This window comes from Mycolicibacterium helvum (assembly GCF_010731895.1).
Classification (GTDB): Bacteria; Actinomycetota; Actinomycetes; order Mycobacteriales; family Mycobacteriaceae; genus Mycobacterium; species Mycobacterium helvum.
In genome coordinates, this window is record NZ_AP022596.1 from 4300979 (window position 1) to 4762351 (window position 461373).

The 461373-nt window shown below is 66.4% G+C and carries 429 protein-coding genes, 2 tRNA genes and 4 pseudogenes (1 of these 435 running past the window's edge); 287 read left to right on the forward strand and 148 right to left on the reverse strand.

Annotated elements, in window-relative coordinates; all coding sequences use genetic code 11:
* The 12 genes in view from G6N38_RS20190 to G6N38_RS20245 are tightly spaced (at most 39 nt apart) and all read left to right on the forward strand, a layout consistent with a single transcriptional unit that may run on beyond the window.
* Positions 1-525: the 3' portion of an MlaE family ABC transporter permease gene (locus tag G6N38_RS20190; protein WP_407663004.1), read on the forward strand. It extends 306 nt beyond the left edge of the window; the window shows 525 of its 831 coding nt (coding positions 307-831); its start codon lies off the left edge, out of view; its stop codon occupies positions 523-525.
* A 22-nt stretch (positions 526-547) separates the two neighbouring features.
* Positions 548-1624 carry an MlaD family protein gene (locus G6N38_RS20195; protein ID WP_163749818.1) on the forward strand — a complete coding sequence of 359 codons (1077 nt, stop codon included), beginning with the start codon at positions 548-550 and terminating at the stop codon, positions 1622-1624.
* Positions 1621-2628, forward strand: coding sequence for an MlaD family protein (locus G6N38_RS20200; RefSeq protein WP_163749819.1), 1008 nt, complete (start codon positions 1621-1623; stop codon positions 2626-2628). The genes G6N38_RS20195 and G6N38_RS20200 overlap by 4 nt, the downstream gene beginning before the upstream one ends.
* Positions 2625-3587, forward strand: a complete 963-nt coding sequence (locus G6N38_RS20205; RefSeq protein WP_407662775.1) for an MlaD family protein — start codon at positions 2625-2627, stop codon at positions 3585-3587. Before G6N38_RS20200 ends, G6N38_RS20205 begins: the two co-directional genes overlap by 4 nt.
* Positions 3557-4702 carry an MlaD family protein gene (locus G6N38_RS20210; protein ID WP_246227343.1) on the forward strand — a complete coding sequence of 382 codons (1146 nt, stop codon included), beginning with the start codon at positions 3557-3559 and terminating at the stop codon, positions 4700-4702. The genes G6N38_RS20205 and G6N38_RS20210 overlap by 31 nt, the downstream gene beginning before the upstream one ends.
* Positions 4703-4710: 8 nt before the next feature.
* Positions 4711-5691 (forward strand): MlaD family protein, encoded by a 981-nt coding sequence (locus G6N38_RS20215; RefSeq protein ID WP_179968417.1) that lies wholly within the window; start codon positions 4711-4713, stop codon positions 5689-5691.
* Entirely contained in the window at positions 5688-6644 is a 957-nt protein-coding gene (locus tag G6N38_RS20220) for an MlaD family protein (RefSeq protein WP_163749820.1), read from the forward strand. The genes G6N38_RS20215 and G6N38_RS20220 overlap by 4 nt, the downstream gene beginning before the upstream one ends.
* Positions 6645-6683: 39 nt before the next feature.
* Positions 6684-7298, forward strand: coding sequence for a hypothetical protein (locus tag G6N38_RS20225; RefSeq protein WP_163749821.1), 615 nt, complete (start codon positions 6684-6686; stop codon positions 7296-7298).
* Positions 7299-7301: 3 nt separating this feature from the next.
* Entirely contained in the window at positions 7302-7919 is a 618-nt protein-coding gene (locus tag G6N38_RS20230) for a hypothetical protein (protein ID WP_246227344.1), read from the forward strand.
* Positions 7920-7941: 22 nt separating this feature from the next.
* Positions 7942-8400 (forward strand): hypothetical protein, encoded by a 459-nt coding sequence (locus tag G6N38_RS20235; protein ID WP_163749822.1) that lies wholly within the window; start codon positions 7942-7944, stop codon positions 8398-8400.
* Positions 8397-8786 (forward strand): hypothetical protein, encoded by a 390-nt coding sequence (locus G6N38_RS20240; protein WP_163749823.1) that lies wholly within the window; start codon positions 8397-8399, stop codon positions 8784-8786. The genes G6N38_RS20235 and G6N38_RS20240 overlap by 4 nt, the downstream gene beginning before the upstream one ends.
* A gap of 18 nt (positions 8787-8804) precedes the next feature.
* Positions 8805-9356, forward strand: coding sequence for a hypothetical protein (locus tag G6N38_RS20245; RefSeq protein WP_179968418.1), 552 nt, complete (start codon positions 8805-8807; stop codon positions 9354-9356).
* Positions 9357-9367: 11 nt separating this feature from the next.
* Here G6N38_RS20245 and G6N38_RS20250 read toward each other — a convergent pair whose 3' ends face one another.
* The 4 genes from G6N38_RS20250 to G6N38_RS20265 form a co-directional block, all read right to left on the reverse strand.
* Positions 9368-10333, reverse strand: a complete 966-nt coding sequence (locus tag G6N38_RS20250; protein ID WP_163749824.1) for a DUF7064 domain-containing protein — start codon at positions 10331-10333, stop codon at positions 9368-9370.
* On the reverse strand, positions 10330-11463 hold the full coding sequence (locus G6N38_RS20255) for a phosphotransferase family protein (protein WP_163749825.1): 1134 nt from the start codon (positions 11461-11463) through the stop codon (positions 10330-10332). The genes G6N38_RS20250 and G6N38_RS20255 overlap by 4 nt, the downstream gene beginning before the upstream one ends.
* A 403-nt stretch (positions 11464-11866) precedes the next feature.
* Positions 11867-12289, reverse strand: coding sequence for a nitroreductase family deazaflavin-dependent oxidoreductase (locus G6N38_RS20260; RefSeq protein ID WP_163749826.1), 423 nt, complete (start codon positions 12287-12289; stop codon positions 11867-11869).
* 92 nt (positions 12290-12381) lie between these two features.
* The gene (locus G6N38_RS20265; RefSeq protein ID WP_246227345.1) at positions 12382-12915 is read right to left on the reverse strand and encodes a hypothetical protein; all 534 of its coding nucleotides are present in this window, start codon (positions 12913-12915) and stop codon (positions 12382-12384) included.
* Between the two features lie 261 nt (positions 12916-13176).
* Between G6N38_RS20265 and G6N38_RS20270 the strand changes: the two genes are divergently transcribed.
* Together G6N38_RS20270 and G6N38_RS20275 are read left to right on the forward strand one after the other, a co-directional pair.
* On the forward strand, positions 13177-13782 hold the full coding sequence (locus tag G6N38_RS20270) for a cysteine hydrolase family protein (protein ID WP_163749827.1): 606 nt from the start codon (positions 13177-13179) through the stop codon (positions 13780-13782).
* The gene (locus tag G6N38_RS20275; protein ID WP_163749828.1) at positions 13779-14717 is read left to right on the forward strand and encodes a D-2-hydroxyacid dehydrogenase family protein; all 939 of its coding nucleotides are present in this window, start codon (positions 13779-13781) and stop codon (positions 14715-14717) included. The genes G6N38_RS20270 and G6N38_RS20275 overlap by 4 nt, the downstream gene beginning before the upstream one ends.
* On the opposite strand, the gene G6N38_RS20280 is transcribed toward G6N38_RS20275, so the two are convergent.
* The 4 genes from G6N38_RS20280 to G6N38_RS20295 are packed head-to-tail and all read right to left on the reverse strand — an operon-like array spanning position 14718 to position 19205.
* Entirely contained in the window at positions 14718-15986 is a 1269-nt protein-coding gene (locus tag G6N38_RS20280) for an amidohydrolase family protein (RefSeq protein WP_163749829.1), read from the reverse strand.
* A gap of 16 nt (positions 15987-16002) precedes the next feature.
* Positions 16003-16809, reverse strand: a complete 807-nt coding sequence (locus G6N38_RS20285; RefSeq protein ID WP_163749830.1) for a class II aldolase/adducin family protein — start codon at positions 16807-16809, stop codon at positions 16003-16005.
* The gene (locus G6N38_RS20290) at positions 16806-18410 is read right to left on the reverse strand and encodes a class I adenylate-forming enzyme family protein (protein WP_163749831.1); all 1605 of its coding nucleotides are present in this window, start codon (positions 18408-18410) and stop codon (positions 16806-16808) included. The genes G6N38_RS20285 and G6N38_RS20290 overlap by 4 nt, the downstream gene beginning before the upstream one ends.
* Before the next feature lie 30 nt (positions 18411-18440).
* Positions 18441-19205: a FadR/GntR family transcriptional regulator gene (locus tag G6N38_RS20295; protein WP_163749832.1), complete on the reverse strand. Its 765-nt coding sequence runs from the start codon at positions 19203-19205 to the stop codon at positions 18441-18443.
* 416 nt (positions 19206-19621) lie between these two features.
* On the opposite strand from G6N38_RS20295, the gene G6N38_RS20300 reads away from it, so the two are divergent.
* Entirely contained in the window at positions 19622-19954 is a 333-nt protein-coding gene (locus G6N38_RS20300; RefSeq protein WP_246227346.1) for a hypothetical protein, read from the forward strand.
* Positions 19955-20210: 256 nt separating this feature from the next.
* Entirely contained in the window at positions 20211-21095 is an 885-nt protein-coding gene (locus G6N38_RS20305; RefSeq protein WP_246228060.1) for a cation diffusion facilitator family transporter, read from the forward strand.
* Between the two features lie 84 nt (positions 21096-21179).
* Here G6N38_RS20305 and G6N38_RS20310 read toward each other — a convergent pair whose 3' ends face one another.
* The 7 genes from G6N38_RS20310 to G6N38_RS20340 all read right to left on the reverse strand — a co-directional run bounded on the left by G6N38_RS20310 (position 21180) and on the right by G6N38_RS20340 (position 31320).
* Positions 21180-22604 carry an NAD(P)(+) transhydrogenase (Re/Si-specific) subunit beta gene (locus tag G6N38_RS20310; RefSeq protein WP_163749834.1) on the reverse strand — a complete coding sequence of 475 codons (1425 nt, stop codon included), beginning with the start codon at positions 22602-22604 and terminating at the stop codon, positions 21180-21182.
* Positions 22601-22915 (reverse strand): NAD(P) transhydrogenase subunit alpha part 2, encoded by a 315-nt coding sequence (locus G6N38_RS20315; protein ID WP_163749835.1) that lies wholly within the window; start codon positions 22913-22915, stop codon positions 22601-22603. The genes G6N38_RS20310 and G6N38_RS20315 overlap by 4 nt, the downstream gene beginning before the upstream one ends.
* Positions 22912-24081, reverse strand: a complete 1170-nt coding sequence (locus tag G6N38_RS20320; RefSeq protein ID WP_163749836.1) for an NAD(P) transhydrogenase subunit alpha — start codon at positions 24079-24081, stop codon at positions 22912-22914. The genes G6N38_RS20315 and G6N38_RS20320 overlap by 4 nt, the downstream gene beginning before the upstream one ends.
* Positions 24082-24172: 91 nt before the next feature.
* On the reverse strand, positions 24173-25183 hold the full coding sequence (locus G6N38_RS20325; protein ID WP_163749837.1) for a dihydroorotate dehydrogenase-like protein: 1011 nt from the start codon (positions 25181-25183) through the stop codon (positions 24173-24175).
* Positions 25183-28764 (reverse strand): pyruvate:ferredoxin (flavodoxin) oxidoreductase, encoded by a 3582-nt coding sequence (nifJ, locus tag G6N38_RS20330; protein WP_163749838.1) that lies wholly within the window; start codon positions 28762-28764, stop codon positions 25183-25185. The genes G6N38_RS20325 and nifJ overlap by 1 nt, the downstream gene beginning before the upstream one ends.
* Positions 28761-30440: an NAD(P)-binding protein gene (locus tag G6N38_RS20335; protein WP_163749839.1), complete on the reverse strand. Its 1680-nt coding sequence runs from the start codon at positions 30438-30440 to the stop codon at positions 28761-28763. Before G6N38_RS20335 ends, nifJ begins: the two co-directional genes overlap by 4 nt.
* 76 nt (positions 30441-30516) lie before the next feature.
* Complete coding sequence (locus tag G6N38_RS20340; protein ID WP_163749840.1) at positions 30517-31320, reverse strand: GAF and ANTAR domain-containing protein; 804 nt, start codon at positions 31318-31320, stop codon at positions 30517-30519.
* 383 nt (positions 31321-31703) lie between these two features.
* Here G6N38_RS20340 and G6N38_RS20345 point away from each other — a divergent pair, with 383 nt between their 5' ends.
* The 4 genes from G6N38_RS20345 to G6N38_RS20360 all read left to right on the forward strand — a co-directional run bounded on the left by G6N38_RS20345 (position 31704) and on the right by G6N38_RS20360 (position 36690).
* A complete protein-coding gene (locus G6N38_RS20345; RefSeq protein WP_179968419.1) occupies positions 31704-32135 on the forward strand; it encodes an STAS domain-containing protein in 432 nt (143 codons plus the stop codon).
* A gap of 16 nt (positions 32136-32151) precedes the next feature.
* Positions 32152-33687, forward strand: a complete 1536-nt coding sequence (locus tag G6N38_RS20350) for an APC family permease (protein WP_163749841.1) — start codon at positions 32152-32154, stop codon at positions 33685-33687.
* Positions 33684-34904 carry an arginine deiminase gene (locus G6N38_RS20355; protein WP_163749842.1) on the forward strand — a complete coding sequence of 407 codons (1221 nt, stop codon included), beginning with the start codon at positions 33684-33686 and terminating at the stop codon, positions 34902-34904. Before G6N38_RS20350 ends, G6N38_RS20355 begins: the two co-directional genes overlap by 4 nt.
* Positions 34905-35121: 217 nt before the next feature.
* Complete coding sequence (locus tag G6N38_RS20360; RefSeq protein ID WP_163749843.1) at positions 35122-36690, forward strand: sensor histidine kinase; 1569 nt, start codon at positions 35122-35124, stop codon at positions 36688-36690.
* 205 nt (positions 36691-36895) lie between these two features.
* Here the strand turns inward: G6N38_RS20360 and gap are convergent, their stop codons facing one another.
* The gene (gene gap / locus G6N38_RS20365) at positions 36896-37912 is read right to left on the reverse strand and encodes a type I glyceraldehyde-3-phosphate dehydrogenase (protein ID WP_163749844.1); all 1017 of its coding nucleotides are present in this window, start codon (positions 37910-37912) and stop codon (positions 36896-36898) included.
* 134 nt (positions 37913-38046) lie between these two features.
* Here gap and G6N38_RS31110 point away from each other — a divergent pair.
* A pseudogene (locus tag G6N38_RS31110) lies at positions 38047-38361 on the forward strand (glycosyl hydrolase family 65 protein); the annotation flags it as partial.
* On the opposite strand, the gene G6N38_RS20370 reads toward G6N38_RS31110, so the two are convergent.
* Complete coding sequence (locus G6N38_RS20370; protein ID WP_246227347.1) at positions 38358-39296, reverse strand: carbamate kinase; 939 nt, start codon at positions 39294-39296, stop codon at positions 38358-38360. The pseudogene G6N38_RS31110 and the gene G6N38_RS20370 sit on opposite strands and share 4 nt — an antisense overlap.
* Positions 39293-40303, reverse strand: a complete 1011-nt coding sequence (gene argF, locus G6N38_RS20375; RefSeq protein ID WP_163749845.1) for an ornithine carbamoyltransferase — start codon at positions 40301-40303, stop codon at positions 39293-39295. The genes G6N38_RS20370 and argF overlap by 4 nt, the downstream gene beginning before the upstream one ends.
* A 363-nt stretch (positions 40304-40666) precedes the next feature.
* Here argF and eno point away from each other — a divergent pair, with 363 nt between their 5' ends.
* Positions 40667-41941 (forward strand): phosphopyruvate hydratase, encoded by a 1275-nt coding sequence (gene eno / locus G6N38_RS20380; protein ID WP_163749846.1) that lies wholly within the window; start codon positions 40667-40669, stop codon positions 41939-41941.
* 395 nt (positions 41942-42336) lie between these two features.
* Here the strand turns inward: eno and G6N38_RS20385 are convergent, their stop codons facing one another.
* Positions 42337-44778 (reverse strand): plasma-membrane proton-efflux P-type ATPase, encoded by a 2442-nt coding sequence (locus G6N38_RS20385; RefSeq protein ID WP_197748147.1) that lies wholly within the window; start codon positions 44776-44778, stop codon positions 42337-42339.
* A gap of 774 nt (positions 44779-45552) precedes the next feature.
* On the opposite strand from G6N38_RS20385, the gene G6N38_RS20390 reads away from it, so the two are divergent.
* Positions 45553-46356, forward strand: coding sequence for a slipin family protein (locus G6N38_RS20390; protein ID WP_197748148.1), 804 nt, complete (start codon positions 45553-45555; stop codon positions 46354-46356).
* Positions 46353-46799, forward strand: coding sequence for a hypothetical protein (locus G6N38_RS20395; RefSeq protein WP_163749849.1), 447 nt, complete (start codon positions 46353-46355; stop codon positions 46797-46799). Before G6N38_RS20390 ends, G6N38_RS20395 begins: the two co-directional genes overlap by 4 nt.
* Before the next feature lie 900 nt (positions 46800-47699).
* On the opposite strand, the gene G6N38_RS20400 is transcribed toward G6N38_RS20395, so the two are convergent.
* Both G6N38_RS20400 and G6N38_RS20405 read right to left on the reverse strand, forming a co-directional pair.
* Entirely contained in the window at positions 47700-48170 is a 471-nt protein-coding gene (locus tag G6N38_RS20400) for a CAP domain-containing protein (RefSeq protein ID WP_407663005.1), read from the reverse strand.
* A gap of 27 nt (positions 48171-48197) precedes the next feature.
* Complete coding sequence (locus G6N38_RS20405; protein WP_407662779.1) at positions 48198-48566, reverse strand: DUF732 domain-containing protein; 369 nt, start codon at positions 48564-48566, stop codon at positions 48198-48200.
* Between the two features lie 95 nt (positions 48567-48661).
* On the opposite strand from G6N38_RS20405, the gene G6N38_RS20410 reads away from it, so the two are divergent.
* The 3 genes and pseudogenes from G6N38_RS20410 to G6N38_RS20420 form a co-directional block, all read left to right on the forward strand.
* Positions 48662-49048, forward strand: coding sequence for a hypothetical protein (locus tag G6N38_RS20410; protein ID WP_163749852.1), 387 nt, complete (start codon positions 48662-48664; stop codon positions 49046-49048).
* Between the two features lie 7 nt (positions 49049-49055).
* Positions 49056-49448 carry a DUF4267 domain-containing protein gene (locus tag G6N38_RS20415; RefSeq protein ID WP_163749853.1) on the forward strand — a complete coding sequence of 131 codons (393 nt, stop codon included), beginning with the start codon at positions 49056-49058 and terminating at the stop codon, positions 49446-49448.
* An 89-nt stretch (positions 49449-49537) separates the two neighbouring features.
* Positions 49538-49666: pseudogene (locus G6N38_RS20420) on the forward strand (M15 family metallopeptidase); the annotation flags it as partial.
* Positions 49667-49743: 77 nt separating this feature from the next.
* On the opposite strand, the gene G6N38_RS20425 reads toward G6N38_RS20420, so the two are convergent.
* Complete coding sequence (locus G6N38_RS20425; protein WP_163749854.1) at positions 49744-50367, reverse strand: TetR/AcrR family transcriptional regulator; 624 nt, start codon at positions 50365-50367, stop codon at positions 49744-49746.
* A 90-nt stretch (positions 50368-50457) separates the two neighbouring features.
* On the opposite strand from G6N38_RS20425, the gene G6N38_RS20430 reads away from it, so the two are divergent.
* Together G6N38_RS20430 and G6N38_RS20435 are read left to right on the forward strand one after the other, a co-directional pair.
* Positions 50458-51984: a flavin-containing monooxygenase gene (locus G6N38_RS20430; protein WP_163749855.1), complete on the forward strand. Its 1527-nt coding sequence runs from the start codon at positions 50458-50460 to the stop codon at positions 51982-51984.
* 10 nt (positions 51985-51994) lie between these two features.
* Positions 51995-52843: an alpha/beta fold hydrolase gene (locus G6N38_RS20435; RefSeq protein ID WP_163749856.1), complete on the forward strand. Its 849-nt coding sequence runs from the start codon at positions 51995-51997 to the stop codon at positions 52841-52843.
* A 67-nt stretch (positions 52844-52910) separates the two neighbouring features.
* Here G6N38_RS20435 and G6N38_RS20440 read toward each other — a convergent pair whose 3' ends face one another.
* From G6N38_RS20440 to G6N38_RS20455, 4 genes are read right to left on the reverse strand one after another with little or no spacing between them, the layout of a single operon-like run.
* Positions 52911-53894 (reverse strand): amidohydrolase family protein, encoded by a 984-nt coding sequence (locus G6N38_RS20440; protein WP_163749857.1) that lies wholly within the window; start codon positions 53892-53894, stop codon positions 52911-52913.
* A 29-nt stretch (positions 53895-53923) separates the two neighbouring features.
* Positions 53924-54928 (reverse strand): VOC family protein, encoded by a 1005-nt coding sequence (locus G6N38_RS20445; protein ID WP_163749858.1) that lies wholly within the window; start codon positions 54926-54928, stop codon positions 53924-53926.
* Positions 54925-55821 (reverse strand): alpha/beta fold hydrolase, encoded by an 897-nt coding sequence (locus tag G6N38_RS20450; RefSeq protein ID WP_163749859.1) that lies wholly within the window; start codon positions 55819-55821, stop codon positions 54925-54927. The genes G6N38_RS20445 and G6N38_RS20450 overlap by 4 nt, the downstream gene beginning before the upstream one ends.
* Positions 55818-57392, reverse strand: coding sequence for a bifunctional 3-(3-hydroxy-phenyl)propionate/3-hydroxycinnamic acid hydroxylase (locus G6N38_RS20455; protein WP_163749860.1), 1575 nt, complete (start codon positions 57390-57392; stop codon positions 55818-55820). Before G6N38_RS20455 ends, G6N38_RS20450 begins: the two co-directional genes overlap by 4 nt.
* A 103-nt stretch (positions 57393-57495) precedes the next feature.
* Between G6N38_RS20455 and G6N38_RS20460 the strand changes: the two genes are divergently transcribed.
* From G6N38_RS20460 to G6N38_RS20485, 6 genes are all read left to right on the forward strand, one after another.
* Entirely contained in the window at positions 57496-58140 is a 645-nt protein-coding gene (locus tag G6N38_RS20460) for a TetR/AcrR family transcriptional regulator (protein WP_163749861.1), read from the forward strand.
* Entirely contained in the window at positions 58140-58919 is a 780-nt protein-coding gene (locus G6N38_RS20465) for a 2-keto-4-pentenoate hydratase (protein ID WP_163749862.1), read from the forward strand. Before G6N38_RS20460 ends, G6N38_RS20465 begins: the two co-directional genes overlap by 1 nt.
* An 8-nt stretch (positions 58920-58927) precedes the next feature.
* Complete coding sequence (locus tag G6N38_RS20470) at positions 58928-59884, forward strand: acetaldehyde dehydrogenase (acetylating) (RefSeq protein WP_163749863.1); 957 nt, start codon at positions 58928-58930, stop codon at positions 59882-59884.
* Positions 59881-60897 (forward strand): 4-hydroxy-2-oxovalerate aldolase, encoded by a 1017-nt coding sequence (dmpG, locus tag G6N38_RS20475; protein ID WP_163749864.1) that lies wholly within the window; start codon positions 59881-59883, stop codon positions 60895-60897. The genes G6N38_RS20470 and dmpG overlap by 4 nt, the downstream gene beginning before the upstream one ends.
* Before the next feature lie 87 nt (positions 60898-60984).
* Positions 60985-62253 carry a bifunctional glycosyltransferase family 2/GtrA family protein gene (locus tag G6N38_RS20480; RefSeq protein ID WP_407663006.1) on the forward strand — a complete coding sequence of 423 codons (1269 nt, stop codon included), beginning with the start codon at positions 60985-60987 and terminating at the stop codon, positions 62251-62253.
* Positions 62254-62289: 36 nt separating this feature from the next.
* Positions 62290-64263, forward strand: a complete 1974-nt coding sequence (locus G6N38_RS20485; RefSeq protein WP_163749866.1) for a glycosyltransferase family 39 protein — start codon at positions 62290-62292, stop codon at positions 64261-64263.
* A gap of 142 nt (positions 64264-64405) precedes the next feature.
* On the opposite strand, the gene G6N38_RS31040 is transcribed toward G6N38_RS20485, so the two are convergent.
* The 3 genes from G6N38_RS31040 to G6N38_RS20500 all read right to left on the reverse strand — a co-directional run bounded on the left by G6N38_RS31040 (position 64406) and on the right by G6N38_RS20500 (position 66178).
* Positions 64406-64663 carry a hypothetical protein gene (locus G6N38_RS31040; protein WP_163749867.1) on the reverse strand — a complete coding sequence of 86 codons (258 nt, stop codon included), beginning with the start codon at positions 64661-64663 and terminating at the stop codon, positions 64406-64408.
* Positions 64664-64824: 161 nt separating this feature from the next.
* Positions 64825-65511, reverse strand: a complete 687-nt coding sequence (locus G6N38_RS20495; RefSeq protein WP_179968420.1) for a M15 family metallopeptidase — start codon at positions 65509-65511, stop codon at positions 64825-64827.
* Positions 65492-66178 (reverse strand): PAS and ANTAR domain-containing protein, encoded by a 687-nt coding sequence (locus G6N38_RS20500; RefSeq protein WP_163749868.1) that lies wholly within the window; start codon positions 66176-66178, stop codon positions 65492-65494. Before G6N38_RS20500 ends, G6N38_RS20495 begins: the two co-directional genes overlap by 20 nt.
* Positions 66179-66513: 335 nt before the next feature.
* Here G6N38_RS20500 and G6N38_RS20505 point away from each other — a divergent pair, with 335 nt between their 5' ends.
* Positions 66514-66990, forward strand: a complete 477-nt coding sequence (locus G6N38_RS20505; protein ID WP_246227350.1) for a hypothetical protein — start codon at positions 66514-66516, stop codon at positions 66988-66990.
* A gap of 45 nt (positions 66991-67035) precedes the next feature.
* Here G6N38_RS20505 and cmaA1 read toward each other — a convergent pair whose 3' ends face one another.
* Together cmaA1 and G6N38_RS20515 are read right to left on the reverse strand one after the other, a co-directional pair.
* On the reverse strand, positions 67036-67920 hold the full coding sequence (gene cmaA1, locus G6N38_RS20510; RefSeq protein WP_163749869.1) for a cyclopropane mycolic acid synthase CmaA1: 885 nt from the start codon (positions 67918-67920) through the stop codon (positions 67036-67038).
* Positions 67921-67931: 11 nt separating this feature from the next.
* Entirely contained in the window at positions 67932-68564 is a 633-nt protein-coding gene (locus tag G6N38_RS20515; protein ID WP_163749870.1) for an SOUL family heme-binding protein, read from the reverse strand.
* A 138-nt stretch (positions 68565-68702) separates the two neighbouring features.
* Here G6N38_RS20515 and G6N38_RS20520 point away from each other — a divergent pair, with 138 nt between their 5' ends.
* Positions 68703-69530, forward strand: coding sequence for an SDR family oxidoreductase (locus G6N38_RS20520; RefSeq protein WP_163749871.1), 828 nt, complete (start codon positions 68703-68705; stop codon positions 69528-69530).
* Positions 69531-69589: 59 nt separating this feature from the next.
* Here the strand turns inward: G6N38_RS20520 and G6N38_RS20525 are convergent, their stop codons facing one another.
* Together G6N38_RS20525 and G6N38_RS30395 are read right to left on the reverse strand one after the other, a co-directional pair.
* The gene (locus G6N38_RS20525; protein ID WP_197748095.1) at positions 69590-70273 is read right to left on the reverse strand and encodes a cysteine hydrolase family protein; all 684 of its coding nucleotides are present in this window, start codon (positions 70271-70273) and stop codon (positions 69590-69592) included.
* A gap of 46 nt (positions 70274-70319) precedes the next feature.
* Positions 70320-72434, reverse strand: a complete 2115-nt coding sequence (locus G6N38_RS30395) for an MFS transporter (RefSeq protein WP_163749872.1) — start codon at positions 72432-72434, stop codon at positions 70320-70322.
* A gap of 456 nt (positions 72435-72890) precedes the next feature.
* Here G6N38_RS30395 and G6N38_RS20535 point away from each other — a divergent pair, with 456 nt between their 5' ends.
* A complete protein-coding gene (locus tag G6N38_RS20535) occupies positions 72891-73328 on the forward strand; it encodes a MarR family winged helix-turn-helix transcriptional regulator (RefSeq protein WP_163749873.1) in 438 nt (145 codons plus the stop codon).
* 36 nt (positions 73329-73364) lie between these two features.
* On the opposite strand, the gene G6N38_RS20540 is transcribed toward G6N38_RS20535, so the two are convergent.
* Positions 73365-74501 (reverse strand): acyl-CoA dehydrogenase family protein, encoded by a 1137-nt coding sequence (locus tag G6N38_RS20540; RefSeq protein WP_163749874.1) that lies wholly within the window; start codon positions 74499-74501, stop codon positions 73365-73367.
* Complete coding sequence (locus tag G6N38_RS20545; protein WP_163749875.1) at positions 74501-75733, reverse strand: acyl-CoA dehydrogenase family protein; 1233 nt, start codon at positions 75731-75733, stop codon at positions 74501-74503. Before G6N38_RS20545 ends, G6N38_RS20540 begins: the two co-directional genes overlap by 1 nt.
* Before the next feature lie 309 nt (positions 75734-76042).
* On the opposite strand from G6N38_RS20545, the gene G6N38_RS20550 reads away from it, so the two are divergent.
* On the forward strand, positions 76043-76684 hold the full coding sequence (locus tag G6N38_RS20550; RefSeq protein ID WP_322790540.1) for a nucleoside/nucleotide kinase family protein: 642 nt from the start codon (positions 76043-76045) through the stop codon (positions 76682-76684).
* A 65-nt stretch (positions 76685-76749) separates the two neighbouring features.
* Here the strand turns inward: G6N38_RS20550 and G6N38_RS20555 are convergent, their stop codons facing one another.
* Together G6N38_RS20555 and G6N38_RS20560 are read right to left on the reverse strand one after the other, a co-directional pair.
* Entirely contained in the window at positions 76750-76887 is a 138-nt protein-coding gene (locus G6N38_RS20555; RefSeq protein ID WP_407662782.1) for a CstA-like transporter-associated (seleno)protein, read from the reverse strand.
* Complete coding sequence (locus G6N38_RS20560; protein WP_163749877.1) at positions 76887-79181, reverse strand: carbon starvation CstA family protein; 2295 nt, start codon at positions 79179-79181, stop codon at positions 76887-76889. Before G6N38_RS20560 ends, G6N38_RS20555 begins: the two co-directional genes overlap by 1 nt.
* A gap of 216 nt (positions 79182-79397) precedes the next feature.
* Here G6N38_RS20560 and G6N38_RS20565 point away from each other — a divergent pair, with 216 nt between their 5' ends.
* The 3 genes from G6N38_RS20565 (at position 79398) to G6N38_RS20575 (ending at position 83113) form a co-directional block, all read left to right on the forward strand.
* Positions 79398-80675, forward strand: a complete 1278-nt coding sequence (locus G6N38_RS20565; protein ID WP_163749878.1) for an ATP-binding protein — start codon at positions 79398-79400, stop codon at positions 80673-80675.
* A gap of 141 nt (positions 80676-80816) precedes the next feature.
* Positions 80817-82424, forward strand: a complete 1608-nt coding sequence (locus G6N38_RS20570; protein ID WP_163749879.1) for an FAD-dependent oxidoreductase — start codon at positions 80817-80819, stop codon at positions 82422-82424.
* A 23-nt stretch (positions 82425-82447) separates the two neighbouring features.
* Entirely contained in the window at positions 82448-83113 is a 666-nt protein-coding gene (locus G6N38_RS20575) for a maleylpyruvate isomerase family mycothiol-dependent enzyme (protein ID WP_246227352.1), read from the forward strand.
* On the opposite strand, the gene G6N38_RS20580 is transcribed toward G6N38_RS20575, so the two are convergent.
* The 3 genes from G6N38_RS20580 to G6N38_RS20590 form a co-directional block, all read right to left on the reverse strand.
* Positions 83110-84675 (reverse strand): ATP-dependent DNA ligase, encoded by a 1566-nt coding sequence (locus G6N38_RS20580; protein WP_163749881.1) that lies wholly within the window; start codon positions 84673-84675, stop codon positions 83110-83112. The genes G6N38_RS20575 and G6N38_RS20580 overlap by 4 nt on opposite strands.
* 122 nt (positions 84676-84797) lie before the next feature.
* Positions 84798-85973 (reverse strand): M20 metallopeptidase family protein, encoded by a 1176-nt coding sequence (locus tag G6N38_RS20585; RefSeq protein ID WP_163749882.1) that lies wholly within the window; start codon positions 85971-85973, stop codon positions 84798-84800.
* The gene (locus tag G6N38_RS20590; protein ID WP_163749883.1) at positions 85970-86566 is read right to left on the reverse strand and encodes a VOC family protein; all 597 of its coding nucleotides are present in this window, start codon (positions 86564-86566) and stop codon (positions 85970-85972) included. Before G6N38_RS20590 ends, G6N38_RS20585 begins: the two co-directional genes overlap by 4 nt.
* Before the next feature lie 71 nt (positions 86567-86637).
* Between G6N38_RS20590 and G6N38_RS20595 the strand changes: the two genes are divergently transcribed.
* On the forward strand, positions 86638-87480 hold the full coding sequence (locus G6N38_RS20595; RefSeq protein ID WP_163749884.1) for a MerR family transcriptional regulator: 843 nt from the start codon (positions 86638-86640) through the stop codon (positions 87478-87480).
* 24 nt (positions 87481-87504) lie between these two features.
* Here G6N38_RS20595 and G6N38_RS20600 read toward each other — a convergent pair whose 3' ends face one another.
* Genes G6N38_RS20600 through G6N38_RS20620 form a run of 5 tightly spaced genes read right to left on the reverse strand, consistent with a single transcriptional unit; the run spans position 87505 to position 92282 of the window.
* The gene (locus G6N38_RS20600; protein ID WP_163749885.1) at positions 87505-88287 is read right to left on the reverse strand and encodes a cyclase family protein; all 783 of its coding nucleotides are present in this window, start codon (positions 88285-88287) and stop codon (positions 87505-87507) included.
* Positions 88284-88856, reverse strand: a complete 573-nt coding sequence (locus G6N38_RS20605; protein ID WP_163749886.1) for a flavin reductase family protein — start codon at positions 88854-88856, stop codon at positions 88284-88286. The genes G6N38_RS20600 and G6N38_RS20605 overlap by 4 nt, the downstream gene beginning before the upstream one ends.
* Complete coding sequence (locus G6N38_RS20610; RefSeq protein ID WP_163749887.1) at positions 88856-90364, reverse strand: 4-hydroxyphenylacetate 3-hydroxylase N-terminal domain-containing protein; 1509 nt, start codon at positions 90362-90364, stop codon at positions 88856-88858. The genes G6N38_RS20605 and G6N38_RS20610 overlap by 1 nt, the downstream gene beginning before the upstream one ends.
* 28 nt (positions 90365-90392) lie before the next feature.
* Positions 90393-90845: a RidA family protein gene (locus tag G6N38_RS20615; protein ID WP_163749888.1), complete on the reverse strand. Its 453-nt coding sequence runs from the start codon at positions 90843-90845 to the stop codon at positions 90393-90395.
* Between the two features lie 54 nt (positions 90846-90899).
* On the reverse strand, positions 90900-92282 hold the full coding sequence (locus tag G6N38_RS20620; protein WP_246227354.1) for a purine-cytosine permease family protein: 1383 nt from the start codon (positions 92280-92282) through the stop codon (positions 90900-90902).
* A gap of 286 nt (positions 92283-92568) precedes the next feature.
* Here G6N38_RS20620 and G6N38_RS20625 point away from each other — a divergent pair, with 286 nt between their 5' ends.
* Positions 92569-93927, forward strand: coding sequence for an L-serine ammonia-lyase (locus G6N38_RS20625; RefSeq protein ID WP_163752165.1), 1359 nt, complete (start codon positions 92569-92571; stop codon positions 93925-93927).
* A 32-nt stretch (positions 93928-93959) separates the two neighbouring features.
* Here G6N38_RS20625 and G6N38_RS20630 read toward each other — a convergent pair whose 3' ends face one another.
* On the reverse strand, positions 93960-95522 hold the full coding sequence (locus G6N38_RS20630) for a molybdopterin-dependent oxidoreductase (RefSeq protein WP_163749890.1): 1563 nt from the start codon (positions 95520-95522) through the stop codon (positions 93960-93962).
* 161 nt (positions 95523-95683) lie between these two features.
* On the opposite strand from G6N38_RS20630, the gene G6N38_RS20635 reads away from it, so the two are divergent.
* The 3 genes from G6N38_RS20635 (at position 95684) to G6N38_RS20645 (ending at position 99551) form a co-directional block, all read left to right on the forward strand.
* A complete protein-coding gene (locus G6N38_RS20635) occupies positions 95684-96442 on the forward strand; it encodes an SDR family NAD(P)-dependent oxidoreductase (protein WP_163749891.1) in 759 nt (252 codons plus the stop codon).
* 55 nt (positions 96443-96497) lie between these two features.
* A complete protein-coding gene (locus G6N38_RS20640) occupies positions 96498-98663 on the forward strand; it encodes an acyl-CoA dehydrogenase family protein (protein WP_163749892.1) in 2166 nt (721 codons plus the stop codon).
* 141 nt (positions 98664-98804) lie between these two features.
* Positions 98805-99551, forward strand: a complete 747-nt coding sequence (locus G6N38_RS20645) for a neutral zinc metallopeptidase (protein WP_246227356.1) — start codon at positions 98805-98807, stop codon at positions 99549-99551.
* Between the two features lie 114 nt (positions 99552-99665).
* On the opposite strand, the gene G6N38_RS20650 is transcribed toward G6N38_RS20645, so the two are convergent.
* The 3 genes from G6N38_RS20650 to G6N38_RS20660 all read right to left on the reverse strand — a co-directional run bounded on the left by G6N38_RS20650 (position 99666) and on the right by G6N38_RS20660 (position 102427).
* Positions 99666-101051 (reverse strand): amidase family protein, encoded by a 1386-nt coding sequence (locus G6N38_RS20650; protein WP_322790541.1) that lies wholly within the window; start codon positions 101049-101051, stop codon positions 99666-99668.
* An 87-nt stretch (positions 101052-101138) separates the two neighbouring features.
* Positions 101139-101768, reverse strand: coding sequence for a VOC family protein (locus G6N38_RS20655; RefSeq protein ID WP_163749894.1), 630 nt, complete (start codon positions 101766-101768; stop codon positions 101139-101141).
* The gene (locus tag G6N38_RS20660) at positions 101765-102427 is read right to left on the reverse strand and encodes a DUF1989 domain-containing protein (protein ID WP_163749895.1); all 663 of its coding nucleotides are present in this window, start codon (positions 102425-102427) and stop codon (positions 101765-101767) included. Before G6N38_RS20660 ends, G6N38_RS20655 begins: the two co-directional genes overlap by 4 nt.
* 144 nt (positions 102428-102571) lie before the next feature.
* Here G6N38_RS20660 and G6N38_RS20665 point away from each other — a divergent pair, with 144 nt between their 5' ends.
* From G6N38_RS20665 to G6N38_RS20690, 6 genes are all read left to right on the forward strand, one after another.
* Positions 102572-103171, forward strand: coding sequence for a type II toxin-antitoxin system RelB family anti-toxin (locus G6N38_RS20665; protein WP_163749896.1), 600 nt, complete (start codon positions 102572-102574; stop codon positions 103169-103171).
* A 533-nt stretch (positions 103172-103704) separates the two neighbouring features.
* Positions 103705-105171: a purine-cytosine permease family protein gene (locus G6N38_RS30820; RefSeq protein WP_163749897.1), complete on the forward strand. Its 1467-nt coding sequence runs from the start codon at positions 103705-103707 to the stop codon at positions 105169-105171.
* A gap of 62 nt (positions 105172-105233) precedes the next feature.
* The gene (locus G6N38_RS20675) at positions 105234-106304 is read left to right on the forward strand and encodes an oxidoreductase (RefSeq protein WP_246228061.1); all 1071 of its coding nucleotides are present in this window, start codon (positions 105234-105236) and stop codon (positions 106302-106304) included.
* Positions 106301-107203 carry a polysaccharide deacetylase family protein gene (locus G6N38_RS20680; protein WP_163749899.1) on the forward strand — a complete coding sequence of 301 codons (903 nt, stop codon included), beginning with the start codon at positions 106301-106303 and terminating at the stop codon, positions 107201-107203. Before G6N38_RS20675 ends, G6N38_RS20680 begins: the two co-directional genes overlap by 4 nt.
* A 191-nt stretch (positions 107204-107394) precedes the next feature.
* Positions 107395-108297: an HpcH/HpaI aldolase/citrate lyase family protein gene (locus tag G6N38_RS20685; protein ID WP_163749900.1), complete on the forward strand. Its 903-nt coding sequence runs from the start codon at positions 107395-107397 to the stop codon at positions 108295-108297.
* Between the two features lie 53 nt (positions 108298-108350).
* Complete coding sequence (locus G6N38_RS20690; RefSeq protein WP_246228062.1) at positions 108351-108572, forward strand: WhiB family transcriptional regulator; 222 nt, start codon at positions 108351-108353, stop codon at positions 108570-108572.
* 189 nt (positions 108573-108761) lie between these two features.
* Here G6N38_RS20690 and G6N38_RS20695 read toward each other — a convergent pair whose 3' ends face one another.
* Together G6N38_RS20695 and G6N38_RS20700 are read right to left on the reverse strand one after the other, a co-directional pair.
* Positions 108762-109229, reverse strand: a complete 468-nt coding sequence (locus G6N38_RS20695) for an epoxide hydrolase N-terminal domain-containing protein (protein WP_163749901.1) — start codon at positions 109227-109229, stop codon at positions 108762-108764.
* A gap of 811 nt (positions 109230-110040) precedes the next feature.
* Entirely contained in the window at positions 110041-110412 is a 372-nt protein-coding gene (locus tag G6N38_RS20700) for a hypothetical protein (RefSeq protein WP_163749902.1), read from the reverse strand.
* 123 nt (positions 110413-110535) lie between these two features.
* On the opposite strand from G6N38_RS20700, the gene G6N38_RS20705 reads away from it, so the two are divergent.
* The 3 genes from G6N38_RS20705 to G6N38_RS20715 all read left to right on the forward strand — a co-directional run bounded on the left by G6N38_RS20705 (position 110536) and on the right by G6N38_RS20715 (position 114881).
* Positions 110536-111555 carry an NAD-dependent epimerase/dehydratase family protein gene (locus tag G6N38_RS20705; RefSeq protein ID WP_179968421.1) on the forward strand — a complete coding sequence of 340 codons (1020 nt, stop codon included), beginning with the start codon at positions 110536-110538 and terminating at the stop codon, positions 111553-111555.
* Between the two features lie 99 nt (positions 111556-111654).
* The gene (locus G6N38_RS20710; protein WP_163749904.1) at positions 111655-113811 is read left to right on the forward strand and encodes a SpoIIE family protein phosphatase; all 2157 of its coding nucleotides are present in this window, start codon (positions 111655-111657) and stop codon (positions 113809-113811) included.
* 17 nt (positions 113812-113828) lie between these two features.
* Positions 113829-114881 (forward strand): phosphotransferase family protein, encoded by a 1053-nt coding sequence (locus G6N38_RS20715; RefSeq protein ID WP_163752167.1) that lies wholly within the window; start codon positions 113829-113831, stop codon positions 114879-114881.
* A 5-nt stretch (positions 114882-114886) separates the two neighbouring features.
* Here G6N38_RS20715 and G6N38_RS30280 read toward each other — a convergent pair whose 3' ends face one another.
* On the reverse strand, positions 114887-115024 hold the full coding sequence (locus G6N38_RS30280) for a DUF8730 family Cys-rich protein (RefSeq protein WP_170314174.1): 138 nt from the start codon (positions 115022-115024) through the stop codon (positions 114887-114889).
* A 112-nt stretch (positions 115025-115136) separates the two neighbouring features.
* Between G6N38_RS30280 and G6N38_RS20720 the strand changes: the two genes are divergently transcribed.
* From G6N38_RS20720 to G6N38_RS20735, 4 genes are read left to right on the forward strand one after another with little or no spacing between them, the layout of a single operon-like run.
* Entirely contained in the window at positions 115137-115406 is a 270-nt protein-coding gene (locus tag G6N38_RS20720) for a metal-sensitive transcriptional regulator (RefSeq protein ID WP_163749905.1), read from the forward strand.
* A gap of 18 nt (positions 115407-115424) precedes the next feature.
* A complete protein-coding gene (locus G6N38_RS20725) occupies positions 115425-115835 on the forward strand; it encodes a DUF302 domain-containing protein (protein WP_163749906.1) in 411 nt (136 codons plus the stop codon).
* On the forward strand, positions 115828-116550 hold the full coding sequence (locus G6N38_RS20730; RefSeq protein ID WP_163749907.1) for a response regulator: 723 nt from the start codon (positions 115828-115830) through the stop codon (positions 116548-116550). Before G6N38_RS20725 ends, G6N38_RS20730 begins: the two co-directional genes overlap by 8 nt.
* Positions 116547-117653 (forward strand): sensor histidine kinase, encoded by a 1107-nt coding sequence (locus G6N38_RS20735; RefSeq protein ID WP_246227357.1) that lies wholly within the window; start codon positions 116547-116549, stop codon positions 117651-117653. Before G6N38_RS20730 ends, G6N38_RS20735 begins: the two co-directional genes overlap by 4 nt.
* Here G6N38_RS20735 and G6N38_RS20740 read toward each other — a convergent pair.
* On the reverse strand, positions 117643-118338 hold the full coding sequence (locus G6N38_RS20740; protein WP_163749908.1) for a DUF305 domain-containing protein: 696 nt from the start codon (positions 118336-118338) through the stop codon (positions 117643-117645). The two genes, G6N38_RS20735 and G6N38_RS20740, sit on opposite strands and share 11 nt — an antisense overlap.
* Before the next feature lie 286 nt (positions 118339-118624).
* Here G6N38_RS20740 and G6N38_RS20745 point away from each other — a divergent pair, with 286 nt between their 5' ends.
* The gene (locus tag G6N38_RS20745) at positions 118625-119092 is read left to right on the forward strand and encodes a homocitrate synthase (protein WP_163749909.1); all 468 of its coding nucleotides are present in this window, start codon (positions 118625-118627) and stop codon (positions 119090-119092) included.
* A 48-nt stretch (positions 119093-119140) separates the two neighbouring features.
* Here G6N38_RS20745 and G6N38_RS20750 read toward each other — a convergent pair whose 3' ends face one another.
* The gene (locus G6N38_RS20750; protein ID WP_163749910.1) at positions 119141-120622 is read right to left on the reverse strand and encodes a cytochrome P450; all 1482 of its coding nucleotides are present in this window, start codon (positions 120620-120622) and stop codon (positions 119141-119143) included.
* A 127-nt stretch (positions 120623-120749) separates the two neighbouring features.
* Here G6N38_RS20750 and G6N38_RS20755 point away from each other — a divergent pair, with 127 nt between their 5' ends.
* Together G6N38_RS20755 and G6N38_RS20760 are read left to right on the forward strand one after the other, a co-directional pair.
* On the forward strand, positions 120750-121388 hold the full coding sequence (locus tag G6N38_RS20755) for a TetR/AcrR family transcriptional regulator (protein ID WP_246227358.1): 639 nt from the start codon (positions 120750-120752) through the stop codon (positions 121386-121388).
* A 3-nt stretch (positions 121389-121391) separates the two neighbouring features.
* Positions 121392-122261: an SDR family oxidoreductase gene (locus G6N38_RS20760; protein ID WP_163749911.1), complete on the forward strand. Its 870-nt coding sequence runs from the start codon at positions 121392-121394 to the stop codon at positions 122259-122261.
* Between the two features lie 28 nt (positions 122262-122289).
* Here G6N38_RS20760 and G6N38_RS20765 read toward each other — a convergent pair whose 3' ends face one another.
* Both G6N38_RS20765 and G6N38_RS20770 read right to left on the reverse strand, forming a co-directional pair.
* Positions 122290-123336, reverse strand: coding sequence for a DNA polymerase IV (locus G6N38_RS20765; RefSeq protein ID WP_163749912.1), 1047 nt, complete (start codon positions 123334-123336; stop codon positions 122290-122292).
* Positions 123333-123938, reverse strand: coding sequence for a TetR/AcrR family transcriptional regulator (locus G6N38_RS20770; RefSeq protein WP_407662784.1), 606 nt, complete (start codon positions 123936-123938; stop codon positions 123333-123335). Before G6N38_RS20770 ends, G6N38_RS20765 begins: the two co-directional genes overlap by 4 nt.
* An 81-nt stretch (positions 123939-124019) precedes the next feature.
* Between G6N38_RS20770 and G6N38_RS20775 the strand changes: the two genes are divergently transcribed.
* The 4 genes from G6N38_RS20775 (at position 124020) to nrdE (ending at position 127990) form a co-directional block, all read left to right on the forward strand.
* Positions 124020-124562, forward strand: coding sequence for an NADPH-dependent FMN reductase (locus tag G6N38_RS20775; RefSeq protein ID WP_163749914.1), 543 nt, complete (start codon positions 124020-124022; stop codon positions 124560-124562).
* Positions 124563-125112: 550 nt separating this feature from the next.
* Positions 125113-125352 carry a redoxin NrdH gene (locus tag G6N38_RS20780; RefSeq protein ID WP_108055621.1) on the forward strand — a complete coding sequence of 80 codons (240 nt, stop codon included), beginning with the start codon at positions 125113-125115 and terminating at the stop codon, positions 125350-125352.
* A 26-nt stretch (positions 125353-125378) separates the two neighbouring features.
* The gene (gene nrdI, locus G6N38_RS20785; RefSeq protein ID WP_163749915.1) at positions 125379-125855 is read left to right on the forward strand and encodes a class Ib ribonucleoside-diphosphate reductase assembly flavoprotein NrdI; all 477 of its coding nucleotides are present in this window, start codon (positions 125379-125381) and stop codon (positions 125853-125855) included.
* Between the two features lie 17 nt (positions 125856-125872).
* On the forward strand, positions 125873-127990 hold the full coding sequence (gene nrdE, locus G6N38_RS20790; protein ID WP_179968586.1) for a class 1b ribonucleoside-diphosphate reductase subunit alpha: 2118 nt from the start codon (positions 125873-125875) through the stop codon (positions 127988-127990).
* Positions 127991-128325: 335 nt separating this feature from the next.
* On the opposite strand, the gene G6N38_RS20795 is transcribed toward nrdE, so the two are convergent.
* On the reverse strand, positions 128326-128805 hold the full coding sequence (locus G6N38_RS20795; RefSeq protein ID WP_163749917.1) for a GNAT family N-acetyltransferase: 480 nt from the start codon (positions 128803-128805) through the stop codon (positions 128326-128328).
* Between the two features lie 120 nt (positions 128806-128925).
* On the reverse strand, positions 128926-130137 hold the full coding sequence (locus G6N38_RS20800) for a benzoate/H(+) symporter BenE family transporter (protein ID WP_246227359.1): 1212 nt from the start codon (positions 130135-130137) through the stop codon (positions 128926-128928).
* Between the two features lie 87 nt (positions 130138-130224).
* On the opposite strand from G6N38_RS20800, the gene G6N38_RS20805 reads away from it, so the two are divergent.
* The gene (locus G6N38_RS20805; RefSeq protein WP_163749918.1) at positions 130225-131613 is read left to right on the forward strand and encodes an aminotransferase-like domain-containing protein; all 1389 of its coding nucleotides are present in this window, start codon (positions 130225-130227) and stop codon (positions 131611-131613) included.
* Positions 131614-131634: 21 nt separating this feature from the next.
* Positions 131635-131790 (forward strand): hypothetical protein, encoded by a 156-nt coding sequence (locus G6N38_RS20810; protein WP_163749919.1) that lies wholly within the window; start codon positions 131635-131637, stop codon positions 131788-131790.
* Positions 131791-131956: 166 nt separating this feature from the next.
* Here the strand turns inward: G6N38_RS20810 and G6N38_RS20815 are convergent, their stop codons facing one another.
* Positions 131957-132328 carry a DUF5997 family protein gene (locus G6N38_RS20815; RefSeq protein ID WP_163749920.1) on the reverse strand — a complete coding sequence of 124 codons (372 nt, stop codon included), beginning with the start codon at positions 132326-132328 and terminating at the stop codon, positions 131957-131959.
* Between the two features lie 28 nt (positions 132329-132356).
* On the opposite strand from G6N38_RS20815, the gene G6N38_RS20820 reads away from it, so the two are divergent.
* From G6N38_RS20820 to ygiD, 3 genes are read left to right on the forward strand one after another with little or no spacing between them, the layout of a single operon-like run.
* Positions 132357-133070, forward strand: coding sequence for a LysR family substrate-binding domain-containing protein (locus tag G6N38_RS20820; protein ID WP_163749921.1), 714 nt, complete (start codon positions 132357-132359; stop codon positions 133068-133070).
* Positions 133071-133127: 57 nt separating this feature from the next.
* Positions 133128-134012, forward strand: coding sequence for a phytanoyl-CoA dioxygenase family protein (locus G6N38_RS20825; RefSeq protein WP_163749922.1), 885 nt, complete (start codon positions 133128-133130; stop codon positions 134010-134012).
* 38 nt (positions 134013-134050) lie between these two features.
* Positions 134051-134851, forward strand: a complete 801-nt coding sequence (ygiD, locus tag G6N38_RS20830; protein ID WP_163752174.1) for a 4,5-DOPA-extradiol-dioxygenase — start codon at positions 134051-134053, stop codon at positions 134849-134851.
* A gap of 1 nt (position 134852) precedes the next feature.
* Here ygiD and G6N38_RS20835 read toward each other — a convergent pair whose 3' ends face one another.
* Both G6N38_RS20835 and G6N38_RS20840 read right to left on the reverse strand, forming a co-directional pair.
* Positions 134853-135374: a hypothetical protein gene (locus G6N38_RS20835; RefSeq protein WP_163749923.1), complete on the reverse strand. Its 522-nt coding sequence runs from the start codon at positions 135372-135374 to the stop codon at positions 134853-134855.
* A 9-nt stretch (positions 135375-135383) separates the two neighbouring features.
* Positions 135384-136562 (reverse strand): NAD(P)/FAD-dependent oxidoreductase, encoded by a 1179-nt coding sequence (locus tag G6N38_RS20840; RefSeq protein WP_163749924.1) that lies wholly within the window; start codon positions 136560-136562, stop codon positions 135384-135386.
* Between the two features lie 130 nt (positions 136563-136692).
* Here G6N38_RS20840 and G6N38_RS20845 point away from each other — a divergent pair, with 130 nt between their 5' ends.
* From G6N38_RS20845 to nrdF, 3 genes are all read left to right on the forward strand, one after another.
* Positions 136693-137433, forward strand: a complete 741-nt coding sequence (locus G6N38_RS20845) for a TetR/AcrR family transcriptional regulator (RefSeq protein ID WP_163749925.1) — start codon at positions 136693-136695, stop codon at positions 137431-137433.
* Positions 137434-137479: 46 nt separating this feature from the next.
* Complete coding sequence (locus G6N38_RS20850) at positions 137480-139027, forward strand: flavin-containing monooxygenase (RefSeq protein ID WP_163749926.1); 1548 nt, start codon at positions 137480-137482, stop codon at positions 139025-139027.
* 161 nt (positions 139028-139188) lie between these two features.
* Positions 139189-140163 carry a class 1b ribonucleoside-diphosphate reductase subunit beta gene (nrdF, locus tag G6N38_RS20855; protein ID WP_163749927.1) on the forward strand — a complete coding sequence of 325 codons (975 nt, stop codon included), beginning with the start codon at positions 139189-139191 and terminating at the stop codon, positions 140161-140163.
* A gap of 20 nt (positions 140164-140183) precedes the next feature.
* Here the strand turns inward: nrdF and G6N38_RS20860 are convergent, their stop codons facing one another.
* From G6N38_RS20860 to G6N38_RS20870, 3 genes are all read right to left on the reverse strand, one after another.
* Positions 140184-140960, reverse strand: a complete 777-nt coding sequence (locus tag G6N38_RS20860) for an SDR family oxidoreductase (RefSeq protein ID WP_163749928.1) — start codon at positions 140958-140960, stop codon at positions 140184-140186.
* A 68-nt stretch (positions 140961-141028) separates the two neighbouring features.
* Complete coding sequence (locus G6N38_RS20865) at positions 141029-143659, reverse strand: FAD/NAD(P)-binding protein (protein WP_246228065.1); 2631 nt, start codon at positions 143657-143659, stop codon at positions 141029-141031.
* A gap of 63 nt (positions 143660-143722) precedes the next feature.
* The gene (locus tag G6N38_RS20870; protein ID WP_163749930.1) at positions 143723-144568 is read right to left on the reverse strand and encodes an ABC transporter permease; all 846 of its coding nucleotides are present in this window, start codon (positions 144566-144568) and stop codon (positions 143723-143725) included.
* A 147-nt stretch (positions 144569-144715) separates the two neighbouring features.
* Between G6N38_RS20870 and G6N38_RS20875 the strand changes: the two genes are divergently transcribed.
* Both G6N38_RS20875 and G6N38_RS20880 read left to right on the forward strand, forming a co-directional pair.
* Positions 144716-145585 carry an alpha/beta fold hydrolase gene (locus tag G6N38_RS20875; RefSeq protein ID WP_163749931.1) on the forward strand — a complete coding sequence of 290 codons (870 nt, stop codon included), beginning with the start codon at positions 144716-144718 and terminating at the stop codon, positions 145583-145585.
* A gap of 74 nt (positions 145586-145659) precedes the next feature.
* Positions 145660-145992, forward strand: a complete 333-nt coding sequence (locus tag G6N38_RS20880) for a DUF3349 domain-containing protein (protein ID WP_163749932.1) — start codon at positions 145660-145662, stop codon at positions 145990-145992.
* Here G6N38_RS20880 and G6N38_RS20885 read toward each other — a convergent pair whose 3' ends face one another.
* From G6N38_RS20885 to G6N38_RS20895, 3 genes are all read right to left on the reverse strand, one after another.
* On the reverse strand, positions 145993-147045 hold the full coding sequence (locus G6N38_RS20885; RefSeq protein WP_163749933.1) for an NAD(P)-dependent alcohol dehydrogenase: 1053 nt from the start codon (positions 147043-147045) through the stop codon (positions 145993-145995). It lies immediately after the preceding gene.
* 129 nt (positions 147046-147174) lie between these two features.
* Positions 147175-147450: a YciI family protein gene (locus G6N38_RS20890; RefSeq protein WP_163752176.1), complete on the reverse strand. Its 276-nt coding sequence runs from the start codon at positions 147448-147450 to the stop codon at positions 147175-147177.
* A 23-nt stretch (positions 147451-147473) separates the two neighbouring features.
* Positions 147474-148568, reverse strand: a complete 1095-nt coding sequence (locus G6N38_RS20895; RefSeq protein ID WP_179968422.1) for an iron-siderophore ABC transporter substrate-binding protein — start codon at positions 148566-148568, stop codon at positions 147474-147476.
* A 212-nt stretch (positions 148569-148780) separates the two neighbouring features.
* Between G6N38_RS20895 and ctaD the strand changes: the two genes are divergently transcribed.
* Positions 148781-150478, forward strand: a complete 1698-nt coding sequence (gene ctaD / locus G6N38_RS20900; RefSeq protein ID WP_163752180.1) for an aa3-type cytochrome oxidase subunit I — start codon at positions 148781-148783, stop codon at positions 150476-150478.
* A gap of 25 nt (positions 150479-150503) precedes the next feature.
* On the forward strand, positions 150504-151736 hold the full coding sequence (gene serB, locus G6N38_RS20905; RefSeq protein WP_163749934.1) for a phosphoserine phosphatase SerB: 1233 nt from the start codon (positions 150504-150506) through the stop codon (positions 151734-151736).
* Positions 151737-151833: 97 nt separating this feature from the next.
* Here serB and yczR read toward each other — a convergent pair whose 3' ends face one another.
* A complete protein-coding gene (gene yczR, locus G6N38_RS20910) occupies positions 151834-153279 on the reverse strand; it encodes a MocR-like transcription factor YczR (RefSeq protein ID WP_163749935.1) in 1446 nt (481 codons plus the stop codon).
* A gap of 65 nt (positions 153280-153344) precedes the next feature.
* Here yczR and G6N38_RS20915 point away from each other — a divergent pair, with 65 nt between their 5' ends.
* The 8 genes from G6N38_RS20915 (at position 153345) to G6N38_RS20950 (ending at position 159467) form a co-directional block, all read left to right on the forward strand.
* A complete protein-coding gene (locus G6N38_RS20915) occupies positions 153345-153512 on the forward strand; it encodes a hypothetical protein (protein ID WP_163749936.1) in 168 nt (55 codons plus the stop codon).
* Complete coding sequence (gene yczE / locus G6N38_RS20920; RefSeq protein ID WP_163749937.1) at positions 153509-154222, forward strand: membrane protein YczE; 714 nt, start codon at positions 153509-153511, stop codon at positions 154220-154222. Before G6N38_RS20915 ends, yczE begins: the two co-directional genes overlap by 4 nt.
* On the forward strand, positions 154165-155022 hold the full coding sequence (locus tag G6N38_RS20925) for an ABC transporter ATP-binding protein (RefSeq protein WP_163749938.1): 858 nt from the start codon (positions 154165-154167) through the stop codon (positions 155020-155022). Before yczE ends, G6N38_RS20925 begins: the two co-directional genes overlap by 58 nt.
* A 47-nt stretch (positions 155023-155069) precedes the next feature.
* Positions 155070-155834, forward strand: coding sequence for an NUDIX hydrolase (locus tag G6N38_RS20930; RefSeq protein ID WP_246228066.1), 765 nt, complete (start codon positions 155070-155072; stop codon positions 155832-155834).
* 1 nt (position 155835) lies between these two features.
* The gene (locus tag G6N38_RS20935; protein ID WP_163749940.1) at positions 155836-156549 is read left to right on the forward strand and encodes an enoyl-CoA hydratase; all 714 of its coding nucleotides are present in this window, start codon (positions 155836-155838) and stop codon (positions 156547-156549) included.
* Positions 156550-156559: 10 nt separating this feature from the next.
* Positions 156560-157528 (forward strand): class I SAM-dependent methyltransferase, encoded by a 969-nt coding sequence (locus G6N38_RS20940; protein WP_163749941.1) that lies wholly within the window; start codon positions 156560-156562, stop codon positions 157526-157528.
* Positions 157486-158706, forward strand: coding sequence for a THUMP-like domain-containing protein (locus G6N38_RS20945; protein WP_407663007.1), 1221 nt, complete (start codon positions 157486-157488; stop codon positions 158704-158706). The genes G6N38_RS20940 and G6N38_RS20945 overlap by 43 nt, the downstream gene beginning before the upstream one ends.
* A gap of 62 nt (positions 158707-158768) precedes the next feature.
* Positions 158769-159467: an esterase gene (locus tag G6N38_RS20950; protein ID WP_163749942.1), complete on the forward strand. Its 699-nt coding sequence runs from the start codon at positions 158769-158771 to the stop codon at positions 159465-159467.
* On the opposite strand, the gene G6N38_RS20955 is transcribed toward G6N38_RS20950, so the two are convergent.
* The gene (locus G6N38_RS20955; RefSeq protein ID WP_163749943.1) at positions 159464-160777 is read right to left on the reverse strand and encodes a BamB-related PQQ repeat family beta-propellar protein; all 1314 of its coding nucleotides are present in this window, start codon (positions 160775-160777) and stop codon (positions 159464-159466) included. The two genes, G6N38_RS20950 and G6N38_RS20955, sit on opposite strands and share 4 nt — an antisense overlap.
* Before the next feature lie 54 nt (positions 160778-160831).
* Here G6N38_RS20955 and G6N38_RS20960 point away from each other — a divergent pair, with 54 nt between their 5' ends.
* Together G6N38_RS20960 and G6N38_RS20965 are read left to right on the forward strand one after the other, a co-directional pair.
* Positions 160832-161578 (forward strand): acyltransferase, encoded by a 747-nt coding sequence (locus tag G6N38_RS20960; protein WP_163749944.1) that lies wholly within the window; start codon positions 160832-160834, stop codon positions 161576-161578.
* A 141-nt stretch (positions 161579-161719) separates the two neighbouring features.
* Positions 161720-162154 carry an MPT63 family protein gene (locus G6N38_RS20965; protein WP_170314231.1) on the forward strand — a complete coding sequence of 145 codons (435 nt, stop codon included), beginning with the start codon at positions 161720-161722 and terminating at the stop codon, positions 162152-162154.
* 278 nt (positions 162155-162432) lie between these two features.
* Here the strand turns inward: G6N38_RS20965 and G6N38_RS20970 are convergent, their stop codons facing one another.
* Genes G6N38_RS20970 through G6N38_RS20980 form a run of 3 tightly spaced genes read right to left on the reverse strand, consistent with a single transcriptional unit; the run spans position 162433 to position 166066 of the window.
* Positions 162433-163665 carry a glycosyltransferase family 4 protein gene (locus tag G6N38_RS20970; protein WP_163749946.1) on the reverse strand — a complete coding sequence of 411 codons (1233 nt, stop codon included), beginning with the start codon at positions 163663-163665 and terminating at the stop codon, positions 162433-162435.
* Positions 163662-165224 (reverse strand): 1,4-alpha-glucan branching protein domain-containing protein, encoded by a 1563-nt coding sequence (locus tag G6N38_RS20975; RefSeq protein ID WP_163749947.1) that lies wholly within the window; start codon positions 165222-165224, stop codon positions 163662-163664. The genes G6N38_RS20970 and G6N38_RS20975 overlap by 4 nt, the downstream gene beginning before the upstream one ends.
* Positions 165221-166066 carry a class I SAM-dependent methyltransferase gene (locus G6N38_RS20980; RefSeq protein ID WP_407662787.1) on the reverse strand — a complete coding sequence of 282 codons (846 nt, stop codon included), beginning with the start codon at positions 166064-166066 and terminating at the stop codon, positions 165221-165223. The genes G6N38_RS20975 and G6N38_RS20980 overlap by 4 nt, the downstream gene beginning before the upstream one ends.
* A 136-nt stretch (positions 166067-166202) precedes the next feature.
* Here G6N38_RS20980 and G6N38_RS20985 point away from each other — a divergent pair, with 136 nt between their 5' ends.
* From G6N38_RS20985 to mnmA, 6 genes are all read left to right on the forward strand, one after another.
* Positions 166203-166997, forward strand: coding sequence for an electron transfer flavoprotein subunit beta/FixA family protein (locus tag G6N38_RS20985; RefSeq protein ID WP_163749949.1), 795 nt, complete (start codon positions 166203-166205; stop codon positions 166995-166997).
* Between the two features lie 44 nt (positions 166998-167041).
* Positions 167042-167998: an electron transfer flavoprotein subunit alpha/FixB family protein gene (locus G6N38_RS20990; RefSeq protein WP_163749950.1), complete on the forward strand. Its 957-nt coding sequence runs from the start codon at positions 167042-167044 to the stop codon at positions 167996-167998.
* A 146-nt stretch (positions 167999-168144) separates the two neighbouring features.
* On the forward strand, positions 168145-168993 hold the full coding sequence (locus tag G6N38_RS20995; protein ID WP_163749951.1) for a GNAT family N-acetyltransferase: 849 nt from the start codon (positions 168145-168147) through the stop codon (positions 168991-168993).
* On the forward strand, positions 168990-169826 hold the full coding sequence (locus tag G6N38_RS21000) for a lysophospholipid acyltransferase family protein (RefSeq protein WP_163749952.1): 837 nt from the start codon (positions 168990-168992) through the stop codon (positions 169824-169826). Before G6N38_RS20995 ends, G6N38_RS21000 begins: the two co-directional genes overlap by 4 nt.
* Before the next feature lie 30 nt (positions 169827-169856).
* Positions 169857-171062, forward strand: coding sequence for a cysteine desulfurase family protein (locus G6N38_RS21005; RefSeq protein ID WP_163749953.1), 1206 nt, complete (start codon positions 169857-169859; stop codon positions 171060-171062).
* Positions 171059-172144: a tRNA 2-thiouridine(34) synthase MnmA gene (gene mnmA / locus G6N38_RS21010; protein ID WP_163749954.1), complete on the forward strand. Its 1086-nt coding sequence runs from the start codon at positions 171059-171061 to the stop codon at positions 172142-172144. Before G6N38_RS21005 ends, mnmA begins: the two co-directional genes overlap by 4 nt.
* Here the strand turns inward: mnmA and G6N38_RS21015 are convergent.
* Positions 172122-172760 (reverse strand): sensor domain-containing protein, encoded by a 639-nt coding sequence (locus G6N38_RS21015; protein ID WP_163749955.1) that lies wholly within the window; start codon positions 172758-172760, stop codon positions 172122-172124. The genes mnmA and G6N38_RS21015 overlap by 23 nt on opposite strands.
* A 60-nt stretch (positions 172761-172820) precedes the next feature.
* Between G6N38_RS21015 and G6N38_RS21020 the strand changes: the two genes are divergently transcribed.
* The gene (locus G6N38_RS21020; protein WP_163749956.1) at positions 172821-173831 is read left to right on the forward strand and encodes a uroporphyrinogen decarboxylase/cobalamine-independent methonine synthase family protein; all 1011 of its coding nucleotides are present in this window, start codon (positions 172821-172823) and stop codon (positions 173829-173831) included.
* A gap of 46 nt (positions 173832-173877) precedes the next feature.
* On the opposite strand, the gene G6N38_RS21025 is transcribed toward G6N38_RS21020, so the two are convergent.
* Positions 173878-174567, reverse strand: a complete 690-nt coding sequence (locus tag G6N38_RS21025; RefSeq protein WP_246227363.1) for a TetR/AcrR family transcriptional regulator — start codon at positions 174565-174567, stop codon at positions 173878-173880.
* An 85-nt stretch (positions 174568-174652) separates the two neighbouring features.
* On the opposite strand from G6N38_RS21025, the gene G6N38_RS21030 reads away from it, so the two are divergent.
* Positions 174653-175777 (forward strand): FAD-dependent oxidoreductase, encoded by a 1125-nt coding sequence (locus tag G6N38_RS21030; RefSeq protein WP_163749957.1) that lies wholly within the window; start codon positions 174653-174655, stop codon positions 175775-175777.
* A gap of 21 nt (positions 175778-175798) precedes the next feature.
* Here G6N38_RS21030 and G6N38_RS21035 read toward each other — a convergent pair whose 3' ends face one another.
* Entirely contained in the window at positions 175799-176194 is a 396-nt protein-coding gene (locus tag G6N38_RS21035) for an MmcQ/YjbR family DNA-binding protein (protein ID WP_163749958.1), read from the reverse strand.
* An 88-nt stretch (positions 176195-176282) separates the two neighbouring features.
* On the opposite strand from G6N38_RS21035, the gene ligA reads away from it, so the two are divergent.
* Positions 176283-178355: an NAD-dependent DNA ligase LigA gene (ligA, locus tag G6N38_RS21040; protein ID WP_163752186.1), complete on the forward strand. Its 2073-nt coding sequence runs from the start codon at positions 176283-176285 to the stop codon at positions 178353-178355.
* On the opposite strand, the gene G6N38_RS21045 is transcribed toward ligA, so the two are convergent.
* Positions 178352-179008, reverse strand: coding sequence for an ACT domain-containing protein (locus G6N38_RS21045; protein WP_163749959.1), 657 nt, complete (start codon positions 179006-179008; stop codon positions 178352-178354). The genes ligA and G6N38_RS21045 overlap by 4 nt on opposite strands.
* Positions 179009-179103: 95 nt before the next feature.
* Between G6N38_RS21045 and gatC the strand changes: the two genes are divergently transcribed.
* From gatC to gatB, 5 genes are read left to right on the forward strand one after another with little or no spacing between them, the layout of a single operon-like run.
* Entirely contained in the window at positions 179104-179403 is a 300-nt protein-coding gene (gene gatC, locus G6N38_RS21050) for an Asp-tRNA(Asn)/Glu-tRNA(Gln) amidotransferase subunit GatC (protein ID WP_163752188.1), read from the forward strand.
* Between the two features lie 5 nt (positions 179404-179408).
* Positions 179409-180893, forward strand: coding sequence for an Asp-tRNA(Asn)/Glu-tRNA(Gln) amidotransferase subunit GatA (gene gatA / locus G6N38_RS21055; RefSeq protein WP_179968423.1), 1485 nt, complete (start codon positions 179409-179411; stop codon positions 180891-180893).
* Between the two features lie 18 nt (positions 180894-180911).
* Positions 180912-181943 (forward strand): ATP-dependent 6-phosphofructokinase, encoded by a 1032-nt coding sequence (locus tag G6N38_RS21060; protein ID WP_163749961.1) that lies wholly within the window; start codon positions 180912-180914, stop codon positions 181941-181943.
* 42 nt (positions 181944-181985) lie between these two features.
* A complete protein-coding gene (locus G6N38_RS21065) occupies positions 181986-183191 on the forward strand; it encodes a GGDEF domain-containing protein (protein ID WP_197748096.1) in 1206 nt (401 codons plus the stop codon).
* Between the two features lie 55 nt (positions 183192-183246).
* The gene (gene gatB, locus G6N38_RS21070; RefSeq protein WP_163749962.1) at positions 183247-184770 is read left to right on the forward strand and encodes an Asp-tRNA(Asn)/Glu-tRNA(Gln) amidotransferase subunit GatB; all 1524 of its coding nucleotides are present in this window, start codon (positions 183247-183249) and stop codon (positions 184768-184770) included.
* Here the strand turns inward: gatB and G6N38_RS21075 are convergent.
* Positions 184767-185336, reverse strand: coding sequence for an HAD family hydrolase (locus G6N38_RS21075; protein WP_163749963.1), 570 nt, complete (start codon positions 185334-185336; stop codon positions 184767-184769). The two genes, gatB and G6N38_RS21075, sit on opposite strands and share 4 nt — an antisense overlap.
* Positions 185337-185446: 110 nt before the next feature.
* On the opposite strand from G6N38_RS21075, the gene G6N38_RS21080 reads away from it, so the two are divergent.
* On the forward strand, positions 185447-186097 hold the full coding sequence (locus G6N38_RS21080) for a response regulator (protein WP_163749964.1): 651 nt from the start codon (positions 185447-185449) through the stop codon (positions 186095-186097).
* Positions 186094-187323: a GAF domain-containing sensor histidine kinase gene (locus G6N38_RS21085; RefSeq protein WP_163749965.1), complete on the forward strand. Its 1230-nt coding sequence runs from the start codon at positions 186094-186096 to the stop codon at positions 187321-187323. Before G6N38_RS21080 ends, G6N38_RS21085 begins: the two co-directional genes overlap by 4 nt.
* Before the next feature lie 11 nt (positions 187324-187334).
* Here G6N38_RS21085 and G6N38_RS21090 read toward each other — a convergent pair whose 3' ends face one another.
* Positions 187335-188396, reverse strand: a complete 1062-nt coding sequence (locus tag G6N38_RS21090) for an AraC family transcriptional regulator (protein ID WP_163749966.1) — start codon at positions 188394-188396, stop codon at positions 187335-187337.
* Between the two features lie 204 nt (positions 188397-188600).
* On the opposite strand from G6N38_RS21090, the gene G6N38_RS21095 reads away from it, so the two are divergent.
* From G6N38_RS21095 to G6N38_RS21135, 9 genes are all read left to right on the forward strand, one after another.
* On the forward strand, positions 188601-189140 hold the full coding sequence (locus tag G6N38_RS21095; RefSeq protein WP_163749967.1) for a DUF1641 domain-containing protein: 540 nt from the start codon (positions 188601-188603) through the stop codon (positions 189138-189140).
* 92 nt (positions 189141-189232) lie between these two features.
* On the forward strand, positions 189233-190204 hold the full coding sequence (locus tag G6N38_RS21100) for an NADH-quinone oxidoreductase subunit B family protein (protein ID WP_163749968.1): 972 nt from the start codon (positions 189233-189235) through the stop codon (positions 190202-190204).
* A 52-nt stretch (positions 190205-190256) separates the two neighbouring features.
* Positions 190257-191864 (forward strand): nickel-dependent hydrogenase large subunit, encoded by a 1608-nt coding sequence (locus G6N38_RS21105; protein WP_163749969.1) that lies wholly within the window; start codon positions 190257-190259, stop codon positions 191862-191864.
* Positions 191865-191968: 104 nt separating this feature from the next.
* The gene (locus tag G6N38_RS21110) at positions 191969-192739 is read left to right on the forward strand and encodes a hydrogenase maturation protease (protein ID WP_163752212.1); all 771 of its coding nucleotides are present in this window, start codon (positions 191969-191971) and stop codon (positions 192737-192739) included.
* A gap of 5 nt (positions 192740-192744) precedes the next feature.
* On the forward strand, positions 192745-192990 hold the full coding sequence (locus G6N38_RS21115) for a hypothetical protein (protein ID WP_322790542.1): 246 nt from the start codon (positions 192745-192747) through the stop codon (positions 192988-192990).
* Between the two features lie 13 nt (positions 192991-193003).
* A complete protein-coding gene (locus tag G6N38_RS30285; protein WP_179968424.1) occupies positions 193004-194269 on the forward strand; it encodes a tetratricopeptide repeat protein in 1266 nt (421 codons plus the stop codon).
* Positions 194253-195143 (forward strand): NifU family protein, encoded by an 891-nt coding sequence (locus G6N38_RS21125; protein WP_163749971.1) that lies wholly within the window; start codon positions 194253-194255, stop codon positions 195141-195143. The genes G6N38_RS30285 and G6N38_RS21125 overlap by 17 nt, the downstream gene beginning before the upstream one ends.
* 28 nt (positions 195144-195171) lie before the next feature.
* Positions 195172-196350, forward strand: a complete 1179-nt coding sequence (locus G6N38_RS21130; protein WP_163749972.1) for an NHL repeat-containing protein — start codon at positions 195172-195174, stop codon at positions 196348-196350.
* Positions 196347-197183: a hypothetical protein gene (locus G6N38_RS21135; RefSeq protein WP_163749973.1), complete on the forward strand. Its 837-nt coding sequence runs from the start codon at positions 196347-196349 to the stop codon at positions 197181-197183. Before G6N38_RS21130 ends, G6N38_RS21135 begins: the two co-directional genes overlap by 4 nt.
* Positions 197184-197233: 50 nt before the next feature.
* On the opposite strand, the gene hypB is transcribed toward G6N38_RS21135, so the two are convergent.
* Together hypB and G6N38_RS21145 are read right to left on the reverse strand one after the other, a co-directional pair.
* Positions 197234-198019, reverse strand: a complete 786-nt coding sequence (hypB, locus tag G6N38_RS21140) for a hydrogenase nickel incorporation protein HypB (RefSeq protein ID WP_163749974.1) — start codon at positions 198017-198019, stop codon at positions 197234-197236.
* 27 nt (positions 198020-198046) lie between these two features.
* Positions 198047-198382, reverse strand: a complete 336-nt coding sequence (locus G6N38_RS21145; protein WP_163749975.1) for a hydrogenase maturation nickel metallochaperone HypA — start codon at positions 198380-198382, stop codon at positions 198047-198049.
* A 255-nt stretch (positions 198383-198637) separates the two neighbouring features.
* Between G6N38_RS21145 and hypF the strand changes: the two genes are divergently transcribed.
* From hypF to hypE, 4 genes are read left to right on the forward strand one after another with little or no spacing between them, the layout of a single operon-like run.
* A complete protein-coding gene (gene hypF, locus G6N38_RS21150) occupies positions 198638-200971 on the forward strand; it encodes a carbamoyltransferase HypF (RefSeq protein WP_163749976.1) in 2334 nt (777 codons plus the stop codon).
* Complete coding sequence (locus G6N38_RS21155; RefSeq protein ID WP_163749977.1) at positions 200944-201219, forward strand: HypC/HybG/HupF family hydrogenase formation chaperone; 276 nt, start codon at positions 200944-200946, stop codon at positions 201217-201219. The genes hypF and G6N38_RS21155 overlap by 28 nt, the downstream gene beginning before the upstream one ends.
* Positions 201216-202319, forward strand: a complete 1104-nt coding sequence (gene hypD / locus G6N38_RS21160; protein WP_163749978.1) for a hydrogenase formation protein HypD — start codon at positions 201216-201218, stop codon at positions 202317-202319. Before G6N38_RS21155 ends, hypD begins: the two co-directional genes overlap by 4 nt.
* A complete protein-coding gene (gene hypE / locus G6N38_RS21165; RefSeq protein ID WP_163749979.1) occupies positions 202312-203382 on the forward strand; it encodes a hydrogenase expression/formation protein HypE in 1071 nt (356 codons plus the stop codon). Before hypD ends, hypE begins: the two co-directional genes overlap by 8 nt.
* A gap of 61 nt (positions 203383-203443) precedes the next feature.
* On the opposite strand, the gene G6N38_RS21170 is transcribed toward hypE, so the two are convergent.
* A complete protein-coding gene (locus G6N38_RS21170; protein WP_179968425.1) occupies positions 203444-204394 on the reverse strand; it encodes a hypothetical protein in 951 nt (316 codons plus the stop codon).
* Between G6N38_RS21170 and G6N38_RS30400 the strand changes: the two genes are divergently transcribed.
* On the forward strand, positions 204393-204575 hold the full coding sequence (locus tag G6N38_RS30400) for a hypothetical protein (protein WP_179968426.1): 183 nt from the start codon (positions 204393-204395) through the stop codon (positions 204573-204575). The two genes, G6N38_RS21170 and G6N38_RS30400, sit on opposite strands and share 2 nt — an antisense overlap.
* A gap of 191 nt (positions 204576-204766) precedes the next feature.
* On the opposite strand, the gene G6N38_RS21175 is transcribed toward G6N38_RS30400, so the two are convergent.
* Together G6N38_RS21175 and G6N38_RS21180 are read right to left on the reverse strand one after the other, a co-directional pair.
* A complete protein-coding gene (locus tag G6N38_RS21175; protein WP_163749980.1) occupies positions 204767-206035 on the reverse strand; it encodes a TetR/AcrR family transcriptional regulator in 1269 nt (422 codons plus the stop codon).
* Between the two features lie 156 nt (positions 206036-206191).
* Positions 206192-207322 (reverse strand): PQQ-dependent sugar dehydrogenase, encoded by a 1131-nt coding sequence (locus G6N38_RS21180; RefSeq protein ID WP_179968427.1) that lies wholly within the window; start codon positions 207320-207322, stop codon positions 206192-206194.
* Between the two features lie 135 nt (positions 207323-207457).
* On the opposite strand from G6N38_RS21180, the gene G6N38_RS21185 reads away from it, so the two are divergent.
* On the forward strand, positions 207458-208291 hold the full coding sequence (locus G6N38_RS21185) for a DoxX family protein (RefSeq protein ID WP_163749982.1): 834 nt from the start codon (positions 207458-207460) through the stop codon (positions 208289-208291).
* 21 nt (positions 208292-208312) lie between these two features.
* On the opposite strand, the gene G6N38_RS21190 is transcribed toward G6N38_RS21185, so the two are convergent.
* Positions 208313-208717, reverse strand: coding sequence for a PH domain-containing protein (locus G6N38_RS21190; protein WP_170314175.1), 405 nt, complete (start codon positions 208715-208717; stop codon positions 208313-208315).
* Positions 208718-208958: 241 nt separating this feature from the next.
* Between G6N38_RS21190 and G6N38_RS21195 the strand changes: the two genes are divergently transcribed.
* The 4 genes from G6N38_RS21195 (at position 208959) to G6N38_RS21210 (ending at position 212951) form a co-directional block, all read left to right on the forward strand.
* Complete coding sequence (locus G6N38_RS21195) at positions 208959-210848, forward strand: acetolactate synthase large subunit (RefSeq protein WP_163749983.1); 1890 nt, start codon at positions 208959-208961, stop codon at positions 210846-210848.
* Entirely contained in the window at positions 210848-211360 is a 513-nt protein-coding gene (ilvN, locus tag G6N38_RS21200) for an acetolactate synthase small subunit (RefSeq protein ID WP_163749984.1), read from the forward strand. The genes G6N38_RS21195 and ilvN overlap by 1 nt, the downstream gene beginning before the upstream one ends.
* Positions 211361-211417: 57 nt before the next feature.
* On the forward strand, positions 211418-212419 hold the full coding sequence (gene ilvC, locus G6N38_RS21205; protein WP_163752217.1) for a ketol-acid reductoisomerase: 1002 nt from the start codon (positions 211418-211420) through the stop codon (positions 212417-212419).
* Between the two features lie 145 nt (positions 212420-212564).
* Positions 212565-212951, forward strand: coding sequence for a heme-binding protein (locus G6N38_RS21210; RefSeq protein WP_163749985.1), 387 nt, complete (start codon positions 212565-212567; stop codon positions 212949-212951).
* Positions 212952-212968: 17 nt separating this feature from the next.
* Here the strand turns inward: G6N38_RS21210 and G6N38_RS21215 are convergent, their stop codons facing one another.
* Positions 212969-214396 (reverse strand): phytoene desaturase family protein, encoded by a 1428-nt coding sequence (locus tag G6N38_RS21215; RefSeq protein ID WP_163749986.1) that lies wholly within the window; start codon positions 214394-214396, stop codon positions 212969-212971.
* Positions 214397-214461: 65 nt separating this feature from the next.
* Here G6N38_RS21215 and serA point away from each other — a divergent pair, with 65 nt between their 5' ends.
* Entirely contained in the window at positions 214462-216048 is a 1587-nt protein-coding gene (gene serA / locus G6N38_RS21220; RefSeq protein ID WP_163749987.1) for a phosphoglycerate dehydrogenase, read from the forward strand.
* The gene (locus tag G6N38_RS21225; protein WP_163749988.1) at positions 216045-217055 is read left to right on the forward strand and encodes a 3-isopropylmalate dehydrogenase; all 1011 of its coding nucleotides are present in this window, start codon (positions 216045-216047) and stop codon (positions 217053-217055) included. Before serA ends, G6N38_RS21225 begins: the two co-directional genes overlap by 4 nt.
* On the opposite strand, the gene G6N38_RS21230 is transcribed toward G6N38_RS21225, so the two are convergent.
* A complete protein-coding gene (locus tag G6N38_RS21230; protein WP_163749989.1) occupies positions 217052-218239 on the reverse strand; it encodes an MFS transporter in 1188 nt (395 codons plus the stop codon). The genes G6N38_RS21225 and G6N38_RS21230 overlap by 4 nt on opposite strands.
* A gap of 174 nt (positions 218240-218413) precedes the next feature.
* Between G6N38_RS21230 and G6N38_RS21235 the strand changes: the two genes are divergently transcribed.
* The 6 genes from G6N38_RS21235 to G6N38_RS21260 all read left to right on the forward strand — a co-directional run bounded on the left by G6N38_RS21235 (position 218414) and on the right by G6N38_RS21260 (position 224299).
* Positions 218414-219190 carry a fumarylacetoacetate hydrolase family protein gene (locus G6N38_RS21235; protein WP_163749990.1) on the forward strand — a complete coding sequence of 259 codons (777 nt, stop codon included), beginning with the start codon at positions 218414-218416 and terminating at the stop codon, positions 219188-219190.
* Positions 219190-220680 (forward strand): glutamate--tRNA ligase, encoded by a 1491-nt coding sequence (gene gltX / locus G6N38_RS21240; protein ID WP_163749991.1) that lies wholly within the window; start codon positions 219190-219192, stop codon positions 220678-220680. Before G6N38_RS21235 ends, gltX begins: the two co-directional genes overlap by 1 nt.
* Before the next feature lie 104 nt (positions 220681-220784).
* Positions 220785-220856, forward strand: a tRNA-Gln gene (locus G6N38_RS21245).
* Positions 220857-220931: 75 nt separating this feature from the next.
* Positions 220932-221007, forward strand: a tRNA-Glu gene (locus tag G6N38_RS21250).
* Between the two features lie 110 nt (positions 221008-221117).
* Positions 221118-222734 (forward strand): S53 family peptidase, encoded by a 1617-nt coding sequence (locus tag G6N38_RS21255; protein WP_163749992.1) that lies wholly within the window; start codon positions 221118-221120, stop codon positions 222732-222734.
* A gap of 2 nt (positions 222735-222736) precedes the next feature.
* Positions 222737-224299, forward strand: coding sequence for a zinc ribbon domain-containing protein (locus G6N38_RS21260; protein ID WP_163749993.1), 1563 nt, complete (start codon positions 222737-222739; stop codon positions 224297-224299).
* A gap of 12 nt (positions 224300-224311) precedes the next feature.
* Here the strand turns inward: G6N38_RS21260 and G6N38_RS21265 are convergent, their stop codons facing one another.
* The 8 genes from G6N38_RS21265 to G6N38_RS21300 all read right to left on the reverse strand — a co-directional run bounded on the left by G6N38_RS21265 (position 224312) and on the right by G6N38_RS21300 (position 234369).
* Positions 224312-224809 (reverse strand): PPOX class F420-dependent oxidoreductase, encoded by a 498-nt coding sequence (locus G6N38_RS21265; protein ID WP_163749994.1) that lies wholly within the window; start codon positions 224807-224809, stop codon positions 224312-224314.
* 46 nt (positions 224810-224855) lie between these two features.
* Positions 224856-225203, reverse strand: coding sequence for a hypothetical protein (locus G6N38_RS21270; RefSeq protein ID WP_163749995.1), 348 nt, complete (start codon positions 225201-225203; stop codon positions 224856-224858).
* A gap of 16 nt (positions 225204-225219) precedes the next feature.
* Positions 225220-226311, reverse strand: a complete 1092-nt coding sequence (locus tag G6N38_RS21275) for a Glu/Leu/Phe/Val family dehydrogenase (RefSeq protein WP_163749996.1) — start codon at positions 226309-226311, stop codon at positions 225220-225222.
* Positions 226312-226360: 49 nt separating this feature from the next.
* The gene (locus G6N38_RS21280; protein ID WP_163749997.1) at positions 226361-229837 is read right to left on the reverse strand and encodes an indolepyruvate ferredoxin oxidoreductase family protein; all 3477 of its coding nucleotides are present in this window, start codon (positions 229835-229837) and stop codon (positions 226361-226363) included.
* Positions 229838-229910: 73 nt separating this feature from the next.
* Complete coding sequence (locus G6N38_RS21285; protein ID WP_163749998.1) at positions 229911-231392, reverse strand: aldehyde dehydrogenase family protein; 1482 nt, start codon at positions 231390-231392, stop codon at positions 229911-229913.
* Between the two features lie 85 nt (positions 231393-231477).
* On the reverse strand, positions 231478-232833 hold the full coding sequence (locus G6N38_RS21290) for a glutamine synthetase family protein (RefSeq protein ID WP_163749999.1): 1356 nt from the start codon (positions 232831-232833) through the stop codon (positions 231478-231480).
* Positions 232830-233600 (reverse strand): SDR family NAD(P)-dependent oxidoreductase, encoded by a 771-nt coding sequence (locus G6N38_RS21295; RefSeq protein WP_163750000.1) that lies wholly within the window; start codon positions 233598-233600, stop codon positions 232830-232832. Before G6N38_RS21295 ends, G6N38_RS21290 begins: the two co-directional genes overlap by 4 nt.
* On the reverse strand, positions 233584-234369 hold the full coding sequence (locus G6N38_RS21300) for a gamma-glutamyl-gamma-aminobutyrate hydrolase family protein (RefSeq protein ID WP_163750001.1): 786 nt from the start codon (positions 234367-234369) through the stop codon (positions 233584-233586). The genes G6N38_RS21295 and G6N38_RS21300 overlap by 17 nt, the downstream gene beginning before the upstream one ends.
* Before the next feature lie 65 nt (positions 234370-234434).
* Between G6N38_RS21300 and G6N38_RS21305 the strand changes: the two genes are divergently transcribed.
* Positions 234435-235154: a FadR/GntR family transcriptional regulator gene (locus G6N38_RS21305; RefSeq protein ID WP_163750002.1), complete on the forward strand. Its 720-nt coding sequence runs from the start codon at positions 234435-234437 to the stop codon at positions 235152-235154.
* A gap of 8 nt (positions 235155-235162) precedes the next feature.
* On the opposite strand, the gene G6N38_RS21310 is transcribed toward G6N38_RS21305, so the two are convergent.
* Both G6N38_RS21310 and G6N38_RS21315 read right to left on the reverse strand, forming a co-directional pair.
* Positions 235163-236650, reverse strand: coding sequence for an APC family permease (locus tag G6N38_RS21310; protein ID WP_163750003.1), 1488 nt, complete (start codon positions 236648-236650; stop codon positions 235163-235165).
* 133 nt (positions 236651-236783) lie between these two features.
* Complete coding sequence (locus tag G6N38_RS21315; protein ID WP_163750004.1) at positions 236784-237485, reverse strand: IclR family transcriptional regulator; 702 nt, start codon at positions 237483-237485, stop codon at positions 236784-236786.
* Positions 237486-237561: 76 nt separating this feature from the next.
* Between G6N38_RS21315 and leuC the strand changes: the two genes are divergently transcribed.
* From leuC to G6N38_RS21330, 3 genes are all read left to right on the forward strand, one after another.
* Positions 237562-238995, forward strand: a complete 1434-nt coding sequence (leuC, locus tag G6N38_RS21320) for a 3-isopropylmalate dehydratase large subunit (protein WP_163750005.1) — start codon at positions 237562-237564, stop codon at positions 238993-238995.
* Between the two features lie 20 nt (positions 238996-239015).
* Positions 239016-239612, forward strand: a complete 597-nt coding sequence (gene leuD / locus G6N38_RS21325) for a 3-isopropylmalate dehydratase small subunit (RefSeq protein ID WP_163750006.1) — start codon at positions 239016-239018, stop codon at positions 239610-239612.
* Between the two features lie 198 nt (positions 239613-239810).
* A complete protein-coding gene (locus G6N38_RS21330; protein WP_163750007.1) occupies positions 239811-240482 on the forward strand; it encodes an HU family DNA-binding protein in 672 nt (223 codons plus the stop codon).
* 51 nt (positions 240483-240533) lie between these two features.
* On the opposite strand, the gene mutT1 is transcribed toward G6N38_RS21330, so the two are convergent.
* From mutT1 to cofC, 3 genes are all read right to left on the reverse strand, one after another.
* Positions 240534-241415: an 8-oxo-(d)GTP phosphatase MutT1 gene (gene mutT1 / locus G6N38_RS21335; RefSeq protein WP_246227367.1), complete on the reverse strand. Its 882-nt coding sequence runs from the start codon at positions 241413-241415 to the stop codon at positions 240534-240536.
* A gap of 154 nt (positions 241416-241569) precedes the next feature.
* Positions 241570-243738, reverse strand: coding sequence for an RNA degradosome polyphosphate kinase (locus tag G6N38_RS21340; protein ID WP_163750009.1), 2169 nt, complete (start codon positions 243736-243738; stop codon positions 241570-241572).
* A 67-nt stretch (positions 243739-243805) separates the two neighbouring features.
* Complete coding sequence (cofC, locus tag G6N38_RS21345; protein ID WP_163750010.1) at positions 243806-244441, reverse strand: 2-phospho-L-lactate guanylyltransferase; 636 nt, start codon at positions 244439-244441, stop codon at positions 243806-243808.
* Between the two features lie 77 nt (positions 244442-244518).
* On the opposite strand from cofC, the gene G6N38_RS21350 reads away from it, so the two are divergent.
* The 3 genes from G6N38_RS21350 to G6N38_RS21360 all read left to right on the forward strand — a co-directional run bounded on the left by G6N38_RS21350 (position 244519) and on the right by G6N38_RS21360 (position 247850).
* Positions 244519-245535 (forward strand): NAD(P)H-dependent glycerol-3-phosphate dehydrogenase, encoded by a 1017-nt coding sequence (locus tag G6N38_RS21350; RefSeq protein ID WP_179968429.1) that lies wholly within the window; start codon positions 244519-244521, stop codon positions 245533-245535.
* Between the two features lie 23 nt (positions 245536-245558).
* Positions 245559-246665, forward strand: coding sequence for a cystathionine gamma-lyase (locus G6N38_RS21355; protein ID WP_163750011.1), 1107 nt, complete (start codon positions 245559-245561; stop codon positions 246663-246665).
* Between the two features lie 72 nt (positions 246666-246737).
* Positions 246738-247850 carry a D-alanine--D-alanine ligase family protein gene (locus G6N38_RS21360; protein WP_163752221.1) on the forward strand — a complete coding sequence of 371 codons (1113 nt, stop codon included), beginning with the start codon at positions 246738-246740 and terminating at the stop codon, positions 247848-247850.
* A gap of 1 nt (position 247851) precedes the next feature.
* Here G6N38_RS21360 and G6N38_RS21365 read toward each other — a convergent pair whose 3' ends face one another.
* Both G6N38_RS21365 and G6N38_RS21370 read right to left on the reverse strand, forming a co-directional pair.
* Positions 247852-248418 (reverse strand): DUF3515 domain-containing protein, encoded by a 567-nt coding sequence (locus G6N38_RS21365; protein ID WP_163750012.1) that lies wholly within the window; start codon positions 248416-248418, stop codon positions 247852-247854.
* On the reverse strand, positions 248408-248644 hold the full coding sequence (locus G6N38_RS21370; protein ID WP_163750013.1) for an Lrp/AsnC ligand binding domain-containing protein: 237 nt from the start codon (positions 248642-248644) through the stop codon (positions 248408-248410). Before G6N38_RS21370 ends, G6N38_RS21365 begins: the two co-directional genes overlap by 11 nt.
* A gap of 180 nt (positions 248645-248824) precedes the next feature.
* Here G6N38_RS21370 and G6N38_RS21375 point away from each other — a divergent pair, with 180 nt between their 5' ends.
* Positions 248825-249733: a thiamine-phosphate kinase gene (locus tag G6N38_RS21375; RefSeq protein WP_246228067.1), complete on the forward strand. Its 909-nt coding sequence runs from the start codon at positions 248825-248827 to the stop codon at positions 249731-249733.
* A 23-nt stretch (positions 249734-249756) separates the two neighbouring features.
* A complete protein-coding gene (locus G6N38_RS21380) occupies positions 249757-250467 on the forward strand; it encodes a uracil-DNA glycosylase (protein ID WP_163750015.1) in 711 nt (236 codons plus the stop codon).
* An 82-nt stretch (positions 250468-250549) separates the two neighbouring features.
* Here G6N38_RS21380 and rpmB read toward each other — a convergent pair whose 3' ends face one another.
* Entirely contained in the window at positions 250550-250744 is a 195-nt protein-coding gene (rpmB, locus tag G6N38_RS21385) for a 50S ribosomal protein L28 (protein WP_108056421.1), read from the reverse strand.
* A gap of 263 nt (positions 250745-251007) precedes the next feature.
* Here rpmB and G6N38_RS21390 point away from each other — a divergent pair, with 263 nt between their 5' ends.
* The 5 genes from G6N38_RS21390 (at position 251008) to G6N38_RS21410 (ending at position 257375) form a co-directional block, all read left to right on the forward strand.
* Positions 251008-252666, forward strand: a complete 1659-nt coding sequence (locus G6N38_RS21390) for a fatty acid kinase ATP-binding subunit FakA (RefSeq protein ID WP_163750016.1) — start codon at positions 251008-251010, stop codon at positions 252664-252666.
* Entirely contained in the window at positions 252666-254882 is a 2217-nt protein-coding gene (recG, locus tag G6N38_RS21395) for an ATP-dependent DNA helicase RecG (RefSeq protein ID WP_163750017.1), read from the forward strand. The genes G6N38_RS21390 and recG overlap by 1 nt, the downstream gene beginning before the upstream one ends.
* A complete protein-coding gene (locus G6N38_RS21400) occupies positions 254879-255586 on the forward strand; it encodes an HNH endonuclease family protein (protein WP_163750018.1) in 708 nt (235 codons plus the stop codon). The genes recG and G6N38_RS21400 overlap by 4 nt, the downstream gene beginning before the upstream one ends.
* Before the next feature lie 113 nt (positions 255587-255699).
* The gene (locus G6N38_RS21405; RefSeq protein WP_163750019.1) at positions 255700-256149 is read left to right on the forward strand and encodes an RrF2 family transcriptional regulator; all 450 of its coding nucleotides are present in this window, start codon (positions 255700-255702) and stop codon (positions 256147-256149) included.
* On the forward strand, positions 256146-257375 hold the full coding sequence (locus G6N38_RS21410; protein ID WP_163750020.1) for a globin domain-containing protein: 1230 nt from the start codon (positions 256146-256148) through the stop codon (positions 257373-257375). Before G6N38_RS21405 ends, G6N38_RS21410 begins: the two co-directional genes overlap by 4 nt.
* A gap of 26 nt (positions 257376-257401) precedes the next feature.
* On the opposite strand, the gene G6N38_RS21415 is transcribed toward G6N38_RS21410, so the two are convergent.
* The gene (locus tag G6N38_RS21415; protein ID WP_163750021.1) at positions 257402-258241 is read right to left on the reverse strand and encodes an aldo/keto reductase; all 840 of its coding nucleotides are present in this window, start codon (positions 258239-258241) and stop codon (positions 257402-257404) included.
* A 257-nt stretch (positions 258242-258498) separates the two neighbouring features.
* On the opposite strand from G6N38_RS21415, the gene G6N38_RS21420 reads away from it, so the two are divergent.
* The 13 genes from G6N38_RS21420 to smc all read left to right on the forward strand — a co-directional run bounded on the left by G6N38_RS21420 (position 258499) and on the right by smc (position 273364).
* Positions 258499-259569 (forward strand): alpha/beta hydrolase, encoded by a 1071-nt coding sequence (locus tag G6N38_RS21420; protein WP_163750022.1) that lies wholly within the window; start codon positions 258499-258501, stop codon positions 259567-259569.
* A 108-nt stretch (positions 259570-259677) separates the two neighbouring features.
* Positions 259678-260508 (forward strand): DsbA family protein, encoded by an 831-nt coding sequence (locus tag G6N38_RS21425; protein ID WP_163750023.1) that lies wholly within the window; start codon positions 259678-259680, stop codon positions 260506-260508.
* Positions 260505-261143 (forward strand): vitamin K epoxide reductase family protein, encoded by a 639-nt coding sequence (locus tag G6N38_RS21430; protein ID WP_163750024.1) that lies wholly within the window; start codon positions 260505-260507, stop codon positions 261141-261143. The genes G6N38_RS21425 and G6N38_RS21430 overlap by 4 nt, the downstream gene beginning before the upstream one ends.
* Before the next feature lie 36 nt (positions 261144-261179).
* The gene (locus G6N38_RS21435; protein WP_163750025.1) at positions 261180-264644 is read left to right on the forward strand and encodes a pyruvate carboxylase; all 3465 of its coding nucleotides are present in this window, start codon (positions 261180-261182) and stop codon (positions 264642-264644) included.
* Positions 264641-265192, forward strand: a complete 552-nt coding sequence (gene rsmD / locus G6N38_RS21440; RefSeq protein WP_163752223.1) for a 16S rRNA (guanine(966)-N(2))-methyltransferase RsmD — start codon at positions 264641-264643, stop codon at positions 265190-265192. Before G6N38_RS21435 ends, rsmD begins: the two co-directional genes overlap by 4 nt.
* A gap of 25 nt (positions 265193-265217) precedes the next feature.
* Entirely contained in the window at positions 265218-265694 is a 477-nt protein-coding gene (gene coaD / locus G6N38_RS21445; RefSeq protein ID WP_163750026.1) for a pantetheine-phosphate adenylyltransferase, read from the forward strand.
* A 236-nt stretch (positions 265695-265930) separates the two neighbouring features.
* Positions 265931-266668, forward strand: a complete 738-nt coding sequence (gene sepIVA, locus G6N38_RS21450; RefSeq protein ID WP_163750027.1) for a cell division protein SepIVA — start codon at positions 265931-265933, stop codon at positions 266666-266668.
* A gap of 59 nt (positions 266669-266727) precedes the next feature.
* On the forward strand, positions 266728-267333 hold the full coding sequence (locus tag G6N38_RS21455) for a YceD family protein (RefSeq protein WP_163750028.1): 606 nt from the start codon (positions 266728-266730) through the stop codon (positions 267331-267333).
* Between the two features lie 41 nt (positions 267334-267374).
* Positions 267375-268034 (forward strand): ribonuclease III, encoded by a 660-nt coding sequence (gene rnc / locus G6N38_RS21460; protein WP_407663008.1) that lies wholly within the window; start codon positions 267375-267377, stop codon positions 268032-268034.
* Entirely contained in the window at positions 268027-268887 is an 861-nt protein-coding gene (mutM, locus tag G6N38_RS21465; RefSeq protein ID WP_163750030.1) for a bifunctional DNA-formamidopyrimidine glycosylase/DNA-(apurinic or apyrimidinic site) lyase, read from the forward strand. Before rnc ends, mutM begins: the two co-directional genes overlap by 8 nt.
* 65 nt (positions 268888-268952) lie before the next feature.
* Positions 268953-269369, forward strand: coding sequence for an OsmC family protein (locus G6N38_RS21470; RefSeq protein ID WP_163750031.1), 417 nt, complete (start codon positions 268953-268955; stop codon positions 269367-269369).
* On the forward strand, positions 269356-269637 hold the full coding sequence (locus tag G6N38_RS21475) for an acylphosphatase (protein WP_163750032.1): 282 nt from the start codon (positions 269356-269358) through the stop codon (positions 269635-269637). The genes G6N38_RS21470 and G6N38_RS21475 overlap by 14 nt, the downstream gene beginning before the upstream one ends.
* Before the next feature lie 139 nt (positions 269638-269776).
* Positions 269777-273364: a chromosome segregation protein SMC gene (gene smc, locus G6N38_RS21480; protein ID WP_163750033.1), complete on the forward strand. Its 3588-nt coding sequence runs from the start codon at positions 269777-269779 to the stop codon at positions 273362-273364.
* A gap of 12 nt (positions 273365-273376) precedes the next feature.
* Here the strand turns inward: smc and fni are convergent, their stop codons facing one another.
* The gene (gene fni, locus G6N38_RS21485) at positions 273377-274405 is read right to left on the reverse strand and encodes a type 2 isopentenyl-diphosphate Delta-isomerase (RefSeq protein ID WP_163750034.1); all 1029 of its coding nucleotides are present in this window, start codon (positions 274403-274405) and stop codon (positions 273377-273379) included.
* 66 nt (positions 274406-274471) lie between these two features.
* Here fni and ftsY point away from each other — a divergent pair, with 66 nt between their 5' ends.
* The 4 genes from ftsY (at position 274472) to G6N38_RS21505 (ending at position 280275) form a co-directional block, all read left to right on the forward strand.
* Entirely contained in the window at positions 274472-275812 is a 1341-nt protein-coding gene (gene ftsY, locus G6N38_RS21490) for a signal recognition particle-docking protein FtsY (protein ID WP_163750035.1), read from the forward strand.
* A gap of 195 nt (positions 275813-276007) precedes the next feature.
* Entirely contained in the window at positions 276008-277372 is a 1365-nt protein-coding gene (locus G6N38_RS21495) for an ammonium transporter (protein ID WP_179968589.1), read from the forward strand.
* A 5-nt stretch (positions 277373-277377) separates the two neighbouring features.
* Positions 277378-277716 carry a P-II family nitrogen regulator gene (locus tag G6N38_RS21500; RefSeq protein WP_163750036.1) on the forward strand — a complete coding sequence of 113 codons (339 nt, stop codon included), beginning with the start codon at positions 277378-277380 and terminating at the stop codon, positions 277714-277716.
* A gap of 75 nt (positions 277717-277791) precedes the next feature.
* Entirely contained in the window at positions 277792-280275 is a 2484-nt protein-coding gene (locus G6N38_RS21505) for a [protein-PII] uridylyltransferase (RefSeq protein WP_163750037.1), read from the forward strand.
* Here G6N38_RS21505 and G6N38_RS21510 read toward each other — a convergent pair.
* Positions 280272-281969, reverse strand: a complete 1698-nt coding sequence (locus G6N38_RS21510; protein ID WP_163750038.1) for a hypothetical protein — start codon at positions 281967-281969, stop codon at positions 280272-280274. The two genes, G6N38_RS21505 and G6N38_RS21510, sit on opposite strands and share 4 nt — an antisense overlap.
* 231 nt (positions 281970-282200) lie before the next feature.
* On the opposite strand from G6N38_RS21510, the gene ffh reads away from it, so the two are divergent.
* From ffh to G6N38_RS21525, 3 genes are all read left to right on the forward strand, one after another.
* Positions 282201-283766 carry a signal recognition particle protein gene (gene ffh, locus G6N38_RS21515; protein WP_163750039.1) on the forward strand — a complete coding sequence of 522 codons (1566 nt, stop codon included), beginning with the start codon at positions 282201-282203 and terminating at the stop codon, positions 283764-283766.
* Between the two features lies 1 nt (position 283767).
* On the forward strand, positions 283768-284835 hold the full coding sequence (locus tag G6N38_RS21520) for a metal-dependent hydrolase family protein (protein ID WP_163750040.1): 1068 nt from the start codon (positions 283768-283770) through the stop codon (positions 284833-284835).
* Positions 284836-285067: 232 nt separating this feature from the next.
* On the forward strand, positions 285068-285703 hold the full coding sequence (locus tag G6N38_RS21525; protein WP_163750041.1) for a DUF1942 domain-containing protein: 636 nt from the start codon (positions 285068-285070) through the stop codon (positions 285701-285703).
* An 83-nt stretch (positions 285704-285786) separates the two neighbouring features.
* Here the strand turns inward: G6N38_RS21525 and G6N38_RS21530 are convergent, their stop codons facing one another.
* From G6N38_RS21530 to G6N38_RS21540, 3 genes are all read right to left on the reverse strand, one after another.
* The gene (locus tag G6N38_RS21530; RefSeq protein ID WP_163750042.1) at positions 285787-287013 is read right to left on the reverse strand and encodes a class I SAM-dependent methyltransferase; all 1227 of its coding nucleotides are present in this window, start codon (positions 287011-287013) and stop codon (positions 285787-285789) included.
* 14 nt (positions 287014-287027) lie between these two features.
* A complete protein-coding gene (locus tag G6N38_RS21535; protein ID WP_246227368.1) occupies positions 287028-287501 on the reverse strand; it encodes a hypothetical protein in 474 nt (157 codons plus the stop codon).
* Between the two features lie 117 nt (positions 287502-287618).
* A complete protein-coding gene (locus G6N38_RS21540; protein ID WP_163750043.1) occupies positions 287619-296156 on the reverse strand; it encodes a hypothetical protein in 8538 nt (2845 codons plus the stop codon).
* On the opposite strand from G6N38_RS21540, the gene G6N38_RS21545 reads away from it, so the two are divergent.
* Positions 296143-296646, forward strand: coding sequence for a hypothetical protein (locus G6N38_RS21545; RefSeq protein WP_163750044.1), 504 nt, complete (start codon positions 296143-296145; stop codon positions 296644-296646). The genes G6N38_RS21540 and G6N38_RS21545 overlap by 14 nt on opposite strands.
* A gap of 276 nt (positions 296647-296922) precedes the next feature.
* Here G6N38_RS21545 and G6N38_RS21550 read toward each other — a convergent pair whose 3' ends face one another.
* The 4 genes and pseudogenes from G6N38_RS21550 to G6N38_RS21565 all read right to left on the reverse strand — a co-directional run bounded on the left by G6N38_RS21550 (position 296923) and on the right by G6N38_RS21565 (position 300496).
* Positions 296923-297147, reverse strand: a complete 225-nt coding sequence (locus tag G6N38_RS21550; protein ID WP_163750045.1) for a hypothetical protein — start codon at positions 297145-297147, stop codon at positions 296923-296925.
* Between the two features lie 215 nt (positions 297148-297362).
* A pseudogene (locus G6N38_RS21555) lies at positions 297363-297881 on the reverse strand (D-alanyl-D-alanine carboxypeptidase family protein); the annotation flags it as partial.
* A gap of 1 nt (position 297882) precedes the next feature.
* Positions 297883-298811, reverse strand: a pseudogene (locus G6N38_RS21560) (D-alanyl-D-alanine carboxypeptidase family protein).
* Between the two features lie 50 nt (positions 298812-298861).
* A complete protein-coding gene (locus G6N38_RS21565) occupies positions 298862-300496 on the reverse strand; it encodes a diflavin oxidoreductase (protein ID WP_163750047.1) in 1635 nt (544 codons plus the stop codon).
* 108 nt (positions 300497-300604) lie between these two features.
* On the opposite strand from G6N38_RS21565, the gene G6N38_RS21570 reads away from it, so the two are divergent.
* Positions 300605-301021, forward strand: a complete 417-nt coding sequence (locus G6N38_RS21570; protein WP_163750048.1) for a nuclear transport factor 2 family protein — start codon at positions 300605-300607, stop codon at positions 301019-301021.
* Positions 301022-301073: 52 nt separating this feature from the next.
* Here G6N38_RS21570 and G6N38_RS21575 read toward each other — a convergent pair whose 3' ends face one another.
* Together G6N38_RS21575 and G6N38_RS21580 are read right to left on the reverse strand one after the other, a co-directional pair.
* Complete coding sequence (locus tag G6N38_RS21575) at positions 301074-302246, reverse strand: geranylgeranyl reductase family protein (protein WP_163750049.1); 1173 nt, start codon at positions 302244-302246, stop codon at positions 301074-301076.
* 32 nt (positions 302247-302278) lie between these two features.
* Positions 302279-302812 carry a fasciclin domain-containing protein gene (locus G6N38_RS21580; RefSeq protein WP_246228068.1) on the reverse strand — a complete coding sequence of 178 codons (534 nt, stop codon included), beginning with the start codon at positions 302810-302812 and terminating at the stop codon, positions 302279-302281.
* A gap of 419 nt (positions 302813-303231) precedes the next feature.
* Between G6N38_RS21580 and sigK the strand changes: the two genes are divergently transcribed.
* The 7 genes from sigK to G6N38_RS21615 all read left to right on the forward strand — a co-directional run bounded on the left by sigK (position 303232) and on the right by G6N38_RS21615 (position 309316).
* On the forward strand, positions 303232-303795 hold the full coding sequence (gene sigK / locus G6N38_RS21585; protein ID WP_163752231.1) for an ECF RNA polymerase sigma factor SigK: 564 nt from the start codon (positions 303232-303234) through the stop codon (positions 303793-303795).
* Positions 303792-304493 (forward strand): anti-sigma factor, encoded by a 702-nt coding sequence (locus G6N38_RS21590; protein WP_163750050.1) that lies wholly within the window; start codon positions 303792-303794, stop codon positions 304491-304493. Before sigK ends, G6N38_RS21590 begins: the two co-directional genes overlap by 4 nt.
* 549 nt (positions 304494-305042) lie before the next feature.
* On the forward strand, positions 305043-305522 hold the full coding sequence (gene rpsP / locus G6N38_RS21595) for a 30S ribosomal protein S16 (protein ID WP_163750051.1): 480 nt from the start codon (positions 305043-305045) through the stop codon (positions 305520-305522).
* Positions 305519-305761, forward strand: a complete 243-nt coding sequence (locus G6N38_RS21600; RefSeq protein WP_005148848.1) for an RNA-binding protein — start codon at positions 305519-305521, stop codon at positions 305759-305761. Before rpsP ends, G6N38_RS21600 begins: the two co-directional genes overlap by 4 nt.
* A 39-nt stretch (positions 305762-305800) precedes the next feature.
* Entirely contained in the window at positions 305801-306331 is a 531-nt protein-coding gene (gene rimM / locus G6N38_RS21605; RefSeq protein ID WP_163750052.1) for a ribosome maturation factor RimM, read from the forward strand.
* 1 nt (position 306332) lies between these two features.
* Positions 306333-307022: a tRNA (guanosine(37)-N1)-methyltransferase TrmD gene (trmD, locus tag G6N38_RS21610; RefSeq protein ID WP_163750053.1), complete on the forward strand. Its 690-nt coding sequence runs from the start codon at positions 306333-306335 to the stop codon at positions 307020-307022.
* Positions 307023-307207: 185 nt separating this feature from the next.
* Positions 307208-309316 (forward strand): MDR family MFS transporter, encoded by a 2109-nt coding sequence (locus tag G6N38_RS21615; RefSeq protein ID WP_246228069.1) that lies wholly within the window; start codon positions 307208-307210, stop codon positions 309314-309316.
* A gap of 2 nt (positions 309317-309318) precedes the next feature.
* Here the strand turns inward: G6N38_RS21615 and G6N38_RS21620 are convergent, their stop codons facing one another.
* The gene (locus G6N38_RS21620; protein ID WP_163750055.1) at positions 309319-310251 is read right to left on the reverse strand and encodes a serine hydrolase; all 933 of its coding nucleotides are present in this window, start codon (positions 310249-310251) and stop codon (positions 309319-309321) included.
* 313 nt (positions 310252-310564) lie between these two features.
* Here G6N38_RS21620 and rplS point away from each other — a divergent pair, with 313 nt between their 5' ends.
* From rplS to G6N38_RS21640, 4 genes are all read left to right on the forward strand, one after another.
* Positions 310565-310906 (forward strand): 50S ribosomal protein L19, encoded by a 342-nt coding sequence (rplS, locus tag G6N38_RS21625; protein WP_133689847.1) that lies wholly within the window; start codon positions 310565-310567, stop codon positions 310904-310906.
* 63 nt (positions 310907-310969) lie between these two features.
* Positions 310970-311851 carry a signal peptidase I gene (gene lepB / locus G6N38_RS21630; RefSeq protein WP_407662793.1) on the forward strand — a complete coding sequence of 294 codons (882 nt, stop codon included), beginning with the start codon at positions 310970-310972 and terminating at the stop codon, positions 311849-311851.
* A gap of 2 nt (positions 311852-311853) precedes the next feature.
* Complete coding sequence (locus tag G6N38_RS21635; protein WP_179968431.1) at positions 311854-312567, forward strand: ribonuclease HII; 714 nt, start codon at positions 311854-311856, stop codon at positions 312565-312567.
* Positions 312568-312617: 50 nt separating this feature from the next.
* Complete coding sequence (locus G6N38_RS21640; protein ID WP_005148868.1) at positions 312618-312923, forward strand: DUF2469 domain-containing protein; 306 nt, start codon at positions 312618-312620, stop codon at positions 312921-312923.
* 1 nt (position 312924) lies between these two features.
* Here the strand turns inward: G6N38_RS21640 and G6N38_RS21645 are convergent, their stop codons facing one another.
* A complete protein-coding gene (locus tag G6N38_RS21645) occupies positions 312925-314103 on the reverse strand; it encodes an ROK family protein (protein ID WP_163750058.1) in 1179 nt (392 codons plus the stop codon).
* 176 nt (positions 314104-314279) lie between these two features.
* Here G6N38_RS21645 and G6N38_RS21650 point away from each other — a divergent pair, with 176 nt between their 5' ends.
* The 15 genes from G6N38_RS21650 (at position 314280) to G6N38_RS21720 (ending at position 330073) form a co-directional block, all read left to right on the forward strand.
* Positions 314280-315500, forward strand: coding sequence for an MFS transporter (locus tag G6N38_RS21650; RefSeq protein WP_163750059.1), 1221 nt, complete (start codon positions 314280-314282; stop codon positions 315498-315500).
* Positions 315501-315624: 124 nt separating this feature from the next.
* Positions 315625-316233 (forward strand): hypothetical protein, encoded by a 609-nt coding sequence (locus tag G6N38_RS21655; protein ID WP_163750060.1) that lies wholly within the window; start codon positions 315625-315627, stop codon positions 316231-316233.
* 110 nt (positions 316234-316343) lie between these two features.
* Positions 316344-317084 (forward strand): HAD-IIA family hydrolase, encoded by a 741-nt coding sequence (locus tag G6N38_RS21660; RefSeq protein WP_407663009.1) that lies wholly within the window; start codon positions 316344-316346, stop codon positions 317082-317084.
* A 10-nt stretch (positions 317085-317094) separates the two neighbouring features.
* Positions 317095-317235 carry a hypothetical protein gene (locus tag G6N38_RS21665; protein ID WP_163750062.1) on the forward strand — a complete coding sequence of 47 codons (141 nt, stop codon included), beginning with the start codon at positions 317095-317097 and terminating at the stop codon, positions 317233-317235.
* Between the two features lie 112 nt (positions 317236-317347).
* Complete coding sequence (locus G6N38_RS21670; RefSeq protein ID WP_163750063.1) at positions 317348-317722, forward strand: YraN family protein; 375 nt, start codon at positions 317348-317350, stop codon at positions 317720-317722.
* Positions 317722-319233 (forward strand): YifB family Mg chelatase-like AAA ATPase, encoded by a 1512-nt coding sequence (locus tag G6N38_RS21675; protein ID WP_163750064.1) that lies wholly within the window; start codon positions 317722-317724, stop codon positions 319231-319233. The genes G6N38_RS21670 and G6N38_RS21675 overlap by 1 nt, the downstream gene beginning before the upstream one ends.
* Positions 319230-320369, forward strand: a complete 1140-nt coding sequence (gene dprA / locus G6N38_RS21680) for a DNA-processing protein DprA (protein WP_163750065.1) — start codon at positions 319230-319232, stop codon at positions 320367-320369. Before G6N38_RS21675 ends, dprA begins: the two co-directional genes overlap by 4 nt.
* Before the next feature lie 478 nt (positions 320370-320847).
* Entirely contained in the window at positions 320848-321558 is a 711-nt protein-coding gene (locus G6N38_RS21685) for an MlaE family ABC transporter permease (RefSeq protein WP_163752233.1), read from the forward strand.
* Positions 321559-321572: 14 nt separating this feature from the next.
* Positions 321573-322412, forward strand: coding sequence for an ABC transporter permease (locus G6N38_RS21690; protein ID WP_246228071.1), 840 nt, complete (start codon positions 321573-321575; stop codon positions 322410-322412).
* Positions 322413-322416: 4 nt separating this feature from the next.
* Entirely contained in the window at positions 322417-323832 is a 1416-nt protein-coding gene (locus tag G6N38_RS21695) for an MCE family protein (protein WP_163750067.1), read from the forward strand.
* A gap of 37 nt (positions 323833-323869) precedes the next feature.
* Entirely contained in the window at positions 323870-324898 is a 1029-nt protein-coding gene (locus tag G6N38_RS21700; protein WP_163750068.1) for an MCE family protein, read from the forward strand.
* Positions 324895-326199 (forward strand): MCE family protein, encoded by a 1305-nt coding sequence (locus G6N38_RS21705; protein WP_163750069.1) that lies wholly within the window; start codon positions 324895-324897, stop codon positions 326197-326199. Before G6N38_RS21700 ends, G6N38_RS21705 begins: the two co-directional genes overlap by 4 nt.
* Positions 326196-327485: an MCE family protein gene (locus G6N38_RS21710; protein WP_163750070.1), complete on the forward strand. Its 1290-nt coding sequence runs from the start codon at positions 326196-326198 to the stop codon at positions 327483-327485. The genes G6N38_RS21705 and G6N38_RS21710 overlap by 4 nt, the downstream gene beginning before the upstream one ends.
* Positions 327482-328624, forward strand: a complete 1143-nt coding sequence (locus G6N38_RS21715; RefSeq protein WP_163750071.1) for a virulence factor Mce family protein — start codon at positions 327482-327484, stop codon at positions 328622-328624. Before G6N38_RS21710 ends, G6N38_RS21715 begins: the two co-directional genes overlap by 4 nt.
* Positions 328625-330073: an MCE family protein gene (locus G6N38_RS21720; protein WP_163750072.1), complete on the forward strand. Its 1449-nt coding sequence runs from the start codon at positions 328625-328627 to the stop codon at positions 330071-330073.
* A gap of 27 nt (positions 330074-330100) precedes the next feature.
* Here G6N38_RS21720 and G6N38_RS21725 read toward each other — a convergent pair whose 3' ends face one another.
* Positions 330101-330898, reverse strand: coding sequence for an SDR family NAD(P)-dependent oxidoreductase (locus G6N38_RS21725; RefSeq protein WP_163750073.1), 798 nt, complete (start codon positions 330896-330898; stop codon positions 330101-330103).
* A gap of 110 nt (positions 330899-331008) precedes the next feature.
* Here G6N38_RS21725 and fabG point away from each other — a divergent pair, with 110 nt between their 5' ends.
* From fabG to G6N38_RS21790, 13 genes are all read left to right on the forward strand, one after another.
* Positions 331009-331755, forward strand: coding sequence for a 3-oxoacyl-ACP reductase FabG (fabG, locus tag G6N38_RS21730; protein ID WP_163750074.1), 747 nt, complete (start codon positions 331009-331011; stop codon positions 331753-331755).
* Positions 331752-332522: an enoyl-CoA hydratase/isomerase family protein gene (locus tag G6N38_RS21735; RefSeq protein WP_163750075.1), complete on the forward strand. Its 771-nt coding sequence runs from the start codon at positions 331752-331754 to the stop codon at positions 332520-332522. The genes fabG and G6N38_RS21735 overlap by 4 nt, the downstream gene beginning before the upstream one ends.
* Positions 332519-333322, forward strand: a complete 804-nt coding sequence (locus G6N38_RS21740) for an enoyl-CoA hydratase/isomerase family protein (RefSeq protein WP_163750076.1) — start codon at positions 332519-332521, stop codon at positions 333320-333322. Before G6N38_RS21735 ends, G6N38_RS21740 begins: the two co-directional genes overlap by 4 nt.
* On the forward strand, positions 333319-334104 hold the full coding sequence (locus G6N38_RS21745) for an enoyl-CoA hydratase/isomerase family protein (RefSeq protein WP_163750077.1): 786 nt from the start codon (positions 333319-333321) through the stop codon (positions 334102-334104). Before G6N38_RS21740 ends, G6N38_RS21745 begins: the two co-directional genes overlap by 4 nt.
* Entirely contained in the window at positions 334101-335369 is a 1269-nt protein-coding gene (locus G6N38_RS21750; RefSeq protein WP_163750078.1) for an aromatic ring-hydroxylating oxygenase subunit alpha, read from the forward strand. The genes G6N38_RS21745 and G6N38_RS21750 overlap by 4 nt, the downstream gene beginning before the upstream one ends.
* A gap of 71 nt (positions 335370-335440) precedes the next feature.
* A complete protein-coding gene (locus tag G6N38_RS21755; protein WP_407663010.1) occupies positions 335441-335908 on the forward strand; it encodes an aromatic-ring-hydroxylating dioxygenase subunit beta in 468 nt (155 codons plus the stop codon).
* A gap of 9 nt (positions 335909-335917) precedes the next feature.
* The gene (locus tag G6N38_RS21760; protein WP_163750080.1) at positions 335918-336172 is read left to right on the forward strand and encodes a hypothetical protein; all 255 of its coding nucleotides are present in this window, start codon (positions 335918-335920) and stop codon (positions 336170-336172) included.
* The gene (locus G6N38_RS21765; RefSeq protein ID WP_163750081.1) at positions 336169-337377 is read left to right on the forward strand and encodes an acetyl-CoA C-acetyltransferase; all 1209 of its coding nucleotides are present in this window, start codon (positions 336169-336171) and stop codon (positions 337375-337377) included. The genes G6N38_RS21760 and G6N38_RS21765 overlap by 4 nt, the downstream gene beginning before the upstream one ends.
* On the forward strand, positions 337374-338729 hold the full coding sequence (locus G6N38_RS21770; RefSeq protein ID WP_163750082.1) for an OB-fold domain-containing protein: 1356 nt from the start codon (positions 337374-337376) through the stop codon (positions 338727-338729). Before G6N38_RS21765 ends, G6N38_RS21770 begins: the two co-directional genes overlap by 4 nt.
* The gene (locus G6N38_RS21775; RefSeq protein WP_163750083.1) at positions 338719-339921 is read left to right on the forward strand and encodes an acetyl-CoA acetyltransferase; all 1203 of its coding nucleotides are present in this window, start codon (positions 338719-338721) and stop codon (positions 339919-339921) included. The genes G6N38_RS21770 and G6N38_RS21775 overlap by 11 nt, the downstream gene beginning before the upstream one ends.
* 183 nt (positions 339922-340104) lie before the next feature.
* Positions 340105-340965 (forward strand): SDR family oxidoreductase, encoded by an 861-nt coding sequence (locus G6N38_RS21780; protein ID WP_163750084.1) that lies wholly within the window; start codon positions 340105-340107, stop codon positions 340963-340965.
* Positions 340966-340976: 11 nt separating this feature from the next.
* The gene (locus G6N38_RS21785) at positions 340977-342608 is read left to right on the forward strand and encodes a class I adenylate-forming enzyme family protein (protein WP_163750085.1); all 1632 of its coding nucleotides are present in this window, start codon (positions 340977-340979) and stop codon (positions 342606-342608) included.
* A complete protein-coding gene (locus G6N38_RS21790; protein WP_163750086.1) occupies positions 342605-344365 on the forward strand; it encodes a class I adenylate-forming enzyme family protein in 1761 nt (586 codons plus the stop codon). The genes G6N38_RS21785 and G6N38_RS21790 overlap by 4 nt, the downstream gene beginning before the upstream one ends.
* On the opposite strand, the gene G6N38_RS21795 is transcribed toward G6N38_RS21790, so the two are convergent.
* Positions 344306-345331, reverse strand: a complete 1026-nt coding sequence (locus G6N38_RS21795) for an MBL fold metallo-hydrolase (RefSeq protein ID WP_163750087.1) — start codon at positions 345329-345331, stop codon at positions 344306-344308. The two genes, G6N38_RS21790 and G6N38_RS21795, sit on opposite strands and share 60 nt — an antisense overlap.
* 233 nt (positions 345332-345564) lie before the next feature.
* On the opposite strand from G6N38_RS21795, the gene G6N38_RS21800 reads away from it, so the two are divergent.
* From G6N38_RS21800 to G6N38_RS21865, 14 genes are all read left to right on the forward strand, one after another.
* On the forward strand, positions 345565-346530 hold the full coding sequence (locus G6N38_RS21800) for a DUF7064 domain-containing protein (RefSeq protein WP_163750088.1): 966 nt from the start codon (positions 345565-345567) through the stop codon (positions 346528-346530).
* A 20-nt stretch (positions 346531-346550) separates the two neighbouring features.
* On the forward strand, positions 346551-347003 hold the full coding sequence (locus G6N38_RS21805) for a MaoC family dehydratase (RefSeq protein ID WP_163750089.1): 453 nt from the start codon (positions 346551-346553) through the stop codon (positions 347001-347003).
* Positions 346993-348204 carry an enoyl-CoA hydratase-related protein gene (locus G6N38_RS21810; protein WP_163750090.1) on the forward strand — a complete coding sequence of 404 codons (1212 nt, stop codon included), beginning with the start codon at positions 346993-346995 and terminating at the stop codon, positions 348202-348204. Before G6N38_RS21805 ends, G6N38_RS21810 begins: the two co-directional genes overlap by 11 nt.
* 2 nt (positions 348205-348206) lie before the next feature.
* Positions 348207-349367 (forward strand): acyl-CoA dehydrogenase family protein, encoded by a 1161-nt coding sequence (locus tag G6N38_RS21815; protein WP_163750091.1) that lies wholly within the window; start codon positions 348207-348209, stop codon positions 349365-349367.
* 31 nt (positions 349368-349398) lie between these two features.
* Positions 349399-350721 carry a phytoene desaturase family protein gene (locus G6N38_RS21820; RefSeq protein ID WP_163750092.1) on the forward strand — a complete coding sequence of 441 codons (1323 nt, stop codon included), beginning with the start codon at positions 349399-349401 and terminating at the stop codon, positions 350719-350721.
* A complete protein-coding gene (locus tag G6N38_RS21825) occupies positions 350718-351533 on the forward strand; it encodes an HpcH/HpaI aldolase/citrate lyase family protein (RefSeq protein WP_407663011.1) in 816 nt (271 codons plus the stop codon). The genes G6N38_RS21820 and G6N38_RS21825 overlap by 4 nt, the downstream gene beginning before the upstream one ends.
* A 154-nt stretch (positions 351534-351687) precedes the next feature.
* Positions 351688-352398, forward strand: coding sequence for a hypothetical protein (locus tag G6N38_RS21830; protein WP_246227369.1), 711 nt, complete (start codon positions 351688-351690; stop codon positions 352396-352398).
* Between the two features lie 226 nt (positions 352399-352624).
* Positions 352625-353029, forward strand: a complete 405-nt coding sequence (locus G6N38_RS21835; RefSeq protein ID WP_163750093.1) for an SCP2 sterol-binding domain-containing protein — start codon at positions 352625-352627, stop codon at positions 353027-353029.
* A gap of 3 nt (positions 353030-353032) precedes the next feature.
* Complete coding sequence (locus tag G6N38_RS21840; RefSeq protein ID WP_163750094.1) at positions 353033-354571, forward strand: acyl-CoA synthetase; 1539 nt, start codon at positions 353033-353035, stop codon at positions 354569-354571.
* Positions 354568-355827: a cytochrome P450 gene (locus G6N38_RS21845; protein ID WP_163750095.1), complete on the forward strand. Its 1260-nt coding sequence runs from the start codon at positions 354568-354570 to the stop codon at positions 355825-355827. Before G6N38_RS21840 ends, G6N38_RS21845 begins: the two co-directional genes overlap by 4 nt.
* Positions 355828-355840: 13 nt before the next feature.
* A complete protein-coding gene (locus G6N38_RS21850; protein ID WP_163750096.1) occupies positions 355841-356632 on the forward strand; it encodes a coniferyl-alcohol dehydrogenase in 792 nt (263 codons plus the stop codon).
* 7 nt (positions 356633-356639) lie between these two features.
* Entirely contained in the window at positions 356640-358040 is a 1401-nt protein-coding gene (locus tag G6N38_RS21855) for an aldehyde dehydrogenase family protein (RefSeq protein WP_407662794.1), read from the forward strand.
* Entirely contained in the window at positions 358040-358225 is a 186-nt protein-coding gene (locus G6N38_RS21860; protein WP_163750097.1) for a ferredoxin, read from the forward strand. Before G6N38_RS21855 ends, G6N38_RS21860 begins: the two co-directional genes overlap by 1 nt.
* A gap of 63 nt (positions 358226-358288) precedes the next feature.
* Complete coding sequence (locus G6N38_RS21865; RefSeq protein ID WP_163750098.1) at positions 358289-359881, forward strand: FAD-dependent oxidoreductase; 1593 nt, start codon at positions 358289-358291, stop codon at positions 359879-359881.
* Positions 359882-359988: 107 nt separating this feature from the next.
* Here the strand turns inward: G6N38_RS21865 and G6N38_RS21870 are convergent, their stop codons facing one another.
* The 4 genes from G6N38_RS21870 to G6N38_RS21885 form a co-directional block, all read right to left on the reverse strand.
* Positions 359989-361140: an acyl-CoA dehydrogenase family protein gene (locus tag G6N38_RS21870; RefSeq protein ID WP_163750099.1), complete on the reverse strand. Its 1152-nt coding sequence runs from the start codon at positions 361138-361140 to the stop codon at positions 359989-359991.
* Between the two features lie 3 nt (positions 361141-361143).
* Entirely contained in the window at positions 361144-362295 is a 1152-nt protein-coding gene (locus G6N38_RS21875; RefSeq protein WP_163750100.1) for an acetyl-CoA C-acetyltransferase, read from the reverse strand.
* A gap of 75 nt (positions 362296-362370) precedes the next feature.
* Positions 362371-362940, reverse strand: a complete 570-nt coding sequence (locus tag G6N38_RS21880; RefSeq protein ID WP_246228075.1) for a TetR/AcrR family transcriptional regulator — start codon at positions 362938-362940, stop codon at positions 362371-362373.
* 212 nt (positions 362941-363152) lie between these two features.
* Complete coding sequence (locus G6N38_RS21885) at positions 363153-364316, reverse strand: acyl-CoA dehydrogenase family protein (protein ID WP_163750102.1); 1164 nt, start codon at positions 364314-364316, stop codon at positions 363153-363155.
* A gap of 154 nt (positions 364317-364470) precedes the next feature.
* Here G6N38_RS21885 and G6N38_RS21890 point away from each other — a divergent pair, with 154 nt between their 5' ends.
* The 3 genes from G6N38_RS21890 (at position 364471) to G6N38_RS21900 (ending at position 366091) form a co-directional block, all read left to right on the forward strand.
* On the forward strand, positions 364471-365082 hold the full coding sequence (locus G6N38_RS21890; protein ID WP_163750103.1) for a cytochrome c oxidase subunit 3: 612 nt from the start codon (positions 364471-364473) through the stop codon (positions 365080-365082).
* Positions 365079-365351 (forward strand): cytochrome C oxidase subunit IV family protein, encoded by a 273-nt coding sequence (locus G6N38_RS21895; protein WP_163750104.1) that lies wholly within the window; start codon positions 365079-365081, stop codon positions 365349-365351. Before G6N38_RS21890 ends, G6N38_RS21895 begins: the two co-directional genes overlap by 4 nt.
* Before the next feature lie 77 nt (positions 365352-365428).
* Positions 365429-366091 carry a TetR/AcrR family transcriptional regulator gene (locus G6N38_RS21900; protein ID WP_163750105.1) on the forward strand — a complete coding sequence of 221 codons (663 nt, stop codon included), beginning with the start codon at positions 365429-365431 and terminating at the stop codon, positions 366089-366091.
* Positions 366092-366100: 9 nt separating this feature from the next.
* Here the strand turns inward: G6N38_RS21900 and G6N38_RS21905 are convergent, their stop codons facing one another.
* The gene (locus G6N38_RS21905) at positions 366101-367171 is read right to left on the reverse strand and encodes a phosphotransferase family protein (RefSeq protein ID WP_163750106.1); all 1071 of its coding nucleotides are present in this window, start codon (positions 367169-367171) and stop codon (positions 366101-366103) included.
* Positions 367172-367322: 151 nt separating this feature from the next.
* Between G6N38_RS21905 and G6N38_RS21910 the strand changes: the two genes are divergently transcribed.
* From G6N38_RS21910 to G6N38_RS21925, 4 genes are all read left to right on the forward strand, one after another.
* Positions 367323-368378: an LLM class F420-dependent oxidoreductase gene (locus G6N38_RS21910; protein WP_246227370.1), complete on the forward strand. Its 1056-nt coding sequence runs from the start codon at positions 367323-367325 to the stop codon at positions 368376-368378.
* Positions 368379-368480: 102 nt separating this feature from the next.
* Positions 368481-369227, forward strand: a complete 747-nt coding sequence (locus tag G6N38_RS21915; protein ID WP_163750107.1) for a DUF4386 family protein — start codon at positions 368481-368483, stop codon at positions 369225-369227.
* A 112-nt stretch (positions 369228-369339) separates the two neighbouring features.
* On the forward strand, positions 369340-370188 hold the full coding sequence (locus G6N38_RS21920) for a siderophore-interacting protein (RefSeq protein WP_163750108.1): 849 nt from the start codon (positions 369340-369342) through the stop codon (positions 370186-370188).
* A gap of 45 nt (positions 370189-370233) precedes the next feature.
* Complete coding sequence (locus G6N38_RS21925; RefSeq protein WP_163750109.1) at positions 370234-371190, forward strand: tyrosine recombinase XerC; 957 nt, start codon at positions 370234-370236, stop codon at positions 371188-371190.
* Positions 371191-371194: 4 nt separating this feature from the next.
* Here the strand turns inward: G6N38_RS21925 and G6N38_RS21930 are convergent, their stop codons facing one another.
* Both G6N38_RS21930 and G6N38_RS21935 read right to left on the reverse strand, forming a co-directional pair.
* Entirely contained in the window at positions 371195-372625 is a 1431-nt protein-coding gene (locus G6N38_RS21930) for a protein adenylyltransferase SelO (protein ID WP_163750110.1), read from the reverse strand.
* Between the two features lie 30 nt (positions 372626-372655).
* Positions 372656-373153, reverse strand: a complete 498-nt coding sequence (locus tag G6N38_RS21935) for a peptidoglycan DD-metalloendopeptidase family protein (RefSeq protein WP_163750111.1) — start codon at positions 373151-373153, stop codon at positions 372656-372658.
* Between the two features lie 294 nt (positions 373154-373447).
* Here G6N38_RS21935 and rpsB point away from each other — a divergent pair, with 294 nt between their 5' ends.
* From rpsB to G6N38_RS21985, 10 genes are all read left to right on the forward strand, one after another.
* Positions 373448-374290, forward strand: coding sequence for a 30S ribosomal protein S2 (gene rpsB / locus G6N38_RS21940; protein ID WP_163750112.1), 843 nt, complete (start codon positions 373448-373450; stop codon positions 374288-374290).
* A 17-nt stretch (positions 374291-374307) separates the two neighbouring features.
* Entirely contained in the window at positions 374308-375123 is an 816-nt protein-coding gene (gene tsf / locus G6N38_RS21945) for a translation elongation factor Ts (protein ID WP_163750113.1), read from the forward strand.
* A 217-nt stretch (positions 375124-375340) separates the two neighbouring features.
* A complete protein-coding gene (locus G6N38_RS21950) occupies positions 375341-375571 on the forward strand; it encodes a hypothetical protein (protein WP_163750114.1) in 231 nt (76 codons plus the stop codon).
* Positions 375572-375609: 38 nt separating this feature from the next.
* Positions 375610-376467 (forward strand): LLM class F420-dependent oxidoreductase, encoded by an 858-nt coding sequence (locus tag G6N38_RS21955; RefSeq protein ID WP_163750115.1) that lies wholly within the window; start codon positions 375610-375612, stop codon positions 376465-376467.
* 42 nt (positions 376468-376509) lie between these two features.
* Entirely contained in the window at positions 376510-377907 is a 1398-nt protein-coding gene (locus tag G6N38_RS21960) for an amidase (protein WP_163750116.1), read from the forward strand.
* An 87-nt stretch (positions 377908-377994) separates the two neighbouring features.
* Positions 377995-379173 (forward strand): ABC transporter permease, encoded by a 1179-nt coding sequence (locus G6N38_RS21965; RefSeq protein WP_163752243.1) that lies wholly within the window; start codon positions 377995-377997, stop codon positions 379171-379173.
* Positions 379173-379739, forward strand: coding sequence for an ABC transporter permease (locus tag G6N38_RS21970; protein ID WP_163750117.1), 567 nt, complete (start codon positions 379173-379175; stop codon positions 379737-379739). Before G6N38_RS21965 ends, G6N38_RS21970 begins: the two co-directional genes overlap by 1 nt.
* Positions 379740-379741: 2 nt before the next feature.
* A complete protein-coding gene (locus tag G6N38_RS21975) occupies positions 379742-380464 on the forward strand; it encodes an ABC transporter ATP-binding protein (RefSeq protein WP_163750118.1) in 723 nt (240 codons plus the stop codon).
* Positions 380465-380509: 45 nt separating this feature from the next.
* Positions 380510-382030 (forward strand): APC family permease, encoded by a 1521-nt coding sequence (locus tag G6N38_RS21980; protein ID WP_163750119.1) that lies wholly within the window; start codon positions 380510-380512, stop codon positions 382028-382030.
* 6 nt (positions 382031-382036) lie between these two features.
* Positions 382037-384016 (forward strand): primary-amine oxidase, encoded by a 1980-nt coding sequence (locus G6N38_RS21985; protein WP_163750120.1) that lies wholly within the window; start codon positions 382037-382039, stop codon positions 384014-384016.
* A 60-nt stretch (positions 384017-384076) separates the two neighbouring features.
* On the opposite strand, the gene G6N38_RS21990 is transcribed toward G6N38_RS21985, so the two are convergent.
* Positions 384077-384493: a MarR family winged helix-turn-helix transcriptional regulator gene (locus tag G6N38_RS21990; RefSeq protein ID WP_163750121.1), complete on the reverse strand. Its 417-nt coding sequence runs from the start codon at positions 384491-384493 to the stop codon at positions 384077-384079.
* Between the two features lie 46 nt (positions 384494-384539).
* Here G6N38_RS21990 and G6N38_RS21995 point away from each other — a divergent pair, with 46 nt between their 5' ends.
* The 6 genes from G6N38_RS21995 to rlmN all read left to right on the forward strand — a co-directional run bounded on the left by G6N38_RS21995 (position 384540) and on the right by rlmN (position 389130).
* Positions 384540-385220: a class I SAM-dependent methyltransferase gene (locus tag G6N38_RS21995; RefSeq protein WP_163750122.1), complete on the forward strand. Its 681-nt coding sequence runs from the start codon at positions 384540-384542 to the stop codon at positions 385218-385220.
* 33 nt (positions 385221-385253) lie between these two features.
* On the forward strand, positions 385254-385607 hold the full coding sequence (locus tag G6N38_RS22000) for a Fe-S protein (protein WP_163750123.1): 354 nt from the start codon (positions 385254-385256) through the stop codon (positions 385605-385607).
* A gap of 124 nt (positions 385608-385731) precedes the next feature.
* The gene (gene pyrH, locus G6N38_RS22005; RefSeq protein WP_163750124.1) at positions 385732-386484 is read left to right on the forward strand and encodes a UMP kinase; all 753 of its coding nucleotides are present in this window, start codon (positions 385732-385734) and stop codon (positions 386482-386484) included.
* A 66-nt stretch (positions 386485-386550) separates the two neighbouring features.
* Positions 386551-387108 carry a ribosome recycling factor gene (frr, locus tag G6N38_RS22010; protein ID WP_163750125.1) on the forward strand — a complete coding sequence of 186 codons (558 nt, stop codon included), beginning with the start codon at positions 386551-386553 and terminating at the stop codon, positions 387106-387108.
* Complete coding sequence (locus G6N38_RS22015) at positions 387108-388007, forward strand: phosphatidate cytidylyltransferase (RefSeq protein ID WP_407662795.1); 900 nt, start codon at positions 387108-387110, stop codon at positions 388005-388007. Before frr ends, G6N38_RS22015 begins: the two co-directional genes overlap by 1 nt.
* A 31-nt stretch (positions 388008-388038) precedes the next feature.
* The gene (gene rlmN / locus G6N38_RS22020; RefSeq protein WP_163750126.1) at positions 388039-389130 is read left to right on the forward strand and encodes a dual-specificity RNA methyltransferase RlmN; all 1092 of its coding nucleotides are present in this window, start codon (positions 388039-388041) and stop codon (positions 389128-389130) included.
* Positions 389131-389235: 105 nt separating this feature from the next.
* Here the strand turns inward: rlmN and G6N38_RS22025 are convergent, their stop codons facing one another.
* The 6 genes from G6N38_RS22025 to G6N38_RS22050 form a co-directional block, all read right to left on the reverse strand.
* On the reverse strand, positions 389236-389490 hold the full coding sequence (locus G6N38_RS22025; RefSeq protein WP_163750127.1) for a DUF2631 domain-containing protein: 255 nt from the start codon (positions 389488-389490) through the stop codon (positions 389236-389238).
* A gap of 64 nt (positions 389491-389554) precedes the next feature.
* Positions 389555-390901: a cryptochrome/photolyase family protein gene (locus G6N38_RS22030; RefSeq protein ID WP_163750128.1), complete on the reverse strand. Its 1347-nt coding sequence runs from the start codon at positions 390899-390901 to the stop codon at positions 389555-389557.
* A gap of 84 nt (positions 390902-390985) precedes the next feature.
* Positions 390986-393433 (reverse strand): AMP-binding protein, encoded by a 2448-nt coding sequence (locus G6N38_RS22035; protein WP_163752247.1) that lies wholly within the window; start codon positions 393431-393433, stop codon positions 390986-390988.
* 13 nt (positions 393434-393446) lie between these two features.
* Positions 393447-394505, reverse strand: coding sequence for an ABC transporter ATP-binding protein (locus G6N38_RS22040; protein ID WP_163750129.1), 1059 nt, complete (start codon positions 394503-394505; stop codon positions 393447-393449).
* Positions 394502-396076, reverse strand: coding sequence for an ABC transporter permease (locus G6N38_RS22045; RefSeq protein ID WP_163750130.1), 1575 nt, complete (start codon positions 396074-396076; stop codon positions 394502-394504). Before G6N38_RS22045 ends, G6N38_RS22040 begins: the two co-directional genes overlap by 4 nt.
* The gene (locus tag G6N38_RS22050) at positions 396077-397099 is read right to left on the reverse strand and encodes an iron ABC transporter substrate-binding protein (protein ID WP_163750131.1); all 1023 of its coding nucleotides are present in this window, start codon (positions 397097-397099) and stop codon (positions 396077-396079) included.
* Between the two features lie 129 nt (positions 397100-397228).
* On the opposite strand from G6N38_RS22050, the gene dxr reads away from it, so the two are divergent.
* The 10 genes from dxr to G6N38_RS22100 all read left to right on the forward strand — a co-directional run bounded on the left by dxr (position 397229) and on the right by G6N38_RS22100 (position 408598).
* Entirely contained in the window at positions 397229-398407 is a 1179-nt protein-coding gene (gene dxr / locus G6N38_RS22055) for a 1-deoxy-D-xylulose-5-phosphate reductoisomerase (protein WP_163750132.1), read from the forward strand.
* Positions 398404-399642 carry a M50 family metallopeptidase gene (locus tag G6N38_RS22060; protein WP_163750133.1) on the forward strand — a complete coding sequence of 413 codons (1239 nt, stop codon included), beginning with the start codon at positions 398404-398406 and terminating at the stop codon, positions 399640-399642. Before dxr ends, G6N38_RS22060 begins: the two co-directional genes overlap by 4 nt.
* Positions 399643-399673: 31 nt before the next feature.
* Positions 399674-400825 (forward strand): flavodoxin-dependent (E)-4-hydroxy-3-methylbut-2-enyl-diphosphate synthase, encoded by a 1152-nt coding sequence (ispG, locus tag G6N38_RS22065; RefSeq protein WP_163752250.1) that lies wholly within the window; start codon positions 399674-399676, stop codon positions 400823-400825.
* A 44-nt stretch (positions 400826-400869) separates the two neighbouring features.
* Positions 400870-401724, forward strand: a complete 855-nt coding sequence (locus G6N38_RS22070) for a GNAT family N-acetyltransferase (RefSeq protein WP_163750134.1) — start codon at positions 400870-400872, stop codon at positions 401722-401724.
* Between the two features lie 786 nt (positions 401725-402510).
* Entirely contained in the window at positions 402511-403470 is a 960-nt protein-coding gene (locus G6N38_RS22075; protein WP_163750135.1) for a family 16 glycosylhydrolase, read from the forward strand.
* A gap of 132 nt (positions 403471-403602) precedes the next feature.
* On the forward strand, positions 403603-405426 hold the full coding sequence (locus G6N38_RS22080; protein WP_163750136.1) for a penicillin-binding transpeptidase domain-containing protein: 1824 nt from the start codon (positions 403603-403605) through the stop codon (positions 405424-405426).
* 419 nt (positions 405427-405845) lie between these two features.
* On the forward strand, positions 405846-406289 hold the full coding sequence (locus tag G6N38_RS22085; RefSeq protein ID WP_163750137.1) for a hypothetical protein: 444 nt from the start codon (positions 405846-405848) through the stop codon (positions 406287-406289).
* A 100-nt stretch (positions 406290-406389) separates the two neighbouring features.
* Positions 406390-406590: a hypothetical protein gene (locus tag G6N38_RS22090; RefSeq protein WP_163750138.1), complete on the forward strand. Its 201-nt coding sequence runs from the start codon at positions 406390-406392 to the stop codon at positions 406588-406590.
* Between the two features lie 166 nt (positions 406591-406756).
* Positions 406757-407629 carry a cyclopropane mycolic acid synthase family methyltransferase gene (locus G6N38_RS22095; protein WP_163750139.1) on the forward strand — a complete coding sequence of 291 codons (873 nt, stop codon included), beginning with the start codon at positions 406757-406759 and terminating at the stop codon, positions 407627-407629.
* Between the two features lie 54 nt (positions 407630-407683).
* A complete protein-coding gene (locus tag G6N38_RS22100; RefSeq protein ID WP_163750140.1) occupies positions 407684-408598 on the forward strand; it encodes an NAD(P)H-dependent flavin oxidoreductase in 915 nt (304 codons plus the stop codon).
* Between the two features lies 1 nt (position 408599).
* Here the strand turns inward: G6N38_RS22100 and G6N38_RS22105 are convergent, their stop codons facing one another.
* The gene (locus tag G6N38_RS22105; RefSeq protein ID WP_163750141.1) at positions 408600-408989 is read right to left on the reverse strand and encodes a QcrA and Rieske domain-containing protein; all 390 of its coding nucleotides are present in this window, start codon (positions 408987-408989) and stop codon (positions 408600-408602) included.
* A gap of 70 nt (positions 408990-409059) precedes the next feature.
* Here G6N38_RS22105 and G6N38_RS22110 point away from each other — a divergent pair, with 70 nt between their 5' ends.
* From G6N38_RS22110 to G6N38_RS22130, 5 genes are all read left to right on the forward strand, one after another.
* Positions 409060-409635 carry a DUF1707 SHOCT-like domain-containing protein gene (locus G6N38_RS22110; protein ID WP_163750142.1) on the forward strand — a complete coding sequence of 192 codons (576 nt, stop codon included), beginning with the start codon at positions 409060-409062 and terminating at the stop codon, positions 409633-409635.
* A 9-nt stretch (positions 409636-409644) separates the two neighbouring features.
* Positions 409645-410505: a type I methionyl aminopeptidase gene (gene map, locus G6N38_RS22115; RefSeq protein ID WP_163750143.1), complete on the forward strand. Its 861-nt coding sequence runs from the start codon at positions 409645-409647 to the stop codon at positions 410503-410505.
* A 124-nt stretch (positions 410506-410629) separates the two neighbouring features.
* On the forward strand, positions 410630-412081 hold the full coding sequence (locus G6N38_RS22120) for a cobyric acid synthase (RefSeq protein ID WP_246228079.1): 1452 nt from the start codon (positions 410630-410632) through the stop codon (positions 412079-412081).
* A gap of 9 nt (positions 412082-412090) precedes the next feature.
* Positions 412091-412762, forward strand: coding sequence for a hypothetical protein (locus tag G6N38_RS22125; protein WP_163750145.1), 672 nt, complete (start codon positions 412091-412093; stop codon positions 412760-412762).
* Positions 412763-412826: 64 nt separating this feature from the next.
* On the forward strand, positions 412827-413390 hold the full coding sequence (locus G6N38_RS22130) for an alpha/beta hydrolase (RefSeq protein WP_163750146.1): 564 nt from the start codon (positions 412827-412829) through the stop codon (positions 413388-413390).
* 2 nt (positions 413391-413392) lie between these two features.
* Here the strand turns inward: G6N38_RS22130 and ngg are convergent, their stop codons facing one another.
* The 3 genes from ngg to G6N38_RS22145 form a co-directional block, all read right to left on the reverse strand.
* Positions 413393-415192 carry an N-acetylglutaminylglutamine synthetase gene (gene ngg, locus G6N38_RS22135; RefSeq protein ID WP_179968435.1) on the reverse strand — a complete coding sequence of 600 codons (1800 nt, stop codon included), beginning with the start codon at positions 415190-415192 and terminating at the stop codon, positions 413393-413395.
* Positions 415189-416997 carry an N-acetylglutaminylglutamine amidotransferase gene (locus G6N38_RS22140; protein ID WP_163750147.1) on the reverse strand — a complete coding sequence of 603 codons (1809 nt, stop codon included), beginning with the start codon at positions 416995-416997 and terminating at the stop codon, positions 415189-415191. Before G6N38_RS22140 ends, ngg begins: the two co-directional genes overlap by 4 nt.
* 171 nt (positions 416998-417168) lie before the next feature.
* The gene (locus tag G6N38_RS22145) at positions 417169-418740 is read right to left on the reverse strand and encodes an amino acid permease (protein ID WP_163750148.1); all 1572 of its coding nucleotides are present in this window, start codon (positions 418738-418740) and stop codon (positions 417169-417171) included.
* Between the two features lie 279 nt (positions 418741-419019).
* Between G6N38_RS22145 and G6N38_RS22150 the strand changes: the two genes are divergently transcribed.
* From G6N38_RS22150 to zwf, 6 genes are read left to right on the forward strand one after another with little or no spacing between them, the layout of a single operon-like run.
* Positions 419020-420342, forward strand: a complete 1323-nt coding sequence (locus G6N38_RS22150; protein ID WP_163752256.1) for a glutamine synthetase family protein — start codon at positions 419020-419022, stop codon at positions 420340-420342.
* The gene (locus tag G6N38_RS22155) at positions 420323-421090 is read left to right on the forward strand and encodes a gamma-glutamyl-gamma-aminobutyrate hydrolase family protein (protein ID WP_407662796.1); all 768 of its coding nucleotides are present in this window, start codon (positions 420323-420325) and stop codon (positions 421088-421090) included. The genes G6N38_RS22150 and G6N38_RS22155 overlap by 20 nt, the downstream gene beginning before the upstream one ends.
* Complete coding sequence (locus G6N38_RS22160; protein WP_163750149.1) at positions 421087-422451, forward strand: aldehyde dehydrogenase family protein; 1365 nt, start codon at positions 421087-421089, stop codon at positions 422449-422451. Before G6N38_RS22155 ends, G6N38_RS22160 begins: the two co-directional genes overlap by 4 nt.
* Entirely contained in the window at positions 422452-423225 is a 774-nt protein-coding gene (locus tag G6N38_RS22165; RefSeq protein WP_163750150.1) for a 3-oxoacyl-ACP reductase, read from the forward strand.
* 14 nt (positions 423226-423239) lie between these two features.
* Positions 423240-423962: a FadR/GntR family transcriptional regulator gene (locus G6N38_RS22170; protein ID WP_163750151.1), complete on the forward strand. Its 723-nt coding sequence runs from the start codon at positions 423240-423242 to the stop codon at positions 423960-423962.
* Positions 423963-423996: 34 nt separating this feature from the next.
* On the forward strand, positions 423997-425511 hold the full coding sequence (zwf, locus tag G6N38_RS22175; RefSeq protein WP_179968437.1) for a glucose-6-phosphate dehydrogenase: 1515 nt from the start codon (positions 423997-423999) through the stop codon (positions 425509-425511).
* 5 nt (positions 425512-425516) lie between these two features.
* Here zwf and sigC read toward each other — a convergent pair whose 3' ends face one another.
* Positions 425517-426068, reverse strand: a complete 552-nt coding sequence (gene sigC, locus G6N38_RS22180; protein WP_163750152.1) for an RNA polymerase sigma factor SigC — start codon at positions 426066-426068, stop codon at positions 425517-425519.
* Between the two features lie 135 nt (positions 426069-426203).
* On the opposite strand from sigC, the gene G6N38_RS22185 reads away from it, so the two are divergent.
* Together G6N38_RS22185 and G6N38_RS22190 are read left to right on the forward strand one after the other, a co-directional pair.
* The gene (locus tag G6N38_RS22185) at positions 426204-428462 is read left to right on the forward strand and encodes a heavy metal translocating P-type ATPase (RefSeq protein ID WP_163750153.1); all 2259 of its coding nucleotides are present in this window, start codon (positions 426204-426206) and stop codon (positions 428460-428462) included.
* Between the two features lie 19 nt (positions 428463-428481).
* Positions 428482-428700: a heavy-metal-associated domain-containing protein gene (locus tag G6N38_RS22190; RefSeq protein ID WP_163750154.1), complete on the forward strand. Its 219-nt coding sequence runs from the start codon at positions 428482-428484 to the stop codon at positions 428698-428700.
* A gap of 6 nt (positions 428701-428706) precedes the next feature.
* On the opposite strand, the gene G6N38_RS22195 is transcribed toward G6N38_RS22190, so the two are convergent.
* Entirely contained in the window at positions 428707-429735 is a 1029-nt protein-coding gene (locus G6N38_RS22195) for an NAD(P)H-dependent amine dehydrogenase family protein (RefSeq protein WP_246228083.1), read from the reverse strand.
* Between the two features lie 69 nt (positions 429736-429804).
* Positions 429805-430830 (reverse strand): Rieske 2Fe-2S domain-containing protein, encoded by a 1026-nt coding sequence (locus G6N38_RS22200; protein ID WP_163750156.1) that lies wholly within the window; start codon positions 430828-430830, stop codon positions 429805-429807.
* 100 nt (positions 430831-430930) lie between these two features.
* Here G6N38_RS22200 and G6N38_RS22205 point away from each other — a divergent pair, with 100 nt between their 5' ends.
* Positions 430931-431557, forward strand: a complete 627-nt coding sequence (locus G6N38_RS22205) for a TetR/AcrR family transcriptional regulator (RefSeq protein WP_163750157.1) — start codon at positions 430931-430933, stop codon at positions 431555-431557.
* A gap of 18 nt (positions 431558-431575) precedes the next feature.
* Here G6N38_RS22205 and G6N38_RS22210 read toward each other — a convergent pair whose 3' ends face one another.
* Positions 431576-433510 (reverse strand): cytochrome c oxidase assembly protein, encoded by a 1935-nt coding sequence (locus G6N38_RS22210; protein ID WP_163750158.1) that lies wholly within the window; start codon positions 433508-433510, stop codon positions 431576-431578.
* 105 nt (positions 433511-433615) lie between these two features.
* Here G6N38_RS22210 and G6N38_RS22215 point away from each other — a divergent pair, with 105 nt between their 5' ends.
* Positions 433616-434293, forward strand: coding sequence for a DUF5134 domain-containing protein (locus G6N38_RS22215; protein WP_163750159.1), 678 nt, complete (start codon positions 433616-433618; stop codon positions 434291-434293).
* 124 nt (positions 434294-434417) lie between these two features.
* On the opposite strand, the gene G6N38_RS22220 is transcribed toward G6N38_RS22215, so the two are convergent.
* A complete protein-coding gene (locus G6N38_RS22220; protein WP_163750160.1) occupies positions 434418-435146 on the reverse strand; it encodes a zf-HC2 domain-containing protein in 729 nt (242 codons plus the stop codon).
* A gap of 79 nt (positions 435147-435225) precedes the next feature.
* Between G6N38_RS22220 and G6N38_RS22225 the strand changes: the two genes are divergently transcribed.
* The 5 genes from G6N38_RS22225 (at position 435226) to G6N38_RS22245 (ending at position 438243) form a co-directional block, all read left to right on the forward strand.
* Positions 435226-435558, forward strand: a complete 333-nt coding sequence (locus G6N38_RS22225; RefSeq protein WP_163750161.1) for an ArsR/SmtB family transcription factor — start codon at positions 435226-435228, stop codon at positions 435556-435558.
* 127 nt (positions 435559-435685) lie between these two features.
* Positions 435686-436372 carry an energy-coupling factor ABC transporter permease gene (locus G6N38_RS22230; protein ID WP_163752258.1) on the forward strand — a complete coding sequence of 229 codons (687 nt, stop codon included), beginning with the start codon at positions 435686-435688 and terminating at the stop codon, positions 436370-436372.
* Complete coding sequence (locus G6N38_RS22235) at positions 436369-436725, forward strand: PDGLE domain-containing protein (protein WP_163750162.1); 357 nt, start codon at positions 436369-436371, stop codon at positions 436723-436725. Before G6N38_RS22230 ends, G6N38_RS22235 begins: the two co-directional genes overlap by 4 nt.
* A gap of 4 nt (positions 436726-436729) precedes the next feature.
* Positions 436730-437506: a cobalt ECF transporter T component CbiQ gene (cbiQ, locus tag G6N38_RS22240; RefSeq protein ID WP_163750163.1), complete on the forward strand. Its 777-nt coding sequence runs from the start codon at positions 436730-436732 to the stop codon at positions 437504-437506.
* A complete protein-coding gene (locus G6N38_RS22245; RefSeq protein ID WP_163750164.1) occupies positions 437503-438243 on the forward strand; it encodes an energy-coupling factor ABC transporter ATP-binding protein in 741 nt (246 codons plus the stop codon). Before cbiQ ends, G6N38_RS22245 begins: the two co-directional genes overlap by 4 nt.
* 82 nt (positions 438244-438325) lie before the next feature.
* Here the strand turns inward: G6N38_RS22245 and mtr are convergent, their stop codons facing one another.
* Together mtr and G6N38_RS22255 are read right to left on the reverse strand one after the other, a co-directional pair.
* The gene (gene mtr / locus G6N38_RS22250; RefSeq protein ID WP_163750165.1) at positions 438326-439738 is read right to left on the reverse strand and encodes a mycothione reductase; all 1413 of its coding nucleotides are present in this window, start codon (positions 439736-439738) and stop codon (positions 438326-438328) included.
* 10 nt (positions 439739-439748) lie between these two features.
* A complete protein-coding gene (locus tag G6N38_RS22255; protein WP_163752260.1) occupies positions 439749-440711 on the reverse strand; it encodes an alpha/beta hydrolase in 963 nt (320 codons plus the stop codon).
* Positions 440712-440903: 192 nt separating this feature from the next.
* Between G6N38_RS22255 and mqo the strand changes: the two genes are divergently transcribed.
* From mqo to G6N38_RS22300, 9 genes are all read left to right on the forward strand, one after another.
* A complete protein-coding gene (mqo, locus tag G6N38_RS22260) occupies positions 440904-442475 on the forward strand; it encodes a malate dehydrogenase (quinone) (RefSeq protein ID WP_163750166.1) in 1572 nt (523 codons plus the stop codon).
* A complete protein-coding gene (locus G6N38_RS22265; RefSeq protein WP_163750167.1) occupies positions 442472-442975 on the forward strand; it encodes a GNAT family N-acetyltransferase in 504 nt (167 codons plus the stop codon). The genes mqo and G6N38_RS22265 overlap by 4 nt, the downstream gene beginning before the upstream one ends.
* Positions 442972-444795 (forward strand): VWA domain-containing protein, encoded by a 1824-nt coding sequence (locus G6N38_RS22270; RefSeq protein ID WP_163750168.1) that lies wholly within the window; start codon positions 442972-442974, stop codon positions 444793-444795. Before G6N38_RS22265 ends, G6N38_RS22270 begins: the two co-directional genes overlap by 4 nt.
* Positions 444796-444815: 20 nt before the next feature.
* Positions 444816-445430, forward strand: coding sequence for a cob(I)yrinic acid a,c-diamide adenosyltransferase (cobO, locus tag G6N38_RS22275; RefSeq protein WP_163750169.1), 615 nt, complete (start codon positions 444816-444818; stop codon positions 445428-445430).
* A gap of 5 nt (positions 445431-445435) precedes the next feature.
* The gene (locus G6N38_RS22280; protein ID WP_407663012.1) at positions 445436-446809 is read left to right on the forward strand and encodes a cobyrinic acid a,c-diamide synthase CobB; all 1374 of its coding nucleotides are present in this window, start codon (positions 445436-445438) and stop codon (positions 446807-446809) included.
* Positions 446806-448038 carry a uroporphyrinogen-III C-methyltransferase gene (gene cobA, locus G6N38_RS22285; protein ID WP_163750171.1) on the forward strand — a complete coding sequence of 411 codons (1233 nt, stop codon included), beginning with the start codon at positions 446806-446808 and terminating at the stop codon, positions 448036-448038. Before G6N38_RS22280 ends, cobA begins: the two co-directional genes overlap by 4 nt.
* Positions 448039-448071: 33 nt before the next feature.
* The gene (locus tag G6N38_RS22290; protein ID WP_163750172.1) at positions 448072-449637 is read left to right on the forward strand and encodes an MFS transporter; all 1566 of its coding nucleotides are present in this window, start codon (positions 448072-448074) and stop codon (positions 449635-449637) included.
* A 64-nt stretch (positions 449638-449701) separates the two neighbouring features.
* Complete coding sequence (locus G6N38_RS22295; protein WP_163750173.1) at positions 449702-451195, forward strand: MFS transporter; 1494 nt, start codon at positions 449702-449704, stop codon at positions 451193-451195.
* Positions 451196-451299: 104 nt separating this feature from the next.
* The gene (locus tag G6N38_RS22300) at positions 451300-451557 is read left to right on the forward strand and encodes a hypothetical protein (RefSeq protein WP_163750174.1); all 258 of its coding nucleotides are present in this window, start codon (positions 451300-451302) and stop codon (positions 451555-451557) included.
* 3 nt (positions 451558-451560) lie between these two features.
* Here the strand turns inward: G6N38_RS22300 and G6N38_RS22305 are convergent, their stop codons facing one another.
* The 3 genes from G6N38_RS22305 to G6N38_RS22315 all read right to left on the reverse strand — a co-directional run bounded on the left by G6N38_RS22305 (position 451561) and on the right by G6N38_RS22315 (position 455649).
* Positions 451561-452892, reverse strand: coding sequence for a purine-cytosine permease family protein (locus tag G6N38_RS22305; RefSeq protein ID WP_163752261.1), 1332 nt, complete (start codon positions 452890-452892; stop codon positions 451561-451563).
* A 94-nt stretch (positions 452893-452986) separates the two neighbouring features.
* A complete protein-coding gene (locus G6N38_RS22310) occupies positions 452987-454981 on the reverse strand; it encodes a YhgE/Pip domain-containing protein (RefSeq protein ID WP_163750175.1) in 1995 nt (664 codons plus the stop codon).
* 14 nt (positions 454982-454995) lie between these two features.
* Positions 454996-455649 (reverse strand): ATP-binding cassette domain-containing protein, encoded by a 654-nt coding sequence (locus G6N38_RS22315; protein WP_179968438.1) that lies wholly within the window; start codon positions 455647-455649, stop codon positions 454996-454998.
* A gap of 184 nt (positions 455650-455833) precedes the next feature.
* Here G6N38_RS22315 and G6N38_RS22320 point away from each other — a divergent pair, with 184 nt between their 5' ends.
* Both G6N38_RS22320 and G6N38_RS22325 read left to right on the forward strand, forming a co-directional pair.
* A complete protein-coding gene (locus tag G6N38_RS22320) occupies positions 455834-456511 on the forward strand; it encodes a 4a-hydroxytetrahydrobiopterin dehydratase family protein (RefSeq protein WP_246227372.1) in 678 nt (225 codons plus the stop codon).
* Between the two features lie 55 nt (positions 456512-456566).
* Positions 456567-458321, forward strand: a complete 1755-nt coding sequence (locus G6N38_RS22325; RefSeq protein ID WP_163750178.1) for a proline--tRNA ligase — start codon at positions 456567-456569, stop codon at positions 458319-458321.
* 55 nt (positions 458322-458376) lie between these two features.
* Here G6N38_RS22325 and G6N38_RS22330 read toward each other — a convergent pair whose 3' ends face one another.
* Together G6N38_RS22330 and G6N38_RS22335 are read right to left on the reverse strand one after the other, a co-directional pair.
* On the reverse strand, positions 458377-458862 hold the full coding sequence (locus G6N38_RS22330) for a ferritin-like domain-containing protein (RefSeq protein ID WP_163750179.1): 486 nt from the start codon (positions 458860-458862) through the stop codon (positions 458377-458379).
* The gene (locus G6N38_RS22335) at positions 458859-459383 is read right to left on the reverse strand and encodes a hypothetical protein (protein ID WP_163750180.1); all 525 of its coding nucleotides are present in this window, start codon (positions 459381-459383) and stop codon (positions 458859-458861) included. Before G6N38_RS22335 ends, G6N38_RS22330 begins: the two co-directional genes overlap by 4 nt.
* Before the next feature lie 124 nt (positions 459384-459507).
* On the opposite strand from G6N38_RS22335, the gene rimP reads away from it, so the two are divergent.
* Together rimP and nusA are read left to right on the forward strand one after the other, a co-directional pair.
* Positions 459508-460038 (forward strand): ribosome maturation factor RimP, encoded by a 531-nt coding sequence (gene rimP, locus G6N38_RS22340; protein ID WP_163750181.1) that lies wholly within the window; start codon positions 459508-459510, stop codon positions 460036-460038.
* Positions 460035-461048, forward strand: a complete 1014-nt coding sequence (gene nusA, locus G6N38_RS22345) for a transcription termination factor NusA (RefSeq protein WP_163750182.1) — start codon at positions 460035-460037, stop codon at positions 461046-461048. Before rimP ends, nusA begins: the two co-directional genes overlap by 4 nt.
* Positions 461049-461373 lie beyond the last annotated feature (325 nt).

The following is a 461373-nucleotide window of genomic DNA, read 5'->3' on the forward strand; positions in this document are numbered from 1 at the left end:
GGAAACGTTCGGGAGATGGCGCCGTTGGTGGCCGGCGTGGCGTTCGCCTCGCAGGCGGGGTGTCGGATGACCGCCGAGATCGGTTCGATGCGCATTGCCGAGGAGATCGATGCGGTCGAGGCGATGGGTCTGCGGTCGGTGCCCTACGTGGTGGGGACCCGGGTCATCGGCGGGTTGATGTGTGTCATACCGGGTTTCCTGTTGGCCCTGAGCGTCAGCTTCGTGTCCTGCGACATCATCATTCGCGTCTTCTACGGTCAGCCGGGCGGTACGTACCAGCACTACTTCGTTGAGTTTCTCACCCCGGCTGATATCGCCGCGTCGCTGTTGAAGGCCGTGGTGTACTGCACGGCCGTGACGTTGATCCATTGCTACTACGGGTTTTTCGCCTCCGGCGGTCCGGTGGGGGTGGGCCAAGCCTCCGGGCGGGCCATCCGTTCGAGTTTGGTGACGATCATGGTTCTGGATCTTGCGACCACCATCATGCTGTGGGGTTTGCGTCCGCAGTTCGTGTTCAAAGGTTAAGGGGCCCACTTTGTTGTTTCGTATGTCGGCAGACGCCGAGAGGCGAAGGTTGACGATCATCGGCCTGGTAATGCTGCTGTGCGCCGGCGTAGTTGGCGTCCTTCTGGTGTTCAACCCGTTTGACCAGCGCGACGCGGATCGGATCTCGGTGGTGTTGGAGCTGCCGTACGTCGGGCAGGGAATCGCCGCGGGCTCGCCGCTGGTGTTGCATGGTGTGACGGTTGGCAAGGTCACCGAGGTGTCGAGTCTGCCCAGCGGCACTGTGCGGCTCAACGCTTATCTGGAGTCGGCCCCGGCTGCGGATCTGACCGACACGGTTGGTGTCGACTTCCGGCCGGCGAACTATTTCGGTGTGACGGCTGTCAATCTGGTGGCGGCTCAGGGTGGCCAGCGGTTGCGTGACGGCGCGCAGATCACCACGGTTCCGGTAGGCAATTTCACCCTGCAGGCATTGCTGTCGCGAATGGGCGAGATCACCAACGGCGTCGTGACACCGCAGCTGGTGGACGTGATGAACCGGGCCACGCGCTATACCGATGGCCTGAACCCGTTGATCGAGTCGATGGTCACCGCGGCGGAGTCGGTGACCGCGGTACAGACGGTCAGCACCGAGCGGCTGCTGCGTAACGCCACCGGAATCAGCGTCGCCTTCCCGGGATTCGCCGACGCAGCCACCGCCGCCGGCTACGGCTTCAACCAGGAGTCGGGCTTCGTCACCTTCAACGTCTCCGGTCAGGACGCACTGCCTGGGCAGGATGTTGTTGCCGTTCCCGGCCAGCAGCAAACCGAGCAATACTGGCAGCAACACTCGAAAGCGACGCTGAACGTGATCGCGAACTCGTTGTTCGGTGCGATCGGAAAGTTGTTGTCTTCCCATCCCAGTGATCTGTTGCCGGTGGTCAACGCGGTGCAGTCGATCACCGATACGGTGCCGGGACTGATTGCGCCGGTGGGGCTCAACGAGATGGTGGTGGAGCTGCGGACGCGTTTCGAGAAGCTGTATGCCGGTTCACCGGAGCAGCGGGCGTTGCAGGTGCACATCGTGCTCGACCAGATTCCTGGTGTGCAGGCTGCGGTCAATGCGGTGGGGGGACCGTGATCACGCCGCGGGCCGCGTTGTGGCGGTTCATGGTTGCCGCCGCGTTGGCAGGCGTGGTGTTCGTCTTGATCGTCAATGTGCTCCGGCAACCGGTGTCGGTCGAAACGCGCTCTTACACAGCTGAGTTCACGGATGCATCGGGTTTGCATGCCGACGCCGATGTGCGGGTGCGGGGGGTGCGGGTCGGCAAGGTCACAGATATGCGGCTGGTGCGCAGGGCGGGTCAGAGCATCGCCGAGGTGGATCTGAGTGTGGACCGACGTTACGCGATCGTTCCGACGACCCGGTTGGCGATCAAGTATCAAGCGTTGACCGGTCTGCGGTATCTGAACGTGGCCGATCCTTCCGAGCAGACTTCGGGGGTGAACGTGGTGAGCCGGGTTCCGTTGAGCATGACGTCGCCGTCGTTCGACATCACGACATTGTTCAACGGTTTGCAACCGGTGCTGGCCACCGTGAGTCCCAGTGATATCGATACCTTCACCGATAACGCAGCGAATTTCCTGCAGGGCGATGGTGGCGGTCTCGGGCCGATGCTCGACAGCATCCACACTCTGACCCAGTTCGTAGCCGACCGCCAGCAGGTGATCGCGGCGATGATGAGCAATCTCAGTGCCATCGCCGATGAACTGGGCGGTCATTCCAAAGATCTCGTGCAGGTGCTGGAATGGGTGAACCGGCCGATCGATGCTGCGTTGTCGGTGCTCGACGAGTTCCGTAAGTCCGAGTTGTACGGGCCGGGTTTCACCGCTGCGGCGGTGCGTCTCCTCGAGAATGCTGGGTTCAGCCCGGGTAAGGCGGATATCGACAAGGGCTTGGATCGGGCGATCACGGTGTTCGATGACTACAGCGACGCTTTCAAGCGGGTGCCGGTGATCTGGGACAACGTGGGGCCTGCGGCCGAGCCGGATCAGCCGCTGCCGTGTTCGCGGGGCCAAGCGCAACTACCCGACTCGATGGATGTGCTGCTCAACGGACAGCGGGTGATCGTGTGCAACCGATGACGAGGTGGACCAACCCGATGCTGTGGGGTGTGACCGCACTGGTCATGGTCGCCGTGTTGGCGGTCACGGCCGCTGCCGTCTATATCAGCCCACCCAATCAGCGGACGGTGGTGTTTTACACCGACGACGCGGCCGCGGTCCGTCCTGGTGACAGTGTGCGCATCGCGGGCATCACCGTCGGGAAGGTCGAGGATATGTCGATCGAGCCGAACCAGGTCAAGGTACGTGCGACCGTGGACAAGAGCGCTTTCGTGGGTGATCAGTCCCAGATTCAGGTGCGCATGCTGACCGTCGTCGGTGGCTACTATGTGAACCTGGTGTCGCTCGGCGACAAACCGTTGGGGCAGAGGCCGATTCCGGTGCAGCGGGTGACGATGCCCTACAACCTGATGACGGCACTGGCCGACTCGTCGAAAATTACCGAGCGTGTCGATCCGAGGCCGATTCGTGAGTCGCTCGACCAGATCCAGGCCGGGCTGGCCGGGACCAATGTCGACACCCTGACCGCGGTCGTCGACGCCGGCACGGCACTGACCGACACCATCGATCGGCAGCGTGGTCAGATCTCCCAGATCCTGGACCTGTCCGACGAATACCTCGAATCGTTGGCCAACTACCGGGGCAAGCTCGCAGAGCTGATCTCCAAGATCTCCATCCTCGAACAGACACTCGTCTTGTACGGCGAGGGCTTCGCGGCCGCGCTGAAGGGCATGGGGGACATCGGCGATGCGTTCCTGACGCCGTTCGGCAAGTTCTGGGTCAACCACCGTGAGGAGTTCATCCAGAAGGTTCGCCAGTGGCAGGACCGGGTCCGTCGGTGGGTAGATGACAACAGCCGCATCGTGCCCCGGCTGCGCCGGGTGCGCGACAAGATCGAACGGGTTTTGGACGCTCAGAACGCCCGTCCCGACCACCTGGCCACTGACTGGTGTATTCCGATTCCGGGGAGTTCCTGCTGATGATGATCTGGAAGTCCCGAATCTTGCGGGCGGCGGTGACTGCCGCGGTGGTCGCGTGCGTCGTCGGGGTGAGCTCGTCCTGCGGTCCCGCCGCAGGGCGCCACGATGGCGCGTATTGCGCGTACCTGCCGGACACCATCGGCCTGTATGTCGGCAATCCGGTCACCCAGATGGGCTATCCGATCGGGAGGATCACTGCTATCAAGGCCGCTCCCACCCGGGTGCGTGTCGACTTTTCGGTGACCGAGAACCGTGAGTTGCCCGGTGATGTCAGGGCGGTCATCCGCTCGCCCTCGATCCTGGCCGACCGGTCCCTGGAGCTGGTGGGCAACTATGCCGGGGGCCCGCAACTGGTCGCCGGTGGGTGCATCCCGCTGGACCGATCCATGTCACCCAAGTCGCTGTCGGAAGTCATCGGCTCGGCGGACACGTTCGTCAACGCCATCAACTCCGCCGGCTCTAAGAATGTCGCCGACACCATCCGCGGCGTGGATCAGTTGGCGCACAACAATGGTGCGGGAGTGGGCCACCTGCTGACGGTGTCCTCGGCGCTGCTGAACAGCCCCGACCAGCAGATCAGCGATATCGGCTCGATCATTCAGAACGTCGCAGAACTCACCACGACGCTGACGGAGATCCGCGGGCCGCTCAAGGAGATCCTGACGGATGCACCGCACACCACCCCCGATCTAGCGGTGGCCATCGACGGCGGTGCGCGGCTGGCAGGTCCGGATGGCTACGGGACACTGGGTCCGCTTGTCGAGACGGTTGCCGTACTGGAGTCCCGGCTGGGCGATGAAACGCAGCTCACTCTGGATTCGGTGAGCGCGGCCTTGCGGAAGACCAGCCCCCACGCCAACGAACTGGCCAGCCTGTTCAACGGGGTGCCCTGGTGGATCAACACCGCGGCAAATCACTTCAACGCCAAGCAGTTCGGCACCTTCAACATCGCCTATCGACCGCCGTTGTTTCGGGTCCCCACCCACGACGGACTGGCGCTGTGCGGTGCGATGAACGCCTCAATGCCAGGCAGTTGCGCCGACGTCAACGGTCAACCGTACGCCGTCGACGTGGCGTTACTTCAGTACGTCCTGCAACAAGCGAGCCACCGGTGAACCGCCGAATGTTGGCTACAGCAGCGGCGGCAGCCAGCACGCTGCTGGTGTCGTCCTGTGCGTCGATCACGGTGAATTCCCTGCCGCAGCCGGGCGGCAACCAAGGTCGTGGCCACGACGTCGTCATCGAGTTCGCCAACGTGCTGAACCTGCCCGACCGCGCAAAAGTGGTGCAGGACGGCACGACCGTCGGTTTCGTGACGGGCGTCGACCTGAAGAGCGACCATGTCGACGTGGTTTCCCGGATCGAAGACGGAGTGGTGGTCCCGACCAATATCCGGGCGACGCTGCAGCAGTCGACGGTGTTGGGGGACACCTACGTCGCCCTGGAACGCCCGGAGGCCGGCCAAGCGGCGGCGGTGCCACCCGGGGGCCGTATTCCGCTGGCGCAGACCACCTCTCCGCCGCAACTGGAGGACACGCTGGCCAACTTGGCGAACTTCGTTGGCAGTGGGGCCATTCAGCGGGCGCAGAACACCATCATCGGGCTCAACCACGTCACGCCGGCGCGGCAGCAGGATCTGCGCACCATGGTCAGGCAGGTGACGATCGACCTGTCGAACCTGTCCGACAACCTCGACACCGTCGACAAATGGCTCGACGGGGCCTCGGACACAACCGAGGTGATGCACCGCAATCTTCCTGTCTACCAATACTGGTTCTCTCCGGCAGGCCTGACTGGATTCGACCGCGCAACTGTGGCCGCCAGCTACATCGGTACGGTGGTGCCTTCGGTGGGCAGCATCTACAGCGGTGGCTTCTGGCTGGTGCCAATGCTCAACTCGCTGGGTAACGCGGTCGGTGCGGTACAGCAGAGCAAGTGGGACTTCGAACGTGAAGCGCCGGCGTGGCGAAAGTTGTTCATCGAGGACTTCTTCCCAGTCGACAAGAACCCGGCGATCAACATCACCTCCATCACCGGCCCCGACGGCCAGGAAATGATCGGCAATGTCCAGGACGTACTGCGGATCCTGGGAGCCATGCCGTGAGGACCGCTAAGAACGTCGCCTCGTTCGTCGCGTTCGCGGTGATCGTCGCCGTCACGTCGCTCTACATTGGCTCGTTCGGTCTGCGGCTGGGCCCACCCGAGCATCGCATCAACCTGTCGATGGCGGTGCCCGACGTGAAAGGTCTTGTGGTGGGTTCCAGCGTGCTGCTGCGTGGCGCGCCGATCGGTCAGATCACCGCGATCTCGGCGTCGGCGAGTGATGCCACCATCGACTTCTACATCGATGGCGATCAGCGCATTCCGGTCGACAGCGATGTGCGGTTGGACAATCTGTCCGCGCTGGGCGAGGCCTACGTCGGCTTCATCCCGAGGGCCGATACCGGACCGATGCTGTCCGACGGACAGCGCATCGCCGCGGAGTCGATCACGGTGCCGCCGTCGATCTCTCAGCTGGCCACCAGCGTGGTCCGAGTGCTCAACCAGATGGATCCGGTGCAGCTCAAACGGATCCTCAACGAAGCCGACGCCGGCTTGCCGGACCCTGACGAGGTGTTGCCGAACCTGGCCAGGGCCAGTCTGCTGACCCGAAACATGTTGGTGGGCATGAACGGTAAGGGGCAGCAGGTACTAGCCAACTTCCAGACCTTGCTGCAGAACGCCGACTGGGTCGGGCCGGTACTGGCCGAGGTGGCGCCGTCGGTGCGGGCGCTGGGACCCAGTAGCTCACGCATCTTCAAAGGAATGATGAACACTGTTGCGTGGAATAACCCGGAGAACATGCGCCTCTTCCAGATCTTCCTGGCCAGGATCCAGGCATTTCTGGACACCAGGGGATCCGACCTCAAAGTCATCGGTAACGCGTTGCTGCCGCAGTTCACCGGTATCGGTGGGGCGTTGATGAATTTCGATACCGCGCAGATCCTGTCGAATGCTCTATCGGGCATACCGGAGGAAGGAGCGATCACCCTTCATGTCACGATCCCCGATCAGTAGATCGAGGTCCTTCTCCGACGATCTAGAAGAGGAATTCCAATGTCGTTGACCAACATAGAGATTGAACGGGAGTCGACCGCTGTCGTCGATAACGACGACGCCGATGCGGTCGCGACCGAGTCGGCGAATGCCCCCCGCCGGATCTCCGTCTCGGTGCGCGCCGTCGTTGTCGCCGCGGTGATCTGTCTGCTCGCCGGTACCGTGGCGGTGCTGGGCTGGTTGTACGTCGGTGCGGAGCGCACGCTTGACGCTGCTGCGCGGGATGCAAGCAACAGGGCCCACGCAGAGGAGATCGCCGCTGATTACGCGGTGAACGCGGCGCAGATGGATTACCAGGATTTCAACGCATGGAAAGTCAAGCTGGTCAATGGGACATCACCGGAGCTCAAGGACAAGCTGACCAAGGCGGCCGACTCGATGGAGCAGGTGCTGGCACCGTTGCAGTGGAAGTCGACGGCCAAACCGTTGGCGACGAAGGTCCGCTCGCAGGCCGGCGGCGTCTACACCGTGGATTCGTTCGTCAGCGTTTTGACCAAAACCCTGCAGGCACCCGACGGGCTGCAATCCACGGCCACCTACAGCATCACCATCGACAGCAACAACGGTTGGCTGATCACCGATGTCGGTGGTATCGACTCCGCGTTGGGCAAGTAGCCGATGCTGACCCGCTGGAAAAGCGTGGCGGCAGCCTTGTCTTTCGTTCTCGGTGGGGTCGTATCGGTCACCGGTTTCGCCTGGGCCGATGAGGGCAGTGACTACGATCCGGTGGCGCAATACGACCAGCCGCAACGCTTGCCGGTCATCACCGTGCACCCAAGCGAGTGGCAGCCACAGTTCCCGTTTCCGTTCGATCAGACCCAGCGCTACGTCACCCCGGTTGACATCGAGGCTGAGCGGGAGATGTGTCAGTGGTATGACGCCCAGTTCGACACGATCAAGCATCAGGTGGAGGGTCTCAACGACAATGTGATCCGCCACAATGGTGACTTCGGCGCCGATGGGGTCTGGCAGCAGGCCGGCATCGTCATCGCCAACCTGGACCAATCGCTGGACTTTCTGACACCGCGGGCTCAAGCGCTCACCCAGAGTTACGACCACGCCGGCGACCTGTATTTCCCGATCTATCAGGGTGATGCGTTCTACGGGTTATGGCAGCAGATGTCCAATGTCAGTAACGGTCTCAAGGCCAGGCAGCCGACGTGGTTCAGCGGGCCGTCGTATCTGCGGATGCTGCACTGGGGCAGCAAGATCCATCGCTCCGACGTGTGTGGCTGACCCGATGATGGGGACGATAAAGATGATCAGGTCAGCAGTGGCGCTGGTCGCGGTGTTCGGTGGCGGCAGTGCGGTAGCGCCACCGGCCGGCGCCGACCCCGCACCGGCGCTCACACAAGCCCTGTCGGCAGCCCGTGGTGGCGGGGCCTGTGGCTCGCTGAGCTACAACCCCACCGTCGAGCACGCCGCCGACATCGTCAACCGTTCCACCGTGACCTACCTGGAGCACACTGCCGACAACATTCCAGCCGATCAGGCGCACCCCACCGACATCGTGAAGGATCTCGGGATCACCACCGACAAGGTCGTCTCATTGCAGGGCGCCGGACACGACGTAGGCGATGCCATCAAGGGACTGCTGTTGCAGGGCCGTGAGGTGGTTCTCGACTGCTCCTACACCGATTTCGGTGTCAGCCAACTGTATGACCCCGGATCGGACTACACCCTGGTTGTCGCGGTCCTGGTGGGCAAGCCGACATGACGCTGAGGCGCACGATCGTTGCGGTCGCCGGCACGACGGTGCTCAGCGCTGCGGTACTTCATGCTCCGGCCACGGCGTGGGCCGAGGATGTCGTGACCTATGAAGTCGTCTCCGACAGTGTCGGGATGGCCACCATCGAATACCAGGACACCATCGGACGCATCTCCGTGGACGCCGTGGCGCTGCCCTGGCGTATCGACGCTGCGGTGAGCGCGGTCCGCGCAGCCCCGCCGCAGGGCAGCCAGGTACGGGCCGACTGGCGCCCGAGCGCCGCTCCGAATCGCTGGGTGAGCGTGCGGATCATCTATCGGGGCAAGGTCATCTGCCAGAACACCCTTGATGTGGGCGATGCCGCCTGCTACGGCATCACACCGCGAATTACCTGACACAACGCAAGGAGATGGATGAAGCGAACGTACTGTGCGGTGGCGGCGTTGATGATGGCACTCGGCAACGCAGGGCCCGCGCACGCCGATCCTGCCGGCACAGAAAATCCTCCCGACCCGTTCCCCGACATCCGCTACTACGATCAGGTCGATACCGGTGGGTTCGTCCAGCCCGGGGGAGTGTGGTTCACCGCGCCGACCGGACAGAACTGCGGAATCTGGGGCTTGGGTAGCTTCGGCTGCGCCGGCGACATCCCAGGTGCCCCAGCCGGAGTCAGCCATATCGGCTGGATCGACGGCGACCGCGCGGTGCACTACGACTGGTCAATGGCCGTCCGATTCCCCGCCAGTCAGGCACAACAGCCCCTACCGCCGCGCAGCAAGATCACCCACCAAGGCACCACCTGCGCAGCCACACCCGACGGCCGAACCTACTGCGAACGCGGCCCGATGCGCTTCATCCTCGCACCCTCCCAAACCTGGCTTTCCGCCCCATGGATGGACCTGAGCTGGATACAACTCGGCCCGGCATCCTGTGCACCGCCAGACGGCGGCCCCTGCTACAGCTGAGCAAGAGCGACTCAGGCGCGCTTCGTGATTCCCTCGTCGAGAGCAGCATTGATAGCTCGGGCGATCGGTGCCGTGCCCAGGCGGGCGTTGTTGCTGATCTCGAAGTCGCAGATCCCCCAGCGTTGTGCGTCTGAGGGATGTCGGACATCGCAGATCGAGTCGACGTAGTACACGTTGTGCAGATGAGCGACGACGGCATCCATGACATCGGCACGCAGCGCGATCACACTCCCATCTGGCATCGACCAGGTGACCTCGCCGCCGCGGTGGGTCAATCCGTCGGGCTCGAGGTAGGTGATCGCATCGACGTCCTGCGCGTACATAATCTCCCCATCGCGCACCAGGTATCCCACCTTGACCAGCGAGTCGTCGTCGGCGTGCCACAGGATCGACCCGAAGGACAGGTCCGGACCGAAGCTCCCGGAAATCCACCGGTGACTCTTGAGGGTCATCGTCTTGCGGAGCCCCCAGGAGTGATCGCGGTGATACATGCCGTCTACGTCGAAGCTGCGGCCGTCGATACGCACGCTGCCTCGGATTCGGCCCGAGGTCTCGTAGTGGTCCTTGGCGAAGTCCTGCGCCATGCTGCTGCTCGGCGGGAAGAAATCGGTCAGTCCGTAGAAGCGGTCCATCACGAGGTCGACGCTGCACCCCGGCTCATCGATCACCAGTCGCGGCGCTCCGCCGTCGACATGCCACTGTGAGCCGCCGGCACGGAACCCCCGCGGAGTGGAGGCGTTGACGAGTGGCAACTGGAAGTCGTTGCGACGGAACCGAACTCCGTCTGACGTTGCCACAAAGCACTGCAGGGCCGAACACCCGCCTCCTGGACGGTTCGGCTCGTGCCCGATCCTGTTGACCCCTCCGATGCCGGCGGCGCGGTCGTACCAATGGACGAACACGCTCTCTTGCCAGTCCGGGTCGGCGGTAGCGGGCTCGTGAGTGCCCTCGTCGGCATCGTCATACTGCTTGCTCATTGCGCGCTCACCCCGCGGTTGCCGGCGAAACTCGTCGACGTACCTTCAGGCGCGGGCAGGTCCAGAAGCCTGGCCAGCAGGTTGCTTGCTGGATTGCTCTGAGACATCGGCGCATCCGATGGGAGGAGTCCGGCCGCAATCATCATGTGCGCGGCGCGAACCATCAGGATCGACAAGCGGGTGGCCGCGAATGTCTCGTAGTAGTCGATGTCGCCCAGGGTTTGGCCGGTCGCCTGTTCGTAGTAGCGCAGCGTTTCATCGCGGTCGGGGATGCCGGCCGGCAGAGCCTGGCCGATTCCCTCCGTGTAGTACCGCATGATGAACAGCCACCAGCCGAGATCCTGTTCACGGTGGGCCAACTCCACCATTTCCCAGTCCAATACCGCGGCAGGGGACCGGTCGTCTCCATAGATGATGTTGCCCACCCGGGCATCGCCCCAGTTGAGTACGAGTGGCGCTGTCGCGCCGTCGGGTTTGTTGTGCTCCAGCCAGTCCAATGCTGCCTCGATGGTGGGATTCGGCTCCCCGTCTGCTGCCCATGCGAAGGTTCGTCTCCAGAAGCTCATGCAGGCCTCGAGACCGCTGTGATTGTCTGCAGTGTCGAGGAATTCGAGCCCCGCGGTGCGCCAGTCCACCGCGTGGATGGCGGCAAGAGTATCGATGCTCTGCTGCCATAGCCGCCGGCGTTCGTCTGGGCTCAGATCATCGAGAATCCACCCGGCGGCGGTGAAGGGTGGGTCGTCGGCGGGCACCCGTCCGTCCACCTTGTCCATGACCAGAAAGGGTGCGCCGAAGATGGATGGATCCTGCTCGAGGAACCGGACCTGGGGGACTGGTACCGACGAATGCTGGGCAAGGGCGGAGAGCACTCGGGCTTCCTTGCTCAGGTCGTACTGGGGAAACACGCCGGGGCTGGACGGCTGGACACGAGCCACCAGGTTGCGGATGGTGCGCGTACCGCCCTGGGACCACGCGGCGGTGAACATGACGGTCTCGTTGGACAGACCGCCGGCGCTCGGCACGCGGACATCGGTGACCGCCGGCTCCTGGGCGCCGTGCACCTTCTGGCTCAACCATTCGGTGAGGCGTTTGGCCGCCAGTTCGGTGTCGACGGTGTTCTTCAAGGCCACTGCTGTCGCCCTCCTCGCATCAAACTTCCGGGTGATCCAGGTCACCCGGACTGTATCTGAGCGATGAGCAGAGTTTCAACTATGAAAATACATTCACCAGGCTGTGGCATCCCAGAATTGGGCAATCGCTCCCGGCGCGGGGGTATCTGCTCTGGTTGCAGGTCTGCCTACAGATTCTAATATCGATTAGAAAATGTGTCGCTACCGCCGCGGCCTGAGGCAAGCCAACGAACCGGGTGCCGAAACCCCTTGGGTGTGGGCGCGCAGTCGCGGGTCACGATATGACCGGTCGGCCGTCGAGACGGCCGACCGGCGCCTTCCACCATGGTGGCTTCGGACCCGGCATCACCGGCCGGAAGGAATCCCGCGGGCCTGCCGCCCCGACATGGGCTGAATGCTAGTGCTACTCCAGGACGAAAACCGGGATCAACCGCGAAGTCTTGGTCTGGTACTCGGCGTACGGCGGGTAGGCCGCGACGGCCAGCTCCCACCAGTGCTCCCGCTCTTCGCCAGAGACCTCGCGAGCGGTCAATGTCACGACCTTGTCGCCGTCCTGGGCGGTCACGGTGGGGTTGGCCTTGACGTTGAAGTACCACGACGGGTGCGCCGGGTCGCCGCCCTTGGAGGCGACCATGGCGTAGCGGCCGTTCTCCTCGACCCGCATCAGCGGCACGTAGCGCTTCTTGCCGGATTTCGCTCCGGTGGTGGTGAACAGGACGACCGGACGGTCCAGGATCTCGACCCCGTCGGTGGTGCCCTGCTTCAGAATCTTTTCGGTCTGCTCGCGCACCCAATCGGTGGGGCTCAACTCGGCATGTTCAGTCACGGACTCGACAACACCTTCGACCGCGGGGCTATTCCCACTCTGCTGGGTTACGTCTGGCGTGAGGAAATTTCACGACGTATGGATCAGGCTGCTCATTTCGCGCGATCTTCGATCAGGCGGGGAGAACCGACCGCGGACGTGGACTGCTGCTCGACATTGCGCTTGAGCACTTCCAGCATGCGCGCCTGCATGATCCACACCACCGGCGGAAAGACCCAGTCGTACATCAACCGCTCAAAGTATCGGGGTCGGGCAGCTTGGTAGCCACCGATCACCAGCCGGGTGCTTCCGCCAGGCAACTCGCGCAAGCAGAAGCCCCAGAGCCCCTCCAGGTAGGCACGCGGTCGGGGCTGGCGTGGATCAAGCAGTCGCCCTCGGAGATCGGTCAGTGAATAGAGGCCGAGAAAGTGGTTCGGTTCAAGGGTTGCAATCGCATAAGACGGAAGCCCGAGGCACTTCAGACGATCACCGACGCCGACGTCCTGCCACTCCGGGTGAACCTGCCGGGCGCTGGGCCGGCCGGCGTTGTCGAGCAGGTCCCAAGAATAGAAACCTCCCCGGTCCCAGCCCATCTGAACGAGCCAGGGCCAAACCCGCTCGGGTGTCGCCGCGATGGTGATGGCCATGGTTGCTCCGCGCTCACCCCCGGGGACGAGGTCTTCACCGGGGAAGGGGCCGTCCACCTCGTCGACCGTCGTTCCCCATATCATCAGCACGGGCACTAGGAAGCGGCGGTAGGCTGCTGCAGCCGCCACCCCCGCTGCTGCGGCAGCGATGAATTTTCGTGGGCCGGCCATATGACGAACATGTAGCACTGTGCGGGGCGGCACTAGGGCCAAATGTCATGCCGTTACATGAGTGGCCCAAAACCCGATTAGCCTGCGGACATGACCATTGATCCCAAGAGCACTGCCGTGGTGTTGATCGAATACCAGAACGACTTCACCACCTACGGTGGCGTCCTGCACGATGCGGTGTCGGAAGTGATGGCAAGGACGGGCATGCTCGCGCATACCCGCAACGTGGTGGCCGCGGCTCGCAGCACGGGGGTAGTGGTCATGCATGCCCCGATCACCTTCGCTGAGGGCTACGGCGAGATCACCAACCACCCCTATGGGATTCTGAAGGGAGTGGTCGACGGCAACGCCTTCGTCAAAGGGTCATGGGGTGCGGCGATCGTCGAGGATCTGACGCCGGCCGCCGGTGACATCGTCATCGAAGGAAAGCGCGGCCTGGACACGTTCGCCAGCACCAACTTGGACTTCATCCTGCGCAGCAAGGGCATCAGCACCATCGCGCTGGCTGGGTTCCTGACCAACTGTTGCGTGGAATCGACGATGCGCAGTGGCTACGAGAACGGTTATCAGGTCATCACATTGAGCGATTGTGTCGCGGCGACCTCGGTTGAGGAGCACGAGAACGCGCTCAAGTACGACTACCCGATGTTTTCTCGGCCGATGACCGCCGACGAGTTCATCGGGCAGCTCGCGTGACGCGCGTGCAGGTCGCAGTCCTCGATGATTACCAGAACGTCGCCCTCGAGTTGGCCGACTGGGCGACGGTGGCCGATCGTGCCGACATCACGGTCTTCAACGACCACATCTTCGACCCCGACGAACTCGTCGCACGGCTGGCTCCCTTCGACGTGATCTTCGTGATGCGTGAGCGAACCCCGCTGCCGCGCAGCATCATCGAACGACTGCCGAAGCTGAAGATGATCGCCTCCACCGGCCCGTTCAACGCCTCCATCGACATGGCGGCTGCCGAGGAACACGGTATCCACGTCGGGACCACCGGCGGCACCGTGGCGTCGACGGTGGAGCTGACCTGGGCGCTGATCCTGGCCGGGGCTCGCAATCTCGTCGCCGAAAGCACTTCGGTCCGCGACGGCGGCTGGCAGGTATCGGTGGGACGCGAACTGTCCGGGCGGGTGCTGGGCGTTCTGGGCTTGGGCCGCATCGGTGCTCGCGTCGCCCGAATTGGTGAGGCATTTGGTATGCACGTGATCGCCTGGAGCCAGAACCTGACCCCGGAGACCGCCGCCGGAGCGGGGGCGACCCACGTCGGCAAGGAGGAGCTGTTCGCCCGCTCCGATGTGCTGACCGTCCACATGAAGCTCAGCGAACGGTCCACGGGTCTGATCGGCGCTGCCGAACTGGCGTTAATGAAGCCAACTGCGCTGCTGGTCAACACCTCTCGCGGGCCGCTCATCGACGAGGCTGCCCTGGTCGCGGCCCTGGAAGCCAAGACCATTCGGGCCGCTGCGCTGGACGTCTTCGACACCGAGCCGCTTCCGGCCGGGCACCGCCTGCGCACCCTCGACAACGTGATTGCCACACCGCATATCGGTTATGTCGCCGACCGTCCCTATCGCATCTTCTTTTCCGATGCCGTCGCCGCTATCGCGCAGTGGCTTGACCGGCAGTGATCAGTAGGCGTCCGGGTTCTGCTGGACGGCCTCCGGGACCGGATGCTGGTAGAGCCGTGAAGCGTTCTCCCAGGTCACTTTCCGGATGATGTCGTCAGGCAGTCCGTTGATCTGCTCGCGGATGGTGCGCTGGGTGTGCGGCCAGGTCGAATCGCAGTGCGGGTAGTCGGCTTCGAGCAGGATGTTGTCGGCGCCAATCCGCTCGTACTGGATGAACGACGACTGATCCTCGACCGCGCAGAACCAGAAGTTGCGGGTGAACACCTCGGCCGGGGTCAGGGTCTCGCCGAGCGCCTTCCACGTCCCGTACATCTCGTGGTAGCTCAACATGTGGTCCAGGCGGTCGAGAAGCCCTGCCACCCAGCCGATTCCGCCCTCGGATAGGCAGATCTTCAGGTCCGGATAGCGGCTGCACACGCCGGAGTACAACCAGTCGACCGCCGCGCTGATGGCGTAGGCAAAGAACAGCACGCCGGGCACATCAGGCGGGGCGTCGTCGGTGGTCGACGGGGAGGTTCCCGACGAGCCGATGTGCAGGTTGACCACCGTCCCGGTCTCCGCGCAGGCGGCCATCATCGGCTCCCAGTAGCCGGAGTGGATGGTCGGCAGCCCCAGCATGGCCGGGTTCTCGCTGAACGTCACCGCGTGGAAGCCGCGTTCGGCGTTCTCGTAGATCATCTTTGCGCCGACCTCGGGATCCAGCAGCCACGGCAGCTGGCAGGGAATGATCCGGCCCGGGTACGTTCCGGCCCAGGAGTCGATATGCCAGTCGTTCCAGGCCCTGACCGACGCCATCGCCAGGTCCCGGTCGGTGGTCACCTGCTGCAGCCGCTGACCGGCGAAGCCAGGCAGGAATGACGGGAAGTTCAGCGAGGCGTACACACCGTTGAGGTCCATGTCCGCCACGCGGGCATGGATATCCCAGGCGCCGCGGCGCATTTCATCGAACCGGGCCGGTTCGAACCCGTACTCCGACACCGGCCGGCCGACGACGGCGTTGAATCCGACGTTCGGTAGCGACTGGCCGTCATACATCCAGGTCTGCCCGCCGTCCTCAGTATCGACCACCCGCGGCGCCCGGTCGGCGAACTTGGCCGGCACCCGTCCCTCGAACGTGTCGGGTGGCTCGACGATGTGATCGTCGACGGAGATGACGGTGTAGTAGCGCTTCGCGCGTTCGGGTTCGGGGAGGAAGGTCACGGTCCGGTCGGCGCCGGTCTTGGCGGTGGTGAAGTTCAGATTCGACTGCAACTCGTCGATGGAAGCCATGGCTCAAGTCTCCTTGTCAGTCCAGCACGCTGGGGTCGGCCTTGATGGTCATGCGCGCAGCGCCGGCCCAGTACACGTCGGCGGCGCGTTCGATCAGCGAGGCCTGCATGCCGATCATGTCGCCGCGGTTCATCGTCTTTGGTGTGCGGCCGGTGACCATCACGTCGTAGGCCAGCCGGCACACCCGCTCGATGGACACCGCCCGATACACCGCCGCGGCCAGATCATGTCCGGTGGCGATCACCCCGTGGTTGGCCAGGATCACCAGATTGGCCGAACCGATCTGACCAGCGAGTTCCGCTGCACGCCAAGGGGTATCGATCTCACCGTCGTACTTCTCGACCAGATACATGTCATCGAGGAACAACGCGCCGGTCTGGTGGACGAGGTCGGGCAACACTCCCAACGCGGCGATCAGGCTGACGTAGTAGGGGTGATTGTGGATCACCACCCTGGCATCAGGACGCTGCCGGTGGATCTCGGTGTGCAGGTGGATCGCCGGTGTGACGTCCCAGCGGCCGCGGACCACATGCGCGTCCTCATCGACCACGCAGATGTCGGATGCGGACAGTTCCTGCCACCACAGTCCCCACGGGTTGACGAACATGTCGGAGCGAGGCTTGCCCGAGCGACTGTCCACCTCGGTCTGTCCCTCGGGCTGCCAGGTGATGTGCCCGGCCATGTTCTCGGCGAAGCCGATATCGGCGAGGTGACGGAACGCCACCGCCATCTTCTGCTCGTCGGTCAGTTCGATGCCGATCGGTGGCGTCTTCGACGGCGCCCATACGCCGAGGCCGCCCCGACGCACTTCTGGTGTGGTCATGATCGCTCCAGTATTGATCGGATCTCTTCGCGGAGTTGCCCTTTGGCGATCTTGCCGCCGGAGGAGCGCGGAAGCTCGGCTAGCACCTCGAGGCGTTCGGGCAGCAGTTCCTTCGAGACGCCGTGGGCCAGCAGGTGGTCGATGAGGGCAGGCAGCTCGAGTGTGTCGCCGGGATTGACGAGCTCGGCGAAGACACAGACCCGCTCCCCGAAGAGGGGATCGGGCATGGCCACCGCGGCGGCCACCGCGACGGCGGGGTGGGTGTCCACGACTTCCTCGACGGCGACCGCACTGATGTTCTTGCCGCCGCGCAGGATGAAGTCGGAGGTTCGCCCGGCCAGCACCAGATAGCCATCGCTGTCCAGCTCGCAGATATCGCCCATCCGCATCCAGCCGTCCTCGGTGTACAGCTTGTCGTGATCGGTGCCGCCCAGGTAGCCGAGGCTGGTCGCCGGTCCGCGGCAAACCGGCTGTCCACGACCGGATTTCGTGACGTCGTCGGCACCGTCGAACAGGCGCACCTGCATCTCGGGGACGATCTGCCCGGCGGTTCGCAGCCGGTGGTGCAGCGAATCCTTGACGGTGGTCGCACTGAGCATGCCGGTTTCGTTGGAGCCGTAGAACTGGAGGATCGTGACCCCGGTCAGCTCTTCGAACTGTGCGGCCTGTGCGTAGGGCAAGGGCTCGCCGCCGGTGAACACGATGCGCAGGCTGGAGAGGTCGTACTCCCGGGAGGCGGTGTTGGCCAGAATCATCATCAATTGGGTACTCACACAGCACAACACCGTGGCGCGGTGGCGCTCGATGGCGGCGCAGGTCGCGACCGGGTCGAACCGCTCGATGCGCACGGTTGTCGCGCCGAGATAGATCGGGGTGGTGTGTGAGGTCCAGATTCCGAAGCCGAACGGGGTCGGGATGACCGGAAGGAAGACGTCGGTGGCGTTCAGTTCGCCGTTGGCGACTGCCTTTTGGTGAAAGTAGTGCCAGCGGTTCTGGGTGTGCACTACGCATTTGGGTAGCCCCGTGGTGCCCGAGGTCGAGTTGATGAGGAAGGGGTCATCGGGCCCCACTGGCGACAGCCCGACCGCAGCGTCCGGTGCGGCTGCGGTGGTGTCGATGGTGAGCCCGCCGGGGCCGAGCACCACGGCACGCAATGACAGGTCGGCGGCCACCTCGGCTGCCTGCGGGCCCCGTGCGGTGTCGCTGACCAACAGTGACGGCTGTGCGGTCCGCATGATCTGCGCGGCCTCCCGCACCCCAGCGCGCGCCCCGAGCCCCACGCTCACCGCGCCGCAGCGCTCGATGGCCACCAACAGGACGTGGATGGTGACGGTGTCGCCGTGCCAGATGGCCACCCGATCGCCCGGCGCCACGCCGAGGCGCCGCAGCTGTACCGCGAGGTTGGTGGCGGCGTTGTCGAACTCCGACCAGGTCAGCGCCCAATCCGGCCCGCCGAAGGTGAAGCCGACGTATGCGGCTTTACCGGGTGCGGACTTGGCATTGCGGCGAACGCAGTCGGACAGGGTGGTGTCCGTCCACCACCCGGCGGCCCGGTAATGCGCCGCTTCGGCGCTGGTCGTGACGGCAGCGTCGACAGCCATCACCAAATCATATGAAAATAAGGAGCCGCGTCAATGGTCCCAGTGCCGCACCATGGTGGGGTTCACCATTCCCGCTGATCCCGGGTAATGCTGCGCCTTGACCAGGTGGGCCGCGGCGAGGTCATGGGCCAGGCGGGAATCACCGGCCTCGATGGCGTCGATCACCTGACGGTGTTCCTCCAGGACCGCCAGCCGCTCGTCGACCGGCACGATGCTGTGGTCACTCACCTGGGTTGACCAGCTTTGCTCGTGTGCCGACCAGAGGGTCTCGAGTGCGCCGGCCAGCATGATCATCGTCTGGTTGCCGCAGTGGGCGACCAGCGCCTCGTGATAGCGCCGGCTCGCGGAGATGGCGCTCTGAAAATCGTCGGCGGCATCGACCGCCTCGGCGTGCAGCTGGCGAAGCGCCGGAACGACCGTGCGCTTGCGGTCCGCTCGCTCGGCGCACAGCGCCGCGCACGCCGGCTCCATCTGTCTCAACGCGCCGCCCACATCGGACAGGCTCACGTCCTGGGAGCCGAGTACCAGGCCGATCGTGTAGGCCACGTTCGCGGCATTGGGCCGACGGACCACCGCGCCACCGAGCTTGCCGCGCCGCACTCGCAGCAGCCCTTCAGCTTCCAGGATCCGCATAGCCTCGCGAAGCGACGGTTTGCTCACCGGGAACTCGCGCAGCAGTTCGTCCTCTTTGGGGAGGATGCTGCCATCGGCGAGCTCGCCCAGCAGGATGCGCCGCCGCAGTTGGTCGGCAACCTGCTCGGCAAGGCGGCGGAATTGAACGGTTGGCTCTGACACGGACCGGTTTTCTCGTGGGCTTCCAAATAGTGTGCATCGTACAAGCGCGAACTTGACGATTGGGTTGGACGCCGAGCAGCGTAGGGTTGGTATTCGCGAAGGCCCGACGAGGGGCCGATTTTCGCCTCCGACTCCCGTACGAATGCCGGCGTGGACAAGTCGCCAAGTTTTGCGGGTGCATGGCCGCGACGCTGCCGACATCGCGCTGGACAATACGTTCGGCCCCAACACATTTACGCGCTTTTGGGACCGACGAGGTGCATCCGGGGTCCAAAGCCTCTGTTGGGCGACACCATTAGCGCCGATGCTGGAGCATGCGGATTGGAAACCACGGAGACACCGTGTCCGGGTTCCAGTCGCAGCAGGCCGGTTCCTCTGATGGCGCCCGCCTGCAGTCAACACTTAGGAGCGCGACGATGACTCAGCACACTGAGACGACCAAGAACGGCAAGAAGAGCGAGACCGCCGCAAAGACCGTGGACGTGCTGCCCCGAGCGGTAGACCTATCCGATGAGGTGCTGGAATCGGTCAAATCCGGACAGCAAGCGGCGCTCGAGGCCGTACGTAAGTTCGTCGACACCGTCGACAAGGCGCTTCCTGAGGCTGTTCATCCGCTTCGCAAGACTGTGGTCGACGGTGCCCTTGAATTGGCGGACCAGCTCGTCACGACGCAGTACGAGTTCTTGCGCAGCATCGTGCGCAGTGCAGACCGGACGCTGAACAAGCCACACGACGACGCAAAGAACTGACCGACGGGCCTGGCCCCGCCAACCACCAAGGCTGGTAGGGCGAGCGCCTGTTGCGCCGCGGCTTGATGCACTCGAAATCGCTGCGACACAACGATCAACGTCGACGGTGTGTTACCACTGAGCTATGGACAGCAAGGCCAGCGGACCGCCGCCAGAACCGGTCATCGCCGCTGGTCGTAGATCGTTTGACTTATTCCCCGTAGCCGGAAGCGAGCGTAGGTCGGCGAGCACCACCACCGTGCTGGTGGCGTTCCTGATGAACGTGCTCGTTGCGGTCGCCAAATCCGTCGCGGCTGCGCTCACCGGGTCGGCTTCGATGCTGGCGGAGGCGGCGCATTCATGGGCCGACTGCGGCAACGAGATCTTTCTCATGACCGCCAACCGGCGCTCGCGGCGCCCGCCCGACGCCAAGCATCCGATCGGCAGTGGGAAAGAGGCGTACGTCTGGTCGCTGATCGCGGCACTTGGACTACTTGCCGCCGGCGGCGCAGTTTCGATCATGCGTGGTGTTCAGGAGTTGTTGGAGCCGGCCGCCGGCGGTGACTTCCTTGTCGCGTATGTGGTGCTGGCGGTGTCGTTTGTTCTGGAGTCGGTCTCGTTCGCGCAGTCCATTCGGCAGTCCAAACCGGAGGCCGAGTCGATGCATCGGGATTTGATCGAGCATGTGCTCGTCACGTCCGACCCCACCCTGCGTGCTGTCGTGGCCGAGGATGCCGCCGCGCTGATTGGTCTGCTTCTGGCGGCCGGCGGTCTGGCGGCAAGTGAGCTGACGGGTTCGACGACGCCAGACGCCATCGCGTCGATCCTGATCGGTGTGCTGCTCGGAGCGGTCGCAGTCGTTCTGATCAACCTCAACCGACGGTTCCTGGTCGGAGAGGAGGTCGACCCCCGGGTGCGGGCCGCCGCCTTGCGGGAACTCCTCGCCATGCCGGAGGTGGCGCGCGTTACTTATCTGCGCCTGGAGGTCGTGGGGCCCCGTTCGGTGCTGATCGTCGGCGATGTCGACCTGGTTGGTGACGACGTCGAATCGCTTCTGTCGGTTCGATTACGGACGCTTGAGGCGAAGATCCGCGATTCGCCCGCTGTTGCGGGCGCAGTGCTGAGCTTGTCTGCACCGGATGAGCCGTCACTGTCGGTCTGAGCCGCCGACGAGGATGTTGCCTCGTGGCTCGGTGTTGACGATCCCGAGGAGTTCAAACATGGTGCTGTGCACGATGACTCGGCGTCAGCGGACGTACGCGTCCAGACCGGTGAGGAGCGCGGCGAGGCCCGCTTTGGCGTCGCTGAACAGCATGGCCGTCTTGGGGTTCGTATAGAGCTCATTGTCCACTCCGGCGTAGCCGTGGCCGAGGGAGCGTTTGATGACGATCACGCTCTTGGCCGCATCGACGTCAAGGATGGGCATGCCGGAGACGGGGTTGCCGGGCCTGCGAGCCGCGGGGTTGGTGACGTCATTGGCGCCGACGACCAAGACGACGTCGGTGCGGGCGAACTCGGGGTTGATCTCCTCGAGGTCTTTCATCTGCTCGTAGGGGGCGTTCGCTTCGGCGAGTAAGACATTCATCTGTCCGGGCATCCGCCCAGCGACCGGGTGGATGCCGTAGGTGACATCGACTCCGTGTTTAGTCAGTGCGGCTGCGAGTTCGACGACTTCGTGTTGGGCTTGCGCGGCGGCCAAGCCGTAGCCGGGCACGATCACAACCTTGCCGGCGTAGGCCAGTTGCAGGGCGGCATCGTCGACGGCGACCTCACGCACCGTCCCGGTCACCGATACGGGCTGGCTGCCGGCGTCGTTGTCGCCGGTGCCGAATCCGCCGGCAATGATGCTGAGCAGGGGCCGGTTCATGGCATCGGCCATCAGCTTGGTGAGAATGCCGCCGGCAGCACCGACTAGAGCGCCGGCGATGATCAACGGTGTGCTGTCGATGACGAAGCCGGCCATCGCGACGGCGGTACCGGTGCAGGCGTTCAGCAGTGAGATGACAACCGGCATATCGGCGCCGCCGATGGGCAGGGTGAGAAGTACCCCCAGACCGAGCGCGGCCGCGGCGAGCGCGCACAACACCGCCACGCCGCCGTAGCCGCAGGTATAGGCGAGTCCGCTGGCCAGCGCCGCGGCGGCCAGCAGCAGATTGAGCGCGCGACCGCCGGGAAAGGTCAGTGGCTTGCCGGGAATGAGGCCGGCGAGCTTACCTCCGGCGATCAGCGAACCGGAGAAGGTGATACCGCCGATGAGCACGCCCAGAAATGTCGTCAGGGTGGTGTTGACCGGCAATTGACTCAGCGGCAGCGATCCGGCGTGCTTGATCGCGTCACCGAATGCGACCAGCGCGGCCGCGCCGCCGCCGACTGCGTTGAACAGGCTGACGAGTTGCGGCATCGCGGTCATCTTCACCCGACGTGCGGTGAGCAGCCCGGTCAGCCCGCCGCCGAGCAGCCCGCCGGACAGCACGAGCGCGGCGGTCGCGTTGATGACGTGGTCATCGGCGAGAACCGCGATCGTGGTTACGAAAGCGACGGCCATCCCGACCGCGGAGAGCTGGTTTCCGCGACGCGCCGAGGCCGGTGAGGTCATCAGGTGCAGACCGAGGATGAAGCAGGCCGCGGCAAGTAGGTACAGGACGTGGATCAGGGTGTGGAAGGTACTCATGACGTTTGGCTCGCAGTGGGCTTCGGCGCGCGACGGGGCCGGAACATCTGGAGCATGCGGTCGGTGACGACGTAACCGCCGACCACGTTCAACGCGGCGAACGCCGCCGACACCCCCAGTAGTAGGTAGCCGAGCGGGGTGTTGACCGTCGCGGCGAGCACCATCACACCGACAACGACGACGCCGTGGATCGCATTCGACCCCGACATGAGCGGCGTATGCAGGGTGGCCGGAACCTTGCTGATCACCTCGAACCCGACAAATAGGCTCAGAACGAAGATCGTGATGTCGGCGAACAGTAGGGCTGTCATGCGCCCGCTCCTTCCGCGGTGGGTGGTTCGACCAACGCGCGTACCGCCGGGTGGATAACGTTGCCGTCGTGGGTGATGAGCACACCGGCAGTGATCGGGTCGGTGGGATCTAGCGTGAGCCCGTCGTCGCCAACGAGGTGCGTCAGCAGTGCAACGATGTTGCGGGAGTAGGCCGTTGAGGCGGCTTTGGGCACGCCGGAGGGCAGGTTGCCGGCACCGATCACGGTGACACCGTTGTCGGTGATCATTGTCGTCTCGGGCAACGCGCCTTCGACATTGCCGCCGAACTCGTTCGCGGCGAGGTCGACCACCACCGAACCGGGTCGCATTGCGCCAAGGGCGGCCGCGGAGACGAGCACCGGGGCGGCCCGGCCGGGTACCTGTGCGGTGGTGATCACGATGTCGAACCCGGCGATTGCCGCGGCGAGGGCGAGCTGCTGAGCGTCCCGCTCGTCCTCGGTCAGCGCACGGGCGTAGCCCCCGTCGCCCGCCGCCGACACCGGGGCGGCGATATCAAGGAAGTTCGCACCAGTGGAGGCGACGTCGGCGCGAGCTGCGTCGCGGACGTCGTAGCCGGTGACGACCGCGCCGAGCCGGCGGGTGGTACTGATCGCCTGCAACCCCGCGACCCCGGCGCCGATCACCAGGACCTGCGCGGGGCGAGTCGTGCCGGCGGCTGTCATGAACATCGGTAGATAGCCGCCGTATGTGTCGGCCGCGACCAGGGCCGCCTTGTAGCCGGCGACATTGGCCTGTGAACTGAGCACGTCCATCGACTGTGCAGCGCTCAGCGTGCGAGGAAGACCGTCGAGGCTGATTGCGGTCACCTTGGCCTGAGCCAGACTGCGCGCCAGATCCGGGTTGAGGACAGGCGCCAGCAGCCCGATCAAGACTTGACCCGGACGCAGCAGGCCGACGGCGTCGGCGGCCGGCGGGTGGATGCAGACGATGATATCGGCCTGTGCGTACACCTCGTCCCGGGCGAGCGCGCGGGCGCCGGCCTCGGTGTAGTCGGAATCGGTGAACCACGCCGCGTTTCCGGCACCAGTCTCGACGATCACCTGGTGCCCGGCGGCGCGCAACCGGGCTGCGCCATCGGGGCTGAGCGCGACGCGCCGTTCCCCCGGGGCCGTCTCGGCGACGGCGCCCACGGTGTGCTCGGTCATCTCATCGGCTCCCGGGACCAGTTCGGAACTGGAAGCCTTGACTAAACGCCGTCGTCGACCGCGGGGTAAGGGCCGAAGGGCCTTTAACGGGTCACCAGGGACCGTAGGCGGCGGTGTCCGCGCTCTGGATCGTGCTGACGTAATCCGCGCGTTCGCGCGCCGTTCCGTCGATGTCCGCGGGGACGGCAAGCATCCCGCGCAGTTCGTCGACAGTCGTGAATCCCTTACGCCCCATCCATTCCCGCAGTCCATCGAGCAGGACGGCGGCGTACTCCGGGCTGTGGCGCAGCAGGGCGGACGCGGTCATCACCACATCGGCTCCGGCCAGTAGGTACTTGATCACCTCAGTCGCACTCTCGACGCCGGTGGTCGCGGCGAGTGACGCGCCAACTTGGCTGCGCAGCAGTGCAATCCATGTGAGCGGCAGCCGACATTCCGCCGCGGTGGACAACGACGGCGTGCGTACCATGGTGAGGGTCTCCGGGTCGACGTCGGGCTGCAGGAACCGGTTGAACAGCACCAGCCCCTCGGCGCCGGCCGCGTCGAGGCGCCGCGCCATCTCGCCGGTCGCGCTGAAGTACGGGCTCAGCTTCACCGCCACAGGTACGGTCACCGAGTCCTTGACCCACGCCAGGATGTCGAGGTGTCGTTGTTCTACGTCGCGGCCGGTGGCGTGCGGATCGCCGGGCAGGGAGTAGATATTCAACTCGATCGCGGCCGCACCGGCATCCTGCATCGAGCGTGCGTAGCGGGCCCAGCTGCCGGGCGTAATGCCGTTGAGGCTGCCGATCACCGGAATCGTGACTGCGGCAGCTGCACGTTCGAGCAGGCTCAGATACCGGCGCGGGCCGTGGTCCTGCTCGGCGGTGCGCGGAAAGTAGGTCAGGGATTCGGCGAAGCTTTCAGTGCCAGCCTCGGCCAGTTGCGCGTTCTGCTCCGCCTCGCGCTGCAGCTGCTCTTCGAACAACGAATAGAGCACCACCGCGCCGACACCGCAATCAGCGAGCCGGCGCACGCCGTCGACAGTCTGCGACAGCGGCGAGGCCGAGGCGACCAGCGGATTGTTCAGGGTGATTCCGAGATAACGCGTCGACAGTTCCATCAACGTTCCCTACGGGCGTCGGCGTGGAAGTGTTGGGGACCGCGAGACGCCATCTCCTCGTACAGATTCCAGCGCAGCGCAATGGCCTGTTCGGCGAGGTCGAGCAGCCGGTCATACTCGGCCGGATCGGAGTTGGCCAGTGAGCGGAACCGCAGCTCCCGGTTGCGGTATTCGTCGAGCGAGATCCGTGGCCGGTGCGAATCGAGCAGGAAAGGGTTGTTCCCGCCCCTCTGTAACACCGGGTCGTAGCGGATCAGTGGCCAGTGCCCACTGGCCACGGCCCGATACTGCTGATCCATCCCTTGGCGCATATCGATGCCGTGCGCGATGCACTGGCTGTAGGCGATCACCAGGGAAGGGCCGTCGTAGGCCTCCGCCTCGCGGAACGCCTGCAGGGTCTGCTGTGGGTCAGCGCCCATCGCGACCCTGGCGACATAGACGCTTCCGTAGGCGATGGCTTGCAGAGCGAGGTCCTTCAATGGCACCGTCTTGCCGGCGGCGGCGAACTTGGCTACCGCGCCGAGTGGGGTCGCCTTGGACATCTGCCCGCCGGTGTTGGAGTAGACCTCGGTATCAAGCACGAGCACGTTGACGTTGCGCCCGCTGGCAAGGACGTGGTCCAGCCCGCCGGAGCCGATGTCGTAGGCCCAGCCGTCACCGCCGACGATCCACACACTGCGGCGGACCAGGTGGTCCACCACACTGCGCAGGTCACCGGTCGTGGCAGGATCGAGTTCTTCGAGGCGACAACGGAGTTCGGAAACCCGCTGCCGCTGGGCGTGCAACTCCGACTCACGCAGCTGTGGCGCCGCCAGGATGCTGTCCACGAGCTCGGAACCGAGCACGTCACGCAACTCGGCCACGCGCCTGCGGGCCAGCTGGGCATGCCCGTCGCTGGCCAACCGGAAGCCAAGCCCGAATTCCGCGTTGTCCTCGAACAGTGAGTTCGACCAGGCCGGCCCCCGCCCGTCGGCGTTGGTGGTCCACGGTGTGGTTGGAAGATTGCCGCCGTAGATGGACGAGCAGCCCGTCGCGTTGGCGATCATCAGCCGGTCACCGAACAGCTGCGAGAGCAACTTGAGGTAGGGCGTCTCGCCGCACCCCGCGCAGGCGCCGGAGAATTCGAACAGCGGTTGCAGGAACTGGGTGCCACGCACCGTGCCGAAGTCCACCCGGGACCGGTCATTGGTCGGCAGTGTCTCGAAGAAGCCGATGTTCTCGCGCTCGACGGCCATCCGCGGCTCGGCGGGAGCGAGATTGATCGCCTTGGTTACGCCTACGCCCGGTATCACGACCGGGCAGGCCTCGACACACAGGCCGCATCCGGTGCAGTCTTCGACGTATACCTGCAACGAGTAACGGGCGTTCGGCAGGCCGACGGCGTCCAGCGGCGCGGAGGCGAATTCTTCTGGGGCCCCGTCGAGTTGGGAGCCGTCGTAGAACTTGGACCGGATCACGCTGTGTGGGCAGACGAAGCTACAGTTGCCGCACTGGATGCAGCTGTCGGAATCCCAGACCGCGACCAGCTCGGAAATGTTGCGCTTCTCGTAGGCAGTCGTACCGCTCGGGTAGCTGCCGTCCACCGGAAGTGCGCTGACCGGCAGCAGGTTTCCGCGCCCGGCCATCATCTCCGCGGTCACGGTTCGGACGAACTCCGGTGCGGACGCCGGCACCGTCGGTACCGGTGCGCGGGTGGCGGTGGCCCCGGACACGCCGGCCGGCACCGCGATCCGCTGCAACCCGGCCACCGCGCCGTCCACTGCGGCCAATTCCTTGGCCAGCACCTCGGCACCGCGATTACCGTACATCTTCTTCACCGATTCCTTGATCCGCGCGATCGCCCGTTCGCGGGGCATCACGCGCGAGATTGCGAAGAAGCACGTCTGCAACACGATGTTGATGCGTCCCGCCAGCCCGACATCGCGCGCGATCCGGTCGGCGTCGACGGCATACAGCGTGATCCGCTTACCCAGGATCTGTTCCTGGACGAGACCGGGCAGCGCGTCCCACACCTTCTCCGCCGGAAGTCGACAGTTCACCAGCAGCGTCGAGTCGGGGGCGGCGCAACCGAGAACGTCGATCTTGTCCAGGAAGCGGAACTGATGGCAGCCAACGAAATTGGCGCCGCTCACGTGGTAAGGGGCGTGGATAGGTTCCGGCCCGAAACGCAGATGCGACTCGGTTTGCGAACCCGACTTCTTCGAGTCGTAGACGAAGTAAGCCTGCGCGAACAGGCCTTCTTCGGACCCCATGATCTTGATCGTGTGCTTGTTGGCGCTGACGGTACCGTCGGAACCGAGCCCGAAGAAGACCGCCCGGAATGTCTTGGGTGACTCGATGTCAAAGGACGGGTCGTAGTCGACGCTGGTGCTCGAGACGTCGTCGTCGATACCGATGGTGAACCGCCGCCGCGGCTGTTCGCGGCCGAGTTCGGCGAACACGCCGGCGACCATGGCGGGGGTGAACTCCTTCGACGACAAGCCGTAGCGTCCGCCGGTGATGCGCGGCATGACCGGTCGTTCCCCGTCGGAGTGCGCCTCGGCGAGCGCCGCGACGACGTCCAGATAGAGGGGTTCGCCGATCGATCCTGGCTCCTTGGTGCGGTCCAGAACGGCGATCGTGCGCACGGTTGCGGGCAGAGCATCCAACAGTGCCCTGGTGGGAAACGGCCGGTACAAACGCATCTGGACCACGCCGACCCGCTCACCCTGCCCGACGAGTGCGGCGACAGTCTGCACCACAGTCTCGGCTCCCGAGCCCATCAGCACGAGTACTCGCTCCGCCTCCGGGTGCCCGCTGTAGTCGACGATGCCCATCGTGCGGCCGGTCCGCTCGCCGAGCTGCGCCATCAGTTCCGCGACCACGCCTGGAACCCGCGCGTAGAACGGGTTCACCGTTTCCCGCGCCTGGAAGTAGACGTCCGGGTTCTGTGCGGTGCCACGGATGAACGGCCGCTCTGGAGACAGTGCGCGCCCGCGATGTGCCCACACCAGGTCTTCGGGTACCAGCGCCCGAAGGTCGTCGTCGGATAACGTCTCAATGGTGTTGATTTCGTGCGAGGTTCGGAACCCGTCGAAGAAGTGCACGAACGGTACCCGGGTCGCCAAGGTGGCTGCCTGCGCGATGAGCGCCAGGTCCTGTGCCTCTTGAACCGAGGCCGACGCGAGCATTGCGAATCCTGTTTGCCGTACCGCCATCACGTCCGAGTGGTCACCGAAGATCGACAATGCCTGCGCTGCAACCGATCGTGCTGCCACATTGATGACTGCCGACGTCAGCTCACCGGCGATCTTGTACATGTTCGGGATCATCAGCAGCAGGCCCTGCGACGAGGTGAAAGTAGTGGTCAGCGCCCCGCTCTGCAGGGCGCCGTGCAAAGCGCCCGCTGCTCCACCCTCGCTTTGCATTTCGACCACGGTCGGTACGGTGCCCCACACGTTGGTCCGCCCGGCGCTGGACCACTGGTCGGCCAATTCGGCCATTGGCGAGGACGGCGTGATCGGGTAAATGCAGCACACCTCGTTGAGCCGGTAGGCGACCGAGACTGCGGCCTCATTGCCGTCCGTCGTCACGCGAGTCATGTCGGTTCCGGGAACATGTCGATGGCGTGGACCGGGCATTGATCGAAGCAGACGGCACAGCCCGTGCACTTGTCGTAGTCGAACCGGTACCCGTGCCCGACTCCGAGTTTGATCACCGCGTCCTCGGGGCATGCGCCGAGGCAGCCATCGCATTCGAAGCAGTTGCCGCACGAGAGGCAACGCCCCGCCTCGTAGGTCGCCTCCGCGGCCGACAAGCCGCCGACCACTTCCCGGAAACCCTTAACGGCGTCCACCGGTTCCAGTTCGGGCTGTTGACGTCGCTCGGAGTCGCCGAAGAACCACAGGTGCAGCATGTCGAACGTCGCCGTCGGGTGCTTGTCCGGGCGCGCGTCAGGAGCGCCGCGCAGCCAGGCATCGATGTGGTGGGCTGCCTTCTTCCCGTGTCCGACGCCGACGGTCACCGTCCGTTCACAGGGCACCATGTCGCCGCCGGCGAATACCCCCGGGCAACCGGTCATCAGCGATTCCGAGACTCGCACGGTGCCATCGTGTTCGACCACCACGCCGGGCAGTGCCCGCATGAAGGCCGACTCGGTCTCCTGACCCAGCGCCATGATCAGGGTGTCGGCGGCCAGCGTCTCGAACCGCCCGGTCGGCCGCGGGTAACCCGAATCATCGAGTTCCATTGCCTCGACTTGCAATTCGGGGCCCTCGAAGGCGGTGATCGTCCGCAGCCAGTTGATCCGCACGCCTTCACGTTCGGCTTCCTCGGCCTCCTCCTCGTGAGCCGGCATCTGCTCCCGCGTGCGGCGGTAGACGATGACGGCGTCGTCGGCACCGAGCCGACGCGCCACGCGGGCAGCGTCCATCGCCGTGTTGCCGGCACCGTAGACCGCGACATGCCTTCCGATCGAGGGCTTTTCGCCGGATGCGACGCTGCGCAGAAATGAGACCGCGTCGATCATGGTGCCGGCGTCAGTAGCCGGGATGTCGACACGTTTGGCCAGGTGCGCGCCGACCGCGACGAACACCGCGTCGAAGTGGCCCTCGTCGCGCTCGGCGGCGAGGTCCTCGACCCGGTGCCCGCAGGTGAGCTGGACGCCCAGTGCGGCGATGCGGTCGAGCTCAACTTCGAGCACGTCGCGGGGCAGTCGGTAGTTCGGGATGCCGTAACGCATCATCCCACCGGGCACGGCGCCCGCGTCGCGGATCTCGACTTCGTGGCCGAGGCGTGCCAAATGGTAGGCCGCGGACAGCCCACTCGGTCCGGCGCCGACGATCAACACCCGCCGGCCGCTGCGCATCGGCGGCGGATCGAACATCCAGCCTTGCTCCCGCGCGAGGTCGCCGAGGAAACGCTCCACCGAATGAATCGATACTGCGCCGTCGAGATGTGCTCGGTTACAAACGGTTTCACATGGGTGATAGCAGACGCGTCCGTGGATTGCGGCAAAGGGATTGTCCGCGACGAGCAGACGCCAGGCCTGTTCGTGCCGACCGGCCCTAGCATGGGCCAGCCAAGCCTGGATGTTCTCCCCGGCGGGGCAACCGGAGTTGCAGGGCGGCATCAAATCGACGTAGACGGGGCGGCGCGTGCGCACCGGTCCCGCCCGGGGACGACCATCCGTCAAGTCCGAGAGTCGCGTGACATCCTGCGGCGGGTCGGCAGTGTCTCGACCGGCACCAGTGCTTCTGGCGGTCTCGTCACCACTCATTTCCTCACGATAGGCGCAGCAAGCGAATTCGGTGTGACTACGCTGTTTCAGGGGATACCGAAGCCCGGCTGTGAGCTCAGGTGGGGTTGTTCCGGGCGCGGGCGCGGCGCACGGCCTCGTCGACGATGCGTTGGGCCACCTCCGTCAGCTTGCGGTGTTCGGATTGGCTGATCGCCCGCAGCTGTGAGAACGCCTCATCGGCGCTGCGCCCGGACCGACCTCGGATCAGGCCGATCGCCTGATCGATCACCGCTCGCGACGACAGGGCAGTCTGCAGTTGGCCGGCCAGCGCCACCGCCTGCGCGAGAACCTGGGCGTTGTGTACCGCGACGGCGGCAGGTCTGGCGAACAGTTCGCCGAGTTCGGCGGCATGCGCGTCGAAGACGTCTTTGCCGTGGGCGTAAACGTTGATCGCCCCGACAACCTGACCGGGCAGCAGCAGGGGCAGCGATAACGCGCTGTGCACTCCAAGGCGGCCCACGCGAGGGCCGAACCGAGGCCACATCATCTCCCCACCCAACGACCCGGAGCGCACGGTGCGCCGTTCCAACGCCGCGGTGATACACGGTCCTTCTCGAACTGTCACATACTGGATTTCGTCGATCTCGGCGACAAAGGGAGCGCTCGCCGCCAACGCCTCCACCATGTTGTCGACCCGGTCGACCCGCAACAAGGTCACCCCGGCACCTTCGGCACCTGGTATCGCGTGAACAGCAAAAGCCGCAACAGCGGCCAGCAGTTCGGGCAATCCCAGGCTCCCCGCAACCAGACCCGCGAGATCGTCGATCCCGGACCGCAGGTCGGCGGCGTCCGCGCTGGCCTGCTCCGGAGTCAGCGACCCGCTCGATGAGCCGGGGCCGTCCTCGGTCAACTTGGTCATGGGCGGTACCTGTGCTCACATCCTGCCGGCGCCCGCAAGCGGACCGGGGCCGTGCGATCTACCCGCGGCGTCCCGCCACGTGACAGTCGCCATCTTAGGCCGGTCGAGTCGACCGAGATGCGCCGATCGCCTTCGGGAAGTCACGGTAATTCCCTGGTTGGCGAACCAGCCATCACAACGACCGTTCGGAACGGTCGATCGGGGTGTAGCGTCATCGGTGGCTGAGAATTGCAGCTGGTCCGGGATGAGTTCGGCTGTCCGCCGCGGAACTCGAGGAGCGTCAGCTCCGAACCCCACGCGCCGGTGATCGTGTGCACGTCTGGATCACCATGACCCCTTCTCGTGTCCACCCCGCTCAGACATCCGGGGTCACTCCCTTGTCCATGGCCTCGCTGAGTGGCCATCGAAATGGTCACCGCGCCCGGTTGGCATGCCGCTGGCCGACGTCGTCGGTTGCCGTTATCAGCGCCCACGGCGAACTCGACGCCTGGAACGTCGGCAGCCTGACCGACCACGCGGTTGCGCACGCGACACGTGGCCACGGGCTTGTCCTGGATCTGAGCGACTTGGAATTCTTTGGCACCGAGGGCTTCTCGGCGCTGCACCGGGTGTCGGTGTCGTGCGCGAGGGTTGGAGCAGCCTGGGCAATGGTGGCTGGTGTCGCCGCCACCCGAGTGCTGCGGATCTGCGACCCGCAGTGCTTGCTGCCTGCCGCCCGCACCGTCGATGCGGCGATGGCCACTTTCCCCAGACCACCATCACATCGACTCCAACTCATTGCGAAGACACCGCAACGGTCGCCGGACCCAACCTAAATCGAAGGTGAGCCAGATGAACCAGTTAGTGGGGGCTGAGCCGAGGCCGAACGTTAATGGGGCGGGTGAGTCACCTCCGACGGCGGCGAGCTCGCCGCGCGACCAAGACAAATCCCGCGCCCTGGGTTTGACGTCGGCGACCGGGCTCGTCGTGGGCAGCATTGTCGGCACCGGGGTTTTCACCATGCCGGCGGTGCTTGCCGGTGCAGGCACGATGGGCATCTTTGTGTTGGCCGTGATCGCGGTGGGCGCAATGCTGTTAGCGGTCTTGTTCGGCCAGCTCACCCGCCGAGTGCCCAACAGCGACGGTGGTTTGTATGCCTATGCCCGTCACGAGTTCGGCGACTTCGCCGGCTACCTTGTGGGCTGGTGCTACTGGATCCAGACCTGGGCCGGTAATGCGGCCATCGTGGCGTCCTGGGTGTTCTACGTTGATGCCCTCTTCGGCCTCGACAACCCCGGCGGACTGGCGAACTGGGGGATCGCACTGGTCGGCTTGTGGGTCCCCGCGATCGTGAACCTGACCGGGGCTCGCCAGATGGCCTGGTTCCAGAACATCACTGTAGTGCTGAAGTTCCTGCCACTGCTGTTCATCGGCGTCATCGGCTGGTTCTTCGTCGAGAAGGCCAACTTCGGGGCCTTCAACGCCTCCGGGGGCAGCCTGTACAGCGCCATCGGCATCGCCGCCGGGGTGGCGCTGTTCTCTTTCATCGGCGTGGAGGCGGCGGCGATTACGGCCAAGCGAGTGAAGAACCCGCGCGTGAACGTCGGTCGCGCGTCGTTGATCGGTACCGCGGCCAGTGCCCTGCTGTACGTGCTGGTGACGGCGGCGGTGATGGGACTGGTGCCGCACGACACCCTGACCGCCACCGGGGCTCCGTTCGTGGACGCGTTCCAGGCGATGTTCTCCCAGAACGGGTGGGCGGGAAAGTTCATCGCCGCGATCGCGGTGATCTCGGGGATCGGTGCGCTCAACGGCTGGACCCTGATCGTCACCGAAACCTCGCGTGCCATCGCTCAAGACGACCTGTTCCCGCGGCCCTTCACCTGGACCGACCGCAACGGGACCGCCTGGTTCGGCATCGTGGTGGGCACCGTGTTGCCCTCGCTGCTCATGCTGTGGCGTTACACGTCCAGCTCTGGCCTGACAGTCTTCACCTATTTGGTCGACCTGACCGTGGTGACGGTGGCGATTCCCTACTTCTTCTCCGCGATCGCCCAGCTCACCTACCTGCTGTCTCGTCGGCGCCGGGTCGAAGGCTGGCGGCTGGCCCGCGATCTCACCGTCGCGGGGGTGAGCATCCTGTTCTCGATGTGGGTGACCTTCGCCGCCGGCTACCAGGTCGTCTATCAGGCCTTGGTGGTCATCCTTGCCGGGCTCGTGCTGTACGCATTCTTGAATGCCCGTCGACAGCGTGCCGGCGAGGCTGCCGAGCCGGTCGATCTTCCCAGCGACCAGCGCGCGGAGCGACCCTTCCGCGTCGAGGCGACCGGCAAGAGTCGGAAGTTCGGCACCGACATCAACGCCATCAAAGAGAAGGAACGGCTGTGACGTTCGCTGTGAACTCTGAGATCGGCCAGCTTCGCCAGGCCGTCCTCCACCGCCCTGGCCTTGAGCTGGCCAGGCTCACCCCGGAGAACATCGGGGCGCTGTTGTTCGACGACATCGTCTGGGCATCCAAGGCCAAGGAGGAGCACGACGCCTTCGCTCAGGCGTTGCGCGACAAAGGTGTTCAGGTCCACTACTTCGGTGAACTGCTGGCCCAGACGCTCGAGCTCAGCGAGGGCCGCGATTTCGTGCTCGACCGGCTGTGCACCCCGCAGCTTCTTGGTCCCTCTCTTGCCGGCCCGGTGCGTCGGCTCTTCGAGGACCTCGACGGCCCTAACTTGGCCGAGTTCCTCGTGGGCGGGGTACTGAAGGCCGACCTGCACCCGCAGCGACCGCAGAGCCTGACCTGGGACATGCTCAAGGCCGACGACTTCGTCCTGACTCCGCTGCCCAATCACCTTTTCCAGCGGGACAATTCGAGCTGGATTTACGGCGGCGTGACCATCAATCCGATGGCGAAACCCGCCCGCCAACGAGAGTCGCTGCATACTCGGGCGATCTATCGCTTCCACCCGCTGTTCGCCGACGCCGACTTCGTGACGTACTACGGCGCTGAAGACTGCAACTATCAGCCGGCGACTCTGGAAGGCGGAGACATCCACGTGATCGGCCACGGGGCAGTCCTGATCGGCATGGGAGAGCGGACGACTCCGATGGCCATCGAGACGCTCGCGCACGCCATGTTCGACGCGGGGCAGGCGACAACTGTGGTAGCCATTGAACTGCCGCACAGCCACGCCTTTATGCACCTCGACACAGTCATGTCGATGGTCGACAAGGACACCTTCGTGCTCTACCCCTACTTCGATCGCCACCTGCGGAGCTGGACCATGACGGCCGCCGACGAACCCGGCCGGCTCAGCGTGACCCGCAATCACAGCCTGTGGGACACCCTCGCCGAGATCCTCGAGGTTGACGAGATCGCGGTCCTCACCACCGACGAGGACATCCGCGCCGCTGAACGCGAGCAATGGGACGACGGCACAAACTATTTGGCCGTCGCACCCGGGGTGGTGATGGGCTACGAGCGCAATGTGGCCACCAACACCATGTTGCGCAAACACGGCATCGAGGTCGTGACAATCGCCGGCAGCGAGCTCGGTCGCGGCCGTGGCGGACCGCGGTGCATGACGTGCCCGATCGTCCGTGATGCTGGCTAGCCAGCAGGTCCCGCGTTGCCGCGATCCGGTCGTGGTTCGGCGGGGTGAGAAATATTGCGGCAACGGGGGCTTCTCGGCGGTAGCCGGGCTCCCCGTCTGCTGCCTGGGCGCCGGCACGGCCGAAAATCGCGGCTTCGCCAGCACACAGCGATGCGACGCGCCGCACGTCGTGCCGTCTCACGAACAACCCGACGAATTGACGGCAGCCCGCGCCCCAATGGAGCGACGCCTCAGCGTCATCGTCGATATCGGCTCCGATCTCGATCTCGATGCCACCCTGCACCGGGTGGTGACAGCGGCGATGGAGCTCACCCGAGCCGGCCGTGGCACGCTCGGGGTCTGCGGTCCAGATGGCACCACAATCTCGTTTCGGCAACTGCCGGCCGGCAAAGGTTCTATCGGTGCGCCCGGGAACCCGCCTGAGTCGTTGAGCCGCGACCAATTGAGTGAAGACCGGGCTGCGGCGGGCATCTCCGATCATCATCCACTGATGCGCACCGTCCTCAGTGTTCCGATCATGATTCGGAAAACCAGATTCGCCACGCTGTACTTGACCGAGAATCAGTCCGGATGCGGGTTCACGGAGTTCGATGAAATCGATGCTCGGGCAGTGGCTTCCGCGGCAGCGGTGGCTATCGATAATGCCCAACTGTTCGACCGCGCGACCGTGAGAGCCGCGTGGATCGAAGCCGGCCTCGCCATCACCACCGCCATCTTGTCGAGCGTGGAACCTCACCCGCGGCCGCTGCAACTGATCGCCGACCGCGCCTGCGCGTTGACCGACGCCGAGCAGGCCATCGTGCTCGTCCCCGACGACGCCGACCGCATCGCGCAACAGGTCGACAGCTTGGTCGTGTCCACTGCGGTTGGCCGACATGCAGGCGACCTGATCGGTCAGCTAGTTCCGGTAGCACAGTCGACCACTGGTGAAGTGTTCCGCTCCGGCGCAGCGGTGATCACCGAAACGTTTCGGCACCCGATCCAGGCATTCACCGATGTCGGTCGACGCCCCGCGATCGTCATGCCATTGCGTTGTCAGGACACGGTTATCGGTGTCGTCGTCGTGGCACGCAGCCCGGATCAACCGGTCTTCGACGCTCGTGACCTCGAGCTGATGAGCGACTTCGCCGGCCATGCTGCGGCCGCGCTGACGCTGGCAGACGCCCGTGCGCTGGCGGTCCTCACCGATCGCGAGCGGATCGCGCACAACCTGCACGACCTCGTCATCCAGCGGGTGTTCGCCGTTGGGATGGACGTGCAGGGCACCGTTGCCCGCTCGCACTCGCCCGAGGTGACCGACCGGCTCAACCGGACGCTCTCAGAGCTCCAGGCCATCATCGAAGACATCCGAACCGCGATCTTCGGCCTTCTTCAGTCTCCGGTCGGGCAGACCAGCTCGTTTCGTCAACGGATACAGCAATTGGTAGCTGCCATGACCGACAACCGGGACATCACAACAACTTTGCAGATATCCGGACCACTCACTGTCATCGCTGACGTCGTGGCCGAACATGCCGAAGCGGTCATCATGGAAGCCATCAGCAATGCCATCCGTCACTCTGGTGCGTCGGGCCTGATCGTGAAGGTTGCCGTTGGCGATGAGCTCGCGATCGACATCACCGACAACGGCAACGGCATCCCGGCCGACAATCGACGCCACAGCGGTCTGGCGAACATGCGCCGACGCGCCGAACAGGTCGGCGGACACTGCACGATCGGGTCGGCACTTGCAGGTGGCACTCACCTTCACTGGACAGCACCCATGGCTGACCCGCCCGGCCGCTGAAGCGTTCACCGCTCGACGCGGTGCACGTGATCGCGCGCGGTCCACACTGAAGAAGACCTCTGGGCGGCGTCCCGATAAATCCGCCGTCCCCGTGAGAGCCGACGACCAGCAGGTCTTCTGCACTGACGCTGTCGAGCAGTACCTGGGCGGCTTTCCCTTTAACTGTCTCCTGCGTGATTCGGACCGGATCCGCGGCGTAGACGGTTCACAGAGTCGATGCGACCAGGCCGGCGAGGTCGACGAGGCGGTGGGAGTAGCCCCATTCGTTGTCGTACCAGCCGACGATCTTGACAAGGTCGCCAGTGACCTTGGTGAGCCCCGAGTCGAAGATGCACGATGAGGGGTCGGTCACGATGTCGGAGGACACGATGGGGTCTTCGGTGTAGGTGAGAAATCCCTTGAGCTCTCCCTCGGCGGCGGCCGCGAACGCGGCGTTGACTGACTCGGCGGTGGCTGGCTCACGGACGGTGGCAGTGAGGTCGGTGGCGGAACCGGTGGGCACCGGCACCCGCAGCGCGTATCCGTCGAGGCGACCCTCGAGTTGGGGCAGCACCAGACTGATCGCACGGGCGGCCCCGGTGGATGTCGGCACCACGTTGATCGCCGCTGCGCGGGCCCGACGAAGGTCCCGGTGCGGGCCGTCCTGCAAGTTCTGGTCGGGGGTGTAGGCGTGAACGGTGGTCATCAGGCCGCGCTCGATTCCGAATGCCTCGTCGAGCACCTTCGCCATCGGCGCAAGGCAATTCGTCGTACATGATGCGTTCGATACGACGGCCTGCGTGCCGTCGTAGTCGCGGTGGTTAACCCCCATCACGACGGTGAGATCGGCACCCTTCGACGTCGCTGACACCACCACTTTCTTTGCGCCACCGTGCAGGTGGCCCCGGGCCTCCTCCGCGGCGGTGAACCGGCCGGTGGACTCGATGACGACATCCACGCCCACGTCCCCCCATGGCAGCGCCGCCGGGCCGTCAGCCATGGACCACGCCGTGATCCGCTGGTCTCCCACCACAATGTCCTGGCCGTCGACCGACACGGGGTGCGGCAGGCGTCCGAGGATGGAGTCGTACTTGAGCAGGTGCGCCAGCGTTTTGTTGTCCGTGAGGTCATTCACCGCGATGATCTCGATGTCGGTGGTGCCGGCAGCGCGTTGCGCGGCTACGGCACGAAAGAAGTTACGGCCGACACGGCCAAAGCCGTTCACGCCCACTCTGATCGTCATGTCTGTCTCCTGTAAATCGCTGCTCTATCAAGCAAATCGGCACTTTCGTCGCGCGTGTCTGTCGCGCGCGCCCTCTCAATTCTCACCGCCCGGGACGCCGGGTAGTAGAGGACAACGTCCCCGGACATCCAGGGGGCGGTACCACGGCCGAGGGTATCCACCTCGCGGCGATCGCCGGCAGCGTCGACCTGATGCAGCGCTGCTTCACCGGGCTGGAAACCCGTTCCGGCCGGATCATTCTGTCCCCGCACTGGCCAGAAAAACTGGGTGTGTTGGCAGTTCCGATTCACTATCGCGGCCTACATCTGCACCTTCGGGTGCACCTTCGGGTCAGCGGCAAGGGTGTGATCATCAGCGTGGATCCGCGCGAGACCGGCGGAGCTGGGATTCGGCACGTTGCAAGTCGACACCTTGTCGCGGTGTGCCGGTCAGTAGTGGCGTGTACTTAGTTGCGATTGCGGGACGGCTCCCGTCTTAGACGAATGGTGGTGCCGGCGGTGCCCGCGAACAAGGCTGGCGCGTCATCCAGAGCCCCGATTGTTGCCGGCTTTCCGGTCGCGGAGACGAAGCGGCGGCAGGCCTCGGTCTTGGGCCCCATCGACCCGGCCGGGAACTGCATGTTGGCCAGCTCGTGCAGATCGACCTCTGTCAGTTGCGCGGATTGTGGCGTGCCGTAATTGATCATGACGCCCGCGACGTCGGTCAGGACCATCAGGCGCTGAGCGCCGACGGCGATGCCAAGCAATGCCGCGACGTAATCCTTGTCCACAACCGCTTCGACACCTCTTAGCGCACCGGCGGTGTCTTCGGCCACGGGGGCGCCGCCACCGCCGCCGGCAATCACCACAATTCCGCTGTCGAGCAGTGCGGTGATGGAGTGTTGCTCGATGATGCGGTGCGGTTCGGGTGAGGCCACGACCCGGCGCCACCGACCGCCGTCGGCGGCGATCGTCCAGCCGTGCACGTCGGCCAACTCCCGGGCCCGCTCCCGCGGATAACCGGGGCCGACAAACTTGGTCGGAGCGCTGAACGCCGGGTCGGCTGAATCGACCAGCGTTTGGGTGACCATGGCCACGATCGGCTTGCCCACCCCCGCATTGCGCAGGGCCTGCGCGAGCCAGTAGCCGATCATTCCCTGGGTCTGCGCGACGAGGTCATCCAGCGGGTAGGGGCAGTTCAGGGCAGGGTCGGTTTCGCTTTCCAACGCCAGCAAGCCGACCTGGGGGCCGTTGCCGTGGCAGATGAGTACATCGTGGCTGGCCGCCAACGGCGCAATCGCCTCGGCGGCGACGCGCACGTGTTTGAGCTGGATGCCGGCGTCCGGGCTCTCCCCGCGCGCAAGCAGAGCGTTGCCCCCCAACGCGATGACGATTCGCACCGTCACGCACCGAATGCGTGGGTCATGACCGCCTTGATGGTGGGCATCCGGTTCGCCGCCTGGTCGAACACGATCGAGGTGGGCGATTCGAAGACGTCCTGGGTGACCTCTGCACCAACGAGTTGGAATTGGTCGCGCAGTCGGCGCCCGAGATCGGTATCGGCGTTGTGAATCGACGGCAGGCAATGCATGAACTTCGTGTCGGACCGTCCTGTTGCCTGCATGAGCTGCTCGGTCACCCGATACGGCAGCAACAGCGGTACTCGTCTGGCCCACTCCTCGGTGGACTCGCCCATACTGACCCAGACGTCGGTGTAGACGAAATCGACACCGCCAACCCCAGTCTCGACGTCGTCGGTGACCAACAGGCGGGCACCGCTGCCGGCGGCCAGCCGGTGGGCGACGTCAACGACGTCGCGAGGTGGCCACAGCTCCCGCGGTGCGGCGATCCGAACATCCAGCCCGAGCAACGCGCCGGTGACCAATAACGAGCGGGCGACATTATTGCGGCCGTCGCCAAGGAAGCAGTACGCGATCTGCTCCAGCGGTCCTCGATGATGCTCGGTCATCGTCATGATGTCGGCGAGCATCTGAGTGGGGTGCCACTCGTTGGTGAGCCCGTTCCACACCGGCACCCCAGCGTCGTCGGCAAGCTCTTCGACAGAGGCCTGGGTGAAGCCGCGGAACGCGATACCGTCGAACATCCGACCCAACACCCGGCCAGTGTCGGTGATGGACTCCTCCTTGCCGATGTGGGAGCCGTCGGGTCCGAGGTACGTCACGTGCGCCCCCTGATCATGGGCGGCGACCTCGAATGCGCATCGCGTGCGGGTGGAAGCCTTTTCGAAGATCAACGCGAAATTCCTGCCCGTGAGTCTCGGGACCTCTGACCCGCTCTGTTTATCGCGTTTGAGCTCGGCCGCCAGGTCGAGCAAGTCGAGGAACGCGCGCTTGTCCAGATCCAGCTCCTTCAGTAGGGAGCCGGGGTGTCGGCTTGTCGTCAGTGCTGTCATACCGGGAATGCCTCAGGGTTGGGGTGGGCACGCGATCTCACCGGAAAGTCCAGTACGGCTTGGCTATTGGCGGTGGACGGCCAAGATGAGATTTGATACCCGAATGTGTCCTGGGCGGTGAGCGCATCGCTCCCGGGGCCGGGGCGCACCGCGCGCAATCGAACCCGTTCCAAGCCGGCTGGTTTCAGCACCTCTTAGCCAACTCCCTTGCGTGCCAATAGTCAACCGAGGCGGCGCCAGCCGGCAGACCTACGGAGGGTTCTGCGGTCACGCCAGAGAAACCGCAGCTGCGAGCGATCCCGCTGGTAGCGTCGAGTCCAGAGATGGCGGTGGGCTCACGACATCCGTGCTGAAGGAGCTCTTATGTCTCTGTGTATTTCGTCGATGGTGGCGATCGAGATCCTCGATTCCCGCGGCCGTCCAACCCTTCGTGTGCATGCGACGTTGGCTGACGGGCGCAGCGTGGCATCGGGGGTGCCCTCTGGGGCGTCAACCGGGAGCCGAGAGGCGCTCGAGCTGCGCGACCACGATGAGAACCGGTATTCGGGACTCGGTGTGCAGCAGGCGGTCGCGCACGTCAACGGGCCGATTGCGGATGCGGTGACGGGTCGTCCGTTCGCCTCGCTCGACGAGGTCGACGACACCCTTCGCGGGCTGGACGGCACTGCGGACAAGTCGCGGTTGGGCGCCAACGCGATAGTGGGCGCGTCGATGGCCGCTGCTCAGGCGTTTGCGCTCGATTCGGGACTGCCGCTGTGGCGGTGGCTGACTCCGCACGGGGTGATTCCGCGGCTTCCGGTGCCCCATTTCAACGTTGTCAACGGGGGTGTACACGCACCGAACGCCCTCGATTTTCAGGAGTTCATGATCGCGCCCATTGGTGCGCCGTCGATGCCGGAAGCTGTGCGTGCTGGCGCCGAGGTGTATGGACGGCTGCGTGGGGTACTGGCCGAGCGGGGTTTTGCGACCGGCTTGGGGGATGAGGGTGGTTTTGCGCCGGAGATCGCTTTGCCAGAGGAGGTTTTAGCGCTGATCGTGCGCGCCATCAGCGAAGCCGGTTACGCCACCGGGCGCGACGGCGTCGCGATCGCCCTCGATCCGGCCGCAAGCGAGTTTCACCGCGACGGCCGCTATACGGTGGGCGGTGAATCGTTGTCGAGCCAGGACATGATCGAACGCTACAAGCAGATGATCGACGAGTTCCCTATCTGGAGCATCGAGGATGGTCTCGGCGAGACCGACACAGCGGGCTGGCAGGAGCTCACCGGCATGCTCGGCGGCCGCGTTCAATTGGTGGGGGACGACAATTTCGTCACGAACCCGGACTTGATCGCGTCCGCCGTGTGCGCCGGCATCGGGAACGCGGCCCTGATCAAGGTCAATCAAGTCGGCACCGTGTCGGAAACCCTTGAGGCGCTTCGGGTATGCCGGGATTCCGGCTACGCCGCGATGATCTCGCACCGTTCGGGCGAGACGGATGACACGTTCATCGCTGATCTGGCTGTCGGTTCAGGATGTGGCCAGATCAAGTCCGGCGCGCCGGCGCGCGGGGAGCGGGTGGCGAAATACAACCGACTTCTCGAGATCGCAACCGTCGTCCCGAAGCACCCGTTCGGGTTGCTCGCTGTACACCGCTGAGGCCCCGGGGCGTTTCCTGACAGGTCGTGGAGATTACGGCCGCTGGTCGCAATGGCGACTTTGTGGCAGTGGGTCTTTGGGCCCGGTATTTCCTTGTTTACCTGCGCCAGTGTGGCTTCGGCGGTGATATCGATCTGCTGATGCCACAGTGCACGTCGGGGCTGGTGTAGACAAGGTCAAACCGCTGTCGGCGCCTTAGCCAGGCCGCGGCGCCGCTGTCCTTTGCCTGCTCTTCGTGCCGCCGGAATCGAAGTGTGGGTCCGGGTCCGCCGTCGACCTCGCGCGCCCCGGGTAGCCTCTGCCGATATTTTCCACCGCACCGACAACGTGGCCTTTCGCGGAGAACCGCCGAAACTTAGAATTGGTGACCGGATTCCGCCACCGGTCGACGACCTTCACGTGACCGACGAGCGCGCGCTTTCGACCCGGTCGCCCCGCGTTCTCACCGGGTCGAGGATGCGGTAGGCGAGGAGTTTGACGCGGTCGCTGATGAGGAACCACAGCAGGGCGTACCCCCAGACGAACCCCGCCCACTTCCACCCGAGTGGGGCCATGAACAGTCCGTAGACGGCGATGAACGTGGCGAGGGTCTGGGTGCCGAGAACGGCGATCATCAGGATGCGGGCGGGCCGGATGGACCAGAACGGGCCGCGGGTTCGGGTCAGGAAGACGGTGAGGTGCCCGGCGACGGAGAGCATGAGGTACATCAGGGTCTGTACGCGCGGATGGCCGAGGTCGAAGACCCGATCACCCAGATAGAACAGGCCGCATGCGGCGACGGGCCCGAGCACGCCCAGCACGCTGGCGATGCCAAGCACCATTCGCATGTTCCACGCCTCGGGCTCATTGCGGTAGTGCACGTTGTCATACGCGATGGACAGGATTGCGCCGTCGTTGAGCAGGGCGAGCATCACGATCATGATGGCGGTCAGCGGGTAGAAGTTGAACACGAGGATGGCGACGGTCATGAACAACAGCACCCGCAGCGTTTCGGCGATGCGGTAGATCGCGTAGCTGTTCATCCGCTGAAAGATTTTCCGGCTCTCTTTGATTGCGTCGATGATCACGGACAGCCCCGGGGTCAGCAATACGATGTCGGCGGCCGCGCGGGCGGCGTCGGTGGCCCCGGATACGGCGATGCCGCAGTCGGCCTTCTTCAGCGCGGGGGCGTCGTTGACCCCGTCGCCGGTCATTCCCACGATGTGGCCGCGCTGCTGCAGAACGTCGATGATGTGGTACTTGTGCTCGGGGAAGACCTGGGCGAAACCGTCTGCGGTCTCGATAGACTCGGCTACGGTCGCAGTCTCGTTCTTCTTGGTGTCGCCCAGGCTTGTGGCGTCGAGGATGCGGCTGCCCAATCCGATCTTGGCGGCGGTTTCCTTGGCGATGGCCAGCGCATCGCCGGTGACCATCTTGATGGCCACGCCCATTCCCCCTGCGGTGGTGATGGTGGCTGCCGCGTCGTCGCGCGGTGGGTCGAACAGCGGCAGCACACCGGCGAACTGCCAGCCATCGTCGCCGTCGGCGCGGGCCACACCCAGGGAACGGAAGCCGCGTGCGGCGAAATCATCGACGGCTTTGTCGGCGGCCGAGGTGATGGCTGTGGTGTTGGTGGCCAGCGCCAGGATGACTTGCGGGGCGCCTTTGGTGACCCGGAAGGTGGTTCCGTCGGCGGTGGTGACGGTGGCTTCAGTGCGTTTATGCACCGGGTCAAAGGGGGTGAAATGGGTGACGGTGTAGGCCTTCAATGCCGTGGCGTCATCGAGTCCGCCGAGGATCGCGCGGTCGATGGGGTCGTCGTTGTCGGCGCGGGAAGCCAACGCGCCGTTGAGGATCACGGTGGCCGCGGTGACGCCATCGACGGCAAACGGGGTGCCCAACGTGAGTGAGTTCTGGGTCAGGGTGCCGGTTTTGTCTGCGCACAGCACGTCCACGCCGGCGAGTTCCTCGATGGCGACCAGTCTGCTGACGATGGCTTGCTTCTTGGCGAGTACTCGTGCCCCGACGGCCATCGTCACCGACAATACGGTGGGCATGGCCACCGGGATCGCCGCGACGGTCAGCACCAGGGCGAATTGCAGGGTGGTCAGAATCGCGTCCCCGCGCACGATGGCCGTGACGACGATGAGTGTCACCAGCGCGACCGCCAGGATGATCAGGTAGTTGCCGATCTTGAGCACGGCGCGCTGGAAGTGGCTCACGGTGTGTGCGTCCTGGACCAGCTCGGCTGTCTTGCCGAAGTAGGTATCGGTGCCGGTGGCATAGACCAGGGCGCCGATCTCGCCTTGCCGGACGATGGACCCGGAGAACACCGCGTCACCGGTGGTACGGGTGGCGGGCAGTGACTCGCCGGTCAGCGCTGACTGGTCGACCTCGACCTCGTCGCCGTCCAGCAGCCGTGCGTCGGCAGGGACGATGTCCCCCAGGCGCAGTCGGACGACGTCACCGGGCACCAGCTCCCGCGCCGGTTGGTTGATCCACGCGCCGTCGCGGATGACGCGCGCGTTGATCGCGAGCTTGGCCTTGAGCGCGTCGATCGCGTTGCCTGCCTGGCGTTCCTCGGAGTAGCCGACGACACCGTTGGCCACCAGTAACAGCAGAATGATGAAGAAGTCCGGCCAGTGCCCCACTGCACCCGACAGAATCACCGCGATCTCGATCATCCACGGGATCGGACCCCAGAAATAGCCGAGGAACGTCAACAACGGATTGGTTCTGTGCTCGGCGATCTCGTTGGGTCCGTACTGTTCCAACCGCTTCGCGGCGTCGGCCGCCGTGAGTCCCTCCGGCGAGTAGCCAAGTTGTCTCGCGACCTCGGCCAGCGGCGCCGACTTCAAACCGGTATCGGGCTCGGCGCTGCCTGCGGCCGTCGACGTCGCCGCATTCGGTGTATCGGTGGTCACGGCGTTTTGCCTGGATGCCGTAATTCAGCTGCCGGTCCGCGCCGTGGACGATCTGGACGGTCAAGCCGGAGAAGGCACATGACGCTGTCGATCGGAAAATATTGCGCGGGAACAGGTTTCGCCGCCCGCGGCCTGGGTGCGGTGGTCATGGCGGTTCCCTGAGGTGCGGTGATCACTGACTTGTTCGGCCATGAGCGGGGGCTCGATGAGAGGCGGCGGCGGGCGGCCGCTCTCATGCCGGACTGGTTGTGCTTCCCAACAACGTTGACGCTACACCCGACGGGCACGGGACGCCGCGCCGCGTTTCTGCGATATCCGGTGCTCGGTGGCCGACCCATCAGGTCCGCGCGCCTGCGTCCGTCAACTATCGCCGAATGCCGCCCCGCCTGGGAAAGTGCTCTGAATTCGAACGACATTCGGTGGGGTGCCTCCCGAGGGGGTGTAGCGTCAGAGGTGCTGAGAATTTCAGCTGGTTCGGGATTGAGTTCGGCTGTCCGCCGCCGAACTTCAGGGGCATGTGGCTCCAAGGCCCGTACGCGTCGGTGATCGTCTTCACCTCAGGATCATCATGACTGTTCCACAGAGATTTCCAACTCGATCGGGCCGATCAGCCACCTGCCGCCGCGGCGCACCGAGGGATGTGCGGGGGTGAAGGCGCTCGGCGTAGTGGTCGTTGTTGTCTGCCTCCTTTTGCTGGTGGCCTTGGCGATGTCGATTCGGATCGTCAAACAGTACGAGGACGGTGTGCTGTTCCGATTGGGCAGGGTGATCGGTGAGCGGGCCCCCGGTTTGCGATTGATCATCCCGTTTGTTGATGTGCTGCATCGGATTTCGTTGCGGATCGTGACGATGCCGATCCAGTCCCAGGGCATCATCACCCGCGATAACGTCAGCGTCGATGTGTCGGCAGTCGCCTACTTCAAGGTGGTCGATGCGGTGAAGTCGGTGGTGGCGATAGAGAATGTCAAGGCCGCGATCGACCAGATCGCTCAAACGACCTTGCGCAAGGTGGTCGGCCAGCACACCCTCGACGAGACGCTCTCGGAGACCGACAAGATCAACCTCGACATCCGCGCGATCCTCGATGTCACCACGATCGAGTGGGGTGTGCAGGTCACCTTGGTGGAGCTCAAGGACATTCAGTTGCCTGAGACGATGAAGCGGGCGATGGCACGCCAGGCTGAGGCAGAGCGGGAGAAGCGCGCGAAAATCATTGCTGCCGAGGGTGAATCGCTGGCTGCTGCGGCGCTGGGGGACGCTTCGGACACCATGATGGCCCATCCGCTGGCGCTGCAGCTGCGCAATCTGCAGACCCTGGTCGAGCTCGGTGTGGACAAGAACACCACGGTGGTGTTCCCGGCCCCGCTGATGTCGACGATCGCCGAACTCGGCACGTTCCTGGCCCGTGAAGGCGCTGCTGCGATTGAGCCGCCACCACAGCCACCGATTGCCGTCCCGAAACCGGCTGCGGCAGTGGCCAACGGGACGCCTGTCTCCGGGAGTGCGACGTGATCGTCATCGGCGGTTTGATGCTCTTGCTCGTCGCCATGATCGTGGCGGTCACCGGGGTGTTGGCCAATGCCGGACCTGGGCACCCGTTGACCGGCAACTTCGCCGTGCTCGGATATCACGTCACCGGGTCGACGGGCACGCTGTTCGTGTTCGGGATGGTGATCGGGGCGCTGGCGATGCTGGGACTGAGTCTGGTGCTGGCCGGTGCCCGGCGCACGGCGGCCCGCGGCCGGGATGCCCGGCTCGAACTCAGGCACTCCCAACGCGAGTCGGCGCTGCTCAGTCGCGACCGAGATCTGCTCCTGGAACAGCAGCGCCCCGGAAGAGATGATGGCCCGGCGACGGCTTCGGCCGAACCTGCCACCCACTCCAACCGGATCCCCCTTCTCCGTCGCTGGCCGCGCAAGCGGCAATCGATCGGCACATCGAACCAAGGACGATGATCCTGAAGGCGCTTGTACGCTGATCGGGCTGGTCGCTAGCCACCGCCTGGACGCAACACCCATGGTCACGCACCGATGCGATCTCGACGAGTTCGGGACCGCCTACGACGTCTTCGTCACTACCGCCGAGACCGGGGGTTGAAGGTTCTGCTTGCCTGGGCCCGATAGCCGCCCGAGCCGGCGCTGCTGATCATTGATGCGCTCCGGGCGACTACGGCTGGCTGTCCTTTATCGGGGGAGGGCCGAAAGCAGCCGGGGAGGGCTGAAGGATGAGGTGGCTCAGAGGAATCCGTGCGTGACAACCTGGACATGCGTGCGGTCAGCCAGCGAGCCACTCAGGACATTCGCGGCCGCCGGAGTGAGCCTTCGCCGGCAGCGGCGGTGCAGGACTTACTTGTGTGCCGGGCGCTTCAGCAAGAACTGAAGCCAGCGGACGTCGATCAACATGTGTTTCAAGTTAGGGCTCAAAAATAAGGTGGCGCGGTCCTAGCGGTAATACCTCGCTAAGAATATTTGCCAGACCGCCATTATTTTCTCGCCGTCTGGCACCCGGAATGCGCGGCCCGCGGAGGGCCGTTCGTCGTGATCGGGCTGCTCGGCCGTTACTTCCTCGGAACCGCTTCGTGTTCATTCGTGCACGCGCGCTTCGACGCTCGACCAGTAGCTGAGCTCCCGGGCGGTCAGTTCGTTGTCCGTGATTGCGCCGAAGGCGGCCGCCTCGCGGGCGAACCGTGCCGGTGCGTCGGGAAGTGCGTCGGGGCCCTCGAGCCGGAAGCAACTCGGTGCCAGCGGCCCCGAACAGTAGAGCCCGCCGCAAGTCCGGCCACCTCGCCAGCCGGCTATTTCACCCTGGTGCAGCCCTTGCTGGGCAGTGGGGGTTGCGGATTCTGCCCTGACTGATCAAGCCGGCTGGCCGTAGACCGCCACCAGAACCGAGCGGTCCAGGCTGTTCACCGACCAGACGCCGATCGCGGTGTTGGCGCAGTCCGACATGATCGCGAAAGCGGCGGGGTCGTAATACCACTGGTTGATGACGTCAAGGTTGTTGATCGCCAGGGCGGGATTGATGGCCACTGTCTGGGCGACCTTCCCCTTGAAACCGGCTGCGGCAGCCCGGCTGGCAGGGGTGGAGCCGTCGGATCCGAGATCGCCGTCCAGGGTCCGGTCATTGAGGACATCGTTGGCGTGCCACTCGGCCGCCTGCGTCAGGGCGGGGTCTTTCTTGATGTTCGTCGAGCACCCCGCCTGATGCTGGACGGTGTAGACGTTGGCGACCACGCCGTTGTTGAGGCGGTTGTTGTCGGCGTGTGCGGCCGGTGCGCCGGCAACAGCAACCAGAGTTGCCGCGCTCGCTGCCGTTGCCGCGTGAATAGCTTTGTGAACCAACGTCTTTCCTTACTAGGTGGAGGGGACGTAGCCGGCTGCGGACTGGCGCAACTGCCAGATCGCGGCGGGGCAGAGCTCCTGGGCGGACTGGCTGATCAGATATGACGCCTGGAACTCGTCGTTGGTGGAGAAGTCGGACTTGATGGTGTTGACCAGCTGGCCGTAGCTGACCCCGGAGTTGATCTGATCGCAGACGCCCTGGCCGTAAGCCAGGGCGGCGTCGGCATTGGGGAAGTTGTAGCCCGGCCGGACGGTGACGTTGATCAGGTAGCCGATGTTGTCGGCGTGGGCCGGTTGTGCGGTGCTCAGCACACCTAGGCTGCCCACTGCGGCGAAGGTGCCGGCGATCAGCAGGCGGGTTACAGCGGTACGCATTGCCATTGTTTTTGTCCCATGGGTGATCGGCGCAGGTCGGGGAGTACTGGCGATCCGCGCAATATACATCGACGCATCCCGCTGTGTTCTAGTATTCGGCCATGATTCGGCCGACCCACGCGGTGTCGATGGCTTTCATGTTGGTTCTCGCTGGTGTCGCCGGCGGCGCCGTCGCACACGCCGGACCCCTTCCGCCGTGCACGTACACCCTCTCGCCGCCCGCGGTCGGCCCCGGCGGGGTCACCGCCACCGCGGAGCTGGCGGGATGCGGACCGGCTGGAGGTCCGTATTCGGCGGTCGCGTGCTTGCTGGGTGCTGACGGGGTCACTCACTGCGCGCAGGCGCATGGTGCGGATCCCGCGGTGATCTCGGTTCCGTACCAGCCCGGCACGACGTACATCGCGACCGGCCGGGGCTGTCCGGTATGGGTTGGGCAGAACGTTGCGCCTGATTGTCAGATCCTCGGCCCGCTCAACGCGACCCTGTAGGAAGACGATGTCGATCGACAAAGCCGCGGTGATCGCGGGCAGTATCCGGCTGGCCTCGGGAGTCCACTTCCTGGTGGATCCGATGGGCGCTAACAAGCTGTGGGGCGAGCCGAACGATCCCGGCCCGTCGGCGCGGTTGTTGCTGCGGTCGATGGGATACCGCGATGCGCTGATCGGCGGGTTGCTGTTGTCGGCCGGACTGCGCGGCCGTAATACCCGGGGTTGGTTCCTGGCTTCCGGTGGAGCCGATGCCGCCGATCTGCTCGGCGGGTCGAGCGTGCACAGCGACCTCACCCGCGGGCAGCAGATCATCGGACTCGGCGGTGCGGCTGTGGGTATCGGTGTCGGACTGTGGGGTGCCACCCGGCGCCGTAAGCCTGCGCCAGACGTAACCCCCTAGTCCGGGCGGCCAGGAGCGCAGCGACCCCGGCGATGGCCTGGCGAGCCGCACTGGTGGTCGCGGCCGCCGCCGCTGTCGTGGTGCAGTGCAGGGCCCGCACCGAGCCGGGCATCCTGCACGCTGCCGACCCGGCTGTACGCGCGTTCACCGACCGCGGATGGACATGGGGCGGTCACTGGCTCAACCCGATTGACTATCAACATTTCGAACGTCGGTAGGGAGCGAGCGAGGAAGCCCATGCAGATGTGGGATCTGGTGGCCCGCTACCGCGCGCCGTCCACGTCCGTGTCGTAGCTCAGGACGGCAGGCCGGAGGCCATCGCGTTGCCGAACGCGATCAGCGCGACCCGGCCGATCCCCAGGATGGCCTCGTCGAAGTCGTTGTTGTCCCGGTAGGACAGCTCGAGCATGCGGTCGGCCATCTCGACGCCCACCAGCATGGCCCGCGGGTCGGTGTCGACAGGAATCAATCCGGCCGCCACCAGGATGTCGTGCAACCGGCCGGCCAGGGCCTGCATCCGGGCGTGGACATGTTTGGTGACAGTGGGCGAGGTGCGCCCGCCCATCCACAGCCCGGCGGCGCCTGGATGCTTCCGGTAGTAGTCGACGTGCAGGTCGAGTTCGTTGTTGAGCAGCTCGGCGATCGAGGTGATCACCCAGGTCTGTTCGGCGGCCACGCAGCGAGCGTCGATCTCGGCGCAGTGCTGCTCCATCAGCTCGTCGAGGATGGCGTCGCGGTCAGCGAAGAACCGGTACAGCGAGGGATAGGACACCCCGGCGCGATCGGCGATCGCGCGGGTGGTGACGGCGTCGACACCATCCTCGTCGGCGATGGCCGCCGCGGCATCGAGAATGCGGGCCACAGTCTGCCGGCTGCGGGCCTGAACGGGGGCCCGTCGCGGAACCGACGCGGTGGTCATCGCCTACCTCCTGGGAACCCTTGACAGCCGTGGGCAAAACTATAACACTATTCACGTTACAGTTTCTACGCCCGAACCGGAGAGTGCCCGATGACCGTGAACTCGCTCAACCAGGCTCGCCCGACACAGCCGCTGGGTGGCCATGTCGACGTGCTGATCGTCGGCGCCGGAATCTCCGGTCTTGGGATGGGTCACTATCTGGTGGCCAGCCAACCCGGCAAGACTTTCGCGATCGTGGACAGCCGCGAGGCCATCGGTGGCACCTGGGATCTGTTCCGGTACCCCGGTATTCGGTCGGACTCGGACCTGCACACCTTCGGTTACGAGTTCAAGCCGTGGACCAGTGACAACGCCATCGCCGATGCCCACGAGATTCTCGATTATCTGCACGAGGTCGTCGACGAGGATGGCTTGGGCCGGCGGATTTATCTGCAACACAAAGTGTTACGGGCCAACTTCGACTCGGAAACCGCGCAGTGGACGGTCACGCTGGAGCGTGCCGGCGAGCAGTTCGAGGTGACCTGCGACTGGTTGTTCGGGGCGACTGGATACTACGACTACGCCGGTGGTCACCGTCCGCACTTCGAGGGCGAAGAGGATTTCGAAGGTGTGATCGTGCACCCGCAGTCGTGGCCGGAGGGACTGGACTACACGGGCAAGAAGGTCGTCGTCATCGGCAGTGGCGCGACCGCGGTCACGTTGATTCCCGCGATGGCCGACGATGTCGAACACATCACCATGCTTCAGCGCTCGCCGAGCTACGTGATGCCGTTGCCGCGCAAGGATCCGATCGCCAACGGGTTACGCAAGGTGCTGCCGGCCAAGGCGGCCTATGCCGCCACGCGCCGGTTCAACATCGGCAAGGGCCGGTTCATCTACAACCTCTGCCAGCGTCATCCCAAGCTGGCCCGGCGCATCATCCACGCCATCAATGTCAAGGCGCTGCCCGAGGGCTACGACGTCGACACCCACTTCAAGCCCACCTACAACCCGTGGGATCAACGGCTGTGCGCGGTACCCGATGCGGATCTGTTCCGTTCTGTTGGCCGTGGCAAGGCTGAGGTGGTCACCGACCACATCGCACGCTTCACCAAGAGCGGGATCCTGCTGGAGTCCGGCAGGACGCTCGACGCCGACATCATCGTCACCGCAACAGGTTTGAAGCTCCTCCCGTTCGGCGGTATCCAGGTCGCCGTCGACGGTGAGGTCAAAGATCCGCACCAATCGCTGGTCTACAAGAGCTTCATGCTCTCCGATATCCCCAACCTGGCCTTCGCCTTCGGCTACACCAACTCGTCGTGGACCCTCAAAGTCGGACTGGTCTGCGAACACCTCTGCCGACTGTTGGGTTACATGGACCGCCACGGCTACAGCACCGTCGTTCCCGTCGTCGACAACCCGATGATCGAGAAGCGCCCGATGCTGGACTTCTCGGCCGGCTACATCCAGCGCTCCGTGGACCTGTTCCCGCAGCAGGGCACGACTGGGCCGTGGACAGTCGAGATGGACTACTGGTCGGACCACGCTCGGTTGCGCAAGGGCGCGGTCGATGATCCCGCGCTACGGTTCAGCACCGCCGTTCCGGCGAAGGCGACTTCGGGGCTGGCTTCCGCGTGAGGACGCTCGCATGAGCCGGCCTACCTTCATCGACGTCGACGGGCGCCGTACCCGGGTGCGGGTCGACGGCGATCCGGGTGCCCCGCCAGTGCTGCTGGTGCACGGGATCGGGCGCAGCATGGAGGACTGGGCTCCCCAGTACGAACGGCTGGCGCAGTCGCACCGGACCATATCTCTCGACGTGCCCGGCTTCGGATTTTCCGAGCGCACCAGGGAGGCGATCACATTGGCGGTGCTGGCACGTGGCGTCGCCGACACCCTCGACGCGCTCGAGGAGACCAGGCCGGTTCACGTGGTGGGCAACTCGCTCGGCGGGGCCATCGCCCAGCAGTTGCTGGCCGACCAACCCGAGCGGGTCGCCAGCCTGGCGCTGATCAATAGCGCCGGGTTCGGCAGTGAGGTCACCCTGCTGCTGCGGATGCTCACCATGCCGGTGCTCGGGGCCATGAGCACGCGACGGCCCACCCGCATGAGTGCCGTGCTGTTCGAACGCTCGATCCACGCCAACAAGGCGGTCGCCACCAAGGAGCGCGTCGACCATGCGTTCGCTGTCGGGTCGCAGCCCGGAAACGGTGCGGCCCTGCGGGAAACCGCCCTCGAACTTGGCACCCCGCGTGGGGTGAAGCCGCAGTGGCGGCGTGACCTCGCCGCGGCCGTCACGCGAACGCCCCGACCGACGCTGATCATGTGGGGCAGCCAGGACCGCATCCTGCCCGCGCACCACATCGACGAAGCGATGCGGGTGTACCCGCACGCCGAGGTGCATCTGCTGAACGGTGTCGGCCACATGCCGCAGATCGAATGCCCGGAGCGGTTCGCCGACCTGCTGCTGCCATTCCTGGCGCGCGCCACCGGTTGACATGCCGTGACCGGCGCGGACGGTGATCGACACCAGATACCGCGTATTCCTCTGGGTCAGGTCGCCGTCACCGTTTCGCGAGCCTTGGGAACAGGGCTGCGGCGTTGTTGCGGTTGATCGCGGAGTGATCGGCGTCGACGTAGGTGTCGCCCGTGGCGGTGAAATACTGGACCACCACCGGGGGCGCGAACGGAAAGTCGCTGCCGAACAACACATGTCCCGGGTCGGCGAACGCGAGCAGACTCGGCAGCGCGGCCGGACTGCCGGACAGGGCGATGTCGAAGTAGAAGCCGGAGAAATCCGCGAGTACGTCGTCCAAGCTGCGGCCGGCGACGCCGCCCGGCATCTGCATCAGATCCTGGCTCTGCTGCACGCTCTCACCGAAGATCGTAAGAGCCATCCGGTGCGACGCGTAAGGAACGAAGCCGCCGGCGTGACTGAGGATGAACTTGATGTTGGGATAGCGGTGGCGGATGCCGTTGCGGACCAAGAGGAAGGCCGCGCGCGTGGTGTCGAGCAGGAAGTCCGCGGCGAACGGCGGGATGCCGTCGACTGCGGGGCCGGGCAGTTCGGCCGGGTGGATGAACACCACCGCGGATCGGCGGTCGAGTTCGGCGAACAACTCCTCGTGCTCGGGCTGGCCGAGGTAGTCGCCGTTGGTATTGGCCAGCAGGGTCACCCCGTCGGCCCCGAGATCATCAAGAGCCCTTGCTGTTTCGGCCAGTGCTTCGTCGAGGTGCGGAAGGGTCAGGGTGGCGAAGAATCCGAACCGGTCGGGTTCGTCCTTGACCAACTCAGCGGAGAAGTCATTGACCTCGCGGGCAACCCGCGCCGCTTCGCTCGCGTCGGTGGCCGGTCCGGTCCCGGGAGTGGACACCGACAGGATCGCCGTCGAGGTGCCGATCTGGTCCATCAAAGCCAGGGCTGCCTTCGCACTCCAGTCGGGCAGCGCGCGACCGCCGGCGTCGTCGATGTGATGCTTACGCAGCCAGTCGACGTACACGGGCGGCAGCACGTGCTGGTGTACATCGATGCGGTTGGGTGCGGCCATGATCGAGACTCCCTTGTCCTGCGGTTGGTCTAACTGTCTTGAATGCCGGCGCTGGCTAACGCGGGGACGGTGTCTTCGCTGTGGCCCACCGAGGCTGCCGCCACCTTGAACCGCTCGAACAGGTCGACGATGGTCTGCCCCTCCGGGGTGTGGCCCCAGATGCTGATGCCTTGGTGAGTGGTTGGCTCCCAGGTTGTTTCGTCGACGACGATCGGGTTCCAACCGACCTCCCACTCGAATCCGGAGGGTGTCATCGCGTAGTACGACAGTTCTTTGTCATTGGTGTGCTGGCCCACCGACAACGCCATGTGGAAGCCCAGGTCTTTGACCCGCTGGTAGGAGGCCGTCATATCGCCGAGCTCAGCGACCTGGACGTTGAGGTGCTGGATCTTGGTGCGAATCGGGTTGATGGGCAGTCGGTTCACCGACGCGATCGCCACACTGTGATGGCGCTCGTTGACCCGCAGAAAGCGGATCTTGAACTTCAGCCCGTTGATCGTCTCATCGATGTAGTCGCTCAACCGGGCATCGAACACAGTGCTGTAGTAGCCCCGCATCTGATGCGGCTTCTTGGTGGCGATGGCGACGTGACCCATCCCGTCCACCCCGGTGACGAACCCTCCGGTGACGCCCAGCTGCAGCGGGCGCGATCCGGTGCGGGTGGCGACATAGATTTCCTGGTCCAGCCCGTTTGGTCCCGGGAACCGGACGAACCGCTCAACGCCGCGCAGGGCGGCGTCCTCCGCGGAGCCCTCGGTCACCGGCACGCCGTGGCCTCGCACGCGCGCCTCGATGGCCTCGAAGGTGGCGTGGTCGTCGAGTTCCCACCCCAATGCGGTGGTGTCCTCGGCCGGTCCACGCTGGAGCAGGAAGCGGCACTCGTTGTCATCGAGACGAAACCGCATAACCCCGGGCAGTGTGTCGTCCAGGTGCATACCGATCGCGTCGCGGCCGAAACGCCGCCAGTCGGAGAACTTTTCGGTCTCGATGACGATGTAACCGAGGTGAACCCGGCCAAAGACGTCGGTCGTCATGACAGCGCCCACCGTGAGTCGCCCGCCAAGAAGTCGGCGACGAGCTGGTTGAACAGCTCTGCGCGCTCCCATTGCATCCAGTGGCCGGTGCGTGAGGTCATGATGAGTTCGGCGTTGGGCATCAGGTTGAGCAGGAGTGGGCCGCCGGAGGGGCGGTTGACTTTGTCGTCGCGGCCCCATAACACCAGCGTCGGATTGTGCAACTGCTTCAGGCGCCGGTCGCGGGTGAGGTCCATCCGCCACAGCGTGCGCAGTCCGCCGGGCCGCCTCAGCGGGGGATCGGCGACCACTTCAGGATCGAGCGACGCCTGGTAGCGCAGGTCGATGAGCTCGTCGGGCACCGTGGCGCCCTCGTAGACGAGGTAGGTGCGGATGAACTCCGCGAGCTTCGCACGGCTCGGTCCGTCACCGCCGTAGTACGACAGCAGGCTTTTGAGGCCTGCGGTGGGTAGACCGCGGGTGGTGCCGATGCCACCGGGACCCATCAGAACCAACTTGCCGACGCGCTGTGGTGTGTCCAGAGCGAGTCGGAGCGCAGCCGCGCCGCCGTAGGAGTTGCCAATGAGATGTGCTGTCGGGATGTCCATCTCGTCGAGCAGGCCGCGAATCGTGTCGGCCAGGTACCCGAACGGATCGCTATGGTCCACGTACTTGGCGGAGCGGCCGTAGCCGGGCATGTCGGGGACGATGACCCGGTAGGACCGGGCCAGTGCATCGATGTTGCGCGAATAGTTCGAGACTCCCGAGGCGCCGGGGCCGCCGCCGTGCAGCATGACGACGGCCGGCTCATCGCCTCCGGTGTCGGTGACGAAGATGTCGGCGCCGTTGACGCGGATGGTGGACTTCGGGTGGACCGTTGTTCGGCCTTGGTCTGGCCCGGTTTCGGTGGTCATGCGTGGTCCTTCACTGAATAGAGTTGGGGGGCTGTGAATCCCGCCGGTGGCGGGGGGAGTGGCTGCTCACCGGCGGCGGCGTAGACGAAGCCGTCGGGACGAACGGCAACCACGGTTGCCTTTTTCTTCTGCAGCCAGTTGATCAGCGTTGTGTCGCGGTCGACGACACAATCCAGTGCCGGCTGGCTGCCTGGAGGGGCGATCCTGATGACGGCCGCGCCGAAGCACCGCCATGCGGGCCAGCCGGCGTTCGGACCGGTGTGCAGGATCGTCCACCTGCCGTCGGTGACATCGTCGAGTCGCACCCGGTCACCCTTCTCGTCGATGACCCAGGGCTGGGGGATGAGCCAGCCGGTTGCGGGGTGGCCGTTGGTGGCCAGGAGTCCATTGCGGTAATGCGCGTCGGGAATCCACCGATGGTCACGCAGCCAGGTCATGAAATAGGGCACCCTGCTGACCGTGCGGAAGAGGTGATTGCGCACCGCGGCGCGCAACGGATTGCGCTCGACGATGACCTTGCCGGTCTTGACGGCGCGCTTGGTGACTTCTTGGACGTGCGGCAGCCGCTCAGCCTGATAGGTGTCGAGCACGGACTGCGGCAGTGCGCCGGTCAGTACCGCGTCCAGTTTCCAGCACAGGTTCGCGACGTCACGGACGCCGGCGCACATGCCCTGGCCGATCCACGGCGGCATCGCGTGGGCCGCATCGCCGGCGAGAAATATTCGCCCGACCCGCCACCGATCGGCGAACCGGACGTGGTGGCTGTAGCAGGCGAACCCGATGATCTCGACGTTGCCTTGGGTGATTCCCTGAGCGTGCAGGACGTCCCAGATGGCGTCGTCGGTGAGCAGATCCTTTTCGTCTTCTTCGTCGCGGACCGGGAATTCCCAGCGGTGGTGGCCCAGTGGGGTGGGGCAGTCGACCGTGGGGCGCGCGGGGTTGCAGTGGAACCGTAGCCGGTCGTGGCCGGGCCATTCCTCGATCACCTTGGTATCGATCACGATCCAGCGCTCGGAGAAGGTGCGTCCGCTGAACCCGATGCCCAACTGTCCGCGAATCGAACTGGACCCGCCGTCGGCGGCGATCACATACGCGGCGCGGATCCGTTTGAACTCGTCTTTGGTCAGATCGGCAAGCATCAGCTCGACATCGTCGGCGTGCTGGATGACGCGCAGACACTCGTGTTCGAGCAGCATCGAGACCGTGGGGAAGCGGTCCGCCCCCTCGCGTAAGACACTGTCCACGGCGGGCTGATAGATGAACTGCTGGGGTGGGTGCCCGTTGCCCCGGTCGGCAGGTAGGAGCTTGGCGAAGGGCACGCCGTTGGCGTCGACGAAGGTGGCACCCGCACCGGGTTGCATGTCGGCATTGAGCCGGTCCGCCAGCCCGACCTGCTGCCAGATGCGTAGCACTTCCTCGTCGGTGGAGATGGCCCTGGCACGGAAGTAGATGTCCGGATCACGTTCGATGACAACGACATTGAGCCCCCGTTGGCCCAGGAGGTTGGCGGCGGTGGCACCCACCGGGCCATATCCGACGATCGCCACGTCATACGTCGGGACGTCACTCATAGCTGTCTCTCAATCGTTGCGGTCCTCGTCGACCGGGAACTTGTTCCGTAGTGATCGATACGGTAGTGTAGTGATCACTACAGAGTCAAGAGGTGGGAGCCTGATGGCCGAGAAAGACGCACAGGACCAGCCCAAGCGGCGTCAGCGGCGGGCTGACGGAGAGCTTTCAAAGCGGCGGATCCTCGACGCCGCTACCGAGATCGCCGCCGAACGCGGCTATGAAGGAACCAGTATTGGCGCGGTCAGCGCCAAGTGCGGACTTCCGGCCAGTTCGATCTACTGGCATTTCAAGGACAAGGATGACCTGATCGCCGCCGTTATCGAGCGCAGTTTCGCGCATTGGTTGACGGTCTGGGAGGTGCCTGGCGATGTGGTGGCGCGCGAGCGCCTGATGGCCGTTGCGGGTGGTACCGCCAAGGCGGTGATGGACTCGCCGGACTTCCTGCGGCTTGGCCTGATGCTCGCCCTGGAGCGCAGGCCGGTCGAACCGCGGGCCCGGGCGATGTTCGTCGAGGTCAGGGATCAGGCGCTTGACGCCCTGACGCGCAACCTCGAGGAGCTCGCGCCCGGCCTGACCGAGGAACAGGTCCGTCAGTTGGCGACCTACGCGATCGCCGGCGCCGACGGATTGTTCATCGCCAAGGAGATCGGTGGCGACAGTGTCGACCTGCTCGCCTTGTTCGCCTTGCACGGCCAGGCGATCTACGACACCGCGCAACGGTTGCTGGCCGAGAACAAGGCCCGTTGATGTCGGCAATGATCCAGGACGCGGCAGATCTGTTGTTCGATGCCGCCACTGACAGTGAGCCGATCGGCCAACTCACACAACGGTATCCGGCGATGAGCTTGGCGGACGCCTATCGGATTCAACAGGTCAACCTCGCTCGTCGGCTGCGGGACGGTCGAGTTCTCGTCGGGCACAAGATCGGGCTGACGTCCGAACCGATGCAAACCCTGCTCGGCGTCGACGAGCCCGACTTCGGCTACCTCCTCGACGACATGGTGGTGCCAGACGGCGCATCGGTGCCCGGCAGCGCATTCTGCGCACCCCGAGTGGAGCCGGAAGTGGCGTTTCTGCTGAACAGACCGCTGCGCGGACCCGGTGTCACCATCGACGATGTCCGCGCCGCGACCGAGGCCGTCGCTGTCGCGTTGGAGATCGTGGACAGTCGTATCGCCGAGTGGAAGCTGACACTGCGCGACACCGTCGCCGACAACGCCAGCTCCGGGGCCGTGGTGCTCGGCGAGTGGGTGCCCTACAGCGCTGCGCTCGACCTAACCGGCGCGCGGGCATCGCTGTGGCTCAACGGATCCGAGGTCGACTCCGGGCTGGGCTCGGCAGTGCTCGGCGATCCGGCAGCAGCGGTGGCCTGGCTGGCCAACGCCGTCGCTCCGTTCGGCACCGAGATCATGGCGGGCCAGTTCATCATGTCCGGCTCGTTCACCACGGCGGCCTCCGTTCGCCCCGGCGACGCCGCCTCGGCCACTATCAGCGGCCTTGGCACGGTATCGCTGAGCTTCAGCTGAGGAAAAGCATGTCACCACAAGATAAGTGGCCCGTCGCCATTCTTGGATCGGGCAATATCGGTACCGACCTGATGATCAAGATTCTGCGCAGCGACGGTCCGCTGACAATGGCGGCGATGGTGGGCATCGACCCACACTCCGAGGGACTGGCCCACGCGCAATGCCGTGGCGTGCCGGTCACCGCCGACGGCATCGACGGATTGCTGGCGATGCCGAACTTCGCCGACATCAAGCTCGTCTTCGACGCGACTTCGGCAAGCGCGCACCGGACGAACTGGGACCGGCTCGCCGGTACCGGAGTCCGGGTGCTCGACCTGACCCCCGCGGCAATCGGACCGTACTGCGTGCCCGTGGTGAACATCGACGAGCACCTCGCGGCGTCGAACCTCAACATGGTCACCTGCGGTGGGCAGGCAACCGTGCCGATCGTGGCCGCGGTGGGCGCGGTCGGGTTCGTGTCCTATGCCGAGATCGTGTCCTCGATATCGTCGAGATCGGCCGGCCCGGGAACCCGCGCGAGCATCGACGAATTCACCGAAACCACAGCAGCGGCTCTGCAATCCGTCGGGGGAGCCCAACGCGCGCGAGCTTTGATCGTCCTCAATCCAGCCGAGCCGCCGGTGATGATGCGCAACACCGTCTACTGCCTCATCGAGGGCGATGTGGACCATGGGGCTATCGAGCGTTCGGTCCAGGCCATGGTGGACAAGGTCAGGGCCTACGTGCCGGGGTACCGGCTCAAGCAACGTGTGCAGTTCGAAACATTCACCGCCGCAACCCCGCTCGTCATACCCGAGGCCGGGAAGTTCATCGGAACCAAGGTCTCGGTGTTCCTGGAGGTCACCGGCGCCGCGCATTACCTGCCCGCTTACGCGGGCAACCTCGACATCATGACCTCGGCGGCCATGGCGACTGCCGAGCGGATTGCCGCCCATACGCCCCACACCGTGGGAGCGCGACCATGACCCACCGCCTCTACATCAGCGACGTCACCCTGCGCGATGGGATGCACGCGGTCCGCCACCAGTACACCGTCGAGCAGGTGCGGAGCATTGCGGCCGCTCTCGACGCCGCCGGGGTGGACTCCATCGAGGTAGCCCATGGTGACGGACTGGCCGGCTCAACGTGTAACTACGGCTTCGGCGCCCACACCGATCTGGAGTGGATCGAAGCGGTGGCGGCCGTGGTGGTGCGCGCCAAGGTCGCCACACTGTTGCTGCCCGGGATCGGCACCGTTCGCAACCTGAAGGACGCCCACCGCGCAGGTGCGACCGTCGTGCGGGTAGCCACCCACTGCACCGAAGCCGATATCTCCGCCGAGCACATTGGGGCGGCAAGGGAACTCGGTATGGACGCGGTCGGATTCCTGATGATGAGCCACCTGACGACTCCCGACGGACTGGCCGGGCAGGCCAAACTGATGGAAGGCTACGGCGCAGGCTGCGTCTACGTCGTCGACTCCGGCGGAGCGATGCTCATGAGCGATATCGCCGACCGTGTTGATGCGCTGCGCCAAACTCTGCTTCCCACCACAGAGATCGGCATACACGCCCACCACAACCTGTCGCTGGGGGTGGCGAACTCCGTCGTCGCGGTGGAGCGGGGCGCACATCGCGTCGACGCCTCGCTGACCGGGATGGGCGCCGGCGCGGGGAACGCTCCCCTCGAGGTGTTCATCGCCGTCGCCGACCGGATGGGCATGGATCACGGCTGCGACTTACACGGCCTGCAGGACGCCGCCGACGACCTGGTCCGGCCCTTACAAGACAGACCCGTGCGTGTCGACAGAGAAACCCTGACTCTCGGCTACGCCGGGGTGTACTCCAGCTTCCTGCGGCACGCCGAAATGGTGGCCGCCCGCTACCAAACCGACGCTCGTGCGCTGCTGGAGGAGGCAGGCCGACGCGGCATGATCGGTGGCCAGGAGGACATGCTCGTCGACATCGCGTTGGACCTGTCGGGCGCCGGCCTTCCCTGATCCGGACAACGTCCCCGCCGGCCTCCGGTGAGGTACATAGATTTCACAAATGTTGGACCCACATCCCGCTCAGGTCCGGGTCGCAGGATCGTTGTCATGACGAAGATGCTGATTGACTCCGTGACTGCCGAGACTGTCCGGTCCACCAGTGCGCGGTCGAGCGTGGTGGCCGATGCTGCCCGCCGCGGCGTCCCGGTCCTTGACGTCGTGGTTCCCGTCTACAACGAACAGGCGGCGCTGTCGGGTTCGGTGCACAGGCTGCACCGCTACCTGGCCGAGACGTTGCCCTATCGGGTTCGAATCACCATTGCCGACAACGCCAGCATCGACGACACACCGCGCATCGCCGCGCAGCTCGCCGAGGAGCTCGACGGCGTGCGGGTGGTCCGGTTAGAGCAGAAGGGCCGCGGCCGCGCATTGAACGCCGTCTGGTCGAACTCGGACGCTCCGGTGTTGGCGTACATGGACGTCGACCTGTCCACCGACCTGGCAGCGCTGGCACCCTTGGTGGCTCCGCTGATTTCCGGTCACTCCGACTTGGCGATCGGTACCCGGCTGGCCCGCACGTCCCGGGTGGTGCGAGGAGCTAAACGCGAGGTGATCTCCCGCTGCTACAACTTGATCCTCAAGACGACGATGTCGGCGAAGTTCTCCGATGCCCAATGCGGCTTCAAGGCAATCCGCGCTGATGTGGCACGACGGTTACTGCCCCTGGTCGCCGACACGGGGTGGTTCTTCGACACCGAATTGCTGGTGCTGGCCGAGCGATCGGGTCTGCGCATCCACGAAGTGCCGGTCGACTGGGTCGACGACCCCGACAGCCGGGTCGACATCGTCGCGACGGCGACCGCCGACCTCAAGGGCATCGCAAGGATGCGGAAGGGATTCGCCCTGGGTCGCATTCCCGTCGACGAGGTGGTCGCGGACCTGCATACCGGCAGGGCGTCGATCGCTTCGCCGCGGAGCAGGGTGCGCCAGCTAGCGGTTTTCGGTGCGATCGGTGTCGTCAGCACCCTGGCGTATCTGGCGATCTTCAGCGCGCTGCACGTCGTACTGGGTTCGCAGGCGGCCAACTTCCTGGCGCTGCTGGTCACAGCTATCGGCAACACCGCCGCCAATCGGAGGTTCACCTTCGGCATCCGCGGCCAAGCGAGCCGGGTCCGCCATCACGGTGAAGGTCTGCTGGTCTTCGGCATGGCGTTGCTCATCACCAGCGGGTCGCTGGCTAGTGTTCACACGCTGGTCCACCCAACCCCGCATTGGCTGGAGCTGGGTGTGCTTGTCACGGCCAACCTGGTCGCCACGGTGCTGCGCTTCATCGCGCTGCGCTCCTGGGTGTTTCACCCGAACCGCTGACCCACCCCCGGCGCCACCAACACCGAAGAGAGACTGATGACCACCGCAGCAGACACCACTGAGCTGGGCGCGGACGCTGTGCCCCCCGACGCACCGGACCCGCGCTGGGCCCGGCCTGGTCTGATCGCACTGCTGCTGGCAACCGCCATCTGCTGGACCATCGGGCTGGATCGCAATGGCTGGGGCAATTCCTTCTACGCGGCCGCCGTGCAGGCGGGTACCCAAAGCTGGAAGGCGTTCCTGTTCGGCTCGTCGGACGCCGGTAACTCGATCACGGTCGACAAACCACCCGCGTCGCTGTGGGTGATGGAAATCAGCACCCGGCTGTTCGGCATGAACTCCTGGGCGCTGCAAATTCCGCAGGTACTGCTGGGCGTGGCCTCGGTCGCACTGGTATATGCGACGGTGCGACGAACTTTCGGCCCGGGCGCGGGCCTGCTCTCCGGTGCGCTGTTGGCGCTGACGCCGGTGGCCACGTTGATGTTCCGCTATGACAACCCCGACGCGCTGCTGGTGTTCCTGATGGTTGCCGCTGTGTGGGCTCTGTTCCGCGGCATCGGAAGTGGGCGCACTCGCTGGATCGTGTTGTGCGGCATATTGATCGGCTTCGGATTTCTGACCAAGCAGCTGCAGGTCATGCTGATCACACCCGGTCTGGCCATTGCCTACCTCGTCGCTGCGCCGCCGCGGTTGCGGACGAGATTCCTCCAACTGCTCGCCGGACTGGCCGCGGCTATCGTGGCGGCCGGCTGGTGGGTCGCGCTGGTCGAGTTCTGGCCGAAGTCCGATCGTCCGTACATCGGCGGCTCCACGAACAACAGTTTCCTGCAACTCACGCTGGGCTACAACGGCCTCGGCCGCATCCTCGGCGGCGGTGCCGGTGGCGGTGGCGGGCTTCCTTCCGGTGGCGGGCACGGGGGGCCGAGTGGGCCCGGTGGTCCGATGTTCGGACAGGCCGGCATCGCCCGGTTGTTCACCACGGAGTCCAGTACGCAGATCTCCTGGCTGCTGCCCGCCGCGTTGGTGCTGATCGTCGCGGGGCTCGTACTGTGCGGACGTGCGGCCAGGACCGACCTGAAACGCGCCTCCTACATCGCCTGGGGCGGCTGGCTGCTCGTCACCGCCCTGGTATTCAGCTACATGTCGGGGATCTTCCACGACTACTACACCGTGGCGCTGGCGCCCGCGGTCGCGGCGGTGGTTGGCACCGGTGCGACACACCTGTGGCAGAACCGCGAAAAGCGCTGGATTACTGCGGTGTTGGCCTTCGTCGTCGCACTGACCGCGGCCTGGGCCTGGGTTCTGCTGAGTAAGGCGCCCGAGTTCCTGCCATGGTTGCGCTGGGTTGTCGTGGCGGCGGGGACCCTGGCCGTCGTCATGTTGCTCACGTCGTTGATTCGACCCGGCCTGACCGTCGCGACTCGCGACCTCAAGGTGTGGGCGGCGGGACTGGCCGTGGTTGCTGCCCTGGCCGGGCCGCTGGCCTACTGCATCCAAACCGTGAGCTCGGCGCACAGCGGCCCGATTGTTACCGCTGGGCCGCAGTCGAAGCACGGTGGCATGCCCGGCATGCCGGGGACCGGTTCAGGGGACCCGGGTGCGCCGGGCGACACCTCGGGTGGCGCCCCGTGGGGTCCCGCCGGCGGCGGCGCGTCCAACCAAATGACGGCGCTCCTATTGGCCAATGCCAACGACTACACGTGGGTCGGCGCAACCAGCGGATCGATGGGGGCCTCGGATTACCAACTTGCAACTGGTCATTCGGTGATGCCGATCGGTGGATTCGGTGGCGCAGATCCGGCTCCGACGCTGAAGGAGTTTCAGGGCTATGTCAACGATGGGCGGGTGCACTACTACTACGAGGCCTCCCGCCCCGGGATGCCTTCTCCCGGTGGTGACTCCGGGTCGCAGTCGGAGTCTGACAAGATCCGGGATTGGGTCAAGCAGCACTACACCCCAACGACGGTGGACGGCGTCACGGTGTACGACCTGACCGTACCCGCGCACTGAGCTGCAACGCGCTGTGGCCCAGCCGAGTTCGGGTGGGCCACCGGCGCGTTTCGAGAGGCCGGTGCTCGGAAGGCAATTGCGTGCAGACGAATGCGGCGCGCGGATCCAGAGATCCGCGCGCCGCATTTGGCTCGTCAGTCGGTTACAGCGGCGGTGGCAGGGGGACGCCGAGGACGTTGGGTCCGCCGAGTCCGATGCCCGGACCGCGCGGTGGTGGTGGCACAGCCGGTCCACCACACGGAAGCAATGGCAGGCACAGTCCGGGCGCGCCGGGGCCCGGCGGTGGTGGCGGCATGGCCGCGGCGGTCCCTGATCCGAATCCGATTGCCGCGATGGTCAATCCGGTACACACGGCTGCCGATCCGACGAGCGAACGGGTGGTGATGTGTGGCTTCTTCATCGAGTCACTCTCCTGTAGTAGGGATTGTCTAGGTGACGTAGTCGAGGTTATGACCCAAAGATGGGTGGCGGCTTTCGTCCAGTGAGGAGTTCGATAGCATTCCTGGACAACGCCTTTCATCTCACGCGCCCGCGCCGCCGCCGATGCCGGGGCGATCGGTGTTAGTCGACAGGCACGTCGAGGATCGGGCGCTGGACGCCGGCGCCGGGTCCGTCGAAATGCCACCACTCACCGGAGTAGACCGCCAAGCCGCCGTCGGCCATCGCATTGCGCAGCCGGGCACGGTTGGCCTGGGCGGCGGCGCTGACCCCGTCGGTGGCATAAGCCTGGGCGCGGGCCGAGAAGTCGTCGAAGTCGGTGCCCATGTCGACCAGCTGGCCGCGTTCGGCGATGGTCACGTCGACCGAACGTCCCGCCTCGTGGCTGCGCGCGTACTGTCCGGGTTTGGCCACCCACGCCGGATTGGGTACCGCGTCGAACATCCGCACCTGGACATCGTGCGGGCGGTAGCAATCCCAGAACACCAACACGTCACCCTGGGCCCGTAGGTCGGCCGCCGCTGTCGCCAGGCCCGGAGCCATCGACTCGTGCACCAGGCAGCGCGCATCAGCGGGATAGAGCGGGACTCCGACGAAGTTGTGGGGTGTTGCGTAGCGCAAGTCGATGACCGCGTCGGGAACCACCGTCCGCACATCGACGAAACCGGCCGCGGCGGCCTGTGGGCTGACCGGCGGAACGTCACCGGGGGCCGCTCCGGCCGGCGCGGCCACTGCGACCGCAGCCCAGATCACCGCCGCGAGGGCTGGCACGCCGCGACCAACATTCACCTCAGGACGCGTCGGTCTCATGCGGGCTAACGATGCGCTGATGCGCGGTCAGCAGCAAGTTGTCATAGGCCGCACGTGCTGGCGATGTCTCGGACTGGGACAGGCCGATGAAGTCGGCGACCACCTGGTCGGCGAGCAGCCGAAGCTTGATATTGCCCTCCTGGGAACGCCACCGCAGCAGGTCGAACGCCGCCTGCGAGTCGATGCCGTAGACGACCATCAACATTCCTTTGGCCTGTTCGATGGTCGCCCTGTTCTCGGCGATCTCGGCGATCGCCGCTTGGAGCTGTCTCTGCTGGTTGTGTTCGGTGGGGCTGACGTCGACATAGAAGCCGTGGGTGCCGATCACCGCACCGGACTCGTCCTGCAACTTGTCGGCCACCACGATCACGTGGTGGATCCGGCCGGCGGTATCGATGATGCGATGCCGAGTGCTGAATGCCTGATGGTGACCGCGGACGTCATCCAGCGTGGTCGCGACCTGTTGATAGTCGTCGGGATGTTTGTGTGACAGCACCAACTCGGTGGTCGGGGACACGGTGCCGGGTTCGTAGCCGTGCATGGCCTGGACCTCGGCCGACCATTCCCAGCGTTCGTCGTCGAAGAAGAATCGAAACCAGCCGACCTGCTCCGGGCGCACGTTCGCCTCGTCGCCGTTGGTCCCCGCCGGATCATCTTCCGAAACCATCGACACCCCTAGCCCCGACAACTCTTCACTTGTCCTGCAGTTATACAAAACGCCGCGTGGATTGGGAGGCCGAAGAGCGCCATCAAGGCAGAACCGATGGCCATCCCAGGTTCTGCGGGGCAGACATGTTCTACCCCGTCCGCCACCGCGTTCTCACGCTAATCCGCCGGAATTGGTGAGCGCGACGAATGCCCTGAAACTGCGGTGACAAAAGTGACGGATGTAACAAACTGAGTTCAGCGTCGAAAACACCTGTACAGGGTGTTCACGGGTCAGTCAGGGCCCCCGGGGACACCGTCCGGCAGAACCTGCGGAGGGACACGACGGTGAAGATCATGATGAGCGCACCCGTCCACACCGGGACGTGGGCGCGTCGCGTCGCCCTGGGGCTCGGCGCACTGGGCATCTCGACGGCAATTCTGGCGGCACCCGCGGCGTGGGCCGACCCGGCTGATCCGGCCGACCCGGCGGTGCCGATCCCAGCCGATACCAACAACCAGGTGAGCGCTGCCGGGTCCGCGGTCGCACCGACCCCCGTTCAACACCTGTCCAGCCCGGACAATCCGCCCCCGGGCACCACCGCCGTCAGCACCGACCCCTCGCCGCAGGGCCGGTTGAGCTATCTGCGCGACCTATTGCACGCCATGCGCACCCAGGAAGTGTCCGGCAGCGACGCGCTGTTGTTGCTCACCCAGCGTCCGCTCGATGCCAATGCGGCCCCGCCACCCGGGATGCCGGCGGGCCCGTCCGGACCGGTCGGCTCGTCGGCGGTGCCGCCCGCGGCCGATGCGAGCGTGCCTGCGCCAGGCTAGGCCGGATCCACCGCGTCGACAGCGGCATCGAGGCCAGGTTGGGTGTTAATGAGTTTTCGAGAGGGTGAACTGGTTGACGTCGATGTAGCCGATACGGAACATCTTGGCGCAGCCAGTCAGGTACTTCATGTATCGGTCGTAGACCTCTTCGGACTGGATCGCGACAGCCTGGTCCCGCGCAGCCGCCAACGAGGCCGCCCACATATCCAGTGTGCGCGCGTAATGCGCTTGCAGGGATTGGACCCGACCGACGGTGAAACCGGCTGCGCCCGAACGTTCTTCGACCATGGGAATCGACGGCAGTCGGCCGCCCGGGAAGATCTCGGTCACCATGAACTTGACGAATCGGGCGAACTCGAACGACAAGGGTATGCCGCGTTCGATCATCTCCTTGGGATGCAACCCGGTGATGGTGTGCAGCAGCATGACGCCGTCGTCGGGCAGTATCTCGAAGGACCTGGCGAAGAACTCGTCGTAGCGTTCGTGTCCGAAGTGCTCGAAGGCGCCGATCGACACAATGCGGTCGACGGGTTCGTCGAACTGCTCCCAGCCCTCCAGCAGGACGCGTTTGGTGCGGGCGCTGTGGGTGGCGTCGAACAAGTGTTGGACGTGTGCGGCCTGGTTCTTGCTCAGGGTCAGTCCGACGACGTTGACGTCGTAGGACTGCAGCGCCCGCATCATCGTCGCGCCCCAGCCGCAGCCGACATCGAGCAGCGTCATGCCGGGGCGCAGGCCCAATTTGCCCAGCGCCAGGTCGATCTTGGCGATCTGCGCCTGTTCCAGCGTCATGTCGTCGCGTTCGAAGTAGGCGCAGCTGTAGGTCTGAGTGGGATCGAGGAACAGCCGGAAGAAGTCGTCGGACAGGTCGTAGTGGGCCTGCACGTCCGCGAAATGAGGGGTGAGGTTGCCGTCCGGCGGCTCGTTGCTCATGAATCAGCTAATCACGTATCGGCGGGGACGCCTACCACAACTTCGTTGCGCCGCAGGAACGGAACCGTCCAGGGCGGATCGTAGAACCAGGACAGTGGATCGCCGACCGGCTCGATACCGTTGCGGTACAACGTCTCCAGGAGTTGGCGAGTGCGTTCGGCGACCGCGTCAGGGTTGATCGAGCCGGTGAACCGCAGCACCGCCATGGTCTCGCCAGGCACTTGCACCAAGCGGACCCGGTCATCGTTCGGGGTGGGTAAATCGTCCAGCGTGTACTTCGACGGCATGAAGAACCGAATGACCCACTCCCCGGACGGGCCTCGCTGGGTTGCCACCGGCGCTGTCATCGCGATCTTCTCGCTGGGCTGCGCGGCCACCGGTGCGGTCATCGCGATCTTGGTCTTGGCAGAGTTCGCGCCGAAAATATAGCGAGCCAGTCGGCGGAAACCCTCGTTGCGAGCTGACTCCTCGTCGGTCGAGACCGCGGTTTCGGCAGCGATACGCGGTCCATATCGCCGGATCTCGACGCCATCGAAGTCCCGCTCGACGCTGAAATGGGGCTCTTCGGTGCCGAGGCGAATTCCGATGATCGTGCCGCCGGCCGCCGCGATCTGTGCCATGGCACTGGCAATCTTGTTCAACATCACGCGCTCCTTCGCTCTCCAGTCAACCCGTGCACTCTCGTATTGTCCGGCGATCGCGGTGATGAGTTTCTGACGCTGAGGGGGCGACGGATTCGCCCTGCCGGCCGCTGATCCACCCGCTCCGTATATCGTCCGGTCATGAGCCGGGTTTCGATCATCACAGGTGGCGCTGGTGGCATGGGTCAGGCCACTGCGGCGATCGTCGGTCAGGACCACACGCTGGTGCTTTGTGACGTCAGACAGGATCGTCTGGATGCGGCGTCGGCTGCGCTGAGCGATCTCGGGATCACGGCCACAGCGGTCAACTGCGATGTCACCGACCGCGACGCCGTCGGCCGGCTGTTCGAGACGGCGTCGGCCATCGGGCCGATCTCCTCGGTAATCCACACCGCCGGGGTCAGCCCGAGCATGGGCACTGCCGACTACGTGATGATCACCAACGCGATCGGCACACTCAACGTCAACGAGGTGTTCTTCGCGTCGGCGGGGGACGGCGCCGCGATCGTCAACGTCGCGTCGATGGCCTCGTACATGCTGCCTGACGAACTCGTTCCGACACAGCATTTCGATCTCGCCTTCACCGACGAGGAGCGGTTCCTCGCCGAGATGCTGGCGGCGTGCGACATCGCGGGGGAGGAGATGCGCGCCGGGCTGGCCTACAGCATCAGCAAGACGTTCGTGCGGTGGTACAGCTCGTCGCAGGCCGAACGGTTCAACGGCCGCGGTCTGCGCATCGTCTCGGTCTCCCCGGGGTCCGTCGACACCGAGATGGGCCTGTTGGAAGCAGACGCCGGTGCCGGTGCAATGGTGGCCAACGCGGCGGTACCGCGCTGGGGTACGGCGCAGGAGATGGCAGAGCTGTTCGCCTTCTGCGCCAGTGACCGTGCGGGATATCTCACCGGAACCGACATCCTCAACGACGGCGGCGTGATCGCCTCGATGCGGGAACGGGCTCGGCATACGTAGCCAGCGATCGCCGATCGCGGTTCTCGGTAGACCTGTCGTCGCCTGGCACGCACATCACATCATCGACTCAAGACCTTCGCGTATTGGGTGGAGTCGATGACGTCGGCCTCGATGGGCAGCACCTTGTTCAGCAGAATTCGGTTGACCTCCGGGTCGGCGTCGGTGACGCAGTCCGCCAGGACGATTAGCCGATAGTCGAGGTCCGCGGCCGCTTCAGCTGTCGAGGTCACGACGCCGCTGGTGGCTATGCCTGCTAACACCAAGGTATCGATGTTCTTGGTACGCAACAGATTCTGAAGGGCTGGGGCGCTGAATGCGCCCACTTCGTGCTTGACGATGACGGGTTCGTCCCCGGCGGGAGCGATGTGGGCGTCCAGGCGGGATTCGGGACTTCCCTCGAGCATTCTTCCGGTACCGGGGATGCCGGCGAAGGTCTTGTTGTGTGGCGACACTTCGGGATAACCCGGGGCGAAGGCGGTCGCGACGAAGATGACGCTGACGCCGGCGCGTCGGCTGGCGCCTTCGGCGGCGGCGGTGTGCATCAACGTTGCTTGGGCGGTTTGGCCAGCCATACCGATGACGGCTTGTTGCATGTCCATCACCAGCAGCGCGGTGCGCCTCGGGTCCAGGGGTGACGCTGGGCGGTGCGGGGCGTCGAGAGCGCTGTGCACCGCGGTGGTGTTGGGCGGTGCCGACGGCGTGGGAGCGTGACCGCAGCACGTCACGATCGCCGCCACCGTCACGCACGCGATCCCCTGAGTTAGAGCTCTTTTCGGCATTCTCATGGTGTCAGTTCTGTCCGGGGCCAGGGGCGACTGGCCGTGGCTCTGCTGGAAACAGGCCGCTCAGGTCGGCGACGTCGATGACGGCGGCGTGCCGGGGAAAGACGACGTCGGTGAGGAAGTCGTGGACGGTCGGGTTGTGGTCTGCGGCGGCATCGTTGAGAACGATGATCTCGTAGTCGAGGTCCATCGCCTCGCGCACCGTACTCAGCACGACGCCGCTGGTGCTGATGCCAGCCAAGATGAGCGTGGTGATCGAGCGGGCTCTGAGTCGATGGTCGAGGTCGGTGGTGCTGAAGGCTCCAACGCGGGTTTTCCGGACGGTGATGTCTTCTGGCTGTGGGCTGAGCTGCCGGTGAATCTGCGTGGCCGCGGCGTCGGCGTGCAGCTCGGCGCGGCGATCCGGCGTTGCGGCGCGCGCCATGATGCTCAGGGGTGGAATCGCATCGAACTCGTCGTCGTCGAATCCCATTCGGACCCAGGCGATGTGCCCGCCACGCGTGCGGACGCCGAGGACGGCGGCCTCGACGTTGTCGAGCAAGGCGGGGGCGGTGGGGAGGCGGTCGAGGAAGCCGCTCTGGTAGTCCATGACGAGCAGCGCGGTGCGAAGCGGATCGAGGTGGTCGGTCACGCGGTAACCCTTCTCTGGTTGTGGTGGGATGTCGGCAGCCGGCTTGGTGGTGCGCGTCAGCGAGCGGTCGAGCACGTTGATCAGGAGGAACGCGATGCTGACAACGATGAGAAACGTTGCAAGGCGGTGCATTCCGACGGTGTCGGCGCGTTGGTCGTAGTAGCCGGCTTGGGCGGCGGAGGCGATGATGGCTCCGAGATAGCCAAAGGTTCGTAGCAGGCCGGCGCAGGCCCCGATGTCGTCGGGAGTGGCCTGTCGGTAGACGGCATTCTGCAGCGCGATGCTGTTCAAACCCTGCGGGATGCCGAAGATCAGCATGACCACGACGAGTATCCACACTGGGCTGGCGGGGTGCAGCAGCAGAAGCAGCACACACGCGACGACCTGCCCGAGGGCAGCGAAGACGAGTTTGGCGCGGATCTGCTCGCGGCGTCCGGTGAGGGCGGAGATGACGATGCCGGTGGCGAACACGGGCAGCGTCACCAGGCCCGCCTGGCTGGCGGTCAGGCCGCGTCCCTCCTGCAGCCATTGGGTGATGCCATAGAGAAAGCTGTAGGACACGACATAGGCCAGCAGTGTTCGGCCGTAGGTGAGCATGAGCGGCACGTTGCCGCCCAGTACCCGTATGTCGATGAAAGGGTCGTGGTGGCGGAGTTCGCGGGCCACGAAACCGGCTGCGGCGATGCTGCAGATGACAAGCAGATACCAGGAGCTGACGTGTGGGCTCATCAAGAAGAGCAGCAGTGCGATCAGCGTGCCGGCGAACAAGACCATGCCAGCGACGTCGAGTTTGAGATCGTCAGTGACGCCGCCACGCTGGCCACGAGGTTCGTCTTTGGGCAAGCGTCGCCACCCGAGGATGAAGGCCACCGCAGCGAAGGGGACGTTGACGGCCAAGGTTGTGCGCCAGCCGCCCAGTCCGATCAGCAGCCCGCCCAGTGCGGGACCGATCACGGCGATGGTCTGAGTGGAGATTGCCAGGATGGTCAGCACTACGGCGGGGCTGTCTTTGCCCGTACGGCCCGCTTCGTCGTGGATCAATCGCATGGCGGCGGGGTAACCCGCGCAGGTGCCGAACCCAAGGATGACTCGGGCCACGATCAGCACCGTCAAGTTTGGTGCCACGGTGCCGATGACACCGGCAAGGCCGACTAGGGCTGTCGCTGGAAGGAACAGACGTCGCGGTCCGAAGGTATCGATCAGACGACCGACGACCGGCTGACCCACCGCGGTGGCCAGATACAGGGCTGAGATCAACCACGCCGTCGCCGCCGGCGGCTCACCAAGGGCCACCCCGATCGGCACCAGCGCAACGGACACGATGGTGGAGTTGATCGGGTTCAACACCGCGCCAGACACCAAGGGCGCGATCAACGTGCGGTTGAATCCATCATCGGGGCCCACCCACCGGCGAACCCGAACGGCCATCGACCGTCGTTCGTCGGTGTCGGGGACGGAGTCGCCGTCCTCACGGTTGGGTTCTGCTGTCATGGCTCTGGGGACCCCGTCTGGGTCGATCGGTCGGCCGTTGGTGTCGCATGGGTACGCACCGACTGGCAGAAGCCACCAGAGCCAGCTGTCGAGAGGCCGTCCACAGCCACGACCATCACCGGCGGCGGCAACAACAGGCTTGCGACCCGCAACATCCCTAGCGCACCTCCTTGTCCCCGGTCCCAATTCGCGTGATCCACATGGGAACACCTCGGGGTCGAAAGTTCTTCTCAGAAATCACCGTTACCGGATGCGTGCGTGGCGCGTGGCGCGTGGCGGCTTCGGAGGCGTGCGTCCCTTCGCCGGTGACGCGACAATGAACAACCTAGAATGCGCAATTTAGATTGTCAATTGACATGACAAGGATGGGCTCGACGCGCAGGTGCGCGCGATGTGCTGGGGGATCTCGAATCACCCAGGTTTGACAGTGATAATTGCGCAATTTAAGTTGTTGGTATGACGCGGCGTCCCGACCCGAATGAGATAGGTGCGCTGTTGTATCGGAACATTGCCCTGATCGCGAGCCGGGTAAAGCGGCTCCAGGCTCCTGGTCAGCTCAGCTTGCCCGAACGCGCTGCGCTCTCACGTCTGGATCGGGGCGGCCCAACCTCGGCGGCCGAGCTGGCACGTGTCGAGCAGATCAGTCCGCAGGCGATGAGGGTCACACTCGGCGCTCTGGAATCGCAGGGCCTGGTGCAGCGTCAACCTGATCCGCAAGACGGTCGGCGCATCGTCATGTCACTGACGCCCTCCGGTGTGAAGCTGGTGCGGCACAAGCGGGACGCGCGAACGCGGCTGTTTGCGCAGGTTCTCACCGAGGAGTTCACCGACGCCGAGTTACGCATCCTCGCGCGGGCAGCACCGCTCATCGCTCGTCTGGGAGACCGACTCTGATGGCCGAGGCGACCAACCGCGATGTGAGGACACGCCCTAGGGGCGAGTCAGTTTCGCGTACCGCGCGCGGTGCTCATCGGTGGAACCGAACTCGTACTGCAGCGCGGTGAGCCGCTTGAAGTAGTGGCCGATCGCCAGTTCCTCGGTCATGCCCATGCCGCCGTGTAACTGGACGGCGTTCTGGCCAAGGAATCGGGCAGCTCGCCCGATGGTCGCCTTGGCCGCTGAGACCGCGCGGGCCCGGGCGTGCGGCTCGGCGTCGAGGTTCAGCACCGCGAGATAGACTGCGGCGACGGCCTGCTCGACCTCCATGTACATGTCGACCATGCGATGCTGCAGAACCTGGAAGTGCCCAATCGGCTGACCGAATTGCTGTCGCTGTTTGCAGTATTCGACGGTGTCAGACAGCACCTTTCGCATCGCGCCGACCGCCTCCGCGCACACCGCGGCCGCGCCTTCGTCACGGGCCTGCGCCAGCGACGGCGCCACCTCCTCGGCGAGCAGTGCGTCGGCGGGAAGGCGCAGTTGGCTGATCGTCAGGTCGGCGGCACGCCGATCATCGATGGTGCGGTAGCTGTGAGCCTCCACGCCTGCCGGTGGTGCGGCCGGGTCGAACTCGGTGAGGAACAGCGAAACCCCCTGGCGGTCCTTGGGTTCACCCGATGTGCGTGCGGTGATCAGCAGATGGGTGGCTAGCGGTGCGCTGGTGACGACGATCTTCTCGCCGGTGAGCACCCACTCCGAGCCGTCGTGGACCGCCTTCGTCGACACCGAGTGGTCGGCGGCGTCGGGCTCGGTGCTTGCCACGGCGACGATGGCGCTGCCTTCTGCGATCCGTTCCAGCAGCGTCGCGGCGGCTGGGTGGCCGGATCGCTGCAGCAGGCCGCCGGCGACCACGACCGTGTCGATGAAGGGCTCGATCGCCAGCGCACGCCCGAGCTCTTCGGCGATCACCATGATTTCGACGGGGCCCCCACCGATTCCGCCGACAGACTCCGGGAAGGCCGCCCCGAGGATGCCCAGCTCGTCGGCAAGGCCGCGCCAGATATCGGGCTGCCAGCCCAACCCGAGCTTGGCCGCGGTGCGACTCTTCTCGAGGTCGTAGCGGGTGGCCAGAAACTTGCTCAGGCCGTCGCGCAGCAGCTCTTGTTCTTTGTTCAGGTTGAAGTCCATTACAGCCCCAATGTCGCCTTGGCCAGGATGTTGCGCTGAATCTCGTTGCTGCCGGCGTAGATCGAGCCGGCCCGGTCGTTGAAGTAGCGCAGCGCCGCCACCGCCTGCCATGGCTGACCGCTGACGTAGCCGTCCGCCGGGGGTTCGAAGTCCGAGACTGGGCCGCCGGGCCGGGTGGCGTGCGGCTGATACGCCCGCCCGCGCGGGCCGGCGGCCTCCATGGCGAGTTCGGTGATGGCCTGCGAGAGTTCGGTGGACAGGATCTTCAGCATCGACGACGCGGCACCGGGATTGCGGCCCTCGGCAACTGTTGTCAGGACGCGGTATTCGAGGATCTCGAGCACTTCTGCTCGGATGCGGATGTCGGCGAGTTTTGCTGCGAACGCCGGATCGTCGATCAGCGCGCCGCCGGCCGGGCCCGGTTGTTCGGTCGCCTCGGTGGCGATCGCGCCGGCCATGGCCTGCAGCGCGGGTGCGGCTGCGCCGCCGCCTCGTTCGAACTCCAGCAAGTATTTGGCCACCGTCCAGCCGTCGTCGATCTTGCCGATCACATTCGACTTGGGTACCCGCACGGCGTCGAAGAAGATCTGATTCTGCACTTTCTCGCCGGAGGTCATTACCAGGGGCCGGATCTCGATACCCGGTGTGCTCATGTCGATGAGCACGAACGTGATGCCCTGCTGTTTCTTGGCCGAGCGTGACGTACGCACCAGCGCGAAGATCCAGTTGGCCTCTCCTGCGTGGGTGGTCCAGATCTTGCTGCCGGTGCAGATCAGGTCGTCACCGTCGTCGCTCGCCGCCATCGTCAGCGCGGCCAGGTCCGAGCCCGCCTCCGGTTCGGAGTAACCCTGGCAGAAGAACACTTCACCGGTCAGGATGCGCGGCAGGAAGTAATCCTTCTGTTCAGTGGTGCCGTAGGCGATGATCGCGTGGGCGACCATCCGGATGCCCATCGGCGACAACGACGGCGCCCCGGCCAGCGTCGATTCGCGGCTGAAGATGTAGTGCTGGGTCAGTGTCCAGTCACAGCCACCGTGCTCGACTGGCCAGGCGGGGGCGGCCCAGCCGCGGTCGTGCAGGATTGCCTGCCACGCCATGCTGGCCTCGTGGTCGGCGTACACGCTGGTCATCAGCCGGCCCGCTTGCCGCAGATCGGGGGTGAGTTTCTCGTCCAGGAACGCCCGCACCTCGTCACGGAACTCGAGATCTTTCGCCGACCACGACAGGTCCATCTGCTGTCCCCTTATCTGCGCACGGCCGTTTTCAGAAGTAACCGTATCCGGCCGGCCCTGGCGGGCCTGCCGAGGGTGCCGTCTGGACCAATTCTGCGCGGTCGGGTTTGAGGATCCAAGCACCGGGGAATAGTGCTGGGGGCCGCCGCGGGCGGCCCCCCAAACGTGACACTGAGAGGCCCGGTCCCTGGACAAGGGGCCGGGCCTTTCGTCTGCCCGGGTCAGGTGGCCGTATCTTCCGAATTGGACTCATGAAAGGTCCTGATCTGCAGTCGTCGAACGCCGACCTGCCCGACGCATCGGAGGCCGTTGACCATCAATGACTCGCGCGACAGTTGTCTTGACCTTGTGGTCGACGACGTCACCACATTGCTCGACCGCGCCCCCGGCCGGGTGGTCGTCGGCATCACCGGGCCGCCCGGGGCGGGCAAGTCGACGATGGCGCTGGCGATGGTGGCGTCCTTCGGCGGCGCGGCGTATCTACCGATGGACGGCTTCCACTTGTCCAACGCCGCACTGGACCGGCTGGGTTGCCGCGATCGCAAAGGTGCGATCGACACTTTCGACGCCGCGGGCTACCTGGCCACCCTCGTGCGGGTGGCGGGGGAGTTCGGCCGCCGCGATGTGTACGTGCCAGCTTTCGACCGGCGCCTGGATGAACCGATCGCCGCCGGCCATATCGTGCCTGCCGCCAGTCGGCTGGTGATCACCGAGGGCAATTACTTGGGTGTGCCCGACGGCGACTGGGCCGCGGTGCGTCCGCTGCTGAACCGACTGTACTACGTCGACTGCTCCCCGCAGGTACGGCGGGAACGGTTGGTAGTGCGGCACATTGACGGGGGACGGACGTCGGAGGAGGCGCAAGCCTGGGTCAACGAGGTCGACGAGCTGAACGCGCGGCTGATCGCCACGACCAGACAGTTCTGCGATCGGGTGGTCGACCGCTGCTGACGCGCCGAACGTAACGGCAGGGCGCGATTCGGCGCCGAGTTCCGCCCTGGCGTTGCGTTCGACGACTAACAGCAGCGCGCGGTCGGGTTGGTGTCGGCGTCGTGGTGGCGCAGGCGCCAGTACTGCGCCTCGGTGAGCACCGGCTCACCGGGGTGAGTGCGTGCCCGGTGTTCGACGTAGCGGCGGTAGTGGGAATCACCCATCAATGCGCCGATGTACCAACGGATTTGGCGTGCGGCGCGGGTAGCGCGTCCCATTGTTTCTGCACCTCCTTCTCTGCGGAGGTGGTGATCAGGCTGGACGGGCCGAAGATCTTCGACGGCACCGGCGTGTCCTCGCTGAGCTCACGGCCGCCGCCGCGGATCGCCCGCAGCGCCATGATCACACCGGCGAGGACGACGATGATCACCAAGACGGCGAACACGATCGACAACGTGCCCTGAATGAAGGTGTTGCGGATGACGGCGTGCAGCTGGTCGGCATTCTTGGCCGAGCCGAAGGTGGTCTTTCCGGCTTCCGTGGCGGCGCGGTACTGGAAGTGCTGCGTCCAGTAGCCGAGCTTGGGATCGCCGGAGAAGATCTTCTGCCACGACGCGGTGAGGGTGACCACCAGGTCCCACAGCAGCGGGATCCCAGGAATCCACGCCCATTTCAGCAGTCCCTTCTTGATCACCACGACGGTCACCACGGTCAGCGCGATCGCGGCCAGCAGCTGGTTGGCGATGCCGAACAGCGGGAAGAGCGTGTTGATGCCGCCGAGCGGATCGGTGACCCCCATCAGCAGGATCGAACCCCAGCCGGCGACCACGACCAGGCTGCAGATCCAGGCCCCAACCCGCCAGCTCGGATTGCGCAGCCGCTTGAGCGGACCACCGAGGTTGGCCAGGGCGTCAGAGAGCATGAATCGGGCGACCCGGGTGCCGGCGTCGACGGTGGTCAGGATGAACAGTGCCTCGAACATGATCGCGAAGTGGTACCAGAACGCCTTCAGTGAGGCACCGCCGAACACCTGATGCAGGACTTCGGACATGCCGAACGCCAACGTCGGCGCCCCGCCGGTGCGGGAGACGATCGTCTCCTCACCCACACTCGTGGCGGCCTCGGTGATCTCGGCCCCGGTGATCGGAGCGCCGGACAGGCCGAGGCTGTTGACATATTTGGCAGCCGTCTCGGCGGTGGCGCCGGTCTGGGCTGACGGCGCGTTGATCGCGAAGTACAAATGCTGGTTGAGGATCGCCGCGGTGATCAGTGCCATGATCGCGACGAACGACTCGGTGAGCATGCCGCCGTAGCCGATCAGCCGCATCTGGCTTTCCTTCTCCAGCAGCTTGGGTGTGGTGCCCGACGAGATCAGGGAGTGGAAGCCCGACAGTGCGCCGCAGGCGATGGTGATGAACAGGAACGGAAACAGCGAGCCGGCGAACACCGGGCCCGCACCGCTCTCGGCGAACTTCGAGATTGCCGGGGCCGCCATGATCGGCCGGGCGAGCAGGATGCCCACCGCCAGCAGCGCGATGGTGCCGACCTTCATGAACGTCGACAGATAGTCGCGTGGCGCCAACAACAACCACACCGGCAGCACCGAGGCGGCCAGCCCGTAGGCGATGATGCACCACGACAGGGTGACCTTGGACAGCGTGAACCAGTCTGTGCCCCAATCGGTTCCGGCGACCCAGCCGCCGCTGGCCACAGCAAGAAGTAGCAGGACGACACCGATCAGCGAGACCTCGGAGACCCGGCCAGGCCGCAGGAACCGCAGATACAGGCCCATGAAGATCGCGATCGGGATCGTCATCGCGATGGAGAACACACCCCACGGGCTTTCGGCCAGCGCACCCACCACGACCAGGGCCAGCACCGCCAGCAGGATGACCATGATGACCAGCACGGCCACGATGGCCGCGACACCGCCGATCGCGCCGAGTTCGTCGCGGGCCATCTGCCCCAGCGAGCGACCGCGTCTGCGGGTGGAGATCGACAGCACCAGGAAGTCCTGGACGCAGCCGGCGAAGACCGCGCCGATGATGATCCAGATCGTGCCGGGCAGGTAGCCCATCTGCATCGCCAGCACCGGCCCGACCAGCGGGCCGGCCCCGGCGATGGCGGCGAAGTGGTGACCGAACAACACTCGCCGGTCGGTGGGCATGTAGTCGGTGCCGTTCTCGAAAATCTCCGCCGGCGTGGCGTGCTCGTCGTGGGGACGGACCAGCTTCATCTCGATAAGCCGGGCGTAGAACCGGTAGCCGATGACGTATGTGCAGATCGCGGCGATGACGAACCAGACGGCGTTGACGGTCTCGCCACGGAAGAAGGCGATCACCGCCCATGCGACCGCCCCGAGGACGGCGACCGCGCCGAAGATCAGTTTGTGCCGGGTCGTGATCGGCGAGTGGTCGACGACGGCGACCGGCGGCAGATCCTTCTCGGTACGGATGTAGGTGACGTCGCCCCTGGTCTCCTCGATGTACTCCGACGGCGCGGCGGTCGGTGAAGCCACGTGTTCCTCCCTTGACGAGACGTATCTGGGCGAGCGCAGCGACGGGAACGTCCCGGTGCTTGGCTGTGGCTCTGATCCTGTCATCCGACCAGTGGCCCATGTCGCAAAGGGCCGCGAAACTCCGCGGGCTTCTCACCCGGGATGCCCACCCGGTTGGGGGATGTGACAGCGGGCCAGCTGCGTCACCGTGGTGGAACGACCCCGAGGAGGTTTGCGATGCCGCCCTGGCGACTGCGTGAATACCACGACGAGGACCTGGACCAGGCCATCCAAGTGTGGGACCAGAGCCGGGTGCCGGGGACGGGCGAGCCCGTCTTCACCGTCGCCGAAGTGATGGCGGCCGCGCGCTCCGGCCAGCCGGCGGTGGTGGCCGAGGTCGGCGATGAGGTCGTCGGCATGGCGGTGGCCCGGACTCAGGGCGAACGCGCCTGGATCCTGTTGGTGGCCCTGGGTTCGCGCTGGCGGCATCGCGGTATCGGTAGTGCCCTGCTCGGCGACCTGGAACGGCGGCTGCGTTCGCAGGGGGTTCGCCGGATCTGCGCGGTGTTGCCCGAAGGGGCTGCCGGCACGGCGGCAATGGAGAACTCGGGCTACACCCGCCGGGAAGGACTCGTCTACTTCGAGATGCTGGAGCATCTCGGACTCGACCAGGCCAACCTGCTCGATGAACTCGGCGGCCAACTGCTGCCGCCCGGCCTGCTCGGCGAGATGGCCGGCATGGAACTGGAGAAGCAGATCATCGAACGCCGCATCGTGGACCCGCTGGCGCATCCCGAGGTGGCCGAACGCTACGGCGTGCAGCCGCCCAAGGCGGTCATCCTGTTCGGGCCGCCGGGCACCGGCAAGACCAGCTTCGCCAAGGCGATCTCGTCACGGCTCGGCTGGCCGTTCGTGGAGTTGTTCCCGTCGCGGCTGGCGGCCACCGGCAACGGCGGCCTGGCGGCGTCGCTGCGCGAAGCTTTCGCCGAGCTCGCCGAGCTCGACGAGCTGGTGCTGTTCATCGACGAGGTGGAGGAGATCGCCACGGCCCGGTCCGGGGCCTCTACTGCCGAGCTCGGCGTCACCAACGAGCTGCTGAAACTCATTCCGGCGTTCCGGCAGAAGGACAGTCGGCTCCTGGTGTGTGCCACCAACGCCGTGCACTCACTGGACTCGGCGTTCCTGCGGCCCGGTCGGTTCGACTATGTGATCCCGGTCGGCCCGCCGGATCAGCCGGCCCGCCGGGCGGTGTGGCAGCGCTACCTCGGCAAGGCCTGCGTGTACGTCGACATCGACCGGCTGGTTGAGGCCTCGGCGTTGTTCACGCCGGCTGATATCGAGTTCGCGGCCCGCAAAGGATCCCAGGCCGCGTTCGAGCGGGAGGTGCGTCATGGCCGCGGCGAGCCGGCCACCACCGAGGATTACCTCAACGCGATCGGCGAGATCAGGCCGACGCTGACCGCCGACATGCTCGCCGAATTCGAGCGTGGCAAAGGCGAATTCGCGCGGGTCTGAGCACAGGCCGCCGCGGGGGACCACAGCGCCACACTTCTTAGTGTTACCACAAGTTTCTCTTATTTTTCTTAAAGTTGGGGTACGGTCACTTGTCGTAAGGACGCTGACAGCGCACGCGCAGTCGGAACGGAGGCGACAACGATGGCCGAGCTGGGTTCACACGCGGTGGTTTTGGGTGCCGGCATAGCGGGGCTGCTTGCCGCCAGGGTGCTCGCGGAGTTCTATGAGTCGGTCACCGTGATCGACCGCGACGGACTGCCCGATCGTGCGGAACAGCGCACGGGCGTGCCGCAGGGGCGACACCTGCACAGTCTCCTCGCCCGTGGCACCCAGGCGATCGGCGAGCTGTTTCCGGGGCTTCTTGGCGAACTTGGAGCGGCGGGGGCCGTCGTCGATGACGGCCACGACCTGTCGCGGCTCTATGTGCGCGTCGGAGAGTACGAGCTGAATCCCGCGGGCCGCCTGGCTGATCCGGGAGCACTGGCCACCTACCAGGCCAGCCGGCCGTTTCTGGAGTTCCATCTTCGCCGTCGCGTGAACGCGCTGGGCAACGTGAGCATCCTCGACCGGAACAACATCGTGGCTCCGGTTCTCGCGGGCAATGCTGTCACCGGCGTGCGAATCATCAACCGCGACAGCGGTACCGCCTCGACCGTGTCGGCCGCCCTGATTGTTGACGCAACCGGTCGTGCGGGGCGCACCGTGCGCTTTCTGGCGACACAGGGCCTCGGTGTTGTGCCGGAGGAAAGAGTTCCGCCAACCGGCGGATACTCCAGTCAGCTGCTGCGTATTCCGCCGGGGCGCATCGCGCAGCGGATGGCGTTCGTCAACCAAGGCAGTCGGGCCCCAGGAGCACTGCTGGTCGCCTATGAACACGACACCTGGATGTTGGCGGTCTCCTGTCCCGCTGAATGCGGCAATCCGCCAAACACATTCGCGGAAATGCTGCAATTGGCCGAGCCGATGTTTCCGGCGGCGATCGTGGCCGGCTTGCGCGACGCCACGTGTGTGGGGGAGATCTCGATCTCCCGCACTACCGCCGCGGTGTGGCGACGCTACGACCGAACATCGGATCTGCCGTCCGGCCTGGTGGTTTTCGGCGACGCGTTGTGCAGCCTCAATCCGCTCCACGGACAGGGTATGACGATGGCTGCACTGCAGGCACTTGCCCTGCGCGACTGCCTGCGTGCCGGCGACGCCGATCTCCCGCAACGCTTCTTTTCCGCCGCCGCCGAATACATCGGACCGGTGTGGGCGGCGAATCGCGCGAACGACCGCCCAGTAGCCGCCGCGCAAGGAGCCCCAGCGCGACGATTGAACACTTGGATCCAACGGGCGGCACTGCGGGCTGCAAGCGCGGATATCGGCGTAGCCGAACGGATTATGCGGGTCCGAGGTCTCATCGATCCGCCCGAACGGCTGCGGGAGCCGTCGTTCTTGGCGCGTATTCTGTTCGCCAACCTCCGGCACCCGCGCCCCGCGCTTTACGCCCCGGCCCCTACTGTGCATTCGTCAGTGAGCCAGACCGACGAACGGGAGATCCGTGCGCTTGTCGACGGTCAGGCCAAGCGTCGCCGAGGGCGAACCGAGATCACCCGGTTGCGGTATCTGACACCCGATGTGGCCCTGATTCAGGCCCGCGCCGCGATAACGGGCCGGTTTCGCTGCGGGACGCGGCGTAACACCAGCGTCGCGGTACGGACCGAACACGGTTGGCTGCTGGCCTTTTCGCAGAACATCGCCTATTGAGACGGAGCCCTCTCATGCTCGAGATGACCTATCGTACGGCCCGCGCCAGGGTCAATGAACTCGCTGCCACGCTCAGCAACGACCAGCTTCAATTGCAGGTTCCTGCTACGCCTCGGTGGACGGTGCACGAGCTGTTGGCACATCTTGTCGGTTGTGCGTCCGACGCTGTCAGCGGACGGCTGGACGGGGTGACGAGCGATCAGTGGACGGCACGGCACGTCCGCGAACGCAGGCGAAACTCGGTCGGCGAACTGATGGACGAATGGGATCGCATCGGCGTGGCCGCCGACGCCAGCCTGACAGACGAGCAGCTCTACGGGCCCAACCTCGCTATTGACACCATCTGCCACGAGGCGGATCTGCGTGAGGCACTGGGACTTCCACGGGTGGACCGCGAACACTGGCAGCCATTCCTGGACGTGACGATGATGTACCTGGGCAGACAGCTGCGGCGCAGCACGTCCCTGGTCATTGAGGATGAGCAGGGACAGCAGTGGAGTTGCGGCTCTGGGCAACCGGCGACGCTGCTGCGGGCCGACGGCTATGAACTGTTGCGCGCCAACCTGAGCCGCCGCTCCCTGCACCAGATCGCCGCATGGGAATGGACACCAGCACCCACCGAGGAGATGCTGCACGGATTCGGAGTGTTCGGGACGCGGGTCGACGACCAGCCCATCCCGGCGCCCTAGTCCCGTTCGTAGAACGTCCGTACGGTGTCGATGGTGTCGGCTTCGGCGGCGCTCTTGTCGTCGCGGTAGCGCAGCACCCGGGCGAACCGCAGCGCCATCCCCGCGGGATAGCGACTGGAGCCCTGCACGCCGTCGAACGCGATCTCGACGACCTGCTCGGGCCGTAGCGGGACGACGTATTGATCCAGCGGCGCTCTGCCCGATGTCGCCGGCCCGGCGGCTCCGACCGCCAGCTCGGCGAATCGCGCCGTCTGCCAGTCCAGCATCGCGTCGGTCATGCCCTTGAAGGTCTTGCCCAGCATCACGAAGCCGCCGGTCTGCGGATCCAGGGCACCCAGATGGATATTGGACAGCTTGCCTGTGCGCCGTCCCGAGCCCCACTCCACGGCGAGCACCACCAGGTCCAGGGTGTGCACCGGCTTGACTTTCAGCCAGCCCGCGCCGCGTCGGCCCGCCTCGTAAGGCGAGGCCGGTGATTTGGCCATCACGCCCTCGTGGCCGGCGGCCAGTGTGGCGCCCAGAAAGTCCTGCGCCGCAGCCGTATCGGTGGTGGCTAGCCGGTCCACCCGGTGTTCAGCGGGCACGATCGAGTCCAGCGCCGCGAGCCGGGCATGGGTGGGCTCATCGAGCAGGTCAACACCGTCGAGATGCAGGATGTCGAAGAAGAACACCGAAAGTGGTTGTGCCGCGCGAGCTGCGGCCACATCGGTGCTCTTGCCGAATCGCGACGCCGTGACCTGAAACCGGTGTGGGCGGTTGTCGGAGCGCAGGGCGATAGCCTCACCGTCGGCGATCAGGTTGGTGACTGGCAGCGCGAGCGCGGCGTCCACCACCTCGGGCAACCGGGCGGTCACATCGTCGAGGCTACGGGTGTACACGGTGACATCGGCTCCGCTGCGGTGAATCTGCACGCGGGCGCCGTCGAGCTTTGCCTCGAAAATAGCGTCGCCGCCGAGGCGTTCGAGTGCATCGGCCACCCCGGTCGCGGTCTGGGCGAGCATCGGGCCGACCGGCCGGCCCACCGTCAAGGTGAATCCGCTCAGCGCCTCGGTGCCGCCGGTCAGCGCCGAGGCCGCCACGGCAGGCAGGGCACCGCCGAGCATGGCGGCCCGGCGCACGGCCGCGGCGGGTACGCCGGCCGCCTTGGCGACGGCGTCGGCCATCACCCCGGCCAGCGCCCCCTGGCGCAGTTCGCCGCCGAGCAGTCGGCGCAGGAACACCTGCTCGGTGTCGGTGGCCGCGGTGAACAAGCCGGCGAGTAGTTCGGCACGCCGGGCCTGCGAGCCCTTGCCCGCCACGGCGCCGATCTCGGTGAAGGCCGCGTCGACGGCGTCCACGGTGAGCGTCGGCTCCGCCGCCGGATCGGGCAGTGAGCGCAACGCCGCCCAGCCCACCCCGATCTGGCGTTGGGGTAACTCCCCGGACAGCCACGACACCACGACGGCCACTAGTCGGGGGTCACCTACACCGGTCAACAGCGCGGCGATCCGGGCCACTTTGGCCAGCCGCGACGACATTGCCGACACATCGGCCGAGGCCGCCGCGATATCGCCGAGCAACATGTCTCCAGGTTGGCACGACACCCTGACAACCTTTGGACCTGCGCGCGGCGTACTGAAAGTCCACCGTTGTGCGGCACCTTTGGTCCGCGCTTCATCGCGCATTCGCGTAGGAAGGTTCCGTCCTAACCGCAGGGCTCGGCGTTCGCCTCCATGCGCAATCGCCCGAGCACCCAGGCGACGACGAGATCGGCCGAAGGCGCCAGCACGCTGTCGTCGAATGTGGCCTTGGCTGAGTGGTTGGACGGGCTGGTGGCGGGATCACCGGTGGTTGCACCGATGAGTAGAAAAACCCCTGGTATCGCCCGCAAAACCCAGGAGAAATCCTCCGAGATCGCCAGAGGTTCGGCCAGGGCGCCGACCGTGCCGCCGACGATGTCACGCAGCTTGGCCAACTCCCCGCCGGAGGTCACCGTCGGGATGGTGTCCTTGCGCGCGGTGACTGTGGCGGTGACACCGTGGGTGATGGCGACGCCCTCGGCGTTGGACCGGACGAGCTCCTCGACGCCGTCGATACTGCGTTCGGAGAATCCGCGGATGACCCCGCACACCTGCGCGCTGTCGGGGATGACATTGCGCGCGACACCTGCATGCATCGATCCGTAGGTGAGCACTGCGTGTTCACGTGGGTCGACGCGCATAGCCAGCATGCCGGTGGAGGCCGTGACGAAGGCGGCCGTCGCCGTGATCGGGTCGCGCACCAGATGCGGCGCCGAGCCATGCCCGCCGTGACCGTGGAAGGCGACATCGATCAGGGTTGAACCCGCCAGAACGGCGCCCTCCCGTGTGACCACCTGACCGAGCTCAAGGTGGTGGGCCAGGACGTGCAGCCCAAGCGCGGCGACTGGGCGGGCAGCCAGTACGTCGAGTAGCCCTTCCTCCAGGGCCAGCTGGGCGCCGCCATGGCCCTCCTCGCCCGGCTGGAAGAAGAACAAGACGTCGCCGGCCAGCTCCTGGCGACGATGATGAACCTCCAGCGCCGCATGAAGAACAATCGCCATATGGCAGTCGTGTCCGCAGGCATGCATCGCCCCGTTGGTCGCGGCCCACGCCAGACCTGTCTCCTCCTGCACAGGTAGCGCGTCCATGTCCGAACGGACCAGCACCGACGGGCGCGCCCGATCCTGCTTGACCGCCTCACCGCGCACGATGGCCACGATCGAGGTGAGTCCGGTGCCCACTGCGCATTCGATACCAGCACCTTCGAGGCGATCCAGCAGATAGCGCTGGGTCCACGGAAGGTCGAGCCCGACCTCTGGGTGGGCATGCAGTTCGCGGCGGGTGGTGACGATATCGGTCATGGTGCGACCAGCTCGCGAATGCTGTCGTCGATGGTGAGCCGTGTCCCGTCGGATCGCTGCACAGCGATCGACGCGAGGCGGCCGAGCTGGGTGCGTTCAGCCGCCCCGAGGACGGTATCGGCGCTGGTGATCGACTCGGGCGCGGTTCCCCCGGGGCGCAGGACGTGGAGGTCGACCAGGCGCGCGGCAGATTCGGATCCCGCCCCGGGGAAAGCCTGATCGGCCGGTCTGATCAGGCCGAAGGGGCGGTCCCCGCCGCCGACGGCGCCGTCGACTCCGTACAGGTCGACGGCCACTCCGTCACGGCTGAGGTGCTGGCCCACCATGCCCCGCACCGATGCGGCCGTAACTGATACGGCCCAACCAGCACAGACGATCTGTCGCTCAAGTGCGACCGAGACCAGCCGACCGAACGGATTGGCCGACGCCTGCGCCGGGTCGACGACGGTGACCAGTTCCAGATAGCTCCCGTCGAGCGCAACGATGAGGTTCTCGGTTCCCGCACCCTCGTGGCGTCCACCTCCGACGGCACCGAGGCCCCAAAGTGTGCGAAAACTCTCCTCTGCCGCTGCAAGATTTGGTACTGCGATCACTATATGGTCGATGCCGACAGGTAACACGATGTGCTTGCTCCTGGTGAACGTGAGAAGTGGAGAATCGTTAGATGGCACGCGACGCGGGGAAGAACGACTTCGAGTCCGCGTCATCGGCACCGCTGCTCAAAATTGGACATATCGCGCAAATGCTCGGGGTGTCCGCCGCACGCATCAGGTTGTGGGAAGACGAAGGGTTGATCACGCCGACCCGCACGGAGTCCGGTCAGCGACGGTACTCGATGCGCGACCTCAAGCACCTGGAACGCGTTCGCCGCCTTGTCAATAGCGGCGAGATGACCTTCGCGGGAGTGCGCGCCACCCTGGGTACCGCCGACGACCCCGCGACCGAGACTTCCGACGAGGGGCTCGCCCGCCCCGAAATCGGTGCCCGCACGAAATTGCTTCGTCAACGTGCCGGGCTCAGCTTGCGTGAGCTCGCCGGTCTGATCGGCATGAGTCCGTCGGCATTGAGCGCTTTCGAGCGGGGCAACAGCAGCCCGAACATCGGCCGGCTTTCCCAGATCGCTCACGCCATTGGCATCACCACCAACGAGCTGTTGGGTGTCGATCAGCAACGTGACGAGATCGTGGTCCGACGCGATCAGCGGGAGCGGATCGTTGATGCGGCCGGCGTGGTCATCGAAAACCTCTACCTGTCCCCGACGGTCCTGCAATCCCAGATGGTGACCGTCAAACCAGGTTGCGGCAGTGGGCATCCGATGACGCACGAGGGTGACGAGTTCCTTATCGTGATCGAGGGTGCCATCGAGGTTGTCTTGGACGCGACCGACGTCTACCGCCTGGAAACCGGCGATGCGATGAACTTTGCCAGTACGCGTCCGCATATCTATCGCAATCATGGATCTGTTGATGCCAGGGTCGTCTGGGTGAACACGCCGCCGACGTTCTAGGGGAACGCCGGCAGCGCGTCGCGTTCAGTCGAGAACCGCGACCGCCCTGATCGGCGAGCCTGTTCCCCCGAGGATGTGCAACGGCAGCCCGAAGAACTCGAACCGCTTGTTCACCACCTGGCCGAGGTTTGCCAGATGTTCGGTGTTCACGATGCCGTACTTCTTGCACACCATGTGGCCCGGGAAGGTGTTGTCCATGCTGTTGTCGATGGCGTTGCAGTCGGTGCCGATGTTCACCACTCCCTTGGCTGCGAGATATTCGGCTCCCTCCCAGTCGAACCCGGGGTTCTCGTCGATGTACTTGGGTTGCGGGAACCAGCGGTCGCCATAGTCGAACCACGCCAGGACGATGTCGCCCGGCCGGATCTGCTCGCCGTGTTCGGCGAGCTTGGCCTCGGCCAACTGCACGTCCTTGGCACCGGCGTACCCCGTGCGATCCGGGTCCGGCGACCGAAACATGATGTGAGACAGGTCGATACATACCGCCGACCCGTAATAGTAGGTCAGCGGGATCGCATCCAGTGTCTTGCCGTCTGGGTCGTACTCGAACGTGGCGTCGGTGTGAGTCCCGGCGTGCTCGCTGATCAGTAGGTCACGTGCCTGGAAACCGTCCCTGGTGCCGTACTTCTCCTTGAACTCTTCGTGGGTTTGGTGCACGACGATTTTCGTCTCCTGGTGCCCGAACCACGTTGGCATGCCTTCGTAGATCGGCCGTGTCAGATCGACGAGGGTCCTGCGACCGTCCAAGAGGTGAGCGCCCAGGGTCGGTTCCTGCAGAGTCGCATCGGTCGCGGGAATCGTTGTCATGCCTTGTCTCCTTGGTGCTGGAAGAACGAGCCGAATAGCTGGTTGAAGAACACCAGTCCGGACTCTTCGCTGGTGTTGGTGGTGGCCGACACGACGTCGGCGACGATCAGAAGATGATCGAGCACCTCCACTTCGACCACCGACTTGCATTCGAGGTTGTGCAACGCTCCCGCGATCGCGGGGACCCCGAGCAGGGGCCCACCACCGGAGACCGCCTCGGCGGCCAGGAATTTCGGTTGGCCCGGTGCTGCCTGTCGCGCTGCCAGGTCGGCTCCGCCCGCCGACAGGATTGCCACGCCGAACTCTCCCGACTCGGCGATGGATTGTGCGGTGGCCGTGTACTTTGCGATCGAGAAGGCGATGCGCGCGGGGTTGGCCGAGAACGAGGACAACGAGCTCAGAGTCACTCCCCACGGTTGGCCTTCGACCATGGATGTCACGATCACCACGCCGCTGGCCAGCATCCGCATCGACCGAGCGAAGTCGGCTGCGGGGATGGGAACGAATTCGCAGGACGCTGGTGTCCGCAGCCTCGGGAGGTTCTCAACCATCGTGTCGGTGGCGGGCATCAGGCGATCCCCACGTAGTCACGAACCCGGCGTGCGGCGGCGCTGCGGTCGGTCTTCGAGTAGACGAGGTGACGCACGAACGCCGGCGGTGTGGCATTCACGTTCTCGAAGAGTGCGACGCGACCGGCGTGTGCTCCGGCGACCAGATCCCACACGAAGTTGAAGAAGGTGTTCTTTTCGCGGGCGGTGACACCGGTGCCCGGGAAGTACGCTTCCATGCGGGGACCGAATTCCGGATGATCCCAGACCTTTTCCGGCCACCGAGCGATGAGCGCCTGACCGCACAGATCGCGGATCAGGTAGGTGATCCTCGGGTAGTTCTCGATGGAGTAGAGCCGGCCGGCGGTGGTGAGTTCCGGATTGGGCACGTGCACCCCGTTCCATTCCACCGACTCGGAGATGGTGGCCAGCGAGTAGGCCTTGAGCGTCTGGGCGTAGAGCGTGATGTCGGCGACTGCGGCCTGCACGCCGGGGATCTTGTTGGTGCCCAGGATCTCGGTGATGACCTGTGCCACACCGGTGAACATCTCGGCGCGGAATGCCAGCCTGGTCATGATCGACCACAGCGAGTACACGCAACTCTCGTAATAGAGGTCGAGCAGACCCAGGTTGTACTTGCTGAACACGTATTCGCGTGGCACCAGAACGTTGTCGAACAGAATCGTCTGGTCAAGTTCCTCGCCGGCGTGGTCGAGTGGGTGGTCGTTGCGTGGAGCGTTCATCCGCGCAGTGGGTTCGCGCAGCACGAGTGACAATCCGGGTGAGTTCATCGGGATTGCCGCCCAGATCGCGGCCTCCGGACCCACACCCTCACCGAGAGTGGTTGACAGCGTGAAGAAGTGCGCGAGGGAACCGATGCTGCCGGCAACCTTCGCGCCGGTGATGACGATACCGTCTGGGCGGTCTTCGACGATCCGAAGCTGCGACGGGCGTTCGTTGCGCGGCACGTTGCGGTCGGACTGAGGATCGGCGATCAGGTCCGTACTGAGCAGGTTGTAGTCGCCGGAGAGCTTGACGAAACTACGGATGTTCTCGGCGAATTCATGGTTCTCGGCTTCGATGCGGTCGATGGTGGACAAAAAGCCCAAGGCCATCATCGGTCCGTAGTCGTTGGGGCGACCGTACATACCCATGGTGCGTTGGGTGATGAAGCGAGTGGACTCGCGCTTGGCGAATAGGTGCTCGCGCGTCGTGGGGACCTGCCAACCGATGGCACGCCGTCCTCCGTCCTCGGCGACGTAGGTCAGTGTGTCCTGGTGTTCGGGATCGAATTGAGCGTCCTGGATACTGGCCAGCGTCTCGACTGCGCGAAGGTCCTGGTGCGTGGTGACGTCGGTGATCTCCTCGCCCTGCGAAGAGATGATGCGTCGACCATCTCGCAGCGACGCCTTGTACTGCTCGCCGGTCATCAGGTGGCTTCCCGATTTGTCGAGCTGCTCGGTCACCTTGTCGATGCGCAGCCGCTTCGGGTCGAAGGATGCCGCTTCGGGGTAGGACAGCGTTGTCATGTGATGCCTTCCTTGAGGGGTTCTGTTTCTAGCCGCGGATGACTGCGATTGCTTCGGCCTCGATGAGGAAGCCGTCGTACATGAGTCCAGCGACTCGCACGCCTGTGCCGGCCGGTCCTTCGTCGGGCAGAAACTCCATCCGAACACGAGTCATGGCCTCCCAGTTGGCCTGCACCTCGTCACCGGTTCCGTCGAAGCAGTAGTAGGTGTTGACCTTGACCACGTCTTCCCACGTCGCTCCCGCTTCGGCGAGGACATTGGTCAGCGACTGAAACACATTGCGCGTCTGGGTCTCGATATCGCCTATACCCACGACGTTGCCGTGTTCGTCCGATGACAGTTGGCCACCGGTAAAGACCAGGTTGCCTACTCGCCAGCCTTGCGAGAACGGGGTCTTGATGTGGTGGGTCCAGGTGCTGTTCATCAGTCGTTGACGATCGGTGCCGTCTCCGACCGCGGCGCTGAGATCGGTTGTGGACATAGTGGAATTCCCTTCTTTAGGAAGTGATTACGGTGTTCGACTGGATGCCGGCGGTCAGGCCGGTGCGGGTGCGGTTGCGATGTGCCGCGCCGCGCGCCGGGCCGAAACACGGGTCAACCCGAGGTAGAGGACCAGGCTGACGACCGAGCCCACGGCCCACGTGAGGTCGACGCCGCCGAGCTTGTTCGCTACCGATCCGACGAAGAATGGGCTGCTGGCAAAGGGCAGTTCGACAATGAAAGTGACGATATAGGTGACCACAGCGGGCACGTTCACGTAGCCGTATCCGCGAGTGCTGTCGATGAACGCCGCTGGATCGTAAACCCCTCGTTTGATGACGTAGTAGTCGACGAGATTGATGATGCTCCAAGGGATCAGCAGCGTCATCAAGAACGTGATGAACCCGAGGTAGGCGTTCAGGAAGTCCGACGCGAAACCCGCGGCCACGACCGTGGTCACGATCGCCAACACCACGGCCACGGCATTACGCGCGAAGGCGCGAGGAACCCAGGCTGGCTTGAAAGTCTGGATCATGGTCAGCACCGTCAGTGATGGGCCGTAGAGGTTTATCACCGCAGCGTCGATGGCGCCCAGGAACAGCATGACCACCACGAAGATCCTGAAGGGCGCCGGCAAGAAGCTGACCAGGTCGGCCACGGCGCCGTCTCCACCGGCGGCAACAACCAGCAGCGCGCCCAGGATCATCATCGGCACCGCGCCCAGCACGCAACCGAAGTAGGTGTACCAGAATGCCGGCCGGGCGGATGTCTTGGACGGCAAGTAGCGGGAGTAATCGGAGACATAAGGTGCGTAGGCGATCTGCCAGATCGCTGCCGCCGAGATCATGCCCATGAATCCGATTGTGTTGAAATGTAATTCGCCACTCCCGGCCGAGACCGCGGAGGCGTGTGTCATCAGGGATACAGCGAGCACGATGACTGCGAGCCCGAACAGCCCTAGCAGGGCGCGGTTTGCCCGGTGGATGAGCTCGTAGCCCACAACGACGACAAGCAGGGTCACCAGCGCGCACATCGTCAGGCCGAAGACTCCGCCGAACGACGGGATGAGTATCGCCAGCGTGTCACGCGCGAGGATCAGGATCGAGGCGAGGAATCCCAAATAGACCAGGATGACGACGGCAAGAACCAGCAGCGCGCCGTACATGCCGAATTGGGCGCGCGCTTGAATCATCTGCGGCACACCTAATTTCGATCCCTGTACCGAGTGAAGTGCCATCAGAACGGCGCCAAGCAGGTTGCCGATCAGGATCGCGACCACACACCACGAGGCCGGCAGCCCGTAGACGGTCGTTCCCAGCACGCCGGTGACCAAGGTCAACGGCATGATGTTCACCCCGAACCACACCGGGAACAGATGTCGCGCCGTTCCCTTGCGTCGATCCTCGGGAACCGGCTGGATCGTTAAGTCCTCGATCAAGGATGCGTTCGAAGATGTCAACCCGGTGCTCCAATCGCGATGAGCTACCCCTGCTGTCGGGGGTGTGTTCTGAAAACATACAGCCGTGCGGTAGATAATCAAGGCTTGGAAACGGAAATGTTCGTTGCGCGTTACATCGCGGAAACGGCAGCTCAAGTGCAGCGTGTCTCCACCTGGGCTTTTCTCTACGCGGGTTGCACGGCTTCCCGAGGAACAAAACGTGCTGTTTACTTAATTTTGTGCAGTACACATCGAGTCGACTGATCGGGGAGTGCCGGTGACACCGATGTCCTCGGATGTGCGACTGACCGACTTGTTCACGATCGGTATTGGTCCGTCCAGTTCTCATACCGTCGGACCGATGCGGGCTGCGGCGGCGTTCGTCGCCGACCTCATCGAGCACAATGCTCTGCAATCCACCGACCGCATCCGTGTTGTGCTGCGCGGGTCGCTGGCCGCGACCGGCGAGGGGCACGGCACACCAGGCGCCGTTGTGGCCGGCCTGCAGGGACATGAGCCGGCAACATGTCATCCGGCTGTGGTCCGAAATGCTTGGGGCAAAGCGAAAGCCACCGGTGCCATCACCGTGGCAGGTCGTATCGTCGGCCTCGACGGCATCCAGTTTCGGCCTCGTGAACCACATCCGCGGCACCCGAACGCCGTCGACTTCACCGCATACGCCGAAGCGGGGCAGGCGCTGCTGCAGCGCACCTACCTCTCGGTGGGCGGCGGGTTCATCGAACTCGCTGCTGCACAGCAGAATTCAAGCGATGCCGCACCGCAGAACCTGCCATACCCATTCCGCTCATTCGTCGACCTCCAAGTCGTCTGCCAGCAGGCTCGCGCGTCCATCGCCGAGGTCGTGGCGGCCAATGAAATGGCGGTGGGACGAGATCCGAGGTCCGATGCCTTGATGATCTGGGCGGCGATGGAGGACTGTATGAGACTCGGGCGGCAACCCGGGCCCGACATCCTGCCCGGAGGCCTGCAGGTACGCCGCCGCGCTCCTGGGCTTGCTGATCGGCTATCGGACGCTGCGGACTTTTCCGCGGCGGTGGCCCGAATCCAGCTTGACGCCATGGCCGTCAACGAAGAAAACGCGCTCGGCAATCGCGTCGTCACGGCCCCGACCAACGGTGCTGCCGGCATCCTGCCCGCCGTCATCGCCCACTACGTGCGCAGTGCACCGGTGGCACATGCCGCCGACGGGGTCACCACGATGCTACTCACCGCCACGGCACTGGGCGCCATCATCAAAACGAACGCATCCATCTCCGGTGCGCAGGTCGGATGTCAAGGGGAAGTCGGATCCGCCTGCGCCATGGCGGCCGGCGCGCTCTGCGCCGCGTTTGGCGGCTCGGTAGCCCAGGTCGGCAAAGCGGCCGAAATGGGCCTCGAGCATCATCTCGGCCTCACCTGCGATCCGGTCGGCGGTCTTGTCCAGGTGCCCTGTATCGAGCGCAATGCGATCGCCGCGGTCACCGCTGTCCAAGCCGCGACGCTCACCCTAAGCGAAGGTCATCACACCCACCTCGTGTCGTTTGACACGGCGGTGGAGACCATGAGGCGTGTCGGGGCCGATATGCACGACAAGTACAAGGAGACTTCCTTGGGGGGACTAGCGGTAAGTGTCGTGGAGTGCTAACCCCGCGGTGACCGCGGCGCGCGCGAACCGCGTCAGCTCACCTCGAACGACACTGTGGGCCAGCCCGTCGCGCCGTCGGGGGCCGGCGGTGCCTGGTCTTCGGTCTGCACCGCGCCCGTGTTGTCGGTCGCGCGAGCGGTGACGGTGTGGAAACCGCCCTGGGTGGCCGTCCACGGGAAGCTCCACAATCGCCAAGTGTCATTGGAGTAGGCAGCCCCGAGCTGGGCGGGCTGCCACGGCCCGTCGTCGATGCGCACCTCGACGCCCTTCACGCCACGGTTCTGCGCCCACGCCACCCCGCCGAATGTCACCGCACCTTTGGCGATCTTCTGGCCGTCGCGCGGCACGTCGATCCGTGACTCGGTCTTGATCGGCCCGCGCTCCGACCAGCCGAGCTTGGTCCAGTAGGCCTGCGCGCGATCGAAGCGGGTCAGCTCCAGGTCCACCACCCATTTGGTGGCCGACACATAGCCGTAGAGCCCGGGCACCACCAGCCGGGCGGGATAGCCGTGTTCGACCGGCAGCGGCACGCCGTTCATCCCGATCGCGAGCATCGACTCGCGCGCGTCGGTGAGTGCTTCCACCGGGGTACCTGCGGTGAACCCATCGATCGATGTCGAGAGCACCATATCGGCATCCGCGTGGATTCCGCTGTTGCGCAACAGGTCTGACACCCGATAGCCGGTCCAGGTGGCGTTTGAGATCAGATTGCCGCCGACCGGGTTGGACACACAGGTCAGTGTCACGGTCTTGGTGATCGGCTCGAACTTCGCCAAGTCGTCGAAGGTGTAGGTGATTTCGCGGTCGACCAGGCCGTGGATGCGCAGCCGGAAGTCGGCGCGCGCGAGCTGCGGGACGCTCAGCGCGGTGTCAATGCGGTAGAAGTCGCCGTTGGGAGTGATGAAGCTGGGCAGCTGCACGCCCTGCGGCGTGACGTCGGCGGGAATCGGAGACGGCGGCGGGGCCGACGGCAGGGCGAAGCTCTCCCGATCACCGGACACCGAGTGCAGCCGGCGGTTGATCAGCACTCCGGCGACACCGCTGAGGAGCCCGAGTCCGCCGATGCCGAACGTCATCAGGGAGAGCCGGCGTCCGGCATCGAACCCGGTGTCTTGGCTGCCCTCGGCGATGGCGGCGGCGGGGGGCGACTCAGTGGATTCACTGGCGTCGATCCGGCCGGTGAGCAGCCGCAATACTGCGATACCGCACACTGCGCCGAGCAGGGTGGGGATGATGTCGACCGGCCGGGCACCGGGACGGGCCAGCACCGCGACGCTGCCGGCTACCGCGGCGGCCAGGATCGCCACCGTGCCGACCGGGATGCGCGAGCGTTCCCAGATCGCGGCGACGGCTGCCAACACCCCGATGACCGCGAGCACGGCGACCGACAGGAACAACTTGTCCGCGGTGCCGAACGTCTGGATCGCCCATTCCTTGACCGGACCGGGCGTCATGTTGATGACCGCGGTGCCCACCGCCGTGCGGGCGTCGGCGGCAGGGGAGAAGAACGCGGCCGTCAGCTGGACCACGCCGAGGGCGACGGCGGCGGCCGCCACCCCGGCGCCCATTCGCAGACCGGTCGTGGATTGGGCCATGCCGCCCAACCTACCGCTGGGTAGACACCCTTGTTCATGACCAATTCGTGACGAGCGGTAACGTGCGTACCGACCCGGGCGCCACCGGGGTGTCCCGCAAATGGAACAGCGAACTGTAAGCAGCACGGTTAGCGTGCCGGCGTCAACGACAGGAGTGTTGGATGGAGATCTCGGGCAAAAAGGTAGTCGTCGTGGGCGGCGCGTCGGGCTTCGGGCGGGCGAGCGCTGAATTGCTGGCCTCCCGTGGGGCCCAGGTGGCGATTCTCGACCGCGAGGGCACCGACGGCCCCGAGGTCGCCGCCGGTGTCGGCGGCCCGTTCATCCCGGTCGACGTCACCAACTTCGAGGGCACCGAGAAGGCGCTGGCCGATGCGGTCGAGGCCCTCGGCGGGCTGCACGTGGTGCTGACCACCGCCGGCGGCGGCGTCGCGGAGAAGACGTTCGGCAAGAACGGCCCGCACGCCCTGGAGACCTTCCGCAGCACGATCGACCTCAACCTGATCGCCAGCTTCAACATCAGCCGGCTCGCCGCCGCGCACATGGCCAACAACGAGCCCGAGGACGAGGAGCGCGGCGTCATCATCAACACCGCCTCGATCGCCGCGTTCGAGGGCCAGATCGGCCAGGTCGCCTATACCGCCGCCAAGGCCGGCATCGCCGGCATGTGCCTGACGATGGCCCGCGACCTGGGTCCGGTGGGCATCCGCGCGCTGGCCATCGCGCCCAGCCTGTTCGCCACCGGCCTGACCAAGGGCATCCCGGACGAGTTCGCCAAGGCGCTGACCAAGGATGCGGCCTTCCCCAAGCGCCTGGGCAGGCCCGAGGAGTTCGCCAAGCTGGTCGCCGCGATCGTCGACAACCCGATGCTCAACGGCCAGTGCATCCGGTTGGACGCCGGACAGCGCTTCGCCCCCAAGTAAACCCATTGTGGTAAGGCATTAGGGGAACAGGCACTGCCGCCTCGAGGAGGACCCGATGGGTATCGCACTGACCGACGACCACCGTGAACTCAGCGAGGTGGCGCGCTCGTTCCTCACCGCGCAGAAGACCAGGGCGGTGACGCGGGACCTGCTGGCCGACGATGCCGAGGAGACCCGCCCGCCATTCTGGTCGGAACTGGCCGAGCTGGGTTGGCTCGGGCTGCACGTCGACGAACACTACGGCGGTTCGGGTTTCGGCCTGCCGGAGCTGGTCGTTGTCATTGACGAGCTCGGCCGCGCGATCGCGCCGGGCCTGTTCGTGCCGACGGTCGTCGCCTCCGCCCTGGTGTCGGCGGTCGGCAGCGATGAACAGAAGGCTCGTCTGCTGCCCGGCCTGGTCGACGGATCAGTCACGGCTGCAATCGGATTCGGCGGCGACATCACCGTCACCGGCGAGACCGCCAGCGGCGAGGCCGGTGTGGTGCTCGGCGCCGGACTGGCCGAGCTGCTGGTGCTGACCTCCGGCGCGGATGTCCTGCTGGTGGAGCGCGGCGCCGACGGGGTGTCGGTCGAGGTGCCAGGAAGCCTGGACCGGTCGCGGCGCTCCGGCCGGGTGTCGCTACGCGATGTCTCGGTGACCGGCAACGTGCTGACCGGGGCGCGCTCGGTGGCAGTTGCGTTGGCCCGCACTCTGTTTGGCGCCGAGGCGGCCGGCGGGGCGTCCGACTGTGTGGACGCGGCAGTCGAGTACGCCAAGGTGCGTGAGCAATTCGGCCGCACCATCGCGACTTTCCAAGCGGTCAAGCATCACTGCGCCAACATGATCGTGGCCTCGGAGTCCGCGGTCGCCGTCGTGTGGGACGCTGCCCGCGCGTTCGGGGACGACCAGAAACAGTTCGAGCTGGTCGCAGCCGCGGCGGCTGCGTTGGCATTTGGCGCCTATGTTGGCAACGCGGAGTTGAACATCCAGGTGCATGGCGGCATCGGGTTCACTTGGGAGCATGATGCGCACTTGCATCTGCGGCGCGCACTGACGGTGCAGGCACTGCTCGGCGGGGACGGCCCGGTCACCGACGTCTTCACCCTGACCGAGGCGGGGCATAGCAGGGCCAACAGCCTGGACCTGCCGGCCGAGGCCGACGAGCTGCGCGCCCAGATCCGCGCCGACGCGCATCAGCTCGCCAAGCTCGACGAAAAGACGCAACTCGACGAACTGATCGCAACCGGATACGTCATGCCGCACTGGCCCAAGCCGTGGGGCCGCGCGGCGGGCGCCGTCGAACAGCTGCTGATCGAGGAGGAGTTCGCCGCCGCCGGTGTCAAGCGGCCCGACTACGGCATCACCGGGTGGGTGATCCTGACCCTGATCCAGCACGGAACCCCTTCTCGCATAGAGAGATTCGTCGAGAAGGCGTTGCGTAAGGACGAGATCTGGTGCCAGCTGTTCTCCGAGCCGTCGGCGGGTTCGGATGCCGCGGCGGTCAAGACCCGCGCCACCCGGGTGGACGGCGGCTGGAAGATCACCGGCCAGAAGGTGTGGACCAGCGGGGCGCACTACTGCAAGCGCGGCCTGGCCACCGTCCGCACCGACTTCGACGTGCCCAAGCATGCCGGCATCACGACCGTGATCCTGGACATGGAGGCGCCCGGCGTCGAGGTGCGGCCACTGCGCCAGATCACCGGCGGCGCCGACTTCAACGAAGTGTTCTTCAACGATGTGTTCGTTCCCGACGAGGACGTCGTCGGGGAGCCGAACTCGGGCTGGACCGTCGCGCGCGCCACGCTGGGCAATGAGCGGGTCAGCATCGGTGGCGGCGCTGGCACCATCGCACCGGCGGCGGCGTGGCTCGTCGCGCTGGCCAAGGAGCACGGTGAGCGGCATGTCGGAGCGGTGCAGTGGGTGGGCAAGTTCCTCGCCAGAGATCAGGCACTGCGCCTGCTGAACCTGCGCCGGGTGGTCCGCGCCCTCGAGGGTGCCGGCCCCGGCCCGGAAGGCAACATCACCAAACTCATCCTGGCCGAGCAGTTTCAGGAACAGGGCACGATCGCCGCGGCGCTGGTCGGTCCGGACGTGGCGCTCGACGGCGGCGAGGGGGAAATGGCGGGCCGGACGGCGTTAGGGTCCCGCGCCTTGTCCATCGCCGGCGGCACATCGGAGATCACCCGCAACCAGATCGCCGAGCGCATCCTGGGTATGCCGCGCGACCCGCTGATCAAGTAACTCACGCAGGTTTGTGTCGTAGTCCCGTCATCGGGGACGCTGCCGCCGTGCGCCGAGAGCGCCAGCGACATCTCCGGAAACGCGTTCTACCGCGCCAGCAAGGACGTGGTGGCCTGGGACTCCGCGGAACTTTTGCCCGGATTGCAATCCAAATTCGGCGATTCCGTCATCCCGATCGTACTGGCCCACGAGTGGGGCCACGCCATTCAGGCTCGGTCCAACTTCACCGTCCGCACGGTGACCAAGGAACTGCAGGCGGACTGCTTCGCCGGCGGCTGGGCCAAACATGCCAAGGACGCGGGGTTGTACAAGGTCAACGCCGCCGAGATGGACAGCGCACTGGCCGGCATCCTGGTACTGCGGGACTCTCCGGGTACCAGCAAGATCGACACGTCGGCGCACGGCAGTGGCTTCGACCGGGTGAGCGCGTTCCAGGACGGCTACGACAACGGGACTAGTGCGTGCAAGGAGTACCGCGACGACAGCCGTGTTCGTCGAGCTTCCGTTCCAGAACGCCGACGACGAGGCCGCCGATGGCGACATGCCCTACGACGCGATGGTCCTCGACGTGCCCTACGACATCGAGGACGATGGACCCACGTGTATCCGGAATTGACCAATGGCGAGGCCTGGGTGCCGGTAAGGGCCTGGAACCGTTCGACCGTCGAACCCGCCGATGTGCGGCTCGACGCCGGCCAAGGGCTATGCGTTGTTCTATTGCTTCCCAGACGATTACATCGGGTGGGACAACGTCGACGCGATGCCGACGGTATATCGCAAGGGTGGCGAATTCGCGGTCGCGACCTTGCTGGCAGCCTGCGCACCGGCGTCGCCGCCGATGATGTCGTGGCGCACCTACTGATCGACGGTCTGGTGGCGGCGCGGTAGCGATGATGACAGTCACATGAACGTCATTGTGCACAACCGGAACCCGACTCCAACCGACTCGTGCGGAGGCGCTGATCACCGCTCTGATGCCGCATCGCCGCCGCCGACGCCAAGTCAGCCGCAGGTCGGGTCCAGCGGTGCGTAACGACGGGCGGGCACATCTCTTGCGTCGGCTAACTCGATGAAGCTCGCCGCGGCGAGGAGGCGATCATCGTCGCCGCAGGGGCGCGACATCATTAGACCGCTGGCGCTTGCGAATGGTGCTGCTGGGTAGGAGATGCCGCAGGCGCCGAGGTAGCTCGTGAGCATGGTGCTGCGTAGCGCACGCTGGTTGATGTAGTCGAAGGACTTGGCGTTTTCGCGAATCGTCGAGATCGCTGGCGGGGGTATGCGCACGGTCGGGCACAAAAGTACTTCGTCACCGAGTTCGGATTGAAAGCGGTGTCGCAGATCGGGCAATCGTGCGTACAGCTGCGCTGGATCGTTGTTTGTTCGCGCACTGTGGGTTAGTCGCCGGACCGTTGCGGGCTGAAGAAGTCGAGTGTCGTTGACCTCGCCGCGGATGTTAGACCGCGCTTCGGCGCCGACGATGGTGCCGCAGGAGTCCATCAGCGACTGAGCGTCATTCAGGGATGTAAAGACACGGTGCTCGATGGTCGCACCTGCAGCAGACAGAGCGCTGACGATTTCAGTAAAGGCTGCGGCGATGTCGGGGTGGCATTCGTCGATAAGTTCCCCGTCTGGAACGACGAAGCGTGGAGTCGACGAGTCGAGTGGGTATCGGGCTGCTCGATGACGCTTGAGCATGATGTCATCGAGTAGTCGAATGTCCTGAACCGTGCGGGCGATCAATCCAACGCTATCCAACGTCTGGGATAATGGCTGAAAGTCGTTAGGTCCATACCGATTCTTGCTGGCGCGGTAGCCAACGACGCCGCACCATGCCGCGGGCAGGCGCGTCGACCCCGATGTATCGGTGCCGATGGCATACGGGGCGACACCTACGGCCACCGATACGGCGGCTCCCGAGGAAGAACCACCGGGGACCCTTGGAGTGTCGGTGTGGGCGGGGTTCACGGGAGTTCCGAAGACGGTGTTGACTCCGAGACCCGAAAAGGCAAACTCGCTCATATTGGTCTTGCCGACGCTGATCATGCCGACGTCGGCACATGCTGCAACGAATGCACTGTCTCGACTGGAGGAATCAAGGTGTAACCGGCTCTCTGAGCCGCACGTCGTCACCGTTCCTCGGACGTCGAAGAGGTCCTTCCACGTCACGGGCACCCCGTCGAGGGGGCTCAGCTGGCGCCCACCTGCGCGGCGCTGATCGCTGAGATCCGCTTCGTGACGACCCCGCTCGAAGGTGTTGTTCGTCAAACAGTGCACGGCAGGGGTGCTCAGTGCCGCGCCTATCGCCTCCTCGATCAGCTCCCGGGCTGACGTCGCACCCGCTGCAAGGGCTGCGGCCATGGCGGTCGCGGATGTGTTGTGCGGCTGCATTGGTATCACAGCCGTGAACTTGTCAGGCGCTGTGAACGGCCACCGGAGCACTTCGAGGTGTCGATGAGGACTCGATCGATCGCGCGTTCATTCACCGGAGTGCTTGTGTGCCTCGCCTGCTCGGCCGCCGGTAGGCGGTGGGGACTCGTAGAGCGAGCCCTTGACGACGGGCGGCGGGCCCGGGTACCACCGGTCGGGTTCGGGATAGGTGAAGTCGTCGGGGAAGTGATAGGTCTCGAAGCACGTGGTGGTCGCAGCCTCGGTATCGAAGAAGGAAAAGGAATTCTGATCGAGCCAACGGCCACTTTGCGTCGCAGTAAAGCCGCGGTCGGCGAACATTTTCAACCGTTGCTCCCAGGGCGCGTTGTTGCAATCGAAGGCAATGTGATGGATCCCCTCGCCATGCTGGTCGAGGAATTCTCTTATGACGGTGCGCCCAGACAACGGCTGCATGATCTCGAAAGTCAGGTTGTCGTTGATCGCAAAGCACACCGTGAGAGCGAACGGGCTCGACTCGCCGCGGTACGTCTGCTGCGCGACGGTCTCAGAGGTGAAGGTATAGACCCGGAAGGGGCCGACGCCCAGTCGCACGAGACCCTCCATGGTGCGCTGAGCGTCCTCGGTGACGAAACATACTTCGACGATCTTGCCCAAAAAGCTGTTGTCCATGGCGAACTCGCTGAGCACGGTTGGCAGGGCCGCTTGCTCCTTATTCATTTCGCTACTCCGTTGTCGTTCGGTAAGTGTTCGATGTACAGGTCCACTGATCGCGGTGGACCGTCAGTGCCGTTGATGGGGACCATGTCTTGGGGGCAGGCACTGACGATGAGGACGAGGTCCTGACGAGCCTCCAGGACCACGCGGCTACCCGGCGCGGCCACAGAGGAGTTGAGCGACAACTCCCCGGCGGGAGACGTCTCCACGGCCATGAAGAGATTCAGCGGATCGGGCGCAGCGTGGCGCCCAGGGGACACGCCGGCGCTGTGACCTGACAGGCCCGCGACCGCGTGATGGAAGTTCTCAGCGCAACTCGCGTGCCAGCCGGCGAAACCGAGGTTGCGGTAGCGCTGCGCGTCGCACGCCGGTATCAGCATGTCGTGCGCGCCCCCGCTGTCGTCGGCGGCCAGCGTCAGCATCGGGACGCGGTGGTCATCGACGAGGGTGTCGCCGATCTGCGGGTGTAATCGGCCGATGGCGAGCCGGCTGTGCGACATGGACAGTGCCGTCGCACTTTCCTGACTGAGCGCCCACGTGTCGACGACCTGATAACCCAAGGTGTTCACGATGTGCACGCGTTGGCCAGCGCGCAGCGCCAGGCTGCCTCCACGGCCGCCCTCAACTGTGAACGCGTGGCGTGGCGCCGCATTCACCGTCATCAGGGCAAGTCCGTGTGATCGAACGGGTTCCGACCGCCCTCGGCGACCCGCGGCCGGAGTCGGGTGAGTGTTGCCATGGGTATGGCGCACCTCCTGTGCGATGGTGGAATTAATCGGGGAGACCCCCACGTGCGATATACGATAGTGCAACAACTTGTGCGGAAAGGCAATGGGGTAATGGTGATGGATGAGCCTGACGTGGCGAGCCCGAACGTGGGGCAGCGCCTGCGAGCCGCGCGGTTAGCCAAGGGTCTGAGCGCCCGTCAGCTCGCCGCGCAGGCCGACGTCACTCCGGCCTACCTCAGTCGTCTCGAGAATGGCCAGCTCAGCCCCACCGTGAGCACTCTGTCCAAGGTGATGCAAGCTCTCGGCCAGCCGGTCGCCGATCTCTTTCACGGTCGGGATGACGCCGGGCCGCTGGTCCGCAAGAGTCAACGACGCACGATCCGCAGCCACGGCGTCGCTGATGAGCTGCTTTCTCCCACGCGATCCGGCCGGCTTGAAGTTCTCGAAACGGTCATTAATCCCGGTGCAGGCAGCGGCGACGAGCCCTACAGTCATCCCGGCGATGAGGAGTGCATTGTAGTGCTGGCTGGGGTTCTGGACGTCTGGGTGCACGACGTGCACTACGTGATGCAGCCCGGCGACGCGTTGACCTTCAATTGCCGAACGCCCCACGCGTGGCGCAACACCGGCGACGATGAGACTCGTGCCCTGTGGATCATCACCCCCGCTGGGTATTAACCAATAATTGCTTTTTCGTATAACGCATGTCACGCTGAGTCTGGAGATGAGGAGCGTCACATGTGTGCAATGCACGACATCGCCGCCACGCCGGCACGACGGCACCGTCGGAGCTTCAGGTCCACTCGCTCGCCCTAGCGTCTAGTGGCGGGGGCATTGATTGGTGAGACCACCCGGCAAGCGTCGAAGAGTGCTCGATTTTACGGAGTTGGCGGCAGCGACGTGCCCTTCTCCGGGGCGCCCTCGGCGGCAGACCCGCTCTTTGCCCGGCTCCTTCGTGCACGCGGACTGACTGATCTATCGCCACATCCGACCCGACTTGCGCTCGACCCCGCGGTCAGTCCGCCGCAACAGGCCGGCCGCTTCTGCTATCCGATCAACGGCCGGAGTCCGCTGGACTTATTCCGGCGCAACGGTCCACCTCGAACGGCGTCGCGAGGCCCCTTTCGTCGCTGCCAATACAAGTTTCTTGCACGTCCGAAAAGCCCACTGATCGTGGGCGATTGACAGTCACCCTATGGAAGGAAGCACACATGCAGCCCGAAGCGACGGCCACGAGTACCTGGCGCAGCGGAATCGAAGGACGATCCATCGAATGGATCCCCCCTGACGAGCGACACGGCAAAGTCCGCCAGCAGGGGCCCTTCTGGTTCCTCTGCAACTTCCACCCCCTCACCGTCGCGCTCGGCTTGGTCGGCCCCACCCTCGGCCTCAGCCTTCTTTGGACCATCGTCGCCGTGATCGCGGGCGTGCTCTTCGGCACCGTGTTCCTGGCCCTGCACGGATCGCAGGGGCCCAATCTTGGTCTGCCGCAGATGATCCAGTCGCGCGCGCAGTTGGGATATCGCGGCGTGGTCGTCATCCTGTTCGCTGCAGTGTTCACGTTCCTGGGTTACAACGTCGTCGATACCGTGATGATCGACGCCGGCTTCCACAACCTGTTCGGGTGGAACTCCACGATCACCGGTCTGGGTGTCGGGGTCGGGGCTATCGTGCTGGCCGTGTGGGGGCATGACTGGCTGCATCGCGCCTTCACGGTGATGTTCTGGGTGTCGCTGCCGCTGTGGCTAATCTTGACCTTCGGGGCGCTGTTCGGCGGCTCCGGCGGTGCACCGGTCGCCGACCTAGGATTCCGCACAAGCGCATTCGTGGTGATGTTCACCATCGGCGCCACCTACAACATCACCTATGCGCCGATCGTCTCCGACTACACCAGATACTTGCCCGTCAACGTGTCATCGCGGGCCCTGATCATGACGGTCTACTGGGGTGCGGCCATCGCAGCGATCTGGATGATGGCGCTCGGAGCGTGGCTCGGTGCGCGCTTCGGCGTTGCCGACACATTCGTCGGCATCCACGATGCCACCAACGCCGTCATGCCGTGGGCCGGCACAGTTCTCGTCGTGATCAGTGGGTTGGCGCTGGTATCCACCATGGGCCTCAACACTTACAGCGCCACCCTGACGGTGCTGACTGCCATCGACTGCTTTGTTCCGAGATTCAGCACGCCCCTCCGGCGGGCGATCACCGCGGTGGTCCTCGGTGCCGTGTCGACTGCAATCGGGGTCTGGGTGGTGCATGACATCTCCGCTGCGATCAGCAACGCTCTACTTATCATGTTGTATCTCCTCGCCCCCTGGACGGCGATCAACCTCGTCGACTACTTCATCGTGCGCCGAGGCCACTACGACGTGGCCGAAATCCTCAACCCCGGTGGGGTTTACGGCAATTGGGCATGGCGCGGCTTGACCGCCTACGGCCTGGGTGTGGCAGCCGAAATCCCGTTCATCACGCTCACCTTCTACCATGGACCAATTGCACGCGCGCTCGGCGGAATCGACATCGCCTTCGCCGTTTCACTGGTAGTGGCCGGAATCGCGTTCTACATTCTCAGCCGGCGGTTCACGGCGGCTTGCACCGAGACCACGCCGATATCTTTGCGCGCCCGTCCCCGCCCTCACACAGCGCCGGGCGCGACCGCGAAGGAGAACACACCTTGAGCCACAACGTCTCTGACCATACGCACCTGGGCCTCGCGTTTACGCCGTGCCAGTTGGCCACGTTGGCACTGCCCAACCGACTCGTTGTGGCACCCATGTCACGGGTGAGTACACGCGGCGACGGCCTACCCACCCGGCAGATGGCTGAGTACTACCGGCGATTTATCGAAGGTCGCTTCGGATTAGTCATCACCGAAGGCATCTATCCCCTCGGGCCCGCAGCCCAGGGGTACACCAACCAACCCGGCTTGACATCGATCGAACACGTCAACGGCTGGCGACAAGTGACCGACGCCATCCATGAGTCCGGCGGCCACATCATCGCTCAACTGATGCACGCCGGCGCGCTGTCCCAACACTTTGTCGAATCCACCCTGGCACCCAGCGTCATCGTCCCTAGAGGAAGGAAGATGCCAGAGTACGGCGGCGAGGGTCGCTATCCCGTTCCCGGCGCCGCCACCGCCGACGAGATCGCCGACATCATCGACGGATTCGCCGCCTCGGCATCTCTGGCAGAGCAGGCCGGGTTCGACGGCCTCGAGATTCACGCCGCGAACGGCTACCTACTCGACCAATTCATCACCGACTACACCAACACCCGCACCGACCATTACGGCGGATCCGCCCGCGCTCGCGCCCGCTTAACCGCCGAGGTCACCGCGGCGGTGGTTGCAAGCGTCGGGGGCCGGCTTCCGGTAGGCGTGCGTCTGTCCCAGGCCAAAGTCAACGACGCCGGGCATCGCTGGCTGGACGGAAGCGAAGCGCAGGAAATCTTCACCACGATCGCAACGTCATCACCGGCCTACCTACATCTAGCGGGAGAGGGACGCCCCTGGACGCAAAGCGGCAAGACCGCCGACGGAACCGCCCTAGGAGCACTGGCTCGCCACACAACAGGACTGCCCGTCATCGCCAACGGCGGACTTCACACCGCAGCGCTCATCAACCAGGTGTTGGACGAAGGCGAGGCCGACCTGATCAGTCTCGGCCGCCCCGCACTCGCCGACCCAAGCTGGCCGAACACCATTGCAGACGGCCGAACACCGGAACCATTCGACGCCGCGCTGATCACCCCGTCTGCCTCGCTGGACAACAGCGAGGACGCCCGCAGTCGGCGCGCGGTGCAACGATGACCAACGACGCGCCCAACCCAGACAACGACATGACGAACGGGCTCCGCCGATGGCGGCGCCCTGCTGACGCGTCTTGGCGGCATGGCGCAGCAGCGCTGCTCACCTTGACCTTCGACCTCGACGCCGAGAGCGCCGTCCTCGCGCGATCGGACACCGCAGCCAAGGACCTGTCGACGATGTCGCACCAGGCATACGGACCGCAGACCGCGCTGCCCCGCATCCTGCGGCTACTCAAAGACGTTGCCGTCGAAGCGACGTTCTTCGTGCCGGGGGAAAGCGCCCGCCGCTGGCCGCGAGCCGTCGAGTCAATCATGGACGGCGGCCACGAGATCGCGCTTCACAGCGACCAACACCGGCCACTTACCGGAATGTCCCCCACCGAACAGGCAGACGACCTGCACGCCAACATCGAGGCACTTACCGGCCTGGGTGCCCGCCCGGTCGGCTACCGCGCACCGAACTGGCAGCTCACCGAGGACACCTTGGCACTGCTCATCGAGGCTGGCCTGCTCTACGACTCGAGCCTCATGGACGACGACCACCCCTACCTCATCGAGCATCCTACGGGCCGCATCGCAGAGCTGCCCGTGCACTGGAGCCTCGACGACTGGGAGCAATATGCCTTCCTGCCGGAGCCGGATATCGGGAGTGTCATCAACCCGCCAGCGACGGTACGCGAGTTATGGACCGGCGAACTCGACGCAATGCGCGCTACCAACAGCCTGTGCAACATCTGTGCCCACCCCTTCCTAAGTGGCCGCCCTTCACGATTGAAGGTCATCGCCGACCTCATCGCCTTCGCGCGCGACTGCGGCGACGTTGAAATCATCCGATGCGACCACCTTGCATCTCGGGTGCACCCAACGGCAGGGAACGCCACACGAACACCGGCGACATGAAGTAGCGACGAAACCCCCACCGGCCGGGCGTATCCTGACCAGCGCTGTCCCTTCGGCCGCACCGCGAGCAGGCGGTCTTGCTCACGTGGCGCCGAAAGTCGTCGAGCAAGGCGCCGACGCCACACAGCTTGAGTACGACGATGCCACCTGACCCCGACACGCCAACAAAGCAACACGAACGGACGACGTAAATGTCGCTGCTGCACTCAGCACTGCCACGCGTATTGCCCTATCAGTACTGCCGATCGTGGCTCCTGGTCGCAGCGTCACAACCGCACAAATTTGGCGACGCTTTCCAGTCACCAGCCGACGCGGTGGTCCTCGACCTCGAAGACGGCGTCACCGATGCTGCGAGAGCCGACGCTCGCACCGCGGTAGCAGCGTTATTGCGTGCGGGCCATAAGGTATGGGTGCGCATCAACCCGGCCACCACCGAGGACTGGGACGCGGATTTAGCGGTGCTCCGCGACGTACCTGCACTGCGCGGAATCATGCTAGCGAAGGCAGAATTCGCCGACCACGTTGACAGAACCGCCGAAGCGGTCCCCGGAGTACCCATCATCGCGCTTGTCGAGACCGCACTCGGAATCGAGAACGCCTTCGAGGTCGCCTGCGCGAAGGCGACCGCCCGAATTGCTTTTGGCTCGGGGGACTTCCGACGAGATACTGCGGCAGCAGACACGCCCGCCGCACTGAGCTATGCGCGGGCGCGCCTCGTCGTGGCGAGCCGAGCGGCTTGCATCGCCGGGCCGATCGACGGCCCTTCCCTGGCGAGGGAATCGGAGTTGTCTGCGGCATTATCGGTCACGAAAACGATGGGCATGACCGGAAAACTCACCCTGGCCGCCTGGCAGCTCGATAAGATCAACTCTGCCCTCAGTCCCAAAGTTGAGGAGGTGGCTTGGGCCGCCGATACGGTGCAGCGTCTGGGACCACGCGGTGAGAACATCGTCGATGGGTATGAAACGCCGAACTTGGCCCGCGCGAAACACATTCTCTGTTTGTCGGAGGTTTACTCCCCACTGTGGGAAACGTCTGGCCAAGCGCGACGACCTGCGTCAGCGCAGCCCAAGAGCACCGGCAGCGGTCTTTAGATGCCAGACCAGGGTCGCTCAGCTGGTTTCCCTGTTGGCGTTGACGCATGGGAATGGCGGTTGGACGCGGGCTGCCGAGACGAGGATCCATCCCTATTTTATTTTTTCACCCCGACGGAGAACGAAGGAAAGCGCGCCAGCAGCGTCAGCAGGCAGCCCAAAAGATCTGCGCTAGATGCCGCGTCATCGTCGAATGCCAGACCCATGCCGTGGCGTTCAACGAGGTGTTCGGCATTTGGGGTGGCATGTCTAAGCATTTGGGGTGGCATGTCTAAGGGAGACCGTATGCCGCTTCTACCCGGCCGGCTCGTCGCAATTCGAACCTATCGCACGCCGCAGACACACGGCGGCGTCCCCTACCCGTCCCCGGCCGTGGGGATGGCTGCGCGGTAATCATCTGTCATCGCCCGGCTCAACCCGTGCTCTGGGGTGTCTGTGCCAGCGGCGCGCGACATAGCGGTAGTTCACTCCCTCGCCGGCTGGCTGGGGAGTAGGCGTAGCCGGGCAGCGAGGGGGATCACCACGTCGAACCCCAGTCCAGGAACACCGTAAAGGTGCGGGTCGGTCAAAAGCGGTGCGAAACCTAGATATTTGGCGAAGGTACTGGGCCAGCCGTGGGTCAGGACCAGGGGGATGCCGTGGCCGCTGCTGGCCTTCTGGTGCACGAAGTGGATGGTGTCTCCATCGATGTCGGCGAGGAAGTGGTCAAATCCGTTCAGCCAACTCGCCTGGGTGGAGCAGTCGTACTCGTCGCGCCAATACCGCAGCAGGCCGGCCAGATAATCACGGTCGGTGCCCTGCTGCCACGGCAGGCCGGGGCTCGGCTCGAGTAAGCGGGTGCACGCCAAACGTGCGTGCAGATCTGTTAGGACCGCGTCGTCGACGCGCGGAGTGAAGGACGCGACGTCGATCGTCCTGCGAAGTGGTGTCACCGGGTCCTCGTCGTGTAAGTGGAGTGCGGGACGTGCTCACTGGCCGTGCCACGGCAGAACAAGGAAATCATCGATATAGCCGACGAGGACGTCAGGCGCGTTCCCCCTGCGAGCGGCGACAGGTGAAACTCCGCATTCTCGGAACGCCAATTCGACGGACCCTGTGTCCCCGACGCCGATTATTCATTGGTAGTGCAGGACTGCGCACCCCCGGCCCTAAGGCAGAGCCCACTTCCGGGTCACCGCTTCAGGTATTGATAGGCCGGAAACCGCTGCCTCGATAAGGGTGTGCGCGGGCATTTCTGCCGGGATCTGACGTGTCCCGCGACTGATCGGACCGGTGGCGGAGCCCGTTATCAGGCAGTCTAAATGGGTGTGCGCCAACGATACTCGCGCGTCGTGCAGCCAACTAGCGCGTCCACGCTGGTCTACGAGGAACGTCATGGCAGCCTCGTAATCCGGGTCCGGCGTCTGGTCGGCCGGCGGCGGCATACGCTGAACCTGGGCGAGCTGCTCGACGAGCCTACGGACGTTCTCCCCATTGGATCCGAGCTCAAAGCCAGGCGGCGTGCACTGCACCACCTCAAGGCGCCGGGCACGGATTTGGCGGGCTTCGTGCAACAGCGAGGGCTCGTACCCCAGCACCCGCCTGGGCTTAACCTCTCAGACCTCCCACGGCATGTAGAGGTGGGCGTAGCCGAAGTTGACCATGTTGGCGGGCTCTTCAAAACGCGGAACCCGCTCCACGTGCGCGAGGTCAAGCGTCGCTTGGGTCGCAGCTTTGCGAACATCTGAGGATTGATGGACTTCGTCAGTGACCCGGGATCAGGTGCGGAAACATGTCGTGAAGTCGTTGCCGCACACTGGGTTCGCGCTTCGGTGCAGCGGGCGGAGCGGTGGGTGGCGGCGCGAGCGTGGAGGCGACGGCCGTCACGCTCCATGAAGTGGGCGGCTGCGCCGATGGCGACGCGGTGGGTGGGGTGTGGTTCACCGGCGCGATCGACACGTTCGACGTCGTGGCGGCCGCCGGTAGGCGAGCCTGCCCGACGGGGCGGGACGACTCGTGGGACACGCTGACGACGGCCGCGACCAGAATGCCGAGGGCCACGATGCCGAGCCCGCCCAGGAGTGTCGAGACCCAGCTCCGATCTGCGACGGCATCGAGCCCTCTTGTCGCGTCCATAGAAATGCCTTGACCTCCGGATTTTCCACTTCGGGGTTGATCGTAATGACGCTCCCCGAAAAACAGCTGTGAACACTTCGGCGATCTTGTCTTCTCGGCTCGCCATCCGGCATGCTGCGGAGCGTGGCAGGCACCGACAAGCTGGTTCTGGGCGCGAGCGGATTCCTCGGCTCGCATGTGACACGGCAGCTGGTCGAGCGCGGTGACACCGTACGGGTCATGCTGCGCCCGAGCAGCTCCACCCGAGGGATCGACGACCTGTCGGTGCGGCGGCTCTACGGCGACATCTTCGATGACGAGGCCCTGAAGGCGGCGATGGACGGCTGCGACGTCGTCTTCTACTGCGTCGTCGACACCCGCGCCCATCTGCGCGACCCGGCACCGCTCTACCGCACCAACGTCGACGGGCTGCGCCACGTCCTCGACGCCGCGGTGAACGCCGATCTGCGCCGGTTCGTCTTCACCAGCACCATCGGAACCATCGGACTCGGTACCGGCGGAGTCGTCGACGAGGACACCCCGTTCAACTGGGGGAGCAAGGCCGGTGGCTACATCAGCTCGCGGGTCGCTGCCGAGAAGCTGGTGCTGGACTACAGCCGGGAAAAGGGGCTGCCGACGGTCGCGCTGTGCGTAGCCAACACCTACGGGGCGCGCGACTGGCAACCGACCCCGCACGGCTCCCTGGTCGCCGCCGCCGCGGCCGGCAAGCTGCCGTTCTATATGGGCGGGATGGCCACCGAGGTGGTGGGTATCGAGGACGCTGCCCAGGCGCTGGTGCTGGCCGCCGACCACGGCCGGGTCGGGGAGCGCTACATCATTTCCGAGCGTTACCTGCCCTACCGTGAGCTCTACGAGACCGCGGCACGCGCCGCCGGCCGGCCGGCGCCCCGTTGGGGCATCCCCAAGCCAGTGATGAAAGGTATCGGGGTGCTGGGCGGTATCGCCGCCGCAGTGACCCGCCGCGACCTGCCGCTGAACCCGACCACGGTGCGACTGATGGACATCATGGCGCCAATGGATCACGGCAAGGCGATCCGCGAACTGGGCTGGCAGCCGCGAGACGTCCACGAGTCGATCGCCGACGCAGTCGACTTCTTCGACCGACGCCGACGCGACCGCGGCGAGTTTGCCCGCGATCACTGAGCTCCGATCACTGAGAAGGCCGTCCGGTTGACCGGCGGATGACTACGCTCGTCACGTGCGCGCGGTCCGGTTCATCCACCGATCACGTGGACGGCCCTCATGAACGAGTCGAGCCCGCGCGATCGAATTGGATACGCGGCGGGCTTGTTCGGCTGGGTGGCCTTGCCCTACCTCGCCGGTTCCGTGTTGTCGTGGCAGACGTTCGGCGCCGGGATCGGGCCGGCGTTCTTCCCGCCGGCCGGGGTGACCGTGGCGGCCATGCTGCTGAACCGGCGGGCGCTGTGGCCGGTGATCGTCGCTGCGATCGTGGTGGCCGAACTGGCCGTCGACCTCCGCTACGGGGCGGCGCTGGGGACGTCAGCCGGATTTGCGCTGGCCAACTCGGTGGAACCGCTGGTCGGGGCGTTGCTGGTGCGCACCTGGTGCAAGGGGCCGCCAGACCTACGTGAGCGAGCCGACCTGGCCCGGTTCGTGGCCGGCGCGGTGGTTCTCGGCCCACTGGCCGGCGGCGTCATCGGTGGGGTGGCCACCGCGATCAGCAATTATGTCTTGTCGCCGATCGTGGTGCTGCACTGGTGGGCCGGCGACGGAGTCGGTGTCCTGCTGATCGGTGCCCCGATTCTGCTGTGGCGCTTCCAATCCCACCTGCTGCGTGCCCGAATGCTGGAGACGTTCCTGGTCCTGGGGGCCATGGCGGGCCTGACGGTGGTGTCGTTTCGCCTCGAGATCCCGCCGGCGCTGTTCCTGCTGCCCGTGATGGCGTGGGCGGCTCTGCGGCTCGACATGATCGGAGCGGCGCTCTGCGGCGGCGTGCTGGCCTTCACCGCCAATGCCATGGCCAATGCCGGATATACGACCTTCGAGAGTCTGGATCTGCGTGCGCCGGGCCAGTTGGCTATCGCCCAGGCGTTCATCGCCGTCGTCGTGCTGGTCGCGATGCTGACCGCACAGGAAGCTGCCGGGCGGGTCACCGCCGTCCAGCAACGTCAGGCCGAACGGCGCGAGCGGGCCCGCCTGGAGACGCTTGCCAACCTCGGCCAGTTGCTGTCGGGAGCGTTCACGCAGAATCAGATCGGTGACGCTGTCCTTGGGCAGGTGATCAACGACGCAGGTGCGCAAGGACTCGCGGTGGGACTGGTCAATGACGAGGGCACCGCGCTCGAGTGGGTGGCAATGGGCGGGTATCCCGAATCCGTCGCCAATCAGTTCGCCGACGGTGTGGCGTTAGAGGCCTCCACTGCGGCCACCGAGACGGTCCGGACCGGCAAGCCCGTGGTGATCCGCACAATCGCCGAGTATCGCCGACGCTACCCCGACAATGCCAAGTGGATGGTTGCCAGCGGCGGCTCGGCGGTGGCGAGCTGGCCGTTGACGGTGGGCGGCAAGGCGATTGGGGCGCTGGTGTTGGCCTGGGCTGACCCGCAGCCGCTGGACACCGCGCAGCTCGCCTACACCTCGGCAGTCGCCACCATGATCGGCCAGGCACTGGTACGCGCGCGGGTGTACGCCGACGAACACGCCCGCGCGGCGGTGCTGCAGGCGGCGGTGCTGCCGACCAGTCCGGCCGTGATTGCCGGCGTGGACGTCGGGGTGAGCTACGAACCCGCGGATGTGGTGCAGGGGCTCGGTGGTGACTGGTACGACGCACTCGAATTGCCGCACGGGCGGACGTATCTGGCCGTCGGCGATGTGGTGGGTCACGGACTTCCCGCAGTGGAGGACATGGCGCAGCTGCGCAGCGCCGGGCGGGCGCTGGCATTCCAGGGTCTGGCGCCGGCGCAGCTGCTCGCCGCCCTCAATACGTTCACTCGGCAGGCCAGTAACGGGAAGTTCGCGACGATGGGGGTGGCAGTGCTGGATCCGGCGACGGCGACCCTGTCCTACGCCTCGGCCGGTCACCCGCCGCCGGTGCTGCGGCGGGCGGGGACCGGGACGGTCATCCGCCTGGCCGGTGCGCACGGCCCGGTGCTGGGCCCGGTCGAACGCGCCTCCTACAGCGCGGGCCGCGTCGAGATCGGTGAAGGCGACATTCTCGTCATGTACACCGACGGGCTCATCGAGCGGCGCGGCCAGGACATCGAATCGGGGATGGCGCGCGTGCAGCAGCTCGTGGCCCAGTGGAGTGGTGACGAGTCCCTTCCGGCGGCCTGCCGGCAACTGACGCAGACCCTGGCGCCACCGCCTCGCGACGACGACGTCTGCATGGTCGCGGTGCGATTCGGGGCGATCGACGTCATCGGATCGGCTGACCGTTGACCAACGTCGACGATCGGATGGCCGAGGTCCCCGGGACGCTCGACGACGCCGCGGTGGCGGCGCTGGGCGCGTGGATCCGCGAACGCGGAATCGGTTCGGCGGTAAGCGATATCGAGCCGCTGTCTGGCGGTACCCAGAATGTGGTCGTGCGACTGCGGGTCGATGGCCGCCCGGTGGTACTGCGCCGGCCGCCGCCGCATCCTCGGCCCAACAGCAACCGCACGATGCAGCGTGAGATCGCGGTACTGCAGACGTTGGCCGGCAGCGCGGTGCCCCACCCTGAATTCGTCGCCGGCTGTGACGATCTCGACGTACTCGGCGTCGTCTTCTATCTCATGGAGGACGTCGACGGCTTCAATCCAGTGACCGAGGTGCCGCCGGCCTATGTGGCCGATCCGCAGATGCGCCATCAGGTGGGCCTGAACTACGCGGCCGACTTGGCACGTCTGAGCGCAGCGCAGTGGCAGGGCCGCCCACTGCAGCAGCTGCACCGCCCGGGATCCTTTCTGTCGCGCCAGGTTCCGAACTTCCTTGCGTTGCTCGAAAGTTATCGACACACCAGCTACCGGCCGGAGATACTCGATGTCGGCCGGCTCGCGGACTGGCTCGACGGCCATCGGCCACCCGACGGCGAGCCCGGCATCATGCACGGCGACGCGCACCTCAACAACGTCCTGCTGCGCCGCGATGTGCCTGAGGTCGCGGCCTTCGTCGACTGGGAGATGTGCACCATCGGGGATCCGCTGCTGGATCTGGGCTGGATCCTGGTGTGCTGGCCCGACGATCCCGACCCGATCAACGCCGGCCGGGAACTGGCCGCACTCGGTGGTCTGCCGAGCCGCTCCGAGCTGATCGCCGCATACGCCGATGCCGGCGGCAGGCCCACCGGCAACCTGGATTGGTATGTCGCGATGGCGTGTTTCAAGCTCGCAATCGTCATCGAGGGCACGTACTCGAGGTACCTGGCCGGACAGGCGCATCGCGAAGCCGGTGAACGCCTGCATGATTCGGCGAGCAGGCTGATCGGCCTGGGTGTGCGCGTGACGACGGGGGACAACCCCTTCGGGTGACCGCGTCAGCGATGCGGCTGATCGGCCCGCTCGCAGGTGCACTGCTGGGCTGGTGGCACCTCGCGCATCACCTGGTCGACGTGCTCGCCACATCCTTCCCAGGTGGTCTTGTGGCAGCGCGGGCACTCAACCGGATAGCACATGTCAACTCCTCTGCGTTGAAATCTCTGGGAGGACGATAGGGCATGAAACGTCGGCCCCTGCAGTTATACCCCCTAGGGTAAGCTGTACAAATCCACCTGAGGAGGGTTCACCATGGTTGGTGATGAAGACGCCATCGCCGCGGTGCTCAACCGACTGCGCCGCGCGCAGGGCCAGCTGGCCGGCGTGATTTCGATGATCGAACAGGGCCGCGAGTGCAAGGACGTGGTGACCCAGCTCGCCGCGGTGTCGAGAGCGCTGGACCGAGCCGGCTTCAAGATCGTGGCGACCGGGCTGCGTGAATGCGTCGTCGGTGCCTCGGCCAACGGTGAGGCTCCGATGACCGAAGCCGAGCTGGAGAAACTCTTCCTGGCGCTCGCTTAGCGAAGGACAGTGATGGGCATGGATATCGCGCTATCGACGACAGTGCGTGGCGGTTTCGGCGATGTTGTCTCGCGGACCCGCGAGGCGCTGGCTGATCAAGGTTTCGGGGTACTGACCGAGATTGACATGAAGGCGACGATGGCCGCCAAGCTGGGTGCCGCCGCCGGCGAAGCCCTTGGTGACTACCTGATCCTGGGTGCTTGTAACCCGCCGCTGGCTCAGCGTGCCGTGATGATCGACCGCCAGATCGGATTGCTGCTGCCGTGCAATGTGGTCGTGCGCAGCGACCCCGACCAGGCTGACACCGTCCACGTCGAGGCGATGAACCCGCAACTGCTGGTGGGCGTCACCGGTCAGGCTGAGCTGCAACCGGTGGCCGACGAGGTGACGGCCAGGCTGCAGTCGGCGATCGACTCGCTCAGTGCCTGATCCGGCCGCCGCGCCGGGGTACCGCGCGCTGGTCGTCGATGACGAGGTCTCACTGGCCGATGTGGTCGCTGGTTACCTGGAGCGTGAACACTTCGAGGTGGCCTCGGCCACCGACGGGACCGAAGCGTTGCGGATCGCCCGCGAAAGCGATCCCGACGTCGTCGTCCTCGATCTGAGCCTGCCGGGGATCGACGGGCTGGAGGTCTGCCGGCAACTGCGCACGTTCTCCGACGCCTACGTGGTGATGCTCACCGCGCGCGACACCGAGGTCGACACCATCGTCGGGTTGTCCGTCGGCGCCGACGACTACATGACCAAACCCTTCAGTCCGCGCGAGCTGGTCGCCCGCATCCATGCGATGCTGCGCCGCCCCCGCGTCGCCACCCGACTGACCGCGGCCACCGAACCTCCGCCCCGGGTCTTCGGTGATCTGGGCATCGACACCTCCGCCAGGGAAGTGTCGGTCGGTGGGGGACAGATCAATCTCACTCGCACCGAATTCGATCTCCTTGCTGCCCTCTCGGCGCGCCCTGGCTTCGTGTTCACCAGACGCCAGCTGCTCGAGGCGGTGTGGGGTGACGCCTGGTTCGGCAACGAGCACCTCATCGACGTCCACATCGGTCACCTTCGGCGCAAGCTCGGCGACGACCCCGGTGATCCGCGCTACGTGTTGACGGTGCGGGGGGTCGGCTACCGGATGGGCAGCGGGCGGTGAGCCGTTCACCCGGACTGGGTACCCGGCTCCTGCTGGCGCAGGCGCTGGTGCTGGTCGCCGGGGCGCTCACCACCGCGGTGGTGGCAATGGTGGTCGGGCCGCCGCTGTTTCGCGAGCACCTGCGCCGCGCCGGTATCGCGGCGAACTCCCACGAACAGTTCCACGCCGAGCAGGCGTACACCTACGCGACCGCTATCTCGGTTGGTGTTGCCGTCGCTGCAGCCGCGCTCACCGCGCTGGTCGTGACGTGGTACGTCAGCCGCCGCTTGCAGCACTCGCTCGCGGAGGTGTCGGCCGCCGCCGCCCGCATAGCCGACGGCAGGTTCGACGCCCGGGTGACGCCGCCGCGGCTGGGCGCTGACTTCGATGCCCTGGCCAGTGCTTTCAATGCGATGGCGACGCGACTGGAAGACGTCGAGACGACCCGCAGACGATTGCTCGGCGATCTCGCGCACGAAATACGCACACCGGTCGCGGTGATCGAAGCCTATCTGGAGGCGATCGAAGACGGTGTGAAAAGTCTTGACAGCGAATCTGTTTCGGTGATGCGTGACCAGGGTAGGCGGCTGGTGCGGCTTTCGGAGGACGTGGGCGCACTCGCCCAGGCCGAAGAGGGACAGGTCATTTCGCGGGAATGGGTCGACGCCGACGCGCTGGTGGCCGCGGCGGTCGCCGCCGTTGCCGACCGTGCTGGTGCGGCCGACATCGGACTGCGATCGGACGTCGATCCGGCTGCGCGCTCCCTGTGGGTTGACCCGCAACGCCTCGGCCAGGTGCTGGGGAACCTGCTCGATAACGCCCTGCACCACACTCCGGCCGGCGGGCGCGTCGAGGTATCGGTGACGACGAGCGGCGGCGGGCCGGTTCTCACTGTCACCGATACCGGGGAAGGTGTTGGGGAAGAACATCTTCCGCGCCTGTTCGAGCGGTTCTACCGGGTTGACCCCGCCCGCAGCCGATCCGGCGGGGGCAGCGGTATCGGCCTGGCGATCGCCAAGGCGATCGTCGAGGCGCACGGCGGCCGGATCTCTGCGCGCAGCGACGGCCCCGGCGCCGGAACCGTGTTCACGATCGAATTGCCCACGGCGGATCTCACAACGTAGGAAGAAGCGCGTTCATCTCGTCAATCTCCTTCTGCTGACTGCTCGTGATCGACGTCGCCAGCGCGATGACCGCCGCGGACTGGCCCGCGCCGATCTCCCGCTGCGACATCGTGATCGCGCCCTGATGGTGCGCGATCATCTGGGTGAGGAACAACTTGCTGGCCGCAGCCCCCTGGGCGTTGCGCAGGGCATCCATATCGCCGTCCGACATCATGCCCATGCCCGATCCCATTCCGGGCATCCCTGGCATCCCGGGCATTCCGGACGTACCAGGCATGCCGGGCATTCCGGACGTACCGCCGTGCCCGGGCATGTCACCCATGTCGCCAGGCATCATCGGCATCGCCGGCACGCCCCATTGCGCGAGCCAGCCCTGCATCTGCTGGATCTCTGGAGTCTGTGCTGCTTTGATCCGGTTGGCCAGGTCGATCACCCGTGGGTCGATGCCCGTCTTGCCCAGGATGACGTCGCTCATCTCGATGGCCTGCTGATGGTGGGGGATCATGTGCTGGGTGAACATGACGTCGACGTTGTTGTGCGCCTGATTGGCCGGTGCCGGTGCGGTGGTGCTCGTCGCCGCGGTGGCGCTGCCACCGGCCGCGGGTTTCGTCCCGCCCTCACAAGCGCCCAGTGTGATCACCGCCGCTAGTGCCGTCGCAACAACGGCTATGTGCCGGGTGTGCATCGTCGATGCGTCCTTCCTCGAGCTTGGCGCGGACCGCCTCCTCGCGCTCCGTCACTCTCGAGGGTTCTCGCCGCTCATAGGGCTTCTCTAGTGCTTCGATGAAGATTCGATGAAGGGCCCCGGGAAACTCGGTTGCACCCGCCGCGCGGCGAGGTCTACCATCGCCAACGTGCATCGTGCGCTTGTCGTAGTAGCTACCCGCAGCGGGGTCTGATCCAGACCGACCCCCCGCTGTGGGTCGAAACTACGACGTCGGTCAGCCTCCGCTCGACGAGAAGACCGATTCATGACTCCGCACAGCACCCCCATTTCTGAACTTTCTCCGCACTTCTGCGCGCCATTGCCGATCGGGCTGCGCGAACATGCTCAAACCATGCCGTGGAGTGCGTTCACTGCCACCTACAGCCCGAGCGGCGGCCCGGTTCGTCTGGGCGCCTGGGAATGCGATGACGTGTCCCGGCTGGGCCCGCAACCCCGCCGGTTCCGTGCGACTCTGGCCGTCGGTGACCGCATCGAGACGGCGACCGCCCACGCCAGCGGTCCGGTCGCGGCGCTCACCGCGATGCTCTACGAGCGGGGGATCGGTGTGGAGATGACGCACTTTCACCAGCTGCCCTCCGGTGTGCACACCGCGACGTTCGTGCAGGGCAGCGACGGTCAACGCAGGGAGTGGGCGATGGGCTGGTCGGAAGACCCCACCCAGTCGGCGCTGCGCGCCGTCATCGCCTGCGCCAACCGCCTACTCGCCGACTGAGATTCCCGCCCAAACTCACGTTTCGCGCGCCTCTCGTCGACCTCGGCGTCAGTACAGGGGCCGCAACACGATCGGCATGCCGTCCATCGGCACCGGCATGCCCGCATAGTCATAGTGCGGTTGGTAACCCGGATGCGGCAGCTCCAGCCGGTACCTGCGCAGCAATCGGTGCATGACCGTCTTGATTTCCAGCTGTCCGAAAACCATCCCGATGCACTTGTGCGCTCCGCCGCCGAACGGGGCGAACGCGTAACGATGCCGCTTGTGTTCCGAGCGCGGTTCGGCGAAGCGACTCGGGTCGAACTTCTCCGGATCGGTCCACAGCTCGGGCAGCCGGTGGTTGAGGCCGGGCCAGACGTTGACGTTGGTGCCGGCCGGGATGAAGTAGCCCAGCAACTCGGTGTCGCGCACCGCCTGGCGCACGTTGAACGGCAGCGGGGTGACCATGCGCAGCGACTCGTTGATCACCAGGTCGAGCGTTTCCAGCTTCTCCAGGGCTTCGATGTCGAGCGGTCCGTCGCCGAGCCGGTCCGACTCGTCGCGGCAACGCTCCTGCCACTCGGGGTTTGCGGCGAGCTGATTGGCCATCGTGGTCAGTGTCGACGTCGAGGTGTCGTGGGCCGCCATCATCAGGAAGATCATGTGGTTGACGATGTCGTCGTCGGTGAACGTATTGCCCTCGTCGTCGGAGGTGTGGCACAACACCGTCAGCATGTCGGTGCCCTCGGCTCTGCGGCGCTCCTTGAGTCGCTCAGTGAAGTAGTCCTCCAGCACCTTGCGGGCCTGCAGGCCCCGCCACCACTTGAACGGCGGAACGCCGGTACGGATGATCGCCCCACCGGCGCGGGTGGTCGTGGTGAACGCCTGATTCACCTTGGTCACCAGGTCGTGGTCCGATCCGGGTTCGTGGCCCATGAACACCACCGAGGCGATGTCGAGGGTGAGCTCCTTGACCGCCGGATGGAACAGGAAACGCGGATCGTTGGTCACCCAGTCGTCGGCGATGACCTGTGAGGCGACCCGGTCAATGTGCTCGACGTAGCCGGACAGCCGGGTGCGGGTGAACGCCTCCTGCATGATGCGGCGGTGGTACATGTGCTCGTCGAAATCGAGCAACATCAGTCCCCGGTTGAAGAACGGTCCGATGACCGGGTGCCAGCCCTTCTGCGAGAAGTCCTTGTTCTTGTTGGAGAACACCGCCTGGGTGGCGTCCGGGCCCAACGCCGTCACCGCGGGCAGGGCCGGGGAGTACGCGTAGTGGATCGGGCCGTGCTTGCGGTAGACCTCCAGCAGGAAGTCGGGACCGCCGCGGAACGTCTCGACCATGTGGCCGAGCAGAGGCAGGCCCGAATCGCCCATGACTGTCTTGAGGCCACTGCCCGCGGGCGGCTCGGCCAGCGCGAACTGCGGCCAGTCGCGCTCGCGCAGCCGTTTCTCGACCGCGCCCATCCCGGGGATGGTGTTCAGCGTCGGCGTGAACCGACGACGGGCCTGATCTAGCAGGTAGTGCGGGGTACTGATGGTGGCCATCGACGCTCCTCGGGAACTGGGCATGGGCATATTCATGGCGCGGTACGACAGGGTTGCTCCATCCTGGCCACCGTTCTTGACGCCTGTCAAGTTTCATTTGCGCGCCGGCGTGGTGCAAGGTGAACGGGTGACCGCGCAGCATGAGCCCGTCGAGGTGCCCCGTCGCCGCGGCGACAAGCAGCGGCATGCCATCGTCGCGGCCGTGCGCGAATTGCTCGAAGAGAAGCCGTTCGCCGAGTTATCGGTCAGCACTATCAGTGACCGGGCCGGTGTCGCCCGGTCCGGCTTCTATTTCTACTTCGACTCCAAGTACGCCGTGTTGGCCCATATCGTCGGCGAGGCCGCGCACGAACTCGAGGAACTCACTCACCAGTTCGCGCCGCGCGGCGCCGATGAGACGCCGACGGCCTTCGCCAAGCGGATGGTCCGCAGCGCCGCCGCGGTCTACGCGCACAACGACCCGGTGATGTCGGCGTGTAACGCCGCCCGCCAAACCGACGCCGAGATCCGGGAGATCCTGGACGGCTACAACGATGCGGTGATTGATCAGATCGTGCCGATCGTCGAGGCCGAGATCTACAACCACACTGCCGACCCGATCACCGACGATATCCGCGGCCTGGTCCGCACCCTGGTGGCGACGACGGCGTTCACGCTGTCCGGCGAGTCCGCCTTCGTCGGGCCCGAGAAGAACGTGGACCGCTCGGTCCAGGTTCTCGAGAGCCTCTGGCTGCATGCGCTCTGGGGCGGACAGGTCGGCGACTAGCCCATGGCTGACGGCTTCGCGGGTAAAAGGGTGCTCATCACCGGCGCGGCCAGCGGTATCGGCCGGTCCACCGCGCTTCGGCTGGCTCGAGAGGGCGCCGAACTGTATCTGACCGACCTCAACGCCGACGGACTCGAACAGACCGTGGACGATGCCCGTGCGCTGGGTGCCTTGGTGCCCGCGCATCGTGCCCTCGATATCGCCGATTACGACGCGGTCGCCGGATTCGCCGCCGACATCCACACTCACCACCCGGCGATGGACATCGTGATGAACATCGCCGGTATCTCGGCCTGGGGCACCGTCGAACAACTCACCCACCGGCACTGGCGGTCGATGATCGACGTCAACCTGATGGGCCCGATCCACGTCATCGAGACCTTCCTGCCGCCGATGGTCGCCGCGGGGCGGGGTGGTCAGCTGGTCAACGTGTCCTCGGCCGCTGGTCTGGTCGCCTTGCCGTGGCATGCCGCCTACAGTGCGAGTAAGTATGGGCTACGCGGACTTTCGGAAGTTCTGCGCTTCGATCTCGCCCGTCACGACATTGGTGTCTCCCTCGTGGTGCCCGGCGCGGTCGACACACCCCTGGTACGCACCGTGCAGATCGTCGGTGTGGACCGGGACCACCCGAAGGTGCAGCGGTGGGTCCGGCTTTTCAGCGGTCACGCCGTGACGCCGGAGAAGGTCGCCGACAACATCTTGGCCGGGATCACCAAGAACCGCTTCCTGATCTACACCTCGCCAGATATCCGCGCGCTCTACGCATTCAAGCGGCTGGCGTGGTGGCCCTATAGCGTGGCGATGCGGCGGGTCAACGTGTTCTTCACCCGGGCGCTGCGGCCGCGGAGCGCAACCTTCACGCCGCCGGGCTGAACCCGCGCGGCTTTCGCGCCGAAATCGCTCAAAGAGGCGGGGCCAATTCCAGGCGGACGCCGAGCAGACGGATCGGCCGGTCGAGCTCGAAGAGATCGAGCACCCGCAGAGCCGCGGCCGTGATCACCTCGGCGTCGACGCTCGACTGGTCGAGTTTGCGGATCTTGGTTCGCGTGTAGAAAGTGTTGGTGCGCACCGTGACGGCCACGCGGGTGACGATGCGTGACTGGGCTACCACGTCTGCCAGGGCCTGGCGGGCGAGATCGACGACGGCGGCGTCCAGCTCGGGGCGTTCAGTCAGATCGCGCGGGAAGGTCACCACATGGCTGCGCGAGCGGGGAATCCACGGCTCGGCGCTGACCGTCGCGTCCCCGCCGCCCTTGGCCAGCAGCAACAGCCACAATCCAGTGCGTGGACCGAAGGTGGCGGTCAGTAGCTCGGCGTCGGAGTTGGCGAGCTGTCGCACTGATGTAATGCCCAGGCTGTCAAGCTTTTTCGTGGTCTTGGGACCCACGCCCCAGAGTGCGTCCACCGGGCGAGCGCCCATCACGTCCATCCAGTTGGCGTCGGTGAGGGTGTAGACGCCGTCAGGCTTGCCGAAGCCGGTCGCCACCTTGGCGCGCTGCTTGTTGTCGCTGATGCCCACCGAACACGCCAGCCCGGTCTCGGCCGCGATCGTCGTGCGGACCCGCTCGGCCAGTTCCACCGGGTCGGCGACGTGCGCTCCGATATAGGCCTCGTCCCAGCCCCACACCTCGACGGGATGGCCAAGATCGCGCAGCAGACCCATCACCTGATCGGATGCCTCGTCATAGGCGGCCGGGTCGGACGGCAGGAACGTCGCATCCGGACAGCGGCGGGCGGCAGCGCGCAACGGCATCCCGGCGTGCACCCCGAACCCGCGGGCCTCGTAGGACGCGCACGTCACGACCTTGCGGGGTTCGGTGGGATCGCCACTGCCGCCGACGATCACGGGCAGGCCTACCAGTTCGGGGTGGCGGCGCAGCTCGACAGAGGCCAGGAACTGATCGAGGTCCACGTGCAGGACCCACGGTCGGGATTCTGGGCTGGTCAATGTCCGCACAACTTGCGCGCGACGCTGTCCCAGGCGTCGCCGAGGGCGTCGAGCGTGCGGCCGCGCTCGAGTTGATGGTTGACGTAGTCGGCATCCAGAAGCGCCAGCAGCGCGTCAGCCTGGGCGTCGAGATCGCCGGTGGTGCTTGCGGATTCGAGTAGTACTCGCAGATGGGTGTGCATCACGGCCAGTGGGGCGTTATGGCGGGTATCGGGATCTCGGTTGGCTTCCGACAGCAGCTCGCGATGGGTTTGTGCGAAACGCAGCCGCTCGCGGCCGAAGGCCAGCAGTCGCTGCAGGGGAGGGCCGTCGGGGCCTAACGGCGGTGGCCCGAACAGGAAGGCTTGCTGGATGGCGCGCTCGTCCTCGTCGAGCAGGACCATCATCAGGCCGGCGCGGCTGCCGAAGCGGCGGAACACCGTGCCTTTGCCCACACCCGCTGCTGCAGCGATATCGTCCATGGAGACGTTGTCGGCGCCGCGTTCGGCGATCAGGGTGCGGGCCGCGTCGAGTAGAAGTAGCCGGTTGCGGGCTGCGTCGCCGCGTTCTTGTGGCGCGGAAACCGGCAGCTCTCTGGCCTGTTCGATCGCACTCACCCCCATACTTTAGCTCAGCGGGAAATAAACCGGACCGCAGTCCGGTTATGCTGTGCGAGTATCTCGGACGACTGAGAGGATTGCGACATGGCGGATATCAAGGTTCTGACACTGGTAGGCAGCCTCCGGGCGGCATCGGTCAATCGCCAGCTCGCCGAGCTGGCAGCGGAGGCGGCGCCCGACGGCGTCACGCTGACCATCTATGAGGGTCTGGGCGACCTGCCGTTCTACAACGAAGACATCGATACTGACGATGCACCCGCCGCCGTGGTCTCGCTGCGGGCGGCCGCCGCGGACGCCGACGCCGCGCTGGTGGTGACACCCGAATACAACGCGAGCATTCCGGGCGTGCTGAAGAACGCCATCGACTGGCTGTCGCGGCCGTTCGGCAACGGCGCGCTCAAGGACAAGCCGCTGGCCGTCATCGGTGCCTCGTTCGGCCAGTACGGCGGGGTGTGGGCCCACGACGAGACGCGCAAGTCGTTCGGGGTCGCCGGGCCTCGGGTGGTGGAGTCGGTCAAGTTGTCCGTGCCGGCCAAGACGCTCGACGGCAAGCATCCGCGGGAGAACGCCGAGGTCGCCGCCGCCGTGCGCGATGTGGTCGGCAAGCTCGCCGCCGAGGTGGCCTGACCCGCCGTCGTCTAGACGGTCCGCAAACTGCCGCCGTCGATGACGTATTCCGCTCCGGTGCGGCGAGCGGGCGGCGCTGAGTGCGGGGGAGCGTGTTCTGCTCGGCGAGTGGTTGGCGCGGCTGGCTGAATCGGCGTGACGGGTGTTGCTGTACGGGCTCGTCGGCGGGCCGCGCATCTCGGCGTTGTCGGTCCCTGCTGGTAGACCTAGGCGCAGCCAGTGTCGCTCGGCGTGTTGTGACATGCGACACGCCGAACCGGGTGGCGCCGGGGTGCTTACGACCAGGGAATTTCAGAATTGTTATTCAGAACATGTGGTAGTTCTTCTCGCTGTCGGACACTAGGTGTAGTGTTCGACAGGCCGACAGACCCGAGACTCACAGGGCCGCCGGAACGCCGGAACCGAAGCTGAGATGTCGGTCCGAGCCGCTCCGCCAGCCAGGAATTTCACGGTCCGAAAGCTCGCTGACAGTTCGTGAGTGCCTGCGCACAGACCATCCCGTGACCGTCTTGAGTCCATCTCCATGTTTCGCTGAGGAGCTATACCGCAGATGACCATCACCGTGTACACCAAGCCCGCCTGCGTGCAGTGCAACATGACCTACAAAGCCCTGGACAAGCAGGGCCTGGCCTACGACGTCGTCGACATTTCCGAGGACGCTGAAGCCCGCGATTACGTGATGGCGATGGGCTACCTGCAGGCGCCAGTCGTGGTTGCCGGCGGTGACCACTGGTCAGGCTTCCGGCCCGACCGGATCAACGCCCTCGCCGGCGCCGCGCTGACCGCTTAGCGTCCGGGCGCCACGAGGAGCGAGTGATGAATCCGGATGGCAGCCTGGCAGGCCCGGAACGGTTGGTGTACTTCTCCAGTGTTTCGGAGAACACCCACCGCTTCGTGCAGAAGCTGGGCGTGCCGGCCATCCGGATTCCTCTGCACGAGCGCATCGAGGTGGACAGGCCCTATGTCCTGCTGCTGCCGACCTACGGCAGGGGCCGGGGAGACAGCCCGACGCTGGACGCCAAGGGATATGTGCCCAAGCAGGTCATCGCATTTTTGAATAATTCGAACAATCGGTCCCTGATCCGCGCGGTGGTCGGGGCCGGCAACACCCAATTCGGTGCCGAGTACTGCTTTGCGGCCAGGCTGGTTTCGCACAAGTGCAACGTTCCGTTTCTGTACCGCTTCGAAATGATGGGAACCGCAGAGGACGTGGAAGCCGTTCGTGCGGAGCTGGCCAAATTCTGGGAGGACGAGGACACGTGGCACCTACAGTCGCAGCTGCAGAGCCTGTAACGGCTTCTGGGCACGCGTTGCCCGGCGAGACCGATTACCACGCGCTCAACGCGATGCTGAATCTGTACGACGCGGACGGCAAGATCCAGTTCGACATGGATGTCTTGGCCGCCCGCCAGTACTTTCTGGAGCATGTGAACCAGAACACCGTCTTCTTCCACAATCAAGACGAGAAGCTCGACTATCTGATTCGCGAGAACTATTACGAGCGTGAGGTTCTCGATCAGTACTCGCGTAACTACGTCAAGACGCTGCTGGACCGGGCCTACGCCAAGAAGTTCCGGTTCCCGACCTTCCTGGGCGCGTTCAAGTACTACACCTCGTACACGTTGAAGACCTTCGACGGGAAGCGCTACCTGGAGCGCTTCGAGGACCGTGTGGTGATGGTGGCCCTGACGCTGGCCGCCGGTGACACCACCCTGGCCGAGAAGCTGGTCGACGAGATCATCGACGGCCGTTTTCAGCCGGCCACCCCGACGTTCCTCAACTCGGGCAAGGCGCAGCGCGGCGAGCCGGTGAGCTGCTTCCTGCTGCGCATCGAAGACAACATGGAGTCGATCGGCCGCTCGATCAACTCCGCGCTGCAGCTGTCCAAGCGCGGCGGTGGAGTTGCGTTGCTGCTGACCAACATTCGTGAACACGGCGCACCGATCAAGAACATCGAGAACCAGAGCTCGGGCGTGATCCCGATCATGAAGCTGCTGGAGGATTCGTTCTCCTACGCCAACCAGCTCGGTGCTCGCCAGGGTGCCGGTGCGGTCTACCTGCATGCCCATCACCCGGACATCTACCGCTTCCTGGACACCAAGCGGGAGAACGCCGACGAGAAGATCCGCATCAAGACCCTCTCGCTGGGTGTGGTGATTCCTGACATCACCTTTGAGCTGGCCAAGAAGAACGAGGACATGTACCTGTTCTCGCCTTACGACGTCGAGCGCGTGTATGGGGTTCCGTTCGCCGATATCTCGGTCACCGAGAAGTACCACGAGATGGTCAACGACGGCCGGATCCGCAAGACCAAGATCAAGGCCCGCGAGTTCTTCCAGACGCTGGCCGAGCTGCAGTTCGAGTCGGGCTACCCCTACATCATGTTCGAGGACACGGTGAACCGGGCCAACCCGATCGACGGCAAGATCACGCATTCCAACCTGTGCTCGGAGATCCTGCAGGTCTCGACGCCGTCGCTGTTCAACGAGGACCTGTCGTATGCCAAGGTAGGCAAGGACATTTCCTGCAACCTCGGCTCGCTGAACATCGCCAAGGCGATGGACTCGCCGGACTTCGCGCAGACCATCGAGGTGGCCATCCGCGGGTTGACCGCGGTGAGCGATCAGACGCACATCTGGTCGGTGCCGTCGATCGAGCAGGGCAACAACGACTCGCACGCCATCGGGCTCGGGCAGATGAACCTGCACGGATACCTTGCGCGCGAACGGATTTTCTACGGATCCGAAGAAGGCATCGACTTCACCAATATGTACTTCTACACGGTGCTCTACCACGCGCTGCGGGCGTCGAACAAGATCGCGACCGAGCGTGGGTCATCGTTCAAGGGCTTCGAGAAGTCGAAGTACGCCAGCGGCGAGTTCTTCGACAAGTACACCGATCAGGTGTGGGAGCCGGCGACCGCGCGGGTCCGCGAACTGTTCGCCAACGCGGGCATTCGCATTCCTACCCAAGAGGATTGGGTGCGTCTCAAGGAGTCGGTGCAGGCCAACGGCATCTACAACCAGAACCTGCAGGCCGTGCCGCCGACCGGGTCGATCTCCTACATCAACCACTCCACCAGCTCGATTCACCCGGTGGCGAGCAAGGTTGAGATCCGTAAGGAAGGCAAGATCGGCCGCGTCTATTACCCGGCGCCGTATATGACCAACGACAACCTAGAGTACTACCAGGATGCGTACGAAATCGGCTACGAGAAGATCATCGACACCTACGCCGCGGCCACTCAGCATGTGGATCAGGGGCTGAGTCTGACGCTGTTCTTCAAGGACACCGCCGACACCCGCGAGGTCAACAAGGCGCAGATCTACGCCTGGCGCAAGGGAATCAAGACGCTGTACTACATCCGGCTTCGTCAGATGGCTTTGGAGGGCACTGAGGTGGAGGGTTGCGTCAGCTGCATGTTGTAGGCGCTTAGCTAAGTCGTAGGCCAGGGGAGCCATCCCCTGGCCTGCTTCTTTGTTCGGGGGCTGTCTGCTGGACGACCGGGTATTTCGCCGGTTGGGGGATTGGCATGGCGCTGATCGTTGTCGGTTTTCGTCGCGCCTCGACCGCACTCGCTGGGATCCGTACCTGCTGGCTCCGCCCGGGGTCTGCGCCGACCTGATCGCGTGGTTGCCCTCCAGGGCCTCGCGGCCCTGGAGGGTTCCGACGCGCTCTCGGCCTCAATCAGGAGCTGAAGGCCGGGGTGCCGGTATTCCGGGCGCAGTCTCTCGACGTCACGCGACGGCAGTGATGGGATCGGTCAGGACAGGTTCAACTCCTTCGCGGCCGGTTCGGCCTCGTAGGTGACCCAGTTCGTGCGTGTGGCGAGGGTGTTGTACAAGGCTTGGGCCGTGTGGTTGTCGTCCGCGGTCACCCACTGGACTACGGCCCGTCCCTCAGCGTGGGCCATCTCGGTGAGACGCTCGATCAGCGCGCGACCGATGCCCCGGCCGCGAACCTGGGGATCGGTGAAGAGGTCGTCCAGGAAGATGCCGGTGGTGCCGGTGTATGGCGAGGAGAAACGTCGGTGATGCGCGAACCCCACGATCGCCCCGGCCGCTTCGGCGACAAGGGCTTTGCATTCGTGCCGGGGGTCCATGAACCACCCCCAGGCGCGGGAGACGACCTCTTCTGACTCGGCCAGCTTGTAGAACTCGCGGTACGCCCGAAAGAGGACGCGCCAGCGGGCCTCGTCTGCGGCGGCGAGCGGACGGATCGTCGGGGTGGTGTTCGTCGTCATAGGTTGCTCCGATTGGTTGGGATCTCGGTGGTGGATGGGAACTGCCAGGTCGCTGGGTGAGCGCTTCGCGCGCGGTACGGTCGTGCACTTGCGCAGCACGCGATGCGGTATTCGAGGGGGCTACGTGATCATGGGGGCCTCCTTCGACTCCCTCTCCCGGCGAGGGGCGAGGATCATGTGCACGGCACCGCCGGCGACGAGGCCCCAGAACGCGGCGCCGACGCTCAAGACCGCGACCCCCGACATGGTGACCGCGAGAGTCGTCAGGGCGGCCAGCCCCGCGCGACCGTCACCGCCCATCGCGCCCTTGAGGGCGGCGAGTGCTGATCCGAGCAGCGCGACGGCGGCGAGCACGGAGACCGTCTCGGTAGGGACCGTGCGGAACCCGGCCACGAGCACGCCTCCGAAGGACCCGACGAGCAGGTAGGTGCAACCGCCCGCGAGACCTGCGATGTAACGCCTGCCCAGGTCCGGGTGGGACTCCGGGCCGAGCGCGATCGCAGCGGTGATCGCGCCCAGGTTGATCCCATGGCAGCCGAACGGCGCGAGGATCGCGGAGACCGTTGAGACGGAGCCGACAAGCAGGCGGTCGTTCGGTTCGTACCCCTGCGAGTGGAGCAGGGTGAGCCCGGGCGCGTTCTGGGAGGCCATCGTGACGATGAACAGTGGCAGCGCGATGCTCACGAGTGCGGCCGGAGTGAACGCCGGCATCGTAACGACCGGACCGCCGAGCGTGAGCGACGGCGCGAACGCGTGGAACGACCCGGTCGCCCATGTCACCGCGAGCCCCACGATAAGGGCTGCGAGTACGGCGTAGCGGTCGACGAAACGCTTGCCAAGGAAGAACGCGATGACGATGCTCCCCGCGATGAGCGGTGCGCTTGCGAACGCGCCTGCGGCGGACACGACGAACGGCAGCAGGATCCCTGCGAGTAGAGCCTGTAGCACTGGGCTGGGCACTCTGGCGAGCAGCCACCCGAACCATCCCGTGTACCCGACCACCGCGGCGGCGACCGAGGCGACGAGGAATGCTCCCACGGCCTCAGCAAAGGAGAACCCGCCGAGCGAGGCGATCAGCAGCGCCGCTCCGGGCGTCGACCAGGCGACGATCACCGGGATGCGGGTAAACAGACTCAACGCGATGCTGCACACGCCGTTTCCGATCGACAACGCCCAGACCCAGGACGCAGTCTGCGCCTCGTCCAGACCCGCTGCGCGGGTGGCTTCGAGCACGATCAGGAACGGGCCGGCGAAGTTGATGAGCGCTGACAGGAAGCCTGCGACGATGGCGGAGACCGACGCATCCCGCCACACCGAACGGCGGCCGGTCACGGCGTTGTGGGCGGGGGAGTAGGTTCCGCGTTCTCCGCGAAGAGTAACGCACTTGCTGAATCGGTAGTAACGTTATCTACTATCGTCATGTCCAACGATAACAGGTCGGCCGCCATTGCGATGCAGCTCCAACAATGGATCACGACGATGCGCCCCGGCGACAAGCTGCCAGGCGTGCGGGAACTCTCTGCGCAGTTCCACGCAAGCGCGGCGACCATCTCGGCGGCTCTCTCGGAACTGAGCGCAGCCGGGCTGGTCCGGGCAGAGCCCGGCCGGGGAACGTTTGTGGCGGCCCGCGAACGACTACTCGAGCCGGACTTCTCCTGGCAATCCCAGGCCCTCGGCCACGCCAGAGTGGACGCCGACCGGGCCGCACGCCTGGGCGCCTACGGCACACCGGAGCACATCCCGCTCTCCTGGGGGTACCTCGCCCCCGAACTACTACCGAACGAGGAACTGCACCGCCTCGGCTCGCGTGTGGCGAAGAGCGGTCGTGCATGGACGATGACACCGCCAGCGGGATCGCCGGAACTGCGGCGGATCCTCGCTTCCGAATACCGCGCCGACCCGAACGACGTGCTCGTCGTATCGGGCGGGCAGCAGGGCCTCCTGTTCGCGATGCGCACCCTTGCCGAGCCGGGGTCGGCGGTCATTACCGAGAGCCCGAGCTATCCCGGTGCGATCCTCGCCGCGCAGAGCGCGGGCCTCAACCTCTCGTCGGTACCCGCCGACGCCAACGGAATCCTGGTCGACCGTCTTGCCGAAGAGCTCGAACGCACGCGGGCGCGAGTGGTCTACCTTCAGCCCAGCTATGCGAACCCCACCGGCGCGGTCCTCAATGCAGAACGGCGGACGCAGGTTCTCGAACTCGCTGCTCGGCACGGGGCGTTCATCATCGAGGATGACTGGGCGCGGCACCTCGGTATCGACGGGCGGGCGCCTGCTCCGCTCTTCACCGAGGATCCGCACGGACATGTCGTATCCATCCTCACACTGTCGAAACCGGCTTCGCCCGGACTCAGGCTCGGTGCGATCATCGCTCGCGGTCCGGCTGGTGCCAGGCTCCGGGCGTCCCGCACCGCTGACGACCTCTGCGTCGCCCCGATCGTGCAGGAAATCGCACTGAGCTTGGTGACCTCGACCGTGTGGCCGCGGCACTTGAAACGACTCCGCGGCGAACTCGGCGAGCGACGTGACGCACTTGTCGCCGCGATCCAGGCCACCCTGCCCGGGGTGCGGATAGTCGGTACCCCACGTGGTGGGCTCCACCTCTGGGCGCGATTGGCACTGGGCACCGACACGCGAAGGGTGTGTGCCGACGCCTACCGGGCCGGGGTTCTCGTCGGCGACGGACGACACTTCTACGTGGATGAGCCGCCCGCGCCATTCCTGCGCTTCTCCTATGGGGCCGCAAACGTTGCCCAGATTGCCGAAGGCGTCAGGCGACTCGCTGATCACATTCCGCTGGACGACTGACCGGGCGCCGACACCGAGCCGGTGCCGGCCGCTGAGTTCCCTGTCGGATTCAACCACGAAGTCCACGACCGCGGCGTCCATCGTGACGTCGCCACGCGCGAGGGGATCCCGGTTGAGCAGCTCGCCGTGTTCGACATCAGCGAGTTGACCGTCCGCTCCGATCACTTGGAATCGTAAGGCGTGCAACGGAAAGTGCAAATGCTGACCGACTGGAGAGCGAGAGGTTGGGTGACAGCCCGGCGGTCTCGGGACAGCTGGAGAGGACACTGGCACAGATCATCAAGCCACTCGCGAGAGAGAGCTTTTGCATCGCGATGACGTTGGCTTGCTGAGCAGTTCGCAACTAGGTGCGGCGCAGCGCCTTCACCCGACGTTCCTCGGCCAGCACCGCTTGGTAGCTCTCGCGCTCGGCGATCAGCCAGTCCGGCTTCTCCTCGAGCAGGGCTTCGATCTGCTCGGTGGTAAGTGCATCCACCACACCGCCGCGCGTGAGGCCGGAGATCGACACACCCAACTTGGCCGCCACGAGGTTCTTCGGGTGCGGCCCGCTCTTGCGGAGGTCCTTGAGCCACTGCGGCGGGTCGGCCTGCAGGGCGGCGAGCTCGTCGCGGGTGATCGCGTTCTCCTGGAACTCCGCAGGCGTCGCGGGCAGATACACGTCCAACTTCTTTGCCGCCGTGGCGGGTTTCATGGACTGCGCGTTAGGCCTGCTCATGGCACCACCCTATCGGTAGCCTGATGCCGTGACCCAGCCCTCGCTCACCCTCGGGTACGTCCCCGGGGCGACGCCCGCGAAGTGGGCGCGGACCTGGGCGCAGCGCCACCCCGATGTTCCGCTGAGGTTGTGCGCCGTCGCCGCAGCCGACGCGGCCGCCGACCTGCGGGCCGGCGCCGTCGATGTGGCGTTGCTCCGGCTACCGACCGACACCTCGGGGTTGGCGGTCATCCCGCTCTACCAGGAGGTGACGGTCGCAGTGGTGCCCGCCGACCACCTCCTCAGCGCGGCCGTCGAGATCACCTCCGCCGATCTCGACGGTGAGCCGATCCTGCTGCCGCTCGACGACGTCGTCGCCTGGGCGGGCGCGCCCGGCACCACCATCGATCACCGACCCGAAACCACCCAGGACGCAATAGAACTCGTCGCCGCAGGGTTGGGTGCGCTGATCGTTCCGCAGTCGCTGGCCCGGCTGTATCACCGCAAGGACCTCACATATCGCCCGATCGCCGACGCGCCGACGTGCTCGGTGGCCCTCGCCTTCCCCGAAGGGCCCCCCTCGGCACTGGTCGAGCAGTTCACCGGGATCGTGCGGGGCCGCAAACCCAGCTCGTCGCGGGGCCCGGCCCAGCCGGCGCCGAAGCGCACCGCGCGCGAGAAGACTCTGGCCAAGCAGGCCGCCCGAGCCGCGGCGGGGAAGGTCGCCCGCACGCCCGGGCCGGTCAAGCGGCGGCAGCCGTAACGGCTATGTGACGCTGTTTTACCTGGTCAACACACACGCTCCGAGATACTCGACGTCATGACGTTGACGCACGTTCCGGCCACCACATCCCCGGCCGACCTTGCCGACCACCTGCGCCGCGACGGCTACGTCATCGTCGACGACCTGGTTCCGAACTCGTTGATGGACACCATCACCGACGAACTGGCGCCGTACCTCGACGCGACGCCTATGGGCTACAACGCGATGATCGGTCGCAAGACCCGGCGCACCGGCGCGCTCGTCGCCCGTTCGCCGGCCTGCCGCACGCTGATTCAGGATCCGACCATCCTCGGGGTGTGCAACGACTTTCTGGGCCACGCCAGTGCGTTCCAGCTGATGCTGACCCAGGTCATCTCGATCGAACCGGGCGAATCCGACCAGGCACTGCATCGCGACCAGAACGCCTTCGACTTCTACCCTTTTCCCGACGACTACCACGTGCAGTGCAACACGCTGTGGGCGATGACCGACTACACCGCGCAGATGGGCGCCACCCGGGTCGTGCCGGGAAGCCAGGTCGGCGACAAGAAGCCGACCGACTACGCCGAGGACGAATGCCTGCAGGCCGAAATGTCGCGCGGTTCGGTGCTGCTCTACTCCGGCAAGATCGTGCACAGCGGTGCGGCCAACCGCAGCGACAAGATCCGGCGTGCGATCAACGTCAACTACTGCGTCGGCTGGGTCCGCCAGGAGGAGAACCAATTCCTCTCAGTACCACCCGAAGTCGCGCGCACACTCGATGACGATCTACTGAAGCTGATCGGTTATCAAGAAGGCGCGTGGGCCATGGGGTACTTCCGCGACTTCGAGGATCCGCTGCGGGCGATCCGCGGTGACGCGGTCGGCTACGGCTTCGACGAGACCAAACTCAACGGCAACGCGGGCAATGCGTTCGCCGACCAACTCACCCATAGCGAATAACCAGCCACTCGCGGTTAACTAGATCCATGACCGCACTGATGCCGGCAGCCTTCATCGGGCACGGCAGCCCAATGAACGCCCTGGAGCACAACCACTACACCGCGGCGTGGCGTGCGTTCGGCCGGTCAGTGCTTGAATCGTTCGGAAGGCCACGGGCGATCCTCGTGGTCAGCGCGCACTGGTACATCAACGCCACCGTCGTCACCGCGATGGCCGTGCCGCGAACCATCCACGACTTCTACGGATTTCCCACCGAACTCTTCGAGGTGCAGTACCCCGCGCCGGGGCTGCCCGAGCTGGCCGACGAGATCGCCGACGTGGTCGAGCCGACCTGGGTGGGTGCGGACCTCGACAGCTGGGGCATCGATCACGGCACCTGGTCGGTGTTGGTGCACGCGTTTCCGGACGCATCGGAGCCGGTGGTGCAGTTGGCCATCAACGCCGAGAAGCCGTTGGACTACCACCTGGAACTGGGCGCCAAGCTGGCCACCTTGCGCGAGCGCGGCGTGCTGATCCTAGGCAGCGGCAACATCGTTCACAATCTGGGCGGTATGGATCCGGCGTTGGGGGACAGGGGATTCGACTGGGCCCGCCGCTTCGATGATGAGGCCCGAGCGCGGCTTCTCACGGACCCCGCCGATGCCGTCGGGCTGCGTGAGCACGCTGACTACTCGGCCGCGGTACCCACCCCGGATCACTTCCTGCCGATGCTGTACTTCGCGGGACTGGCCGCCGCCGACGGCAGCGGGGTCGATGTGCTCACCGACGGCTATGCCTACGGCTCACTGTCGATGACGTCCTACACGCTGGGCCTCGGCCGGACCAACGCCCGGCATTGATCTAACCGATCAAGTCGGACCAGAACCGCACCGTCGGCGTCGATGGCTGCGACGGGCCGGGTTCGCTGTTTCCGAGCGCGCCCTGGATATAGGCGAAAAGGTCGGCGGCGGAGCAGACTACGTCGGTCTGGTACACCGACAGCACGGGGTGGCCGGAGCTGCCGCGGCCTGCGGGCAGGTAGTGATTCGACTGCACCGGCACCAGCGTCGGAACCCGCGCCAGGTGGTACTTCGCGCTACGCAACGCGTCCTTCATCCGGGCCGGGCGGACACCCCACCCGGCGCCCCAGAACTCCCGCCACTCGACGGCGAACAGGATTCCCTCGACGGGGAGCTGAAGCCGCTGTTGCAGGCTGCGGCGGGGCGCCGCCCGCCAATCGGGCCACGAATCCCCAATCGGCACAGCCGACGACAGAAACGAGCGATGGTCGTCGGCGAACTCGAAGCCGAACTCGGTCTCGATGCGCGCCAGCTCGTCCTCGGTGAGGCCGGGCGCCATTGTCACCGTGTCGTCGTCGCGCATGCGAGCAGCCTAGGTGTGCTGCGGGCTCTGCTGCTTCTTGTACAGCGACTTGAGCAGGAAGTCGCGGAAGGTGTGGTTGTCGAGCAACTTCAGGCCCGTCTCGGAGACCTTCGGGTAGCCGGCGAGCTTGTTGAAGAAGCGGCCGCGCTTGTACTCGCGGCCCCACGCCGCTTCCATGCGCTGCTGGTAATTGGTGAAGTCGTCGGGCCCGCCGTTCTCCAGCGCCGCGATCGCGCATTCGCCTGCGGCCAACCCGGATTCCAGCGCCTTGGAGATGCCCGCCCCCGACACCGGCTTACCCGCGCCCAGCGAGTCGCCCGCGAACAGCACGCCGGGACGCCACGGCGGCCAGGCCGTGAAGCCCATCGGCAGCCGCCAGGCCCGAACGGTCTTGTTCTTCTTCAGTTCCTCGACCGACGGCAGCTCCCACTCGGCGGGCAGCGTGCGCAGGAAGTCGCCGAAGAAGTGCGTGGCGTTGATCGACTGCCAGTTCTTGTAGCTGTTGACGTAGCCAAGGCCGATGTTGAATCGGCCGCCGCCCATCGGGAAGATCCAGCCGTAGCCGGGCAGCTGATCGCCCTGGAACAACAGCTTGAGGTAGATCTCGAAGCGGTCGGAGTCGGGCCGGTTGGCGTGCATCTCCGAGCGGATCGCGATCGCTGAGTAGCCGTTGTAGTCCGAGTCGATCTTGAGCCCCCGCTTGATGGGGGAGTAGGCACCGTCGGCGGCGATGACCGCATCGCCGAGGACCTTCTCGCCGCTCTTGAGGACGACGCCGACGACCCGGCCGCGCTCGTCGAACTCGGGACCGGCGACCTCGGTGCCCTGGCGCACCACGGCACCGGCGGACTCGGCGTGCTTGAGCAGCATCGTGTCGAGTTCGGTGCGGCTGGCGGTGCGGCCGTAGGCGGGCATGCCGGGACGCTTGGGGAACGACAGTTCCCACTCCGACGGGCTGTAGACCGTCACCCCGCTGATCTTGTGGAACTGCGAGACCTCGTGGGCCAGGCCCATCTTCTGCAGGTAGCTGACGGCCCGCGCGGTCAGGCCGTCACCACAGGGTTTGTCCCGCGGAAACTCTGCCTTATCGAGAACCACTACTTTCGCGCCAGTTTGCACGGCCTGCCATGCCGCGGCGGCCCCCGACGGGCCACCACCGGCTATCACCAGGTCGAATCGCTCGGTCACTGCGTCTCGTCTCACTTCGCTGATCGGGTTGCCTCGATGCTATCTGAGAACGCTGTTTTGCTCCGCTCGGTGAATGACGGTGTGATCGTCATCGCCGGTGGTCGGCCATGGCCCAGGTACAGTGCTTGACGTGCGCAGAGTGTCCCGGTCGCGATCCGGCGCAGAGCCGGGCAAGGTCGACGCCCGCAGTGAACGCTGGCGCGAGCACCGCAAGAAGGTGCGTGCCGAGATCGTCGATGCCGCCTTCCGCTCCATCGACAAACACGGTCCCGACGTCTCCCTGCGGGAGATCGCTGAAGAGGCCGGCACCGCGAAGCCGAAGATCTACCGGCACTTCACCGACAAGTCCGACCTGTTCCAGGCCATCGGCAAACGGTTGCGGGACATGCTGTGGGCGGCCATCTTCTCCAACATCGACGCGGCCACCGATCCCGCCCGCGAGGTCGTTCGTCGCGGTGTCGCCGAGTACGTGAACCTGGTCGAACAGCACCCCAACGTGCTGCGGTTCATCCTGCAGGGCCGCTTCCCCGAGCAGTCGGAGTCCACCCAGCGCGCGCTCAACGAAGGCCGCGAGATCACCATGGCGGTGGCCGAGATATTCAACAACGAGCTGCGCGGTATGCAGCTCGACCCCGCGGCGCTGCAGCTGGCCGCGGCGGCCACCTTCGGGGCCGCTTCGGCGGCCACCGACTGGTGGCTGGGCCCGGACCCGGACAGCCCGCGGCGGATGCCGGCGGACGAGTTCATCAATCATCTGACCACGATCATGCTCGGTACGGTCAATGGCACGGCCGACCTGTTGGGCGTTCGCCTCGATCCCGATCTGCCCATTCACGACGCGACGCCGCGGCGCGCGGCGGCCGCTGGCTAACCGAACCCCTTAGCCGATACCGGCGGTATTGGGTACTTTAGGGGGCATGACTGTTGCCGAACCGTCCGTCGTCGATGCCGCCACCGAACCAGTCCACACCCGGGCGCTGGTCATCGGCACCGGGTTCTCCGGGCTGGGCATGGGGATCGAACTGCAGCGCCGCGGCGTCGACTTCCTGATCCTGGAGAAGGCCGACGACGTCGGCGGAACGTGGCGTGACAACAGCTACCCGGGGTGCGCCTGCGATATCCCGGCGCATCTCTACTCATTCTCCTTCGAGCCCAAACCTGACTGGACCTACATGTGGTCCCTGCAGCCGGAGATCCTGGACTACCTCAAGGGTGTCACCGACAAGCACGGCCTGCGCCGCTACATCCGCTTCGGCGCCCACGTCGACCGCGCTCACTGGGATGACGCCGAGTTCCGCTGGCACGTCTTCACCAAAGATGGCCGCGAGTACGTTGCTCAGTTCCTGATCTCGGGCGCCGGCGCGCTGCACATCCCGGCGGTACCCGATATCGAGGGGCTGGCTGATTTCGAGGGCGCGGCCTTCCACTCCGCCCAGTGGGACCACAACGTCAATATCGCAGGCAAGCGCGTCGCCGTCATCGGCACCGGCGCCAGCGCCATCCAGATCGTCCCCGAGATCGTCGACAAAGTCGCCGAATTGCAGCTCTATCAGCGCACGCCGGCCTGGGTGTTGCCGCGGTCGAACAACCCGATCCCAGCCTGGATGCGCGACGCGTTCGGGACGGTCCCCGGTGCTCGGGCGCTGCTGCGCACCGGCATCTACTGGTTCCAGGAGGCCCTCGGCTTCGCGATGACCCAGCGCCCCGAGCTGCTCACGCTGGGGGAGAAGGCGGGCAAGTGGAATATCCGCCACCAGGTCCGCGATCGTGATCTGCGTCGCCGGCTGACCCCGAAGTATCGACTGGGTTGCAAGCGAGTCCTGTTCTCCGACAAATACTTTCGCGCCATCGCCAAACCGCATTCGGAGCTGGTCACCGACTCGATCGCCCGGATCACCCCGCGCGGGATCGTCACCGCGGACGGTAAGGAACGCGAGGTTGACGTCATCGTGTTCGCGACCGGCTTCCACGTCACCGATTCCTATACGTACGTCGGTATCAAGGGGCCCGGCGGCGAGGACCTGGTGGACCGGTGGAATCGCGAGGGCGTGCAGGCCCACCGCGGGATCGCCGTTGCGGACATGCCGAACCTGTTCTTCCTGCTCGGGCCGAACACCGGATTGGGCCACAACTCGGTGGTCTTCATGATCGAGTCGCAGATCGGTTACGTCGGCCAGGCGATCGACGCCGTCGACAAAGCCGGCGCGCAAGCGCTGGCGCCCAGCCGCTGGGCACAGGACACCTTCAATGCCGAACTGCAGCAGCGGCTTCAAGGTGCGGTGTGGAGCACCGGCGGCTGCAGCAGCTGGTATCTGGACGAGCACGGCAAGAACCGCACGCTGTGGAGCGGCATGACGTGGCAGTACTGGTTGGCCACGCGTTCGCTGAAACGCACGGAGTACCGGTTCAGTGGGGTGGCGTCCGGGGCGCAGGCCGGGGCGTCGACGCGCGCCGCGGGCGGGTGATCGCCCGACACGCCGGGGTCGTCTGACGGCGCGCTCCGGACCTGTGGATTCGGTACCGCAAAAACACAAGTGGTTGTGTTGCGGCGCGTTGTCGCACCCCAGGGGTAGTGTTTGGTGGTCAGCCGGAAACGGGGCAAACAGCGTGGTGAAGTGGGGTTTCGGTGAGCGATGGAGCGAAGCTGATCGACCGGGCAACGGCGATCAACTGGAACCGTGTCATTGACGAGAAGGATGCGGAAGTCTGGGATCGCTTGACCGGAAACTTCTGGTTGCCCGAAAAGGTGCCGCTGTCCAACGACGTGCCGTCGTGGAACACGCTGACCGCCGACGAGAAGCAGCTGACCATGCGGGTGTTCACCGGGCTCACGCTGCTGGACACCATCCAGAGCACGGTCGGCTCGGTCAGCATGATCCCCGACGCGCTGACCCCGCACGAAGAAGCGGTGCTGACCAACATCACGTTCATGGAGTCGGTGCACGCCAAGAGCTACAGTTCGGTCTTCTCGACGCTGTGCTCGACGACCGAGATCGACGAAGCCTTCCGCTGGTCGGAGGAAAACGTCAACCTGCAGCGCAAGGCGCAGATCATCCTCGACTACTACCGCGGTGACGACGCGCTCAAGCGCAAGATCGCCTCGGTCTTCCTCGAAGCGTTCCTGTTCTACTCCGGCTTCTACCTGCCGATGTACTGGTCGAGCCGGGCCAAGCTGACCAACACTGCCGACCTGATCCGGCTGATCATCCGCGACGAGGCCGTGCACGCCTATTACATCGGCTACAAGTTCCAGAAGGGTTATGCGCTCGAAACCGAGGAGCGTAAGCAGGACCTCAAGGACTATGCCTACGAACTGCTGTATGCGTTGTACGAGAACGAGATTGAGTACACCCAGGATCTCTACGATTCGGTCAGCCTGACCGAGGACGTGAAGAAGTACCTGCGCTACAACGCCAACAAAGCGTTGATGAACATGGGCTTCGAGGCGTTGTTCCCGCGCGACGAGACCGACGTCAACCCCGCGATCCTGTCCGCGCTGTCACCGAACGCCGACGAGAACCACGACTTCTTCTCCGGGTCGGGCTCCTCCTACGTCATCGGCAAGGCGGTCGTCACCGAAGACGAGGACTGGAACTTCTAGTCTTCGCTGCTCAGATGTAGCTAGACGATCGGCAGTTCGCCGCCGTCGACGATCAGGCTGGCCCCGGTAATCCACTGCGCCCGGTCCGAGGCGAGGAAGGCGACGGCCTCGGCGATATCTCGCGGATCCCCGGGGCGCCCCAGCGGGATGCCCGCCGTGGTATCGGTGAGCGAAACGCCCATCGCGTCGGCGAAGTCCTGGCGGATCGCGTCGGCGCCCGGGGTGAGCACGTTGCCGGGCACGATCGTGGTCACGCGGATTCCGGCCGGTGCGAGCTCCGCAGCGAGCGCCTTGCCGTAGGCGTTGAGCGCGGCTTTGGCAGCGCCGTAGTGAGCCAACGGCGGCGCGGGCGTCAGCGCCGCTCCCGATGAGATGTTGACGATCACGCTGCCCGCCCCGGCCTCGCGCAGCGCCGGTAGCAGCGCGTTGTTGACCCGGACGGCGGAGAGGTAGTTGAGGTCGAGCGCATCGAGCCATTCCTCATCGGGGATGGACGAGATGCCACCGAGGTGGGCGCGTGCCGCCGCCGCATTGTTGACCACGATGTCGACGCCGCCGAGTTCGTCGAGCGCTGCTGCGGCGAACGCCTGCGCACCCGCGAGGGTGCTGATGTCGCCTTGGATGAAGGTGGCGGCTTTCGGCGTCTCCTCGGTGGCGTTACGCGCGGTGGTGACAACGCTCGCGCCGCCGTCGAGCAGCCGCTGCACGATGGCCGCGCCGATACCACGCGAACCTCCCGTGACGATCGCGCGCTTGCCGGAGAACTCAGAAGGGTCGATCGCTGAGGTTTTGAACATGCGTCCTGGTTATCACGGCTCCACAGCAAAATCCCGGACACCGCGTGATGCGGACGAACTCACTTGCGTCAGTTCACAGCGCCCCGGGTCACCTGCGGCCCGGGGGCGGAGCGGTGCCGCGACAACAGCCGTCCCGCTTGGCCCGGCGCACCGAGTTGGAGCATGGCGGCCAACGCCGTTTCGAGGATCACTTCCTGCTGCACTCGGCTGCCGCCGATCGACGGCAGGCCGGGCAGTGCTTCGAGGAGGTAATCGAGCGCGGCACGCGGCTCGCCTTCGGTCAATGCGATCAGGCCTTCGCCGATGAAGTGCAGCGTGCTCGCCTGCTCGTCAGATGCGCCGGGAACATTGATCGCTCGAATGGCGGCCGGGTCATTGGCCGCTGCCAGCACGAGCAGCGCGTGGAACGCGATGAATGGCGTCTGCGGGGCATACGCAAGCGAACCGGCCTCGGTGAGGAGCGGCATCGGATCGGGTGGGGTGACCCAGTCCGGATGCAGGCGGGCCCGCCACGCGAGCGAACCGGCGTCAACCAGACAGCGCACGTCCCTGGAGTGCGGCGGCGCAAGGGACGCGGCGTACCGACGCGCTGCGGCGGCCGCATCGCCCATCGCCAGCTCGTGCAGCGCGGCGTGCCACTGAAAGTGGGGGAGGTAGCGCTGCGTGCTGCCGTCGCTGGGGATCCAGTCGGTCAGCCACTTCAAACCCGCGCCATGCGCGTCGGTTTCGTAGTGCACGTGCGAAAGCGCGTGCGCCGCATTGCCATTGCCCGGATCTAATTCGAGGGCGGCATCGGCCAGATCGGCAGCGTCATACCAGAGGCCCTGCTCGGTGCGACCGTAGGCGCGCAGTCCCAGATACCACGGTGCTTCACCGTGCACACTGGTGAATCGCTCGACGTACTGCCAGGCGTCCGGCAATGCGTCGCCGGCTCCCGCGAAGGCAATAGACGGCGCGAGCACCAGCAATGCGACGGCGTCGTCCGGCGCGCGGTCGAGGTGGTCGATGAGTGCCTCGGTGCCTGCCGCATTTCCTTTCTCGCACCACGTTGCGATGGCCTCGACATGACTGCGGTCTTCGTCGCTGCCATGGGCAAGTGCGGCCCGGGCTCGCGCGAGATGGCCATCGACGGCGTCGGGACCGCCCGCGCGGTCGGGCCGTTCCATGGCGATCATCGCCAACGCGACATGGGCACGCGCATGGCCGGGATCCTCGGCGACCGCGGCGGCGAACGCGATGGATGCACCGTCCTGGACGGAGAGCAGGCGACGCACCCCCTCGGCGTACGACGCACCTGCGCCCGTCGATTCCCGCACCGCAGGAGGGGGATTGGGCCGTCGTACCGGATGATCACGCGTGTCGTCGGCGACCAGCTTCGCGACAGCAGCGGCCTGCGAACGAATTTCGGGAATGGCAGTGGTCTCCCACTCCTCGCCCTGACGGATCGCCCCGAGGCACACGATGCCGGGGACTGTTGCGCCGGCTTCGTCGATGAGGCGGCCGTCGTCGTCGAGGCGCACGCCGATGCCACACGGGTGGACCGAAGCTACCCCAGAGGCCAGCAGATTCGCCCACAGCGGCGAGCGTTGCAGAGAGCGTCGATCCCATGCGGTGCCCGTGGCGACGACTACCGCATCGCCGCGCCGGCGAATTGACTGGTCGCTGGTAGTGACTACCAATTCGACGCCACCGCCGCGCAACGACACATCGGCAACTTCGCCTGCCGCGACGGACAAGTGGCCGCCCTTGATCGCCGCATCGATCGCGTCGGCGATCGTGGGCGGCATGCGATGGCGCAGAATCTCCCACTGCCGCAAGTCTTCGCGCAGGAATCGGCGTTGGTCTTCCCAGCCCAACGATCGCCACAGCCGCGATGTGTGCGGCCGTATCGCGTCGATCACCCGTCGCCAGTCCACACCGGTTTCGCGTGCCTGGTCGAGGTCCGCGCGCAGCGCGGCGCGCAGTTCCTCCAGTGCGATCTCGGTGCCGAGCGCATCGAGGTGCGGCAGGGGCACCGGTGCGCCGGTGTTGCGGAATCGTTGGGGGAGTGCGCCATTGCGCGACAGCAGCGTCACCGTGGCACCGCGGGCGATGAGATGCAGCGCCACGTCAACACCGGTCAATCCCGAGCCGATCACCAATACGGTCGCGGGCCGCCGTGCGCCGAGAGCGGTGAGAGCCCCTGGCGCCCAGGGATCCACCACCACCCTGCCGTCGGTGTCGGCGGCCAACACCGGAGCGAACGCCCGCTCCAACGAGTCAGGCATGCCGCCGTCGGGGCGCCCCGAGGCGAGGATGACGACGTCAGCCGACAACGTCCTGCCGTCGTTCAGCTTCGCCTGCGTCGGCACCCCCGGCACCAGCCCGACCACCTCGGCGGTCTCGATCCGCACGTCGGCGGCCGCGAGTTGTTCCCGCAAGTACCGGCCGTACGCAAGCCGTGGTGCGAAGCCCTCGAACGTGGTGACAGCTCGTTCGTCCAGCCACCGGGAGAAATGATCGGGATCGTCGGGCCACGCGGACATCCGCTGGGCGAGAACGTTCAGCAGGTGGGCCGGATCGCTGGTGCCGTACGCGGCCCCGGTGCCAGGACGGCCGGACGCGTCGATCAGCGTGATCTGTGCATCCGGCTTGGTCCGACGGAGATGGATGGCTGCGAGCACACCCGCAGCTCCACCGCCCACGATGGCGACGCGCATCACGGTGGGATGCTATCGCTCGCGCGGCAGTTGACGGGGGCGAAGTCCCCATGCCACCGGGTCCTAGCCCGCAAGATTGAATCGCCCCTCACTGCCGTAGATCGCCAGCGCGATGAGCAGCGTCACCGACACCACGACGACGAGTGACGTTCGCGCCGCGTCGCCGGTCGCCACGCCCACACCGGATGGGCCACCGGACGCGAAGAATCCGAAGTAGGTGTGGATCAGCAGGATTGCCAACGCCATGAGAATGGCCTGCGCGAACGACCACAGCAGATCCATCGGGTTCAGAAAGGTCGAGAAATAGTGGTCGTAAAGGCCGGCCGACTGGCCGAGGAGGGCCACGGTGGTGAACCGGCTGGCGAGGAACGACAGGATGACCGCGACGGCGTACAGCGGGGCGATCGAGAGCATCCCGGCGACGATTCTGGTGCTCACCAGGAACACCACCGGCGGAATCGCCATCGCCTCGAGTGCGTCGATTTCCTGGTTGACCCGCATCGCCCCCAGCTGAGCTGTCACACCGGCCCCGAATGTGGCTGCCAAACCGATCCCGGCGACGACCGGTGCCGAGATGCGCACATTGATGAACGCGGCTAGAAAGCCGGTGAGCGCTTCGATGCCGATATTGCCCAGCGAGCTGTAGCCCTGCACCGCCAACGTGCCGCCGGTGGCGACGGTGAGGAATCCGACAACCACCAAAGTGCCGCCGATCATCGCCAGGACCCCTGCGCCCATGCTGATCTCGGCGACCAGCCGAACAATCTCACTGCGGTAGGAACGAACCGCGGTCGGAATACCCGCCATCGCCCGGGCATAGAAGAGCGCCTGATCGCCGATCCGGCCCAGTACATACCACGGCCGCCCCGCCGCCCGGGTCAACCGGGGAAATACAGTTCGGTACGTCACGAAGGTTGTCGTCCCACAGGTGTCAAGCTCCGCTCCTGCGGCACTGCGCTGTAGGGCCGTTCGTCCCGCCTATGGACGCCCAAGGGCTTCATTCGGGTGGGACAGATACTTTGAACCGGCGGTTGCATCGCGGATGCTGATCGCCTGATGACGCCCGAACCGTTCAGTGCGCTCGGCGCCGATGGCATCCGCATCGCCGCCGATCGGCTCGGTGACCCGAACGCGCCGGCCGCGGTGTTCCTGCATGGCGGCGGACAAACCCGCCGTTCGTGGGGACGGGCCGCCGCCGCGGTGGCAGCCAGGGGCTGGCAGGCGATCACCGTCGACTTGCGTGGGCACGGCGAGTCTGACTGGTCAGAACTCGGCGACTACCGGGTCGTCAGCTTCGCCGGTGACGTGCTGGAACTGCTGCGTGAGCTGCCACCGCGGCCAGTCGTCGTCGGTGCATCCCTGGGCGGGTTCACCGCCATGCTGCTCGCTGGTGAACTCGCTCCGGACGCACTGCGCGCCCTGGTATTGGTCGACATCGTCCCTGATATGGACCCGTCTGGGGCCTCACGAATTCACCGCTTCATGTACGACCGGATGGAATCGGGTTTCGAGTCGCTCGACGAGGTGGCCGACCTGATCCAGGAGTACAACCCGAACCGGAGCCGGCCCGCCGACCTCGACGGCCTCCGCGCGAACCTGCGGCCCCGCGACGGCCGGTGGTTTTGGCATTGGGATCCCAAGTTCATCGACGGCACTGCGGCGAGCCCGCCCATCGAGGTCACCGACGTCGAGCGGATGAACGGGGCAGTCGAAGCGATCCTGGCCGCCGGCGTTCCGATGCTGCTGGTGCGCGGCCAGATGAGCGACCTCGTCACCCAGGAGCGCGCCGACGCGTTCCTGGCGCGCTTCCCGCAGATCCAGTTCGTCGACGTCGCCGGCGCCGGGCACATGGTCGCTGGTGATCGCAACGACCTGTTCGCCGAGGCTGTCGTCGGATTCCTGGCCCGCTGTGCCGACGATCGGTGAACGTGGCGTGAATCGGCGGCGAACTGTGCCACCGGTGGTGGCGCTGCCCGGGCGCAACCGTGAGACTGAGCCTCGTGACCGCTACGTCGCTTTTCCAGTCGATTCTCACCTGGCTGCGGGCCGGCTACCCGAACGGAGTCCCCGGTCCCGACCGGGTTCCGCTCTTGGCGCTGCTCCGCAGCACTCCGCTGACCGAAGAGCAGGTCAAAGAGGTGGTCGCGCACCTCACCGCCAAGGATTCACCAGCACTGGCCGACGGTGCGATCAACGAAGACGAGATCGCCGAGTTCATCAAGGATGTCAGTCACCACGACGCGGGGCCGGAGAACGTCAAGCGCGTCGCGGCCACGCTGGCCGCGGCGGGGTGGCCGCTGACCGGCGTGACCGAGGACACGGTCAGCGACTGACTACTCGCCGCGCAGCGACTCGGTGTCGATGACGAAGCGGTACCGCACGTCGCTGGCCAGCACCCGCTCGTAAGCCTCGTTGATGTAGTCGGGCGCGATCAGCTCGATCTCGGGCGCGATGCCGTTGTCGGCACAGAAGTCCAGCATCTCCTGCGTTTCGGGGATCCCGCCGATCATCGACCCCGACAGATGCCGGCGCATGCTGACCAGCGGCGGTGCCGGCACCACCATCGGTTGCTCAGGCATGCCCAACTCGACGAGCGTGCCGTCGACCGTCAGCGTGCTCAGGTAGGCGCTCAGGTCCAGGTTGGCCGACACCGTGTTGAGGATCACGTCAAACGAGTTGCGCAGCGTCTTGAAGGTCGCGGGATCGCTCGTCGCGTAGTACTCGCTGGCGCCGAGCCGCAGACCGTCCTCCATCTTCTTCAACGACTGCGACAGGACCGTCACCTCGGCGCCCATCGCCACGCCGAGCTTGACCCCCATGTGGCCGAGGCCACCCAGGCCAACCACGGCAATTCGCTTGCCCTGTCCGGCATTCCAGTGCCGCAGGGGTGAGTACGTGGTGATGCCAGCACACATCAGCGGCGCGGCCGCCTCAAGCGAGAGCGCGTCGGGGACACGCAGGACGTAGTTCTCATCGACGACGATGCTGCCGCTGTAACCACCCTGGGTGGGTTGTCCGTCCTTGCCTACCGAGCCGTAGGTTCCGACCATGCCGGAGCCAATGCAGTATTGCTGCAGACCGGCCTTACAGCTGGAGCATTCGCGGCAGGAGTCGACGAAGCAGCCGACCCCAACCCGGTCGCCCACTTTGTATTTGGTGACGGCGGGTCCGATTTCGGTTACCACACCGGCGATTTCGTGGCCGGGTACCAACGGGTAACGGACGCCACCCCATTCGCCGCGCACGGTGTGAATGTCGGAGTGGCAGATGCCCGCGAAGTGGATGTCGAACTGAACGTCATGGGGGCCCACCTCGCGGCGGGTGATGGTGGTCTTGGCCAGTGGATCCGTGGCGGAAGTGGCGGCATAAGCGGTAACTGTGCTCATTGTGGTCCTTGAGTTCGCGTTTGAGGCAGCACTGATTGGTTCAGCGTTTTTGGTCATAGTTTGGTGTCGCGACGCTGCGACCAAATGGAATAACCCAGTGCCGCGGGTGCCTAATCCCGCTTGAGAGATTTATAACCCGGCTGCGCGAATTCCGCCGTTGAAGGACGAGCGCTGGTAGCTGACGACTCCGGCCAGCGTGTAGGGATCGTTGTCGATCATGTGCTGGGCGTCCTCGACGCTGATGTCCGCGGTGATCAGGACGCCGCCGGCACCGGAATCCAGACGGCCGGCCAGCAGCAGGCGACCCGCGGCGACCTCGTCGTTCAGCCAGGCCAGATGGGCGGCCCGGGTCTGCTCGATGACATCGAGTGGCTTGTTGTAGGTGATTGTCAGCACATGGAACACAGGGGCGAACATTACCTGCCGCGTCAGTTGATGGGGGCGTTGAGCCAGCGCAGGTCGTCGAGAATGCCGCGTGCGGCGACGATGCCCTGGCCGGTCTGCCATACCTCGTTGTTGACGACGAACACCCGGTTGTCGCGGTTGGCCGACAACTTTCGCCACGCCGGGCTGTCCAACACTGCCGGTGCGCGATCCTTGGCTGCCTGCGAGGCGAATGACAGATACAGGATGTCGCCGTCGGCGGCCGACAGGTCCGCGGAGCGGTCCAGGTCGGCGTCGGAGATGCCGATCTCGATGTATGGCTTGTCGGTAAACCGTTGTGCGGCAGGGCGATCCACACCCACGTCGGCGAGCACCGAGGCGGGGAAGTTCTCGGCGCCGTAGACCCGCATCGTGGTGTCGGTGAACTGGACGATGGAGGCCTGGAAGTGTGGGGCGTCGTTGGCGATGCCCTTCTGCTTGGCCTGCTCGATGAAATCTCCGACCAGATCGCCGGCGGCGTCGGCGCGGCCGGTCGCGGCACCCGTCGTGCGCAGGTTGTCCTGCCATTTGGCGCCAGGCGCGTCGGTGAAGACGGTCGGGGCGATGGCCGTGAGCGCCTGATAGGACTGCGGCGTCAGCGCCTGCGAGCCGAGGATGAGGTCCGGCTTGGCGGCCGCGATCGCGGCAAGGTCCGGTGCGCTGCGGGTGCCGGCGCCTGGCACGTTGTGGATGACGGTGCCCAGATATGAAGGCTGGCCGGCCGATCCGTCAGGTTGGGCGGCGGCCACGATCCGCGACTGCAGACCCAGCGCACACAACGCGTCGAGCTCGTCGCCGGCGAGCACCACGATCCGCTGCGGGTCAGCCACCACCGTGGTTTCCCCGGCGGCGTGCCGGATCGGGCCTGGCGGCGCCGGGTCTAGCCGGGCTGGATCGGGCGCACACGATTCGTCGGGCCGGCGCTGATTGCCCAGGACGCCGGCACCGGCGATCTTGGTGGTGCTCGTGACGAGGCTGCCCGCTGAGGGCGGCGGATTCTTGGCCGAATCTGAGCATCCGCTGGCGACTGTCATCGCGACTGCTGTGAGCACCGCTCCGGTCGCCATCACGACACCCGAACGCTTACCGCCGATCAGCACGACGCCGACGTTAACATCTGACCGCGAGAGGGCCGCTGAGCTGCGGGGCAGGGTGTTGCCGTCGCGAATACGACAGAATGTAGGACCCACACCCCATCGGCGGCGATGGGCGGCTAGGATCGACTAGACGTTCTCGGGTGCGCTGATGAGATTTTGGAGGACCGTTGACTGCCGTAGTGCCTTCGCGGGAAGAACTCGAGGCCACTCGGCCCATGCCTGCGCGGATGGGTCCCAAGGGCAACCTGATCTACAAGATGGTGACCACGACCGATCACAAGTTGATCGGCATCATGTACTGCGTCGCCTGCTTCATCTTCTTCTTCCTCGGCGGCTTGATGGCGTTGTTCATTCGCGCCGAGCTGGCGGTGCCGGGCCTGCAGTTCCTGTCCAATGAGCAGTACAACCAGCTGTTCACCATGCACGGCACGGCGATGCTGCTGTTCTATGCGACCCCGATCGTGTTCGGGTTCGCCAACCTGGTCCTGCCGTTGCAGATCGGTGCCCCCGACGTCGCCTTCCCGCGGCTGAACGCGCTGTCGTTCTGGCTGTTCGTGTTCGGCGCCTTGATCGCGCTGGCCGGGTTCATCACCCCTGGCGGTGCCGCCGACTTCGGCTGGACGGCCTACACCCCGCTCTCGGATGCGATGCACAGTCCCGGCGCTGGTGGTGACCTGTGGATCCTCGGTCTGGCCGTGGGCGGTCTCGGCACCATCCTCGGTGCGGTCAACATGATCACCACCGTGGTCTGCATGCGCGCTCCCGGTATGACGATGTTCCGGATGCCGATCTTCACCTGGAACATCTTCGTGACGTCGATCCTGGTGCTGGTGGCCTTCCCGCTGCTGACCGCCGCGCTGTTCGGCCTGGCCGCTGACCGTCATCTCGGTGCGCACATCTACGACCCGGCCAACGGCGGGACGATGCTGTTCCAGCACTTGTTCTGGTTCTTCGGGCACCCCGAGGTGTACATCATCGCGTTGCCGTTCTTCGGGATCGTCTCCGAGATCTTCCCGGTGTTCGCCCGTAAGCCGATCTTCGGCTACACCACCCTGATCTACGCCACGATCAGCATCGCGGCGCTGTCGGTGGCCGTGTGGGCCCACCACATGTACGTCACGGGTGCTGTGCTGCTGCCGTTCTTCAGCTTCATGACGTTCCTGATCGCGGTGCCCACCGGCATCAAGTTCTTCAACTGGATCGGCACCATGTGGAAGGGCCGGCTGACCTTCGAGACGCCGATGCTGTTCTCCATCGGCTTCCTGGTGACGTTCCTGCTCGGTGGCCTGTCCGGCGTGCTGCTGGCCAGCCCGCCCATCGACTTCCACGTCAGTGACAGCTACTTCGTGATCGCGCACTTCCATTACGTGCTGTTCGGCACCATCGTGTTCGCCACCTACGCCGGCATCTACTTCTGGTTCCCGAAGATGACCGGGCGGCTGCTCGACGAACGACTGGGCAAGCTGCACTTCTGGCTGACCTTCATCGGCTTCCACACCACGTTCCTGGTGCAGCACTGGCTCGGTAACGAGGGCATGCCCCGCCGCTATGCCGACTACCTGCCCTCGGACGGCTTCGAGACACTGAACATCGTGTCGACGATCGGCGCGTTCATTCTTGGTGTGTCGGTGCTGCCGTTCGTCTGGAACGTCTTCAAGAGCTGGCGCTACGGCGAGGTCGTCACCGTCGACGATCCCTGGGGCTACGGCAACTCGCTGGAGTGGGCCACCTCCTGCCCGCCGCCGCGGCACAACTTCACCGAGCTGCCCCGGATCCGTTCAGAGCGGCCCGCGTTCGAACTGCACTACCCGCACATGATCGAGCGGATGCGCGCCGAGGCTCACGTTGGTCGTGCGCACGGTCCCGATGACGGTGACGTGACGCGACTCGATGACGAGCACGTCCGGACCTAGCGCCGGGATACGCAACCTTTCGGGTATGACCATGTCCAAGGTGTCGGTGCTGATCACCGTCACCGGTGTCGACCAGCCTGGGGTTACCTCGGCGCTCTTCGAAGTGCTGGCCCGCCATGAGGTGGACCTGCTCAACGTCGAGCAGGTGGTGATCCGGGGTCGTCTGACGCTGGGGGTGCTGGTTTCCGGCCGTGCCGATGTGGCCGACGGCGCACAATTGCGCGACGATGTCACCGACGCCATTCACCGGCTGGGGCTCGATGTCACGATCGAACCCAGCGACGACCTGCCGATCATCCGTGAGCCGTCCACCCACACGATCGTGGTGCTCGGGCGGCCCATCACCGCGGCGGCGTTCGGGGTGGTGGCCCGGGGGGCCGCCGCGCTCGGGGTCAACATCGACTTCATCCGCGGGGTCTCCGACTACCCGGTGACGGGGTTGGAGCTGCGGGTTTCGGTGCCTGCCGGGGTCGGTGGTGAACTGCAGACCGTGCTGGCCCGGGTGGCCGCCGAACAGGGTCTGGACATCGCCGTCGAGAACTACAGCCTGGAACGCCGGGCCAAGCGACTCATCGTGTTCGACGTCGACTCGACCCTGATTCAGGGTGAGGTCATCGAGATGCTCGCCGCCCACGCCGGCGCCGGGGAGGCCGTCGCCGCCATCACCGAAGCGGCGATGCGTGGTGAGCTGGACTTCGCCGAGTCACTGCACCAGCGGGTCGCCACCCTGGCCGGCCTGCCCGCAGAAGTGCTCGACGAGGTCGCCGACCAGATCGAGCTCACCCCTGGGGCGCGCACGACCATTAGGACGTTGCGGCGGTTGGGTTTTCATTGCGGCGTGGTCTCCGGCGGCTTCCGCCAGGTCATCGATCCGTTGGCGCACGAGCTGATGCTGGATTTCGTGGCTGCCAACGAACTGGAGATCGTGGACGGCAAGCTGACCGGCCGGGTGATCGGCGAGGTGGTCGACCGGGCCGGAAAAGCCAAGGCACTGCGCGATTTTGCGCGCCAGGCCGGGGTGCCGATGGAGCAGACGGTGGCAGTAGGGGACGGCGCCAACGACATCGACATGCTGGCCGCAGCCGGCCTTGGCGTGGCCTTCAACGCCAAGCCCGCACTGCGGGAGGTCGCCGACGCCTCGCTGAGCTATCCATACCTGGACACCGTGTTGTTCATCCTTGGCATCACCCGCGGCGAGATCGAGGCCGCCGACGCCGTCGACGGCACGCTGCGCCGGGTGGAGATTCCACCGGAGTAGTTGCCTCGTTGGTGAATTCGATCGCCGAACGTGCGGGCTTTCGTTGAAACTCTCAGCGGATTCACCGATAACCCGCACGCTCGGCGCGCGTATGGCGCTAGATCACCACGGCCCTGGCCTCAGGCGCGGCCGATCCGGTGATGCTGCCCCACGCCCGGCCGAGCAGCTCAACGGCCTCGGTCAGCTCGTTCTCGGGCAGTGCGAACGGAATTCGGACGAAACGTTCCAGGGTGCCGTCGACCCCGAAACGCGGTCCGGGTGGCAATTCGACACCCAGCCGCGATGCCGAGGCGCACATCGCCGAACTGACCGGGGCGGGCAGTTGCACCCACATCGACATCCCGCCGGTGCCAGGTAGCGGACGCCAGTCAGGCAGATGCTCGGTCATCAGGTCGAGCAGCAGCGCGCGCCGGCCGCGCAGGATATCCCGGCGTTCGGGCAGCACGTCGTCGGCCCGCTCGGTGAGAAGCCATGCCGCAGCGAGCTGTTCGATCACCGATGTGCCCAGGTCGATGGACGGGCGAACCGCCCGGATGGTTGCCAGCACGTTCGGCTCGGCCCTGATCCAGCCGATCCGCATCCCGCCCCAGAACGACTTCGACATCGAGCCGATGGTGATCACGAGGTCGGTGCGCGAGGTCATCGACGCGGCCACCGGCGGGGGCACCGGCTCGTCGAGCCAGACATCGGTCAACGTCTCGTCGATCACTGTGCGGGTGCGGGTCTCGGAGATGATGTCGGATAATCGCTTGCGATCGGCGGCTGGCATCGAGAACCCTGTTGGATTGTGATTGTCGGGCACCAGATAGGCCAGGGTCGGGGCGAGTTGGCGCACTGCGGCGTGCACGGCGTCGAGTTCCCAGCCGTCGGCGGTCATCGCGACGGGCACCGGCCGCGCCCCGGCGGTCGCTATCGCGGTGAGCACACCGTGATACGTGGGTTGCTCAACGAGTACTCGATCGCCGGGCTGAACGTAGGTCGTCAGGATCAGCGCAATCGCATGCTGTGCGCCGCTGGTCACCATGATTTGGTCGGCGGTAGTGGGAAGGCCTCTGGCGCAATAGCGTTCGGCGATTGCGGTACGAAGAGCCAACACCCCGTGCATGTCATGACCGGTGTGCTGCAGGTAGGACGCGGACTGACGGGCCGCCTCGGTGAATGCCTCCTGCACCGCGCTGGCCGGTGCAGCCAGGGCCGCGGCGGCCAGATTGATGACGGCAGGCGCATCGGCAGGTGCGGTCACGGGTGTGCGGGGCAGCGCGATCGTGCTGCGCGCGCCGCGGCGGGCATGCAGATAGCCGCTGTCACCCAATTCGGCGTAGGCCGCGGTGATCGTGGTGCGCGAGACCCGCAGCGTATCGGCCAGCGCGCGTTCACTGGGCAGGCGCGATCCGACTGGCAGCCGGCCGTCGACGATCAGCATGCGCAGTCCGTCGGCCAACGCCTGATATGTGGGTCCACTGCGGCTGGAAGTACGCCAGTTGCCCAATTCGCGCGCCAAAAGGTCCGGGTCGAGCGCCCTGGCCGCCATGGTTGTCGCCATTTGCATGCCAGTATGCGTCAACTGGCTATTGATCTGCAAGCCAGTCAGCGGAAAGCATGGTTGCCATGAGTACCTGGTTCTCCCGAGTGGCCCACCGGTTGTCGGCGTTGCTTGACGCCAATCACGGGCCGTGGAATCCGACAACGTCCGAATGGGACGACGTAGACGCCGACGTGCGCCGTCTGCGCGGTGACCTCGACGCCCTGCGGGTCCGCTTCTCCGACCACCGGTGAGACCGGCGCTGCGCGGCGTCGCCCTGCTGGTCGGGCTGGCCTGCTATGGCTTCTCGATGGCCATGATGGTGCGCGCCGGACTCGGCCTGGACCCGTGGGATGTGTTCCACCAGGGCCTGACCCGGCACACCCCGATGACCATCGGGGTGGCCTCGGCGGTTGTCGGTGTCGTTGTGCTGTTGGCGTGGATCCCGTTGCGGAACAAGCCCGGCATCGGCACCGTCGCCAACGTGATCGTCATCGCGATCACTGTCGACGCCGGACTGGCCGTGCTGGGCGCCCCGGAGTCGATGCCGGCCCGCGTCGCGCTGATGCTGGCTGCGGTCGTCCTCAATGCCGTGGCCACCGCGTTGTACGTGGGCGCCGGGCTTGGGCCCGGTCCCCGCGACGGGCTGATGACGGGATTGGTTGCGCGGACCGGTATTTCGGTGCGGCTGGTGCGCACCGCCATCGAGGCGACCGTGCTGACCGCGGGCTGGCTGCTCGGCGGAAGCGTCGGCGTCGGGACCGTCATCTACGCGTTGGGGATCGGACCCATGGTGCAACTAGTGCTGCGCCTCACGCCCAAGTCGACCCTGGCCGTCAGCGGTTGGGCACACATCGTCGGACACCCGGGAAATCGCGACGACCCCACACCGGCGGATCGAGACGAATGCGGCACGATGGTGCAGTGCCCGACGCCGCAGACGAGGTCGACCCCGACCTGCTGATCGACTTCCGGAGAGTATCGCTGCGCCGCGGGGGACAGGTCCTCGTCGGGCCCGTCACCTGGCAGGTCGAACTCGACGAACGCTGGGTGGTGATCGGCCCGAACGGCGCGGGCAAAACCTCGCTGCTGCGCATCGCGGCCGCGATGGAGCATCCGTCGTCCGGTACCGCTCACGTGCTCGGCGAGCGACTGGGCCGCACCGATATGGCCGAGTTGCGCCAGCGGGTCGGGCTCAGCAGCTCGGCGCTTTCGCAGCGGGTGCCCGACGACGAGGTGGTCCGCGATCTCGTCGTCTCGGCCGGCTATGCCGTGCTGGGCCGCTGGCGGGAGACCTACGAGGACGTCGACTACGGCCGAGCCGTCGACACGCTGGAGAGCGTCGGCGCCGAACACTTGGCCGAACGTACCTACGGCACCCTCTCGGAAGGCGAACGCAAGCGGGTGCTCATCGCGCGTGCGCTGATGACCGACCCCGAGCTACTCCTACTCGATGAACCCGCCGCCGGCCTGGACCTCGGCGGCCGTGAGGAATTGGTGGCCCGCCTTGGCGACCTGGCCGCCGATCCCGATGCGCCGGCGCTGGTGCTGGTCACCCACCACGTGGAGGAGATCCCGCCCGGCTTCAGCCATGCCCTGATCCTGTCCGAGGGCCAGGTGGTCGCCGGCGGGCTGCTGCATGACACCCTGACTGCGGAGAACCTGTCCACGGCGTTCGGGCAATCGATCGCGCTGGACATCATCGACGGCCGCTACTTCGCCCGGCGCGTACGCAGTCGCGCGGCCCACAGGAGGCGCTTGTGAGCGACGACACACCCGAGCCGCTGCCGGTCCGTCCGGCGGCGACGGTCATGTTGGTCCGGGACACCCCGGCTGGGATCTCGGTCTTCTTGATGCGCCGGCACCGCGCGATGGAGTTCGCCGGCGGCGTGATGGTGTTCCCCGGCGGCGGGGTCGATGACCGCGACCGCAACTCCGACATCGCCTGGTACGGCCCCGGACCGGACTGGTGGGCCGGGCGGTTCGGCATCGACGAGGACCTCGCCGAAGCGCTGGTGTGCGCCGCCGCGCGGGAGACGTTCGAGGAATCCGGCGTGCTGTTCGCCGGCCCGGCCGATGATCCCGACGGCATCGTCGCCGACGCGTCGATCTACCGCGACGCCCGTGGGGCTCTGGTCGACCGCAGCCTGTCGTTCTCCGAATTCCTGCGACGGGAAAACCTGGTGCTGCGCGCTGATCTGCTGCGGCCGTGGGCCAACTGGGTGACCCCCGAAGAGGAGCGCACCCGCCGCTACGACACCTACTTCTTCGTCGGCGCCCTTCCCGACGGCCAGCGCGCCGACGGGCACAACACCGAAGCCGAGCAGGCGGCGTGGGCCAGCCCCGAAGAGGCGCTTGAGGACTTCGCCGAAGCCCGGAGTTTCCTCCTTCCCCCGACCTGGACCCAGCTGGACTCGCTGGCCGGGCGCACCGTCGGCGAGGTACTCGCCCTGGAACGCCAGATCGTTGCCGTTCAGCCCAGCCTTGCTGTCCGCGAGGGTAATTGGGAGATCGAGTTCTTCAACAGTGACCGCTACAACGAGGCCCGCAACCGCCGGGCGCCGCAGGGCTACTGACGTGCGCGAGTTCGTCAGCATCCACGTCGGCGAGCAGCACCCTGGCATCGGGGTGCTGCTGGTGTCACGCCCGCCCACCAACGCGCTGACCCGGCAGACCTACCGGGAGCTGATCTCGGCGGCGGCTGAGCTGGCCGAGCGCGCCGACATCATCACGGTCGTCCTGTTCGGCGGACACGAGATCTTCTCCGTCGGCGACGACGTCCCCGAACTGCGCACGCTGAATCGGGCCGAAGCCGAAGCCGCCGACCTGCTGCGCCGCGAGGCGATCGACGCCGTCGCGGCGATCCCCAAGCCGACGGTCGCCGCCATCACCGGCTACGCGCTGGGCGCCGGACTGAGCCTGGCGCTGGCCGCCGACTGGCGGGTCAGCGGCGACAACGTCAAGCTGGGCGCCACCGAGATCCTGGCTGGTCTGGTCCCCGGCGGTGGTGGGGCGCAGCGGCTGGCCCGCGCGGTCGGACCGGCGCGGGCCAAAGACCTGGCGTTCAGCGGCCGGTTCGTCGATGCCAAGGAAGCACTGGGGCTCGGACTGATCGACGAGATGGTGGCGCCCGACCATGTCTTCGACGCCGCCGCGGTCTGGGCCGGCCGCCTCGTGGACGCTGCACCGAGCGCACTGGCCGGTGCCAAGGCACTGATCGACGGCCAGCTCGACGCCGGTGAGCAGGCGCAACGCTACGGTGAGGTCTTCGCCGCTGGCGATAGCAGTTAGGCTGCCCTGCATGAATTCGATCGACCCGGCCCCTAACCCGCATGCCACCGCGGAACAAGTCGAGGCCGCGCTCAAAGACAGCAAGCTGGCCCAGATTCTGTATCACGACTGGGAAGCCGAGAGCTACGACGACAAGTGGTCGATCTCCTACGACAAACGCTGCGTGGATTACGCCCGCAATCTGTTCGACGCCACCGTGCCGGCCGACGAACTGCGTGAGCTGCCCTACGACCGGGCACTGGAGCTGGGGTGCGGCAGCGGCTTCTTCCTGCTCAATCTGATCCAGGCCGGGGTGGCTCGGCGCGGCTCGGTGACCGACCTGTCGCCCGGCATGGTCAAGGTCGCCACCCGCAACGGCGAGAACCTGGGCCTGGACATCGACGGCCGGGTTGCCGACGCCGAAGGCGTTCCCTACGAGGACGACACGTTCGACCTCGTCGTCGGTCATGCCGTCTTGCACCACATTCCGGACGTGGAGAAGTCGCTGCGCGAGGTGGTCCGGGTGCTCAAGCCCGGCGGCCGGTTCGTGTTCGCCGGCGAACCCACCAGCGTGGGCAACACCTACGCGCGGTCGCTGTCGACGCTGACGTGGCGGGTCGCCACCAACGCCACCAAGCTGCCGGGCCTGGAGGGCTGGCGGCGGCCGCAGGCCGAACTCGACGAATCGTCTCGCGCCGCAGCGCTGGAAGCGGTCGTCGACCTGCACACCTTCGACCCCGACGACCTCGAGCGGATGGCCCGCAGCGCCGGCGCCATCGACGTGTCGACGGCGACGACGGAGTTCACCGCCGCGATGCTGGGCTGGCCGCTGCGCACCCTCGAGGCCGCGGTGCCGCCGGGCAAGCTGGGCTGGGGCTGGGCGAAGTTCGCGTTCAACAGCTGGATCGGCCTGAGCTGGGTCGACGACAACGTCTGGCGCCGGGTGGTGCCCAAGGGCTGGTACTACAACGTCATGATCACCGGGGTCAAACCGTCCTGACCTTCGGGCGCGACGATGTCAGCTACCTCACCAGCGACTCCGGTGCGGCGGCGCTGGCCGAGGTGGCCCGCTATCCGCTGACCGACGCCAGCCTGTTGGCCGACGTCACCGCCATCCGCAACCGGTACACCGACCGCGCCACCGCCCTGATCGAGACCACCCTGCTGCGCCGCAAGGCCGTCATCAAACTCGGCGAGCTGGGTGACGTGTCGGGGTGGCTGTTCACCGACGACGCCTTGCAGCAGGCCACCGCGGCGCCGGTGGCCCGGCACCGGGCCGCCCGGCTGGCCGGCGCGGTGGTGCACGACGCGACCTGCTCAATCGGCACCGAGCTGGCCGCCCTGCGGTCGACCGCGGCCATGCTCGTCGGCAGCGATATCGACGAGGTGCGCCTGGCGATGGCCCACCACAACGTTCCGGATGTGGCGCTGTGCCGTGCCGATGCGCTGCGCCCGGTGAGCCGCGACGCCGTGGTGCTACTCGATCCGGCCCGCCGATCCGGTGGGCGGCGCCGCTTCGACCCGCGCGACTACGTACCACCGCTGGACGGGCTGCTCGACGCTTATCGCGGCCGGGCGACCGTGGTGAAATGCGCGCCCGGAATCGATTTCGACGCCGTCCGCCAACTGGGCTTCGACGGCGAGATCGAGGTGACCTCGGCCGGCGGTTCGGTGCGGGAGGCCTGCTTGTGGTCGGCGCAGCTGGCCGAACCGGGAGTGCGGCGCCGGGCATGTGTGCTGGACCGCGACGAGGTCGTCACCGACGCCGACCCCGACGACTGCCCGGCCGGCCCCGCCGGACGGTGGATTGTGGATCCCGACGGCGCGGTCGTGCGCGCCGGGCTGGTCCGGCACTATGCCGCCCGGCATGGGCTGTGGCAGCTCGACCCCGATATCGCCTATCTCAGTGGCGATCACGTGCCCGCCGGAGTCCGCGGATTCGAGGTGCTCGACGAACTCCCGCTGCGGGACAAGGTGTTGCGGCGGGCGCTGTCGCAGCACGATTGCGGGCAGCTGGAGATCCTGGTGCGCGGAGTCGACGTGGACCCCGATGCGTTGCGGCGCCGGCTGCGCCCGGCGGGGCACACGTCGATATCGCTGGTGATTACCCGGATCGGCTCGGGCGCAGGCGAACGCACTTCTGTGTTCCTGTGCCGACCCGCTGCCGCAGTGCGTTAGCCGCGGGTACGCTGGCGGCGACGGCGCTGGTGCCGTCTTCACAGCGCGAGGATCATCGACGAATGCGCATTCTCACCCTGAGCGCACTGCTGGCCGCGGGCGTTCTCCTGGGCGAGCACAGCATCGCGGTATCCGGTGCGCAGACCGACTGCGCGGCGTTCGGCGGAGTCGTAGAGGCCGACAACGTCTGCCATGTGCACAGCAGTGCAGCCAGCTACACGATGGATCTGCGGTTCCCCACCAACTACGTTGACGAGCAAGCCGTCATCGATTACGTGACGCAGAGCCGCGACGGATTCACCAACGTCGCGGAAATGCCCGCAGTGCGCAACATGCCCTACGAGATGGATGTCACCTCACAGTCATTCACCTCAGGTCCGCCCGCCGGCGGCACCCAGAGTGTGGTGCTCAGGCTGTTCCAGGACATCGGTGGCGCGCACCCGACGACCTGGTACAAGGCGTTCAACTACGATGTGGCGCATAAGAAACCGGTCACCTTTGACACCCTGTTCGCGCCGGATGCCAAGGCCGTCAACGCGATATTCCCCATCGTGCAACGCGATCTGGAGCGGCAGACCGGTCTGACCGGCGTCATCGCCACCAGCGACGGGCTGGATCCGTCGCACTACCAGAACTTCGCGGTCACCGACGACGCGGTGCTCTTCTTCTTCAGCCAGGGGGAGTTGCTGCCGTCGGACGCCGGGGCCACAACGGCGACGGTGCCGCGGGCGGCGCTGCCGCCGCTGCAACTCGGCGGCTAGGCAGGATCGAAGCTGTACAGCTGGCCCGCGCTGGTCGCCACCACCACTGCGCGATCCAGGCCCACTGACACCCCAAGCGGGAAGCCATCAGCCTCTGGGAGTGGGTAGCTGTTGAGGGTGCGGCCGTTGGTGGGATCGAACACCAGCAACGACAAACCCGATGGGCTGGCGACCACCGTGTAGGCCACCGGACCAGCCTGACTCGGCGAGCTCAGCGGCGTGACGTCGTCGCGGCGCCAGGCGATGTCGGCGTGGTTACCGGTGTCCTTGAGCGCGACCAGATGAGTGTTCGGCCCGCCACCGACGACGATCAGTCCGTCGGGTGACACCGATGGCGGGGTCTGCGGCAGAAAGTCCAGCGGCACAGACCATTTCGCCTTCCCATCCGAGGTGTTCAGTGCCCACAGCTTGTGGTCGCGTCCGGTGACGTACACGGTGGTGCCATCGGCGGAGGCCACCGGTGCGGCCAGCACGCCGGCGGCGATGGCGTCGGTGGTCCACTCGCGGGTGAGCAGTGGGGTCTGGCCCGGGTGGTACGCCAGGCCGACGAGCGTCGAGGCCTTGGCGCCCGGCTGCCACAGGCTCACCACAATCATGTGGGTAGCCGCGGCGTATGCCGGCGGCGCTGACACCGGGCACCCCGGCAGTGCATGGGCGCAGTCGGCCAGCCCGCGGGTGGAATCGGTCGGGTCGAGCCCATCGACCAGATCCAGCGGAGTTCCGGTCACGTCGCCGCGATGCGAGTCGAAGACCAGCACCTGCCCGAGATGGGTGACCGCCAGCAGTTGGCGGCCACCGACAAATCGTGCGGTGGTGGGCATCCCGATGACATTTTGGCGCCAGCGGATCCACTGCGTCGGCGGGTAGGCCTGCATCATGCCCGGCTGGCCGATGAACAGGTTGTCGAACTGGTCGAACAGCGGGCTGGCGAATCCGCCGCCCAGCACCATGCGGGTGCACCAGCGTTGCCGGCCGTTGTTGTCGTTCTCCCACACCATCAGCGAGCACCCGCCGGCGGTCTGACCGTTCACGGCCAGGTAGCTGGTGTCGCCCAGTGCGGCTCCGGCGCCGAGCTCACCCTTGACCGACCGGCTCCACTTCAGCCGCAGCGCGGGAGCCCCGCCGGTGGCGGTGTAGCTGCTATTGGCGGCATCGCCGTACTGGGCCGACCAGCCGTGCGCCGCGGTGGAGTCGACCCAGGAGTCGGTGTTGTCGCACCCGGCCAAGCCGGTCACGACCAGCGCGGCCGACGCCGACACCAGCAATCGCCGCAGCACCCGTGTCACCTTCCCATCGCGCCATCGCGCCATCAGACAGTACAGGCGAGGGTAACCCGTCCCGTCGCTCCGTTAGGCTCTCAGCCCATGACGACGATGTGGGGCTCGCCGATCCACAAGCGGTGGAAGGGTTCGCGCCTACGTGATCCGCGCCAGGCCAAGTTCCTGACCAGGGAATCGCTGCGGTGGGTCATCGCCAACCGGGCGTATACGCCGTGGTACTTGGTGCGCTACTGGCGGCTGCTGAAGTTCAAGCTGGCCAACCCGCACGTCATCACCCGCGGCATGGTGTTCCTGGGTAAGAACGTCGAGATCCACGCCACGCCGGAACTGGCGCAGTTGGAGATCGGCCGCTGGGTGCACATCGGCGACAAGAACACCATCCGCGCCCATGAAGGCTCGCTGCGGTTCGGCGACAAGGTGGTGCTGGGCCGCGACAACGTCATCAACTGCTACCTGGACATCGAGCTGGGTGATTCGGCGCTGATGGCCGACTGGTGCTACGTCTGCGACTTCGACCACAAGATGGACAACATCGAAATGCCGATCAAGGACCAGGGCATCATCAAGGGCCCCGTGCGCATCGGCCCGGACACGTGGATCGCGGCCAAGGTGACCGTGCTGCGGGGCACCACGATCGGACGCGGCTGCGTCCTCGGGGCGCACGCCGTGGTCAAGGGCGACATCCCGGATTTCTCCATCGCCGTCGGCTCGCCGGCCAAGGTGGTCAAGAACCGCAAACTGGCCTGGGACACCTCCGCGGCGCAGCGCGCGGAGCTGGCCGCTGCGCTGGCGGATATTGAGCGGAAGAAGGCCTCTCGTCTAGAGGCTTAGGTCAACACAGGGCGGGTCTTTGGGCACTATGGTCCGGCGCTGGTCTGGAGTTATGCCAGATGCGTCCATTCACGTCTCCTCGGGGAGGGCCCTGTGACGATCTCCAGAATCATCAAGGCAGTACTGGCCACCGCGGTGAGCATGCTCATCGTGCTGGCGGCCGCACCGTTCTCGGCGGCGGCCGACTATCCCATCGTCGGCAAGCTGGGTAGCCCGCTGACGATGACCGACAGTGTCGGCCAGGTCCGCTTGACCTGGACGGTCGGCGGCCTCAAACCGTCCAACGACGTGATGCCCGGCTACCCGGTTGCCGGCCAGCTCTGGGAGGCGACCGCCACTGTCAACGCCCTGGATGGTCCGGTCACCCCGGCGATTTCGCAGTTCAATGCCGTTGCCCCAAACCAGGCTGCCTACCGGGTGCTGTGGATGGTCGCCGCCCCGTCGAATATCAGCGGTGGGACCATCCCGCCGGGCGCGACAGCGACGGGCAAGATCCACTTCGACGTCACCGGACCGGCGCCGACCACGGTCACCATGAACAACGGCATGCAGGACCTGCTGATCTGGACGCCCTGACCGGCGTGCATGACGAACCCCAGCGCCAGCTCCGAGAGGCTCGCGTGGGCTCTCATTCACTGTGGTGGGATGTCGCCCGCTGATGCTCCGAAAGGTGATGTGGGCGACCGTTCGTCGGCAGAGCCACGGTGCTGATCTTGGGCAACGTCCGGTCCGAGCCTTCGACCGCAGACGGAGGCACGACACTTAGGTGTCTCGGTGCCGCGACTCGAGGCGGGGGAACCGAACTTCGCCCGCCAAGGGAAGGGCTAAGCCGCAGTCAACCGGGAACCTCCAGCTCAGCGCCCCGGCAGGGCGTGCTCGATGATCGGTCTGCGTGGCAGCGGATCGCGTTCGTGGCGCTTGGCGGCCAGATAGACCTGGGCAGTCTCGGAGGCCACGGTGTGCCAGTCGAAATCGGATGTCAGCCGGGCCCGTGCGGCGGTCGCCCGCTGTTGTGCCGCAACAGGATCGTCGAGGACGCGGCGCACCGCGTCGGCCAGCGCCGTGACGTCGCGCGGTGGGAAGGACACCCCGGTCTCGCCGTCGATGACCGCCTCGCCGAGTCCGCCCGCGTTGGAGGTGACCAGCGGCGCGCCGGCTGCGGCGGCTTCGAGGGCGGCGATGCCGAACGGTTCGTAGTGGCTGGGCAGCACTGCGGCGTCGGTCTGGTGCAGCAGGCGCAGCAGCTCGTCGTGGTCGACCCGACCGGCGAAGCGAACTGCCTTGAGCACCTTGTGCTTTCGCGCCACCTCGACCAGCCAGTCCTGCTGGGTGCCGTCACCGGCGATCGTCAGTGTGGTGCCGGGATGGGTGCGCCGGATCCGGGGGAGTGCCGCGATCGCCTCGTGCACGCCCTTCTCGTATTCCAGCCTGCCGATGTACAACAGCTCGGGCGGTCCGGTGCGGGCCCGGCGGGGTGCGAACGGCCAACGGCTCGAATCGATTCCGTTGCGGATGACGACGATCTCGCCCAGGTCCGGGCCGAACAGATCAGAGATCTCGTCCGACATCGAGGCCGAGCAGGCGATCAGTGAATCGGACTCGCGGACGAACCATGACTCCACGGCGTGCACCTGGCGGCTGATCTGTCCGGACACCCAGCCGGAATGCCGGCCGGCTTCGGTGGCGTGCACGGTGGAAACCATTGGTACATCGAAGAATTCGGCCAGTGCGATCGCGGGGTGGGCGACCAGCCAGTCGTGGGCGTGAACGATGTCGGGCTGCCAGCCCTTCGCCTGCAAGGTCAGCCCGGCGCGGGTCATGGCGTGACCCATGGCCAGCGTCCACGCCATCAGGTCGCGGCCGAAATCGAACTCGTGCGGGTCCTGAGCGGCGGCGATCACCCGCACACCCTCGTGGACCTCGTCGGTGGTGGGGTGCGTGCTGGGGTCGGTGCCCGACGGGCGGCGCGACAGCACCACCACGTCGTGTCCGTCGGCGGCCAGCGCCGTCGCCAACTGGTAGACGTGCCGGCCCAAGCCGCCGATGATCACCGGCGGATATTCCCAGGACACCATCAGGATTTTCACGACAGCCGCCTCGCGTCCAGGGCGCCGAACAGCCCATCGGCCCGGTTCCAGCCGGCGGCCAGCCGCTCGGCTGCGTCGCGCCGCCCCGATGCCAGCGCGTCGGAGATCTCCCGGGTGGCGTGGGCGTGCAGATGCGCGCGGTAGCGGGCGTAATCGGCGGCGGAATCCTTGCTGACCATGAACGGCCAGTCGCTGGACACGGTCAGCAGTGTCTCGCGCAGGATTTGGTCGGCGACGAAGTCCCGGCTGGGCGCGCTGTGCGCCAGTGCCTTATCGACGGTCGCCAGTGCGGTGTCGACGACCTCGGTGTTGAGCTGGACCAGATCGGCCACCTGCTCACCGGACCAGACCTGCCAGTCCTTGCCGGATCCCCATGAGCTGGGGGGCAATTCGACGGGTGCGCCGACGAACCCGGCCGACAATGCGTCGTTGAGGGTGCCGACCCGCACCCCGGCTTCTGGCAGCGCGCGCAACAGCCGCTCCAGCCAGAGCGGCCCCTCGTACCACCAGTGCCCGAACAATTCGGTGTCGAAGGCGGCCACCACATGTGCGGGACGGCCGATCCGTTCCGACTCGGAGATCAGCCGCTGGCGCACCAGGGCGACGAAGTCGGCCACGTGGGCGTCGATTGCCTTGTCGGCGCGTTGCGGGTCGTAGGGCGCTTTGGCGTCGGAGTCGACGTTGCGGCCGGTGACCCGTGCCGGCTTGAGCCCGGTGAGGTGGTCGTAGGTGTGGAAGTCCCGGTAGGCGGCGTGTCCGGGGTAACCCGACTTCGGCGACCAGACCCGGTAGCTGACTTGAAGGTCGCGGCCGAACGCCACCACATTCGTCGATCCGACCGGCCGGCCGAGCGCGGTGTCACCGTGCAGCGAGGGTCCGTCGACCATGAAGTGTCCGACGCCTGCGGCGGCGTAGTCGTGTTCCATGCCTGGGGCGTAAGCACATTCGGGCGCCCAGATGCCCTTCGGTGTGTGGGCGAAGCGCTGGCCGGCGTCGGCCAGTCCCTCGCGCAGCGCGAACTCGCGCAACCGGGGATTGAGCAGCGGCTGGAACGGATGGGCCAGGGGACCGCCCAGTAGTTCGACGGTGCCGGCATCGATCAGCTCACGCAGTAGCGGGCTACCGCCGTGCCGCCACAGGGTGCCGAATTCCTCGATCGCCCGTCCGGCTTCGTCGTATTCCCGAATGCCGAACTCGCGCAAGGCTTCCGCGGTGTTGGCGGTGCCGGCCTCTGCTCCGGTCGGGGTGCGCAGAGTGGCGGCCTCCAGCGCCCGCAGCTGCCAGTTGGCCAGCCAGCGGTGCATGCCGTCCAAACAATAGGGATCGTCGAGCTGGGCGGTGACCACGGGCGTCATGCCCAGGGTGAGCACGCCGCGGCGGCCTTCGGCGGCCAGCGAGCGCAGCACCCGCATCAGCGGGAGGTAAGCCGCCGACCATGATTGGTAGAGCCATTCCTCGCCGACGGGCCAGCGGCCGTGATGGGCCAGCCACGGCAGGTGGGTGTGCAGGACCAGAGTGAACTGCCCGGGCACCTGCCCCGAAATTGCCTCTTGCCTCATACGCGTACCGCGATCGCCACCAGATCCAGGCTGTCATCGATATTGCGCTCTCCCGCGTGGAGCAGGTCGAAGTCCTCGCAGCGCACGGCCGCCACATCGGCCAGCAGGTCATCGGACCATGCGGCGTCGGCCAGCGCCCGCGCGATCTGGGCGTCGATGATCGAGCCGCCGTGGCGCTCGTCCATCGCGACCAGGCCGGAACCATGAAAGACCCCACTCATCGAGCGCATAACGAAGCCGCCGTCGGTCAGCAGCTCTTCCAGTTCGGCGGCGTTGAGCTCGCGGGTGTGGAACGGGTTGATCGGGGTGTCGCGGCCGGGGGAGAAGGTGATCCGATTGGGGGTCGACATCAGCAACAAACCGCCAGGTCGCAGCACCCGCGCGCACTCGGCGACAAACTGTGGCTGATCCCACAAATGCTCGATGACCTGGAAGTTCACCACAACGTCAACTGAAGCGTCGGGCAGCGGAAGCGCGGCCAGGTTGCCGGCGAGCATGGTGACCCGGGGGTAGCGGGCTTGCACGTGGGCCACTGTTGCCTCGTCGTAGTCCACGGCGACCACCCGGGCGGCCACCGAGGCGATCAGGTCGGCCCCGTAGCCCTCGCCGCAGCCCGCCTCGAGTACCTCACGACCTGCGCAAAGGTCCAACAGGCGGCGGTAGACCACCTCATGGCGGCGGAACCAGTAGTTCTCTTCCGCGAGCCCGGGGATGGTCCGCTCGCCGGTCAGCGGTAAACCGCCCTCACCTGCGTCAGTCACGAATGTGCTCATTGCAAGGCAGGCTAACCCGAAGTTGGCTGTTCGCGAACTGCACGGTACCGATGGGCTGCTAGAACACAAACTTCGACCAGCTATGGTGTTCGTGCGAACCACTCTAAGTTACCCATCAGTAACATGATGTGAGTTGCGGAATGACCAAAAAGTCTTGCGACCTTGCCTGGTCGCAGGACGCCTGCCAGGAGGACGTAGAAGACTCATGACGAACATCGTGGTCCTGATCAAACAGGTCCCAGACACGTGGTCCGAGCGCAAGCTGTCCGACGGTGACTTCACGCTCGATCGCGACGCTGCCGACGCCGTGCTGGACGAGATCAACGAGCGCGCCGTCGAAGAGGCCTTGCTGATCAAGGAGCGGGAAGGGGACGCGGGCGGAACAGTCACCGTGCTGACCGCCGGCCCGGAGCGCGCCACCGAGGCGATCCGCAAGGCGCTGTCGATGGGCGCCGATAAGGCCGTACATCTGCTCGATCCGGGCCTGCATGGCTCCGACATGGTCCAGACCGGTTGGGCCCTGGCCCGTGCGCTGGGCGCCATCGAGGGCACCGAGCTGGTCATCGCCGGTAACGAGGCCACCGACGGCACCGGCGGGGCGGTCCCGGCGATCATCGCCGAGTACCTCGGCCTGCCCCAGCTGACGCACCTGCGCAAGGTGACCGTCGAGGGCGGCAAGATCACCGGCGAGCGGGAGACCGACGAAGGCGTGTTCACCGTGGAGGCAACGCTCCCCGCGGTCATCAGCGTCAACGAGAAGATCAACGAGCCGCGCTTCCCGTCCTTCAAGGGCATCATGGCCGCGAAGAAGAAGGAAGTGGCCACCCTGACGTTGGCCGAGATCGGTGTCGACGGCGACGAGGTCGGTCTGGCCAACGCCGGTACGACGGTGGTGGCGTCCACGCCGAAGCCGCCGAAGACCGCAGGCGAGAAGATCACCGACGAGGGCGAAGGCGGCAAGAAGATCGCCGAATACCTGGTCGCCCAAAAGATCATCTAATTCCTTCCCCGGACCAACAGAGAAGAACAAGAGGCTAAACAGCTATGGCTGAAGTACTTGTGCTCGTTGAGCACTCCGAAGGTGCGGTGAAGAAAGTCACCGCCGAGCTCATCACCGCCGCCCGCACGTTGGGCGAGCCCGCCGCCGTCGTGATCGGTGCCCCCGGCACCGCCGCGCCGCTGGTCGACGATCTCAAGGCGGCCGGTGCGGCAAAGATCTATGTCGCCGAGTCGGCCGACGCCGAGGGCTACCTGATCACCCCCTTCGTCGACGTTCTGGCGTCGCTGGTGGAGTCGGCCAGTCCGGCCGCCGTGCTGCTGGCTGCCAATGCCGACGGCAAGGAGATTGCCGGCCGGTTGGCCGCCCGCACCGGTGCGGGCGTGCTGTCCGACGTCGTCGAGGTCAAGGAGGGCGGCAAGGGCGTCCACTCGATCTTCGGCGGCGCCTACACCGTGGAGGCTCAGGCCAACGGTGACGCACCGGTGATCACCGTCCGTCCTGGCGCCGTCGAAGCCGCGCCTGCGGCCGGCGCCGGCGAGCAGGTCAGCGTCGAGGTGCCGGCCCAGGCCGAGAACGCCACCAAGATCACCAAGCGCGAGCCCGCCGTGGCCGGCGACCGCCCGGAGCTCACCGAGGCCAGCGTCGTGGTCTCCGGTGGCCGTGGTGTCGGCAGCGCCGAGAAGTTCTCGGTCGTCGAGGACCTGGCCGACTCGCTGGGTGGCGCCGTCGGTGCATCGCGTGCCGCCGTCGACTCCGGCTACTACCCGGGCCAGTTCCAGGTGGGCCAGACCGGCAAGACGGTCTCGCCCCAGCTGTACATCGCGCTGGGCATCTCCGGGGCGATCCAGCACCGCGCCGGTATGCAGACGTCGAAGACGATCGTCGCGGTGAACAAGGACGAGGAAGCGCCGATCTTCGAGATCGCCGATTACGGCATCGTGGGCGACCTGTTCAACGTCACCCCGCAGCTGACCGAGGCGGTCAAGGCCCGCAAGGGTTAATCGCAGCTCAACGGCTGTAGCTTCCAGCGGCCCCCGCACGTCGTTCTGGCGTGTCGGGGGCCGTCGCTTTTATTGGTCATCGAGAGTGCACGAACACGTCACGCGGGCGTTGACATCCCGCCGAACGCCTCGGCAACCGTTGCCCTATGAGCACTGCCTCTGTACTCATAGCTCCTGACCAGAACGAGACCGCCGCCGTGGGCGACCCCCGCTACTCGCTGCTGCTGTCCACCAACCCCACCCTGATCGAGGCGGCCCAGCGGCTGCGTTATCAGGTGTTCACCACCGAACCCGGTTACGCGCTCTCAGATGGCGACGGTCGCTCCCCGGGTCTGGATGCCGACCGGTTCGACGAATTCTGCGACCACCTGCTGGTCCGGGAGGACACCTCCGGCGAACTGGTCGGTTGCTACCGCATGCTGCCGCCGCCTGGTGCCATTGCCGCTGGAGGTCTTTACACAGCAACGGAATTCGATGTCAGCGCACTGGACGAGTTGCGGCCCTCACTGGTGGAGATGGGTCGCGCGGTGGTGCGTACCGACCACCGCAACGGTGCGGTGGTGCTGCTCATGTGGGCCGGCATCCTGGCCTACCTGGACCGCTGCGGCTACGACTACGTCACCGGATGCGTCTCGGTGCCCACCCATGGCCAAGGTGCTCCAGGTTCTCAGATCCGAGGGGTGCGCGACTTCGTGCTGCGCCGCCACGCCGCCGCGGCCGAGCACACGGTCCACCCGTATCGACAGGTCGTGCTGGACGGGGTCGGACTCGACGACATCGCGCCGCCGGCCCGACCGACGATCCCGCCCCTCATGCGCGGCTACCTGCGCTTGGGTGCCCGGGTCTGCGGTGAACCGGCCCACGATCCCGAGTTCGGCGTCGGCGATTTCCCGGCCCTGCTGGACAAGCGGCAGGCCGACGTCCGCTACCTCACCCGGTTGCGGTCGGTATCGGCGGCCGGCGAGATGGCCGGCGGGATGAGGGAGACGGCATGACCGTGCAGGATCACGCCTGGCTGCCACGGGCGCTGTGTGACGACAGCTGTGTGCGCGCCGGCGGCGCTCCGCCGTCGCGGCGGGTGATCGCGGCGGTGCGTGCGACGCTGCGCATCTCGGCTGCGCTGGTTCTGTTGATGATGGTGCCGCTGCTGGCGGTTCCGATGCCCGGCCGGGGTCGCGTGCAGCGGCGGTACTGCCGGACATTCCTGCGCTGCCTCGGTGTACGAATCACGGTGTCGGGCGGCCCCATTCGCAATCTGCGGGGTGTCCTGGTGGTCAGCGGTCACGTCTCGTGGATCGACATCTTCGTCATCGGTTCGGTGCTGCCAGGCGCCTTCGTCGCGCGGGCCGACCTGATCGACTGGCCTGCCGTCGGGCTGGCCGCACGGATCATGAAGGTGATCCCCATCGACCGTGCCAGCCTGCGCAGGCTGCCGCAGGTGGTCGCGCAGGTGGCCGATCGGCTGCGCAACGGGCAGACGGTCGTCGCCTTCCCGGAGGGCACCACCTGGTGCGGGCTGGCCTACGGGCAGTTTCGTCCGGCGATGTTCCAGGCCGCCGTGGACTCGGGCCGACCGGTTCAGCCGCTGCGGCTGACCTATCACCACCGCGACGGACGGCCCTCGACAGTGGCGGCGTTCGTCGGTGACGACACGCTGTGGCAGTCGCTGAGCCGCACGGTTCGGGCCCGGTTGACCGTCGTCGACGTCGAGGTCGCGTCCCTGGAACTGCCCGGGGTCGACCGGCGCGAACTGGCCGCTCGCTGCGAGGTGGCCGTGCGCGGGCAGATCGCGCGGTGCTTCGAGCACTCCCACGCCCTGGCGGGATAGGCCTCCTGCGGCCGGTATCCTGGACGGGCTATGAGCCCGACCACCGGTCCGGTGTATCTCGACCACGCTGCCACCACCCCGATGCATCCTGCTGCCATCGAGGCGATGACGGCCGCGCTGGCCACCGCCGGTAACGCCTCCTCGCTTCACACAGCGGGCCGGGATGCCCGCCGCCGGATGGAGGAGGCCCGGGAGAGCATCGCGGCGCGGCTGGGCGCCCGCCCGTCCGAAGTGATCTTCACCGCCGGCGGCACCGAGAGCGACAACCTCGCCGTCAAGGGCATCTACTGGGCGCGCCGTGACGTGGAGCCGATCCGCCGTCGCATCGTCACCACCGCCGTCGAACACCACGCGGTCCTCGACGCGGTCACCTGGTTGGCCGAGCATGAGGGCGCCGAGGTGACTTTCCTGCCCACCGAGGCCGACGGTTCGGTCACCGCCGGGGCGCTGCGCGACATCCTGCAAGAGCACGACGACGTGGCCCTGGTCTCGGTGATGTGGGCCAACAACGAAGTCGGCACGATCATGCCGATCGCCGATCTGGCCGCCGTTGCCGCCGAGTTCGACGTGCCGATCCATAGCGATGCCGTGCAGGCGATCGGCCAGCTCCCGGTGGACTTCGCCGGGTCCACCCTGTCGGCCATGAGCCTGGCCGCCCACAAGTTCGGCGGTCCGACCGGCGTCGGCGCACTGCTGCTGCGCCGCACCACCGCCTGTGTACCGCTGCTGCACGGTGGCGGCCAGGAGCGCGATATCCGTTCCGGCACACCGGATGTCGCCGGTGCAGTCGCGATGGCGGCCGCAGCCGACGTCGCCGTCGCATCCCTGGATGCCACCGGCGCCCGCCTGCGCACCCTGCGTGAGCGGCTGATCAACGGCGTGCTGGACGCGATCGCCGACACGCACATCAACGGGGCGCTAGGGGATCGCCGGCTGCCGGGCAACACCCACTTCACTTTCCGTGGCTGCGAGGGCGACTCACTGCTGATGCTGTTGGACGCCAACGGAATCGAATGCTCCACTGGCTCGGCGTGCACGGCCGGTGTGGCGCAGCCATCACACGTACTGCTGGCGATGGGTGCCGACGCCGAGGCGGCGCGGGGCTCATTGCGATTGTCGTTGGGCCACACCAGCACCGAGGCCGATGTCGACGCGGCACTGCGGGTGCTGCCCGCCGCTGTCGAGCGAGCCCGGCAGGCCGCGCTGGCCAGTTCGGCACTGGGAGCGCTGCGATGAGGGTGCTGGCCGCGATGAGCGGCGGCGTCGACTCGTCGGTGGCCGCGGCCCGGATGGTCGACGCCGGCCACGAGGTCGTCGGCGTGCACCTGGCCCTGTCCAAGGCGCCGGGCGCCCTGCGTACTGGTTCGCGCGGCTGCTGCTCCAAGGAGGATGCCGGCGACGCTCGACGGGTTGCCGATGTCCTCGGAATCCCGTTCTATGTCTGGGATTTCGCCGACAAGTTTGCCGAGGACGTCATCGACGACTTTGTCTCGTCCTACGAGCGCGGCGAGACCCCCAACCCGTGTGTGCGGTGCAACGAGAAGATCAAGTTCTCGGCGCTGGCCGCCAAGGCGCTGGCGCTGGGCTTCGACGTGGTGGCCACCGGCCATTACGCCCGGCTGTCGCAGGGGCGGCTGCGCCGCGCGGTCGACGCGGAGAAGGATCAGTCCTACGTGCTGGGTGTGCTGACCGCCCAGCAGCTTCGCCACGCCGCGTTCCCGGTCGGTGACACCCCCAAGCCGGCGATCCGCGAGGAGGCTGCCCGCCGGGGGCTGTTGGTGGCCGACAAGCCGGACAGCCACGACATCTGCTTCATCCCGTCTGGTGACACGCAGGCCTTCCTCGGCGCCCGGATCGGGGTGCGGCGCGGAACGGTCGTCGACGACGCCAGCGGCGCGGTCCTTGCCGAGCATGACGGCGTGCACGGGTTCACCATCGGGCAGCGCAAGGGTCTCGGCATCGCCGGGCCCGGTCCCGATGGCCTGCCGCGCTACGTGACCGGTATCGATGCCGACTCGCAGACGGTGCGGGTGGGCTCGGTCGAGGACCTTCAGGTGCATTCGCTGACCGGCACGCAGCCGGTGTTCACCGCCGGGGTCGCCCCGGAGGGCCCGGTGGAGTGCGAGGTCCAGGTCCGTGCGCACGGCGGTGTGGTGCCCGCCGTCGCCGAAGTCGTCGGCGACGAGCTGAGGGTGGCGCTGCGGACGCCGCTGCGCGGTGTCGCGCCGGGCCAGACGTTGGTGCTCTACCGGCCGGATCCGGCCGGTGACGAGGTCATCGGCAGCGCGACGATCCTCAACCGCCCGGGATCTTGTTGACGATGTTGGTCATGACGATCTCGGGCACCGACTCGGGATACGTGCAGAACGTCACCTCCACCAGCACCGAGGCTTTCAGCCGGTAGTCGCGCCCGCACCGGCCCGGGCGGGTGTGCAGCGAGTCGGCGTCCGCGGTGACCTCGCCGACCAGATACGACCCCATCGGTCCGGCGGCGCAGCGATGCACCGTTGTCGAGAGCATGGTGAACGCCTGTCGTGCTGTGGCGTCGTCGCGGTAGGCGGCCGCCCCTTCGGAGATCAGCGCGCGCCGGGCCGGGTGCTGGAAGCTGGTCTTGTGGAAGTCCGCCACGTCGGTGCCGAAGGTGTCGGTTTCGGCAAACAAGAAGCGGCAATCCCGGGGGACCGATTCGGCGAGTTGTTCGATGTCGACGGGTGCTTTGCCGTCCATGGTCGGAATGATGGTCAGGTCCTGGCCGCCGCCGGTGATGGCCTGCATCTGAGCCTGGCTCAGCAGCACCTGGTCGACGTCAACGATCCCCGGCGGACGGTATGGCGGCTCGCTCAGGGCCCGCAGCGGATCGCCGTCGACCCACTGCGTGCAACCGGTCAGCGCCGCCGCTGCCGCGCAACAGGCCAACCCCGCCCGCACCATCATGAGCATCACGTTAGGCCCCCGGTGCAGGGGTGTACTCGGGCTGTCCAATACGGTTGGCCGGTGAGTGATTTCGCTGCGGCCACCGGGATGGGTTCGTGGCCGGGCTTGGCGGCGCGGGAAGCCGCCGGCATCATCGTCGGGGAACTGCACCGGCTGCCGCACCTGGTCGAGCTGCCGGCCCGCGGTGTGGGCGCCGACATGATCGGTCGGGCCGGTGCGCTGCTGGTCGACATCGCGATCGACACCGTGCCCCGCGGCTACCGGATCACCGCCCGGCCGGGCGCGGTCACTCGTCGGGCGAAGAGCCTGCTCGATGAGGACATCGACGCCATCGAGGAGGCCTGGGAGAAGGCCGGCGGGCCCGGTTCGGGGCGGCCGGTCAAGGTCCAGGCGCCGGGCCCGATCACGCTGGCCGCCCAGCTGGAGCTGCCAGGAGGTCACCGCGCGCTCACCGACGCCGGCGCGGTCCGCGACCTGACGTCGTCACTTGCCGAGGGGGTGGCGCGACACCGGGCCGAGCTGGCGCGCCGGTTGTCGACGACGGTGGTGGTGCAGTATGACGAGCCCGTGCTGTTCGCCGCGCTGGCCGGCCGGCTGACCGGGGTGACGGCAATGAGCCCGGTCCATCCGGTCGACGAGGTGGTTGCGATCGGGTTGCTCGACGAGTGCGTTGCCGGCGCAGGCACGGAGGTGCTGCTGCACAGCTGTTCGGCCGAGCTGCCCTGGAATGTCTTGCAGCGCAGCGCGATCAACGCGATATCGGTGGACGTGGGCACGCTCGGCGATACCGACTTTGATGGGCTGGGGGAGTTCCTGGACTCGGGTCGCACGGTGGTCTTCGGCCTGGTGCCGACGGGCGCGCCGGCGAAACGGCCGTCGGCGGAGGAAGTGGCTGCAGCGGCGGTGGCGATCACCGATCGGATTGGCTTCTCCCGCAATTCGGTTCGCGATCGTGTCGGCATCAGCCCGGCCTGCGGGCTGGCCGGTGCGACCGCCGAATGGGCCCGCGTCGCGATCGGCTTGTGCCAGCGGGCCGCCGATGCCGTCACCGAGGACCCTGAAGCGATCTAGGCGAACCTGTAGTTATCGGACAAAAGCCCCCGAACCAGCACGATAACTACCGGCTGGCGGTATCTGGGTGGCTCGCGTCGATTCCGGCTAGGAACAGATCGATGCCCGCGAGGAATTGCTCGCGGTCGTCATGCTCGGGCAGTTGCGCCGCGATCTGGTGGACGAACGGGTATTTCGCGGGATCGTGCTGAGCCCATCGGGAAGCGGTTGCGGCAAGGAAAGCCGAACGATCCGTCTCGCGCGGAACCAACTGCAGCACTGCGGCGTACTGCGCTGCGAGCCCCAAGAGGTAGCTCACGAGCGCGGACGCCGAATTGAACTGTGCCCCTTCGGCGACGCCGAGCGCCTCCAGCTGTGCGCCAACGCCTTCGAAGATATGTAGCATTGCGGGCTGCCAGGGCTCGCGGGCGAGCTGGGTGCCGACCCATGGGTGTGCGTCGATCGCGTCGAACACGCCAACGGCGATCGACCGGATCGCGTCTCGTGGCGTGCCATGGTCGACCCGCTCGGTGACGACTCGCGAGATGACAGCGTCCGTCGCCGCGGCAAGGAGATCATTCTTGTTGGCGACGTGCCAGTAGATCGCCCCGCTCCCCGTTGACAGGTGAGTCGCGAGGGCTCGGAAGGTCAGCGCGGTCTCACCATCGCTGTCGAGGATGTCGATTGCCGCCTCGACGATGCGTTCCTTGGACAGCGAATCCGCGCGTCGTCCGGCCCGTGGGGTTTTGGCCGCCATGGGAAGCAATCTTGACACAACTGGAACGATGTTCCAAGATGGCGACTGGAACGTCGTTCCATAGACGGTCGACTTAGGGAGCGTGATGACGCCAACAATCTCCATCGTCGGTGCCGGGCTTGGTGGTCTCACCCTTGCGCGTGTGCTGCACGTGCACGGCATACCCGTCACCGTCTACGAAGCCGAAGCCTCGACGGGGGTTCGCACGCAGGGTGGCCAGCTCGACATCCACGAGCACGACGGACAGCGTGCTCTTGAGGCGGCCGGTCTCACCGCGGAATTCCGCGCGATCATCCACGAGGGGGCTCAGGCGTCCCGGGTGCTCGACCCTCGCGGGACCGTGTTGTTCGACCAGCCCGATGACGGCGGAGGTGGGCGCCCCGAAGTCTTGCGTGGCGAGCTGCGTCAGATCCTGCTCGATTCGTTGCCGCCAGAAGCGATCCGGTGGGGACACAAGGTCGCCGAGGTTCGGACGCTGCGCGACGCCCGGCATGAACTCGTCTTCACGAACGGGTCGACGGCCACGAGCACGGTTCTCGTCGGTGCCGACGGCGCCTGGTCGAAAGTCCGGGACCTGCTCTCAATGGCTGAACCGGAATACACCGGCACGGTGTTCATTGAGACTTACTTGTTCGACGTTGACCGACGACATTTCGCCGCAGCGCATGCGGTCGGCAGTGGCGCGATGTATGCACCTACGCCTGGGCGTGGCATCCTGGCCCACCGCGAGGCCGGAAACGTGATTCACACCTACGTCCAACTGACTCGCGACGCACAGTGGATCGACGATATCGATTTCACTGACGCCGCCGCGGCCACCGCTCGAGTAGCGGCCGAGTTCGATGGATGGGCAACAGAACTCACCGCCTTGATTACCGACGCCGACTCCGGGCCGGTGCCACGCATGATCTACACCCTTCCGACCGGACACCGATGGGAGCGCACTCCGGGTGTGACGTTGATCGGTGATGCCGCACACCTGATGCCGCCGGGAGGTGATGGCGCCAACCTCGCGATGCTCGACGGTGCCGACCTCGGCGAGGCGATCGCCCACCATCCCAACGACATCGAAGCGGCACTGGCGAGCTACGAGGCGGTCATGTTCCCGCGCAGCCAAGCGATGGCCGTCGAGGCGCACGAGACCCAAGACATCTGTTTCGGCGAGCACACGCCATCACGGCTCATCGAGCTCCTCAGCGGCGCGGGTTGAGGATGCGCCGTGCAATCCGATCTAGCCGTCGAGCTGTTTGACCAGCCGCGCCGGCGCCTGCAGCCGAAACGACGCGTCGACAAGCTCTTTGGCTTCATCCCAGTCGACTTTGGCGGCGTCGAAGTCCAGGCCCAGCCAGCCGTATGGGCCCAGGTAGGCCGGATAGAAGAAGCGGGGATCCTGCTGCAGCGCTTGGCGCTCGCTGTCGTCGACCTTGATCAGCAGCGCATGGTCGTAGCGAGTCATCGGGCCGGTCGGGTTCTTCTGGCTGCCGCCGTAGACCGCGAACATCTTGGGTGCAGAGAACGTCGGCCGGCCGTGGGAGATCTTCTCGGTCGCCTCGGGAAACGCCAGTGCAATATTGCGCACCCTGGCCAGGATCGGGTCGGCGTCATCGAACATCACCGGATGGGGCATGGCATAACAGTGCCACGGCTGAGTCGTCATAGCCCTCGACTAGCCTGCGAGAGTGGCTTCAGAGACATCCGATCCCGAGGTTGACCCCATCGATCCGGATGTGCGCCGGCGCTGGCAGGACCTTGCCGAAGAGGTGCGTGAGCATCAGTTCCGGTACTACATCAAGGACGCGCCGATCGTCTCCGATGCGGACTTCGACGCGCTCTTCAACGAACTGCTCGCCCTCGAGGACCGCTACCCCGAGCTGAGGGTCGCCGACTCGCCGACTCAGCTGGTCGGGGGCGCCGGATTCACGACCGACTTCTCCGCGGCCGCCCACCTGGAGCGGATGCTGTCCCTGGACGATGTGTTCAACACCGAAGAGCTGGCGGCCTGGTCCAACCGGGTGGAGACTGAGATCGGCCGCGACCCGCAGTACCTGTGCGAGCTCAAGGTCGACGGTGTCGCCATCGCCCTGGTGTACCGCAACGGGCGGCTGGAACGCGCGGCCACCCGCGGTGACGGCCGGGTCGGCGAGGACGTCACCAACAACGCCCGGACCATCGATGACATCCCCGAAAACCTCACTGAATCAACGGAATACCCGGTACCGGCAGTTCTCGAGGTGCGCGGTGAGGTCTTCTTCCGGCTCGCCGACTTCGAGAACCTCAACGCCAGCCTCGTCGAGGAGGGCAAGGATCCGTTCGCCAATCCACGCAACAGTGCGGCCGGCTCGCTGCGGCAGAAGAATCCTGCGGTCACCGCGCGGCGCCGGCTGCGGATGATCTGTCACGGCCTGGGCCACACCGAGGGCTTCACACCGGCCACGCTGCACGACACCTACTTCGCGCTGAAGGCCTGGGGGCTGCCGGTCTCCGACCACACCACGCAGGTCGCCGGACTGGCCGCCGTCGAGGAAAAGATCAGGTACTGGGGTGAGCGGCGCCACGAGATCGAGCACGAGATCGACGGAATCGTGGTCAAAGTCGACGACTTCGCGCTGCAACGCCGCCTCGGCGCCACGTCGCGCACCCCCAGGTGGGCGGTCGCCTACAAGTACCCGCCGGAAGAGGCCCAGACCACGCTGCTCGACATCAAGGTCAACGTGGGGCGCACCGGCCGGGTCACCCCGTTCGCTGTCATGACGCCGGTGAAGATCGCCGGGTCCACCGTCGGGATGGCCACCCTGCACAACGGCTCGGAGGTCAAGCGCAAGGGCGTGCTGATCGGCGACACCGTGATGATCCGCAAGGCCGGCGACGTCATCCCCGAGGTGTTGGGACCCGTCGTCGATCTGCGCGACGGCACCGAGCGCGCATTCCACATGCCCACCCACTGCCCGGAATGCGGTACCCCGCTGGCCCCGGCCAAGGAGGGTGACGTCGACATTCGCTGCCCGAATGCGCGGTCATGTCCGGCGCAGCTGCGCGAGCGGGTCTTCCATCTGGCCGGCCGCGGCGGGCTGGACATCGAGGGGCTCGGCTATGAGGCAGCGACCGCGCTGCTGGCCGCCAAGGTCATCGGCGACGAGGGTGATCTGTTCAACCTCACCAGCGCTGACTTGCTGACGTCGGAGTTCTTCACGACCAAAGATGGTGCGCTGTCGGCCAATGGCGCGCGATTCCTGATCAACCTGCAGCAGGCCAAGGACCGGCCGCTGTGGCGGATTCTGGTGTCGCTGTCGATTCGGCATGTGGGGCCGACGGCGGCGCGGGCCTTGGCCGTCGCCTTCGGCAGCCTTGAGGCCATCATGGCGGCATCCGAGGAGCAGCTGGCCGATGTCGAGGGTGTCGGCCCGACCATCGCGGCCGCGCTCGTCGAGTGGTTCGCCGTCGACTGGCACCGCGCGATCATCGACAAGTGGAAGGCGGCCGGCGTGCGGATGGAAGACGTTCGTGACGCCGCGATAACTCCTACACTGCAAGGACTTTCGATCGTGGTCACCGGGTCGCTGCCCGGCTTCTCCCGGGATGAGGCCAAGGAAGCCATCATCACCCGCGGTGGCAAGGCCGTCGGCTCGGTGTCGAAGAAGACGTCGTTCGTGGTGGCCGGCGATGCGCCCGGGTCGAAGTACGACAAGGCCGTCGAGCTGGGTGTCCCGATCCTCGATGAGGACGGTTTCCGTGCCCTGCTCGCGAGTGGCCCGCCGCCGCAGGAGCACGAGGCCGGGGAAGTGACCTAGCGCAGGATCGTCGCGACGATGCCGGCCAGGTAGCCCAGCCGGGCCACTTCCGACGGGCGGAACAACGGCCCACCGGGGCGGCCGAGCATGACCGCGGTGTTGGGATCACCCAGCGGCGCGGCGGCCAGCGTGGTGTCCATGTCCCGCCACACCTGTGGCACCCAATCGGCAGTGCCGTCGAGGGCCTCGGCGTGGGCCAGCGGCAGCCACGGCGCCGAAGTGGCCTGGGTCTCCGGTGCACCGGAACTGCCGACGATGCGCCGCAGACCCTCCTGCGAGATGCGGGCGACCGTGCACCAGCCCACCCGCAGCACGCGCGGTGCCTCGTCGGCCAGTACCTGCAACCTGTCGTCGCGGCCGGCGGCGGCGATGTGGTCGATCAACTCCAGCTCACGATGAGCCTCCAGCAGGCCGGTGTGCGGCCGGATGGTGTCCACCCGGACGCCTTCGAGCCGTTCGGCGGCCGTGATCAGCGTGTCGGGCATCGCGCCGTGCGGCAGATCGACCACGAGATCGTCGATTGCATATCCGGATCCCCGCTCGACGACGTCGAGCGACAGGATGTCGGCGCCGACCGAGCCCAGCGCGACGGCGAGCGAGCCGAGGCTACCGGGCCGGTCGACCAGCTGGACCCGCAGCAGATACGAAGGCACGCCGACACCCTTTCATAGCCGCCTGGACTCAGCACTCCGGCAGGTTCGGACCACCAGTCTCGGCGAGGCAGGGGAGTCACCTAGGCTTGACCACCGTGTCCCAGATCTCCCGCGACGACGTCGCCCGGCTGGCCAAGTTGGCCCGGCTGGCGCTGACCGACCACGAACTCGACAGCTTCGCAGGCCAGCTTGACGCGATCTTGGGGCATGTCAGCCAGATCCAGGCCGTCGATACCGGCGACGCGAAGCCGACGGGCAACCCCCTTTCGGAGGTCAACGTCACCCGCGCTGACGTGGTTCAGCCGTGCCTGACCCAGGCCGAAGCGCTCGCTGCGGCCCCGGCCGCGGTCGAGGGCCGGTTCGCGGTGCCGCAGATCCTGGGGGAATCAGAATGAGTGCGATGAGCGACCTCACGCGCCTCGACGCCGCCACGCTCGGGGAGAAGATCGCAGCCAAGGAGATCTCCTCGGTCGAGGTGACCCAGGCCTGCCTGGACCAGATCGCCGCGACCGACGAGCAGTACCACGCCTTCCTGCATGTCGCCGCCGACGAGGCGCTGGCCAGCGCGGCGCGTACCGACGCCGCTGTCGCCGCCGGGGAGACGCTGCCCTCGCCGCTGGCCGGTGTTCCGTTGGCGCTCAAGGACGTTTTCACCACCACCGACATGCCGACCACCTGCGGGTCGAAGATCCTCGAGGGCTGGGTGTCGCCCTACGACGCGACGGTGACCGCCCGGCTGCGTGCCGCAGGCATCCCGATCCTCGGCAAGACCAACATGGACGAGTTCGCGATGGGCAGCTCGACCGAGAACTCCGCCTACGGCCCGACGCGTAACCCGTGGGACACCGACCGGGTGCCCGGCGGGTCCGGCGGTGGCAGCGCGGCCGCGCTGGCCGCCTTCCAGGCGCCGCTGGCGATGGGCACCGACACCGGCGGCTCGATCCGCCAGCCCGCGGCGCTGACCGCCACTGTCGGGGTCAAACCGACCTACGGCACGGTCTCGCGCTACGGACTGGTGGCCTGCGCGTCGTCGCTGGATCAGGGCGGCCCCTGCGCTCGCACCGTCCTCGACACCGCGCTGCTGCATGCCGTGATCGCCGGACACGATCCGCGCGACTCCACCTCAGTTGAGGCCGAGGTGCCCGACGTCGTCGGCGCGGCGAAGGCCGGGGCCGCGGGCGATCTCTCCGGAGTCCGGATCGGGGTGGTCAAACAGCTGCGTAGCGGCGAGGGTTACCAGCCCGGCGTGCTGGAGTCGTTCAACGCCGCCGTCGAGCAACTGGCCGCCCTCGGCGCGCAGGTCAGCGAGGTCGACTGCCCGCACCTGGACTACTCGCTGTCCTCCTACTATCTGATCCTGCCGTCGGAGGTGTCGAGCAACCTCGCCCGGTTCGATGCCATGCGCTACGGACTGCGGGTCGGCGACGACGGCACGCATTCCGCCGAGGAGGTGATGGCACTCACGCGGGCGGCCGGATTCGGTCCAGAAGTCAAGCGCCGCATCATCATTGGTACCTACGCGTTGTCGGCGGGCTATTACGACGCCTACTACAACCAGGCGCAGAAGGTTCGCACGCTGATCGCCGGCGACCTCGACGCGGCCTACGAAAAGGTCGATGTATTAGTCACCCCGACTACTCCTTCTACCGCGTTCCGCATCGGTGAGAAGGTCGACGATCCGCTGGCGATGTACCTGTTCGACCTGTGCACGCTGCCGCTGAACCTGGCCGGACACTGCGGAATGTCGGTGCCGTCGGGCCTGTCACCCGACGACAACCTGCCGGTTGGCCTGCAGATCATGGCGCCCGCCCTGGCCGACGACCGCCTTTACCGAGTGGGTGCGGCCTATGAGTCTGCGCGCGGTCCGCTGCCAACGGCGATCTGACGGGGCAGGATAGTGCCCATGCGAATCGGAGTGCTCACCGGCGGCGGTGACTGTCCAGGCCTCAACGCCGTGATCCGGGCTGTCGTCCGGACCTGCGACGCCCGCTACGGCTCCTCGGTGGTCGGCTTCCTCGACGGCTGGCGCGGCCTGCTGGAGGACCGCCGGATCCAACTGCACAACGACGACCGCAACAACCGGCTGCTGGCCAAGGGCGGCACCATGCTGGGCACCGCCCGCACCAACCCCGACAAGCTGCGCGCCGGTCTCGACGACATCAAACAGACGTTGGAAGACAACGGGATCGACGTCCTGATCCCGATCGGTGGCGAAGGCACGCTGACCGCCGCGCACTGGCTCTCCGAGGAGGGCGTGCCCGTCGTCGGGGTGCCCAAGACCATCGACAACGACATCGACTGCACCGACGTCACATTCGGCCACGACACCGCACTGGAGATCGCCACCGAGGCCATCGACCGGCTGCACAGCACCGCAGAGTCGCATCAGCGGGTGATGATCGTCGAGGTGATGGGTCGGCATGCGGGCTGGATCGCGCTCAACGCGGGGCTGTCCTCCGGTGCGCACATGACGCTGATCCCCGAGCAGCCCTTCGACGTCGAAGAGGTGTGCCGGCTGGTCAAGAAGCGCTTCCAGCGCGGCGAGTCGAGCTTCATCATCGTGGTCGCCGAGGGGGCCAAGCCCGCCGAGGGCTCCATGCAGCTGCGCCAGGGCGGCACCGACGAGTTCGGCCACGAACGCTTCACCGGGGTGGCCCAACAGCTGGCCAACGAGGTGGAGAAGCGGATCAAGAAGGAAGTCCGGGTCACCGTACTCGGCCACGTGCAGCGCGGCGGCACCCCGACGGCCTATGACCGGGTGCTGGCTACCCGGTTCGGCGTCAACGCCGCCGACGCCGCTCACGCCGGCGAATTCGGGGTGATGGTCTCGCTGCGCGGGCAGGACATCGGCCGGGTACCGCTGGCCGATGCGGTCCGCCAGCTCAAGCTGGTGCCGCAGAGCCGCTACGACGACGCGGCCGCCTTCTTCGGTTGATCGCGGTCTGTCGATGACGCTGCAGAGGCAGACTGATTCCCGATGGAGCCGTATGCCCTACCACCGTTCGCCGGGTTGCTGGTGGTCGATCGCGACTGTGTGGTCGTCGATGCCGAACCGACGGTCGCGGTGGTCCTGGGGCTAGACGGGAAGATCCCACTCGTCGGATCGCGCCTGGATGAGGTGCTGGATCGTGATGTGGTCGCCCAGATCCAGGCCCATTTCGACATCGGTTGCCCGCATGGTGCGGTGTTCGACAGGGACGGTTTGCAGTTCATCGTGCGGTCAACGTCCGATCCTGCCCGGGTGACGATCGCAGTCGAAGACGTCGGCGGTCGGCAGGCCGCCTGGCATCGTTTCCAGCTCACCCAGGCCACCATCGACCGAGTGGCCGACATGATCATCTGGCTCGATCCGGATGGCCGGTATGTGTACGTCAATCCCGCTGCGACCGCGCTGCTCGGCTACTCGGCCGAGGAACTGTCGCGACTGCGGGTGGTTGACGTCGATCCGCAGTTCGACGAGCAGCGCTGGCGGGAGCACTGGCAGGACGTTGTCGAGCGGGGGTCTTTCACCCTGGAGACGGTCAACACCACCAAGTCCGGGGTTGAGGTGCCGATCGAGGTGACGGTGAACTACGTCGAACACGAGGGCGCGCACTACAACTGCTCGATCGTGCGGGATATCACCGAGCGCAAGCTCTTCGAATCGCGGTTGCTTCAGTTGAACGAGAAGATCACTCAGCTCTCCATCACCGACGATCTGACCGGTATCGCGAACCGGCGGCATCTCGATGCCGTGCTGGCCGAGCAGATCGACATCCACCTGGAATCAGCGGCTCCTCTTTCGGTGATCATGCTCGACGTCGACTATTTCAAGGCCTTCAACGATCGCTACGGGCACACCGCGGGCGACGAATGCCTACGCAGCGTCGCCGGTGTGGTGGCCAGTATCGCCGAGGAGAGTGGCGGCACTGCGGCGCGCTACGGGGGCGAGGAATTCCTGTGTCTGCTGCCGGCGACCGATGAAGAGTCGGCGCAATCTGCCGCCCGGCGCATACAGCAGTCGGTGGTCGATCTGGGCATCCCCCATGCGGCGTCCGAGGTCGCCGAGACGGTGACCGTCAGTCTCGGTGTGTTGACCGCCCGCGATCCCCTCAATCAGCAGGACGTCCTCGCCGCCGTCGACTCACACCTCTACCGCGCCAAGCGCGAGGGGCGGAATCGCATCGTGGCGGGGTTGCCCTAAGTGTCGGCCAGGCCGGGACGGGCTGGCCGGATGATCGCCCGAATAAGATCGAGGCATGACTACTGCGCGCACTTCGTCCGCTGAGGCCGAGCTGCTGGACTACGACGACGTCGTCGCCCGTTTCGATCCGGTGCTCGGCCTGGAGGTGCACGTCGAACTGTCGACTGCCACCAAGATGTTCTGCCCGTGCTCGACGACCTTCGGCGCCGAGCCCAACACCCAGGTATGTCCGGTCTGCCTGGGTCTGCCGGGCGCGCTGCCGGTGCTCAACGAGGCCGCCGTGGAGTCGGCCATCCGCATCGGCCTCGCGCTGAACTGCGAGATCGCGCCGTGGTCGCGCTTCGCGCGGAAGAACTACTTCTATCCCGACCAGCCGAAGAACTACCAGATCTCGCAGTACGACGAGCCGATCGCGTTCGACGGTTACCTCGAGGTCCCGCTGGATGACGGCAGCACCTTCCGCGTCGCCATCGAACGGGCGCACATGGAGGAGGACACCGGCAAACTCACCCACGTCGGCGGTGATACCGGCCGCATCCACGGAGCGACCACCTCGCTGCTGGACGTCAACCGCGCCGGGGTGCCGCTGATCGAGATCGTCACCAAGCCGATCGAGGGCACCGGTGCGCAGGCCCCCGAGGTTGCGCGCGCCTATGTGACCGCGCTGCGGGATCTGCTGCGCGGACTCGGCGTCTCCGATGTGCGGATGGACCAGGGTTCGTTGCGCTGCGATGCCAATGTGTCACTGCGGCCGATCGGCCAAGCCGAGTTCGGCACCCGCACCGAGACCAAGAACGTCAACTCGCTCAAGAGTGTCGAGGTGGCGGTCCGCTACGAAATGCGCCGTCAGGCGGCCATTCTCGTCGAGGGTGGCAAGATCCACCAGGAGACCCGGCATTTCAACGAGGACGGCTACACCTCGCCGGGCCGCGACAAGGAAACGGCCGAGGACTACCGGTATTTCCCCGAGCCCGATTTGGAGCCGGTGGCGCCCAGCGAGGAACTGGTGGAACGGTTGCGCACCACGATCCCCGAGCTTCCGTGGTTGTCGCGCAAGCGAATTCAGGACGAGTGGGGCGTCTCCGATGAGGTCATGCGCGACCTGGTCAACGCCGGTGCGGTCGAGTTGGTGACGGCCACCGTCGCTGCCGGCGCGTCCAGCGAGTCGGCCCGCGCGTGGTGGGGAAACTTCCTGGTGCAGAAGGCTAATGAAATTGGAGCGGTCGTGTCCGACTTGGCCATCTCGCCGGCCCAGGTCGCCAAGGTGGTCGCCCTGGTCGATGAAGGCAAACTGTCGAACAAGCTGGCCCGTCAGGTGATCGAGGGTGTGCTGGCCGGCGAGGGCGAGCCCGAGCAGGTGATGGCCGCCCGCGGCCTGGCTCTGGTCCGGGACGACTCATTGATTCAGACTGCTGTCGACGAGGCGCTGGCCGCCAACCCCGATATCGCCGAGAAGATCCGCGGCGGCAAGGTGCAGGCCGCTGGCGCGATCGTGGGTGCGGTGATGAAGGCGACGAAGGGTCAAGCCGACGCGGCGCGGGTGCGTGAGTTGGTCATGGCCGCTTGCGGGCAGAGCTAGGCGCTCAGTCGGGACCGGTCGATCCACCACTGTTCGTGGAGCCGCCGACAGCGCCCGGCCGATAGCGGCTGGTCGCAGTCGTACCGGTCCATGACTGCGGCTGCGCCGACGAAGTCCAGGTTGCGGGTGCCCAGGGTGGTGACGACGATCGTCGCCAGCCCGGCCGATCGTGCGGTGTGAAAGCCGGTCTTGGAATGCTCGACAGCCATCGCGGCTTCCGATCCGACCCCGAGTTCATGCAGCGCCCGCTGGTACACCTCAGGATCGGGTTTGGGCCGTACCACGTCGTCGCCGGTGATCATCACCTCGACCACGCCGTCGCCGATCAGGTCCCGCACCAAGGGCTCGATCCGATCGCGTGACCCTGCTGCGGTGATGCCGACCCGGATGTCGCCGCAGTGCAGGTTCCAGATCAGGTCCCGGAACATATGGGCGTCGCGTTCGGTGGCCGCCAGTGGGGTGTCGAAGTCGAAGATGACGGCCTCGAGCACGGGCGCGTCGGTGTAGGCGCAGTGCGCTCGATCCCACCAGAAGGATCGATTCCGGCTGATCGTGTCCAAGCTCATCGTGGCCACGTTCGAAGTATTGCCCCACCCACAACGTTGGGCATCCCCCGATCAGGGGAGTGGGGGGAGGATCCCTCACCCGCCCGGCCGGCGGCACTACGGTGAAGCCCATGACGGTACGGGTGGTGCTGGTCGACGACCACGAAATGGTCATCGAGGGCCTCAAGGCCATGCTTACGCCGTTCGCCGAACGCATCGAGGTGGTTGGGGCGGCGATCGGGGCGGAGAAGGCCATGGCCGTGATCGCCGAACTGGATCCCGACATCGTGCTGTGTGACGTGCGGATGCAGGGTGCCAGTGGGCTCGACCTGTGTCGGGAGATGCGAGAACGCGACCCCGGCCGCAAGGTCATCCTCTTGTCGGTCTACGACGACGAGCAATATCTGTTTCAGGCCATGCGGGTCGGCGCGTCCGGGTACCTGCTGAAGGGGATCAGCAGTGACGAGCTGGTTCGCCAGCTGGAACTCGTGCACGGCGGCTCGACGGCGATCGACGCTGGCCTGGCCGCTCGTGCGGCGGAGACCGCGGCTCGCCTGCAGAGTGACCAGTTCTGGCCGGGCGCCCGCCATGGGCTGACCCAGCGGGAGAGCGAGATCCTGTCGCTGGTGGTGACGGGGCTGTCCAATCGGGGCATCGCCGCCAAGCTGGTGATCGGCGAGGAGACGGTCAAGACCCACCTCAGCTCGATCTATCGCAAGCTCGGTGTCAGCGATCGCACCAGCGCCGCCGCAACCGCCCTGCGGGAAGGCATCTTTCGATGAATCACTCGAAGGGGGTCAGCCCGCACGCCGTCCACGGCCTCGTCGATGCCGACCAGGAAGTGGCCCTGCTGCTGGATATCATCGCCGCGACGTCCACCGGTCCCGGCGTCGAGCCGATGGCCGCCGCGGTGGCCCGGATGATCACCGCCGCAACCGCATCTGACGTCTGCTTCGTGCACGTTCTCGATGACACCGACCGGTCGTTGACGTTGGCAGGCGCCACGCCGCCGTTCGACGAGCAGGTGGGTCGCATCCGGATGCCGTTGGGATCTGGGGTATCCGGGTGGGTGGCCAGCCACCGCGAACCGGTGGTGATCGTCAGCGACAAGGAGGCTGACCCGCGGTACGTACCGATTGCGGCGTTGCGTGGCAAGGACTTCGCCTCGATGGCATCGGTCCCGATGGAGACCGAACCCGGTGGCTTGGTGGGTGTGCTCAACGTGCATACCATCGAACGGCGAGATTTCACGCCCCGCGACATCGAATTGCTGCTCGTCATCGGCCGGCTCATCGCCGGCGCGCTGCACCAGGCGCGGCTGCACCGCCAGCTCTCTGCGCGCGAACGTGCGCACGAGAACTTCGCCGAGCAGGTGATCGCCGCACAGGAGAGCGAGCGCCGCCGTCTCGCCGGTGACATCCACGACGGCATCTCGCAGCGGCTGGTCGGGTTGACCTATCGACTCGATGCCGCGGCCCGCGCCGTCGACGACGCCGACCAGAACTCGGCCGCCGAACAGCTCGAAAAGGCCAGGGATTTGGTGGATCTCACGCTGGCCGAGGCGCGTTCAGCGATCAGCGGCTTGCGTCCGCCGGTGCTGGACGACCTGGGCCTGGCCGGTGGCCTGGCCAGTTTGGCCACCTCTATCCCTGAGGTCGATCTGGATCTCGACCTGGTGGACGAACGGCTGCCCGAACATATCGAGGTCGCGCTGTATCGCATTGCGCAGGAAGGACTTCAGAACGTCGTCAAGCACTCCCGCGCTCTGGTCGCGACGGTTCGCTTTGCCGTCAATGACGGGGTGGCCATGCTTGAGGTCGCCGACAACGGCGTGGGTTTCGAGACCGTGCCTGGGACGCCCTCGTCGGACGGTTACGGCATGTTGTCGATGGCGGAGCGCGCCGAACTCGTCGGCGGCCGGCTCACGGTCCGGTCGCGACCGGGAGCGGGAACCACCGTCATCGTGACAATCCCCCTCGACGGGGTCACCGCAGATCAGCTGGAATAGACGCGAATCACTCAGCGCCGCAAAGTTTCTGATGGCGCCTCACCCCAGCGTTTGCGGTACTCGACGGCGAAGCTGCCCAGATGGTTGAAGCCCCAGCGTTCGGCTACCTGGGTGACCGTCACACCGTCGGAGGGCAGCGCGTCGGCCAGCTCCTCGTGGGCGCGTTCGAGCCGTCGCTCGCGCACGAAGCTCATCGGGGTCATGCCCAGTTCCTCGCGGAAGCCCTGCTGGATCGAGCGCACGCTCATATGCACGGCCTTGGCGAGCGCGTCCATGGTGATCCGCTCGGCCAGGTGGTCCTCGATGTAGTTCATCGCGTTCTGCACCACGGCCCGGCGTTGATCCGAGGGTGGCGGAGCCAGGAACTCCTCGTGATAGTTCGACGGCTGCAGCTGGAGCAGGCTGCTCATGACCAGTTCCTCGACTGCGCCAATACCCTGCCCGCGCTGGATCAGGGAACCTTCGTGGAACACCTCGGTGTGGATCAGCTGCACCGCCGCATGCCAGCGCATCGCGGCTTCGGTGGACATGTCGAACTCGGGCTCGAACACCAGCGGACGGGCGAGGCTGCGACCCAGCAGGCGGGTCAGGTGTGCGGTCATCGCCCGTTCCTCGACCCGGATGATCAGCTGGGGCGAGTCATGATCGACCGCCATTCGCAGCGACATTCCCGGACTGGTCACCGCCGAGCGGATCGTGTTGGCCTCAAAGGTGTGGCCCCGGTGTTCGACGACCGCGCGTCCGTTCATCGGCATGTGTACGCCGTAGAAGGGTCCCAGCAGCGGGATATCGACCGCAGCGGCCACATGGACGTCGAGGTAGAGCATGCTGACATTGCGCAGCCGCACCCCGTGCATGGTGGCGGCGAAGCCGCTGACCTCGTCGGGGCTGACGGTGAGGTTCAGCGGGCCCAACGTCTTGGCGATCAGCCGCGACGCCTCCGCAATGTTCTCGGTGTAGAAGATCTCATTATTGGCCAGCGCGGGCGGCACCCCGCGGGATCGCACTTTGCGCCGCACCGGGTTGCTGGTGCGGCGGATGTCGATGTAGCCGAGTCGGGTGAGCCGGTGCATCAGCGCTGACCATGGGATTCTCGGCTCAAAGCGGCATTTTGAATAAATTATCAGCGGTAATCATGCAAGTCTCCTAACGCCCGGGCGCGCATCAGCGCGCTGAACTTTGCGCAATCCTGACAGCTACTGCGTGAAAGCGATAGGCATGCCGACGGTGTCCCGCTAGCTTGTGATCGAAACCACATTTGCCAGCGGGAGGTTCGGATGACGGCTAACGGCCAGGCAGTCGCGGTATCGCCCGCCGATCAGATCCGCGACAAACTCGACGATCCCAAGGTCGCCGCATCGCTGAACAACCTGCTCGACCACGCCGATCTGCTCGCGGTGCTGGTCACCGGCCTGGATGGCTTGGTCCGGCGCGGCGACGTCATCGCCGACTCGCTGTCCTGCGCCGTCAACGACTTCAAGGGTGCATCGGTGGCCGGTGTGCCCGGCGCCGAGGCGCTGAAGAGTGTCGACTTGCAGAGTCTGGCGCAAAGCCTTGCCACGCTGTCGAATTCACTCGTCGGGGCCGCTCCGGCCCTCAACAGCCTGCTGTCCTCGCGGCTGACCGACCCCCAGACGGCCGAGGTGCTGGCGGCGCTGGGTCAGGCGCTGGTCGACGGAAAGGCCGCCGCCGCCGCCCCGGGCGGCCCGAAGGGTCTGTTCGGTTTGTGGAAGGTGACCAAAGACCCTGACGTGGTGCGGGGCCTGGGCTTCATGATTCAGGTTGCCCGCTCCTTCGGCCGTCAAGTGGGCCAGTAGTGGCACCCGCCTGTCTGTCGAACCCTCGGATTGTTCCTTTAGCCCCAACACTTTCGGCCTCGCCCTGGGCCGTCATCTGAGAGGAGTTCTGCATGGCTTCTGTTCTGTGGTTTCAGGGAGGGGCGTGTAGTGGTAACACCATGTCGTTCCTCAACGCCGAGGAACCCAACGTCGTCGACCTGATCGTCGACTTCGGTCTGGACCTGATCTGGCACCCGTCGCTGGGCTTGGAACTCGGCAAGAACGCACAGAAGGTCTTCTGGGACTGCGCCAAGGGCGAGCGCCCGCTCGACATCTTCGTCTTCGAGGGCAGCGTGATCGAGGCCCCGAACGGCACCGGCCGAATGGACATGTTCGCCGACCGGCCGATGAAGGACTGGGTCACCGACCTGGCCGGCGCCGCGCAGATCGTCGTCGCGATCGGTGACTGCGCCTGCTGGGGCGGCATCCCCGCAATGGAGCCCAACCCGTCGGCCTCGACCGGCCTGCAGTTCCACAAGCGCGACAAAGGCGGATTCCTCGGTCCGGACTTCCGCTCCAAGATGGGCCTGCCCGTCATCAACATCCCAGGCTGCCCGGCGCACCCGGACTGGATCACCCAGATCATCGTCGCGTTGGCCACCGGCCGCGCGGGCGACATCGCCCTCGACGAGCTGCACCGGCCAGAGACCTTCTTCAAGACCTTCACCCAAACCGGTTGCACCCGTGTGCAATTCTTCGAGTACAAACAGTCGACGATGTCGTTCGGTGAGGGCACCCGCACCGGCTGCCTGTTCTATGAGTTCGGCTGCCGCGGCCCGATGACGCACTCGCCCTGCAACCGCATCCTGTGGAACCGGCAGTCGTCGAAGACCCGTGCCGGCATGCCGTGCCTGGGCTGCACCGAGCCGGAGTTCCCGCACTTCGACCTGGCGCCGGGAACGCTGTTCAAGACCCAGAAGGTCGGCGGAGTGATCCCCAAGGAAGTCCCCGAGGGATCTGACCACCTCACGTACATGGCTCACGCTGCGGCAGCCCGGATCGCGGCACCGCAGTGGTCCAAGGAAGACATGTTCGTGGTCTAGCCACGCCGAAACCACCAGCCCTGGTTCAGCTCAAACCTTTTGGAGGACTTCCATGACAGCGCTCGACCTCTACGTCAGCCCACTGGGCCGCGTCGAGGGTGACCTCGACGTCCGGGTCACCATCGACGACGGTGTCGTCACCTCGGCCTGGACCGAAGCCGCGATGTTCCGCGGCTTCGAGATCATCCTGCGGGGTAAGGACCCCCAGGCCGGACTCGTCGTCTGTCCTCGCATCTGCGGTATCTGCGGCGGCAGTCACCTGTACAAGTCGGCCTACGCCCTGGACACCGCTTGGCGCACCCACATGCCAGCGAACGCCACGCTGATCCGCAACATCGCGCAGGCATGCGAGACGCTGCAATCGATTCCGCGGTACTTCTACGCGCTGTTCGCCATCGACTTGACCAACAAGAACTACGCCAAGTCGAAGATGTACGACGAAGCCGTGCGCCGCTTCGCGCCGTACGTCGGCACCAGCTACCAGAAGGGTGTGGTGCTGTCGAACAAGCCGGTCGAGGTCTACGCCATCTTCGGAGGGCAGTGGCCGCACTCGAGTTTCATGGTGCCCGGCGGCGTGATGTGCGCTCCGACGCTGTCGGATGTGACGCGCTCGATCGCGATCCTCGAGCACTGGAAGGACAACTGGCTCGAGGCCGAATGGCTGGGTTGCAGCATCGACCGCTGGCTGGAGAACAAGACCTGGGAGGACGTGCTGGCCTGGGTCGACGAGAACGAGTCCCAGTACAACAGCGACTGCGGGTTCTTCATCCGCTATGCGCTGGACATCGGACTGGACAAATACGGCCAGGGCGTCGGCAACTACATTTCGACCGGCACCTATTTCGATCCCACGCTGTACGAGAATCCCACCATCGAGGGCAGGAATGCGGCCCTGATCGGGCGTGGCGGGGTCTATGCCCAGGGCCAGTGGTACGAGTTCGACCAGGCCAATGTGCGGGAGGACACCAGTCATTCCTTCTATCAGGGCAGCGGGCCGCTGCACCCGTTCGAGGGCGAGACCATCCCTCTCGATCCAGAAGAAGGCAAGAAGCAGGGCAAGTACAGCTGGGCCAAATCGCCGCGCTACGCCGTCGGCGATCTGGGCAACATCCCGTTGGAGGCCGGGCCCCTGGCCCGCCGGATCGCGGCCGGCGGACCGAATGCCGGGCCGCACCAGGACAACGACCCGCTGTTCGTCGACATCATGAACAAGATCGGCCCGAGCGTGCTGACGCGCCAGCTCGCCCGCGTGCACGAAGCGCCGAAGTACTACAAGTGGGTGAAGTCCTGGCTGGACCAGCTGAACCTGAAGGAGAGCTTCTACACCAAGCCAACGGAGTACGCCGAGGGCAAGGGTTTCGGCGCGACCGAGGCGGCCCGCGGTTCGCTGGCCGACTGGATCGTGATCGAGGACAACAAGATCAAGAACTATCAGGTGATCACTCCGACGGCGTGGAATATCGGCCCGCGGGACGGCAACGATGTCCTGGGTCCGATCGAGAAGGCCCTGGTGGGTTCGCCGATCGTGGATCCAGACGATCCGGTCGAACTGGGCCATGTGGCTCGCAGCTTCGACTCCTGCCTGGTGTGTACGGTGCACGCCTACGACCGCAAGACCGGCAAGGAGCTCTCAAAGTTCGTCATCAACGGAATGGTGTGATCCCGGCGGTCGAGCCCGAGGCGCACGACTCCCGCAGCGCCTCAGGCGGTCCCGATATCCACGTACCTCCGCTGGATATCGAGCCGCCTGGGTGCGCGGTCTTGGTGGTGGGCTGCGGCAACCTGTTGCGCGGCGACGACGGTGTCGGTCCGGTTCTGGTTCGCCACCTCTGGGAACGTGGGGTGCCCACCGGGGCGCGTCTGGTGGATGGCGGCACGGCAGGCATGGACGTCGCCTTCCAGATGCGCGGTGCCGGCCGCGTCGTCATCGTCGACGCATCGGCCACCGGCGCCGCACCCGGGACGGTGTATCGGGTACCCGCCGAGGAGCTGACGGAACTGCCCCCGTTGCAGGGCCTGCACACCCACTCCTTCCGGTGGGATCATGCGATCGCCTTCGCCCGCTGGGTACTGGCCGACGCGTGCCCCAGCGACATCACGGTGTTTCTGATCGAGGCATCAGGCGTCGAGTTGGGGGCCGACCTCTCCGAACCGGTGCAGGCGGCGATGGAGCACGTGATCGAACTCCTCGAGCGAGATTATCTGGGTCCCCTGCGGCCGACGCCTGACGACGACATCTCGGTGCAGTTCACCGACGACGGTTACATTCGGCTCGATGCGGTGTTGGCGGCCAGTAGGTTTCCGTCGGACGCAGTGGCGGCGATGGTGCGCGACGACGACCTCTGGCTGATCCCACTGCGCGGACCGCGCAGCGGCGGGCTGCTGCTCAAGCAGCGGAACCCGGCCGGTGACCGATCGCTGCTGGTGCGCGAGGTACTCGGAGACCAGCCCGTCACCGGCACCCATCAGGCATTCTGGGATGATGCACAGCAAGCATTGCGGATTCCACTGGTTCCACTGGGTCCGGTCCGGTGATTCTCGTGTGTGACGAGCCGCGCCCCAAAACCACCGTGCGGAGCGGCAGTTCCACCGACGACGCGCTGGACGTGCAGACCGTCGTGGTGCAGGAGCACGGCCGTTGGGCGGTCGACGTCGTCGTGGTGTTCGCCGACGGTGTTGTGCGTAAGCGCATCGACACCCACCACACCAGGGCCCGCGCCGAATTGTCGGCCGGACTGATCAGACGAGCCGCCGAACGCGATATCCGCGGACCCATTCACGGCTGACGAAGGGGATGCTTTGACCACACTTGCCAACACCGATCTGGTGGTCGGGGACGTCCTCGCGGTCCGCCCGCAGCCGCTGGGTACCTTCGCGCTTCCGCTGGGCTACATGCTGATTCCCGCGTCCCCGGAAACCGAAGAGGCGCGCGCGGCGCTGCTCGCCGGCAACTGCCCGCGGTGGCCCGCGGGGCTGCGCGCGCACGAGTTGGCCTTGGCCGGCGACCGAGACGGTGCGCTGGAACTGCTGCGGGGTGACGACCCGGTGACCCGGTACAACCGGTTCGTGATGGATCCCGATGCCGAAGATCCGGACGAATTGCGGTCGCTACTGGGCGACTTCGGCGTTCTCGTGGATGTCGTGCTGTTCGCGGTCGGCAGGACCGATGACCCGCCGGTTGTGGGGTCGGCCAGCGCTGAGCTCGCCGCTCTCGTGTTGTCGGCACAGGCCAGCCGGGCGTTTCAGCTTGGCGAAGAATCGGAGGCGGTCGCGCTGCTCGATCGCGCCGCTGACGAGGCTGCCGCCGTTTCCCAGCCATTGCGTGGTGTCCTGCTCGGGGCGTCGGCGTCGATTGCCGCGCACGCCGACCCCGCCGCCGCGGTACGCCGGTTGGAGGCAGCGCTCAAAGCGCTCGAGGGTGCCGACGGTTTGCGCATTGCCCGCGCCGAACTGCATCTGCACCTGGCCGGACTGCTACACGAGCAGGCGCCGCAGCGCCCTGAGCTGCTGGCAGTCATTGTGCCGCATTATCATTCGGCCTTGCAGTTGGTGTTGCGCGACGAGGCTCCATTGCTGTGGGCGTCTGCGCACGCCAACCTGGCGACGGCATACCTCACGATGCCGATGACGGAGGCCTCCGATCAGCTGCGGTTGGGCGTCGCGGCGCAGTCGCTGCGTTCGGCGCTCAAGGTGTACACCCGCGAGGAGTACCCCGAACAGTGGGCCAGCGTTCAGCTGAACCTCGCCAATTCGCTGGTGTACACCCCGTCCAAACACCAGGCCGACAACCTGGTGGAGGCCGTCGAACTCTACGAGGCGGTCTTGGAAGCCCGTGGCCGAGAAAGCGATCCGATGGGCCGGGCCCGGGTGCTGGCCAATCAGGGCAATGTACTGGCGCACCTGGGTGCCTTCGATCAGGCGAAAGCCAAACTGTACGAGGCCCGGTTCCTGTTCGAGGAGCTGGGCGACGACGATTCGGTGCGCACGGTTCGCGGTGTGCTCGACGAGATCGCTCGACAGACCACGCTGGCCAGGACGGAGGTCGGCGATGTCGACGACCACTGAACGGATCGCGACCGAGCCGAGTTTCGAGGAACTCGCCACCCGTGTCGATGACGCTGTCGCTGCGCTGGCCGGGCTCGACGCCTCGGCGCGGGGAGTGGCCGAAGAACTCAAGTCGGCGATCGAAGAGATCCACCGCGCCGGATTGGTGACGATCGTGCGCCGATTGCGTTCCGACGACACCGCCAGGGAGGTGCTGTTCGAGTTGGTGGACGATCCCACGGTCCATCTTCTGTTCTCGCTGCACGGGATCGTGCGACCGGACCCGGTCACCCACGCGAACCAGGTGCTGGCCGCGGTGCGCCCGCAATTGAACAGCCACGGTGGGGACGTGACACTGGTACGAGTGGAGGACGCCACCGCGTTCGTCCGCCTGGAGGGCGCCTGCAACGGCTGCTCCATGTCGGCGGTGACGTTGCGGAATCTCGTCGAAGAAGCGCTTGTGCAAGGGGTTCCGGCCATCGCTGCGGTGGAGGTGTTGCCCAACGAACCGACACCGACCCTGATCCCGCTTGAAGCGCTACGGATCGGGCGTGACCCAGCCGGTGAGGGCTGGGTCGAGGTCGGGCCGGCCGCCGCCCTTGCCGTCGATGAGCTGTCCTCGTTGCGCCTGATGACCGCCACGGGGGAGCATGCGGAGGTGATCGTGGTCAATGCCGGTCAGCGGCTATCGGCCTACCGCAACGAGTGTGCTCATGAGGCCCTTCCGCTGGACAACGCGGTGCTCGATCTGAGCAACAACACGCTGACCTGTCCCTGGCATGGATTCTGCTATGACGCGACGTCGGGGGAGTGCCTCAGCGCACCTGGCGTCCAGTTGGAACAACTGCCGCTGCGAGTCGACGGCGGTGTCGTCTGGGTGCGTGTCGGGCTGTGACATTCCCACCCATGAAAATGCCTGCCCGATGAGCCGTTACACCGTTCGGCACAACATCAGCGGACTGGGTACGCGAGCCGACGTGGTGCCGGCGGTGGACCTGACCGACGGGTGGTCGCCGGCATTGTGGCTGGGTGCACCGGCACCAGGGGGGCTGGCCTTGCCGCCGGCCAGACCGTCGATGGCGTGGATGTATTCCCCGCGTGGGGTGTTTGTCGACGAGCGGCACGTCGTGGTGGCCGACTCGGGGAATCATCGTGTGCTGATCTGGCACGGAATACCTGAGCATGACGAGCAACCAGCCGACGTGGTACTCGGCCAGCCCGACGGAGAGTCCGAGGGCCACGCGGCGGGTGGCCGGGGTCCGGAGCGGGGGATGAATCTGCCGACCGGGGTACTCGTGCACGACGGCCGGTTGATCGTCGCCGACGCCTGGCATCACCGGATCCTGGTGTGGAACACCGTGCCGCAGATCAGTGATGTGGCGCCCGACTTCGTGCTGGGTCAGCCAGATGTCCACTCGGTGGTGGAGAACCGGGGCGGTGGCTGTTCGGCGTCGACGCTGTATTGGCCGTTCGGTATCGGTGTCGTCGGCTCGGCATTCTGGGTCGCCGACACCGGAAATCGGCGGGTTCTGGGCTGGCTCAACGGCATTCCGGAGTCCGACCAACCTGCCGACGTGGTGCTCGGCCAGCCGGATGCCACGGCACGGGAGGAAAACCGGGGCGGCGCCGTCGGGCCCGCCTCTTTCCGCTGGCCCCATGACATCACCGGTCACGGGGATCTGCTGCTGGTCGCCGACGCCGGAGATCACCGTCTGCTGGGATGGTCGCCGCCGCCGGACGTCGACCGGGACGCCGATTCGGTGCTCGGTCAACCCGACTTCACCAGCGCGCTCGAATGGCCCTATGGGCCACACACATCAGATCGCTTTCGGTTCCCGTATGCGAGCTGCCTGGATGGTCAACGGCTCGCGGTGGCCGACACCGCCAACAACCGGATCCTGTTGTGGGACGGTGTACCGACCGATGGGCGCGGCGCCGATCATGTGCTGGCCCAGCCGGACTTCAGTTCCAACGGCGAGAACCGATGGACGTCGGTACAGCGCGACACGCTGTGCTGGCCCTACGGGCTGTCACTGCGCGGCGACACACTTGCCGTCGCCGACTCCGGCAACAATCGGGTGATGATCTGGCGGCGAACGTGAGACCCCGAATAATTCAGGGAGACAACCAGATCGGATTTTACTGGGCAACGACGACGGGCAGACCGACGTCGTTGCAGGCGCTGCTGGTCGATGACGACGAACCGGACCGGCTGGTGGCCACCCACCTCGAAGCGCTCGACGATGCGCTGATCGCCGCCGCGGACCGATTCGGTGACATTCTGGGTGGCGGCAGAGCGCCGGCCGGCGCCGACGAACGGGACAGTCTGGTCGAACTGCACCGTACGCTGGACCGATTGTGCTTCGAATATGCCGTGGCACTGGATACTTCCGGTCTCAGCGCTGACGTGCGGGCCGGAAAGATCATCGGTACGGCGGCCTTGTTCTCGATAAGGGCGCGCCTGCCACTGGACTTGCTGGGGCCGGCGCCGTTCGATGGTGAACTCGATGACCCGTCGATCGGAGTCATCGGTGGCTTCGGCGAATTTCATCAGGTCGATCCGGACAAGCCGTGGAAGGGTGGCCGCTGGGTGGTGCGGACCGAGGCGGGCCAACGGTTTCCGCTGACATTGGCGATGCTGTTCTTCGACAGCTCTGGGGTGAACAAGGACGCCGCGCGCAAGGAGCATCGCGATGCCCTGCAGGCAGTGGTGTCGGCGGCTCGTTCACCGCAGGCCGATCCGCTGGCGGTGACCTGCGCGGTGGATTGGCTGCTGTACGACTGGCTGATGGCCCACCGCGACAGCCCGGACAGCGCGGAGATCGTATTCCCCAAAGGGTATGAAAGGGATTCAGCCCTGGTGGTTTCCGCCGCCGCCGCTTCGGTGGCCGCGCGAGCCACATTCGACCCGGGCCTGGTCGGTCTGAGCGTCTGAGCGTCCGGGTGGCGTCGTGTTGTCGACGTTACCGGCGAGCCTCGTTCGGGCTAGGTAGCACTCACCTGTTCTGACGCGAAACCGCGGAGCCAATCGAACCAGTCGGACATGCCCTCGCCGGTGCGTGCGCTCACCGGGAACACCTTCGCCGATGGATTCACCGCACGAACTCGAGTCAGATAGGTGTCGATGTCGACATCAAGGTGGGGCACGAGGTCGATCTTGTTCAGCAATACGACACTGACCGAGCGGAACATCACCGGATACTTCAGTGGCTTGTCCTCGCCCTCGGTCACCGAATACACCATCACCTTGGCATGCTCACCGACGTCGAACTCGGCTGGGCACACCAGGTTACCGACGTTCTCGATGATCACCAGATCCAGCGACGGCAGGTCAAGCCCAACAAGTGCGCGGTTGACCATCGGCGCGTCAAGGTGGCATTCGCCACCGAAGCCGTTGCTGGTGTTCAGCAAGGAGATCTGAGCGCCGCGGCCGCCGAGCTTGGCGGCGTCGAGGTCGGTGGCGATATCACCCTCGATCACGCCGACCGCGAGGTCACCGGCCAGCTCGTCGAGCGTGGCGGCCAGCACGGTCGTCTTGCCCGAGCCAGGGGAGCTCATCAAGTTCAGCGCCCGGATCCCGTTGCTTTCGAAAGCAGCCCGGTTGATATCGGCACGAGTGTCGTTCTCGGCGAAGATGTGCTCGAGCACTTCGATGCGCTCCGCGCCGGTGGAATAACCGCTGTGGTCACCGTGGTCGTGGTCGTGGTCGTGGTCGTGGTCGTGGTCGTGGTCGTGCACAGTGCCGTCGTCGTGGCGATGAAATCTACCCATGCTGAAGACCTTTCACGTGATCGCCGGTCATGTCACGTCGAGCGAGGTGACCAGGAACTCTTCGCCCCGAACAACCTCGACGTCGGCGCTGTCGCAATGCGGGCAGCACACCGAAAATCGGGAGGTGATCTCGCAACGCTGCCCACAGCTGCGGCAGGACACCTCGGCGGCGATGAACTCAAGCTCCAACTCGGCCTCGGCCAGGCTCTCGTGATCGCGGACCAGGGTCCAGCAGAACGACAATGACTCGGGAACCACCTGTCGCAGCGCGCCGATCTGGACCCGCACCACGTCGACACGACGGCCAACCGCATAGGGCTTCACCGCCCCGGCGATCGCGTGGCACAGCGATAATTCGTGCACGGTGGTCTTTCTATCTTCGGTATCGGGCAGGCCTGCACCTTACAGCGCAGCGCAGGTGCAGCCGAGGGGATTCTGGACGGAAAAGCGCAGACTTTCGGTGCGAGATTGTGATTGTGGTCATACCACCGCGGGACTAGCGTTGGTGTTACCTACCCGTGCGGACAGCCCTCCGCCGCGGGCGGCCGTGTTTTGCTCAGGAGGTTCATGAGCACCGTTCTACCCCTGCGTCCGGCGGGCTGAGGCGAAGGCGACCCGATGAATGTACGGGTGCGTCTCCACATCACCGGTGTGGTGCAGGGCGTCGGATTTCGCCCGGCGGTCGCGCGGGTCGCGGCCGAGTTCAGGCTCGGCGGTTTCGTGTACAACGACGCCGGGTCGGTCCATTGCGAGTTGGAGGGCACGGCCGTCGATGTGGAAGCGGCGATCGCCGCGATCAGGCTCCGCCCACCGCCGATGGCACGCATCGACAGCGTGCGCAGTCGACGCATGGAACCCAACGGTGACAATGGCTTTCAGATCGTCGGCAGTCGTGTCGGGGATGCCTCGCGCACCCTGGTCCCGCCGGATATCGCAGTATGCGCGGACTGCCTGCGCGAAATGCGTGACCCGGCCGACCGCCGCTACGGGCATCCGTTCATCACGTGCACCAACTGCGGGCCGCGCTACACCGTGATCACGGACCTGCCCTATGACCGGCCGGCCACCACCATGGCCGGATTCCCCATGTGCCCGGCCTGCGCCGCGGAGTATCAGAACCCAATCGATCGCCGCTATCACGCCCAGACCGTCGCCTGTCCGGACTGCGGACCCCGGTTGAGCTGGCTGCCGGCCGGCGGCGAGCCCGACATCACCGACCCGATCGGGGCCGCAGCGGCCGCACTGCGCGACGGACACATCGTCGCGGTCAAGGGGATCGGCGGCTTTCATCTGGCCTGCCGTGCCGACGACGCATCCGCCGTCGCCGAGCTACGCCGGCGCAAGAACCGACCGGCCAAGCCCTTCGCGGTCATGGTCGCCGACCTGGCCGCCGCCGGCGACGTCGTGGTGCTCGATGACGTGGTTGCCGCCGCCCTGACCTCGCCGTCGGCGCCGATCGTGCTGGTTGCCCGCCGGCCTGGCGGGGTTGCCGACGAGGTGGCGCCGGAGCTGGGCGACCTTGGCGTAATGCTCGCCTACACGCCGGTGCACCACCAGCTCTTCGACCGGCTCGGCGGCTCGATGACGCTGGTGATGACGTCGGCCAACCAGGGCGGGTCGCCCATCGTCTTCCGAGATTCCGATTTGGGCTGGATCGACGGCCTGGCAGACGCCGTCCTCACCCATGACCGGCCCATCCACGTACCCTGCGAGGACTCGGTGATCGCGATCGACGATCGAGGCGCCCAGTTGCCAGTGCGCCGCTCGCGCGGGTACGCCCCGTTGCCGGTTTCGGTACCAGGGTGCTCACCCGACCGCGTCATCCTCGCCACCGGTGGCGACTTGAAGACGACTTTCTGCCTGATGGGCGGCGACGGGCACGCCCATATGTCCTCGCATCTGGGTGACATGGCCGACCCGCGCACCCAGGGTTGTTTCCAAGCAGCCCTGGATCACCTGGCCTTTATGACCGACCGCACACCCGATGTGATCGCCTGCGACATGCATCCTGGCTACGCCACCGTGGCGTGGGCGCACCGATACGCCGAGGGGCGGCCCGTCGTCGCCGTCCAACACCACCACGCCCACGCCGTCTCGCTGCTCGCCGAGCACCGAAGGCTGGGGACGTCGATCATCGCTGTCACCTACGACGGCACCGGCTACGGCACCGACGGCACGATCTGGGGCGGTGAGCTTCTCGCGATCACCGACGCAACCCGGTTCACCCGGGTCGGTCACCTCCGGGAGTTTGCACTACCCGGCGGCGACGGCGCCGCCCGCCACCCCGCCCGCATCGCGCTGGACCTGCTGCACCGTGCCGGTATCGAGTGGACCGCCGACCTGCCGCCGGTGGCGTCACTCGACGAGACCGGGCTGCACATCTTGGGCCAGCAGATCCCGCGCGGCCTTGGCTGCGTGCCGACCACCAGCATGGGCCGGCTTTTTGACGCGGTGGCAAGTCTGTTGGGCGTCTGCCATGAAGTCAGTTACGAAGGTCAGGCCGCAGTGGAGCTCGAGCACCTGGGCCGACGTGGGCAGCCCTGTGCGCTGGATTTCGGTGTGGCCGATGGCGTGCTGGACCCCCTGCCGGTGATCGCCGGGATCGTCGAGGGTCTGCGCGGTGGCACCCCGGTTGCCGACTTGGCTGCCGGCTTCCATCATGCGGTGATCCGTGCCACCGCCACGGCGGCCGCCGGGTGCGCGCAGGCCGCCGGAATCTCGGTGATCGGGTTGACAGGCGGCGTGTTCGCGAATCGAACTCTGCTGCAGGGACTTCGGCACACGCTCGGTGAGCGTGGATTCGAGGTCCTCAGCCATCGAACTGTGCCGTGTAATGACGGCGGCCTGGCGCTCGGCCAGGCTGCCATTGTCGCCGCGAGGCTGAATGGCGCGGAACCGGCGACCGGATCGGAAAGGAACGGCGTATGTGCCTCGGAATCCCCGGCAAGGTGATCGAAATCTGGGAGGAAGCCGGAACCCGGATGTCTACCGTCGACTTCGGCGGCACCACCAAGACGGTGTGTCTGGCGTATCTGCCCGACATGCAGATCGGCGAATACACCATCGTCCATGCGGGTTTCGCGATCACCCGGCTCGACGAGGCATCGGCCAACGAAACATTGAAGATGTTCGAAGACCTCGGCCTCCTGGCCGATGAACTCGACGGCATCGAGGGTCAGGGTAGGCGGGAACCGGCATGAAGTATCTCGACGAATTCCGCGATCCGGCGGCCGCCAAGACCTTGGTCGACGCGATCAGACGGCAGGCAACTCGCACCTGGACCATCATGGAAGTCTGTGGTGGGCAGACACATTCGATCATCAGAAACGGTCTCGATCAGTTACTTGACGGTGCGGTCGAGTTCATTCACGGACCTGGTTGCCCGGTGTGCGTCACCCCGCTGGAGATGATCGACCGCGCGCTGGAGATCGCCGCCCGCGACGGGGTCATCTTCTGCTCGTTCGGCGACATGTTGCGGGTACCCGGTAGTCGCCACGACCTGTTCAGCGTGCGTGCCCGCGGCGGGGACGTGCGTATCGTCTACTCGCCGTTGGATGCCACTCGGATTGCCGCCGATAACCCCGACAAAGAGGTGGTGTTCTTCGGTGTCGGGTTTGAAACCACCGCGCCGGCCAACGCCATGTCGGTCATCCACGCCCAACGGCTGGGCCTGACCAACTTCTCAGTGCTGATCTCCCATGTGCTGGTTCCCCCCGCGATGACGGCCATCCTCAGTTCCCCGACGAATCGGGTGCAGGGCTTCTTGGCCGCCGGCCACGTGTGCACCGTGATGGGCACCGGGGAGTACGGGCCACTCGTCGAGCGGTTCAAGGTGCCCATCGTGGTGACCGGATTCGAGCCGCTGGACTTGCTGGAGGGGGTACGCCAGGTGGTCGAGCTGCTCGAATCGGGCCAGGTTGCGTTGCGCAACGCCTACCCGCGGGCGGTCAGCGACGCCGGTAACACCGTGGCGCAGCAGGCGTTGGCCGACGTCTTCTCGGTAGTCGACCGGCAGTGGCGCGGTATCGGCATGATTCCCAAGTCGGGGTGGGCGATCTCGCCGCGCTACGCCGACTTCGACGCCGAGCTCAGGTTCGGCGTCGGGCAGCTGCGGGTGCAGGAGTCTGCGGAATGCCATGCCGGCGAGGTATTGCAGGGCCTGCTCAAACCCAACCAGTGCCCGGCGTTCGGCAAGACCTGCACGCCCCGGACCCCGCTGGGCGCCACCATGGTGTCGAGTGAAGGTGCGTGTGCGGCGTACTACCAGTTCCGCAGGCTGGAGACCGCGGCCCATGTCTGATCCGGTGACGATCGACCCGTCGGATTGGGTGTGTCCGTTGCCGCTGCGCGAGACCAAGCGGATCCTGCTCGGGCACGGCGGTGGCGGCATCCTGTCCGAGGAACTCATCGAAAACCTGTTCCTGCCGGCCTTCGGCTCGGGGGGCGGACCGGCCCGCGATTCCGCTGTGCTGACCGTTGCCGGCGGGCGCATCGCCTTGACCACCGACTCCTATGTGGTCAATCCGCTGTTCTTCCCGGGCGGCAACATCGGTGATCTGGCCGTCAACGGCACGATCAACGACCTGGCGTGCAGCGGTGCGCAGCCGCTGGGACTGACGGCCGGCTTCATCATCGAAGAGGGCCTGGAGCTTGAGGTGTTGGGCGCCGTCGCACAGACCATGGGCAAGGCGGCCGCCGAGGCGGGGGTGAGCATTGTCACCGGCGACACCAAGGTCGTCGGAAAGGGCAGTGCGGACGGGCTTTTCATCAACACCGCCGGTGTCGGGGTGGTGCCCGATGGAGTGCGCATCGGACCTGAGCAAGCCCGTCCCGGCGACCATGTCATCGTGTCGGGCAACATCGGTGAACACGGCGTGGCCATCATGAGTGTGCGCGAGGGCATCGACTTCGGAACCACGGTGACCACCGACAGCGCACCGCTGCACCAACTGGTGGCTGCGATGCTGGCCGCCGTGACAGACCCCAATGTCGTGCACGTGCTGCGTGATCCGACTCGCGGCGGGCTGGTCGCATCGACCGTCGAGATCGCCCGCGCCGCGGGCGTCGGCGTCGAACTGGACGAGCACCTCATTCCGGTGCCCGACGCGGTGTCCTCGGCCTGCAGCTTCCTGGGGCTGGATCCCCTGCAGGTCGCCAATGAAGGCAAGCTGGTGGCCTTCGTCGATCCCGCGTTCAGTGCGGTAGTGCTGGAGGCGATGCGATCTCGACCCGAGGGGGCGGGTGCGGTCGTCATCGGCCGGGCGGTGGAGGAACACCCGGGCATGGTGGTCGGACGCACGGCGTTCGGCACCACTCGTGTGATCGAACGTGAACTCGGCGAACAGCTCCCGCGGATCTGCTGAGCTCCTGGCCCTCGCCGATGATGTGCGGGTGACCGGTGCCCACCGCCGCGGGTATATACGGCTACGGCGAGTCGGCCCAGAACGGCGGGCGTGCGCCGTGCTCGGCCGGGTGGGACTCGTTGGTCGTCGCCGTGGCCGACCACGCGGTGCCTTCGCAGATCAGATCGTGCGGTAGCGGAATCTGGTCGGGCAGCAGCGGTCCGCCGGGTAACGCGTCGACAAGAGCCTGCACGGGGAACGGCGGAGCCAAAGCCGCGGTATCGGGAATGGTGGTGAGCGCGGCCGGTATCGAAGGGGCGGGCACTGGCGCGGCGGGAGCGGCAACCACGGGGACCGGGGCGCCGAGCGGGACCGGAACCGGCGGCACCACAACGGGTACGGCGGCCGCCGGAACAGGGGCCGCTGGGGTGATCGCGGCATCGGTGATCGGGGCGGCCAATGGCACGGCGCCGGCATCCGGGATTGGTGCGGCGGCCACCGGTTCGGCGGCCGGTGCCGGCGCTGCGCTGGCCTCCGGAGTCAAGGAGAAGAGCTCTCCGGCCGGCATCGCGGGGGCCTCAGGCACGGCGGCCGCCGGCGCTGCCGGCGGCACAGCAGGTGTCGCGGCGGCTTCCACGGCCTGCGCTGCTTCTGAGATGGACGGGGTGGGCGAGATATCGGCCACCGGAACAACATCGGCGACGGGTACGACGGGTGCCGGCGCGGCCGCCTCGACAGGAGCAATAGGGGGGACCGGGGCGGCGGCGGGAGCCGCAACGGGTGCGGCGGGAGCCGCAACGGGCGCGGCGGCGGGGACCGGGGCGGCAGGTACGGCGGGCACCACCACCGGAGCGGGCGCGACCGGTACCGGCAGCGCCGCCACCGGGACGACAGGGACTGCAGCCGGCGCCAGGGCGCTGTCGGTGATCGGGGCGGCGGTCACCGGTACCGCCGCCGCGGGAGCCGCGACAGGAACCGGCGCAGCAGTGTCGGGCAGTGCTGCGCCGACGGCGGAGGCCGCGCTTCCCATCATGTCCGGCACCGCCGTCGGCGACGACGCGAATTGCTCGATGATGCTGCCGCAGGGCACACCCGGGCTCGGTTCGGCACCGGCGAGCGGACTGGAGATGCAGCTCAGCAAGATCATGGCAGCGCTGCCGACCGACACGGCCGCCGGGCGGTGGATGTTCGATGACACGCTTCCCCGTCCGTGACGATCTTGATATGCCGAACAAGACGGTATCGGTTTGCGCGGTCAAAACAAGATCGCGTCGATTCTTTTATGAAACCGATACGCGGTGGAGTCGATCCGGTGATCAGACTCTGAATCGGTTGTGCGGCAATATCTTCAGTACGGTCTTGCGTGCTCGGTGACCGCGGTGCGCAGCGATGGCTCGGGTGAGCGTCACGTCACGACGACGCCGCGAAGCGTGGTGTCGCGCACGCACAACAGTGACGCGCGGGTGCCCAGCTCATGCAGGATGTTCTCGGGGATCCAGCCGACGCCGATCACCGAACGCGCCAGCAGATCGTTCGACGGGCTGTCGACGCTGATCTCTCCGGACTTGATCCCTTCGGCGAGAAGGCTTTTCATCTGTCGAATTCGTTTGGTGAACAACCAGCCGGGGTTGGGCGTGTTCGGGGGAGACTGGCGCATCCAGGCCAGCTGAATCCGGAATTCGTCGGCGAAACGATCCAAAGCATTGGTGTTGATCCAGCCCAATGCGTCCAGTTTCTCGATGATCGTGGAGTCCGCCCGCAGCACTTCAGACCATCCCATGGCGACCTTCTCACCGAAGGACTGCATGATCGAGGCCAGCAGTTGATCTTTCGATCCGATCAAACGGTAGACGGTGCCGGTGCCCATTCCCGCCGCCGATGCGATGTCACGAACGGTCGTGACCTCGTAGCCCTTCTTGCCGAATTCTGTTCTGGCGACCGCCCGTACGTGGGCGGCCTTGTCATCAAGCTCAGCGTCCGCGTCGTCGGTCCACGACCGGACAACCGCGTCGGCGGCCAGGAAAGCCGCCGATCGATCCAACTGTTCGTCGCTGGGAGGGACGGTGGCGAGGCCTTCGAGAAGGATCTGGCACAGCAGGACTGCCGACTTGTCCGGCCCGGCGTTGCCGCGCATAACGTCGAGCCCGATTTGCAGCATTGTCTGCACGATCCGGTCGGCCAGCACAGCCAGGTCGACATCGGTTCGCAGGTATCCGCTCCACCGCGCCGCCCGCAGCGTCTCCAACATCGACTGGATCAATGCGGTCGGACGGCGCGCGGCCAGGGCGGTCAGTTCGTGATTGGAGCTTAGGCCTTCATAGAACGACATCTGCAAGGCGGCACGATGGGTGATCGCGCAATGCGCGATCGCCGTGGACAACTCGGCGATCTGATCGAAGGCGGGATGGAACTCGGGGTCGTTCAGCCTGGTCTGCGCCTCATTGGCAATGCGATCGAGATCCTCGTGGTAGCGCCGCAGCAGCTCGACGAGGATCGCTTCCTTCGAGTCGAAGTGATGGTAGAGGCTGCCGGGGAGAATGCCTGCCGCGTCGGCGATTTCCTGCAGGGAGGTGCGCAGACCTGAGGTGGCAATGGCCGCCGCGGCCGTCTGCAGAATCTCGGTTCGCCTGCTGCCGTCGTCGTAGGCATGGCCGGTGCGCGGTTTCGGCGTCATACCCGAACGCCCCACGACTCCTCCAACCGCTGAACCCTGGTACCCGGCTGACCCGATATTTGGCAGACGCTATCAGAAGCCTGGATGGCCAAGGGGCCCTTCACCTGCGAATGTCGGTCGTCAGCGATGGCTAATGGAAGAGCCGTTTGGTAAACGTCAGGTGTTGTCGGCGTTACTGCGCGGGAAGCCGCCGCCCTGGGGGAAGAGCGGGAAGACCACGTCGTCCAGCTTCTCGGCGTCGCCGGCGGTGCGGTTGACCGTTGCGCCCCAGATGTTTCCGTCCGGTGCCACTTGCAGCGCCCAGGCGTGGCCGTGGGTGTCCTGGCGCACCACCTCAGGCTCGCCGGTCACCGCGCCGGTTCCCTGCGCGAGTCGAACCGCCACGGTTTGCTTGGCATTGACCAGGTTCACCAGCACCGTGCCGTCCAGCGCAGCGCATCCCGCTACCCCGGGCTTGTCCGGCCATGTCCACACGGTGGTGGTCTTCGCGTCGGGTGAGATGCGTTGTAGGCGATCACCGGCGGCGCTGCGGTCGGTGATGTAGAGCGACTTGTCGGTGGGGTCGATGCACATGCCACCCGCGGGGCCCATCCCCGATAGTGCGGTGGTCGGCGGCGCCGGGTGCACGGTGGTGGGCTGCTCAAGGCGGATCACCTTGCCCGCCAACGACTTCGGATCTGCCGCCAGCGCAGGATTGCCGGCGTCACCGGTCTGGACGACCAGCGTTGTCGGGCTGGTGAAGATCAGCGAGCCGGAATTACCGGTGACGCCCTTGGGGATACCGGTCAGGATGGGCTTGGGGATGTCGCCGTCGGCCACCCGGATCACCTGGTTGTCGGTGGGCGTGCTGATGTAGGCGTACATCAGGCGGTCCTGTGAGTAGGTGGGGGACAGCACGATGTCCATCAGCCCGCCGTCGCCGCTCGGGTCGACCGGGATCACGGTGTGGATCTTCGGCTCGGCGCTGACGGACACGTCCTTCACGGCGCCGGTCGTCCGTTCGGCCACCAGGGCGGTCTTGCTGTCGGGACCCATGATCAGTCCGCTGGTGCTCTCCAGGCAGCCCTGCATGACGCCGGGCGCGGGGCAGGCCTTGGGGAACGGCTTGGGCGGCAACGGCGGCGGCGGTGGCGGGGTCGAGCTCGGTCCCGGCGCCAGCTGGGGGGCGGTGGTGTACGGCTGCGAGATGTCGTTGTTGAACTTCGCGCAACCTGCGGAGGACCCTGCCACGACCGTCGTTGCACAAAACACGGCCAGCACCCCACGGACCGACCGGCGTACCTGCATGCCCGCCAGGTTACGGATAGCGCGCCGATGTTCGCCACGACGGTCCATGCTCGGCGCAAAATCCAGGCAATATTGCCCGGTAGAAGCGCCGCTCAAATCCCCGATTTGCGGCGATCTGCACCTACTCTGACTTTCGTGACGAGTCAAGGCCCCGATCCGCATTGGCAGCGACCCGACGACTCCTCGGCTCGGCCGGCGTCGGCCCAGCTAGTCGACCCCGAAGACGATCTGCCCTCGGCCACCTACGGTGGCGATTTCGAGACCACGACGATTCCCCACTACGGCTCGGGACTGCCGGGCTCGGCGCCGTCGACGGGATACGGCTTGCTGCACGATCCTGAACCGTTGCCGTACGTACAGCCGCATATCGATCCGACTCCGTCGCAGGCCACTCCGATGGAGATCGAGCCCATCGACGCCGAGGAACGCGCGAAGGCCGCGGGTCGCAGGGGCACCCAGGATCTGGGTCTGCTGCTATTGCGGGTCGTCTTCGGTGCGATATTCATCGGTCACGGACTGCAGAAGGCGTTCGGCTGGTGGGGCGGCCAGGGCCTTGACGGTTTCAAGACCGCGCTGGCCGAGGCCGGATACCAGCATGCCGGCGTGCTGACCTATGTCGGTGCCGGCGCCCAGATCCTGGTCGGTGTCCTGCTGATACTCGGCCTGTTCACACCACTGGCCGCCGCCGGTGGAGTGGCCTACCTGGTGAACAGTCTGCTGACGATCGTCTCGGCCCAGCGCCAGGACGGCTATCTCGCGGTCTTCGGCCCCGACGGTATCGAATACCTGCTGGTGCTGATCGCGGCGGCCTCCGCGGTCATTCTGGTCGGCCCGGGCCGCTACGGATTCGACGGCGGACGAGGCTGGGCCCGTCGTCCGTTCATCGGCTCGTTCATCGCGCTGCTACTCGGTATCGGCGGCGGCATCGCGGCGTGGTTCTTCCTGCACGGGAACAACCCGCTGGCATAGCCGCCCATTCGTAGGGCCCGGTTACTCGTAAGGATTGGGCACCCGTCCGCCGCTGGCCGCGGACAGCAGCGGCAGCGTCGCGAACGTGACGGCGGGCAGCAGCACTTCCGAATCGTCGCGCAGTCGTGCCCGCGCCCACGAACTGCGGTCGAAACGCAGGCCGTCGACCTCGTCCCAGCTCACCGTGCGGCTGCTCAACAGGGTGCGCGCGGTCAGCGTCTCCAGGTCGGCCACCGTGCGGAACCGCACGATCGCGTACGAGGCCACGACGGGGAGCACCATGAACACCGCGCCCCAGGTGGGGAACATGGTGATCATCACCAACAGGCACAGAGCCAGGAACCCCGAGGCGAAATGCGCCATCGGCGACATGCGGATCACGACGGGCTTGGCGGTGGATGCATCAGGTGTGCGACGCGAGGACATGGCTGAATCATTCCACCACCAGCGAGGCGGACCGGGATTTGACGCTTGACCTGTACGGAGGCTACGGTCGCAGGTTATGAACGGCGGAATGCTCGTAGTAATTGGCCAGCGCGTTGGTGCCGCGCTTGCCCCGACCCGGGCATAGCCACACGCACCAGCGCGCAACCCTCGTACAGCCGCCGAAGCTGACGGGGGTTTTTTCTTGCCCGAAGAAATGAACAGGACCGAAAAGGACGACATTGTGAGCGCACCCACCACGCGACCGCCCGAGCCAACGGCGCACGCCGACGCCCCAGGCGCAGCACGCACCGCCGCCAAGAGCGGCCCGACCGCAGCCAAGCGCGTCGCCCCGCAGCAGCTCACGGGCGCCCAGGCAGTAGTCCGCTCGCTGGAGGAACTCGGCGTCGACACCATTTTCGGGATCCCGGGTGGGGCGGTGCTGCCGGTCTACGACCCGCTGTTCGATTCGCAGAAACTGCGTCACGTCCTGGTCCGCCACGAGCAGGGCGCCGGGCACGCGGCTAGCGGCTATGCCCACGCCACCGGCAAGGTCGGCGTGATGATGGCCACTTCGGGCCCCGGCGCCACCAACCTGGTGACCCCGCTGGCCGACGCGCAGATGGACTCCATCCCGGTGGTCGCCATCACCGGGCAGGTCGGTCGCGCTCTGATCGGCACCGATGCCTTCCAGGAAGCCGACATTTCCGGCATCACGATGCCGATCACCAAGCACAATTTCCTGGTGCGTAACGGCGACGACATCGCTCGGGTGATCGCCGAGGCGTTCCACATCGCATCCACCGGGCGTCCCGGGGCTGTCCTCGTTGACATCCCCAAGGACATCCTGCAGGGACAGTGCACCTTCGCGTGGCCGCCGCAGATCGACCTGCCCGGCTATAAACCCAACACCAAGCCGCACAGCCGTCAGATCCGGGAGGCCGCCAGGCTGATCGCCGCGGCGCGCAAGCCGGTGCTCTACGTCGGTGGCGGCGTGATCCGCGGTGATGCCACCGACGAGTTGCTGGATCTGGCCGAGCTGACCGGGATTCCGGTGGTCACCACGCTGATGGCGCGCGGCGCCTTCCCCGACAGCCACCCGCAGAACCTGGGTATGCCGGGCATGCATGGCACCGTCGCCGCCGTGGCTGCGCTGCAAAAGAGCGACCTGCTCATCGCACTGGGTGCGCGGTTCGACGACCGGGTGACTGGCAAGCTGGAGTCGTTTGCCCCTGAGGCCAAGGTGATCCACGTCGACATCGACCCGGCCGAGATCGGCAAGAACCGCAACGCCGACGTGCCGATCGTGGGTGACGTCAAGCTGGCGATCACGGAACTGACGGAGTCCCTGCGCAAGACGGTCGGAGGGCAGGACCCGGGAAGCCGGACGGGTACGCCGCGGGCGAACCAGGACAGCTGGTGGGAATACCTCTCGGGCATCCGGGCCACCTACCCGTTGAGCTACGACCCGCAGCACGACGGCAGCCTCAGCCCGGAGTACGTCATCTCCCAGCTGGGCAAGATCGCCGGGCCGGACGCCATCTACGTCGCCGGCGTGGGACAGCACCAGATGTGGGCCGCACAATTCGTCTCCTACGAAAAGCCGCGCACCTGGCTGAATTCCGGCGGTCTGGGCACCATGGGCTTCGCCGTCCCGGCGGCCATGGGCGCCAAGATGGCCCGGCCGGACGCCGAGGTGTGGGCGATCGACGGAGACGGCTGCTTCCAGATGACCAATCAGGAGCTGGCCACCTGCGCGGTCGAAGGGGTGCCGATCAAGGTCGCGTTGATCAACAACGGCAACTTGGGCATGGTGCGCCAGTGGCAGACGCTGTTCTACGAAGAGCGGTACAGCCAAACGGATCTGGCCACCCACAGCCGTCGAATCCCGGACTTCGTCAAGCTGGCCGAGGCCTACGGATGCGTCGGATTGCGTTGTGAGCGTGAAGAAGACGTGATCGACGTGATCAACCAGGCCCGGGCGATCAACGATCGGCCGGTGGTGATCGACTTCATCGTCGGCGCCGATGCCCAGGTGTGGCCGATGGTGGCCGCGGGTTGCGGTAATGACGAGATCATGGCGGCCCGCAATATCCGCCCGCTGTTCGACGACAACGATGAAGGTCGCGCCTGATGGCCGGCAACACTGTCACCCACACCCTTTCGGTGCTCGTCGAAGACAAGCCCGGCGTGCTGGCGCGCGTCGCGGCCCTGTTCTCCCGGCGCGGCTTCAACATCGAGTCGCTGGCTGTCGGCGCCACCGAGCAGAAGAACATGTCGCGGATGACGATCGTGGTCACCGCCGAAGAGACGCCGCTCGAACAGATCACCAAGCAGCTCAACAAGCTGATCAACGTGATCAAGATCGTCGAGCAGGACGGCGACAACTTCGTGGCGCGGGAGCTGGCGCTGATCAAGGTTCGTGCCGACGCCGGCACCCGCAGCCAGGTGATCGAAGCGGTGAACCTGTTCCGGGCCAAGGTGATCGACGTGTCCACCGAGTCGCTGACCGTCGAGGCCACCGGGACCCCGGAGAAGCTCGAGGCGCTGCTGCGGGTGCTCGAGCCCTACGGCATCCGGGAGATCGTGCAGTCTGGCGTGGTGGCACTGTCGCGCGGACCGCGCGGGATGACGAACAGCAAGTAAAGACCCACTAGTAACCACAGAAAGGTAAAGGCCACCGTGGCTTCAAATTCCATCGAGATGTTCTACGACGATGATGCCGACCTGTCGATCATTCAAGGTCGCAAGGTCGGGGTGATCGGGTACGGCAGTCAGGGCCATGCCCATTCGCTGAGCCTGCGCGACTCCGGCGTGCAGGTGAAGGTCGGCCTCAAAGAGGGGTCCAAGTCGCGCGAGAAGGTCACCGAGCAGGGCCTCGAGGTCGACACTCCGGCCGAGGTCGCCAAGTGGGCCGACGTCATCATGCTGCTGGCGCCCGACACCGCGCAGGCCGAGATCTTCCGCAACGACATCGAACCCAACCTCGAGGCCGGCAACGCGCTGTTCTTCGGCCACGGGCTCAACATTCACTTCGGCCTGATCAAGCCGCCGGCCAATGTCACCATCGGCATGGTGGCCCCGAAGGGTCCCGGCCACCTGGTGCGCCGCCAGTTCGTTGACGGCAAGGGTGTGCCCTGCCTGATCGCCGTCGAGCAGGATCCGACCGGTGAAGGCCAGGCGCTGGCGCTGTCCTATGCCAAGGGCATCGGCGGTGCGCGGGCCGGCGTCATCAAGACCACCTTCAAGGATGAGACCGAGACCGACCTGTTCGGTGAGCAGGCCGTGTTGTGTGGTGGCACCGAGGAACTCGTCAAGGCGGGCTTCGACGTCATGGTCGAGGCGGGCTATGCCCCCGAGCTGGCCTACTTCGAGGTGCTGCATGAGCTCAAGCTGATCGTCGACCTGATGTACGAGGGCGGCATCGCCCGGATGAACTACTCGGTGTCCGACACCGCGGAGTTCGGTGGCTACCTGTCGGGTCCGCGTGTCATCGATGCCGACACCAAGGAGCGCATGCGCGCCATCCTCAAGGACATCCAGGATGGCAGCTTCGTCAAGGAACTCGTCGCCAACGTCGAGGGCGGCAACAAGCGCCTGGAGAAGCTGCGCAAGGAGAACGCCGAGCACCCGATCGAGATCACCGGCAAGAAGCTGCGCGACCTGATGAGCTGGGTCGACCGGCCGATCACCGAGACCGCTTAGCAAGTCATTTCGGCGCGCTAATCGTCGCTCAGCGACGCTTAGCGCGCCGAAATCGCGTTCAGGGGCCTGAGCTCGCCGCAAGACGGGGTACTCCACCGTGTGCAACGGTTCACGACATTCACTGCAACGGCGAAGGAGTTCGGCAATGACAACGTCCAGAGGTAGCGCACTCGGTGCGCTGATGGTGGGTGCGCTGGGCGTCGGTGCTCTGGGAGCCGCGGCCTTCGTATCGATGCCGACTGCTTCGGCCGCGCCCTGCAGCGCCAGCGGGCTGGCCACCACGTCCAGTGGCGTGCTGGCCGCCGCCGGCGGATACCTGGCCAACCATCCCGGCGCCGACGATGTGCTGACCGCCGCCGCCAGTCAGTCAGCCGAGGACGCGAGGGCCTCGGTGCGGTCATATTTCATCGGGCATCCCGGTGAGCTGATCGACTTGCAGAACATCGCGGGCCCGCTGCGGGATCTGCGCAACCAGTGCGGAGTGGCCATCTCCCCGGGTCAGCTCGCGCTGCTATTCGAGCAGGTTTCCTAGAACTAGGGCGCGGAAGGCTACGGGGCCAATGACGGCAGCGGCAGCCCGAATTCGCGCTCGAGCACTGTGCGCGCGGCGTAATAGCCGCACATCCCGTGCACGGCGGTTCCTGGCGGGGTCGCCGAGGAGCTCAGGTATGCCTTGGGGATCGGCGTGGTCCATGGGTTCCACCGCAGGGTCGGCCCGACCATCGCGGCGAACAGCGTGGCGCCGCCGACGATGATGTCCCCGCCGACGTAGTTGGCGTTGTGGGTGGCCATCTGGGCCGCGGTCACGCACCGCGACGCCAGCACCAGATCCCGGAACCCAGGCGCGGCCTTCTCGAACAGGCCGATGATCGTCTCAGTCAGGTCCTCGGTCGAGTGGGCCGGGACGTGGGCATAGGTCCACAGCGGTCGCCGTCCCGCGGAGTCGATGCGCGAGGGATCGGACACGTGCGGAAGCGCGGCCAACGTCATCGGCCAATCGGCATGCCGGCCGGCGGCGATCTCTTTCTCCGAGTACGCCATCTGGGCTCTGGTGCCGCCCATGTGCACGGTGGGCGAGCTGGCGATCCGCTGGTCACGCCACGGAATATCGCCGGAAAGCACGAAGTCCACCTTGCACACACCCGGGCCATACCGGTAGCGCCGCAACGATTTTGCGTAGCCATCCGGCATCGCCGAGCCGTAGATGTCGAGCAACGCCGTTGGGGCGGTGTCATAGATCACCACGCCGGGGGGAGGGGAGGTCACCGGTTCGCCGACGACCAGTTCGCCACCGTGGGCCTGCAGATCGGCGAGCATCGCGTCGACGATGGTCTGGCTGCCGCCGACCGGAACCGGCCAGCCGGCGGTGTGCGCCACCGTGCCGAGCATGACTCCGGCGCCGCTGTTGACCGGCGACGGCATCGTCGAAATCGCATGTGAGCCAACTCCGGTGAACAACGCTCTGGCATCGTCACCGCGCAACACACTCCATGCCGGGCTGCCCTGGGCGAGCACCCGAAGGCCAGCACGCACCGTGGTGGGCAGATCCGGCGGCAGTGAGCGCTTGTCGCCAAGGAAGAACCCGAGCACGCCGTCGGCATGATCGACCAGCGGGCCGAACAGCCGGCGCCAGGAGCGCCCCTCGTCAAGCTCGGCGCAGGTGCGCTCCAGCGAGTGGTAGGCGATCGCGGCCGGCCGGTTCGGCAGCGGGTTGGCGTAGGAGATCTCCGGGACCGCCAACCGCACCCCGCGTGCGGCGAGGTCGAACTCGGCGAAGAACGGCGACGCCAACGCCAGCGGGTGGACCGCCGAGCAGACATCGTGTCGAATCTCGGGGTAATCCGGATCTGTCGCGGTGCGGGCACCGCCACCGAACGTCGGCTGGCCCTCGATGACGCGCACCTTCAGGCCAGCTCGCGCGCAGATGACGGCGGCCGCCAACCCGTTGGGACCACTGCCGACGACGGTCACGTCCACCCAGTAAGTAGACCGCACCACGGCCGCTGATCGTCCACCGGGCAACAACCACTAGGCTGACCGGCGTGAATCTGCCCGTTGTACTTATCGCAGACAAGCTTGCCGAGTCGACCGTCGCGGCCCTGGGCGACCAGGTCGAAGTCCGTTGGGTCGACGGTCCGGACCGGCCGAAACTGCTGGCCGCGGTCGCCGACGCCGACGCGCTGCTGGTGCGCTCGGCCACGACCGTGGACGCCGAGGTCATTGCCGCCGCGCCCAAGCTGAAGATCGTCGCCCGCGCCGGCGTCGGCCTGGACAACGTCGACGTCGACGCCGCCACCAAGGCCGGCGTGCTGGTCGTCAACGCGCCCACGTCGAACATCCACAGCGCCGCCGAGCATGCGTTGGCGCTGATGCTGTCGGCCGCGCGGCAGATCCCCGCCGCCGACGCCACGCTGCGCGAGCACACCTGGAAGCGCTCATCGTTCTCGGGCACCGAGATCTTCGGCAAGACCGTCGGCGTGGTGGGGCTGGGCCGCATCGGGCAGCTCGTCGCCCAGCGGCTGGCCGCGTTCGGCACCCACGTCATTGCCTACGACCCGTACGTGTCGGCGGCCCGCGCCGCGCAGCTGGGCATCGAGCTGCTCGCGCTCGACGATCTGCTGGCCCGTGCCGACTTCATCTCGGTGCACCTGCCCAAGACCCCGGAGACCGCCGGCCTGCTCGGCAAGGAAGCACTGGCCAAGACCAAGCCCGGCGTGATCATCGTCAACGCGGCCCGCGGCGGCCTGATCGACGAGCAGGCCCTGGCCGACGCGATCACCAGCGGCCACGTGCGTGGCGCCGGTCTCGACGTGTTCAGCACCGAACCCTGCACCGACAGTCCGCTGTTCGAGCTGCCGCAGGTGGTCGTCACCCCGCACCTCGGTGCCTCCACTGCGGAGGCTCAGGACCGGGCCGGCACCGATGTGGCCGCGAGCGTGAAGCTCGCGCTGGCCGGCGAGTTCGTGCCCGACGCGGTCAACGTCGGCGCCGGTGCGGTCAGTGAAGAGGTGGCGCCGTGGCTGGACCTGGCCCGCAAGCTGGGTCTGCTCGCCGGTGTGCTGTCCACCGGGGCGGCGTCGAGCCTGTCGGTACGGGTCTCCGGGGAGCTCGCGTCCGAAGATGTTGAGGTGCTGAAACTCTCGGCGCTGCGCGGCTTCTTCTCGACGGTGACCGATCAGCAGGTGACGTTCGTCAACGCGCCGAATCTGGCCGCCGAACGAGGTCTGCAGAGCGAGCTCAGCACCGCCACCGAGAGCCCCAACCACCGCAGCCTCGTCGACGTGCGGGTGGTAGGACCCGACGGCGCGACGACCAACGTGTCCGGGACCCTGTCCGGGCCCCAGCAGGTCGAGAAGGTCGTCCAGATCAACGGCCGCAACTTCGATCTGCGGGCCGAAGGCGTGAACCTCGTTCTGCATTACTCCGACCAGCCCGGAGCGCTGGGCAAGATCGGCACCCTGCTCGGCAACGCCGACGTGAACATCCTGGCGGCTCAGCTGAGCCAGGACACCAGTGGCCGGGCCGCGACGCTGATGCTGCGGTTGGATCGCGAGGTTGCCGACGACATCCGGTCGGCCATCGGTGACGCGGTTGGCGCGACGACTCTGGAAGTGGTGGATCTTTCGTGAAACTGGCGGTAATCGCGGGCGACGGCATCGGCCCGGAAGTCATCGACGAAGCGCTGCAGGTGCTCGATGTGGTGCTGCCCGATGTGGACAAGACCGACTACGACCTCGGTGCGCGCCGGTACCACGCGACCGGTGAGTTGCTCACCGCCGAGACCATCGAGGAGTTGAAGGGCTACGACGCCATCCTGCTCGGGGCGATCGGCGATCCGTCAGTGCCCAGCGGCGTGCTGGAGCGTGGCCTGCTGCTCAAACTCCGCTTCGCACTGGACCATCACGTCAACCTGCGGCCGGGACGGCTGTACCCCGGTGTCAGCAGCCCGCTGTCCGGCGTGACGAATATCGACTTCGTCGTGGTGCGTGAGGGCACTGAAGGCCCCTACACCGGTAACGGGGGGGCCCTGCGCGTCGGCACACCGCACGAGGTGGCCACCGAGGTCAGCGTCAACACCGCGTTCGGCGTCGAGCGGGTGGTGCGTGACGCGTTCGCCCGTGCGCAGGCCCGGCGCAAGCACCTGACTCTGGTGCACAAGACCAACGTGCTGACCTTCGCGGGCAGCTTGTGGTCGCGGGTGGTCGCCGAGGTTGGCGCCGAGTACCCCGACGTCGAGGTCGCCTATCAGCACATCGACGCCGCCACGATCCACCTGGTCACCGACCCGGGCCGGTTCGACGTCATCGTCACCGACAACCTGTTCGGCGACATCATCACCGACCTGGCCGCGGCGGTCTGCGGCGGGATCGGACTGGCCGCCAGCGGCAATATCGATGCCACCCGGACCAATCCGTCGATGTTCGAACCCGTCCACGGCAGCGCGCCCGACATCGCGGGCCAGGGTATCGCCGACCCGACCGCGGCAGTGATGTCGGTGGCCTTGCTGTTGCGCCACATTGGCGAGGATGCCGCGGCTGCCCGCGTCGACAAGGCCGTTGGTGATCATCTGGCCACCCGCGGCGACGCGACGTACTCGACCCGCGAGGTCGGCGAGCGGATCCGCGCCGCGCTCTAGTGGTTGACGGGCTGGTCGTCAGGCACCAGCGGTAGCGCCGCGACCGGGAACAGCGCGCACACCGCGAATGCGATCGGGTAGCCCACCACACCGATCAGTGCGCCGAACAACGGTGGGGTGAGCCCGGCGGCCAGCAACTGGCTGGTGTTCTGCGCGCCCAGTGCCCGCCCGCTCCAGAACGGCCCGGCGATCTCGGCGATCGCGGTGAACGCCAAGCCGTTGTCGACGACGGTGATCACCGACGCCACGACCACCACCGCGATGCTCAGCGTCCAGTGCTGCGCATCGGTCAGCGCCAGCGCCAGCATGGACACCGCAGCGGCGGCCGCGATCACCCGGATGGGCCGCAGCCGTGAACCCACCGCATCCGACCAGCGTCCGGCGGCGATCCGGCCCAGTGCGCCGAGGATTTGGGCGGCCATCACCAGCACGCCGGCGGATTGCGCCGACCAGCCGCGCTCTGCGATCAACCAGACGAGGGTGAACGTCCACGCCACGCACTGCGGCACGACCAACAGCACCGACACCGCGTGGATCCGCCACAGCACGGAGGATCCCCGGTACGGGTTGGCCAGATGCTCGGCGGGTGCCTCGGCCCGTGGCGGACGTGGCGGATCCGCCACGGCGACAGCGCACACCAGCGCTGCCACTGCGCACACGATGGCGGGGAACAACAGTGCCAGTCCGACGCCGTGCGCCTGGGCCAGCCGGGGAATGACCAACGCGCCGACAGCCACGCCCAGTGGCTGTGCGGTCTGGCGGATACCCATCACCAGCCCCCGCTGCTGTGGCGGAAACCACCCGACCACCAGCCGTCCGCTGGCCGAATTGCTGCTGGCCGCCGCCATACCGCCAAGGAACAGGAAGACGCCAACCAGCAGCAGCGAGTGCGACGAAGCCGCCGCCAGGGCCGCCGCGGCGGTCAACGCGGAGCCGACGGACAACACGAAGCGCTCGCCGACGCGGTCCACCACATAACCCCAGAGGAACAGGGTTGCCACCATGCCGAAGCTCGGCATCGCCGACACCAGGCCGGCCTTGGCCAGGTCGAGGCCCATCGTGGTGTGCAGGGTGGGGATCAGAAAGGCGGCGCCGTTGATGAAGACGTTGGCAGACAACGTCGCAAACAACGCGACCGCGAGCATCATCCAGCGCCGCACGGTGCTGATTGTGTCGACGTCCATGCCGCCATAATTCCACGGCGATCTCACAATGCTGAACTGTCATCTCATAATGTAGGAGATGCCGCGAGTGAGCGATGGCGCAGAAGAAATGCGAGAAGAGCCCTGCGTGGCTTCTCACCCAACGCGGATCGGGGTCTTTCGTCCCCGCATCGTCGCCCCACTAGGCTGTGAGGAATGCGCCTGGGTCGAATCGCCAGCCCCGATGGGGTCGCCTTCGTCAGTATCGAAGGGGACACGGGGAGTGAAATTGTTCGTGAGATAGCCGAGCACCCTTTCGGTGCGCCGACGTTCACCGGCCGGACCTGGCCGCTGGCTGACGTGCGCCTGCTGGCCCCGATCCTGGCCAGCAAGGTGGTCTGCATGGGCAAGAACTACCTGGCCCACATCGAGGAGATGGGTGGCGAGGCCCCGGAGGATCCGGTCATCTTCCTCAAGCCGAACACCGCGATCATCGGACCCGGTGTGCCAATCCAGTTGCCCGCCAATGCCTCCCCGGTCCACCACGAGGGTGAGCTAGCCGCCGTCATCGGCCGTCCATGTAAGGACGTCCCCGCCGCGCGCGCCGCCGAGAACATCCTGGGCTATACGATCGCCAACGATGTGTCCGCCCGCGACCAGCAGAAGGCCGACGGCCAGTGGATCCGGGCCAAGGGCCATGACACGTTCTGCCCGGTCGGTCCATGGATCGTCACCGACCTCGACCCGTCCGATCTGGAAATCCGCACCGAGGTCAACGGCCAGGTGCGTCAGCTCAGCCGGACCTCGCTGATGATCCACGACATCGGCGCCATCATCGAGTGGATCTCCTCCGTGATGACCCTGCTGCCCGGCGATCTCATCCTCACCGGGACGCCGGAGGGTGTCGGGCCGATCGAGCACGGCGATACCGTCAGCGTCAGCATCGAGGGCATCGGCACGCTGACCAATCCCGTGATCCGGAAGGGCAACTGATGACCGCGGCCGCCAATGATCCAGTGCGCGTGCGATTCTGCCCGTCACCGACCGGCATTCCGCATGTCGGCATGGTCCGCACCGCGTTGTTCAACTGGGCGTACGCCCGCCACACCGGCGGCACGTTCGTGTTCCGCATCGAGGACACCGACGCCCAGCGCGACTCCGAGGAAAGCTATGCCGCACTGCTGGATGCATTGCGATGGCTGGGACTGGACTGGGACGAGGGGCCCGAAGTCGGCGGTCCCTATGAGCCCTACCGGCAGTCCCAGCGCACAGCTCTCTATCGCGATGTGCTCGACCGGTTGGTCGAGTCGGGAGAGGCTTATTTTGCGTACTCCACACCTGAAGAGGTGGAGGCGCGACACCTGGCTGCTGGGCGCAATCCCAAACTGGGCTATGACAATTACGACCGCGACCTGACCGACGAGCAGCGCGACGCTTACGTCGCCGAGGGGCGTAACGCCGTGCTTCGGCTGCGGATGCCCGACGAGGACATCACCTGGCACGACCTGGTCAGGGGCACAACGACATTCGCCGCTGGAACGGTTCCCGATTTCGCGCTGACCCGTGCGACCGGCGAACCGTTGTACACCTTGGTCAATCCGGTCGACGATGCGTTGATGAAGATCACCCACGTGCTGCGCGGGGAAGATTTGCTGTCGTCGACACCGCGCCAGATTGCGCTGTACCAGGCGCTGACTCGCATCGGCGTGACGGACCGCGTGCCCGAATTCGCCCACCTGCCACCGGTTTTGGGTGAGGGCACCAAGAAGCTGTCCAAGCGCGACCCGGAGTCCAACCTGTTCCTGCACCGCGACCGCGGATTCCTGCCCGAGGGTCTGCTCAACTACCTGGCGCTGCTGGGCTGGGGGATCGCCGGCGACCACGACATCTTCAGCCTCGAGGAAATGGTCGCCGCCTTCGACGTCGTCGACGTCAACTCCAACCCGGCGCGGTTCGACCAGAAGAAAGCCGACGCCATCAATGCCGAGCACATCCGCCGGCTCGGCGAGGCGGACTTCGCCGCGCGCCTTAAGGCCTATTTCGACGCCCACGGCCACGACACCGGGCTCGACGACGCGAGATTCGCCGTCGCCGCACAGCTGATTCAGACGCGCATCGTGGTGCTCTCCGACGGGTGGGAGCTGCTGAAGTTCCTCAACGACGATGCCTACGAACTGGATCCGAAGGCCGCGGCCAAGGAACTCGGCCCGGATTCCGTGCCGGTGCTCGACGCGGCAATCACGGCTCTTGAGGCGGTGGCCGAGTGGACAACGCCGGCCATCGAGGATGCGCTCAAGGTCACACTGCTCGAGGGGCTCGAGCTCAAGCCGCGCAAGGCGTTCGGACCGATCCGGGTGGCCGCGACGGGTGCCACGATCAGCCCGCCGCTGTTCGAGTCGCTGGAGCTGCTGGGTAGCGACCGCAGCCTGCGTCGACTGCGGGGCGCGCGCGACCATGGGGGGGTGCTGGAAAAAGACGGCTGAAATCTTTGATATTCTGCTCGTCGGCCCGCGAACCTTGGTGCGGCGGCCTTAATCCTCGGAACCACGGCGGATAAGGCTTCTGACCAGCGGTTATAGGCGGCCAATGGGGTATGGTGTAATTGGCAACACTAGGGATTCTGATTCCCTCATTCTAGGTTCGAGTCCTGGTACCCCAGCAATTATGTCGGCAACGGCCTCTGGGCTATGCTGGCTAACCGGTACGCCGCAAGGCGCACCATGGATTTGGTTCTGGCCCCGTCGTCTAGCGGCCTAGGACGCCGCCCTCTCACGGCGGTAGCGTGGGTTCGAATCCCATCGGGGCTACCAATCCAAACTCGCCCGGTCTCCGACCGGGCGATTTTTTTTCGGGGGCCGCCACCGTGTTGCAGCCGGCAAATGGTCGCGCCGGTGGGGATCGTGCCGCAGCATGGGTACCGATGAAGCATTACCGTGCCGCGATCCTGATTGCCGCGGTGCTTCTGGTGGTGGTCACGGCGTCGGGACCGCCGGCCCGGTGGCTCGCGCACGGTGCCCCGGTCATCAGCGGTCCCTTCGCGTCATTACTGGCAGCCTCGACCAACCTCGGTCCGTCGCGCGCGAGTGACGCTCAGCTCACCGTCACCCTCCGTGGGTCGGTGCGCCCGACGGCTCTGATCGATTGGGCGGATGCGCATCGACTCGGGGTGCGATGGCAACCCGGCGAGGACTTCGCGGTCGTCACAGGAGCTGCCGACGACATCGCCGACGCGTTCGGAGTGCCCGTCCAGGACTACCGGGGCCGGCAAGGTCAGGTGTTCTACGCCTCGCCCCGGCAACCGGTGCTACCGCCGCTACTGCACGACGAGGTCACCGCCGTTGGCCGAGTCCTGAGTTACCTGCCCCACCGGATGGCACGGCCCGTGTTTCCGCGCGACGTGCCGCGTCCCGGTTTGACGCCGCGACATCTGCTGACCGCCTACGGCGCGACCCCGCTGGTCGAGGCCGGCTACCGGGGTGCCGGTCAGACGCTGGTGTTCTTCTCGTTCGACGGCTTCGACCAGCGTGACCTCGACATGTTCGCCGACTCCTCAGGGCTGCCGAGATTCACCCCCGAGGTGATCGGCGGCCCCCTCGAGCCGCCCGAAGGCGAGGCCACGATGGACCTCGAGGTCGGGCACGCCATCGCGCCGCAGGCCCGGCTCGTGGTGGTCAACGCTCGTCACACCGTCGAGGGCGACGGCACCTTCGAGAAGATCGGCGCGATGTTCGACGATGCCGCGGGGCGGTTCCCCGGCTCGATCTGGAGTCTGTCCATCGGATGGGGATGTGAGGCTCTGGTCAACGCTGCCGACGTTGCGCCCGTGCGGTCCGCCCTGGCCAACGCGCACCGCCGCGGTATCACCGTCTTCGACGCCAGCGGTGACACCGCGGGGCTGGAATGCAAAGGCGGCAAGGACTGGTCGGCGGCACCCGGCCCCAACGATGTCGGTGTGGACACCATCGCCTCACTGCCGGAGATCACGTCGGTCGGCGGCACGACGCTGTACACCGACATCGAGGGAAGATGGATGGACGAGCGGGCCTGGATCGACGTGCCGATGTCACAGGGCTCCAGCGGAGGGGTGTCCCGCTTGTTCACCCGGCCCGACTATCAGCGCGGGATAGTCATCGCCCGGGACAGCGATCACCGGCTCGTTCCCGACGTTGCCGCGGTGGCCGATCCGTTCACCGGCGTGCAGATCGTCTTCGGGCAGAACAAGCGAATCGGCGGGGGAACCTCGCAGGCCGCACCGATCTGGGCCGGTCTGACAGCGTTGATGAATCAGTATGTGCTCGACCACGGCGGCCGGCCGCTGGGCGATATCAACCCGCTTCTCTACCGGGCCGCCCAGGGATCGAGGCTGCCTGGCTTCCATGACGTCACGATGGGCGGCAACGCGGTCGACAACCCCGGGCCCGGCTACGACCTGGTGACCGGCCTCGGAAGTCCCATCACCATCAATCTCGCCCAGAATCTGCTCGATGTGCAGAAGGCTCAGTCGGTGGCCGCAGGCTTTGCACCTGGCGGCGGGTAGGCGTGTCGATCACCCGTCCCTCGCTCACGGGATCGCTGTTCCCGCAGCTGCCCGACCGCTCCCGCGGTCGCTTTCGCACTGCCCTGATCGTCCTCGTGGCGGCGCTGGTGGGATTCGCCGTGCAGCGCTGGCAGGCCGCGATGATCGCGACCGCCGTGTGCGGGCTGCCCGTGCTGTTCGTCGTCTATCTGCGCCAAACCAGCATTCGCCGCACCGTCGGGTTACGCGGTGTCGTCGTATCCGCTGTTCTGGGACTGGGTTTGGGAGTCGGGTGGGCGCTGTTTGCGGGCCCGATCGTCGCTCACGCCTACGACGCGGCGCTGGGTGCGCAGACGAATCTGGCGCAGGTCTTGCTCTTCGGGGTGGCTGTCCCGATCAGCGAGGCACTTCTGATGCTGGTGCCCGCGGTGATCGTGCGGCTGATGGACCGCACCCCTCGCGATGCACGGGACGGCTTCACGATCGGCGCGCTCGGCGCGACAGTGTTCACCGGGGCCGCCAGCGCGACCCTGCTGGTGCCGCAACTGGCGATGGGTGTCACCGCCCCTGACCGGTCGGTCGGCAGCCTCGTGGTCGAGGCGCTGGTCGAGGGCATCGCGTGGCCCGTTGTGGGCCTGGTGACCGGCGGGATCATCGGCGTCGCATTGTGGTTTGCCAAGCCCCCCAACATGTCTCGCCGATACCGGGGTATCGGTCCGGCCGCCCTGCTGACGGTGCTGATCATGGTGACCGCGATGGGGGTGGTGGACGTCGTGCCGCTCTCATCGGCGTGGTACGGCGTGCTGCATCTGCTGATCGCGTTCGCGGCGGGCGGCGTGTCGCACCTCGTCATCGCGGCAGCACTGCGTCACCAGGCCCGCGACCGAGCCGACGGCGCCGGGCAATCGGAGCGCGCCCCCAGCTATACCGGTGTGTTGGGGTCTATGGCCGCGGGCCTGGCCGTGGCAGTCGCCGCCGGTGTCGTGGTGTCAGCGCGGATCACGCCCGCGCAGCAACCCTATGTGTGCCCACCGGATTGCGGCAGGCCGCCGCTGGGCGTCCCGGTCGAAAGCAACCCACGGTTCAGCGGCGACGACGGGGCATTCTCGGTTGCCTATCCCGCCGCGAGCGCTGCCTACGAGGTCACCTTCGACCCGCCCGGCGTGAAAGGCGTTGAGCTGACGTATATCGGCGGGGATACCGGCACCCTGACACTGTTCGGCGAGCCCGCAGACGGTCGCACCGCCAAGCAGATCGTCCAGCAACTCGTCGAAAGTCGATACCCGGGTGCCGGCGTCGACTACGAAATCCCCAACGCGTCGGTCGGTTATCAGCCCGGCTACGGTGTCGTCGCCGACATGTTCTCGGCCGGATCCCCGGCCAGCCACACCCGGCTTCGGGTGATGATCCTGGCTGCGGTCAAGCATGACTACGCGCTGATCGCTGCCGCCGTCGGCCCCTACCACCAATTCAGTCCCGCCTACGGGACCGGTCAGCCGTCTGGGGCCAACTTCGAACTGGCCATGGATATGGGCAAGTACGTCAACAGCTTCACGTGGCATGGCGACCGCTACGGGCGCCCTTAGTTATGCCCCTGGTTATTCAGCGGGCGCGGTGGACCCGGCCAGCGGCATCGGGGGCATGCCCAGCTTGCGGTGATCCCAGGAGCGGGTGCGCTTGGTGACGATGCGCACCGCGACGCGCTTGTTCATCATCATGTCGACCGCCGGCTTGAGGTCATCGGTGTAGGGGCCGTTGTAGCGCTCCCAGACGCTGATGCCGACTTTGAAGATGGTGTCGGGGTCCTCGACGATTTCGGCGACGCCTTCGAACGCGACGCCGCGCAGCGTGTCGTAGGTCATCCCGTCCTCGATGAGGAAGCTCACCCGCGGATCCCGCCGCAGGTTGACTGCCTTCTGAGATTTGGCCTTCGTCTCGACCCAGACCTCACCGTCGATCACGCCGTACCACATCGCGACAAGGTGAGGCTGACCGTCGGCCCCGATGGTCGCCATGGTTCCGGTCCGGCTGCGGGCGACGAAATCTTCGATCTCGTCGTCGGACATGACGATCTGATTGCGCTGGTTGGTTCCCATGGCGTCAGTTTGTCAGGTGTGGTTCAGCGCAAGCCGGGTCGGGGTTCTATCGGCTCCCGCGCGGCTCAGCGGTGGGAACCGCCACCGGGACGGCGGGTCGATTCAGGTCGGCGCTGAGCACTTCGACCCGCGTCGCGACGGTGTGCCGAACTGTGTCGGCCGCCCGCCGGGTCGCGGTGAACCGGGTGGTGATCCCCACGGTCGCGGGAGAGAGCTGCTCAGACCTGAGCGAATCGATCGTGATCCGGCGGCGGTGCAGATCTGAGGCGAAGCGCAGCAGCGCTTGAGTGTGATCCTGCGAACGGATTTCGACCGTAAGGGTGTGCGGGCAGGCAGGTTCGGTACTCCTCGGAACGGGACCGGGGGAGTGCAGCGCCGGGGCGGCGTCGGTCATGGCAGCTCACCTACTCTCATTGCAGCGCAGCGGTTCGCAGCCGTGCGCGGGCCAGATCGTGGGCGGCTCTTCCGGCAAGCACGCCACGATCGCGCAGGATGGTGCGTACGGTCTCGCCGACGGCGATCACCCGCTCGGTCGACTGCTCACGAGTGGCGTTGTCGAGTTCGCCGGCGATCTGGATGAGGCCGCCAGCGTTGGCGACGTAATCGGGCACCCACACGACACCGCGTTCGTGCAGCACGTTCTCGACCCCGGGGTGCAATAGCTGATTATTGGCGGCCCCGCAGACGATGCGGGCAGTCAGTGACTGTGCCGATGAGTCGGTCAGAGTGGCCCCCAGCGCGCATGGCGCATAGATGTCCACGGGTGCGTCGATGACCCTGTCGATGACCGACACGGCGGGGAACTCATCACGTAGCCGATCGGTCACGGCAGTGCTCACGTCGCACACCGACACTCTGGCGCCGGCGTCGGTCAGGAGGCCAACGAGATAGCGTCCGACCTTGCCGGTCCCCTCGACGCCGACCGTCCGGTCGCTCACATCGGGTTGCCCCCAGACGGATTCCGCGGCGGCCAGGATGGCGTGGAAGACACCGAGGGCGGTGAGCGGCGCGGTGTCGCCGGACCCGCCTTCAGCTGCCGTACGTGCTGTGACGTGGGTGGTCTGGCGCCCGATGATGTCCATGTCCTCGGAGGTGGTGCCGACGTCGCCAGCGGTGATGTAGCGCCCGCCGAGGGTGTCGATGAACCGGCCGTGGGCCTCGAGCAGCTCGGTGGTCTTGATCCGGTCGGGGTCGCCGATGATCACCGCCTTGCCGCCCCCCAGCCGCAATCCGGCGACGGCGGCCTTGTAGGTCATACCTCGCGACAGGCGCAAGACATCGGACAGTGCCTCCTGTTCACTGCGGTACGGGTAGAAACGGGTGCCACCCAACGCGGGTCCGAGTTTCGTCGAATGGATGCCGATGATCGCCCGCAACCCCGAGGGCTCATCGCAGCCGAACACCACTTGCTCATGGGGCGCGTCGTCGGCGAAATCGGGTCGATCGAAGACACCCGAGGCGAGTTCGATGTCATCGGAATGTGAGCTGGCCAGGACGGACATCAGAGCGGTTTCCTTCAGTCAGGTTGTCGGGTAACGGATGAGAGCAGGGTTAGAGCGGGAGTACCGGTGGCTCGACGCCCAGTTCGCGCAGCCGCGTGCGGTATCTCTCGATGTTTCGTAGCTTGACCGACTCGTAGCCGCGCACAAGCTGGGCGGATTCGGCTATCGCAGTGGCGGCGTCGTAGTTTTCGGCGGTCAGTGTCTGCGCGCGGCCAAGTACGGTCGCACGATAGTGCTGGTCGAGCAGCCGTTCGGTGCGTCGCATCGCGGTATGGCCGAACGGGTCAAACACGGTGCCGCGTAGACGTTTTGCGCGGGCGAGCAAGCGCAACGCCACATGTGTGCGGGGTCCGAGACCGATCTTCTTCGCGCGGCCGAGTGCCTGCAGTGCCGGTGGATGCAGCTTGTAGGTCAGTGTGTCGGAGCCCGGGAACTCGGCTGCCACCGAAGCGATGAACGCGGGGTCGGTCAACAGCCGGGCGACCTCGTACTCGTCCTTGTAAGCCATCAGGGTGAACAGCTCGCGTGCGACGGCTTCACTGAATTCGGTGCGTTCGCCGATCTGCCGTTCACTGCGCCAGACCTCCTCGACGACGGTCAGGTAGTCCAGCGCGGTACGACGGTCCTGGAAGGCCACCAGTTCGGCGGCCCGCCGCTCGCAGATCGCACGTGTCGGTCCGGCGACGGCGAATCCGGCCAGTAGGCCAGCCGGTAGTTCCGGCAGTGTCCGGGACGGGCCTGGTGTTCGCGAACCGACTGCCTCGGCGAAGATCTCGGGGCGCCACACGGCCACCCGACCCCAGTTGAATGCACGCTGATTTGCCTTTACCGCAACGCCGTTGAGTTCGATCGCATCCTCGATGGCCGTGGCCGCGATGGGCAGCGCGCCGCATTGGTACGCCGCGCCGACCAACAAGAAGTTGGCGGGCGCAGTGTTGCCGAACAGTTGCTGCGCGGCGGTCAGCGCGTCGAAACTGACCAGTTCCCGGCAGGAGATGTCAAGACGTTGCAGCAGCTGCTGGTCATCGGGATAGGTGACGGCCGGGTCGCGCACCATGGCACCGGTCGGCGTGCGGCTCGTCGAGGCGACCGCCACCGTGCGTTCGGGGTCGGCGTAGTCGAGATTCTTGGTGTCGACGGCGGTGAGCAGATCGAAGGCAAGCACACAGTCGGCTGCCGACTGGCCGATCCGGTTGCTGGACTCTTCGCTACCGGTCCCCAGCCTCAGATGAGAGGTCACCGGACCGGCCTTCTGGCTCAGGCCGGTTTGGTCCAGCCCGTTGACGCAGAGTCCGCTGCGCAGCGCGGCGACCGCGAGCACCTGGTTGACCGTGACGATGCCGGTGCCTCCGATGCCGGCCAGGAAGACGTTGTAGGCGGAGTCGATACGGGCGCGCTGCTCGGGTTCGGGTGCCAGCGGCGGTTCCGGTGTCGGGGCCATGGACTTCTGCGCGCGCTCGGGCAGTTCGACGGTCACGAATGACGGGCATTCACCGTCGAGGCAGGTGTAGTCGGTGTTGCAGGTGCTCTGGTCGATGCGGGTCTTGCGCCCGAATTCGGTGTCCACCGGTTGGACCGAGAGGCAGTTGCTCTTGACTCCGCAGTCGCCGCAGCCTTCACACACCGCTTCGTTGATCACGACTCGTGTGCGCCGCACCGGTTGTAGTCCGCGCTTGCGGCGGCGACGGGCATCGGCCGCGCATTGCTGATCGTAGATCAGCACGGTGACACCGGGTGTGTCGCGCAGGCGGGCCTGCGCCTCGTCGAGTCGGTCGCGGTGCCACACGGTGACATTGGTCGCCATCGCCGCGCCGCGATAGCGCGCCGGCTCCTCGGTGCAGACGATGATCGCTGCCACGCCCTCGAGGGCCAGCTTGTTGGCCAGTTGCGGCACCGGGAGCGCGCCTTGGGCGTCCTGCGCTCCTGTCATCGCGACCGCCGAGTTGTAGAGGATCTTGTAGGTGATGTTCACCCCGGCTGCCACACTCGCCTGGACAGCCAGCTGCCCGGAGTGGAAATACGTTCCGTCGCCGAGGTTCTGGAAGATGTGGTTCACCTCGGTGAAGGGCGCCTGGCCAATCCATTGAGCGCCTTCGCCACCCATCTGGGTCAGTGCCGTCACCTGGGAATCGGGCCGGTCTGACATTGTCACCAGCGTGTGGCAACCGATGCCGCCGGCGGCCAGCGATCCCTCCGGTACGGCCGTTGACCGGTTGTGCGGGCAGCCGGAACAGAAGTATGCGGTGCGGTTGGCTGACAGGACGGACAGCTCGAGGCGCGGGGGACGAGGCGCACGCACCTCGACCCGCTCGTGCAGAACGCGGTGCAGTGGTGCGACCAGACGCTGTCCCGTGAGTTCCCCGTCGGCAGGGATCAGTGGCATCCCGACCGCGTCCCGTTTGCCCAGCAGCCGGGGGGCCGTACGGAGTCCGTAGAGTGCCTGCAGGACTTGCGGTTCGACGAATCCGTTCTTGTCCTCGACGACCATCACCGTGTCGACGCCGCGGGCCAGCCGGCGGATCCGTTCCGCATCGACGGGGTAGGGCATGCCCACCCGCAGGATTCGAATTCCGGCCCGCATCAGTTCGGGTTCGCTCAATCCGAGCTCCAGGAGTGCTTGCCGGACACGGTCATACGCCGTGCCGACCGCGACGATGCCCAGCCATGCATCGGCCGGGTCCACCTCGATGCGATCGATCGGATTCGCCGCGTTGAACGCTTCCACCATCGCCCAGCGCGGACCGTAGAGATCGGCCTCGGCGAAAACGCTGTCCGGGGGTGCCCCCATGAACCGCTGGCGGTATCGCCACGGCTTTCCCTGCCACTCCAATTCGGGGGCGGCGATCTCGAGTCCGCTGAAATCGCCCATCACGGTCCAGATGCCGTCGGCGACGTCGGCGACGATCTTCATCGCGGACAGGCAGCCCGACAGCCGCGACAGCGCGACACCGTACATACCGAATCTGATGATCTCTTCGGCGTTGCGGGGGAACAGGATCGGCATGCTCAACGCCGCCAGTGACCGTTCGCTCGCGGCGGGCACGGTCGAGGATTTCGCGCCAGGATCGTCACCCACCAGAACCAGCACCCCACCGGCCGGGTTCGAGCCGTACATCGCTGCATGGCGGAAGGCGTCACTGGCCCGGTCGAGCCCAGGGCCTTTGCCGTACCAGACTCCGACGACTCCGTCGCGGGTACGCCGGCCGGGCAGATCGATCTGGCTGCCCCACACCGCGGTTGCGGCCAGCTCCTCGTTCATGCCGGGCACCAGATGTACCGCATGATCGGTGGTCAGTTCGGTGAGGCCGGCCAGTAACTGGTCGAGGCCGCCGAGCGGGCTGCCGGGGTACCCGGAGACAAAGGTCGCGACGTCACGCCCGCCGCGCAGGTCGCGCTGGTGCTGTTCGACGAGCTGGCGCGCGATCGCCTGAACGCCGGTCATGATGACAGGGCCGGAGTCGATTCGGTATCGGGCGTTGAGATCGCTGGGCGGTAGGTCTGCCCGGACGTCGTTGAGTTGCGTCATCGGTGGCTTCGGTTTCTCGAGATCGTCGGGGATGGGACTATCGGCGCGCGGGCGTGACCGGCCATCTGGGTGCTCATATCGGCAAGCCCGCGCGCTCGACACCGACGATCCGAGCGCCCCGGAAGAACCGCAGCAGCTCGGCGTCACCGTGTGCGCCGATACCGCTGCCGCCCCAGAAGCCCTGAGTGGAATCGGGAGTCAGATCCAGCACGCTGGTGCCGTTGACCTTCACTTCGCCGCAGTCCAGCTCCGCGCCGAGCTCAAGTGCGGCGTCGAGGTCGGTGCTGAACACGTAACCGGCCAGCCCGGTGCTGCGGGAATTGGCCAATTCCAGTGCTTCTGCGTCGTCGGATACCCGGTGCACGGTGAGCACCGGGCCAAAGATCTCGTCCACGGTGAGATCCGTTGGCGCGTTGTCAACGACGATGGGTGGCGCAAACCAGCCCGGCAGATCGGGGCGCGCGGTGACGTCGTGCACGGTGCCGCCGCCCGCGGCGAGCTTGTCGACGGCCGCCGTGACGTGCTGGTACTGCGCCGAATGTGCTTGCGGGCCCATCGTGGACGTGCTGTCCAGGCAGTGGCCGAGCCGCACTTCTCGCAGGCGATCGAGTAGGGCGTCGATGAGTGCGTCATGCTGGCGGGCCACCACGGCGATGCTTCCTGGGCTCTCACACCATTGGCCGTTGAGTTTGGTGAAACCACTGACCAGAGCGTCCGCCGTGGCATCGATGTCGCAGTCTGCCCGGACGATCGCCGGGTTGTTGCTGCCGAGTTCTAGTTGCAGCGCCTTGCAGTCTGCGGCCCCGGCCCGCGCCACGGCCAGGCCCGCCACGCGTCCGCCGGTGAAGGACAACGCCCGGATGCGCGGGTCCGCCGCCAGCTGTTGGCCGATGGCCGCCCCACCGTGCACCAGTTGGAAGGTCGCCGACGGCAATCCGGCTTCGTCGATGGCGCGTTGCATGGCCTCGGCGAACAGGACTGCACCCGAGGGTGCCCAATGCGACGGTTTGGCGATCACCGGGGCGCCGGCGGCGAGTGCGAAGGCAGTCTTCTTGGCGGTGACGAAAGTGGGTGCGTTCCACGGTGAGATCACCGCGGCCGGTCCCCACGGTAGGAACCGCAGTCGCACAGCGGCATCGGTTCCGGCCGCGTCGTGATCGCCCGGATCACGCTCGAGGTGGGTGGCCGCCGAAAGCAGCGCATCGGACAAGCCCGCGGCGAACATGGTGGTCACCGAGAGCAGGACGCCGGTGTTGATGGCATCGCAGCGGGCGATGTCCGCGGAGCCTTCGGTGAGCAATTCAGCGGCCCTCCGCAGCACGGCGGCGCGGGTTGCTGCCGGTGCCTTGCGCCACGTGCCCGCGCGGTGCAGTGCCGCGGCGGCGGCGATCGCGTGGTCGACGCGGTGCGCGGCCGTCTCCCGCTGGCGTTGCAGCGGCTGCCCACTGTTCGGGTCGGTCAGGTCGGCGCCGAGATCACATTCGGCGGCCGACCACTGGCCGTCGATCAGATCTCGTTGAATCGTGAGTTCGATTTCGCTCGTCGTCACAGCCATGGGCCTCTCTCGTCAGCGACGGAACGCGCGAGTCATCGCGGCGGCACCGATCAGGGGTGCCGCCGACGCGCGCGGTGGGAATGTCCTAGATGTTCTCCAGGTAACGGTCACGGTCCCAGTCGGACACCGACCGTAGGAACTGCAACCACTCGTGTCGGGCGACCGCGGCATAGTGCCCGGTCACCTCTTTGTCGAAAGTGGTTGCAGCGAAAGGGCTTTGAGCAAGTCTATCGGCGGCATCGCCGAGGGTCATCGGAAGTTCGTCGCGCCGGTCGGCGTAACCGTTGCCCTGGCAGGGCTCGCCGGGGTCGGTGTTGCGGGTAATGCCGTCGCGCATGCTGGCCAGGACCGCGGCCGAAACGAGGTAGGGGTTGACGTCGGCTCCAGGCAGCCGCATCTCCAGGCGATTCGCCGACGGGGCACCGGTGATGAGCCGGCACGTCGTCGTGCGGTTATCGAACCCCCAGGTGAGGCCGTTGCCCGCGAAGTCCTGGCTGATGATCCGGCGCATCGAGTTGACCGTCGGTGCGTAGAACAGCATCAGGTCGCCGACGTGATCCAGTACGCCCCCCACCGCATGACGCAACATGGGACTGACGTTCTGCGGATCTGCGGCGTCATAGAGCGGAAAGCCGCCGTCGGCACCCCGCACCGAGGCGTGCACGTGACAGGAGGAGCCCATGCCGTCGGTGAGCGGCCGCGGCATGAATGTGGCTGTCATTCCGTGTGATCGGGCCAGGTCGATGACCGCGCTCTTGAACAGCACATGGCGATCGGCGGTCTCGAGGGCATCGGCGTACTCGAGGTTGATCTCCCACTGCCCCAGGCCGTATTCCGCCTGGGCGACCTCGACGGGTATTCCGCTGTCTTCCAAGGCATTGCGCACCGCCCTGAAGAACGGCTCCATGGCGTTGCCGGCGCCAATGGCATAGTCGGATCGCGCCAGGGTGGTCGGTTCTAGATCGCGATACCCGTTGCGCCGCAGTTCGTCCGGAGTCCCGCGGTAAAGATGGAACTCCAGCTCGGTGGCGGTGTAGGCGATGAGTCGCTGGGCTTCGAGCTGTTCGGTCTGGCGGCGCAGTATGGTCCGCGGAGCCAGGGACAGTGGTTCACCGGTGTGTTCGTCCACCGAGTCGGCCAGACAGATTGCCGTGCCCTCGAGCCAGGCGGCACGGCGCAGTGTCTTCAGATCCGGAAGCAGCCGGAAGTCATGCCAACCGGTGTGTGCCCCTGCGAAGTCGACCTGGAGCGTATCCATGTCCTGGTCCACATCCCAGGCGTATACGCAGCTGCACACGTGCAGGCCGGAGTCGATGATCCGGTCGAAGGATCGGACTGGCATGCGTTTGCCGAAGAGCCGGCCGTACAGATCGATTCCGGCGACGATGACGGTGTCGATGCCGGACCGGCGTAATTCAGTGAGTTCGAGCACAGCGTTCATCGTGTCAGCCACCCGCCGTCGACGGGCAGTTGCACGCCACTGATGTAGGACGCGTCGTCAGAAAGCAGGAATGACACCGCGGCCGCCATATCGGCAGGGGCGCCGAGACGCTTGACCAACAGCCGTGAGTCCATCACCGCCATCACTTCTGGCGAATTCAGGTCGACACCGGGCAGGAAGTTGGTCGGCACGGGCCCGGGTGCGATCGCGTTGACTCGCACGTTGTAGCGGGACAATTCGACGGCAAGGGCCTTGGTCAACATCTTCACGCCGCCCTTGGAGGCGTTGTAGTGCACTTGCGCGAAGCCTTGCGACGAGACGACGACGTCGGCCTCGACGGTGGACAGATTGACCACCGCACCGCGATTGGCTTCGCGGAAGTACGGGATGGCAAGTTGAGTCGTGATGTAGACGCCTTTGAGATTGACGTCGAGGACCAGATCCCATTCGTCGTCGGTCAGGTCTTCCAGTGACGACATCGTGATCAGGCCGGCGTTGTTGACCAGGTAGTCGAATCGCTGCCACTCGGTGGCGGTGGCCTCCAGCGCGGCGGCGACGGCCGTGCGGTCGCGGACGTCGGCTACCAGGGCCAGCGCGTGGCCGCCGGCCGCGCGAATGGCGTCGGCGGTTTCCTGGGCGCGGGCCTGGTCGATGTCGACGCAGGCCACCTTGGCACCGTCGTCGGCCAGCCTGGTCGCGATGGCGCGGCCGATTCCGGAGCCTGCGCCCGTGACGAAGGCGACGCGGTCCTCATGCGTTAACGACATTTTCCTCCTGCTTTCTTGCGGTGGTCGTGGTGTTTCGAAGCCGGGCGTTGTCGATGAGCCAGCCGAACAGCGGGTCGGTCCCGTCGAGCATTTCGGGGTGCCACTGGACGCCGACGACAGGGGCATCGACTGCCTGGATGGCTTCGACGACGCCGTCGGGCGCACGCCCGGCGACGACGAGTCCGGTACCGGGTTCGGCTACTGCCTGGTGGTGCAGGCTGTTGACCGTGATCCGCGGACCGAACAGTTCGTGGGGGATGGATCCCTCGATGAGATCGACGGGGTGCGCACGATGGTGGCGGGGGTAGCCGAGAAAGCTGTGTGCTTCGCCGGAGTCATTCGGCAGGTGGGGGACGAGAGTGCCACCTCTGCCGACGTTGATCAGCTGGGTGCCGCGGCAGATGCCGAGGACTGGTATGCCGCGTGCCCACGCGGCGTCGAGCACCGCGAGCTCGAACTCGTCGCGCCGAGGCTCAAGGCCACTGGCGTGCGGTCCGGGTGTGGCGCCGTAGCGGCGGGGGTCGACATCCGCTCCGCCGGAGAGCACGAGCCCGTCCAACTGTTCGACGACCGCGACGGGATCGCACTCCATGCTCAGCAGCAGCGGAATTCCACCGGCCCGGGCGATTGCGGCGGCGTAGTCGACGAAGAACGTCTCGACGAGGGCATCGCGAACCACGGGTTCGAAGTCCGTGCCAGCGGCTTGGCGGCGGCCGGTGAGCCCAATCGAGGGAAGGCGCCCGATGTGATCGTCGACATAGTGGAGCATTGGACCTACGTTAGAACCATTGATCGGTTTCGTCAATATGGATCTAACGTTCTACCTTGATACCTATGGAGCTAGACCTGGGAACTCCCACCGTGAGCGGTGATATCGCTGCGCGGCTGCGCGCACTGATACACGCGGGTGATCTCGGGCCAGGTGATCGGCTGCCCTCCGAGCGCGAGTTGGCCAAACAGCTGGGGGTGGGCCGGGTCAGCATCCGGGAAGCGCTCCGGCTGCTCCAGGCGCGCGGCTATGTGGAGGTGCGCCGCGGCGCCACCGGGGGAACCTTCGTCACCCAGCTAGATCAGCCCTACCAGGACTGGCTCCGACAGATGCGTGCCAGCGTCAACGACATCAGCGACATCCTTGACTTGCGCATCGGTCTGGAAGGACGAGCCGCGGCGCTGGCCGCGCTGCGCCGCACCGACGAGCAGCTGGCGGTGATGCGATCGGCCATCGATGAATTGACCGACTCTGATTCGCGAGTGTCCTTCCGTAACTCCGACGCCCGGTTTCACGGTGCCCTTGCGCTGGCCTCGGCCAACCCGCGATTGGAGTCCGCGATCGCACGGGCGCGCGGCGAAATGTTCGCGCCGCTCGACAAATTGGTCTTCACCGAGACCGTGGAATCAACGCGGGTCGGCCATCTGGCGATCTATGAGGCCGTCCGGGACCAGGATCCCGCGAGGGCAACCCGAGCGGTCGAAGACCACCTCGAGCAGACTCGCCGCGAGCTGGGGCAGGTGATCAGCGACGAGCGGCCTGCGGGTCCAGATCCGCAGGCCTGAGCCCGTCGTTACTCGCTGTGGGTCCGCACTGTCGCGGTGATGTCGTCCGCCGATTCGGCGATCTCACCGGTTCCGAAGATATCCAGGCTGGTGCGCTGCTTGCGGACAGAGCCGATGATGAACCCGATAACAGCGACGACGGCCAGCAGCCACGGCAGGCCATTGACGATCGCGGAATCCGTTCCGGTCAACAGCGGATAGTTGTCGATGATCAGGTAGCAGGCGGAGAACAGGCCGATGGCGGCCAATCCGGGTGCGACGAAATGGGTCCACCAGTGCCGGTCGGGGCGCCGGGCGAAGAACCCGATCACGGCGATCGAGGTCATTCCCATGAGTGCGATCACTCCGAGAGCGCCCAAGCCCGCGGTTTGGTTGCCGAGATCGAGGTAGGGATCGGCCCCCGCGAACGAATAGCCGGCCACTGCCACGGCGATCATCGCGGCCTGGGCGCACGCCGCGATGTGCGGAGTCTGGAAGCGCCGGTGCGTACGTCCGAGTGCGCGCGGCAGTACGCCCTCGCGGCCGAATGCCATCAGGTAGCGAGTTGCCATGCCGTGCAGCGCGAACAGCACCGCGATCAGGCTGGTCAGCAGGAGCCAGCTCATGGCGTGTACCGCCCAACTGCCGAGAACGCTTCCCGCCGCGTTGAATACGAAGTTCCCAGGGTCGGTGGCGGCAGCCTGTGGTGCCGCGCTACCTCCGGATGCGGCGATCAGTGACCACGAGGACACCAGGTACACAATGCCGATGAACGCGATCGCAAGTTTGGTGGCACGCGGCACCGTTCGTCGCGGGTCTTTGGCTTCTTCGCCGAAGATCGCGGTCGCCTCGAATCCGATGAATGAGGTGAACACGAACATGAATCCGATTCCCACCGCGCCACTGAAGATCTCGGTGGGGGAGAAGACGTTCATCGGATACGCGGCAGGCCCCTTGGTCGCGAGCGTTGCCACGTCCACGAGCAACAGCAGCCCGGTCTCCAGCACGAGCAGCACTCCGAGCAGCCGGGCATTGACCTCGACGCCCACGATGCCGATGGCCAGTGCCAGTGCCAGCAGTCCGAAGGAAAAGAACTGCCAGGGAATATTCAGCCCCAACTCGGAGGCGAATATCTCGTTGGCGAAATAACCCACGAGGCCAACGACATAGAGCACGAGGGCGTTGTAGGCCAAGACCGCGACCAGTCCGGCGGCCATCCCCATCCGCCGTCCCAGCCCGAGGCTCACGTAGGCGAAGAACGCTCCCGCGTTCGTCACGTGACGGCTCATCGCGGCATAGCCCACCGCGAAGAGTGCGAGCACCAGGGCCGCGATCAGATAGGTACCGGGGACTCCGATCCCATTGCCCAACCCCACCGCCAGCGGCATTGCGGTGGCCATCGCCGTCAGGGGCGCGGAAGTGGCGACCACCATGAAGACGATGCTGCGCACGCCTATAGCCCCGGCTTTGAGGTGATGTCCGTGGGCTCCGGATCCGGAAACGGGTGGCTCTGCCATGGAGAACTCCATCTTCGTGCTGACGATCAGCGAAGTTTGGTTCTAAGGTAGTGCCATTGTCAATATGGTAAACGGAATTAGTTGACAACTTTTCTTCCTTCGGCCCCGCGGTCGCGGGGCCGGGCGCCGGCCGCTACAGCCGGCGGGTCAGCGCCTCGGCGGCGGCCACCAGGTCGGCGGCCCAGCGCGCGCCGGGTCGCCGGCCCATCCGGTCGATCGGGCCGGACACCGACACCGCCGCGATCACCGTGCCGCTGCGGTCGCGCACCGGGGCGGAGATGCTGGCCACCCCGGGTTCACGCTCGGCAGCGCTTTGCGCCCAGCCACGGCGGCGGACCTCGGCCAGCGTGCGTTCGGTGAACTTCGCGGTCGGCAGCACGGCCTGCTGAGTGGGGCTGTCGCTGTAGGCCAGCAGCACCTTGGCGCCGGAGCCTGCCGTCATCGGCAGCCGAGCCCCGACGGGCACGGTATCGCGAAGCCCCGCAGGCGGTTCCAGTGCGGCGACGCAGATGCGGGAGGTGCCCTCGCGGCGGTAGAGCTGCACGCTCTCGCCGGTGATCTCGCGCAGTCTGGGCAGGACCGCCGCGCCCGCCGCCAGCAGCGGATCGTTGACCTGAGTGGCCAATTCGCTGATGGCCGGTCCGAGTCGCCAGCGTCCCGCGCTGTCGCGGGCCAGCAGCCGGTGTACCTCCAGGCCAGCGGCGAGCCGGTGTGCGGTGGCGCGCGGGAGGCCGGTCCGCTCACAGAGTTCCGCCAGCCCGCACGGTGAATCGGCGATCGAGTGCAGCACGCCCACGGCTTTGTCGAGCACGCCGATGCCGCTATCCTGTCCCATATCGAGATACTAGCGTCCCGAAATGTGAGATATCCAGACTGACGTTCCGGGAATTGAAGAAATGAATTGAGAACCCATGGCTCAGTCCGACCAGCCCAGGACACTGCCCGAGAAGGTGTGGCACGACCACCTCGTCGTCACCGGCGCAGGCAGCGGTGCATCGCGTGAACCCGACCTGATCTACATCGATCTCCATCTCATCCACGAGGTGACCAGCCCACAGGCCTTCGACGGGCTGCGGCTGGCTGGCCGCCCGCTGCGCCGTCCCGATCTCACGATCGCCACCGAGGATCACAACGTGCCGACGGTCGACATCGACAAGCCGATCGCCGACCCGATATCGCGCACTCAGGTCGAGACGTTGCGGCGCAACTGCGCCGAATTCGGTGTGCGGCTGCACCCGATGGGTGACGTCGAACAGGGGATCGTCCACGTGATGGGCCCGCAGCTCGGCTTGACCCAGCCCGGGATGACGATTGTGTGTGGCGACAGCCACACCTCCACCCACGGCGCGTTCGGCGCGATCGCGATGGGCATCGGCACTTCCGAAGTGGAGCATGTGCTTGCCACCCAGACACTTCCGCTGCAGCCGTTCAAGACGATGGCGGTCAACGTCGACGGTGTGCTGCCGCCGGGAGTGAGCGCCAAGGACATCATCCTGGCGGTGATCGCCAAGATCGGCACCGGTGGCGGCCAGGGCTACGTCATCGAATACCGGGGCAGCACCATCGAATCGCTGTCGATGGAGAGCCGGATGACCATCTGCAATATGAGCATCGAGGCCGGCGCCCGCGCAGGATTGGTGGCTCCCGACGAGATCACCTATGAATTCCTGCGCGGCCGTCCGTACGCACCCACGGGCGCGGATTGGGATGCGGCGGTGGCCTCGTGGGAGGCGCTGAAGACCGACGAGGGCGCCGAGTTCGACACCGAGGTCTACATCGACGCGACGACGCTGAGCCCCTTTGTCACATGGGGCACCAACCCCGGCCAGGGGGTTCCGCTGTCCGAGGCGGTGCCCGACCCGGAAATGATGACCAGCGATTCCGAGCGGCAGGCCGCTGAGAAGGCGTTGGCCTACATGGACCTTCGGGCGGGCACTCCGATGCGCGACGTCGCCGTCGACGCGGTGTTCGTCGGGTCGTGCACGAACGGGCGCATCGAGGATCTGCGGGTGGTGGCCGACGTGCTGCGCGGCCGCACGGTCGCCGACGGCGTGCGGATGCTGATCGTGCCGGGGTCGATGCGAGTTCGCGCTCAGGCCGAATCCGAAGGGCTGGGCGAGATCTTCACCGCGGCCGGTGCGGATTGGCGTCAGGCCGGCTGCTCGATGTGCCTGGGAATGAATCCCGATCAGCTGGCACCGGGCGAGCGTTGCGCGTCGACATCCAACCGGAATTTCGAAGGCAGGCAGGGCAAGGGTGGCCGGACACACCTGGTTTCGCCGGCTGTCGCCGCCGCGACCGCGGTGCGCGGAACCCTGTCCTCACCCGCCGATCTCAAAAACTAGACCTGCTGAGGAGATCCACCATGGATGCATTTCACACCCACACCGGCATCGGTGTTCCGTTGCGGCGGTCCAATGTCGACACCGATCAGATCATTCCTGCGGTCTATTTGAAGCGGGTCACCCGAACGGGTTTCGAGGACGGATTGTTCGCCGCGTGGCGCACCGATCCCTCCTTCATCCTCAATCTGAGCCCCTTCGATCGGGGTTCGGTTTTGGTCGCTGGCCCCGACTTCGGCACCGGATCGTCACGCGAGCATGCGGTCTGGGCGCTCATGGACTTCGGATTCCGGGTCGTCATCTCATCCCGGTTCGCCGACATCTTTCGGGGCAACGCGGGCAAGGCCGGACTGTTGGCGGCCGAAGTTGCTCAAGATGATGTCGAACTTCTCTGGAAGCTCATCGAGCAGAATCCCGGCCTGGAAATCACTGTAAATCTTCAAGATCGAAATATCACCGCGGGAACGGCCGTGGTGCCGTTCACGATTGACGATTACACAGCTTGGAGATTGCTGGAAGGCCTCGACGATATAGGCCTTACGCTGCGGAAACTCGCTGAAATTGAAGCGTTCGAGGCGGCCCGCCCGAGCTGGAAGCCCCGCATTTCGCCGGCATCCTGACGGGCGCGGGACGCCGAATTCCCGTCCCCAAAGGGGGGTTCAGGCCCCTCGAATCACCGCCCTAGGGCGGCAACCGGATTGCTGAAATCCTCCTAAGTCATCCCCCAAATTGGGCGTGGCTCTTGGAATTCTGCAGGTCTTGGGTTTACCGTGTTGTGCAGTCGGTCCAAAGTGGACCACTGGCTTCGGAGGAATTGAATGAACAAAGCAGAGCTCATCGACGTACTCACGGAGAAATTGGGCTCAGATCGTCGGCAGGCAACTCTGGCGGTGGAGAACGTTGTTGACACCATTGTGCGCGCGGTGCACAAGGGCGACAGCGTGACCATCACCGGCTTCGGCGTTTTCGAGCAGCGGCGCCGTGCCGCTCGTGTGGCGCGTAATCCGCGCACCGGCGAAACCGTCAAAGTAAAGCCGACTTCCGTTCCCGCTTTCCGTCCTGGCGCTCAATTCAAGGCCGTCGTCTCTGGTGCACAGAAGCTTCCGTCGGAAGGCCCCGCCGTCAAGCGCGGTGCCGTCGCCGGCCCGGTCAAGAAGGCTGCCGTCAAGAAGGCCGTCCGCAAGGCGGTCGTGAAGAAGGCTGCACCGGCTAAGAAGGCCGCGCCGGTCAAGAAGGCCGCGCCGGCTAAGAAGGCGGCTCCGGTCAAGAAGGCCGCGCCTGCTAAGAAGGCGGCTCCGGTCAAGAAGGCCGCGCCTGCCAAGAAGGCTCCGGCCAAGAAGGCTCCGGTCAAGAAGGCCGCGCCGGCTAAGAAGGCGGCACCGGCCAAGAAGGCCGCGCCTGCCAAGAAGGCTGCACCTGCTAAGAAGGCGGCACCGGTCAAGAAGGCCGCGCCTGCCAAGAAGGCTCCGGCCAAGAAGGGCCGTCGCTAAGTTCTATCGTCGAATACGCCGCGGGCTCAACGCCCGCGGCGTATTTGCGTGTCAGGGCCTAGTGGCCAGTGGGCTGCCGATGTAGTCCGCGGCCACGATTCGATCGCCGTCCAACGACAGCACCCACGTGCTGCCCTTGCGGTTACGTGACTTATCCGGCTTCTCGGTGCCCCGCCACCACGCCAGCAGGTAGGGAATCACCTTGCCTTGTGTGCAGATGACGGGCGTCCCGCCGCCGGCCGCGATCTCGGCGATGCGCTTGTGCGCACTATCCGGGTCCGCGGCGTAAGCCTCTTCGGTGAGGTCGGCTTCGACGGTGATCGTCACACCCAGTTCTTGAGCCAGTGGCTCGACGGTTTGAATACAGCGGGCGCGATCGGCGGCATAGATGTCGGTGGCGCCGAACGCCATCAGCTGTCCAACCAGCGACTCGGCTTGTGCGCGACCGTTTTTGTCCAGCGGCCGGCTCCGGTCGTCGCCTTTGTAGCGGGACTTGATGCCCGCGGTACCGTGCCGGACGATCAGGACCGTCGCGGTGTCAGCGGGCTGTGCGGTGAACGCCTTGAGGACTTCCCGGTCGTGGGGGTAGGTGAGGCGCTGCACCGCGTCGTCGACAGAGAGCCACTCCAGCTGGTCGACTTCGGATCCGGGGACGAACTCGCCACCGAGCGCCCGAGCCGCCCAGTAGTGAACGACCTTGGCGCCCTGCGGGACCTGGTAGTGGGTCTGGATCAGCCGCCGGCCCAGCTGTGACCGCTGACCGGTCTCCTCCCAGATCTCGCGCACCGCGGCGACCGGCTCGTTCTCACCGGGATCGACTTTGCCTTTCGGTAAGGACCAATCGTCATAACGGGGCCGATGGATCAGCGCGATGCTCAACTCGCCGGTGTCTGGGTCGGGGCGCCACAATGCCGCACCGGCCGCGAGGATCACCCGCTGGGGTGGCTTCCCCTTCTTTGCCGCCGCCTTCTTTGTCGATTTCGACCTCGAGCTGTCACGTGACGCTCTTCTGGCCACCTCAACTCCCGCAGATCAATTCGGGTCCCAGCCTGGGACCGGACTTGGTGGGTTGCAACCGAGACTGCACTCAGTGCTGCCGGTGACGTTCCATCAGCCACACCTGATGGTCACGGACTTGTCGGCCGTCTTGCGGCGCTGCCGTCCAGTAGCCATCTGGGCCGAGTTCCCAGCACCGCGTCGAGGGATCCATCGCGGACTCGAAGATCTCGTCGAGATAGCCGGTGAGGCGGGGGTCTTTGACCTGAGCCATCACTTCGACGCGGCGATCGAGGTTGCGATGCATCATGTCGGCGCTGCCGATGAAGAACTCGTTGATCGCGTTGAAGTGGAAGATCCGCGAATGCTCCAGGAAGCGGCCGAGAATCGAGCGTACGACGATGTTCTCCGAAAAGCCCTCCGCACCCGGCTTGAGCGCGCAGATGCCGCGGACGACGACTTCGACCCGAACGCCGGCCTGCGACGCCCGGTAGAGCGCATCGATGACCTGTTCGTCGACAAGGGCGTTGGCCTTGAGTCGAATCCGGCCGTTGCCACCGTGTCGGTGCGCGTCGATTTCGCGCTCGACGCGTTCGATGATGCCCTTGCGTACGCCGTGCGGAGCCACCAGCAGATTGCGATAGCTGACCTTGCGTGAATAGCCGGTCAGCGAATTGAACAGGTCGGTCAGGTCCGCGCCGATATCGGGAGCCGCGGTGATCAAGCCGACGTCTTCATACAGCCGGGCAGTTTTGGGGTTGTAATTGCCGGTGCCGATATGGCAGTAGCGCCGAATGGTCGAACCTTCTCGGCGCACCACCAGGCAGGTCTTGCAGTGCGTCTTCAGCCCGATCAACCCATAGACGACATGCACGCCGGCATCTTCCAGTGTGCGGGCCCATTTGATATTGGCCTGTTCGTCAAAGCGGGCCTTCAATTCGACGAGGGCGACTACCTGCTTGCCGGCCTGGGCCGCGTCGATGAGCGCGTTGACGATCGGGGAGTCACCGGACGTTCGGTACAGCGTCTGCTTGATAGCCAACACATTCGGGTCGGCGGCAGCCTGCTCGATGAAGCGCTGCACACTCGTCGAGAACGAATCGTAGGGATGGTGCACGAGCACGTCACCATCGCGCAGCGTCGAGAAAATGCTCTTCGGTGTCTCGCGCTCGGCGAATGCCGGGTGGGTGGCCGGCACGAACGGGCGGTCTTTGAGTGCCGGACGGTCGACGCCGTAGATCTGCCACAGCGACGAAAGGTCAATCAGCCCCGGCACCTGCACCACGTCGCCGGGGTGGACATCGAGCTCACGCAAGAGGAGTTCGAGCATGTGTTCGGTCATATCGTCGGCAACCTCGAGGCGCACCGGCGATCCGAAGCGGCGCCGTGCCAGTTCACGTTCCAGCGCCTGGAGCAGGTCTTCGTCGCGGTCTTCCTCGACCTGCATATCCGCGTTGCGGGTGATGCGGAAGACATGGTGCTCGACAATTTCCATGCCGGGGAACAACACCGGCAGGAATGCGGCGATGAGTTCCTCAGTGGGCAGGAACCGGACGACGTCGCTGTCCCCGTTGGTTCCCTTGAGTTCGACGAAGCGGTCGACGTTGTCGGGGACCTTGATTCGGGCGAAGTGCTCGCCGCCGTCGTCGGGCGACTTCACCGTGATCGCCAGGTTCAGGCTCAGACCACTGACGAACGGGAACGGGTGGGCAGGGTCGACGGCGAGCGGGGTGAGGACCGGGAACACCTGCTCGTGGAAGTACGTCGAGAGCTCGCTGCGCTCAGCGTCGGTGAGTTCGGCCCACGTGACGATGCGGATGCCTTCCTCGGCCAGCGCGGGACGCACCGACTCGATGAAGACCTCGGCTTGACGCAACGAGATCTGCCGGGTGCGCTCGCCGATGCGGCGCAGCTGTTCGCGCGGGGAAAGCCCGTCGGCCGAACGCACCGAGAGTCCCATTTCGTCGCGACGTTTCAGCCCGGCCACCCGGACCATGTAGAACTCGTCGAGATTGGAGGCGAAGATCGCCAGGAACTTGGCCCGCTCCAGCAGAGCGAGCGAGGTGTCGGCCGCCAGGGCCAGCACCCGGGCATTGAAATCCAGCCAGCTCAATTCGCGATTGAGGTACCGATTCTCGGGGAGCTCATTGTCGACCGCGGGGTCCGTGGCCGCAGGTGGGGCCTCCGGCGCCTCACCGGGCTGCCAATTGTCTTCCGTGGATCGGGCATCGGTGTCGGTCTCGGTCACAGTTCCGATCATCCCTCATCGACAGGGTGCTTGGACCTCGGCAGCCGAAAGTCGAAGGCCGTTCAGATGTTGTTAACCGTCATTGATGCGCGATTGCCCTGGTGGTCGCCGCCCCGACACCGAGAAGCTGTGCTGATTGCAGGTCGTCGACGGTGTCGATATCGCAGCGCAGGCCGGGCCAGGCGCCGGTCAGCTCCACCGCCCCGGAGTCGCGGTGCCGGCGGGCCGAGTCATTGCCGAGCAGTGGATCCAGCGCAGTGCCGAACGCGAACAGTGCCGCGGTGCCGCTGCCGTGGCGGTCGGCCACGAAGCTACGCCGATATGACCGGGCTTGCGCCAGCGCCTCGGTCAGCTCGTCGGTCTGCAGAGCTGGTAGATCACCTTGCAGCACAACAGTATTGACAGTCTGGTTGGAGACGGTGGACCAGGCGAACCGGACCGCGGCGTTCAGCGGGTCGGGATCGGTTGGTGGTGTGGTGTCTCTCAACACAGCCGCGCCGAGTTCACGTGCGGTCGCCGATGCGGTGTCGTCGGGGGTCACGACCGTAATCGATTGGACGGCGCTGACCGCACGGGCCGCGGTGATGGTGTCGATCAGCATCGCGAGGACGACCTGTTCGCGGGTGCCCGCCTCGAAGACCGGACTCAGTCTGGTTTTGGCGGCCACGAGGCGCTTGACCGCGATGATCACACCGACATCGGCTGGGCCGCTCATAGTCACCATCCTTCCAGCGTCGTCCGGGGCCGCTGCATTCCTGTCGGCGAGCAGTCGCAACGGTGTGGGCTACGTTAATGACCATGACCAGCACGGTGGGAACCGCGGCGGTGATGGGCGCCGGCGCCTGGGGAACCGCATTGGCCAAGGTGCTGGCCGACGCCGGTTCCGAGGTCCGGCTATGGGCGCGCCGCGCCGAGGTGGCCGATGAGATCAACGCCACACACATCAACGCTCCTTATCTACCGGGCATCACCCTGCCGGGTGCGATCCGCGCCACCACCGATGCCGCCGAGGCGCTCGACGGACTGACCACCGTGCTGCTCGCCGTGCCGTCCCAGACCTTGCGCACCAATCTCGACCGATGGCGTGGCCTGATCGCCGACGGCGCCACCCTGGTCAGCCTCGCCAAGGGCATCGAGCTCGGCAGCCTGATGCGGATGAGTCAGGTGATCGCGCAGGTCACCGCCGTCGACCCCAGCCAGGTGGCTGTCGTCTCCGGTCCCAACCTGGCCGACGAAATCGCCGACGAGCAACCGGCCGCAACCGTGGTGGCCTGCACCGATTCCGGTCGCGCGGTCGCACTGCAGCGCGCATTGAGCACCGGATACTTCCGGCCCTACACCAACGCCGACGTCATCGGCACCGAGATCGGCGGGGCCTGCAAGAACGTCATCGCGCTGGCCTGCGGTATGGCGGCGGGAGTGGGGCTGGGGGAGAACACCGCGGCCGCGATCATCACCCGGGGGCTGGCCGAGATCATGCGGTTGGGAATCGCGGTGGGCGCCAAGTCGGCGACCTTGGCCGGTCTTGCCGGCGTGGGCGATCTGGTCGCCACCTGCACGTCGAGCCATTCGCGCAATCGCAGCTTCGGCGAACGGCTCGGCCAGGGCGGGACCATGGAGGCGGCCCAACTGGCCGCCGGCGGCCACGTCGCCGAAGGCGTCGCATCGTGTGAGTCCATCCTGGCCCTGGCGTCCAGCTATGACGTCGAGATGCCACTCACCGATGCGGTCCACCGGGTATGCCATAAGGGTTTGTTGGTCGACCAGGCAGTGGCGCTGCTGCTGGGCCGCAGCACCAAACCGGAGTGACCGGGCGCCGGAGTGATCAAACAATGAGCGATCGTTACGGCGATTCCACCCGCGCTGTCAAAGCGGTGAGCTCCCAGCCGATTCCGGGTGATCCGGTCGGACCGGGCCCAGTGCTGGCGTCGGCGTTCCATCTTTCCGACGACGAGGGCACTGAGGCCAACACGTATGGCCGCGGCTCCAACCCGACCTGGCGCCAGCTCGAGTCGGCACTGGCCCAGCTGGAAGGTGCCACCGCCGCGCTGACCTTCGGATCGGGGATGGCCGCCATCACCGCGGCGCTACGAGTGACGGCCAAACCTGGTTCGGTGCTGGTTGTTCCGGCTGACGGTTACTACCAGGTTCGCCGCTATGCCACCGAAAGCCTTGCCCCGCTTGGGGTCACGGTTCGCGGGGCGACCGCCGAGCAGATCTACCTGGCCGCGCAGGACGCGGATGTGGTGCTGGCCGAAACCCCGGCGAACCCCGCGCTGGACGTGGTGGATCTGCACCGGCTGGCGCAGATCTGCCGCCGCCGGGGGGCACGGCTGCTGGTCGACAACACCACCGCAACCCCACTGGGACAACAGCCCCTGTCGCTGGGCGCCGATCTCGTGGTGGCCAGCGCCACCAAGGCGCTGTCCGGTCACAGTGACGTGCTGGCGGGTTACGCCGCGGGCAGCCACCCCGAACTGATGGCCGCGTTGGAGCGCGAGCGGTTGCTCTCCGGTGCGATCCTCGGTTCGTTCGAAGCATGGCTGGTGTTGCGCAGCCTCGGCAGCGTCGGACTGCGCTTCGAGCGCCAGTGTCAGAACGCGCTGGCGCTCGCGACTGCCGTGGCGCGCCACCCGAGCGTCCGGTCGGTGCGATACCCGGGGCTGCCCGACGATCCGTCCTACCCGGCGGCCGCCGCCCAGATGCGCCGCTTCGGCGGACTGGTGTCCCTCGAACTCGCCGACGCGGCCGCGGTGCATGCCCTGGTGCGCCGCAGTGAGCTGCTGGTCGCCTCGACTAGCTTCGGCGGTATCCACACCTCGGTGGACCGCCGCGCCCGCTGGGGCGATCCGGTGGCGGACGGGTTTGCCCGGATCTCAGCCGGTATCGAGGACACCGATGATCTCCTCGCCGACGTCCTGGCTGCCCTCGATGCCTGAAATTGCTGTTCACGGCGTCGGATCGTGCCGATAACACCCGGGCTGTAGCCTCTCTAGGTTGTGACTTCCCGCCTGCCGTCGGACCGGCCCCGGATCCGCGTCGCTGTCATCTATGGGGGCCGCAGCTCCGAGCACGCGATTTCCTGTGTGTCGGCGGGCAGCATCCTGCGGAATCTCGACCCGGAGCGTTTCGAGGTCGTCGCCGTCGGCATCACCCCGCAGGGCTCGTGGGTGCTGACCGACGGCAGTCCAGAGACCCTGGCCATCGCCGACCGGCAACTGCCCGAGGTCACCGGCGAGTCGGGCACCGCGCTGGCGTTGGCGGCCGATCCGCTGCGCCGCGGGGAGCTGGTGTCGCTCGGGCAGACTCCCGGTCAGATGCTGACGGCGGTCGACGTGGTCTTCCCCGTTCTGCACGGTCCCTACGGTGAAGACGGCACAATCCAGGGCCTGTTGGAATTGGCGGGGGTGCCCTACGTGGGCGCCGGGGTGTTCGCCAGCGCCGCGGGCATGGACAAGGAATTCACCAAGAAGCTACTGGCCGCCGCCGGGCTGCCGATCGGCGATCACGTTGTGTTGCGCGCACAGCAGAATGCGTTGACGCTGGACGAGATTGAGCGACTGGGCTTTCCGATGTTCGTCAAACCGGCGCGCGGTGGATCGTCGATCGGGGTGAGTCGGGTCGCCAACGCTGACGAGCTCGCTGCTGCGATCGCCGATGCCCGCCGCCACGATCCGAAAGTGATCATCGAGGCCGCTATCCCGGGCCGCGAGCTCGAATGCGGAGTGCTCGAATTCCCGGACGGCTCAGTGCAAGCCAGCGCCATCGGTGAGATCCGGGTGGCTCCAGTCTTGGGCCGCGATGACGGCTTCTATGACTTCGCCACCAAATACCTTGACGACGGCGCCGAACTCGACGTGCCGGCCAAGGTCGACGACGACGTCGCAGAAGAATTGCAGCGCTTGGCGATTCAGACGTTCAAGGCGCTGGACTGCCAGGGCCTGGCCCGGGTGGACTTCTTCCTCACCGACGACGGCCCGGTGGTCAACGAGATCAACACCATGCCCGGCTTCACGACGATCTCGATGTACCCCCGGATGTGGGCCGCCAGCGGCATCGACTACCCGACGCTGGTGAGCACCATGGTCGAGACCGCCCTGGCCCGCGGAACCGGGCTGCGCTGACTCAGCGCGCCGGGTTCGGATCGATCGCAACCGCAGGCATGGTGCGCGCGATCACATCCGACAACGTCTGGATAGGAGTCGGACCGGACTGCGTCGGCAGCGTCAGCGCCACGTAGACCGGGCGGTCCACGGCGACCCAGGTGCTGTGGTCGATGTCGGGATCGTCGAGCCGGAACCATTGCACGGCATCGACCATCTGGATGGGGGAGCCGACCACGAATTCGGCCGGCCGGTCGATCCCGCACCGCATGACGACGGGAAAGTTGTCCGCCTCGCCCCGCCAGGCCGCCGCTCCCGGCGGCACCGGATTTGCCGCGGCCACCCGGTGGAATTCGCCGAGGTTGACCGGCAGCGCTTCGAGCAGGGCTTTACACGTCGAGGAATCGGCTTTGGGCGCCGGCACCGACGCGATGACCACCGGCTGGACCGGGGCCTGGCGGGTGGCCGCGACACCGAGGACGGTGCCAATCGAGACGACCCCCACCACCACGCCCGCGATCAGCAGGGCGCGGGGCGGAGCGTCCCGCGTGGTCTCTTGGGTGGAGACGGGGGCAGGTTCAGTCGGCATCGGCGATGGGGCAGGTGAGGGTCCGGGTGATCCCGGTGATCTGCTGGATGCTGGGCACGATGGTGGCGGCGAGGTCGTCTTCGCTGGCGGAGCCGATTCGCACCACCACGTCGTACGGTCCGGTCACGTACTCCGACGACAGCACTCCTGGCAGCGCGGCCACCTGCTTGGCGACGACCTCGGCGCGGCCGACCTCGGTCTGGATCAGCATGTAGGCCTCCACCACCCGTCGCCTCCTCGTCTCGATGTTCGCCGGTATGCGGTGCCGCCCTAGACTGACGGGTCCATAGGCCGGCAGGGAAAACGTACCGCAGGTTGCCGCACCGATCAGCGTGTGCGACAGGAGGGGAGGCGCACGGTGGCCGACTCCGGCGGACCCACCTTGCACGAGCTGGGCGAGTTTCCCATGATCGACCGGCTGGTGTCGGGTCGACGTCAGCCCGCCGGGGTCAGCGTCGGGCCCGGTGACGATGCGGCCGTACTGAGCACGCCAGACGGGCGGACCGTCGTCACCACCGACATGCTGGTGGAAGGGCGCCACTTTCGACTGGATTGGTCGGCGCCCCGTGACGTCGGCCGAAAGGCCATCGCGCAGAATGCCGCCGACATCGAGTCGATGGGCGCGCGGTGCAGCGCATTCGTCGTCGGGTTCGGTGCGCCGCCGGATACCGCTGCGGCACAGGTGCAGGAGCTGGCCGACGGAATGTGGCAGGAAGTCGCGGGATTGGGCGCCGGGATCGTCGGCGGCGATCTGGTGGCTAGTCCGCAGTGGGTGGTGTCGGTGACCGCGCTGGGTGATCTCGGCGGCCGCGCCCCGGTGTTGCGCAGCGGCGCACGCGCCGGATCGGTGGTGGCCGTTGCCGGTGAGCTCGGCCGATCCGCGGCCGGATATCTGCTGTGGCACAAGGGGATCGAAGGGTTCGACGATCTGCGCCGGTGGCACCTGGTACCGCGGCCCCCGTACGGGCAGGGGATCGTGGCCGCGCAGGCGGGCGCGCAGGCCATGACCGATGTCTCCGACGGGTTGCTCGCCGACCTGCGGCATATCGCCGACGGCTCTGGGGTGAGGATCGATCTCGCCGCCGAGGCGCTGCGGCCCGATGCGGACGCGGTCAGCGCCGCGGCCGCGGCGGCCGGCGTCGACCCGTTGGCGCTGGTGCTCTCCGGTGGTGAAGATCACGCGCTCGTCGCATGCTTCCCCGGTGCCGTGCCCGCGGGTTGGCGGGTGATCGGCACGGTGGCCGACGGTGCACCCGAGGTTCGGGTGGACGGGCAGCCCTGGACCGGCTCGGCGGGTTGGCAGTCCTTCGACTGAGCTCACCCGTTAGGTTGACGTGCGTGACTTCCACCGCGCGGCCGCTGACCGAACTCATCGATGAGGGTTGGGCGCAGGCACTGGCTCCGGTCAGCGAGCAGGTCTCGCAGATGGGGCAGTTCCTGCGTGCTGAGATCGCCGCCGGCCGACGCTACCTGCCGGCCGGGCCGAACGTGCTGCGCGCCTTCACCTTCCCGTTCACCGAGGTGCGGGTGCTGATCGTCGGCCAGGACCCGTACCCGACGCCGGGGCATGCGGTGGGCCTGAGTTTCTCGGTGGCCCCCGACGTGCGGCCGTTACCGCGCAGCTTGTCCAACATCTTCAGCGAATACACCGCCGATCTCGGCTACCCGGCGCCGTCCAACGGTGACCTCACGCCGTGGTCGCAGCGCGGCGTCATGCTGCTGAACAGGGTGCTGACCGTCGCGCCGGGCACCCCGGCGTCGCACCGGGGAAAGGGCTGGGAAGCGGTCACCGAATGCGCCATCCGGGCACTGGTCGCCCGCGATCAGCCGATGGTGGCGATCCTGTGGGGGCGCGATGCGTCGACACTCAAGCCGATGCTGGGGGGCGGCGCCTCAGGGGTTGACGGCAGCCGCTGTATGGCGATCGAATCACCGCATCCGTCGCCGTTGTCGGCGTCGCGGGGATTCTTCGGCTCGCGACCATTCAGCCGGGCCAACGAACTGTTGACCGGGATGGGTGCTGAGCCGATTGACTGGCGGCTGCCCTAACCAACGCCGAGATCGACGTTGTGGCGGGGTTGTCTCGATCTTTGCCGCCCAAACGTCGGTTTGGGCGGACGAAAGAAAGAAGTTAGCCGCGGGTGACCTTGCCGGCCTTCAGGCAGGACGTGCAGACGTTGATGCGCTGCTTGTTGCCGCCGGGACGGCTCACGGCGTGCACGGTCTGGATGTTCGGGTTCCAGCGACGGCTGGTCCGGCGATGGGAATGCGACACCGACTTGCCGAAGCCGGGGCCCTTTCCGCAGACGTCGCACACGGCAGCCATGTAGAACTCCTCTATCGAACGTGTTCCTGGGGGCCAACGACCGAAACGGGTGACCCGACAACCTGACCAGGATAGCCGTCCGGTGAACCGAACGCCAAAATGGTCCGCCACCCTGACTTCTCTCGACCGCGCAAGCGTCCCTGACCTGCGGTGATCGTAACATCACGCAGTTGTGACTGCCGCTGCCATCGAACTGTCGGGTGGACTGGTTAGGCTGGCGCGACGGAGCCGTGGGGTGTGTCAGGGATCGCGAGGAGGTGCCGATGCCGGACCGGCGGCTGGACGCATCGGCCCTGCGTGATTGGGCTCACACCGCCGTCGGCGATCTGATCGCTCACACCGACGAGATCAACCGGCTCAACGTGTTCCCGGTGGCCGACGCCGACACCGGCACGAACCTGCTCTTCACCATGCGCGCGGCGCTGGACGCGGCGAAATCGGTGGAGGGTTCCGGTGACGTCGCCCTGATGGCGGCCGCCCTGTCCGAAGGTGCCCTGCACGGCGCCCGCGGAAACTCCGGAGTGATCCTGTCGCAGATCCTGCGCGGGCTGGCCGACGTGACGGCATCAGCGGCCGACGACACCGGCGGATCCCTCGCCGATATCGATGCGGTTCTGCTCGGGGCTGCGCTGCGGCACGCCGTCGGGCTGGTGGTGTCGTCGATGGGCGGTCAGCTGGTGGCCGGCACCATCGTGTCGGTACTGCAGGCGGTCGCCGAAGCGATCCAGCACTGCGCCGCCGACGGCGCGGAACTGGCCGAGGCGCTGGCCGCCGCCGGCGAGGCGGGAGTCGCGGCACTGGATCGCACACCCGATCAGCTCGACGCGCTGGCCGAGGCGGGTGTGGTCGATGCCGGCGGGCGCGGATTCCTGGTTCTCATCGATGCACTGACCGCCACCGTCACCGGCCATGCGCCCCACCGTGATGCCTACGAGCCGGGGCCGCCGCGGCTGGAGCATGGTCACCGCCGCACCCAGTCCCAATGCCCGCCGCAATTCGAGGTGATGTATCTGCTCGCGGGCTGTGACGCCGGCGCGCTGGATCCGTTGCGTACCCGGTTGGAGCAACTCGGCGATTCGGTGGCGATCGCCGCCTCAGCGGATGCGGATCGCCACTCGATACACGTTCACACCGACGACGCCGGCGCCGCGGTGGAAGCCGGGCTGGCTGCCGGTGTGGTGAGCCACATTCAGATCTCGGTGTTGAGTGCCGGCCCGGCCCGGGTCTCGCCGGGCAGTTGGAGTCGCGAACGGGCGGTGCTGGCCGTCGTCGACGGCGACGGCGCCGCAGAGCTTTTCGAGCAGGAGGGTGCCTGCGTGCTGCGTCCGGAGGCCGCGCTGGCCGACCCGGCCAACGGCATCACTGCCCGAGAACTCGTGCGCGCGCTCGTCGACACCGGCGCCGCCCAGGTGATGGTGCTGCCCAACGGTTACGTAGCGGCCGAGGAGCTGGTCTCCGGCTGCACAGCCGGAATCGGTTGGGGTATCGACGTTGTCGCGCTGCCTACCGGATCCATGGTGCAGGGGCTGGCCGCACTCGCCGTGCACGACCCGAGCCGCCACGCCGTAGACGACGGTTTCTCGATGGCCAAGGCGGCGGCCGCGGCACGGCACGGTTCGGTGCGCACCGCCACCGAGCAGGCACTGACATGGGCCGGTACCTGCCAACCGGGTGACGGCCTTGGCATCGCCGGCGACGAGGTGCTGGTGGTTGCCGGCGATGTCACCGGTGCGGCCACCGGATTGATCGACTTGCTGCTGGTTGCCGGTGGTGAGTTGGTGACCGTGCTGATCGGCGACGGCACCGATCCCGCCGTTGCCGCCGCATTGGCCGATCACATCCACCGCCGTCATCCCGGTATCGAGTTCGCCACCTATTCCACCGGGCACCGCGGCGACGCACTGCTGATCGGGGTGGAGTGATGGTCGGCCTCAGCGACCGGCTCGACGGTGTCGTGGGTGGCAAGGCTGCTGGTCTGCTCGACGACGTGTTCGGTATCCGCACCGTCGATGACCTGCTGCGGCACTATCCCCGCAAATACATCCACGGGATGTCGGTGTGGGGCGAAGACGAGGTGCCGCCGGAGGAGGGTGAGCACATCACTCTGGTCGGCGAGATCGAGAAGGCCGAAGTCCGGTGGACCAACCGCCAGCCGAAGCGCGAATACTTGGTGATCACGCTGGGCAAGGGACGGCGCAAGGTCACCGCGACATTCTTCAACGCCAAGTACCTCAAGAAGGAGTTGGTCGAGGGCGTCCGGCTGATGCTGTCCGGGGAGGTCGGTTTCTTCAAGGGCAATATGCAGCTGACCCATCCCGACTTCCTGGTGCTGGAGTCGCCGAAGGGGCGGGTGTTCGGCAGCAAATCGCTCAAGACGATCGCCGACACCTCGACGTCGCCGAGCGGTGAGCTGGCGATGTCGGCGTTCGAACGCGACTTCTTCCCGATCTATCCGGCCAGTTCGAAGCTGCAGAGCTGGGATATCTACGCGTGCGTGCAGCAGGTGCTGGCGGTGCTCGACCCGATCGCCGATCCGCTGCCGAAAGCGATTGTGGCGCAACGTGGTCTGATAGCCGAGGGCACCGCTCTGCGGGACATTCACGTCGCCGAAAGGGAGCCCGAACGGGAGGCTGCCCGCGAGCGGCTCAGGTTCGACGAAGCCGTCGGGATGCAGTGGGCGCTGGCCCAGCGGCGGCACGGCGAACTCGGCGAATCCGGCCCACCCGCACCGCACCGCGACGACGGGTTGGCCGCCGCCATGATGGGGCGGTTGCCGTTCGAGCTGACCGCGGGACAGCGTGAGGTGCTCGGCGTTGTCAGCGCTGAATTGGCCACAACGAAGCCGATGAATCGGCTGTTGCAGGGCGAGGTCGGGTCTGGCAAGACGATCGTGTCGGTGCTGGCCATGCTGCAGATGGTCGATGCCGGCTACCAGTGCGCGCTGCTGGCCCCGACGGAAGTCCTTGCCGCCCAACATGCCCAGTCGATCCGCAGTGTCCTCGGGCCGCTGGCGATGGCCGGCCAGCTCGGCGGTGAGGACGGTGCCACCCGGGTGGCGTTGCTGACGGGTTCGATGTCGGCCGCGCAGAAGCGCCAGGTGCGCGACGAGGTTGCCGCGGGGGAGGCGGGCATCGTGATCGGTACCCACGCGCTGCTCCAGGAGGCGGTGGAGTTCCAGCGATTGGGTTTCGTCGTCGTCGACGAACAGCACCGGTTCGGAGTGGAGCAGCGAGACCGGTTGCGAGCCAAGGCACCTGACGGTTTGACGCCGCACCTGCTGGTGATGACGGCGACGCCGATCCCGCGCACCGTGGCCTTGACGGTGTACGGCGACCTGGAAACCTCGACGATGCGCGAACTTCCGCGCGGGCGCCAGCCGATCACCACCAACACGATCTTCATCAGGGACAAGCCGCAATGGTTGGCCCGGGCATGGCAACGGATCATCGAGGAGATCGGCGAGGGCAGACAGGCCTACGTCGTCGCGTCCCGCATCGACGAGGACGACAAAACCGCTACCGCAACTGATGGTCCGCCTGCGGAGACCGTGCTGACGTTGTTCAAGAACCTGGGCCAGGGGCCGCTGGCCGGGCTGCGGCTGGGCCTGATGCACGGCCGGCTGCCCGCCGACGAGAAGGATGCGGTGATGGCCGCGTTCCGGGCCGGGGACATCGATGTCCTGGTGTGCACCACCGTGATCGAGGTGGGTGTGGACGTTCCGAACGCGACGGTGATGGTGGTGATGGACGCCGACAGGTTCGGCATCAGCCAGCTGCACCAGCTGCGCGGGCGGATCGGGCGCGGCTCGCACGCCAGCTTGTGCCTGCTGGCGACGAAACTTCCGGAAGGGTCGAAAGCGGGCGAACGGTTGACCGCGGTGGCGGGCACTCTGGACGGGTTTGCCCTCGCCGATCTGGATCTGCAGGAGCGCCGCGAGGGTGATGTGTTGGGGCTCAACCAGTCCGGTCGACCGATTACGCTGCGCTTCCTGTCACTGGCCGAGCACCTCGAGGTCATCGTGGATGCGCGGGAAGTGGCTCAGGCGATGTATGCCCGTGATCCCGACAACCGGGGGATGACGATACTTGCCGGGCAGTTCACCGGCGGTGACCGCATCGACTACCTGGACAAGGCATGAGGCGCCGCCCGCTCATCTGGCTGTCGGTGATCGCGGCGCTATCGGTGGTCGTCGCCGTGCAGGTGATGTCCTCGACCAGCGAACCGGATCGGATGCTCGCGCGCGCCGACGTGCCGACCGTGGCGCCGGGAACCGATGTGCTGGACGGCATCGTGATCGTCCCGCAACGGGTGCGGGGATACGACTACCGCCGCGATGCGTTCGGCGACGCCTGGGATGACAACAATTCCGCCCCGGGTGGGCACAACGGCTGCGACACCCGCAACGACATCCTCGACCGCGATCTCGTCGACAAGACCTACGTCTCGATCAAGCGCTGCCCGCAGGCGATCGCCACCGGTGTACTGCACGATCCGTATACCAGTGCCACGGTTCCGTTCGCCCGGGGTGCGCAAGTCGGGGCGGCAGTGCAGATCGACCACCTGGTGCCGCTGGCCTACGCGTGGGACATGGGGGCGCGAGATTGGCCGGACGCCATGCGGATTCGCTTCGCGAACGATCCGGCCAACCTGTTGGCGGTGGCAGGGCAGGTCAACCAGGACAAGGGGGATCAGCCGCCGGGTGCCTGGATGCCGCCCAATCATGCGTTCTGGTGCCAGTACGCGGTGCAGTTCGCCGCAGTGCTGCGCGGCTACTCGCTGCCGGTCGACCAGGCCTCGGCCGATGAGCTGCGCGAGGCCGCGGCCAGCTGTCCCAAGGGTTGATCGTCTGGAACCGGGTGCGTCGCCGCAGGTCAAAAATCCGCACGATTCGTAGTATTCAAGCCCACACCCGCTAAATGCGCATGTTGGGTGCGGAATAACCTACCGTCGCATTCATGCAGCTCACCCGGTTCACCGACCTGGGGCTGCGGGCCATGATGCTGCTGGCCACCGGCCAGGCTCGCCAGCAGCGGGTCACCACTAAAACGGTCGCTGCCGCGGCGGGTGCGTCGGAGAACCACGTCGCCAAGGCGGTCTCACGATTGACCGAGATGGGGCTGGTGTATGCCAGGCGCGGCCGGGCGGGCGGACTCGAACTCACCGACACCGGCCGGGAGGTGTCGCTGGGCTGGCTGGTGCGCCAGCTCGAAGGCGATCGCGAGGTCGTCGATTGCACGGGGCAGTCGGCCTGCCCATTGATCGCGGCCTGCCGGTTGCGCCGGGTGCTGGCCGACGCCAAAGAGGCGTTCTACGCCGAACTCGACCGCTACACCATCACCGATCTTGTCGGCAGCAGATCGCTGCCGGTCGTTCTGCAACTCACAACTGAAAGGAATCACCGATGACCACCACCGCAACGCAAGCGTCCCGCGGGCAGGAACTGGAGCCGGGCCACGCCGAGATCATCAGGGCGACACTGCCGCTCGTCGGTGCACATGTGGACGAGATCACGGTGAATTTCTACAGCCGGATGTTCGGTCGTCATCCTGAACTGCTGCGCACGTTGTTCAACCGCGGCAACCAGGCGCAGGGAGCGCAGCAGCGTGCCCTGGCCGCGTCGATCGCGACCTTCGCCACCCACCTGGTGACTCCAGACCTGCCGCACCCGAGCGAACTGCTCTCGCGCATCGGCCACAAGCATGCGTCGCTCGGCGTTACCGCTGAGCAGTACCCGATCGTGCACGAGCATCTGTTCGCCGCGATCGTCGAGGTGCTGGGCGCCGACACGGTGACCGCGGACGTCGCCGCAGCATGGGACCGGGTGTACTGGATCATGGCCGACACCTTGATCGCGATGGAGCATGATCTCTACCGCGGCGCCGGCGTCGACGACGGGGATGTCTACCGCCGGCTGCGGGTCACGGCCAGGGAAGACGATCCGTCCGGCACCGTGCTGCTGACGGTCGGCGCTGATGGGATCTCCAACAGGTCTGCCGCGCAATATGTTTCGGTTGGTGTCACGTTGCCCGACGGTGCGCGCCAGCTACGCCAATACAGTCTGGTGAATGCGCCGGGTGCGACCGAACTGACCTTCGCGGTCAAGCCGGTGGACTCCGACGGGCAGCACCCGGCCGGCGAGGTGTCCAGCTGGATCCGTGCATGCGTCCGGGTGGGCGATCTGCTTGACGTCACCGTGCCGTTCGGTGACCTGCCGCAACCCCGCAGCGGGGCGCCGGTGGTCCTGATCTCCGCCGGTATCGGTATCACGCCGATGGTCGGGATCCTGGAATACCTTGTCGCGCAGGCATGTGCCGCGCCGGTGCAGGTGTTGCACGCCGACCGCAGCAGCCAGACGCATCCGCTGCGCAAGCGGCACCAGGAGCTGGTCGACATCCTGCCCGGCGCACGCATGCAGCTGTGGTACGCCGAAGACGTCGACGGCGACAGCGCCGAGGTGCACGAGGGACTGATGGACCTCGGAGGTGTCGAGATCGCGGATGACGCTGAGATCTACCTCTGCGGCAACGCCGGATTCGTGCAGGCGGTGCGCTCTCAGCTGACCGGCCGCGGAATCGCGGCGGGCCGCGTGCACTGCGAGCTGTTCAGCCCGAACGACTGGCTGCTCGACTAAGAGTTGCGGCGTCGACGGCGGGAACCCTAAGTGCCGGTGTAAGTTTCCGGGTTCGGCCGGAATCGGGTTCCGTCGTCGAGCCCACTGAGAGTCTCCATCTCGGCGGGCGTGAGTTCGAAGTCGAACACATCGGCGTTCTCGGCGATCCGCGCCGGATTAGCCGAGCGGGGGATGACGACGTTGCCCAGTTGCAGGCTCCAGCGGATCAGCACCTGGGCGGGCGACTTACCGTGTGCGGCGGCCACTCCAGCGACTGCAGGGAGCTCCAGTAGCTTGCCCACACCCAGCGGGCTGTAGGCCTCGGTGACGATCGAGTGCTCGGCATGCACCGCGCGCAACTCGGCCTGATTGAGGAGCGGGTGCAGTTCGATCTGATTGACCGCAGGCGGGAAGAAGCTCAGGTCGATGATGTTCGATAGATGCTCGGGAGTGAAGTTCGAGACGCCTATCGACTTGATGAGGCCGTCCTGGCGGGAGCGCATGATGCCGCCCCAGGCGTCGATGTACTTGCCGTTTTGCTCGGCGGGCCAGTGGATCAGGTAGAGGTCCACGTAATCCAGGCCGAGTCGCTCGAGGCTGGCCTTGATGGCGTCCTGGGCGGCCTGGAAACCCTGATCTTCGGTGGCGAGCTTGGTGGTGATGAACAGCTCGTCGCGGGGGATGCCTGAGGCGGCGATAGCGCGGCCGACGACTTCCTCGTTGCCGTACGCCGCGGCGGTGTCGATCATCCGATAACCGGCCTCCAGCGCGCTGGCCACCGCGTTCTCAGTCTCCTCGGCGGACAACTCGGCGACGCCGAGGCCCAGCGCCGGGATGGTGTTGTCGTCGTTGAGCGTGACGGTGGGGATCGGGGCCGCCGGTGTCATGTCACCTGCCTGTGGAATAGGAGTGTGTCCAGGTCGGTACCCGGGCATGATCGGTTGTCGAGTCACCGACTTCGGGATGACGATAGTACGCACAGCGATAAGTCAGCTGAGCAGGCCCGGCTCGCCGTCACGATCCGGCACCGAAATTTGCGGGTTCGTCAGCGACGCCGCAGGCCGGAGGCTGACAGACCGCTGCCAGCGCGGGTCCCGTACGCTGCGGCGATGCCGACCACACACCAGAAGTGAGGGGACCAGGCATGACAGGAATCCGGTTTTCCCGACGTGCGCTGGCGGTCAGCAGCCGCGCGGGAGTCAAGCTCATCCCGCGGCTGCCGAATGGCCTCAAGCGGCTGATCTCGGGCGGCCGGGCGATCAGCATCGACGGAAACACCCTCGATCCCTCGATCCAGGCGATGCTTGTCGCGCAGCGGGCGATCGGTATGAGCAGCCTGGCGGTACCCGGTAATCCGATCGCCACCCGCCGGCAGAACCGGGAAGCCACCGCCAGCCTCGATGAGCCCGATGTCCACGCCGCTCAGATCGAGCCCATCACCATCCCCGGACCGGGCGGGACCATCCCCGCCCGTCATTACCGTCCGGCTGACGAGGACGCACCGCTGCTGGTCTTCTTCCACGGGGGCGGATTCGTCTTCGGCGACCTGGACACCCACGACTCGGCGTGCCGGCTGATCTGCCGCGATGCCGGGGTGCACGTGCTGGCCGTCGACTACCGACTGGCACCCGAACACAAAGCGCCTGCCGCTTCCGATGATGCCTATGCTGCCTATCTCTGGGCCCGCGAACACGCCGCCGAGCTGGGCGCCGACCCCAATCGCGTCGCGGTCGGCGGTGACAGCGCCGGGGGGTGCCTGGCGGCTGTGGTGACCCGGCTGGCACGCGACGCCGGTGTAACTCAGCCCACCCTTCAGTGGCTGATCTACCCGGTCACCGACCTGCGGGGCGCCACCACATCGCGCACCCTGTTTGCCGATGGCTTCCTGCTGACCAAGCGCAATATGGACTGGTTTGCCGACGCCTATGTCGACGGATCGGGCCTCGACGCCACCGATCCGCGCGTCTCGCCATTACTGGCCGACGATCTGGCCGGCCTGTCGCCGGCGCTGGTGATCACTGCCGGGTTCGACCCGTTGCGCGACGAAGGCGAACAGTATGCGGAGAAGCTGCGCGCTGCCGGTGTCATGGTCGACGCCCGCCGGATGGGTCCGATGACCCACGCATTCCTGAACATGAATGCGCTGGGTGGCCAGGTCAGCCAGTGCAACGCCGAGATGACCTCGGCGCTGCGCGCCCACCTGGCCCGCGGCTGAGCTTTCGGCGGGCGCGACCCGGGGAACGACGTCCGGCAGGCGCCAAATGCGCCGCCGGTACTCTAGAGGCGCTAACACCGAGTCTTGACAGCGAGGACGAGCCGACCCGTGGCCACCAAAAAGAAAAGCGCCCCCCGCTACGACCTGAAAGCCCAGGATCGCAAGCGCAACCTCTTCATCCAGTTGGGGTTGACCGCGATCGTCGTGATCTTCGCCGTCGGCCTCGTGCTCTTCATCGTGATGGGCCACGACAAGAAGGCGGCCGGCGGCAACGCCCAGGCGGTGCGGATCAGCTCCGGCGCGCTGATCAAGAAGGACGGCACCGACGAGCCCAAGGCCGTCCTGTCGCTCTATGAGGACTTCCAGTGCCCGCACTGCCGTGAGTTCGAGAAGACCTACGGCCCGACCATCACCAAGCTGGTCGACAGCGGTGCGGTGGCCACCGACTACTACATGGTCGCCATCCTGAACTCGCCGATCAACAAGAACTACTCGACGCGGGCCGCCAACGCCGCCTACTGCGTCGCCGACGAAAACAAGGACGCATTCCTCCGGTTCCACGGCGCGCTGTTCGCCCAGCAGCCTGACGAAGGTTCAGCCAATGCGCCGGACAACAACTCGCTGATCGAGACCGCCCGCCAGGCCGGTGCGGCCGGCGGTGTGCCGCAGTGCATCAACTCCGGCAAGTACAGCGACATGGTCGAAGGACTGGCCAAGGCCGCCAAGATCCAGGCAACGCCGACCATTCGGCTCAACGGCCAGGACATCAGCCCCGCATCGCCCGAGGACTTGCTCGCCAAGGTCAAGGCCGTCGTCGGCAATGTGCCTGGGCTGGAGCCCGCGCCGACCCCGGGGGCACCGGCCGATCCTGCCGCTGCTCCTGCTGCTCCTGAGCCCGCGGCACCGGCACCGGCCGCCCCGGCGACACCGACGCCATGAGCGTGGCGACCCCGGCCCCGGTAGAACCGACGGAACCCGCCCAGACGGGGGCCGCGCCGGCCGGAGTCGCAGTGCGGGCGGCCAGCGCCTGGTGGGTGCTGATCGCCGGAGTCATCGGACTGATCTCCTCGGCCACCCTGACGATCGAGAAGATCGAGATCCTGGTGAACCCGGCCTACGTGCCGAGCTGCAGCATCAACCCGGTGCTGTCGTGCGGCTCAGTGATGATCACTCCGCAGGCGTCGGCCTTCGGCTTTCCCAATCCGCTGATCGGCATCGCCGGCTTCGCCGTCGTCGTCGTGACCGGCGTGCTCGCGGTGGCCAAAGTGCGGTTGCCCCGGTGGTACTGGATGGGCCTGACGATCGGCAGTGCGCTGGCCGTCGTGTTCATCCACTGGCTGATCTTCCAGACGCTGTACCGCATCGGCGCGCTGTGCCCGTACTGCATGGTGGTCTGGTCGGTCACCATCCCGCTCCTGGTCGTGGTCTCCTCGATAGCGTTGCGCCCGCTCGCCGGTAACGCGGTCGCCAGGGTCCTGCACACCTGGCGCTGGTCGATTGTGGCGCTCTGGTTCACCGCGGTTATTCTGCTGATCCTGGTTCGGTTCTGGAACTACTGGTCAACGCTCATCTGAAGCGTGTCGCTTCGGCAACGGGGGTAGGGTCCGTCTGTGATATCCAAAGTCCTTGTCGCCAACCGCGGTGAGATCGCGATACGCGCCTTCCGCGCCGCCTACGAGATGGGCATCGGCACGGTTGCGATCTATCCGTACGAGGACCGCAACTCGCTGCATCGGCTCAAGGCCGACGAGTCGTATCAGATCGGCGACATCGGGCATCCGGTGCGGGCCTATCTGTCGGTCGACGAGATCGTCGCCACCGCGCAGGCCGCCGGCGCCGACGCGATCTATCCGGGTTACGGCTTCCTGTCGGAGAATCCCGAACTGGCGGCGGCCTGTACGGCCGCGGGTATCACGTTCGTCGGGCCCGACGCCGCGATCCTGGAACTCACCGGCAACAAGGCGCGCGCGATAGCGGCGGCCCGTGAGGCTGGCCTGCCGGTGCTCGCCTCGTCGGAACCATCCTCGTCGGTGGAGGAATTACTAGAAGCCGCCAAGGCCATGCACTTCCCGGTGTTCGTCAAGGCTGTTGCCGGTGGCGGCGGGCGGGGGATGCGCCGGGTGAGTGACCCGGCCGCGCTGGCCGAGGCCATCGAGGCGGCCAGTCGCGAGGCGGAATCGGCGTTCGGTGATCCGACGGTGTTCCTCGAGCAGGCCGTGGTGAATCCGCGCCACATCGAGGTGCAGATCCTCGCCGACACACACGGCAACGTCATCCACCTCTACGAGCGCGATTGCAGTGTGCAGCGCCGCCACCAGAAGGTCATCGAACTGGCCCCCGCGCCGAACCTGGATCCCGCACTGCGGGAAAAGATTTGCGCCGACGCGGTCGCGTTCGCCCGTCAGATCGGATACACCTGCGCGGGCACCGTCGAATTCCTCCTCGACGAGCGTGGCCGGCACGTCTTCATCGAGATGAACCCACGAATCCAGGTGGAGCACACCGTCACCGAGGAGATCACCGATGTCGACCTGGTGTCGGCGCAGCTGCGGATCGCCGCGGGGGAGACGCTGGCAGAGCTGGGCCTGAGTCAGGACGCGATCGCACCGCACGGCGCCGCGCTGCAATGCCGCATCACCACCGAGGATCCGGCCAACGGCTTCCGGCCCGACACCGGCCGCATCACCACCTACCGCTCACCGGGCGGGGCAGGGATCAGGCTCGACGGCGGCACGCACCTGGGTGCCGAGGTCGCCGCGCATTTCGATTCGATGCTCGTCAAGCTCACCTGCCGGGGCCGTGACTTTCCCACCGCCGTGGCCAGGGCCAGGCGCGCGGTCGCTGAGTTCCGGATCCGCGGTGTGTCGACGAATATCCCGTTCCTGCAAGCAGTTCTGGACGATCCGGACTTCCAGGCCGGCCGCATCACGACGTCGTTCATCGATGAGCGCCCGCAGCTGCTGACGTCGCGCACCTCAGCCGACCGCGGAACCAAGATGCTCAAGTACCTGGCCGAGGTGACGGTGAACTCGCCCTACCGGGATCGTCCCCGGTACTACCCCCAGGACAAGCTGCCCCCGATCGACATCGCGTCGACCACGCCGCCATCGGGTAGCAAGCAGCGCCTCGAGCAACTGGGCCCAGAGGGATTCGCCCAGTGGCTCAAGGACTCTCCGGGCGTCGGCGTGACGGATACGACGTTCCGCGACGCTCACCAGTCGCTGCTGGCGACACGGGTGCGTTCGTCGGGCCTGCTGGCTGTCGCCCCCTACGTCGCCAGGATGATGCCGCAGCTGCTGTCGATCGAATGCTGGGGCGGTGCGACTTACGATGTGGCGCTTCGCTTCCTGAAGGAAGACCCGTGGGAGCGGCTGGCCTCGCTGCGCGAGGCGATCCCCAACGTCTGTCTGCAGATGCTGCTGCGCGGCCGCAACACCGTGGGCTACACGCCGTATCCCGAGGCGGTGACGCACGCGTTCGTCGACGAGGCCACCCGCACCGGTGTCGACATCTTCCGCATCTTCGACGCGCTCAACAACGTCGAGTCGATGCGGCCGGCCATCGACGCGGTGCGCCAAACCGGCTCTGCAGTAGCCGAAGTCGCGATGAGCTACACCGGCGATCTGTCCAACCCTGCTGAGACGCTCTACACGCTGGACTACTGGCTGCGGCTGGCCGAGCAGATCGTCGATGCCGGCGCGCACGTGCTGGCGATCAAGGACATGGCCGGTCTGCTGCGTCCACCGGCGGCGGCCACCCTGGTGTCGGCGCTGCGCAGCCGCTTCGACCTGCCCGTGCACGTGCACACCCACGACACCCCTGGCGGCCAGCTGGCCACCTACACCGCGGCCTGGCATGCGGGCGCGAGTGCGGTCGACGGGGCCGCGGCGCCGTTGTCGGGTACCACCAGCCAGCCGCCGCTGTCGGCGATCGTCGCCGCAGCGGCACACACGCCGTTCGACACCGGCCTCGACCTGAATGCGGTGTGCGACCTGGAGCCGTACTGGGAGCTGCTGCGGCGGGTGTACGCCCCGTTCGAGGCCGGTCTGCCCGCGCCGACCGGACGGGTCTACCACCATGAGATCCCCGGCGGTCAGCTGAGTAACCTACGCACGCAGGCCATTGCGCTGGGACTCGGTGAACGGTTCGAGGACGTCGAGAACGCCTACGCCGGGGCCGACCGGATCTTGGGCAGATTGGTCAAAGTCACCCCATCGAGCAAGGTGGTCGGGGACCTGGCGCTGGCATTGGTCGGTGCGGGGATCACCGCGGAGGAATTCGCTGAAGACCCCGCGCGTTACGACATCCCCGACTCGGTGATCGGGTTCCTGCGTGGCGAGCTGGGCGACCCACCCGGCGGCTGGCCGGAGCCGTTGCGCACCAAGGCATTGGAAGGACGCGGGCCCGCCAAGCCCGAGGAGCCGCTGTCGGTCGAGGACGAGAAGATTCTCGGCGAACCGGGCCCGACCCGGCAGGCCACGCTGAACCGGCTGCTATTCCCCGGTCCCACCAAGGAATTCGAGGCGCACCGCGAAGAGTACGGCGACACGTCCGGCCTCTCCGGTAATCAGTTCCTCTGCGGTCTGCGCCACGGCGACGAGCACCGCATCGTGCTTGAGCGTGGCGTCGATCTGATCGTCGGGTTGGAGGCCATCTCCGATGCCGACGAGCGCGGGATGCGCACCGTGATGTGCATCATCAACGGGCAACTGCGTCCGGTGTTGGTGCGCGACACCAGCATCGCCGAGACCGTGCCGACCGCCGAGAAGGCCGACCGAACCAACCCCGATCACGTCGCCGCGCCGTTCGCCGGCGTGGTCACCGTCGGGGTGGCCGTCGGCGACGAGGTGGCCGCCGGCCAGACCATCGCCACCATCGAGGCGATGAAGATGGAAGCCGCGATCACCGCACCCAAGGCCGGCACCGTCAATCGCGTCGCTGTCGGCAGCACCGCCCAGGTCGAAGGTGGCGATCTGCTGGTGGTGGTCGGGGGATCAGGTTCGGCGGGCAGGAGCGAAGCGACCGGGGGATCAGGTTCGGCGGGCAGGAGCGAAGCGACCGGGGGATCAACCTGACCCGCATCGTCGGGGGCGCGGCCGGTGGCCGGCGCATCGATGTGCCCGCGCGTGGAACGCGGCCGACGACCGATCGGGTTCGCGAGGCGTTGTTCAATGTCCTTGCCGCGCGCCGGGATTTCGACGATCTGCGGGTGCTGGATCTGTATGCGGGTTCGGGTGCGCTGGGGCTCGAAGCGCTGTCCCGTGGTGCGGCATCGGCCCTGTTCGTCGAGAGTGATTCGCGCGCAGCGGCGGTCATCAAACGCAATATCGAGGCCCTCGGGCTGACCGGTGCGACGGTGCGGCGCGGTGCGGTCGCCGCGGTGCTGACGGCGGGGGCCGAGAAGCCGGTGGACTTGGTGCTGGCCGATCCGCCCTACGCGGTGACCACCGGCGAGATCGAGGCGATACTCGCCAGTTTGGCGCGTCACGGCTGGCTCGGGCCGGGCAGCGTCGTCGTGGTCGAACGTCCGGCCTCCTCGGCTGAACTCACCTGGCCGGCGGGTTGGACGGGATGGCCGGTGCGCCGTTACGGAGACACCCGAGTTGAACTGGCGGAGTGCTGACACGAGCCTGCTAGCGTCTTCGCTCATGAGTGGCGCGGTGTGTCCGGGATCGTTCGATCCGGTGACGCTGGGTCATGTCGACATCTTCGAGCGTGCCGCCGCGCAGTTCGACGAGGTGATCGTCGCGGTGCTGATCAACCCCAACAAAAAGGGGATGTTCGACATCGACGAGCGGATCGCGATGATCTCCGAAGCCACCGCCCACCTACCGAACCTGCGGGTCGAGTCGGGGCAGGGGCTGGTCGTCGACTTCGTCAAACAACGTGGGTTCACCGCGATCGTCAAGGGTCTGCGCACCGGCACCGATTTCGAGTACGAGCTGCAGATGGCCCAGATGAACAAGCACATCGCCGGGGTCGACACGTTCTTTGTGGCCACCACACCGCAGTATTCGTTCGTCTCGTCGTCGCTGGCCAAAGAGGTGGCGATGTTGGGCGGTGACGTGTCGGCGCTGCTTCCGGAGCCGGTGAACCGCCGCCTGCAGGCCAAGCTGCACCACTGATTTTCCCGCGAGCGCGCGCTTTCATCGCAGGGCGCGCCGCCTGGCACGGATGTCGTCGCACACTCGCCGATTGCCCGCGCATCCGGGCCTCAGCCCGACATAATCTCCGATGAGACGCCCTCTGACCGGTGCGCTTGCCAAGAACGTCTTTTCCGACACACCGGCCCGCCACCACAGTCACAGGCGTAACACCAGGCACACTAGTCACTACCAACTACGCCCAGGAGGGTGGCGCCGTGTACCGAGTTTTTGAAGCGCTCGACGAGCTAAGCGCGATTGTCGAAGAGGCCCGCGGCGTCCCGATGACGGCTGGTTGCGTGGTCCCGCGCGGCGACGTGCTGGAACTCATCGACGACATCAAGGACGCCATCCCCGGCGAGCTCGATGATGCCCAGGACGTGCTGGATGCCCGCGATTCGCTGCTGCGGGAGGCTAAAGAGCACTCCGATTCGATGGTGTCCAACTCCACTGCCGAGGCCGACTCGCTGCTGAGCCACGCCCGCGCCGAAGCCGACCGGCTGCTCGCGGACGCCAAGTCGCACGCCGACCGGATGGTCGCCGAGGCCCGTCAGCACAGCGAGCGCACCGTACTCGAGGCCCGCGAGGAGGCCAGCCGCCTGGCGGCGACCGCCAAGCGGGAGTACGAGGCGGCGACCAGCAGGGCCAAGGCTGAAGCCGACCGGCTCGTGGAGAGCGGCAACATGTCCTACGAGAAGGCCGTGCAGGAAGGCATCAAGGAACAGCAGCGGCTGGTCTCCGACACCGAGGTCGTGCAGGCGGCGCACGCCGAATCGACCCGGCTGATCGACACCGCCCACGCCGAAGCCGACCGGCTGCGCGGTGAGTGCGACATCTACGTCGACAACAAACTCGCCCAGTTCGAGGACTATCTCAACGGCACCTTGCGCTCGGTCAGCAGGGGTCGTCACCAGCTACGGACCGCCGCGGGAACCCACGACTACGCGCAGCGCTGAGCGGCGCGGCCCGCGCCTACCGGCAGAATCGGGCCGCACCGGGTTTTAAGATTGGATTCATGGCGACGCCACGCAGTGCCCGAACCCAGCACAAACCGCGATCGCCGCTTGTGTTCGACATCTCCCGGTTAGGCCGACGCCCCGGGGCCATGCTCGAGTTGCACGAGACGGTGCCTAGTCCGTCCCGAATCGGGTTGGACCTGATCGCGATCGAACGCGGTGCCGATCTGAACCTGGACTTGCGTCTGGAATCGGTGTCCGAGGGGGTGCTGGTCACCGGCACGGTGCATGCGCTGACCAGCGGTGAATGCTCGCGGTGTCTAACGCCGGTCACCGGCGATGTCGAAATCTCGCTGACCGAGCTGTTCGCCTATCCGGACAGCGCAACGGAATCCACCACGGAGGAAGACGAGGTCGGCCACGTCGTCGACCAGACCATCGACCTCGAACAGTCGATCGTCGACGCCGTCGGCCTGGCGCTGCCGTTCGCCCCGCTGTGCACGCAGGACTGCCCCGGGTTGTGCACGCAGTGCGGTGTCCCGTTGGCCAGTGCCGGACCGGACCACGACCACGATCAGATCGATCCCCGCTTTGCCAAGCTGGCGAAAATGTTTCCTGCCGCGGACGAGGAGAACACCCCCGGGCGGGGGGCGGGCACTTCGTGAGCCCACCACGCGCGAACCTGTTGGACGCCCTGGGCGTTGAGATGTCCGAAGAGTTGCTGACCCTGGCGCTCACCCACCGCAGCTACGCCTACGAGCACGGCGGACTGCCCACCAACGAGCGGCTGGAGTTCCTCGGCGACGCGGTGCTGGGCCTGACGGTGACCGACGAGCTGTTCCACCGCCACCCGGACCGCTCCGAAGGCGACCTGGCCAAGCTGCGCGCCAGCATCGTCAACACCCACGCGCTGGCCGATGTCGGGCGCGGCCTCACCAACGATGGCCTCGGGGCGTACCTGCTGCTTGGCCGCGGCGAGCTCAACACCGGCGGGGCCGACAAATCCAGCATCCTGGCCGACGGCATGGAGTCACTGCTGGGCGCGGTGTACCTAGAGCACGGCATCGACACCGCACGCAAGGTCATCCTGCGCCTCTTCGGCAACCTGCTGGACACCGCACCGACGCTGGGCGCCGGACTGGACTGGAAGACCAGTCTCCAAGAGCTCGGCGCGTCAAAGGGTTTGGGCCCGCCGACCTACGTCGTCACCTCGACGGGGCCCGACCACGACAAGCAGTTCACGGCGGCCGTCGTGGTGGGGGAGACCGAATACGGCACCGGGCTTGGTCGCTCCAAGAAGGAAGCCGAACAGAAGGCTGCCGCGAAGGCGTGGCAGGCCATCATGGACCACGAACCGGATGCCTGAACTGCCGGAGGTCGAGGTCGTCCGGCGCGGCCTGCAAGCCCACGTGGCCGGCAAGTCGATCAGCGCGGTGCGGGTGCACCATCCGCGCGCGGTGCGCAGACATGAGGCCGGCGCCGCCGACCTGACCGCACGGCTGCTCGACGCGCGCATCACCGGGACGGATCGGCGCGGAAAGTACCTGTGGCTCACACTTGCCGATGACACCGCCCTCGTCGTGCACCTGGGGATGAGTGGGCAGATGCTGCTCGGCGATGTCCCTAACACCAACCACTTGCGGATCGCCGCGCTGCTCGACGACGGCACCACCGTGAGTTTCGTCGATCAGCGCACGTTCGGTGGGTGGCAGTTGGCCGACCTGGTCGAGGTCGACGGCAGCCGGGTGCCCGAGCCGGTGGCCCACATCGCCCGTGATCCGCTGGACCCGCGCTTCGACCGCGATGCAGTCGTTACGGTGTTGCGCCGCAAGCACTCCGAGATCAAACGGCAGCTCCTCGATCAGACCGTCGTCTCCGGCGTCGGCAACATCTACGCCGACGAGTCGCTGTGGCGGGCCAAGATCAACGGCGCGCGGCTGGCCGCCAACTTGACCCGCCGCCAGCTCGGTGAGCTGCTCGACGCGGCCACCGAGGTGATGCGCGAGGCGCTGGGTCAGGGCGGCACGTCGTTTGACTCGCTGTACGTCAACGTCAACGGTCAGTCCGGCTACTTCGACCGGTCGCTGAACGTCTACGGCCGCGAAGACCTGCCCTGCCCACGCTGCGGGACGGCGATCCGGCGGGAGAAGTTCATGAACCGCTCCTCGTTCTACTGCCCACGGTGTCAACCACGACCGGGGCGGCCCCGCCCTCGGTAGTGACGTTCAGCGCACCCTCGCAGGCGATTTCCGTCGCAGGCGATTTCCCTAAGGTAAGGACACATATGACTGAGTTGTGGGTGGAACGTACCGGCGTGCGGCGCTACACCGGGCGCAGCAGTCGCGGCGCGGAGGTGCTGATCGGCTCCGAGACCGACGAGGGCGCCTTCACCCCGGGTGAGCTGCTCAAGATCGCGCTGGCCGGCTGCAGCGGGCTGAGCAGCGACCAGCCGCTGCGCCGCCGCCTCGGCGACGATTACCCGGCAGTGATCAAGGTCTCCGGGCCTGCCGACCGTGAGCAGGAGCGCTACCCACTGCTGGAGGAGAAGCTCGAGATCGACTTGTCCGGGCTGTCCCCGGAGGAGGTGGAACGCCTGGTGGTCGTGGTCAACCGCGCGATCGAGCAGGTGTGCACAGTGGGGCGCACCCTGAAATCCGGCGCCGAGGTCCAGTTCGAGGTGACCGACGTTGGCCGAGCCTGACGTCCGGCTGACCGCCTGGGTGCACGGCTATGTGCAGGGCGTGGGGTTCCGCTGGTGGACCCGCTCAAGGGCCCTTGAGCTGGGGCTGACCGGCTACGCGAGCAACCAGCCCGACGGCCGGGTGCTGGTCGTGGCGCAGGGGTCGCGCGCGGATTGCGAGCGGCTGCTGGAGCTGCTGCGGGGCGAAACGACGCCCGGATCGGTGGACCAAGTGATCGCCGACTTCACCGAACCTGGCGAGCCGTTACGCGGATTCGTTGAAAAGTAAACCCCAGAAGTAACATTCGTCACTTCAGCCCCGCCTGTCCGATGACAGCCGCTGGGTGATGAACGTCCGCCGAGACATCCGTTAACCACGCAGCACGGTTGCGCTACCAGCACCTCATCCGCCGGTAAGGTGGCACCCCGTGTACCTCAAGAGTCTGACGCTGAAGGGTTTCAAATCCTTCGCATCGCCGACGACTCTGCGCTTCGAGCCGGGTATCACCTGCGTGGTCGGTCCCAACGGTTCTGGTAAGTCCAACGTCGTCGATGCGCTGGCCTGGGTGATGGGTGAACAGGGCGCCAAGACCCTGCGCGGCGGCAAGATGGAAGACGTCATCTTCGCCGGCACCTCGTCGCGGGCACCGCTCGGGCGCGCCGAGGTGACGCTGACCATCGACAACTCCGACAACGCGCTGCCCATCGAATACTCCGAGGTGTCGATCACCCGGCGGATGTTCCGCGACGGCGCCGGCGAGTACGAGATCAACGGCAGCAGCTGCCGCCTGATGGACGTCCAGGAGCTGCTCAGCGATTCCGGCATCGGCCGCGAGATGCACGTCATCGTCGGTCAGGGCCGACTCTCGCAGATCCTTGAGTCGCGGCCAGAAGACCGCCGCGCCTTCATCGAAGAGGCCGCCGGGGTGCTCAAGCACCGCAAGCGCAAGGAAAAGGCGGTCCGCAAGCTCGACTCGATGGCGGCCAACCTGGCCCGGCTCACCGACCTGACCACCGAACTGCGCCGCCAGCTCAAGCCGCTGGGCCGCCAGGCCGAGATGGCGCGGCGGGCCCAGACCATCCAGGCCGACCTGCGTGACGCGCGGCTGCGGCTGGCCGCCGACGATCTGGTGGTCCGCCGCGCCGAGTTCGCCGGGGCCGACAACACCGAGACCACGCTGCGACGCGAACACGACGAGGCCGCCACCCGCCTTGGGGTGGCCACCGAGGCACTGACCGCACACGAGGCCGCCGTGGCCACGCTGTCCGAGCGCACCGACGCCGCCCAGCAGGCCTGGTTCCGGCTGTCCGCGCTGGCTGAGCGGGTCAGCGCCACGATCCGCATCGCCAGCGAGCGGGCGCAGTATCTGGACGCCGAACCCACCGCGAGCACTGGCCCGGACCCGGACGCCCTGGACGCCGAGGCCGAGGAGGTCGCCGCACGGGAGCAGGAGCTGCTGGCCGAACTGGCCGAAGCCCAGTCCCGGCTGGAGATCGCCCGGGCCGAACTCGGCGAGCGCGAGCGCGCGGCCACCGAGGCCGAACGAGCGCACATGGCGGCCGTGCGCGCCGAAGCCGACCGCCGCGAGGGGTTGGCCCGGTTGTCGGGGCAGGTGGATACGTTGCGTGCCCGAGTCGAGTCCATCGACGAGGGTGTGGCGCGGCTGACCAACGCGATCGAAGAGGCCGGCGCGCGTACCCAACACGCCAGGGCCGAGTTCGAGACCGTGCAGGGCCGAGTTGGCGAGCTCGATCAAGGCGAGGTCGGGCTCGACGAGCAGCACGATCGCACGATCACCGCACTGCGTCTGGCCGACGAGCGAGTAGCCGAATTGCAGTCTGCCGAGCGTGCCGCCGAGCGGCAGGTGGCCTCGCTGCGGGCCCGTATCGACGCACTGTCGGTCGGGTTGGAACGCAAGGACGGCTCGGCGTGGTTGACCCAGAATCACAGCGGGGCAGGGCTTTTCGGCACCATCGCCAAGCTGGTCAAAGTGCGGCCGGGTTATGAGGCGGCATTGGCGACGGTATTGGGAGCCGCCGCCGACGCCGTGGCTGCCGACGACTCCGCCGCCGCCAGTTCCGCGGTGCGCGCACTCAAGGAAGCCGACGGCGGCCGGGCCGCAATCGTGTTGGGGGACTGGCCGATAACGGCACGGCAACTCGGTTCGTTGCCCGACGGTGCGGCCTGGGCGCTGGATCTGATCGAAGCGCCGGGGCGGCTGCAGGGTGCAATGACCGCGATGCTGTCCGATGTCGCCGTCGTCGAGGATCTGGGTGCGGCCCTCGATCTGGTTGCCACGCGGCCAAGCCTTCGCGCGGTGACCCTCGAAGGTGATCTGGTCGGCGCCGGATGGGTCAGTGGCGGCTCCGACCGCAAGCCGAGCACTCTGGAGATCGCCAGCGAAATCGACAAGGCCATAACCGAACTCGCGGCCTCCGAGACGCAGGTTGCCGAGTTGTCGGCCGCACTGGCCGGCGCGCTCACTGAGCAGGGCAACCGTCAGGACGCCGCGGAAGAGGCCCTGGCTGCGCTCAACGAATCCGATGCCGCGATCTCGGCGATCTACGAGCAGCTCGGCCGGCTCGGGCAGGAAGCCCGAGCCGCCGAGGAAGAATGGCGCAGGCAGCTGGCCCAGCGCGGCGAGCTCGAGGCCAGCAGGCTGCAGACGGTCGAAGAGCTCACCGCGCTCGAGAACCGGCTGGCCGCAGCACAAGACGACCAGACCATCGTCGACGACGAGCCGCTGGACCGCCAGTACATGCAGGCGGCCGCCGAGGAGGCCCGCGCCGTCGAGGTGGAGGTGCGGCTGGCGGTACGCACCGCCGAGGAACGCGCGAATGCCGTTCGTGGGCGCGCAGATTCGCTGCGCCGCGCCGCGGCGGCCGAGCGGGAGGCGCGGATCCGCGCGCAGCGCGCCCGCGCCGCCCGCGAGCACGCCGCCGCGGTGGCGGCCGCGGTGGCCGAGTCCGGCCGCCGCGTCGCCGAGCAGCTGGCCGGTGTAGTGGCGGCGGCGTCCCGCCGCCGCGACGGTCTGGCCGCTGAACGTCAGGAACGGGCCACCGCGATGGCCGCCGCGCGCGAAGAAGTCAGCACACTGAACAGCCGCATCACCGCGCTGACCGACTCGCTGCACCGAGACGAGGTGGCCAAGGCACAGGCCGCCCTGCGCATCGAACAGCTCGAACAGATGGTGCTCGAGCAGTTCGGCATGTCCGCCGACGATCTGATCGCCGAGTACGGGCCTGATGTGTCGTTACCGCCGTCGGAACTGGAGATGGCCGAGTACGAGCAGGCCAAGGAGCGCGGCGAGCAGGTGACCGCGCCCGCACCGATGGTGTTCGACCGGCCGAGTCAGGAGCGCCGCGCCAAACGGGCCGAACGGGAACTGGCCGAGCTCGGCCGGGTGAATCCGCTTGCACTGGAGGAGTTTGCGGCGCTGGAGGAGCGCTACAACTTCCTGGCCACCCAGCTCGAGGACGTCAAGGCCGCGCGCAAAGACCTGCTCGACGTGATCGCCGACGTCGACACCCGGATCCTGCAGGTCTTCGCCGAGGCCTACGCCGATGTCGAGCGCGAGTTCGGTCAGGTCTTCTCGGCGTTGTTCCCCGGCGGTGAAGGCCGGCTGCTGCTGACTGACCCCAACGATCTGCTCACCACCGGCGTCGAGGTGGAGGCCCGCCCGCCGGGCAAGAAGGTCAAGCGGCTCTCGCTGCTTTCCGGCGGCGAGAAGTCGCTGACCGCGGTGGCGATGCTGGTGGCCATCTTCCGCGCTCGCCCGTCGCCGTTCTACGTCATGGACGAGGTCGAGGCCGCCCTCGACGACGTGAACCTGCGCCGGCTGATCGGGTTGTTCGAGCAGCTGCGGTCGCAGTCACAGCTGATCGTCATCACCCACCAGAAGCCGACGATGGAGATCGCCGACGCGCTCTACGGCGTCACGATGCAGGGCGACGGCATCACCACGGTCATCTCGCAGCGGATGCGCGGCGAAGAGCTGGTGTCGGCCGGCAGCTAGCCGTCGAGATATTCAGCTGACCGTGGGCGGGCCAAGCGCGCGCAGTGCGGCCAGGTCGGCCACCCCGCAGCCGTGCAGGCAGATCCGCAGCTCCTCGATGAAAGCGTGCAGCGTGTCCAGTGCCGCCGCGGGCGACTCGATGGCGGGGGCCAGTAGCGGACGGGCCAGGGCCACCACGTCGGCGCCCATCATCAGAGCCTTGGCGGCGTCCAGCCCGGTGCGGATGCCACCCGAGGCCACCAGCGGCATACCCGGCAGCGTCGCACGCACCTCGGCAAGCGCATGCGCGGTCGGGATCCCCCATTCGGCGATCGCCGGATCGCGGACCTCTCCGTAGCGCACCAGCTGCTCCACGCGCGCCCACGATGTCCCACCCGCGCCGGCGACGTCGACCGCGGCGATCGGCATGTCGCGCAGTCGCTCGGCGGCCGCGGCACCGATGCCGTGGCCGACCTCCTTGACCAGGACCGGGTAGGGCAGGTTCTCCGCCAGTTGGCGCAATCGCGCCAGCGAGCCGCTGAAGTCGGTGTCGCCGTTGTCCTGCATCGCCTCCTGCAGGGGGTTGGTGTGCACCGCCAGCGCGTCCGCACCGATCCGATCGAGTGCGGCAGCCAGTTTGGGCACCAGAGCGTCGGTGAGCTGCGCCAGTCCGATATTGCCGATCAGCAAGACGTCAGGTGCCAGCTCGCGGACCTCGAAGCTGGCCGCGGCGGCGCCGTCGTCGTCGTCGAGCATGATGCGCTGCGAGCCGAGCATCATGCCGATCCCGAGCTTCTGGGCGGCCTCGGCCAAATTGCGGTTGATCGTGCGGGATAGCTCGGCACCGCCGGTCATTGCCCCGATCAGAACGGGCGCGCGCAGCGGGCTACCCAGGAACATGGTGCTTACGTCGACAGCGGTCAGGCTGGTCTGGGTCAGGGCGTTGTACGGCAGCCGGTAGCGCTCGAAGCCGGTGGTCACCGTTTCGTAGGAGACGGGCCCGCGCAGGCAAGCGTCGATGTGGCGCAGCTTGCGGGTAGCCATACCAGCGGTCTGATCCATCGTCACCAGATACCCCGATGTCCAGGGGAGGCGCAGGCCCGCTCCGCGCCCTGAAACAATGGCACGGTGTCAGAGGGTCTCTGGATCGCTATAGCGGTCATCGCCGTCCTGGTCATCGCTGCAATCATCGTCGGGCTGGTGCGGTTCCGGCGGCGCCAGATCAGTCTGCGCCCCAGCTCAGAGGGTCCCACACCGATCGACCGATCTGGTGGATACACCGCCTCGACGGGCATTTCGTTCAGCCAGGCGCCCACGGTGGACGCGACCGGTCTTCCAGGGGTCGGTGACGATGCGGCGCTGCCACGCGACTCGGTCAAACGTCCGATCGCCGATGTGCGGCTGCCGGAGCCGCCGGTGGTCGAGGAGCCGAAGACCGACGCGGCCCCCCAAAGTCCAGTAGCCCCCGTACCCGCGCCGGTCGAGACCGCCGCGCCGGTCGAGCCGGAGGCACCTGCCGCGGCTGCTGCGCCCGATATCGACGCCATAGCGCCTGCAGAAGGCCGCCTGGAGCGGCTGCGTGGACGCCTTGCCAAATCGCAGAACGCGCTCGGCCGCAGCATGCTCGGTCTGCTCGGCGGTGGCGACCTCGACGAGGCGTCCTGGGAAGAGGTCGAGGACACTCTGCTGATCGCCGATCTCGGACCGGTGGTCACCGCATCGGTGATCGAGCAGCTGCGCAGCCGCCTGGCCAGCAGCACCGTGCGCACCGAGGCCGACGCCCGCGCGGTTCTGCGTGACGTGCTGATCGCTGAGTTGAACCCCGGGCTGGACCGCTCGATCAAGGCACTGCCGCATGCCGACAAACCGTCGGTGCTGCTGGTCGTCGGTGTCAACGGGACCGGCAAGACCACCACCGTCGGCAAGCTGGCGCGCGTCCTGGTCGCCGATGGGCGCCGGGTCGTCCTCGGCGCGGCCGATACCTTCCGGGCGGCCGCCGCCGACCAACTGCAGAGCTGGGCGTCGCGGGTCGGCGCTGAAGTGGTCCGTGGCGCCGAGGGAGCCGACCCGGCCTCGGTGGCCTTCGATTCGGTGGACAAGGGCATCGAGGCAGGTGCCGACGTCGTCGTGATCGACACCGCGGGACGACTGCACACCAAGACCGGCCTGATGGATGAGCTCGGCAAGGTCAAGCGGGTGGTGAGTAAGCGCGCCGCCGTCGACGAGGTGCTGCTCGTGCTCGACGCGACGATCGGGCAGAACGGTCTGGCACAGGCTCGGGTGTTCGCTGACGTCGTCGACATCACCGGCGTTGTGCTGACCAAGCTCGACGGCACGGCCAAGGGTGGCATCGTCTTCCGCGTGCAGCAGGAACTGGGCGTCCCGGTGAAGCTGGTCGGATTGGGTGAAGGGCCAGACGATCTGGCGCCATTCGAAGCGGCCGCCTTCGTCGACGCGCTACTCGGGTAGCCCGCAAACCCCTTCTCAGCAGGGCGAATTGCGGGATGTAACACCCGCGAAACGAAGACTGCCAATCCGTTCACACATGCGAAACACCTAGGCGTCGTAGCTGAAACAACCACTGCGCATTGTCTTGGCCTAGGTCAACGGTGCCTAACCGTGGCATGGGTGAAGGAGAAACTGCGAGTGGATGGATTTCCCGTAATGGGTGTGCCGGACACCGGCGACACAGCATGGATGCTTGCGAGCGCCGCGCTCGTGTTGCTGATGACGCCGGGCCTGGCCTTTTTCTACGGCGGCATGGTGCGTGCCAAGGGCGTGCTCAACATGATCATGATGAGCGTCAGTGCGATGGGCGTTGTCACGGTGCTGTGGGTGCTATACGGCTACTCGATGGCCTTTGGCAACGACAAGTGGAGCGTCATCGGCGACCCCAGCGAGTATTTCGGCCTCAAGGGTCTCATCGGTGGTAACGCTGCTGCCGCGGTCGCCGCGGATCCGGCGACTGGCACCGTGGCGAAAGCTGCCGTGGAAATCCCACTCGCGGGCACGATTCCGCAACTGGTATTCGTGGCCTTCCAGCTGATGTTCGCCATCATCACCGTCGCCCTGGTCTCGGGCGCCATTGCAGACCGTCTGAAGTTCGGTTCCTGGTTGGTCTTCGCAGCTCTGTGGGCAACGTTCGTCTACTTCCCGGTCGCACACTGGGTGTTCGCGTTCGACGGCTTCACCGGTGAGCACGGCGGCTGGATTGCGAACAAGCTCAAGGCAATCGACTTCGCCGGTGGTACTGCGGTGCATATCAACTCCGGTGTCGCAGGCCTCGCGCTATGTCTCGTTCTCGGGAAACGTAAAGGCTGGCCGGGAACCCCAATGCGGCCGCACAACCTGCCGTTCGTGATGCTGGGTGCCGGTCTGCTGTGGTTTGGCTGGTACGGATTCAACGCCGGTTCGGCGTTGAACTCGGGTGGCGTCGCCGCGTCGACCTTCGTCACGACGACCGTCGCGACCGCCGCGGCCATGCTCGCCTGGTTGCTCACAGAGAAGATCCGCGACGGCCACGCCACCTCGTTGGGCGCGGCGTCGGGCATTGTGGCCGGACTGGTCGTCATCACGCCGTCCTGCTCGTCGGTAAACGTGCTCGGCGCGTTGGCTATCGGTGCGATTGGCGGTGCCCTCTGTGCCCTGGCAGTCGGGCTGAAGTTCAAGTTGGGCTTCGACGACTCGCTCGACGTGGTGGGCGTGCATATGATCGGCGGCCTCACCGGCACACTGCTCATCGGCTTCTTCGCCACCCCGGAAGCGCCTGCCGCCGTCAAGGGGCTGTTCTACGGCGGTGGGTTCGATCAGCTGTGGCGCCAGGCGGTTGGTGCGTTCGCTGTTCTTGGGTATTCGTTCATCGTCACGACTATCTTGGCCTTGATCCTGAAGTACACCATTGGCCTGCGCCTCCCCGAGGAGGATGAATACAACGGTATCGACGAAGCCGAACACGCTGAAACCGCGTACGACTTCGCCGTGGTCGGCAGCACGGGCTCGGTTCTCGGTCGTCACGGCGCGGAGGAATGAGGGAAATGAAACTGATTACTGCGATTGTCAAGCCGTTCACGCTGGAAGACGTCAAGACCGGCCTCGAGCAGGCGGGTATCCTCGGGATGACCGTCAGTGAGGTGCAGGGATACGGACGCCAGAAGGGCCACACCGAGGTGTACCGAGGCGCGGAGTACTCCGTTGACTTCGTGCCCAAGGTCCGCGTGGAGGTCGTAGTCGATGACTCTGCAGTCGACAAGGTCGTGGATGTCATCGTGCAGGCCGCACGGACCGGCAAGATCGGCGACGGCAAGGTGTGGGTCAGCCCCGTGGAGACCGTTGTTCGGGTCCGTACGGGTGAGCGGGGGACCGACGCTCTCTGACGCATCCGATGTGACGTCTTTTTGCGGCCACACCGAATAAGCGTTAGTTCGAGCGTCGGCCGTGGGAGGACTGAGATGACAAAGCAATCAAGAGATTCCGCCGCCGGCGCTTCCCGATGGGAGGCACCGGCGGCGGGCTCGTCGAAGCCCGCCAAGGATCTGGCCAGAGCCTGCCAGCAGCTTCTGGAAGGCGGTCAGCGCCAACTCGATTCGGCCGCCCTGCGGGACGCCCTGCTGGATCTGCACGAATTCTGGCTGTCCACCAAGGCCACCGAGATCGGGATCACGCCCACCAGCGGATTCGCCATCGTCGCCACCGGCGGGCTTGGGCGCCGCGAATTTGTGCCCTACTCCGATCTCGACCTCATGCTGCTGCACGACAATATGCCCGCAGACATCGTCACCCAGGTGGCCGAGCTCCTGTGGTATCCGTTGTGGGACGCCAATATTCGTCTCGATCACAGTGTCCGTACGGTGCCTGAGGCGCTCACCGTGGCCAGCGAGGATATCTCGGCAGGGTTGGCGATGCTCGAAGTGCGGCATATCGCCGGTGACTCGGAGCTGTCCCAACTGCTGATCGGTGGCGCCCGACGCCAGTGGCGCACCGGAATTGCCTCCCGGTTCGACGAACTCGTCGAACACACCCAGGCGCGCTGGGAACGTAGTGGGCAGATCGCGCACCGGGCCGAACCCGACCTGAAGTGCGGTCGTGGTGGGCTGCGCGACGTCCAACTACTCAACGCCCTGGCCATCGCCCAGTTGGCCGATGTGTACCCGAGTCACTCGCTGGCCTCGCCGACCGGATCGCTGGGCGAGGCACATCTGGCGCTGCTGAATGTGCGCACCGAATTGCATCGGTCCTCCAAGCGTGGCCGCGATCAGCTGCTGGCCCAGTTCGCCGACGAGATCGGCGCGGCGCTGCGCATCGGTGACCGTTTCGATCTGGCCCGGGTGCTCTCTGACGGTGCGCGCACCATCAGCTACTACGTCGACGCTGGCCTGCGCACGGCGGCCAATGCCCTTCCCAAGCGCGGTCTTTCGGTGCTGCGCCGCCCGACTCGCCGCCCGCTCGACGAAGGTGTGGTGGAGTTCGCCGGTGAGGTGATACTGGCCCGCGATGCCCGCCCGGAGCGAGACCCCGGCCTGATCCTGCGGGTGGCCGCCGCCTCGGCGACTACCGGGTTGCCGATCTCGGGTTCGACGTTGAGCCGGCTGGCGGCTTCGGCTCCTGAGCTGCGTACGCCGTGGCCCAGGGACGCTCTCAAGGACCTGTTGGTGCTGCTGGCGGCCGGCCCGACGACGGTGGCCACCGTCGAGGCGCTGGACCGAACCGGATTGTGGGGCCGACTCTTCCCTGAGTGGGGAGCCGTGCGGGACCTTCCGCCGCGCGACGTTGTCCACATCTGGACCGTCGATCGGCATCTTGTCGAGACTGTCTCGCGGGCAAGCGCCTTCACCACCCGCGTGTCGCGTCCTGACCTGCTGGTGCTCGGCGCTCTGCTGCACGACATCGGCAAGGGTCGCGGCGGAGACCACAGCGTGATCGGTGCAGATCTAGCCGTGCAGGTTGGCACCCGGCTGGGGTTGTGGCCGTCGGACATCGACCTGCTCTCGGCGATCGTGCGCTATCACCTGCTGCTGCCCGACACCGCGACCCGTCGCGATCTGCAGGATCCACAGACCATCGCCCGTGTCATGGACGCACTCGGTGGTGATCCGGTGCTGCTCGAATTGCTGGATGCCCTGGCCGAGGCGGATTCGTTGGCCACCGGGCCAGGAGTGTGGGGTGACTGGAAGGCTTCGCTGATCGGCGACCTGGTTCGGCGTTGCCGGCTGGTCTTGGCCGGCGAGGCTCTACCGCAGGCGGATCCGATTGATCCGCATCATCTCCTCCTCGCCGCCGATCACGGGGTGCATGTCGAGATGACGCCGGGAGAGAGCGCTCACACCTACAACGTGGCGATCATCGCACCGGACCGGCGCGGCCTGCTCTCCAAAGCGGCCGGCGTGCTCGCGCTCAATTCGCTGCGGGTGTATTCGGCATCGGTCAACAGTGCCGGTGGGTCGGCGATCAATACCTTCGTGGTGTCACCGCATTTCGGTGCGCCACCCGCTGCCGAGCTCCTAAGACAGCAGTTCATCCTGGCCCTGGACGGCGAGCTCGACGTTATTTCCGCGCTCGAGAAGCGCGACCGGGAGGCTACGCAACACGGCACCGGCCGGGTGGGGGAGCACAAGCCGGCTGTGCCGATCAATGCGGTACCGGCGCCGCCGCGGATTCTGTGGCACGACGGCAGCGGCGAGGGTCAGCTGATCGTCGAGATCCGCACCACCGACCGCGCTGGGCTACTCGCGTTGCTCACCCGCGTGTTCGAACGTGCCGCCGCAGACATCGCGTGGGCCAAGATCACCACCCTGGGTTCGTCGGTCGTCGATGCGTTCGGTATCTCGGTGCAGGCGCTGGATTCCGTCGACGACGTCCGCAAGCAGCTCGAACGTGAGCTTTACGCGGTGCTCCCGACACCCCCGCCGGCCCAACCGATCGTGGAGGCGAGCTAGCGGCTGCTCTGCGGGATCAATCCGAGCGTGCCGTTACCTGCTGTGGTGCCAAGGTAATACACGACGTCGTAGGCGTAGAACAGTGAGATGCCGGTGTTCAAGTAGTACAAGGCGGTGGTGTCGACGACCTCGTCCGCGGTCGGGTCCTGCACCTTCACATCGCCGGCGTTCAGTTTGTCGGTGGTGACGAATTGGAAGTAGCGAACCGGGGTCTGGCCCGTCGTGGTGCCGTTGAGCCAGAACAACATATCGGTTTTGAGCTTGCCCTTGGTGTCGGTGGAGTCATCCCAGTTGACGATCGAGTCGTACTTGTCCGGGTGGGGGCTCAAGTTGGTGTTGTGCAGGGTGGTGTTCGCGCCGGTGTCGGGGGTGATCCCCACATTCGGGTCGTTGATGATCAACGTGCCGTTCCGGTCGATGATGTTGATCGCCGCGTTGAACAGCTGCAGCGCGTAGAACTGCAGGTGGCTGTTGTTGAAGGTGCTGCCGCCCGCCTTCTCGTCGCGATTCATGGGGAAGTACATGCCCTGCGAGTTCGCAATGTTGTTGTTGGTCAACCCGATTTGCATCCACGCCTCGCCGGTATCGGGATCCACGTGCACGAGGTAGCCGGGTTTGACGCCCCAGCCGAACGTAAGTTGGGCGATCACCTGGTCGATCCCGTTGGCTTGGAATGTCGGGGCCATCCCGAAGTCGCCGTAGAACGCGTTGTCGATGGGCGCGGGCGAACTTGGTGTGGGAAGACCGTTCGGTGTCCACAACACGTCGCCGGTCTTGCTGTCGGTGATCGAATTCATTTGGCCGACCACGACTTGGCCACTGGTGACCAACGGTGTGGAGCTCCCGATCGAATACAGCGAGACCGTGCCCGTCGCGGCGTAGCCGGTGTAGTCCAGGCCGCTGTCGAACTTGTCCTGAACCTGTTGGGTGGACGTGGAGATGTTGGCGCCCCACCACGGGGAGACCGAGGGGTCATCGGAGGCATAGGCCGCATAGAAGCCACCCGCGCCGGTATCGAACTCGAACAGCTGGGGCGGCGCACCGTAGCCGAGTGAGACGTAGATGCCGAGCTTCTGGGTTCCGCTGTTATCGATGGTCTGGAAGTACAGCGGCACCTTGATCGGCGAGGTGATCACTCCGACACTTGCCGGGAACAAGGTGCGACGGACCAAGTACAACGTGCCCTGCAAAAACTCGGTGACCGGGTTGGAGGGCAGATCGGAGAGCCGGTTGGCGGCACTGGCGAGGAACTGCTGCAGCTCGTTGGAGATCGACTGGAGGGCCTGACTCCCACCGATGCGCTCCGCGCTCGCTGTCAGCGGCCCGGTGTCGGTCGCGGTCGGAGGGACCGCGGACGCGACCGGAGTCGCCGCCACCCGGCCAGTCGCGGCGCGGGAATTGCCGGCTGCCGCAGATTTCGCCCTCGCTCCGCTGACCTGCGCGGCCGGGGACGAGGTTTTGGTTGCGGTAGCCCCGTTCGAAGCGCCGTGTCGTCCGGTACCGGCCGTACCGGCATATCGGTCCACCGACGTGGTGTTCCGGGCACTGGAGTTGGCGACCGGCGCACTGTGTGAAGAACTCGGCGCGGCCGAGCCGGCGCTCACATCGGCGGTTGCGACACCGGGCGCTGCCAGCAGCGCCATACCGATTCCGGTGGCGACCGTTCCCAGCTGAAGCCACCGAACGACCGGCAACGGCCGATCTTTGCCGCGGTTGGCGGCGGACCCGTTTCTGCGCCCGGAATGACCCACCCCGACCTCCAAGCCCGACCCTTGGGAGCGCATGTGCTACGCCTGGGAGAAGGGATACCACACGGCCGAGTCTGGGGCGGGATTATCGGGGCGGTGCGCGCAAACGGGATCAGCGCGGTAGGCGTGACCGTGGTGGCAATCTCGCCGCAGAGCTGCGCCAGATAGGCTTGCCTCGTGTTTGAATCCCTGTCCGACCGGTTGACCGGAGCGCTGACCGGCCTGCGTGGCAAAGGACGGCTCACCGACGCCGACATCGATGCCACCACACGCGAGATCCGGCTGGCGCTGCTCGAGGCCGACGTCTCGCTGCCGGTCGTGCGTAACTTCGTCAACCGCATCAAGGAGCGGGCGCGCGGCGCCGAGGTTTCCGGTGCGCTCAACCCTGCCCAGCAGGTCGTCAAGATCGTCAACGAGGAGCTCGTTGGCATCCTCGGCGGAGAGACGCGTCAGCTGGCATTCGCCAAAAACCCGCCGACGGTGATCATGCTGGCCGGCCTCCAGGGCGCCGGTAAGACCACACTCGCCGGCAAGCTCGCCAAATGGCTCAAGGGCCAGGGGCACACCCCGTTGCTGGTGGCCTGCGATCTGCAGCGTCCCGGTGCGGTCAATCAGCTCAAGATCGTCGGCGAACGGGCCGGCGTCAATGTCTTCGCGCCGCACCCGGGCACCGCACCCGATGCCGGTGACACCGCGGATGCCGGCCCCGGTGACCCGGTCGCCGTCGCGGCTGCCGGCCTGGCCGAAGCGCAGACCAAGCATTTCGACGTCGTCATCGTTGACACCGCCGGCCGCCTCGGTATCGACGAGGTGCTGATGGCCCAGGCCGCGGCGATCCGCGACGCCGTGCACCCCGACGAAACCCTGTTCGTCCTCGACGCGATGATCGGCCAGGACGCGGTGGCCACCGCCGAGGCCTTCGGCGCCGGCGTCGGATTCACCGGTGTGGTGCTGACCAAGCTCGACGGCGACGCCCGCGGTGGTGCGGCGCTGTCGGTCCGCGAAGTCACCGGCGTGCCGATCTTGTTCGCGTCGACCGGTGAGAAGCTCGAGGACTTCGACGTCTTCCACCCCGACCGGATGGCCAGCCGCATCCTCGGCATGGGCGACGTGCTGAGCCTGATCGAGCAGGCCGAGCAGGTCTTCGATCAGGAGAAGGCCGAGGAAGCCGCGGCCAAGATCGGCTCGGGCGAGCTGACGCTGGAGGACTTCCTCGAGCAGATGCTGATGATTCGCAAGATGGGTCCGATCGGCAACCTGCTGGGCATGCTGCCCGGTGCGGGCCAGATGAAAGACGCGCTGGCCACCGTCGACGACAAGCAGCTCGACCGATTGCAGGCGATCATCCGTGGCATGACGCCGCAGGAGCGCGCCGACCCCAAGATCATCAACGCCTCGCGGCGGCTGCGTATCGCGAATGGTTCCGGTGTCACGGTGTCGGAAGTCAATCAGCTCGTCGACCGCTTCTTCGAAGCGCGCAAGATGATGTCGCAGATGGCCGGTGCGATGGGCATGCCGTTCGGGCGACGCTCGTCGAAGAAGAACGCCAAGAATTCCAAGAACAACAAGAAGGGCAAGAAGAGCGGGCGGGGGCCGACGCCCCCGAAGCGCAATCCGCTGCTGGCCGGTGGCCTGCCCGGTGGTTTCCCCGACCTGTCGCAGATGCCGGAGGGGCTCAACGAGCTGCCACCGGGACTGGCCGACTTCGATCTGTCCAAGCTGAAGTTCCCGGGTCAGAAGTAGCGTGCCGCTGCACGTTCGCGGCCGCAGCCTGCCCGACGGCGAGTTCGTCGAGTGGTGGATCGTCGACGGTGTCCTACGCGCCGAACCGGTGGCCGATGCCGAGACCGTCTTTGACGGCGGCTGGATCCTGCCCGGACTGGTCGACGCGCACTGCCACGTCGGACTGGGGGAGCGCGGCGAGATCCCGTTGGACGATGCGATCACCCAGGCTGAGGCGGAGCGCGGTGTTGGCGCCCTGCTGCTACGCGACTGCGGTTCGCCGACCGACACCCGCAGCCTCGACGATCACCACGACCTGCCCCGAATCATCAGGGCTGGAAAGCATTTGGCTCGTCCCAAGCGCTACTCGCACGGGTTCGCCATCGAACTCGAGGATGAGTGGCAGCTGCCCGAGGCGCTGGCCGAACAGGCCCGGCTCGGCGACGGCTGGGTCAAACTCGTCGGCGACTGGATCGACCGGTCGGTGGGCGACCTGGCGCCGTTGTGGTCCGATGAGGTTCTGCGGGCCGCGATCGCGGCCGTACACGACGAGGGCGCCCGCGTCACCGCCCACGTGTTCAGTGAGGACGCGCTGCCGGGGCTCATCGCAGCGGGCATCGACTGCATCGAGCACGGCACCGGACTGACCGACGACACCATCGCGATGATGGTCGAGCACGGCACCGCCCTGGTGCCCACCCTGATCAACATCGAGAACTTTCCCGGATTCGCCGGCGCCGCAGGCAAATACCCGACCTACGCCGCGCACATGCGCGCCCTCTATGCCAGCTGCTATCCGCGGATGGCGGCAGCCCGGGAGGCCGGTGTGCCGATCTATGCCGGTAGCGATGCAGGCAGCACGATCGCCCACGGCCGTATCGCCGACGAGGTCGACGCCCTCAAGCGCATCGGGATGAGCCCGACCGAGGCACTCGGCGCGGCGTGCTGGGATGCGCGCCGGTGGCTGGGCCGGCCCGTGAACGCCGACGGCGCGCCAGCAGATCTGGTGTGTTTCACCGAAGACCCGCGCGGCGGCGCCGACGTGTTGTGCAACCCAGACTTGGTGATCCTGCGCGGACGGGTCTACTAGGCCTCGCAAACCCTCTGATCAATCGTCCACTGCCGGCGACAAAGGCCGCCTCGATCAGGCTGGTGTAGCCGTTCTCGCCACCGATGAAGCCCGCGTGGTGGGCAAGTCAGGGTTCGGCGTGATATCTGATTAATCGCGGAGACGCCGTTTGGGCGGGTGTTGGCGGGCAGGTCGCAGTAGTGTTTTCCGATACCCCCGGGAGATGTTGGCACTGATCAGCTAGGGAGAGACCGTGAAGATCGCGAAACTGGCCGGAGTGGCCGCCACCGTTGTCACGTTCAGCCTTGCCGGCGTCACCGCCGCGCCAGCTTGGGCGACCGACAGTGTGAGGGTGTTCGGCGAGCAGGAAACGTTGAACGGGCCCAATGGCCTGCCGTACATCGGCTACGCCGTGGGCAAGCTCGCACCCAGTTCGGACCCGGTGCCGCACAATGGCAAGTTGTACGCGGCCAAGCTGACGATCGACGGGTTGGGCGGCAGTTACCCGCCATTCATCGAGCGCTTCGGCGCCCGGGCTGAGTCTGGCGATTTCTACCCGACCATCTGGGGCGCGTCGAACGCCGGAAAACTCTACTTCGACGTCGTTGGTGACATTCCGAACAGCGTCGTCTTCACCGACGGCACCCGCGACATCCTTGCCTGGGTGCCGGGTGACCCCGGCAGCACCGCGGCGCCGGTCGTCGTGCCGGATTCCGATGAGAATTTCCAGGTCGTGCCCGACACCCAGGCCGCCCCCAGTGCGTCGACGCCGCCAGGCGGCGACGCGGGAATCGTGGCCACGCCGAACGACCTGGCCTCCTCGCCCTATCAAATCACTGAAGGTGAAGCCGCGCAGCCGGGGTTCAATGCGGGCGGCGGACACCGCTAGCCAAGCGAACTGGAGCGTCGCCGGTGTGTTGTCCAACCCCGACCTGGTGATCCTGCGCGGCCAGGTCTACTGAACCCGTCGCCTCAACTCGACCGGCGGCTCAAGTCGACGGCGAGGAAATCCTGCTCCCAGAGCTGCTTGAAGAGAATCGTGCCGAGCCGCGTGACGCTGTCGATGTCGGCGTCGGCGTCGGCGACGATCCCGCTGCGTGCGACCTGCGCTGCGATCTCAGAGACTGTTCGCACCGTGTCGATGCGTTGCACAAAAGCCAGTTCGGTGGCGTTCAGAGTCCGGCGACTGCCAGTCCGCACGAGGTCGGCGCCGACCACGCTGCAGCGGTAGCGCAGGACCGGTATGTAGTTGGCGACATCGGCGGATGAGAAGTCCACGCGGTAGGTCGCCGGGGATCGGTCTGTCCGGCAAGCGGTGAAGAAGTGGCAGGCGTTAGAGGTGTTAATGCGTTCCATGACTGCCCACTGCTTGGGTAACTCCAGGTCGGCCACGGCGCCATAGAACGGGTTTCCGCCGCTCGGTGGGTAGTAGTAGCTCTTGAAGAACCAGTCCTGGAACGTGAGCCCGGCATTGCGAACCAGATCCAGGCACTGGGGCACAGTGAAACTGTGGTCACGACCATGAAGGAATGTGTCCACAAGCCCGGCGTCGTAGTTGACATCGGGCGCAACAGCTAGGTAGCGCCGCACCGGGTGGTTGGCTGGCAGCACCCGCAGGGCTTCGTTGACGATCGCCAGGGATTCCACGTCCTGCTGCAGGCCGAGGTCACGGAACACCGCCTGCATGAGCTCGACTCCGTCGCGGCCGTAGCTGGCGTACAACATGATGGCCAGCACACCGTCGGGGCGCAGGCGCTCGGCCAGTGCGCGCATCCCGACATCGGAGTCGGCGAGGTGGTGCAACACCCCGGTGGACACGATCAGGTCGAAGTCCCGGGACAGGCTGGCGACCTCCTCGATCTGCAGCAGATGCAGATCGAGATTGCTCAGCGAGTACTTGTCCTTGAGGTACCGGTGGTGATCCAGCGATGGCGCGCTGACGTCGATCGCAGTGACACGGGATCCCGGATTGGTGTAAGCCAGCACCGCGGCCTGGTTAGTGCCGCAACCGGCCACCAAGATGTCAATGTCGTTGCGGTGCGGACGATCCGGCCACAGCAGCCGGTGCGCGTGGCTGGGATCAAACCACTGCCAATTGTCGGCAAGCCAGCGATCCAGATCCTCGATGGGTTCGGGGTATTGCCAGCGCTGATATTGACGAATGACGACATCGTCATCGGTGGGGATCGGCGCAACCATGGTGTGATCCTCCGCTACGAGGTTGTCAGCAGCGGATTGCGTTGCAGGATCGGCAGTTGAAAGAGATGCTCGGTTTCCGCGTCGTCGCCATTCTCATGCAAGCCCAGTGTGTACACACCAGCCGACTCCACGCGGATCGGCAAGTACTGGGCAAAGACGCGGAACTTGACCGGCACCGGCGGATTGTCGTGCCAATGCCAACTGAACTCCAACGTACCCACCCGCTGCCCGTCGGGCGACGTGGCGGTGATGAACAGGCGGGGGTCGTAATCGCCGCCACCCGGTGCGGACACCGCCACAACGATCGGCACGGTGATCTGGGCAGGCAGCGTGTCGGTGAAACAACGCGTCATCGGAAACCCGGTGACGCTGACGCCACCGGCCTCCTCCTCGGATGTGCTCAAAGTCGGTGCGAAAGCAACAACTCGCATGGTGGCCTTCCAAGTGCTGGTTGGGGTTTGGGTCGAAATTTTGACGTGCGGCGCCACAGGCGCTCACCGAGCAAACGAGCGATATATCTCCGCGGGGCGGTTTGGATACCACACGTCGGCAGTTAAGGGTGCCTCCGTACCCGCCGGTACGTGCCGCACCGGCGGGTACGGCGGTTACGGATAAAGCACCTCACCGTCAGCCCCGTCAGCACCTGGAACACCGTCACTTGCGCCGCCGAGCCCACCGCTACCACCCGCAACTGGGAAGTTGAAGTTTCCGAGGACGATGGCGTCCCCGCCATCTCCGCCGTTGCCGCCTGCGCTGCCACCGTAACCACCGGCACCACCGGCACCACCAATGATCGAGACGCTGTCGACTTCAGCGCTTCCCACGCCACCGTTGCCGCCGTTGCCACCAACCCCGGTCGCCGATGAACCACCGTGTCCGCCATTACCCCCGAAGCCATCCGAGCCGCCGAACGTGGTGCTGATTCCGTCGCCGCCGTCGCCGCCATTCCCACCATTGCCACTGGTCAGGCCGGCGCCGCCGGCACCGCCAGCGCCACCGTTGCCGCCGACCGCAGGCGACGGGCCACTGTTCGTGACGCTGAGGCCCTTGCCACCGTTGCCGCCGTTGCCACCGTTACCGGTCTGCCCGTCGGCGCCATCGACGCCCGCTCCACCGCCGACGCCGCCGGTGCCCGATGCACCGCCGGTTCCGCCCGTGCCGCCGGTTCCGCCCGCACCACCCTCACCGCCGTTGCTGCCGTCGAGAACTACGCCGGTCCCGTCGGCGCCGTTGCCGCCGGTTCCGCCCGTGCCGCCGGTTCCGCCGGTTCCGCCGGTTCCGCCCGTTCCGTTGATTCCACCGACGCCCGCGTTGCCGCCGGCACCACCGCTGCCGCCGGTACCGCCGGCGAGACCAGCGCCACCGGCACCACCGTCGATGGCCGGGTCGAATGAGTTGGTGCCATTGGTACCGGCTTTGCCTTCGCCGCCGTTGCCGCCTGCGCCCCCGTTGCCGCCGTTGGCGCCTGCGCCGCCGGCGTTACCGCCCGCACCGCCGTTGCCGCCGTTGGAGCCGGCCGACGTCAGGGAGTAGCCGTTGCCGCCGTTGCCGCCGTTGCCAGCGACGGTGCCGTCGGTTCCGGCCGTGCCATTGCTGCCGGCCGTGCCGCCGCTGCCGCCCGCTCCTGCCGCGCCGCCGGTGCCTGCGCCACCGCCTAGGCCGACACCGCCGCCGTTTCCGCCCGCGCCGCCATCAAGTGCGGACTCGTCGCCGTCGGAGCCGTTTCCACCGTTGCCGCCGTTACCACCGTCAGCCCCATTGCCGCCGGCGCCGCCGTTGCCGTTGACGCCACCTACGCCGCCGTTTCCGCCCGCGCCGCCGTTTCCGCCTGCGCCACCGGCCTGACCGGCCTGGCCGTCTTCACCGTTGCCGCCGAACCCAGTGCCGTTGGCACCGTCGCTGCCGTTGGCACCGGCAGTGGTCGCGGTACCACCGTTTCCACCGTTACCGCCGTTGGCGCCTGCGCCGCCGGCGTTACCGCCCGCGCCGCCGTTGCCGGCGTTGGTACCTGCGGTGGTGGGCGAGTAGCCGTTGCCACCGTTGCCGCCATTACCGACGGTGGTGCCGTTGGTCCCGGCCGTACCGTTGGCGCCGGCCGTACCGCCGGTTCCGCCGGTGCCCGCTGCTCCGCCGGTACCCGCGGCGCCGCCGGTGCCGAGGCTGCCGCCGTTACCGCCCGCACCGCCGTTGGGTGCACTCGCGTCGCCGTCGGCGCCGTTGCCGCCGTCAGCTGCGTTGCCGCCGGCGCCGCTGGCCCCGGCCGCACCGCCATTGCCGTTGATCCCGTTGGCTCCGCCGTTGCCGCCGGCGCCACCGTTGCCGGCTGCGCCGCCGGCTGCGCCACTGCCGCCGTTAGCGCCGCTGGCGCCGGCTGTCGCACCGTCAATGCCCGCGGCGCCGTTGCCGCCGGCCCCGCCCGCGCCGCCGGCGCCGCCGTTACCGCCGTTACCGTTGGCGGACAGCGCCGAACCGCCGGCTCCGCCTGCACCGCCAAGACCACCAGCGGTGCCATTGGCGTTGACCGCACCCAGCACTACTGCCGGCGCGACGTAGTTGTTGGCGACATAGACGTTGCCGTTGGAGTCAGTCGCGAGCGATTCGGGATATTGCACGAGACTATTGACCACGCCGGTGACGGTGTTCGTGCTCAGATCGATGACCGTGACTCCGCTGCCGAAGAAGCTCGCCGCGTAGAGCGTTGACCCATCGGGAGACAGCGCCAGCGATCGTGGGGACGACACTCCGGTGATGGTGCCGATGCGGGTATTGGTCGCGGTGTCGACAATCCCGACCGATTCACCGTCGGCATCGCTGACATAGAGCGTCGAACCATCAGAGCTCAGGGCCAGGCCCCACGGGTGATTGAACGCGCCCGAGATAGCGCCGACTTGCAGGGTGGTGGTATCGATCACCGATACCGTGGTGCCCCAGCCGTTGGTGACGTAGAGCTTGCTGCCGTCGCTGCTGGCGATCAGTTCGCGGGGGTGGTTGAAACCGCTGATCGTGGTCGCATCCCCGCTTGCCGGATTGACCAACGACACTGAACCGGTGTTCTCGTCGCTGACGTAGACCGTTGAGCCGTCGGGGCTGACGCTGATGAACGTCGGAGAACCCAGTCCGGTGATCTGTTTGGTGATGGTGTTCGTTGTCGCGTCGATAACTACGACACTGCCCGCGCCGGAGTTCGTGACATAAATGGTGGTGCCGTCGGGGCTGACCGCAACGCTGTGCGGGCTCTGCAGCCCCTTGATGACGCCAATGGTGGCGTTGGTTCTCGTATCGACCACGACCACCGTGCCGTTGGCTTGATCGACGATATATGCGGTGTGGTTACGGGCGCTGGTCGCGACGCCGGTGCCATTGGCGATGCCCGGAATGCTGGCCACTGGGCCGAAGCTCCCGTCGGAGCTGGAACTTGACCCCGGCGCGCCGTTCCCGGCGGCCCCGCCGTTGCCGCCGTTGCCGCCGTTGCCGGCCAAGGCGCCGCCCGCGCCGCCGACCCCGCCGGCCCCGCCGGCGCCACCTGCAGTGAGCGAACCGCCGGGCCCGCCAGCGCCGCCGTTGCCGCCGTTGCCGCCATTGCCGTAGGCCCCGCCGGCACCGCCGGCCCCGCCGGCCCCGCCGGCGATGCCGACCAGTACCGTGTCGAAACCGTCGCCGCCATTACCGCCGTTGCCCGCGACTGTCGACGCGGTCCCGGCAGCGCCGGACTGGCCGGCCGTACCTCCGGTTCCGCCGGTACCTGCCGCACCGCCGCCACCGCCAACGCCACCAGCTCCCGGATTACCGCCGGCGCCGCCGGCGCCGCCGTCAGGTGTGCTCGCGTCGCCGTCGGCACCGTCGCCGCCGTTTCCGGGGTTGCCGCCGGCGCCGCCGGCGCCACCAGCACCGCCGCTGCCGTTGACACCTTGCGCTCCGCCGTTGCCGCCGTTGCCGCCGTTCCCGGCAGCACCGCCAGCACCGCCGTTGCCGCCGGCAGTGCCACTCGCGCCGGCTGCGGTCGCGTTGACGCCGTTCGCGCCGTTGCCGCCGGCGCCGCCGTTGCCGCCGGCTCCACCCTCGCCACCGTTTCCGCTGTTGCTCGGTGCGGCTCCGCCTGCGCCGCCATGCCCGCCCGCACCGCCTGAAGTGGCGTTGGCGGTGTCGTTGGAGATGTAGCTGACGTTCTCGTAGTAGTTGGCTGTGTAGATCACCCCGGTGACGGGATTGACGGCGATGTCCACCGGGAAGTCACCGATGTCCAGCATTTGGACGACGGTGTTGGTTGCGGTGTCGATCAGGGCCACCGTTTCGTCGTCGTAGTTGGCGACGTAGGCGTAGTGGCCGTCGGCGGACACCGCGATTCCCCAGGGATAGTCGAATCCGGAGATAGTCGTCGTCAGCGTGGTTGTCGCGGTGTCGTAGACCTCCACCGTGCCGTCGTAGTAATTCGTGACGTAGAGGGTGGAACCGTCGGGGCTGATTGCTGTTCCGTACCGGTAACCCGTATTGCTTCCGACGGTGTTGATGACCGTGTTGGTTGCGGTATCGACAACGGTCACGGGCGTGTAGTAGCTGGCGATGTAGAGCTTCGATCCATCCGGGCTGACCACCAACCCGTACGGGTAGTTGGCCGGGATGTCGTCCGTCACTTGATGAGTTGCGACGTCGATGACCGACACGGAGTTGTAGTAGTTGGCCACATACAGCTTGGTCCCGTCGGGGCTGACCGCTATGTGATAGGGGCGGTAAAGCCCGCCTCCACTGATCGTGGTCGTGGCGTAGGTGGTGCTGTCGATGGCCGTCACAGTGCTGTCGCTGTAGTTCGTCACGTAGATCGTGGATCCGTCGGGACTGACGACAATTCCTCGCGGGGAATTACCCACCGGGATGGTGGCCGTGACCGTGTTAGTCGCAACGTCGATCACTTGAACCGCGTCGCTGTCAGTTGCGGCGACGTAGATAGTCCGCCCGTCCGGTGAGACCGCCAGGCCATAGCCTTCGCTACCCGGCGAACCTGCTTGGCCGGTGACGTGCAGACCCGGGGTAGCGCTGCCGCTTCCGCCGGTGCCGCCATGGCCGGCAGCGCCGCCATTGCCGCCGTTGCCGGCAATGGTGCCGCCGAGTCCGCCGGTTCCGCCGTTGCCGCCGGCCCCGCCGGGGGTACTGGCATCGCCAGCACCGCCGTTGCCGCCGGTGCCGCCGTTTCCGCCGTTGCCGTAGCTGCCTGCGTTGCCGCCGTTGCCGCCGTTGCCGCCGGCTTCACCGCCGCCGTCGGGGCTATAGCCGTTGCCGCCGTTGCCGCCATTGGCGTAGCTGACGGGGGTCGTGCCCGTAGTGCCATCGGCGCCGGTCGTGCCGCCGGTGCCGCCGGTTCCGGCAGCGCCGCCGCTGCCGCCGGAGCCGCCCGCGGCGGTGCTGCCGCCGTTGCCGCCGTTTCCGCCGTTGGGTGTGGTGCTGTTGCCGTTGGCGCCATTACCGCCGTCGCCGGCTACGCCGCTCGCGCCGCCGGCACCGCCCTTGCCGCCGCTGCCATTGGTGCCGTCGGTGCCGCCGTTGCCGCCGGCGCCGCCGCTTCCGCCGGTGCCGCCGGCGCCGGCGTTACCACCGTCGGTGCCGTTTCCGCCTGGGCTGACTGAGGTGACGCCGTCGCTGCCGTCGCCGCCGCTTCCGCCGGTGCCGCCGGCGCCGCCGGCGCCACCGTTTCCGCCAGCGGCCAGTGCGTCGCCGCCGGCTCCGCCGGTGCCGGCGGTTCCGCCGGCGCCGCCGTTGCCACCGGGTGTGGTGGCGCTGTAGCCGGTGCCGCCGTTGCCGGCAGCCCCGCCGTTGCCACCGTTACCGGCAGTGGCGCCGCCGAGTCCGCCTGCGCCGCCGTCGCCGCCGACACCGCCGGGCGTGCTGGTATCGCCGTTGCCACCGGTGCCGCCGGCACCACCGTTGCCGCCGTTGCCGTAGCTGCCGGCATTGCCGCCGTTACCGCCGTTGCCGCCGGCTTCGCCGGGGGTGGTGGAGGTGTGGCCGTTACCGCCGTTACCGCCGTTGCCGCCGCCGGTCGAGGCCGCCCCGGAGATGCCGTCCGCACCGGCGGTTCCGCCGTCGCCACCGCTGCCGGCCGCGCCACCGGAGCCGCCGGAGCCCGCGGCGGTGTTGCCGCCGTTACCGCCGTTACCGCCGTTGGGCGTGGTGCTGTCGCCGTTGGCGCCATCACCGCCATTGCCGGCTGCGCCGCCGGCGCCGCCGATGCCGCCGGCTCCGCCGTCGCCGTTGGTGCCGTCGGCGCTGGCGTTGCCGCCTGCGCCGCCTGCGCCGCCGTTGCCGCCGGCGCCGGCGTTGCCACCGTCGGTGCCGTTTCCGCCTGCAGTGGTGGCATCGGTTCCATCGACACCGGCACCACCGGTGCCGCCAGTGCCACCGGCGCCACCGGTACCCGCGGTCGCGCCGCTGGCCACTGCGTCGCCGCCGACTCCGCCGGCGCCGCCGTTACCGCCGGTGGTGCCTGATCCGCCGACCGTGGTGGCGGCCAAGCCGGTACCACCCTGGCCGCCCTGTCCGCCGGCACCGCCGTTACCTGAGACAGTGCCGCCGGTACCGCCGGCGCCGCCGCTGCCACCGTTGCCGGCCGGGGTGATGTTGTCTGCGGCGCCGCCCTTGCCGCCCTTGCCGCCGGTACCGCCGTTGCCGTAGCTGCCGCCCGAGCCGCCTGCCCCGCCGTTGCCGCCGTCGACACCCGGGATCGTCGAATCCCAACCGGAGCCACCCGTGCCGCCGGTACCCGGTTGCTCCGCGCCATCGGCACCACTGGTGCCGTTGGTGCCCGATGTAGTGCCGTATCCGCCGACGCCTCCGTTGCCGCCTCGGCCGGTGGACCCGCCGCCGCCGGCCGATCCGCCTGCGGCACCGTCGGGATGTTGGGCGGTGCCGTCGGCGCCGTTGCCGCCGTTGCCGCCCTGACCGCCGGCGCCGCCGACGCCGGCATTACCGCCGTTACCGCCGGTGCCGTGGACTGCTGTCCCGCCAGCACCGCCGTTGCCGCCGTTGCCGGCTGATCCGCCGTTGGTTCCGTTGCCGCCGACGCCGTCGTTAACGGCGAATGTGCCGTCCTCGCCGTCGATTCCGGCGCCGCCGGCGCCGCCGACGCCACCGGTTCCACCGTTGCCGCCATTACCCGAAATGGCGCCGCCGGCGCCGCCGGCGCCACCGTTGCCGGCGTTCCCGCCGGCGCCCGGTCCGGTTGTGGAGTTCGCGTTCTGGCCTTGGAAGCCGTTGCCACCGTTGCCGCCATTGCCGCCGTTGCCGACCGAACCGCCGGCGCCACCGGCGCCACCGTTACCACCGCGGGTTCCGGCCGGGCCGTCACCGGCTTGGTAGCCGTTGCCGCCGTTGCCGCCATTGCCGCCCGAGGTCACGGTCGTGCCCGCGTTGCCGTTCGTGCCGGCCTTGCCGTTATGTGCGCCGGTCCCGCCGGCGCCGCCGACGCCACCGCCACCGGCATCGCCCCGGTTGCCGCCGTGGCCACCGTTACCGCCGGTGGGGGTGGTGGAATTGCCATTGGCGCCGTCACCGCCATTGCCGCCGACTCCGCCATTACCTCCGGTGCCGGCGTTGCCGCCGTTGCCGCCGTTGCCGCGGTTGGCGAACAGCAGCAGGAGTCGGCCGTCGCCGCCGTTGCCGCCGGCGCCACCGTTTCCGGCCAGCCCGCCGTTGCCGCCGTCGGTGCCGTCTCCGCCCGCGCCGCCCGCGACCGTGGCATCAGCGCCGTCCTCGCCGGCTGTGCCGTTGCCGCCGTTGCCGCCGTTGCCGCCGACACCGCCGACGCCGCCGCGTCCGATGATCCAGCTGCCGGCGCCGCCGTTACCGCCGTTGCCGCCGTTGCCGCCGTTCAGACCGTTGATACCGGTGGAGCCGTCGCCGCCGGCGCCGCCTGAGCCGCCGGCACCCCACACCGAGAGCAGTCCGGTGTTACCGCCGCGGCCACCCGCTCCGCCGTCATAGGCGCCGGCTGTGGCGTCTCCACCTGCGCCGCCCTTGCCGCCGGATCCGATCAGCCAGCCGCCGTTTCCGCCGTTTCCGCCGTCGCCGCCGCCGGTGCCGCCGTTTCCGCCGGCGCCACCGGCGCCGCCGCGGCTGCCCGCGGCCAGCAGGCCGGAACGGCCGCCGTTTCCGCCGCGGCCGCCGGATCCGTTGGTGCTCGCGCCACCGGCTCCGCCCGCGCCGGCCACGGCCAGCAGGGCGAAGAATCCGGTGAACCCGCCGCTACCGCCTGCGCCGCCGGGGGCGTTCACCGCGGTGGCCGTGCCGCCTGTTCCGCCCTTGCCGCCGTCGCCGAGCAGCAGTCCGCCGTTGCCGCCGTTGCCGCCAGCGCCGGCGTTGAGGCCGTTGCCGCCGTTACCGCCGGCGCCGCCGGTGGAGTTGAGCGCGAGGATTCCGGCAGTGCCGCCGGCACCACCAGCGCCGCCGGTGCCGGCAGCACTGGAGCCGCCGTCGCCGGCCTGGCCGGCTTTGCCCAGAAGTGTCATCCACCCGGTGTTGCCGCCGTGTCCGCCCTGGCCGCCCTGCGCCTCGTTACCCGTTGCGGCGCCACCGTTTCCGCCGACGCCGCTGTTGCCGATCAGCCCGCCACCGAAACCGCCCGCGCCGCCGTCACCGCCGGCGACCAGGCCTTGGCCGCCGTCACCGCCGGCGCCGCCGCTGCTGGCTAGTGATAGGAGGCCGGCGTGACCGCCGCGGCCGCCATCACCGCCGGTTCCGGCTGGACTGTTGCCGCCGTTGCCGCCGTTGCCGGCGGTACCCCAGATCGACAGCAGGCCGGTGTTGCCGCCCGCGCCGCCGGCGCCGCCGATGGCGCCCGACGCAGTCACCTCTCCGCCGGCGCCGCCGTTACCGCCGTTGCCGATGAACACGCCGCCGGCACCACCGCGGCCACCCGCACCGCCATTGACACCGGCCCCGCCGTTACCGCCGTTGCCGAACCACCCGGCCGAACCGCCGTTGCCGCCGTTGAACCCGTTGCCGCCGTTGCCGAAGAGTCCGCCGTTGCCGCCCTTGCAGGCCGTCGACCCCGAGCAGGTGGTGGCGTCATAGCTGAACCCGTTGCCGACCAGCAGCCCACCGTTGGGCTGACTGGCCGTGCCGTTGCCGATGAAGAGCCGGATGAAGTCGTTCACCGCATCGGCGGGGGAGGCATTGGCTCCAGCGGATGCCGGAACGCTGGCCACCGACGGCGTGACAGTCACGCGCTTAGCCGCCTCGGGAGTGGACGAGCCGGCAACCGGCGCATCCGAAACGGTCTCAGGCTGCGAGGAGTTCGCCCCCGACGCACGTGAACTCGAACCCGCCGACGACACCGGATCCGACGGCAAGGCGGCCGCGCCGTCCGAGGACGAGACCGCGCCGCCCGAGGAGGAGCCCGGTTTGGCCGAACTCGCAGAACCCGACGGCGAACCCGAAGTCGGTCGCCGCGAGGACCCTTGGCTCGACTTGGTCGAGGAGCGTTGCCCCGCCCCGGATGAACTCGTCGAACCCGCGCCCGATGAGTTGGCTGAGCCGGTCGCGCCCGACGACCCGGTCGTGTCGGCCACTGCCACCGTCGGCACCGCCGCCATCGCGGCCCCGATGCCCAACGCCACGGCCAGCGCACCGATACGTCCGATGTAGCGTCCGTAGCCCGAGCCGGCGTCAACGGCCCCGTCCGATTGGTCAGGCCTCCGGGGCGTCTCGATCGCTCGTACCGGCGTCGCTTCGACGCCCAGCTGACGACGATGTCCACCCTGCTGCGACACGACTCGACCCATAACCGACGACCTCCCCTAACATCGGACGACCCCCACCAGCCCGCACTCAGAATCGATTGAATGCTCAGTCAATGATTCTGAGATGTTGCTGGGAGAACCAATTGCGGACAGGACGCTATCGCGGGATCGCGGATTCTGTCTACCAAAAGCGAAAAATTGCCCAATCCGCGTGATCGGGCTGGAAGGCCCAGCTAATATCCCTGGTTGCTTCGGCCTTGCGCGATTGCCATGACTGCACCACCCCGCACCACCCGCCTGCCGCGGCCACGCGTGGAATCCGGATCAGGCTGGCACTGCTCGAGGCCGACTTGCCGATCCCGCGGGGACGGCTGTGCTGGGCGATCGCGTTGGCATCGCTGTCCATCGGTCCCGCTTGAAGGCGCCGAGGCGTTGACGTCGTTTCGCTGTTCCGGGCGTCAACACTGGTCACAGAAATCGGGTAGTTCGCTTCGAAAAGCGTTGTTGGGTCGTCATTTTCGGGTTCGCGTAGGTAGTCTGCGCGTTGGCGATGGCGATCACCCTTGCGCCGCGCCCCGGAGGCGGGCTGGGTCGTAAGCCGGCCTGCAACAGTTGGACGCGTCACTGGCTGTAGTGGCTGAAACCCCAGTCGAGTAGTTGAGCGGCCTGGCCCCACAGATCATCGCTGCCGTACATCTGCACCACGATCAACCGGCGTCCGTTGCGCTGCGCCATACCGACGTAGGTCTCCTGGGCCAGGTCGGTGTATCCGCTCTTGCCGCCGATGAAGCCGGGATAGCTGCGCAACAGGCGGTCCTGATTTTTGATCTCCTTGAACCCCGACCGGCCGGGGAACTGCGCCGAGGGTTGGTGCACGATCTGCGCAAAAAGCGGGTAGCGCAACGCTTCTCGGTAGATCACCGCCAAGTCATGCGGTGCGGCGATCACCGAGTTCCCAGCACTGCGTGTCGGCCAGTCGCTGCGTGTTGCCCGCGATCGCCCGGGAACCAAACCGACGCAAGAGCATTCGACGTCGGTGTGCGCCGCGGTCGCACGCACAGCGGTGTTGGGCGCCAACTGGTCGAGCACGACCATGGCCAGCAGTGCCTTGATGGTGCTGGCCGGCGCGTGCGCGCTGTATTCAGGATCTGGCCGGTGTCGACGGCGATGCGAGCCGCCACTGCGCGATGCAGAACCAGGGACGGCAATGGCAACGCGATGAACGCGGGCTGGCGGCCGAGGCGCCAGACGAACGTCGTCGCGGCGCGGCGTGGGCGCACCGTGGGGTTCGGTCTGAGCGCGGCGATGCGATCGCTCCCAGCGGTGAGCCGCCTTCGTGGATCAGCCCGTACATCATCGCGATCACCAGGCGGCGGCCGTCGCGGTCGGCGGCGCCGACGAACGTCTTGACCATCGCGGCGGGTCAGCAGCTCGGCGCGGCACGTCGGCGGCATCGCCAGGAAACATGGCCACCGGCTGTGCGGTGATCTGCGCGAACACCGGGTTGGCCATCGCGGCACGGAAGATGGCGGCCAGATCGTGTGGGGTGGTCCACCCCGGCCCGCCCGGTCCATCCAGTCCCGACGGCGTGGTCGCGTGGGTGTTGGTCGCGCCGATCGCGACGGCTTTGGCGTTCATCTTGTCCACCGCGGCGTCGAAGCCGCCGAGCATGTCGGCCAGGGTGTTGGCGGCGTCGTTGCCCGACACCAGCAGCAGCCCGTCGAGCAGCTGACGAGCGGTATAGACCCGCCCGGGTCGCACACCCGCACAGTTGCATTCGACGAGGGCGTCGTTATTGCTGGCGACCACCGTGGCATTCAGATCGGGCAGCTCGTCAAGCACAGTCAGCGCGAGCAGCGTCTTGATGGTGCTGGCCGGCGGGTGGGCGGCGTACATGTCGCGACCCGCCAGCACCTGCCCGGTATCCATGTCAGCGACGATCCAGGCCGGCGCGGGTCCGTCGGGAATCGGTACCGAGCCCGAGGGCTGGTCGGTGTCGGCGGTGGCGACACCGGTAGCCGAGGTCAGCAGGCTCAGCGCGGTGATCGCGCTCGCGAGAAGTCTGCGCATGGCCACCGAGCCTAACTCGGGGGACTAGGAGCGTCCGGGCGCCCGATGACTCAGTAGACGTCGCGCAGGTACCGATGGGTCTTGATCAGCTCGTTGACGTAGGAGTGCGCGGCGGTCGCATCCATGCCGCCGGCCTCGGCGACGATCTCGTGCAGGGCCCGATCGACGTCCTTGGCCATCCGATCGGCATCCCCGCACACATAGAGCAGCGCACCATCCTGGAGCCACGCATAGAGTTCGGCGGCGTTGTCCTTCATCCGGTGCTGGACGTAGGTCTTCGGTCCGTCGGCCTCTCGGGAGAACGCCAGGTCCAGCCGGGTCAGCGTCCCTGAGTCGACGAATCCCGACAACTCGTCACCGTAGAGGAAATCGGTGGCGCGACGACGATCGCCGAAGAACAGCCAGGCCTTGCCCGGCGCCGAGGTGGCCCGGCGCTCGTGCAGGAACGCGCGGAACGGTGCGATACCGGTTCCCGGCCCGATCATGATGATCGGCACGTCGGGTGCTGGCAGCCGGAAGTTGTGGTTGGGGCGCAGGTGGATTCGCACCGATTGGCTGGTGGGGTCTTGGTCGGCCAGGAAGGTTGAGGCGACACCGCCGCGGGCGCGCCCGTGGCAGTGGTAGCGGACGGTCGCGACAGTCAGGTGTAGCCGATCGGGATGGACCAGGGGGCTGGAGGCGATCGAGTAGTCCCGAAATTGCAAGGGCCGCAATACTTCCAGCACCTCATCGGCGGTCAGATCGGCAAGGTCGAGAAGGTCCAATACGTCGCGGCCGTACAACCAGGACGACACCACGGCGGGGTCGGAGGAAGTCAGCGCGGCCGCGGCTTCGGCGTTGCCGGTGCGGGCAGCGACCAACGCCTGCAATGCCCGTGACGGAGCGCATATCTCGAGGTGGCTGGTGAGTAGTTCGCGCAGCGGCAGGTCGGCTCCGGCGGCGACGTAGGTGTCGTCGACCCCCAGCTTTGTCATCAAGGCTTCGACTAGTTCGGGGGAGTTGACCGGGTGGACAGCCACCGAATCGCCGGCGTCGTAGGTGATCCCGGAATCCGCGAGATCCAGTTCGATGTGGCGGACCTCCTTGTCGGATTCCGTCGCTGTCAGCAGGCGGTTCACTACGGCGGTCGCCGGATACGGGTTCGCGTCGGTCCAGGGTGTGGCGTTGCGGGCCGGCGTCGGTCGCGGTGCCACCGGTGCGGTGGCGGTGTACCCGGGGGTGGCGGTGTTGGCTTCCTCGATCATCTTGGCGATGTCGGCGATCCACCCGCGGGCGTCGCCCTCGCGGTAGCAATCGAACTCGACACGCTCGGCCAGCGGGCGCGCGCCCAGCTCGGCCAGCCGGGCGTCGAAGATCCGGCCGGCGTTGCAGAACAGGTCATAGGAGCTGTCGCCCAGTGCCAGCACGGCGTAGCCGAGATGGTCGAGGCGGGCCTCGGATGCGGACAGTTCCTCCCAGAAGACCGCGCCGTTGTCGGGCACCTCGCCCTCGCCGAATGTCGAGGACACCACGATGAAGTGGCTCGCGGCCGCCACGTCGTCGGGAGCGATGTCGTTGAGTTCGGTCTCGGTGACATCGATGCCGAGCGCTGTGACGGCCTCGGCCAGCTGCACGGCGATGTACTCGGCGGTGCCCATGTCACTGGCGTAGCCAATGATCAGCGAGAATTCGGGGCGCTCCGACACGCGTCCTCCACTCGATAGTCAACTTTGGTTAGGGTGACCTTAGTCGACTTGTCCCGCTGGCGTGGACCTCCCCACCGGGGCTCGGCGCGACGGTGTTGAATCACACGAATGCTGAGTCTTGACGAGATTTCGGATCGGTTGGAGATCCAACAATTGCTGGTGGATTACTCCACGGCGATCGACAATCGCCGGTTCGACGACTTGGATCGTGTCTTCACACCCGATGCTCACATCGACTACACCGAGCTCGGCGGAATCGCGGGGACCTTTCCTGACGTCAAGGCCTGGCTGGCCGAGGTGCTGCCGAACTTTCCGGCGTATTTCCACATGCTCGGCAACTTCGACATCCGCATCGACGGTGATACCGCGACCTCGCGCACCATTCTGTTCAATCCGATGGCGCTCGGCGACAACGGTCAGGTCATGTTCTGTGGACTGTGGTACGACGACGCGTTCATCCGGACCGCCGACGGCTGGCGGATGACGCGGCGCGTCGAATCGAAGTGCATCCAGAAGGTGGTCTGAGCGGCGCGCAATTCGGCAGTCCACTGATCGCTCGGTGATTGCCGAACCGCGCTTACTTCCCCGATAGCGTGGCTTCCCAAAGCTGGAGTCGCGCACGGAGCCTTGGATGAGCCGCGGTGTTCAGCATTGTGAGCGCGGCCTTGGTCAGCGCCGGTGTGCCCGCCAGCTTGTGGAAGTAGCGGCCGCGGCGATATTCGGTTCCCCACGTCGCTTGGATTGTCTGTTCGTAGTTTGTGAAGTCCTGTGGACCGCCGTTGAGGAGTGCTGCGATGGCGCATTCGCCCGCGGCCAGGCCCGACTGCAATGCCTTGGAAATGCCCGCGCCCGACACTGGCCTGGCGGCTCCGAGCGCGTCACCGGCGAACAGCACACCCGGGCGCCAGGGCGGCCAGGTCGTGAAACCCATTGGTATCCGCCATGCTTGCAGGCCTTTGGACTTCTGCACCTGGGCGATCGGCGGTAGCTCCCATTCGGCGGGCAGTCTTTCCATGAACTCGCCGAGGAATCGGGTGGCGTTGATCTGCTTCCAGTTTCGGTAGCTATTGACATAGCCAAGCCCGATGTTGAGGCGGCCAGCGCCGAGCGGGAACACCCACCCATAGCCCGGCAGCTGGTCGCCCCGGAAACGAAGCTGCAGATGAATATCGAGACTGTCGAAATCTGGCCGCTTGGAGTCCATTTCGGCGCGGATCGCGATCGCTGAGTAACCGTGATACTTCGAGCCGAGCTTGAGTGCCTGTTTGACGGGTGAGTAGGCGCCGTCCGCGGCGATCACTGCGTCGGCGCCGATGCGCTCGCCGCTCTTGAGTACCACACCGATCACGCGGTCGTCGACGATCATCGGCCAGGCGACATCGGCGCCCTCGCGCACTTCCGCGCCCGCGCTGTCGGCATTTTTGAGCAACAGCAGATCCAACTCGCGGCGCGGTATGACATGACCGTGGTCAGGCATGCCGGGTCGACGTGGGAAAGACAGCCCCCATTGCCTGGGGCTGAACACCGTGACGTGGTTGACGCGCTGGAATCGGTCAATCTCGGCCGACAGCCCCATTTTCTGGAGATAGCTCAGGGCGCGCGGGGTGATCCCGTCGCCGCAAGGTTTCTCACGCGGGAAGGCGGCTTTGTCGAGCACCACCACCCGCGCCCCGGTCCGGGCGGTTTGCCAGGCCGCGGCTGACCCTGCCGGGCCGCCGCCCACAATTGCCACGTCGTAGTGTTGGACCATTCACACTCGCCTTTCCCGGGACGCCGTCAGGATCAGTGGGCCGGTGGGGTCAGGACGGTGTCGATCAGGTACACGGTTGCGTTGGCGGTATGTACGCCGCCGCACACGACTGACGCGCCGTTGACCTTGAGGTCGTTACCTGAGCCGGTCACGGTCAGCGGTGCGCCCTGCACGGTGGGGTGCGTGCCGTCGACGTCGGCCGGACCGAGCTGACCGGGCACCACGTGATAGGTGAGAATTTTGGTCAGCCCGGCCGAATCGGACTTGAGTGCTTCAACGGTGGACGCCGGCAGCTTGGCGAAAGCAGCGTCGGTCGGCGCGAATACGGTGAATTGCCCGCCGTTCAAGGTGTCGACGAGATTCACGTTCGGATTGAGCTTGCCCGAAAGAGCCGCAGTCAGGGTGGTCAGCATCGGGTTGTTCGACGCGGCGACGGCGACCGGGGCTTGGGCCATACCGGCGACCGAGCCGGGACCGGTGGGAACCTGCATGGCGTAACCCGCGCACCCCGATCCGACCAAGTCGCTGGTCGTATCGGCACCGGCAACGCCGGTCGGGATCATCATGATGGCAGCCGCGGTCAGGGCTGTCGCCCCCATTGCCGTCGCGAGTTCGCGTTGAATTTTCATTGACGTGTTTACCCTCCGAGTCGTCGACGGCGCGGTGCCGCCTTCGTGGTGTACGAGGGGGATTCGGAGCCGGATGGACCGTGGATTGGTCGACAACGAAACTCGCTCACTATTCGCGGGTTCGATGGCCTTCGATGGCTGTGGTGACACCCGCCAGCCATCCGCGGCCTCGTTGGTGTCGAATTCCTTGTGTGTCAGGTGACAGCGGGAAACGCGAGCTGCAGCACGGGGCTGCGCGGATGACGACGGCGGTCGTGATCGGTGTGCTCGCGCCCCGGCTGGATTGCGCTGACAATCGACTGCGGGTCGGCCAACTCGTGGTGATCGGGCGACCGGACGCACTACGCTTCGGTGCGATGAGTGGATCGGCGCAATCGGGCGACGACCTCGATGCGTTGGTGTGTCTGGTCGGCCGCGGTGATGTCGACGCCTTCGTCGCCTTCTATGACCGGACCCGCACGCGCGTGTTCGGTCTGATCGTGCGGCTCCTGCGTGACCCGGGCTACAGCGAAGACACCACGCAGGAGGTCTATCTCCAGGTGTGGCGCAATGCCGCACAATTCGATCCCGCGGCGGGTTCGGCGTTGGCGTGGCTCATGACCCTTGCCCATCGCCGCGCGGTGGACAGAGTGCGCAGCGAGGAAGCGGCCACGCGGCGAGACCTGCGCTACGGGGCGGCCAGCGGTGAACCGGCGGCCGACGTCGTGGCCGAATCGGCGATCCAGCGCGACGAGGCCCGACGGGTGGCTGACTGCCTGCAATCGCTGACCGACCTGCAGCGCCAATGCATCGAGTTGGCGTATTACCGCGGCCTGACCTACGTCGAGGTGTCCCAGCGGCTGGCCGCGACCCTGCCGACAGTCAAGTCGCGGATGCGTGACGCGCTGCGCGGCTTGCGTACGTGTTTGGGGGTGCCATGACCGGTCCGGCGGACCTCGAACTGTTGGCGTTGGCCACGCCGTATGCGCTCAACGCCGTGTCCGACGCTGAGCGCGCAGACATCGAGCGGCGTCTCGACGCCGCGCCGGCTGCCGTCGTCGAACACTTCCACGACGAAGTGCGATCCGTGCGCGAGACGATGGCCGCTTTGTCGGCCAGCACGCGCGCCGAGCCGCCGCCGGAGTTGCGTGAGCGGCTCCTGGCCGCGGTCGGACCGGCGCAGAATGTCCAAAAGCCCAGGCGCACAACCATATTACTGGCAGCAGCTGCTGCACTGGTGGTTGCTCTGGTTGCCGTCGGTGTGGGGTTGGCGTTGCGGCCCCCACCGCAACGGTCGACCGCCGAGCAGGTGATCAGCGCGCCTGATATGCATACGGTCAGCGCCGCCATCCCCTCCGGCGGCATCGCCACAGTCGTGTACTCGCGCGACAAGAACGCGGCCGTGCTGGTGATGAACGACGTCAATCCGCCTCCGCCGGGCAGCGTCTACCAGATGTGGCTGCTGGGCGGCCAGCAACCGCGCTCGGCAGGCACGATGACACCGGAAAATGTCGGCCCATCGACCACCGCGGTACTGGCAGATCTGCAGACCGCACGTGCGCTGGCGTTCACCGTCGAGCCGGGCAACGGCTCGCCGCAGCCGACAACCCAGCCTTTCGCCGAGCTTCCGCTGACCTGAGCCGCGGCCGCCCCGCGGCGAGAAGTCCGGTATCGCCGATAACTTCCGGTGATCACCGATCCGCACCCCGGGCGGCTCCGAACACCTGGGGTAACCCGGTGTCGGCACCCGCCGTACCGAGGCGGTGGAAGGGGCCACGATGGACGGTCTGCGGGTCACGGCGCGAGTGCTCACCCGGGCGGCGCTAACGACGTCGGCGGTGTGCAGGGCGGTCGGGGCGTGTGGTCGCAACCTCTTGGGTGATCACCAGCCGGCGGCCGACGGGCTGCGCGGCGGCTGGTGTGCGCGGTGACCGGGTTCGGATGTGTGCGGTCACGACGGTGTCTCCGCACCCATCGCGATCCGCAGGCCGAGCTCAGGTCCACCCACAACGGGGCACTGGCGCCGCGGATCGCGCGATTAACACCTGACCAGCACAATCTGGCACAATGGGCGGCTGTCCGACCCGCGACTACGGTCGCTTGCCGGTCACGCGCGCGAGGCAAAACCGGATCCGGCATTCCCGCCGGTATCGCTGAATTGCAGCGTGATACCCACAGGAGTTAGTACATGGCTGTCAAGATCAAGCTCACCCGGCTTGGCAAGATCCGCAACCCCCAGTACCGCATCGCTGTCGCCGACTCGCGCACCCGCCGCGATGGTCGCTCGATCGAGGTCATCGGCCGTTACCACCCCAAGGAAGAGCCGAGCCTGATCGAGATCGACACCGAGCGCGCGCAGTACTGGCTGTCTGTCGGGGCCCAGCCCACCGAGCCCGTCCTCGCGCTGCTGAAGATCACCGGTGACTGGCAGAAGTTCAAGGGTCTGCCGGGCGCCGAGGGCACGCTGAAGGTCAAGGAGCCCAAGCCCAGCAAGCTCGACCTGTTCAACGCCGCGCTGGCCGAGGCCGATGGCGCGCCGTCCGGTGAGGCTGCTCAGCTCAAGAAGAAGAAGGCGCCGGCCAAGAAGGCCGAGGCCGCTGAGGCCGAGCCGGCCGCCGAGGCTGCTGCTGAGCCGGCTGCCGAGGCCACTGAGGCCGCCGCAGAATGAGCTCGGTCGTCGTTGACGCCGTAGAGCATCTGGTCCGCGGGATCGTCGACAATCCCGACGACGTTCGCGTCGACATGGTCACCAACCGGCGGGGACGCACGGTTGAGGTCCATGTCCACCCCGAGGACCTTGGTAAGGTGATCGGCCGCGGCGGTCGCACCGCGACCGCGTTGCGCACCCTCGTCGCCGGCATCGGTGGCCGGGGTATTCGCGTCGACGTGGTGGACACCGACCAGTAGCCAGCCGGCGGGCTGGAGCGAAGCGACTCGGGGAACGATATGGAGCTTGTCGTCGGGCGCGTGGCCAAAGCTCACGGGATCACCGGCGAACTAGTGGTCGACGTCCGCACGGACGATCCCGATGAGCGCTTCGCTCCCGGTAATCGGTTGCACCTCAAACCGTCCCGCGGAGGCGGTGGTCGAGATGTCGTCGTCGAGGCGGCGCGTCCGCACGGCGCTCGGCTGCTGGTCCGGCTGCCCGGGGTCTGCGACCGCAATGCCGCTGACGCGTTGCGGGGCCACCTGTTCGTCGTCGACACCGCCGATCTGCCCGAGATCGAGGATCCCGACGAGTTCTACGACCATCAGCTCGAAGGGCTGGCGGTACGCACCGTCGACGGCCGCACCCTCGGCTCGGTCGCCGAAGTGCTGCACACCGCTGGTGGCGAGCTGCTGGCGGTTCGTAACGCAGACGGTGCGGAACTGCTGGTGCCGTTCGTCGGCGCGATTGTGACCTCGGTGTCTCTGGCTGACGGGGTTGTCGAAATCGATCCGCCCGACGGGCTTTTGGACCTGGACAGCTTGACCTGAGATGCGCATCGACGTCGTCACCATCTTTCCCGACTACCTGGCTCCGCTGCGACAGTCCCTGCCCGGCAAGGCCATCGAGTCGGGCATCCTGGACGTCGAGGTGCACGACCTGCGCCGCTGGACCCACGACGTGCACCACTCCGTCGACGACTCTCCCTACGGCGGCGGTCCCGGCATGGTGATGAAGGCCCCGGTCTGGGGTGAGGCACTCGATGAGATCTGCACCGAGGCAACACTTCTGGTGATCCCGACGCCGGCGGGCCGGCTGTTCACCCAAAACGACGCCCAGCTCTGGACGGGGGAGTCCCATCTGGTGTTCGCGTGCGGCCGTTACGAAGGCATCGACCAGCGCGTCGCCGAGGATGCGCGCCGGCGGATGCGAGTCGAAGAGGTGTCGATCGGCGACTATGTGCTGGCCGGCGGCGAGGCGGCGGCACTGGTGATGATCGAGGCAGTAGTACGGCTGCTTCCCAACGTGATGGGCAATCCGCTGTCCCACCAAGATGATTCGCACTCGCCGGAGAAGGACGGCCTGCTCGAGGGGCCGAGTTACACGCGCCCGCCGACCTGGCGCGATTTGTCGGTGCCCGAGGTATTGCTCTCCGGTGACCACGGCAAGGTCGCGGCCTGGCGTCACGAGCAGGCACTTGAGCGCACCCGGGCACGCCGCCCGGACCTGTTGAGTGACTAGCCCGCGGGCAGGAGCGAAGCGACCCGGGGAGGGTCTACGTCCGGCGTGGCGCAGATTACCGACCGCCGTCGGCGGGTATTGAGGAATGCGTGACTCGTCCAACCACCGGCGCTCCGCCCGAACCGGCGGCCGCGCAGGTGACGGGGCGACAACGCAACCTGGTCTTCCTCGCCGTGGTGCTGGGCATGCTGCTGGCCGCTCTGGACCAAACGATCGTGGCCACCGCTTTACCGACCGTCGTCGCCGATCTCGGCGGGGCCGGGCATCAATCGTGGGTGGTGACCAGTTATCTGCTGGCGTCGACGATCGTGACGGCGGTGGTCGGCAAGCTCGGTGACACCTTCGGCCGCAAGGTGGTGTTCCAGGCGGCTGTGCTGTTCTTCCTGGCCGGATCGGTGTTGTGCGGGCTGGCCGGGTCGATGAGCATGCTGGTGGGCTCGCGGGCCCTGCAGGGCATCGGTGGCGGTGCGATCACCGTCACCGCGGTCGCGGTCATCGGTGAGGTGATTCCCCTGCGGGAACGCGGCCGCTACCAGGGTGCACTTGGCGCGGTATTCGGCGTCACGACTGTGGTGGGGCCGCTGCTCGGTGGGTTGTTCACCGACCATCTTGGCTGGCGCTGGGCGTTCTGGATCAACGTGCCGGTCGCCGTGGTGGTGTTGATTGTTGCGGCATGGGCGATTCCGCAGCTGGGCCGCACGTCTCGGCCGGTCATCGACTATCCGGGCATCGTCTTGATCGGCCTCGGTGCGGCCGGGCTGACCCTGGCCACCAGCTGGGGCGGTACCACCTATCCATGGGGCTCGGCGACGATCATCGGGCTGTTCGTGGGATCGGTGGCCGCGCTGGTGGCGTTCGTCGTCGTGGAAAGCCGCGCGGCCGAGCCGATCCTGCCGATCCGGTTGTTCAAAGACCCGGTGTTCACCGTCTGCTGCGTGTTGTCGTTCGTCGTCGGCTTCGCGATGCTCGGCGCGCTGACGTTCCTGCCGACCTATATGCAGTTCGTCGACGGGGTCTCGGCGACGGTGTCCGGGCTGCACACGCTGCCGATGGTGGTGGGTCTGCTGGCGACGTCGTTGACCAGCGGTGTGATCGTGGGCCGCACCGGGCGCTACAAGATTTTCCCGGTCGCGGGCACGGCGGTGATGGCCGTCGGGTTCGTGCTGCTGTCACTGATGGACGCCCACACCTCGACCCTGGTGCAGTCCCTGGACCTGCTGATCCTGGGTGCGGGCATCGGGCTGAGCATGCAGGTGCTCGTGCTGACCGTGCAGAACACCGTGGATTTCACCGACCTGGGTGTCGCCACCTCGGGTGTCACGTTCTTCCGCACCATCGGCAGTTCGTTCGGGGCGGCGATCTTCGGCTCGCTGTTCAGCAACTTCCTGGCCGACCGGCTGCCCGCCGCACTGGCCGCCAGCGGGGTCTCGCCCGCGGACGCGCAATCACCGCAGGCTCTGCATAGGCTGTCCCGCGAGGTCGCCGCACCGATTGTCGATGCCTACGCCGATTCGTTGAGCAAGGTGTTCCTGTTCGCGGCGCCCGTCGCGGTCGTCGGTTTCGTCGTGGCGCTGTTCCTCAAGCAGGTTCCGCTGCGCGACGCCGCAGCCATGGGCAGCACCGACCTGGGGGAGGGTTTCGGGATGCCCACCACCGAGCCCGCCGAGAAGGTGCTGGAGGTGGCGGTCAGCCGGCTGATGCGGGAAACCCGGGGGATGCATTTGCCGGCATTGGCCCGGTCCGGGGGCAGCCACCTCGACGTACCGCGGATGTGGGCTCTGCTGCAGATCTATCGGCATGCTCAGGTGTCCGGCCCGGTCGCGGTGGCCGATATCGCCGCGCATCATCGGGTGCCCGCCGAGATCCTCGAACCGGTCTTCGACCGGCTGGTCGCATCGGGATATGCGCAGCGCGGCGGCGATCAGCTGTGGCTGACGGCCTCAGGTGCCGCCGAGGTGAATTACGTGCGGAATCAGATCGCGAACTGGATCACCGACACACTCACTCGCTCACCGGCATTCGAGGGCCGGCCCGATCGCATGCAAGTGCAGGGCGTGATGGAACGCATCGCTCGCAGTGTGCTGGCCGACGACGGCGGTGCCGAGCAGTACACCCGGCCGTTGGCGCTGGGTCCGCAACGTGCGGCGGCCACTGCGACCGCGCCCACGACGCGGCTTCGCAGCGGTGCGGCGCTGGCCGCTGGCAATGAACCGGTTCTGGGTAATGAGCCGACTCGGCCGTTTCGGGCTCGCGCTGAATTCCGTCAACCACCGCCCGGACCGCCGCGCCGTTAGGGTCAGATCCGTCCGCCGGGGAACATCGTCTTCACGGCCTGCGTCATGGTCGAGCGCGCAGTGGCGTCGTCGACCGGTTGCAGAGCGGCCATGGCCATCACGAAGCGATGGTCGGCGCCGATCACGCCGGTGGTCATGTGCAGCCAGTTGCCGCCATTCCAACAGCACATCCAACCTTGTTTGACCGCAACGGGTTCGGCGAACAGTGCGTCGGGAATGCCAAACCGCTGCGGGTACCCGTCGACGCCGGTGGGGGTCGACTTCGACAGATCGCCGAGGATGACGGAGGCCTGATCGGCGGGTAGTCCGCCGGCGCCGTCGAGCAGCATGTCGTAGTAGTGCACCAGATCACCGGTGGTGCTCATGGTGTTCCACCAGTTGCCGTCATAGGGCGCGCTGGTCGATCCCAATCCGTACCGTGAGGTCACTCGGCCGATGATCGAGCTGCCGCCGCCCTCGCCCCAGAACACCTCGGCGGCGTTGTCGTCGGAGGACCGCAACATCTCGTCGAAGGACTGCCACTCGTCGGGGGTCATTTGACGCTGCCCCTTGGCGACCTGCATCAGCAGATCGTCGGCGATGAACAGCTTGCTGACCGAGGCGATCGGGAATGCTGCGCTGTCGCCGCCGGAGACCGTCCGGCCGGTGGCGCGGTCGAGCACCGTGAAGCTGATATCCGCGCCGTCCTGAGCGGCCTCCGATGCCGCCGCCTTGGCGCGCGCTTCGAGGCCGATCGTCGCATCCGGCGGGGCATCCGCCAGCGGCCCCAGAACGGGTGCTTGCGGGATGGCATTCGGATCGGCCGAGAGCAGGTTCACCGGGGGAGCGGACCTGGCGTTGGGGCCGGCGTTGACCTCGGCGGAGGATGCAGCGACGAGTACACCGATCAGTGCCGTCGCGGTGCCGGTGACCAGCATCGATAGATGCCGTCGCATGTCCATCTCCTCGAGGGCCTAGGGGAAACGCCGTATCGTGGGGTGCCGCGTTGCCGCCCGACCGTAATTCAGGTTAACGGTACCGTTTGTACACCGCACGGTTAGCCAGCCAATGCATTCTGGTGCCTCGGCGGGTCGTGCGATTTCATTGCTCGCGGTGCATCTGGCACAATTGAGCAGTTGCCGCGCGGGCTGGGCCAATCTTTCCGCCTGCTGCGCCACACATCACCTGCCCGAATCCATCGGCCCGGCGACCGCCAGCGCGTATGCGCAGGCAGTTGGCTGCGCCGCGAACCGCAAGGAAGTGTCACCGATGAACACGCTGGACTTCGTCGACCAGGCGTCGCTGCGCGACGACATCCCGACCTTCAGCCCCGGGGACACCATCAATGTCCACGTGAAGGTCATCGAGGGCAACAAGCAGCGCATCCAGGTCTTTAAGGGTGTCGTCCTGCGCCGTTCCGGCGGCGGTATCCGCGAGACCTTCACCGTGCGCAAGGAAAGCTACGGCGTCGGCGTCGAGCGCACCTTCCCGGTGCATTCGCCCAACATCGACCACCTCGAGGTCGTCACCCGTGGTGACGTGCGGCGCGCCAAGCTGTACTACCTGCGCGAGCTGCGGGGCAAGAAGGCCAAGATCAAGGAGAAGCGCTGAGCTTCGACATGTGGCCGAAGAGAAGCGCTGAGCGTCGGGTGCGGGCGGCACTGACCAGTCAGCTTGTCTGACTACGCTGACGACGTGACCGACAACACCGGCTCGGACGACTCGACACCGGAATCCGCCACGACGACGGATTCTCCGGACGGCACCACCGCTGACGACGCTCCCGCGCAAGACGAATCCGCCGCTGACGCGGCGGGGGGCGAAAAGAAGCATTCAGCGCTGCGCGAGGGCGCGATCCTCGTCGCCATCGCGGTGGTCCTCTATTACGTGATGCTGACGTTCATCGCGCGGCCGTACCTGATTCCGTCGGAATCGATGGAGCCCACCTTGCACGGCTGCGCTGGGTGTGTCGGCGACCGGATCATGGTCGACAAGGTCACTTACCGGTTCGGTGATCCGCGCCCCGGTGATGTCATTGTCTTCAAGGGGCCGCCCAACTGGAACGTGGGATACAAGTCCATCCGCTCGGACAACACTGCGGTGCGGTACCTGGAGAACGCGTTGTCGGTGGTCGGATTCGTGCCGCCGGACGAGAACGATCTGGTGAAGCGCGTTATTGCGGTGGGCGGCCAGACTGTGCAGTGCCGCGCCGACACCGGGCTGACTGTCGACGATAAGCCGCTCAAGGAGCCCTACCTCAACGCGCAGACCATGAACGCCGATCCGCTGGTTTACCCGTGCCTGGGCAATGAATTCGGTCCAGTGAAGGTGCCTGACGGCCGGCTGTGGGTGATGGGCGACAATCGCACCCATTCCGCGGACTCGCGTGCGCATTGCACCAGCACACCCGAGGAAGCCCAGAAGGGCATCCTGTGCACCGGTGACCCGATGTCCGGCACGGTTCCGGTGAGCAATGTCATCGGCAAGGCGCGGTTCATCGCTTGGCCGCCCTCTCGCTGGGGTGGTGTGTCTTCGTTCGACCCGCAGCAAGGCTGACTGTGCCTGCGATGACGTGGCCGCCGCGGACGGTGATCCGCAAATCATCGGGACTGCGCACGCTCGAGTCCGCTTTGTGTCGCAGCGGTTTGGGGCCGGTGGCCGGGGTCGACGAGGTGGGCCGAGGTGCCTGCGCCGGCCCGTTGGTGGTGGCGGCCTGTGTGCTCAGCCCGAATCGCCTGGAGAGCCTGGCGGCCCTCGATGATTCCAAGAAGTTGACCGAGAAGACCCGCGAGGAATTGTTCCCGTTGATCCGCCGCTACGCGCTGGCCTATCACGTGGTGTTCATCCCGGCCCCCGAGGTCGACCGCCGGGGCGTACACGTGGCCAATATCGAGGGCATGCGACGGGCGGTGGCGGGCCTGTCGGTGCGCCCGGGCTACGTGCTGTCGGATGGTTTCCGGGTGCCGGGGCTGCCGATGCCGTCGCTGCCGGTGATCGGGGGGGACGCGGCGGCGGCCTGTATCGCGGCGGCCAGCGTGCTGGCGAAGGTCAGCCGGGATCGGCTGATGGTGGCGATGGACAACGAACACCCGGGCTATGGGTTCGCCGACCACAAGGGATACAGCACGCCTGCGCACAGCGCGGCGCTGAGCGACCTCGGCCCCTGCCGCCAGCACCGGTTTTCCTATGTCAATGTCCGGCGGGTGGCGGGTGTCGGTGGTACCGAGATGGCGGTCGATTGCCCACCACCGCAGCGCGCCGGTCAGGTGTGAGTCAAGATGGATAAACGCCCCGATGAGACGACAAGAGGACCGCTGAGCCGATGAGTGCCGAAGATCTCGAAAAATACGAGACCGAGATGGAGCTCTCGCTGTACCGCGAATACAAGGACATCGTGGGGCAGTTCAGCTACGTCGTGGAAACCGAGCGGCGGTTCTACCTGGCCAACAGTGTGGAACTGGTGCCCCGGAACACTGACGGTGAGGTCTACTTCGAGCTACGTCTGTCTGATGCATGGGTGTGGGATATGTATCGCCCAGCCCGGTTCGTCAAACAGGTCCGGGTGATCACCTTCAAGGACGTCAACATCGAAGAGGTCGAGAAGCCCGAGCTGCGGCTGCCCGAGTAGGTCAGCGCAGCGACGCGTCGATGGCGTCGGCGGACAGGATCTTTTCCAGGATCAGCGCCGCGCTGCCGATGTTGCCGGCCTTGTCACCGTACGTGGACGGAACGACCTGCAGATGGCGGGTAGCTAGCGCAGTTGCGTTGCCGTACAAGGTTTCTCGTAGCCCGGCCACGAAGAAGTCGTAGGCGCCCGACATGTCACCGCCGACGACAAGGACCTCGGGGTTCAGCAGGTTCACCGCGGCGGCGATCACCTCGCCGACATGGCGGCCACTTTCCCGTAGCAGCCGGCGGACCTCGCCGTCGCCGTGGTTGGCCAGTTCGACGACGTCGCGGATGTGGGTGACGTCGCGGCCCAGTTCCTGCAGGGTGCGTACCAGCGCCCAGCCGCCGGCGATCGCTTCCAGGCAACCGGTGTCGCCGCAGCGGCACGGGATACCTGCGGCCGCGGCGGTCTTGTTGTGGCCGAATTCGCCTGCCGCGCCGAGCGCGCCGCGCTGTAGGACGCCGCCGGCCACGATTCCGGCGCCCAGCCCGGTGGACGCCTTGATCAGCAGCAGGTTGTCGTGGACCTTGAGGGCGCTGCGGCGTTCGGAGAGGGCTAGGACGTTGGTGTCGTTGTCGAGCACGATCGGTGCCGAGGTCAGCCTGCGGAAGTAGGGCTCCAGTGGGACGCCGTCCCAGCCGCTCATGACCGGGGAGGCCAGGCTGCAGCCGCGCTGCTGGTCAACGGTGCCGGGCAGCGACACCCCCACGCCGAGGACGTCGCGGGCGGGGTGGCCGGTCTCGTCGAGGAGCACCTCGAGGCGTTTGACCAGGTCGGGCATCAGATCGTCGGGCCCGATGCGGATTTCGGAGTCCATGTCGGTCAGGGCGTTGATGTCGCCGGCGAGGTTGCACACTGCCAGCCGGGTGCGGCTGCGGCCGATGGCTGCCGAAAGGACTACGCCGGCGTCGGCGTTGAACCGCACCAGCGCCGGGGGGCGGCCGCCGGTCGAGGGGCCTTCGTCACCTTCGCAGACCAGTCCGCGGCGGGTCAGACCCGAAATCCGGCTTCCCACGGCCGTCCTGGACAGGCCGGTCAGGTTGCGAATTTCGCCGCGGGTGGTGGCCGCGCCGTCGCGAATCAGCCCGAAAACGTCCCCAGCGGTAGCGGGGGCGGCAGAACGCCTGGTGACGGGCATCTTTCCATTGAACCAAGTTCTAATCCCTACTGGAAGCAACCGAGACACCTATCACTTTTGCTCTTTTCCGGCGTAAGTCGGTTGGAAGCGCGATCAAAGTAGGACTAGGGTCGGGTCAGGAATCGAACGCTGCACCGCGGCAGCTACCGCCACCGCACAGAAAGTCGATACCTCCTGTGACCGTCACTTCCCGACCCGCCGAACCGGCGGTGTCTCCCGCGCTGTGTCCTGCCAGGGCACGACTGGGCATCCTTGCCCTCGCGCTCGGCGGATTCGGCATCGGTACCAATGAGTTCGTCTCGATGGGCCTGCTGCCCGAGATCGCCGGCGGCCTGCACATCTCCGAGCCGACCGCGGGCCACGTCATCTCCGCCTACGCGCTCGGCGTGGTGATCGGTGCCCCCGTCATCGCCGCGGCCACCGCCAAGTTCAACCGCAAAGTCGTCCTGATGTCGCTGATGGCACTGTTTGCCCTCGGCAACGTCGCGACCGTGCTGGCTCCGAACTATCCGGTCCTGATCGGCGCGCGTTTTCTTGCCGGCCTGCCACATGGGGCTTTCTTCGGGGTCGCGGCGCTGGTGGCCGCCCAACTACTGGGGCCCGACCAGCGGGCCAAGGCCGTCGCGCAAGTGATGACCGGGCTGACGGTGGCGACGGTGGTCGGGGTGCCGTTGGCGTCGTGGCTGGGACAGTTCTTCGGTTGGCGCAGTGCGTTCGCGTTGGTCGTCGTCATCGGACTGGCGACGTTGGCCGCCATCTGGATGTGGCTGCCCGACTTGGTCGCGACCCGCAGTACCAACACCCGTACCGAACTGGGAGCGCTGCGGCGCCCGCAGGTGTGGCTGGCGCTGGTGATCGGCATGGTCGGCTTTGGCGGCATGTTCGCCGTCTACACCTATATCGCGACCACGCTGACGGATGTCTCTGGAGTGCCGCGGTCCTGGGTTCCGTTGGGGCTGATGGTCTTTGGTATCGGCATGGTGGTCGGCAACTTCGCCGGTGGCCGGATGGCGGACCGGTCGGTGATCCGCGGGCTGTACGTGTCGATGGCGGCGTTGGCGGTGGTGCTGGCGGTTTTCGTTGCCGCCGCGCACAATCCGTATACCGCGATGCTGCTGCTTTTCGGTATCGGGGCGAGTGGGGCGGCGATCGCGCCCGCGCTGCAAACCCGGCTGATGGATGTCGCCGCGGATGCTCAGACGCTGGCCGCCGCACTCAACCACTCGGCGCTCAACATCGCCAATGCGTCGGGGGCTTGGATCGGCGGGTTGGTGATCGCCGCGGGGTTCGGCTACACCGCGCCGGCCGCCGCCGGTGCCGCACTGGCCGTCATCGGACTTGTGGTGCTCACCGTGTCGGTGGCGCTGCAGCGACGCTCTTCGGTCGGTGCCTCATGATTCGGGCGATATTGGCCTTTGTGCTCAGACAGCGCGAACCCGTACGCATCGAGCTGTATTTGCCTGCGCGGCAACGGGTGACGATCGCGCTGGGTGAGCGCACTACCCGGAGGGAGGCGAGTTGATGACCGATCACGTCATCTTCCGCTACGACCCTGACAGTCAGCCCCAGCTCACCTTCCAGGGTGTGCCCAGCGGGTGCGCCGGGGGCGCCAACACGTTGGCCGAGGCGCGCGCGGCCTACCGGATGTGTCTGTCCGCGCGGCTGCACGTGGACCGCCGTGCGTTGCCGCCCGTCGTCGAACACATCGAGGGTCTGGTGCGTGGCATGTGGGTGCGAACCAGAGTCGGTGCGGTCCATCGGGATAAGTCCAGCGACAGAATGCTCCTGCAGATTCTGCTTGCCGAGCAGTCCGGACTTCGCGAAGAGGTGACCCGACTGGCCGGAACGGGGGCCGAGCCCATCGTCGTGCTCGCCGAGCCCGACCATGCGATCGAGACGCTGCTCGACCAGATGTCGGGGCGGGACGTCCTTGTGGTGGCCCATTCCGATGACAACGGTTCGGTCGGGTGGGGTGTGTTGTTCGGGTCGGAATCCGCTGGCAGCCAGGGTGTTCCGTGGGCTTCGGATGACGAGAGCTTTCGGGCGACGCCGGTGGCGACGTTCACGCGGACCTGCTCGGGCGTCGGCCGGGTGGTGCAACGCCGGACCGCTGCGGATATCGCGTCATGACCACCTTGCTCGAACGCGGGGTTGGCGACGCGTTATCAGGGAACACTGGAGGGCAGGACATCCCCGAAGGGAGGACCGTGCGCACGACACCGGAATGCTGGCTGACCGATATGGACGGTGTGCTGGTCCGCGAGGAGCATGCGTTGCCCGGCGCCGCCGAATTCTTGGCGTGCCTGATCGAGAAGCAACGCCGATTCCTGGTTCTGACCAACAACTCGATCTACACACCGCGTGACCTGGCGGCGCGGCTGGCGCGTTCGGGACTCGACGTGCCCGAAGAGGCCATCTGGACTTCGGCCATGGCCACCGCGGCTTTCCTGAACGATCAGCTGCCCGGTGGGTCGGCTTATGTGATCGGCGAGGCGGGGTTGACCACCGCGCTGCACGAGACGGGTTACACGCTGACCGACACCGATCCCGATTTTGTGGTGCTCGGTGAGACACGCACCTACTCGTTCGAGGCCATCACCAAGGCAGTTCGGCTGATCGGCAAAGGTGCCCGCTTCATCGCCACCAATCCGGATGTCACCGGGCCGTCGGCCGAAGGGCCGATGCCGGCGACCGGGTCGGTCGCCGCGATGATCACCAAAGCCACTGGGCGGGAGCCGTACTTCGTGGGCAAGCCCAACCCGATGATGTTCCGTAGTGCGCTGAATCGGATTGAGGCGCATTCGGAGAGCACGGTGATGGTCGGTGACCGGATGGACACCGACGTGGTAGCCGGTATCGAGGCGGGGCTGGAAACGATCCTGGTGCTGACCGGGTCGACGACGCTCGAGGATGTCGAGCGCTATCCGTTCCGGCCCGCGCGGGTGTTGCCGTCGATCGCCGAGGCGATCGAGCTGATCTGAGCGGCGCTCGATGACGCTACCGACGTCGTTGCACCCCAATGTGACTGGCGGCAACGGCAGATTTCTCTTCGGTGGGCCGAATGCCAGAGTGCTGAGCCCGGGCGAGCTCGGCATCTTCGAAGATCTGGGATACACGACCGCGCCGCACTAGTTCTGGTCAATCCCTGTTGATCAATCTCTGACTGGGGATAACTGCCCGTTCTCGGGCAGTTGGGGATGTGCGCCGTGCACCGGGTGTCCCCGCGGCAGCCGATGCTGGCGCCATGACATCTGAACCGACGTTGACGAGGACCGAGCTCGGTGCGCTCGGGGAGAAGCTGGCGGTTGACCATCTGATCTCGTTGGGATTGCAGATCCTGGCCCGCAACTGGCGCTGCCGATACGGGGAACTGGATGTGATCGCGGCGGGCCCCGACCGCACGGTGGTGTTCGTGGAGGTCAAGACCCGCACCGGGGACGGCTTCGGCGGAGTCGAGTACGCGGTCACCCCGTCCAAGGTGCGCCGTATCCGGCGGCTGGCCGGTCTGTGGTTGGCTGGCCAGGATCAGAGCTGGGCGGCGATCCGCATCGACGTGATCGGGGTGCGGATCGGCCGGCAGCGCACGCCGGAGATGACTCACCTGCGCGGGGTCGGCTGATGGCGCTGGGACGGGCGTACTCAGTGGCGGTGTGCGCCCTGGATGGCGCGATCGTCGAAATCGAAGCGCACATCTCCTCGGGGCTGCCCGGTGTGTTCCTGGTCGGTCTGCCCGACGCCGCATTACGCGAGTCCCGCGACCGGGTGCGCGCGGCAATCACCAACTGCGGCAACGATTGGCCGCAGTCACGCCTCGTACTCGCCCTGTCACCAGCGACCCTGCCCAAGATCGGTTCGCTGTACGACATCGCGATCGCCGCGGCCGTGCTGGCCGCGAGCTGCAAGAATCCGTGGGGTCGCCTGGAGAAGTCGATCTTGCTGGGGGAGTTGGCACTTGACGGGCGTGTCCGTCCGGTGCGCGGGGTGCTGCCCGCGGTGCTGGCCGCCAAACGGCAAGGCTGGCCCACTGTTGTCGTTCCAGTGGCCAACCTGCCTGAGGCAAGCCTGGTCGATGGCATCGAAGTTCTTGGGGTGCAGACGCTTGCACAGCTACGGGGCTGGTTCGAGGGCAAGGCCGTCCTTGACGAGCGGGTCGACTCACGGACACCTGGCGCAGAGCCAGTTGCGGACCTGGCCGACGTAGTGGGGCAGACCCATGCCCGGTTCGCGGTCGAGGTCGCCGCCGCCGGGGCGCACCATCTGATGCTCACCGGGCCGCCCGGGGTTGGTAAAACCATGCTGGCTCAGAGACTCCCCGGACTATTGCCCGAGCTCACCGAAAGCGAGGCGCTGGAGGTCACCGCTATCCATTCGGTGGTCGGCTTGCTGTCGGAGAAGACGCCGCTGATCACTCAGCCGCCGTTTATCGCGCCGCATCACTCGTCGAGCGTGGCGGCACTGGTCGGCGGTGGGTCGGGCATGGCCCGCCCCGGTGCCGTCAGCCGCGCACACCGCGGTGTGCTGTTCCTCGACGAGTGCGCCGAAATCCGGGTCAGTGTTCTGGAATCCCTACGGACTCCGTTGGAGGACGGCCAGATTCGCCTGGCTCGCCGCGATGGTGTGGCATGCTATCCCGCGCGGTTCCAGCTGGTGCTGGCCGCCAATCCCTGTGCCTGTGCGCAGGCCGACCCGAGAGACTGCATCTGCTCCGCATTGCAGAAGCGCCGCTACCTGGGCAAGCTGTCCGGCCCGCTGATGGACCGGGTCGATCTGCGAGTCGAGATGCACATGGTGCGGTCCGGTGCTTTCACGCCGGACGCGGCGGAAAGCACTGGGGCCGTACGCGATCGGGTGGCCCAGGCCCGGGCCGCGGCCGCCGAACGGTGGCGCCGGTACGGCTTTACCACCAACGCTGAAGTGACCGGCTCGGTACTGCGCAGGAAGTTTCGGCTCGACGCCACTGCGATGGCGCCGCTGAAGACGGCCTTGGAACGCGGCGTGCTGAGTATCCGCGGAGTGGATCGGTCATTGCGCGTCGCGTGGACTTTGGCCGATCTGGCCGGGCGCACGATGCCGAGTATCGACGACGTGGCGGTGGCGTTGAGCTTCCGCCGGGGGGACATCAAGCCGTGAGCGACGAGGCCAGATTGCTGGCATGGGCGTATCTGTCCCGTGTGGCCGAACCACCGTGCGACGAGATCGCCGCGCTGGTCGGCGAAGTCGGGCCGGTGGAGGCGGCGTCCCGGGTGGCCGCGGGTGAGCTGAGTCCGGCGTTGGCCGAACGCACCGCGGCGCGGCGCGATATCGATACGGCGCAGGCAGATCTGGACTTGCTTGAGCGCCGCGGCGGTCGGTTGATCACTCCTGACGATGACGAGTGGCCGGTGCTGGCGTTCGCGGCGTTCGGCGGAATAGCGCTGCGGGACAAGCCGCACGGCCGATCGCCGCTGGCGCTGTGGGCGATCGGTCCGGCCCGCCTCGACGGGATCGCCGAACGATCCGCGGCGATCGTCGGCACCCGCGCTGCCTCCGGCTATGGCGAGCACGTTGCGGCCGACCTGGCCGCCGGGCTGGCGGAACGCGACGTCGCTGTCGTCTCCGGCGGGGCGTACGGGATCGACGGTGCGGCGCACCGTGCGGCGCTGTCGGTCGAGGGGGAGACGGTGGCAGTCCTGGCCGGCGGCATCGACGTCCTCTATCCGGCCGGTCACTCATCGTTGCTGCATCGAATCAGCGGTTCGGGGCTGCTGCTCACCGAATATCCGCCGGGTGTGCGCCCGGCGCGGCACCGCTTCCTCACCCGCAATCGGCTGGTCGCCGCATTGGGAACCGCCACCGTGGTGGTCGAGGCGGGGGTGCGCAGTGGCGCCGCGAACACGGCCGCGTGGGCGCGGGCACTGGGTCGGGTGGTGTGTGCGGTGCCCGGCCCGGTGACCTCGGCATCGTCGGCCGGGTGTCACATCCTGCTGCGCAATGGTGCTGAGTTGGTGACCCGCGCCGAAGAGGTCATCGAATTAGTCGGACGGGCAGGCGAATTCGCGGATGAGGAGCCACGGCCAACTGGGCCGCTCGACGGCCTGAGCGATACCGAGAAGCAGGTCTACGAGGCACTGCCCGCGCGCGGAGTGCGCTCGGCTGACGAGATCGCAGTGGCATCGGGTCTGCCGCCCACCGCAGTGCTGGGGCCACTGGCGATGCTCGAGATCGCCGGGCTGGCCCGCCGGGAGGACGGCTGCTGGAAGCTGGTCCGCCGACCTATCTCGAACTGAATGACGCCACTGAAACAAATATTTATCGGTGATTCGAAACTAGATCGGTGTTGGCGACCGGGGCGTATGCGCCCACGGGGCTGTCGCATCGAACGGTCGGCGACGTCTCTTCGGCCGTCGCGAGTGTGGTCACTAACTGTCAACTAGCTGGGTATATGTGTCTGCGCGCGATTGTTTGGTAGGGCCGCGCGTCGTTCGGCGCCGCGAACATCCGCGAGCTCGCTTCGGACTGCACTTGCCCCGGGCGGGACTTTAGTTTAATTTTGATTCGAACGTGAGCTGTGTCACGCGAGTGCCGCAGATGTGGCCCACGTTCCATGGGCAGGGGTGCGTTGCCCGTGTGTGGCCAACATGACCAATGGTGTCCAAGCCGCCGCGCAGCGGTTGTCCAGCACGCCGACCGAAAGCTGTGAGGAGCTTGGTGTTCAAGACGACCAGCGCCGCCACGCCGATTCGAGCCATCGGCGGTTTCTTTGCCATGTCCCTGGATACCGCCGTCGCCGCGGTGCGACCTCCCTTCGCCTGGCGCGAATTCGTGCTCCAGACGTGGTTCGTCACCCGGGTCTCGCTGCTGCCGACACTCATGCTGTCGATTCCGTTCACCGTCCTGACGGTCTTCACCTTCAACGTGCTGTTGGCCGAATTCGGCGCGGCGGACTTCTCCGGCACGGGCGCTGCCCTGGGGGCGGTGACCCAGATCGGGCCAATCGTCACCGTCCTGGTCGTCGCCGGGGCCGGCGCCACCGCGATGTGTGCCGATCTCGGCGCCCGCACCATCCGCGAGGAACTCGACGCGCAGCGGGTGATGGGAATCGACCCCATCCAGGCGCTGGTGGTCCCGCGGGTACTGGCGGCGACATTGGTGGCCTTCCTACTGTCCGGACTGGTGATCCTGGTCGGCCTCGCAGGCGGATTCGCCTTCTCGGTCTTCTTCCAGCATGTGACGCCCGGGGCGTTCGTCGCCGGCCTGACCCTTGTCACCGGTGTCGGGGACGTCGTCGTGTCGCTGATCAAGGCGACTTTGTTCGGCATGACCGCCGGCCTGATCGCGTGCTACATGGGCACCACCGTTGGTGGCGGCCCTGCCGGAGTGGGCAATGCGGTGAATGAGACGGTGGTGTTCTCCTTCCTCGCACTCTTCGTCATCAACATCTTCATGACCGCCGTGGGGATCAAGGTGACCCAGTGACCGTTAAAACTCTTATCGGCCAGCGTTTTCCACGGCTGTCCCGGCAACCCCGCAAGTGGCATTCGAGCTGGACCCGCGTCGGTGAGCAGACCCAGTTCTATGGACGCACCCTTTCCTCAGCTGTGGACGTGTTCGTCCATTACAAGACCGAACTGGTCAGGTTGATAGCCCAGATGAGTCTGGGGACAGGCGCCCTGGCTGTCATCGGCGGCACGGTTGTCATCGTCGGGTTCCTCACCGTCTCGACCGGAGCGCTCGTCGCTGTGCAGGGCTACAACCAATTCGCGCAAGTCGGCGTCGAAGCGTTGACCGGTTTCGCATCGGCCTACTTCAACGTGCGACTCATTGCGCCGCTGACCGCCGCCATCGCCATGGCCGCGACGATCGGTGCCGGGTCGACAGCACAACTCGGCGCGATGCGGATCAACGAGGAGATCGACGCGCTGGAAGTCATGGGTGTGCGTTCACTGGCCTATTTGGCTTCGACACGGGTCATTGCGGGAGTCATCGTCGTGGTGCCGCTGTACTGCGTCGCGGTGATCATGTCTTTCCTCGCAGCGCGTTTCGGCACGACGATGATCTACGGCCAATCGACCGGCGTGTATGACCATTACTTTCGAACATTCCTGATCCCCACCGACCTGATCTGGTCTTTCGGCCAAGCCGTCGTCACAGCGGTGGTGATCATGCTCGTCCACACGTACTACGGATATACCGCCTCGGGCGGCCCGGCAGGCGTCGGGGAGGCGGTGGGGCGTGCGACGCGGACATCACTGGTCGTGGCCGTTTTCGTCACCTTGTTGGTAACCCTGTCCATCTACGGACAGTCCGGCAACTTTCACCTGGCGGGCTGAGGCGATGGCGCGACCGGCGGGCGAGCCTCGCATCCACCCAGACTGGTGGACAGCGATTCTCGTGGTCTTCGTCATCGGGAGTGTGGCCCTGACCTGGGCGCTGTTCAACGGATCGTTCAAGGCATTCGTACCGGTCACCCTCGAGTCCGATCGCGCCGGCCTGGTGATGGAGGTCGGCGCGGCGGTCAAGATGCGCGGCGTGGAGGTCGGGCGGGTCAGATCGGTGACCGGCGGTCGGCAGCCGGTCAGCCTCCAACTCGCACTGGATCCGGACAAGGTCCGGTATCTGCCCTCCAACGTCAATGCGCGGATCGCCTCCACCACCATCTTCGGTGCCAAGTACGTCGACCTGATCTACCCCGATGACCCGTCGGGCACGGTGCTGGCCGCGGGTGACGTTCTGCGGTCGCAAAACGTCAGCACGGAAGTCAACACGGTCTTCCAAGACCTCGTCGGGGTCATCGACAAGATCGACCCCGCCAAGCTGAACTCCGTGCTGTCGGCGGTGGCCGAAGGCGTGCGCGGTCAGGGACCTCGCATGGGGGAGGCGACCACGGCCGCGAACGACGTGCTGGCTGCGCTCAACGATCGCTCGGATACGATCCGCGACGACTGGAGGTCCTTTCGGGACTTCAACGACACCTACGCCGGCGCCGCGGCCGACATCCTCCGGATCCTGGATTCGGCCAGCACCACCGGCGCCACCGTGGCCTCGCAGGCACACGAACTGGACGCGCTGCTGGTCAACGTCATCGGCTTCTCGGACAGCGGAATTCAGCTACTCGGGCCGAACAAGGACAACCTGGTGCGGGCCGTCAACGTTCTGCGTCCGACAACGGACCTGCTGATGAAGTACAACCCGGAACTGACATGCCTGATCGTCGGGGGAAAGAACGCCCTCGATTTCGGCCAGACCGACTACACCGGTGGGGCCAATGGCAAGTCGTTGATCGTCGACGCCGCGTTGTTGCTCGGTGACGACCCTTACCGGTACCCGGACAATCTGCCCCGCAACGGCGCCAAAGGTGGTCCGGGTGGCAAACCGGGCTGCGCATCTCTGCCCGACGTCGCGAAGAACTGGCCGGTGCGCACCCTGATCACCGACACCGGGTGGGGCACCGGACTGGACAACCGTCCCAACCCGGGCATCGGCTTCCCGGGCTGGGCCAACTTCTTTCCCGTCACACGTGCTGTGCCTGAACCGCCGAGCATCCGCTACCCGGGTGGTCCCGCACCCGGGCCGGTGCCGGGCCCAGGCGCACCGCCCTACGGGGCCGCGCAGTACGGCGCGGACGGCACGCCGCTGTACCCCGCGGTACCGCCGCTGCCGGCCCCGGAGTCCCCACCCCTCATCCCGCCCGGGATCGACGGTCCCGCACCGGATTCAGCGGCACTGGCACCGGGCGGATCACCGCCATGAGATCCACTCACCCCTACGAGCGCGAGAGGCAGCCGGCATGAGAGACAACCTGTCGGGCGCAGCCTGGCGGCTCGGCGTCTTCATGATCGTTGCTGCGTTGGGCCTTTTCGCGTTGCTCACCATCTTCGCGCAGTTCCGGTTCGACGGCGGGCGGACCTTCAACGCGGTATTCACCAATGTGACCGGTTTGGAGAACGGGAACTTCGTGCGTATCGCCGGCGTCGAGGTCGGCAAGGTGAGCAATATCCGGCTGAACACGGACAGCACGGTGACCGTCGAATTTCGTGCCGACGATTCGGTGGTGCTGACCGAGGGCAGCCGCGCGGTCATCCGCTATGACAACGTCATCGGCGGTCGGTACCTGGCCCTCGAAGAGGGTGCCGGTTCACCCAAGGTGTTACCACCCGGCGCGACGATTCCCGTCGACCAGACCTCGCCCGCGCTCGACCTCGACGCTCTCATCGGCGGGTTCCGCCCGCTGTTTCGAGCACTGAACCCAGATCAAGTGAATGCGCTGAGCGGACAACTTCTTTCGGCGCTGCAGGGACAGGGCGCGACCGTCGGGTCGTTTCTCTCGCAGACCGCAGCACTGACCAATACGCTGGCTGACCGTGACCAGTTGGTGGGGCAGGTAGTCGCCAACCTCAGCGTCGTGCTGGGTTCGCTTGGTGATCAGAAGGACAAATTCGGCAGCGCCGTTGATTCGCTCGCCGAGATCGTCCATACGCTCCAGATGCGCAAGACCGATCTGAGCAACGCCGTCGCCTACACCAATGCGTCCGCCGCCGGCGTCGCCGACCTGCTCAGGCAAGCCCGGCCACCGCTGGCCAACGCGGTCAAGGAGACCGACCGGACCGCCGGCATCGTGGTTGCCGATCATGATTATGTCGACAATCTCCTTGCCACACTGCCGGATTCATACCGGATTCTCGGTAGACAGGGCCTCAACGGCGATTACTTCGCGTTCTATATCTGTGATCTGGTGCTCAAACTGAACGGCAAGGGTGGCCAGCCCGTCTACGTGAAGCTGGCCGGCCAGGACACCGGTAGGTGCACGCCCCGATGAAGCCATTCCAGGATCGAAACCTGTTCGTCATTGGCACTGTCGGTGTCGTCGCCATCTCCGCGATCGGCTTCGGCGTCCTCAATTACGACAAGCTGCCCTTCGTCGCCGCGCAGAAGTCCTATGCCGCATACTTCGCCGAAGCCGGGGGACTCACTTCCGGTGCGGCCGTGCAGGTATCGGGATTCAAGGTGGGTAAGGTCGAGAGCATTTCCCTCGACGGGGCGCGGGTGCTGGTGCAGTTCCAGGTCGACGACGACGTCCGCCTGGGCGACCGCACCGAAGCCGCGGTCAAGACCAAGAGTCTGCTCGGGTCGAAGATCCTCGACATCACCCCGCGAGGTGACGGACAGCTGCAGGGCACCATCCCCCTGGAACGAACGACATCGGCCTACCAGCTGCCGGACGCGATCGGCGATATCACCGCTCAAATCAGCGGGCTGAACACCGATCAGCTCTCCGCCTCGCTGTCCACGCTGGCCGACACGTTTCGAGACACGCCCGATGACCTGCGCGCCGCTGTCGAGGGAGTCGGACGGTTCTCGGACACGCTGAACCGCCGTGACGGACAGCTGCGCAACCTCCTCGCCAATGCGAACAAGGCGACCACGGTGCTTGCCGAGCGCAGTGACACGATCGTCCAACTGGTCCACGAGTCCAATGCGCTGCTGGTCGCGCTGCAGGGACAACGCGCAGCTTTGGATCAGATCTCCAACAACATCTCTGAACTCGCGACACAGATTCGGGGCGCCATCGCCGAGAACCGCGAGACCCTGACACCCGCGCTCGACAAACTGAACGGCGCCCTGACCATCGTCGACAAACGCAAAGCTGAAGTCCAGCAATCGATCAAGGGCTTGAGTACCTACGTGATGTCGCTGGGTGAGTCGTTGTCGTCGGGCCCGTTCTTCAAGGCCTACCTGGCCAATCTCCTGCCAGGACAGTTCCTCCAGCCGTTCATCGATGCGGCGTTCTCCGATCTTGGTCTGGACCCGCACGTGCTGGCGCCATCGCAGCGGACCGATCCGCAGATCGGGCAACCCGGCACTCCTGCGCTTCCGGTCCCGTTCCCGCGGACCGGACAGAGCGGCGAACCGAGGATGACGATCCCCGATGCCATCACCGGCAACCCTGCCGATCAGCAATGCGGTCCGCCCGGATTGCCACTGCCCGGCCCCGGTTGCTATCCCTATCGCGATCCCGGGCCGCCCGCGCCCGCCGGGGGACCGCCGCCGGGACCGCCTGCCTCCGGTGGGACCGGACCCGACGGCAATCCCGTCGCGCCAGAAGGGAGCCGGCAATGACGCGGCGACGTATTCGCGTCTCGATCGGGCTGATCCTCACCTGCCTGGTGATTGCCGGATTCAGCGTCGCCATCGTGACGCGCGAGCACGTTTCTCGTACCAAGATCGTCGCGTTCTTCGACAACACGAACGGACTCTTTGTCGGTGACCAAGTGCGCATTCTTGGTGTTCCGGTGGGCGAGATCGACCGGATCGACGTCGAGCCGCGACAGGCGAAGGTGAGCTTCTGGGTGGACGATAAGTACCAGATTCCCGCCGACGCCAAAGCAGTCATCCTGGCACCATCCCTGGTCACCGCGCGAGCCATCCAACTGACTCCCGCGTACACGACCGGCCCCACCCTGGCCGACGGTGCCAGCATCCCGCGCGACCGAACGGCGGTTCCGGTCGAATGGGACGACGTTCGTGTCCAGCTGCAACGGTTCACCGAGATGCTGCAACCCGCCGAGGCCGGCGGCACCAGCACACTGGGGTCTCTGGTGAACACCGCCGCGGACAATCTGCGAGGACGCGGCGCCAGCATCCACGACACGCTCGTCAAGTTGTCCCAGGCGACTTCGGCGCTCGGTGATCACAGCACTGACCTCTTCAGCACACTGCGCAATCTGTCACTGCTCGTCTCGGCGTTGCGGGACAGTGCGGATGTGATGAAGCAGCTCAACCAGAACCTCGCCTCGGTCACCAGAACACTTGCCGACGATCCCGACGAGGTGGCCAACGCTGTCCGTAACGTCAATGACGTTTCGCGCGATGTTGCGAAATTCGTTGCTGACAACAAGGAGTCGCTCGGTACCACGTCCGACAAGCTGGGGTCGGTGTCTCAAGCCGTTGTGGACAGCATCGACGACGTGAAACAGCTGCTGCACATCTCGCCCACGGTGTTGCAGAACTTCATCAACATCTACCAACCGGCTCAGGGCACGCTGACCGGGGCGCTGTCGACCAACAACCTCAGCGATCCGATCAGCTTCCTCTGCGGCGCGGTGCAGGCGGCGTCACGGCTCGACGCCGAGCAGTCGGCGAAACTGTGCGTGCAATACCTCGCTCCGATCGTGAAGAACCGTCAGATGAACTTCTTCCCGATCGGTGCGAACCCGTTTGTCGGTGCCGTCGCGCGACCCAACGAAGTCACCTACAGCGAAGACCGGTTGAGGCCGGATTACGTTCCGCCGGCGCCGCCCTCGGCGCCGGCTCCCGACCCGGCGCCGCTGCCAGCCGAAGCGGCGCAAACAGATCCGGCCGGCGGACTTTCGGGAATGATGGTCCCGGCTAAGGCGGGCTCATGACCCGATTCAGACGTTTCGGGATCACCGCGGCCGTCGCGGCCACCGCGCTGTCGATGACGCTCAGCGGCTGCGGCGGGTGGCGTGGGTTGAACTCGCTGCCGATGCCGGGCACCGAGGGTGACGGCCCGGGCGCATTCACGGTCACGGCGCAGCTGCCCGACGTGAACAACATCCAGCAGAACTCACGCGTGCGGGTCGGTGACGTCAATATCGGAACGGTCACCAAAATCGAACGGCAAGGCTGGCACGCCCTGGTGACGATGCGCCTGGCCGGCGAGGTGAAGCTGCCGGCGAATGCGACGGTGACTGTGGGTCAGACCAGCCTGCTGGGCTCCTTGCATATCGAACTGGCACCGCCGGTCGCGGTCGCCCCCGAGGGTCGGCTCCACGACGGCTCACTGATCCCGCTGTCGTCGAGCGGGGCATACCCCTCGACCGAACAGACACTGGCAGCGGTGTCGCTGCTGTTGAACGGCGGCGGGATCGGCCAAATCCAAGACATCACAACAGCATTCAGTACAGCATTCGCCGGCCGCGAAAAAGATCTGCGCAGTCTGATCGGCCAGCTCGACACGTTCATGAAGAACACCGACGCGCAAACCGGCGACATCATCGCCGCCACCGAGAGCCTGAACCGGCTGGTCTCCGATTTCGCCGAGCAGAAGCCGGTCGTCGACAAAGCACTGGACACGCTGCCGGCCGCGCTGGCTGTCATCAGAGACGAACGCGACAAGCTCGCCGACGCGCTCGACCAGCTCGGTAAGTTCAGTGCGCTGGCTGCCGACTCGGCCAATCAGACCAAAGAAGCTCTGGTACAAGAACTCAAGGACATCGGCCCGGTTCTCAAGTCACTGGCCGACTCCGGTCCGGCACTGACCCGGTCATTGAGCTTCTTCGCGGTGTATCCCTTCGCGAAGGAAACGTTGAGCAAGTGGTTTCGCGGTGACTACGCCAATCTGACCGCGGTCATCGACCTGACGCTCAGCCGAATCGATTCGTCGTTCTTCACCGGCACCCGGTGGGAGGGCAATCTGACCGAGCTCGAAATGCAATGGGGTCGCACGATCGGACAGTTGCCCAGCCCGTACACCGCGGGAAATCCGTTGATCGTTCCCTACCACCTGAATCAGGGGCCGTAGATGGTGCTCAGCAGGCGCATTCTCATCCAGCTGGCGTTCTTCGCGGTGATCACGCTGGTCGGTGGCTCCATCATGATCTTCAACTACATGGGTCTGCCGGGTCTGCTGTTCGGCGTCGGTCGCTACCAGGTCGCGGTCGAACTGCCCGCGGCGGCGGGGCTGTACAAGAACGCCAATGTCACCTATCGGGGAACCGAGGTCGGCAAGGTCACCGACGTCCGTCTGGACCGGACTGGGGTGGTCGCCGACCTGTCGTTGAAGTCGGGCATACCCATCCCCGCCGATCTGACCGCCGAAGTGCACAGCGCCTCGGCCATCGGTGAGCAGTACGTTGCCCTGATCCCGCGGGGGGACGGGAGTGCGTTGAAGGCCGGCGACGTCATCGCGCGGGAGCACACCTCGGTTCCGCCGGATATCAGCAACCTGCTCGCCGCCGCGGATAAGGGACTCGACGCCATCCCCGGGGACAACCTGCAGACCGCCGTCGACGAGGCCGCGACCGCGGTCGGGGGACTGGGGCCGGACCTGGCCCGACTCGTCAAGGGCTCCACCACACTGGCGATCGATGCGCGCCAGAATCTCGATTCCCTGACCAACCTCATCGACAATTCCAGGCCGATCCTCGATTCGCAGACGGCGACTGCGGGTTCGATCGAAAGCTGGGCCGCGAGTTTGGCATCGGTCACGTCGCAGTTGAAGAACGAGGATTCCTCGGTTCGGGGTGTGCTGCAGGCGGGCCCGGAAGCCGCGGAACAAGCCCGGCAACTGTTCGACCGGTTGCAGCCGACCTTGCCGGTACTTCTGGCGAATCTGGTGACCGCCGGTGAAGTGGCGGTGACCTATCAGCCCAACATCGAGCAGCTCTTGGTGTTGCTTCCCTCGGCAGTCGAGGTCGTTCAGGGTGCCGGTCTGACCAATCGCAACACCAAGCAGGCCTACAAGGGTGCTTTCCTCAGCTTCAACCTGAACCTCAACCTCCCGCCACCGTGCCTGACCGGTTACCTCCCGCCGCAACAGGCCAGGGCGACCAGCCTGACCGACTACCCGCCGCGCCCCGAGGGCGACTTCTATTGCCGGGTACCGCAGGATTCGATGTTCAACGTGCGCGGAGCGCGCAACCTGCCGTGCGAGACGCGACCGGGCAAGCGGGCACCGACGGTGACGATGTGTGAAAGCGGCGAGGAGTACGTCCCGCTCAACGACGGCTACAACTGGAAGGGCGATCCGAACGCGACGCTTTCGGGACAGCCCGTTCCGCAGTTGCGGCCGGGGCAGATTCCCGACGCCACACGGCCGCCTGCCGCCCAACCGCCGCCGATCGCCGCCGCGGAGTACAACCCCGCCACCGGCACCTACCTCGGACCGGACGGGCAGCTGTACACCCAATCCAATCTGTCTGGCAACGGTGAGGGCCAGACATGGCAGTCGATGATGATGCCCCCGAGCTGAGGGGCGACCGACGGCGGGCCCGGGTGGTTACGGCATCGTGTAGCCGCCGCTGACCGAGATCATCTGCCCGGTCACCTGGCCCGCGGCCAGTGGCGATGCGAACCACAACACTGCCCGCGCGACATCGGTGGCCGTGGTCAGTTTCCGCGTGGGGGTGTCTTTGAGCATGAAGTCAATCTGCTTGGGGTTGAACACTTCGTCTTCGCCGACCGCCCACAGGCTCGATGCCCCGACGGCCTCCGGCCCTTCGGGCATCACCAGGCCCGGGCACACGATGTTGGAGCGAATGCCGTGCCGTCCGTGTTCGCGTGCGGTCGTGCGCGCGAACGCCACCATCGCGGCCTTCGACGCACCGTAGATGCCCTGCCGAATCTGGCCGAATGCCGCATCGCTGGCGATGAACACCAACGCCCCGCCACCGCCGGCCTTCATCGGGCCTATCGCGGCCTGCGTGGTGGCGATCGCGCTGAAGAAATTCACCTCGATCGTGCGCTGCCATTTGTCGCGATCGGTGTCGGTGGCCACGAACCCGGGCACACTCCAGCCGGCATTGTTGACGACGACGTCGACGCCGCCCCAGGTGTCGACGGCCAGCCCGATCGTGTTCTCGGCGCCGCCGGGCACCGTCAGATCCTCGATCGCGAGCTCGACGGCGGACGCCCCCAGTTCGATGGCCTCGTCGCGGACTTTCTTGGCCTGGGGCTCGTCTATGTCGTTCAACACGATTCGCGCGCCTTCGGCGGCGAATTCGTGCACGATTCCCCGTCCGATGTTGGATGCGCCGCCGGTGACGACGACTCGTGCTCCTGACAGTCCGAGATCCATGGTGGTCCTTCCTGGCCGAGGTTGTTGAAACAGCTCGGACCCGTGATTTAACCTAGATTAGAAATATCGGTTAGATTTGTCTACGGCGGAAGCGTCGACGGGAGATCAATGTGGAGAAACTGCTGCACGGCAAGGTTGCGGTGGTTACCGGCGCGGCGCAGGGGATAGGTCGCGAGATCGCCCGCACGTTGTATCGGCACGGGGCGAGGGTGGTCCTGGCCGATCTCGATGAGGACGCGATCCGTTTGGCGGTCGACGACGTCGCCGGAACCGGCGCCGATTGCACGGGCGCGGTTTGCGATGTGACCTCCGAAGACCAGGTACAAGCGTTGGTGGCAGGTGCGGTTCGTGATTTCGGGCGCCTCGATGTGTTCGTCAACAACGCCGGCATCACGCGCGACGCGTCCCTGAAAAAGATGGCAGTCCAGGACTTCGACGCGGTCGTCACCGTTCACCTGCGCGGCACCTGGCTCGGAATCCGCGAAGCCACCGCGGTGATGCGCGAACAGAAGTCCGGGAGCATCGTCAATATCTCTTCGCTGTCGGGGAAATCCGGTAACCCCGGCCAGACGAATTACAGCGCGGCCAAGGCCGGCATCGTCGGGCTGACGAAGGCGGCCGCCAAAGAGGTCGCCCACCACAACGTGCGGGTCAATGCCGTGCAGCCCGGGCTGATCCGAACCCCGATGACAGCGGCGATGGGGCCGGAGCTCTTCGCTCAACGGGAGGCGGACGTGCCCATGAAACGTGCTGGTGAACCCTGCGAGGTCGCGGACGCGGTCGTGTTCCTGGGCTCGGAGCTGTCGAGCTACATCACCGGATCGGTGATCGAAGTGGGTGGCGGGAGATACATGTGAAGCCCGTAGTCACCGCTATCGATGGCGGCATCGGACGTATCACGCTCAATCGGCCGGACCGGATGAACGCCATCAACGTCGAACTGGCCACCGCACTCCAGACCGCGATCGACCAGCTTGGCGACCGCCGGGACGTCAACGTCGTCGTGATCCGCGGTGCCGGCGGGAATTTCTGCGCCGGAGGCGATTTCGACGAGGTGCAACGGTTGCGCGCCGAAGGTGCTGCGGAGCTGCGCACTCTGTTCACCGCGTTCAAGGCCGCCTGCGATGCGATCACCCGTGCGGAGGTGCCCGTCGTCGTCGCCGTCGAAGGGGTGGCCATGGCCGGGGGCTTCGAGCTGATGCAGGCGGCCGACATCGTGCTGGTCGCCAACGACGCACGGATCGCGGACAACCACATCAACTTCGGCATGATCCCGGGCGGGGGCAGTACCGCACGTCTGCCGCGTCTGCTCGGGCGGCAACAGGCGTTGGGGCTGTTGTTGTCCGGTGACAGGATCACCGGTTTCGACGCCGTCGAACTCGGTTTGGCCTACAACTGCTTTCCGCCGGAGACGTTCGACGAATCCGTCGACGCATTCGTGACGAAATTGGCCGGGCGCGACCGTTCGGCCCTCACCGCCATCAAGCAGCTGGTGAACGATGGTTTGGCCAAGGATTTCGACACCGCAAACGCCGACGAAACCGATGCCGTCGTAGACCGGATCAGCGGACAGGCCGGCCGAACCGGCGTTTCGGCATTCAAGAGCAGAGAGGTCAAGGCATGACTACAGCGATCGACGCCGCCGTGCTGCGGGAGGTTGCGCCCAACGGCGTTGCCAGCATCCGGCTGAACCGCCCCGGCACCTCGAATGGCCTCAATGTCGAAACGCTCAAGGCACTGCACGAGGCGGTCTTGGCGTGCCACGCCGACCCCGCGGTCAAGGTGGTGCTGCTGACCGGAGCCGGACGTAATTTCTGTGCGGGCGGTGACATCCACACCTTCGAGTCCAAAGGCGAACAGCTGCCGGACTATCTGCGCCAGGCCACGGCCTGGCTGCAGCTGGCCACCGCGGCGCTCATCCAGCTGCGGGTCCCCGTTGTCACCGCGGTGCAGGGCTTCGCGGCGGGCGGCGGCGGCCTGGGTCTGGTCTGCGCCTCCGATATCGTGGTGGCCGCGCAGTCGGCCAGATTCTTCTCCGGCGCAGTACGAGTCGGGATGGCGCCCGATGGTGGATCCTCAGTCACCCTCACTCAATTGGTCGGTCTGCGGCAGGCGTTGCGGATCCTTCTCACCAACCCCACGTTGACGGCCGACGAGGCAGCCCGAATCGGTCTGATCACCGAGGTGGTCGACGACACGGAGCTCCAGGCCCGCACCGAGACCATTGCCGCCGAATTGGCGGCCATGCCCACCCGGGCGTTGTCGGCGACCAAACGGCTGGTGTGGTCGGGTGTCGGCGCCTCCATCGAGGAGCGACTGCCCGAGGAGTCGCGCACGGTGTCCGAATTGTCCGGCACCGCTGATGCATTGGAAGGGCTGCGCGCCGTCATCGAACGTCGAGCACCGAGGTTCACCGGCCAGTGAACGTCCTCATCGACGATGACGGCGCCGTCCGCACCCTGACCCTCAACCGGCCGGAGGTTCGCAACGCCATCGATATCCCGTTGCGGCTGGAACTGGCCGACGCTCTGGAATCCGCTGGTTCCGACGCGGGGGTACGCGCGATCATCCTCACCGGTGCGGGCACCACGTTCTGCTCGGGCGGCGACATCTCCACCATGCGGCTCATGACCGAGAGCGAGGCGATGGATCGCGCGCAGTTGGCACAGCGCGTGATCCGGGCGATCTGGAACACCCCGAAACCGGTCATCGCTGCGGTCGAGGGTGCCGCGTTCGGCGCGGGTGCGGCCCTGGCCGCCGCCTGTGACCGGATCGTCGCGGCCCGGGACGCGCGCTTTGCGACGACATTCACCAATGTCGGCCTCGCCGGCGACATGGGGGCGTTCGCTTCGCTGCCGCGCCGCATCGGGGTCGCTCGCGCTCGCCAGATGCTGCTACTGCCCGAACCGGTCACCGCGGAGGTCGGCTACGACTGGGGGCTGGTCGACGCCCTGGTCGAACCCGGAACCGCGATCGAGGCGGCCCGCACCGATGCGAGACGACTCGCGGCCGGACCGGCGCTGGCCTACGGCGTCATCAAGACGATGCTCGCGAGCGCTCCCACTTTGACTCCCCTCGAGGTGCTCGACCGCGAGGCCGCGCATCAGGCGCGGCTATTCGGCAGCGACGATTTCGCCGAAGGCGTCGCGGCTTTTCAGGAGAAGCGGCGACCCTCGTTCGGCCCACGACAAGGAGTTCTCTCATGACCTCTGTCATCGATCCCTCGGCAGACACCAGCGGCCGGTACGGTCGGCTGATCCGCCCGGAAAAGGTGCACGGCTCGCTCTACACCGACCCCGCGATCTATGCCGAGGAACTGGACAAGATCTGGTACCGGACGTGGGTGTTCGTCGGCCATGAGAGCGAGGTCGCCCAGCCGAACGATTATGTTCGCAAGAAGCTCGGTCCCCAGGACGTCATCATGACCCGAGACCGGGACGGCGAGATTCACCTGCTGCTCAACCGGTGTGCCCATCGTGGCAGTCAGGTGTGCGACGACGCCAAGGGGAACTCCAGCACGTTCCGGTGTCCCTACCACGGCTGGACGTTCCGTAACAACGGCGATCTCATCGGCTTTCCGTTCTTCAAGGGCTACGGCGGACGCAAGCTGGACCTCGCGATGGGGCGGGTGCCCCGGGTCGACTCCCACGGCGGTTTCGTGTTCGGCAGCTTTGCCCCCGACGGACCGTCGCTGGCCGAGCACCTCGGTGCCGCCGCCGGCGAGATCGACCGGCTCACCCGGTTGTCGCCCGAGGGCCGGGTGGAATTGACGGCGGGCTGGCTCCAGCACAAGGCGCAGGCCAACTGGAAGTTGCTGGCCGAGAACGAGACTGACGGCTACCACCCCCAGTTCGTGCATGGGTCCATCTTCGGCGTGACCGGAAGTACTATCGGACCGCTCTACAGCGACTCCTCGACCGCGGTCACCCGCGACCTCGGCGGTGGACATAGCGAGAACGATTTGCGCCCCGAATTCCGTAAGTTCGCCGAGCCGATGCGCTGGTTCGGAACGACAGAATCACGGGTGCCCGACTACGTTGCCGCGATCCGGGCCAAGCACGGGCAGGCGGCCGAGCAGATCCTCATCGAGGGTGCCCCGCACGTGATGATCTTCCCCAACCTGTTCATCGCCGAGATTCAGGTCTTCAACATCCAGCCGGTCGCGGTCGACCAGTGCGTGCAGTACGCCACCGCGGTTCAGCTTGCCGGCGCGCCAGAACTGAATCGGCGCATGGTCTCTCAGTGCATCGGTTCTGTGGGGCCGGCGGGCATGTTGCTCGCTGACGACACCGAGATGTATGAGCGTAATCAGCAAGGTATCGCAGCCTTGACACCGGAGTGGCTCGATGTGCGCCGGGGAATGAACCGCGAAACCGTCGATGAGAACGGGTTCAAGATCGGCACCAATACTGATGAGACGGGGATGCGGGGCTTCTGGTCCCACTACAAGACGCTGATGGAAAGGGACTGAGCATCGTGACCACGTCACTGCAGGACTCGGACGTGCTCGAGGCCGTACCCGAGGGCTTCGATCGGTACGCCGTGGAGCAGTTCCTCTACCGCGAGGCGCGCCACGCCGACGAGAACAACTATGACGCGTGGGAGTCCCTGTGGACCGACGATGCGTTGTACTGGGTTCCGGCGGACTCCGGCGGGTCGGACCCCACGCGTCAAATGTCGATCATCTATGACAACCGCAGCCGAATCTCCACCAGGCTCAAGCAAGTGCGTACCGGTCGCCGGTACGCTCAAGCGCCGCCCTCGCACCTGCGGCGGCTGATCTCCAATATCGAATTCCTCGGTGGCCGAAAGAATCCCGAGGGTGCCGTCGACCTCGAGGTGGGGGCCAACTTCATCGTCGTCGAGTCGCGCCCGCGCGGAAACCATGTCTGGGGCGGTCGGGTCACCTACCGTCTGCGCCTCGTCGACGGCGAACTGCGGTTGGCGTACAAGAAGGTGCAGTTGGTCGACGCCGACCAGCCAATTCCGTCGCTGAGCTTCCTCATCTAAGGAGCATTCATGGGAATCCAGTTCGACGAGTCGGCACGGGTGACGATTCCGGAGGTGGGCGCGGTTATCGGCAGCGAGTTCGCCGAAGTCGCGGTGAGCATCGACGACGAGGCCAATTCTGCGCGGCTGAAGTTGGTGGACCTGCGAACCGGACGGGTGCGTTTCCTCGACGCACTCGAACTCGAAACCATTGTGTGGCTTCCTGACGAACGGCTCAACAGTCTGCTCGATCCGTCGGCAGATCGCTGGCGGGGTGAGGCATGAGACGCGCCGCCATCGTCGCCCCGTTGCGCACACCGGTCGGTACGTTCGGGGGCGCCCTGCGCCCCCTTCGGGCCGAAGACCTTGCGGCGCAAGTGATCAAATCGGTGGTCGCGCACAGTGGTGTCGACCCCGAGGCCATCGAAGACGTTGTGATGGCGCAGTCCTACGCCAATTCCGAAGCACCGTGTATCGGCCGGTGGGCAGCTCTGCACGCCGGATTGCCGATCACCGTCTCGGGCCTGCAGATCGACCGCCGCTGCGGTGGCGGGCTACAAGCCGTCATCACTGCGGCCATGACGGTGCAGACCGGTGCGGCCGACGTCGTGCTGGCCGGCGGTGTCGAATCGATGAGCAATATCGAGCACTACACCACCACGGCCCGGTGGGGTTCGCGATCCGGCAACCAGATGCTCTATGACCGCCTGGACCGCGGACGTGAATTGTCGCAGCCGGCGTGGCGGTTCGGTCAGATCAGCGGAATGATCGAAACGGCAGAGAATCTCGCGTCCGATTTCGGCATCGACCGGTCGGCCGCGGATGAGTTCGCGGTCCGAAGCCATCGCCGCGCCGCGGCGGCCCACGACAATGGACTCTTCGACGAGGAGTTGGTGCCCGTGGAGGTGCCGCAGCGGCGCGGGGATCCGATCGTGGTGGTCGCCGACGAGGGCGTGCGCCCCGACACCACCACCGAGACCCTGGCGAAGCTGCGCACAGTGCAGCCCGGCGGCACGGTCACTGCGGGAAATGCCGCCCAACAAAACGATGCCGCCGCCGCGTGCCTCGTGGTGGCCGAAGATCGGCTGGAATCGCTGGGCCTGGAACCAATCGGGTTCCTGGAAGGTTGGGCCGCGGTCGGCTGCGAACCATCCCGGATGGGGATCGGGCCGGTCGGCGCAGTCGAGAAGTTGTTCAGCCGAACGGGATTGACCTTCGACGAACTCGCCTTGATCGAAATCAACGAGGCCTTCGCCGTTCAGGTGCTGGCCGTGCTGTCCGGCTGGGGGCTCAAGCTGGCCGACGTCGAGGACCGGCTCAACGTGAACGGATCGGGTATTTCGCTCGGCCATCCGATCGGGGCGACCGGCGTCCGCATCCTGGCTACCATGCTCCATGAACTACGCCGCCGCGGTGGAGGTTTGGCTCTGGAGACGATGTGCATCGGCGGCGGGCAGGGGATCGCCGCGGTGTTCAGGGGTGCATCGTGACGTTCGGATTACTGCGGTATGGCAGCTATCTGCCCCGGCACCGACTGAGCCCGGCCGATATCGGCCTTCGCAAGGGCGACAGAGTTGTCGCCTCCTACGACGAAGACTCGACCACCATGGCCGTGAGCGCCGCCGGCCAGGTGGTGGAGCCGGGTGCGCACCCGGGTGCGCTCTACCTGGCCACCACCACCCCCGCCTACGCCGACAAGACGAATGCGAGCGCTGTGCACGCCGCGCTCGGCCTGCCCACTGACGTGCTGGCCGCCGATCTGGGCGGTACGGCCCGAAGCGCCATTGCCGGATTACTCGCCTGCGCCCGCAGCGGGGGACTGGTCGTTGCGGCCGATGTGCGAGTCGGTAAGCCGGGCTCGGCTGACGAGAAGACCGGCGGCGACGGCGCGGCAGCCCTGTGGTTCGGCGAGGGCGAGCCCATCGCCGAGATACTCGCGGTGCGTTCACTCACCGCCGAGTTCCTGGACCGGTGGCGGGATCCGGCCTCTGCCACCGGGTATCAGTGGGAGGAACGGTTCGGCGCGCAGCGCTACAGTGCGTTGATCCGGTCGGCCGCGCGCGACGCGCTCGACGCGGCAGGGCTGGCCGACGCCGACCATGTCGTGCTGGCCTGCCCGAACACCGCCGTGGTCAAGCGGGCCTCGACACTGGTCAAAGGCCAGAAGTCGGTCATCACTTCGCCCGTCGGGCATACCGGCGCCGCCGATCCTCTGATCGCTCTGGCCGGCGCGCTCGACATCGCCGAACCGGGCGAGACCATCCTGGTTCTGTCGGCAGTCGACGGCTGCGACGCCATCGTGTTCCGCACTGCCGCCGCCATCGCCGACGCCCGCCAGGAGAGGCCTCTGAGCGCGCAGCGAGACGGTGGACTGCCGGTGCCGCACCTGACCTATTTGTCTTGGCGCGGGCTCGTCGAACGGGAGTCCCCGCGCAGGCCCGAACCCGATCGCGCGGCCGCGCCTCCGGCCGCCCGATCGGAGCGGTGGAAGTTCGGCTTCACCGGATCCCGCTGCACGAATTGCGGTTTCACTCATCTGCCGCCGGCGCGCGTGTGCCGGTCGTGCGCCGCGGTCGACGACATGGTCGATGTGGCTGCCGCGCAGCTGGCCGGCACCGTCGTCACCTACACGGTGGACAGGCTGGCGTTTTCACCCTCGCCGCCGATGGTGCAGGCGGTCATCGACATCGACGGCGGCGGTCGATGCACCCTCGAGGTGGCCGATGCCCGCCCGCAGGAGCTGGCGGTCGGCAGCCGGGTGCACTTCTCGTTCCGGCGGCTGTTCACCGCCGGCGGTGTGCACGACTACTTCTGGAAGGCGGTGCAGGACAGTGCCGAGTAACGGAATCGCCGGCAAGGTCGCGGTCGTGTCCATGGGATGCAGCACGTTCGGCGAACGCTGGGACGCCTCCACCGATGACCTGATCCTCGAGGCCTACCAGGAATGTCTGACGGGGGTGCCGCAAGTCGCCCGTGCGGATGTGGACGCCTACTGGCTGGGCACCCTGAGCTCCGGGCTGGGCGGTCTGACCTTGAGCCGTGCCATCGCGAGCGATGACAAACCGGTCACCCGGGTCGAGAACTTCTGTGCCACCGGCTCCGAGGCGTTCCGGAATGCGTGCTACGCCGTCGCCGCGGGGGCTTACGACATCGTGATGGCGGTGGGTGTGGAGAAGCTCAAGGACTCGGGCTACTCGGGACTGTTGCGTCAGGATCCGCCGGGTGACGGCACCGCACCGGAGATCTCGATGACCGCGCCGGCCGCGTTCTCGCTGCTGGATCCCGCCTATTGCGACCGCCACGGGGTTCATCCGGATGAGATGCGGGCCGCGATGACGCATGTCGCCTGGAAGAACCACGATAACGGCACTCGAAATCCGAAGGCCCAGTTCCGTTCTCCGGTTTCCCGCGAGACCATCGACGGCGCCCCGAAGGTGGCCGGCCGCCTCGGGGTTTTCGACTGCTCGGGGGTGTCGGATGGGGCCGCATGCGCCCTGATCGTGTCCGCCGAGCGGGCGCACGAATTCACCGACACGCCCATGTACGTCGAGGCGCTGTCGTTGATCGCGGGATCGGCGCGCGGATCGATGGACTCGGCCTACGACTACACCACCTTCCCGGAAGTGGTGAAGGCAGCCAAGGATGCCTACGCCCAGGCGGGCATCGAGCGCCCAGCCGAGCAGCTCTCGCTGGCCGAGGTCCACGACTGCTTCACTCCGACCGAGATCGTGCTGATGGAGGACCTGGGGTTCTCCGAGAGCGGTCAAGCCTGGAAGGACGTGCTGGCCGGGGAGTTCGATGCGGGTGGGCGGCTGCCGGTCAACCCCGACGGTGGGTTGAAATCATTCGGTCACCCGGTGGGGGCCAGCGGATTGCGCATGCTCTATGAGGCGTGGCTGCAGTTCCGCGGACAGGCCGGCGACCGCCAGCTGGCCGATCCGCACACCGCACTGACTCACAATCTGGGCGGGCGGCCCGGTGGCTGCGTGTCGTTCGTATCGGTGGTGTCGCGCGAACCTCGCCGCCGCGGGTGAGGCGCAGCGCGCGGAGGGTCGACCCCAACCGCCGGAATAATTGAACACAGATTCATGGATCATCCTGAGAGCGCCGTCGCCAACTACTAGCTGACAGGGGCGGTACAGCCGGGCGGGCGCCTTGACTCAGGACATTTTTTTAATCTAGATTTGAGACAACTGGGACGTTACGGAGGAGTGCAAGTGTCGGGTGTTGAAGACAAGGTCGTCATCGTCACGGGTGCCGGAGGCGGCCTGGGCCGTTCGTATGCGCGATTCTTGGCGGCCAACGGGGCACTCGTCGTCGTCAACGACCTGGGCGGAGCTCGAGACGGTTCCGGTGCGGGTACCGCGGCCGCCGACACCGTGGTCGAGGAGATTCGAAGCGCAGGCGGCAAGGCGGTGGCCAGCTACGATTCCGTCGCGGACGAATCCGGAGCAGCCGCGATCATCGACACGGCGCTCAATGAGTTCGGTGCGGTACACGGCGTGGTGAGCAACGCAGGCATCCTGCGCGACGGTGCGTTCCACAAGATGTCCGGCGAGAGCTGGGATGCCGTCCAGAAGGTGCATCTTTACGGCGGATTCAATGTCATTCGGGCCGCGTGGCCGCACTTCCGCGAGCAGAACTTCGGGCGCATCGTGGTCGCCACGTCCACCAGCGGCCTGTACGGGAATTTCGGCCAGGCGAACTACTCGGCAGCCAAGGCCGGTCTGGTGGGCCTGATCAACACCCTGGCCATCGAAGGCGCCAAGTACTCGATCACGGCCAACGCCGTTGCGCCGCTGGCTGCTACCAGGATGACCGCCGACATCGCTCCGCAGGAGCTGCTGGACAAGCTGGATCCCGAATTGGTGGCGCCGGCCGTCGGGTACCTCGTGTCAGCGGAGAACTCCGACACCGCATCGGTGTTCGTCGTCGGCGGCGGACTGGTGCAGCGGGTCGCTCAATTCCAGAATGACGGGGTCACCTTCACCACGCCGCCCAGCCTGGCCGACATCACCTCACGGTGGTCGCAGATCAGCGATATGTCGGACGCCAAGCTCGGCCGCAATCCCGTCTGAGTGATGGTGCCATGAGCACGTCGCCAGTGTCCGATCTCGACCCGAGTGCGCGCCCCCGGGCGTATCGACCGGCCGACCGCGCAGTGCCGCTGGTCGGCCACACCATAGGCGAATTACTGGGGATACGGGCCGGCGAGCACCCGGATCGGGAGGCCGTGATCGGCGTCCGCCACGGTACCGATCGCATTGAAAGGCTCACCTACGCCGAGCTTCTCGATGAGGCCGACCGGGTAGCCGCGGCACTGGCGGTGCTGGTGGAACCCGGCGACATGGTGGCGTTGTGGGCTCCCAATGTCATCGAGTGGACGGTCATCCAATATGGGGCGGCGTTGGCCGGTGTCGTGCTGGTGGCGCTCAATCCGGTGCTGCGCCACGACGAACTCGAGTATGCGTTACGGCACAGCCGAGCACGATTGCTGCTGCATGCGGACAACAGTCGCGGGTATGAGATGGGCGCGGTCGCCGAGAGCGTGTGCGGGAGTATTCCCGGCATTCAACGGATCTCGCTGTCGCAACCATGGCTGGCACCGTCGGGTTCCGCGGCCAGCGACATCGGCACCGATGCGGATTCGCCGGTCATGCTGCAATACACCTCGGGTACGACCGGCCGCCCGAAGGGCGTCCTGCTCACCCACCGGGCCCTGATCAACGTCGCCAAACTCACGATGCAGGCTGCCAGGGTGGCCGAGGGGGCGATCTGCTGCAACCCACTACCGTTGTTCCACACGGCCGGCTGCGTCATCGCCACGCTGGGTCCGCTGTGGGTGGCCGGCACCGTCGTTCTGTCCGAACGATTCAGCCCCGAAACCGCGCTCGAGACGTTGCGCCGGGAAAACGTCTCGGTGCTGTTCTATGTCCCCGCAGTGCTGCACGCCCTGCTGCAACGCCAAGCCGACGAGGGCCGGCCGGCGCCGCGCCTCGATGTGATCATGGGTGGGGCGGCCACCGTATCGAGTGAGCTGATCGACGGCGCGGCGAAGGTATTCGGCGCCCGAGTGCACAATCTCTACGGCCAGACCGAGCTCGCGCCGGTGGTCTCGTTGACCCGCCCGGAGGACAGTCGGCACGACCAGCTGCACACGGTGGGACGCCCACTGCCGCAACTCGACTGCAAGGTCATCGATCCGGGCACCGGTGCGGTTGTGGCCATCGGTCAGGTCGGGGAGATCTGTGCCCGTGGGTATCAACAGTTCGTCGAGTACCTGCATGATCCGGATGCCACCGCAGCCGCCGTCGACCCGGAAGGTTTCGTGCGGACCGGCGATCTGGGCACCATGGACGAACGCGGCTTTCTCAGGGTCACCGGCAGGCTCAAGGAGCTGATCATCCGCGGCGGTGAGAACATCGCACCCGCCGAGGTGGAGTCTGTCATCGCACAACATGACGATGTGCTCGATGTGGTGGCCGTGGGCCTTCCCGACGAGCGGATGGGGGAGATCGTCGCCGTGGTATGCCGCGTCGGTGGTCGTGTGCGAGTAAGCCTGCGGGACAGTCTGGTCGCGTATGCACGAGACCGGCTTCCGGCCTACAAGGTGCCAGCCCGGTGGTTCCTCATCGATGAGTTTCCGAGGACCCCGACGGGCAAGGTCCAGCGCTTTGCCCTGCGGGAGGCCGCACTGGCGCAGGAACTGAGCGAACTGTGACCGTTCGCCCGTCTATCGAGGCTCGTCGCCTCGCTCTCCGAGAGAGTTTTCCGTCCTGGCAACCGACGAGCCTGGCAGGCTGGCTCGACAGGTGTGCGGCACAGTATCCTTCGCGGCCGTTCGTGTTGGCCGACGCGGGATCGGCGACGTACCGGGAGGTCGCGCAGGAGTCTCGCAGGCTTGCCGCGGGGTTGTCCGTTCTCGGTGTGCGGCCCGGCGATCGGGTGGGAATGTTGGTCGCCAACTATCCAGAATTCGTCAGTGTGAAGTTCGCGATCGCCCGTGTCGGTGCGATCGCGGTGCCGTTCAACTATCTCTACCGCGAGAGCGAATTAGCGTTCGTGCTGGCGGATTCCGAATGCCGGGTGCTGGTGACGATGACAGAGTTCGGCTCGCTGGACTACCAGCAGATGCTCGACGGGATCATCCCGGGCTGGAGCCGCCCCGGCTTCGCCGATCGGCCAGCCACCGCCGACGGTGTCCCCGGTCTGCGCCATGTCGTGGTACTGGACACCGGGGGTGAACCACGCGATGGCGCGCTCTCGGTAGCGGGCCTCGGCGAACTCGCGGGCACGGTGGGCGCCGTGTTCGCGCCGCCCGACGTCAACCCACTGGCTGCCGGTGACATGCTCTACACGTCGGGGACGACGGGGGCGCCCAAAGGTGTGATGGTGTCGCACGACGCGGTGTTGCGCACCGCCTACGCGTCGGCGCTGACACGTGCTTACCAGGACGGGCGCCGAATTCTGTACTCCCTGCCCTGCTATCACATGTTCGGCTACATCGAGGGTTTGTTATCGGTGATGTTCGTCGGCGGAGCGGTGATCCTGCAGCCGTCGTTCAGTGCCGAGGGCTACTTCCGAGGTATCGAGCGGCACCGCGCCACCGACATGCTCTGTGTACCGACGATGGCCGTGGCAATGCTGGAGAGCCCGGCCCGCACCCGCTATGACCTCAGCTCTCTGGATGCCGTGCTATGCGGGTCAGCACCGGCCCCGGTTTGGCTGTGGGAGAACGTGACCCGAGATTTCGGGGTCGCCGAGATCGTCACCGGATACGGCATGACGGAAAGCGGTGGGGCGATGACACTCACCCTGCCGGAAGATCCGCTCGAGGCGCTGTCCGAAACGGTGGGAAGGCCGAAATTGGCAGGCGCGGCCGGGGTGCCCGGTACCGACACCCTGGTGGTCTATTGCGCGGTTGACCCCGACACCGGTGCGCCGGTGACGCCGGGCACCGAGGGTGAGCTGATCTCGCGGGGTCCAACGACGATGTCGCAGTACTGGAACCGCCCAGCCGACACTGCCCGCACGCTCCGTGACGGGTGGTTGCACTCGGGGGACCTGGGGCGCATCCGCGCTGACGGATACCTCCAGGTGACCGGCCGAAGCAAAGAGCTGTACAAAAGCGGCGGCGAGCTGGTCATGCCCAAGGAGATCGAGGACCTACTGGCCGGGCATCCGGGCATCAGCCAGGTGTTCGCCGTGGGGCTGACCGACGAGCGATGGGGCGAAATCGGCTGCGTCGTCGTGGTTCCGGCGCCCGGTCAGGAGATCTCGGAACAGGACGTGCTGACGCTGTGCCGAGAGAAGCTGGCACGCTTCAAGGTGCCCAAACGCGTTGCCTTCTACCGGGCCGAGGATCTGCCCACGACGCCCACCGGCAAGGTGCAGAAGTACCGGCTGGTGCAGCAGTTGTCAGGCCACGACAAAGCTGCGGACACCGTCGACGTCGGCGCCGGTCAGGGCGCCCCGTAGTTCGAGCAGATCGAGATGCGACTGCACCTCCAGGATCGCCGTCATCTGATGGATGGTCTGAAGCTCGTCGAGCGTGCGTTCCCGCCGCGTCCACAGCATCGCGGTGGCCACCTCGTACGCAGTGTGGCGCCCGGCGGCAATCAGGTCGCCGATCTGTCGCAGCCGGACCTCGTGGTGCTGGATCAGTTCGTGGGCCCGGGCGTGCGTGCCGGCATCGGTGGCGCCGTGCGCCGGAAGCATTCTCGCGTCGGGCAGGTCCAGAACCAGGCGAAGCGAGTCGATATAGGAGCGCAGCGGTAGCTTCTCGGGGGCGCGCTCGAACGCGATCGACGGGGTGATGCGGGGCAGCAGGTGATCGCCGGTGAACAGCAGGCCCTGTGCGGTGTCTTCGAAGACGACGTGTCCCCTGGTGTGTCCCGGGGTGGCACGGACCGTGATCTGGGTGGGGCCGCAGTCGATGACGTCGCCGTCGTCCAGCCAGCAATCCGGGGGTGAAAAGGCCACATCAAGCTCGTAGGCCTCCCACTCGAGCGCGGTGATTTCACCGGCCACCTGTGCCGCGCCGGCGCGGACCAGCGCGCCGATCTGGTTCGGGTGCACCTCATCGGGCTGCTGCGCGAACGCCGCGATGCTGTGCCGTTCCTCGCGTCCGAGCATCAATTCGATGCCGTGCCGATCACGCCACCGCACGCCGAGCGAGTAGTGATCCCAGTGTTGGTGGGTGGCCACGATTCGGCGTACGTCACCGAGGCCGAAGCCCAGCGCATGCAACGCGTCAGTCAACGCCGTCTCACCCGGCGGGTATGCCCATCCCGGGTCGACCAAGGTGACTCCGTCGGGGCAGTGGATGACGTACGCGTTGACGACCTGCAGGTCGGGTAGCGGGAGCGGCAGTGCGACGTGCGCCACGGTGCCGGTCAGGGTCTTGAGGCCTCGGCCGACCGCGTCCGCCGATGTGTGTGACATCCGGTGCTCCCATTCTGCCGCAACAAAATTTAACAGAGACTAGAAAACTATGTTAGCGTCGGATCATAACCGTGATGAATGACACGTGACCAAGTCGAAGCAACATTCAAAACCATGAGCAGAATGCGAAGGAGGTCGGCAGCGATGGCCATCGGCTCACCAAGCCGGGCAGGCACCACGGTGCTGATGCGCGATGGCTTCGTGGCAACCACCGCCGGGCCGGGGGTACCTCGATGCTGACCGCCGCCGACGATTACCCGCACGAGGTCGGGGCAGAGGTCAACTTCAACGAGTCGATGTACTTCGAGTTCCACGACCCGGCGCTCGATCTCGGCGGATTCCTGCGCCTGGCCAACCGGCCGAACGAGGGTATCGGCGAACGAACCGTCTGCCTGTACCTACCCGGAGGGGCCGTCGGGTTTGGATTCCTGCGGCCCACCGTCACGACCAACGAAGCCATGAATGCCGGTGGCCTGGTCGTGGAGGTTCTCCAGCCGATGGAAGAGCTCAGCATTCGGTTCGGCGGTGACCTCTGCGTCATGGCAGATCCGCGCGCGATGAACGATCCGAAGGCCGCGCTGGCGTCTCATCCCATGGTGCGGGCCGACATCGAACTGCGGTACCGGGCACTAGCCGGCGCCCACGAGCAGACGTTCGAATCTGACGGGCAGTCGTTCGCGCCGCATCATTACGAGCAACTCTGTGCGGTGAGTGGCCGGATCCAGCTCGGTCCGGATCGGTTCACCGTCGCAGGCCATGGCCTGCGTGATCATTCCTGGGGGCCGCGTTCTTGGCAGGCGCCGTGGTTCTATCGCTGGCTGCACGGCTGCAGTGCCGAATTCGGCTTCATGGCAGCTTATTTCGGTGATCCCGACGGATCCAGCAGGTGCGGCGGATTCGTATTCGACGGCTCGGTGTTGCACGCATGCGACGAGGTGAAGATCACCACCGCGCGTGATCACGACGGATTCCAACAGCAGATCGACCTATCGATCGCGGCGGGGCAACACCACTGGCGGCTGCGAGGTGAAGCACTGTCCTCCGTACCGCTGCGGCACCGTAACGCGGACGGCACGGTCGGGACTCGCATCGTCGAGTCAGCGATCCGTTGGGAACTAGCCGACGGCGAGGTGCTGCACGGGATGGCCGAATACCTCGATCAATTACACGACGGGCGTCCCGTGGGAACGCACGTTTAAACGAAGGGATCAGCGAAGTCATGAAAGTGTTCCAAGACCTTGCGGAGTTCACGACGGCGGCGGGCACCGAACTCGGGCCAACAGATTGGCTGCCCATCGATCAACAACGTGTCGATGGCTTCGCCGACGCGACCGATGACCATCAGTGGATTCACGTCGACCCCGAACGCGCCGCGTCCGGACCGTTCGGCGGCACCATCGCCCACGGTCTACTGACACTTGCCCTGCTGCCGCGGTTCATGCATGAGCTCTACCGGGTGGACAACGTCACCATGGCTGTCAACTACGGGTTCAACAAGGTGCGGTTCATCACCCCGGTGCCCGTCGGGGCCAAGCTTCGGGCGTCGTCGGTGATCTCGCGGGTCGACGCGCTGGACGGTGCGGTGCAGGCCACCATGGTGACCACGATCGAGGCCGAAGGGGCCAGCAAGCCCGCCGCGGTGATCGAATCGATTGTGCGCTATGTCGGTTGAGGCCCGTCCCGATACCAAGGTCGCAACCGCACAAGCGCTCTATGGCGCGCTGGCCACCGGTGATGTGGATGCGATCGACCGGCTACTGGCTCCTGACTTCGTCGGCCACGCCGCGCCGGGATTGCCCCTCGCCATGGGCGGTACCCACGTCGGCGCCGAGGCGATGCGCACGAACTTGTGGTGGCGGATCGGGGAGCACTTCAAGGTCCGCGCCGAGGCCGAAGACTTCCAGCCGCTGGAAGACGGCCGGCTCGTGGTGATCGGGGCATATCGCGGCACGGCTCGCCGCTCGGGAGCCGAGCTCGACGCAGCCTTCGTCCACCTCCTGTCCTTCGACGGGGCCGGTCGTATCGCGTCCCTGAATCAACTCACCGACACCGCCGCCTGGCATGCCGCACTCGACGGTGGCAACCGTCTGCAGACCATCGACTTCCGGGTCGAAGACGGGGTGGCGACGATCTGTTTGAATCGCCCTGCGCAGCGCAATGCCATCAATCTGCGGATGGCCCAGGAGTTCTTGGAGGTGGCACGGCGTATCGCCGCTGATCCCTCGGTGCGCGCAGTCCTGATCAGTGGCAACGGCCCGGCGCTGACCGTGGGCGGTGACATTGCGTACTTCCTGGAGGGCGGGGGTGAGGGCTACGACCGGCTGTTCGAGCGGATGATCTGGCCGTTCCACGAGGCGTTCGACATCCTGAGCCGGATCGAAGCGCCCATCGTGGCAGCCGCGCACGGCGCGGTGGCCGGCGGTGGCATGGGGTTCGTCTATGCCGCCGATCTCGTCCTCGCGGCAGAGGGCACCAGGTTCGTTCCCGCCTTCGCCGCCATCGGGCTGTCCGGCGACGGGGGTGGTACCTATCACCTGCCACGACTGATCGGGCCGCGCCGCGCCGCGCAGGCGTACCTGCGCAACACGCCGATCAGTGTCGATGAGGCCCTCGAATGGGGCCTGGTGAACGAGATCGTGCCGGCTGACGAACTCCACAGTCGTGCAACGGCATTGGCGCGCGAGCTGGCACAAGGACCCACCGTCGCGTTTGCGACGATGCGCAAGCTGTTGCGGGAAAGCTGGGGTAACGACCTCACGGCACAGCTGGCTGCGGAATTGCGCGGCACCAAGAAAACAGGAATCACCCGCGATGCGGCAGGTGCATTCTCCGCGTTCGCGCAGAAGCGGACACCGACTTTCGAAGGGCGATGACCATGGCAGGACTCATTCGGGACAGCGACGAGCACAAAGCGATCCGCGAGAGCGTGGCGGGCATCGCCGATCGCTATGGGCAGCAGTACTTTCTGGCGCGGGGCCGCGCGGGCGAGGGCATCGAGGAACTCTGGAAGGACCTCGGCGCCGCCGGCCTGCTCGGCGTTCACCTGCCCGAAGCCTACGGCGGCGGCGGCGGGGGTATGGCCGAGGCCGTCGTGGTGGTCGAAGAACTTGCCGCCCATGGCATGCCGATGCTCATCTGGGTGATCTCCCCGGCCATCTGCGGCAGCATCATCGCCATCCATGGCTCCGAACAGATGAAGCAGCGGTGGCTACCCGGGATTGCCGATGGCAGCCAGAAGGTGGCGTTCGGTCTCACCGAACCCGACGCCGGATCCAACAGCCACAATGTCAAGACAACAGCGCGCAAGACCGCTGACGGCTGGGTGCTTTCGGGATCGAAGTACTACATCTCCGCCATCGATCAGAGCGACGCTCTGCTGGTGGTGGCACGCGATGGCGACCTGTCCACCCCGGAGAAGTCCAAGCTGTCGCTGTTCGTGGTGCCGACCGATGTGAAAGGCCTGACCTACCAGCAGATCGATACCTCGATCGTCTCGCCGGACAAGCAGTTCACCGTCTTCCTCGACGAGGTCGAGATCGGCGAGGACGCGTTGATCGGACAGGCAGGCAACGGGCTGCGACAGGTGTTCGACGGATTGAATCCCGAACGAATTCTGGTTGGTGCCATCTGCGGTGGCGTCGGACGGTTCGCCATCGAGAAGGCCGTCGCCTACGCCAAGGAGCGCACGGTCTGGTCGACCCCGATCGGCGCGCACCAGGGCATCGCTCATCCGCTGGCCGAGAGCCACATTGCCGTGGAGCTGAGCCGGCTGGCCACCGCGCTGTCCGCCCAGCAGTTCGACGCGGGCGAGTCCGCCGGTGAAGCGGCGAACATCGCCAAGTTCTCGGCATCCGAAGCCGCGCTGAAGGCACTGGACCAGGCCATCCAAACCCACGGCGGAAACGGTCTCTCCCACGAATACGGGCTCTCGGAACTGTGGTTCCTGACCAGGCTGATGCGCACCGCTCCGGTCAGCCGGGAGATGGTGCTCAACTTCGTCGCGCAAACCTCGCTCGGCCTGCCCCGTTCGTACTGACCACCCGACACCGGACTGAAGGAGAATGACGATGACGTCAGCAGAAAACACGTTCGACGCCGTGGTGATCGGCGCGGGTGCGGGAGGCCTCTTCACGGCCGCTCGCCTGACCAAGCTCGGCTACCGCACACTGGTGGTCGAGACGCTGGACAAGGTCGGCGGTCGGGCCTCCACCGACGATATTGACGGCTTCAAGGTCAACAACGGCGCCATCGTCATCGAGGTCGGTGGCATCACCGAAGAGACCTGCAACGAGGTGGGCGCGCGCTTCGACATCCGTGAGCCGCAGCCGCCGATCCTGTACCGCATCGCGGGTAAGGACGTCGACGTCACCGGCGGCGGCTGGGGTTTCCTGCTCGGCAAGCTGACCCGGCAGGGTGCCAAGCTGGTCAAGGGAATCGGGGCGGCCCGCAACGATTCCGGTCTGCCCGAGGACGAACTGTCCACCGCTGACTGGGTGTCCAAATACACCAAGAACGAGGGTGTGCACGGGATCTTCCGCAACATGTGCGCCTCGGTGTTCGCGGTGGGCTCACAGGATCTGCCGGCCCGGGTGTTCCTCACCTACTTCACCCGCAAGAGTGCGTTCAAACGCTTTGGTTTCCATCCCGAAGGCACCATCGGCATCTGGCGCGCACTGGCCGACGCGGTGGTGGCCAACGGTGGCCAGCTTTGGCTGTCAACGCCGGTGACGAAGATCCACAAGGGCGACGGTGACGTCGTGACCGGGATCGACGTCATCCGCAACGGTGAGACGGTGCGGATCGACGCACCCGTGGTGGTCAGCGATATCGGTCCCGCCGGCACCGTCCGGCTGATCGGCGAGGAGAACGTTCCGCCGGATTACCAGGACCTGGTGAAGAAGGCGGACCGTCCGACATCGATGATCACGGTGAACTTCGCCAGCCAGGAACGTCTCGTCGACGTGCCCGGCATGCTCAGCTTCGCGAAATCGCGCCGACTGGCCTACATCGCGAACTTCACCGACGTGTGCCCCGAGATGGCGCCGGCGGGCTGGAATCTCTACGCGGGCACCTCCGTGCCCGACAATCCGACCGGCGACTTCGACGAGGCGGCCGAAACCGAGTTCCTGCTACAGGATCTGCGGGAGAACATCGAGGACTTCGACAACCGTGCCCGCATCCTCAATATCGCCGTCACCCGCGACGAATGGCCCCCGCAACGTGCCGTCGCCGGCTACGACCTCACTCACGACACCCCGTTCCGGAACCTGTGGAACGTCGGCGACGGGGTCAAGGAGTACGCGAACGGTGGCACCACCGCCTGTGCTGAGACGGCGAAACTGGTTGTCGACAAGATCGTGGCGGCTCACCGGCCGGCGGTGTCGCGCTGACGGGCATTGCCGAGCGGATCGCGTTCGCCCGCAGCGTCCTGTTCGTTCCCGGTGACCGCCCCGACCGTTTTGGCAAAGCCGTCGCCAGCGGTGCCGATCTCGTCGTCGTGGACCTGGAAGACGCTGTCGGAATCGAGGACAAGCTCGCCGCGCGAGCGGCGGTAGACCAGTTCCTCGGCACCGGTGTGCCGGTGGCGGTTCGGATCAATGGCAGCGCCACCGAGTGGTTCGACGGCGACGTCGAAACCGTGTCACGGCGGCAATGCGCGGTCATGGTTCCCAAGGCGCACAGCGTGTCTGAGCTCGAGGGCATCGCCGACCGGCTATCTCCGGGTACGCCGCTGATCGCGCTCATCGAGACGGCTGCCGGAGTTCATGCGGCGCCGGCGATCTGTGCGGTCGAAGCGGTGGCGCGAGCGGCGTTCGGCAGCGTCGACCTCGGTGCCGAAGTGGGGGTGGACCCCGCGCTGCACGAACCCCTGCTGTACGCCCGCAGTGCCTTGGTTCTCGCTTCGGCGGCGGCCGGGCGCCCCGCACCGTTAGACGGTGTGACGACCGACCTGAGCTCGGCTGGACCGCTTTCCGCGGATGTCGACCACGCGGTCCGGCTGGGCTTCGGCGGGAAGCTGTGTATTCATCCGGGCCAGATCGCGGTCGTCAACGAACGCTTTTCGCCGTCGCCGGCGGAACTCGAGTGGGCACACCGGGTGACTGCCGAGGCCTCCGGAGGCAAGGTGTGTGTCGTCGACGGCAAGATGGTGGACAAGCCGGTGCTGGACCGGGCTGCGCGAATCCTCGCGCGGGCCCGGTGAGTATCGGTATGCACGCCGGCAGCGATCAGCTGGCGTCACCACGGTGTGCCAGGCGCGCCCGCCCCGGCAGATATGTCGAGGCCGTGCCGCTCACCCCTTGCTCCAGCCGGGCTCCGGCTCTATATTTTAATTCATATTAAGGAGTGCATCGGTCATGTCTCGTCGCGTCCAATTGATGTGCGCGTGGTCCGGCCCGGCGGCCGCGGTCGTGACACTGTGCGGATGGTTGATCGCGGGCATCCTGCCGCTGCCACTGGGATCTTCCAGCACGACCGAGGAGGTCGTGGGCTTCTATCACCATGACACGCGCGTCATCCTCGGCCTGATCATCGCGCAGATCGGTATCTGCCTGGTACTCCCGCTCGTCGGCCTGATCGCCACCTTCATGCTCCGGATCGAGGGGCGCACTCCCATACTCACGTTTGTCCAGCTCGTCGCCGGGGCGGTCACGGGGGTGTTGCTGGTGGTGCCGATGCTGTTGATGGCGGTGATCGCGTTCCGGCCGGATCGCAATCCTGAGTTGACCGTCACGCTCAACGACCTCGCCTGGCTGCTGTTCATCACGCCGATCGCGCCGTTCATCATTCAGAACATCGCCATCGGTATAGCGATTCTCGGCGACCGCCGCAGGACGCTGCCCCGCTGGCTCGGTTACCTGAACTTCTGGATCGCGGCGTCGTTCATCCCTGACCCACTGGCGTACTTCTTCCACAGCGGGCCGTTCTCCTGGCGGGGCATCTTCGTCTTCTGGCTTGCCCTTACCACCTACGCCATCTTCCTCGTTGGCATGGGCCTGGGGTTGCGGGCTGCGGTAGTCAAAGGTCAGCCGTCGGGGGAGTCGTTGCCGGTGGCTGCGGACGCCTAGGCGCACCGTTACCGGACGCGACGGCGACAGCGCGACCACAACTCCAAAAGGCCAGTCTGACAACACTTGTAGTTGGTTGTCGTCGGGTCGGGCTACCGGCGGGGGAGCCGCCCGGATCGGCTGAGGCAAAGTTGACTTGGGGTGGGGAAGGTGTGACCATGGTCTCAGACCTGGACACGAAGCGGTCCACCACATAATTTAAATCGAATATAGATTAAGGAGAACGATGGGGTTCGCCAGCTCTGCAGAGGTAACGAAGTACATCGGCGGAATCTTCGAGTCTGCCTTCGTTGATCCCGAGATCGGTCCCAAGCTCGAGGCCACCGGGATCGTGGTCGCGTTCGATTTCTCGGATCCGGCAGCCATGGTCGTGATCGACATGGCGAACAAGACCGTCCGCGAAGGTCTCGAAGGCGGCACCGCACCGACCGCCACGATGTCGATGACGTCGGAGACCGGCAATGCCTATTGGCAGGGCAAGGTGAACCTGCCGCTGGCGATGGCCAAGAAGAAGATCACCGTCGAGGGAAATGTCGCCAGCCTGCTCAAGCTCGCTCCGCTGGGCAAGAAGCTCTATCCGTCCTACATCGAACGTCTGAAGGCCGATGGCCGGGACGATCTGCTGGCCTGACCGATGTTCCCAGGAACCCATGCCGCGATAGCCCCCGGTCGGCCCGCTGTGGTCATGGCCGAATCGGGCCAGACCTTGACCTACGGCGAGCTCGAGCAGCACTCCGCGTCGATCGCCAGCGCCTTACACGGACTTGGCCTTCGCCGGGGTGACGTGATCGCACTGCTCTCGGACAACGCCGCCGAAGCGTTCGAGGTGTACTGGGCCGCCATCCGGTCGGGCCTGTACATCGTTGCGGTCAACTGGCATCTCACCGCTGACGAAGCTGCCTACATCATCAACGACTCCCAGGCCCGGGTGCTGTTCGCCTCGGCGGGGATTCGTGGGCTTGCCGAGCAGATCGCTGCGCTCACACCCGACGTTCACCATCGGTACTGCTACGGCGGGGACATCGACGCTTATCGACCCTACGAAGTGCTCCTGGACCCCAGCTTCGAGGCGCTGTCGGACCAGCCGCGCGGAGCCGAGATGCTCTACTCGTCGGGCACCACCGGCCGGCCGAAGGGCGTCAAGCCGGTCCTGCTCGACATCCAGGTCGACGAGCCCGGTGATCCGCTGGTCGGAATGCTCGCCCAGGCCTTCGGTATCACCGCCGACGACCGGTACCTTTCGCCGGCGCCGGTCTATCACGCAGCGCCCCTGAAGTGGTGTGGTGGTGTGCACTCTTTGGGTGGCACCGTCGTCCTGATGAACAGTTTCGATGCGACCGCGGCGCTGCGAGCCATCCAGGATCACCGGATCACGGTGACCCAGGTGGTCCCCACGATGTTTGTTCGCCTGCTGCAGCTGCCTGACGAGGTGCGCAGTGCGTTCGACTCGTCGTCGTTGCGGTTGGCGGTGCACGCCGCCGCGCCGTGCCCACCCGATGTCAAGCAGGCGATGATCAGCTGGTGGGGGCCGATTCTCGTCGAGTACTACGGAGCCACCGAAGGTCACGGCATCACGGTCGTGACCACCGATGAGTGGCTGAACAAGCGTGGTTCGGTCGGGCGTGCGGTGCTGGGCGCGCTGCACGTGTGCGATGACGAGGGTGTGGAACTCGCACCCGGCGAGATCGGAGCCATCTACTTCGAACGTGACCGGGCCGTCTTCGACTACCACAACGACCCCGAAAAGACAGCCAGCGCAAGACACCCCAGCCATGACAACTGGTCCACCGTGGGCGACCTGGGATACGTCGACGAGGACGGCTACCTGTTCCTCACCGATCGCAAGGCGTTCATGATCATCTCCGGAGGGGTGAACATCTATCCCCAAGAGGTCGAGAATGTCCTCGCCCTGCATCCAAAGATTTCGGATGTGGCGGTCATCGGCGTTCCCGACCCCGAGATGGGCGAGCAGGTCAAGGCCATTGCGGAACTGCGTTCGGGACAGATCGGCAGTGACGAATTGGCCGCTGAACTGATCACCTACGTGCGGGACCGCATCGCGCACTACAAAGCCCCGAAGAGCGTCGACTTCGTCGACGAGCTTCCGCGTCTGGCCACCGGAAAGCTAGCCAAGGGGAAACTCCGACAACCATACCTGGAAGCGCACCGATGAACACCGAAACACTGTCACCCGCACGGCAATACGATCCCGTTGACATCTCTCCGCTGAGCTTCTGGGCGAAAACCGCCGAGGAACGTGAAGAGTCGTTCAAGATCCTGCGTGACGAGCGGCCCCTGAGCTGGCACAAGCCGATCGAAGGCGCGTTGATGGAGGCCGAGATCGACGGCCTCTGGGTGGTGACGCGCCACGAGGACATCGCCTACGTCAGCAAGAACCCACAACTGTTCTGTTCGGGACAGGGCGTGATGATCGAGGCGGTTCCCGAGGACATCCTGGATGCGGCGCAATCGTTCTTGGCGATGGATGGGTCACAGCATTCGGTGCTGCGCCGGCTGATCAGTTCGGTCTTCACCCCACGCCAGGTCGCCAAGATCCATGACCAGATCCAGAACCAAGCGAAGACGATCGTCAGCGATCTGCTCGAGACCCGAAGCGGCGATTTTGTCGAGCAGGTCTCCAAGCGACTGCCGATGTGGACCATCTACGAGATGGTCGGTCTGCCAAAGGAATCTCGTGACGAGGCCGCCCACCATGCCGACGGAATGGTGTCGTGGGCCGACGCCGACGTGGCCGCCGGGCGCGAGTCGGGCGAGGTTCTCAACGAGTCCCTCGTCGGCCTGCTCACCATGGGGCTCGAACTTGCCGAGCAGCGTCGGGCCCATCCCACTTCCGATCTGATGTCCCTGCTGGTTCAGGCCGAGATCGACGGCCGGCGACTCACCGACGAGGAACTGGGGGCGTTCTTCGTGCTGCTGTCGGTGGCCGGGAATGACACCACGCGAAACACCGTCACACTGACGACGATGGCATTGCAGCAGTTCCCGGAACAGCGGGCGTTGCTGCACAACGATTTTGACGGTCATATCAAGCGCGGTATCGAGGAGTTCGTACGCTGGGCGAGCCCGGTCATGACGTTCCGGCGTACCGCGACCCAGGACACCGAACTCTGTGGTCAACCGGTGAAGGAAGGGGAGTGGGTTCTGATGATGTACTCCTCGGGCAACCGGGACGAACGGGTTTTCCCCAACCCGAACCAGTTTGACATCACCCGGGAGCCCAACGGACACATCGGGTTCGGCGGCGGCGGACCGCACTTCTGCATGGGGTCGTTCCTGGCGAAGATGCAATTGGAAGCGATATTCCGGGAGCTGATATTTCGTGCGCCCACCTTGCGGGTCGGCGAGCCGGAGTACCTCGTCGGCAACTTCGTGCGCGCCGTGAAGTCCCTGCCCTACACCCTCGACTGAACGGAAGAACCCCATGACTGAGTTCTCGGGAAAGCGCTATGTGGTCACCGGTGCGGCGTCCGGCATCGGCCACGCCGTCGCCGAACAGTTGATAGCGGCGGGAGCCGAGGTGACCAGCCTCGATCGCAACCAGCCCAGCGCGGTTGTGGCGCGGCACATTCCGGTCGACCTGGCCAACCCGCGGAACATCGACGCGGCGGTAGAGAGCCTCGAGGGGTCCTACGACGGATTGATGAACGTCGCGGGCATTCCGGGGACCGCAGCGGCCGACCTGGTATTTGCGGTCAACAGCTTGGCGGTACGCCATCTCAGCGAAGCCTTCTTCGAAAGGCTCGTGCCCGGTGGCGCCATCACCATCGTGTCCTCTACGGCGGGGTTCGGCTGGCCCGAACGTCTGGACGCGATTCGCGACGTGCTGGCGACCGACACCTTCGAAGAGGGCGCAGCCTGGTTCAAGGCCAACCCACAACAGGGCAACGCCTATAACTTCTCCAAAGAAGTCACCACCGTCTACGCCCAGATGATGGGACTGGCACTCGGGCAGATGGGCTTTCGGATCAATGCGGTCCTGCCCGGTCCGGTCGAAACGCCGATTCTTGCCGACTTCGAGGAAACGATGGGCAAGGACACCCTGGACGGGGTGAAGGACCTGCTCGGTCGCCACGCCGATCCTGCCGACATCGCGTCGGTCGTTCTCTTCCTGGCCTCGGACGCCGCCCGGTGGGTGAACGGTCAGGCGCTGGCCGTCGACGGCGGGCTCACCGGCGCGGTCAGTACCGGCGTCGTGCCGAAGCCGGAGTTCTGAGCATCTCGTGACAGTCAACGTAATTGCCGATTCGGCGGTCGGCGAGTCGGGTGAAACCGCGGCGGCTGACCTACGCCGGGTCTTTGCGACGGGACGCACCAGATCGCTGCACTGGCGACTTGACCAGCTGGCCGGCATCGAGGCGCTCTGCGATGAACAAGAGCCGGCCATCGCCAGGGCATTGGCATCCGATCTGGGCCGTCCACCGGTCGAAGCCTGGCTCGGGGACATCGCCTCGACCAAGGGCGAAGCGACATATGCACGCAAGCACCTCAAGAAGTGGATGCGACGGATCCGCCAGCCGCTGCCCGTGGCTCAGCTACCCGGTCGTGGCTGGGTTCAGTACGACCCGTTGGGTGTGGTGCTCGTCATCGGCCCGTGGAACTACCCGTTCTATCTGAGTGTGGCTCCCCTGGTGGCCGCGATCTCGGCCGGCAACTGCGCCGTGCTCAAGCCCTCCGAGCTCGCGCCCGCCACGTCGGAGTTGTTGACCGATGTTCTCCCCAAATACGTTGATGATCAGGCTTTCCGAGTGATCGAAGGCGACGGCGGCACCACCCAGAACCTGATCGCTCAAGGCTTCGATCACGTGCTTTTCACCGGCGGCACCGAGATCGGGCGCAAGATCATGGCAGCGGCCGCGCCGACACTGACTCCGGTGACCCTCGAATTGGGCGGCAAGAGTCCGGTGATCGTCACCGCGGATGCCGACCTTGACGTCGCCGCGCGACGGGTCGCCTGGGTGAAACTGATGAATTCCGGCCAGACCTGTATCGCGCCCGACTACGTCCTGGCCGACAGTGCCGTTGTCGACGCCTTCACCGACAAAGTGATCGGATACATCGACAAGTTCCGCTCGCAGGACCGCGACAGCGGGCTGCGCATCGTCAATCGGCGCCAATTCGATCGGCTCAAGGAATTGATCGACACGACCAGCGGAACGATCGTTGCCGGCGGGCGCACCGATGTTGGCTCACTGTCCGTCGAACCGACCGTGGTCCGCGACCCTGCGCCCACCGACGCGGTGATGACCGACGAGATCTTCGGCCCGGTGCTGCCGATCATCAGCGTGGAGTCCACCACGGCCGCCGTCGGTTTCGTCAACTCCAGGCCGAAGCCGCTGGCGCTGTACGTCTTCACCAACTCCCGACAGCTGGGCCGCGAACTCGTCGACGCCATCCCATCGGGAGGTGCGGTGATCAACCACGTCGCCATGCACTGCCTGGTTCCCCAGCTCCCATTCGGTGGCGTTGGTGCCAGCGGAATGGGGCAGTACCACGGCCGCTGGGGCTTCGAGGCCCTCAGCCACCGACGGGCCGTGCTGGCCAAGTCCGCGCGACCCGATCTCAAGCTGACGTACCCGCCCTACACCGACAGTGCCGTCAAGATCATGCGGAGGTTGTTCTGATGATCATCCGAGTGGACACCACCAAATGTGCCGGAATCGGTATGTGCGAGATGACAGCTCCCAAGGTCTTCGAGGTTGGTGATGACGGTCAGGCACACGTGATCGGCGACCCGGATGGCGACCTCGGCGTGGTCGAGGACGCAGTGTCCAACTGCCCGACGAGCGCTCTCTCCGTCGAGCCCTGAGCGCGCCCACACGCTATCCCGCACATCTGAGTTCATCCCCACGAGAGGCGACGCAGAAGACCCATGGCCTTCGTTATCACGCAGAACTGCTGCACCGACGCGAGTTGTGTTCCGGTATGCCCCGTGGACTGCATTCGACCCGTGCCCAGCCCGGCCGGCGAGACCGCTCCAATGCTGTACATCGATCCGCGGTCATGCGTGGACTGCGGTGCCTGCGTCGAAGTGTGTCCGGTCGGTGCGATCTACCACGAGGACGAGTTACCGGAATCGCAGACCCGGTTCAAGGCGATCAACGCCGAGTACTTCGCCACCGAGCCGTTGACCGTCCGGCCGAGCCCCGCGAACTGGGCGCCTCCCGCCCTCGGACGAGATCAGCTGCGGGTGGCCGTGGTCGGTGCCGGCCCGGCGGCGTGTTACGCCATCTCGGACCTGGTCCGTAGCCCGGGGGTGCAGGTCGATGTATTCGATCGGTTACCAACGCCGTTCGGTCTGGTGCGCTTCGGTGTCGCGCCGGATCATCAACGCACCAAGGACGTCTCGCAGGTGTTCGAGACCGCCCTCTCGAGCCCGAACGTGACGTGCTTTTTCAATGTCGCCATCGGTGGGGACCTCACCCACGAGGAACTGATGGCATCCCACGACGCGGTGATCTACGCGGTAGGTGCCTCGCAGGCACGCGATCTGGGCATCCCCGGTGAGGATCTGCCGGGCAGCATGGCGGCATCGGAGTTCGTGAGCTGGTACAACGGGCATCCCGACCACGCCGAACGCCAACTCGAGCTCGACGGGCCGCGCGTGGTGGTCGTCGGAAACGGCAACGTCGCGCTCGACGTGGCCCGTGTGCTCGTGTCGAACCCCGATCAGCTGGCGACCACCGACATCGCCGAACATGCGCTGATCCAGCTCGGCCGCGGCGACGTCCGTGAGGTTGTCGTCCTGGGCCGTCGCGGCGCGGCGGACGGTGCCTTCTCCGTCGGTGAACTGCTGGCGCTCGGCTCGCTGCCCGGGGTCGACATCGTCGTTGAGGGAGAACTCGGCCCGCGGCCCGACGATCACGAGCGGGCGCTCAAGTTCGACATCGTCACCGAGTACGCGCAGCGACCGCGGACATCGGCAGACAAGCGGATCGTACTGCGCTTCGGCAGCCGGCCCACCAAGATCGTCGGGTCCGAACGCGTTGAGGGCCTTGAGGTTCAGGATGCAACGGGGACCGCGTTGATCGAAACCGCTATGGTGCTGCGGTCGGTGGGTTATCGAGGTGTGCCGATCGACGGCCTGCCGTTCGACGACGACGCCGGCGTGGTCCCGAACGCGGCGGGCCGGGTGCTGCGCGGCGGCGTCCCGGTGCCGGGGGTGTACGTCGCAGGGTGGATCAAGCGCGGGCCCCGAGGTGTCATCGGCACCAACCGGCTGTGCGCCCGCGAGACCGTGACCAGTCTGCTTGCGGATGCTCGTGCCGGAACCCTGCCCCAACCGGTATCAGCGGACCGGGTCGATGCGGATGTCCTCGCCGCACGCGGTGTGGCGGTGGTCGACCTGGCTGGATGGCGCCATATCGATGCCGCTGAGCGGCACCAGGGTGCAGCCGTCTCGCGTCCCCGGGTCAAAGTCGTCGACCGGGTGGCCATGCTCACGGCAGCGGGTGTGACCGTCTAGGCCCCGGCGCCAGCGTTATTCACCACCGCTATGGCGGTGGTGGCCTCAGCAGGCAACGCGAGAAGGGGATGCGGCGAACCGCATCCCCTTCTCGCGTCGGAATTTCCTTAGGGCGCCGCGATTTCGCGGCCGATGATCTCTTTCATGATCTCGGTCGTGCCACCGTAGATCGTTTGGATGCGGGTGTCCAGATAGGCTCGTGCTACGGGGTATTCGAGCATGTAGCCATATCCGCCGTGCAACTGCAGGCACCGGTCGATGATGCGTTTTTGCAGTTCGCTCACATACCACTTGCCCTTTGCCGCGTCCACCGCCGTGAGCTCGCCGGCGTTGTACGCCAGCACACTTCGATCGGTGTAGGCTTCCGCGACGTCGATTTCGGTGGCCATCTCGGCCAATTCGAACCGGACGTGTTGCTTGTCAGTCAGCGGGCCGCCGAACGCCTGACGACTCTTGCAGTATTCGACAGTCATGTTGAAGATCGCGCGGGTGGTGGCCATGGCCTTTGCCGTGACGCCGAGTCGTTCTCGCGGCAGGTGGCTCATCAGGTACTGAAGGCCTGATCCGGCTTCGCCCAACAGGTTTTCCGCAGGAACCTGCGCATCGCGGAAGAACAGCTCGGAGGTGTCCTGGGCGGGCAGCCCGATCTTGTCCAGCTTGCGCCCTCGTTCGAATCCTGGTGTATCGCGTTCGACGACGAACAGGCTGAAGGCCCTTGACCCCCCTTCGGGGTTGGTTCGTGCCGCGACGACGAGAACGTCGGACATGATCCCACTGGAGATGAAGGTCTTCTGCCCGTTGAGGATCCAATGGTTGCCGTCCCGGCGGGCGGTAGTGCGGATGCCGCGCAGATCACTGCCGGCGCCGGGTTCGGTCATGGCCAACGCGCCGATCAGTTCACCGGCGGCCATGCCAGGCAGCCAGCGATCCTTCTGGTCCGCATTGGTCAGATCGAGCAGGTAGTGCAAGACCAGGTCGTCCTGCAGGCTCACGGTGAGACCGAAGGACAGCGCGTTGATGTGCGCAATCTCCTCGCAGACCACCATGCGGTAGCGGTAATCGGCTTCACCAGCCCCGCCGTATTGCTCAGGGATCTGCAGAGCGTAGATACCGGATTTGGCGGCGCGCGCGAAGACTGAGCGGTCTATCCACCGATCGTTGTCCCAATCATGCTGATGGGGAACGACTTCCCTGGCAAGGAACTCGCGAACGGTCTCCCGGTAGGCCTCGTGGTCGGCCTCGTACAGCGATCTCTTCACGCTCTACAACCGCTCGATGATCGTCACGTTCGCCTGACCGCCACCCTCGCACATGGTCTGGAGTCCGTAGCGGCCGCCGGTGCGTTCGAGCTCGTGAAGCATCGACGTCATCAGGCGAGCGCCGGTGCAGCCGATCGGATGGCCCAGCGCGATGGCGCCGCCGTTGGGGTTGACCTTCGCCGGATCAGCTCCCAGCTCGGCCAGCCAGGACAGTACGACGGGAGCGAAGGCCTCGTTGATCTCGACGGTGTCGATGTCGTCGATCGACAGCCCGGCGCGCTTGAGGGCGTGCTGCGTCGCGGGGATCGGTGCGGACAGCATCATGACCGGGTCGGCGCCGCGTACGGAGATATGGTGAATGCGCGCTCGTGGCTTCAGCCCGAAGCGGTCGACGGCGGCCTTGGAGGCCACCAGCAGTGCCGCTGCGCCGTCGGAGATCTGGCTGGCCACAGCGGCCGTCAGCACACCACCGTCAACCAACGTCGGCAGCGACGCCATCTTCTCCAGCGAGGTGTCCGCACGTGGGCCCTCGTCGACACTGAGCCCGGCGAACTCAGTGATCTCCCGGGCGAAGTGTCCCTCGGCAATGGCGCGCAGGGCACGCTGATGGCTCTGGAACGCGAAGCGCTCGTTGTCTTCTCTGCTGAGGTTCCATTGCTCGGCAATCATCTCAGCGCCCCGGAACTGAGAGATCTCCTGATCGCCGTAGCGGGCCTTCCAGCCTTCGCAACCCGTCCAGGGATCCGTCGATCCGAACGGCTCGCCGGCGCCGAATGCGCTCAGGATCGGGAACTGGCTCATCTTCTGAACTCCACCGGCGACGATGAGGTCGGAAGTGCCGCTCATCACTGCCTGGGCGGCGAAATGCACTGCCTGCTGGGCTGATCCGCACTGGCGGTCGATCGTGACACCAGGAACCGACTCGGGTAGTCCCGCGGCCAGGGCCGCGGTCCGCGCGATGTCGCCGGCCTGGGACCCGATGTTGTCCAGGCACCCCAGGATCACGTCGTCGATCGCCGCGGGATCGATGTCGTTGCGGCCGACGACCGTCTTGATCACATGTGCGGCCATGTCGGCCGGATGCGCGTCGGCAAAGCTGCCCTTGCGCTTGCCCACCGCGGTTCGGGTGGCGTCAACGATATAAGCCTCAGTCATGGAAAATAATTTAACATAGAATCGAAAATGGATGAGACGTGGATCGCTGAAGTGACTGCGGGGGATGGGATCCGGTCAGGCGCGTCGTCGCCGCGCTCGTTTGGGAGCGGATCCCGGACTGAGGCTGTGCTTAACGAATGCCTGGGCATTGGCCACCATCGTCTCGACCGAGATACGCCTGGGATGCCACCACTCGGCCGTCCAGTTCAGCGCACCCAGAACCAGTGCCTGGGCCAATAGCGGATCCAGATCGTCGCGAATCTGGCCATCGGCCGCGGCATCCTTCATCAGGGCCCGCCACATGCGGTTGTAGGCGGCCTCTTCTTTCTTCTGCCGGGCCTTGAGGTGTTCGGGAATCTGGCCCGAATTACGGATTGATGCTCGGGCGTAGTCGGACAGCTCGAGCTCGTGTCGCAAGTGGGACTCGACCGCAGTCATGATGCGGTCCATCGGGGCGGTCTCCGGCGGAAGCGCGTCAAGTGCCTCCTGGAGATAGCTGCGCAGGTCGCTGATTCCGCAGAACATCACCTCTTCGATGAGGTCTTCGCGCGATTTGAAGTAGTAGTAGATCGCCGGTGCTCGAACCTCGGCCCGCTCGGCGATGTCGGTCAGCCGGGTGCCGGCATAGCCCTTCACGCTCAGCACCTGAGCAGCCGCGTCGAGGATGCGTGCGCGCGTCCGTTGAGCTTTGGTGTCGGTGAGGTCCGCGGTGGGCGACTTCGTGGGCATCGCTTGATGATAGGAGTGCCGCCCCGTTATAGGGGGCAGCGCGGTCGTAACCCGGTCGGTTCTTGGCCAGCGGAGTGCGCGATCTCACGCGTGGGGGTCCCGTCGGGGACTGCTGGCCACGGGTGGGTTCATACCCCGCCGCGGGAGACCAACTGCGCGGCGATGACGTTGCGCTGGATCTCGTTTGTGCCCTCCCCGACGATCATCAGTGGTGCGTCACGGAAATAGCGTTCGACGTCGTACTCCGTCGAGTAGCCGTATCCGCCGTGGATACGAACCGCGTTGAGTGCGATCTCCATGGCGACTTCCGAGGCGAACAGTTTGGCCATCCCGGCCTCCATGTCGGCACGCTCACCGCTGTCGTAGCGGTTGGCTGCGTGCAGTGTCAGCTGGCGCGCGGCGGTCAGTTTGGTGGCCATATCGGCCAGGTAATGCCCGACGGCCTGGTGTTTCCAGATCGGTTGACCGAAGCTTTCCCGGTCTTGGGCGTACGCCAGTGAATCCTCGAGTGCGGCGGTGGCCACTCCCAGTGCGCGAGAAGCAACCTGAATGCGTCCGGTCTCCAGTCCCTTCATCATCTGCGCGAAACCTCGGCCGGGCACGCCACCCAGGATGGCTGACGCGGGTACGTGGCAGTTCTCGAACGAGAGTTCACAGCTCTCAACGCCTTTGTAGCCGAGTTTGGGCAGGTCGCGCGACACGGTCAAGCCCTGGCCGTGCTCGACGAGAATGACTGAGATACCCGCGTGTTTGGGCGTCGCCTTGGGATCGGTCTTGCACAACAACGCGATGAGTCCGGACCGCCGGGCGTTCGAAATCCAGGTCTTGGACCCATTGATGACGAGCTCGGAGCTTCCGTCGGCGGCCGGTAGCGCAGTGGTCAACATGCTCTGCAGGTCGGACCCACCGCCCGGTTCGGTCAGCGCCATGGTGGCTCGCAGCTCGCCGGTGGCCATCGCCGGCAGATACTTGCTGCGCTGGTCCTCGGTCCCGAACTGGGAGATCAGCTTGGCCACGACGGTGTGACCGCCCATGGCGCCGGCCAGGCTCATCCAGCCCCGAGCCAGTTCCTGGGTCACCAGGACGTAGCAGGCCGTGGACACGGGCGAGCCGCCGTACTCCTCGGGCACGGCCAACCCATAGATGCCGATCCGCTTCATTTGATCGATCCACGCGGCCGGGTACTCGTTTGCGTGTTCTACGTCGCGCACCGTCGGTTTGACATCCCGATCGATGAATGACCGCACGGTCTCGACGAGCAGCGTTTCTTCCTGGCTCAGCTGATTGGGCATGTCGCCATGCTACCTTGTTTTTATTCTCGGTTAAATTGTGGCGCAGCGGCGCAATCGACACGAAGGGTGGGTGGATCGTCACGGTGTGCAACAGGCCGATCGGGGCGATCGCCGGCCGGATATCGGCCGCGGGTTCACCTTTCGCCGGAGTCCGATGACATCGGCACGGCGGTCGGAGTCAAACGGGTTCGTGGACAAGGAGGTAAGGACCCAACGGCGGCTTCCCGCCGAGGAGGGCGTATGGGTCTTCCTCTTCGGTGACATGACCGTGTTCGCGATGCTTTTCGGTGTCTATCTGTATTACCGCGGCCAGACTCCCGGCGTGTTCGACGAATCGCAGCTCCGGTTGAACCAGACGTTCGGGGCTGTCAACACGCTTGTGCTGTTGACCAGTTCCCTGTTGGTGGTGACCGCAGTTCGAGCGTTGCGACACAACGCCCGTCAGCTGGCGCGCAGGCTCATCTTTGCGGCCATGGCCTGCGGTGTGGTGTTCGTGATCAACAAGGTCATCGAGTACAGCCAGAAGATCTCCCACGGCATCGTTCCGGCGACCAACCAGTTCTTCATGTACTTCTACGTGATGACTGGGTTGCATCTCTTCCACGTGGTCATCGGTATGGCGTTGCTGCTATTCGTCGTGAAGCTGAGCCGCAAGCCCGTCCTTGCCGATCGGGAGTGGAGTTACCTTGAAGGCGCTGCGTGCTTTTGGCACATGGTCGATCTGCTGTGGATCGTGATCTTCCCGCTTCTGTACCTGGTGAAATGATGCTGACGACCCTTCTGCGTGATCGCATCACCATCGTCTGGTTCATCCTGATCGCGGCGACCCTGGCGTCGTGGATACTCGGTGTCGGGCACGAATTGCCACAGCGTTACGCAGCGATCGGCATCATGCTCATCGCGTTCACCAAAGTGCATTTTGTGGGTAGCTATTTCATGGAGCTACGGCATGCGCCCCTGGCTTTGAGGGCAGTCTTCGGCGCGTGGAACCTGGCCGTTGCGGGCGTGCTGGTCGGGCTGTATCTGTTCGTGTAGCTGAGTTCACACAACCGCGGGACCCGGTGGCCCGCTCATTGCCCATGAGCTGATCAATCGAGCCGTATCATGATCGAATGCCCAGGCAAAAGACCCGGCTGGCCGACGAAGCCGCCGAGGCGGATTCAGGCGGGTCGGTCTCGGAATCGAAGTCGGCGTTGACGAGGTCGCGCATTCTGGACGCGGCTGCTCGAGTTCTGTCCGAGCGTGGCTACGCGGGCTTGCGACTCACCGATGTGGCGGCCCAAGCCGAGCTGCAGGCGCCGGCGATCTATTACTACTTTCCGTCTCGTGAGGAGCTCATCGAGGAGGTGATGTGGTCAGGGATCGCCGACATGCGCGAGCACGTGGCTGCGGTTCTCGACGAGGTTGCCGACGGTACGCCCGCCATCGACCGGTTGCTGATCGCAGTTGAGGCGCACCTGCGACACGAGCTCGAAATCTCGCACTACACCACCGCAGCGATCCGGAATGCGGGACAGGTCCCGCACGCCATTCGCAAGCGGCAGGTACGCGAAGAGGAGCGCTACGGCGAGATCTGGCGCAAGTTGATCAACGACGTCGCGCGCGACGGCGTGCTTCGTCCGGAATTGGACTTCTACATCGCTCAGATGCTGGTGCTCGGAGCGTTGAACTGGGCGGTGGAATGGTGGACGCCGCGGCGCGGCTCCGTTGACGCGGTGGTGCAGAACGCCCAGTCTGTGATCCGGCACGGACTCGCCGAGGGGTCCGCCGGCTAGTCGGTGGTTCTACGCCGTCTTGGCGAGATGCTCGGTCGCCGAGGCAAGCAGCACGCCGATCGAGTCTTCGAGTTCCTCGGGGTCGACGGCCGCGTGCGAGCCCATCGCGCCGGCCAGACGGCGAGTTCGCACTCCCTCCAGCAGACTGGCCGCTCGCCACTGTGAGAAAGCCCGGTAGTAGTCGAGGTCGTCGACCTGGTAGCCGGTGACCTCGCGATACACCGCGACCATTTCGTCGCGGTCAGGAAACCCGCCCGCACGGGTCGGGCTCGGCATCACGATCGCGGCTTCCTCGACGGGACGCCAGTCGTCGAGTAGCCAGGCGAGGTCCGCGAGCGGATCGCCGACGGTGCACAGCTCCCAGTCGAGTACGGCTCCGATGCGACCGTCGCAGATCAGAAGATTCGACAGCCGGTAGTCGCCGTGCATGATCACGCCCGGACCAGGCTGCGGGGGCCGATCTTGCAGGTTGTCACGGATCGACTGCCAGGCGCGGTCGTGGCGGCTTGGCGTGGACACGTGCGCTGCCAAGTGCTCCCAGCCGGCGGTCACCCGGCGCAACTGCCGCACCAGATAAGGGCTGCTGGACGCTTTGATGCCCAGTATGGAGGCGTCGAGGAGATGCAGGCGGCCCAAAGTCTCGGCGACCGCGATGCCGAGGTCTCGGCGCTGCGATGGCGCCAACGCCCGTGCGTCGGCCTCGCACTCCAGAGGTGAGCCCGGCACACGTTCCATCACCAGGAACGGCGATCCGGACGGGCTCAACCCCGTTCCGATGACTCGTGGAACGGGCACATCGGTGGCTGCCAGCGCACTGAGGATCTGCGCTTCGCGAAGGACGTCGTGCGCATTGCCCGCGTGGTCGCCAGGCGGTGGCTCGCGCATCACCCACTGGCGTCCCACGGTGTCAGCGACGATGGTGGTGATGTTCGATTGGCCGATTCCCACCCGGGTCACCGTCACCGGCGGAGCCACATCCGGATCGTGCTGTGCAAGCCAGTCCGCGACAGCTGTGGGTCGTGTCCACATGCCCGCCGCGGTCGGTGCTTGCTGGTCTTCAACTGATGGTCGCAGTGCCATGCTGCCAACCCCTTCTGCTGTGGTGGTTGTGCGGTTACTCGTGGCGTGGCCGGGCTCGACTGAATATAATTTACTATGGATTAGAATATGTCCACGGTAGCGGTGTCACCTGGGTGCTGCGCCGGCTCGTTTCGATCGTGGGGTTGAACTTGTGAAACTCGGTATGCCGTTGCCCTACTGCGGCAACGATTTCGCCTCTGCGGTTGACCGGTTGGCGGACTTCGAGGGAGCCGGCCTGGACCGGGTCATGGTCGCCGAAGCGTACAGCGTTGATGCCGTCAGCCAGATGGGCTATGTGGCGGCGAAGACCCGGCGCGTCGAGCTCGCATTCGGTGTCTTGCCGATGTTCTCGCGCACGCCGACAAATCTCGCGATGACTGCCGCGGGGATCGACTACGTCAGCGGTGGGCGCTGCGTGCTGGGTATCGGTGCGTCGGGTCCGCAGGTCATTGAAGGTTTTCATGGCGTCAAGTACGACGCCCCGGTCGAACGCGCTCGCGAACACGTGGACATCTGTCGCCGGATCTGGCGCCGTGAGCCAACTCAGTACCAGGGCAAGCACTACACGTTGCCGCTGGGTGCCGATGGCGGTGGATCCGGACTGGGCAAGCCGCTGCGAATCATCGGTCAACCGGTACGGGAACGCATTCCCATGGGACTTGCGGCGATCGGGCCGAAGAACGTCGAGCTGGCCGCCGAGATCTTCGACGAGTGGCAGCCCATTCTGTTCCACCCCGAACGCGCGGAACGCGCCTTTGGGGAGGCCGTGCGAGCGGGCAAGAGCCGTCGGGAAAGCGAACTGGGCGACCTTGGGATCAGTGTCCAGTGTCGGTTGTTGATCACCAACGATGCCGCCGGCGCGGCGGCAGCTCTGGGCGCTGTTCGCGATTACGTGGCGTTGTACGTCGGCGGGATGGGTGCTGCCGGCAAGAACTACTACAACACGCTGTTCGCGCGGTACGGCTATGAGACGGAAGCTGCCGAGATTCAGCAGCTGTACCTGGGCGGGATGAAATCGGCTGCGGCCCAGGCTGTTCCGGAGGAGTTCGCGCGATCAATTTCGCTGATCGGCAGCCGGTCGGAAGTTCGTGACCGGGTCGATGCCATGAAGGCGGCCGGAGTCACCTGTGTCTTGGCCGATCCGGTTGCGTCTTCGCCGGCGCAACGACTCGCCGATATGGCTGCCCTCAAGAGTCTCATCGCCTGACGGGCAGGCGGATTTCTGCGATCGGCAAATATTTTATCTGAAATTCAATAAAGTTCTTCAGTCGGGATCTGCGTAGTCCCGGTCCCCGGTGAAGGAGGAACTGTGACAGCCACCCTGCGTCCCACGGTTGACGGCGGCGAACCGCGCACCGAGCGTGCCGACTATCGACTACTGCGGGTAGCACTGTGGTCGGTGTGCGTATACGTCGGATTGGGGCTGCTCGGATTCGCGGTGTTCGCCGGCTTCTGGCCCCCGCCGGGCGAGGACCTCGATGCCGCAGGCATCGCCGCGTACTTCCGCGCGCACGAGACGTCGATCCGAATCGGAATGGTGCTCATGGTCGTCGGCGCTCCGTGTTACTACACGTGGAGCATCGCGCTGTCCAAGATCATCAGCCGCATGGAGGGGCCCATGGGCCCGCTGTCCATGACCGAGTTGATCGGCGGCCTGATGACCGGCGTGGTCACGGCCGTGCCTGCCGTCGTCTGGCAGACAGCGGCGTTCCGGTCTGAAAGCCGATCGGCGGAGACCATTCAGACGTTGTACGACTTCGGCTGGCTGTTTTTCGACCTGACTTTCATATTCTCCTTCCTGCAGAGCGTTGCGCTTGGCACTGCGATCCTGATGGATCGCAGATCGCAACCGCTCTTCCCGCGGTGGGTCGGCTACGTCTGCTTCCTGACCGCGGCTGTCTACGTCCCGCTCAGCCTCGTTCCGTTCGCGCGCACCGGCCCCTTCGCGTGGCACGGCCTGCTGAACTTCTGGGCGGTGTTCGTCATGTTCTTCGTGCTCATTGCGGTGCTCACGCCTTATGCGTTTCGGGCGCTCCGCCGTCTCGAATCGGAGTGAGCACGACATCGCCGATCGTGCGTCGAGCGCCCACCCGGACGTAACCGACCAGGGCAGCCGGGTGGAACGTATAGTCGGGATGGTTGGCTAACAGTTCTCGTCGGGAGGCGATGTGGCGGGTCGACCACTGCACACTTTTCAGGTCGTCAGCACCGAGCAACTCGCGCCGCACATGGTGCGCGTGGTCTTGGGCGGCACCGGCTTCGACACGTTCAAGCCGGGTGAGTTCACCGATTGCTACGTCAAATTCGTCTTCCTACGCGACGACGTCGACGTGGCGAGGCTCACGACGCCGCTGACCCTGGACAGCTTCAAGAAGCTGCCACCCGAGCAGCAGCCCACCGTACGCACCTACACCGTGCGCCGGGCCGATCCCGAGGCTCGGCAGATCACCGTCGATTTCGTCGTGCACGGCGAGCATGGTGTCGCCGGACCATGGGCGGCAGCGGCCAAGCCGGGCGACACGATTCACCTGATGGGCCCCGGCGGGGCATATTCGCCCGATCCGAGTGCCGACTGGCACCTGTTCGCAGGTGACGAAGCCGGTCTGCCTGCGATCAGTGCGGCGCTGGAAGCCTTGCCCGCCAATGCTATTGGTAAGGCCTTTATTGAGGTCGCCGGACCGGAAGACGAGATCGAGCTGGCCGCACCGGAATCGGTGGAAATCTCCTGGATCTACCGCGGTGGGCGCGCCGATCTGGTCGGCGACGAGCGGGCCGGTGACAACGCACCGCTGGTCGAGGCGGTCACCACCGCCCCCTGGCTGCCCGGCCAAGCCCAGGTCTTCATCCACGGGGAAGCCCAAGCCGTCATGCACAACCTGCGGCCTTACATTCGCAAGGAGCGTGGCGTCGATGCCAAATGGGCGTCCATCTCGGGCTATTGGCGGCGTGGCCGCACCGAGGAGACGTTCCGGCAGTGGAAGAAGGAACTGGCCGAGGTCGAAGCCGGCCGGGACTAACTTCGACAACGGAATAGTCACGACGGCCGAACACGCCGTGCCTACATGCGTCGTACGTGCGTGCTGAGATGCAACCGTAGGGGAGTGGACCCCGGCGACTATGCGGCGATCCTCGACGACTACGCCGAGCATCTCGAGCTGGAGCGTGCTCGCTCCGAGCACACCCGCCGCGCCTATCTCACCGACCTGCGGTCGCTGTTCGCCTTCGTCGACGAACGCGCCCCCGGCGCCGGGATTGCCGGCCTGAGCCTGCCGATTCTGCGGTCCTGGCTGGCAGCGCAATCCGCCGGCGGCGCGGCCCGCACGACGCTGGCTCGCCGCACCTCGGCGGTCAAGACCTTCACCGCCTGGGCCACCCGCCGCGGTCTACTGGCCGACGACCCTGCGGTCCGCCTACAGCTGCCCAAGGCCCGCCGCACACTGCCCGCGGTGCTCCGCCAGGACCAGGCACTGGCCGCGATGGCCGCCGCTGATCTCGGCGCCGAACAGGGCGACCCGCTGGCGCTGCGCGATCGGCTGATCGTCGAATTGCTCTACGCCACCGGGATCCGTGTCAGCGAACTGTGCGGGCTGGACATCGATGACGTCGACACCGGCCGGCGGCTGCTGCGCGTGCTGGGTAAGGGCAACAAACAGCGCACCGTCCCGTTCGGAGCGCCGGCGCTGGCCGCGCTGACGGCGTGGCTGACCGAGGGCAGGCCCGAACTGGTGAAAGACGACTCCGGCCCGGCGCTTCTGCTGGGCCCCAGAGGGCGGCGGCTGGACCCGCGTCAGGCCCGCACCGTCGTGCACCAGACCATGTCCGCGGTCGACGGGGCCCCCGACATGGGTCCGCACGGTCTGCGGCACAGCGCCGCGACGCATCTGCTGGAGGGTGGGGCTGACCTGCGCATCGTCCAGGAAATCCTGGGCCATTCCTCGCTCGCCACTACGCAGCTCTACACCCACGTGACCGTCGCGCGCCTGCGCGCCGTCCACGATCAGGCCCATCCGCGCGCCTGAAAACTCAGGTGCCGCAGAAGGTTTGGAAGCAGCGGCCGAAGTCGTCAGGAGCGGGATCGGCGTAGCGCTCGAGCCCCGGCCGATCGTCGTACGGCGAACCGATGGCGGTGAGTAGCCGGTCGAACGGCGCCAAGTCGCCTGCCGCGGCGGCGCTGAGCGCCTCCTCGACCAGGTGATTGCGCGGAATGTAGACGGGGTTGACCCGCTGCATCGCGCCGGTGTCCGGATCAAGGTCGCGCCACCGGGTGGCCCACGCGTCGAACGCCGGCTCGACCACACCGCGCGCGAGCCGGCGGAAGAAGGACGTGTAGTCGACGCGCTCATTTTCGAGCAGCTCCAACAGCTCGTCGACGAGCTGCTGGGCAGCCGCGTCCTCGACCCCGTCACCGAGCCCGAGTTTCTTGCCCATGCCTGCCGACCACGCCGCCGCGTACAGCTCGGCGAAGTTCTGCAACGACGCCGTGGCCAGCGCGACCGCGTGCTCTTGGTCGTCGGCGATCAGCGGGAGCAGTGCTTCGGCAAAGCGAGTGAGATTCCATACGGCGATCGCCGGCTGGTTGCCGTAGGCGTAACGGCCCCATGAGTCGATCGAGCTGAACACCGTCTTCGGGTCGAAGGCGTCCATGAACGCGCACGGGCCGTAGTCGATGGTCTCAGCCGAGATCGTCATGTTGTCGGTGTTCATCACGCCATGAACGAAACCGACCAGCATCCAGCGCGCAATGAGTTCGGCCTGAGCGGCGATCACCGAATCGAGCAACGCAAGATACGGATTGTCCGCCCGTGCGGCGGTGGGGTAGTGCCTGCTGATCGCGTGCTCGGCGAGCCGCCGCAGCACGGCGAGATCGCCTGCCGCTGCGACGTATTGGAAGGTGCCGACGCGCAGATGACTGGCCGCGACACGGGCCAGGACAGCGCCGTCCAGGGTGGTCTCGCGATAGACCGCGCGCCCCGTGGCGACAACGGACAGCGCGCGGGTGGTCGGAATGCCGAGTGCGTGCATCGCTTCGCTGACGAGGTATTCGCGCAGCATCGGGCCGACCGCCGCCAAGCCGTCCCCGCCGCGGGCAAACGGGGTGCGCCCCGATCCCTTCAGGTGCAGATCGCGTAACCGCTGCTTGGTGTCCACGAGCTCACCGAGCAGCAGAGCGCGACCGTCGCCGAGACGGGGCACCCAGCCACCGAACTGGTGGCCGGCATACCCCTGCGCAACCGGTTGAGCGTCCGCGGGTAATCGGGTCCCGACAAGGAGACCGATTCCGTCGGGACTTCGCAGCCAGGAGGGATCAAGCCCCAGTTCGACCGCTAGCGACTCATTGAGCACGAGCAGTCGGGGATCAGGAGCGGACTCGGCCTGCCAAGGCAGCGCGACTTCGGGCAGCGCGGTGGCAAATCGGCGGCCGAGGATGACGGTCGTGTCGGGAGCAATGCTCATCGATATTGAGCCTACGGACGATCCACGCGCCTAGCCGGAGCCCGCCAGTGGTTTGAGCCGGATCGGCGTGCTGGCCAGCAGCCCCAGCGGGTCGACGTAGTCGGCCCGCGATGCCGGACCCCACATCGCGCCCCAGTGCAGGCAGGCCGTAGCCGGACACCCCGCGTGACCGGGCAGCAGCCGGCCCAGCGCGGTCGAGGAGTCCACCAGCTGCCCCACCTGCACGACAGCCTCGACCGGCTCGTAGCTGGTGCGCAGCCCGCCGGCATGGACCAGCGACACCACTGGCCGGCCAGCCAGTGCGCCGGCGAACACCACGGTCGCCGCTGCCGCCGCATACACCGGCTGCCCAGGTACCCCCGCGAGGTCCACTCCACGGTGTCCGCGCTGCCAGTCCGGTGACGGTGCGTCGAACGCCCTGGTCATGGCCGGCGGCGGACGCAGTGGCCAGACCAACCGCGCGGAATCGGCCCGGCTGACCCCGGCGCACAGCAGCGCAGCCGCAGCAAGCACCGCGATGATGCGCATCACCCCAGTTCAGCGGCCCAGGCTGCCAGGCGAAAGGCCCCGATAGCTGCACTGTGGACCAGCGAGCCGCTGTGGACAAAGCACCCGTTGCGGCGGTGTAAACTTTGATCCGCAACTCGCGCGAGCGGGTTGACTTCGCGCGCCTGTCCGCAAGTTTGCCAATGCAACTTGCACACGCATGCCGGTTGGTCCCGTCTGAGGAATACGACGACGGGTCGGTATGCCTCAGGCGCCAGGGCATGGCTTCACCCGAAGCCGGGCGACAACCGACAACATAACGAGGTATGGCCACTAATGGCTGTTGTAACCATGAAGCAGCTGCTTGACAGCGGCGCTCACTTCGGGCATCAGACCCGACGCTGGAACCCCAAGATGAAGCGGTTCATCTTCACCGACCGCAACGGCATCTACATCATCGATCTGCAGCAGACGCTGACCTACATCGACCAGGCGTACGAGTTCGTCAAAGAGACCGTCGCCCACGGCGGCAGCATCATGTTCGTCGGCACCAAGAAGCAGGCGCAGGAGTCCATCGCCGAAGAGGCGACCCGCGTCGGCATGCCGTACGTGAACCAGCGCTGGCTGGGCGGCATGCTCACCAACTTCTCCACCGTGCACAAGCGCCTGCAGCGCCTCAAGGAACTTGAGGGCATGGAGCAGACCGGTGGCTTCGAGGGTCGCACCAAGAAGGAAATCCTGATGCTGACCCGCGAGAAGAACAAGCTCGAGCGCAGCCTCGGCGGCATCCGGGACATGGCCAAGGTTCCGTCGGCCATCTGGGTCGTCGACACCAACAAGGAGCACCTTGCGGTCTCCGAGGCCATCAAGCTGGGCATCCCGGTCATCGCGATCCTGGACACCAACTGCGATCCCGATCAGGTGAACTACCCGATCCCGGGTAACGACGACGCGATCCGCTCGGCGGCCCTGCTGACCAAGGTGATCGCCTCCGCGGTGGCCGAGGGCCTGCAGGCTCGCTCGGGTGCTGGCGCCGACAAGGCCGGTGCTGATGCCGGGGCCGCAGCCGAACCGCTGGCCGAGTGGGAGCAGGAGCTGCTGGCCAGTGCAACCGCGACGGCCCCCAATGACGCCGGGCCGGCCGCTGAAACCGTTGCAACCACCACTGACGCTTCTTAAGTCATAGGAAGGGCCACATGGCTAACTACACCGCTGCCGACGTAAAGCGGCTTCGGGAGCTCACCGGTGCGGGCATGCTCGACTGCAAGAATGCCCTTGCCGACAGCGACGGCGATTTCGACAAGGCCGTCGAGGCGCTTCGCATCAAGGGCGCCAAGGACGTCGGCAAGCGCGCTGAGCGCGCCACCGCCGAGGGCCTGGTCGCCGCCAAGGGCGGTGCGCTGATCGAGATCAACTCCGAGACCGACTTCGTCGCCAAGAACGCCGAATTCCAACAGCTGGCCAACGACGTGGTGGACGCGGCTGCATCCGCCAAGGCCACCGATGTGGAGGCCCTCAAGGCCGCCAAGATCGGTGACAAGACGGTCGAGCAGGCCGTCGCGGAGCTGTCGGCCAAGATCGGCGAGAAGCTCGAACTGCGCCGTGCGGCGTACTTCGACGGCAATGTCGAGGCCTACCTGCACAAGCGGGCTGCCGATCTGCCGCCCGCCGTGGGTGTGCTGGTCGAGTACACGGGTGACAGCAAGGACGCGGCGCACGCCGTGGCCCTGCAGATCGCCGCGCTCAAGGCCAAGTACCTGACCCGCGAGGACGTTCCCGAGGACATCGTGGCCAATGAGCGCCACATTGCCGAGGAGACGGCCAAGGCCGAGGGCAAGCCCGAGCAGGCGCTGCCCAAGATCATCGAGGGCCGGGTCACCGGTTTCTACAAGGACGTCGTGCTGCTCGAGCAGCCGTCGGTGTCCGACAGCAAGAAGAGCGTCAAGGCGCTGCTCGAGGAGGCTGGCGTGACAGTGACCCGGTTCGCCCGGTTCGAGGTCGGCCAGGCCTGACAAACTTGGGCGGCGCACCTTGGCCGTCCACTGGAAAACCCCGCGTCATATCCGGCGATCCCGGAGACGCGGGGTTTTACCATCTTCGGATAAAGCCGAACGCAGCGGCATTTCGCATGTGACAGTCGTAGCCATGCCAATGAGATACCTTTTCGTTCCGGTCGCCAGCGCGGCACTACTCCTGGGAAGCGCCGCCGTCAGCTCTGCGGAGCCGTCGGTGAATCACTGTCCGCCGCAAGATCAATCGCAGGTCGATATCGTCAACGGTCCCATCAGCTGTGCGGACGCGTACGCCACCGCCGGCCAGTATCAGGCCGAAGGTGAGAAATACCAGCAGATCGGTCCCTTCACCTGTTACACGGGCAATGCGATGACGCTGCCCATCGTATTGAGCTGTGCATCCGGCGCCTCCGACTTTGCGGTGAACAACGCGATTCCTGCGCAGTGATCGGGAAGCATCCCCGCCGGGCCGCGGTTGGATGAGCCATGCGCATCGGAGTCACCTTCCCCCAAACTGAACTCGGCGGCGACGTGGGCGCGGTCCGCGCTTATGGTCAGCGGGTCGAGGAATTGGGGTTCACCCACATCCTGGCCTACGACCACGTGCTCGGCGCCGACCCGCAGGTGCACCATGGCTGGGCCGGCCCTTACGACGTCCACACCACCTTCCACGAACCGCTGGTGATGTTCGGCTACCTGGCGGCTGTCACGACGACGCTGGAATTGGTGACCGGCGTGATCATCCTGCCGCAGCGTCAGACCGCGCTGGTGGCCAAGCAGGCGGCCGAGGTGGACCTGCTCAGCGATGGACGGCTGCGGCTGGGAGTTGGGTTGGGCTGGAACGCCGTTGAGTACGAGGCGCTCGGCGAGAACTTCTCCAACCGCGGGCGCCGATCCGAGGAGCAGGTCGAGGTGATGCGCCGGCTCTGGACCGAGCCCAGCGTCACCCTCGACGGGCGCTATCACACGCTCACCGGCGCTGGCCTGGCGCCGCTGCCGATCCAGCGCCCGATCCCGGTGTGGTTCGGCGCGGCCTCGGAGCGGGCCTATGAACGTGCGGGCCGTCTGGCCGACGGCTGGTTCCCGATGGTGGCGCCCGGACAGGGCCTCGAGGAGGCACGCGCCGCGGTGGAGCGCGCTGCGGTGGCCGCCGGGCGCGATCCGGCCGAGCTGGGCATGGAGGGCCGGGTCGACTGGTCCCGAGGCCGGGTGGGCCGGGACTTGGGGGCCTGGGCGGCGGCCGGTGCCACCCACGTCTCGATCAACACGATGGGCGCCGGTTTGGGCGGGGTCGACGACCATCTGGCCGCGTTGGAAGCGGTGGCGGCCGACCTGCCCCGGTAAGCCGGGCCCGTTATTGAACACGTGCCTGCTAGCGTCGGCTGAATGCAACATGTGCACGCCTTCGGCGACGACGCGCTCGGTGACCGCGACGCGGTAGCACTGGTCGATGCCCTCCGTACCGGCACGGTGTCGCGACCCGAGCTGATCGAGGCCGCCATCGCCCGAACCGAGAAGGTCAATCCGATCCTCAACGGCCTGGCGCACGAGACCTTCGAGCGGGCGCTGGCCCGCGCTTACGCGGGAGGCCGCGGATATTTCGACGGGGTGCCGACGTTCATCAAGGACAACGTCGACGTCGAGGGCATGCCGACGATGCAGGGCACCGACGCGTGGCAGCCCCGCACGCAACCCGCCGACGGTGACTTCGCCAGCTTCTTCCTGTCCACCGGTCTGGTGCCGCTGGGCAAGACCCAGCTTTCGGAGTTCGGGTTCAGCGCTTCGGCCGAGCATCCCCGCCTGGGTGCGGTGCGCAATCCCTGGGACACCGACTTCACCGCGGGGGCGTCGTCGTCGGGGTCGGGCGCCTTCGTCGCCGCCGGCGTGGTGCCCATCGCCCACGCCAACGACGGCGGCGGTTCCATCCGGATCCCCGCGGCGTGCAACGGCCTCGTCGGCCTCAAGCCCTCTCGCGGCCGGTTGCCGCTGGACAAGATGACCCGGCAGATGCCGGTGCGCATCGTCAATGACGGGGTGCTGACCCGCTCCGTGCGCGACACCGCCGCGTTCTACCGGGAATCCGAGCGCATCTGGCGCAACCGTCGGCTGGAACCGATCGGCGCCGTCACCGGCCCGGGCACCGCCCGGCTGCGCATCGCGGTGGTCACGCAATCGGTGAATCGGCAAGCCGCTCCGAGCGTGCGCGACCTCACCTTGCAGACCGCGGAATTGCTTGCGGGCCTTGGCCATAGCGTCGAATACCTCGACCAGCCTCCGGTGCCGCGCTACTTCTTGGACGATTTCCTCTTGTACTGGGCGTTATTGGCGATGACGTTGGTGCGCACCGGGCGCAAGACGTTCGGCGAGAGCTTCGACAAGACCAAACTGGACAACCTCACCCTTGGCCTCGACCGGCACGCGAGCCGCAACCTGCACAGGTTGCCGATCGCCATCACGCGGCTGCGCCGGCTGCGGCGAGTCACCGAACGGCTCTATCAGACCTACGACGTATTGCTGATGCCCACGCTGGCCGACGAGACGCCCCGCATCGGGCACTTGGACCCCACTGCGGACTATCAGCAGATCATCGACCGGCTGATCGACTGGGTAGCGTTCACGCCGCTGCAGAACGTGACGGGGGAGCCGGCAATCTCGTTGCCGTTGGCCCAATCCGCGTCCGGTATGCCGGTGGGCATGATGCTGGCCGGGCCACTCGGCCACGAGCGCAGGCTGCTGGAGTTGGCCTACGAACTCGAGGCGGCCAAGCCGTGGCCGCGTCTGTAGCGCAGATACGTTGATTTAACCGCGCGCCCATTCCCTTAACCCGGCCGACATCAGCGGCTGCGGTCCGCGAAACAGGGCGACCCGAATATTGTCGGTGTGGAAACCCCTTCCTCCACAACAATTTCGCGGCCATCGACGCTCGCCACCTCATCCGGGAACAACACCTTTGTGTGTCTTCTCCGGTTCGCCTGGGCCAACATCCGCCGCAGGCCCGAGCGGTTCGTGCTGTCGGTCCTCGGCATCGCATTGGCCCTCACCTGTGTGACGGTGGTGCGCACCATTTCGTCGAGCTTCGCCATCACCGGCGCCGACTCGGTCACCGACGTGCTGGGCGGTGCCCAATTGTGGGCGGTTCCCGCCGCCGGGGTGCACTACGACAGCACCGTGCAGGCGCTCGTTGCCGACGGCCCGGCGCCGGCGATTGTCGTCCCGGAGGGCTGGCGTGCGATCAGGACGGTCTCCGGTATCACTGACATCAACGGGACGTCGCTGTCGTTGCGCGGTAGCGACGAAACCCAATACAGCCAAGCGGTTTTGGGATCGGAGCTGGCGCAGCGACTGGGCAAGCACGACGGCGACCGGATCGTCGTCGGCGGTCAGGATCTCGGGGTGACCGTCCGCGCCGGGGGCCAATCGATGACTGTGGCGACGCCGCTTGCCCAGGCCATCGTGGGCGACAACGGGTGGTGGACGATCTATGCGCCGGCCGGCCAGGAGAAAAGCCGCAGCCTCGGCAGTACCCTCGGCGGTGCGGTCGGTCTGCCCTCGACCTCGGACCCGTCCATCAAGCCGGACGCGGGTGGAGCCGGACTGATCTATGACACGGTGGGCGGTACCGGCCCACTGAACTTCGACCAGAAGTACTCGGCCCTGTTCTCCGGCAAGGTCACCAGCTCCACCCTCGGGATCATCTCGATCATCGGCCTGGTGCTGGGGTTCATCATCGCGGTGTCGTCCTTCCTGGCCGCGGTGCAGGAACGCCGGCGCGAATTCGGCATCATGTCCAGCATCGGCCTGGCCGACGAGGTCCTCTATTTCTTTCTGGTGGAGTCCGCCGTCGTCTTCGTGGCGGCCTACGTGCTGGGTGTGCTCACCGCGGGTATCGCGGTGTGGCTGGTGATTCCGGGCATCGCCACCCCGATCGCCTGGCTGCAGGCCGCCGGCATGGTCGCGGGCTTCCTCCCGGCGATGTCGATCGTCGGCGCGCTGATACCCGTGCACCGGCTGCTGCAGAACCGTCCGGTCGACCTGCTCGGAGGCCGCTGATGATCAAGTTCGGACTGTCCTACGGTTGGCTGGCCGCGCGGCGGCGGGTCGGCGAGATGGTGCTGCCGATCGTCACCACCGCGACGGGTGCGTTCCTCGTGGTCATCGTTTTCGGGATGTCGGCAGGCATCCAGGCTCAGTCGGCATCGCTGGGCCACGCCGCCGAAATCGGCCGTGCCGTCATCCTCATCGCGATCACTGTGCTGCTGGTCGGTGTCGTCGAGGTAGCCGTCGCGACTACCCGCACGATCGCTCACCGCACTCGCGAACTCGGGGTACTCGGGGCCACCGGTGTGCCGCGCGGTCCCGTAATCGCGGCGCTGTTGGTCGAACCCGCGGTCGCCGCGGTACTGGGCGCGCTGTTCGGCGTGCTGCTCGCCGTCATCGCCGCCATCGTGCTGGGCGCGGTGGGCCTGGTCCCCACCGGAGTGTCGCCGGCCGGCATCGGCTTCGGTGCGGCGATCGCCGTGGTGGTCAGCATCATCGCCGCCCTGGCGACCAGCGTCGTCCCCACCTGGAACGCGGCGTCGCGTCCCCCCATTCGCTCCCTGTCGACCGGAGGTTAGACATGACCGCAGTCGAAGACGCCACCCCGGATCTCGTGCCGGCGCCTGAGCCGTCTCCGGTGATCGAGATCAGCGATGTGTGGAAACTGCACAAGCTCGGCGATGAAGTGGTCAAGGCCCTCATCGCCGCCGAATTAACAGTGATGCCAGGCGAATTCGTATGTCTGATGGGCCCGAGCGGTAGTGGCAAGTCGACACTGCTGAACATCGTCGGCGGTCTGGACCGGCCGACCAAAGGCTCGGTGCTGATCGCCGGCCGCGACACCGCCAAGCTGACCGAAAGTCAGTTCGCGTCGCTTCGCCACGACACGATCGGGTTCATCTTCCAGAGCTACAACCTGATCCCGTTTCTGTCGGCGGTCGAAAACGTCGAGCTGCCACTCATGTTCGAGCCCTACGACCGCAAGTCGTTGCGCAAACGGGCGCTGGAACTGCTCGACCTCGTCGGCCTCAGCCACCGGGTGCACCACCAGCCCACCAAGATGTCCGGTGGTGAGCAGCAGCGCACTGCGATCGCGCGGTCGCTGATCAGCAGCCCGACGCTGGTGCTGGCCGACGAACCGACTGCGAATCTGGACCACCGCACGGGGGAGACGGTGGTGCGCATGCTGCGCGACCTGTGCTCGACGATGGGCGTCACCGTCGTCGCGAGTACCCATGATCCCACGGTGGCCGACGAAGCGAGCCGTGTTGTCCGGATGCGAGACGGACAGATCGTCAACTGATCCAAGCGGGAATCAACTGCCCCTACCAGGATTGGAAGTAACCGTATGACGCAAGAACTCGAGGCGCCAGCGTCGGCCCACCGCGACAAACTCCTGGCCACAGAGCTCGTCCCTGAGCAGGTGCTGCCGAAGGTGATGACGACCTTCGGCCTCACGGCCACCTACGTCTTCATCATCTGCTGGATCACCGGCTCGTCGATCATGGCGGCCGGTGGCTGGACCGCGATCCCGATGTGGATCCTGGGTATCCTCACCTTCCTGATTCCCGCCGGTATGGCGGTCGCTGAACTCGGCAACCTGTGGCCCGGTGAAGGTGGTGTGTACATCTGGGCCACTCGGACCATGGGTGAGACATGGGGATTCATCGGCGGATACCTGTCGTGGATCCCGGTGGTGCTCAACTCCGCGTCGTCGCCGGCAATCATCCTGCAGTTCCTGTTGCTGGCCTTCCACGCCGAGCTCGGCCTGACCCTGACGATCATCCTGCAGGTGGTGTTGCTGTGGGCCGTGGTTGGCTTGGCCCTGGCCAAACTGGCCGCCAATCAGCGAATTATGAACACCGTCTTCGTCGTGTACTGGGCGCTGACCGCCGTCATCTTCGTCTCGGGCGTCATCTACGCCATCCGCAACGGCTCGGCTCAGCCGTTCACCGCGCACGCCGCGCTGGTGCCCGACTTCGCCGGTGCCGGCTTCCTCTACGGCACCGTGCTGCTCTACCTGGTCGGTGTCGAGACGCCCTACAACATGGGTGCGGAGTTCCTGTCGGTGCGTAAGAGCGGGCCGAAGATGGTGGTGTGGGGCTCGATTGCGCTGATCCTCATCTACCTGCTGACCACGTTGGGCACGGTGATGGTGCTACCTGCCGACCAGGTCGATCCGGTCACCGGTGTGATCGGCATGCTCGGCACCGCCGCGCCCAAGGGTGTGATGGAAGTGTGCGCCGTCGTGCTGGCCGGGATCGTGTTCGTCGCCTTGATGAGCTACCAGGTCACCTACTCGCGGTTGATCTTCGTCTCCGGCCTGGAGCGTCACCTGCCGCGGATCTTCACCCACCTGAACCCGCGTACCCGCAACCCGGTCACCGCCGTACTGATCCAGGGTGTGCTCTCGTCGCTGCTCATCGTGGGCCTCTACTCGCAGAGCAGCATGGCCAACGTCACCGTGTTCCTGCAGGGCGGCCTGTCCATCGCGTGGCTGATCTCCGGGTTCTTCTTCCTGGTCCCGGTCATCATCGCGCGCAAGAAGTACGCCGATCGCTATGCGGCCGAGAAGTTCTGGCGGATCCCCGGCGGCATGGTCGGCGTCTGGATCACGATCATCATCGGCTCGCTGGGAACAATCGGCGGCGTCTACTACTCGTTCGCGAAGTCGTGGATCAAGGATGTGCCCGACAGCACCTGGATGCTGTGGACCGGCAGCATCGCGGCGGGCATGTTCGTCCTGGGCGTGGTCGTCTACATCTTCGGCCGCCGCTCGGCGCACAAGATGACCCAAGAGGACGCGCTGGCACACCTGGCCGTGCTTGATCTCAAGAAGTCCGAAATACCTAGCCCTGAGGCGGTTTAGCCCGATATGACCATGGACAGCACCGTGCTGAGCACGGCGATGACCGATGATCGTGCCTGTTATCCTCTCGATCCGCTGACCGGCGCGGAGATCGAGACAGCCGCGGCCGTCGTCAAGGACTCGGAATACGCCAGTCCGACACTGAAATTCGTGATGATCCAGCTCGCGGAGCCGGATAAGAATGCGGAGTTGACGTATCAGTCGATGCCCGACGTGCCGCGGCGGGCGTTCGTCACGATGTACGACGCGGCAGTCAAACTCGTCTACGAGTCGGTCGTCGACATCGGCGCCCGGGTGGTGGAGTCATGGACGGCGATCCCGGGCCGCTTCCCGTCGTATCTGGTCGAGCACATGACCGGGGTGGAGGAAGTGGTCCGCGCCGACCCGCGGTGGCAGGACGCGATGCTCAAGCGTGGCATCACCGATTTCGACCTGGCGATGATCGACCCATGGCCGGCCGGCTATTACGGCGCGCAGGACCACTACCAGAACTCACCGCTGATCTGCCGGCCGCTGACGTTCATGCGAGCGGCGGCGTCCGAGCACGGCTACGCACGCCCGGTCGAAGGGGTGATCGTCACGTTCGATCTCGACTCCATGAAAGTGCTCGAGGTCGAGGATCACGGCGTGGTGCCCCTGCCGCCGAAGGCGGGAAATTACTCCGCGCAGTTCATGTTCGATGAAGACAACCGGCCGGCGTTCACCCAGTTCCGTGATGACGTCAAGACCATCGACATCACCCAGCCGGACGGGCCGAGCTTCACCGTTGACGGGTGGCACGTGCAATGGCAGAAGTGGTCGTTGCGGCTCGGTTTCAATCCGCGCGAGGGCATCACGATCCATGAGGTGACCTACACCGACCGTGGCGAGACCCGTCCGATCCTGTACCGGGGTTCGCTCTCGGAAATGGTGGTGCCCTACGGCGACTCCTCGCCGACGCACTGGAACAAGAACGTGTTCGACATGGGTGAAGTGGGGATGGGGTTTTCGGCCAACCCGCTGACCCTGGGTTGCGACTGCCTCGGTGAGATCTTCTACTTCGACGGCACGGTCAACGATTCCGACGGCAATGCGGTGACGATCCCGAACGCCATCTGCATGCACGAGGAAGACTACGGAATCTCGTGGAAGCACACGGATTTCCGCACCGGCGAGGTGGAAGTCCGGCGCTCGCGGCGCCTCGTCGTCTCGATGATCTGCACGGTGGGCAACTACGAGTACGGCTTCTTCTGGTACTTCTACAACGACGCGTCGATCGAGGTCGAGGTCAAGCTCTCCGGCGTGCTCACCACGGGTGCCATCGAAGAGGGGGAGTCGCCCCGCTGGGGCAAACTGGTCGCACCCGGCATCTACGGGCCGAATCACCAGCACTTCTTCAACTTCCGTCTCGACATGAGCGTCGACGGTGCGGAAAACAGTGTCTACGAGGTGGATTCGATCCCGGAGCCCGATCCGGAGCGCAACCCACACAAGAACGCCTGGATCACCAAGGACACGTTGGTGGCCTCGGAAGTCGAAGGTGCCAGGGATTGGGATTGGAACACCGGCCGGTACTGGAAGGTGACCAACCCGTCGAAGATCAACGAACTCGGCAGCCCGGTTGCCTACAAGCTGGTGCCGCGCGAGATCGTTCCGGTGATGGTGCAGGAAGGTTCCCACATCTATGACCGGGCGAAGTTCGTCCAGCACAACCTGTGGGTGACGAAGTACGATCCGGCCGAGAAGTTCGCGGCGGGGGATTACATGTACCAGTCGCCGGACGCCCAGGGCCTGCCGGAATACCTGGCCGACGATGCGCCGTTGGAGAACACCGATGTGGTGCTCTGGTACACCCTCGGCGCTCACCACATCGTCCGGCCGGAGGATTGGCCGGTGATGCCGTGTGCGTATGCCGGATTCCATCTCAAGCCGATCGGGTTCTTCGACGGCAACCCGGCGCTGGATCTGCCGCCGTCACCGCCGAAGGGCTGTCACAGCCATCACTAGTATCAGCCGGCGACCGATGCGCCGCAGCGGAGCGAGGCGCTGAGGAGCGGCTAGTCAGCCTCAGCCGAGGGCGGCGAGAATTCCGCGGAATTCTCGCCGCTGTTCGGCGCTCAGGGCAGCCATCAACTGTTGTTCGGCGGCGCGCACCCCGACGTCGGTGCTGGCCAGTAATTCCACGCCGGCGCGGGTCAGCTTCGCCGGCAGTGAGCGGCCCGATTCCACGCTGGCCGGGCGAGTCGCCAGTCCGCGGTCTTCGAGGCTGCGCAGCACCATGTTCATCGCCTGCGGCGAGACGCCGGTGTCGCGGGCCAGGTCGGCATTGGAGCGGTCGGGGAACTTGGACAGGATCCGCATGCAGATGTACTGCGGGAACGACAGGCCCACCGGCTCCAGCGCGGTGGTGGTGACTTCGGCGCGCAGTGCCGAGGCCACCCGATGCAGCAGGTAGCCCAGTGGCTCGTCCTGGCCTCCACTCATGTCAATGATATTGACATATATCAACTGGATTGATATTCGTGGACGTATGACCACACCCGAAGATCTCTTTGATTCGGCCTATCGTCGCTCGGCTCCGGAGTTCGAGGGCTTCCGGCCGCCGTGGAGCATCGACGAGCCGCAGCCCGAAATCGCCACGCTCATCGAGGCGGGCAAGTTCCACGGCGACGTCCTCGACGCCGGCTGTGGGGAGGCGGCGGTCTCGCTGTACCTCGCCGAACGCGGCGTCACCACCGTCGGTCTGGACCTCTCGCCGACAGCGATCGAACTGGCCCGTGCCGAGGCCGCCAAGCGCGGGGTGACCAATGCCAGCTTCGAGGTCGCCGACATCAGCGACTTCGGCGGTTACGACGGCCGATTCGGCACCATCGTCGACTCGACTCTGTTTCATTCGATGCCGGTGGAGCTCCGCGATGGATATCAACGGTCGATCGTGCGGGCGGCCGCGCCGGGGGCGTCGTATTTCGTGCTGGTCTTCGATGCGGGAACCATGCCGGCCAACGGGCCCGCGCATCCGGTGACTGCCGAGGAGCTGCGTGCGGCGGTCGAACCGTACTGGGTGATCGACGAAATCCGTCCCGCACGCATCCATGCCAACGTCCCCGAGGAAATGGCGACGATGGTCGAGTTCGCCGGCGGCGATCTGCGTGACGAGGCGGGAGGCCGCAAGTCGATGCCGGCCTGGTTGTTGTCGGCACATCTCGGCTGACAATCAACGGGGCACGAAAGTACGCTGTCCGCCATGGAACTACTACGCAGCGTAGTTATCGTGGTGCACATCGTCGGGTTCGCTGTCACCTTCGGTGCGTGGGTGGCCGAAGCGGCCGCGCGGAGATTCCGCACCACCCGGACGATGGACTACGGACTGCTGCTTTCGTTGCTCACCGGGATCGCGCTCGCGGCGCCGTGGCCAGCCGGAATTGTCTTGAACTACCCCAAAATTGGGGTCAAGTTGGCCATCCTTGTCGTGATTGGTGGTCTGCTCGGCATGGGCAATGCCCGGCAGCGGCGCACCGGTGAACCCGTCCCGCGTCCGGTGTTCGTCTCGGTGGGGGTCTTGTCGCTCGCTGCGGCGGCCATCGCCGTGCTCTGGTGACGTCCACCAGGCATAACCCGGGAAAACGCCGACTTCGCCGATAAGGCAGGATGGAAGTGCCGTCCCGAACGTCGCCGGGATGGCACTCTCATGCCAGGAGCGGAGACTATCTCGGAGGAGTCTGATGGGGGAGACGCCCAGTAGCAACGGCGCCGAGGCGACGACCGGACTGCGCCCTCATTTCAACAGGGTGGTGCTCAAGCTCGGCGGGGAGATGTTCGGCGGCGGGTCGGTCGGACTGGATCCCGACGTGGTCGCCCAGGTGGCCCGCCAGATCGCCGAAGTGGTGCGCAGCGGCGCGCAGGTGGCGGTCGTGATCGGTGGCGGAAACTTCTTCCGCGGCGCCCAATTGCAGCAACGCGGGATGGAACGTACCCGCTCGGACTATATGGGCATGCTCGGCACCGTGATGAACAGCCTTGCGCTCCAAGATTTTCTGGAGAAGGAAGGCATCGTCACCCGGGTGCAGACCGCGATCACCATGGGGCAGGTTGCCGAGCCGTACATTCCGTTGCGCGCGGTGCGCCACCTGGAGAAGGGGCGCGTGGTGATCTTCGGCGCCGGCATGGGGCTGCCGTACTTCTCCACCGACACCACCGCCGCGCAGCGCGCCCTGGAGATCCGTGCCGACATCGTCCTGATGGCCAAGGCGGTCGACGGGGTCTTCACCGCCGACCCGCGGCAGGACCCGAACGCCGAAATGCTCACCGAGATCAGCCACCGTGAGGTCATCGACCGCGGCCTCCAGGTGGCCGACGCCACCGCGTTCAGTTTGTGCATGGACAACGGGATGCCGATCCTGGTGTTCAACTTGCTGACCGACGGGAATATCGCCCGAGCGGTCGCAGGTGAGAAGATCGGAACTCTGGTCAGCTGAGGAGGACCGGCGCGAAATGCCGCCGACGACGATGCAGAGCGGAGCGATGAGGAGGAGTGGCGCGAAATGATTGAAGAGGCTCTCTTCGATGCCGAAGAGAAAATGGAGAAGGCCGTCGCGGTCGCCCGCGATGACCTGTCGTCCATCCGGACCGGACGGGCCAATCCCGGCATGTTCGCGCGCGTCGTCGTCGACTACTACGGCTCACCCACTCCGATCACGCAGCTGTCGAGCGTGAATGTCCCCGAGGCGCGGATGGTGGTGATCAAGCCCTATGAGGCGTCGCAGTTGCGCGTGATCGAGGACGCCATTCGCAACTCGGACCTGGGCGTCAACCCCACCAACGACGGAAACATCATCCGGGTGTCGATCCCGCAGCTGACCGAGGAACGTCGCCGGGATCTGGTCAAGCAGGCCAAGTCCAAGGGCGAGGACGCCAAGGTGTCGGTGCGCAACATACGCCGTCGCGCGATGGAGGAACTGCACCGCATCCGCAAGGACGGCGAGGCCGGCGAGGACGAGGTCGGTCGCGCGGAGAAGGACTTGGACAAGGCCACCGCGACCTACGTCGGCCAGATCGACGAGTTGGTCAAGCACAAAGAAGGCGAGTTGCTGGAGGTCTGATGGCCGCTCAGCAACCCATGCCTGTGGCAGACACCGAGTCCGGCGCACCCGGTCCCGCACCGGAGAAGCCGGAGAAGAAGACCTCTCGCGCCGGTCGTGATCTGCCCGCCGCGATTGCCGTCGGCGCGGCGCTGGGCGCGATGGCGATCGGCAGCCTGTTGTTCGCGCCGAAGTGGTGGTTCCCGCTGTTGGCCATCGCCATCGCGATCGCCACTCACGAGGTGGTCCGCCGGCTGCGCGAACACGGGTACGTGATGCCGGTGGTGCCGCTGCTGCTCGGCGGTCAGGCGATGATCTGGCTGGCCTGGCCCTGGGGCGTCCCGGGGACGCTGGGCGCCTATGGCGGCACGATCGTGGTCGCTATGGTGTGGCGCCTGCTCGGCCAGGGCCTGCGCGAACAGCCGGTCAATTATCTGCGCGACATCGCCGCGACCGTGCTGCTGGCCACCTGGGTGCCGTTGTTCGCGAGCTTCACTGCGCTGCTGATCTTCCAGGAGAACGGCGGCGCCCGGGTCTTCACCGTGATCGCCACCGTCGTATTCGCCGATATCGGCGGCTATACCGCCGGCGTGCTGTTCGGCAAGCATCTGCTGGCCCCGGCGATCAGCCCCAAGAAATCCTGGGAAGGCCTCGGTGGCTCACTGCTGTTCGGCATCGCCGCGTCCGTGCTGTCCGTGACGTTCCTGCTGGGCAAGCCCGCCTGGGTCGGCCTGCCGCTGGGGTTGATGCTGGTGATCACCGGCGTGTTGGGCGACCTGGTCGAGTCCCAGGTCAAGCGTGACCTGGGCATCAAGGACATGGGGACCCTGCTGCCGGGCCACGGCGGGATCATGGACCGCATCGACGCGATGCTGCCGTCGGCGGTCGCCGGCTGGATCGTCCTGACACTGCTGGCCTGAGCCGGCCGCCGGCTGCGCGATACTGAACGTAATGAAACAAGAGCTTGTCTTCGAGGCGCCGCGGCGCGCGCTGCCACCGCGCCATCTCGCCGACCTGGACGCCGAGGGCCGAACGGCCGCGGTGGCCGAGCTCGGGCTGCCGTCGTTCCGGGCCAAACAGCTGGCTCAGCAGTACTACGGTCGGCTGCTGGCCGACCCGCAGCAGATGACCGACCTGCCGGCCGGGGTGCGCGACACGGTCGCCGACGCGCTGTTCCCCACGCTGCTCTCCGTGGCCCGCGAGATCGAATGCGACTCGGGGGAGACCCGAAAGACGTTGTGGCGCGCGCACGATGGCACCACATTCGAGTCGGTGCTGATGCGCTACCCGAACCGCAACACGGTGTGCATCTCGTCGCAGGCCGGCTGCGGGATGGCCTGCCCGTTCTGCGCGACCGGCCAGGGCGGGCTGACCCGCAACCTGAGCACGGCCGAGATCCTCGAGCAGGTGCGGGCGGCGGCGGTGACGTTGCGCGATGACTTCGGGGATCGGCTCTCGAATGTGGTGTTCATGGGGATGGGCGAGCCGCTGGCGAACTATGCGCGCACGCTGGCCGCGGTGCAGCGCATCACCGCCGCACCGCCGGAGGGCTTCGGGATCTCGGCACGCTCGGTGACGGTGTCGACCGTCGGACTGGCGCCGGCGATCCGCAAGCTCGCCGACGAGCATCTCGGCGTGACGCTCGCGGTGTCGCTGCACACGCCCGACGACGAACTGCGCGACACCCTGGTGCCGGTGAACAACCGCTGGAAGGTCAGCGAGGTCCTTGATGCGGCCCGCTACTACGCCGATGCCACCGGACGGCGGGTGTCGATCGAGTACGCGCTGATCCGCGACGTCAACGACCAGCCGTGGCGGGCCGACCTACTGGGCAAGAAGCTGCACAAGGCGCTCGGCCCGCTGGTGCACGTCAACCTGATTCCGCTCAATCCAACGCCGGGCAGCCAGTGGGATGCCAGTCCCAAGCCGGCCGAACGCGAGTTCGTTCGCCGGGTGCGGGCTGCCGGGGTGTCGTGCACGGTGCGGGACACCCGCGGGCGAGAAATAGCGGCGGCCTGCGGTCAGCTCGCCGCGAGCGGATAGTCCGCAAGTACGAACCCCGACCCGAGATTGACGTCACGCAGAGGGTGTGCGAGAAGGCCCCTGCCTAGCCTCAATTTCGGCGCATGAACGCGGGACCTGCGGGTCCTAGCGGATCCAGCCGCGGCGACGACCCCACCAGTCGCGGATGGTGACACCGAGGACCAAGACCGCGAACACCACCAGCACGTAATCCTCGACGTGGCCGACGTGGTTGCCGCGCAGCATTGCCAGCAGGAAAAGGGTGACGAAGATGCCCACACCGTGCCACGTGCGCGGGGTGATCTTGCTCCAGCCCCAAGCGGCCGAGGGTACGTCGGCAGGGTCGACCTCTGTGTAGCGCTCCACCTCGGTGCTAACCATTGCGGCTCCTGTCGGACTCAGATCGGCAATCGGGGTAATTCTGGCACACCCGTCCGGCGCGGGCTCAGCCGATCTGGCCGTAGCGTCTCAACGCCTCGGTGCGCTCGGTGGCATGATCGACGATCGGCTCCGGGTAACCGGCGGGCCGGTCGCCCTTGAGCCTGTGGACGTCGTCGACATCGGCCAGCTCGGGCACCCAGCGCCGCACGTAATCGCCCGCAGGATCGAACTTCTGGCCCTGCGCCGTCGGGTTGAACACCCGGAAGTACGGCGCCGCATCGGTCCCTGAGCCCGCGCACCACTGCCAGCCGTGCTGGTTGCTGGCGATATCGCCGTCCACCAGCTGCTCGAGAAACCAGCGGGCACCCCACTGCCACGGCAGGTGCAGGTCTTTGACCAGGAACGACGCCACGATCATCCGCACCCGGTTGTGCATGAAGCCGGAGTCGCGCAGCTGTCGCATCCCGGCATCGACGATCGGGTAGCCGGTGCGGCCCTGTTTCCAGGTCTCGAACAGCGCGTCAGCCTCTGCGCCGGTGTCGACCTCAATCGCGTCGAAGTTGCGGTTCCAGTTCCACCGAGCGCTATCCGGCCACTCGTGCAACACCGCCGCGTAGAAATCGCGGAACGCCAGCTCCCGCAGATAGGCCCCCGGACCCTCGGCCCGGAGATTGAGATCGGCAGCCATCGTCCGGGGATGGATGGTGCCGAACTTCAGGTGTGCCGACATCCGGCTGACGCCCGGCTTGTCCGGGCGGTTGCGGTCCTCGGCGTAGTTGGTCAGGCCGGCGTCGACGAACTCCGCCCACCGCTGCAGGGCGGCGGCCTCACCGGCGTCGAGGTCCAGGTCGACGCCCGGATCGGGAGCATCCACCCGGTATTTCGACGCCCACCCGGCCGGGTCGATCCAGCGCACCGAGGCCGTCGCCGACGGCGCAGGGGAGCGCCAGCCCATTTCGCGCCACCTGGCCAGATAGGGCGTGAACACCTTGTACGGGGTCCCGTCGTCCTTGGTGACCCGGCCCGGCGAGACGAGGTACGGCGAACCGGTGGCCCGCAGCTGCGCGCCCGCATCGGCCAGCGCGGCGGCCACCGCCTCGTCGCGCCGCACCCCGAACGGACTGAAATCGGCCGAAATGTGAACCTCGGTGGCGCCGACTTCCTTGCACAGCGACGGGATTAGTTGCTCGGGGCGTCCGCGGGCGATCAGCAGCCGGCCGCCGAGGGCATCGGAGAGCTCCCGCAGCGAATCGCCGAGGAATTGCAGCCGACGTGGACCCGACGACTTCTCCAGCCGCGGATCCAGCACGAAGCAACCGAGCACGTCGGCCCCGTCGACGGCGGCCTCCAGCAGGGGCGGCAGGTCGTGTAGGCGTAGATCCCGGCGGAACCACAGCAGTGCGGACGGCATGTTCCCATGCTGCCCTGCACGGTCTTGAGCGTCGCGATCGATCCGTCATCAGGCTGGTGGCCGACGGGTCCGATCGCAGACGAGTTACTTCCGCGACGGGAAGGAAATCCCGGCCAGCCCCACCCGGGCGCGCACCGCGGACACAACTCGGGCCACAGCGATACCCAGCACTATCGACGCGGCCACGCCGACGGCCGGATGGCCGAACAGCGGGTACACCTGAAAGTGCGTGAGGTAGATGTAGAGCGAGGCTTCGGCAATCACGCCGGCGACGGTGATCAACGCCGCGGGGAACGGCAGGGCGGGCAGCCAGGCCAGCAGCAGGATGCCGGCTGCCACCAGCGTTTCCCGGTGGCTATTGCCGAAGTATCCGGCTATCCCGATGACTACGACGGCGCTGACCGCCAGGCGCTGCCAGGCGGCTGTCGCCTTGGCCGCGGCCCACCCGGCCGCGAAGAACCAGAAGGCCAAGACGGTGAACCCCGTCTCGCGACCCTGGTGCAGGCCGGGAAGGTCGTAGCGCACGGCGAGTCCGACTGCCAGGAACGCCGCTGCGATTCCGAACGGGTATCGGCGTTCCAGGCGATCGCAGACCGGAAGCCAGCTGATTGCGGTGAGCGCCAACAGAATCCACACCAGCACCTCGACGAACCACAGCCGGCCCGCTGTCATGCTGTCATGCGGACCTAGAACCTTTTGCAGCAAAAACAGATTGGTGGGCGCGTAATCGTCGGTGATCAGCAGGGCGAACGCGATCCAGATGGTCGAGGGAATGGCGATCCAGGCAATCGTGTCGACCAGATGGCGCACCCGCTGCCGCCGGGACCGCCCGGCCAGACAGAATCGCCCGAAGTTGTAGCCGGCCACCGCAAGCAGGATGTGGGCACCGCCCCACAGTTCGAACAGGCCGGCATGGGACCCCACGACCAACACGATGGCGGCCGCCCGCAGCGCCACGCTGGTTTCCAGCGTGGCACCCCACCGCGGACCGGTTCGCTCGCCAAGGCTCTCCAGGTCGGCGATGCTGCGGTTCTGCCAGTCCGAAGGCAGCCGTCCCAGCATTCGCTCGAGCCGGATCGACATCGTCACGTAGGACAACGAGTTGCCGCCCAGGCTGACGAAGCTGCTCTGCGGCGTCAGGGTGTCGGAGTCGACATGCAGCACATCGGCGAACAGGGCGTGCACATCGGTCGCGGCTGGCGGGTCCTGTTCGCGGACGATGGTGCGCAGGGCCGGGTAGTCCGGCTTGCCCGACGGCAACACCGGCAGTTCCGCGAGCGCGACGGCGCGCACTGCCGCGGCGGGCAGACCGGCGGCGGCCGCGGTGCGAGCGCGCAGTTCGGCCGGATTCACCGGGCCCGCAGTCGCGACGACGAGCTGTCCGTCGGCGTCGGTGCACATCGCCGGGGACGCGTGTTCGGCCACGGCGGATTCGACCCGCTGCAGATCGATCCGTAACCCGTAGAGCTTGACGAATCGGCTCAGCCGGCCGACCACCTGATAGATGCCGTCGCTGAGGCGCCGAGCCAGGTCTCCGGTGTGCAGCGCCTCCAGTTCGGCGCCGGCGGCCAGGTCGGCAGGCGAATGCGCGTAGCCCATCATGACATTCGGCCCGTGGTAGACCAGCTCGCCGACGTCGGGATCGCGGTAGCCGTCCACCGCCGCCAGTGTGAACCTGCCCCCGGGTATCGGCCGGCCGATCGCCTCGGGGTAGGCCTGGGCCAGTTCGGGTGGCAGATAAGCCATCCGGGCCGTCGCCTCGGTGGCGCCGTACATGACGACGAAATCGAATCCGCGGCGGCGTCCCAGCTCGGCGTACCGGCGTACTGAATCCGGGCCCAACCGCCCACCGGCTTGGGTGATGTAGCGCAGTGTCGGCAACTCCATGGCGTCGAAGCCGACGCGGTCGAGCAGTTCGAACGTGTAGGGCACCCCGGCGAAGCTCGTGGCGCCGTGGCGGGCGAACAGCGTCCAGAACTCGTCATCGGCCACCGACCGATCGGTGAGGATCAGTGCGGCACCCCGCCACAGGTGGCTGTGGATCACCGAGAGCCCGTAGCAGTACGACATTGGCAATGTTGTTGCTGCCCGGTCATTTTCGGAGATGCGGAGATACTCGGCGATCGCGACGGCATTGGAACGCAGGTTATTCGCGGACAGCCGTACCAGCTTGGGTGAGCCGGTGCTGCCCGAGGTGCTCAGCAGCAGCGCCAAGTCCGGGTGCAGCCGATGCCGGCTGGTGTGGCGGCGGTGCCGGATGGTGCCATCCGCAGCGACGACGACGTCGGGATCGTAGGTGTCGAGCAGCGCAGCCGGGTCGGCTTCCGGCGGGACCGGGATCGCGACGTGGCCACCGGCCAGTGCGCCGAGGTAGGACACCAGGGCCGAGACGGTGTTACCGGCTTCCAGCAGAACGAGTTTGCGGTCCGGGCCCAGTTCGGCCGCGACATCAGCGGCGCGTTCGGCAAGCTCCCGATGGGTCAGTGTCTCGGTGGCCGTCGCGACGGCCATGCGGTCGCCGAAACCGGCCATCCGCTCGACCAGGTCACGCACCACTGTCCTCGAAAATGACCGGGGCTCCCAATAATTCGACGGTGACCTTGCTGTGCAGGGAGGGACAGCCGAAGCTGTGTTGGCGCACCGTGATCGCCGCCGCGTCACCGGCCGGCGCGATGGTCAACAGCACGTCGGGGCCCAGGAACTCCGCACCCACCACGGTGCCCAGACCGGTGCCGGTCGCGGTATCGGGCACCACGCTGGCCTGCAGTTGCTCGGGGCGCAGCAACATCGTTGCCGTCCCGTCGGCGGCCGACGGAACGGGGAGGCGCCCAAGCACACATTCGGCGATGCCGTCTCGCACGGTGCAGGGCAGGAATACGCAGTCCCCGAGGAACTCCGCGGTGAACCGGGAGGTCGGGTTGAGGTATACCGCCTGCGGGGTGCCCACCTGGGTGAACCGTCCGGCACGCATCACGGCCACCTGGTCGGCCATGGACAGTGCCTCTTCCTGGTCGTGGGTGACCAACAGGGTGGTTACACCGGCCTCGGACAGGGTGCGCGCCACGGCCTTACGGGTGGCTGCGCGCAGTCCGGTGTCCAGCGCGCTGAACGGCTCATCGAGCAGCATCAGGGCGGGCTGGCGAGCCAGGGCGCGCGCCAGCGCGACTCGCTGCTGCTGGCCGCCCGACAGCTCGCTGGGCCGGCGAGCGGCCAGCGCCTCGTCCAGGGACACCGTGCGCAGCAGCTCGGCGACCTGATCACGCACCGCGCGCTGGCGCAGCCCGGCGTTGAGGCCGTAGGCGACGTTCTGCGCGACGGTCAGGTGCGGGAAGAGGGCACCGTCCTGCGCGACGTAGCCGACACCACGCCGATGTGGTGCTACCCCGGTGCCAGGGCCGGCGACCTGGCGACCGGCCAGCGTCACGGTCCCGGCGTCGGGAGTTTCGAATCCGGCAATGATGCGCAGCAGTGTGGTCTTGCCGCAGCCGGACGGTCCCAACACCGCGGTGATACTGCCGCTGGCGATGTCCAGGTCGAGCTGGTCGAGCACCGTGTGTCCGTCGAAAGACTTTGTCAGAGAACGTGTTTGCAGCTGAATGCTCACAACGCGGCCACCTTCGAGGACTGGCGGACGAGCAGCATCGTGACCGGCAGCGCCAGCACGATCATGATCGCCGCATAGGGGGCGGCCGCGGCGTAGTCCAACTCGCTGGCCAGTGACCAGAACCGCATCGACAGGGTGCGGGTGCCGGTAGGGGCCAGCAACAGGGTGGCGGTGAGTTCGGTGGCGACCGCGACGAACACCATCGCCGCGCCCGAGGCGGCCGCGGGAGCGGTGAGCCGCAACGTGATTCGGGCGAAGGTGGCCGAGGGCGCCACGCCCAGCGTCCACGAGGCTTCCTCCAGGCCCACGGGTACCTGGGCCAGGCCCGCCCGCACGCTGACCAGTGCCCGCGGGATGAACATCAGCACGTAGGCGCACACCAGCAGGGTCACCGTCTGGTAGAGCGGGGGAGTCACCCGGATGGCAACGGTCACCAGCGCCAGCGCGGTGACGATGCCGGGCAGCGAGCTGGTGAGGAAGTTCGCCCCCTCGACGGCCCGCGCGAACGACCCGCTGGTGCGAACAGCCACCCAGGCAACGGGATAGGCCAGGACGGTCGCGGCCAACGCGCCCGCGGCGGCCAGCCCGATGGTCTGGGCGAGGGCAACACCGAGATCGTCGAGCACCCACACGCCCGGGCCGCCGATCCATAACCAGCGCAGGATCGTCCACGCCGGAACGCCCAGCGCGAGTATCGACAGCGCGGTCAGACCGGCCGCTGCGGGGATCCGCGCCGCACCGAGTCCAACGGTGGTGGCCGGTCGCGGCGCGCCCGATCCGACCCGGGCGAACTGCGCCCGGCCTCGTGCGGCGGCCTCGGCCACCAGCAGGACCAAGCACAGCAGCACGAGCACACCGGCCAGCATCGACCCGGCCGCGCCGTCGAACGTGGCCTGGAACTGTTCGAAGATCGCGGTGGTGAAGGTGTTGAACCGGAGCATGGCGAACGCGCCGTACTCGGCGAGCAGGTGCACGCCGATCAGCAGCGCGCCGCCCAGGATCGCCAACCGCAACTGCGGCAACACCACCCGCGCGAACACCGCCGCCGAGCCCGAGCCGAGGGCCCGCGCGGACTCCTCGAGCGCCGGATCAAGCCGCCGCAGGGTGGCCGCTGCGGGCAGGTAGGCGAACGGGAAGTAGGACAGGGTGGTTACCAGCGCGGCGCCGGTGAAGCCGTGCAAGCCCGGCGCGACATCGACCCAGGCGTAGGAGTTCACGAAGGCCGGCACCGCCAGCGGGGTTACCAGCAGGCCTCGCCAGAGCGCACGCCCGGGCATATCGGTGCGTTCGACGAGCCAGGCTGCGCCGATGCCGATCGCCACGCACAGCGGGACGGTGACCAGCATCAGGCCGACGGTGTTCACCAGCAGCTCGCCGACGCGGGGGCGCACCACCAACTCGATGACCCGCGCGGGGCCGGTGGTCACGAACGCCCACGCCACATAGCCCAGCGGAATGAACGTCACCGCAACAAGAACCGCGACGACGGCAGCCGCGACGGGGCCGGGTCGCCGGCGTGCGCCGGATCGGTTCGCCGCCGGTCGCGGCGGCGTCTCGGTGGCGGCGCCCACCTACAACAAGCCTGCCTGCGTCATCAGGTCCGAGACGCGTTTGGCGTCCAAGGTGGACGGGTCGACGGATGGCGGATCCAGCTGGCTCAGCGGGACCAGCGCGGGATTGGCGGGCACGCCGCTGGCCACCGGATACTCGAAGGACGTGCCGTTGCGCAGCACTTCCTGGCCGGCCTTGCCGGTGATGAACGTCAGGAACTGCTGGGCCTTGTCCTGCTTCTTGCTCGACTTGAGCACCCCGCCGCCGGACAGACTCAGGAACGCGCCGGGGTCCTGGTTGCCGAAGTAGTGCAGCTTGGTGTTGCCGCTCATCTCCTTGGTCTTCGATTGATCGCGGTACCAGTAGTAGTGGTAGATCACGCCGCCGGCGACCTCGCCGTTGTTCACCGCGCGCAGGGTGGCGATGTTGTCGGAGTAGATGACGGCGTTGCTCTTCATGCCGACCAACCACTGCTCGGTGGCGGCCGGGCCCTTCAGCTGCAGCAGTGCGGCGACGATGGCCTGGAAGTCGGCCTTGGTGGGTGGAGCTCCCCAGCGGCCCTTCCATTCGGGCCGTTGCAGATCCAGCAGCGAGGTGGGCAGCTGGTCGGCGGGCAGCTTGGTCGGGTTGTAGACGAAGACAGTGCTGCGCGCCGCGACCCCGGCCCAGGCGTTGCTGGCCGGGCGGAACTGCTGCGGCACGTTGGCGACGACCTTCGCGTCGATCGGGGTGAACAGGCCCGCGCGCTCCACGGCGGCCATGGCGGGGGAGTTCTCGGTGAGGAAGACGTCGGCGGGTGAGTTGGCGCCCTCGGCGATCAGCTGGTTGCCCAGTTCGGTGTCCCCGCCCTGGCGGTAGGTGACCTTAATCCCGGTCTCCTTGGTGAACGCGTCGATCCACTCCTTGGTCAGCGACTCGTGCTGGGCGTTGTAGACCAGCAGGTCGTCGCTGCCGCCCGAGGAGCAGGCGGTGCCGGCGAGGCCGAGAAGCAAGGTCAACAGGAGTGCCGAGATCGTCCGGAGAGCGGTTCGGCAGCTGAGCATGAGAGCCCTTCCTTTGATCTATAAGGGTTGGCTAACCATATACCTTTCGAGTGGTCCGGCTGACGGACGTCGGCCGGCCCCGGGCCCACATGTGACAACCTTCTACGCCGGACGCGGCACAATTGATGGGTGAGCCCCGCCAACCGCCTGAAGGTCCTGATCCTGGGCAGCACCGGTTCCATCGGGACCCAGGCGCTGGAGGTCATCGCCGAGAACCCGGACCGCTTTGAAGTCGTCGGGCTGGCTGCCGGTGGTGGCAACCCCGACTTGCTGGCCCGCCAGCGTGCCGAGACCGGCGTGACCAATATCGCCGTCGCCGACCCGGTGGCCGCCGAGCAGATCGGCGGGGTCACCTACACCGGCCCCACCGGAGTCACCCGACTGGTCCAGGACGCCTCCGAAAAGACCGGAGTCGACGTCGTGCTCAACGCCCTGGTCGGGGCGCTGGGGCTGGAGCCGACCCTGGCCGCGCTGGCCTCCGGCGCCCGGCTGGCCCTGGCCAACAAGGAATCGCTGGTCGCCGGCGGACCGCTGGTGGTCAAGGCCGCCCGTCCTGGCCAGATCGTGCCCGTCGATTCCGAACACTCCGCGCTGGCCCAGTGCCTGCGCTCCGGCAGCGCCGACGAGGTCGCCAAATTGGTGCTCACTGCCTCCGGCGGCCCGTTCCGCGGCTGGTCGGCCGCCCAGCTCGAGCCCGTCACGCCCGAGCAGGCCGGCGCCCATCCCACCTGGAATATGGGCCCGATGAACACGCTGAACTCGGCGTCGCTGGTCAACAAGGGTCTGGAGCTGATCGAGACGCACCTGCTGTTCGGTGTTCCCTATGAGCGAATCGAGGTCGTCGTGCATCCGCAGTCGATCGTGCACTCGATGGTGACGTTCACCGACGGCTCGACGATCGCCCAGGCCAGCCCGCCGGACATGAAACTGCCGATCTCGCTCGCGCTGGGCTGGCCCGACCGGGTGCCGGCCGCTGCCGCGGCCTGCGACTTCACCACGGCCTCCACCTGGGAGTTCGAGCCGCTGGACGCCTCGGTGTTTCCCGCCGTCGATCTGGCCCGCGAGGCCGGACAGGCCGGCGGCTGCCTGACCGCGGTCTACAACGCCGCCAACGAAGAGGCCGCCGAGGCCTTCCTGGCCGGAAAGATCCGGTTCCCGGCCATCGTGCGAACAATCGCCGACGTGCTGCACGCCGCCGACCAGTGGGCCGCCGAACCCGCTACCGTGGAAGAAGTACTTGACGCGCAGCGCTGGGCACGGCAACGGGCCCGCGAGGCCGTCACACAGGAGGTCGCTTCAATCCGATGATGTTCGTTATCGGCATTGCGCTGTTCGCACTCTGCATCCTCATCTCGGTTGCACTGCACGAGTGCGGTCACATGTGGGTGGCCCGCGCCACCGGAATGAAGGTGCGCCGCTACTTCGTGGGCTTCGGCCCCACCCTGTGGTCGACCCACCGGCCCAACAAGCTCGGCTCCACCGAGTACGGCATCAAGGCCGTGCCGCTCGGCGGCTTCTGCGACATCGCGGGCATGACCTCGGTGGACGAGGTCGCACCCGAAGACCGCCCGTACGCGATGTTCAAGCAGGACACCTGGAAGCGGGTCGCGGTACTGTTCGCCGGGCCGGCGATGAACTTCATCATCGGCCTGGTGCTGGTCTACGGGATCGCGGTCATTTGGGGCCTGCCCAACCTGCACGCGCCGACCACCGCCGTCGTCGGCGAAACACAGTGTGTCGCACCGGAAGTGACCAAGGGCAAGCTCGGCGACTGCACCGGTCCCGGCCCCGCCGCGCTGGCCGGTATCAAGCCCGGCGACGTGGTCCTCAAGGTCGGGAACACCGACGTGAAGAACTTCGACGAAATGGTGGTCGCTGTGCGCGGCGCCTCCGGCCCAACACCGTTCGTCGTGCAGCGCACCGAAAACGGCGCCACCCGCGAATTCACCACCACCGTCGACGTCACCCCGACCCAGCGGTATGCCGCCAAGGACAAGGGCACCGAGCCGGTTCCCACCAGCGTCGGTGCCGTCGGTGTCGGCGCCGCCACCTTCCCGCCGACCCAGTACAACCTGCTGACCGCGGTGCCGGCCACCTTCGCCTTTAGCGGTGACCTGGCTGTGGAGCTGGGCAAGTCACTGGCGAAGATTCCGACCAAGGTCGGCGCCCTGATTCACTCCATCGGCGGTGGCGAGCGCGACCCCGAGACCCCGATCAGCGTCGTGGGCGCCAGCATCATCGGCGGCGACACCGTCGACCATGGGTTATGGGTGGCGTTCTGGTTCTTCCTGGCCCAGCTCAACTTCGTGCTCGGCGCGATCAACCTGGTGCCGCTGCTGCCGTTCGACGGCGGCCACATCGCGATCGCCCTGTTCGAGAAGCTCCGCAACCTCCTGCGATCGGCACGCGGCAAGGTCGCCGCGGCGCCGGTGAACTACCTGAAGCTGATGCCCGCCACCTACGTGATCCTCGTTGTGGTGGTCGGCTACATGCTGTTGACCGTCACCGCCGACCTGGTCAACCCCATCCGACTTTTCCAGTAGGGAGATCGCTGTGACGTCCATAGGCCTGGGTATGCCCGCTCCGCCCGCACCGGTGTTGGCGCCCCGGCGTAAGACCCGCCAGCTCATGGTGCGTGACGTCGGCGTCGGCAGCGACCATCCCATCTCGGTGCAGTCGATGTGCACCACCAAAACTCACGATGTCAACACCACCCTGCAGCAGATCGCCGAGTTGACCGCCGCCGGCTGCGACATCGTCCGGGTGGCCTGCCCGCGCCAGGAAGACGCCGACGCGCTGGCCGAAATCGCCAAGCACAGCAACATTCCGGTGATCGCCGACATCCACTTCCAGCCCAAGTACATCTTCGCCGCGATCGACGCCGGCTGTGCCGCTGTGCGCGTCAACCCCGGCAACATCAAGGAGTTCGACGGCCGGGTCGGCGAGGTCGCCAAGGCTGCCGGCGCGGCGGGCATCCCGATCCGCATCGGAGTCAACGCCGGCTCGCTGGACAAGCGTTTCATGGACAAATACGGCAAGGCCACCCCGGAGGCGCTCGTCGAGTCCGCGCTGTGGGAGGCCTCGCTGTTCGAGGAGCACGGCTTCGGCAACATCAAGATCAGCGTCAAGCACAACGACCCGGTCGTGATGGTGGCCGCCTACGAACTTCTGGCCGAAAAGTGTGACTACCCACTCCATCTTGGCGTCACCGAGGCCGGCCCGGCGTTCCAGGGCACGATCAAGTCGGCCGTCGCCTTCGGCGCGCTGCTGTCGCGGGGGATCGGTGACACCATCCGGGTGTCGCTGTCGGCCCCGCCTATCGAGGAAGTCAAGGTCGGCAGCCAGATCCTGGAGTCGCTGAACCTGCGGCCCCGCGGGCTGGAGATCGTGTCCTGCCCGTCCTGCGGGCGGGCTCAGGTCGACGTCTACACATTGGCGAATGCGGTGTCGGCGGGACTTGACGGACTCGATGTGCCGCTGCGGGTGGCGGTGATGGGGTGTGTGGTCAACGGTCCAGGCGAGGCTCGCGAGGCCGACCTCGGGGTGGCGTCGGGCAACGGCAAGGGCCAGATCTTCGTCAAGGGCGAAGTGATCAAGACCGTGCCCGAGGCGATGATCGTCGAGACGCTGATCGAAGAGGCCATGCGACTTGCCTCCGAAATGGGCTCCGACCAACGCGGCACGGACACAACTGCCAGCGGTTCGCCAGTGGTAACCGTAAGCTGATGGCGTAACCCACAGGGGTTTTCAACCCGCAGAAAGTAACCGCCATGTCGGCTCCGCCACTGTTTCGTCTGGTCGACGAACGACGGGTGTCGGTGGTTCGCGACGCCGAGGCGGTGGGCCGGGTGCTTGCCGACGATCCGGTCGGGTCCTGCATGGTGGCGGCGCGGGTCGCCGACCACGGTGTCGAGCCGCAGGCGATCGGTGGGGAACTCTGGACACGGCGGCGCGCCGAGGAATCGCTGTGCTACGCCGGGGCCAACCTGATCCCGCTGCGTGGTGCGCGGCCGGACCTCCAGGCGTTCGCCGATAAGGCGATGAGCACCGCGCGGCGCTGTTCGTCTCTGGTCGGCCGGGCCGATCTGGTGCTACCGCTGTGGGACCGCCTGCAGCATGCGTGGGGCCCGGCCCGCGACGTGCGCGACCACCAACCGCTGATGGCCCTCGGGGTGCCGCCGGCGTGCCGCGTCGACCCGGCGGTGCGCCGGGTACGGGTCGACGAGCTCGACGCCTACCTGGTGGCGGCCATCGACATGTTCATCGGCGAGGTCGGGATCGATCCCCGGATCGGTGACGGCGGTCGGGGCTACCGGCGCCGGGTCGCCGGCCTGATCGCGGCGGGCCGGGCGTACGCCCGTTTCGAGCATGGGCAAGTGGTCTTCAAGGCCGAGGTGGGTTCGCAATCCCCGGCGGTCGGCCAGATCCAGGGAGTCTGGGTGCATCCCGAGTGGCGCGGCCACGGGCTGGGCACAGCGGGCACCGCAGCGGTGGCCGCAGCGGTGGTCGACAGCGGGCGGATCGCCAGTCTCTATGTCAACAGCTTCAACGCGGTCGCGCGGGCGGCTTATTCGCGGGTCGGCTTCGCCGAGGTCGGAATGTTCGCGACCGTCTTGCTCGACTGAGCATCGGCCGCGCACTTCATCCACCCGATCAATTACTGGTTAATTGCGGGCAATGTCTGGATTTAGATTGCCCAATTTGGAACTAATCCCTTCGATACCGGCTTAGCATCGGTCGTAGACGGCGAAAGTCGTGCAACTGTTGGGGAGTCCGCGGTGGGCTGCCGCGGTTTTTAGGACCGCACCCATTCGCGGTAATGGGTCGCGGGGGTTTAAATGCGAGGGTTTATTTGCGCACGCAATTTTCCATTCACCGAGACGTTGCCCGTGGCATACCCCGCCTGGGTCGGCGGGGCTGTGGTGGCGTTGGGGCTCGGTGCCTCGATCACCGCTGGGTGCGGCGTCGCGGCTGCTGAGGGCACCTCAGCTCCGCCCAACTCGACGACCAGTTCTGCGCATTCGCGAGATTCCGCCGCCTCAGCCAGGGCTGTTGGCGCGCGAGGACCAGCGCGGTCACCAGGCAACGTTGCTGCCAATCGTGCTCAGGGACGACAGGCAACAACTGCCGGACCCGCACGACGGCCCGGGGCGAGCGCGGCTGCCGTGCCGAATGCGACGAGTCCCGTCGCGGTTGGATCGACCGGCGGGAGTGCGGCCGCCGCCACGGTGGCCGAAACCGTCGTCGCCGCATCGGTTGCCGACACCCTGGCCCCAATTGCGAATGCGACAACAAAGAGCGCATCGGCATTTCAAAGCCCGGTGTCGATTATCAATTCGCTTATTCGGCAGATACGGGTAATGTTTTTCAATAGCACACCGACCATTTATTACAATCCATCCAATAATGTCTTGAATTCCGACGGCACTATCACTGGCCGGATCGTCGGCAACGATCTGGATGGTGACACGTTGACGTATACGGTCAGTAATCCGCTCAACGGCGGGACTGTAGCTATCAACCCGGACGGCTATTTCACGTACACGCCCGGCGCGGATTTCGTCCAGGATGGGCGCACCGACCTCTTCACGGCCACCGTCAGCGACGCGGCGAGCGGGTTTCACATCCACGGTCTGCTGGGCCTCCTGATGCCCGGGTGGGGTGCCTCGGCCAGTGTCACCGCCCGGGTGAACGGAGCGCCCCCGGTCGTCAGCGATCCAGGCAGCGCTGGTCCGCAACCCGGTGTCGGAACCTGGGGACAGCCGACCCGTTCGGCGTACTTCACGGACTGGTCGGTGTTGGCAGATTGGTGGGTTTATGCGGGAAAGACCCAACATGGCAATCGGACCGCGAGTGCGATTTCGTTTGCTGACGGCGTCATGACGATCACCGGTGACGCCAACGGGAACGACGCGGGCATCGCCTGGGGGCCCGGCCAGATGTACGGTGCCTGGGAGGTCCGGATGCGTGCGCCGGTTGGCGCCGCCAATTACGACCCGGTCCTGCTGCTGTGGCCGGACGCGGAGAACTGGCCCACAGGCGGTGAGATCGACTTCGCGGAGATTTGGGGCGACTCGTCGCGGCAGGCCGTCAACTCGGTCCTGCACTACTCGTCCACAAACCAACAGGCCGGGGCGACCATTGCGGTCGATGCCACCCAGTGGCACACCTACTCGGTGACGTGGACGCCGACCGCGATCACCACCTATGTCGATGGCGTGCCGATCTTCAGCACTACGGACACCTCGATGTTCCCGCCCGGGCCGATGCACCTGTGCATCCAACTGGACGTTCTTGGCCCTGACATCGCTGCTGGAGCGCAGATGCAGGTCGCGTGGGTCAAGGAGTACTCGCTGGACGCGATCAGCTGACCGTCGTCCCGCCTTGAGCGGGCGGCGAGTTGCTCACGAGGCCGGGTGTTCGGGGCATCACGTCGGTGTTCGGTCGCGAGCCCCGGTGCGCCTTCGACGAATTGGGATCACAGGCTCATAACATTTGTCCCAATGGCTACTTGCACCTCATTAGCAACACGAGTCACAGGCGTCGTCTCGATCTTGGTGGTGGTCGCGGCCTCGGCGACGCTGTCGGCGTGCACGCCGCGCCCCGACGGGCCGGGCCCTGCCGCCGAGAAGTTCTTCGGCGACCTCACCAAGGGTGACACCGCCGCGGCGGCACAGCTGTCGGACCGGCCGGCCGACGCCCAGGCCGCCCTCAACGAGGCGTGGGCGGGGTTGCAGGCCACCCACCTCGACGCCCAGATCCTCGGCTCGCGCTATACCGAGGACACCGGCAGCGTGAACTACCGCTTCACCTGGCAGCTGCCCAAGAAGCGGACCTGGACCTACGATGGCGTTCTGCAGATGATCCGCGACGAGGGCACCTGGCGGGTGCGCTGGACCCCTGCCGGATTGCACCCCAAACTCGGTGAGCACCAGCGCTTTTCGTTGCGGGCCGACGCCCCGCGGCGGGCCTCGGTCAACGAGCTCGGCGGCACCGACGTGCTGGCCCCTGGCAACCTGTACCGCTACCAGCTCGACGCAGCCAAGGCCGGCAGTCAGCTGATGTCGACCTCGCGGGTCGTCGCCGACCAGCTCCGACAGTTCGACAACACCCTGGACCCGCAGCGGCTGGCCGAGCAGGCCAGCTCGTCGAGCAAGCCGCTGGACCTGGTCACGCTACGCCCAGCCGATCACGACAAGGTCGGCCAGGCGCTGGACGGTCTGCCGGGCGTCGTCGTCACCCCGCAGGCCGACCTGCTGCCCACCGACGATCGCTTCGCGCCGGCCGTCATGGGCGAGGTGAAGAAGGCGGTGATCGACCAGCTCGACGGCCAGGCCGGCTGGCGAGTGGTCAGCGTGAACCAGAACGGCTCCGACGTCGACGTGTTGCAGGAAGTGGCGCCAACGCCCGCGCCGTCGATCTCGATCACGCTGGACCGTTCGGTGCAGAATGCCGCCCAGCACGCCGTCGACACCCAAGGCCGCAAGGCCATGCTGGTCGTCATCAAGCCGTCGACTGGCGAGATCCTTGCGGTGGCGCAGAACGCGGCCGCCGATGCCGACGGGCCGGCGGCCACCACGGGCCTCTATCCGCCCGGGTCGACCTTCAAGATCATCACCGCGGGGGCGGCCATCGATCGCGATATGGCCACTCCCAACACCCTGCTGGGCTGCCCGGGTGAGATCGACATCGGCCACCGGACGATTCCGAACTACAACAAGTTCGACCTCGGCACGGTGCCGATGTCCAAGGCGTTCGCGAACTCCTGCAACACCACATTCGCCGAGCTGGCCAGCCGGATGCCGCCGACCGCGCTGACGGTGGCTGCCTCCCAATACGGCATCGGCCCGGACTACACGATTGACGGGCTGACCACGGTGACCGGCACGGTGCCGCCGACGGTGAATCTGGCCGAGCGCACCGAGGACGGCTTCGGGCAGGGCAAGGTTCTGGTCACCCCGTTCGGGATGGCGCTGGCCGCCGCGACCGTCGCCGCCGGCAAGACCCCCACCCCGCACCTGATCGTGGGCAGCCAGACCGCCGAAGCTGGTGATCATCCGCCGATCACGCCGGCCATGCTCGACGGTCTGCGGCCGATGATGCGGATGGTGGTCACCAACGGCACCGCCAAGGACATCAACGACTCCGGTGACGTGCGCGGTAAGACCGGTGAGGCCGAGTTCGCGGGCGGCTCGCACGCCTGGTTCGCGGGCTACCGCGGGGATCTGGCGTTCGCGGCGCTGATCGTGGGCGGCGGCAGTTCGGAGTACGCGGTGCGGATGGTCAAGATGATGTTCAGCGAGCTACCCGCCGACTATCTGGCCTGACAGGCGTTGGCCGCGGGGGAGTGCCCTGGCGGGAGCGACGGGCCCGCAACCTGCGGTTACAGCGCTGAGGCGCGCGCCGGTTCCGCGCCAAGCGGTGAAACATAATTCTTTGCTGTTTGGTTGCGAGACCGACGTTGTACCTTGGCGAGGGCGATACGAATCGGCACACCGGGGGGGTTGCTGTGGTTACTGGCGTTCAGTCAATTGTGCGGGGCAAGACTAGACAGTGGGTGGGCGCGGGCGCACTGACTCTGGGCCTGGGGGCTGCTGGCCTCGCTTGCGGTTCAGGAGTGGCGAACGCCGACACTGCTGGTCTTGCATCGCATCACACAATCCCGGCGAGTCATTCACCGGTCCAACCGGTCACACCTACCGCGCCACGACCGAAGCCATCTGCTGCCCTCATAGCAGCGAGCACCGTGACCGGGGTTGTCAATCACAAGCCAACGCCCGCTGCGACGGTAACCCGCAGTGTCGCAACGTCATCGGCTCCACCTAAGTCGGCAACGGCGTACGCGAGCGCGGTCCCGAACATCGTCAACGATCTGGCCCCGTTACTGCGGGGCCTCGTTGAGCTGGGCAGCTCGATCCAGCATTTCGACTTCGTGCATGCCGTCCAAACTGTCTTCGTCAACACCGTGCACACCGCCATTCAGACCGTCGTCGGCGGCGTCAAGACCGTGATCGGTGGCATCGCCGCAATCGTCGGGGGCGCCCTGTTCGTCGTGGCACTCCCGGTCGAAATCCCTGTTCAACAGAGGCTAGCCAACAAGGGGACGTCCGAAAGCGACGCCGAGTGGGCCATCACGGCCTCTGCGGTCGCCTATTGCCCGCACTACATCGTGTCGAGTGACAGGTGGTAGGACTGCGCCCAAAGGTAAACCAAGCGCTTGTGGCTCACAGCGCGGCGTCGTGGTGGACGTGGCAGCGTAGATTTCCCTGCATCGAGTTGGGGGCATCCGAATGGGCACACTTCACATCGTCATCCTGATCGGCGGGGCATTGCTCCTTGTCGGGGTCGCCTACGAGGTGATGTCCCGACTCAACCAGACCGCGATTCGTGAGCACGAACGCCGACGCGAAGAGTGGCGGGCAGCAGGGTTAGAGGGGCCATCACCTGGCGAGGGTCTACGCGGCGGCGGCGACGGCGGCGGCGGTGGGTGATTCGCCGCCTTCGCTGACTATCTGGCCGGACAACGCAGCCGAGGGCTCGTTCGTCATCGGATTGCACCATAAGTGGGCTACGGTCAGTGAACGGAGACATCCAGGTAGCTCATGGTCGGGGGCCATCCGTGAATGCTGCCGGGCGTCCAGGAAGGCGCCGGTCGCGATGCCCAGACAGCTGAAACCCCACTTCGAAAACGTCCAGGCGCACTACGACCTGTCCGATGAGTTCTTCCGCCTGTTCCTCGATCCGACACAGACCTACAGCTGCGCCTACTTCGAGCGCGACGATATGACGCTGGAACAGGCGCAGATCGCCAAGATCGACCTGGCATTGGGCAAGCTGGGCCTGCAGCCGGGCATGACGCTGCTCGATGTCGGTTGCGGCTGGGGCTCGACGTTGAACCGTGCACTGGAGCGGTACGACGTCAACGTGATCGGACTGACCCTCAGCGAGAACCAGCAGGCCCATGTCGAGCGGTTGTTCGCCGCGTCGGAGAGTCCGCGCTCCAAGCGCGTGGAACTGCGTGGCTGGGAGCAGTTCGACGAGCCGGTCGACCGGATCGTGTCCATTGGAGCCTTCGAGCATTTCGGCTTCGACCGGTACGACGATTTCTTCACGTTCGCCTATCAGGCGATGCCCGACGACGGCATCATGCTGCTGCACACCATCCTCGGTCTTCATCCCGATGATGTTCTGGCGCTGGGTATTCCGCTGACGTTCGACATGGCCCGGTTCTGCAAGTTCATGATCACCGAGATCTTCCCTGGCGGCCGGCTGCCGTCGGTGCGGATGGTCCAGGCGCATGCTGTCAAGCCCGGTTTCACTGTGACCCGGTTCCATTCGCTGCAGTCCCATTACCCCACGACGCTCGACCACTGGTCGGCGGCGCTGGAGGCGCACAAGGACGAGGCCATCGCCATCCAGTCCGAAGAGGTCTACGACCGCTATATGAAGTATCTGGTTGGCTGTCCGCCCTTGTTCCGCAGTGGCTTGATCGACGTTGGTCAGTTCACGTTGGCGAAGAATCTGGCCTAGGAAGCCCAATTCTTATGTAGCACAGGCATTCCCGTGCGTGTGTTTAGATGATGCGTGACCAACCGGATCCAGAGTTTGTTGGGCGTCACCTATCCCGTCGTCCAGGCGCCGATGACCTACATCGCAAGAGCGTCGCTGGCCGCAGCGGTGTCCGAGGCCGGTGGCCTCGGCGTCATCGAAACCCTCACGCCCGAGGGCCGTGCCGACCTGCTTGCGGTGCGTTCCCTCACCGACCGGCCGGTCGGCGCCAATCTGATGATCCAGGGGTGGAAGCGGGATCCGTCCATCATCGACGTGCTGGTCGAGGCGAACGTGCGGCACGTGTTCACCTCCGCGGGCGATCCCGGTCTGTTCACCGCGCGGCTGCATGATGCGGGCATGACGGTGGTGCACGTCGTGGGATCGCTGGGCGGTGCCCGTAAGGCGGTCGACGCGGGCGTGGATGCCTTGGTGGTCGAGGGCGTCGAGGGCGGTGGCTTCAAATCGGCACTCGGGGCGTCCACCATGGTGCTGCTGCCGCTGATCGCCGAGCAGGTCGACCTTCCCCTGATCGCCGCCGGTGGTATCTGTGACGCCCGGTCGGCCGCCGCGGCGGTGGTGCTGGGTGCCGAGGGCGTGCAGATGGGCACCCGCATGCTCGCCAGCAGGGAGGCGGCCGTGCACACCAACTTCAAGGACGCGATCGTGGCGGCCGACGATGCCGGGACGATCCTGCTGAATCTTCCCGGCAATCCCCCGATGCGGGTGCTCCATGTCGGCTTGGCCCGCCGGGTGGCGGCCGAGGGTGCCGCCGCACCGTTGATCAGTGGCGTCACGCAGCTCTACTTCGAAGGCGATATGGAAGCGAGTGTGGCCAACACCGGCCAGGTCTCGTCACGCATCGTCGAGGTTTTGCCGGTCGCCGCCATCGTCCGCAGCACGTGGGTCGATGCGCAGAGCGCGTTGACCGCCGCCGTGGCCCGATTCTGAGTCAGCCGGCGACGACGTCGGCGCCCTGGACCTTCACCGCGACGGAAGCCAGTGGCGTCACCGCTGGCCCGCGGAGCACCGCGCCGTCGAGACCGAATTGGCTGCCGTGGCACGGGCAGTTCAGCGTGCCGTCGGTCACCGAAGGGAGTTTGCAGCCGGCGTGGGTGCACCGGGCGACGAATCCCTCGAACACCCCGGCCGTGGGCTGGGTGATCACGGTGTCGCCGATGACCTTGCCCGATCCCACCGGAATGTCGGCGGTGGGGGCCAGCACCTGGCCCGGTGCGGTCGCGGTCGGCGGTGTGGTGAGCTCGCCGGTGTTGGCGTTGCAAGCGGCAATCGGCGCGACGGCGGCCCCGATCAGGACGGTCCGGCGCGGCAAGTCGAACATCGGTCCAGATTATCTCCAGGGCCGCCGAGATGGATGCCTGGCCAGGGCGAACAGGTACCGTGGAATCGCTATGACCGGACTCGACCACACGCCCGCGCTGCGGGTCTCCGATGCCGACCGCAACGGGACCCTGCGGCGGCTGCACAACGCCGTCGCGCTGGGATTGATCGATATCGGCGAATTCGAGGAGCGCTCGGCGCAGGTGTCGGCGGCCCGGATGCACGCCGACCTCGAGGTGCTGGTCGACGACCTGCCTGGACCGGGCGCCATCGTCACCTCCGCGGCCGATCGGGTCGAACTGCGCGGCTGGATGGGATCGCTCAAACGGCACGGGGAGTGGACCGTGCCAACCCGGCTGGCGCTGGTGCGCCGGATGGGCTCGGTCGCCCTCGACCTCACCAACGCCCGCTTTGCCGGACCGGTCGTGGTCATCGAACTCGACATGGTTCGCGGCTCGGTGGACCTGCGGCTGCCCCCCGGGGCCAGCGCGTCCATCGACGACATCACCGTCTACGCAGGCAGCGCCCGCGATCGCCGCAAGGACGCACCGGCCGAGGGCACCCCGCACGTCGTGCTCACCGGACGCGTGGTCATGGGTTCGGTCACCGTCCGCGGTCCCAAGCGTCCGCTGCTGCGTCGCCATTAAGCTGGCGAGATGCCCGTACGCACTGCACTCCGCCCCGGAGCGGTCTCACCGACCCTGCCGGTCCCCAAGGCGATCGAGCGTCCCGAATACGTCGGCAAGTCGACCGTCGACGAAGGCACCGAGCCGTGGGTCCAGACGCCCGAGGTCATCGAGAACATGCGCATCGCCGGGCGCATCGCGGCCGGCGCGCTGGCCGAGGCAGGTAAAGCGGTCGCGCCTGGGGTGACCACCGACGAGCTCGACCGGATCGCCCACGACTACATGGTCGATCACGGCGCCTACCCGTCGACACTGCATTACAAGGGTTTTCCGAAGTCGTGCTGCACATCGCTCAACGAGATCATCTGCCACGGCATCCCGGACTCGACCGTGGTGGAGGACGGCGACATCGTCAACATCGATGTGACCGCGTTCATCCATGGCGTCCACGGTGACACCAATGCCACGTTCTTGGCCGGTGATGTCAGCGAGGAACACCGGCTGCTCGTCGAGCGTACTCGCGAGGCGACGATGCGGGCCATCAAGGCCGTCAAGCCGGGCCGGGCCCTGTCGGTGGTCGGGCGGGTCATCGAGGCGTACGCAAACCGGTTCGGCTACAACGTGGTTCGCGACTTCACCGGGCACGGCATCGGCACCACCTTCCACAACGGCCTGGTGGTGTTGCACTACGACCAGCCCGAGGTGGAGACCGTGCTGGAGCCGGGAATGACGTTCACCATCGAACCGATGATCAACCTCGGCGCGCTGGACTACGAGATCTGGGACGACGGCTGGACGGTGGCCACCAAGGACCGCAAGTGGACCGCGCAGTTCGAGCACACCCTGGTGGTCACCGAAGACGGCGCGGAAATCCTGACCTTGGCGCCGTAATTGTGGCGAGTGTGCGTTCTTATACGCCCTCCTCGGCGTGTTGCGTACGAAACCGCACGCTCGGCGCGCAAGCGTGAGCGGCGCCCTGCTGATCGCCGGCACCACCTCGGACGCCGGCAAGTCGATGGTTGTCGCCGGGCTATGTCGACTATTGGCGCGCAAGGGGATTCGCGTTGCGCCGTTCAAAGCGCAGAACATGAGCAACAACTCGGTGGTCACCGTCGATGGCGGCGAGATCGGCCGGGCCCAGGGCATGCAGGCGCGCGCGGCAGGCCTGCAGCCCAGCGTCCGGTTCAACCCGGTGCTGCTCAAACCGGGCAGTGACCGCACGTCGCAGTTGGTGGTCAGGGGCCACCCGGTCGGCACCGTCGGTGCTGCCGACTACATCCGGCACCGCGACCAGCTGGCCGGAGTGGTCGCCGACGAATTAGCCTCGTTGCGAGCCGAATTCGACGTCGTGGTGTGCGAGGGTGCCGGATCACCCGCCGAGATCAATCTGCGGGCAACTGATCTGGCTAACATGGGCTTGGCGCGCGCGGCCAACCTGCCGGTGGTGATTGTCGGCGATATCGATCGCGGTGGCCTGCTGGCCCACCTGTTCGGCACCGTCGCGGTGTTGTCGCCGGAGGACCAGGCGCTGATCGCCGGCTTCATCGTCAACAAGTTCCGCGGCGATCCCGCCCTGCTCGCACCCGGCCTCGACCAGCTTGCCGAGCTCACCGGCCGGCCCACCTACGGGATCGTGCCCTATAGCGACGAGCTGTGGCTGGACACCGAGGATTCGGTGTCGGTGGTGGCCGGCCATCTGGTCGGAGTGCCGGCGCCGCCGCGCGGTGAACACTGGCTGAGGGTCGCGGCGATCCGGTTACCGCGGATCTCCAACTCCACCGATATCGAGGCGCTGGCCTGTGAACCCGGGGTCCAGGTCCACTGGGCCGCCGAGCCCGCCGAGGTGGCCGACGCCGACATCGTCGTGATCCCCGGCAGTAAGGCCACCGTCGCCGACCTGGGCTGGCTGCGGGAGCGCGGGCTGGCCGACGCGATCGCCTCGCACGCCGAGGCGGGGCGCCCCGTGCTCGGCATCTGCGGCGGCTTCCAGATGCTGTGCCGGCGCATCGGCGACACCGTCGAGACCCAGGCAGGTGATATCGACGGGTTGGGACTGTTCGACGCCGATATCGACTTCGCACCCGACAAAGTGCTGCGGCGCTGGCCGAGTCCATTAAGCGGCTACGAAATCCACCACGGCCGGGTGACGCGGTGCGTTGAGGACGGCTGGTTCGAGGCCGACGGCACCGCGCAGGGCTACGTTCGCGGCGCGGTGTTCGGCACCCACTGGCACGGACTGCTGGACAACGACGAATTCCGTCGCGAGTGGCTCACCACCGCCGCCGCCGCCGCGGGCCGCAGCGGATTCCGGGTTGCCACCGACACCCACGTGGCCGCCCGCCGGGACGCGCAACTCGACGTCATGGCCGATTTGCTGGCCGCCCACCTCGACATCGGCGCATTGTTGTCGCTCCTGGACGACGGCGCGCCAGTGCGCCCCACGGTGCGTACACAACTAAATCGGTAGCCTGAAGTCATGACAGGTCGGACGGTGCTGGTCGCCGCGACGAGTGCAGCCGCGGTGCTGGTCGCCGGCTGTGGATCGACGGTCACCGGCGCCGCGACGTGGCCGGGTGCCACCCTGGAGAAAGCCGCGCTGGGCCCGGCGGATTTCCCGCCGGGAGTGCAGTACGACCGCATCGTCGAGCAGGCTGGTCAGCCGGACAACGCCGGCAGTCCGCCGTCGATGCTGTCTCGTCCCGAGGGCTGCGCCAACGCCATGACCAACGTCATCGCCGAATCGGCCGAGCGCGGCCCGGGTGCCGCTGCGAAGTACGCAGCCACCTACAACGGCGCCCGCATCGTGATGACCGTGCTGTCGTCGCCGCTGGATCTTGCGAAGCTGGAGGCGGTGGCCGGCCGTTGTGCGAAATTCGAAGCGTACTTCGATCAGCAGAGCAGGGGCATTCCCATCACCACTACCGAGCTACCCCCTTTGGGGGATGAGGTGCTGGCGTATCAGCAAACAATGCAGCTGATGGGTTCGCCCAGTAGTGTTTACATGGCATTCCAGAATGTGGGTAGGTACGGAATGTTCGGAATCGCTTTCCCCACGCCCGATCCCAGCGTCGACGCTAAAGCGACACTGCCGCAGACGTTCCTGGACGTTTTTGCCAAGCAGGCCGCCAAGATTCGCCGTGCCATCTGAGTAGGAGTTGAGAGACCCTGCGAAAACTGCCCGCCGTAAGCCACTTTCACAGTAACGTGGCGAAATGCTGTCGACAATGGTGACTGTCGATGGGTTCCCCGTGCCAGTCAGCGTGACCGGCCCGGAGAAGGGCCCTTTCGTCGTCGTGCTGGGTGCGGCCCAGCATGCGCCGGCCGCCTACGACGGGGTTTGTCAGCGTTTGCACACCGCATCTGTTCGCACCGTCGTCATCGGCGCCGACCCGCGGCTACATCCCAAAGCCGTGGTGGGCATCCTCGACGCGCTCGATGTCCGCTGGGGCATCTTGGTGGGGGACCGTGCCGGTGCCGAGCTGGCCTGGGAACTGGCCGCCACCCGCCTCGACCGGTTCACCGGTCTGGTCGTGATCGATCGCGGGCACCCGCGCGTGCCGGACCAAAATGGCGTCGTACGCGACGAGGACTGCCCGCCGGTGGAGATCAACACCACCGCATTGGTGAGCACGCCGGCCGCCAGGGCGGCGGCACGAGCCAGCCAGCGCTACGTGTACAGCGATTTCCGCCTGGTGGAATTCACCGGTCGGCGCAATGCCGCGGAATCCACTGCGCAGCTGGCCGCCGAGATCGTGTTACGCACCAGCACCTGGTGACTTCACTGCGGCGGCGCGTCGGCCGCCTGCTGGGGCGTCCACGCCTGCGGTAGACCCGGCTGCCCGGGAAAGAGAAAGTCGACGAAAGCCTGTGCGGTCGGTTGAGGCTCGTGATTGGCCAGGCCAGGACGCTCATTGGCTTCGATGAACACGTACTCGTCACGGGTCACGTCGGGCACCAGAAGGTCGATGCCGGTGACCGGAATGCTGATGGCCGCGGCGGCCGCGACCCCGACTCGGCACAGCTCGGGATGCACCGTGGCCGTCACGTCGTGGATCGTGCCGCCCTGATGCAGGTTGGCGGTCCGACGAACCCGCAGGCGCACTCCTTCGCCCAGCACATCGCCGAATGACCAGCCGGCCTCGGCCACCGTCGCCTCGGTGACCTCGTCGACGGGAATGCGCGACTCTCCGCCGGTCGCGGCGGCGCGGCGGCGGCTCTGCGTCGAGATCAGCTCGAGAACGGTGTGCTTGCCGGTGCCCACCACCTCCGCGGGTTTACGCAGTGCAGCCGCCACGACTTTGCCGTCGATGACCACCAGCCGAAGATCGTCGCCCGGCGCACGCTGCTCGATCAGCACCTCGGGATGCTGCTCACGGGCCCGGGCCAGCGCGGAATCCAACGCATCGGGTCCGTCGACCCCGACGGTGATGCCCTTGCCCTGCTCACCGCGGGTCGGTTTGACGACGACATCGCCGACCTCGGCCAGGAACGTGTGGTCGTCGGCGTCGAAGGTGGCCAGCCTGCCCCGGGGCACGGCGATGCCGGCCTCCGAGACGATGCGGCGGGTGAGCCGTTTGTCGTCGCAGCGGCTCATCGCCACCGCAGAGGTGTATTCGCTCAACGACTCCCGCGTCACCACGCTGCGGCCGCCGTGCGATAACCGCATCTCGCCGGTCTCGGCGTCGAGCACCTCGACCCGGATCCCGCGGCGCATGGCCTCGTCGGCGATGATCCGCGCGTACGGGTTGAGGTCGTCGACGGTTTCCGACGGCGGGGTGAACAGCGGCTCGTTGATCGCGTTCTTGCGTTTGACGGCCAGCACCGGGACCCGCTGAAAGCCGAGCTTTTCGTACAGCGCGATCGCGGCGGCGTTGTCATAACCCACCGACAGGTCCAGGTAGGCGCGGTCGCGGCCGCGGAAGATCGTGGCCAGCGCACGGGTCAGCGAGGCGCCGATGCCGGGCAGGCTGGCGGTCGGGTCGACGGCCAGCGTCCACAGACTCGAGCCGTCCTCGGGGTCATTGAACAGCCGCTTGTGGTCCACGCCGGTGACCGTGCCGACGACCGCACCGTCGTCGTCGCGCACCGCGACCAGATATTCCACCGCGTCGCAGTGCAGATGGTTGTTCCAGATCACCTCGGTTGGCGCGGGAACCATGCCGCAGCGCAGGTAAACCCGGTTCATTTCGTCGGCGTCGGCCGTGTCGCGCAACGGCCGCACCGAGAACCCGATCGGCGGGGGATCCCCGGCATCGTCGGGATTCAACCGCCAGCGGTAGGTGTGGCTGGGATCGATGAACAGCTCGGCCGGTGATTTGGCCACCAGGACGTGCGATTCGCGCGCGTAGATGCAGATGTCGCGGCGGCCCTGCTCCTCCTGTTGCAGTACCGCGGCCAGTTTATCGGGGTTCTCGAAGGTCTGCCCGAAAATCAGTCGGCCCCAGCCTAATTCGAGCACCACATCGTCGGTCATCTCCTCGACCAGGTGCTGGGGCGACGCCCCGTGCAGGCCCATCGTGATGGCCTCCGACCTTGGCTCGATGTGCGATCCGCCTTCGGCCACTCGCTGTGCCGTCATGCCGCCGGCCCGGTGATTCCGTGCTGCTGTAGCCACAGCTCGAGAAGGCCGATCTGCCACAACTCATTACCGCGCAGCGGGGTCAGCCGCCCATTGGGGTCGGCCAACAACCGCTCGACGGCATCGGGCCGGAACAGGCCGCGTTCCTTGGCCTGTGGTGCGTACAGTGCGTCGCGGACCATCTCCAGGTACGGCCCCTCCAGGTGGGTGAGCGCGGGCACCGGGAAATAGCCCTTCGGCCGGTCGATCACCTCAGCCGGAATCACTTGCCTGGCAGCCTCTTTCAGAACACCCTTGCCACCTTGCGCGGTCTTGAGTTCCGGCGGACAGGTCGCCGCCAATTCGACCAGTTCGTGGTCGAGGAACGGCACCCGGCCTTCCAGCCCCCACGCCATCGTCATGTTGTCGACGCGTTTGACCGGATCATCGACCAGCATCACCGTGGTATCCAGTCGCAGCGCGCGGTCCACGCCGGTCTGCGCGCCCGGCCGGGCGAAATGCTCGGCGACGAACGCCAGGCTGGGATCCTCGACGCCGCTGACCCAGTCGGCAGCCAGCAGGTCGGCGACACCATCGTGGTCACGGTCGAAGAACGCGCCTCGGTAGCGGGCGACCGAACCGGGCACACTGGCCGCGTCCGGTTCGCCCATCGGGGGATACCAGTGGTATCCGGCGAACACCTCGTCGGCGCCCTGACCGGACTGAACGACCTTGACGTGCTTGGCGACTTCCTGGCTGAGCAGATAGAACGCCACGCAGTCGTGGGACACCATCGGCTCGCTCATCGCTCCGATCGCGCCTTCCAGGGCGGGCAGCATCCGGGCGGTGTCGATGCGGATCTGGTGATGATCGGTGTCGAACCGGTTGGCCACGATGTCGGAGTAGACGAACTCATCGCCCTTGACGCCGCCGACGGATTCGAAGCCGATGGAGAAGGTCGAGAGCCCGGTCTGGCCGGCTTCGGCGAGTAGACCGACGATCAAGCTGGAGTCCACTCCACCGGAGAGCAGGCAGCCGACGGGCACGTCGGCGACCAGGCGACGTTTGACCGCGGTGCGCAAGGCATCGAGAACCGCGTCTTCCCAGTCGCGGGCGCTCCAGTCTGCGTGCTCGTCGCGGCGGCTGAAATCGGGTTCCCAGTAGGTGATCTCGCGACGTGTGCCATCGGGTTCGATCGCCAACAGCGTGCCGGGGGAGAGTTTGCGCACGCCGCGCAGGATCGTGTGGGGGGCGGGCACCACGGAATGGAAGGTGAGGTAGTGGTGCAGCGCGACCGGGTCGATGCGGGTGTCGATGCCGCCGCCGGCCAACAGCGCCGGCAGTGACGATGCGAACCGGATGCGGTGCGAATCCTCGCTGATATAAAGCGGTTTGATGCCGAGGCGATCACGGCCGAGCAGCACCCGGCCGCTGTCGCGCTCGGCGATCGCGAAGGCGAACATCCCGTGCAACCGCTCAACGAACTTCTCGCCCCAGTGGTGGTAGGCCTTCAGCAGCACTTCGGTGTCGCTGTGCGAGAAGAACCGGTAGCCGTGCCCGGCGAGCTCGTCGCGCAGGGCTTCATAGTTGTAGATGCAGCCGTTCCAGCAGATCGTCAACCCGAGGTCGGCGTCCACCATCGGTTGGGCACCGGCTTCGGACAGGTCGATGATCTTCAGCCGGCGGTGGCCGAGCGCTACCCGCCCCTGTGACCACACGCCGGCCGCATCGGGCCCGCGTGGGGCCATGGCGTCGGCCATGGCGGCCACCGCGGCCACATCGGGGGCCTGACTGTCGAGGCGGACTTCGCCCGTCGCTCCACACATCGTCGGAGATGTCCCGTCTGCTCGCTGACTTGGCCCCTCCTACGTACCCGCGAGCAGCGGGTCCTAACCCGAGCGAGACACCGCTCACACAAACCGCGCCCCTCGGCCTTGGGGCACGAGGGGCGCGGGGCCCGCCGGGCGGCGGGCCTGGGGTGCGGTCTCCTTAGCGACTCAGGAAACCCCCTCCAGCTCTTCGCCGCTGGTGTCGACCTGCTTGATCGGGCCGGTGAACCAGTTCTTCACCGACACGTGCCAGTAGATGTAGAGCAGGATCAGCACGCCACCCACCAGCAGCGGGGTGTAGTTGACGAATTTCCACTCGAAGCTCGCGTCCCACGGTGTGCCACTGATCGAGGTCGGGAACATCGCGATGATCGAGGTGACGATGATCTCGACCAGTGCCACCGGGGCCATCCACTTGTGGTGACCGCGTAGGTTCCATTTGCCCAGCGGGAACGAATCACCGGCTTTCCAGCGGTAATAGATCGGTACCGCGAAGCACAGGTACAGACCCACCACGCCGATCGACACCACCGCGAAGAACGCGACCGGCACCGGGGCGCCATTGATGTCGACCTTGACCAGTGCCGGCAGTGTGATGATCGCCGCGATCGTCGCGGTGACGATGACGGCGTTGGCCGGCACCTTCTTCGCGCTGAGCTTGGCCCAGAGTTGATGGCCGGGCACCGCCCGGTCGCGGCTGAACGCGAACAGCATGCGCGAGGCGCTGGTCTGGCAGGCCGTGGTGCAGAACAGCTGGCCGGCGGTGGAGATCAGCAGGACGATGCCGGCCCACTTGGAGGTCAGCGCCTGGCTGAAGATCGTGGCGACCGCGCCGCCGCCCGAGGTCACGCCGTCGACGTCCTGCACGGCGAACAGGAAGGTCAGCAGCAGAATCCAGCCGCCGATCGCCGAGTAGAAGATCGACCGCCAGATGCCCTTGGCTGCGCCGTCGGCGGCGCTCTTGGTCTCCTCCGACAGGTGCGCCGACGCGTCGTAGCCGGTGATTGTGTACTGGGTCAGGATCGCCGACATCGGCAGCACGAACAGCAGGAAGGTGAACCCGGAGGTGGAGCCGCCGAAGAAGCCGGTGTTGTTGACCGTCGTGGCGAACACCGTGGAGAAGCTGGCGTGCTGTTCGGGCAGCGCCCACAGGATGACGATGACGGCGGCGGCGCCGATAACGTGCCACCACACCGAGATGTTGTTGATGACGGCCAGCAGGTGGCTGGAGAAGATGTTGATGGTCGCCACGATCACCAGGATGACCAGAAACAGGATGAACGTCCGGGTCAGGCTGTAGCCGGCCAGCCAGCTCTCGCTGAACGTGCCCAGCGTGAGGTCGAGGAAGGTCGCCGACCCGTAGGCCACCGACGCCAGGATGGCGATCAGGCCGATCAGGTTCAGCCAGCCGGTGTAGTAGCCGGCCTTCGGGCCGCCGAGCTTGGCTGCCCACCAATAGATTCCGCCCGATGTCGGGAAGGCTGACACGAGCTCGGACATACACAAGCCGATGATCAGGATGAAGACCGAGATCAGTGGCCAGCCCCAGGCGATGGCCGCCGGTCCGCCGTTATTCCAGCCCAGGCCGAAGGAGGTGAAGCAGCCGGCCAGGATCGAGATGATCGAGAACGAGATGGCGAAGTTGCTGAACCCTGACCAGGATCGATGTAGTTCCTGGGTGTAACCGAGGCTGGCGAGGTGCTTTTCGTCGTCGTCGAGAAGTTCGTGACCCTCTGGCACGGCGTTCCTCCTTCTGGTCCGTTCTGGGCGCCGATGGCGGAGAGGCGTCGACCGGCGCTCTCTGATTAGGGACAATAGGCCGCTATTGGTCTGGTGTCCTACCTTTGGAGTGACATTTATGTAAATCTGGTGGACGACGTCGCCGCCGCGGCTACGTCCAATGGTTGACTTTCCGTCGAATCATTTCTCGAACCGGCGCTATCGAGAGGGGCACCCGTGACACCTGATGGTGTGGGCCGCCGCCGGCCTGGTCTATTGGTGCAGCCCGAGCTGGAGAGCATGGTGGCCGCGGGGGAGATCGACACGGTGATCGTGGCCTTCGCCGACATGCAGGGCCGGTTGACCGGCAAGCGGGTCGCGGCCCGGCTGTTCGTCGAGGAGGTCGCCGCGCACGGTGCGGAGTGCTGCAACTACCTGCTGGCCGTCGACGTCGATATGAACACCGTTGACGGGTACGCGATGTCGAGCTGGGAGTCCGGTTACGGCGACATGGTGATGACGCCCGACTTCACGACTCTGCGTGCGTTGCCGTGGCTGCCCGGTACCGCGCTGGTGATGGCCGATCTGTCCTTTGTCGGGGGTGGTCCGGTGCTGCCGGCGCCGCGCAGCATCCTGCGGGCACAGCTGGACCGGCTGGCCCAGCGGGGGCTGGAGGCCTTCATCGGCACCGAGCTGGAATTCATGGTGTTCGACGACACCTTCCGCGACGCCTGGGCGGCCGGTTACCGGGGACTGTCCCCGGCCACCGACTACAACGTCGACTACGCCATCCACGCCTCCACCCGGATGGAGCCACTGCTGCGCGACATTCGCCTTGGCATGGACGGTGCCGGCATGTATTGCGAAGGAGTGAAGGGGGAGTGCAACCTCGGCCAGCAGGAGATCGCGTTCCGTTACGACACCGCGCTGGTCACCTGCGATAACCACACCATCTACAAGAACGGTGCCAAGGAGATCGCCGACCAGCACGGCAAGAGTCTGACGTTCATGGCGAAATACGATGAGCGCGAAGGCAACAGCTGTCATATCCACATTTCGCTGCGCGGGGAGGACGGCTCGGCGGTGTTCGCCGATCCCGACGAGCCGCTGGGTATGTCACCGATGTTCCGGAGTTTCATCGCGGGCCAATTGGCCACGATGCGTGAGCTGACGCTGTTTTATGCTCCGAACATCAACTCCTACAAGCGATTTGTCGAGGGTAGCTTCGCGCCGACCGCGATCGCGTGGGGGCTGGACAACCGGACCTGCGCGCTGCGGGTGGTGGGCCACGGGCATTCCATGCGGATGGAGTGCCGCGCCCCCGGCGGAGACGTCAACCAGTACCTGGCGGTGGCTGCGCTGATCGCCGGTGGGCTGCACGGGATCGACAACGGTCTGGAACTACCCGAGGCCTGTGCGGGCAACGCCTACACCAGCGGCGCGGAGCGGCTACCGACCACGCTCGCCGAGGCCGCCGCACTGTTCGAGGGGTCGGCGATCGCCCGCGAGGTGTTCGGCGATGAGGTCGTGGAGCACTACCTCAACAACGCCCGGGTCGAGCTGGCTGCGTTCAATTCGGCGGTCACCGACTGGGAGCGGGTGCGTGGCTTTGAACGTCTCTAGGCTGGACGGTCCGGCTCGCCCTGTTATCGGGCTGACCACCTATCTCCAGCAGGCCAAGTCCGGCATCTGGGACACGCATGCCAGCTTCCTGCCGGGGGTCTACCTCGACGGCGTAACACTGGCCGGTGGCATCGCCACGCTGCTGCCGCCTCAGCCGGTGGATGCCGATATCGCAAGCCAGGTCCTCGATGGGATCGACGGCCTGGTCATCACCGGCGGCAGGGACGTCGACCCGTCGTCCTATGGGCACGACCCGCATCCCACCAGCGACGAGCCGGACCGCGCTCGCGATGTCTGGGAGTTCGCATTGATAGCGGCTGCCGTGCGGCGCCATCTGCCGGTGCTCGGCATCTGCCGTGGAGCGCAGATGCTCAATGTCGCGCTGGGTGGCACGCTGCACCAGCATCTGCCCGACATCGTCGGGCATACCCGTCATCAGCAGGGCAACGCGGTGTTCACCACCTCCTCGATCCGCACCGTGGCCGGGAGCAGGCTGGCCGGATTGGTCGGAGAGAACACGAACGCGCAGTGCTACCACCACCAGGCGATCGACCGGCTCGGTGATGGTTTGATGATCAGCGCACTGGACGACGACGGCGTGATCGAGGGCGTCGAAATCCCAGGTGACGACTTCGTTCTGGCCGTGCAATGGCATCCCGAGGAGACGCTGGACGATCTTCGGCTGTTCGCCGGCCTGGTGGAGGCGGCACGGACCTATACGACAGAACGAGGGAGGACCCGAGCGTGACGACGACCGAATTGGTCAATCCGGCCACCGAGCAGGCATTGCGCACGGTCGAACTGACCGATGTCGACGGGGTCGACGACGCCGTCGCGCGGGCCAAAGTGGCACAAAAGGCGTGGGCCGCTGCGGCTCCCGCGGAACGTGCTGCGGCATTGCGGGCGTTCGCCGCCGCGGTCGACGCTCACGTCGGCGAGCTGGCCGCCCTGGAGGTGGCCAACTCCGGACATCCGATCGGCGCCGCCGAGTGGGAAGCCGGCCACGTGCGCGACGTGCTGCAGTTCTATTCGGCGACCCCGGAACGGTTGTCGGGCAAGCAGATTCCGGTGTCCGGTGGCTTGAATGTCACGTTCAACGAGCCGATGGGCGTGATCGGGGTGATCACGCCGTGGAACTTCCCGATGCCGATCGCGGTGTGGGGTTTCGCGCCCGCGCTGGCCGCGGGTAACGCGGTGGTGCTCAAGCCGGCCGAATGGACCCCGCTGACGTCCATCCGGCTCGGCGAGCTCGCGCTGGAGGCCGGCCTGCCCGAGGGTCTGTTCCAGGTGCTGCCCGGCCGTGGTTCGGTGGTCGGCGAGCGTTTCATCAGCCACCCCGATGTACGCAAGATCGTCTTCACCGGCTCGACCGAGGTCGGAACCAGGGTGATGGCCGGCGCTGCCGACCAGGTGAAGCGGGTGACGCTGGAACTCGGTGGTAAGAGCGCCAATATCGTGTTCGCCGACTGTGACCTCGAACGCGCCGCTGCCACCGCGCCTTACGGGGTATTCGACAACGCCGGGCAGGACTGCTGCGCGCGCAGCCGGATCCTGGTGCAGCGCAGCGTGTTCGACAAGTTCATGGAGCTACTCGAGCCGGCTGTCAAGGGACTCGTCGTCGGGGACCCCGCTGCTCGGGAGACCGAGATGGGTCCGCTGGTCTCGCGCAAGCACTTCGATTCGGTGGCGGCCTATGTGCCTGACGACGCGCCCGTCGCGTTCCGCGGCTCGGCGCCCAGCGGGCCGGGATTCTGGTTCCCGCCCACGGTGCTCACCCCGCAACGCACCGACCGGACCGTCACCGAGGAGATCTTCGGTCCGGTCGTCACCGTGCTGCCGTTCGAGGACGAGGCAGACGCCATCGCGCTGGCCAACGACACCGAATACGGTCTGTCCGGCTCGATCTGGACCGACAACCTATCGCGGGCAGTGCGGGTGTCGCGTGCAGTCGAGGCCGGCAACCTGAGCGTGAACTCGCACTCGTCGGTGCGATACAACACCCCGTTCGGCGGATTCAAACAGTCCGGGCTGGGCCGCGAACTCGGACCAGATGCCCCGTTGTCGTTCACCGAGACCAAGAACGTCTTTTTCGCAGTAGAGGAGAGCTAGATGGATCTGTCCCAACGACTCAAGGACAAGGTCGCGGTTGTCACCGGCGGCGCGAGCGGCATCGGACTGGCTGCCGTCAAGCGGATGCGGGCCGAAGGCGCGATCGTCGTCATCGGGGACGTCGACCCGGTGACCGGCAAGTCCGTTGCCGACGACCTGAACGTGACGTTCGTTCAGGTGGACGTCTCGGATCAGGTCGCCGTGGATCGCTTGTTCGACACCGCTTTCGAGGTGCACGGTGGGGTTGACATCGCATTCAACAACGCGGGTATCAGCCCGCCCGACGACGACCTGATCGAGAACACCGGCATCGACGCCTGGGACCGGGTGCAGGACGTCAACCTCAAGTCGGTCTTCTTCTGCTGCAAGGCGGCGCTGCGGCATATGGTGCCCGCGCAGAAGGGTTCGATCATCAACACCGCCTCGTTCGTCGCGGTGATGGGTTCGGCGACCAGCCAGATCTCCTACACCGCGTCCAAGGGTGGCGTGCTGGCCATGTCGCGCGAGCTCGGAGTTCAATACGCACGCCAGGGAATTCGGGTCAACGCGCTGTGCCCCGGACCGGTGAACACCCCGCTGCTGCAGGAACTGTTCGCCAAGGATCCCGAGCGGGCCGCGCGTCGGCTGGTGCACGTGCCGATGGGCCGGTTCGCCGAACCGGAGGAACTGGCCGCCGCGGTGGCATTCCTGGCCAGTGATGACTCGTCGTTCATCACCGGGTCGACCTTCCTGGTCGACGGCGGGATCAGCGGCCATTACGTGACGCCGCTGTAAGGGCGTACACACACGTGACTGGAGCTCCGGAACCGCGGCAGGCCTCGGAGGCTCTGCTGCGTCCGGTGCGCCTGGGCAACGCGTTCGAGGACACCGTTGGCAGGCTGCTGGAGACGATCAAGCTCGGTGTGCTGACACCGGGTGAATCGCTGCCGCCCGAACGCGAACTCGCGGTCCGGCTCGGGGTCAGCCGCGACACGGTGCGGGAAGCGATCAAGTCGCTGGCAGAGGCCGGCTACCTGGTGTCTCGGCGTGGCCGCTACGGCGGCACCTTCCTGGCTGAGTCGCTGCCTGCCCCGACCGAAGGCGTGGTGCGGTTCAGCCGAGCCGATATCGACGACGCGCTGCGGCTGCGGGAGATCCTCGAAGTCGGTGCGGCCAGGCTGGCCGCCACCCGCACGCTGACTGCCACCGAGCGCGAAGGGCTGTGGTCGCGGCTGACCGACGTGCGGTGCTCGTGCGCGGAGGACTATCGGCGGCTGGACTCCAGGCTGCACCTGGCGATCGCCGAGGCGGCCGGATCGCCCTCGCTGGTGCCACTGGTGGCCGAAAACCGGATGCGGTTGAACGCTCTGCTGGACCAGATTCCGTTGCTGCGGCGCAACATTGTGCATTCCGACGAACAGCACGAGGCGATCGTCATCGCCATCCTGGCCGGCGACCCCGATGCCGCGGGCACCGCGATGCAGGCACACGTTGCCGGTTCAGCCGCCCTATTGCACGGCTTCTTGGACTGACGAGAAGTAGCACGGACCACCGTGGGGTGCGATCATGCCCGGTGTGGCCACCGACAAGTTGCAGACCATCGCCTACCCGGCAGCAGGCGCCCGTCCGCACCGGCGTGACGCCGAGAGCCTCGAGCCCCACGTCATCGTGCTCTTCGGGGCGACCGGCGACCTTGCCAAGCGCAAGCTGCTACCGGGGCTGGCGTATCTGGAAGAGTCGGCTCTGGCCCCCGACATCCGGTTGGTCGCGACGTCGCTGGAGAACTACACCGGCGAGCAGTTCCTGGCCATCGCCAGGGAGGCTGTCGACGGGTTCGGCAGCCGCAAACTCTCCGACGAACAGTGGGCGCATTTCGCCGAACGCGTCACCTACGTCCCCCAGGGCGCCGGACCGCAGGCGTTGGCCGACGCGGTGATCGCAGCTGAGCGCCTACTGGGCGATGACGTCCGGCGGCTGCACTACCTGTCGGTACCGCCCAAGGCGGCGCAGTCCGTTATCACCATGCTCAAGGACGCGAACCTGGTGGATCGGTCCCGGGTGGTGATGGAGAAGCCGTTCGGCACCGATCTGGCCAGTGCCATCGAACTCAACGATTTCGTCCACGACACGTTCAGCGAAGAGCAGATCTTCCGTATCGATCACTTCCTCGGCAAAGAGGCCGCCCAGAACATCCTGGCATTCCGATTCGCAAACGGGCTGTTCGAGCCCATTTGGAATCGCAACTTCATCGATCACATCCAGATCGACATCCCCGAGAAGCTCGGCCTGGACGCCCGGGCGAACTTCTACGAGAGCACCGGCGCGTACAAGGACATGGTGGTCACCCACCTCTTCCAGGTGATGGCCTTCGTGGTGATGGAGCCGCCGACCGCGCTTGAGCCCCGCGCGATCAGCGAGGAGAAGAACAAGGTCTTTCGTTCGATGCTGCCGGTCGACACTGCCGACGTGGTCCGCGGTCAATACACCGGTTATCGCGAAGAGGATGGTGTGGCAAGGGATTCCGACACCGAGACGTTCATCGCGCTCAAGGTCGGGATCGATAACTGGCGCTGGGCCGGGGTCCCGATCTACCTGCGGACCGGCAAGAAGATGGCCGAGGGGCAGCGGATCATCTCGATCGCGTTCAAGGAAGCGCCGCGCACGATGTTCCCGCCCGGCTCGGGGGTGGGTTCCGAAGGTCCGGATCATCTCACCTTCGATCTGGCCGACGAGTCCAAAGTGTCGCTGTCGTTCTACGGCAAGCGGCCTGGGCCGGGCATGAAGCTCGACAAGCTGTCCATGCAGTTCTCCACTCAGGAGACCGATTCGGTCGGTGATGTGCTGGAGGCCTACGAGCGGCTCATCCTGGACGCGATGCGGGGCGACCACACCCTGTTCACCACCGCGGAAGGCATCGAGTCACTCTGGGAACGCTCGGCGCAACTCCTGGAGGACCCGCCGCCGGTCAAGAGCTACCCGGTCGGCACGTGGGGTCCCAATGCGATCCATCAACTCATCGCCCCGAATGCCTGGCGGCTTCCGTTCGAACGGGCCTGGCGGGAGAAGAAGTCCGCGACTTAGCTGGCTCAGCCCACTTCGTCCTCGCGGTGCGCAGCGCTGATCAGATCCTCGCGGGCTCGCGCCACGCGGGAGCGGATGGTGCCGACCGGGCACCCGCACACTTCGGCGGCCTCGGCGTAGGACAGCCCGAGCACCTGGGTCAGCATCAGGGCGTGACGACGGTCGGTGTCCAGGCCGTCGAGCAGCATCCTGATCTCGATGATGTCCTCGAACCGGGCGGCGCTGGGGCGGCTGTCGAGCACCTGATCCAGATCGATCGCCGAGGCGGTACGGGGGCGGGCCTGGTTGCGGCGGATCTGGTCGACGACGACCCGGCGGGCAATCGACATCAGCCAGGTGCGCGCCGACGAACGGCCGGAGAACCGGGGCAGTGCGCCAAGGGCGCGTAGAAAGGTCTCCTGCGTGAGGTCGTCGGCGTGACCGGGATCACCCAGGAACGCGACGGTGCGCCAGACATCCCGCTGAGTGGCCTTGATGAACGCTTCCAGCGCGGCCGAATCGCCCCGCCCTGCGGCCAGGGCCAGCACGGTCACCTGGTCGTCGTTGCGTTCACTCACGCTCACAGAGAGTAGGGGATCACTGGATCCGGCACACCCGCAGGCCGGTGCGGAAGCGTATTTTGGGTGGCCGGGAACCTATCGGCCTCGGTAGCCGACTGTTCCGTTGAGCAGCACACTGAGCCAAGGAGGGCGATGACGGCATCCGTCGTAGGCGGTCCGACCGCCTCGAACGTGGCCGACGCGCCGGGACACCTGCATCGCGTCGAACTCGACGTCTCGGGGATGTCCTGCGCGGCATGCGCCGCCCGGGTCGAGACCAAACTCAACAAGCTCGACGGCGTCCGCGCCTCGGTGAACTTCGCCACCCGGGTGGCCAGTATCGATGCCCCCGGATCGATGCCCGCCGAGGACTTGTGCGCGGTGATCCGCAAGGCCGGCTACGACGCCGCCCCACGCTCGGCGTCGTCGGCCGAGCCGGTGGACCCCGATGACCGGGTGGCGCGCAACCTGCTGCGCCGGCTGGCTCTGGCCGCGGTGTTGTTCGTGCCGCTGGCTGACCTGTCGGTGATGTTCGCCGTCGTGCCCAGCACCCGGTTCGCCGGCTGGGAGTGGGTGCTGACTGCGCTGGCCGCACCGATCGTCACCTGGGCGGCGTGGCCGTTCCACCGGGTGGCCCTGCGCAACGCGCGCCATGGCACCGCCTCCATGGAAACCCTGATCTCGGTCGGCGTCACCGCGGCCACCCTGTGGTCGCTGTACACGATCTTCTTCGGCCACCATGACCGGCAGACCCGCGGCATCTGGCAGGCGCTGCTGGGCAGCGACGCGATCTATCTCGAGGTCGCCGCAGGTGTCACGGTGTTCATCCTGGCCGGTCGGTATTTCGAGGCCAAGGCGAAGTCACGCGCGGGTAGCGCGCTGCGGGCGCTGGCGGCGCTGAGCGCCAAGAACGTGTCGGTGCTGCTGGCCGACGGCAGCGAGATGGTGTTGCCGGCAGACGAACTCGCCGAGCAGCAGCGGTTCGTCGTGCGCCCCGGTGAGACGATCGCCGCCGACGGACTGGTGGTCGAGGGCAGCGCCGCCATCGACGTGAGTGCGATGACCGGCGAAGCCACACCGTCGCGTGCCCATCCCGGCGAGCCGGTGATCGGCGGGACGGTGGTGCTCGACGGCCGGCTCATCGTCGAGGCCGCCGCGGTGGGTTCCGACACCCAGTTCGCCGGCATGGTGCGCCTGGTCGAAGAAGCGCAAGCGCAGAAGGCCGACGCCCAACGACTGGCCGACCGGATCGCCGGGGTTTTCGTGCCTGCGGTGTTCGGTATCGCGGCGCTCACCGCGATCGGGTGGCTGTTGGCCGGGGCCGACGCCGACCGGGTGTTCTCGGCAGCGCTTGCCGTGCTGGTGATTGCCTGCCCCTGCGCACTCGGGCTGGCCACCCCGACGGCGATGATGGTGGCCTCCGGGCGCGGCGCGCAGCTGGGCATCTTCCTGAAGGGCCACCGCGCGCTGGAAGCCATCCGGGCGGTGGACACCGTGGTGTTCGACAAGACCGGCACGCTGACAACGGGGCACCTGGCGGTCACCGAGGTGACCGCCGCCGACGGCTGGCAACGTGACGAGGTGCTCGCACTGGCCGCTGCCGTCGAGGTGGCCTCCGAACACGCGGTCGCCATCGCGATCGCCGCCGCGACCGACGAGCGCCGCCCGCTGGAGGACTTCCGCGCCCATCCCGGGCGCGGGGTCACCGGAACCGTATCCGGGCGCCGAGTGGTGGTCGGGCGCCCGTCGTGGACCGCCGAGCAGGCCGAGGTGGCTGAGCATCTGCAGTCGCCCCGGCGCAGCGGTGAATCGCGCGGTGAGACAGTCGTTTTCGTTGCGGTCGACGGCCAGGTGTGCGGGGCGATCGCGGTCGCTGACGCGGTCAAGGAGTCCGCGGCCGATGCCGTGGCCGCATTGCATCGCAAGGGGCTGCGCACCGTGCTGCTCACCGGGGACAACGCGGCGGCCGCGGGCGCGGTGGCCGCCCAGGTCGGCATCGACGAGGTCATCGCCGAGGTGCTGCCCGAAGGCAAGGTCGACGTCATCGAGCAACTGCGCGAGCAGGGCCGGGTGGTCGCGATGGTGGGCGACGGCATCAACGACGGCCCCGCCCTGGCGTCGGCGGATCTCGGCCTGGCCATCGGGCGCGGCACCGATGTCGCGATCGGTGCCGCCGACATCATCCTGGTGCGCGACGATCTCGACATCGTCCCGCAAGCGCTCGACTTGGCTCGTGCCACCATGCGCACGATCCGCACCAATCTGTTCTGGGCGTTCGGCTACAACGTGGCGGCCATCCCGATCGCCGCGGCCGGGCTGCTCAATCCGCTCATCGCCGGTGCGGCGATGGCGTTCTCGTCGTTCTTCGTCGTCTCGAACAGCCTGCGGCTGCGCAACTTCGACGCCCGCTAGTCACTGAAAGGCAGATCAGATGTCCCAGCAGACCTTCATGGTCACCGGCTTGCATTGTCAGAGTTGTGTGCGGGTGGTGAGCGGCGCGCTGACGGAACTGCCCGGGGTCGGCGCGGTCGAGGTCGACCTCGACGCCGACGGCGCGTCCACCGTGCGGGTCGACACCGCCGCCGAACTCAGCGTCGAGCAGGTCCGGGCCGCGCTCGCAGACGAGGGTGACTACGCCGTCGTGAGCTGAACGGGCTCACGCCTCGACGAAACGCCCCGCGAATCCACGCAGCGGCAGGTCGGCGCTGGTCAGCAGACCGGGTGGGGCGGCGACCACCGACGTGATGGCGGACAGCGCCGGCATCCCGGTGACCGTCATACCGATCGAGGCGAAGTTCGCCGGATCCGACAGGTCCACATCGGGTTTCGGGAAGATCATGTGCTTGTTGTAGACGCACGGGTCACCCTTGACCTGGGTGATGTAGCAGCCCTTGATGCGCCAGCTCGGGCTGGTGTGCGGCGTCATCTGCCACTCCAGGTGCGTCTCGACCCGCGGCACACCGTTCACCATGCCCTGGTACTTGATGTAGTTGCCGCCCAGTGATCCCTTGGGCAGGACGTACCAGCCCAGGTCGACGTCCTCGGTGCAGGCGCCGAGTTCGTAGCTGAAGGTAACCTCGTCGAGTTTCAGGCCGAAGCAGTCGGCCATCATATAGACGCTGTCGGCGAAGACCCGGGTGTACTTCTCCAGCTTCCCCGGAATGCTCGGATCGTCAACGGGCAGACCGTAACCCACCTCGATCCAGGTGTCCTTGCTGTGATGGCAGGACACGTCGACGGATTCGATGGTGGTGATGTTCTCGATGTCGGCGACGTCGGCCGAGCAGACCACGCCCAGGATCTGATTCAGGCCCGGGTTCATGCCGGTGCCATAGAACGTCGACCCGCCCTTTTCACATGCTTCGGCCAGCAGCTGGCTGACCTTCTTGCCCGACGAGTGCGGGTGGTTCCTGTCGCGGTGCCAACCGGTGATCCAGTCCGCGGTGGTGACGATGTTGATGCCGGCTTCGAGGATCTGTACGTAGAGATCCTCGTCGGGGAACACCCCGTGGAAGGTGAGGACGTCGGGTTTGGCGGCGATGATCTCTTCGATGGTGCCGGTGGCGATCACTCCGTTGGGGGCCAGGCCGGCTAGCTCGCCGGCGTCCTTGCCCACCTTCTCGGGTGAATAGCAGTGCACACCAATCAATTCCAGATCAGGCCGGGTTGCGATGCGCTTGATCATCTCCGAGCCGACATTGCCGGTGGCGACCTGGAAGACGCGGATCGGCTCACTCTTGTTGCCCACTGGGGTTCAGCCCTTCTCTCGTGCCGCATACACGTCGGCGGCGCTGCCACCGATGCCATCGGGATAAAACTGCTTGGCCCACTCGCGGATTGCGGTGAAGCCGGAGTACTCATCGCCGGTCAGCGCGGGCGGATCGGAGTAGCGCTGATGCGACCAGATGTGGATGTCCTGGCGGAACTGGCGGATGACTTCGTCGCCGAATTCGGCCGCTTTGACAGCCGCACGCTCGGTGTCCTTGCCCGGTGTGCGGCCGATGTAGACCATGAACCGCACATCGGAGGTGTACTCGTCGACCGGTGTGATGCACGAGATGGTGCGGTTATCGATCATGCCCCAGCTCTTGGTGACGGCGATCCCCAAGCCGCCGTTGATCGCCTCGACGCCACTTCTGACGTCGTCGATCATCTGCTGATCGTCACCTTCGAAGGTGATGGTGAAGTCCACGTAGGACACCGGTTCGGCGAAGTCATGGCGGGTGAAGATCGGGTTGATCGGGGTGCCGTGGACGTATTTGAAGTGGGCGAAGTCCACCCCGTTCTCGAGGACGTATTGCGGGTGCATCTCGTGGCCCTGCTCGAACAGCCGTCGCTGCGGGTAGTAGTCGGCCGCGCTGCTGTCATCGCCGAACGAGGCGAATACATCGGGGGCGTCAAAGAACGGCTCACGGCCGTCGTCGTCATACCAGAGGTAGATCGACTCGTTGCGTTCCGCGGTTGGGTAGGTCTTGATGCGCCGGCCGCGGTTGGGTCGCTTGTCGTAGGGAATGCAGACATTTCGGCCTTCTGAATCCCATTGCCAGCCATGAAACGGGCACTGCAACACTTCGCCTTCGACGTGTCCGCCGTAGCCCAGGTGGGCGCCCAGGTGTTCGCAGTAGGCGTTCATCACGGTGACAGTGCCCGACTTGGCACGCCAGGCGATCAATTCCTGACCGAAGTACGTCATCCGGTGCACGTCACCGACACCGATCTCATCGGACCACGCCACCTGAAACCATCCCGTCGGCTTCATCGAAAGCGGTGGCTTCGCCATCTCGGTCCTTTTCATGGATACCCACGCGGTGATCATGGGGGAGTCTATGAACTAATCATAGTAGTGTCAATGAAAGATCGAAATCGCTTAAGCTACTGCGATGGCAGAGCCAGACAGCGCACGCAGAACATCCAACCGGCGCGGCATGGCCACACGGGAAGCGATGCTCAATGCGGCCGTCGAGGCATTGGCCACCGGCGACCCGGCCGCCGTTTCGGCCAATCGCATTGCCAAGCAGATCGGCGTGACGTGGGGGACCGTGCAATACCAGTTCGGCGACGCCGACGGATTTTGGGCAGCGGTGCTGCACCACACCGCGCAGCGGCGGGCCAGCCTGTTCGGCAGTGCCGGCGGCGGAGCTCCGCTGCGTTCGCGTGTCGCCGGCATCATCGACACCCTGTACAAGGGGCTGGACGCTCCGGACTCCCGAGCCATCGAGAACCTCCGGGCCGCGTTGCCGCGCAACCCTGACGACCTCGACCGTCTGTATCCCGCCACTGCCGCCGAGCTGAGATCCTGGGGCCAAAGCTGGAATGAGACGTGCCAGAAGGCATTCGCCGACCTGCACGTCAATCCGCGGCGGGTGCACCACGTGGCAGCGTTCATCCCGGGTGCGATGCGAGGCCTGGTGTCCGAGAAGCAACTTGGCAGCTACGCCGATCTTGATGAGGCTCGCGAAGGATTGACCAACGCCATTGCCGCCTACCTGAGCGAGCCCTCGGATTGATCGGCCGCCCGCCCATGATCAGCGCCGGTTCTTGGCCAGCTCGTGCAACATCGCGTTGTAGGCGTCGAGGTCGTCGTCATAGTGCGCGTCGGCATGCCGATCCGTGCGCACCGCGGTCCGCCGATCCTGGCGGGCCCACTGGACCACCAGCGCCACCACCACCACGATGATCGGCAGCTCGCTGGATCCCCAGGCCAGCGCCCCGCCCAGGTGCTGGTCGTCGCTCAGGCTCGTCAGCCACGGCAGGTCGAGGCTGCGGTAGAACGTGCCGCCGAGAATCGACGTCATGGTCATCGTCGCGATACCGAAGAACGCGTGGAACGGCATGACCGCGAACAACATCCCGAGCCGTCCGATGAACGGAAGCCGCTTCGGGCCGGGGTCGATGCCGATGATGCCCCAGAAGAACAGGTAGCCGGTGATCAGGAAGTGCACGCTCATGAACTCGTGGCCCCAGTGATAACGCACCAACGTGTCGAACATTGGAGTGAAGTACACGGCGTACAGCGAGCCGACGAACAGGACGAAAGCCGTTGCGGGATGCGATAGGAACCGTGACACCGGCGAATGCACCAGCCGCAGTAGCCATTCCCGCGGCCCAGGTGGGTGACCGGCACCTGCGGCGGGAAGGGTCCGCAGCGCCAAGGTGATCGGCGCACCGAGGACCAGGAACACCGGGATGAACATGTTCAGCGCCATGTGCTCACCCATATGCACGCTGAACATTGCCGACCCGTAGGCGCGCACCCCTGAGCTGGTGGTGAACAGGAATGCCGCACAACCGAACAGCCATGCCACCAGCCGCCCGGGCGGCCAGCTGTCACCGCGTCGGCGCAGCCGGATCACCCCGATCACGTAGGCGCCCGCCAGCAGCGCCGCCGCCACGCCGAGCAGGGCGTCGAAGCGCCAGACAGTAAGCAGCCGAAGTGCATTCGGAGGATCGGGTAGCTGATAGCCCAGGAAGACATCCCACGCGGTGAATTGGTGGGCCAGCAGCCGTGGTGCGGTCTGAACGGCCATCGCCGACACGGCCGCCACCGTCAGCACCGCCGCCAGTGCGCCCACCAGGCCGCCACCCCGGGCCTTCCGTAGCCGGTGGACGTCGAGCAACCACCCGCCCAGCAGGGCCACTCCGGCCAGCGCCCCCAGCCGGCCGTAGTCCGAACCGGTCAGGCCGCCTGGTGTCGCCAGCAGCGACAACAACAGCGCGCCATACGCCAGCGCCACCGCACCGGTGGCGACCTCGATCACCAGGACTCGCCGGCGAAGTTCGGCTTTCGGTGGCGCGATGACAGCGCTGATCTTCACCCCGGCCAGCACCGCCAGCGCGAGCGCGAACACGATGACAGCACTGGTTGCGTAGTCATGGTCTGGGCCCTGGCCGGCGTTGCCACTCACCGGCAGCGCAATCACCCCGACGAAGGCCGGAATCACCAGCACGGCGTGCCAGACCCAGCGCACCGTCAGCCGCAATGCGACGGCGACCACGGCGGCCATGACCGCGACGACGATCCACCCGCGGGCCATTTCCGATGCCCCGAGCGTACTTCCGATACCCCCGCCGCCGATCAGCCGGGAGACCGGGACTCCAGCGGCGTTGGCCGACTGGATCACTACCATCGCCAGCGCGGTCATCAGCCATAGCGGCGCCAGGCGCTCGGCCAGCAGGTGGACCCGGAACGACATGGCATCGAGCACGCCGCGCTCGTCGGGTTCGGCGGTGACGACGGTGAAGGCGAGCGCGCCCAGACAGATCGCGGCGGCCAGGGTGGCGGTGAAGTAGCCGACCACCTCGGCGACGCTGGTAACCATGCCCGGGTAGGAGTCGCCGGTGGCGGCGAAGCGGCGCTCACCGGAAACGGCGGTGTGGGCGATCAGGGCGGCGACCATGCTCAGGTAGCCGCCGAGGATCCACCGACCCGCCGGCCGGGCACCTGCCTGGATCGACTCCATCGTCGAGAGTCTACGACTGATCGTCGTAGTCGAGTCGCCGTGGTGGGAACTTTCTGGTGCGATGGGTCGACCAATGCTCAGGCGGACAAAGGGAGGAATTGACCGGTGATCCACGATCTCGCCTTGCGATGGTTCGTCACCATCCTGTTCGTCCTCGGCGCCGCCGAGTGCCTGTACGCGCTCGCCGTCGGCAACCGGCGGCCGGCGACGGTCGTCAGCCAGCTGCTGCACGTCGTCATGGCAGTGGCGATGGCGGTGATGGCCTGGCCGTGGGGCGCGGCCCTGCCCACCGTCGCGCCGATGGTGTTCTTCCTGTTCGCGACCGGCTGGTTCATCGCCGTGACGGCGAGCCCGCTGGGCGCCGGTCATCGGATCGCCGGCGCGTACCACGCGCTGATGATGGTGGCGATGGCCTGGATGTACGCGGTGATGAACGGACGCCTGTTGCCTGGCCAAGCGTCCTACGTCGCCGATACCGTGCATGCGGGTTCCTCGGCGGGGGCGTCGGGCCACGCCGGGCATGCGGGCATGAATATGCCGGGAATGGACATGTCCGGACCGGATACGGCGACGGCCGACGGTATCAGTGGATATCCGGTCTATATCACCGTGTTGAACTGGATGTGCACGGTCGGCTTCGCGCTGGCGGCTGGGTACTGGTTGGTCCGGTATCTCGCCATCCGGATGGACCGTGAGCCCGCCGACGCCGGATCGCCGCTGGGGTGCCTGTGTCAGGCGATGATGGCCGCCGGCATGGCGATCATGTTCGGCGTCATGCTCTAGCTGTAGTCGCGAGCCGTACTCGCGCCGGGACCGACGCCAGCGAGGCCGCGCTCACCGTGAGATTGAAACTGCGCAGGGACGTATCGACTCGAGTAAGTGTGTGCGTGAAGTCAATCTCGACGACTCAGGCCGCCGAACCGTCGGTGGGGTAGAGATGCCCGCGCCGACGCCCGCGAGATGCGTTGTCGGGCAGCACGACATCCGCAGTGACCGGCGCGGCATCAGATCGGGGAGCCGGCGTCGTTGGCCGGGCCTTGTGCCAGACCAGCAAAGCCAAGACGGTGCCAGCCAGCACGGGCAGGTGCGACAGGACCCGGTCGAGGCCCACCGCGCCCGCCATCGCGTCGCTGATGACGTATCCGGTGAGGATCGCGGTGAAGACCGACAGCACCCCGGCCAAACCGGCTGCCGCGGTGGGGCGCGCCGCCGCGACGACCATGATCACCCCCAACGCCGCCGACCATGCCGTCGACTCGTTCAGCAGATGCCCGCCCATCATCGCGTGGTGCGCGACCGACGACGTTCCGACGTTGACGCCGGAGGCCTGGGCAGCTGCCAACCCCACCTGCACCAGCCCGACGCTCGCCAATGTCCACCGCAGCCAGGTGTTGGTCGGCGGGAGAAGCCGCCGCGACCGCGACACCGCGGGCCGGTCGTTCGTGACGGCAACGGCCGCCACCTGGGACCGGCCGGCCAGGCGCCGCAGCTGCTGGGTCTGCTCGACCGCTTGTGAGTACCAGGCAGTGCAGGAGTCACAGGTGGCGAGATGCTCATCGACCCGGGCGGCGGGAACGGGTTCGCGTTCGCCGTCGATCCGGGCCGACAACGCCTCCTGGGCGACAGTGCAGTCCACGCTTCCAATAGTCGTCTATTCGAGCCGGATCGTTCCAGCGTCCCAGGCTCACTACCGGTACTGAGCTAGATTCCTAGGCATGGATGGCCCAGGAGACGAGGTCAAGGTCGAGCGTGCCTCGTCCGCGCTGGCCGATGTCGACATCCACGGCTGGACTCAGCGCTTCGACCTGTTGTCCGACCCGCACCGGCTGGAGATCCTGCTCGGACTGCACCGCGCGCCCGGTATCTGCGTCGGTGACCTCGCTGCTGCCGTCGGCCGATCGGAGAACGCCGTCTCCCAAGCGCTGCGGGTGCTGCGCCAGCAGGGCTGGGTCACTTCCACCCGGGTCGGCAGGCAGGCCAGCTACCGCCTCGAGGATCACACCGTGCACGACCTGTTGCACTGGATCGGTGCTGCTCACACCGAGTGAGCTGGTCGGTTCATTCGAATATCTGTACAGGTAGACAGATATCGCATGCGCGCCTAGGCTCCCAATCGGGACGGGAAGACCCGCACCGCACCGCGAGGAGGCACGCTTGAGCGTCCAGATCACGGCCATGCATATGAGCGACGGCCTGGTCAACGCACCCACCTCGGTAGTCTTCGGGCTCCTGGCCATCGCCGTGGTGGCGTTCTGTGGGTGGCGGGCGCGAACCGAACTCGACGAGCGCACGGTCCCGCTGGCCGGCCTGGTCGCGGCCTTCATCTTCGCGGTGCAGATGATCAACTTCCCGATCCTGCCGGGCGTCAGCGGTCACCTGCTGGGTGGGGCGCTGGCCGCGATCCTGGTCGGTCCGTACACCGGCGTGCTGTGCATCACCATCGTGCTGGTCGTGCAGTCGCTGCTGTTCGCCGACGGCGGCGTGACCGCACTCGGGATGAACATCACCAATATGGCCTTCATCGGCGTTGCCGCGGGCTACTCGACGGCGCTGGTGCTCTACGCCCTGCTGCGGCGGCGTAGCGCCGAGCTGCCGGTGCCCGCACTTGGCGTCGTCGGCTTCATCTCTGCGGTGATCGGAACGGTCTGTGCCTCAATGGGCTTCGTCGTCGAATACGCGATCGGTGGTGCCGCGCCGACATCGTTGTCGACGGTCGCGGCCTACATGCTCGGCACCCACGTGCTCATCGGCATCGGGGAGGGCCTGATCACGGCCGTGACCGTGATGGCTGTCGCTCGGTCGCGCCCCGACCTCGTCTATTTACTGCGCCGGAGTCGTGAGCGTGCGGAGGTTGCCGCGTGACTGCCGCAGGAGTGACTCGGCGCTGGCAGTTCTGGGTGGCCTTCGGGGTCGCGATCCTGCTGATCGCCGGCGTGGTGTCCTACTTCGCCAGTTCGAGCCCGGACGGCCTGGACTCGGCCACACTGCAGGGCTGCCAGGTCGTCGAGACAGACCACGGTGAACACCTGACCGGCAATTGCATCGCCCAGCACGCCACTGAGCACCCGATGTCGGTGTCGCCGCTGGCGGACTACACGATCCTGGGCCATCCCGCCACCAGCGGACTGGCCGGAATCCTCGGCGCCGTCGTCGTGTTGGCCATCGCTTTCGGGGCGTTCTGGCTGATCGCGCGCACCCGCCGCACCAAGGGCTGAGACGATGGGCGCCGGGCACTCCCACCCGCTGTACCGGGATGGCGAATCGGTGGTGCACCGCGCACCCGCCGAAGTCAAGATCGCCGGTCTGGTGCTGTTCGTCCTCGCGGTGGTGGCCACCCCGCGCGAGATGATCTGGCCGTTCGCCGCCTATGCCGCGATCGTGCTCGTGGTGTGGCGCGTCGCCGGTATCCCGCTGCGCTGGATCCTGCCGCGAATGCTCATTGAGGCGCCGTTCATCGTGCTGGCCGTGCTGCTGCCGTTCGCCGAAGGTGGTGCGCGCGTCGACGTGGCGGGTGTGCAGCTGTCGGTGACGGGACTGTGGGCGGCCTGGGGGATCGTCATCAAGGGCACCCTGGGCGTGGCCGCCTCGCTGACCGTCGCGGCCACCACCTCGGCGCGGGAATTGCCACTGGCGCTCAGCCGGCTCGGTGTGCCCGGTCTGGTGACCTCGATGCTCGTATTGATGATCCGTTACATTGACCTGCTGTCGGCCGAGGTGAGCCGGATGCGGATGGCGCGGATCTCGCGCGGCGACTCCCCGCGCGCCATTCATCAGATCGGCGCGATCGCGAAAGGCGTTGGTGCGCTGTTCCTTCGGTCGTATGAGCGGGGAGAACGCGTGTACCTGGCGATGGTGTCACGAGGATTCGACGGCAAGGTCCCCGAGCTGGCGATCGTCGGCGCCGGGCCGCGCGCGTCGGGTGCGCAGTGGGCGTACGCGCTGACGCCTGCGGTGGCAGCGGCCGCGGTGGCCGCCTCGGCGTGGGTGCTGCGATGACCGCGCCGGCGATCCGTGTCGAGGGCCTGCACTACCGCTATCCCGACGGCCGCGTTGCACTCGATGGCGTCGACCTGTGCATCGCCCGCGGCGAGCGCGTGGCCATCCTCGGGCCCAACGGGGCGGGCAAGACCACGCTGATGCTGCACCTCAACGGCGTGCTCACCGCAACCTCGGGGAACGTCGAGATCAGCGGAATCGCTCTGAGCCGCAAGAGCCTTCGCGATATCAGGCGCCGGGTCGGGTTGGTGTTCCAGGACCCAGACGACCAGCTTTTCATGCCGACCGTGGCACAGGACGTCGCGTTCGGCCCGGCCAACTTCGGGGTGACCGGCGACGAGCTGGCGGCCAGGGTGGCCCAGGCCCTGGCCGTGGTGTCGATGACCGAGCACGCCGAGCGCAGTCCCGCCCACCTGTCCGGCGGTCAGCGCAGGCGCGCGGCGCTGGCGACGGTGCTGGCCTGCGAACCGGAGATCCTGGTGCTCGACGAACCGTCGGCCAACCTCGATCCGGTGGCGCGCCGCGAATTGGCGGAAACGCTGGCGACCTTGCCGGCGACGATGTTGGTCGTCACCCATGACCTGCCGTATGCCGCGCAGCTGTGTGACCGCGCGATTGTTCTGGATCACGGCGCGGTGGTGGCCGACGACACCATTGCCGCGGTGTTGTCGGACAGCGCGCTGCTGGCCGCCCACCGGCTCGAATTACCCTGGGGCTTCACCGTTCCCGCGTCGTAGCGCAGCGGCGAGTGTGCGGTTTCATCCGCGACTCGCCGTGCGCGGCGGATGAAACCGCACACTCAGGGAGTGAGTCTTGACCTCAATGCCGCCGGGACGGTGGCCAGCGCGGTTCGCCGCACAACGCCAGCAACGCGTTCTCGATCACCTCGGGTAGTGCCGGGTGGATCCAGTACTGGCCGCGAGCCATGTCCTGGCCGGCCAGCCCGAAACTCATCGCCTGGATCAGCGGCTGGATCAGCGAGGACGCCTGATGGCCCATGATGTGCGCGCCCAGGATCACCCCGGTGTCCGCCTCGACGATGATCTTGGCGATGCCGGTGGTGTCCTCCATAGCCCAGCCATAGGCCACGTCGGCATAGTCCTGAATCTTGACCTTGATGTCGTAACCGGCTGCGCGGGCTTCATTCTCGGTGAGTCCCACCGACGCGATCTGCGGGTCGGTGAACACCGCCGACGGAACGAAGCGGTGATCCGACGGCATCAGATTCTCGGTGTCGTCCCAGTCCTGCAGCAGGTTGTGGCGCACCCGGCGAGCCTCGTGGTTGGCGACATGCTTGAGCTGATAATGCGAGGACACATCGCCGAGCGCGAAGATGCCTCGGGCCGTGGTCCGTTGAAACTCGTCGACCACGATCAGGCCGTCCTCGTCGACCTCCACCCCGGCCAGGTCCAGGTCCATCAGATCGCCGTTGGGAATCCGGCCGGTGGCCACCAGCACCGCGTCCGCTGCTACCGAGGAGCCGTCATCGAGTTCGATGACTACCTGTGAGCCCTCGTGATGCGCGCCGATCATGTTGCGGTGACTGCGAATTTCCCACTTCTTGCCGGCGATGTCGGTGAACCGTTCGCAGATCGTGTCGTCGCAGTGCGACAGCATTCCGCCGCCGCGGATGATGATGGTCACCCGCGTCCCCAGCGCGGAGAACACGTGCGCGAACTCGGCGGCGACGAATCCGCCGCCGATGATCACCAGGTGCTTGGGCAGGTCCGGGATGCGCATGATGGTGTCGCTGGTGTGCACTTGCACTCCACAGCCCGCGATCGCTTCGGGAATCATCGCTCGTGCGCCCGCGGCGATCACCACCTGCTCGGCGGTGAACTCCTCGCCGTTCTCGGTGCGCAGCCGGTAACCGGTCTCGGTGCGGCCGGTGAAGCGGGTGTGGCTGTCGTAGACCGTCACATTCGGCAGTGAACGCCGATAGTGTTCCCCGCCGGACGCCAGCGGGTCGATGCGGCCGAAGACCCGCGACACGATATCGGTCCAGCGCACCCCGTCGATGTGGGCGTCGACGCCGTATCGGGCGGACTCTCGCACGGTCTGGGCCACCTCGGCGGCGTAGACGAACATCTTGGTCGGAATGCAGCCCACGTTCAGGCAGGTGCCGCCGAACACGCCCTGCTCACAGATCGCGATCTTCTTACCGGCGTAGCGTTCATCGGGAATCGAGTTGCCCGAGCCGGTCCCGATGATCGCAATATCGAAGTGCTGCAACAAAATCCCCTTATCCCCGGCCCGCAGTCGATGAGGCCGATTCCAGATGCGCACGATAGATTTCCAGCCAGGAGTCCAGTTCGCGGTAGGACTGGCGCCGGGGACCCCGCAACGACAGGAACACGTCGTGTTTGGCGTCGCGAATCGGAACGACGGTGGTGCGGTTGCCGATGCAGCCCGCCCACCGCGCGATCTGGGTGACGTCCAGCACAGCGTCACCACGCTGCATGCTCGACGCGTCGGCGCTCTCGGTCACGCTGTGGTCGGACCGCAGAATCAGGTTCGGCACACCGACATCCAGGCCGCGATGCAACGTGGCGTGGCCGCGGCGGATGGCGTGGATCCAGCCGAAGGTCACCGGAAATCCGCCCAACGGCTTCCACACCAGGTTGTAATCGAACTCGCCGTGGTAGTCGCGATGCAACGTCAGCCCATAGCCACCCTTGCTGGTCGCGCGCACCACCCTGGTCTTGCGTACCCGCGATATCGCGCCGATCGCCGTCGAGGTCAACCGGGTGCGCAGGATTGCCGGGCCGTGCAGGTCCAGCCACGGACTGTTGAGCACCAGACCCCCGAGAGCCAGCGCCGCCGTCGCATTGCGCTGACGCACCCGGTTCAGCCACAGCGACACGATCAGCCCGCCGGCGGAATGCCCGTACACCAGGATTTTTGCGCCGCGATTCTCGGCCGCGATCACCTCGACCGCGCGCTCCAGCTCGCGGTCGTAGCGGGCGAGGTCGGTGGTGAAGTGCGGAGTCTGACCCTCCCGCCAGGATCGGCCGCACTTGTGTTGGTCCAGCGCATAGAACCGGAAACCGGCGGCAGCGAAGTGGTCGGCCAGTTCGGTGTTGAAGAAATAGTCGGTGAACCCGTGCACGGCCAGCACGGTGTGCGTGGCGGGCGCGTCGTCCGCGCGGCGCACGAGCGTGGCGAACAAATCGCCCTCGCCGTCGGGGTCCGGCCCCAACGCCATGGTGGCCTGTTGGTAGCCGGGAAGGACATCGTCGGCCCATTCGGCCCGAGCTCCCGTCACACGCCCTACCCTAACCGGGTGTGGTGCTGGCTACATCGGGGTGTGGTGCTGGCGACTCTCCCGATTAACTGACTGCCGCTCGGGATAACCTGACTATCTATACAGCTGTTTCGAGTAAAGGACGACGAACCGGTGTCTGATAACACCAAGACCGACGTGGTGCTGGTTGGCGCCGGAATCATGAGCGCGACGCTGGGGGCTCTGCTACGTCTGGTCCAACCGGACTGGTCGATCACGCTGGTCGAGCGCCTCGACGCGGCCGCAGCCGAGAGTTCCGATCCGTGGAACAACGCCGGCACCGGCCACTCGGCGCTGTGCGAGCTGAACTACACCCCGCAGATGCCCGACGGCAGCATCGACATTGCCAAGGCCATCAATGTCAACGAACAGTTCCAGGTCACTCGCCAATTCTGGAGCTACGCGCACGAAAACGGCATCCTGCCCGACGTCCGCAGCTTCCTGAACCCCATCCCGCACGTCAGCTTCGTTCAGGGTGCTGAGCACATCGACTACCTGCGTCGCCGCCGCGACACCCTGGTGCGCAACCCGCTGTTCGCGACGATGGAGTTCATCGACGACCGCGACGAGTTCACCCGCCGTCTGCCGCTGATGGCCAAGGGCCGCGACTTCTCCGAGCCGGTCGCCCTCAACTGGACCGAGGACGGCACCGACGTCGACTTCGGGTCGCTGACCCGCCAGCTGCTCGGCTACGGCACCGAGCGTGGTATGACCACGTTGTTCGGTCACGACGTGCTCGACCTGCACAAGGAGTCCGACGGCGGCTGGACGGTCAAGATCCACAACCGGCGCACCGGACAGAAGCGCAAGCTGTCGGCCAAATTCGTGTTCGTCGGTGCCGGCGGCGGAGCCCTTCCGCTACTGCAGAAGGCCGGCATCCCGGAGGCCAAGGGCTTCGGTGGGTTCCCGGTCAGTGGCCAGTGGCTGCGCACCGGCAACGCCGAGTTGGCTGCCGCCCACCACGCCAAGGTGTACGGCGCCCCGCCGCTGGGTGCCCCGCCGATGTCGGTGCCGCATCTGGACACCCGCGTGATCAACGGACGTTCGTGGCTGCTGTTCGGCCCGTTCGCCGGCTGGTCGCCGAAGTTCCTCAAGGAGGGCAAGGTCACCGATCTGCCGCTGTCGGTCAAGCCCAACAACCTCGCTTCGATGATCGGCGTCGGGCTGACCGAGATGGGTCTGCTGAAGTACCTCATCAGCCAGCTCGCGCTCAGCGAGGCCGACCGCGTCAACGATCTCCGTCAATTCGCGCCCACCGCACAAGATTCCGACTGGGAGATCGATGTCGCCGGCCAGCGGGTGCAGGTGATTCGCCGCGACTCCAAGAAGCTCGGTGTGCTCGAGTTCGGCACCACGGTGCTGTCGGCTGCCGACGGCTCGATCGCCGGTCTGCTCGGTGCGTCCCCGGGTGCCTCGACCGCCGTCCCGGCGATGATCGAAGTCCTGGAGCGCTGCTTCGCCGACCGCTACCAGGGCTGGCTGCCCAAGCTCAAGGAGATGGTGCCCTCGCTGGGCGTCAAGCTCTCGGAAAACCCGGAGCTGTTCGCCGAGGTGTGGGCGCACGGTACCAAGGTGCTCGGGCTGCAGAGCCGAGCCGACGCCAGCCGCGCCGCCATCGCCGCGGGAGCCGACATCGCGCCCGTCGCTTCGGGTTCCGGTAGCCCGGAACCCGCGGGAGTGGTGTGACGGTCGCCTTGCGCCGCTTCTGGGCCAAGGACCTTGACGCGGCGACCCTCTACGAGCTGTTGAAGTTGCGGGTCGAGGTGTTCGTTGTCGAACAGGCCTGCCCGTATCCGGAGCTCGACGGGCGTGATCTGCTCGCCGAGACCCGGCACTTCTGGTTGGAGCAGCCCGACGGCACGGTGATCGCCACGCTGCGGTTGATGGAGGAGCACGCCGGCGGGGAGAAGACGTTCCGTATTGGCCGCGTCTGCACACAGCGCGCCGCGCGCGGCCAGGGCCACACCACGCGGCTGCTGCAGGCCGCGATTGCCGAGGTGGGCGACTACCTGTGCCGGATCGACGCGCAGACCTACCTCGCCGACATGTATGCCCGGCACGGCTTCGTTGCCGCCGGAGCAGAATTCGTCGAAGACGGCATTCCCCACGTACCGATGGTGCGGCGCACCGGCGGAGCCGCTTGGCCGGCGACATCGGATACCGGCACCGAAGTCGACCAGCCGTGAGCGCGGCTCCTTATCCCTTCAGCGCGATCGTCGGGCACGACCAGCTGAGATTGGCCCTGGTGCTGTGCGCGGTGCGTCCGGAGATCGGCGGTGTGCTGATCCGCGGCGAGAAGGGCACCGCGAAGTCGACTGCGGTGCGGGCGCTGGCCGCGATCCTGGAGCAGGTCGACGCGGACTCGCGGCTGGTGGAGTTGCCCATCGGGGCGACCGAGGACCGGGTGGTCGGCTCACTGGACTTACAGAAGGTTCTGCGCGACGGTGAGCACGCATTCTCGCCGGGGTTGCTGGCACGGGCGCACGGCGGTGTGCTTTACGTCGATGAGGTCAACCTGCTGCATGACCATCTCGTTGACCTCATGCTCGACGCCGCCGCCATGGGCCGGGTGCACATCGAGCGTGACGGGATATCGCACTCGCATGAGGCGCGCTTCGTCCTGATCGGCACCATGAATCCCGAAGAGGGCGAACTACGTCCGCAGTTGCTGGACCGGTTCGGGCTGACTGTCGACGTGCACGCCTCCCGCGATGTGCCGGTGCGCAGTGAGGTGATCCGCCAGCGACTGGCCTATGAGGCTGACCCAGCCGGCTTCGCCGCGCGGCACGCCGAGCAGGACAGCGAGCTGGCCCGCCGGATCGCCGCCGCGCGTGAGCGGGTCGCCGATGTCGTGCTGCCCGACGCCGAGCTGACCCGGATCGCAGCGCTGTGCGCGGCTTTCGACGTCGACGGGATGCGCGCCGATCTGGTGGTGGCCCGCACTGCGGTGGCGCACGCCGCCTGGCGGGGAGCAGAAACCGTGGCGGCCGAGGACATTCGGGTGGCCGCCGAGCTGGCGTTGCCGCACCGGCGCAGGCGCGACCCGTTCGACGATCCGGGTCTTGATCCCGCCCAGCTCGACGAGGCGATGGCCGCGGCCGAAGGTGGGCCGGAACCCGATCCCGACCCCGACCCGGACCCGCCCGGCGGCGGGCAGGCAAGCGACGGATCGTCGCAACCGTCTGCGCCGCAGGGGAATTCGTCGTCAGCGCCGAAGCCGTCGGCACCGCCCGCGGCGACCTTTCGCACCCGGGCGCTGACCGTGCCCGGGGTGGGGGAGGGCACCCCCGGCCGGCGCTCGCGGGCGCGTAACCGATCCGGGGCGGTGGTCAGCGCCACCGATGCCCCCGAGCAGGGGCACGGGTTGCACCTGTTCGCCACCGTGCTCAACGCCGCAGGCAACGGCCGGCTGCGGCCGCACCCCGAGGACATTCGCCGGGCGGTTCGGGTGGGCCGCGAAGGCAACCTGGTGATCTTCGTCGTCGACGCCTCTGGGTCGATGGCCGCGCGGGACCGGATGTCTGCGGTGACGGGTGCGGCGCTGTCGTTGTTGCGCGACGCCTACCAGCGTCGTGACAAGGTCGCTGTCGTCACCTTCCGGCAAGACGGTGCCCGGGTCCTGCTGCCACCGACGACGTCGGCGCATATCGCCTCGCGTCGGCTGACCCGGTTCGACACCGGGGGCACCACGCCGTTGGCGCAGGGTCTGCTGGCCGCCCGAGACGTCGTGGTCCGTGAGCGGGTGCGCGACCGGACCAGACGCCCGCTGGTGGTGGTCCTCACCGACGGCCGGGCCACCGGTGGTCCGGATCCGCTGGGGCGTAGCCGTTCTGCGGCGCGCCGGCTGGTGGCCGAGGGGGCCGCCGCGGTGGTGGTGGATTGCGAGACGTCGTACGTCCGGCTGGACTTGGCCGCCGATCTGGCGCAGCATCTGGAAGCCCCGCTGCTGCAATTGGAGCAGCTGCGCGCAGACTATCTGGCACGGGCCGTGCGCCGCGTGGCCTGAGTGTTGGAAGGGGACCGACCATGCCGCAGGGCCAGCCGATCGCCGTACCCGACGACGGCCTGACCACGCGTGCCCGGCGCAACACCCCGGTGCTCGCGGTGCATACCGGGCCCGGTAAGGGCAAGTCGACCGCGGCCTTCGGAATGGCGTTGCGGGCGTGGAACGCCGGGATGAGCGTGGCGGTGTTTCAGTTCGTCAAGAGCGCCAAGTGGAAGGTCGGCGAGGAGTCGGCGTTCGCCGCACTCGGCCGGCTGAACACCGAACAGGGCATCGGCGGCGCGGTCGAGTGGCACAAGATGGGTTCGGGTTGGTCCTGGACCCGCAAGACCGGGTCGGACGACGACCACGCCGCCGCCGCGGCCGAAGGCTGGGCCGAGATCGCCGCACGGCTGGCCGACCAGCGCCATGACTTCTATGTCCTCGACGAGTTCACCTACCCGCTGAAATGGGGCTGGGTCGACGTCGATCACGTTGTCGAGACGTTGCTGGCGCGGCCAGGCGGCCAGCACGTGGTGATCACCGGCCGCGATGCCCCGCAGCGGCTGATCGACGCCGCCGACCTGGTGACCGAGATGGAATGCGTCAAACACCCGATGGACGCCGGCCGCAAAGGCCAGCGCGGTATTGAGTGGTAAGCATGGTGTCCATTCCGGCCGTCGTGATCGCCGCCCCCGCATCGGGGAGCGGAAAGACCACGGTAGCAACGGGTTTGATCGGCGCACTGCGGGCGGCCGGGCATCGGGTCGCGCCGTTCAAGGTCGGTCCCGACTTCATCGATCCCGGCTACCATGCGCTCGCTGCCGGCCGGCCCGGCCGTAACCTCGACCCGGTCCTGGTGCCCGAAGAGCTGATCGGACCGCTGTATCGGCACGGCACCCGCGACGCGGATATCGCTGTGATCGAAGGGGTGATGGGCCTTTTCGACGGCCGCATCGACGAGCACATCGTCACCCCGGCCCGCGGCTCCACGGCGCATGTTGCCGAATTGCTCGGCGCCCCGGTGCTGCTGGTGGTCGACGCCCGCGGTCAGAGCCAGAGTATCGCCGCTGTGCTCCAAGGGTTTTCGACATTTCATCCCGGTATTCACATTGCCGGGGTGATCCTCAACCGGGTCGGCACCGCCCGCCACGAGCAGGTGCTGCGCCAAGCCTGTGACGCGGCCGGGGTGCCGGTGCTCGGTGCGATCCCGCGCCAGGACGAATTGTCGGTGCCCTCGCGGCATCTGGGTCTGGTCACCGCCGTCGAGCACGGTGAGCAGGCGCTGGCCGCGGTCGCCGCGATGACCACGCTCGTCGCGCGCCATGTCGACCTGCCCGCCGTCGTCGCGGTGGGCGGCTCGCGGGTGTCGGCACCGCCCTGGGCCCCCGAGGACGTCGTCGGGCCACCCACCGCGGCACGTCCCGTCGTCGCCGTGGCCGCCGGCAAGGCCTTCAGCTTCGGCTACGCCGAACACCCGGAGCTGCTGCGCGCGGCCGGCGCCGATATCGTCGAATTCGACCCGCTCGCGGAACTTCTTCCCGCGCACACCGCCGCCCTGGTGCTGCCGGGCGGCTTCCCCGAGCAGTACCTGGCCGACCTGTCGGCCAACACCGAACTGCGGGCCCAGATCCGTGAGCTGGCCGGCCACGCACCCGTGCAGGCCGAGTGCGGCGGGCTCGCCTACCTCATGGATGATCTGGACGGGCATCCGATGTGCGGGGTGCTGGCCGGTTCGGCGCGGTTCACCCAGCGGTTGACCCTGGGCTACCGGGAAGCCGTGGCACTGTCGGAGTCGTCACTGCACGCGGCGGGGGAGCGGGTCGTCGGCCACGAATTCCACCGCACTACAGCCGAATTCACCGGCACCGTCGAACCCGCTTGGGCGTTCCGGTCCTACGACGGCCAACCGGTTACCGAGGGCGCGGTGTGCGCCGGTGTGCATGCGTCGTATCTGCACACCCACCCCGCCGCGCAGCCACGCTCAATCGGACGGTTTGTCGAACATGCGGCGGCACGCTTTAAGCTCGGCCGGTGACCGAGAACGCCTACCTCGTCGGCTTACGCCTGGCCGGTAAGAAGGTCGTCGTGATCGGCGGCGGCACGGTGGCGCAACGACGCCTGCCGTTGCTCATCGGAAGTGACGCCGATGTGCATGTGATCGCCCGCGCCGCGACGCCAGCGGTGGAAGTCCTGTCCACCACGACACCCGGCATCACTTTGCAGCTCCGCGACTACCGCGACGGCGATCTCGACGGAGCGTGGTACGCGATCGCCGCCACCGATGACGCGGATGTCAATGCCGCCGTCGTCGCCGAGGCCGACCGCAGGCAGATCTTCTGTGTACGCGCCGACATCGCACGAGAGGGCACCGCCGTCACACCGGCGTCGTTCGACCACGACGGGCTGGTGGTGGGCGTACTGGCCGGCGGCGAACACCGCCGCTCGGCGGCCATCCGGTCGGCCATCCGCGAGGCATTCCAGCAGGGACTGATCGCGTTGGACAGCCCTGAGCAACCGGGCGACATCTCGCCCGGCAGCGTGGCCCTGGTCGGGGGCGGGCCCGGTGATCCCGAGCTGATCACCGTGCGCGGCCGGCGCCTCTTGGCCCGCGCCGACGTCGTCGTCGCAGACCGGCTGGCCCCGCCCGAGCTACTGGCCGAACTCGGGCCGCACGTCGAGGTCATCGATGCCGCCAAGATCCCGTACGGGCGGGCGATGGCTCAGGAAGCCATCAACAACGTTCTTATCGAGCGGGCCAGAGCGGGCCGCTTCGTGGTGCGCCTCAAGGGCGGGGATCCGTTCGTGTTCGCCCGCGGATATGAGGAAGTTCTCGCCTGCGCCGAGGCCGGGATACCGGTCACAGTCGTGCCGGGTGTGACAAGTGCCATATCGGTGCCCGCGATGGCCGGAGTTCCGGTCACCCACCGGGCCGTCAACCACGAGTTTGTGGTGGTCAGCGGCCATCTGGCGCCCGACCACCCGGAATCGTTAGTGAATTGGAATGCGCTCGCGCAATTGACCGGAACGATAGTTCTGCTGATGGCCGTCGAACGCATCGAACTGTTTGCGGACGCACTGATTATGGGCGGTCGACCTGCGGAAACGCCAGTTCTGGTGGTGCAGCACGGCACCACGGCCGCCGAACGGGTTGTGCGGACCACGCTGCGCGATGCGCCGGCGCGCATTCGAACCGACGGTATTAGGCCTCCCGCGATCATTGTGATCGGTCCGGTTGTGGGTCTCCCCGTGGCATTCGGCGCTTAAAGATTCCTTAAGATTCCTGTAGGGTTGGCCGGTATGACGGCTCTCAACGACGCTGCGCGGGCGACCGCCAACAGTTCAGAGCGCGCTGTCCCCGTGCGCCTCGAGCCAACGTCGCTGGAACGAACCAGTAGGTACCCGGCGTGGCTGCCCTCGCGGCGCTTCCTCGCCGCGGTCACCGCCATCGGCGGCATGCAGCTGCTGGCCACCATGGACAGCACCGTCGCGATCGTGGCATTGCCCAAGATCCAGGACGAGCTGAGCCTGTCTGATGCGGGACGCAGCTGGGTCATCACCGCCTACGTGCTGACCTTCGGCGGCCTGATGCTGCTCGGTGGTCGGCTCGGCGACACCATCGGCCGCAAGCGCACCTTCATCGTCGGCGTCGCATTGTTCACCATCGCCTCGGTGCTGTGTGGTATCGCCTGGGACGAAGCAACTTTGGTGATTGCGCGCCTGCTGCAAGGTGTCGGCGCCGCAATTGCCTCACCCACCGGTCTGGCGCTGGTGGCCACCACATTCCCCAAGGGGCCGGCGCGTAATGCCGCGACCGCGGTGTTCGCCGCCATGACGGGCATCGGCTCGGTGATGGGCCTGGTCGTCGGCGGTGCCCTGGTCGAGGTCTCGTGGCGGTTCGCGTTCCTGGTGAACGTGCCGATCGGCCTGCTGATGATCTACCTCGCCCGCAACACCCTGCGGGAAACCCAGCGTGAGCGGATGAAGATGGACGCCGCCGGCGCGCTGCTGGCCACCGTCGGCTGCACCGCCGCGGTGTTCGGATTCGCCCAGGCACCCGAGAACGGCTGGGCATCCCCGGTGACGCTGGCCGCGGGCGCGGCGGCCGTGCTGGCCTTCATCGCGTTCTTCTTCGTCGAGCGCCGCGCGGTCAACCCGGTGGTGCCCTTCGCCCTGTTCCGCGACCGCAACCGAGTGGCGACCTTCGCGGCGGTGTTCCTGGCCGGCGGCGTGATGTTCACGCTGACGGTGCTGATCGGCCTGTACGTGCAGGACATCATGGGCTACAGCGCGCTCAAAGCCGGTATCGGCTTCATCCCCTTCGTGATCGCCCTAGGCATCGGCCTGGGCCTGTCGTCGCAGCTGGTGTCACACTTCCCGCCACGCCTGCTGGTGATCGCCGGCGGCGTGCTCGTGCTGGCCGCGATGATCTATGGCTCCACCCTCAACGGCGGCATTCCGTACTTCCCGAACCTTGTCATCCCGATCACGGTCGGCGGCTTCGGCATCGGCATGATCGTCGTGCCGCTCACCGTGTCGGCGATCGCCGGTGTCGGATTCGACCAGATCGGCCCCGTCTCGGCGATTGCGCTGATGCTGCAGAACCTCGGCGGACCCGTGGTGCTGGCCATCATCCAGGCCGTCATCACCTCGCGCACGCTGTACCTGGGCGGCACCACCGGCCCGGTGAAGAAGATGAATCCCGCACAGCTGCACGCCCTGGACCAGGGCTACACCTACGGCCTGCTGTGGGTCGCCGCCGTCGCGGTGATCGTCGGCGCGGTCGCGCTGTTCATCGGCTACACCGCGGCGCAGGTCGCGCACGCCCAGGAAGTCAAAGACGCGATCGACGCCGGAGAGCTCTAACTCTCCACCTCCTTTCCGTTTCGGCGCGCCAGGCCCCGAATTCGGGACGGTAGGGTTGCTTCCCATGTCTGGCGCGAGTGGTCCGCTACCGGCCACCAGACCGCTTGCCTCCCGTGTTCTTGGCGTCGCGATCGTCGCGATCACCGGCATGCAGTTGATGTCCACGCTGGACGGCACCATCGTGATCGTCGCCCTGCCGCGCATGCAGGCCGAGCTCGGTCTGTCGGATGCCTCCAAGAGCTGGGTGATCACCGCCTACGTGCTGACCTTCGGCGGCCTGCTGCTGCTCGGCGGGCGCGTCGGTGACGCCGTCGGCCACAAGCGGGCGTTCATCTCCGGCGTCGGCGTGTTCACCATCGCCTCGCTGGCCTGCGGGCTGGCCAATGACCAGTGGACACTGATCGTGGCGCGCGCCGTGCAGGGCATGGGCGCCGCGGTGGCCGCACCGACCGGGCTGGCGCTGATCGCCACCACGTATGCCGTCGGGCATGCCCGTAATCAGGCGCTGGCGGTGTCGGCGGCCATGCAGGGCCTCGGTTCGGTGCTGGGGCTTGTCCTGGGTGGCGCGCTGACCGGCCTGTCCTGGCGGCTGGCGTTCCTGGTCAACGTGCCGGTCGGCATCTTCATCATCATCGTCGCGCTCACCCGTCTCGAGGAAACCCGCCACGAACGACTCAAACTCGACATCACCGGCGCGCTGCTGGCCACACTGGCGTGTACCGCGGCCGTACTGGTCTTCACCCAGGGCCCGCCCCGCGGCTGGATCGATCCCTGGGTGATCGGCGCCGGCGTGGCCGCGGTGGGGTTCTTGGTCGCCTTCCTGATCGTCGAGCGCAGCGCGGATAACCCGCTGGTGCCGTTCTCGGTGTTCGACAACCGCAGCCGGGTCGCCTCCTTCGCCGCGTACTTCTTGGCCGGCGGAGTGATGCTGACCCTCAGCGTGATGATCGGTCTGCTCGTGCAGGATGTGCTCGGCTATTCGCCGCTGCGGGCGGGGATCTGCTTCATGCCGTTCGCGGCCGCCTTCGTCGTGGGCAACGTCGCGGCCACCAAGCTGGCGCTGCGGGTGCCGCCGCGCTGGGTGATCCTCGGCGGCGGACTGCTCGTGCTCGCGGCCATGCTCTACGGCTCGACGCTGAACCGCCAGATCCCGTACTTCCCCGACCTCTTCGTCCCGATCGTCGTTGGCGGTCTCGGGATCGGCATCATCTCGGTGATCCTGCCGCTGTGCACGCTGGCCAATGTCGGCCCCCGCGAGATCGGTCCGGTCTCCTCGATCACGCTGATGGTGTTCAACCTCGGCGGCCCGCTGGTGCTGGTGGTCATCCAGGCCGTGCAGACCTCCCGCACGCTGTATCTGGGCGGCACGACGGGGCCGGTGAAGTACATGACGCCCGCCCAGCTCGACGCGCTCGGCTATGGCTACACCTATTCGCTGCTGTGGGTGGCCGGCATCGCGCTGCTCGTCGGCGTGGCCGCACTCGGGATCGGCTTCTCGACCAGGGACATCGCCGCCGCCCAGCACACCCGCGAAGCGGTCGAGGCCGGCGAACTCTAAGCGCTCACACTGCAGACTGCGGTGGCGTGAACATATCCTTACCGAGCCGGTACGGCGCGGTCATTGATCCAAGCGGAAGCAGGGTGAGGATATGGGTGATGCGCGTGGTTGCTGTACCTCACGAAGCCTTCACGTCCTGGCCGGCACAGCCTGCCCACCCTGCTGATCGAGCGCAGGCACGCCTTTTCGAGGAGCTTCTGCGCCAGGAACTCGACGAACTCGAAATCCTGGCCGCACGAACGCTGGCGGCGAGAACCGAGCACCGTGAGATCCGGCAGCGTCAGGACATCCAACGGTTCAATGCGCGCATCAACGAGCTGCGTGGACTGCTCACCGCACTGGACAATCGATTCAGCCCGTAGGGCTCAGCGGCGCGCCCGCACCAGCCGATAGCCGCCGTAAACCGCCCCTGCAACAAGGAAATTCACGAAGTAGGCCAGATCGGCGCCGTGCAGCGCGGTGGCTACCGGGCCGACGATCAGGTTGGTGTGCATGAACGGCACCGCCGCGGCGAACGCCACGAAGAACGCCCCCAACGCCACCAGCGCGTCGCTGCGCGGCGTCGCCTCGGCGGCGGGGTTGACGGTGTCGCGTCCGGCGCTGCGGTAGCGCCAGTCGATGGCCACGATCGCGACGAACGCCGGGATCCAGTAGCTGACGAACAGCAGCACGCCCTGGAAACGCGTGGCCAGGTCACCGGAGTGCAGCCACATGATCAGGGCGAACGCAATCACCACCACCACGACCGCCGACACCGGCCGTCGCACTCGAACGCCGACGGTCTGCAGCGCCAGCGACCCGCTGTAGTCGTTCATCGCGTTGGAAGTGACCGAACCCACCGCGATCGCCAGCAGCGCGACCACGCCCAGCACGCCGCCGCCCATGATCTCGCGCACGCCCGCGGCGGTCTGATCGGTGAGCGTGCCCGCGGCGGCCACCCCGATGGCCTGCACCGCGATGTAGGCCATCGCCAGGCCGCCGAACGTGTAACCGAACACCGCCTTCCGCGAGGTGTTCACCGGTAGGTAGCGGCTGTAGTCCGAGGCATAACTGGCCCACGAGATCGCCAGGCTCAATGCGATGGTGACCTCCAGCACGAACGCCCCGGCCAGATCCGCGCCACCAAGGGTGGGCAGCGAGATCACCGGATGCCCGTCGATCAGCTTCCAGGCGAAGACCGCGAAGGTGACGATCAGGACGACGGTCATCACGGCCTGCACGCGGTGGATCACCTCGTAGCCGAAGACACCGAGGACACCCTGGGCGGCCAGCACGATGACCACCGCCAGCCAGAACGGCATGCCAAGCAACTCGGCCAGCGCCTCACCGCCGAACAGCCCGACCAGGCCGTCCCAGGCGATCGACGACAACCACTGGATCACCGCGACTACCCCGACGGTGCCACCAAATGCCATGCGCGCGTTGGGTAATTGCGCGGTGCCGGTGCGCGGGCCCCAGGTGGACAGATAGCCGACAGCCAGTGAGCCGACGAGCGTGCCGATCACCATCGCCAGCAGGCCGAGCCAGAATCCCAATCCCAGCACCACGGCCAGGGTGCCGGTGAACACCACCGTCATGTTGACCTGAGGGGCGAACCACACCGTGAACAGTCGCCGCGCGGATCCGTACCGGTTGTCCGGCGGGATCGGTGCGATGCCGTGCGTCTCGACCGCCATGTCACCGACATGGGACGGCATCCGGCCGGAGTAGGTTTGGGCCGCCAGAGAAGACGCAGCAGACGCCGTGGGCGACGATTCAGGTGTCACCCATCCACCCTAGTGGCAGCCGGGGTCAGACCTCGATGGGTGGGTGCAGCCGCTCCATCGTGTACTGGCGGTTGCGCCGGGCGGCCCAGGCGGTGGCGGCCAGCGATGCGGCGAGCACGCCGGTCAACACCGCCACCGCAATCCATAATCGGTGGTCTATTCCACCGTTGATCAGCTGACGTAACCCGTTGACGGCGTAGGTCATTGGGTCTGCCGGGTGGATCACCTGGAACGGCTTGGCCGTGGTCTCCACCGGATAGATCCCCCCGGCCGACACCAGCTGCAACATCAGGAACGCCAACGTGGCGACGCGCCCGACGGCCACGCCGAACACCGCGTTGAAGGCCTGGATGATGCCGAGGAACGTGGCGATGACCAAGATCAGGAATGCCACCGTCGCCAGCGGGTAGCGGGCCTTCAACCCGACGCCGTAGTGCACCACGACGTACATGACGAGGACCTGGGACACCGCGACGAGAAACGCAGGCCAGTAGGAGACCAGGACCACACGCAGCGCGCCGAGCCCGTTGATGATCGGCCGAGACTGCAACGGCGTCAACAGCATCCAGATTATGAGCGCCCCGATGAACAGTGCCAACGGGAGGAAGAACGGCGCGAAGCCGGTGCCGAAGGTGGCCGCCGCGTTGTGTGTGACCAGGTCCAGATTCACCGGGGACGCAACCGTTTTAGCGACGACCTGCCGCTGTTGCGGTGTCCATGATGGCACCTGCGTCGAGCCCTGTCGCAGTTTGTCGGCCAGTTCCCGACTGCCGTCGCGTAACTGTCCGGTACCGTCGGCCAACCGCTGCGCGCCCGCCGCAAGCTGGCGGCTGCCGTCGGTCAACGCCACGAGCCCGGTGCTGAGCCGCTGCGTCCCCGAATCGAGCTGCTGGACGCCACTGCGAAGCTTGAGGACATCGGCGCGGAGCTTGCCGTCGACCGCTGCGGTGAGGAAAGTCCGCAACGCGCTGTTGGGATCGCCTAAGTCGCTTTCGAGTCGTGCGGCGCTGTCGCGTAGCCGGGCCAGCCCGTCGTCGGTGGCGGGGTCGATGCCCTGTGCGCGAAGCAGCCTTTGGGCACCTGCGAGGACGGTGCCGACATCGCGCACGGTGGGGTCGGCATTGTTGGACAGCGTGGCCACCGCCTGATCGACGATGGCGGCAGCTTGCGTCTGGTCGATGTGCAGCGCGGCTATCCGGTCGGAGGTCGAACGCACCGCTCCGCTGAGGTGTTCGGCCACCGCACCGACCTCGGCCGGATCGAGACCCAGGCTGTCGACGCGCTCTAAGACGTGGACGAGTGGATCGGTTGCCGTGGTGACGGCGGTGTTGAGCTGTCGCGTGCCGGTGGCCAGCTGGGCCGCACCGTCGCGGGCGGTCGCCATGCTGGTGGCGAGAGTGGTCGAGCCGGTCGCGAGCTGATGGGCCCCGGCGTCGGCGGTGTCCAGGCCGGATGCCAGCCGTCCGGCTCCGTCAGCCGCGGCGGTGAGGCCTGCGCCGGCATCGGTCAGTCCGGTCAACACGGTGCCGACGGTCTGTTCCCCGACGCTGGAGTTGACCTGGTTGATCACTTCTCTGGCAGCGTTCTGGCCGATGATCGAGCCGAGGTAGTTGTTGGCGTCGTTGAAGGTGAATCTGAGGCTGGCCTGGGTGGGGTCGCCGCCCGAGGGTGAGGCGATGTCTTCGCTGAAATCCGGCGGGATGGTGATGGTGAAGTAGTAGGTGCCGTCGGCCAGTCCCTTGGCGGCGTCGGCTGCCGATACCTCGTGCAGCAGCAGCTGGCCGGAATCTTTCAGTGCCTGGGCGACCTGGTCGCCGGCCCGCAGGGGTTTGTCTTGGGCCTGGGCCCCTCGGTCCTCGTTGACCAGGGCGACGGGCACCTTGTTGACCGCGGCGAAGGGATTCCAGAACGCCCACAGATACATGGCGCCGTACAGCAGCGGCATCAAGATGATCGTGATCAGGGCGATCCGGGGGAGTAGGCCCCGGGAGTACCGCTTGAGGTCGGTGCCGAGCGACATTCCGGCGAGCATCGTCAACCCGTCCCTTTCTGCGTCTCTGATAATTCAGCCCGGTCGGTGTTGGCCACCGGGATCTGTGACCGCACGTCGTGCCCTTCAACCCCGTTGACTGTCGTGGTGACCACGGTCTGATCGCGGCCCAGTTCGATCAGCCGCTCGATGAGCAGGTCCCGGTTGAGGTCGCTGGTGACGAAATCGAGGTTGCCGACCACGAGTAACGGCGGGCGCTTCGTATTGGCTAGGGCGATGCGAAGCAGTAGCCGGTCGAGTTCGGAGAGCTCTTCGAAGTACTCAGTGAGGGGAGGCAGCGGATGAGGCCCGAACACTGGTGCGCACATCGCGCTCAGCGCGGCTGCGTCCGCTCTCCGCACCAGCCGGTACCACGGTGCGTCCCAACGCAATTGCTCTGTGATCAGATCACGGACGGTGACCGACTCGGGAACTGTGTCGAGTTCATCGATACCGGCCAGGGCCGACTTCGCGAAGATTGCGTGAGCCGAGTCGGCGCCGAACACCGTCAGCTCACCAGACTGCGGCGCCATTCGCCCAGCGATCGTCATCAATAGTGCGGTACGCCCCGAGCCGGCCGGACAGACCAAGACGTTGAACCCGCCGACCGGTATCTCGAGGTCCACCGGCCCATAGACCGGACCCCACGGGCCGCGCATCCGGATGCCGCGTGCGACGACGGCTGGTGGGCCGAAGTCATCGGTCTGGCTATCAGGCAGTTCCGGATCCACCGCGCCCCTCCCGCTGAACTGTGCCCGCACATCACAGCATGCCGTGCCGGTGGCGCGCGTGCGAAACTGCGCCCCGGCGATTCCTCACTGCGACATCGTTAGGCTTCCGACGGTGACTGCATCGTCGGGTCGGCCGAGCCGTCAGGAGATCTCCGACGCGGTCGCTGGAGTGGGCTGGCGTCTGGTGCTCGGCGCGATCTACATCGACGTCGAGGTGGCCTCGCTGGCTCAGGGGGCCGAGGTCGCGACACGGGCGGTGCGTGCCGTCGGCGAGGACGGCCAGGGCCATCTGAGCGTCGACATCCGGGCGCGGCAGGTGGTGTTGCGCCTGCAGTCGGCAACTCAGTGGGCGGTGACCGGCCTGGACATCGCCCTGGCGCACACGATCTCGGCGGCGCTGACCGGCCATGGACTGCGGTTCGGGCGGGGCTCGGTGCAGGCGCTGGAGATCGCCATCGACGCGATGGACATCGCGGGAGTTCGGCCGTTCTGGAAAGCGGTCACCGGCTACGTCGACGAGCCGGGACCCTCTGATCTGTCCGACGGGCTGATCGACCCGTCGGGGCACGGACCGGCGATCTGGTTCCAGCAGATGGCCGCGCCGCGGCCGCAGCGCAACCGCATCCATCTCGACGTCGACGTGCCGCACGACGCGGCTGCTGAACGGGTCGCCGCGGCCCTCGCCGCGGGCGGCACGCTGCTGTCCGATTCGGCAGCGCCGGCGTTCTGGGTACTGGCCGATGCGGAGGGCAACGAGGTCTGCGTCTGTACCTGGCAGGGACGGGACTGAGGCCAAGGGGGCCGTTGGCTCTTCGCGCAGGCGCTCATCGCTAGGCTGGCCCACTGTGATTACCCGCATGTCCGAGCTGTTCTTGCGCACCCTGCGCGATGACCCAGCCGACGCCGAAGTGCCCAGCCACAAACTTCTGATCCGTGCCGGCTACGTCCGGCCGGTGGCGCCGGGGCTGTACACGTGGCTGCCGCTGGGCCTTCGAGTACTGCGCAAGATCGAGAAGATCGTGCGCGAGGAGATGGTCGCGATCAGCGGGCAGGAGATTCTGTTCCCGGCGCTGCTGCCGAAGGCGCCGTATGAGACCACCAACCGCTGGACGGAGTACGGGGACGGGGTGTTCCGGCTCAAGGACCGCCGGATGAACGACTACATGCTGGGACCCACCCATGAGGAGTTCTTCACCCTGACGGTGAAGGGGGAGTACAGCTCCTACAAGGACTTCCCACTGACGCTGTTCCAAATCCAGACGAAATACCGCGACGAGGCGCGCCCGCGGGCCGGCATCCTGCGCGGGCGCGAGTTCGTCATGAAGGACTCGTATTCCTTCGACGTCGACGACGACGGCCTCAAGACCGCCTACCACGCGCACCGCGAGGCGTACCAAAACATGTTCAAGCGCATGGCAATTCGCTACGTGATTGTCTCGGCGGTGTCTGGCGCGATGGGCGGATCCGCCTCCGAGGAGTTCCTGGCCGAAAGCGAGGTTGGCGAGGACACGTTCGTGCGCTGCGTTCAATCGGGGTATGCGGCCAATGTGGAGGCGGTGGTCACCGCCGTGCCGGAGTCGCTGCCGTTCGAAGGTCTGCCCGAGCCGACCGTGCACGACACCGGGGACACCCCGACCATCGCGACACTGGTCGAGTGGGCCAACTCTGCGGGCCTGGGCCGGGAGGTGACGGCGGCCGACACCCTCAAGAACGTCTTGCTCAAGGTGCGCCAGCCAGGTGGTGAGTGGGAACTGCTGGCCATCGGGCTGCCCGGAGACCGGGAGGTCGACGACAAGCGCCTCGGCGCCGCGCTGGAGCCGGCGGAGTACGCGCTGCTCGACGACGCAGACTTTGCCAAGAACCCGTTCTTGAGAAAGGGATATATCGGCCCGAAAGGCTTGCTGGCCAACGGCGTTCGCTATCTGGTCGACCCGCGTGTGGTGGACGGTACGGCGTGGATCACCGGCGCCGATGAAACCGGCAAGCACGTCGTCGGACTGGTGGCCGGCCGCGACTTCGTCGCCGACGGCACCATCGAGGCGGCCGAGGTGCGCGACGGTGACCTGTCACCCGACGGCGCCGGACCGCTGGTGTCGGCGCGCGGCATCGAGATCGGACACATCTTCCAGCTGGGCCGCAAGTACACCGACGCGTTCTCCGCCGACGTGCTCGGCGAGAACGGCAAGCCGGTGCGACTGACCATGGGCTCCTACGGTGTCGGGGTGTCCCGGCTGGTTGCGGTGATCGCCGAACAGCAGCACGACGAGCTGGGGTTGCGCTGGCCGTCGTCGGTATCGCCGTTCGACGTGCACGTGGTGATCGCCAACAAGGACGCGCAGGCCCGGGCCGGTGCCGAGGAGCTGGCTCGCGATCTGGACCGGCTGGGCCTTGAGATCCTGCTCGACGACCGCACCGTATCGCCGGGGGTGAAGTTCAAGGACGCCGAGCTGCTCGGGATGCCGTGGATTGTGGTCGTCGGGCGCGGCTGGGCCGACGGAGTCGTGGAGCTGCGTAATCGGTTCACCGGCCAGACCCGTGAGATCGGGGTGGAAAGCGCCGCCGCGGAAGTCGTCTCGGCGCTGGCCGAGCCCCGCTCTTGAGCGATTTCGGCGCGCTCTCGTTCGCCTAGCGGCGGTTCACGCGCCGAAATCGCAGTTACTCGGTGCCGCCGGGGAACGCCACCGTCACCGGCCGGATCCCCTGGACCTGCTTCCAGCGTGCCGCGGCGATCGCCGCGTCGGTCAGCGCTGTGACCGCGAATGTGCGGTCCTGTTCGGAGTTCGCCTGCTCGAGTGCCGCGCGCCAGGCCGCCGCGCAGTCGTCCTCCATCCGCACGGCGAGGTTGGCCGCGTCGTTGGGGTTGTTGACCGGTATCGGCAGCTGATAGCCCGCGGCCGGCAGGGGTGCTTTGACCGAACGGCCGGTCAGTAGCGCGATCGCCGCCTCACGTCGCTCGCGGTGCTCGGCCATCGCCGCCGACACCAGGTCGTTCTCATCGGGGGAGCTGTGTGCCGACACGATGCCGTAGCCGTAGATCGCGGCGTGCTCGGCGGCCACGGCGTCGAAGAGCGCCGCCGCGGCGGCATCCGACGGCCGGTCGGGATCCGGCGTGGTCGACGGTGTCGGCTGTGGTGAGGTCATTGACCGGCCTTCCCTGAGGGCAGCGCCACGGTGTAGGCGGTGGCGCAGGACGCTGCGATCGAGCCGAGCAGCCCCGCGCGATATCCGGACAAGGCGGGGGCCAGTTTGGTGGCGCTGTCGGCCGAGCCGCGCAACGCGGCGACGACATCGGCCACCGTGGGTGGCGGCGCCGCGGTGGCCGACGTGGTGGTGGGCGCCGCGGTGGTGGTGCTGGGTTTGCCGGCGAGCCGGGCGATCTCGTCGGCCAGCGCGGTGGCGTGTCGCCCGCGTTCGGCGGCTACCTCGGTCAACGCTGGCGCCAGAGCAGGCGGGGCGGTCTTCGCCGCGGCCGCGGCCAGTTCGCTGTCGTGACGGGCCAGCTCGGCTTGTTGTTCCAGCGGATCAGGTTCGGGCGGCGGATTCGTCCCGCATGCGGTGCTCGCCGCACCGAGCAGCGCGAACAACGCCAGCCCACGGCTCGCGTCGACGAGGACCCGTCGCCGGGTGATGCCGCCGAATGGGCTGGGATCTGGGCTCAGCACGCCAACATCCTGCCATTGCGGCGGCCTGCGCTGGCGTATCGTTGATGCCTGGCTCTCTTCGACCCTCGTGTAGAGAGCCCTGCATCCGACGCAGATCAGAACAACTCAAGATGAGGAGCTCGCCGTGGCTGGCCGTTCTACGGGGCTACCAACCCAGAAGCAGGTGATCGAGCTACTCGGTGGTGAGTTCGCGCGCGCCGGATATGAAATCGAAGACGTTGTGATCGACGTTCGCCCCCAGCCGCCGCGCATCACGGTCATCGCCGACGGTGACAAGCCACTGGACTTGGACGCTGTCGCCGAGCTGTCCCGGTCGGCGTCGGCCCTGCTGGACGCCCTGGACAGCGACGATGCCTACGTCTTGGAGGTCACCTCGCCGGGGGTGGAGCGGCCACTGACCGCCGAGAAGCACTTTCGCCGCTCACACGGCCGCAAAGTCGACGTCGAACTCGCCGATGGGACCACTGTCCCCGGCAGGCTGGGCACGGTATCCGACGGTGCCGTCGATCTGGTGGTGCGTGATCGCGGTGATTGGACGGTACGCCGGATCCCGCTTGTCGAGATCGTCAAAGCCGTTGTCCAGGTTGAATTTTCATCACCAAATGTGCGCGAGCTGGAGCTAGCTGGGGCAGCAGGAAAGGAGGCCGGAGCATGAACATCGACATGACCGCCCTGCATGCGATCGAGATCGATCGCGGTATTTCGGTTGACGAGCTGCTCGACACCGTCAAGTCAGCTCTTCTGACCGCCTATCGGCATACCGAGGGCCATCAGCCCGATGCGCGCATCGAGATCGACCGCAAGACCGGTGTTGTCCAGGTGATGGCCCGGGAGACCGATGCCGACGGCAACCTGATCAGCGAATGGGACGACACCCCAGAGGATTTCGGCAGGGTCGCGGCCACGACGGCCCGCCAGGTCATGTCCCAGCGGCTCCGCGATGCCGAGAACGAGCGCAGCTTCGGCGAGTTCTCCGCTCATGAGGGCGATATCCAGGCCGGCGTGATCCAGCGGGATGCTCGCGCCAACGCCCGTGGACTGGTTGTGGTGCGGCTGGGCAGTGAGGCCAAGGGCGCCGACGGCGTCATCCCGGCCGCCGAGCAGGTACCCGGGGAAAGCTACGAGCACGGCGATCGGCTGCGCTGCTACGTCGTCGGGGTCAGTCGCGGCGCGCGCGAGCCGCTGATCACGTTGTCGCGCACCCACCCCAACCTCGTCCGCAAGTTGTTCTCCCTTGAGGTGCCCGAGATCGCCGACGGGTCGGTGGAGATTGTGGCGGTGGCCCGGGAGGCGGGACACCGGTCCAAGATCGCCGTCGCGTCGCGGGTGCCCGGCCTCAATGCCAAGGGGGCCTGCATCGGACCGATGGGGCAGCGGGTGCGCAACGTGATGAGCGAGTTGTCCGGCGAGAAGATCGACATCATCGATTTCGATGAGGACCCGGGCCGCTTCGTCGCCAACGCTCTCTCGCCGGCCAAGGTGGTGTCGGTCTCGGTCATCGATGCGGCCACGCGCGCCGCGCGAGTGGTGGTGCCCGATTTCCAGCTATCGCTGGCGATTGGCAAGGAGGGCCAAAACGCTCGGCTGGCCGCCCGACTGACCGGCTGGCGCATCGACATTCGCAGCGATGCGGCGGCCCCGGAAGGTGCTGAGCCCGAAGCGTAGAACAGCTGCGGCGACGGCGGAATGGTTTATCTACGGGCTCATTCAGCAAAATTTCCCGCGGCCACACTAAGAATCATGAAATGCGCAAATTTCGCCTCAATCTAATGGGAGCGAACTTTGTCGCACTCTTTGAAGGGGACATCGTTATTCGCTCCACGTCACAGTGAAGGTCCATACTTTGCTGGCGAAACTCACTGGAACAGTGCGGCCGAATCGACACGAGCCATCCGGACTCGCTTCGTTCTTCGGCATCCGGATAAAGTTTCCTGCGTTTCAATACAATGTCGGCACTGTAGTGTCTTGCCGATGGGGGGTATGTCTTGAC

Excerpts from the sequence above, each read along its gene's own strand:
- G6N38_RS21230 (WP_163749989.1), bottom strand. The coding sequence starts at position 218,239 with ATGGACGTCGACACAATCAGCACCGTGCGGCGCTGGATGATGCTCGCG.
- G6N38_RS21190 (WP_170314175.1), bottom strand. The coding sequence starts at position 208,717 with ATGTCCTCGCGTCGCACACCTGATGCATCCACCGCCAAGCCCGTCGTG.
- G6N38_RS21660 (WP_407663009.1), top strand. The coding sequence starts at position 316,344 with ATGGACGGTGTGCTGGTCCGCGAGGAGCATGCGTTGCCCGGCGCCGCC.
- G6N38_RS21895 (WP_163750104.1), top strand. The coding sequence starts at position 365,079 with ATGATGCTGACGACCCTTCTGCGTGATCGCATCACCATCGTCTGGTTC.
- G6N38_RS20960 (WP_163749944.1), top strand. The coding sequence starts at position 160,832 with ATGACGACGATGTGGGGCTCGCCGATCCACAAGCGGTGGAAGGGTTCG.
- G6N38_RS21035 (WP_163749958.1), bottom strand. The coding sequence starts at position 176,194 with ATGCCCCATCCGGTGATGTTCGATGACGCCGACCCGATCCTGGCCAGG.
- ygiD (WP_163752174.1), top strand. The coding sequence starts at position 134,051 with ATGCCGGCAGCCTTCATCGGGCACGGCAGCCCAATGAACGCCCTGGAG.
- G6N38_RS22330 (WP_163750179.1), bottom strand. The coding sequence starts at position 458,862 with ATGACCTCACCACAGCCGACACCGTCGACCACGCCGGATCCCGACCGG.
- G6N38_RS21570 (WP_163750048.1), top strand. The coding sequence starts at position 300,605 with ATGCTGAGTCTTGACGAGATTTCGGATCGGTTGGAGATCCAACAATTG.
- G6N38_RS22150 (WP_163752256.1), top strand. The coding sequence starts at position 419,020 with ATGGTGGCCGCGGGGGAGATCGACACGGTGATCGTGGCCTTCGCCGAC.
- G6N38_RS21700 (WP_163750068.1), top strand. The coding sequence starts at position 323,870 with ATGAGAGACAACCTGTCGGGCGCAGCCTGGCGGCTCGGCGTCTTCATG.
- G6N38_RS21365 (WP_163750012.1), bottom strand. The coding sequence starts at position 248,418 with ATGCCGACTGAACCTGCCCCCGTCTCCACCCAAGAGACCACGCGGGAC.
- G6N38_RS21850 (WP_163750096.1), top strand. The coding sequence starts at position 355,841 with ATGACTGAGTTCTCGGGAAAGCGCTATGTGGTCACCGGTGCGGCGTCC.
- G6N38_RS21090 (WP_163749966.1), bottom strand. The coding sequence starts at position 188,396 with ATGCACCGGCTCACCCGACTCGGCTACATCGACATCCGCCGCACCAGC.
- G6N38_RS21305 (WP_163750002.1), top strand. The coding sequence starts at position 234,435 with ATGGAGCTAGACCTGGGAACTCCCACCGTGAGCGGTGATATCGCTGCG.
- G6N38_RS20770 (WP_407662784.1), bottom strand. The coding sequence starts at position 123,938 with ATGGGGGTGAGTGCGATCGAACAGGCCAGAGAGCTGCCGGTTTCCGCG.
- hypB (WP_163749974.1), bottom strand. The coding sequence starts at position 198,019 with ATGGGTAGATTTCATCGCCACGACGACGGCACTGTGCACGACCACGAC.
- G6N38_RS22190 (WP_163750154.1), top strand. The coding sequence starts at position 428,482 with ATGTCCCAGCAGACCTTCATGGTCACCGGCTTGCATTGTCAGAGTTGT.
- G6N38_RS20215 (WP_179968417.1), top strand. The coding sequence starts at position 4,711 with ATGTTGGCTACAGCAGCGGCGGCAGCCAGCACGCTGCTGGTGTCGTCC.
- gatA (WP_179968423.1), top strand. The coding sequence starts at position 179,409 with ATGAGCGACCTCACGCGCCTCGACGCCGCCACGCTCGGGGAGAAGATC.
- hypE (WP_163749979.1), top strand. The coding sequence starts at position 202,312 with ATGTCTGATCCGGTGACGATCGACCCGTCGGATTGGGTGTGTCCGTTG.
- G6N38_RS20350 (WP_163749841.1), top strand. The coding sequence starts at position 32,152 with ATGAACCAGTTAGTGGGGGCTGAGCCGAGGCCGAACGTTAATGGGGCG.
- G6N38_RS20235 (WP_163749822.1), top strand. The coding sequence starts at position 7,942 with ATGATCAGGTCAGCAGTGGCGCTGGTCGCGGTGTTCGGTGGCGGCAGT.
- G6N38_RS20460 (WP_163749861.1), top strand. The coding sequence starts at position 57,496 with ATGGCCGAGAAAGACGCACAGGACCAGCCCAAGCGGCGTCAGCGGCGG.
- trmD (WP_163750053.1), top strand. The coding sequence starts at position 306,333 with ATGCGCATCGACGTCGTCACCATCTTTCCCGACTACCTGGCTCCGCTG.
- G6N38_RS21155 (WP_163749977.1), top strand. The coding sequence starts at position 200,944 with ATGTGCCTCGGAATCCCCGGCAAGGTGATCGAAATCTGGGAGGAAGCC.
- G6N38_RS22225 (WP_163750161.1), top strand. The coding sequence starts at position 435,226 with ATGGATGGCCCAGGAGACGAGGTCAAGGTCGAGCGTGCCTCGTCCGCG.
- G6N38_RS21995 (WP_163750122.1), top strand. The coding sequence starts at position 384,540 with ATGACCACACCCGAAGATCTCTTTGATTCGGCCTATCGTCGCTCGGCT.
- G6N38_RS20975 (WP_163749947.1), bottom strand. The coding sequence starts at position 165,224 with ATGAGGCAAGAGGCAATTTCGGGGCAGGTGCCCGGGCAGTTCACTCTG.
- G6N38_RS21640 (WP_005148868.1), top strand. The coding sequence starts at position 312,618 with ATGAGTGCCGAAGATCTCGAAAAATACGAGACCGAGATGGAGCTCTCG.
- G6N38_RS22090 (WP_163750138.1), top strand. The coding sequence starts at position 406,390 with ATGGGCACACTTCACATCGTCATCCTGATCGGCGGGGCATTGCTCCTT.
- G6N38_RS22185 (WP_163750153.1), top strand. The coding sequence starts at position 426,204 with ATGACGGCATCCGTCGTAGGCGGTCCGACCGCCTCGAACGTGGCCGAC.
- G6N38_RS21970 (WP_163750117.1), top strand. The coding sequence starts at position 379,173 with ATGATCAAGTTCGGACTGTCCTACGGTTGGCTGGCCGCGCGGCGGCGG.
- G6N38_RS20680 (WP_163749899.1), top strand. The coding sequence starts at position 106,301 with ATGACCAACGACGCGCCCAACCCAGACAACGACATGACGAACGGGCTC.
- zwf (WP_179968437.1), top strand. The coding sequence starts at position 423,997 with ATGCCCGGTGTGGCCACCGACAAGTTGCAGACCATCGCCTACCCGGCA.
- G6N38_RS22080 (WP_163750136.1), top strand. The coding sequence starts at position 403,603 with ATGGCTACTTGCACCTCATTAGCAACACGAGTCACAGGCGTCGTCTCG.
- G6N38_RS21415 (WP_163750021.1), bottom strand. The coding sequence starts at position 258,241 with ATGACACCGGCGGCCCCGATCCCCACCGTCACGCTCAACGACGACAAC.
- G6N38_RS21255 (WP_163749992.1), top strand. The coding sequence starts at position 221,118 with ATGAAGCATTACCGTGCCGCGATCCTGATTGCCGCGGTGCTTCTGGTG.
- G6N38_RS21355 (WP_163750011.1), top strand. The coding sequence starts at position 245,559 with ATGAGCGATCGTTACGGCGATTCCACCCGCGCTGTCAAAGCGGTGAGC.
- G6N38_RS21615 (WP_246228069.1), top strand. The coding sequence starts at position 307,208 with ATGCTGCTGGCCGCTCTGGACCAAACGATCGTGGCCACCGCTTTACCG.
- fni (WP_163750034.1), bottom strand. The coding sequence starts at position 274,405 with ATGGATCAGACCGCTGGTATGGCTACCCGCAAGCTGCGCCACATCGAC.
- G6N38_RS21975 (WP_163750118.1), top strand. The coding sequence starts at position 379,742 with ATGACCGCAGTCGAAGACGCCACCCCGGATCTCGTGCCGGCGCCTGAG.
- G6N38_RS21500 (WP_163750036.1), top strand. The coding sequence starts at position 277,378 with ATGAAACTGATTACTGCGATTGTCAAGCCGTTCACGCTGGAAGACGTC.
- G6N38_RS21285 (WP_163749998.1), bottom strand. The coding sequence starts at position 231,392 with ATGGCTGTGACGACGAGCGAAATCGAACTCACGATTCAACGAGATCTG.
- G6N38_RS20320 (WP_163749836.1), bottom strand. The coding sequence starts at position 24,081 with ATGACCGAGCACACCGTGGGCGCCGTCGCCGAGACGGCCCCGGGGGAA.
- G6N38_RS20640 (WP_163749892.1), top strand. The coding sequence starts at position 96,498 with ATGGGTATCGCACTGACCGACGACCACCGTGAACTCAGCGAGGTGGCG.
- G6N38_RS21830 (WP_246227369.1), top strand. The coding sequence starts at position 351,688 with ATGTCTCGTCGCGTCCAATTGATGTGCGCGTGGTCCGGCCCGGCGGCC.
- leuD (WP_163750006.1), top strand. The coding sequence starts at position 239,016 with ATGGATGCATTTCACACCCACACCGGCATCGGTGTTCCGTTGCGGCGG.
- G6N38_RS20575 (WP_246227352.1), top strand. The coding sequence starts at position 82,448 with ATGACCTATCGTACGGCCCGCGCCAGGGTCAATGAACTCGCTGCCACG.
- G6N38_RS21455 (WP_163750028.1), top strand. The coding sequence starts at position 266,728 with ATGGCGACGCCACGCAGTGCCCGAACCCAGCACAAACCGCGATCGCCG.
- G6N38_RS21705 (WP_163750069.1), top strand. The coding sequence starts at position 324,895 with ATGAAGCCATTCCAGGATCGAAACCTGTTCGTCATTGGCACTGTCGGT.
- G6N38_RS21005 (WP_163749953.1), top strand. The coding sequence starts at position 169,857 with ATGAGCCCGACCACCGGTCCGGTGTATCTCGACCACGCTGCCACCACC.
- G6N38_RS21695 (WP_163750067.1), top strand. The coding sequence starts at position 322,417 with ATGGCGCGACCGGCGGGCGAGCCTCGCATCCACCCAGACTGGTGGACA.
- G6N38_RS22295 (WP_163750173.1), top strand. The coding sequence starts at position 449,702 with ATGTCTGGCGCGAGTGGTCCGCTACCGGCCACCAGACCGCTTGCCTCC.
- G6N38_RS21715 (WP_163750071.1), top strand. The coding sequence starts at position 327,482 with ATGACCCGATTCAGACGTTTCGGGATCACCGCGGCCGTCGCGGCCACC.
- G6N38_RS21785 (WP_163750085.1), top strand. The coding sequence starts at position 340,977 with ATGAGCACGTCGCCAGTGTCCGATCTCGACCCGAGTGCGCGCCCCCGG.
- G6N38_RS20950 (WP_163749942.1), top strand. The coding sequence starts at position 158,769 with ATGCGCATTCTCACCCTGAGCGCACTGCTGGCCGCGGGCGTTCTCCTG.
- G6N38_RS21600 (WP_005148848.1), top strand. The coding sequence starts at position 305,519 with ATGAGCTCGGTCGTCGTTGACGCCGTAGAGCATCTGGTCCGCGGGATC.
- G6N38_RS20520 (WP_163749871.1), top strand. The coding sequence starts at position 68,703 with ATGAGCCGGGTTTCGATCATCACAGGTGGCGCTGGTGGCATGGGTCAG.
- G6N38_RS22140 (WP_163750147.1), bottom strand. The coding sequence starts at position 416,997 with ATGTGTGGAGCGACGGGCGAAGTCCGCCTCGACAGTCAGGCCCCCGAT.
- G6N38_RS21025 (WP_246227363.1), bottom strand. The coding sequence starts at position 174,567 with ATGGCGGCCAAAACCCCACGGGCCGGACGACGCGCGGATTCGCTGTCC.
- G6N38_RS21235 (WP_163749990.1), top strand. The coding sequence starts at position 218,414 with ATGCGCCTGGGTCGAATCGCCAGCCCCGATGGGGTCGCCTTCGTCAGT.
- G6N38_RS21760 (WP_163750080.1), top strand. The coding sequence starts at position 335,918 with ATGGGAATCCAGTTCGACGAGTCGGCACGGGTGACGATTCCGGAGGTG.
- G6N38_RS20495 (WP_179968420.1), bottom strand. The coding sequence starts at position 65,511 with ATGAGACCGACGCGTCCTGAGGTGAATGTTGGTCGCGGCGTGCCAGCC.
- G6N38_RS20745 (WP_163749909.1), top strand. The coding sequence starts at position 118,625 with ATGACTCCGCACAGCACCCCCATTTCTGAACTTTCTCCGCACTTCTGC.
- G6N38_RS21865 (WP_163750098.1), top strand. The coding sequence starts at position 358,289 with ATGGCCTTCGTTATCACGCAGAACTGCTGCACCGACGCGAGTTGTGTT.
- G6N38_RS20305 (WP_246228060.1), top strand. The coding sequence starts at position 20,211 with ATGAACGTGCTCGTTGCGGTCGCCAAATCCGTCGCGGCTGCGCTCACC.
- rimM (WP_163750052.1), top strand. The coding sequence starts at position 305,801 with ATGGAGCTTGTCGTCGGGCGCGTGGCCAAAGCTCACGGGATCACCGGC.
- G6N38_RS21210 (WP_163749985.1), top strand. The coding sequence starts at position 212,565 with ATGACAACGTCCAGAGGTAGCGCACTCGGTGCGCTGATGGTGGGTGCG.
- G6N38_RS20515 (WP_163749870.1), bottom strand. The coding sequence starts at position 68,564 with ATGTTGAACAAGATTGCCAGTGCCATGGCACAGATCGCGGCGGCCGGC.
- G6N38_RS20335 (WP_163749839.1), bottom strand. The coding sequence starts at position 30,440 with ATGAGTGGTGACGAGACCGCCAGAAGCACTGGTGCCGGTCGAGACACT.
- G6N38_RS21720 (WP_163750072.1), top strand. The coding sequence starts at position 328,625 with ATGGTGCTCAGCAGGCGCATTCTCATCCAGCTGGCGTTCTTCGCGGTG.
- G6N38_RS21085 (WP_163749965.1), top strand. The coding sequence starts at position 186,094 with ATGAATCACTCGAAGGGGGTCAGCCCGCACGCCGTCCACGGCCTCGTC.
- G6N38_RS21270 (WP_163749995.1), bottom strand. The coding sequence starts at position 225,203 with ATGACCGACGCCGCCCCGGCGCTGCACTCCCCCGGTCCCGTTCCGAGG.
- G6N38_RS21390 (WP_163750016.1), top strand. The coding sequence starts at position 251,008 with ATGCCGGACCGGCGGCTGGACGCATCGGCCCTGCGTGATTGGGCTCAC.
- G6N38_RS20615 (WP_163749888.1), bottom strand. The coding sequence starts at position 90,845 with ATGTCCACAACCGATCTCAGCGCCGCGGTCGGAGACGGCACCGATCGT.
- ctaD (WP_163752180.1), top strand. The coding sequence starts at position 148,781 with ATGCCTGCGCGGATGGGTCCCAAGGGCAACCTGATCTACAAGATGGTG.
- cmaA1 (WP_163749869.1), bottom strand. The coding sequence starts at position 67,920 with ATGAGCAACGAGCCGCCGGACGGCAACCTCACCCCTCATTTCGCGGAC.
- G6N38_RS21655 (WP_163750060.1), top strand. The coding sequence starts at position 315,625 with ATGACCGATCACGTCATCTTCCGCTACGACCCTGACAGTCAGCCCCAG.
- G6N38_RS20860 (WP_163749928.1), bottom strand. The coding sequence starts at position 140,960 with ATGTTCAAAACCTCAGCGATCGACCCTTCTGAGTTCTCCGGCAAGCGC.
- G6N38_RS21930 (WP_163750110.1), bottom strand. The coding sequence starts at position 372,625 with ATGAGCATTGCTCCCGACACGACCGTCATCCTCGGCCGCCGATTTGCC.
- G6N38_RS21105 (WP_163749969.1), top strand. The coding sequence starts at position 190,257 with ATGACAGCGCTCGACCTCTACGTCAGCCCACTGGGCCGCGTCGAGGGT.
- G6N38_RS20955 (WP_163749943.1), bottom strand. The coding sequence starts at position 160,777 with ATGGCGCGATGGCGCGATGGGAAGGTGACACGGGTGCTGCGGCGATTG.
- G6N38_RS20230 (WP_246227344.1), top strand. The coding sequence starts at position 7,302 with ATGCTGACCCGCTGGAAAAGCGTGGCGGCAGCCTTGTCTTTCGTTCTC.
- G6N38_RS20205 (WP_407662775.1), top strand. The coding sequence starts at position 2,625 with ATGACGAGGTGGACCAACCCGATGCTGTGGGGTGTGACCGCACTGGTC.
- G6N38_RS30400 (WP_179968426.1), top strand. The coding sequence starts at position 204,393 with ATGTCCGGCACCGCCGTCGGCGACGACGCGAATTGCTCGATGATGCTG.
- nrdI (WP_163749915.1), top strand. The coding sequence starts at position 125,379 with ATGAATCCGGATGGCAGCCTGGCAGGCCCGGAACGGTTGGTGTACTTC.
- G6N38_RS22095 (WP_163750139.1), top strand. The coding sequence starts at position 406,757 with ATGCCCAGACAGCTGAAACCCCACTTCGAAAACGTCCAGGCGCACTAC.
- G6N38_RS20985 (WP_163749949.1), top strand. The coding sequence starts at position 166,203 with ATGACGAACATCGTGGTCCTGATCAAACAGGTCCCAGACACGTGGTCC.
- G6N38_RS21175 (WP_163749980.1), bottom strand. The coding sequence starts at position 206,035 with ATGACGCCGAAACCGCGCACCGGCCATGCCTACGACGACGGCAGCAGG.
- G6N38_RS20825 (WP_163749922.1), top strand. The coding sequence starts at position 133,128 with ATGACGTTGACGCACGTTCCGGCCACCACATCCCCGGCCGACCTTGCC.
- G6N38_RS20835 (WP_163749923.1), bottom strand. The coding sequence starts at position 135,374 with ATGCGCGACGACGACACGGTGACAATGGCGCCCGGCCTCACCGAGGAC.
- G6N38_RS21545 (WP_163750044.1), top strand. The coding sequence starts at position 296,143 with ATGAAGTCGTTCACCGCATCGGCGGGGGAGGCATTGGCTCCAGCGGAT.
- G6N38_RS20940 (WP_163749941.1), top strand. The coding sequence starts at position 156,560 with ATGAATTCGATCGACCCGGCCCCTAACCCGCATGCCACCGCGGAACAA.
- G6N38_RS20850 (WP_163749926.1), top strand. The coding sequence starts at position 137,480 with ATGACTGTTGCCGAACCGTCCGTCGTCGATGCCGCCACCGAACCAGTC.
- G6N38_RS22165 (WP_163750150.1), top strand. The coding sequence starts at position 422,452 with ATGGATCTGTCCCAACGACTCAAGGACAAGGTCGCGGTTGTCACCGGC.
- G6N38_RS22290 (WP_163750172.1), top strand. The coding sequence starts at position 448,072 with ATGACGGCTCTCAACGACGCTGCGCGGGCGACCGCCAACAGTTCAGAG.
- G6N38_RS21875 (WP_163750100.1), bottom strand. The coding sequence starts at position 362,295 with ATGACTGAGGCTTATATCGTTGACGCCACCCGAACCGCGGTGGGCAAG.
- G6N38_RS20500 (WP_163749868.1), bottom strand. The coding sequence starts at position 66,178 with ATGGTTTCGGAAGATGATCCGGCGGGGACCAACGGCGACGAGGCGAAC.
- G6N38_RS20545 (WP_163749875.1), bottom strand. The coding sequence starts at position 75,733 with ATGGACCTGTCGTGGTCGGCGAAAGATCTCGAGTTCCGTGACGAGGTG.
- G6N38_RS20440 (WP_163749857.1), bottom strand. The coding sequence starts at position 53,894 with ATGGCCGCACCCAACCGCATCGATGTACACCAGCACGTGCTGCCGCCC.
- G6N38_RS20265 (WP_246227345.1), bottom strand. The coding sequence starts at position 12,915 with ATGGCCATCACCATCGCGGCGACACCCGAGCGGGTTTGGCCCTGGCTC.
- G6N38_RS21280 (WP_163749997.1), bottom strand. The coding sequence starts at position 229,837 with ATGACGCAACTCAACGACGTCCGGGCAGACCTACCGCCCAGCGATCTC.
- G6N38_RS20225 (WP_163749821.1), top strand. The coding sequence starts at position 6,684 with ATGTCGTTGACCAACATAGAGATTGAACGGGAGTCGACCGCTGTCGTC.
- G6N38_RS21550 (WP_163750045.1), bottom strand. The coding sequence starts at position 297,147 with ATGGACAGCGATGCCAACGCGATCGCCCAGCACAGCCGTCCCCGCGGG.
- G6N38_RS20310 (WP_163749834.1), bottom strand. The coding sequence starts at position 22,604 with ATGAGTACCTTCCACACCCTGATCCACGTCCTGTACCTACTTGCCGCG.
- G6N38_RS22050 (WP_163750131.1), bottom strand. The coding sequence starts at position 397,099 with ATGCTCAGCTGCCGAACCGCTCTCCGGACGATCTCGGCACTCCTGTTG.
- G6N38_RS20280 (WP_163749829.1), bottom strand. The coding sequence starts at position 15,986 with ATGGCTTCCATCGACGAGTTGCAGTCGAATCTGAACTTCACCACCGCC.
- G6N38_RS21670 (WP_163750063.1), top strand. The coding sequence starts at position 317,348 with ATGACATCTGAACCGACGTTGACGAGGACCGAGCTCGGTGCGCTCGGG.
- G6N38_RS21505 (WP_163750037.1), top strand. The coding sequence starts at position 277,792 with ATGACAAAGCAATCAAGAGATTCCGCCGCCGGCGCTTCCCGATGGGAG.
- G6N38_RS20430 (WP_163749855.1), top strand. The coding sequence starts at position 50,458 with ATGACCGTGAACTCGCTCAACCAGGCTCGCCCGACACAGCCGCTGGGT.
- G6N38_RS20990 (WP_163749950.1), top strand. The coding sequence starts at position 167,042 with ATGGCTGAAGTACTTGTGCTCGTTGAGCACTCCGAAGGTGCGGTGAAG.
- G6N38_RS22030 (WP_163750128.1), bottom strand. The coding sequence starts at position 390,901 with ATGCCGTCCGCACTGCTGTGGTTCCGCCGGGATCTACGCCTACACGAC.
- G6N38_RS21060 (WP_163749961.1), top strand. The coding sequence starts at position 180,912 with ATGCGAATCGGAGTGCTCACCGGCGGCGGTGACTGTCCAGGCCTCAAC.
- G6N38_RS22035 (WP_163752247.1), bottom strand. The coding sequence starts at position 393,433 with ATGGCCGGTTTCGGCGACCGCATGGCCGTCGCGACGGCCACCGAGACA.
- cobO (WP_163750169.1), top strand. The coding sequence starts at position 444,816 with ATGCCGCAGGGCCAGCCGATCGCCGTACCCGACGACGGCCTGACCACG.
- G6N38_RS20865 (WP_246228065.1), bottom strand. The coding sequence starts at position 143,659 with ATGCGCGTCGCCATCGTGGGCGGTGGAGCTGCGGGTGTGCTCGCAGCC.
- G6N38_RS20630 (WP_163749890.1), bottom strand. The coding sequence starts at position 95,522 with ATGGCCCAATCCACGACCGGTCTGCGAATGGGCGCCGGGGTGGCGGCC.
- rlmN (WP_163750126.1), top strand. The coding sequence starts at position 388,039 with ATGAAACAAGAGCTTGTCTTCGAGGCGCCGCGGCGCGCGCTGCCACCG.
- G6N38_RS20815 (WP_163749920.1), bottom strand. The coding sequence starts at position 132,328 with ATGAGCAGGCCTAACGCGCAGTCCATGAAACCCGCCACGGCGGCAAAG.
- nusA (WP_163750182.1), top strand. The coding sequence starts at position 460,035 with ATGAACATCGACATGACCGCCCTGCATGCGATCGAGATCGATCGCGGT.
- G6N38_RS20605 (WP_163749886.1), bottom strand. The coding sequence starts at position 88,856 with ATGCCCGCCACCGACACGATGGTTGAGAACCTCCCGAGGCTGCGGACA.
- G6N38_RS20610 (WP_163749887.1), bottom strand. The coding sequence starts at position 90,364 with ATGACAACGCTGTCCTACCCCGAAGCGGCATCCTTCGACCCGAAGCGG.
- G6N38_RS22195 (WP_246228083.1), bottom strand. The coding sequence starts at position 429,735 with ATGATCAAGCGCATCGCAACCCGGCCTGATCTGGAATTGATTGGTGTG.
- G6N38_RS20470 (WP_163749863.1), top strand. The coding sequence starts at position 58,928 with ATGTCACCACAAGATAAGTGGCCCGTCGCCATTCTTGGATCGGGCAAT.
- G6N38_RS20570 (WP_163749879.1), top strand. The coding sequence starts at position 80,817 with ATGGCCGAGCTGGGTTCACACGCGGTGGTTTTGGGTGCCGGCATAGCG.
- tsf (WP_163750113.1), top strand. The coding sequence starts at position 374,308 with ATGGCTAACTACACCGCTGCCGACGTAAAGCGGCTTCGGGAGCTCACC.
- G6N38_RS20995 (WP_163749951.1), top strand. The coding sequence starts at position 168,145 with ATGAGCACTGCCTCTGTACTCATAGCTCCTGACCAGAACGAGACCGCC.
- sigK (WP_163752231.1), top strand. The coding sequence starts at position 303,232 with ATGAGTGGATCGGCGCAATCGGGCGACGACCTCGATGCGTTGGTGTGT.
- pyrH (WP_163750124.1), top strand. The coding sequence starts at position 385,732 with ATGGGGGAGACGCCCAGTAGCAACGGCGCCGAGGCGACGACCGGACTG.
- G6N38_RS20450 (WP_163749859.1), bottom strand. The coding sequence starts at position 55,821 with ATGACCACCGAAACCGGGCCAGACCAAGGCCGAACAACGGTCCACCCG.
- G6N38_RS21405 (WP_163750019.1), top strand. The coding sequence starts at position 255,700 with ATGCAGCTCACCCGGTTCACCGACCTGGGGCTGCGGGCCATGATGCTG.
- gltX (WP_163749991.1), top strand. The coding sequence starts at position 219,190 with ATGACCGCGGCCGCCAATGATCCAGTGCGCGTGCGATTCTGCCCGTCA.
- G6N38_RS20505 (WP_246227350.1), top strand. The coding sequence starts at position 66,514 with ATGATGAGCGCACCCGTCCACACCGGGACGTGGGCGCGTCGCGTCGCC.
- G6N38_RS22130 (WP_163750146.1), top strand. The coding sequence starts at position 412,827 with ATGCTGTCGACAATGGTGACTGTCGATGGGTTCCCCGTGCCAGTCAGC.
- G6N38_RS21740 (WP_163750076.1), top strand. The coding sequence starts at position 332,519 with ATGACTACAGCGATCGACGCCGCCGTGCTGCGGGAGGTTGCGCCCAAC.
- G6N38_RS30395 (WP_163749872.1), bottom strand. The coding sequence starts at position 72,434 with ATGACAGCAGAACCCAACCGTGAGGACGGCGACTCCGTCCCCGACACC.
- G6N38_RS21000 (WP_163749952.1), top strand. The coding sequence starts at position 168,990 with ATGACCGTGCAGGATCACGCCTGGCTGCCACGGGCGCTGTGTGACGAC.
- G6N38_RS21620 (WP_163750055.1), bottom strand. The coding sequence starts at position 310,251 with ATGCGACGGCATCTATCGATGCTGGTCACCGGCACCGCGACGGCACTG.
- G6N38_RS20285 (WP_163749830.1), bottom strand. The coding sequence starts at position 16,809 with ATGACCACACCAGAAGTGCGTCGGGGCGGCCTCGGCGTATGGGCGCCG.
- G6N38_RS20270 (WP_163749827.1), top strand. The coding sequence starts at position 13,177 with ATGACCATTGATCCCAAGAGCACTGCCGTGGTGTTGATCGAATACCAG.
- G6N38_RS21985 (WP_163750120.1), top strand. The coding sequence starts at position 382,037 with ATGACCATGGACAGCACCGTGCTGAGCACGGCGATGACCGATGATCGT.
- G6N38_RS21800 (WP_163750088.1), top strand. The coding sequence starts at position 345,565 with ATGCTGACCGCCGCCGACGATTACCCGCACGAGGTCGGGGCAGAGGTC.
- ngg (WP_179968435.1), bottom strand. The coding sequence starts at position 415,192 with ATGACGGCACAGCGAGTGGCCGAAGGCGGATCGCACATCGAGCCAAGG.
- G6N38_RS21805 (WP_163750089.1), top strand. The coding sequence starts at position 346,551 with ATGAAAGTGTTCCAAGACCTTGCGGAGTTCACGACGGCGGCGGGCACC.
- rpsB (WP_163750112.1), top strand. The coding sequence starts at position 373,448 with ATGGCTGTTGTAACCATGAAGCAGCTGCTTGACAGCGGCGCTCACTTC.
- G6N38_RS21960 (WP_163750116.1), top strand. The coding sequence starts at position 376,510 with ATGCAACATGTGCACGCCTTCGGCGACGACGCGCTCGGTGACCGCGAC.
- G6N38_RS20290 (WP_163749831.1), bottom strand. The coding sequence starts at position 18,410 with ATGGCTGTCGACGCTGCCGTCACGACCAGCGCCGAAGCGGCGCATTAC.
- G6N38_RS21170 (WP_179968425.1), bottom strand. The coding sequence starts at position 204,394 with ATGATGGGAAGCGCGGCCTCCGCCGTCGGCGCAGCACTGCCCGACACT.
- G6N38_RS21420 (WP_163750022.1), top strand. The coding sequence starts at position 258,499 with ATGACAGGAATCCGGTTTTCCCGACGTGCGCTGGCGGTCAGCAGCCGC.
- G6N38_RS22205 (WP_163750157.1), top strand. The coding sequence starts at position 430,931 with ATGGCAGAGCCAGACAGCGCACGCAGAACATCCAACCGGCGCGGCATG.
- G6N38_RS20925 (WP_163749938.1), top strand. The coding sequence starts at position 154,165 with ATGCGGCACGATGGTGCAGTGCCCGACGCCGCAGACGAGGTCGACCCC.
- G6N38_RS21580 (WP_246228068.1), bottom strand. The coding sequence starts at position 302,812 with ATGATGATCCCGACCGGCGTTGCCGGTGCCGATACGACCAGCGACTTG.
- G6N38_RS22015 (WP_407662795.1), top strand. The coding sequence starts at position 387,108 with ATGGCCGCTCAGCAACCCATGCCTGTGGCAGACACCGAGTCCGGCGCA.
- G6N38_RS21820 (WP_163750092.1), top strand. The coding sequence starts at position 349,399 with ATGACGTCAGCAGAAAACACGTTCGACGCCGTGGTGATCGGCGCGGGT.
- G6N38_RS21810 (WP_163750090.1), top strand. The coding sequence starts at position 346,993 with ATGTCGGTTGAGGCCCGTCCCGATACCAAGGTCGCAACCGCACAAGCG.
- serB (WP_163749934.1), top strand. The coding sequence starts at position 150,504 with ATGACCATGTCCAAGGTGTCGGTGCTGATCACCGTCACCGGTGTCGAC.
- G6N38_RS22110 (WP_163750142.1), top strand. The coding sequence starts at position 409,060 with ATGACCGGACTCGACCACACGCCCGCGCTGCGGGTCTCCGATGCCGAC.
- G6N38_RS21795 (WP_163750087.1), bottom strand. The coding sequence starts at position 345,331 with ATGTCACACACATCGGCGGACGCGGTCGGCCGAGGCCTCAAGACCCTG.
- G6N38_RS21890 (WP_163750103.1), top strand. The coding sequence starts at position 364,471 with ATGACATCGGCACGGCGGTCGGAGTCAAACGGGTTCGTGGACAAGGAG.
- G6N38_RS21710 (WP_163750070.1), top strand. The coding sequence starts at position 326,196 with ATGACGCGGCGACGTATTCGCGTCTCGATCGGGCTGATCCTCACCTGC.
- G6N38_RS20300 (WP_246227346.1), top strand. The coding sequence starts at position 19,622 with ATGACTCAGCACACTGAGACGACCAAGAACGGCAAGAAGAGCGAGACC.
- G6N38_RS22230 (WP_163752258.1), top strand. The coding sequence starts at position 435,686 with ATGCATATGAGCGACGGCCTGGTCAACGCACCCACCTCGGTAGTCTTC.
- G6N38_RS21330 (WP_163750007.1), top strand. The coding sequence starts at position 239,811 with ATGAACAAAGCAGAGCTCATCGACGTACTCACGGAGAAATTGGGCTCA.
- nifJ (WP_163749838.1), bottom strand. The coding sequence starts at position 28,764 with ATGACTCGCGTGACGACGGACGGCAATGAGGCCGCAGTCTCGGTCGCC.
- G6N38_RS20795 (WP_163749917.1), bottom strand. The coding sequence starts at position 128,805 with ATGACGACGAACACCACCCCGACGATCCGTCCGCTCGCCGCCGCAGAC.
- G6N38_RS22060 (WP_163750133.1), top strand. The coding sequence starts at position 398,404 with ATGATGTTCGTTATCGGCATTGCGCTGTTCGCACTCTGCATCCTCATC.
- gap (WP_163749844.1), bottom strand. The coding sequence starts at position 37,912 with ATGACGATCAGAGTGGGCGTGAACGGCTTTGGCCGTGTCGGCCGTAAC.
- G6N38_RS20685 (WP_163749900.1), top strand. The coding sequence starts at position 107,395 with ATGTCGCTGCTGCACTCAGCACTGCCACGCGTATTGCCCTATCAGTAC.
- G6N38_RS21290 (WP_163749999.1), bottom strand. The coding sequence starts at position 232,833 with ATGAACGCTGTGCTCGAACTCACTGAATTACGCCGGTCCGGCATCGAC.
- coaD (WP_163750026.1), top strand. The coding sequence starts at position 265,218 with ATGAGTGGCGCGGTGTGTCCGGGATCGTTCGATCCGGTGACGCTGGGT.
- G6N38_RS22245 (WP_163750164.1), top strand. The coding sequence starts at position 437,503 with ATGACCGCGCCGGCGATCCGTGTCGAGGGCCTGCACTACCGCTATCCC.
- G6N38_RS21130 (WP_163749972.1), top strand. The coding sequence starts at position 195,172 with ATGAGCCGTTACACCGTTCGGCACAACATCAGCGGACTGGGTACGCGA.
- G6N38_RS20775 (WP_163749914.1), top strand. The coding sequence starts at position 124,020 with ATGGCGGATATCAAGGTTCTGACACTGGTAGGCAGCCTCCGGGCGGCA.
- hypD (WP_163749978.1), top strand. The coding sequence starts at position 201,216 with ATGAAGTATCTCGACGAATTCCGCGATCCGGCGGCCGCCAAGACCTTG.
- hypF (WP_163749976.1), top strand. The coding sequence starts at position 198,638 with ATGAATGTACGGGTGCGTCTCCACATCACCGGTGTGGTGCAGGGCGTC.
- G6N38_RS22000 (WP_163750123.1), top strand. The coding sequence starts at position 385,254 with ATGGAACTACTACGCAGCGTAGTTATCGTGGTGCACATCGTCGGGTTC.
- G6N38_RS20250 (WP_163749824.1), bottom strand. The coding sequence starts at position 10,333 with ATGAGCAAGCAGTATGACGATGCCGACGAGGGCACTCACGAGCCCGCT.
- G6N38_RS20340 (WP_163749840.1), bottom strand. The coding sequence starts at position 31,320 with ATGACCAAGTTGACCGAGGACGGCCCCGGCTCATCGAGCGGGTCGCTG.
- eno (WP_163749846.1), top strand. The coding sequence starts at position 40,667 with ATGTCTCTGTGTATTTCGTCGATGGTGGCGATCGAGATCCTCGATTCC.
- G6N38_RS21300 (WP_163750001.1), bottom strand. The coding sequence starts at position 234,369 with ATGCTCCACTATGTCGACGATCACATCGGGCGCCTTCCCTCGATTGGG.
- G6N38_RS20885 (WP_163749933.1), bottom strand. The coding sequence starts at position 147,045 with ATGAGCACAGTTACCGCTTATGCCGCCACTTCCGCCACGGATCCACTG.
- G6N38_RS20650 (WP_322790541.1), bottom strand. The coding sequence starts at position 101,051 with ATGCAGCCGCACAACACATCCGCGACCGCCATGGCCGCAGCCCTTGCA.
- G6N38_RS21905 (WP_163750106.1), bottom strand. The coding sequence starts at position 367,171 with ATGGCACTGCGACCATCAGTTGAAGACCAGCAAGCACCGACCGCGGCG.
- cofC (WP_163750010.1), bottom strand. The coding sequence starts at position 244,441 with ATGAGCGGCCCAGCCGATGTCGGTGTGATCATCGCGGTCAAGCGCCTC.
- G6N38_RS20390 (WP_197748148.1), top strand. The coding sequence starts at position 45,553 with ATGTCGATTCGGATCGTCAAACAGTACGAGGACGGTGTGCTGTTCCGA.
- G6N38_RS20465 (WP_163749862.1), top strand. The coding sequence starts at position 58,140 with ATGTCGGCAATGATCCAGGACGCGGCAGATCTGTTGTTCGATGCCGCC.
- G6N38_RS21575 (WP_163750049.1), bottom strand. The coding sequence starts at position 302,246 with ATGGTCCAACACTACGACGTGGCAATTGTGGGCGGCGGCCCGGCAGGG.
- G6N38_RS20555 (WP_407662782.1), bottom strand. The coding sequence starts at position 76,887 with ATGGGTGATTCCCACTACCGCCGCTACGTCGAACACCGGGCACGCACT.
- rpmB (WP_108056421.1), bottom strand. The coding sequence starts at position 250,744 with ATGGCTGCCGTGTGCGACGTCTGCGGAAAGGGCCCCGGCTTCGGCAAG.
- G6N38_RS20535 (WP_163749873.1), top strand. The coding sequence starts at position 72,891 with ATGACGCGGCGTCCCGACCCGAATGAGATAGGTGCGCTGTTGTATCGG.
- recG (WP_163750017.1), top strand. The coding sequence starts at position 252,666 with ATGGTCGGCCTCAGCGACCGGCTCGACGGTGTCGTGGGTGGCAAGGCT.
- yczR (WP_163749935.1), bottom strand. The coding sequence starts at position 153,279 with ATGGCGACAACCATGGCGGCCAGGGCGCTCGACCCGGACCTTTTGGCG.
- map (WP_163750143.1), top strand. The coding sequence starts at position 409,645 with ATGCCCGTACGCACTGCACTCCGCCCCGGAGCGGTCTCACCGACCCTG.
- G6N38_RS20915 (WP_163749936.1), top strand. The coding sequence starts at position 153,345 with ATGAGTACCTGGTTCTCCCGAGTGGCCCACCGGTTGTCGGCGTTGCTT.
- G6N38_RS22120 (WP_246228079.1), top strand. The coding sequence starts at position 410,630 with ATGGTTGTCGCCGGGCTATGTCGACTATTGGCGCGCAAGGGGATTCGC.
- G6N38_RS20965 (WP_170314231.1), top strand. The coding sequence starts at position 161,720 with ATGCTCATCGTGCTGGCGGCCGCACCGTTCTCGGCGGCGGCCGACTAT.
- G6N38_RS22070 (WP_163750134.1), top strand. The coding sequence starts at position 400,870 with ATGTCGGCTCCGCCACTGTTTCGTCTGGTCGACGAACGACGGGTGTCG.
- G6N38_RS22255 (WP_163752260.1), bottom strand. The coding sequence starts at position 440,711 with ATGGCGTTGGGGCCGGACCCCGACGGCGAGGGCGATTTGTTCGCCACG.
- G6N38_RS20485 (WP_163749866.1), top strand. The coding sequence starts at position 62,290 with ATGACCACCGCAGCAGACACCACTGAGCTGGGCGCGGACGCTGTGCCC.
- argF (WP_163749845.1), bottom strand. The coding sequence starts at position 40,303 with ATGACAGCACTGACGACAAGCCGACACCCCGGCTCCCTACTGAAGGAG.
- G6N38_RS20445 (WP_163749858.1), bottom strand. The coding sequence starts at position 54,928 with ATGACGACCGACGTCTTTGGCCGGGTTCACCTCGGTTACATCGTCATC.
- G6N38_RS21815 (WP_163750091.1), top strand. The coding sequence starts at position 348,207 with ATGGCAGGACTCATTCGGGACAGCGACGAGCACAAAGCGATCCGCGAG.
- G6N38_RS21845 (WP_163750095.1), top strand. The coding sequence starts at position 354,568 with ATGAACACCGAAACACTGTCACCCGCACGGCAATACGATCCCGTTGAC.
- G6N38_RS20595 (WP_163749884.1), top strand. The coding sequence starts at position 86,638 with ATGGCACGCGACGCGGGGAAGAACGACTTCGAGTCCGCGTCATCGGCA.
- G6N38_RS21015 (WP_163749955.1), bottom strand. The coding sequence starts at position 172,760 with ATGATGGTGCGGGCGGGGTTGGCCTGTTGCGCGGCAGCGGCGGCGCTG.
- G6N38_RS21295 (WP_163750000.1), bottom strand. The coding sequence starts at position 233,600 with ATGTCGTTAACGCATGAGGACCGCGTCGCCTTCGTCACGGGCGCAGGC.
- G6N38_RS21410 (WP_163750020.1), top strand. The coding sequence starts at position 256,146 with ATGACCACCACCGCAACGCAAGCGTCCCGCGGGCAGGAACTGGAGCCG.
- G6N38_RS20720 (WP_163749905.1), top strand. The coding sequence starts at position 115,137 with ATGGTTGGTGATGAAGACGCCATCGCCGCGGTGCTCAACCGACTGCGC.
- rpsP (WP_163750051.1), top strand. The coding sequence starts at position 305,043 with ATGGCTGTCAAGATCAAGCTCACCCGGCTTGGCAAGATCCGCAACCCC.
- G6N38_RS20600 (WP_163749885.1), bottom strand. The coding sequence starts at position 88,287 with ATGACAACGATTCCCGCGACCGATGCGACTCTGCAGGAACCGACCCTG.
- G6N38_RS21495 (WP_179968589.1), top strand. The coding sequence starts at position 276,008 with ATGGGTGTGCCGGACACCGGCGACACAGCATGGATGCTTGCGAGCGCC.
- G6N38_RS22310 (WP_163750175.1), bottom strand. The coding sequence starts at position 454,981 with ATGTCGCTCGGCACCGACCTCAAGCGGTACTCCCGGGGCCTACTCCCC.
- mutM (WP_163750030.1), top strand. The coding sequence starts at position 268,027 with ATGCCTGAACTGCCGGAGGTCGAGGTCGTCCGGCGCGGCCTGCAAGCC.
- G6N38_RS31040 (WP_163749867.1), bottom strand. The coding sequence starts at position 64,663 with ATGAAGAAGCCACACATCACCACCCGTTCGCTCGTCGGATCGGCAGCC.
- G6N38_RS20760 (WP_163749911.1), top strand. The coding sequence starts at position 121,392 with ATGGCTGACGGCTTCGCGGGTAAAAGGGTGCTCATCACCGGCGCGGCC.
- rnc (WP_407663008.1), top strand. The coding sequence starts at position 267,375 with ATGTCCGAAGAGTTGCTGACCCTGGCGCTCACCCACCGCAGCTACGCC.
- G6N38_RS22125 (WP_163750145.1), top strand. The coding sequence starts at position 412,091 with ATGACAGGTCGGACGGTGCTGGTCGCCGCGACGAGTGCAGCCGCGGTG.
- G6N38_RS20345 (WP_179968419.1), top strand. The coding sequence starts at position 31,704 with ATGGCCTCGCTGAGTGGCCATCGAAATGGTCACCGCGCCCGGTTGGCA.
- G6N38_RS21350 (WP_179968429.1), top strand. The coding sequence starts at position 244,519 with ATGACCATGACCAGCACGGTGGGAACCGCGGCGGTGATGGGCGCCGGC.
- G6N38_RS20780 (WP_108055621.1), top strand. The coding sequence starts at position 125,113 with ATGACCATCACCGTGTACACCAAGCCCGCCTGCGTGCAGTGCAACATG.
- G6N38_RS20325 (WP_163749837.1), bottom strand. The coding sequence starts at position 25,183 with ATGGAACTGTCGACGCGTTATCTCGGAATCACCCTGAACAATCCGCTG.
- G6N38_RS21065 (WP_197748096.1), top strand. The coding sequence starts at position 181,986 with ATGGAGCCGTATGCCCTACCACCGTTCGCCGGGTTGCTGGTGGTCGAT.
- G6N38_RS21980 (WP_163750119.1), top strand. The coding sequence starts at position 380,510 with ATGACGCAAGAACTCGAGGCGCCAGCGTCGGCCCACCGCGACAAACTC.
- G6N38_RS21665 (WP_163750062.1), top strand. The coding sequence starts at position 317,095 with ATGACGCTACCGACGTCGTTGCACCCCAATGTGACTGGCGGCAACGGC.
- G6N38_RS22210 (WP_163750158.1), bottom strand. The coding sequence starts at position 433,510 with ATGGAGTCGATCCAGGCAGGTGCCCGGCCGGCGGGTCGGTGGATCCTC.
- G6N38_RS20540 (WP_163749874.1), bottom strand. The coding sequence starts at position 74,501 with ATGGACTTCAACCTGAACAAAGAACAAGAGCTGCTGCGCGACGGCCTG.
- G6N38_RS20240 (WP_163749823.1), top strand. The coding sequence starts at position 8,397 with ATGACGCTGAGGCGCACGATCGTTGCGGTCGCCGGCACGACGGTGCTC.
- G6N38_RS21990 (WP_163750121.1), bottom strand. The coding sequence starts at position 384,493 with ATGAGTGGAGGCCAGGACGAGCCACTGGGCTACCTGCTGCATCGGGTG.
- G6N38_RS30820 (WP_163749897.1), top strand. The coding sequence starts at position 103,705 with ATGCAGCCCGAAGCGACGGCCACGAGTACCTGGCGCAGCGGAATCGAA.
- leuC (WP_163750005.1), top strand. The coding sequence starts at position 237,562 with ATGGCTCAGTCCGACCAGCCCAGGACACTGCCCGAGAAGGTGTGGCAC.
- G6N38_RS21400 (WP_163750018.1), top strand. The coding sequence starts at position 254,879 with ATGAGGCGCCGCCCGCTCATCTGGCTGTCGGTGATCGCGGCGCTATCG.
- G6N38_RS21265 (WP_163749994.1), bottom strand. The coding sequence starts at position 224,809 with ATGGGAACCAACCAGCGCAATCAGATCGTCATGTCCGACGACGAGATC.
- G6N38_RS22105 (WP_163750141.1), bottom strand. The coding sequence starts at position 408,989 with ATGTTCGACTTGCCGCGCCGGACCGTCCTGATCGGGGCCGCCGTCGCG.
- G6N38_RS20410 (WP_163749852.1), top strand. The coding sequence starts at position 48,662 with ATGATTCGGCCGACCCACGCGGTGTCGATGGCTTTCATGTTGGTTCTC.
- G6N38_RS20700 (WP_163749902.1), bottom strand. The coding sequence starts at position 110,412 with ATGGACGCGACAAGAGGGCTCGATGCCGTCGCAGATCGGAGCTGGGTC.
- G6N38_RS21685 (WP_163752233.1), top strand. The coding sequence starts at position 320,848 with ATGTCCCTGGATACCGCCGTCGCCGCGGTGCGACCTCCCTTCGCCTGG.
- G6N38_RS20425 (WP_163749854.1), bottom strand. The coding sequence starts at position 50,367 with ATGACCACCGCGTCGGTTCCGCGACGGGCCCCCGTTCAGGCCCGCAGC.
- G6N38_RS30280 (WP_170314174.1), bottom strand. The coding sequence starts at position 115,024 with ATGTGCTATCCGGTTGAGTGCCCGCGCTGCCACAAGACCACCTGGGAA.
- G6N38_RS21075 (WP_163749963.1), bottom strand. The coding sequence starts at position 185,336 with ATGAGCTTGGACACGATCAGCCGGAATCGATCCTTCTGGTGGGATCGA.
- G6N38_RS21375 (WP_246228067.1), top strand. The coding sequence starts at position 248,825 with ATGATCGACCGGCTGGTGTCGGGTCGACGTCAGCCCGCCGGGGTCAGC.
- G6N38_RS21180 (WP_179968427.1), bottom strand. The coding sequence starts at position 207,322 with ATGCAGGTACGCCGGTCGGTCCGTGGGGTGCTGGCCGTGTTTTGTGCA.
- G6N38_RS20360 (WP_163749843.1), top strand. The coding sequence starts at position 35,122 with ATGGAGCGACGCCTCAGCGTCATCGTCGATATCGGCTCCGATCTCGAT.
- G6N38_RS20585 (WP_163749882.1), bottom strand. The coding sequence starts at position 85,973 with ATGACCGATATCGTCACCACCCGCCGCGAACTGCATGCCCACCCAGAG.
- G6N38_RS21885 (WP_163750102.1), bottom strand. The coding sequence starts at position 364,316 with ATGCCCAATCAGCTGAGCCAGGAAGAAACGCTGCTCGTCGAGACCGTG.
- mnmA (WP_163749954.1), top strand. The coding sequence starts at position 171,059 with ATGAGGGTGCTGGCCGCGATGAGCGGCGGCGTCGACTCGTCGGTGGCC.
- G6N38_RS21590 (WP_163750050.1), top strand. The coding sequence starts at position 303,792 with ATGACCGGTCCGGCGGACCTCGAACTGTTGGCGTTGGCCACGCCGTAT.
- G6N38_RS20740 (WP_163749908.1), bottom strand. The coding sequence starts at position 118,338 with ATGCACACCCGGCACATAGCCGTTGTTGCGACGGCACTAGCGGCGGTG.
- G6N38_RS21275 (WP_163749996.1), bottom strand. The coding sequence starts at position 226,311 with ATGTCCGTCCTGGCCAGCTCACATTCCGATGACATCGAACTCGCCTCG.
- G6N38_RS21835 (WP_163750093.1), top strand. The coding sequence starts at position 352,625 with ATGGGGTTCGCCAGCTCTGCAGAGGTAACGAAGTACATCGGCGGAATC.
- G6N38_RS20195 (WP_163749818.1), top strand. The coding sequence starts at position 548 with ATGTCGGCAGACGCCGAGAGGCGAAGGTTGACGATCATCGGCCTGGTA.
- G6N38_RS20875 (WP_163749931.1), top strand. The coding sequence starts at position 144,716 with ATGACGCCCGAACCGTTCAGTGCGCTCGGCGCCGATGGCATCCGCATC.
- rplS (WP_133689847.1), top strand. The coding sequence starts at position 310,565 with ATGAACACGCTGGACTTCGTCGACCAGGCGTCGCTGCGCGACGACATC.
- G6N38_RS21645 (WP_163750058.1), bottom strand. The coding sequence starts at position 314,103 with ATGCCCGTCACCAGGCGTTCTGCCGCCCCCGCTACCGCTGGGGACGTT.
- G6N38_RS21765 (WP_163750081.1), top strand. The coding sequence starts at position 336,169 with ATGAGACGCGCCGCCATCGTCGCCCCGTTGCGCACACCGGTCGGTACG.
- frr (WP_163750125.1), top strand. The coding sequence starts at position 386,551 with ATGATTGAAGAGGCTCTCTTCGATGCCGAAGAGAAAATGGAGAAGGCC.
- G6N38_RS21530 (WP_163750042.1), bottom strand. The coding sequence starts at position 287,013 with ATGGTTGCGCCGATCCCCACCGATGACGATGTCGTCATTCGTCAATAT.
- G6N38_RS20750 (WP_163749910.1), bottom strand. The coding sequence starts at position 120,622 with ATGGCCACCATCAGTACCCCGCACTACCTGCTAGATCAGGCCCGTCGT.
- G6N38_RS21955 (WP_163750115.1), top strand. The coding sequence starts at position 375,610 with ATGCGCATCGGAGTCACCTTCCCCCAAACTGAACTCGGCGGCGACGTG.
- G6N38_RS21430 (WP_163750024.1), top strand. The coding sequence starts at position 260,505 with ATGAGCGTGGCGACCCCGGCCCCGGTAGAACCGACGGAACCCGCCCAG.
- G6N38_RS21125 (WP_163749971.1), top strand. The coding sequence starts at position 194,253 with ATGTCGACGACCACTGAACGGATCGCGACCGAGCCGAGTTTCGAGGAA.
- G6N38_RS20625 (WP_163752165.1), top strand. The coding sequence starts at position 92,569 with ATGTCCTCGGATGTGCGACTGACCGACTTGTTCACGATCGGTATTGGT.
- G6N38_RS21675 (WP_163750064.1), top strand. The coding sequence starts at position 317,722 with ATGGCGCTGGGACGGGCGTACTCAGTGGCGGTGTGCGCCCTGGATGGC.
- G6N38_RS20635 (WP_163749891.1), top strand. The coding sequence starts at position 95,684 with ATGGAGATCTCGGGCAAAAAGGTAGTCGTCGTGGGCGGCGCGTCGGGC.
- G6N38_RS21900 (WP_163750105.1), top strand. The coding sequence starts at position 365,429 with ATGCCCAGGCAAAAGACCCGGCTGGCCGACGAAGCCGCCGAGGCGGAT.
- G6N38_RS22305 (WP_163752261.1), bottom strand. The coding sequence starts at position 452,892 with ATGCCGTCCCATGTCGGTGACATGGCGGTCGAGACGCACGGCATCGCA.
- ispG (WP_163752250.1), top strand. The coding sequence starts at position 399,674 with ATGCCCGCTCCGCCCGCACCGGTGTTGGCGCCCCGGCGTAAGACCCGC.
- G6N38_RS21100 (WP_163749968.1), top strand. The coding sequence starts at position 189,233 with ATGGCTTCTGTTCTGTGGTTTCAGGGAGGGGCGTGTAGTGGTAACACC.
- G6N38_RS21470 (WP_163750031.1), top strand. The coding sequence starts at position 268,953 with ATGACTGAGTTGTGGGTGGAACGTACCGGCGTGCGGCGCTACACCGGG.
- G6N38_RS21030 (WP_163749957.1), top strand. The coding sequence starts at position 174,653 with ATGACGCCAACAATCTCCATCGTCGGTGCCGGGCTTGGTGGTCTCACC.
- gatB (WP_163749962.1), top strand. The coding sequence starts at position 183,247 with ATGACTACTGCGCGCACTTCGTCCGCTGAGGCCGAGCTGCTGGACTAC.
- G6N38_RS20405 (WP_407662779.1), bottom strand. The coding sequence starts at position 48,566 with ATGGCAATGCGTACCGCTGTAACCCGCCTGCTGATCGCCGGCACCTTC.
- G6N38_RS20715 (WP_163752167.1), top strand. The coding sequence starts at position 113,829 with ATGGCCGAGGTCCCCGGGACGCTCGACGACGCCGCGGTGGCGGCGCTG.
- G6N38_RS20315 (WP_163749835.1), bottom strand. The coding sequence starts at position 22,915 with ATGACAGCCCTACTGTTCGCCGACATCACGATCTTCGTTCTGAGCCTA.
- G6N38_RS20580 (WP_163749881.1), bottom strand. The coding sequence starts at position 84,675 with ATGTTGCTCGGCGATATCGCGGCGGCCTCGGCCGATGTGTCGGCAATG.
- G6N38_RS22200 (WP_163750156.1), bottom strand. The coding sequence starts at position 430,830 with ATGGCGAAGCCACCGCTTTCGATGAAGCCGACGGGATGGTTTCAGGTG.
- G6N38_RS21860 (WP_163750097.1), top strand. The coding sequence starts at position 358,040 with ATGATCATCCGAGTGGACACCACCAAATGTGCCGGAATCGGTATGTGC.
- cbiQ (WP_163750163.1), top strand. The coding sequence starts at position 436,730 with ATGGGCGCCGGGCACTCCCACCCGCTGTACCGGGATGGCGAATCGGTG.
- G6N38_RS20245 (WP_179968418.1), top strand. The coding sequence starts at position 8,805 with ATGAAGCGAACGTACTGTGCGGTGGCGGCGTTGATGATGGCACTCGGC.
- G6N38_RS20415 (WP_163749853.1), top strand. The coding sequence starts at position 49,056 with ATGTCGATCGACAAAGCCGCGGTGATCGCGGGCAGTATCCGGCTGGCC.
- ilvN (WP_163749984.1), top strand. The coding sequence starts at position 210,848 with ATGGCCGGCAACACTGTCACCCACACCCTTTCGGTGCTCGTCGAAGAC.
- G6N38_RS21080 (WP_163749964.1), top strand. The coding sequence starts at position 185,447 with ATGACGGTACGGGTGGTGCTGGTCGACGACCACGAAATGGTCATCGAG.
- G6N38_RS21095 (WP_163749967.1), top strand. The coding sequence starts at position 188,601 with ATGACGGCTAACGGCCAGGCAGTCGCGGTATCGCCCGCCGATCAGATC.
- G6N38_RS21315 (WP_163750004.1), bottom strand. The coding sequence starts at position 237,485 with ATGGGACAGGATAGCGGCATCGGCGTGCTCGACAAAGCCGTGGGCGTG.
- G6N38_RS20690 (WP_246228062.1), top strand. The coding sequence starts at position 108,351 with ATGGCGGTTGGACGCGGGCTGCCGAGACGAGGATCCATCCCTATTTTA.
- G6N38_RS20565 (WP_163749878.1), top strand. The coding sequence starts at position 79,398 with ATGCCGCCCTGGCGACTGCGTGAATACCACGACGAGGACCTGGACCAG.
- G6N38_RS20930 (WP_246228066.1), top strand. The coding sequence starts at position 155,070 with ATGTTGGTCCGGGACACCCCGGCTGGGATCTCGGTCTTCTTGATGCGC.
- G6N38_RS20435 (WP_163749856.1), top strand. The coding sequence starts at position 51,995 with ATGAGCCGGCCTACCTTCATCGACGTCGACGGGCGCCGTACCCGGGTG.
- G6N38_RS20805 (WP_163749918.1), top strand. The coding sequence starts at position 130,225 with ATGTCCAACGATAACAGGTCGGCCGCCATTGCGATGCAGCTCCAACAA.
- G6N38_RS21725 (WP_163750073.1), bottom strand. The coding sequence starts at position 330,898 with ATGGATCTCGGACTGTCAGGAGCACGAGTCGTCGTCACCGGCGGCGCA.
- G6N38_RS21840 (WP_163750094.1), top strand. The coding sequence starts at position 353,033 with ATGTTCCCAGGAACCCATGCCGCGATAGCCCCCGGTCGGCCCGCTGTG.
- G6N38_RS21925 (WP_163750109.1), top strand. The coding sequence starts at position 370,234 with ATGCGTCGTACGTGCGTGCTGAGATGCAACCGTAGGGGAGTGGACCCC.
- G6N38_RS20655 (WP_163749894.1), bottom strand. The coding sequence starts at position 101,768 with ATGAATAAGGAGCAAGCGGCCCTGCCAACCGTGCTCAGCGAGTTCGCC.
- G6N38_RS21935 (WP_163750111.1), bottom strand. The coding sequence starts at position 373,153 with ATGCGCATCATCGCGGTGCTTGCTGCGGCTGCGCTGCTGTGCGCCGGG.
- G6N38_RS20710 (WP_163749904.1), top strand. The coding sequence starts at position 111,655 with ATGAACGAGTCGAGCCCGCGCGATCGAATTGGATACGCGGCGGGCTTG.
- G6N38_RS21340 (WP_163750009.1), bottom strand. The coding sequence starts at position 243,738 with ATGATCGGAACTGTGACCGAGACCGACACCGATGCCCGATCCACGGAA.
- G6N38_RS22315 (WP_179968438.1), bottom strand. The coding sequence starts at position 455,649 with ATGCGCGGCCCGTGGGGTCCGGTCTATGGGCCGGTGGACCTCGAGATA.
- ilvC (WP_163752217.1), top strand. The coding sequence starts at position 211,418 with ATGTTCTACGACGATGATGCCGACCTGTCGATCATTCAAGGTCGCAAG.
- G6N38_RS20725 (WP_163749906.1), top strand. The coding sequence starts at position 115,425 with ATGGATATCGCGCTATCGACGACAGTGCGTGGCGGTTTCGGCGATGTT.
- G6N38_RS21310 (WP_163750003.1), bottom strand. The coding sequence starts at position 236,650 with ATGGCAGAGCCACCCGTTTCCGGATCCGGAGCCCACGGACATCACCTC.
- G6N38_RS20660 (WP_163749895.1), bottom strand. The coding sequence starts at position 102,427 with ATGACGGTGAATGCGGCGCCACGCCACGCGTTCACAGTTGAGGGCGGC.
- G6N38_RS22025 (WP_163750127.1), bottom strand. The coding sequence starts at position 389,490 with ATGGTTAGCACCGAGGTGGAGCGCTACACAGAGGTCGACCCTGCCGAC.
- dmpG (WP_163749864.1), top strand. The coding sequence starts at position 59,881 with ATGACCCACCGCCTCTACATCAGCGACGTCACCCTGCGCGATGGGATG.
- G6N38_RS20455 (WP_163749860.1), bottom strand. The coding sequence starts at position 57,392 with ATGAGTGACGTCCCGACGTATGACGTGGCGATCGTCGGATATGGCCCG.
- G6N38_RS21750 (WP_163750078.1), top strand. The coding sequence starts at position 334,101 with ATGACCTCTGTCATCGATCCCTCGGCAGACACCAGCGGCCGGTACGGT.